The organism is Sphingomicrobium arenosum, assembly GCF_026157085.1.
Taxonomy (GTDB): domain Bacteria; phylum Pseudomonadota; class Alphaproteobacteria; order Sphingomonadales; family Sphingomonadaceae; genus Sphingomicrobium; species Sphingomicrobium arenosum.
On the sequence record NZ_JANPVN010000001.1, the window covers coordinates 1287949 to 1733586 of the forward strand.

Below are 445638 nucleotides of genomic sequence, written 5' to 3' on the forward strand. Positions count from 1 at the left end.
GCGTCCATATCGATCCTGATCCCTATCGATCGACCGTAGGCTTACAGCGCCGCCATTGACGAGTTGATGTAAGCGCCGAGTAGCTCGGTCGCCCAACTCTTTCTCACGGGAGCAGCGCGGCGAATGGGTTTCTGGTGCATCGATGTTTGCAAGGCGAATGTTTTCCCCTCGCATCCAAATGGTGTCACCATCGACCACACAGTTTCGACCGCCGCCCGTGTGACAGAGGCCAAAGGCTAGTCGCTGGTCGTGCGACCGCGCAGGAGGCGTTTCAATCTGCGATAGTCCCGCACCTGTCTCGAACCAGCCTAAACCGTACGCGCTACCAACTAGCGCCGCGCCAAGCCAAAGGGGTACGTAGCGCATCCAACCGCTTCCTTTCTTGCGTGAAGAGATGGAACGACCACGCTCCCTTCGGCTCTTTCCAAACTGGACCCGCACGACATTTCCGGTCCGCTTTCGCGACATCCTAAACAGCCCTCTCAACCCGCCGCTTTTCGACCCGCTGGATCGCAGAACGTGATACGCCGTATTCCTTCGCCAGAGCGCCCAATGAAGCGCCATCCAGACGTTTCTGGATGATTTCCTGCTGCGCCTTCTCGGTCAGCGCTGGCGGCCTTCCTAGGCGCTTTCCAGCAGCCTTTGCGCGATCAAGTCCAGCCTGCGTTCGTTCGATGAGCAGGTCGCGCTCAAACTCCGCCACCGCATTGATGACGCCCATCGTCATTTTTCCGGCTGCGCTAGACAGGTCCATCCCCCCAAGCGCGAGGCAATGCACGCGCACCCCCTCCCCTGCTAGCGCCTCAACCGTGGCTCTCACATCCATGGCGTTTCGGCCTAGGCGATCCAGCTTCGTGACTACGAGAATGTCGCCGGCCTCCAGCTTGTCGGTAAGCTTTGCAAACCCCGGACGCTCTGCTGCGGCTACGGAGCCGGACACGGTTTCGGATATAACCCGCCGCCCCTCGACGTTGAAACCAGCGCCCGCGATCTCTCGCATTTGATTTTCGGTTGTCTGGTCCTGTGTACTGACCCGGCAATAAGCAAATGTTCGCCCCACTACGGCCTCCTGTATCGAAAGGGTGGCTCGTATCTATTTCTGTATCGGAACTCCTGTCAACCTATATTTCGATACGCCCTTCGTCGGTGTATCTTAAACGGTCGTTTTCGTTACCAACGAGGGCAGCCGGGTAGGGGTATGGGGGAAAATGTAAGCGCATCTTGTCTGAGGTCCCGCTTCAGATGAGGATGAAAAAATCTAGCCGTGGAGTGCGGGAGTTATGGCAGTTCTGGCGCGACCCTCTTGCAGCCCTCCGGATTGAAGGGAATAAGGTGGCGAGCATTTCCAAGTATTGGGCCCGCAAAATACGCGGTAAGCCGAAGGGGCGTAACTTTCCATGCCAAGCAACAACTCAAACAAGAGCCTCACCGATGCCAAGAAGGCTAAGGAGGATGAGTTTTACACGCAGCTTTCGGACATTGAGAAAGAGCTCAAACACTACCGGCACCATTTCAAAGGCAAAGTCGTCTACTGCAACTGCGACGACCCCCGCGTCTCTAACTTCTTTCACTATTTCTCTTACAACTTTGAAAAGTTGGGTCTCAAGAAGCTCATCACCACTTGCTATCGTAGCCGCGACTTAAACCTTTTCAGCGAAAACGATTCAGATTCAGCGGTCATGCTCGAATACTCCGGCGACCTTGATGGCAACATGCTGCCGGACATCGAAGAAATCGGCGTGAGCGCTCTTACAGGCGATGGTGACTTCCGAAGCCCCGAGGCAATCGCACTTTTGGAAGAAGCCGACATTGTCGTCACCAATCCGCCCTTCTCGCTGTTCCGGGAGTTTGTCGCACAACTCATAGAGTACGAGAAGGACTTCATCATCCTTGGCAATCAGAACCAGGTAGCCACGAACGAGATTGCTAGCCTCATTACGGAAGGCAAGCTGTGGCAGGGGAACTATAGCGGCGACATGTCCTTCAAGGTGCCTGACTATTACGAACCCAGAGAAACAAGGTTTTGGATCGACGAAGACGGGCAGAAATGGCGCAGCCTTGGGACGGGTTGCTGGTACACCAATCTCGACTTTGCAAAGCGCCATGAAGAACTCATCTTGTTCCGAGAGTATGACCCCGAAGCATATCCGTCATACGTGAACTTCGATGCTATCGAGGTCGGGCGGTATAGGGACATTCCCCGAGATTACGCGGGACTTATGGGCCTGCCTATAACTGCATTGTCCAAGCTGTCTCCCGATCAGTTTGAAATCGTTGGTTTCAGCGGAACACTGGCTAAGCCGATGTCGGACGTGGTGCCGGGAGCTAAGGGGTCAGGACGCTTCTACATCGATCGCGGCAACGGCGAGTTTAAGCGCATGTATGACCGCGTGGTAATTAGGAACAAGAAGCTATGAAGATCGAGCTCAAAGAGATCACCGTCCGGGAGTTGGCGGAGGGCTACCGGGACAACCAAGAGCTTGGCGTCGTGGCATTCGGCGGCAAGCTTGACGTTCGCCCGCCATATCAGCGCGAGTTCGTATACAAGGACGCCCAGCGCGATGCCGTCATAGATACGCTGTCTCAAGGCTACCCTCTCAACGTGATGTATTGGTCAGTTCGCGACGACGATAAGGGCTACGAGATTATCGATGGGCAGCAGAGAACCATTTCTATCTGCCAGTTCATCGAGGGCGATTTCGCGGTACAGATAGGTGGCACTGAGCAACTCCGCTATTTCCATAATCTGCAAGAGGACGAGAAGCAGCAGATCCTAGACTATTCCCTCATGGTTTATCTCTGCTCGGGCACGCACAGCGAAAAACTCGAATGGTTTAAGACCATCAACATTTCAGGGGAGGAGCTCACGGCTCAGGAGCTTAGGAACGCTGTGTATTCTGGCCCTTGGGTCTCATCCGCCAAACCATACTTTAGTAAGTCGCTCTGCCCCGCTCATTCGATGGGGGGAGACTACCTGTCAGGCTCAGCAATCCGCCAAGACTACCTCGAAACCACGCTCAAATGGATGACAGAGGGCAAGATCGACGAGTACATGGGCAAGCACCAGCACGACCCCAATGCTAACGCGCTGAGACTTTATTTTGAGTCCGTGATTTCATGGGTTAAAGCCACCTTCCCGCACTACCGATCGGTGATGAAAGGGGTGCCTTGGGGCTTTCTGTTTAACGAGTTCAAGGATGCCGCGCTGGATTCGGACGGGCTAGAAGCCCACGTTAGCAAACTGATGGCCGATGACGATGTTCAAAATAAGAAGGGCATCTATAGCTATGTCTTGGACGGAAAAGAGAAACACTTGAACCTTAGGGCGTTCACCCCCGCCATGCGCCGCGCAGCGTATGAACGGCAGAAGGGTGTATGTGTCGAGTGCGGGAAGAAGTTCGAGTTTGAGCAAATGGAAGCAGACCACATCGATCCATGGCACTCTGGAGGTCGGACCGTCCCTGAAAACTGCCAAATGCTTTGCCAAGAGGATAACAGGAGAAAAGGCGGGAGATAGCACCCCGAGCCCCGAAGACGGCCCGGCCACAAGATTTTGTGTGGATAACTCACTGACCGGGCTTTGCGCCAAATCAACTAATCGCTACATTTACCTCGCAACCTATCCCCTTATGCTCGCTTGGCCCATGATGGGTGCAGGTCAGAGCGGCGGGGGTGATCGCGAGGCACTGCGCTTCGCGTGGCAAGTCGAGGCTTCGGCAACTCTCGTTGCTGGGCCACGGCCTGCGGGAGGCCCGCACTCCCCGGCTGAGATGTGCGAGCGTGGTGTTCCGCTAGAGGCGGCCTGCCAGACACGCTCCGAACATTATTCTCGGTCGAGGGCGAAGGCCGCGCAAGGGCTTGACGCGCCTAAAAAGCTGCTAAGCTTAGAGGGAGGATTGCCATGAGCGGTTGCGGAAACATGACTTTGAGGAGTAGCTGGCTTCGCCAGCAATGGATCTTGGTCATGGTGTTGTCCCTTATGCTCGCTTGGCCCATCATGGGTGCAGGTCAGAGCGGCGGGGGTGATCGCGAGGCACTGCGCTTCGCGTGGCAAGTCGAGGCTTCGGCAACTCTCGTTGCTGGGCCACGGCCTACTTAGCCGGGGGTAACTTTGTCGGCAGGCCCCTCAGCTAGTAAGTCGCTTCACTACCGAGTGCGGGAAACCAGCACGCTCTTAGCGGCATGGCATGAGATACGCAGGAATGCGGAGACCTCTCAGACGAGGGGTACAAAGGAGAAGGCAAAGACCTTCGGCCAATCTTTGCCATCCAACCTCAAGAAGCTCCAATCTCGATTGCGGAAAGGCTACAAGTTCGCTCCTGCTTATGGTGCGACGCCGCCAAAAGGAGAGGGAAAGGCAGGGAAGCGACCAGTCGTCGTCGCACCGTTAGAGGACCGCATCGTTCAACGCGCGATCCTCGACACATTGCAGACTGCAAGCGCGCTTCCATCGATCCAAACCATATTGGAAACGCCTACATCGGTGGGTGGGATACCGGGTCGCGGCGTCGATATGGCGATAGGTCTTATCGACGACGCATGGCACGAGGGATACCGTTTTGCTGCCGGGTCTGACATCAAAAGCTTCTTCACGAAGATCCCGAAAGCCGATGTTCTTGCATTCCTAAGCCGTGAGATTTTTGATGAGAAGTTTATCGGCCTGATTGAGCGGGCTCTTACGATTGAACTCAGAAACGCCGCCGACCTTAGCGAGGACGATCTGGCGCTCTTCCCGTTAGGCCCTGGCGGTGTGGCGCAAGGCAGCCCACTGTCTGCCCTAGCTGGCAACATTGTACTGCGTGACTTCGATCACGAAATGAACCAGCGCGGTCTGATATGCATCCGCTATATTGACGACTTCGTCTTGCTCGGAAAAAAGTTTAGCAATGTAAGGAAAGGCATGGATGCTGCTGGGCAGCTTCTTCGACAGCTCGGGATGGACATCTACGACCCATCCAACGACAGTAGCAAAGCCTTCATCGGTCCCATCGATGGAAGCCAGACATTCCTTGGCTATAAGTTAGAGCCTTCCAGCTATCCCCCATCCCCCGAAGCGCAAGAAAAACTGAAGGCGAGGATCGAGCGGCTTATTCGGGAGGGGCAGGCCACCATCCGAAAGGTGGTTGCATCTCGCCCACTCAAACATACAGACCGAGCTTTTGCGCCTACAATCGTCGCTATCAACAACACACTTATGGGGTGGAAGGGGTCTTTCAAGAGCTCCAACTCCCCCGAAGTTTTTCAGGCCCTCGACAAGTGGACGCAAGGGCGGATTGCCGATTTCGAGCACTTCATGGAGCGCCAGCTTAGGGGCTGTCCAAGTGGATTGCGGGCGAAAGCCTTAGGCGTGTCGGCAATCGATTGACGAGTCCGAAAAAGTGCTACAAACGGGTGTCCCAATAGTTAACTCCGCTTGAGAAAAAGCTTTTTGTTTCAATGGTGTAGAGGTCAGGGGTTCGATCCCCCTCGGCTCCACCATCCTTCCAAGGATACGAAATCAGGCGTCGCGCAAGCGGCGCCTTTTTCGTTTGCGTTGGTGCCAGCGAACCTCCTTGATGTGTCTCATGAGCGATCCCCTGCCACCATCCGTCGAAGCCCCGCTGCGGGCATTAGGCGACAGGCTTTTCAACAATCTCACTGTCGCCGAGACGCTGCCACCTGCGCTTTCGGCGCTTGACCGGATTCCCCCCGGCGAGTTTGTCCGCCTCGCGCCTCACATCATCGACGCCGCCCGCCTGTTCCACCGCTGGAAGCGCGCGAACTGGTTCGGCAAGCCCTATCGCATTGCGACACGCCACAAGGAACAGATCATGGAGGCACCCGGCCTCGCGACACCGTTCCTGCTGCATCGCGACGGACGTTTGCGCGAAATCGCCCTTCAACGACTGGTCGACGGTCTTCCCAGCCCCTTCGTCGTTACGCTACTGGCTTATCGGCTTAACGACTGGGTGCCGGAAGTGCGGCGGGCGGCCCGTGATGCCGCTTGTCGCGTATTGCCAAGGACCGATGCGACAGCGATCGCCATTGCTGCCGAGACTTTGCTGCTGCGCTTCCACGCCTGGTCGCGATGGCGTTCCGAACGTGGACCTCTTGACGCCGCGTTGGGCCGCGAGGATGTCATGGCCGCATTGGCACAGCGGCTCGAGCGAGCGACCACTGGCCCTGCCGCACGGCTGTTGTCGAACAGCTTGCGCTACCCGGCCATCGACTGTCAGCTTGAGCGCCTAGCATCAGATGCAAAGACGCCCGCCCTTCGCGCGCTCGCCTTGCGCACCATGCTTGCCGGCGAGGCAAGGTGGCCGGTCGGATGGGCATATGAATGGGCAGGCGTCTCGATGCGTGAACAGCGCCGCGTGCGACGCTTCGAAGCACGACCGCTCACGATTGCCATTGACGCCGGGCCGCTCGTTCACGCCGCTGCGAGCGATCGTTCCGTGCTGCTGCGACGCGAAGCGCTGGATGCCGTGATCCGATATCAGGTCGATGCCGCTACGGGGCTCGCCATCGCCGCACGGCTTGCTAACGATCCCAGCCCGTCGGTCCGCGAACGCGCCGCCTTCATCGCCCGACGCCATCAAAGCGGTTAACGCCAATTCGTAGACGCCCCAGGAGAGGAGCCGAGATCACAAAAGAAAGGGGCGGCTCCCGAAGGAACCGCCCCAAACTTTGCAACAATGCTGCTAGAGCTTAGAGCTCGTTGGCAACGTCGTTGAAGGTCGAGCCGAGCTCGTTACCGATCGAGGTCATCGCGGCAATCGCGGCGACGGCGATGAGAGCGGCGATCAGGCCGTATTCAATCGCGGTGGCACCCTTGTCGTTCTTCAGCATCGAGAAAATCTTGGTCATGACTGGTCTCCAGTTAGTTCCACAAATTCGCGGGGGACATCCCCCAGTGTCCGCCGACCTCGGGACAAAATCCCGTGTCCGGTACAGTCGGAATAGCGCCAAAGGGGTTGAGAAAGACTTAAGGTCCCCGGTATTTTCTTGTTAACCATTCAATCGGGTTTTCGGCGGAAAACCGAGATAAAAGTCTAAATCCGGTCCAAAAAGTCCTCTATTTCCCGTGCGATATCGCGCAAGATGCCGCGATCCTCTCGCCAATTGTCGGGGTCGGGAAGGCGCGGTCGCTCGGGCGCTCGGCGGGGGCGGAAGTCGCGCGGCAGCCGCGGCCCCTGCGTGCCGTCGACCTGAATCGCGCGGCGCATGAAGTCCTTGAAGATCGCGGCGGGTACCGTACCGCCCGACACATTGCCGAGGCTGCGATCATCGTCATGCCCGACCCACACGCCGACCACGAGATTGCCGGCGAAGCCGATGAAGATGGCATCGCGATTGTCCTGCGTCGTGCCGGTCTTGCCGAAGGTCGGCACATTGGACAGCGCCGCGCGCCGACCCGTCCCTTGGTTCGCCGCCGCATAGAGAAGGTCGAGCATCGGCTCCCATTCCTGCCTTGGGTCGAGCCGGGCGGCCGAACGGATGATGCTCGAATTGCGGCTCGGGCTTTCCGCCGCCAGTCCCGACACCTCGATCGGATAGGTGCCACTGGCGATCGCCGCATAGGCCGCCGTCATCTCGATCAGCGGCACGCCGCCCGTGCCCAGCGCATAGCTCGGCCCCTCGGGGATGTCGGCGGTGATGCCGAGCTCGCGCGCGGTGCGCACGATCGGTTCGCGCCCCACCTGCTGCGCCAAGCGCACCGTCGCCGCATTGGACGAGCGCGAAAACGCCTCGCGCAGGGTGATGCGCCCGCGATAACGACCATCGCTGTTCTGCGGGCTCCAGCCGTCGACCGTAATGGGCACATCCTCGATCAGGTCGTCGGGATCCCAGCCGGCCCGAAAGGCGGCAAGATAGACGGCGAGCTTGAAGGCACTGCCCGGCTGGCGCCTGGCCTGCGTCGCGCGATTGAACGGGCTCTTCTTGTAGCTGCGCCCGCCGATCAGCGCGACCACCTCGCCTGTCGGGCGCATCGCCACGAAGCCGACCTGCCGATCGCCCAAATTGGCGTTGATCGTCGCCTGCACCGCGATCCGCTGGAGGTCGGCATCGAGCGTGGTCGGCACGCTCGTCACGCCATAGCCCGCCTCCATGCTGCGCCGCGCGCGGGGCGCCACCCAATCGGCGAAATAGGTACCGGTCGGAAGCCGCGCCCGGCGTCCTCGCAATTGGGCCGACGCCGTGGCGCTCGCCTCCGCCTGCGTGATCGCGCCCATGTCCGCCATTTCCTGCAGCACGATGCGGCTGCGCTCCTGCGCCCCCTTGAGGTCGCGCGTCGGGGCAAGCCGCGAGGGCGCCTTGACCATCCCCGCCAGCATCGCCGCCTCGGCCACGCTCAATTCCTCGGGCGCGCGGTCGAAATAATGCCGCGCCGCGCTGCGCAAGCCATAGACGCCGTCGCCGAAATAGATGCTCGACAGATAGCGCGACAGGATGTCGTCCTTGGTCAGCCAGGCCTCGAGCCACAAGGAGATGATCGCCTCGCGCGCCTTGCGCGTCATCGTCCGTTCGCCATCGAGGAAAGCGGTCTTGGCCAGCTGCTGGGTGATGGTCGATCCGCCCTGCCGCACCCCGCCCGCCTGCGCATTGGCGATGGCGGCGCGCGCCACGCCGCGCGGATCGACACCCCAGTGCGAATAAAAGCGCCGGTCCTCGATGGCGATGAAGGCGTTGGTGACATGCGCGGGCAACAAGGTGACATCGACCGGCTCGTCCTTGATCGCCCCGCGCCGCGCGATCGCTTCGCCATCGGCGGAGACGAACAGCATCGCGGGCTCCTCGAGGGGCTCGAGGCTGCGTCCCAGCGGCGCGGTGATGACCAACCAGACGACGAGCGCGACGAACAGCGCCGACAGCGCTGTCAGCGCCCAGCGCCACCACCGGCGGCGCGGCCGGCGCGGCGGGGCGACCGGCGGCAGGTCGCCAGCGTCTCCACCCGGCATCGCGACAGGATCGAAAGGCCCTTGGTCGCGTTCGGCCATCAATACACCAACCTTGTCTGGATCATTCCACTGTCTTATAGATATATGACACCCATGTCCATGCCAGCATCCGCTTGCTGAACCGTGGGTGAAACCTTCATAGGAGCCCCGATGATCCGCCGCGCCCGTCCTTTCCTCCTCGCCGCGCTCGCGCTGGCCGCCGCCGCCTGCGGGCGCGCGAGCGACGACGAGGTGCGGGTCATGGTCATCGACGAGGAGGTCGCCCAGCGCATGCTCGATGCCGCGCTGGCGCAGGGGCTGGTGCGCTTCGATGCGGCGGGCGAGATCGAACAGGGGCTCGCGGCCAGCTGGCACGTCTCCGATGACGCGCGCAGCTATATCTTCCGCCTTGCCGATGCCGAATGGCGCGACGGCGAACCGGTTGCCGCGCCCGATGTCGTCCGCCTCCTGTCCGAACGGATCGCCGATCCGCGCTGGGCCGACGAATTCGGCGCCGTGGCCGACGTGCGTGCGATGACCGACCGGGTCATCGAGATTCGACTCACCGCCCCGCAGCAGCATTTTCTCCAACTCCTCGCCCGTCCCGAGCTCGCCATCGGCACCCAGCGCGCGGGCACCGGCCCCTTCACGCCGCTGCCCTCCGACGGGACCGCGGGCGCGCGCATCGGCCGCCTCGTCGAGACGCCGCGCGGCGACCTCGTCGAGGAACGCGTGCTGCTGCAGACCCGCGCCCCGCAAGTCGCCGTCAAGGCCTTTGGCGAGGGCGAGGCCGATCTCGTCACTGGCGGCACCTTCGCCACCCTGCCCTATGCCCAAGACGCCACCGGCCCCTTCGCCGCGCCGCGCTTCGACCCCGTCGCCGGCCTGTTCGGCCTCGCCCCGCTCGAGGCCGAGGGCGCCTTCGCCACCCCCGAGATCCGCCGCGCGCTATCGGCGGCGATCGACCGCGACGCGCTGGTGGCTGCGCTTGGCGTGCGCAGCCTCCTGCCCCGTGCCACCGTCCTCCAGGCCGGGCTCGACATGCAGGTGCGCCCTCGTCCGCCCGCCTTCGTCGACATGCCATTGGATGAGCGCCGCGCGCTGGTCCGCGACCGGCTTGACGATGCCGGGCTGGTGGGCGCGGAGATTGCCGTCGAACTGCCGTCGGGGCCCGGCGCCGACATCCTATTCACCCGCCTCGTCGCCGATTGGGGGGCGGTAGGGCTCGTCCCGGTCCGCGCCGCCGCCGGCACCAGTGCCGATTTCGCGCTGATCGACGAGGTCGCGCCGGCGGCCAGCACCAGCTGGTTCCTGCGTCGCTTCACCTGCGCGCGCGCGATCGCCTGCGATCCCGCCGTCGATACCCTGCTTGACGAAGCACGAACCAGCACCGCTACCGCCCGCCGCAACGAACTGCTGCGCGAGGCATCGGCCCGGATCGAGGAACAGCAGCTGTTCATCCCGCTTGCCGCGCCGGTGCGTTGGTCGCTTGTCGCCCCCGACCTCACCGGCTTTGCCGAAAACCGCTTCGCCCGCCATTTCGTCGGCGGCCTGCGCGAGAAAAGGAGACGGCGATGAAGAACGATCTCTACGACCGGGCCCGCCTGTCGAAGGAGCCCCATGCCGTGCGCGCCCGCGTCGAGCGGCTGGAGCACCTCCTCGAGCGCCTGTTCACCGTGCCCGGCATCGACAAGCCCATCGGCCTCGATGCCCTCCTCACCTTCATCCCCGGGGTCGGCACGATCTCGGGCGCCGCGCTGGGGAGCTATCTCGTGTGGGAGGCGCGCAACCTCGGCCTGTCGAAATGGCAGATGGCGCGCATGAACCTGAACACCCTCCTCGACATGGGCCTCGGCGCCATTCCGGTTATCGGCGTGATCCCCGATTTCTTCTTCCGGTCGAACAGCCGCAACCTGCGGATCATCCGCCACCACCTCGACAAGCATCACCCGGCGCAACCCGACATCGGTTGAGCGTTACGGCTCCGTAACTCAAGGAACTTGGCCTCTATACAGGGTTTGATCGAGCAAGAGTTCGATTGAAAAAGGCCAAGATTATGAAGACGCTAGCCCTTTCGCTGGCGACCGCGGCGCTCGCCCTGACGAGCCCGGCCCCAGCCAGCATGACCATCAACAGCAGCGCGACTGGCGCATCCAGCACCGCCAGCGCGACCGGTACCTTTGCCGCCTTTGCCACCGATGCCGCCAGCCCCGAGCGCACGTACACCTACAACGGCGTCACCTATGAATATTCGACCGCCGACATCACGCTCAGCGGCGACATCGCGGGCGGTACCAACACGCTCGAAGGCTATGCCGCGCGTGCCGAGGCCGCCAAGCGGGCCGTGCAGGCCTACGCCGATATGCAGGATCGCTTCGGGGTCGACCGGATTTCGCCCAACCGCTTCAAATGGGACGCCAAGGGCGCCTCGGGAACGCCCAGCGTCATCGTCTCGATCGAGCGCCAACTCGCCTTCTTTTATCTCGGCGACACGCTAGTCGGCGCCGCCGCGGTCACCACCGCGCGCGACAACAAGCTGACCCCGCAGGGCATCTTCCCCGTCTGGCTCAAGAAGCAGATGCATTATTCGAAAGCCTATGAGAACACGCCGATGCCTTATACCCAGTTCATCGACGAACATGGCATCGCGCTCCATGCGGGGCCCAACCCCGGCTATCCGGCAAGTGCCGGCTGCGTACGCCTGCCCAAGGCTTTCGCAGAGAAACTGTTTGCCAAGACCGACATCGGGACCACAGTCTATATCGGTGCCTGATCGATCATTTTTCTTGATTCTCCCCGCGCTCGCCCTGGCCGCCTGTTCCGGCCCGGACGAGCGCAGTCGCGAGGCCTATGACATGGTCGTCGAGGGTCGCGCGGGCGATCAGACGACCGGGATGACGATCAACGCGCAGGGTCTCGCCATGCTCGATGAAGCGCCCGCTTCCGCCTACGTCCGCAGTTCATCGGGCAAGGGGGTCGAGCCGATCGCGGCCTCCGCACCCCTCGTCCCGACCGACCTCGCGCCCTATTTCGCCGCGCTGGTGCGCTACGAGCCTCCGCCCCCGCCGCCACCTTCCGAAACGCCGCCGACCCTCGCGCCGCCGCCCACGCTCTTACCTCCGCGCCTCTGGTTCGGTCGCCTCGAAATCGCCAGTGGTTGCCTCGAGCTCGACATTGAAGGCCGCGAGCGGCGCGCTTTCATGATCCCCGCCGACGCCATCCTGTTCCGCGACGACGAGGGCTATCTCACGCTCGGCAATCCCGACAATCCCGCCAACCACAACATTCGGGTGGGCGAGCCAGGCTATTGGTTCGGTGAGGGCGTGACCCTCGACGGCGAGGAGGTTCCCACCCCCTTGCGCGAGCAATGCGGTGCGACCCGCGCCACCATGGCCCCGATCCGCAGCGCCGCCGCAGCTGCTGCTGCTGCCGACGAAGCCGCCGCCATTCGCTTGTCGAAGGACTATGGCGTCCCCATCGCGGCGGCCGAGCGTTATGTCGCGCGCTGCCGCCTCGGCCTTTCCGTGGGCCCCGAGGACATGACCATTCGCATGATCGAGACACCGTGCGGCCAGACCCCGCCGCCACCCGCGCGCAGCGCCGCCGACTGCCCCGCAGGCAGCCGTCCGGTTGCCAATGCCTGTCGCACCCCCGAGGGCTATCTGCGCCCGCTACCGCAGGGCCTCGACACTGCCGACTAGCGCATCACCGGCTTGCCGACATCGCCCTTGCCCACGCTGTCCGCCGACATCTCCAGCATCCGGTCGAGGGGCTTTCGCGCCGCATCCATCAGTTCGGCCGACAATTCGATCCGCGGCTCCATGTCGCGCAGCGCCACATAGAGCTTCTCCAGCGTGTTGAGCGCCATATAGGGGCACATATTGCAATTGCAGTTGCCGTCGCCCCCGGGCACGCCGATGAACTCGGTCTCGGGCCGCGCCTTCTTCATCTGGTGGATGATATGCGGCTCGGTCGCGACCAGCACGACGTCGGCCTCGGTCTCGGCACAGAATTTGAGGATCGAGCTGGTCGAGCCGACATGGTCGGCGTGATCGACGATATGCGGCGGGCATTCGGGATGCGCCGCCACCGGCGCGCCGGGATGCTCGGCCTTCAATTTGAGCAGCTCGGTCTCCGAAAAGGCCTGGTGGACGATGCAGATGCCGGGCCACAGCAGCATGTCGCGCCCGCTCTTGCGCGCGAGATAGCCGCCGAGGTGCCGGTCGGGGGCAAAAATGATCTTCTGGTCCATCGGGATCTGGTCGAGGATCGCCTGCGCGCTCGACGAGGTCACGATGATATCCGACAGCGCTTTCACTTCCGCCGAGCAATTGATGTAGGTCAGCGCGATATGGTCGGGGTGCGCGTCGCGAAACGCCTTGAACTGGTCGGGCGGGCAGCTGTCCTCGAGGCTGCAGCCGGCGTCCATGTCGGGCAGGATCACCGTCTTTTCCGGCGACAGGATCTTGGCCGTCTCGGCCATGAAGCGCACCCCGCAGAAGGCGATGACGTCGGCATCGGTCTCGGCCGCCTTGCGCGACAGATCGAGGCTGTCGCCGACGAAATCGGCGAGGTCCTGGATCTCGGGCTTCTGGTAATAATGGGCGAGGATGACCGCGTTGCGCTCCTCCTTCAGCCGCTGGATTTCGGCGAGCAGGTCGGCACCGACCGGGGGACGCTGGGGCGCACTCATCATTCTTCTCCTTTGGCCGAGCGACGCGCGCGCGCCTCGGCAATGGCATCGTCATAGCTGGTAGAGATGTCCAGTTGCTCCGTCGAGGGGGCAGGATCGCTCTCGAAGCGCGCCACCACGGTCACGCCCTCGAGTCCCGCCGCGCGCAGCGGCAATTCGAAATTGCGCGCCACCGCCTCGCGCGCCGCCTCGCGCGCCAGCCGCATCGGCACCGCGCCGCCCGCCTGCTTGCGAAGGTCGCCCAACGCGGCGCGGCGATTGGCATTGTCGAGCAGTTCCTCGGCATCGGTCAGCGCACCGAGGAGCCCGTCCTCGCCATATTCGCGCGCGCCCTCGAGGTCGACCTCAGGCCCCGCGATCTCGATCTCGGGCAGCGTCACCGTCAGCCGGTTGTTCGCCGCATCCCACTCGAGGTCGTCCGCCTCCAGCTTGGCCATGTCCACTTCGTAGCGCGCCGTGCCGGGCAGGATCAGCGTGCGCTCGGCCCGCACCAGCCCCGCCAGCCGCCGCTGGCGCGAGGTCACCACCGACACGAAGCGCGCGGTGAAGGGCGTCAGCCGGTTTTGCGCCTGCATCGCCTCGAGGCTGGTCGCCACCACCGTTTCGGGATCGGGCCCCTTCTCGGCGCGGTCGAGCAACAGCGTCGCGAGAAAGAAGACGAGCAGCGCCACCCCCACCGCGAGGACAGCGAGAAGAATCGGCCTTACGAGGCCTGGTCCGGTTCGAGCAGTGTTTTCCATCGTCCCTCCACCTCTTCAACGCGCCCCGCGCGCGCAAGTTCGATGAGATGCGCGGTCACCGATCCGCCCGCCGCCGGCACCAACCGTTCGTCGAGCCCGGGGTAACAGGTGGCGACGATGTCATGGACGCTGTCGTCGCCCGCCGCGACCGCCTTCCAGATTTGTTTCTCGCGCGACAAACGGTGCCCGATGAGATGCCGGACCAACCGCTGCGGCCTGTCGATCTCGGGGCCGTGCGCGGGATAATAGACCTCATCCACTTCGCGCCCCCGCAGCTTGTCGAGGCTGCGCAGATACGCCCCCATGTCACCATCGGGCGGCACGATCACGCTGGTCGACCAGCCCATTACATGATCCCCTGTCATCAACGCGCCGCGATAGGCGAAACACAGGTGGTTCGACGTATGGCCGGGCGTTGCCACCGCGACCATGTCATGGCCGTCGACCGCCATGGCCTCGCCATCGCCCATGACGCGGTCGGGCGCATAATCCTCGTCGAAGCTCGCATCGGCGCGCGGGCCGTCATCGTCGAGCGCCAGCGGGGCGCAGCCGATGATCGGCGCGCCCGTCGCCGCCTTCAAGGCGCGACTGGCGGGCGAGTGATCGCGATGCGTATGCGTACAGGCAATCGCGACGAGCCGCCGCGAACCCACCGCCTCGACGATGGCCGAGACATGGGCATCGAGGTCGGGGCCGGGATCGACCACCACCACTTCCGCCTCGCCGCCGAGGAGATAGGTCTGCGTGCCGGTAAAGGTATAGGGCGAGGGATTGCGCGCCAGCAGCCGCCCGACACCGGGGCGAAGCTGTTCGAGACGGGCATAGGGAGCATCCACCTCATCGCTGTGCCACGCCCCGGCGCGGAGGCCAACCACCCGCACGCTATTTTGCCCGAAAGGAAAAGGGGCGACCCCGACCCGAAGGTCGGAATCGCCCCTGCTTACCGGAGCCCGTGGGGTTTAGGGACGGATCCTAGCGGTTCCGGCGAGCCTCCATCTCGGCAAGAGCCGACTGAAGACCCGCTTCTGCGCCCTTCAAGGCATTGGTGACTACCTCCGGATCGACAGACGACATCGAGGCTTCGACGATCGCCTCGATATCCATCGCCTGGATCGAGGCCTTGGCGGCGCGCAATCCCGCCTTCATCACTTCAGGATCCTGGCCGTGGCGGCGAAATTCATCGGCTTCCGCATCGATATCGGCGATGCCCTCGTCGAGATCGCGGATGGCTTCGGCAAGGTCGCGGCGCATCTCTTGCATGTCGATCTCGACTTCGGCCATCTCCTGGCGCATCTCGATGCGGACTTCCTCGCGCTCCTGGCGCACCTCGACGATCGCCTCGCGAATTTCCTCGATGGCCTCGTCGAACTCGGCGCGCTCTTGCGCGGTCATCTCGCTATAATTCTTGTCGCCGTTGATCGAGATACCATAAGCGTGCGGATGCGCGGCGGCGGCGGCGGACGATACCGCGACCGGCGCAACCGGCGCGATGGGCGCCACCGGCGCGGGCGGGGCGATGCCGAGACCACCGACCGCGACCGGCGCGACCGGCGCGCCAGCCGCCATCGGCACGCCAGCAGGAAGCGGGGCAGGCGGCGCGGCGACATCGATCACGCTAACGGCGCGGCTCGCGGTGGCAGGCAGGATTACCGCCGCCAGCACGGCCATAATCAGCATCCCAGAGGGGCGGTGCGCGACATTCTTCATCATCTTCAATCTCCGTTTCAGACAGGTGTCGCGGGCATTGGCGAAGAGCAGCTTCTGGGGCGCCGCCGACTTGGCGATGGCCCTTCCGTAATCGGCCGCTGCCGAGGGACCGCGCCGCGCCAGGACACGGGCGTCGCACGCCGCTTCCTGGTCGAAATGGAAGGCCGCATAGGCCCGCCACGCGATCGGGTTGAACCAATGGAGAGAGAGGATGAAGAGACCGAACTGGCGTGCGAAAAGATCGCCCGAGCGGTGGTGTGAGAGTTCATGCTCGAGTGCGAGATCGAGCTCGGTGTCGGTGCAGCGATCGGCATAGCTTTGCGGCAGCGCGATCACGCGGTGGATCGTCCCGAAGGCCATCGGACCCGGAGCGGCGGGCGAGACCATGAGGTCGATACCGCCGACCCGTTCGACCTTGGTCGCAGGTCCGAGGATGGTGCGGCGGTGCTGGACGTAACGCCCTTGGTAGACCAGGAACGTCGCCACCGCGCCGATCGCCCAGAGGGTCAACAGCAACAGCGGCCAGTCCATGCTGGCAACGGCGGGCGCGAGCGCATCGGTGCCCTGCGCCTCCCCCTTCATCGCAGCGACGATATAGGCGTTGGCAAGCGCGCTTTCCTGTCCCCCGCTGACCGCACCGGCCGCGGCGGCGGGCAGGATGGTCGGCGCGGCCACCTCGCGTTCGACCACCGTCTCGAAGGTCGGCACGAAGAAGCGTGCGGCGGGTAACAGCCACAGGCCATAGGCCACCCGCGCGCCGAAGCGCTGTGCCACGGGGCCGCGGATCGCGAGCACGAGCAGCATCAGCGCGCTGGTCCAGACGAGCGTTTCGATCAGCCATTCGCTCATTTCTTGAGCTCCTTCAGCAGCGCTTCGATTTCGGCGATTTCGCTGTCGGTGATCGCCTCGTCCTCGGCGAGGCGCGCGATCATCGGGGTCAGCCGCCCGCCGAACAATCGATCGACGAGGCGTCGGCTTTCATTGCCGACATAGGAATCGCGTTCGATGGCGGGGCTGTAGAGATAGCGGCGGCCCTCCGCCTCATGCCGCACCGCACCCTTCTGGGTCAGGCGCGAGAGCATCGTCTTGACCGTCGGCAGGCTCCAGCCGCGGCTCTCGGGCACGCGCTCGGCGACCTCGGCGGCGCTGACCGCCTGCGGGGCCGCGCTCCACAGCGCTTCCATGATTTCCAGTTCGGCTTCACTGACGCGCTTGTCCAAGACTCGGCTCCTTGATCGATTACGCTCGTAGTCATTACGACTACATTCGTAACCGTCAACCCCCGAGCCACGGTTCGTCGACATATTTTCGACGAACGGCGGTTTTAGCGGCTGCGATAGCCCTCGCCAGCGGGTCCATCTTCATCGCCCGGGGCCTCGCCCTCGGTGTCGAGCGTCGCCAGTTCGGCCTCGACCTGCGCCAGCAACGCCACCCGCGACTCGGCGCTGAGGTCATCGGCGATGGTGATCTGCCGCTGTGCGCTCTCCAGCATGGTGCGATAGGTCTCGGGATCGGCATCGCTGGCGCACAGGATCACGCGGTTGACCCGACGCCCGCCGTTCGCGCCGTCCATCAGCACCTCGGCGACGAAGGCACGTGTCGGGCACTCGTCACCCGGTTCTGGGATGGCCGACGGCGCGGCGACCAGCCCCTCGCCCGCCAGCGTCACCTCTGTCTCTTCTTCGAGCACATTGCCCTCGGCATCCAGCTCGCGCCGGATCTCGCGCTTCACGATTGTCGGCGCGTCCGACGCCTCACTTTTATATTTTGGGGTCGGCGGCGGCGGGGGCGGTGCGGGCACATCCTGCAATGCAATCGCCAGCAACATGGTCGTGATCATTTGTTCGTCCCCTTCGCCTCGATGCGCCTGACGCGATCATGCGCCAGCGCCCTGAACCGCGCCTGAAAGGCCTAGGCGCCCTGCCCCTGTGCGCGTTCGCTCAGCACGTGGCTGGCACCCTCGCCATCGCGTGCGGCGCGGCGGTCGAGCGCTTCCGGATAGACCTCGCCGAACAGCATCCCGAAAGTGCGGTCCCAGCTATGGTTGCCGCGCACCAGTTTCTTGCCTTCCGCACCGATCGCCGCCGCGCCCTCGCGCCACACGCGCTGGATATTGGCGGCCATCGCGTCGCTGTCATCCACCGGCCCGAGGTAGCCCGTGCCGGCCGGCACCTGGCAGGGCATCGAGCCCGCCTCGACCCCGACCACCGGCAGTCCCGCGGCCTGCGCCTCGAGGATCGAATTGCCCGCCACTTCATAGGGCATGGCCGACACATAGATATCGGACGACGCATAGGCCCGCGCCAGCGCGGCGCGATCCTTCAGGTAACCCGGCATATGCACCGCCGCCTCGACCCCCGCCTCGAGCTGCTTCTGCCGCCATTTGCCATCGCCCAGCACCAGAAGGTGCGCGCCCATCTCTTCGGGCAGCTTGCGGAACGCGTCGAGCACGACCTGCACACGCTTCTCGCGGTCGAGCCGCCCGGCATAGACGAGCAGCGGCGCCTTGTCGGCAATGCCGAGGCTGGCACGAAAGTCGGGGTCGCGCTCTTCCTCGCGGAACTGGCTGAGGTCGAGCCCCTGCGGCAGCAGGAAGGGCTCGCGCACCCCCATGTCGCGAAACTGCTGGAGCGCGATCGGGTTGAGCGCATAGACCGCGTCGAACTTGGTATAGAGCTTCTTGGCATAGCGTCGCCCGAGGTTCGCCGCCATGCGCCCGATACGCTTGCCCGCCACCGTGTGCACCGCTTCGTAGAAGTGCGCTTCGGGAAAGTCGGTGCGATAGCCCGCCACCGTCGCCGTGCCCGGCGTCTCGTCGCGATATTTGAGCGCCGCCCATGGCAAATTGTACGGATCGATCGATTCGATCACGTCGGGACGAAAGCGATCGAGAATGCCCCGCACTGCCTTGTTCCGGAGCATCAGCCGGTAATTGGGCTGGTGCGGCAGCGTCGGGCTTTTCACATAGGCCGTGATCAGCCGCCCTTCCTCGACCACCTTGTCCTCGGGGCCGGGGATGATGAGCAGATGCTGCCAATCGAGCTTCTCGGCGATATAACGCCGCTTGTAGCGCAGGTAATTGCCCCCGCCGCCACCGGTCTCGGAATAGTTTTGCGTCAGGTCGCACAGCATCGGCGCGCGACCGGCGGGACGAGAAGATTGATCAAGCATGGCGCGCCCCTTGCACGTCAATAAGGGCAGAAAATCGGCAAAGCCGCGTTTATCGAGCCCGGCCCTGCCGTCGACTGTCGGAAAATTTTACGGACCAGCGCCACAACGCACGAAGCCTTTATCCATTTTTGCCGGTTTTAAGACATTATAGAAAACTGGCACGCGCCGTGCAAAGTATCGGGCGTCCACATTGGTTCCACAAACCAAAGCTAAAGGGACGGTGACAACGGGATCTGGTCCCCGGCGTCACCGTCCCTTTTCCTTTGGGGCCAATACCCCCGGCCTATGGGCGCGTCAGGCGCCGGCCTTGTCGCCGAGCATCTCTTTCAACTCGCCGCTCTCGTACATCTCCATCATGATGTCCGAACCACCGACGAACTCGCCGTCGATGTAGAGCTGCGGGATGGTCGGCCAGTCCGAATAGTCCTTGATGCCCTGCCGGATTTCCTGATCGGCGAGCACGTCGACCGTCTCGAACTCGGTGCCGAGATGATCGAGGATCGCCACCGCGCGGCTCGAAAAGCCGCATTGCGGGAAGAGCTTCGAGCCCTTCATGAAGAGGAGGACCGGATGGTCCTTCACCATCGCGTCGATGCGCGTCTTGATGTCGCTCATATTCTGTCTCCTACGAGCGGATATTGATCGAGGTCACGCTGGGCATTTGGTGGTGAGCTGCAGTGCATGCAACTCCCCGCCAATGCGTCCGCCCAGCGCGGCATAGACCTTCTGATGCTGCTTCACCCGGCTCATCCCGGCGAAACTCGCGCTGGTCACGACCGCGGCCCAATGATCGTTATCGCCCGCAAGGTCGGTCAGCTCGACGGTCGCATCAGGAATGGCGGCGATGATCGCCGCCTCGATGTCGGGCCCGGCCATCGGCATCAGCTGTTGCTTTCGATGAAGTGCCGGCGCGCCTCGACCTGCTTATGCTCGAGCGCGGCGCGGATATCGGCCTCGCTGACATCGCAGCCTGCGTTGGTAAGGTCGCCCAAGAGCTTGCGGATGACATCCTCGTCGCCCGCTTCCTCGAAATCGGCGCGCACGACTTCCTTGGCGTAATTCTCGGCCTCGACCTCGCTCAGCCCCATCTTCTCGGCTGCCCAGGCACCGAGCAGCCGGTTGCGCCGCGCGGCGACCTTGAACTGCATTTCCTGGTCGCGCGCGAACTTGTTCTCGAACGCCTTCTCGCGATCCTCGAAATTGCCCATATCCTGTTTCCCTTGATCTTGACGGTTCCCCGCCGAGATAGGGGCGCACGGGCGCGGGCGCAATGCGGCTGATGCGATGGAGGGCTCGCCTAGAAGGAAGCCGCCTCGTCGGCGAGCGCGGTCGCGGTGGCTTCCGCTACCTGCTCCACCAGCTGCGGCTCGCCGTCGAGACCATAGACATCGTGGCTGAACGCCAGCGCGCCGTCGATCGCCTCGGCGGTCAGGTAGGTGACGAACACCGCCACCCCTTCGGGCAGCTGATGGTGATATTCGGTGCCGCCGATGTCGGGCACGCCCTGCCCCTTGTAAAGCCAGCCCGCGAAGCGCTCGGCATCCTCGAGACGGATGCACCCGTTCGACAGCGCGCGCATGTCGCGGCCGAAATATTCACGCATCGGCGTGTCGTGCAGGTAGATGCCCGTCGCATTGGGGAAGTTGAACTTGAAATCGCCCATCGAATTGGTCGGCCCCGGGCGCTGGCGCACCTTGAGGTTGCCGGGCCGCAAAGCGGTCGACCAGTCGACGGTCTTGGGATCGACCACATTGGCATCCAGCGCCCAGCGATCGACGATCTCATAGCCACGCGGGCGCATATAGCTCTCGCCCATCCGCTTGATATTGGGTCCCACAGTCTTGCGCACGAGATTGTCGGGCACGTGCCAATATGGATTATGCGTCGCGTAGTGAATCGTCGAGACGATGAGCGGGGTGCGGCTGTCGACCGGGCCGACCATCTCATTCTTGCCGACGACAACCTTCATGCTGTCGACCGGCTGGCCATTGTCGTACATCCACAGCCGCTGGCTGGCGACATCGACCAGCACGAAGCGGTTGCGCTTGGGCAACGCACGCACGCGCGCCATCGTCGCTTTCAGGGCATGCGCGCTTTCGACCGGCAGCCCGCGGCCATAGGCCTTGGCGCTGGCGCGCAGTTGCTCGTAGACGACGTTCATCGCCGTATTCTGGCGCACGAGGGTCGACAGCGACCGTGCCTGCGTGAGGAGCGTCACATGGTCGGCGCGCGAAAAGCGCATCGGCTTCTGATAGGGGTCGCCATATTCGACGCCGAGGACCGGCGCCTGAAGAATGGTGACATAATCGAGATAGGCGCGATCGAGCAGCTGCGAGAGTTGCTTCGCCGCCGCCACGTCGCCGCCAGCCGCCCGGGCCCGCAGCGCCTCGGCCTGCGCGGCCACGGTGGGCCCCTCGTTATAGCCTTCGAAATCGGCAAAACGCAGCAGGTCGATCAGCCGGTCGGCGCCCGCGACCTGATCGGCATCGCCAGACCAGCGCACGGCCTCGTCGGGCGACTGCTGCGCGGTGGTCGCTGCGCGCATCCGTTCGGAGGGCAGCTCCTGCGCCGCAGCAGCGACCGGCGCTGCACTGCACAAGATGGTGGCAAGCGTGAGAAGGTGGGTTTTGCGCATGTCGATCATCTTTCGTTACGCTCATTATGGTACAGCAAAAATTGCTCGTGCCTTAAGGGTTTATCGCCCCATCGCAGCACAAGCTCGCTTCCCCGTAAAGCTGTGTCTCCATCGCCACATTATCATGCCCCGGCGGGGATTTTGGGGAACGGCACACAGTCTCATCGGTTCCTGAACTGTGATTTCCTCTTACGGAAATAAAGGGACAAGATGAAGAAAATGCTATTGGCGGCGCTTGCTGCGACCGCCCTCTCGACGCCTGCCATGGCACGCGACGGGCAGGGATATTTCGGGATCGAAGGTGGTGTGCTTTTTCCGCAAGAGCAGGATGGCTTACTGTTCGCGGACTTCGACGATACCGACCTGACCGACATCAGCGTGGGCAGCCCCTATGCGCTTGATTACGACATGGGCTACGATCTTGATGTCGTGCTCGGCTACGACTTCGGCATGTTTCGCCTCGAGGTCGAGGGCGGCTACAAGCACGCCCAGATCGACAATCTCTCGGGCTTCGACAGCTTCGTCAGCACCTACAACACGCAGGTAAACGACCCGCTCAACGACGAACCGGGCACCAATCTGACCGAGTCCGATTTCGACCTGTCCGACCGCGACATCAGCGTCTGGTCGGGAATGATCAACGGTCTCGTCGATTTTGGCGGTGACGACGGCATCGGTTTCTACGCCGGTGGCGGTGTCGGCTATGCCAGCGTCGACGTGCTCGACGAGGCCGAGGGCGTCTTCGCCTGGCAGCTGCTCGCCGGCGCGCGCATCCCGCTGTCGCCCTCGATCGATGCGGGCGTGAAGTATCGTTATTTCCAGACCGCCGACATCGGGGTCGCCGACGATGATTTCGTTAGCACCCCAGACGGCATCGTCTTCACAGACTTCGAAGACAATTTCTCCTCGCACAGCGTACTGGCGAGCCTGATTGTCAACTTCGGTGGCGCCTCGGCCCCGCCGCCGCCGCCGCCGCCGCCGGCTCCACCCGCGCCGCCGCCCCCGCCGCCCGCCGCGACCGTCACCTGTCCCAACGGCACGGTGATCCTCGCGACCGAGAGCTGCCCCTCGCCGCCCCCGCCGCCCCCACCACCGCCGCCCGCGCCCGAACCCGAACGCGGCTGAGCGACGGCGCCGGATCACGGAACCCAGAAGAGGAGGGTCGGTCTCCGGACCGGCCCTTTTATTGTCCGATGAAATAGAGCGCGAAGAACAGCGCCGCGCTCGCGGCCGCAAACAAGGCCCGCTTCAGTGCTGCCCGCATCGCTTCGCGGCGAGCGCGCCGCCGAGCCGTCGCCGCCCGGTCGAGATAGGCCAGCGTGAACAGCGAGAAGAGCACCCCCAGCACCAGCATCCACCAGTCCGGCTCACCGCTGTTCTTCGAAACGAACAGTGCGCCGACCAGCGCGAGCGGCACCGCCCAGCAGCCGATCGGCATGATCGGTAGGTCGGAGGGCGCGGGCCGGGCCATCAGTCCATCGTCACCACGAGCTTGCCGGTGACCTTGCGCGTCGCCAGCGCGGCGATCGCCTCCCCGCCCTTCTCGAGCGGATAGGTGCCGGTCACCTTGGGCGCGATCTTGCCCTCGCCGAGCAGCGCGAACAGCTCCCTCACCTGGCCTGCATAGGCCTTGGGATCGCGCATCGCGAAAGCGCCCCAGAACACCCCGCTGACCTCGGCCTCCTTGAGGAGCGCGAGGTTGAGCGGCAGCTTGGGAATGCCTGCCGGGAAGCCCACCACCAGATAGCGCCCTTGCCAGCCGAGGCTGCGCAGCGCGGGTTCGGCATAATCGCCGCCGACGGGGTCGAGGATGATGTCGAACCCCTCGCCGCTGGCCGCCGCCTTGAACTGGCCCGCCAGCGCCTTGGAGCCGTGCTTGTCGAGGGCGCCGCGCGGGTAGATGACGCAATCATCCGCTCCCGCTTCGCCCGCAACCCTTGCCTTGTCGGCGCTCGACACGGCGGCGACGACGCGCGCGCCATAGGCCTGGGCAAGTTCGATCGCGGCGAGGCCCACGCCACCTGCCGCGCCCAGCACGAGCACCTCCTGCCCCACCGCGATGCGCCCGCGATCCTTCAGGGCGTGGATCGCCGTCGCATAGGTCAGGAGAAGCGAAGCGCCCATGCTAAAACTCACGCCCTCGGGCAGCGGGATCGCCGCCTTGGCGTTGACCACCAGCCGTTCCGACAGGCCGCCGAAGCCCGGCACCGCGATCACGCGGTCGCCGACCGACAGGCCCGTCACGCCATCGCCCAGCTTGTCGACGACCCCCGACACCTCGCCGCCCGGCGCGAAGGGGCGCGGCGGTTTCATCTGGTAGAGGTCCTGGATGATGAGCAGGTCGGGATAGTTGATCGCCGCCGCCTTGACCGCGATCCGCACCTCGCCTGGGCCAGGTTCCGGCGCCTCGACCTCGTCGAGCGTCAACGTCTCGGGCCCACCGGCCTCATGGCTACGTAGCGCTCGCATCCTTATCTCCTCAATCCAGCCCACGCGCGCGGGCATCCTCGACCACCTGCGCGGCCGTCATTCCATCGAAGGTGCGCCGCTTGAACGCGTCTACGTCGCGCTCGCGATTGGAGCGCGCGCCCACCGTGTTGATCGCGCGGTCGAAGATCAGTCGGTCATCGAGCGGCAATTGCGCTCGCGCCGCCGAGGCCGAGGCCACGAAGGCCGCCTCGCTCGACCCGTCGATGGCCACCGGCTCGGGCTCCTCGCACCCGGCCAACGCCAGTGCGAGGAGCCCGCCAAGATAGCCAAGCCTCAAAGCGCGACCTCGTAAGCCGCCGTCGTCTTGGCCGCGATCTCGTCCACGGTCACGTCGGGTGCCAGCTCGATCAGCTCGAACTTGCTGTCATGATCCTTGCGCCGGAACACGCCCAGATCGGTGATGATCATGTCGACGACATTCTGCCCCGTGAGTGGCAGGTCGCAAGCGGGCTTGAACTTCGCATCGCCGTTCTTCGAGACATGCTCCATCACGACGATAATCTTCTTGACGCCCGCGACGAGGTCCATCGCCCCGCCCATGCCCTTGATCATCTTGCCGGGGATCATCCAGTTGGCGATGTCGCCCTTCTCGCTGACTTCCATCGCGCCCAGCACGGTCAGGTCGATATGCCCGCCGCGGATCATCGCGAAGCTCTGCGCGCTGTCGAAATAGCTCGACTGCGCCAGCTCACTGATCGTCTGCTTCCCCGCGTTGATGAGATCGGCGTCGACCTCGTCGGGATAGGGGAAAGGCCCGATGCCGAGCATCCCGTTCTCCGACTGCAGCGTCACCGTCTTCCCCTCGGGGATATAGTTGGCGACCAGCGTCGGGATGCCGATGCCGAGATTGACGAAATAGCCGTCTTCCAATTCCTGCGCGGCCCGCGCCGCCATCTGATTGCGATCCCAGGGCATTTAACGCTCCCCTTGTTGCTGAGTGGCGTCGTCCTCAAGCGAGGCGACGAGTTCGTCGGGCAGTCCGTGCTTGTGACCGCTCTGCATGCTCAATTGCTGGATCACCCAATGGCTTCCATCGGGACTGATCAGCTGGAAATGCGACAGGATGCGCCGCGGGGTCATGGCGCCCTCGATCGCGGTCACCGACCCGACCCAGACCGAGGCGACATTGCCATGACGCTCGATCTTCATCGGCGACAGCCGTGTCTCGTTCAGTCGCAGATAATTCAGATAGCCATGACCCTCGTCGAGCTGGTCGACCTTATAGGCGAAGCTGCCATTATATTCGAACGACAAGAGCCGCGCCGACGGCGTGAACAGGCGGCGCAAGGCGCTCTTGTCGAACAGACCTTGCGGCTCCGCCTTCACCACCTCGAAAAATCGCTCGACCACCCCTTCCACCTCACGGCGCTCGACGCAGATTCGAAAGGCCTCGTCACTTGCAGGGTCATCGGGCACGCCCTCGATCGCCCAGCATTCGGCCAGGTCGATCGGCTGCGCGGCCGACAGCATGATGGCGGCGAGAAAGCTCACGCTTCCTCCCGCTCGCGCGTGGTCACGAATTCGATCTTCTTGTCATAAGGCGCGCCATTGACGAGCCGATTTACATAGACGGCGGGCAAATGGATGCAGTCGGGATCGAGGCTGCCGACCGGCACGATCTCCTCGACCTCGGCGACGCAGATCTTGCCGCAGGTCGCGGCGGGCAGGTTGAAGTTGCGCGCCGTCTTGCGGAACATGAGATTGCCCGCTTCGTCCGCTTTCCAGCCCTTGACGATCGACAGGTCGGCGAAAATGCCGCGCTCGAGGATATAGTCCTGACCGTCGAAAATCTTCACTTCCTTGCCCTCGGCCACCACCGTGCCGACGCCGGTCTTGGTATAGAAGCCCGGGATGCCCGCACCGCCCGCGCGCATGCGCTCGGCCAGCGTGCCCTGCGGACAGAACTCCACTTCCAGCTCGCCCGCCAGATATTGTCGCTCGAATTCCTTATTCTCGCCGACATAGGACGAGATCATCTTCTTCACCTGCCGCGTGCGCAGCAGCTTGCCGATTCCCTCATTGTCGATTCCCGCATTGTTGGAGGCGAAGGTGAGATCCTTCACCCCGGCATCGCGGATGGCATCCAACAGCCGCTCGGGGATGCCGCACAGGCCAAAACCGCCCGCCGCGATCAGCATGCCGTCCTGCAAAAGCCCGTCGAGCGCGTCCGCCGCGCTGTCGTAGATCTTCTTCATACACTCTCCTGTCGTGCCTTCGACCTAAGCCCTTCGCTGCGACGCCGCAACCGGCTTCGCCGATGATGCAGGGGCAAGCTTGACAACATAATCGTTCGTTATGTAATACCAACAAATCGCTTTCAGTTGAAACGAATCACACGAATGTACAATCGCATTGCCCTCCTGCGCACCGAACGCGGTGAATCGCGCCGTGATCTGGCGGAGGCAGTGGGGGTGAATCCGCAGACGATCGGCTTCCTCGAGCGCGGCGATTACAAGCCCAGTCTCGAACTGGCCCTGAAGCTCGCCGAGCATTTCGCCGTGCCCGTCGAGGCGATCTTCTCGCTCGCCCCCTTCCCCTCGGTCAGCGAAATGCTCGCCGCCAACGCCTTTCGGAAAGACGCCGACTGATGTCCCGCGCTCCCAATATGATCCGCCCCTCGCGCGCTCGCTGGCTGCTGCTCTTCAGCCTCCTCGCCTATCCGCTCGGCTGCCTGCTCCACCTTGGCGTCGACGGCGCGCCGCTGTCGGTGCTCGGCCTCATTCTCATCATCCTCTCGATCCTCGCGCTCGTCCCCATTGCGCGCAGTCGCCTCCAGTCGATCGTCATGCGCGGCCGCCGCCAGCTTGACGAATTCGAAGTCGCGCAGCGCCTGCGCGCCCTGTCGAGCGCCTATTTTCTCCTCGCCGCCATCATCGTCCTCGCTCTCGCTTATGCCCGCCACGCCGACCAGTTCGGCCTGTGGGTGCCGCGCGGCGAGGATGAATGGACCGCGCTCTTCTACGGCGCGGTGCTCTACGCCTTCTTCCTGCCCACCACGCTCCTCGCTTTCTCGCAGCGCGACCCGCTGGGCGATGAGGGGGACGAGCGCGCCTGACCCGATGCCCCACCCCCAACCTTCCTGACCCTTTGGAGTAGCTATGTCCGTTCTATCAATGCACGGCGTGACCAAGCGCTTTGGCGACATCACCGCCGTCGACGCGCTCGACATGCATGTTGAACCCGGCGAAATCTTCGGCTTCCTCGGCGGCAATGGTGCCGGCAAGACCACCAGCCTGCGCATGATCCTCGACATCATCCGCCCCACCGAGGGCCGGATCGAGGTGCTGGGCGCCGCGCCCGGACAGGAACGCGCCGACCGCATCGGCTTCCTGCCCGAGGAACGCGGCCTCTACCCCAACATGAAGGCGATCGAGACCATCGTCTATTTCGGCGAACTGAAGGGCATGAGCCCCAAGGCTGCGCGGACCGAAGGCATGGCACTGCTCGAGCGCTTCGACCTTGCCGACCGCGCCGCCAGCCCCATCTCCGACATGTCCAAGGGCATGGCGCAGAAGGTCCAGCTCGCCACCGCGCTCGTCAACAGCCCCGAACTGCTCATCCTCGATGAACCCTTTTCGGGCCTCGACCCCGTCAACCAGCAGCTGCTCGAAGGCGAGATCCAGCGCGCGGCGCAGCGCGGCGCGGCGGTCGTCTTCTCGACCCACATCATGCAGCATGCCGAACGGCTGTGCGACCGCCTCCTCATCCTCAGGAAAGGCGTGAAGAAATTCGAAGGCGACCTCGCCGCCGCGCAAGGGCTCGTACCCCCCACGGTGCGCCTCACCACCAGCGCCGATCTCAGCGCCCATGCCGGTATCGCCGCCCTGCGCCGCCAGGACAGCGACGGCGACTGGACCCATTATGAAATCGACCTCGCCGACGGACTCGAACCGGCCATGCTGCTCGAACAGTTCACCCGCGACGGCGTACCGCTGCGCCGTTTCGAAGCGCGCCACGCCGCGCTCCACGATATTTTCGTCCACCTCGTCGGCTCCGCGCCCGATGCCCTGCCGCAGGGAGAAGCCCAGTGAACAAGATCTTCCTCGTCGCCCGCCGCGAATTTCGCCACATCGCCTCGATGCGCAGCTTCTGGGTGTCGATGCTCATCCTGCCCGCCGCGCTCGCGCTGGCGCCGCTGTTCCAGAAATTCCTGACCGATGACGACCCCAACCGCATCGCGCTCGTCGACCGTGACGCCAGCAATGCGGGCGAGGCCATCGCCCAGCGGATCGAAGGCGAAAACGCCCTCGACGAACTCGTCGCTCTGTCACGCTACGTGCGTCGCTACGAACTCGAGGCCGCCGATCCGGGCGCGCCTTGGGCGGTTCACGACCGCGCGCTAACCCCAGCCGACGTCGCCGCTTATCGCGCCGCCGGCGGGCTCGACCCCGCGCTCGAGAAGATCGACGCCATCCGATCCGATGACGTCCGCGACTTCGAGGCCCCCAGCGCCGATTACGAACTGGTCGAGGTGCCCGGCACCATCGCCGACCTCGACGCCGCCGCCATCGAGGAACAGCGCGACACGCTGTTCGAAGGCGAAGGCGACAAGGCGCTCGACGAACTCATCCTCATCGAGACCAGCCCCGAGGGCATGCCGCTGGTGCAGGTCTTCTCGAAGGACCGCCCGCGCTCGGCGCTGCTCAATATCATCCGCGAGGAGAGCGCCCGCGCCATGCGCACCGCCGCGCTCGAGGCGCGCGGTGTCGCGCCTGCCGACAGCGCCGCTATCGAAGGCCTCGTCCCGCCGATAATGATCTCCACGCCCGCCCCCGGCGGCGGTGCGCGCGAGAGCCATGTGATCCGCTCGATCCTGCCCTTGGCGCTCGCCTACATGCTCCTCATGAGCCTGCTGCTTTCGGGCAATTGGGCGGTGCAGGGCGCGGTCGAGGAACGCGGCTCCAAGCTGGTCGAGAGCGTCATCGCCTGCGTGCGCCCGCGCGACCTCATGCTCGGCAAGCTGCTCGGCACCGCCGCCATCGGCCTGTCGATGATCCTCGTCTGGGTCCTCTGCGCGGTCGCCGCCGCACTCTTCACCAAGGGCGTGGTGTCCGAATTCCTGCGCCCGGCATTGGACAGCATCTCCTCGCCCGGCATCATCATCGCGATCATCTATTTCTTCGTGATGGGCTACATCATGCTGGCGACGATCTTCCTCGCCATCGGCGTGTTGTCGGACAATATGAACGAGGCGCAGGGCTTCATCATGCCAATCATGATGATCATCCTCCTGCCGGTCATGTACCTCCTCCAGGCGATCGTGCAGGACGCGGTCGGCGTCGCTCTTCAGGTCATGACCTGGTTCCCGCCGATCACCCCCTTCGCCGTCCTCGCGCGATTGGGTGCCGGGATCGAGACGTGGGAGCTGATCGGCACCGCCATCCTGCTCGCCGCCTTCACCTGGCTCCTGCTCTGGCTCAACGGCCGCCTGTTCCAGGCGAGCCTCCTGAAAAGCGGCCAGAAGAGCGGGCTAGCCCAGCTCGTCGACCGCTTTCGGGTCGCCCGCGACTAGGCGTGATGTCCGCCGATAAAGAAGGCCCGCTCCGGCATCCCCGGGGCGGGCCTTTATCATGCAGCGATTCTTCCTCGAGCACCGTTCAGCGCACCGCCCGCCCGCTGCCCTCGGCGATCAGCACCTCGCCCGGATCGTCGCGCCACCACACCGCCGGCGGAACCGTGGGATTGGAAGGATAGCCTTCCGGTGCGGGATAGAGCGCCATGATACGTTCTTGCATCCCGCCCCCCGCAACCGTCACGCCGATCACCACCTCTCCGTCCCACTCGTCGGAAAGATAGACGGGTAGTTCCACCGGGCCGATCACCTGCCCGCGCTGCCAGCGCCCGTCGCGCCATTCCATGATCGTCAGCGCGCATCCCCCGGTGCCGCACAAGGAGGGGTCACGAACATAGACCAGCCTCTCGCTCGTCCCGTCGCCGTCGAGGTCGACGCTCGCCTCGAAGGCGCGGGCCTGGTCCGACAACGGCCCCTGCTCCGCCTCGATCTGTGCCACCAGCACCTCTACCGGTCCGAGCGACGCCCCCTCGCCCACGCCGACACCCATCCCAGCGCAGCCCGCGAGCCATCCCGCACCGCCGATCATCATTGCCCGTGTCATCCACCGCATCGGTCCTGCTCCTCCTCAACCCACGAAAAAGGGGCGCCGCTCGTTTGAGCGACGCCCCCCTTTTTATCGTCTCACCGCAATCAGCCGCGCAGCTTGGCGAGCACGCCCTGCAGCTGCATCGCGTTCGACATGTCGCCCTCGACCTTCAGCTTGCCGGTCATGAACGCCGTCATGCCGTCGAGTTGGCCATCGGCCATCGCCTGCCAATCGTCCCACGCCACCTTGATGGTGGTGTCGGCAGCGCCATCCTCTTCGGTCACCTTGTGATCGACGCCGTCGAGCATGATCACGCCCTTGTCGTCATAGTCGATCTTGACGCGCTTGCCTTCGACCCAGGCCTCGTTTTCCTGCATCTTGGCGGCGAGTTCGGCTTTTTCCATGGGACTTCAGCTCCTGACATTGCTGTTGATATTGTGAAAACAGACCTAGGGGCCCGTGCGCACCCTTTCAACCGCGAAACGACGCGCCTATGTCATTGCCCATGACCTATCAGACTGATCTCAAGCTCTTCATCGATGGTGTGTGGAGCGGCGCCGAAGGCCGCGACTGCATGCCCGTCACCAACCCCGCGACCGGCGAGACGCTGGCGCAGCTGCCGATGGCCTCCAAGGCCGACCTCGACGCCGCGCTCCACGCCGCCGAGAGAGCCTACCCCAAATGGCGCGCCACCGACGTCGAGACCCGCGCCGCCATCCTCCACAAGGCCGCCGCCTATCTGAAAAAGAACGCCAAGGAAATCGGCGCTTCGCTGACGCAGGAGCAGGGCAAGCCCGTCAAGGAAGCCGTGGGCGAGGTCTACGGCGCCGCGCAGATGTTCGACTGGTATGCCGAGGAAGCCAAGCGCGACTATGGCCGCACGCTGGTGCGCCCCGTCGGCCAGCGTTCGATCGTCACCCGCCAGCCGGTCGGCGTCGTCGCCACCTTCACCCCGTGGAATTTCCCCATCTACCTCCTGGCGAAAAAGGTCGCCGCCGCGCTCGCCGCGGGTTGCTCGGTCATCTCCAAGCCGCCCGAGGAAACGCCCGCATGCGTCAATGCGGTTGCCAAGGCGCTCGAGGACGCCGGCCTTCCCGCCGGCACCTTCCAGCTCGTCCATGGCGACCCCGACATGGTGAGCCGCCATCTCATGGCCTCGCCTATCGTGCGAAAGGTGAGCTTCACCGGCTCGGTGGGCGTTGGCAAGCATCTCATGGGCCTCGCCGCCGATGGTCTGAAGCGCCTGACCCTCGAACTCGGCGGCCACGCCCCCGTCCTCGTCTTCGATGACGTCGATCTCGACGCAACGCTCGACAAGCTCGTGCCGCAGAAATTCCGCAACGCCGGACAGGTCTGCGTATCGCCGACCCGCTTCTATGTGCAGGAAGGCATTTACGACGACTTCATCAAGGGCTTTGCCGAGCGCACGGCCCGCGTGCAGGTCGGCAACGGCATGGACGACGGGGTCCAGATGGGCCCGCTCGCCCATGAACGCCGCTTGCCTGCCGTCCACGACCTCATCACCGACGCCAAAGCCAAGGGCGCGCGCATTGCCGCCGGTGGCGAGCCGATGGGCAATGCCAACTTCTTCCAGCCCACGCTCATCGCCGACGCGCCCTTGGACGCGCGCATCATGAACGAAGAGCCCTTCGGCCCCGTCGCCGTGGCCCGCCCCTTCAAGGACTTGGACGAAGCATTGGAACAGGCCAACCGCCTGCCCTTCGGCCTCGCCGCCTTCGCCTTCACCAACCAGCTGCAACGCGCCAACATCCTCGGCGACATGATCGAGGCCGGCATGGTCGGCATCAACAATTTCGCCATCTCAGGCGCCGACACGCCCTTTGGCGGGGTCAAGGATTCGGGCTTCGGATCGGAAGGCGGCAAGGAAGGTCTCGAGACCTATCAGGTCGTCAAGGCGATCCACATGAGCTGATGCCCGCCTGACCTTTGGACCGTAGTTCGCGGAACCATATCGCCCCCGTCACGGTTGATCGGACAAGGTTCAACAAGGAAAGGCTCTTTTCATGAGCAAAGGTGCTGGAAACAAGACGCTTCTTTGGGTGGTGGTCGTCATCGTCCTGCTCGTCATCATCGCTTATGCGACTGGTTTTTTCAAAACCGAGGTCGACGAGGGCGGCACGCTCCCCGACGTCGAGATCGAGGGCGGACAGCTGCCCGATATCGACAGCGATGTCGGCTCGATCGATGTCGATACCGAGGAAGTGACCGTCGAGACCCCGACCATCGAGGTCGAGGAAGCCACGCCCGACGAAGAGTAATCGTCATTCCGCTTGCGAGCGGGGGAGCAGAGGGCGGTGTCGCTTCGGCGATGCCGCCCTTTTCCTTTACGCAGAGCCTGAAAATCCTGTCCTACCTTGTCGCCCGCGCCTATGATCCGCGCATCATGACCGCTCCATGCTCCACGGATCGAACGATATCAGCCGCTTGGCGGCTGCAAGTTCCGCAAGTGGACAAAGTGGACAACCCCCCGATTTTTTCCAACAGGTGACCAACGTGACACTCCGCACCGGCGGCCGCATCCTCGTCGACCAGCTTCTCGCCCAGGGCGTCGACCGCCTCTTCACCGTACCCGGCGAGAGCTTCCTCGCCGTCCTCGACGCGCTTCATGACAGCCCCGAGATCGACACCGTCGTGTGCCGCCAGGAAGGCGGCGTCGCCTATATGGCCGATGCTGACGGCAAGATGACGGGTCGCCCCGGCATCGCCTTCGTCACCCGCGGCCCCGGCGCGACCAACGCCACCGGCGGCGTCCATGTCGCGATGCAGGATTCGACCCCGATGATCCTCTTCATCGGCGACCTCGATCGCGGCGATCGCGACCGCGAGGGCTTCCAGGAAGTCGACTTCACCGCCTTCTTCAGCCCCATCGCCAAATGGGCCGCGCGGATCGACGATGCCCGCCGCATCCCCGAATATGTCGCCCGCGCTTTCCGCGTCGCCACCTCGGGCCGCCCCGGTCCCGTCGTTCTGTCGATCCCCGAGGATATGCTGCGTGACGAGGTCGAGGCCGTAGACCGTCCCGCCGTTCCCCCTGTCGCGATCAGCCCCGACCCCGGCGCGCTCGGCGCGCTGGTCGACCTCCTCAAGGATGCCGCCAGCCCCATCGCCATCGTCGGCGGCGCCGATTGGTGTCCCTGCGCGGCGCATCATTTCGAAAGCTTCGCGCGCCGCATCGGGCTGCCCGTCGCCGCCGCCTTCCGCCGCCAGGACGCGATCGACAACAATTCGCCCGTCTATGCCGGACAGCTCGGCTATGGCCCCAACCCCAAGCTCCAGCAGCGCATTCGCGAGGCCGACCTGATCCTCGCCGTGGGCAGCCGCCTCGGCGAGAGCACCATGGACGGCTACAAGCTCATCACCCCCGATCATCCCGACCAGATCCTCGTCCATGTCCATCCCGACCCGAACGAATTGGATCGCGTCTATCGCGCCGACCTTCCGATCGTCGCCGACATGGCCGAATTCGCGCAGGACATGGATGCGTGGGAGGATGACGACCTTGTCCCCTTCTCCTCCGGCGCAAAAGCGCATGAGGAATGGCTCGACTGGTCGACGCCCAAGGCCCGCGACGGTGTCGCCCTCGATCTCGGCCTCGTCGTCGGCAAGATGCGCGAGGCGCTTCCCTCCGACACCATCATCTGCAACGGCGCGGGCAATTTCTCGGGTTGGTGGCACCGCTACTGGCGCCATGGTCCGCCCACCACCCAACTCGCGCCGACCAGCGGCACCATGGGCTATGGTCTCCCCGCCAGCGTCGCCGCGAGCTTGCGCTTTCCCGCCCGCAAGGTCGTCTGCGTCGCCGGTGACGGCGATTTCCTGATGAACGGACAGGAGCTCGCCACGGCCGCCGCCAAGGGCGCCGACCTCTTCGTCATCCTCGTCGACAATGGCGCCTATGGCACCATCCGCATGCACCAGGAACGCGACTATCCGGACCGCATCAGCGCGACCGAACTGGCCCCCGGCAACCCCGATTTCGTGAAGTTCGCCGAAGCTTTCGGCGGCTGGGGCACCCGTGTCGAGACCACCGATCAGTTCGACGCGGCGTTCGAGCAGGCAATGACGAAGAAGGGCATCCGCCTCCTCCACCTTCTCACCGATGTCGAGGTCATCACCAACGCCACCACCCTCACCGCCGTGAAGGCTGCGAAGAAATAAGTGCAAAGCAACGGGGGCGCGCGTCGATCGACCGCGCCCTTGGCTCTTTGACATGATGATCGGTGATGGAAATGAGGCCCGGTTCGAGCCGACTTCATGAGCTGGGCGTCATCTGATGGCGACCCTCAGCCGAGGGACGAGCCCCGAGGCACTAGAGCTTGGGCAATTCCGACAGGATCGCCTCGAGATCGGCTTCCTGACAGGCTGCGGGGTCGAAGATATCACCCCATTTTCGCGATCCGCGCGCGTCGGGATCGGCGAACAGCGCATTGAGCGCCCCGAGGTCCTCGATAAAGCTACCCTCGCCTGTCGCCTCGACCTCGATCAGGTCCGGCGAAGACAGGACGGGCTGGGGGTTGGGCTGGTTTCCCATGAACATCCATGCTCCCTTTGCAGTCGGCACGATTGTCTAACCCCCTGTTTACCAAGCCGTTTCGGTCAAATGCGTCCGATCCGGAGTGAACAACCTCTCCCGAGTCGTCTCGGAAAGTCAGGTAAAGCTTCGCAATTCGCGGTAAACAAAAAGAAAAGGCCGCCTCGAAAGGCAGCCTTGTCCAACTCCGCATCGGCGCGAATTTAGGGTGTCGAATGCTGACTACTCTTCTTCATCGATCGCATATCCCTCCTTCGCGCTCTCCGAATGTTCATAGGCATTGGAGGGCTGCTGGCCGCCTTCGGGCTCGCGGCCCTGGCCGACAGGCTGGCCATAGCTGGGTTGCGGCTGTGATTGCTGGTCACTCATGGAACGCTCCTCGGGATCATGGGGTCGGGGAAGGAATGAACGATCCACGCGTCGATGCCGTGCCCCGCCATGGCGCTACCGCGAAGCTCCCGGTCGCATCGCCCCCGCAATGATCGAGCCCTCCGCACAAAAAAGAGGCCGACCCTTGGGGCCGGCCTCTCTTGCGGGGATCTAGCCCGCAAACTGGTCTGGGAGATTAGATGTCGTTGCCAAGGGCACCTTCGACTTCACCCTTGAGTTGCTGGGCTTCGCCCTTCTTCTCCTGGTTGTCGCCCTTGATGATCAGCGATTCATTGTCCGTCGCGCGGCCAATGCCTTCCTTGGTTTCGCCAACGGCTTCGTTGAAGTTACCTTTGATCTTTTCGCCAAGTTCACCCATTTTTTTACTCCTGCATATCTGAATTACCTAACCAACGCAGGGGCTTGGCACATTTCTCCTCGGTTCGCCGCCGCATTCCTTCGGACCGTCAATCCAGCGTTAGAAGGCGATCCTGAACGCAAAGAGGCCAGTCCTTTCGGACCGGCCTCTCTCCCGGGTTTGAGCCCGGAGATGCATGACGATTTTCATCTCATCAGCACCCTATCAACGCACCATGGGGTATCGAGTGCCTCGGTTCGTCGCAAAGGTCTTAAATAAGCCCCGCCAGCGGGCTCGAGGGATCGGCATAGCGCCGCTTGGCCATACGCCCCGCCAGATAGCTGTCGCGCCCCGCCTCGACCGCCAGTTTCATGGCGCGCGCCATGCGGATGGGGTCCTTCGCCTCGGCAATGGCGGTATTCATGAGGATGCCGTCGCAGCCCAGCTCCATGCCGACGGCGGCATCGGAAGCGGTCCCGACGCCCGCATCGACCAGCACGGGCACCTTGGCACCTTCGACGATGAGCCGGATGGTGACGCGGTTCTGGATGCCCAGCCCCGAGCCGATCGGCGCCCCCAGCGGCATGATCGCCACCGCGCCCGCCTCTTCGAGCTGCTTGGCCGCGATGGGATCGTCGACGCAATAGACCATGGGTGCGAAGCCCTCTTTAGCCAGCACCTCGGTCGCCTTCAGAGTCTCGCGCATGTCGGGATAGAGCGTCTTCGCCTCGCCCAGCACCTCGAGCTTGACGAGGTCCCAGCCGCCGGCCTCCCGGGCCAAACGCAACGTGCGGATAGCTTCGTCGGCAGTGAAGCACCCCGCCGTATTGGGCAGATAGGTGATTTTCTTGGGGTCGATATGATCCTGCAGCGTCGGCTGCGAGGGATCGGCGATATTGACCCGGCGCACGGCCACGGTGACGATCTCGGCCCCCGAGGCATCGACCGCCGCGGCGTTCTGCGCGAAATCCTTATACTTGCCCGTGCCCACGATGAGGCGCGAGGTGAAGGTCCGCCCGGCGACGGTCCATGTGTCGTTATTCTGATCGGTCATGACCCGCGTCCTAGCGTGACCGCCGATCAACCGCCACCGACGAAATGGACGATCTCATAAGTATCGCCATCCTCGACATTCACTTCTTCGAGCGTGGCGCGGGGCACGATGTCGAGGTTGCGCTCGACCGCCACGCGGGTCGGATCGAGCCCGATGTCGCGCACCAGCTGCGCGACGCTGGTGCCTTCGGGAACGCGGCGGTGATCGCCGTTGACGCGGACCGCCAGACTGGGACCCAGGGACATGTGACGCTTTTCCTTCCGTTACGGCTTCTCGTCCCATATAGGCACTGGCCATGAGTTCGCCAGCATCGATCCACGTCCTCAACGGACCCAACATCAACCTTTTGGGCAAGCGCCAGCCGCAACTGTACGGCAAGGACACGCTCGACGACATCACCATGGCGCTCAATGACCGGGCGCAGGCGATGAACCTGCAGGTCACCGTCAAGCAGTCCAATCACGAGGGCCAGCTCGTCGACTGGATCCATGAGGCGGGCGAACAGGGCGCCGCCGCGCTGATCATCAACGCGGGCGCCTATTCGCACACGTCGATCGCGATCCGCGATGCCATCCCCGCCGTCGGCTTGCCTGTCGTCGAGGTGCATCTGACCAACATCTATGCGCGCGAGCATTTCCGCCGCCAGAGCCTGATCAGCCATGTCGCGGTCGGCGGCGTGCAGGGGTTCGGCGCGCAAGGCTATCTCCTCGCGCTGGACGCGGCCCACCGTATCGTCCTAACAGCAAAATCCATGAAGGCGCAGACCGGCGCCAACCAACAACAGGGAATTTCCGATGCCCAAAAGCAACGGCACTGAAGACAAGATGCGCGTCGATGGCGCGCTGGTGCGTGAACTCGCCGAGCTCCTCGCCGCCAACGAACTGACCGAGATCGAGGTCGAGGATGGCAGCCGCAAGATCCGCGTCAGCCGCGAGGTCAACGTGACCTATGCCGCCGCCGCGCACGCACCTGCCCCGGCGCCGGTGGCCGCGCCTGCAGCCGCCCCGGCGGCGGCTCCTGCTGCCGATGCCGCTCCCGCCGGCGACGACCTGCCCGCCGGCACGCCCGTCCTCGCCCCCATGGTCGGCACCTGCTACATGGCAGCCGAGCCGGGCGCCGCGCCCTTCATTTCCGAAGGCGCCAGCGTCAAGGAAGGCGACACGCTCCTCATCGTCGAGGCGATGAAGGTAATGAACCCGATCACCGCGCCCACCTCGGGCACGGTCAAGAAGATCATGGTCGCCGACGCGCAGCCGGTCGAATTCGACCAGCCGCTCGTCATCATCGGCTAAAGGAGCCGTCATGGCCAAGATCACCAAGCTCCTCATCGCCAACCGCGGCGAGATCGCGCTGCGCATCCATCGTGCCTGCCACGAGCTGGGCATCAAGACCGTCGCGGTCCACTCGACCGCCGATGCCGATGCCATGCACGTCCGGCTCGCCGACGAGACCGTCTGCATCGGTCCGCCGAGCGCGACCGACAGCTATCTCAACATCGCCAACATCATTTCGGCGGCCGAGATCACCCATGCCGACGCGATCCACCCGGGCTATGGCTTCCTCTCGGAAAATGCCAAATTCGCCGAGATCGTCGAAAGCCATGACATCGCCTGGGTCGGCCCCAAGCCCGAGCATATCCGCATCATGGGCGACAAGGTCGAGGCCAAGCGCACCGCGGGCAAGCTGGGCCTGCCGCTGGTGCCGGGTTCGGACGGCGCGCTCGAAGATCTGGACGAGGCCAAGGCGCTCGCCGAAGAGATCGGCTATCCCGTCCTCATCAAGGCGGCATCGGGCGGCGGTGGTCGCGGCATGAAGGTCGTGCCCGAGCCCGATCAGCTCGAAAGCCTGTGGAAGCAGGCCGCGAGCGAGGCCAAGGCGGCATTCGGCGACGACACCGTCTATATGGAAAAATATCTCGGCAACCCGCGCCACATCGAATTCCAGGTGTTCGGCGATGGCGAGGGCAAGGCCGTCCATCTCGGCGAGCGCGACTGCTCGATCCAGCGTCGCCACCAGAAGGTCATCGAAGAAGCCCCCTCGCCCGTCATCAGCGCCGAAGAACGCGCGCGCATGGGCAAGGTCTGCGCCGACGCCATGGCCGACATGGGCTATCGCGGGGCGGGCACGATCGAATTCCTCTACGAAGATGGCGAATTCTACTTCATCGAGATGAACACCCGCCTCCAGGTCGAGCATCCGGTCACCGAGATGATCACCGGCATCGACCTCGTGCGCGAACAGATCCACGTCGCGCAGGGCGATGGCCTGTCGGTCACGCAGGACGACGTCGAGCTCAACGGCCATGCCATCGAATGCCGCATCAACGCCGAGGACCCGCGCACGTTCGCGCCCAGCCCCGGCAAGGTGAAGAATTATGTCGCGCCCGGCGGCATGCACGTGCGCGTCGATAGCGGGCTCTACGCCGGCTATTCGGTCCCCCCCTATTACGACAGCATGATCGGCAAGCTGATCGTCTATGGCCGCAACCGCGAAAGCTGCATCCTTCGCCTCAAGCGCGCGCTCGAGGAATTCGTCCTCGACGGGATGAAGACGACGGTGCCCCTGCACCAGCGCATCATCGCCACCGACGAATTTGCGACCGGCGATTATACGATCAAATGGCTCGAGGAGTGGCTGGAGCAGCAGGACGAGGCCTGACGCGATGGTCGGCCTTCGCCCCCTCCTCGATCCCGAGCAGCACGGCTTTGCGACGATCGATCGCCGCGACCCCTGGCCGGAAGCACTGGTACCGGTGGCGCTGTTCGAGGAAGCCGAAGGCACCAGCGTCATCGCCCCGCTTTCCATGCTCGACAGCCTCGACCTCGATCCGGTCGGCGGCTGGGCGCTGATTACGCTGGGCTTCGACAGCCGATTGGACGGCGTCGGCCTCACCGCGCGCGTCTCCACCGCGCTGGCCAGCGCCAACATTCCCTGCAACGTCGTCGCCGCCTTCCACCATGATCACTTGTTCGTGCCATGGGCCAAGCGCGCCGACGTGATGGCCATTCTCGATAATCTGGAGGCCCCATGAGCAAGACCGCCTGGATGACGTTCAACCCGCGCTGCGGCACCGCGCGCAAGACCCTCGCCATTCTCGAGGAAGAGGGCTTTGAAGTCACCCAGCGCCGCTATCTCGACGAACCGCTCAGCCGCGCCGAGATCGAGCATTTGCTCGCCAAGGGCAAGCTGCGCGCCCGCGACCTGCTGCGTGCCAAGGAGCCGCTCGCGCAGGACCTCGGCCTCACCATGGACACCGCGAGCGAGGACGAGATCGTCGACGCGATGGTCGAGCATCCGATCCTCCTCAACCGCCCGATCGTCGAGACGGAGAACGGCGTCCTCCTCGCCCGCCCGCAGGACGAAGTGCGCAAGATCATCTAACTTATATCCGGGTCGCAATACGCGGCGCGGCTGCTAAAGTGACGGGGTGACCGAGACACTCGACCCTCGAATGCTGCTGCGCGGCTATGCGGCCGGCATTTTCCCGATGGCCGACAGCGCCGATGCGCCTGACATCTTTTGGGTCGAGCCGCGACAGCGCGCGATCCTGCCGCTGGACGGCTTTCATTTGTCGAAAAGCCTTGCGCGCCGCCTCCGTTCGGACAGGTTCGCCGTGACCGCCGATACCGCATTCGAGGCCGTGCTGGCGGGCTGTGCCAATCGCGACGAGACGTGGATCAACCCGATGATCGCGCGTGCCGTCATCGGTCTCCACGCCGCAGGGCATGCCCATTCGATCGAGACGTGGCACGAGGGCAGGCTCGTCGGCGGGCTTTATGGGATCGAACTGGGCGGTGCCTTCTTCGGCGAGAGCATGTTCTCGACCGCGACCGATGCCTCGAAGGTCGCGCTGGCGTGGCTCGTGGCGCGGCTCAAGGTCGGCGGCTACAGCCTGCTCGACTGCCAGTTCATGACCGACCATCTCAAAAGCCTGGGCGCGGTCACCGTGCCGCGCGCGCGTTATCTTCAGTTGCTGTCAGACGCGCTGTCGGCAGGCAGCGGCGCAAGCGGGTCGGCGTCGTCGGACGAAGGCGGCGACGGCGTGCGGTTCGGTGCGCTCGACGCGATGGTCCCCGACGACGCGCCCGAGGGCGCCTCGGGCCCATCGGGGAAGCTCATCGCGCAGCTCTTGGGCCAGACGTCATAGACCTGGTGCTCGACCACGTTGAGCGACGGGCTTTCCTTGTAGAGCCAGCCGGAGAATACTCGTTCCATCCGCCCGCTCGCGCGGCTCTCGACATCGAGCTGGACGAACGCACCCGTCCAGCTTTCATCTTCCCAGGGCGCGGTCGTCTCGCAGGCGCGTAGGCGCACCACGGCATCGCCGAGCCGGACCTGCTGGCCGGGGCGAAGCTCGATGTCGCGGGTCAGATTGTTGCGTTTGTTGAGGACGCCGAGCACCGCGACGCGCTCGCTCATCGGGGTCACGCCTGGCAGGCCGCTATTGTCGACCACCTCGCCGCTATCCTCGACGACGAGGTCCCCCTCCTCGCCCTCGCCGGTCGCCGGCGGCGCGCTGTCGCAGGCGAGGATCGCCAGCGCGAGCGGCGCGATCATGAAGGCGCGGCGCATCCTAATCCTGGTCAGGCGACCAGGCCTCGTAATCGCCGGTCGCGGCGGCGCGCTTGCCCGCTCCCGCGATGCTGCCGCCGGGGCGATAGGCCTGAACCGTGCCGGTCAGGTTGGGGGTCGGGTCCTTCTGGAAAGCGCGGCGCGGCGGCATGCTTTCCTCGGGCAGCGCATCGACCGTGCCGCGCAGCCAGGCATTCCACTCGGGCGGCGTGCGGCTCGCGTCGTTCGAGCCCTCGTAGATCACCCAGCGGCGCTTGGGGTCCTTCTTGTGGCGATAATAGACATTGCCGAGAGCATCGGTCCCGACCTTGTCGCCATGACGACTGGTGAACAGGTCGGTGCCGACGCTTGCGCCATTCCACCAGGTGAAGATCTTGCCGAGGATTCCCATGGGCTTGCCACCTAAAGCCGCACCGGCGCGCTTGCAAGCATCATGGCGCTATTTGAGCGCCACGATGTCGCCCGCCGCGATGCCCAGTTCGGCGCTCCGCCCGCCCGCGATCTCGAACACCATCGAGACCGGCTCGAGGCTGCCGAGCGGCGTCTGCGACAAGGGCAGCGTATTTTCGTAGATGCGCGCGATGGTGCCGTCGGCCCGCACATAGATGATGTCGAGCGGGATATAGGTGTTCTTCATCCAGAAGCTCTGGTTCGCGGGCGTGTCGTATAGGAACACCATGCCGCGATCGGGCGCGAGCGATTCGCGATACATCAGTCCCTTGCGCTGCGCCTCGGGCGTATCGGCGATTTCGACGATGAAATCATGCGTCCGCCCGTCGGCGGTGGTCACGGTAAGCGGACGCTCGACGAGGCCAGAGGGCGCGAAATTGGTCGTGGGTTCGGAAGCTGGCTGGCAGGCGGCCAGCGGCGCGGCGATGAAGAGCGCGAGCGCGGCGCTCAGCCCTCGCGCAAGGCGACCGCGGTCAGGCCCTTGCGCCCTTCCGCGATGCGCGCTTCCACCTCGTCCCCCGGTTCGAGGTCCATGAGATGCCCCTCCCGCACCGTCTCCATGTGAACGAAGATATCGGGCTCGTGCGTCCCCATGCGATTGACGAAGCCATAGCCCTTGACGCGATTGAACCATTTCACCTCCACCGGTTCGAACGGTCCCGCGCCTTTGAGCAAGGCTTCGCGGTCCGCCCGTTCGGCCGTAGAAATGGACGAGCGCGGCTCCTGGGGCAAGGCGGTCGACAGGTCGATGTCGAGAATTTCCTTGGCCTGCCACCCGCGCTCGTGACGCACGGCGAGCAATTCGACCGTCGCGCCCTCAGGCAAGGAGCGGCGGTCGTGCGCCTCGAGAATGGAAAAATGAACGAGAATGTCGCCGTCGATCGCATCCGACACGACGAAGCCGAAGCCGCGCGTCGCATCGAACCATTTGACGCGGCCCGAAACTTCGGAACTGTCTTCATGCGCCGATTCGTTGGCGGAAAGTTCTGTCATCTTTGATTCGGACTGCTGGAACACGACTCCACTTTCTCTCGCCCCATGTGAACGCTCATAGCAGAAAGCGCTGTGTCGGGAAACCGACACGTAACAAAAGTTTAACGCGCCACCTGTCGCGAAACGGGTCACAGATGGTCGGTCAGCGCCTCGCGGTCGGGCGTGCTGCCAGGATCGAGCGCGAGGATCGCACGGGCGAGCGAAAAGCCGTGGCCGGCCCGCTGGAAGGCGGCGAGCGCGCGCTGCTCGACGCGCGGGTCGTCGCTACTCTCCCGTGCAAAAGGGCCGAGCCGTCGCCGCGCAGCAAATTTGAGCGCGGCATCGACGGCGCCCTCGGCGGCGATCGCCTTGGCGCCGTCGCGGTCGCCCTCTCCAACGCCCGCCCCATAGAGCGCTTGGTCGACCCGCCGCGCCCCATAGCCTCGCGCGGTGAGGTCGCGAGCCTTCATCTCGGCATAGAGCGCATCGTTGACATAGCCGCGCGCTGCGAAGCGCTCGGCAAGCGCGCTGACTGCCTCGCTCGCGGCGCCCTCGCCCGCCCATCCCCGCTCGCGCAGCTTGCGCCGCAGATAGGTCGCCAGCTTGGCCCTGGTGGTGGCGAAACGCTCGACATAACGCAGCGCGAGCGCCTCCATCTGGGCCGAATCGAGCGGGGGCCGGGGGCGTTTCATGGGACCCATCCTGTCACAATCCGCCTTGATTGTGCCATAGTCGCGCAGCATTGACGCTGCGATAACCTAGGCTTTGCGGGCACCGTGGAGGGTGCCGGGCAGCCGTGGGTGGGATGGAACGACAATGAACAGGGTAGCCGATTTGACCGATCTCGATCAGCAGGATGAACTCGCGCCCGAGGGCACGACCCCGACACGCGACACCCTGCAACGCCGGATTGCCGACTTCGCGACCTTGGGCGAAGCGCTCGACTATGCTGCGCGCGGACGCCGCGGCATGAATTTCCACGATGCGCGTGGTCGTCTCGTCGCGGTGCTGCCCTACAGCCAGTTGCAGCGCGATGCGCTGGCGCATGCGCAGCGCTTCATGGGGCTCGGCCTCGAGCCCGGCATGCGCGTCGCGCTGGTCGCCGAGACCAATCCCGATTTCGCCGCCTGCTTCTTCGGCGCGGTCTATGCCGGCCTATGGCCCGTGCCGCTGCCGCTGCCGACCAGCTTTGGCGGGCGCGACGCCTATACCGAACAGCTCAAGGTCATGCTGACCAGCTCGGATCCGCAGCTCTTCCTTTATCCCGAGGAAATGGAAAGCTTCTGCACGCCCGCGGGCGATCTCAAGAACGTGCCGCACCGGACGTGGGAGTCGCTGCACGACGTCGCCGTCGACGAGCGCGATCTGCCGCAGGCCGATCCCGATGCCATCGCCTATCTCCAGTACAGCTCGGGCTCGACCCGTTTCCCTCATGGCGTGGCGGTGACCCATCGCCAGTTGCTCGACAATCTTCGCGCCCACGGACTCGGCCTCCAGGTCGGGGATCGCGATACCGACCGCTGCATCAGCTGGCTGCCCTGGTATCACGACATGGGCCTTGTCGGCTGCATGCTCAGCCCGATGGCGAACCAGCTGTCGGTCGACTACATGAAGACCGAGGATTTCGCGCGGCGTCCGTTGACCTGGCTCGACCTCATCAGCCGCAATCCGGGCACCACACTATCCTATTCGCCGACCTTCGGTTACGACATTTGCGCGCGCCGCATCTCGACCAAGACCAAGGCGGAGGATCGCTTCGACCTGTCGCGCTGGCGCATCGCCGGCAATGGCGCCGACATGATCCGCCCCGACGTGATGCAGAGTTTCGTCGACGCCTATGCGCCCGCAGGCTTCGATCCCAAGGCCTTCTGCCCGAGCTACGGTCTCGCCGAGGCCACGCTCGCGGTGTCGCTGATGCCGCCGGGCGAAGGCATCAAGCTCGAGCTGGTCGAGGAAGAGAAGCTGGCCGGCGGCGCTCCCGCCCCGGGCGGCGAGGACCGTCCTCAGCGCTATCGTGCCATCGTCAATTGCGGCAAGGCGGTCGAGGGCATGGAGATCGAGATCCGCGACCATGACGACAATGTCCTGCCCGATCACAGCGTCGGGCGCGTGCTGGTGCGCGGTGGCTCGGTCATGACCGGTTATTTCCGCGACGAGGAATCGACCAAGGCCTGCCTGTCGGACGACGGCTGGCTCGACACCGGCGACATGGGATATCTGTCGAACGACTACATCTTCATCGTCGGCCGCGCCAAGGACATGATCATCATCAACGGCCGCAATCATTGGCCGCAGGACATCGAATGGGCGGTCGAGCAGCTCCCCGGCTTCAAGTCGGGCGACATCGCCGCCTTCGCGCTGACCACGGAAACGGGCGAGGAACTGCCCGCCGTGCTGGTCCACTGCCGCGTCTCCGACCTCGCCGAACGCGGCAAGCTGCGCGACGAGATCAAGGAACGCGTCCGCTCGATCACCGGCATCAGCCCGATCGTCGAACTCGTCCCCCCCCGCAGCCTTCCCCGCACCAGCTCGGGCAAGCTGTCCCGCGTCAAGGCACGCAACATGTACGTCTCCGGCGAAATTCAACCCGTCGACATCGCCGCCTAAAAGGCTTGAACTAATCATCTGGGGGGGGTAGTGGCGCGGTCCGGCCTAGGGGTATAGCTCAGTTGGTAGAGCATCGGTCTCCAAAACCGAGGGTCGCGGGTTCGAATCCTGCTGCCCCTGCCAGGCCGCCCACGCGGATCACACCGACGCCGCATCTGCCTCCTTGCAAAAAGTGCGCATGCGCTCTACATCGCCTTCCCATGCGACATGGGTAGGAAGCGATCCCCGCACCGGACCTGACCGGCGGCGGGGGAAGAGCCCTACCCGAAAGCCGTGACAGAAGAAGGATCGACCAGTGGCCAAGACGAGCCCCGCCGAGTATATTTCGCAGGTCCGCGCCGAAGCGCGCAAGGTCGTCTGGCCGACCCGCAAGGAAACCATCCAGACGGCGATCATGGTGCTCATCATGACCACGATCCTCGCCTTCTTCTTCCTCGGCGTCGACACCGTCTTCCGTTCGATCGTCAACTTCCTCATCGGCCTCATCGGCTGAGCCTGACAGAGAGTTTGTCCATGTCCCGCTGGTACATCATCCACGCCTATTCGGGTTTCGAGAACAAGGTGAAGGAAGCCGTCCTCGCCGAAGCCAAGCGCCTCGGCCTCGAGGAAGCGGTCGAGCGCGTCGAAGTGCCGACCGAGACGGTCACCGAGATCAAGCGCGGCAAGAAGGTCCAGAGCGAACGCAAGTTCATGCCGGGCTATGTGCTGGCCAAGCTGACGATGACCGACGACGTCTACCACCTCGTCAAGAACACCCCCAAGGTGACGGGCTTCCTCGGCAACAACGCCAAGCCGCAGCCGATCCCCGACGCGCAGGCCAACCGCATGCTCGACACCAAGGAAGAGACCGCCGACGCGCCCAAGCAGAAGATCAGCGTCGATTACGAGATCGGCGACAACGTCAAGGTGCTCGACGGCCCCTTCGCGAGCTTCACCGGCATCGTCGAAGAGCTCAACTTCGAGCGCAACATGGTCAAGGTCAGCGTCTCGATCTTCGGCCGCGCCACGCCCGTGGAACTGGAATTCGACCAGGTCGAACTGGTCAAGTAACCAGCGCGCTGCCGAGCACAAACAAAAGGACCGCTTCGGCGGTCCTTTTTTTGTGTCGAGCGATGGCGTCCCGGCGGACAAATTGCGCGCGATTAGCGCGACAGGATCGACAGCGTCGGGCGCAACGAACTGTCAACGCTCCTGCCTGGCCGAAGGGGCGACTGAAGAGCGATTTGAGGTCGCCTGAAGGCGAGCGTCAGCCAAATCTACTTCTCCCGGAAATCCCTCGTGCGCGAAAATGCCATGACGCCTGACAAGGCCCGGCTGCCGCTAACGATACTCCTCCTTCGCGATGATATCGCCGGAGACACAATGTACGAGAAACTCTCCTCCGCCGCCTGGATTGCCGTTGTAGGCAGAAAGAGCGATCGTGACGAGTTTGTTTGTTTCCCATGCCTCGCCCGCAGGAAAATCGACGTCTATCCGCCAACGTCCTACGAAAAGCTCGTCCTGTTGCATGGATAAGATGGTCTGGATTGCGTTTGCCGCACAGTCAGTTTTCGTGGGATCGAGGGGAGCGATCGGCGCGAAAGCCGCGCCGACGCAACCTCCGGCGCTCAATGCGATGAGCGTCAACATAAGCCAGCGCATCGCCTTTTGTCCTGTGCAGTCAATCACCTTCAAGCCTCCTAAGATTTGCGGGGAATGCACCTCGCGAGAACGGACGGGGAATAGACGGATAGTTCTGGCTTCATCTTCAGGACCGCTTCGGCGGTCCTTTTTTTGTGTCGAGCGATGGCGTCTCGGCGGACGCGTTGCGCGCGGATATTATGGAACTTGGGGATCAGGCCCCTTCTTTTGAGCTGAATATCCGATACTTCGACGGCGATACGCCATAGGCCTTCTTGAAGGCGCGGCTGAAGCCCTCTTCGCTTTCATAACCCGCCGCGAAGCCGATCTGGGAGACGGGCCGGTCGCTGGTCCGCAAGGCCCGCGCGGCGGTCGCGAGGCGCAGGCGATTGCGATAGCTGGTCGGGCCGCATCCAAGCGCTTTTGAAAATCGCTCCATCATCACGCTGCGCGATACACCGACCTGCGCGGCCAGCGTATCGCTCGCAATCTCTCGCGCAAGGTCGGCATGGATCGCCGACAATGTCTTCCCCACCACCGGATCGGAGAGCGCCGCCAGCATCTCTTCTCCATCATGATGCTCGGCAACGAACCGCCGCACCGCTTCCACGAAGATCCCTGCCGCCAGTTGCGCCACCATCACCGGCGAGGCCGTTCGCAAGTCCTCGACGATCAGACGAAAAGTCCGCTCGATCCAATCGGCATGGTCCTTGGTGCGCACCACCATCAATGCGGGCAAGGCGTCGAGCAGCGGATGATCGCTGCCGCCCAAGAAGCCGCAGTAGAGCGCGCGCCGATCCCGTTCGCCGGGCAACCGCACGCGATGGATGCCCTCGTCGTCAGGCCGTCCCATCGCTACCTTGGCATCGACCGCATCGACGGTTTCGCCCGAGGACAGGAAATGCGCATCGTTGCGCGTCAGCACGACGAGATCGCCGGCGTCCAACAGGACCTCCTCGCCTCCCTCGATCCGGCACCGCACCGGCCCCTGGCGAATGAAATGATAGCTGATCATGCGCGCGTCGGGCGCCATCTGATCAGGGAAATCGGCCGGCTCCATCTGGCTGCGCACCGACCAGTCGCCCGCCAACTCGCCATCGAGGAACACCGCTCCCGACAGGGACAGGTCGCGCAAGATGGTTTCCACGCCGCTCATGCCCGCAATGTGACAGTTCCGGACGATCGGTCAAGCATGGCGGCACCCGTGTCATTCAGCGCATCGGCCGTATCGTCCATTTCCTTTCTCCGACGACGGACATGGTGCCGTCGGCATTCAAAGGAGAAAATGAAATGAACGAACAGACTTCCATCTCGGCGCCCGTCGTTAACGGGATCGACCTCGGCGTCGTCGGCGCGATCGCCGAGGCCGTCGTTGCCGATCCGGCAGCCGCCGAGGCCCGATTTGCCGTCACGACCGAGTGGCGCGGCCAGTGCCGATCGATCAGCCGCACCCGCTCGATGAGCATCGGCGGTCAGCAGATCGAACGTCGCCACGCGATTGCGGCGGACGAACCGCATGAGATGCTCGGCGGGGACGAGGCGCCCAACCCGCAGGAACTTTTGCTCGCCGCGCTCAACGCCTGCATCCTCGTGGGGTTCGTGACGGCCGCCGCCGCCGAAGGCATCACCTTGTCGCATCTGTCGGTGGATAGCGAAGGCGCGCTCGACCTGCGCGGTTTCCTCGATCCCGAGAGCGGCATCGCTCCGGGGGTCGACAAGCTGGTCACTCGCGTGAGCATCGACGGCAACGGTACCGACGCGCAATTCGAGGCAATTCTCGATCATGTTCGCAAGGTCTCGCCCAACCACTTCCACCTGACCCGTCCCATCCCGGTGGAATGCAGCGTCGCGCGCGGCTGATCCACTCCGGCATGCGCCCCGGGCCGGACGAACGCTCCGTCCGGCCCACCCCCTTTCGAACATGGGAGAAGACCTATGATGAACATGACCCTCATCGCGCTCGCGATTGGCGCGGAGCTCATTCCCGCCGCCGACCCCGTCGAACCAGCGCCGATCGTGACCGACGTCGTCGTTTCGGCAGTCGGCCTGGACCTGTCGACCCAAGAGGACCGCGATGCGTTGATCGACCGGGTGCTGGCAGAAGCGAGAAAAGTCTGCGGAGTCCATGATGCCGCCGCGACGCCTTGCCATGTCGACGTCGAGGTTCTCGACGCGAGCCCGACACCGGCCCTGAGGCAAATTTTTCGAGACTATCGCGCCGGTCGCTGAATGACCTGGCCTGCCTTCGAGGAGCCATCCCATGCAGAAAACACATCGCTACGGCTTTACCCTGCATTTTCCGCCTGCCGAGGCCTTCGCCTTGTTCACGGCGGAAGGCGAGCGCGATTGGGTCGACGGTTGAAGTCCGACCTTTCTCCACGCCGCCGTCCCCGAAACCACTGCGCGAGGCACCGTCTGGGAAACCGGCGAGGGAGATGGGCGCACGCTGTGGATGTGCATCGACTGGGATCCGCCCCGGCGTGTCCGCTATGCCCGCGTAATGCCCGCCGCTCGCTTCGATATCGTCGAGGTCGAGCTCGAACAGAAGGGACAGCGAAGCCTCGTCACGGTCGCTTATACGTTCACGCCGCTGACCGACGATGCCCGAGCCGAGGTCGGGGCCATCGACGCAGCGACCTTCGCGGCGATGATCGGCGAATGGCCCAAGCTGATCGCGGCGGCTCGCGGCTAGCGCGCCTTGGTGACGGTCCCCTCACCTCCCCTTGTCCATGCGCTGCAAAAATTGCAGCGCCTGCGAGGTGGTGAGTTTGTGGGTGGGGTCGGGGCTTGGCGCGCCCGGCGCCGCGCGGCGGGTGTCGGGGTCGAAGGTCTGGAGGGCGCGTTCGGCGATCAGGTCTTCGACGACCTGCCGGGCGCGGGCCTGCGCCTCGTCGAAGCGGCGGGCGAAATCGGGGTCGGTCTTGCGGCGGCGGTGGATGCTGCTCGCGGCGATGGCGATGCTGTCGGCGGCAAGGCGGACGTTGCCGGTGCAGGCGAGTGCGGCGAGGAAATCGGCTTCTCGCGCGGGCGTGAGGCTGCCGGGTGGGGCGCGGCGGATCTGGGCGCGGCGGGTGCCGCGAGCGGGGAGGTAGCGCAGCGGGGGTGGTTCGGGGGTGTCGGATTGTTCGACAACACGCCCCTCTCCAAGCTTCGCTAGCCTGGCGGCAAGCTTCGCTGTCCTCTCCCCCGGATGGGGAGAGGAATATTTGTGGAAGGCCGCCAGGGCGGCGGTGCAGCGGGCGGCGAAGGCGGGGTTGCGGGCGCGCAGCTTGTACAAGCCCGCCTTGGGACGGTGGATGGTGGCGGCGGCGAGCGCGACATTGCCGGTGAGCGCGAGGGCGCGCAGGAAGGCGGCGAGCTCGGCCGCGCGATAGGGCTCGCGGCGGGGGGCGGCTGTAGGATCGCGTCTCATGCTCGATTGCATCAGTCGAAATCCTATTTGGCAAGGGCGGCGGGCCGGGTCGCCAGCAAGGCGCATGCACGGCGCCCTGTGGCCGCCGTGCATCGGATTTGGCGATGGGGCGGAAAAAGCGCGCGGCCGGGCGGGGACGGCGGTGGAGCGCGCGCGGCGGGAAAGCGCCATTTCAAAGCGTATATCGCCAAAATCGATCAGAGGTCGGCGCATTATTCATTATCTCTCAGTTAAATTTGCGCATAATCGGCGCCGACACCGACTCCGTACGCAAAATCGGAGCGGCCTCTTTTTCCTTGGGGTTGCTTTGACATGCGTTACGAGCCCGCCGACCAGTTCGACGATATGCCGCCGGTGCGGCGACGGTTTTATGTCGGGGTGCGCTCCAAATTTCTGATCGCGCTGGCGGCGGCCTTTACCTGGATGGGGCTGTCTATCTGGTTGGCGCAGCCGTGGATCCGCGACCTGGGGCAGCTGACGCATCCGGTGTTCGCCTGGGTGGCGATCGGCTTCATCGCCTTCGTGCCGGGCTTCATGAACGGCTTTCTGATCTTTTCGCTGCTGCTCGACAAAAGGCCGCCGCGCCGGGCGCTCAAGGAATATCCGGGGATCACCATCCTGATCGCCGCCTATCAGGAGGAAAAGGCGATCCAGAACACGCTCGCCGCCTTTACCCGGTCGAAATATCCGGGGCCGGTCGAGGTGTTCGTGCTGAACGACGGGTCGCGCGATCGCACGGCGCAGATCGCGCGCGACTATATCGAGCGCACGGCGTGGCGGCCCAATTTCGACGTGCGGCTGATCGACTTTGCCGACAATCGTGGCAAGAGCCATGTGCTCAACGACGGGCTGGCGATGGCGAGCCACGAGCTGATCATCACGCTGGATGGCGACTGCACGCTGCGCGAAGGGAGTTTGCGCGCGATCGTCGAGCGGCTGGCGAGCGACCCGCCGTTGACGCAGGCGATCGCGGGTTGCGTGCTGGCGCGCAATCCGGGCGACAGCCTTCTCGCGGCGGCGCAGGAGTGGGACTATTTCCACGGCATCGCGGCGGTCAAGCGGATGCAGAGCATGTATCACGGCACGCTGGTCGCGCAGGGGGCCTTCTCGCTCTACCGCAAGAAGGCGCTGCTGGCGGTGGGCGGCTGGCCCGAGACGGTGGGCGAGGATATCGTCGTCACCTGGGCGATGCTCGAGAAGGGCTGGCGCATTGGCTATGCCGAGGATGCGATCGTCTTTACCGAAGTGCCGACGAGCCTCAAGCAGTTCGCCCTGCAGCGCAAGCGCTGGTCGCGGGGGCTGATCGAGGCGTTCGGGCGGCACAAGAAGCTGCTTTTCTCGACGCGGCTGACGGGGCTGTTCATCTGGTGGAACCTGACGTTCCTGCCCCTCGACCTCGTCTATACCTTCGTGTTCATTCCGGGGATCGTGGCGGCGCTGTTCGGCTATTATTGGATCGTCGGACCGCTGACGGTGGCGGTGCTGCCGCTGGCGATGCTGTGGAACGGGGTGATCTATCGCATCCAGAAGAAGATGTTCGAAGCGCAAGGGCTGCGCGTGACGCGCAACCGGCGCGGGTTCGTCTTCTATTGTTTCGCCTATACGCTGATCATGCAGCCCGTTTGCGTGTGGGGGTATGTCGCCGAGCTGCTCGGGCTCCGCAAGAAATGGGATACGCGCTAGTGAAGATGCTGTTTGCCGCCGGAGCGGCGCTCGTCGCCGTCGTGCCGGCCGCTGCGATGGCGCAAGAGGCGCGGCCTGCCGTGGGGGCCAATCTGTTCGCCTCGAGCGATGCGGACGGGACCGAGATCACCAAACTGTCGTTCGACTTCGACCTCGCGCGCCTTGGCCGCGAGAAGGTCACCGGATTTCGTTTGGAACGCGCCCGCCTTGCCCCGGCCGGCGGGCAAGCGGAGGTGGTCACGCGTGGCTATCTCCGCCTCACCAGACCGCTGGGGGACCGGTGGAGCGTCGATACGACGGTGGGCAGTGATGGCAACACGATCCTGGGATCGGCGGCGCTGGTGCACGAGGGGGAATGGCGCAAGGAATTCTTCCTCGAGCGCGACGTGATCGAGACGCCGCAGGGCCTCGCGCTCGACCTGACGAGCACCTATGGCGGGGCGGCGGTGGACGTGCCCCTGGGCGCGCGCGCTCAGTTGACGCTGCTCGGCGGGGTGCAGGATTTCACGGGCGACAATGTGCGGCTCCATGCGCGGGCCAATGCGATTTACGTGGTGGCGCCCGATCAGGGGCTGAGCGTGCAGCTGCGCGCGCGCACGTTCCACGACAGCGTGCCGCGTGAATATGACTATTACGCGCCGGGTGACTATGTGCAGCTGTTGCCGGTGGTGCAGGTGCAGCGGTTTACCGGAGGCTGGCGCTATCGGCTTGCGGGCGGCTGGGGCGCCCAGAAGGAGACGGGCGGCGACTGGCGCGACAGCCGGTTCGCCGAGGCGCGGGTGACGAGCCCGGCGTTCGGGCGCGTCAGCCTGGAAGCGCAGGCGCTGTACAGCGAGGTGCCGACGATCCTCGGGCAGGGCTATCGCTACGGACAGTTGAGCGTGTCGGCGCGCACCTTGCTGTAAGGTCAGGGGCGCTAGGCCCTGGTGTCCGCGCCGAAGGTTTCATCGACGATGCGTGCGGCAAGCCCGGTCTCGCCCTCGCCTTCGCTGCCCGCGCCCAGTTCCTCGATCGGCACGTCGAGCGTGTAGGTGAAATGCGCCGCATCGACCGTGCGCTCGGCGGTGCCGCGCAACATGGTCGGCACGACGCGGGTCAGAAGCTTGGTGCCAAAGCCGACCCGGTCGCTGGAGAAGGGGGCGGCGCCCGTGGCGGGGTCGAAGGTTTCCACCCAGATAAGGCGGAAGCGGCCGTCCTCGACGGTCCAGCCGACGAGGATCGCTGCCTCGTCGTGATCGAGCCCGCCATATTTCTGCGCATTGGTGGCCAGTTCATGGAGGGCCAGCGAGATCTGTTGCGCCGCTTCGGAGCCGACGCGCACGAGCGGCCCCTCGATCCGCACGCGATCGCCATGCACGTTGAGCAAGGGATCGAGTTGGCGCCGAACGATGGTCTCGATGCCCTGGCTGGTCTTGTCATCGCCGCGCATGACCGAGCTGGTCGCGCCGGCCAGCGCGTCGATGCGACCCGCGAAGGTTTCGACATAGTCATCGATGTTCCTGGCATCGCGCGCACTCTGGCGGGCGAGGGAGGAGACGACGGCGAGCAGGTTGTTCGAGCGGTGCACCGCCTCGCGGGTGAGAATGGCGAGCCGGGCATTGGCATCGGACAGTTCGGCGGTGCGCGCGGCGACCTTGGCTTCGAGCGCGTCGCGGGCCTCGATGAGTTCCTCGTTGGCGCGGCGCAGATCGCCGGGGCTCGGCAGCGCGACAAGCGCGGGGATCATCCTGAACAGCAGGATTGCGGTAATGGTCGAGACGATGCCGGTGGCGAGCTTTAGGACGCCGACATAGGGATAGATGGGCACCCACAGGGTGACGATGCCGAACAGATGGGTGAAGCCGCACAAGAGGATGAAGCTGGCGAACAGCATGACGATGCCGCGGTGGGGCACGTCGGTGCGGCGTTTCAGCACCATGAGCAACGCGATCGGGATGGCCATGTAGGAGGCGAAGATGAGCGCATCCGAGCCCGCCCAGAGGAAGACGAGCCATGGCTGCCACAACAGGCACATGCCGTGGGGCATATAATCGGCCACCGTCACGGCATGGCGCATCAGCTCGTCGGTCATTCCATCGTTTCCCTCTCGCAACAAGTTGCCGTTCTAGGGTCGCCCTCGATGGTCGTCCACATTTAAATCGTTCGAAAAAGGGGACTTTCCGTCGCGCCGCGGCGTTTGACGGCACGAAAAAAGGGGCCGGACAGGCGTCCGACCCCCTTGTTCGACATCATGCGACGACGCGGTCTAGTCGTACTGCTTTTCGAGCATGTCGGCGAGACGTTCGCCTTCCTTGACCTCGCGGTAGGCGGCCTCGATGATCGGGCGACAGTCAATGTCGAGATCGTCCATCTTGAGCGCTTCCTCGAACTTGGCGGCGAGATAGTCCTCGCCCTCCTCGACGCGTTCGGTCGCGGCTTCGTCGCCATTTTCAAACAGGTTGGTCACCTCGACCCACAGCTGGTGCATCTTGCCCGCGGCGGTGCCCTTGGTCACGAGCGGTTCGCCGCGACGCTCGAGCTCGGCATTCATTCGCGTGACCAACGCTTCGCGCTTGGTCGCCTGCTCGGTCAGGATTGCCTTGAGGGCGGGGCTGTTGGCCTTGTCGGCGGCGCGGCGATAGCCTTCGACCGAATCGAACGTGGTGTCGGTGAGGGTCTTCAAAATGGACATGGGGTACTCCTTCACGATAATGGATACGCCCCTTCAACGAACGAGCCCCCCCATCCTGTCCCGCGTTCGGCGCGGCGGCCATTCGTTCTGGCGCGTTGCAAGGGCGCGTCTTTTGCGCTAGGGGCGCGGCTGTTCATCCATTGGATTCGGACATTTCGCGCGGGAGGGTCGCCTCGGCGACCCGCTTGTACCGCTTAACATGAGTGCCTCCGGGCACGACAGTGTGAAAGGAACTCTTTGCCATGGCGAAGAAGATTTCGGGCTATATCAAGCTCCAGGTGCCTGCGGGCGTCGCCAACCCCTCCCCGCCGATCGGCCCCGCGCTCGGTCAGCGCGGTGTCAACATCATGGAATTCTGCAAGGCCTTCAACGCCGCCACGCAGGACATGGAAAAGAACATGCCGATCCCGACGACCATCACGGTCTATGCGGATCGCAGCTTCAGCTTCACCATGAAGACCCCGCCCGCCAGCTTCCTCCTGAAGCGCGCCGCCAAGCTCAAGTCGGGTTCGAAGGAACCGGGCAAGGTCTCGGCCGGCACGATCAAGCGCAGCGACGTTGCCAAGATCGCGGAAACCAAGATGGCCGACCTCAATGCCAATGACATCGAGGCCGCCACGAAGATCATCGAAGGCTCGGCGCGCGCCATGGGCCTCGAAGTGGTGGAGGGTTAATCATGGCCAAGCTGACCAAGAAGCAGAAGTCGCTCCTCGACAAGGTCGATTCGGAAAAGCTGTACGGCGTCGATGAAGCCATCAAGCTGGTCAAGGAACTGGCGACCTCGAAGTTCGACGAGACCGTCGAGATCGCGATGAACCTCGGTGTCGACCCGCGTCACGCCGACCAGATGGTCCGCGGCGTCGTCGCCATGCCCAGCGGCACCGGCAAGACCTTGAAGGTCGCCGTGTTCGCCAAGGGCGACAAGGCCGACGCGGCCAAGGAAGCCGGCGCGGACGTCGTCGGTGCCGAAGACCTCATGGAAGACATGCAGAACGGCAACCTCGACTATGACCGCGTCATCGCCACGCCGGACATGATGGGTGTCGTCGGTCGCCTCGGCAAGGTGCTGGGTCCCAAGGGCCTGATGCCGAACCCGAAGCTGGGCACGGTCACGCCGAACCCCGCCGAAGCGGTCAAGAACGCCAAGGCCGGCGAAGTCCAGTATCGCGCCGAGAAGAACGGCATCGTCCATGCCGGCATCGGCAAGGCGAGCTTCGCCGACAAGGACCTCAAGGCCAATTTCGATGCGTTCGTGAACGCGATCGTCAAGGCCAAGCCGTCGGGCGCCAAGGGCAAATATGTCCAGAAGGTCGCGCTGTCCTCGACCATGGGTCGCGGCGTGCGCATCGACACCGCCGAGGTCGAAGGCGCCTAAGCGCCGAGGATCTGGCACGAACGGTCCGCCGTTCGTCGAAAAGTGAAGCCGGTGGGGCGACCCGCCGGCTTTTCTTTTGCGCGCGAAGCTGCGAAGGCGGGAGCGGATTACAGGTGTAAGCGGGGGATGGTGCCGTGTTGAGATTGCTTGCAGGGGCCGCCGTACTGGCGCTCGCCATGCCGATGAGCGCCGCGGCGCTGGCCATGCCGGGGGGCGCGATCCCGGCGGCGGGCGAGATGGACCGCTTCATCGACGCGCAGCTCGAGGCGCTGGAAATGCCCGGCGTGTCGGTGGCGCTGATCGAGGACGGCGAGATCGTCTATGCCCGCCAGACGGGGCAGGCCGACTACTGGAGCGATCGGGTGATCGACGAGAAGTCGATCTTCGAGATGGGGTCGCTGTCCAAGCCCGTGTTTGCCTATTTCACGCTGAAGCTGGCCGACCAGGGGGTGATCGACATGGATCGCCCGCTGATGGAGGTGCGCCCGATCCCCGAACTGGCGGACAGCGCGGCCTTTGCCACGATTACGCCGCGCCATGTGCTGTCGCATCGCACCGGCCTGCCCAACTGGCGCTGGTTCGATCCACGGCCCGAGGGGCTCGATGTGCCGCGCGGGCAGCTCTATCTGCGGCAGGAGCCCGGCACCTTCGGCTATTCGGGCGAGGGCTTTCGCTATCTCGCCGAGACGATCGCTGCAACGACGGGGCATGATCTGTTCAACCTCGATGCGCTGTTCCAATATCAGGTGGCGCAGCCGCTGGGGCTCCAGCCGATGAGCTTTGTCGCCACCCCCGAAGTGTCGCGGCACAAGGTGGCGGGGCACAAGGATGGGGCGCGCAACATCAAGGCGTGGCCGCAAACCTTTCCCGACGACCAGCCGCAGACCTTTGGCGCGGCGGGACGGCTCCATGCCAATGCGCCGCTCTATGCGCGCTTCCTGATCGCGCTGATGGAGGGTGAAGGGCTGAGCGAGGACGCGCATGAGGCGATGTTCACCTCGGCGGTGACCATCGCCGAAGACGATCCGGGACGGCTCGCCGGGGGCGAGGTCGGCTGGACCATGGGGCTGTCGATCAAGGACGGGCCCGGCGGGCGCCATTTCGCGCATGGCGGCAACAATGGCGACTTCCAGTCGGGCTTCGCCATCTGGCCCGCGACGCGCTCGGGCTATGTGTTCGTGACCAATTCGGACAAGGGAGAGGCGTTCGAGGCGGCGTTGCAGGACCTGCTGTTCGCCGATTGAGCGCGCTCATTTGCAAGCGTTGGACATGAAAAAAGCCGGGGCGCGAACCCCGGCCTTTCTCGTTGGTGGCAGCGTTGCCTAGAGGTCGAGCAGGTCGACTTCCTCGGCGGTCATGCGGACCGCGTCGGGGCGCAGCGCCTTCACCTCGTCCCAGAACTCGTCGGCCTGGCCGACGATGATCAGGCTGAGCTGATCGGGGTTGGCGACCGTTCCGAAGACCTGCCCCGGCGTGGTGCCGTCGGCCGCGTTGATGCGGTTGACGAAGTCGAGTTCGCGTTCGACGTCGATGCCGTCGAGCAGCGCGCCGGCGATCAGCGAGCTGTAGCCGTTGCTGCTCTCGGTGCGGCGGGCAAAGCTGCCCGTCTGGACGACGCGGCGCTCGTCGATCTCGCTCGCCGGGATGCCGTTATCGGCGATATCCTCGAAGTTGGCGATGAGCGCGGCAGCGACCTCGTCGGCGGTGGCATTGGCGGTCTGCACCGTGGCGAGCGTATAGCCCGTCTGGCTGGTGAAGCCGGTCTGTGAATAAGCGCCATAGGCGAGCGCCTTTTCCCCGCGAATGTCCATGAACAGACGCGAGGAAGACGTGCCGCCGAGCGCGTCATTGGCGAGGATCATGTCGATGACGCGCGGATCGTCGGCGCGCACGCCAGGCGCGAGCGCGAAGACGGCGGCCTGCTGGGTCGGCAGGTCGACGACGATGGTCTTGCCCTTGGCCTCGTGGGTCGAGGGGCGGCTTTGCGGGCGTGCGACGCTGCCATCGTCGGTCCAGTCGCCGAACAGGCTGTTGGCGATGCGCGTGGCCTCGTCGAGGTCGAGCCCGCCGGTCATTACGATCGAGGCGTGCGAGGGGCGCAGATAGGCGCGGTGGAAGGCGAGCAGATCGTCGCGGCCCATCCCCTCGATCATTTCGGTCGGACCCCAGCTCGGCAGGTCGAGCGGCCCATCGGCGAACAGCACCGGGAAGGCCATCATCCCCGCCAGCCCCGCTGCGGAGGCGCGCTGGCGCTGGATATTGTCGACGATCTGGGTCTTTTCACGCGCGACGACGTCGGCGGGATAAGCGGCATTGTCGAGGATGTCGCGCAGGATGTCGCCCGCCGCCTCGATGTTGGCTGCCGGCGCGCGCACGGCGAGCGTGGTGCCGTCGGACGAGGCGCTGCCCGACAGGCTGGCCCCGAGGCGTTCGAGCATGGCCGCGATCTCGGCCTCGCTGCGGGTCTCGGTGCCCTTCTCGATGGCGGCGATGGCAAGGTCGGCGCGGCCGATCTTGTCGGCCGGGTCGGTGTTGTTGCCGCCGGCGAAGACGAGGCTCATGCTGGCGAGCGGCACGTCACCCGTCTTGGCGTGATAGAGGGTCATGCCGTTGGCGAGCGTGACGGTGTTGAGCGCGGGCGCGGCCACGGCAGGCACGTCGAGCTGCGCGGGCATGGCCATCCGGTCGGCCTCGGCCGCCAGTTCGAGCGCGGGCCGGGTCGCGGCGGGCACGGTGGCAAAGGTCGGCATGGGCGCGGGGTTCTTCCAGCTTTCCCAATCGTCGGGACCCTTTTCCACGATCATCTCGACGCGGTTGGTGGTGCCGAGATACTGGCGCGCGACGCGCAGCACGTCATCGGCGGTCACCGCGAGCACGCCTTCGAGGCGGGCATTGGCCTCGTCGACCGATCCGTTGGTGTAATAAGCTTCGCCCAGCGCATTGGCGCGCCCGACGATGCCCTCGCGCTGCGCCAGGTTGGAGGCGAGGATCTCGTTCTTCGCTTCCTCAAGCGTGGCGGCGTCGACCGGGCCCGAGAGCAGCTGGGCGAGCGCGGTGTCGATCGCGGCGAAGGCGGTGCTGGTCTCGGTGCCCGTGGCGAGGTCGGCCTGGACGATGAAGGCGCTCTGTTCGGCGCCCTCGAAGGAGAAGGCATAGCCGTTGCTCGCCAGCCCCGAGCGGATCAGTCGCTCGTTCAATAGCGAATTGTCGCCGCCCGACATGATCTGCTGGATAACCTGGAGCGCGGCCATGTCGGGATGGTCGGCGGGGACGGTCTGATAGCCGAGCGCGACCTGCGGCAGGTTGGCGCCGGGCGAGGTCACGACGATCTGACGACGCTCGGTGATCGGGGTCTCTCGCTGCTGGATGTCGAGGCTGAGCTGATTTTCGCGCGGCGCGATGTCGGCGAAATGCTTCTCGGCGAGGCGGAACATCTCATCGGTGTCGAAATTGCCGGAGACGATGATCATCGCCGTGTCGGGACCATAATAGGCCTCGTGGAAGGCGAGCACGTCGGCATAGGTGGCGCGGTCGAGGTCTTCCATCGTGCCGATCGGCAGGCGGCGCATCGGCGAGGAGGTGAAGATGTTGTCGATGAGCGCGAGGAGCCCGCGGCCATAAGGCGGGGCGAGATAGCGCATGCGCATCTCTTCCTTCACGATGTCGCGCTGGCGCTCGAACTCGGCCTCGCTGATCACCGGGCGGGCGAGGCGCTCGGATTGCAGCCACAGCGCGCGGTCGAGCTCGCTGGCGGGGAGCACCTCATAATAGTTGGTGCGGTCAAAGCCGGTCGAGGCGTTGTAATAGCCGCCCGCGAGCGAGACATATTTGGCGGTGTCGCCCTGCGGCATGTTGACCGTTTGGTCGCCGAGGAGATGTTCGAACAGGTGAGCAAAGCCCGACTTGCCGTCGGGATCGTGCTTGGCGCCGACGTCGAACCACATGGACACGAAGATGTTGGGGGTCGAATTGTCAGGGAGCGCGATGACGGTCAGGCCGTTGTCGAGCACGCGCTTTTCATAGTCGATGGCGGGCACTTCGATGGCGGCGGCGTCCTGCGCCTGCGCCTGCGACCCGAGCGGCAGCGCCACGGCGGCGAGCGCGGCCCCGGCGAGAAGGATGGTTTTCACGATGTTACTCTCCCGATGGAATGATCGTTGCGAATTCGTCTCCACGCTAGAGGCGTGGCCGCGAGCCGCCATCGCCGTTTCGACAGGCGACATGATTCCTTCGCCCTAGATCGGGCAAGGAACCTTGCCGCCTCCTGCCGACTTGGTGGAGGGCCGCTCGTCCATGTCGGAGAAAAGCAGGTAAACGGCAGGAAGCCAATGGAAAATATCGGTGCCGACCTCGAAGAGATGAAGCGGGTGCCGCTGGAGCGCGCGCATGTCGACGCCATCGCCGCCATCGGCGAGACGCGCGATTATGAAGAAGGCGAGATGGTCGCCGAGGTGGGCGACCCGATGGATCGCTTCGTCTATGTGCTGACCGGCGAGATCGAGGTGGTCGATCCCTATTCGGGCGCGCGCATGCTCGAGAGCAGCCTGGGGCCGACGCAGTTCATGGGCGAATTGGCGTTTCTCAATGCCGGCAGCTTCACCCTGCCGATGCGCGCCGCCAAGCCGACCCGCACCCTCGAGGCGCCGCGCGAGGCGATGCTCGACCTGATGAGCAAGCGGCCCGAACTGTCCGATCATGTCATCGGCGTGTTCTCGGCGCGGCGCCGCAAGCAGTTCGAGGATCATCGCAGCGCGATCAAGCTGATCGGCGCCGACCAGGACAGCAAGGTGCAGGAGGTGGCGCGGTTCCTGTCACGCAACCGCATCCCCTTCCAGAGCTTCGATCTCGACAATCCCGAGGGCGAGGGCATCCAGCTGTGCCAGCTCGCCGATCACGAACCGGCGGTGATCTTCAACGAGGGCATGATCCTCGATGATCCCACGCCGCGCGCGGTGGCGCGTTTGTTGGGGCTCGACCTCAACGTGTGCGAACGCGCCGAGGTCGACCTGCTGATTGTCGGCGGCGGGCCCGCCGGGGTGGCGGCGGCGGTCTATGCGGGCGCCGAGGGATTGAAGGCGCTGGTCATCGAGGACCGGGCGATCGGCGGCCAGGCCGGCACGTCGAGCCGGATCGAGAATTACATGGGCTTTCCGACCGGCATCTCGGGCGCCGACCTCGTCTATCGCGGGCAGGTGCAGGCGATGAAGTTCGGCACGCGCTTCGTCATGCCGCGCCGGGTGGTGGAGCTGTGCCGCACCGAGGACGGGCGCTTTTGCGCGCGGCTCGACGATGATGGCGACGAAGTGTGCGCCCATGCGGTGCTGGTCGCGACCGGCGTACAATATCGCCGCCTGCCGCTGGAGAATTTACGCACGTTCGAGGGCGCGGGCGTCTATTATGCCGCCACCGAGATGGAGGCCCGCTTCTGCGCGGGCAAGATCGCCTATATCATCGGCGGCGGCAACAGCGCGGGCCAGGCGGCGATGTTCCTGTCGCGTCATGCGGCTTGCGTGAAACTGGTGGTGCGCGGCGACAGCCTGGCGGACAGCATGTCCTCTTATTTGCGCGACCGGCTCGAGGCCGACCCGGCGATCGAGATTCATTATGATTGCGAGATCAGCGCGCTGCACGGCGAGGAGCGGCTCGAGGAGGTCACGCGCGCCTGCGGCGACGAGGAATTGCGCGAGCCCTGCGGCGGGCTGTTCATCATGATCGGCGCCGCGCCCAACACCGACTGGCTGTCGGGCCTCGTCGAGCTCGACGAAAAGGGCTTCGTGAAAACCGGCGAGGCGGCGGGCAAGGCCTCGCCCTTCGAGACCAGCTGCGAGGGCATCTTCGCGGTGGGCGACGTGCGCGCGAGTTCGATCAAGCGGGTCGCCAGCGCGGTCGGCGAGGGATCGGTGGTGGTCAGCGCCATCTGGAGCCATGTCGCCGCGCGGCGCGAGGAATTGGGCGAGGATGCGCCCGGCGAGATGGAGGACTGAAGGCCCCTGCCCTAGCGCAGTTGGCTGTCCTTGGAGCCGCGGCGGTTGATGGTGGTGTGGCGGATATGCGCATCGCGGCCCGACTGGCACTCGACACAGGTGCGAACGCCGGGCAGCGCCTCGCGGCGGCGCGGCGGGATGGGCTCGCCGCATTCCTCGCACTCCTCGAGGCTTTCGCCCTGCGCGAGGCGCGCGCGGGCGGCCGCGACGGCATCGTTCACCGTGTCATCGATCTGATCCTGTACCGCGCCGTCGCGTGTCCATCCGCCTGCCATCACTGTCTCCTACCCTGCCCTAACGAACGGAAGCGGCGTTATTTTCCGGCCGCGGCGCTTGACTGGCACGGTGAAATCGCTAGGTAGCCCTTCGAAGCCGTCCTTCGGGGCGGTTTTCTCTGTCCGAGACAGCTGCTGACCGCATGGTCTTAATTTGCAGCCTAGACGGGGATGACGAGAGATTTGCGGACCAGCCATCTGCTGAGTGCCGCCTGTCGATCCCAACCCCAACGGACTTTTCGCTGCGTCGGCCTGGCCGGTGCGGCAACCGCTTTTGGCAATGGTGCGAAAAGCGGAACGATTGGGAGTATGGCATGGATCGTTCGCAAAAAGCCGATCTGGTTGCCGAGCTGAAGAGCGTCTTTGCGGAGACGGGTGTGGTGGTCGTGACTCGGAACAACGGGTTGTCGGTCTCGCAGTCGACTGAACTTCGCAACCAGATGCGCGACGCCGGTGCCCAGTTCAAGGTCGCGAAGAACCGCCTTGCCAAGATCGCGCTCGAGGGCAGCGACTACCAGCCGATCTCGGACTTGCTTCAGGGTCCGACCGCGCTGGCGACGTCGTCCGACCCCGTCGCGGCCGCGAAGATCGCGGTCAACTTCGCCAAGGACAACGAAGATTTCGAAATCCTCGGCGGGGCGATGGGGACCACCGTCCTCGACGTGAACGGCATCAAGGCCCTGGCCGAACTGCCCTCGCTCGACGAACTGCGTGGCACGCTGGTCGGCCTTATCCAGGCCCCGGCGACGAAGATCGCGCGGATCGCCAAGGAACCGGGCGGCATGCTCGCCCGCGTCCTGAGCGCCAAGGCTGCGGCCTAACTTTTAGGTTTGGTTCAAAAACAATAGATCGACAGGGCGGAATATCAGCGCCCTCTCAAATGGAGTGAATATAATGGCTGATCTGGAAAAGATTGTTGACCAGCTTTCGGAACTGACCGTTCTCGAAGCTGCCGAGCTCGCCAAGATGCTCGAAGACAAGTGGGGCGTGAGCGCCTCGGCCGCCGTCGCCGTTGCTGGCCCGGCCGCTGGTGGTGGCGAAGCCGCCGCTGAAGAAAAGGACGAGTTCGACGTGATCCTCACCGGCGACGGTGGCAAGAAGATCAACGTCATCAAGGAAGTCCGTGCCATCACCGGTCTCGGCCTCGGCGAAGCCAAGGCGCTCGTCGAAGGCGCCCCGAAGCCCCTCAAGGAAGGTGCTTCGAAGGCGGAAGCCGAAGAAATCAAGGGTAAGATCGAAGCCGCTGGCGGCACCGTCGAGCTCAAGTAAGCTCTTCGCGATCTTCCGAAGATTTTCGGAACAGGGAAAGGGCGGTCCTTCGGGGCCGCCCTTTTTCGTTGCCGCAAAGGAGCGCCCTGCCCCGGCTAGCGATAGCGACCAGCCGAGATGAACTCCTCGAAGCGCTCGCACCAGATCACGACGGTGTCATAATCCTCGATGTCGACGCCTTCGGGCAGGTCTAGCGCGAAGCCGTCGAAGCTCTTCACCGCGCCGATCCGCGCCGCTGCGTCCTTGACCGCGAGGAAGGCCGCCTCGTCCTCGACGAAGCCGTCGACGAGATAGACTTTATAGTCGGGCCCGGGCGCGAGTTCGCCTTGGAACGAGATACCGTCCGGCGACACGCTGATCTCACCCTCGCCCCAATGGAAGCGGTCGCTGCCCCCAAGGTCGCGGACAAGCGTGGCCCAGTAGGTGGCGGCGGCGGCCTTGCGTTCGAGCAGGGCTCTGTCGGGGGCGGCCTCGGCAGTGATGATGGGAAGCGTGTAGACGCCAGCCGCAAAGCCGATTGCGAGCGCGACGAGATGCGTGAGGGCGAGGAGAAGAAGACGTTTCATCCTGTGACTTTCATGAAAGAGTTCTGAGGGCCGGTTCGGCCCGAAGGCCAGGAAGGTTACAGTCCCCACCCCGCGGCGCCCCGACATTCGGCCATACCGACCTAGGTCCGCTTTCCGCCGCCCCCCCCTTTTTGTTAACTATGCGGCCGAGGTTGCGGGGCCTGTCGATCTTCCGGGTGGGGGCAAAGAGGAATAACCCGCCATGAAGCAACGCCTTGTCCTCACCGCCATCGCCGCCATCGGGCTTGCCGGACCATCGCTCGCGCAGGATGCCAATGGCATCGACAATCGCCCCGATATCGTCGACGCCGCCATCGCTGCCGGCAGTTTCGAAACGCTGGTCCAGCTGGTCAGCGAGAACAATCTCGTCGACCTCCTCCAGTCGAACGGCCCCTTCACCGTCTTCGCGCCGACCGACGACGCCTTTGCCGAGGCGCTCGGCAATGGCGAGGTGGACGATCAGGTCGCGACCGTGCTGGCCTATCATGTGGTGGCCGGGCGCTACCCCTCGGGCAAGGTGATCGCCGCGGCCAAGCGCAGCCCGGGCGGGATCGATCTCGAGACGCTGCAGGGCAACACGATAAACATCCGCCTCGCCAATGGCGCGGTGATCCTGACCGACCAGGATGGCGTCGAGCATGGGCTGGTGATCACCGATGTGAACAGCTCGAACGGCGTCATCCATGCCATCGACGGCGTGCTCGACCCGATCGCCGACTGAATAGCCAACCCTTTCCCCTGCCTGGGGCGTCCGGCGACGGACGCCCTTTTTTTTGCCGCCCCTACGGTGCGGGACACGATGCTCGGAAAATCGCTGGGCGCGCGTCCGGTTTTTATTGAACCGCAACCACTTGGCGCTAATCTGGAGCCATGTTCGGGGGTTCGCTTTTTCCATTCGCGGCGAGTTTTGCCGCGCTTTTTCTCATCGCCCTGATGCAGGTCGTCGGGATCGGCGAGCTCATGGGCGATGCGGATGCCGAGGTGGACGTCGAAGCCGAGGCGTCGGGCGGTGCCATTGCGGGGCTGCTGGCCTTCCTGGGGCTGGGCAAATTGCCGCTCCTGATGTGGCTGGCGCTCCTGCTGTTCCTCTTCTCGGGCATCGGTTTCAGCCTGCAACTCATATTGGACGAAATGGCCGGTTTCATGCTATCGCCGTTGCTGGCGGTAGCGGCGAGCCTGACGATCGCCCTGCCCCTCACCGGACGCCTGAGCGGCGCGTTCGCGCGCATCCTGCCGAGGGACGAAACCACCGCCATCGCCCGTGCCCAACTGGTGGGCAAGAGAGGCGAACTCGACATCGGAACGGCAAGCCGCGGCAATCCCGCCCGGGCCCGCATCACCGACTTTCACGGCCAGACGCACCACGTCATGGTCGAACCGCATGAAGATGGGGCCGCCATCCACGCTGGCGACGCGCTGCTGCTCGTCCGCCGCGAGGGCGACACCTTCTTTGCCATCACCGAGGCTGACCGCCGGCTCGGGCCGGTCGCCGACGCTTAAAGGGGAATAGTTATGCTTAGCAACGAAGTGATCCTGCCCGTCGTGTGGGGCGGCGGAGGCCTCCTCCTCCTCTTCATCTTCGGATGGATGATCGCCAAGCTCTACCTGCGCGCGACCAAGGAAGTCGCCTTCGTGCGCACCGGGTTCGGCGGGGAAAAGGTCGTGATGAACGGCGGCGCGATGGTGCTGCCGGTGCTGCACGAGACGATGCCCGTCAACATGAACACGGTGCGCCTCGCGGTCGAGCGCAAGAATGCCGATGCGCTGATCACGCTCGACCGCTTGCGGATCGACGTGAAGGCGGAATTCTATGTTCGCGTGCGGCCCGATGCGGGCTCGATCGCGATGGCGGCGCAGACGCTGGGCCAGCGCACCATGCAGCCCGAATTGCTGAAGGACCTCGTCGAGGGCAAGTTCGTCGACGCGCTGCGCTCGGTCGCGGCGGGGATGAGCATGAACCAGCTGCACGAGCAGCGCGCCGACTTCGTGCAGAAGGTGCAGCAGGTGTCGAGTTCGGACCTGGCGATGAACGGGCTCGAACTGGAATCGGTCTCGCTGACCGGGCTCGACCAGACGAGCATCGAGCATTTCAACGCCAATAACGCCTTCGACGCGGAAGGCCTGACCAAGCTCACCGAGCAGATCGAGGCGCGCAAGAAGATCCGCAACGACATCGAGCAGGACACGCGTGTCCAGATGGAGACGAAGAACCTCGAGGCGGACAAGACGAGCTATCAGATCAGCCGCGACAACGAATTCGCGCAGCTCGAGCAGCAGCGCGAGGTCGAGGTGCGCCGCGCCGAGCAGAGCTCGGAGATCGCGCGCGAACAGGCCAAGCGCGAACAGGAAGCGCAGGCCGCACGGATCGAGGCGAAGAAGCTGGTCGACAGCCAGCAGATCGAGGCCGACCGCGCGGTGCGCGAGGCCGAGATCGACCAGCAGCGCGCGATCGAGATCGCCCGGCAGGAGCAGCAGATCGCGATCCAGAACAAGAGCCGCGAGGAAAGCCAGGCCAAGGCCGAGGCCGACGAGGCGCGCGCCAAGGCGGTCGAGGCGGAAGAACGCGTCATGACCAGCCGCGAGACCGAGATCGCCGAGCGCGACAAGCGCATCGAGCTGATCGAGGCGGCCAAGCAGGCCGAGCGCGATGCCATCCGCATCAAGGTCGATGCCGAGGCCGAGAAGGATGCGGCGGTCAATCGCGCCGAGGCGGTGCGCCGCGAGGCCGAGGGCGAGGCCGAGGCCGAGAAGCTGCGCGCCGAGGCCGCGCGGATCCGCTTCGAAGTGGAAGCGGCGGGCCAGCAGGCGATCAACGAGGCCGCCAACATCCTGTCGAACGAGCAGATCGGGCTGAAGATGAAGATGGCGCTCCTCGAGGTGCTGCCGCAGGTCATCCGCGAGAGCGCCAAGCCGATGGAAGCGATCGATTCGATCAAGATCGTCAAGGTCGACGGGCTGACGGGCCATGGCGGCGCGAGCGCGGCGAATGCGCCGGCAGTGGCCGGCGGCGGCTCGGGCGGGCTGGCGCAGGACGCGGTCGCCGCCGCGCTGGCCTATCGCGCGCAGGCGCCGATGATCGACGGGCTGATGAAGGAGCTCGGCCTCGAGGGCAGCTCGCTCGGCGGCATGGCACCGCCCAGCCTTGTCGGGATCGTCGAGGAAGCGGCGCAGGACAAGCAGCCTGCCGCCAATGAAGATGGCGACGAACCGCCCGAGGCCAAGCCGGCCGAATAAGCGGCTTGACCTTGCGGGATGAAAAGGGGCGGTGTCCGGCGACGGGCGCCGCCCCTTCTTCATCTTCCGTCAAACACTCTCGGTTACCGTGGCGCGATGAACGCCGATTCACCGACCGGTCGCTATGACAGCGAGATCGAACGCGAGCTCATTCGTGCGCTGATCCAACGCGCGCGCCATTCGATCATCGCCAATATCATCGGCATCGGCATCCTGATCATCGCGGCGCTGCTGGCGCCCTATGGCGAGTTGCTGTCGATCGGCATCCTGTTTCGCATGTTCGCGGTGTCCGTCACCGCGCTCAACACCAACCGCATCCGCGATGCCTTCGATCATGATCGGCCGATCACCCCGGCGGTCGACCGCTTCGCCTGGGGCATGGGTTTCGCCGGGGTGACGTGGGGCGGATTGTTGTTCTGCCTGCCGCTGTCGGCGTTCGAGACGCTGGGCGCGACGCTGATCCTCGCGGTCGTGCTGACCGGCGTGTGCCTGATCATCGCGGTGGCGAGCCCGGTGCCGCGGGTGATGTGGAGCTATGCGCTGGGCTTTGCCGGACCGTTGTTCGCGTGGCTCGCGCTGCTCGCCCCCGTGCATGGCATCGTGCCCGCCATTGCCACCGTCGGGCTGGGCGCGGCGGCGTTGAGCCTCGGGGTCGGCATGGGGCGCGAATCGCGCGACACCGCCAAGGTGGCGATCGAGAACCAGATCCTCGCCAACAAGCTGTCCGACCTCAACGAGGAGCTGCGCGCCACGGTGGCCGAGAAGGATCACCTCGCCTTGCACGACGTGTTGACGGGGTTGCCCAACCGGCGCCATTTCGAGGCCCGCACGCAGGCCATCGCGGCGAGCGGCGGGGAGCAGCGCTGGAGCCTGCTGCTCATCGACCTCGACCATTTCAAGCGGATCAACGATGCGGCAGGCCATGGCGGCGGCGATGAAGTGTTGCGCGCGATGGGGCATCTGCTCGGCTCGCTCATCCATGCGCTGCCCGGCGAGGCCTTTGCCGCGCGCATCGGCGGCGAGGAATTCGCGTTGCTGGTCGAGGGAGTGCGCGACAGTGCGGTCAAGGACATCGGCATTTCGCTGGGCGCGAGCACGCGGGTGATCCCCGCGCCGGCGGGCTATGACGGCACCATCTCGGCCTCGATCGGGGTGACGCGCTGGGCGGCGGGCGAAGCGGTCGACCGGGTGCTGCGCCGCGCCGACGAGGCGCTGTACGACGCCAAGGAAGGCGGGCGCAATCGGGTGATGGTGCGCGATGCCGGCGTGCCCGATCTTCCCTATGAAGCGCCCAAGGCGCGTCCCGCGGGCGGCTGAACGGCCTACCGTAACGGGTCCGAAATTAAAGGAACTTCATATCTCTTCCTCGATTGGTTCGGCAAATGCGAATTGACGAGAAGGTGTTTGAAATGAAGTCCTTGGCGTATCTTGCCAGCGCGGCCGCCGCGCTTGCCCTTGCCGCTCCCCAGCCCGCCGTCGCGGGATCCGCCAATGCCGCCGCGATGGCGAGCGAAGAGGCGCTGGCCGACCTCTATCATGCCGCCGGCACGACCGACTTGGCGGCTGGCGATTATCGTTGGTTCGACGGGGCCGATGTGGCCGATGCCGCCACCATCGTGGTCGACCTGTCCGAGCAGATGGCGTTCGTTTATGACGGTCATCGCCTCGTCGGCGTGTCGACCGTGTCGACCGGCAAGCGCGGACACGAGACCCCGACCGGCAGCTTCGAGATCTTGCAAAAGCGCGAGGAGCATTATTCGAACCTTTATGACGATGCGCCCATGCCTTTCATGCAGCGGCTGACGTGGGACGGCATCGCGCTCCATGCCGGGGCGGTGAAGCCCGAGCCCGCGAGCCATGGCTGCGTGCGCCTGCCCTATGAATTTGCGCAGGCGCTGTTCGACAAGACCGATGGCAAGACGATGGTGCACATCGTCGCCTGAGGAAGCGACCCGCAAGCGAGAGAACCCGGTGGTGCCAAGGCGCCGCCGGGTTTTTTCATAGGCCGCGCCGGACCGAATGGAATTCGGCGCCGAGCAGGACGGCATAGGCCGAAATGTAGAGCCACATCTGGAGCACGACGACCGCGCCCAGCGCGCCATAGGTCGCGTTGTAATTGCCGAATTGGGCGACATAGACGGCAAAGCCCAAGGTGGCGACGAGGAGCAGGATGGTGGCGAGCACCGCGCCGGGAAAGGTGCCGCGGATCGGCGGCATGGGATGATTGGGGGCGCGGGCATAGAGAGCGGCGAGGCTGACGGTCGCGCCGAGCCCGAGAAGCAACCACAGCCCCATGCGAAGGATCGTATAGGCGAAGGCAGGAAGGCCCGGCACCATGGCCTCGGCAAAGCCCAACGCGGAGATGGCCGCGAGCGCGCCCAATGCGGCGAGCACGCCCATGGCGGTAATGGCGAGCGCGGTCAGCGTCTGGCGCACGAGGCCGCGGCTTTCCTCCACCCGTTCGATGATGTTGAGAGCGACGAGCAACGCCTTGCCGCCCTTGCTCGCGCCATAAAGCGCGGTGGCGAGCGCGATGGCGAGGCCGAGCGCGGTCTTGCCACTGTCGCCCGATGCGACCTCCATCATCTGGTCATCGACGATTCCCGCCGCGCTGGGCGGGAGCAGCGCGGTGAGGCGCGCGGCATGGGCGACGGCGTCGGACGGGTCGGCGAACAGGCCATAAGCGAGCACCAGCGCGGCGATGGTGGGCACGAGCGCGAGGAAGGCGTAGAAAGCGACGCCCGCGGCGATGAGGCCGAGATTGTCCCCTGCCCCGCGCGTCCAGGCGGCTTTCAGATGTTCGATCAACTGCATGCCAGCGCCAACGCGCGAGGGGCCGCTCCTATCCGAACAGGGTGAGATCGAGCTTTTCGCTCGGCCCGAACCAGATGACATGGTCGCGGTGATCGGCGAGATCATTGCCGGTCGAGGCATGGGCGAAGACGGTAAGCCCGGCGCGGTTGACGCCGAGCCAGCTGGCGACCTCGCCGAAGCACGGTGTCGGCACGGTCAACTGGACCGAGCCGCGTGGGTGGGGACCGACGGGGCGCGTGTGGAAATGACCGACGGGCAGGTCGAAGCGGGCCGCCAGCGCCTGCGCCAACGCGCGGGCGCGGTCCACCTCCTCGGCATCGAAATAGAGATGGACATGGAAGTCCCGGATCGTCATTTTCACCTCCCGATAAGCATTTCGTGGCATGTCGGATCGACCAGCCGAGGCTGCAAGAAGGCACAATGTTGTGCCCCCTCTTGCAATCCTATGGGCAGGCGCTAGATAGACCCCATCCAACATGATGTGGCTCCGCCGCAGGTCCGCCTGCGTCCCGGGGCCTCCTGCCTTTTCCGGGCCACGTCCCACCCGCGCACGGGACGAACGAATGGAAAAGGGGTCACAGGAAAAGCGCCCGACCTGACACCCGAGGGTCCGCGAGCATGTTCGCGCGCCCGCTGCGCTGAGGAAAACCATGGCTACCCAGGCAAAAGACGTCCCCACCCAGATGGGCCGCTCGCTGAAATCGCGTCGTATTCGCAAGATTTTCGGCAACATCCACGAAGTCTCCGAAATGCCGAACCTCATCGAGGTTCAGCGCGAGTCGTATGAAGACTTCCTGCGCTCGGACGCCGAGCGTGCCCATGTAAGCGGCCTCGAGAAGACCCTGCGTTCGGTCTTCCCCATCCAGGACTTTGCCGGCACCGCCCATCTCGACTTCGACGGCTATGTCCTCGAAGAGCCCAAGTTCGACACCGACGAATGCCGCCAGCGCGGGCTGACCTATGCCGCGCCGATGCGCGTCACGCTGCGCCTCACCAGCTTCGAGATCGATCCCGACACCGAAGCCAAGTCGGTCATCGATATCAAGGAGCAGGACGTCTACATGGGCGACATGCCGCTCATGACCGACAACGGCACCTTCATCATCAACGGCACCGAGCGCGTCATCGTCAGCCAGATGCACCGGTCGCCGGGCGTCCTGTTCGACCATGACCGCGGCAAGACGCACTCGTCGGGCAAGTATCTCTTCGCCGCGCGCGTCATTCCCTATCGCGGCTCGTGGCTCGACTTCGAGTTCGACGCCAAGGACATCGTCAACGTGCGCATCGATCGCAAGCGCAAGCTGCCGGTCACCACGCTGCTCTATGCGCTCGGCCTGAACCAGGAAGAAATCCTGTCGCACTTCTACGAGAAGGTGACCTACAAGCGCGGCAAGAACGGCTGGGAAATCCCCTTCCGTCCCGAAGCCTGGCGCGCGCAGAAGCCGGCGTTCGACATCGTCGATGCCAAGACCGGCGAAGTCGTGTTCGAAGCGGGCCAGAAGATCACCCCGCGCAAGGCCAACAAGGCCAAGAGCGACGGGCTCGAAAATCTCGTCATCCCGGCCGAGGAAATCTTCGGCCGCTTCTCGGCCTATGACCTCATCAACGAGAAGACGGGCGAGATCTACATCGAGGCCGGTCAGGAAGTGACCGCCGAGAATCTCGAGAAGCTCGACAAGGCGGGGATCGATCATATCGACCTGTTGGACATCGACTATGTCACCACGGGTCCGTGGATCCGCAACACGCTGGAAGCCGACAAGGCCGAGGACACCGACCAGGCGCTGGCCGACATCTATCGCGTCATGCGCCCGGGCGAACCGCCCACGCGCGAGACCGCCGATGCGCTCTTCTATGGCCTGTTCTTCGATCCCGAGCGCTACGACCTGTCGGCCGTGGGCCGCGTCAAGTTGAACATGCGCCTCGACCTCGATGCCGAGGACACCGTCACCACGCTGCGCCGCGAGGACATCATGGCGGTGGTGAAGACCCTCGTCGACCTGAAGGACGGCAAGGGCGAGATCGACGATATCGATAACCTCGCCAACCGCCGCGTGCGGTCGGTCGGCGAATTGCTGGAAAACCAGTATCGCGTCGGCCTCCTGCGCATGGAGCGCGCGGTCAAGGAGCGCATGAGCAGCGTCGACGTGTCGACCGTGATGCCCAACGACCTCATCAACGCCAAGCCCTCGGTGGCGGCGGTGCGCGAGTTCTTTGGTTCATCGCAGCTCTCGCAGTTCATGGATCAGACCAATCCGCTCTCGGAAGTCACCCACAAGCGTCGTGTCTCGGCGCTCGGCCCGGGTGGTCTGACGCGTGAACGCGCGGGCTTCGAAGTGCGCGACGTTCACCCGACGCACTATGGTCGTATCTGTCCGATCGAGACGCCCGAAGGTCCGAACATCGGCCTTATCAACAGCCTCGCCAGCTTCAGCCGCGTCAACAAGTACGGCTTCATCGAGACGCCGTACCGCAAGGTCGTCGACAATAAGGTGACCGACGAGGTCGTGTACCTGTCGGCGATGGAAGAGCAGAAGCACACCATCGCGCAGGCCAACGCCGATCTCAACGACGACGGCAGCTTCGTCGAGGAAATCGTCTCGAGCCGCCAGGCCGGCGAATTCCTGATGGCGCAGCGCGAGGCGATCACGCTGATGGACGTCAGCCCCAAGCAGCTCGTCTCGGTCGCCGCCTCGCTCATTCCGTTCCTGGAAAACGATGACGCCAACCGCGCGCTGATGGGCTCGAACATGCAGCGCCAGGCCGTGCCGCTCGTCCAGGCCGATGCGCCGCTGGTCGGCACCGGCATGGAAGAAACGGTCGCCCGCGATTCGGGCGCCGCGATCGCTGCGCGCCGCGCCGGCGTGATCGACCAGGTCGATGCGACCCGTATCGTCATCCGCGTGACCGAAAAGGTCGCGGCGGGCGAAAGCGGCGTCGACATCTACACGCTGCAGAAGTTCCAGCGGTCGAACCAGAACACCTGCATCAACCAGCGTCCGCTGGTGAAGGTGGGCGAGACGGTCGAGGCCGGCGAGATCATCGCCGACGGTCCCTCGACCCAGTTCGGCGAACTGGCGCTGGGCCGCAACGTGCTCGTCGCCTTCATGCCTTGGAACGGCTACAACTATGAGGACAGTATCCTCATCTCCGAACGCATCGTGAAGGACGACATCTTCACCTCGATCCACATCGAGGAATTCGAAGTCGCCGCGCGCGATACCAAGCTGGGGCCGGAAGACATCACCCGCGACATCCCCAACGTCGGCGAGGAAGCACTGCGCAACCTCGACGAAGCCGGGATCGTCTACATCGGTGCCGAAGTGCATCCGGGCGACATCCTCGTCGGCAAGATCACGCCGAAGGGCGAAAGCCCGATGACGCCGGAAGAAAAGCTGCTGCGTGCCATCTTCGGTGAAAAGGCCTCGGACGTTCGCGACACCTCGCTGCGCCTGCCCCCGGGCGTGGCCGGCACTATCGTCGACGTGCGCACCTTCAACCGTCACGGCATCGACATCGACGACCGTACGCGTGCCATCCAGGCCGAGGAAAAGGACCGGTTGAAGAAGGACGCCAACGACGAGAAGGCGATCCTCAACCGCGCGACCTACAACCGCCTTGCCGAGCTGCTCGTCGGCCAGACCGCGACCGCGGTCCCCAAGGGCATCAAGAAGGGCGCCAAGCTCGATCCCGAGATGCTCGAAGGCGTCGAGCGCAAGCTGTGGTGGAAGGTCGCCGTCGCCGACGACGAGGCGCAGGCCGATCTCGAAGCCATGAAGGCGCAGTATGACGAGGCGATCCAGCGCATCGAGGACAAGCTCGACGATCGTATCGGCAAGCTGGAAGCGGGCGATGAACTGCCGCCGGGCGTGCTCAAGATGGTCAAGGTCTTCGTCGCGGTGAAGCGCAAGCTGCAGCCGGGCGACAAGATGGCCGGCCGTCACGGCAACAAGGGTGTCATCAGCCGGATCCTTCCGGTCGAGGACATGCCGTTCCTCGAGGACGGCACCCATGCCGACATCGTGCTCAACCCGCTGGGCGTGCCGTCGCGCATGAACGTCGGGCAGATCTTCGAGACGCACCTCGGCTGGGCCGCGCGTGGTCTCGGCCAGCAGATCGGCGCGATGCTCGAGGACATCCACCACAAGGGCAAGGATGTCGCCAAGAAGGATGTCGACGGCATCCGCACGCGCCTGAAGGGCATCTATGGCGACAAATATGCCGAGGAGATCGATGGCCGCTCGGAAGAGAAGGTCATGGAGCTCGCCCAGCACCTCGTCTACGGCGTCCCGATGGGCACCCCGGTGTTCGACGGTGCGCGCGAGGCGGACGTTGCCGACATGCTCGAGAAGGCCGGTCTCGACCGCTCGGGCCAGGTGACGCTGTTCGACGGCCGCACCGGCGAGCCGTTCGACCGCAAGGTGACCGTGGGCTATATCTACATGCTCAAGCTGCACCATCTCGTCGACGACAAGATCCACGCGCGCTCGATCGGGCCGTACAGCCTCGTCACCCAGCAGCCGCTGGGCGGCAAGGCCCAGTTCGGCGGTCAGCGCTTCGGGGAAATGGAAGTCTGGGCGCTGCAGGCCTATGGCGCTGCCTACACCCTGCAGGAAATGCTCACCGTCAAGTCGGATGACGTCGTCGGCCGTACCAAGGTCTACGAAGCCATCGTCAAGGGCGACGACACGTTCGAAGCCGGTATTCCGGAAAGCTTCAACGTGCTGGTCAAGGAAATGCGTTCGCTCGGTATGAGCGTCGACCTCACCTCCGTCTCGGACGGGGAAGAGGATGATGGCGACACCCCCGCCATCGCGGCCGAATAATCGAGCGGAAGGGAAAGAAGACAATGAACGAACTGACCAACTTCGCGAACCCGGCCGCCAAGCCGGAAACCTTCGACCAGATCCGCATCGGCATCGCGTCGCCGGACAAGATCCGCTCGTGGAGCTTCGGCGAGATCAAGAAGCCCGAGACGATCAACTATCGCACGTTCAAGCCCGAGCGTGACGGCCTGTTCTGCGCGCGCATCTTCGGTCCGATCAAGGATTACGAATGCCTGTGCGGCAAGTATAAGCGCATGAAGTACAAGGGCATCGTGTGCGAAAAGTGCGGCGTGGAAGTCACCGTCTCGAAGGTCCGCCGGGAGCGCATGGGCCACATCGAGCTGGCCGCGCCGGTCGCGCACATCTGGTACCTGAAGTCGCTGCCGAGCCGCATCGGCCTTCTCATGGACATGCAGCTCAAGCAGCTCGAGCGTGTGCTGTACTTTGAATCCTATGTCGTCATCGAGCCGGGCCTCACCCCGCTCGAGAAGTATCAGCTGCTCACCGAGGACGAACTTCTTGAGGCGCAGGATGAATATGGCGAAGACGCCTTCAGCGCCGGCATCGGCGCCGAGGCCGTCAAGCAGATGATGATGGACCTCGACCTCGAACAGGAACTCGAAGACCTCAAGAAGGAACTCGAGGAAACCAAGTCGACGCTGAAGCCCAAGAAGATCATCAAGCGCATGAAGATCGTCGAGAGCTTCATCGAAAGCGGCAACAAGCCCGAGTGGATGATCCTCGACGTCGTGCCGGTCATTCCGCCCGATCTTCGCCCGCTGGTCCCGCTGGACGGCGGCCGCTTCGCGACGTCGGATCTGAACGACCTCTATCGCCGCGTCATCAACCGTAACAACCGCCTGAAGCGCCTCATGGAGCTGCGCGCGCCAGACATCATCGTGCGCAACGAAAAGCGCATGCTGCAGGAAGCGGTCGATGCGCTGTTCGACAACGGTCGCCGTGGCCGCACCATCACCGGTGCCAACAAGCGCCCGCTGAAGTCGCTGTCCGACATGCTCAAGGGCAAGCAGGGCCGCTTCCGCCAGAACCTGCTCGGCAAGCGCGTCGATTATTCGGGTCGTTCGGTCATCGTGACCGGGCCGGAATTGAAGCTGCACCAGTGCGGTCTTCCCAAGAAAATGGCCTTGGAGCTGTTCAAGCCGTTCATCTACTCGCGTCTCGACGCCAAGGGTCTGTCGATGACCCTCAAGCAGGCCAAGAAATGGGTGGAAAAGGAGCGCAAGGAAGTCTGGGACATCCTCGACGAGGTGATCCGCGAACATCCCGTGCTGCTGAACCGCGCGCCGACGCTTCACCGCCTCGGCATCCAGGCGTTCGAACCCGTGCTGATCGAGGGCAAGGCGATCCAGCTTCACCCGCTGGTCTGCGCCGCCTTCAACGCCGACTTCGACGGCGACCAGATGGCCGTGCACGTGCCGCTGAGCCTCGAGGCGCAGCTGGAAGCGCGCGTGCTCATGATGAGCACCAACAACATCCTCTCGCCCGCCAACGGCAAGCCGATCATCGTTCCCTCGCAGGACATGATCCTGGGGCTCTATTACATCTCGATGGAGAAGGAAGGCGAGCCGGGCGAAGGCTCGATCTTCACCGACATGACCGAAGTGCACCAGGCACTGAACGTCGGTGCCGTCACGCTTCACACCAAGATCGTCGCGCGCGTGCCGCAGACGAACGAGAAGGGTGAAGTCGAGATGAAGCGCTTCGAGACGACGCCCGGGCGCATGCTGCTCGGCGAAACGCTCCCGAAGAGCCACAAGGTGCCGTTCGAGACCGTCAACAAGCTGCTGACCAAGAAGGACATCGGCGACGTGATCGACGAGGTCTATCGTCACACCGGTCAGAAGGCGACGGTCATCTTCGCCGACCAGATCATGGGGCTTGGTTTCCGCAACGCCTTCAAGGCGGGCATTTCCTTCGGCATGGACGACATGGTCATCCCCGCCGCCAAGGAACGCCTCGTCGAGGAAACCCGCAGCCTGGTGGCCGATTACGAGCAGCAGTATCAGGACGGCCTGATCACGCAGCAGGAAAAGTATAACAAGGTGATCGACGCCTGGAGCCGTTGCGGTGACCAGGTGGCGACCGAGATGATGACCGAGATCCAGACCATCAACAAGGACGAGAATGGCCGCGAAGAGCCGGTCAACTCGATCTACATGATGGCCCACTCGGGTGCGCGTGGTTCACAGGCGCAGATCAAGCAGCTCGCCGGGATGCGCGGCCTCATGGCCAAGCCGTCGGGCGAGATCATCGAGACCCCGATCATCTCGAACTTCAAGGAAGGCCTGACCGTCCTTGAATACTTCAACTCGACCCACGGCGCGCGCAAGGGCCTCGCGGATACGGCGTTGAAGACGGCGAACTCGGGCTACCTGACCCGCCGCCTCGTCGACGTGTCGCAGGACTGCACGATCGTCGAAGTCGACTGCAAGACCTCGAACGCATTGGAAATGCGCGCGATCGTCCAGGGCGGCAGCGTCATCGCGTCGCTGTCCGACCGCGTGCTGGGTCGCACCACCGCCGAGGACATCATGGATGGCGATGGCGAGAAGGTCGCGATCAAGTCGGGCACGATGATCGACGAGCCGATGGCCAAGATGATCGACGATCTGGGCGTCCAGGCGCTCAAGATCCGCTCGCCGCTGATCTGCGAAAGCAAGCAGGGCGTGTGCGGCAAGTGCTACGGGCGCGACCTTGCCCGCGGCACCCCGGTCAACATCGGCGAAGCGGTCGGCGTCATCGCGGCGCAGTCGATCGGCGAGCCGGGCACGCAGCTGACCATGCGTACCTTCCACATCGGCGGCGCGGCGCAGCTCAACGAGCAGTCGAACCTCGAAGCCCCCGTGGAAGGCAAGATCGAATATCGCGACATGCCGACCATCGTCGACGCCAAGGGCCGCACGCTCTCGCTGTCGCGTTCGGGCGAACTGGCGATCCTCGACATGGACGGCCGCGAACTGTCGGCGCACAAGATCCCCTACGGCGCGCACCTCATCCACGACACCGGTCACACCGTGTCGCGTGGTGACAAGCTGGCCGAATGGGATCCCTCGTTCTCGCCGGTCATCACCGAGCATGGCGGCGTCGTGAAGTATCAGGACATCGTCGACAATCGCACGCTGGCCGAGGAAACCGACGAATCGACGGGGATCACGCAGCGCGTCATCACCGACGATCAGGCCAAGTCGAAGAAGGACGACCTTCGTCCGCGCCTCACCATGGGCGGCGACGGCGAGGATGCGGGCGTCTATCGCCTCGCGCCCGGTGCCATCGTCGCGGTCGAGGACGGGGCGACCGTCGAGGCCGGCACGGTGCTCGCGCGTATGCCGCGTGAAGCCGCCAAGACCCGCGACATCACCGGTGGTCTGCCGCGCGTCGCCGAACTGTTCGAGGCGCGCAAGCCCAAGGACAATGCGGTCATCGCCAAGGTCTCGGGCAAGTTCACCTTCGTTCGCGACTATAAGGCCAAGCGCAAGGTCGCCATCATTCCCGAGGATGGCGGCGATGCGGTCGAATATCTGATCCCCAAGGCGAAGGTCATCGACGTCCAGGAAGGCGATTATGTGAAGAAGGGCGACAACCTCGTCGCAGGGAGCCCCGATCCGCATGACATCCTCGAGGTCATGGGCGTGGAAGCGCTGGCCGAATATCTCGTCAACGAGATCCAGGAAGTCTATCGACTGCAGGGCGTGAAGATCAACGACAAGCACATCGAGGTGATCGTTCGCCAGATGCTGCAGAAGGTCGAGATCACCGTCGAGGGCGACACCACCTTGCTCAAGGGCGAGCAGGTCGATCGCGCCGAGATGGACGAGATCAATGCCAAGCTGCCGCCGCGCAAGAAGAAGGCGGATGGCGTGCCGATCCTGTTGGGCATCACCAAGGCGTCGCTGCAGACCCGCAGCTTCATCTCGGCCGCCTCGTTCCAGGAAACGACGCGCGTGCTCACCGAAGCCTCGGTGCAGGGCAAGGCGGACACGCTCAACGGTCTCAAGGAGAATGTCATCGTCGGTCGCCTCATCCCCGCCGGTACCGGCGCGGGCATGAACCGCGTTCGCATCGCCGCGAGCTCGCGCGATGCGGCACTGCGCGCCCAGCAGAAGAAGCTCGCCGAGAGCCTCGCTGCCGCGCAGACCGCCGAGGAACTGCGTGAGGCCGAAGCCGCCGAGCGCGACGCCGATCCGGAAATCGTTGCCGAAGCGACCAAGGATCCGCTGGCCGAAGTCGCACCCTCGGGTGACGGTTCGGACGCGGCCGCCGGCGATTATGCCGACGCGGGCGAGGACAAGGAGTAATAGCGACGGGGGCTCCGGCCCCCTCGCCTCTCCGACCTGAACAAAAAAGCCCCCGGTGCCGCATGGCGCCGGGGGTTTTTTTTGCTTAGTCCGCGTAGCGGTGGTCGCCGGGACCGTCGTAGAGAAGCGGCCATTGCATCGTCAGGCGCTGTGCCCTTGCGCCCTCCTCTCCCCTCAGTGACGCCGAGATGAGCAGCGTCTCTCCGTCGTCGCCGCAAATACCCCGCACCTCGAGGATCCTGGCCGCCTGGCCCACGAACGCTCGGATGGTGCCCAGTTCCGGGTAGGTCAGCGCGCGCCCGCCGATAATCACCTGATCGAGCCGATAGGAACCGGTCTCGCCGCGCTGCCGCGACAGGGAGAGTGATGACCCGGCATGTCCGGCGCATTGCCAATCGACCGTCCGGGTGGTCGGTTCGGGCGTGGACGCTGCCAAGGTGCCCCCCATCGCCGCGACGATCATACTCATGAGCATTCGTTATGTCCCCCGTTACGCAGACAGCGCGAGAAGCGCTCTCCGGATCGCTGTCGACCCGGATAGCGCCTTCTTGCATCGTAAGAGTTAATCGTTAGCAGCCGTCGCCGTTGATCACGTCCTCGCCGCATTCGCCGGCCGACTTGATGTCCTCGCCCAGCCCCTGGACCGCATTGCATGCCGACAGGGCCAGACCGGCGGTGATCATGGCCATGGCCATCAGTTTGCGCATTTCATTTCCTCCCAAAATGCATTCATTTCGCGCTTCTTTTGGAAGGGCGAAGCAGGACTGTCCAGCCGCCATGGGGGCGGCACGACAAGAGCCTCGCGGCTGCGGCATTGACGCATCATGAACCACGAAAAACCCCGCCCTTCCGAGGGGGGGAAGGACGGGGTATTCGCTTGTCGCTGTAAAGCGGTGCTTAGCAGTCGCCGCCGTTGATGACGTCTTCGCCGCATTCGCCAGCCGAGCTGATATCTTCGCCGACACCCTGAACGGTGTTGCAGGCCGAAATGGCGAAGGCACCGGCGATCACCGGAATCATGAGGAACTTGCGGATCATGCACTTTCTCCCTGTCTAGGTAGGGAGGAAACGTCAACGCGCGCAAATTGGTTGCCGTTGCGGCGGCGAAATGTCTTCAGACCGCGACCGGCGCCTTGATGTGCGGATGCGGATCGTAACCGATGAAGCTGAAATCGGTCGGTTCGTAGTCGAACAGGCCCTGCCCGCGATCCTCGATGACGAGTTGCGGGAGGGCACGCGGATCGCGCGACAATTGCGTGCGCGCCTGTTCGAGATGGTTCGAATAGAGATGCACGTCGCCGCCGGTCCAGACGAAGTCGCCGACCTCGAGCCCCGTCTCGCGCGCGAGCATGTGGGTGAGGAGCGCGTAGCTGGCGATGTTGAAGGGCACGCCGAGGAAGAGGTCGGCGCTGCGCTGGTAAAGCTGGAGCGACAATTTGCCGTTCGCGACATGGGTCTGGAACAGGCAGTGGCAGGGTGCGAGCGCCATTGCCTCGAGCTCGCCGGGGTTCCACGCGCTGACGATCTGGCGGCGCGAGGCGGGGTTGGTGCGGATCTGCTCGACGAGAAGCTTGATCTGGTCGATCGTCTCGCCGTCGGGGGTTTCCCAGCGGCGCCATTGCTTGCCGTAGACGGGGCCGAGATCGCCCTTGTCGTCGGCCCATTCGTCCCAGATGCTGACCTTATTGTCCTGGAGGTAGCGCACGTTGGTGTCCCCGGCGAGGAACCACAGCAGCTCGACGATGATCGAGCGCAAGTGCAGCTTCTTGGTGGTGAGGAGCGGGAAGCCCTTCGAGAGGTCGAAGCGCATCTGCGCGCCGAAGACCGAGAGGGTGCCGACGCCGGTGCGGTCGTCCTGGGCGGCGCCCTCGTCGAGTATGCGCTGCATGAGATCGAGATATTGCTGCATGGGTTCAGCCTAGGCGAACCCGCCTCAATCGCAAGGCTCGATCATGCTCGGCACGGGCAATTCGCCGACGACCTTGAACGTCGCGAAATAGGCATCGCCGCCTTCGAGCTGGCTCATGTCGACACGTTCGAGGCCGAGGGCATTGAATTCGCAGTCGAGGCGCCTTGGCGGCATGCCGTGACGCTTGACCGGGCGGTCGGCGTCGACGACGACGACGAGGCCGTCTTCCTTCAAGGCCTGGCGCAGGTTCCAGAGGAACTGATAGGGCTCGGCGACCTCGTGATACATGTGGACGAGGAAGATGCGATCGAAGCTGGCGTGCGGCAGGCGCGGATCGTCGGCCTCGCCCAATTGCACCGCGACATTGTCGAGTTCCTCGCGCTGGACGCGCTGGGCGAGCGCGTCGCGCACGACGGGCTGGATGTCCTGCGCGACGACGCGGCCGCGCGGGCCGACCGCGCGCGCGAGGCGGACGGTATAATAGCCCTCGCCCGCGCCGATGTCGGCGACGCTCATGCCTTCGGTGATGCCGGCGAGGTCCATCACGGCCTCGGCCTCGCCCAGCCGGTCGCGCGCATCCTCGGTCGAGAAGCGGTCGGAGACGATGGGGGCGACCGGGCGGTCGATGGTGGGAAAACCGTCCTCATCGACCTGCGGGGCCTTGTCGCAGGCGGTGAGGGCGAGGGAGAGTGCGAGGGCGATGGCGGTGGTGCGGGGAACGAGGTGGCTCCCCTCCCCTCGATCCCCTCCCCTGAAGGGGCGGGGAAGGTTTTTTGTTCTATTCGACATCGTCGTCGTCCACGACCTCGACCGCCTCGCCGGTGACGCGCTGCGACAGCGCGGCGGCCATGAAGCGATCGAGATCGCCGTCGAGGACGTCGCCCGGCGCGGTGGAGACGACGCCGGTGCGAAGGTCCTTCACCTGCTGATAGGGCTGGAGGACATAGGAGCGGATCTGGTGGCCCCAGCCGATCTCGGTCTTGGAGGCGTTGGCGGCATTGGCTTCTTCCTCGCGGCGCTGCAGTTCGGCCTCGTAGAGGCGGGCTTTCAGCTGCTTCATCGCCTCGGCCTTGTTCTTGTGCTGCGAGCGCTGCGACTGCGAGGCGACGACGATGTTGGTGGGAATATGGGTGATGCGCACCGCGCTGTCGGTCGTGTTGATATGCTGACCGCCCGCGCCAGAGGCACGGTAGGTGTCGATGCGAAGGTCGCTCTCGACGATCTCGATGTCGATGTCGTCGTCGACTTCCGGGTAGACCCAGACGCTCGAGAAGCTGGTGTGGCGGCGCGCCGAGCTGTCGTAGGGGCTGATGCGCACGAGGCGGTGCACGCCGCTCTCGGTCTTGGCATAGCCATAGGCATTTTCGCCCTTGAGGAGGAGCGTCGCCGACTTGATGCCCGCCTGTTCGCCGGCGTGATGGTCGACCAGTTCGACCTTCATGCCGCGCCGCTCGGCCCAGCGGGTGTACATTCGGCTGAGCATCTCGGCCCAGTCCTGGCTCTCGGTGCCGCCCGCGCCGGCATGGACTTCGACATAGGCGTTATTGGCATCGGCCTCGCCCGCGAGCAGCGCCTCGACCTTGTCCTTCTCGGCCTTGTCGGCGAGTTCGCCGAGGCTTTTCAGAGCATCGTCGACCATGGCGTCATCGCCCTCGGCCTCGGCCATTTCGATGAGTTCCAAGGTGTCTGCGAGCTCGCGCTCCATCCGCTCGGTGGCCTTGATGGCGGTGTCGAGGCGGGTGCGCTCGCGCATCACCTCCTGCGCCGCCTTGGGGTCGTCCCACAGCGTCGGATCCTCGACCTTGTCGTTGAGCTCCTTCAATCGCTTCTTGGCCTTGTCCCAGTCGAGGAAGCGCCGCAAGAGGTTGGTGGCGGCGTCGATCTGGTCGGCAAAACTTTGCGCTTCTGCGCGCATGGGCAAATTCCGTTCGTCAGTGGCGCCGAAAAAACCTTCGGCGCGATCATCAAGATGCGGTCGGGCGCGGGGTTAGTAAATCCCGCCCTCCCTTTGCAAGAAATCGCTTGCGTCGGGCTGCGCCTCGGGCTGCGGGGCCTGGCGCACGACGGCGGGGCGGACGGCGACCTGTTCCTCCTCTTCTTCCTCGCGCTGGCGGAAGGAACGGCGGGGTTCGGTCTTGGGCTGGAACGCCTCCCAGATGACGGTCGAGAGGCGCTCTTCCTCACGCGGGAAGGCGCCATAGACGCGCTCGCCCGTGCGGCGGTCGATGCGCACGAAGCTGATGCCCTCGGGTGCGACAAAGGGCGTCTTGGGCGCATCGGCGAGCGCCTTTTCGGCGAATTGCAGGAAGACGGGGCCCGCGACGCTGCCGCCCTGGACCCAATTGCCGCCCATGTCGCGATTGTCATCATAGCCGATATAGGTGCCGGTCACGACGTCGGGGGTGCCCCCGACGAACCAGACGTTGGTCGGGCCGGTGGTGGTGCCGGTCTTGCCGAACAAGGGGCGGTCGAGCGCGGCGAGGCGCTGGGCGGTGCCGCGGGTGACGACGCCTTCCATGACATGGACCATCTGATAGGCGGCCATGGCGTCGACCAGCTGGCGGCCCCGCTTGGGCGGGCGCGGCATGGCGCCGCCGTCCCAGTCAGCCGCGTTGCAATTCTCCATCGCGGCGCAGCGATTGTCGGCGCGGTAGATGACCTTGCCCGAGCGGTCCTGGACATAGTCGATGAGGCTGGGGCGCACTTCGCGGCCATGGTTGGCGAGGATGGCATAGGCGTTGGTGAGCGCCATCGGCGTGACCTCGCCCGCGCCCAGCGCCATGGAGAGATATTCGGGATGATCGCCGAGACCGAGCTTCCTGGCATTGGCCATGACCTTGCCGATGCCGGTGTCGCTGGCGACGCGCACGGTCATGAGGTTGCGCGACTGTTCGACCCCCCAGCGCAGCGTCTTGGGGCCGGCATATTTGCCGTCGAAGTTGCGGAAGCATTTCTCGCCCAGCGCCGCACCCTGCCAGACGCAGAAGGGCGCATCGACCACGGTCGAGGCGGGCGTGTAGCCATTTTCGAGCGCGGTCAGGTAGACGATCGGCTTGAAGGCCGAACCCGGCTGGCGATTGGCCTGGGTGGCGCGGTTGAAGCTTGACCCCAAGACATCGAAGCCGCCCTGCATGGCGAGGACGCGGCCGGTGTCGACCTCCTGCGCCACGAAGGCGCCGCCGACGAGCGGGATCGAGCGCAGCGCGAAGCTGCCGTCGCCCTCGTCCTTGACGACGATGATCATGCCGGCGCTGAACTGGTCGAAGGCGATCCCGCCGCCACCGCGCACCGGCATGGTCGCGGCCGAGCGCGGCAGGGTCGCGGTCTCGCCGCCGACGAAGCCGATGGTGGCGCTGCCGCCTTCCTTGGACAGGACGACGGCCTTGCGCCAGTCGCCGAAACCGGTGCCGACATTGGCGATCCGGAGCTGGCTTTCCCAATCCTCGGTCATGTCGACGGTCATGCCCAGATCGCGCCAGCCGCGCGGCCCGTCGAAGCGGGCGAGTGCTTCGCGCAGCGCCTCGGCGGCGGCGTCCTGCATGACAGGCTTCATCGAGGTGCGGACCCACAGGCCGCCCGAATAGATGCCATTCTCGCCGTCCTCGGCATCCTCGCCATAGCGATCGAGCAGGTCGCGGCGCACTTCCTCGAGAAAATAGCCGCCGCGCTCGACGAAGGCCTGCGCACTGCCGGTGGGAATGGCGGTCAGGTCGGTGGCGATGGCGGTATCGCGCTGGGCGTCGGTGATGAAATTGTTGGCCGCCATCTGGGTGAGCACATAGTTGCGCCGCGCGGTGGCGCGCTCCTTGTTGCGCACGGGATGATAGTTGCTCGGCCCCTTGGGGATGGCGGCGAGATAGGCGACCTCGTGGAGGTCGAGTTCATCGACATCCTTGTCGAAATAGGCACGGGCAGCGGCCTGGACGCCATAGGCGTTGCGGCCGAGGAAGATCTCGTTGAGGTAGAGGGCGAGGATTTCCTGCTTGGTCAGCGTGTCCTCGATGCGGAAGGCGAGGACGGCCTCGCGGATCTTGCGGAGCACCGAATAATCGTCATCGCCCGACAGGTTCTTGGCGACCTGCTGGGTGATGGTCGAGGAGCCGCGCGAGCGCCCGCCGCCGGTGACGGTCTTGACGGTGAATTCGCCGATCGCCGCGACGAGGCCGGGATAATCGATGCCGCCGTGGGAGAAGAAGGTCTTGTCCTCGGCGGAGATGAAGGCCTGCACGACCTGGTCGGGATAATCTTCATAGGCCAGTTCGACGCGGCGCTGGCGCGCATAGGAGCCGACCAGTTCGCCGTCATAGCCGCGCACCATGGTCGGCAGGCTCGGGCGATAGGCGAGAATTTCCTCGCGGCTCATGGTGTTGGCGGCGGCGAGGAACATCACGCCCATGAGAAGGAGGAAGCCGGCCAGCGCGGCATAGGCGCCGAAGCGGAACCAGCGCTTCTCGCGCCAGGGGTCGAGATGCCGGTGCACGCGCGCGTTGAACGCGACCATATCGGGAAGACGGGCCATGCCTTGCTCCTAGCGCCGCGCGCCCGGCCTTACAATGAACCGAATCGGGCGGGCGCGATCAGTTGCCGGCGCGGCGCGCAAGGTCGGCCTCGATCGCCTGCGCCAGCGCCTCGACCAGCGGGGCGCGCCCGCCGGCGCTGCCCAGCCGCGCACCGTCGGCGCTGTTGGTGATATAGCCCGCCTCGAGCAGCACGCCGGGGACCTGGCCGAAGCGCAGGACGTAGAAATTGGCGAATTGGTGCGGGGTCGGGCGCAGCGGCACGTCGCCCACCGCCTCGGCGCGCCGGAGGATGCGGCGGGCGAAGGCGGCCGACTGGCTCATCTGATCGCGCAGGGCGAGGTCGGTGAGGAGGAATTCGACGGGCGCATCGGCATCGGACACGACCTGTCCGACGCGCTCGGCCTCGGCCTGCGCCAATGCGGCGGCCTCGGTGGTGGAGGCGATGTCGGCGAGCGAATAGACGGTGACGCCGGTGGCGCCCGCATTGGGCGCGGCGTCCATGTGGATGGAGACGAACAGGTCGGGCGACAAGCGCCGGGCGAGGTCGGCGCGCTGGTCGAGGGTCAGGGTGGCATCGCCGTCGCGCGACAGGGCGACACGCACCTGACCGCGCTGCGCCAGTCGGTCGCGCACCTCGCGCGCCATGGCCAGCGTCAGGTCCTTTTCGCGGGTGCCGCCCACCCCCACCGCGCCGCCGTCGCGCCCGCCATGGCCGGGGTCGATGAGGACGAGCGGCGCATCGGGACGCGCGGCCTCGCTGATGGTGATCTCGGCGATGGCATCGCTGAGTTCGAGCCGGACGCCGCCGCGCCGCGCCTCGCCGATCAGCGCGGTCTCGGCCTCGCGCCGCTGCGCCTCGGCACTGTCGTGCTCGGGCGCGGGGGCGAGTAGCCAGAGTCCGCCGAAGACGGCCAGCGCGATGAGGGCCAAGGGAAGAAGTCGCTTCATTCCCCTGCCCTATCGCGGCGAGCGTTTCGGAAAAAGGCCTGTCGGCATGGCGACACCATCTTGTAACGGGCGAATCGCGATGCTACCTCGTGAAGCGTCGAACCGGGGATACCCCCGTGCGTTCGACCCCGCGGGCGCCGCCCTGGCACCCCGAGAAGAGGTTGACGCTGCATGAGCCATCAAGGCGCCCATCTGACGCACGCTGCAAAGCGGCGCGGCGCGTGGCCCATGCATGCAGACGCATATTTCCAGTCACTTGCGCCCGTCCCGATGATGCGGACGCGCGCCCCCAACACGCCGGTATGCGAGGCGATCCTCGATCCCGGCCGGAGAATGTTTAATGTCCACGCGCATGTTGATCGATGCGCGCCACCCGGAAGAAACCCGGGTGGCGGTCGCCGACGGAAACCGCATTCAGGAATTTGATTTCGAATCCAGCGAGCACAAGCAGCTCAAAGGGAATATCTATCTGGCCAAGGTGACGCGGGTCGAACCCTCGCTACAGGCGGCCTTCATCGAATATGGCGGCAATCGCCACGGCTTTCTCGCGTTCAGCGAAATCCATCCCGATTATTATCAGATCCCCAAGGAAGATCGCGACCAGCTGCTCGCCGAAGAGGCCGAGCATGCCGCCGAGGAAGCGCGCCTTCGCGACGAGAGCGACGAGGAATCGCTCGATCCGCATCATGACGACGACGGCAAGGACGATCGCCCCGCCGAGCCCGAGGAAGAAGGCCTCGCCTCCGACGCCTCGCCGGTCGACGAGACAGCGGTCGAGCAGGTGCGCAACAAGCGCCGGGCGCTGCGTCGTCGCTACAAGATCCAGGATGTCATCCAGCGCCGCCAGGTGCTGCTCGTCCAGGTCGTCAAGGAAGAGCGCGGCAACAAGGGCGCCGCGCTGACCACCTATCTCAGCCTTGCGGGCCGCTATTGCGTGCTCATGCCCAACACCAGTCATGGCGGGGGCATCAGTCGCAAGATCTCCAACGGCGCCGACCGCAAGCGGTTGAAGCAGATCATGGCGGACCTGAAGCTGCCGCGCTCGATGGGCCTCATCGTGCGCACGGCCGGCCTGTCGCGCACCAAGACCGAGATCAAGCGCGACTTCGATTATCTCGCCCGCCTGTGGGACGAGATCCGCGACAAGACGCTCAAATCCGCTGCGCCCGCGCTCATCTATCGTGACAGCGACCTGGTGAAACGCGCGATCCGCGACCTTTATTCGCGCGAGATCGACGAGGTGCTGGTCGAGGGCGAGGACGGCTACAAGGCGGCGCGCCGCTTCATGAAGCTGCTCATGCCGAGCCATGTGAAGCGCGTGCAGCAATATGACGACCCCACCCCGATCTTCCAGCGCTATGGGATCGAGGACAGCCTGACGGGGATGTACAATCCGACCGTCCAGCTGAAATCGGGTGGCTATCTGGTTATCAACCCGACCGAGGCGCTGGTGTCGATCGACATCAACTCGGGCCGCTCCACCAAGGAGCATAATATCGAACAGACGGCGTTCCAGACGAACCTGGAAGCGGCCAAGGAAATCGCCCGCCAGCTGCGGCTGCGCGACATGGCGGGGCTGATCGTCATCGACTTCATCGACATGGAACAGAACAGCCATGTGCGGAAGGTCGAGCGGGCGATGAAGGATGCCTTGAAGACCGATCGCGCGCGTATCCAGGTCGGGCGGATTTCGTCCTTCGGCCTGTTGGAGATGAGCCGCCAGCGGCTGCGCACCGGGGTGCTCGAGGCCTCGACCCACGCCTGCCCGCATTGCGACGGCACCGGGCTGATGCGCACGGCGAGCTCGTCGGGATTGAGCGCGCTGCGCATGATCGAGGACGAGGCTGCGCGCGGCAAGGGCACGACGATCGTGCTGTGCGCCGGGCGCGAGGCGGCGATCTTCCTGTTGAACAAGAAGCGCGCCGAACTGGCCGAGGTCGAGGAACGCTATGGCGTGACCGTCGAGGTCGAGATCGACGAGCAGTTCGAGGGCGCCAAGATGCGCGTCGAATCGAAGGGCCCCCGCCCTGCCGAACGCCCCAAGAACAAGCCGATCGTCGATACCAAGCCCGAGCCCATCGAGGACGATGAGGACGAGGATGAGGACGATGTCGCGGAAGAACGCGACGAGGAGCGTGACGAGGATGACCGCGAGGATCGTCCCAAGCGTCGTCGCCGTCGTCGCGGCGGTCGGGGCCGTCGCCGCGGTGGCCGCGATCGTGACGAGCGTGCCGATGGCGACAGCGATGGCGACGAGGATGGCGGCGAAGAGGTGAAGGCCAAGGAAGAGGCGCCCATGGAGGACGGCTCGGACGAGGAAGAAAAGCCCAAAAAGCGTCGCACCCGCTCGCGCAAGAAGAAGGACGAGGGCGAAGAAGAGGCCAAAGCCGACGACACGCCCGAAGCCGAGGCCGAAGCAGCCGACGAGGACGTGAAGCCCAAGACCCGCCGTCGTCCGCGCGCCAAGAAGCCCGAGGCCGACACGGCCGACGAGGTGAAGGCGAAAGACGCCAAGCCCGAGCCCGAGGCCGAGACCGAGACCGAGGACAAGCCTGCGCCCAAGAAGCGCCGCAGCCGCGCCAAGAAGGCCGATGCGGACACCGGGGCGAAGGCGGAGGACAAGGCGCCCGAAAGTGCTGCCGAAGAGGGCGAGAAGCCCAAGAAGCGGCGCGCGACGCGGGCCAAGAAGACCGAGGACAAGCCCGACAGCGGCGAAGGCCCGGCAGAGCCGGCCGCCGGTTCGGCGACCACCGCCGCGGGCCGTCGTCCGCGCGCCAAGAAAGCGCCGGCCAAGGCCAAGGACACGGCAACAGCAACCGAGACCAAGGCCGCCAAGGCGCCGGCAGCAACGCCTGAAGCCGAAGCCCCCAAGCCGGCGGCAGATGTCCACAAGGAAATCGCCAGCGCCGACGGCGACAAGCCCGGGCCGCGCAAGGGCTGGTGGCAGCGCACCTTCGGCTAGGCCGAGGCGCACCGCCGCATCATGAACGACGCCGCATCGGGTCCGCCCGGTGCGGCGTTTTTCATGGACCATTCAGCGTCGAGCGCGCACAAGTCGGTCCCATGACGCGGCCCTTCCAACGCATCGCCGCCATTGCCGCGCTTCTCGCGCTGCTCTCGGCGCTCTCCATCCGTCCCGCCATGGCGCAGCAATTCCTGCGCGATGCCGAGACCGAAGCGCTGTTCGAGGACATCAGCGCGCCGCTGGTCGAGGCGGCGGGGATGCAGCCCGGCAATGTCGAATTCGTGCTGATCAACGACGACAGCATCAACGCCTTCGTCGCGGGCGGGCAGCGCGTCTATATCCATTCGGGCCTGATCACCGCATCCGATCATGTCGGCCAGTTGCAGGCGGTGATCGCGCACGAGCTGGGCCATGTGCAGGGCGGGCACATCATCCGCCTCCAGCAGGGCGCCTCCAAATCGACGGTCATTTCGATCGCCAGCCTCGTGCTTGGCGGGCTCGCCATGGCGGCGGGCAGCGGCGAGGCGGGCATGGGCGCGATGATGCTGGGCCAGCAGGTCGCGATGAGCCAGTTCCTCGCCTTCAGCCGCACGCAGGAAACCAGCGCCGATATCGCGGGCGCGCGCTACTTGAAGGCGGCGGGCATCTCGGGGCGCGGCTCGATCGAATTTTTCAAGAAGCTGCAGAACCAGGAATTCCGCCTCGCCATCCCGCAGGACAATAGCTACCAGCGCACCCACCCCCTGTCGGGCGAGCGTATTTCCTACCTCCAGAATATCTACGAGGAAGATGCGGCGTGGGAGCGCCCCAACGACCCCGAGCTCGAGGCGCGTTTCCAGCGAGTGAAGGCCAAGCTCATCGGTTATCTCGACCCGGCGCGGGCGCTGCGCGATTACCCCCCTGCCCAGCAGAGCGACATCGCGCAGGTCGCGCGCGCTTATGCCTATCATCAGGGCGCCTATCCCGAGCAGGCATTGAGCGAGATCGAGGCGCTGGTCGCGGCCGAGCCCGACGATCCCTTCCTTCTCGAACTGCACGGCCAGATCCTGCTCGAATCGGGTCGCCCCGACGAGGCGCTCGAGCCGCTGCGTCGCGCCGCGACGCTGGCGCCGGGCGAGCCGCTTATCGGCACGACGCTGGCGCACGCCTTGATCGCGACCGAGGACGAGGGAAATTTCGCCGAGGCGAAGAGCGTGTTGAAGCGTGCCGTGCTGCTCGATGAATATAACCCCTTCGCCTGGTACCAGCTCGGCGTAGTCTATGATCGCGAGGGCGATACGCCGCGCGCCGCGCTGGCGAGCGCCGAGCGCTATCACATGCTCGGCCAGCACAAGTTGGCGCTGGGGTCGGCCCGGATGGCGATGGCCAATCTGGGCTCGGGTCCGGACTTTATCCGGGCGCAGGATATCGCCATGGTCAGCGAACATGAACTGCGAAAAGCAGGCGAGGAGATTCGTTAGACCATGGCCAAGACTGTTTTCCTGAGCGCCGCCATCGGCGGGCTCGTGGGCGCTGCCGCGAGCGCCGCCATCTTCTATTCCGCCGCGCCCCAGTTGATGGGCGAACGGCTGGTGCGCGCCAGCCTGCTCGAGCATCCCGAGATCATCCTCGAGGCGGGCGACGTGCTGCGCGATCGCCAATATGCGCCGTTGATCGAGGCCAATCGGGCGCTGCTCGAGACGCCGTTCGAAGGCGCGGTGCAGGGCGCCTCGGCCGACGACGCCGATGTCGTGATGGTCGAATTCTACGATTATGCCTGCGGCTATTGTCGCCAGACCAAGCCCGACGTCGATCGGCTGGTCAAGGAGGATGACAAGCTGCGCGTTGTCTATCGCGAATTGCCCGTGCTCGGCCCCGACAGCATCATCGCCGCGCGCGCCAGCCTGGCGGCGGCCAAGGCGGGCAAGTTCACGACCTTCCACGACTTCCTTTATGCGCAGGGCACCCCCAACGAGGAGACGATCACCGCGGCGCTGGCCGAGGTCGGCCTGACGCTGGAGGATGCGCGCGACCCCGCCTTCGAAGCCGAGTTGCAGAAGAATTTCGAGCTCGCCAACGCGCTCGGCGCGAGCGGCACGCCGGTGTTCGTGATCGGCAATCGCGTCATCAATTCGGCCGATGGCTATGATGCCTACAAGCAGGCGATCGAGGCGGCGCGGCGCAGCGCGCAAAGCTAGGCGCTAGTCGGCGTCACCCTCGCGGTCGCGGCCGCGAAAGCCCTTGGCGACGACATACCATTCGCTCGAGCCCTTGCGGCTGGCGGGCGGCTTGGCGTGCTTCACGCTGTCGAAATTCCGGTTGAGCTGGGTGACGAGCGCCTTGTCGGCCCCGCCCGCGAGGACCTTGGCGACGAAAGCGCCGCCCGGTTCGAGCACTTCCAAGGCGAAGTCGAGCCCGGCCTCGACCAGCCCCATGGTGCGCAGATGGTCGGTCTGCTTGTGGCCGATGGTATTGGCCGCCATGTCGGAGATGACGAGATCGGCGGGGCCGCCCAGCGCGTCCTTGAGCATGGCGGGCGCGCTATCGTCCATGAAGTCCATTTCGAGCAGCGTGGCGCCCTCGATCGGGTCGGTCGGCAACAGGTCGATGCCGACGACGCGCGCGTTGGGGCATTTCTGGCGCACGACCTGCGTCCAGCCGCCGGGCGCCACGCCGAGGTCGACGACGCCCTTCACGCCCTTCAGGAGATCGAAGCGTTCGTCGAGTTCGAGCAGCTTGTAGGCGGCGCGGCTGCGATAGCCGTCGGCCTTGGCGGCCTTCACGTAGGGATCGTCCAATTGGCGTTGCAGCCAGCGCGTCGAGGCGGCGCTGCGCCGCCGTGCGGTCTTGACCCGCTGCTTGCCCGTGCCGCCGCGGCCGCGGCCTGTCGTCCTGCTCATAGCTGATATCCATCGCGCGCCATGAGGCTGCGCAAGATGCCTTCGCGAATGCCGCGATCGGCGATGCCGAGGTCGGTCGCGGGCCAGATGTCGAGGATCGCCTCGAGGATCGCGCAGCCCGCCACGACGAGATCGGCGCGCTCGGTGCCGATGCACGGCAGGCTGGCGCGCCCGGCGGGATCGCGCTCGGCGATGGTGGTGGTGATGTGGCGCATCGCATCGACCGGGACGTGCAGGCCGTCGACGGCGCGGCGATCGTAGCTCGGCAGTTCGAGATAGACCGAGGCCAAGGTGGTGACGGTGCCGCTGGTACCGAGGAGGCGGATGTCGCCGCGGTCCTTGGGCAGCCATTCGGCGAAGCGGGCAAAGCCGTCGCGGGCGCGGCGGCGCATCCGGTCATAGGCGGCGACGCGGTCTGGCCCTTCGATATTGGGGCGGCCCTCGCTCTCGGTCAGGCTGACGACGCCCCAGGGGGCCGACCACCAGGCACGGATGCGAGGAATGTCGCCATCGGGCTCGACCAGCACCAGCTCGGTCGAGCCGCCGCCGATGTCGAAGATGACGGCGGGGCCGTCGCCGGGGCCGAGGAGCTTGTGACAGCCGAGCACGGCGAGCCGGGCTTCTTCCTGCGGCGGGATGATGTCGAGGAGGATGCCGGTTTCGCGGCGGACGCGGTCGACGAACTGGCGGCCGTTGGCGGCGCGGCGGCAGGCCTCGGTCGCGACCGAGCGCGAGAGGGTGACGTTGCGGCGCTTCAATTTCTGCGCGCAGACGCCCAGCGCGGCGACGGCGCGGTCCATCGATTCATCGGACAGGCGGCCAGAGGCGGCGAGCCCCTCGCCCAATCGGACGATGCGGCTGAAGGCGTCGATAACCGTAAACCCCTCGCCGCCGTCGGGACGGGCGATGAGCAGACGACAATTATTGGTGCCGAGATCGAGCGCCCCATAGCTGGGGTTGGCCCGGCCACGCGGGGCCGCGTCGCTGCGCGCTCCTCGCGGGCGTCCGGCGCGTCGGCGACGCGGCGGAGCCTGTCTTGCGGCGTCTTGCGCCATAACGATAATCTTCCAACACGACACCGCGGCCGGGAATACGCCCGCGGCTGACCTGAGACTGTTTTAACCCTCTTTTGCCGGTTCGCGCAACCGCATAGCCCACGCATCGGTTGACAGGGTGTCGGCGGGTGATTATCAGCCCGCCCACGCGCTTCGGAGCGGCACCTGCCGCGCCCGTGAGTTGCCCCATCGTCTAATGGTAAGACTACGGACTCTGAATCCGTCAATCGTGGTTCGAATCCACGTGGGGCATCCAGCGCTTTTCCGAAAAATCAGTGAGATGCGCGGCTAGCGCCCGCGTTCGATGACGCGGCGCTCGATGGTGGCGTCGGCGAAGGCATGGCGGATGACCGCGATCGCGCGTTCGACGTCGGCGGCGCCGCACATGAAGATGTCGAAGGCGGCAAAGCCATGTTCGGGCCAGCTGTGGACGCTGATGTGCGATTCGGCGAGCATCAGCATGCCGGTCACCCCCTGCCCTTCCCCGAAATGATGGAAATGGGCGGCGATGACGCGGGCGCGGGCGGCCTCGGCGGCCTCGCGCATGATGCGTTCGAGCTGCGCGGGATCATCGAGGCCGTGCGCGATGCCGCGACAGTCGAGCAGCGCGTGATTGCCAGCCGTGCCTATCTCATTCGCCATAGCGGCGCCATTCCCTTGTGAAGAGACGCACCAGCGCCTGGTTGTCGAGCCGATTGATGCCCGGTGGCTCGGCCCGCATGTCGGGGGCGAAATCGTAAAGACGCGCTTCGCCCTCTTCGGTCAGGAAGCGTAGGTCATCGGGGATGAAGAGAAGCTTACGATGGATCGCGGCAGGCGCGCCGGCGAGGTGGAAGCCCCATTCGCCGAAGCTCGGGACGTAGACGTGAAAGGGGCGGACCGGCAGCCCGGCGGCCTCGAGCGTGGCGCCGACCATGGCGAAGCTTTGCGGGGTCACATAGGCCGACCCCGACTGGACCGACGCCACCCCGCCGGGAGCGAGGAGGCGGGCGATGCCGCGATAGAAGGTGCGGCTGTAGAGCTTGCCGATCGAATGGTTGGTCGGATCGGGCAGATCGATGATGACGACGTCGAAGCGGCTGGGTTCATCGCGCACCCAGGTGAACGCATCGGCATTGATGGTGGTGACGCGCGGATCATCGAAGGCGGCCTGGTTGATGGCCGCAAGCGCGGGGGCAGAGGAGAAGAGCTTGGTGATGGCGGGGTCGAGGTCGACCAGCACGGCCTCGCGCACGCCGTCATGCTTGAGCACTTCCCGGAGCGCGAGGCCGTCGCCACCGCCGAGAATGAGGACGCGGGACGGGCGCTGGACGCGGCCCAGCGCGGGCCAGACGAGGGCTTCGTGATAGCGATATTCATCGCGCGCCGAGAATTGGAGGTTGCCGTCGAGATAGAGGCGCAGATCCTCGTGGCGGCGGGTGAGCGCGATGCGCTGATAGGGACTCGACACTGCATAGACGACGGGGTCGTCGTAGAGCTGGCCTTCCGAGAAGGACTGGAGCTTTTCGGAGAAGATGGCGCCCGCGAAGAGGATCAGCGTGACCAGCACGGCGGCGACGCGCTCCGCTGCCAGGAACGGGTCGCGGCGCAGGCGGAAGACGAGCAGCAGCGCGACGAGGATATTGGCAAGCCCGACGATGAAGCCGCCGCGGATGAGCCCGACGAAGGGCACGATGAGCAGCGGGAAGAGGAGGCTGGCCGCCAGCGCACCGATATAGTCGTAGGTCAGCACGTTGGAGACGAGGTCGCCGAAGCTGTAGCGGCCCTTGAGGATGTTGATGAGGAGCGGAATCTCGAGCCCGACGAGGAAGCCGATGAGGAGGACGAGGCCGTAGAGGATGGGCCGGAAGTCGTCGACCAGCGGGAAGAGCAAGAACAGCATCGCGCCCGATGCGCCGCCGATGAGCGCGATCATCACCTCGACGCGCACGAACCAGCGCAGATGGTCACGCTTGACGTAGCGCGAGAACCAGCTGCCGATCCCCATGGCGAAGAGATAGGTGCCGATGACGGTCGAGAATTGGGTGACGCTGTCGCCGAGGAGATAGGTGGCGATGGTGCCCGCGAGCAGTTCGTAAACGAGCCCGCAGGTCGCCACGACGAAGACCGAGACGAGGAGGACGAGGCTGAGATCGGGGGTGTCGCCCCGCACCGCATCTCCGCCGCCGGTTCCAGCGCCGGGGGCGGCGGGCGTGGCCGCCTGCCCCCGCGCGTCGTCAGCCATGGATCGCGGCGGCGACGATGATAGCGATGCCGAGCGCGCCCGCCCCCGCCAGCGTGGCGACGGCGCGGTTCTGCTTCTCGATGATCTCGGCCCACAATTTGCCGGGGGTGAGCAGGTCGATGACGATGAAGGAGACGAGGAAGGTCACGACCCCCATCAGCGAATAAGCGAGGCTGGCGAGGAAGGTATCCATGTTGAGCATGATGCTGCCTTTCGTGTGAATTGGTCGCGTGACTATTTGTGGGTGGGGCCCCCGCCCCGGCTGTAGGCGCCCGCGCCACCCGCCGAGCGGCCGTCGCCGAAGGGCGAATAGCCGGCATAGGCGGCCGCCGCGAAGGCGACGCCCGCGGCCAGCGCCCAGAGGAGGAAGACGATCTTCTTGGTCATGCGCGGCCTTTCCTAGTAAAATTCATCATAATCCTCGCGCCGGTCGGTCTCGAATTTCGACGCCTTGGAAAAGATCCAAAAGAGCGGCGCGCCGAGGGCGAGGAGGAGGAGGATGAAATTGGAGAAGAAGGTGCCGCCGGTGCCTGCGCGCACGGTGATCGAGCGATTGGCCGTGGCGCTGGGATCGGCGGCATTGCGATAACGCAGATTGAGCTGGCTCGCCTCGCTATATTCGTCCTCGGGACGATAGATGATCGCTTCCAGTTCGTAGCGACCGGGGGCGACGGCGGGCAGCTTCAAGGTGCCGCGCGTGCGATCCTCGCGCCAACTGCCTTCGTAATCGCTGCCGAAATAATATTCGACCGGCTGGTTGGCGATGCGCGCGGCGTCGCTGTCCATATTGGTGAGGACATATTCGACGTCGAGCCAATTGTTGTTGCCCGGTACGCCGTGCGTCTCGATGATGAAGGGGCGCGGGCGGCCGGTGATGTCGAAGGTGCCGATGGTGACTTCGGGGCTCTCGCCGGCGGTCGGCACGCGCACGGTGCGCTCGAGCTTCTGCCCGCTGCCGCTGAACAGGATCATGAGGATGATGGCGACCGCGATGACGGCGGCCGAGACCGTGGCGGCAAAGGAGAGAAGCGAGCCCCAGGGATTGGGGTGGTGCGGCAGCGGCGAGTAGCTGGTCGCGGGATATTGACCGCTGTCGTCGGTGCCAAAGGCGGCGGCAATGTCGCGCGAGGGGACGAAGCGCTCCTCGAGCCACTCATATTCGTCGCTCGAGACTTCGCAGGACAGGAGGTGCTCGCCCGAAACGAAGGCCTTATTCTGTGTCTGGTCGCCGCGCTTCACATGCCAGTAAAATTCGCCGAGGACATAGTCGACGCGGGCGTGGGCGAGCTTGTGGCACTGGCGGTATCGGCGTCCGTCATGGTCGAAGTCATAGGCATTGCCTGCAGCGGGCTGCGCCATCAGCGGAGTGCCGAAGCTCCAGCCGGCGTGCTGGTGCACGAGCCAGCGATAGCCGTGATAGGGATTGAACAGGAGATATTCGGACCAGCGGTCGCATTCGCCCGTCTCTTCCTGTAATTCGAGATAGCCGATCACTGCCCATTCGACGTCGAACAGCGGGCCGCGCGTGCCGAGCGGCAGCGTGAGCGCGGCGCCCGCCTGCGCCTTTTCGGCGACGAGCTTGATCTCGGAAGTGGCGACGTCGAGCGCGCTGCCGCAATATTGGCAGACGATGAGGGTGGTGAACCCTGCCGCGCGCAATTCGAGGCTGCCGCCGCAGGACGGGCAGTCGATCGCCTTGACCGACGGGGTCGCGATGGTCTGATAATCGTTCATGCGACCCCCTCGAAACGAGGCGCGGCCCAGTCATCGAAGCGCCGCAGCCCGCGCGGGGCGAGTTCATCGAGGCGGCGATAATCGCCCATCCACAGCCCGGCGCCATTGGCATCGCGCTGATAGGTCAGCGCGACCCCCAGCTTGTGGCGACAGTCGAGCGAGACGCGCTCGAAACGGGCGGGGACGACATGGGGCAGATGCCCTTCGCTGGCGATGCAGCGGATGGTCTTCACGTCGGCGACGGTGAAATATTGGTCGCGCAGCTTGATCTGCTTGCCGAGCGCGGCGCGGCCGCGGCGCGACAGGGCGTCGATGCTCTCCATGACCGCGGGCTCGGGCTCGATCGGCGACATCATCATGTAGAGGCCGGTTTCCTCGGCGACCCAGGCGTGGCGGCCGCCGGGGAGTTCACACAGCCATTCGTTCCAGCTGCCGCGCGTCCAGGCCCAGCGTTCGCGCCCGACGAGGACGCCGCGCGTGCCTTCGATCATGAGGCTGGTGCCGAGTTGCAGGGGGCTGACGTCGAAGGGCATATGGCCGCTGTCGCCGACCTTCTCGATTCCGCCGCGCTCGATCATGAGCATGGAATCGCACGAGGCGCAGGTGACCACCGGCAGGCCGGGCAGCGCGCCCTCGACGCCGGCGCCGCATTGCGGGCAGTTCAACGCATCCACTTTGCCGCTCCCCCCGAAGCCCGCTAGCCCAGCCGGGCCAGCAATTCGGCCTTCTTGGCGTTATATTCCTCTTCGGACAAGGCGCCTGCGACGTGCAGCTTGTGCAGCTTCTCGATCAGTTCGAGCGGATCGCCCTGCGGTTCGGGCGAAGATGCGGCCGGAGCGGAGGACGGCGCGGCGATCTGGGGGGCGTTGCCGAGCCCGCCCGCCATCACCTGCCCCATCGCCATGGCCGCTGCGATGCCAGCGCCAGCGCCAGCGACGCCGCCCGAGGCGCTTGCGGCTTCATCGAGCGTGTCGGCCGCCTTGAAGCGGGCATATTGATCGAGGTCGCCGATGGCGCGCATCGAGCCGCCGCTGTCGATCGCTTCCTGCACCGCCTCGGGCAGCGACAGGCTTTCGACGAACAGGCTGGGTATCTCGATGCCCCACTGGTCGGTGGCATTGTCGGCGGCCTGCCTGAGCTTGTCGGACAAGGCCTGCTGGTTGGCGGCAAGGTCGAGGAAGGGGATGTCGCCCGCGCCCAGCACGGCGGCAAGGCTGGTGGCGATGATCGAGCGCATCTGCGCCTCCATCTCGGCGACATGCAGTTCGGCGAGATTGGCGAAGGTGGTGCGGTAGAAATGCTCGACGTCGCCGATGCGGAAGGAATAGGTGCCGAAGGCGCGGATGCGCAGGACGCCGAATTCGGGGTCGCGGACGGTGATCGGCTGGGCGGTCCCCCATTTGAGGCCGGTCTGTTCGCGCGTCGAGAAGAAGGTGACGTCGGACTTGAAGGGCGATTTGAAGCCCTTGTCCCAATTCTTCAGGTTGGTGAGCAGCGGCAGCGTGTCGGTGTCGAGCTTGAACAGCCCGGCGGGCAGGCAGTCGGTCACCTCGCCATTGTTGAGGAAGATCGCCTGTTGCCCGTCGCGCACCGTGAGCTGGGCGCCATATTGGATTTCATTGTCCTCCATCGGCACGCGCCAGGCGAGTTGGCCGGGGGACTGCTCCCATTCGATGACGTCGATGAACTGCTTGGAAAAGAACCCCATTTTTTCCCCACGCGACAGGCTGAAACACTCGCAGGGGATATCAGCATGAAGCGGCATCGGCGGCAAGGGAAAGCGCGCGCGTCCGACGTGAAAAAGCCGCGCTCGCCACTGTCGGACGAGCGCGGCTTTCGCTGTTTCATCGGGCCAAACGGGGCCGGGTGAGCAAGAGCTCCCCGGCCCCGCCCTCTCAATTGTAACGAGAGAGAGGCCCGTCGGCGCCCCCGCGTGGCGGGGACGAAAACTCTTAGCTCTGGTAGAAGATGTGGGTGCCGACCTTGGCGACTTCGTTGAAGGCGGGAGCCCAATGCGGATTGACGTAGTCGGCATGGTACCAGAGCACCTCGCCACGCACGACTTCATAGGCGTCGTCGATGGCGACCTGGGCGACGGCCTTGGCGGTGTCCCAGGGCTTCATCTCGGTGATGCGCGGGAAGCGACGGTTCTGGACGAAGCTGAACTGCGCCTTCTGCTTGATGACGTCGCACCAATTGTCGGGATAGCGCTCGCTCTCGGTGCGGTTGATCACCACGTCGGCGACCGCCAGCTGCCCCTCGAGGCTCTCGCCGCGCGCTTCGAAATAGATCGCGTTGGCGAGGCACCATTCCTGTTCGGTGAGTTCGCTATCGGCGATGCCGCGATTGTTCTCGACCATCTCGTCGAGCGTGAACTGCTCGTCCTCGGCGATCTCCGCAGCGCGGTCGAGGAAGGCGGCGCGGGTGGCGTCGTCGAGACCCGGACCCGTGGCGGCAGTGATGTGGGCGGAAACCTGGGCGCCACCGGCGGTGGCAAGCAAAGCGGCACCAATGACGGGCGCGAGGCCCGAACTACGAAGCTTGATCAATTGTGTCTCTTATGACGTGCGGCCGTGCGTTCATCCGCCAGCAGGCTCGTCCCTGCTAGTGCGGCGGTTGATCCGACTTGTCCGTCTCGCTCTCGCTCTCCACCAACCCTCCACGGCGGTGCGAGCCCTCGCTCTCTCTCGTTACAAGGATCAATTTAGTTCCTTGTTGAAATAAAAAAAGGCGCCGAGCGGTAAACGGATGTTGCACTGCGACGAAATGTGCAACCCGTTGTTTTTCTTGGGTTTTTCTTTCGAATACATGAACGAATAGCTGTCCGTTAAATGAACGAAAAAGGCCCCCGCCGCAGTTCATCGGCGAGGGCCTTCGGTTCGTCGGCGGGCGATATTTCGCCCTTTTGTCCGAATCAGACGGCAGCAGCGTCCTTGCGGCTCATCTTCTTGCGCTCATGCGTGTCGAGATAGCGCTTGCGCAGGCGGATGGCGCCGGGCGTGACCTCGACCAGTTCATCGTCCTGGATATAGGCGATGGCCTGTTCGAGCGTCATGCGACGCGGCGGGGTGAGGCGGATGCCTTCATCCTTGCCCGAGGCGCGGAAGTTGGTGAGCTGCTTGGACTTCTGGGCGTTGACCTCGAGGTCCTGCGGCTTGGCATTCTCGCCGATCACCATGCCCGCATAGAGCGGGTCGCCGGGCGAGATGAAGAGGATGCCGCGATCTTCGAGCGCGTTCAGCGCATAAGCGACTGCATCGCCTTTCTCCATCGAGATGAGCGCACCATTCTGGCGACCCTCGATCTTGCCCTTGTAGGGGCCGTAGCGTTCGAACACGCGGTTCATGATGCCGGTGCCGCGGGTGTCCGACAGGAACTCGCCGTGATAGCCGATGAGGCCGCGCGAGGGGGCGCTGAAGGTCAGGCGGGTCTTGCCTTGGCCCGAGGGACGCATGTCGGTCATCTCGGCCTTGCGCATCGCCATCTTCTCGACGACGGTGCCCGAATAATCGTCATCGACGTCGACGACGACGGTTTCATAGGGCTCCTCGCGGCCGTCGGGACCGTCCTTGAGGAGGACGCGCGGGCGGCTGATCGACAATTCGAAGCCCTCGCGGCGCATATTCTCGATGAGCACGCCAAGCTGCAGTTCGCCGCGGCCGGCGACCTCGAAGGCATCCTTGTCGGCGCTTTCGCTGACGCGGATCGCGACATTGGTCTCGGCCTCGCGCTCGAGGCGCTCGCGGATGACGCGGCTCTGCACCTTGTCGCCGTCCTGGCCGGCGAAGGGGCTGTCGTTGACCGCGAAGGTCATGCTGAGCGTCGGCGGATCGATTTCCGAGGCCGGGACCGGCTCGGTGATGGTCGGGGTGCCGATGGTATTCGACACGGTCGCGGTCATGAGGCCGGCGATGGCGACGATGTCGCCCGCCTTGGCCGTCTCGACCGGCACGCGTTCGAGGCCCTGGAAGGCGAACAGCTTGGAGATGCGCGCGTCTTCGACCTTGTTGCCGTTGACGTCGATGGCGCGAACGGGATCGCCGACCTTCAAGGTGCCCTGCTCGATGCGGCCGGTCAGGATGCGGCCGAGGAAGTTGTCGCGGTCGAGGAGCGTGGCGAGCATCTTGAACTCGCCCTCGGTGTCGAGACCGGGTGCGGGGACATGGTCGACGATCGTTTCGAACAGCGGCGTGAGATTGCCCTCGCGCGCCGCCGGATCGGTCGAGGCGAAGCCCGAGCGGCCCGAGGCGTAGAGCGCAGGAAAGTCGAGCTGTTCGTCATTGGCATCGAGCGTCAGGAAGAGTTCGAACACCTCGTCGAGCACCTCGGCCTCGCGCGCATCGGGGCGGTCGATCTTGTTGACGACGACGATGGGGCGAAGGCCGAGGCCGAGCGCCTTCTGGCAGACGAACTTGGTCTGGGGCATCGGGCCTTCGGCGGCATCGACGAGCAGGATCACGCCGTCGACCATCGAGAGGATGCGTTCCACCTCGGCGCCGAAGTCGGCGTGGCCGGGAGTGTCGACGATGTTGATGCGCACGGGCTCGCGGCCCTCGCCTTCCCACACGATCGAGGTGCATTTGGCGAGGATGGTGATCCCGCGCTCTTTTTCGAGGTCGTTCGAATCCATCGCGCGTTCTTCCACGCGCTGGTTGTCGCGGAAGGTGCCCGACTGGCGGAAAAGCTGGTCGACGAGGGTAGTCTTGCCATGATCGACGTGCGCGATGATGGCTACGTTGCGAAGCTGCATGTATCTTGTCCGGTTAGGAGGTTTGGCGGCCCCCTAGCCGAAAAGACGGTGCAATCCTAGTCCAATAGCGTCGGTTAGCGCTGAAAGGGCGGCATGCGCCCCGCGGCGGCATCGCGGCGGCTCTGGTGATAGACGGCGGCGAGCAGGTGCACGACGAGCAGCGCACCGAAGGCCCAGACATAGGTCGCATGCGCCTCGCCCGCCCATTCGGCGACCGCCTCGGAGATGCCGGGGACGCTGGGGAAGACGAGCCCGAACTTCAAGTCGACCCAGCCGCCGCCCTTCGACACCGCCATGAGCCCGCCTAGCGGAATGGCGACGAGGAAGACGTAGAGGAGGAAGTGGCTGACCACCGCGGCGACGCGTTCCCATTTCGGCAGGCGCTCGGGCTGCGCCGGCGCGGTGCTGACGAAGCGTGTCGCGAGACGCAGGAAGACGACGAGGATGAGCGCCGCGCCGATGGTCTTGTGCCATTCGAACATGTCGACGCGCGCCGCACTGCCGCGCTCATAGACCTTATGGAAGAGCCAACCGGTAGTGAATTGCGCGATGACCAGCGCGGCGGCAAGCCAGTGCCAGAAGGCGGCGAGCGCGGAATAGCGAATGTGCGGCTTTTGCATGGATCCCCCGAAGACGTGTCGCCGCACTCATGCACGCTCTTGACGGCCATGCAAGCGCAAGTGATCAACAAGGCAACTTCATGGTTATGGGAGAGGGCATGTCTGCCCGGCAATACCGCAAGCTGTCGTTTCGCGCCGCCCTGTCGGCCGGGGTTCTCGTCTCGGTCGCCGGTTGCAGTCCCACATTCGACCAGGAGCTCGTCGAGCAGTTCGAAAAGGAAGCAGCGAGCCTGCTGGTGCCATGCATGCTGACGCCTGCCTCGTGGACGACGCTCGACATCGGCTATGGTTATACGGGCGACGACATCGTCGAGGGTGCGGCTTGGCAGGCACGGCGCGCGCAAGTGGTCGCACTTCTCGAGCGGATCGAGAACATGGGGTTGGAAGACGAACGTCGCGAAGCGATGGATGAAGTGCTGGAATACCTCGCGGTGGTCGAGCTCGATTGCAGCGGAGTCACGCAGGCCCAGTGGGAGGCGGAATTCGACATGAACCTCGCCAGCCTGTCGGGCCTTCTCGATTTGATGGAGGCGGAGCCGGAGGGCCGGCCCCGCCTGACACCGTCTAACGAGTGAACTTCTCGCCCTTCTCGGCCTTGTCGAGGAGGAGCCGCGAGAAGCTGAAGTTGTCGCCGAGATGGTCCTTCTGGCGCTTCAGGCCTGCGACGATCTTGTCGAGGCCGACGCTGTCCGCCCAATACATCGGGCCGCCGCGATAGACGGGCCAGCCGTAGCCATAGACCCAGACGACGTCGATATCGGACGCGCGCTGCGCCTTGCCTTCCTCGAGGATCTTCGCGCCCTCGTTGACCATGGTGTAGAGCGTGCGCTCGATGATTTCCTGGTCGTCGATGTCATGTTGCTCGACGCCCTTCTGCTTGGCGAAATCATCGATGATGGACTGCACCTTTTCCGACGGGCTGGGGCGGCGGTTGTCGTCATAGTCGTAAAAGCCCGCGCCCTTCTTCTGGCCCCAGCGATCGATGGCGCAGAGCGCGTCGCGGATGCTCTCGATGCGGCTGGGGTCGCGGTGCCAGCCGATGTCCACGCCCGCCAGGTCGGCCATCTGGAAAGGGCCCATCGGCATACCGAAGTCGACATGGACCTTGTCGACCTGTGCCGGGGTGGCGCCCTCCATGAGGAGCTTTTCGGCTTCGAGCTGGCGCGGGATCAACATGCGGTTGCCGATGAAGCCGTAGCAGACACCCGCGATGACCGCGACCTTGCGGATTTTCTTGGCCAGCGCCATCGCCGTGACGAGGACGTCGTCGGCGGTTTGATCGCCGCGCACGACCTCGAGCAATTTCATGATGTTGGCGGGCGAGAAGAAGTGCAGGCCCAGCACATCCTGCGGGCGGCTGGTCGCGGCGGCAATCTCGTTGATGTCGAGATAGCTGGTGTTGGAGGCGAGGATCGCGCCCTTCTTGGCAATGCCGTCGAGACGTCCGAAGATGTCCTTCTTCACGTCCATATTCTCGTAAACCGCCTCGATGATGAGGTCGCATTCGGCAAGGTCGTTAAAGTCGAGGCTGGGCTTCAGGAGGCCCATCGCGCTTTCGACCTGCTCGGCGGTCATGCGGCCCTTCTTGGCGGTGCTCTCGTAATTCTTGCGCATGATGCCGGTGCCGCGGTCGAGCGCGTCCTGGTTCATCTCGACGATGGTGACGGGGATGCCCGCGGTGAGGAAGTTCATCGAGATGCCGCCGCCCATGGTGCCCGCACCGATGACGCCGACGCGCTTGATCTCGCGCGGCTGGACGTCGTCGGAGACGCCCTCGATCTTCGAGGCCTTGCGCTCGGCGAAGAAAAAATATTGGCGCGCCTTGGCCTGGTCGCCGACCATCAGTTCCATGAACTTGTTGCGCTCGGCCATGATGCCTTCGTCATAGCTTTTCTCGGTCGCGACCTTGATCATCTCGAGGTTGGCGGCCGGCGCCACGTCGCCGCGGAAGAGCTTGGCGTTTTTCTTCTTGAAGTCTTCGAAGACGGCGGGGTCGACATCGGTGACGCGATCGTCGCGCTGCGAGCTGCGCGGAAGCGGGCGGGTGTCCTTGACCTCATTGGCATAAGCGACGGCGTGTTCGATGAGATCGCCCTCGATGATGCGATCGACGAGACCGGCATCGGCGGCGACCTGCGCCGAGACAGGCTTGCCGGTGACGGCCATCTGGAGCGCGAGCTCGACGCCCGCGACGCGGGGGCCGCGCTGAGTGCCGCCCGCGCCCGGCAGGAGGCCGAGATTGACTTCGGGGAAGCCGAGCTTGGCGCTGGGCAGCGCGACGCGATAGTGGCAGCCCAAGGCGACCTCGCAGCCGCCGCCCAGCGCGGTGCCGTGGATGGCGGCGACGACGGGCTTTTCGCAGGCCTCGATCCGGTCGACGACGGTGGGCAGCCACGGCATCACCGGGGGCTTGCCGAATTCGGAAATGTCGGCGCCCGCGAAGAAGGTGCGGCCCTTGCAGGCGATGACGATCGCCTCGACGCTATCATCGGCCTCGGCGGCCTCGATCTCGCGCACGAGACCCTGGCGCACCGCCGCGCCCAGCGCGTTCACGGGCGGGTTGTCCGACCAGATGATGCGGACGGGGCCGTGGTCTTCGGTGCTGATGGGATCGCTCATCGATATTCTCTCCGTTTAGCTTGCGGTGCGGCCGTAAACCTGCCGCGTATAGGGGTGGGAACTGGAAAGTCCGCCGTCGACGACCAACGCGTGGCCGTTGACGTAAGATGCCTCGTCGGAGGCGAGGAAGAGCGCGGCATGGGCGATCTCTTCGGGCTCGCCGCCGCGCTGCATGGGGTTGAGGCTGCCAATCTCGGCCTCGCGGCCTTTCTGGCGGGCGTGATCGTAGATGAATTGGGTCATGCCGGTCTCGATCAGGCCGGGGCAGATGGCGTTGACGCGCACGCCCGAGCCGGTGAGCTGCTGGGCGCTGATTTTCACGAGGTTGATGACCCCGGCCTTGGACGCCGTATAGGCAGGGCCGCCCGCGCCCGAGCGCAGGCCGGCGACCGAGGCAGTGACGATGATCGAGCCGCCGCCGCGCTTCTTGATGTGCGGGGCGGCATGCTTGATCGCCATGGCGGGGCCGATGAGGTTGACGCGCAGGATCTCGGCCCAGGCGCGCTCGTCCTGGTCGAAGATGCCGTCGAAGCCGCCCGAGACGCCGGCGTTGGCGAAAAGAAGGTCGAGCCCGCCATGCTGGTCGACGGTGCTGTCGATGAGCTGCTTGACCGAGCTTTCCGAGCCTGCATCGACGGTGACGTCGGTGCCGACGAGATCGGCGGCGACGACGGTGGCACCCTCGGCGCGCCACAGGTCGGCGGTGGCGCGGCCTATCCCTGAGCCCGCGCCGGTGATGATGGCGATCTTGCCGTCGAGGCGCTTGGTCATTTCACTTCTCCGTCATCCCAGCGAAGGCTGGGATCCATGTCAGGGCGCTGCGCCTTACCTCGGAGGCATGGGCCCCAGCCTTCGCTGGGGCGACGAGTGGGGGCGCTCACAGGCCCGCTCCGATCGTGCTGCCACCGTCAACGACGATGCTCTGGCCAGTCATGTACGAGGAGGCTGGCGAGGCGAGGTAGACGGCGGCGCCGGCGATTTCCTCGGGCTCGCCGATGCGGCGCAAGGGCATATGGCGGGTGATCTTCTTCAAGAGCTCGGGATTTTCCCATAGCGCCTTGGCGAAGTCGGTGCGGATGAGGCCGGGGGCGATGCAGTTGACGCGCACCTTCTTGGGACCGAATTCGGCGGCGAGGTTGCGCGCGAGCTGGAAGTCGGCGGCTTTGGAGACATTATAGGCGCCGATGGTGGTCGAGGCGGTCATGCCGCCGATCGAGGAGACGATGACGATCGAACCGTCCTCGCGCTCGAGCATGCCGGGGGCGACCATTTGGATCAGCCAGTGATTGGAAATGACGTTGTTCTGAAGAATCTTCTCGAACTGTTCGTCCGAGATGCCGCCCATCGGCCCGAAATAGGGGTTGGAGGCGGCGTTGCAGACGAGGATGTCGACCCGGCCGAACTCGGCGTTGGCCTTGTCGACCATCGCCTGGAGGCCAGCCTTGTCCGAGATGTTGGCGGCGACCGCGATGGCCTTGCCCCGCCCGGCGGCATTGATCGTATTGGCGACCTCTTCGCAGGTCTCCTGTGTGCGGCTGGAGATCACGACATTGGCGCCGCGCATGGCCAGTTGTTCGGCGATCGCCTTGCCGATGCCGCGCGATGAACCGGTCACGATGGTCGTCTTGCCGGTGAGGTCGAAGGGGTCGGTCATCGGGCAATCTCCGCATGTTTGGCATATTCGAGCTTGGCGATGCTCCGTGCATGCACCTCGTCGGGACCGTCGGCGAGGCGCAGCGTGCGGATGCCTGCCCACATGGCGGCGAGCGGGGTGTCCTGGCTGACGCCCGCACCGCCGAAGGCCTGCACCGCATCGTCGATGACCTTGAGCGCCATATTGGGCGCCTTCACCTTGATCATCGCGATCTCGGCCTTGGCAGCCTTGTTGCCATGCTTGTCCATCATGTCGGCGGCCTTCAGACAGAGGAGCCGAGTGCAGTCGATTTCGATCCGCGCGTCGGCGACGCGTTGCTCCCACACCGAATGTTCGGCGATGGTCTTGCCGAAGGCGACACGGCTGTTGAGCCGCTTCACCATCAGTTCGAGCGCTTCCTCGGCCGCGCCGATGGTGCGCATGCAATGGTGGATGCGGCCCGGGCCGAGGCGGCCCTGCGCGATCTCGAACCCGCGCCCTTCGCCCAAGAGCAGGTTGGAGGCGGGCACGCGGACATTGTCGAGCTTGATTTCCATATGGCCGTGCGGCGCGTCGTCATAGCCGTAGACGGTGAGCGGGCGTTCGACCGTCACGCCGTCGGCGTCCAGCGGCATGAGGATCATCGACTGCTGGCGATATTTGTGCTCCTCGGGGTCGGTCTTGCCCATGAGGATGGCGACCTTCGCGCGCGGGTCCCCTGCGCCCGACGACCACCATTTCTTGCCGTTGATGACATAATCGTCGCCGTCACGGCGGATCGAACATTGAATATTGGTCGCATCGGACGAGGCAACGCCCGGTTCGGTCATGAGGAAGGCCGAACGAATCTCGCCGCGCATCAGGGGGGCGAGCCACTGTTCCTTCTGCTCGCGCGTGCCGTAGCGGTGGAAGACTTCCATGTTGCCGGTGTCGGGGGCCGAACAGTTGAAGACCTCGCTAGACCACATGATGCGGCCCATTTCCTCGGCGCAGAGCGCATATTCGAGATTGGTGAGCTGTTCGCCCTCGAATTGGAAAGTCTCGTCGACATGCTGGAGCTGGCCGCCGGGCGGCATGAACAGGTTCCACAAGCCCGCCTTATGGGCGAGCGGTTTCAGCTCCTCGATGACGGGTAGCGGCTGCCAGCGGTCGCCGTCGGCGATCTGCGCATGATAGTCGCCGACTCGTGGCCGAACATGCTCGTCGATGAAGGCTTTCACCTTGTCGCGGAAAAATTGCTGCCTTTCCGTAAGGTCAAAGTCCATCGCCGCTCTCTCCCTGTTGCCAACGCTTCGGTAGCGTTCCAAAACGGAGCTACTTGCCGTTTTCGTAAAGGACAAGGCCATGGCCGATCTGGAGAGGTTTGCGCACGACGTACGGAGCTGGCTGGAGGACAATGTGCCCCCAGCGATGCGCACGCCGGCGACCAGCGAGAAAGATATCTGCTGGGGCGGGCGCGATTTCGTCTTCCAGTCGGAGGATCAGAAGACGTGGCTGGAGAAAGCGGGGGAACGCGGCTGGACCGTGCCCGACTGGCCGAAGGAATATGGCGGCGGCGGCCTCAGCCCCGAGGAAGCCAAGGTCCTCAAGGCCGAGATGAAGAAGATGGGCGTGCGCACGCCGCTCACCAGTTTCGGCATCTCGATGCTTGGCCCGGCGCTCCTCAAATTCGGTACCGAGGAACAGAAGAAACGTTTCCTGCCGGCCATCGCGCGCGGCGAAATTCGCTGGTGCCAGGGCTATTCGGAGCCGGGCGCGGGGAGCGATCTGGCGGGGCTGCGGACCAGCGCCGAGGATGCGGGCGACCATTATGTCGTCAACGGCCAGAAGGTGTGGACGAGCTATGCCGACCAGGCCGACTGGATCTTCTGCCTCGTGCGCACCTCAAAGGAGAGCAAGCATGGCGGGATCAGCTTTCTCCTGTTCGACATGGCGTCCGAGGGCGTGTCGACCAAGCCGATCAAGCTGATCAGCGGCTACAGCCCGTTCTGCGAGACCTTTTTCGACGATGTGAAGGTGCCCAAGGACCAGCTCGTCCACGAGGAGAACAAGGGCTGGACGGTGGCCAAATATCTGCTGGGCCACGAGCGCGAGATGATCAGCGGCATGGGATTGGGCGGCGGCGCTGGGTCGTCCTTGCTGTCCGAGGCCATCGGCGATGCCGACCCGATCCTGGCGGCCGACCTTGCGCGCTTCGATGTCGATGCACTGGCCTTCCAGGCGATGAGCGAGCATTTCATCGACAAACTGAAGGCGGGCGAGGCGCATCCCGCCGAGCCGAGCATGATGAAATATGCGGGCACGGAGCTGAACAAGCGGCGGCACGAACTGGTGATGCAGGGCGGCGGCAGTGATGCGCTCGAATGGGAAAGCGAACGGTCCAAGGGCGGCGCCAAACCGCGCGACTGGCTGCGCACCAAGGCCAATTCGATCGAGGGCGGCACCAGCGAAATCCAGCTCGGCATCATCGCCAAGCATATCCTTCAGCTTCCGGGAGCCTGAAACGCATGATGAAACTCAACGACGACCAGGTCATGCTGCAGGACACGGTCCGCCCCTTCATGGCGGAAGAAGGGAAGATCGAAACCCAGCTCAGGCATTGGCGCGACATCGGTTGCAAGGACGGCTTCGGTCACGGCCTGTGGAAGCAGTTCGCAGAGTTGGGCCTGACCGGCATCCTCATTCCCGAGGAGGAAGGCGGCTCGGGGCTCGGGCAGGTCGAGGCCAATGTCGTGCTCGAGGAAGTGGGGCGCAATCTCACCCCCTCGCCGTTCCTGACGACCGCGGTTGCGACCGTGCGCGCGCTGGAAGGCACCGATCATGCCAGCCGCTGGTTCCCGACCATCCTGTCGGGCGACACCGTCGCCGCGCTGGCGGTCGATGAAGGCGCGCATCATGCCCCCGCCAACACCGCGCTCGAAGCGACCCGTTCGGGCAACGGCTTCACCTTGTCGGGGCATAAACAGTTTGTCGTTCATGGCGCGAGCGCCGACCTGATCCTCGTCGCGGCGCGCACCGGCGGGAGCGTGGGCGAGAGTGAGGGCATCACGCTGTTCGCGGTCGACAAGGACACCAAGGGGCTTGAGATCGAGAATGTGGCCCTGGCCGATGCCTCCAAGGCGGCGCGGCTGACGCTGGACAAGGTCGAGGTCGATGCCGATGCGGTGGTCGGCGAGGTCGATGGCGGCTGGGCGCCCCTGTCGCGCGCGCTTGGCGCGGGAAGCGCGGGGGCGGCGTCGGAGCTGACCGGGGTCGCGGCCGGTGCCTTCGGCATGACCAACGAGTATCTGAAGGAGCGCAAGCAGTTCGGGGTGCCGATCGGCAGCTTCCAGGCCTTGCAGCACCGCGCCGCGCATCTGTGGGGCGAGATCGAGATCGCGCGGGCGGCGACGTTGAAGGCCGCGCAGCTGATGGACGAGGGATCAGGCCGCGCCGAGCTCATGGTCTCGGTCGCCAAGGCTAAGGCGGGCAGCGTGTCGCGCCTCGCGGTGCAGGAAGCGGTGCAGATGTTCGGCGGCATCGGCATGACCGACGAGCATGACATCGGCTTCTACATGAAGCGCCAGGCGGTGGTGGACGAGTTGTTCGGCAGCCCGAATTTCCACGCATTGAAGGTGGCAGGGCGCTAGTCCCTCCCGCTCAGGCGTCGCGTTCGAGGAGGACGTTCATGCGGGCGCTGGCGATCGGCGTGTCGCGGTCGTCTTGCCAGGCGAAAGCGTCAATGTTGGCGAGGCGCCGCCCGAGCCGTTCGATCACGGCTTCGGCATGGGTGTCGCGCGGGCGTCCGCCGCGCATGTAATCGACCGTGACGGTGACCGGCTTGATCCGCACGGCATCGTCCGCGCCCAGACGGTCGCGCAATGTCGCATAAGCGGCGAATTCGAGCAGCGCGGCGATAGCGCCGCCGTGAAGGAAGCCGGGGCGCCCCGTCACATCGTCATGGAAGGGCATGACGAAATGCACGCGCCCGTCCGTCTTCCGGACCGACAGGCGAAGCAATTGCGCATAAGGCGGCAGGTCGGAATAAGGCGCGTCGCTGTCCATGGCGTCGCGCTAGCCCATCATGGGCCTCAAGTCAGCTCTTGGTTTTATAACCGGCGAGGATGCCGAGCACGAAGGAAGAGAAGAGCGCCCATTGGACGCGGCCGTACGGATCGCTCCAGCCGAAATATTCGGCACCCCAGCCGAACAATGCAATGAACATCACCGACGCCAAACCGACGATCATCGTCCCGTCTCCCGAAATAGCCTGGTCGCGGCCCCCTTCCCGGCCGGGCGGCCGGACGGCTCCCATGTCCGCGACCGGGACAATATCGGCGAACAGGGTTACCAAAGTGTAAAGCTTGGCGGGGCGCGGCTTTTGGGCTAGCGGGCGTAGCGCAACGCTCACTCAAAGCATCAGGGGCCCGACATGAAAGCGCGCGTGACCATTACCTTGAAACCCGGTGTCCTCGATCCGCAGGGCAAGGCCATCCACCACGCGCTCGGCGGTCTCGGCTTCGAGGGTGTCGAGGATGTGCGCGCGGGCAAGGTCATCATGCTCGACCTCGCCGACGGCACCAGCGAGGAGACGATCAACAAGATGTGCGAGACGCTGCTCGCCAATACGGTGATCGAGAATTACAAGGTAGACGTGCTGTGACCGCCGCGGTCATCGTCTTTCCAGGGTCGAATTGCGACCGCGACCTCGCCGTCGCCTTCGAGGGCGTGACCGGCAAGAAGCCCAATATGGTCTGGCATGCCGAGACCGAATTGCCAGCTGGCACCGACCTCATCGGGCTCCCGGGCGGCTTTTCCTATGGCGATTATCTGCGCTCGGGCGCGATGGCGGCAGTGAGCCCCGTCATGCGCGCGGTCGCCGCGGCCGCCGACAAGGGGGTGCCGACCATTGGCATCTGCAACGGGTTCCAGCTGCTCACCGAGGCGCGGCTGCTGCCCGGCGCGCTGATGCGCAACGCCAGCCTGCACTTCATCTGCCGCGATGCGCGGCTCACGGTCGAAACGACCGACAGCCCCTTCCTCAAGGGGTATGAAAAGGGCGAGGAAATCGTCATTCCGGTCGCGCATCACGACGGCAATTACCAGGCTGACGCGGAGACGCTCGACCGGCTCGAAGGCGAAGGGCGCGTGGCCTTCCGCTATCACGACAATCCCAACGGGTCGGCGCGGGCAATTGCGGGCATTCTGTCGGAAAAGCGCAATGTGCTCGGCATGATGCCGCACCCCGAACGGGCCTTCGAGGCGGCGCATGGCGGCACCGACGGCAGGCGCCTGTTCGAAGCGCTGGTCAACGAGATCGCCTGACCGCCATCTCCCGCCGCTTTTTGCCGGTTCGCAAGCGCAAGAAAAGCGGGTACCCCCTTGTCCCTCGGATGCGCCCGTAGCTCAGTTGGATAGAGCACGAGACTTCTAATCTTGAGGCCGGTGGTTCGAATCCACCCGGGCGCGCCATTTCCGTTCGATGGTGGGCACTATGCCTTTTTGCATAGTGTCCACCCGACCGATTGCCCGCTCCAAGTCCTTGGTGCCCCCGACAATGCGGATCAGCTTCGTGCCTACCTCCACTCGCTCGACAACTGAGCGGACATAAGCCTGTCGCAGCGCGGGATCGTCCGCCCGAAGCTTTTCTTTCAATAGGGTTGCAAACTGCTCGATGCGTTTTGGCGTAATTCGACGGCTCGAATTAGCAAGCTGGCGCTCCAGCATCACGATTTCGTCTTTGACCTGCGCCAGCTGCCCGGTCTGATCGGCATGTTTTTTGGCGAAGATCGGATCGCTCGACGAAAAGTGACCGTCGGCGACAAGATCGATGAGGCGCTCGAGTCCCGCTTCAAGATGAGTTTGCCGAGAGCGCAGTGATTTGAGTTCGGCACGACGGCCCTCGGCGGCCTTGTCGGAGTGGTCGAGCCAGGATGCCAGAAGAGCGTTTAGACGTTCAGGCTGCAAAAGGCGCCTTTCGAGAGCGTCCAACACGATAGTGTCGAGGTTAGGCATGGGGATGCGCCGTCCGGTACAGGCCGCCTCACCAGCGCGGGCCCGGTTCGAGCAGGCGTAATATTTGTACTGGCCGCTTCTGCCTGTCGACCTCGTCATGCCGCCACCACAGCCATCGCCTTCACATCCGCATTTCGTCAGGCCGATAAGAAGGTTTTTCGTGGTCGTCACACGAGCCGCCGTCATTTTGGGTTGACGCTCCACGAGCCGTTCCTGGACTAGTTCGAAATCGGCGGCCTCGATTATCGCTGGGACGGGGATCGGGATCCACTCCTCCTCGGGTCTCACGATGCCCTTCTTGGAATCGCGCTTATTGTAGAACGCGACACCGATGTACGCGGTATTCCGCAGTATTTTTTGCACGTTCGAGACGTGAAACTTCTTCCCGCGATGCTTGTAGCCATGCTCGTTGAGCCAGCTCGCCAAGCGCGTAATCCCGAGAGGCGAGGCACCCGGGGGTCCGTGGAGGTAGAGGTCATAAAGCTTGCGGACCACGAACGCCTCATCGTCGTCGATCTCGAGCTTTTTCTTGCTTTTCCCACCTCGCCGCTCTGCCTCGTAGGTGCGATAGCCAAGCGGCGGGGTCTGGCCGTTCCAGAACCCCAGCTCCGCATTCTTCTGCATCGCCCGCTTTGTATGCTTGCCGTTCTCGCGTGACTGGTACTCATCGAACAGCGAGAGCATGCCCATGGCGAGATCCGACGCCTCGTCATCGCCAAACTCCTGCGTGATCGAGATGATCTGGACATTTGCCCGCCGTAGCGCTGCGCGATACTGCATAAAGTGAAGTGCGTTGCGAAACAGACGTGAAAGCGAATGTCCGAGGATAACGTCGTAAGGACGATCTTCGGACGTCGCCGCCTCGATCATCTTCTGGAACTGCGGTCGATTGTCGTCAGTCGCCGATGCGCCGCTTTCCACGACGGTTTCGACGAGCTCGGCGCCATTGGCCTCACACCAGCGTTCCGCCCGAGCGATCTGATCGGGGATCGAAAGATCGCTCTTCGCCTGGCGACCGGTCGACACACGAGCATAGACGCACACGCGTCGCACCTGCTTTGCGGTCATCTCCTATTTCCTTTCAAATAGCCTATTCAATTCTCCTCCCATCAGCCTGTCGATCAGGATCAGCTCGGTTTCGAGGACGGCCAGTTCGGCCGGGAGCAAGTCCTCCACCCGGGGACACGCAGCAGCGTCGGGCGCCGAGGAAGCTCCCTGTAAATGTGCTGGATTGTCATCCTTCCGATCCATGCGAATCTTGTCGCACGGATCGGAAGGCGTCAGCGTCAACCTCCCCCCAGACCTTGCTAGGCAGTCTTATGAAAAGGCATTATGTTCAGTGGCTTGAGGGTGAAGAAAAAATGCACTCCACTTATGGCTCAACACTGCGGGCGCGCCAGGCGGCCCAAGCCTTATCAATTTCATCGCGGCCATTTTCACTGAGCAGGGCGCGGACGAACTTGCCGAACCCCGAGGGCAGAAGCTCTCGGGCCAGCATCATCAAATGGACATGGGGATGGCCTGGCCGGCCCGCGCGTGCAGGCACATGCATCACCATCACCAAAGGCGCGCCGTAATTGTCTACCAGCGATCGCGCGAAGCCCCGGGCATCCTCCCAGGCAGCATGCAGGCGCATCGATGACGCGACACCATCGATATCGGGAAAGCGCACCGTCGTGATGATCACGAGATCTCGCAACCCGCCGAACCCCTGTCGGTCGTAGGCCTCGCACAGCTGTCGGGTCTCCCAACAGTCATCGCCGGCGCCGGCCGGAAGCAGGACGTCGGCGCGCAGGCACGTCGGGTGAGGCCATTCGGCTCCCCAGTCGTCGGGCGGACTGACGGGAAACAGTCGCTTGCCGACAAAGCGCGTTGCAGTGAGGCTGCGCTCCCCCCCGGCTTGCGCCACCCCGAACGACAGGTGCTCGGTCTCGCCGACTACCGGGTCGTAATCGAGCCCCGGCGGTGCCTTTACCCTCTTCGCCATCACGCTGCCTCCTTCCCGAGCGTGAGTGCGGCAATCAGCTTGGCGGCAGCGCAAAGGCCCGCGCTTCGATCTTCGTCCGAGCCGTATGGCGCGACATAGGACCCGAGCAGGCCGTCACGGGTGATGAGGTAGTGGACGCGCCCCTGCACGGCCACCAGCCAAGTGCGGCGTCCGCGATCGATGAAGAGACGGTGCCGGGACAGCGTCGCCCCGCGCGCCACGCTGAATAGCACCTCGTCGAGGACCTCGGGGAAGAAGCCGTGGTGGACGAGGATGACATCCGCGCTCTCTTCTTGGTGCGCTTTGAGGACCGCCCTATCGAACGCAGGCGGGGCGCACGGGGTTGCGGCGATCACCACGGTTGCGGCGGGCAACAGAAGCGAGCCCTGGGGCAAGCCGTGGCCGAGCGGCTCGACTTCGGCACGCTCGAAAAGCATCAGCATGAGCGAGATCATCGAATGGCTGACGCTCGAAATGGCGACATCGGGGTTGGGTTTGTTCATTTCCTGGAAGCTCCTTGTTGAGATGGCGGCCCAAGGCCGTCGAGCGTCCCTCTTCATTTCCTCTCCGAAGGAAGCTCACTTCACTGGCTCCCTTTGTCATCGGCCGATCGGCAATCGGCCGCCTATCTCCCTCTAGATTTCCGCCTTTTCTGCTCTTCCAGCAGCTCGAGGTAGCGCTTGTGTTCCTCGTCGAGCCCGGGCGATGCGTTCCGCTGTCTTGGCGACGGCGTCGTCTCGACGGCGGGGTCGTCCGGCTCCTTGGCTGGTGCTCTCGCTCGGATATATTCTTCGCCTTCCTTGGTGGACTGCCACGCCAGAAATGCGTCATGCTCGCGCTGCGTGAACATGCCTTTGCGAGGCTCGGGAATTTGCGACCAGCGATCTCCGAACGGAGATGGCGACGCTTCAATCTTGGCCTTCAAGGCCTCGATCAAGGCGCGAATGATCGGTTCACGCCGCTTCACGTCTTTTCTGAGGCGCTGCATGATGCGGTAATTCTCGCGTGCCTTCCTAGGCTTGGGCGGCTTGGGCTTTGCGGGCCACATCGGACTGCCGTCGATCTTGTGCGCGCGCACCTTTTTGCGCCATTTCGCAGTATAGGGCCCGACCCCGACCATGGCGGTTTGCGACAGCGCCATTTTCAGTTTCTCATCCAAGAGTGGAAGGGTGACAACATACGTCGAACGAATTGGTCGAGCGCGCCAGTCCTCGATCGCGCCGCATGCTCCCGCAAGGAATCGATCCGTTGTCTGCCTCGCACGATCGAGGCGCAAGGAGAGCGCAGGGAGCGTGTTGACGGACTGGCGCATTATCTCGACCCGTTTGCTAGAAGCAGTCACGAGTGCCTCATGCCCTGGAGGGTTGACGCAGAGAGCGCCGACCTCCCTCTTCATGTAGCTCAGCCTTTCGCGCAGCGCCGCTTCAACCTGTTGAAGCTTCTGGTGGCAGCGGCGTAGGTTGAACTCGGTCGTCAGGGTCACCTTGCGTAGGACCCCGAGCTGCTTGATCCGCTGCTCGCGTGCTGCCAGTCGTCTGGCAGCCCAGACCGCGTGCTGTCCCTCCTTGTCGGTGGGACAATCCTCCCCACGGGCGCGGTTCGAACGCGCCGTATAGCGCTTGGCATGTCCGTATTGCGCGAGGCTGGCGTTCAACTGCTCGACGACGCGCTCGCGCCGGCCCTTGATGCCCGACGGGCAATTGATATCAGCCTCCTTCCCCAGTGCGAATGACCAGCAATACGCGTTTGTGCGCGTCGCCGGGCGGAGTGAATAGACGATATGGCAATGAAAATTGCGTTGGTCGCCGCCCGGGTCTGGTTTGTGAAGCGCAGCAACGAAGGGCAGCCCGCGCTCCCGGAAGAACTCGCAGATGCGATCGACTGTCTCGCGGCGTTCGGCCTCGGTCATCTCGAAGGGCAGCGCGACAATCTCGGAGCAGTAGACATTGGCGTTCTTGCGATCGTGTCGTTCGAAATGCTCGAGCGTTCGAAAGAACGCGGTGAGCTCGCGGCGATCGTCAGCGATGTTCGAAAACCAGCCATTTTCCCCGCCTTCAAGGCCGTCTTCTCGCACGATGTAGCGCGCGGCGCGGCTCGCCTCGCCAGGTCGCCAGCGGCGCCCCTTCGACGTGAACCCTCGCGCAGTGAAATCAAAGTGGATTGAATGAAATCCGTCGCGGCCCCGCGTCACACTGGTGCCGACGACGCCCTCAAGAATGCCCTTCTCGCGATGATAAAGGTTGAGAGCCGTCCGGCCTCCAATCCGCGGGCGATGCGTCTCGGGCACCCTGACGATGGCCCGTCGCCGCATCAGTTCTTCGAGTTCGCGTTCGGCTTCGCGCAGGCGACGACGATGAGCACGGGCCTGACCCTCGTCCTCGAACCCTTGCACCGCCCGGGCCTTGGCGGCCCTGAACCGCGCACCCCGCGCCTCGGAAAGAGCCTCTCGCAGAGCCTGATTGCGACTTCTCAGCGACTGGGATTCGAGCTGCATTTTGTGCTTCCTGTGTCAAGGAAGGGGGGTGGCTTGGGGGTTGCTCGGTCCGCGCCGCGGGCGAGCAACACTTTGTTGCGCACCACCCCCCTTCAATCGTTCCACCCGCTTATACCCGTGGCTCGATCCACGACCGTCAACCTCCCCCTGCAGCTTGATGAGCCATCAAGGTTGGGGGGGAGGTTGACGCAGCAGGCTCGGAACCTGCGCTAAACCGATTCGCATGGAACAAGAACCACCACCGACCGACGCGCTTTTCGAGATGCTCGACCATCTTCAAGAACTCGACACGGCGCTGGCAAGCGACGTGGTCATCGCCGAAGAGGAGCTATCCGAACTCCAACGCCAAGCGCGTGCTGCGCCTCATCGGCGTGGCGGGCCGGGCTCGCGCGATGCACAAAAGTACCGTCTCGGCTCTTCGCTGTGGCTTTACGGATTCGAACATTTCGATCCGCAGGAATTAACTGGCATCCTGGCCCATCCGATTCTGCTGTTGCTCTGGGTGGGCGAGATCGCTCTACGGGCACCCAAAGCGCCCCTCGGGGAACTTCTCGACGAGGCGCTGTCGGATCCAGCACGCGCATCGTTTTGCAAGCAGTGGGGCCGCGTTATTGAATGGCGCTACCGCAAGGAGCTGTACAACGAAGAGATCAGATCCTTCGAGCGAAGTGGCAAGACAGGTGCGAACGCATGTTGGCGCAAGGAAAAGCCGTCGAAGAAGCAGGAGGCGCTCATCTCCACCCTTTGCGACGTACTCGAATTGGCAGATCCATGCCTCAAAACCAAGGGGGACGCCTACGAGTGGATCCGCGAGCATGGCGGCAACCCCTCTTTCTGGGAAGAGCCGCCATTGCCGCCCGAGTGGGAGATTTTCCTGTGACCCTTTCATCAAACCTCGACGAGGCATTCGACCTTTTCGAGAAGCTGCGGCACGAGCTCGACGCCGCAATGACGCAGGCCGAAAACGAACAAAGGGAAGGCCGGTCCGGATACGACGCGGTTGTGGAGGCGCAGGCCCTCTCACGCGATCTTAACAAGATGGCGCCAGAGCTGATCTTCATGATCGAGCAAGCGAGGAACAAGCTGTGACCGGTATCCCGGTGTTTCCTGGAAAGAAGGAGGCCAAGAAGCGCAGGCGGACAGTGCAAGAAGAAGCGACCCAGAAGAAGCATCGCGAACTCACCAAGAAGCGGAAAATCGAGCCTCTCAACTTTGCCAGCCTTGTACCCACTGTGCTTCCTTGGGCGGGGGGCGAGCCAGCGTGGGAACATGACATCGATGCATTGCGCGAGCGGACACATCGCGAGGTTGCGTACGGCGGTATCGAGCGATTGGCGATCGGTCGTGCACTCTTTGATCCGAATCTGGCGTGCATCACCGAACTGCCTTTCGGCTTTTTCGACCATAAGCGCGAAGAGATCCCCTCTGAGCTTATCCCTTCGGGCGACGACATCGAGGAAGAACTTTTTTCACTCTGCCAGCGAATGGTCGTTTGCAATGGCGACGACGCCATCCTCGAACTCGTTTTTGAACCCTGGCCGGGCCGAGGGGATTGGTACGACAAGCTCGAAGCGCACGCCTCTAGGCTAGCCCAACTCGAGCGATTTGATCGCCCCGTTTATCAGGCACTGGTTGCAGGATATCACGGCGACGTCATCAACGCGATTGCGAAAGATCGGTTATCACTTTCGATTTCACCCGAGCGAGTGATCGACTTGCTTTATTTCCAGGGCCTCCTCTGGTGCGCGCATGACGTCCAGTTGGCACTGGCGCGCAACGCTTGGGCAGAGGATCTGCAAGTCGAGGACTTCGTCCAGTCCACCTTGCGCAGATTACAGCCAGGCACGTACGTCGATGCCGCCGCGAAGGCGCAAGAGAATCTTGACAAGTTTATCGCCCTCCAGACTCTGCCAGAGAGCGAACGGCAGGCGGCTGTCGATGCGATGTCGGCCTCCATCGGCCGATCCTCCATTAAGGATTTGAAGAAAGCCGTATCTGCAACTGTCCCTGACGTTCTGACTAACACCGATCAAGTGTTGAAGCTGCTCGACAGCTATGCGCAACAGATCCTCTCCGACAATGGCGAACACCATCCGTTAGGACCCCTGCTCGCCGATGAGGCCAGCCTGAAGTCGCTTCGTCCGAGTTTTCACCAACAATGGTTCGGGCATACGCTGCAGGAGGTAACTGCCATCACGCTGGTGCGCTACCTGCAGGCCGAAACCGAACTTCGGGACATAATTTCGAGTGCCATCGAGGCCACGAAAGTCCGTGGGACGTCAGCACCGGTAGCGCCGATGAGGCGGTTCGACTTGGCCATGATTGATGAGCGGCCAGTCTGCGACTTCGGCAAGGTTTTGCAGGCGCGGTTTCGAAGGCTCTTTCATGCTTACCGGGCTGGCCTGATCAAGGACACCGACTACAGCGGAAAGGAGGAAATGCCGGCAAACGCTGGGAAGACGATGTTTGCGCGTGCTGTCGAGATGCTGGCAGAGAGCGGCATTCGCAAGAATGGCGACGAAATAGGACCAAGGGACAGCCAACGCAAAAAATTCTACCTGCTGGACGTCATCCCCGAATATCGATTGAACAATCGTCACGGCTGAGTTGAGTTCGGGTTCTCTCCGAGATGTCCGCTCACGACCCATGATAGGGCGACCAGTGACAACTGCTTTCGTCCGGCCGGGCGGAGCGCATGCTGTCGTTGCAGTCTATCCGCCCGGCCCAGAGATTTTCATGGAAGCTCAACTAAAGTCCACCATCTAGTGGCTTTTGCCGAGATCGGCGACAAGACTATGCAGCTGTGTCCAACCGCATATTTTGCTTTAGCGCTCATAGCGAAGAAGGCGCAGAGCATTGAAAACGACGAGAAGTGTCGACCCCTCATGCATTATAACAGCGGGCCCGATTCCCAAGCCAAATATGGTCGCGGGAACCAGCAGAGCGACCATGCCCAAGCTGACATAAACGTTTTGGCGGATGATGCTGCGGGATTTGCGAGACAGGCCGACAGCGAAGGGCAGATGATGCAGATCGTCTGCCATCAAAGCGACGTCCGCCGTTTCAAGCGCGACGTCGGATCCGGCGGCGCCCATCGCGATGCCCACAGTGGCGCGCGCCATAGCGGGCGCATCATTCACTCCGTCGCCGACCATGGCGACTTTCGCTTCCTGGCTGAGCGCTTCGATAGTCGCGACCTTGTCTTCGGGCATCAGGTCGCCGCGCGCCTCGTCCAGCCCCACTTCGGCGGCGACAGCCTCGGCTACCCTGGCGTGATCGCCCGAGATCATGAGCATCCGTTCAATGCCAAGCTTGCGCAGTTCCGTCAGCGTCTCTTGCGCGCCGTCGCGCGGCGTATCCATCATACCGATTACGCCGAGATCACGCCCGCCGTATCGCACGGCCATGGTCGTACGCCCCTTATCGCGCAGCTTTTCGATGGCGTCGGCTGACGGTGTGCCGAGCGGTTCGAGCCCATCCGCACCGAACATCTCCGCTTTGCCGATCCATGCTGTCTCGCCTTCGAGCATGGCTTTCACACCGCGTCCGGTCAGGCTTTCCAGACCCTCGGCTTTACGATCCGCTGGTGCGTCTAGACGCGCCTTGCCATCCCGAACTACAGCTTCGGCCAGCGGATGGTCGCTCAGCGCCTCGACGGCGACAGCGACCTGCAGCAGCTCACTTTCGTTGGCTCCCATGGCCGGGATAACATCGGTAATCCGCGGCCTACCCTCGGTGAGCGTGCCGGTCTTGTCGAAGGCGATGGCCTTTAGCGTGCCAAGATCTTCTAGCGCTGCACCGCCTTTCACAAGTACGCCGCCACGTGCTGCGCGCGCTACGCCGGACAGCACGGCACTGGGAGTGGCGATTGCCAGTGCACAGGGACTGGCCGCGACCAGCACGGCCATGGCACGATAGAAGCTCTCGCTGAAAGGCTCGTCGATCACCAGCGGCGCACAGAGCAACAGCGCGGCCAGCAGTAGCACGAGCGGCACGAAAATTCGCTCGAACTTGTCGGTCATCCGCTGGGTGGGAGAGCGTTCTGTCTCCGCTGCAGCCACCAACGCGGCAACCTTGCTGAGCGTGCTTTCGTTCGATCTACGCGTAACTTCGATCTCTAGCGCGCCCATACCATTGATAGTCCCGGCAAAAGTCCGCGAGACCTCATCAACGGCGTCGGTGGCTGTACGCGCCGCAGCACGATCTTCGACCGGACGTTTATCGACTGGAATGCTTTCGCCCGTAACGGACGCCTGATTGATGGCCGACTGCCCCTTGATGATGAACCCATCGGCTGGCAGGCGCTCGTTGGGGCGGACTAGCACAACGTCGCCGACGACAAGTTCCTCGACCGCGACATCGACTGGCGATCCGTTGCGCAGAACGGTCGCGCGTTCGGGTGCAAGTTCCGCCAGCGCGTCGATCGAGCGTTTTGCGCGGCTCATGGCGAAACTTTCGAGCGCGTGACCCAGGCTGAACAGGAAAAGCAGCAGCGCGCCTTCCGCGAATTCACCTAAGATCGCCGCGCCCGCCGCCGCGACTAGCATGAGTGAATCGATTTTGAACCGGCGGTACAGCGCATTCTCGATTGCTTCGCGCAGCGTGAACAATCCGCCGAAAAAATACGCGGCGACATACCCTGACACAGGTAACCAATTCGGCGCGCTCGGCACCAGCGTTCCCACCGCGAACCCAACGGCCAGAGTAATACCGGAAAGGATAGCGAAGGCCAGCTCCATCGGGAGGCCAAAAAGCCTAGCATCCCCATGCTCGTGATTATGCTTCTCAATCATGTCTTTATAATTCTCCAATGGGATATTCGCGGCGTTCGTCGCGAGTAAAATTGCTCCGGAGCCTTGCTCGCCATTGCTCACGCCATCCGACATCTTGACCCTTCTCGCGCAGCACCAGGCGGGCAATTGCGGGAAGGACGAAGAGGGTGAGCGCTGTCGCGGTAATCAATCCGCCGATCACGACAGTGGCCAGCGGACGCTGGACTTCCGCGCCAGTGCCGGTTGCAAGGGCCATAGGCACGAAGCCGAGCGAGGCCACAAACGCTGTCATCAGGACCGGTCGCAACCTCGCCAATGCGCCATCGGAGATCGCCTCATCGAGAGACATTCCCTTTTGGAGGCGCTGGCGTATCGCGGTCATCATAACGAGACCGTTCAATACCGCGACGCCCGATAAGGCGATGAAGCCCACTGCGGCGGACACCGAGAACGGCATCGCCCTTAAGGCAAGCGCGAAGACCCCGCCTGCCAACGCCATCGGAATCGCGCTGAAGACCGCGAGTGCCGGAACCCACCCGCCGAGCGCCATGAACAGGAGCAGCAGCACCAGCGCGAAGCAGACCGGAACGACGAGTGCGAGCCTTGCCTGCGCGGCCTGGAGGTTCTGGTATTGCCCGCCCCATTCGATGAAGGAAGCAGCCGGCAGATCGACGCTTTCAGAGACGCCTGCCCGGGCCTCCTCGACAAACGACCCGAGGTCGCGTTCGCGCACGTTCGCCGACACGATCACCAATCGGCGACCCTGCTCCCGGCGAACCTCGGCGAGACCATCGACCACCTGGAAATCCACCAGCGTGCGAAGCGGAACCGTGACCCCGCTTTCGAGAACTATTGGAAGAGCGCCCAGCTGATCGAAATCGTCCCGGGTCGCATCTTCGAGCCGCACGACGACATCAAAACGGCGGTCACCCTCGAATACCAGGCCCGCCGGGCGACCACCCAGCGCGATGGCCACTGATTGCGCGACCTCCTCCACGGTCAGACCGTATCGAGCGATCGTTGGGCGATCGAAGGCGATGTCCAGCGTAGGAAAGCCAGTGACCTGCTGGACCTTGACGTCGGCAGCACCCTCGACGCCGCGCAGTACCTCGGCCACTTCTCCGGCTGACCGGGTCAGCGCGGTGAGGTCGTCTCCGTAGAGCTTGACCGCCACGTCGCCGCGAACACCCGCGATTAGTTCGTTGAACCGCAGTTCGATGGGTTGGCTGAACTCGTAGAGGTTGCCCACCAGACCGCTGAGCGACTCCTCCATCTGTGCGATGAGTTCATCCTTCGACAGGTCGGGATCGGGCCACTCCTTGCGCGGCTTCAGGATCACGTAGGCGTCGGACGCGTTCGGCGGCATCGGATCACTCGCGACCTCGGCCGTGCCGGTGCGCGAGAAAACCAGCTCGACTTGCGGGAAGGTCTCGAGCCTGTCCTCCACCTGTCTCTGCATGGCGAGCGATCGTTCGAGCGAGGTCGACGGAATCCGCAGCGACTGAACCGCGATGTCGCGTTCATCCAGCTGCGGTGTGAACTCGCTGCCAAGGAAGGTGAACACGAAAGCCGCTACGGCGAAGAGCCCGGCGCCCGCTCCGATCACCGGCCAAGGACGAGCAATGGCCCGGCGCACCGCCGGGCCATAGCGTTCCTTCGCCATTCGAACAGGCTTGACCTCCTTCTCGGTCAGCTTCCGATTAAGGAGCACCGCGATCATCGCCGGCACGAAGGTCAGGGACAGCACGAAGGCGGAAGCGAGTGCCAGCATGACCGTGATGGCCATGGGCGAGAACGTCTTGCCCTCGACCCCCGTGAAGGTGAGAAGCGGCGCATAGACCAAGAGGATGATCGCCTGACCGTAGACGGTCGGCTTGATCATCTCCTGCGCAGCCAGCCGTGTCTCCGTCAGCCGTTCGCCGAGGCTGAGCAATCGACCTTCGCGGTGCTGCCTGGCGGCGAGCCGCGCGACGCTGTTCTCGACGATGATAACGGCGCCATCGACGATAAGCCCGAAGTCCAGTGCCCCGAGGCTCATCAGGTTGCCCGAGACACCAAGCCTGTTCATTCCCACGGCGGCCATCAGCATGGATATCGGAATGACCAATGCGGCGATGATCGCAGCACGGATATTGCCGAGCATCAGGAACAAGACTGCGATCACCAGAAGCGCGCCCTCGACGAGATTCTTCTCGACCGTGGCGATGGTCGCATCGACGAGCGACGAGCGGTTGTAGACGATCTCGGCGACCACTCCGGCAGGGAGCGAGGCGCGGACTTCTTCCAGTCGCTCGGCCGAGGCGGCAGCCACGGTGCGGCTGTTCTCGCCGCTGCGCATGAGGACCGTGCCCACGACCGCTTCTTCTCCATTGAGCGAGGCAGCACCGGTTCGCAGATCGCCGCCGATGCGAACCGAGGCGACATCCCCGATCCGGATCGGAACGCCCTCGCGGGTCGCGACCACTGCCTGTTCGATGTCCTGGGTGCCCCCAAGTCGCGCATCGACGCGGACGAGCAGAGCCTCTCCGGCACGATCGACAAAGTTGGCGCCTTCGGCGAGGTTCGCCGCTTCCAAGGCCTCGATCAGGGAGTCGAACGACAGGCCGTAGCCGGTGAGACGAGCAGGATCGGGCTGGACGAGGAACTGTTTCTCATAGCCGCCGATCGAGTCCACGCCCGCCACCCCGTCGATGGAGCGCATGAGCGGAGCAACGACCCAGTCCTGCACCGTGCGAAGATAGGCTGCCTTCGCGACCTCGGTGTCGAGGCGATCGCCGCGTTCGGTGATGAAGCTCCCGTCCGGCTGCCACCCTGTTCGACCACCCTTGGGCGCATCGCGACCTCCCGGATACTCGTATTCGATCGTATACATGAGCACTTCGCCCAGGCCGGTCGAGATCGGTCCCATCGTAGGCTCCGCTCCCTCCGGCAGCGACGCACCGATCGGGGCTAGCCGTTCGTTCACTTGGCTGCGCGCGAAGTAGATGTCGGTGCCTTCTTCGAAGATCGCAGTGACCTGGCTGAAGCCGTTGCGCGAGATCGAGCGGGTCATCTCCAACCCCTCGATCCCGGCAAGCCCGGTCTCGATAGGGAAGGTCACCTGCGTCTCCACCTGAGAGGGAGAGAGCGCAGGGGCGCTGGTGTTAATTTGCACCTGCGTGTTGGTGATGTCCGGCACCGCATCGATCGGAAGGCGCAAAAGGTTCATGGCGCCGTAGATGGCTGCGAAAACGGTGAGGACGATGACCGCCCAGCGGAACCGCACGGCGATGTCGAGGATGGCCCCGATCAGACCGTGGCGATGGCTGGCCGTATCGGTGTGGGTATCCACGGCGGGCTCGTTCTGAGTCTCAGTGACCATGGGTCGCGCCCTCCTTCCCGAGTTCGGCCTTGAGTAGGAAGGCATTGGCGACGGCTATCCGCCATCCCTCCTGAAGGCCCGAAAGGATCGTCACTTGACCAGCGGATCGTGTCCCGAGCTCAACAGCGCGGGCCTGGAAGCCGGTCTTCGTCCGGACGAAGACCACGTCTCGTCCTTCGACAACCTGGATAGCGTCTTCGGGCACCGCGATGCGGTCGCGGTCTATCTCACCCGAAGGCCTGATCCGCGCCTGAAGGAAGGCACCTGGCTGAAGCCCCGGAACGCCGCGCGATAACGACAGGACCGCGGTCGCACTGCGGCTCTCCGGATCGAGCGAAGGCGTCACCGAACGAACCCGGGCGCCGATTTCCCGACCGTCGCCAACCACCAGCACGGCCTCGTCACCAGGTTGGATGCGAGAGGCTTCGGCCGAAGGCAGCGCCACCTCGATTTGGAGACCATTGGGATCGACCACGCGGTAGAGTTCCTCGCCGGCATCGACGAAGGCCCCGAGCACAATCGGTGCCGCGGTGATCCTGCCAGCCAAGGGAGAGGTTACCGCCAGCGAACGCCCGTCGCCGCTGACGCCAGCGGCCGCCACCGCGGCCTGCGCCCGCTGAAGTTCCGAACGTGCTACGCTGAGGTTCGCCCGCGCGGCTTCCAAATCCTGGCGGGCCGTGACATTTTCCTCGAACAGACGCCGCTCGCGTTCGTAGGCGGCAGACAGCTCGCTCACCCGCGCGCTTGCTGCGCTCACCTGGGAGGCGAGAGCAGCGGCATCCGCGCTCTCAATGCGGGCGACGGTCTCGCCGCGTGCCACATAATCGCCCAGCGTCTTGCCGACGGAGCGGACGACCCCCGAGGCGCGGGCATCGATACGAGCGGATGCAGTGGGGCTCGCCGCGACCGTCGCTGGGAAGACGAGCTCGACAGCGGCCCCAGACCGGACGGCGGCCATCTGTATCCCGCCCTCGCTGATCTGCTCTTCGCTAAGGGTGATCACCCCTTCGGGTGTCTCGGCCGCCGTCTCCTCCTGTGCATGGTCGTCGACCTCGGATGTTGGCCAGAATATCAGCGCCATAGCGCCAATCGCGATCACGATACCGACGAGGATCGCCAGCTTTCTGCGTGTCATTGATATATCCTTCATTGTGCGGCCAGCCCGATCAGTTCGGCTGCGGCCAGACCCCTTTGTTCGCGGGCGGCGATGAGCGCCTCGCGGATCGTGTCACGTGCCTCTGCGGCAGCGAGCACTTCGATCAGGGGAAAACGTCCGTTGCGATACCCGATGCGAACGAGACGCAATGCCTCCTCCGCCTGCGGGAGCGATGTCTGCGACAGGGTTTCGACGCGCGCTTCCGCACCAAGATACCTTGCCCGGGCCGTGGCGACCGCCTGCTCGTAATCCGCGCGAGCTACAGCTTCGCGAGCGTTCGCTGCACGCAACCGAGCCTCGGCAGCAGCGATGTTGCCCGAATTCCGGTCCCGAAAAGGAAGGGGGATTGAAACGCCGACGAGGAAGGCATTGTCGCCGCTTTCCCCGAAGCGCCGCACGCCCGCAGAGACCGTCGGATCGGGAATACGCAAACTTCGCTGCCGCTCGACTTCCGCCGCCGCAGCAGTGCTCTCGGCTCGCGCGACCCTATAGGCGAGGCTTTCCTGCGCCTCCGACATAAGCGATGCGGGGGGAAGGATATCCGGAAATTGCGCCGGAACGAGCGGCGCTTCACCGCCAGTCCATAAAGTTGCGAGCGCTGTTCGAGCCGACAGGCTCTCCGCCTCTGCCTCAACCAGGCTAGCGCGCGCTTCGGCGAGCGCCGCATCCGCCCTCAATGCGCGCAGAGGCGGCTCACGACCGACCTCGACCAGGACACCAGCAATGCGAGCCAGTTCCTCGTTACGCGCCACGACATCTTCGGCAAGTTCGACCCGCGCAGCCGCTGCAGCAGCTGCGAGATATCGCTCGCGCACCAGCTGTCCCAGTTCGATCGTGGTAAGGTCGGCCCTGAGAGATGCCAGTTCGGCCTGGGCTTCTGCCGCACCGATCCGCGCGGATCGCTTGCCGCCGAGTTCGAGACGCTGGCCGACGGAGAGCGTATATTCGGTAGACTGGAGACCCGAGAATGCGCCGCTGCCGGCGACGTTCTCGACGTCGAACGAGATTTCCGGGTTCGGGCTCAGGCGAGCCTGATCGATAAGCGCGACCGCCGCGTCGGTTTCAGCGCGGGGCCCCACGAGGCGGGGGTTGGTGATGGCGGTGTCGGCCTCAGCGGCGACCCCGCTGAGTTCAAGGGCGTCGTCGAGCGTGACGACACGCGGGTCCTGCGCGCTGGCAGGTCCGGTGGACAGGGCGAGTATCAGCCCCCAGACGGGGGCTGCTCGCCACGATATGGCGAACATGGATGGGTATTCCTCTGCTGACGTTCAGTTCGGCGTCGGAAAACAGGTCCGACGCGCGGCGAACGTCAGGCGCGAGGAGGGGGTGTTGCCAGTTCGATCAGGTTGGATGCGAATGTGGGTTGGGTGCCAGAGCGTAGGATGCTTACATCCGACACCAAAGCAAAGGATTCAGTTGGCCGCCCAACTGCCTGCGATGAATGATGGCAGTGGCCATGGGCACAGGCTTCGTGTTTTTCCGAACCCGTTTCATCAGTGTCACCATCTTTGTGCTGCTTAAGCTGCAATGCAACCGGAGGTTCGCCAGCACAAACCGCCGCTTCGGCTACTGGAGCCCATAGAGCCCCTAGCGCAATACATAGCGCTATGACCTGAAGCATCAAAGAGCGGGGAAAGCGCCATTTCATCACGCGGATCACTAACATGGGAGCCGCCTTTTGCAAGCATCGTCTGAGTTTGGGCCGGTTGCTGACGTTCTGCTCCGAGGTCGAAAGACCTACAACCTGCCCTCAAGACGCGCAATTTGGCGAGGGCCGAGTGAAGTGTCCATTGCGATTAGGCCTTGGCGATGCCTAATTGACCCCATGTCCGCAGATTGTTGTTCCGCCAAGGCCGCAGAGTTGGAGAAGGTCGCTCGTCAAATCGAGCAGCGGCGGGTGCTAGTCGCCGTTCTGGTCATCAACGTGGCCATGTTCGTTTTAGAGTTCGGCGCAGGGGTGGTCGCAGGCTCGACCGCGCTGATGGCAGACGCTTCCGACATGCTGGGTGACGCAATAGTTTATGCGGTTAGTCTCTATGCTCTAGCTCGATCTAATCGGTGGAAGGCGGGAGCCGCGATGCTCAAAGGCGTCGTGATCTGTGCGCTCGGCATCGGAATTGCATTCAACGTGGTGGCCAAGGTCAACAGCGGGGTCGCTCCCTCGTCCGCGTTGATGCTGTGTTTCGGCGGGCTTGCCCTCGTCGCTAACCTGGTTTGCCTACGGCTGCTGACACGCTTTCGTCACCAAGACGTCAACATGGCGAGCACCTTCGAATGCTCGCGCAACGACGTGATCAACAATTGCGGGGTGCTGCTCGCGGCCGTGCTTGTCTGGTGGCTGGCCTCGCCTTGGCCCGACGTCATCATTGGCAGTCTCATGGCACTCATTTTTCTGCGCTCCGCCATCCGAGTTATTCGCGAGGCCGCGCCGCAACTACGGCCGGCGTAACAACTTGCTCTCGTTCCGATTCAGCCGCCTGGCAGAGCATTTCAGCCAAACCTGCAACTCCAGCGATTTATGCTCAATTCTCGGTCATCATATCTTGGCGATTATCGAGAATAATGAATTGCTGGGACGCCCGATCAATTACCGAGCTGCACATTGTCGTGTATGCACCTAAGTCCTGCGAAACCGGTGACGAGGGATTATCATGAGGGCACATGCCCAGCATCTTGCCGGACAAGGCGCAGCGCTAAGATGGTCTGCGCTGCTTACCGGAACCTACTTCCTGATCGAATTGGCGGTAGGTATCGCTACCGGATCGGTCGCCGTACTCTCGGACGCTTTCCACACCTTTTCGGCGGTCGGCGGCGTCGTGGTGGCCATGGCAGCAGCCCGCATCGCCGCGCGCAGCGGCTCGACAAATCGGACTTTTGGGTACTTTCGGGCAGAAATCATCGGCGCGCTGGTGAATGGTGTCTTCTTGTTCGGTATGGCTATTCTTGTGCTTTGGATGGGTGTCATGCGCCTACGCAGCCCGGTCGATCTGCCTACGGGGCCAATGCTCTGGGTGGCGCTGGGAGGTCTCGTGACCGAAGTCATTTCATTATGGCTTCTTCATTCCCATCAGAAGGCCGACCTCAATATCAAGGGGGCCTATTGGCATGTGCTCCAGACCTTCGTCGGCAGCTTCATCATCATCATCGCCGCGCTGGTCATTCGATTTACCGGCTTTGCCGCGATCGACCCTATCCTCGGCATGGTGTTTGGGGTCGTTCTGTTACTGGCGTCGATGCAAATCATGCGCGAAGCTGTCCATGTCCTCATGGAAGGGGCACCGCGGGATATCGATCTGGAAGAGTTGATACGACATCTCGCCGCGATATCGCACGTGATCGACATTCATCATGCCCACGCTTGGGAACTGACATCGGGCAAGGCTATTTTCAGTTCTCACCTCCGCGTCGACGAGGCCGCCGATGTAGCCGACGTCCTTGAATTGACGCACGCGAAAGTCAAAGACGCCGGCTTTTATTCGGCGACAATCCAGATCGAAACCGCCTGTCTGGACGAGGAAGCCGATCGTGACATCGACGTCGTTGGGAAGGGCACCTGACCGTTACAGGCAGATCCCGACCGCTTAGTCGAGTTGGCCAGACAGTTTATCCGAGCGCTCAAAAAATTTGCGAACGTCAGCCGCGGCCAATTCAGTTAGCGGATGACGTTGGCCGCCATCCTTCGGACTGATGGTGAGGGCGAGTTGCTCGATTGCTGCGCGCTGCTGTGTTGAGATGTCGCATAACAAACCCGTCACTATCGTTTCCAGCGCAATGAGCCTGATACGCATCTGGACGAGTTCGGAATGATCGAGCGGGGGGACATCCCATTGCCCATCCGTCCTGCTCTTCCCGGCTTCATTATCGGTGGTCATGCTTGTCTGCTCCTTCCGGTCTTCGGCGGAGTACGAAGTCACCTCTCCGCCCAGTGCAACGAAGCGGGCGGCAAGCGCAGAGATACTGGACGCAGAACGTCACCACTGCCGCCTGCCAGGGAAACTGCGGCGCAGCCGTCCCTAACGGGGAGCGCGCGACGAGCTGTGGTAGCGCACGATCTTCCAGCCATCCTTGTCATGATGCAGCACCGAGGTGGCGACGCCGTCGCGGGCGATTTCGCGCCCGTCCTTCAGCTTGATGTCGTAGCGGTAGGTTTCGCGGCCGAGCGCCATATGTCCCATCACCTCGACCTCGAGCGTGGGGTCGGTGAAGGTGAAGCTCTCGATGGCGTCGAGCTCGGGGCCGATATGGTGCGCGAGATAGTTGGCGAAGTTGCCTTCATCCTTCCCGTTCTCGAACACGCGGCTTTTCTCGGCGAAAAGCGGGGTCATCGCCTCGGCGTCACGCGCAACCAGCGCCGCGCGGTAGGATTCGAGCGTCGTCGCCGCGCCCTTGCGCATCATCTCGGCATGCATTGCGTGGTCCATGCCCTCATGCCCGACCTTCTCGGCATCTTGCATGCCGTGCTTCTCGTGGCCGGCTTCGACAACCGCCTCGGTCTGGTGACCGGCATGATCGGAATGGTCCTGCGCGAGCGAGGGTGTGGCCATCGCCGCGAGGGCGATGGGTAGCGCGGCAAATCCAGTCTTCAACATGGTGATTTCCTTTCATCAAAGCCAACGCCACGATCCCGCAACGGCGCGGGTGTCGCGGGAATTTTCGCCGTCGGCGCGAACACTATCGAGGCTTGCAGGGCTAAAATTCTGCTCGACCCCCAGACCGTGAATTCGCTTTGGACTGTGTCATGGACATGCAATCCCGGTCCAGTACTTCTGTTGTCGCACCGGGCTTGCTCGCATGCTCTCGCTCAGCAAGCTCAGTGGCGCGAGGCCGCAGGGTCAAGCTTTCTGTTGCCCCTCATGGCAGCCCAGCCGCCTTCCCTGCTACAATCGCGCTCTCGCACGATCTACTTCCCGATGCCATGGGGGCGGGCGGGTATCAGGTCATCATCCACAAGGCCGCCATAGTGATGGAGCCAAAGGCCAGCAGCTTCAGAATATGTGGAAAGCCCGTTTTGAAGAGGTAATCGTCCAACCGGCTCGTCACCCGCAAGATCGACGGCTTGTGCTGATCGATGACCGTGACATCCTTCTCGAAATTACCGACGGCACGAAGTCCGCTCTCGATAGCACCTTCGATGCTCCAGATGTCGGCCTGCGTCTCCGTGTGCGCGCCAGCTAGGACGAGGTTAGAGATCGCTGTCCTTTGGTTCGGTCTGTGCAAACGCGTATTCGTCGTCGTAACCCACTTGGGTTGGTCTGGCTGAATTCCATTCTGCGAGAACTGCCACTCGTCCCACACCTCGATCCGAGACATTTCGAAGTCGAGAAGGCCGCGCCCCCCATTGGCCGAACGGATCATAAAGTCGAGGGCGTCCGACGCGCGGATCTGCGCAAGGACCTCGTCGATGAATTGCTCCTTGGTGCAGGTGGCAAGAGGCTTGCCATGCACCGGGCCGCGGATGCTCGCTACACATGCGGTGCATGTCCACAAGGACGTGACACCTTCGCCTAGATCAATATCCGAAGGCCAGCACTGTTCCGTGGCGAACAGGGTGATGTCAAAGGCGGAATCGGTCAGTGCAACGGCGGTGCGCTCGCGCGGCCACGCCATTGGCTCGGCAAAAGCAATGCGAAATGAAACCTGCGTATGAGGGCCGTCTTGCACCAGTGCAGGAAGCTTGGAGAGTTGCGGGTCGGCTTTCAGGCTTGGTGTGATCTCCAGGAGATCGCGAGCGTGAAAAGGAGTCGTAGCAAGAACATAGACATCAGCCGCCACATTTTTTCCGCCAACGCGCGCGTTGGTGATTAGTCCGCCGTCATGGTCAAGTCGTTCCAAAGGTGTCTCCCAGTGAAACTCGACGCCTCGGGAATGAAGGTATCCCACCCATGGATTGAACCACGCTTCATTGCTCGGTCCCCTTAGAAGCGACCAGCCGCCCCCGGCTTCATGCGCCCATGCAGGGCCCTCGGCGTCGGCGCTATGGTGATGCGGTGGTCCCGAAAAGAGGTTCCGCCCGAAGAATAGCCCGACATGGTGAAGCGAAGCATAGGGCCAATCGGAACCGATCCAGGGTCCGAAAAGCGCGCGCCAGGTTTGGTGGCCGCGCTTGCTCATCTTGCCCTCCCAATAAGCGGCGGCATTAATTTGGGAATAGTCTCGAACTGAACGTTTGCCGACCGACCAGCTCTTCAAGATTCCCCAGAACAGCCAAATCTTGTCCTTGAAAGTCATATTGAAGGCGCGCGGTTTCTCGAAGAAATCATCCGGCGTTGCGCCGTGCTCGATCCGGTCGGGAACGACAGCATATTCGATGGGTCGCGACAGGATGACGTCGTAGAGCGAACGCTGATCGTCGAATGGGATTTCCTGAAGCAGGGAAAAGGTGTTGTGGTACCAAGGGCCAAAGCCGTGCCAACTATATTCAGTCGGCATGCCGTCTTCCGGCCGACGGGCGCTCCGGAAGAAACCTCCCGCCTTCTCATTACGTTCGAAGACGGATACTCGATAACCGCGCTTCGCAAATTCGTGGGCAGCCGTGAGGCCGGCGACACCAGCGCCGAAAATTGCAACGTGTTTTGTCATGCGTGATTCCTAACCGCGCATCGTCGCCGGTAGCCGCGGCTTGTCGGGGACCAGACTTCACAACCTTGACGATTCACCAAGGCGTTAGCAGCGATGCTACGGCCAAAAGCCGAAATGAGCTCGCAACGAGGTGAGCCCGGGCTGTAAGCCGGGCATCACCATCTAGTGCGAGCCATTTCCGTGCCGTCTGTCAGCTCGTCTGAAGCGGCGCGGCTTACTCGCCCACTTCCACTTCATCGCGAACGTCGGCATCGACTGGCGCGACGGGTTTCTTCGCTTTTTCAAGCAACTCCGGCGTAAGGTCGGCGGTGCGGGGCGGCAAGGCGGTGCCATCCCCCTGCTCGCCATTATTCTCTATGTCCTCGAGCAGCATCTTCATCTCGGCGATCTCCTTGACCTGCGCCTTGATGATCTCGTCGGCGAGCTCTCGGACACGGGGATCGGTGATCGTCGCCTTGCGCGAGTTATTGATTGCAATGGAATGGTGCGGGATCATCGAGCGCATGAAGCCCTGATCGTTGATCAGCACCTGCTGGCGATTGAGGAAGAGCAGAGCGACGAATGCGATCGCAGCACCCGCCATCACCATCTTCTTGAGGGCAGGGTCGCGATACATGCTCCACATGAAGCCGAGCATGATGATGACCATGCTCGCCCCTGACACAAGCGACGACATGAAGCGATTGAGGCTGAACGTCAGATGGTCTGCCTCGTACACGAGTTGGTGCATCAGGACGAACATGACCAAGGTCGATGTCACGATCATGCCCGCAAACTTCAGCCACATATGTTTCTGGTCTTTGTGACCTAGATGTTCCTTTTCCATTGTCGTCCCTCTGTTACGCAAGATTTCAAAGGCACAATGGCTCGGAACCGCGATTGTTTCGGATCTGGTGACTAATAATTGCTGTCGGGGGCAGGCGGCTCGCCAGATGGGGCTTGCAAGTATTCACTGCCATCAGAACCAGAAACGGACGCCGACGACGTAGTTCGTCACGCTCGGGTCTTCATCCTCGAGACGGGCATAGTCGGCGCTCGTCCCCACTTTCCACTCCTGCTCTACCCCGATGTAGGGCGCGATTTCGCGGGCGATTTCGTAGCGTAGGCGCAAGCCGACCTCGACCGAATCTACGCCGGCTCCAATTCCCAGTTCGGGTACGTCCTGCGCAGACACGTTCAATTCGGCGCGCGGCTGCAGGATGAGACGCTGCGTGATCCGCTGATCGAGCTCCGCTTCGACCCTCGCCGTCAAGTCACCCTTGGTCGACAGGAAGGCGGCCGCATCGACCTCGAACATGTAGGGCGCCAGTCCCTGCACCCCGACGACCGCATGAGTGCGTTCGGGCCCGGTCAGGTCCTGCCGGATGCCCATTTGCAAATCCCACCAGGGTCCGATCGCATGGCTCCACAGGCCTTGGACTTCTGCGGACTCCAAGCTCTCGCCCAAGGCGCCTTCGCCTTCGGACTTGAACCAGAATTTGTCGAGGTCGCCACCATAGTAGCCCTGCACGTCCCACAGGTAGCCATCGTCGCCGGCACGCGCGCGATATTCGAGGCGGTCACCTTGCAACCAGAAGGTGGTCATACCGCCAGCTTCGACCCGCAGTGCCTCTCGCGACGCGCGCATGGCGTCGGCACCCCAGATCGCATCGGCGGCGCGCGGAGGTCCCGATCCCGCCGACGCCGGAGGGGGGGCGTCGGGGATCGCCATGTCCATCGCGCCATGGTCCATCGCGCCGTGATCGACAGTGCCATGGTCCGCGGTTTCGTGCTCGACGGGGTCCTGTCCGGTCGCTTGCATCCCGTCATGACCCATCGTGGAATGGTTCATGCCTTCCATCTGCCCATGTTCCGTCGCGGAGTGGTCCATGGTCGAATGATCCATGGAATGGCACTCCGTCTGATCGGCGGCAACAGGATCGACGTCCTGCGTTGCGGGCTTGCAAGCCCCTTCGGGGACCGGATGCCCCATTGCGCGATGGCGCGCGGCCTCCTGTTCGCACTCATCCTGTGCTGTCGGTGGGGCTGGTGGCACGGAGTGGTGGGAATGATCCTGCGCGAGTGCTGGCGTGGCGGCGCTGGCGAGGAGCATGGCAGTAAATAGACGCATCAATCTTCTCCCACCCGCTTCAGGTCCGGGGCCGCAGGCGGCTTGCGTACCGTGACCACCTGAAACATGCCCGAATGCATGTGATAGAGAAGGTGGCAGTGAAACGCCCAATCGCCCTCTTCGTCGGCAGTGAGGTCGAAGGTGGCGCTGCCGCCAGGTTGGACGATTACCGTGTGCTTCTGAGGCTGCCGATCAGCGGGCGCGCCATTCACCAGCTCGAAGAAATGTCCATGCAGGTGGATCGGGTGGGCCATCATGGTGTCGTTCACCAGTTTGACCCGCACCCGTTCGTCATAAGCGAAGCGGATCGGATCGTCGCTCACGGCGGTGTATTTCTGGCCGTCGAATGACCACATGTAGCGTTCCATGTTGCCAGTGAGATGGATCTCCATCTTTCGGGACGGACGCCGCAGGTCGTCGTTCGGCGACAGCGCGACGAGGTCCTTGTAGGTCAGCACCTTGTGCGGGACCTTGTCGAGGCCGATACCGGGGTCGCCCATGCGATCGACGGGGTTCATCGCGACCATGTCGACGCCGGGGCCGACCTTCACATCGGGCGGGAGCTTCGAGGTGTCGCGCATGTCCATGCCGCCCATGTCCATCGCTCCGCTCGGTTCCTCACCGGCGGTGTGCGATGACATGTCGTGACCCATGGCGGAATGATCGGTGCCGGCATCGCCGCCGTGGTTCATGCCCATGTCCGCCATCGTGAGGAGGGGCGGGTCGCGCAATGCGGGGACATGCGCCCGCGCGCCCGGCCGCGAAGCGAGGGTCGCGACGGCCATGCCCGAACGATCCATGCTCTCGGCAACGATCGTCTGCGCCTCGCCGGTCGGTTCGACCACGATGTCGTAGGTCTCCGCCGTCCCGATCTGGAATTCCTCTACCTCGACCGGTCGCACATTCTGTCCGTCGGCGGCGACAACCCAAAACTTCATGCCGGGAATGCGGACGTTGAAGAAGGTCATCGCGCTGCCGTTGATGATGCGAAGCCGCACGCGTTCGCCGGGATTGAACAGATATTCCAGTCCCTCTTGCGGCCCCCTCCCATTGGCAAGGTAGGTGTAGGTCGAACCGGTCACGTCGAGGATATCCGTCGCCATCATCCGCATCCGTGCCCACATGCGGCGATCCTCGACCGTCAGCGGATAATCGTCTGTCCACGTGTTCTGCTGGTAGTTGAAGTAGCCCTCGCCCTTCTTGAGCTTGTCCATGATCGTATGCGGATGCATCGGGGTGAACTCGCTCAACAGGAGGACATAATCGCGGTCCACCTGCACGGGATCGGGGCCCGCGGGATCGACCACGATGGGGCCGTAATGCCCTGCCTGTTCCTGCAACCCCGAATGGCTGTGCCACCAATAGGTGCCGTGCTGACGCAGCGCCGGGATATCGTAGACGAACGTTTCGCCCGGCCTGATGCCCGGAAAACTCACCCCCGGGACACCGTCGAACTGGAAGGGGAGAAGCAGGCCGTGCCAGTGGATCGAACTATCCTCATCCAGAGTGTTGGTCACGGCGAGGCGGACAGGCTGACCCTCGCGAAGGCGCACGAGCGGTCCGGGAACACTGCCATTCACGGCGATCGCATGGCCTCGCCGGCCCTCCACGATACGAGGGCCTTCCCCGATCGTCAGCGAGATGTCGCGGCCCGAAACCTCGTCGAAGCCCGGCTTGATCATGTCCCCGCGAAGGCTCGCACCCCTGGCCCAGGCCGGCAGTGCCAGCACACTAGCCCCAAGCGCCCCCGCACCAAGAAAGTGGCGACGGGAAACCCTAAGATCGGACATGACTTTTTTCTCCTTTGCCACCTTGCCTTACATACCCCCCTGGAGTATTGCAATACACCCTTTCGGCTTATGGCAGTGTTCGGAGTGCAATGATGTCTGCAGCGCATGGTTCCCAGATCATCAATCGTCTTCGTCGTATCGAGGGGCAGGTCGGCGGCATTGCGCGCATGGTCGAGGAGGATCGCTACTGTATCGACGTTCTCAACCAAGTGCAGGCGGTGAGAGCGGCGCTGAACCGTGTCGAAAGCGAAATCCTCAAGCGTCACGCCGCCTGTTGTGTATCGGAAGCAATCGCGAGCGGCGACCCCGAGGAGCAAAAGCAGAAGTTCGGCGAACTGGTGGACCTTTTCGAAAGGTCGAAACGATGACTTCCGCCCTCCGCCTTGTCCTTAGCCTGCTCTTGCTCCTGTCGGCGCAGGCCGCGTTGGCGCATGGCGGTGAGAAGCATGGCGCGGCCAAGGAGCAATCGGCCGTTACCGAGGTAGCGCCTATGCAGCCAGATCATGACATGGCGGCCATGGACCACGCCATGACCGTGAATGACGCGCCCGTGATCGACGACGAGGTGTCGGCGTCGGAGGGTGGGGTCATGGGCGCCCTCGAAAGCCTCCATCCCGCCACGGTCCACTTTCCGATCGCGCTGTTCCTAATGGCCGCGATCACCGAATTTTTCGTGGTTGCCCGCCCAAAGCCCGAGCGAGAGGGTGCCGTCAGGATCATGCTATATGGCGGTGCTTTCGGTGGCGTCGTCGCCGCGCTGTTCGGCTGGATCCACACAGGTCTGTGGTTCGCGGGCGATACTGTCATGCAGATCCATCGATGGAATGGGGTGCTCATCGCGGTCCTCGGTGTCGTGGCAGCGTGGATCGCACACCGTCGGCCACGGTCCCGCCTTGCGCTTCGCTTGCTTCTCTTCCCGATCGCGGGTCTGCTGATCGTCCAGGGTTTCATGGGCGGGGAGCTCGCCCACGGTTTCAATCATCTCCAATTCTGACGGAGCCTGTCATGCAACATCGTTTCTTCCCCCACGCAGTGAAATCGCTGCTCTTTCCTGCGCTGCTTCTTAGTCTCGCCGGGTGCGACGAGGCGTCGGCGCCTGCGGCCGACGCGGCTCCCGAGGCGACGGTGGTCGAGGCTCCGGCGTCCCCAGTCGACATGCCGGCCCCGGCCGCTCCGCAAGCCGATGTCTCGCCCGCAGCCGAACCAGGCGTGACGGCGGCCCCGAAGGCTGCCCCCGCGCCCCAGCCTGCGGCGCGTCCGAAGCCGTCGGCGGCGCCTGCGCCCGCGGAAAAAGCCCCGGCCGAGACGGCGCCCGCCGATCCCCATGCCGGGCACGATATGTCGGAAATGTCCGACGATGAAATGAAGGCCATGGGCCACTAGGAGGCATCGTGATCGGAAGAAGGAAAGCGCGCACCCTGCTCCCCCTGTTCGGGGGTCTCCTGCTGGCAGCCTGCACGGTTGCTGCCGAAGCGTCGAGTTTCACCATGTACCGCGATCCCAATTGCGGATGTTGCGAAGAGTGGGCGGCGCATATGGAAATGGGCGAACGGCACGACGTCGCCACGGTCGACCATCCCGACATGCTGGCGCTGAAGACAGCGCATGGTGTGCCTGATGACCTACGCTCCTGTCACACGGCGATCGGGGGCGGCCTGGTGATCGAGGGCCACGTGCCCGCCGCCGACATCGAGCGGATTATGGTCGACAAGCCGGACTGGGTTGAAGGACTTGCGGTTGCCGGAATGCCGCTCGGATCGCCGGGCATGGAGGTCGAGGGGCCGAGCCAGCCCTATGAGGTGATCGCCTTCGGCAACGGGCGCCGCGAGGTGTTTGCGTCCTACCCCTGATACCGATCGGGCCGAGCCGGCCAGACAGAAGGAGCGAGCAATGAGCTGTTGCGACACCCAATCCCCGGATGGAGCGAATTCCGAAGGGACCGCGATCGACCCCGTCTGCGGGATGAGCGTCACGATCGAGGGGGCGTCGCATATCGCCAAGCACGATGGGGCGACGCATTATTTCTGTTCGGCCCGGTGCAAGGACAAGTTCCTTGCCGACCCTAAACACTATCTTTCCCGTGCTCATCTCGATCAGGTCGAGGACCTTCCCGAAGGCACGATCTATACCTGTCCGATGCATCCCGAGATCCGGCAGGTCGGACCGGGAAGCTGCCCTATCTGCGGGATGGCGCTCGAACCCGAGACGGTCGGTCTCGGCGATGGCCCCGATCCCGAACTAGTCGATATGACGCGCCGCTTCTGGGTCAGCGCTTTCTTCACGCTGCCGCTCTTCGTTTATGCGATGAGCGATATGATTCCGGGGGTGAGTTTCGACCAGCTGATCGAACCCGCGCGCGCGCAATGGGCGCAGCTCGCGCTCGCCACACCAGTGGTGCTGTGGGGCGGCTGGCCTTTCTTCGTGCGTGCATGGCAGTCGTTAAGGACCCGCAACCTCAACATGTTCACGCTGATCGGCTTCGGGGTCGCCATCGCTTATCTGTTCAGCCTCGTGGCCACGCTCGTGCCGGACGTGTTCCCGCCCGCTTTCCGCGATCACTCCGGGCGGGTAGGCGTCTACTTCGAGGCGGCTGCAGTGATCACCACGCTCGTGTTGCTGGGCCAGGTGCTCGAACTCCGGGCGCGCGGATCGACGTCGAGCGCGCTGCGGGCCCTGCTCGAGCTCGCACCGCCTACCGCGCTCAAGATCTTCGGCAGGGGCGACGAGCGCGAAGTCTCGCTCGACCAGGTGGCAAGCGGCGACCTACTTCGCGTTCGCCCCGGGGACAAGGTGCCCGTGGACGGCGAGGTGACCGAGGGGGCTAGCGCCATCGATGAATCCATGATCAGCGGCGAGCCGCTACCCGTTTCCAAGCAGGCGGGCGACCGGGTTATCGGCGGGACCGTCAACCAGACAGGCGGGTTCGTCATGCGGGCGGACGCGGTCGGAAAGGACACGATGTTGTCCAAGATCGTCCAGATGGTGGCCGAGGCACAGCGCAGCCGCGCTCCCATCCAGCGGCTGGCCGACCAGGTGGCGGCATGGTTCGTTCCCGCGGTCGTCGTGATCGCGATCGTCACCTTCGCCGTCTGGGCCCTCTGGGGGCCGTTCCCCGCTCTTGCCTATGCTCTCGTGAATGCGATCGCCGTCCTGATTATTGCCTGTCCCTGTGCGCTCGGCCTCGCAACGCCGATGTCGATCATGACTGGCACCGGCAAGGGCGCACAGCATGGCATTCTCATCCGGAATGCCGAGGCGCTCGAAACGCTCGAGAAGATCGACACGCTTGTGGTCGATAAGACGGGGACGCTCACCATGGGCAAGCCCGACCTCGTTGCCGTCAGCCCTCATGGTGGGCTCGATGAGACAGAGTTCCTCTCTGCAGTCGCCGCCGTCGAGGCGGGTAGCGAGCACCCGCTCGCCCACGCCATCGTCGAAGGCGCCAAGGCGCGCGGCGTACCCGTCATTGCGGCATCGGATCTCTCATCGACCACAGGGGAAGGCGTGGAGGCGCGTGTGGGGTCGAAGACCGTCGCGATCGGGAACGAGAAACTGATGCGGCGGATCGGCATCGAGGACACGGCGTGGCTCGATTCAGCCGACGCAGGCCGCTCGCTCGGCCAGACCGTGATGTTTGTGGCAATAGACGGCGTGCCCGCGGGGCTGATCGCGGTCGCCGACCCGATCAAGCCCACGAGCGCGGCGGCGATCCGGGCCTTGCACGATCGCGGCATCGAAGTGGTAATGTTGACAGGCGACAGCCACGCAACGGCGCAAGCGGTTGCCGACCAACTCGGGATCGATCAGGTTGAAGCCAACGTCTCCCCCGAAGAGAAACATCGCAAGATCGAGGCGCTGAAGGCCGCAGGCAAGCGCGTCGCCATGGCCGGCGATGGCATCAACGATGCGCCTGCGCTGGCCGCGGCCGACGTGGGCATCGCGATGGGGACGGGCACCGACGTGGCCATCGAGAGCGCCGGTGTCACGCTGGTGCGCGGCGATCTTACCGGGGTTCTCCAGGCCATCGTCCTGTCGCGTGCGACCATGCGCAATATCCGCGAAAATTTGGTCTTCGCCTTCGGTTACAACGCGCTCGGCATCCCGGTGGCAGCCGGCGTCCTCTTTCCCGCCTTCGGCTTATTGCTGAACCCCATGATCGCTGCGGCGGCGATGAGTCTCTCATCCGTGTCCGTCATTGCCAATGCGCTGCGGCTACGTGGGCTAGCTCTACCCAAGCTTCAGGAAGCTTCGTCATGATTGAAGCGACCGCTATCGGGATATCGCTGTTTCTAGCATCGCTGACATTGCACCTTGCGATGTTGCGACTGGCGAAAAAGGTCTCGCCACCCGGCGTCGCGCCCGCGAACTTGCGGCTGACTGCCGGTTCGCTGCTCGTCCTGCTCAGTCACATGCTCGTTGCCGTCGTTTTCGCTTCGGGTTTCGCATGGGCGGCATCGCTCGGACTGGGCGATTTTGCGAAAGAGCCGAGCATGTCAGCCATGGACTACTACTATTTTGCGCTGATTACTGTCACGACGGTCGGACTGGGCGACATCTATCCGACCGAGCATCTGAGAGTCATCACGGGCATCGCATCGCTGACCGGATTCATCCTGATCAGTTGCACGGCCCAATACGTCTATAAGACAATGAACCATCAGCAGAACTGATCTCTTCTCCTCGAGCAGGAAAAAGGAAGGTAATCATGGTCCTTAGGATTATTGGCCTCGGTCTTATCGGCTTTGTCGGCTATAAGTTCTTGAGGCCGAAGCCGCATCGTGTGAACGCCGCCTATGCGCCCGACCAGCCCCACAACAGCCTTACCGACGTTCGCGATGCGGGCCCTCAAGCGATGCGCGATCCACCCACCGAATGGACCGAGACCGACGAAGATCTCGATGAGAGTTTTCCCGCCAGCGATCCACCGGGCGGATACTGAAGAGAGTTAATGTGCGCCGATCTGGCCCCAAGGAAAGATTCACAACCGGCCGAGCAGTCGGCAATTGGGCCGACTGCCGACGGACCGGTTCTGGTCGGCAGGGAGCGGGAAGCAGACGCTTTCCAGCTAGCTAGCAAGGGTGGAATGACCAGCAGCCATTCGTTTCGGCACCCCCTCTAGGCTCATCAGCTTCAGCCATGGTTTATTGGTGACCCATATCGCAAACTATCAGCCATCACCGAATGCAGGACCGGCAACGTAGCGTTGCATCTGCGAAGCGGTCGTGATCCTGTCATTTTGAGTGTCGAGCTACAGATTGCTATCTGGGCAATACAGGGATATGTTCTTGAATCGTTCTAGGGAAACGGCATGGCTGATGGAAGCTCAATCGAATGGACAGATGCAACGTGGAATCCTGTAACGGGTTGCACGAAAATCACGGCTGGCTGCGACAATTGCTATGCCGAGCGCTTCGCCGAACGGTGGCGAGGCATTCCGGGCCATCCTTTTGAATTTGGTTTCGACCTAACCCTCCGCCCAGACCGTCTAGACCAACCGCTCCGTTGGAAGCGAAGCCGGATGATATTCGTCAATTCCATGAGTGATCTCTTCCATAAGGAAGTGCCGTTCCCATTCGTCGACTCCGTATTCAACACCATGGAGGAAGCGCATTGGCATGTGTTTCAGGTGCTGACGAAACGCAGCTCCCGGATGCGTGACTACTTGCAAAGGCGTTATGCGGATCGCCAACCTCCCAAGCATATCTGGCTTGGCGTGTCGGTCGAGGACGCGAGAGGCGCCACACGCATCAAGCACCTGAGCGAAGCTCCGGCCGGCATTCGCTTCCTCTCCGTTGAACCGCTGATCGGGCCAGTCGGGCCAGTCGATCTCTCGGGCATCCATTGGGTGATTGCCGGCGGGGAGAGCGGCCCGGGAGCGCGCATCCTCAATATCGAGTGGGCTCGCCAGATTCGCGATGAGTGCGCTCGGCAGGGCGTGGCATTCTTCTTCAAGCAATGGGGCGGAATTCGACCAAAAAGTGGTGGCCGCGAACTTGATGGTCGCGAGTGGAATGAGTTTCCTTCGAACATGACAGCGTTTGGCTAATGGCGATCGACGTCGCGCATTACGAGGGTCGCGAACAGGCTTTCGTCAAACATACATTCTTGGACAAGTACCTACCCGCGCTCATCGGGAAGGTGTGCTCGAGATACGACGAGTTTGTGTATGTCGATGGGTTCGCCGGGCCTTGGAAATCCGCGGCGGGCGAGAACTTCGACGATACCTCGTTTGGTATCGCACTCAATCACATGACGAGCCAGCGTCTGCTTTATCTGTCTCGCGGCCGCAATGTGCGAATGCGGGCGTTTCTAGTAGAGAAAGACCCATCATCATTTGCACAGCTGCAACGAGCGGTAGCTCTCTATCCAAAGATCGAGATCACGCCCCTCAACGGCAAGATGGAAGACCATGTGGCAGCCATTGTCGCCTCAATTCCTCAGGAATCTTTTTCATTCACGTTGATCGATCCCAAAGGATTTCCGGCGATCGGTTCGATGATGCCGCTTCTGCAGCGTCAGAATGCCGAAGCCCTCGTCAACTTCATGTTTGATTTCGCAAACCGGTTCGGCGGGACTGACCTTATCCCGGCTTTGGAGGAGTGGCTATCCACGAGCGCACCAGATGATTGGCGCAAGCGGATCAAGGCGGTCAGCGGCGAGCAGCGCGAGCGACTCTACGAAGAATTGGCGGTTCAAGCGCTTCGGCAAACGTCAGGCTATGTCTATGCGCCCGTCATCACAGTCGACAAGGTTTTGCACAACCGTCCCCTGTACAAACTCATCTTTCTCACACGTCATTCGGAGGGGCTAAAAGTTTTTCGCGATAGCGAGCGCAGCGCACTTGATGCGCAGGCCATCACGCGATCGGCATCAAAAGCTAAGAAGCGAGAAGCCTGCACACTGATGGGCGATCTGTTTGCAGATGGTTTTGACGCTGTGCCCAATGACCGCAGCACGCAGGTCATTCGACGCAGCGAGGAGGAGGCATCACGCCGGCTACAAGCGATGCTGACGACTGCAAACTCCGGCTTCTGTAAGTGGAAGGAATGCTGGCCACCAATACTCGAGGAGCTTTCGGTAACGCATTCGTGGCTCGGCAGGCATGTCAACGATCGTCGAAAGGCGGGGCAGATTTCAGCCCCAGCTTGGCCAAGCGAAAGAACTCAAATTCCTCGCGATGAGCAGCAGTTAAGATGGAACGGGTGATTCAAGCTGGCGCTTAGCTGACCGGCAGTTCACAGGTTCTACCGCGTGCGTTCTGAATGACCGGACTGGGGCGCTAAGCGGACATCAATTTCGTCTCCGGACATAAATTTCCCAATGATTTGAGTGCCCATCTTTGTTACGCCGGGCGCACCACCGAGGGGCAAGAGGGGGAAGAGTGATGAACAGGCCATCCGACAGCGCGCCGACCGGCGCCAATGCGCAGATCCCCGCGGCGCTCGTCCGGGCGGGGCGTCTCGAACAGGCCGGCAAGACGCAGCAGGCCGTACAGCTTTATCGCAAGATCGCTGCCCAGCCGCGGCTCACCTTACCGCATTGCCGCCAGATCATCGCCGGGCTGGTGCGTTGCGGCGAGACGTCACTCGCCGGGCAGATCAACCGCAGGCTGGTCGAGATTCGTGCCGCCAAGCTGCCCGATACGATCGAAGCGGCGCTTGAGCGCGTGTGGGAGGATATCGACGCCGACGCGCTCGACCAGGCGGTGGTCGACTGGGCCTGGTCCAATCGAGACCCCGAGTTCAAGGGTAACCGCGAAGAATTCGAACGTCGGGCCAAATGGGGCATCCGGGCCGAACGCGTGTTGCTCGATTGGCTCGAATGTCGGCCCGACGACGATAGCGCGAAAAGCCTCTTTATCGATGGCGATGCGTCCGCGCAGCAATATTCGGCGATCGGCGCCCATTGCCGCGCCGCCGCCCATGTCGGGCCAATCTTCGCAGGACCGCTTCTCTACGAACTATACGACATCGACGTCAAATATATCGGCTCGTTCCCGGCGCTGCCGGGGAGCGTCCTGTCGCGCCGCCTGATCAGCACCAGCACCAACGACAAGCAGAGCGTTCGCCGGATGGCCGAAGATGTGGTGCGCGATGGCAGCGTGCTTGTCATGGCGGCCGATGGCAATAGCGGAGGGCCGCCGCTCGAGGATGCCAGCGAGGAAGAGCTGGCGCTGCGCATCTCGCCGCTCATCCCGCGCCTCGTGCATCGCCATGGGGTGACCTCGTCCTATGGCATGGCGCAATGGGTCGACTGCAAGAAAATCCAACTGAGCGTGACGGCGCTGCCCCAGCCCGAAGACGGTGAAAGCGAAGAGGGTTTCATCGCGCGCTGGCGGCAGGCCTATCGCGACCATGCCCTCGCCCAGACCAAGGCGGCGCCGGAGAATTTGCGGCTTCACCGGGGTCTCTGGCGCGATATCGCCCCGGCCAAGGCTTGAGCGCCGCGATCGGCAGGGACTCAGGCGGCGGCGATGGCGCCCTGCCCCGTCCCCCAGCTGCGGTCGAGCAGCATGTGCGGGATCAGCGCGGCAAGCGCGAGGGCGGTGAAGACGAGCGGTGGGACAGCGCCCGACAGCACGGCGGCGACGAGAAGGGCAGCGCCAGCGAGCGCGGCAAGACCGAAAGGGAGGATCGCGGCGGCGGCGCGATGACGCCCCAGCCGCGCCACCAGTTCCTCGATCCGCACGAGCGCGTGCAGCATGGTGAAATGCAAGGCGATGGCGAGAAGCGGGTCGAGCAGCGCATAGGCCGCGAGGAGGAGGAGCGCGCGAAGGCGATGCCCGCCGAGCACGAGCATGGCGGGACCTGCAAGGCCGATGAGCGCGAGGGGCATGGCCAACGGCGCGGCCCCGTCCACGCCCATCCATTCGAGGATCGCGTGGGTCGAGACCGGGCGCAAGAGAAACACGCCGCCGATCAGCATCAACCCCTCGCCCCATGCGGCGGCGAGCGACACGCCGCGCTGGCGGTTCTCATGCGCGAAATGCCATGCCGACAGGGCGAAGAACAGCATCAGCCCGTTGACGGGCGCAGCAATGAAATAGGCCGCGGCGCAGCCGATGAGCGCGAGATAGACGAGGCTGTAACCAAGGCCCGGTCGAACCAGCCGTTCGGCCTCGGCATCGATCGCGCCATGAAAGACGCCGACCGCCAGCAGGGCCCCGGCCAGCAGGAGCGACGGGACGCCCAGCCCCGCCAGGATCGCGGCGGCGATCCCGACGAGGCCGAAGCGTACCTCCGCGCGGGTCACGCGCCACGCGGCTTGTCGGCAACCGCAGGCGCCTCGCCCAGCGCCTCGGCGGCGGGCAGATAGCCTCCAAGCGCGCTACGACGCAGAAGATAGCGCGACAGGATGACGCCATAGACCAGCTTGGTCGACAAATCGGCGATGCTGAACAGCAACTGGCGTGCGATCACCACTTCGCCGTTGAAGCCCAGTTGGGGCAGCGCATAGGCGATGGGGTAGAGGCCCCAGGTGGCAAGGAAATACCACCACAGCTTGTCGGGAAAGCCCTTCAACGGCGCAGGCGAATTGACGACCCCCGCCTTGATCGTGGCGCGCACCTCGATCAGCAGCCACACGAAGAAGAGGGTCGAGATGACGCCCCACAGGTTGAGCTGCGCCCAGTCGCCGGTTTCGCCGAACTGGCCTACCAACCCGGTCCAGATCATCAGCACGGCGGGAATGCTCATGCGGATGGCGCGGCGACGGATTTCCGGACGTGCCAATCCGAAAGCGAGCGGCAATTGGGTCAGCAGCAGCGGCACCGTGATGGTCCAGTTGCCGTAGCGGAAGGCGTTGGTGAAGGTCTGTCCCTCGGTCGCGGGCACGTATGCGCCGCCGGAGAAGGTATAGGCCTCGTTCCAGAAACTGAATTCGCGCAGCAGGCTGAGACCCGCCGACGCCATGACCAGCGCGGAGAGCAACGGCACCAGCCGATAGCGGGGCGCGAGGTCCTTTTGCGTCCAGAGGAAATAGAGGATGAAGGCGAAATGCGCACCGTAGCTGACCATCAGGATCAGCGATCCCAAGGTGAACTGCGTGTCGCTTAACGTGACCAGATTTTCGATGTTCGCGAAGACCGAGGGGTCCATACAGATACTCCTCCACCCGGGCGTATCGTCGTGATGCGGCCGGACGAGCCCCCTGTTTGCTCGGGGAACTCAAGACGCGAGGCTGCCGTTCGGTTCCCCGTGAGGCAGCGAGTGACCAGCGACGAACCCAAGAACCTCGGCGGGCTCGTCGCGTCGGTGGTGCGTGCCTGGAAGAGCTTCTGGGCCCTGCCTGCGCTCATCATTCTTGTCGCCATCGGCGTGATGTTCGCGCTCACCGCAGTGGACGGCAGCGGGTGGTCGCGATGGTTGTGGGCGCAGGGCGTCGTGCTCGTCGAGACGAGCGATGGCTATCGTGAGGCGGTGTCGGTGATGACCGGCGTCAATGTCGCCTTCACCACGCTCTATTTCTCGATCACGCTCCTTGTGCTCACGCTCGCGGCGAGCAACCTCGGGGTGCGGCTCATCGATCGCTGGATCGCCCGGACCTTCGTGCGCGCCACGCTGGGCCTGCTGCTGGCCGCGACCGCCGCCAGCCTGTTGCTCCTCATGCTGTTCGATGGCGAGGGCGATGGCGCGAGCCTGCCGCATGCCAGCCTCTTGTTCCTGTCGCTGCTGATGCTGGTCGAACTGGTGTGGCTGGCGGTGGCGCTCAACGACCTCGGGCGCGCGATCTTCGTCGATACCGCAATCGGCAAAATCGGGCGCGACAGTTGCGCGGTCGGCAATGGCGCGTTGCGCGCGGTCCTCGCCCCCGACTGGCCCCGCGCGACGCCCATCCGCTCGGTCCGAGATGCCTATATCGTCACAACCGATATCGAGCGCCTCTCGCGGCTCGCCGCACGGTGGGACAGTGAATTCCGCATCGACCGCGCCGCAGGGGACCGGGTGATGGACGGCGAGCCCATTCTTTTCAGCCGCGAACCGCTGTCGCAGGAGCAGACCGACGAGGTGCGCGACTGCTTCACCTTTGCCGCCACGCGGTCGGACCAGGAAGGGCTGAGCTATCGCATCCGCCTGCTGGTCGAGATCGCCGCGCGGGCGCTGTCGCCCGCCGTCAACGATTTCTACACCGCGCGCGCGTGCGTCGATGAACTGGCGACCATCATGCTGCATCACCGCGAACGGCTCACCCCGCCCGGCCATATCCTGATGGAGGTGGAGCGCGTCTATTGTCCGACCGCCTCGTTCGACCGATTGTTCGACAAGCCCGTGGCGGCGCTGCGACAGGGCGCGGCGCCCTATCCCGCGATCGTCATTCGCCTAATCGAGCGGCTCGGGGTCGCGTCGCGCTGTGCCGACAGCGCCGACTTCACCGGGCGTCTTCGCGAGTATGCGGCAGCGGCGCGGCAGCATGGCCTCGACAGAGCCGAGACCGACATCGATCGCGAGGACATCGAACGCGCCTTCGCTACCGCTTTTGGTCCGGGGGCATCGTCGGGACAGGTCGCCGGCTGACGACCAAGCGCCGCAACGCCGCGCCCCGCCGAGCAACGAGGAGTGCAAGCGGTCCGTTCTCTTTTCGAACCGACATTCGACGAGAAGGACCTGCCATGAGCGAGCGTATCACCACCATCAACCCCGCCACCGAGGAAGAGATCGACCATTTCGACCTCATTTCCGATGGGGACGCCGAAGCCGCGATCCAGCGTTGCCACGACGCCTTCGTCCTGTGGTCGCAGCGCCCCGCCGAGGAGCGCGCCGAGATCATCGGGTCGATCGGCGAGACGCTGGCGAAGAACAAGGAGGCGCTGGCGACCAAGATGACTGAGGAGGTCGGCAAGCTGATCGGCGACAGCCGCGACGAGGTCGACCTGTGCGCCGCCATCTGCAAGTTCACCGCCGAGAATGGGCCCGAGCAGCTGAAGGAGGAAGAGCGTCCGCTGTTCGCCAATGAGGGCCGCGGCGTGGTCGCACATCGTCCGATCGGGGTCATCTATGGCATTCAGCCGTGGAATTTCCCCTCCTATCAGGTGATCCGCTATTCGATCGCCAACCTGATGGCGGGCAATGGCGTGCTGTTGAAGCACGCGTCCAACTGCACCGGCACGGGCATCATGTTGCGCCATCTGTACGAGGAGGCGGGTCTCCCCGAGGATCTGTTCAGTGTGCTTGTGATCGACCATGACCAGTCGAACAAGGTGATCGACAACGACCTCGTGCGCGGGGTGACGCTGACGGGGTCGGACGCGGCGGGGCACAAGATCGGCGAACGGGCGGGCGCGGCACTGAAAAAGACCGTGCTCGAGCTGGGGTCGAACGATGCCTATCTGGTGCTCGACGATGCCGACTTGGACGTCGCGGTGAAGACCAGCGTCCAAGGGCGGCTCTATAATAATGCGCAGACCTGCATCAACGCCAAGCGCTTCATCGCGACCGAGGCGGTCTATGACGAATTCCTCGAGCGTTTCGTCGAGGCGATGAAGGCGGTGAAGGTCGGCGATCCGATGGACGAGGACAGCGAACTCGGGCCGATGGCGCGCGGCGATCTGCGCGACAAGCTGATCGGCCAGATGGAGGAAAGCGTCGAGAAAGGCGCGCGCATCGAGACGGGCGGCAAGAAGCTCGATCGCACCGGCTTCTATTTCGAGCCGACCATCCTGTCGGGTGTGGCGCCGGGTATGCCGGCCTATGAGGACGAATTCTTCGGTCCCGTCGCCAGCGTCATCAAGGCGGTCGACGATGTCGATGCGGTGCGCATCGCCAACGAGAGCCGCTATGGCCTTGGCGGCGGCATCTTCAGCCGCGACGAGGAGCGCGCCAAGCGCATCGCCATCGACCATTTCGACACGGGCATGGTGTTTATCAACAGCTTCGGGCTGGCCGATCCGAACATGCCCTTCGGCGGGGTGAAGGATTCAGGCTATGGCCGCGAACATGGCGGTTTCGGCATGAAGGAATTCACCAATGCCAAGGCGGTCTTCCTCGGCGCCTAGGGGATCAGTTTTCCCGGATTGAAAATGCCCTCGGGGTCCATTGCGGCCTTGAGGGCTTTCAATGTCTGGAGACGCGCGGGATCGCCGAGGCGGGCAAATTCGCCGCGCTTCATCTGGCCGATGCCATGTTCGGCGCTGATCGAGCCGCCATGGTCGACGACCATGTCGTGGACGACCTGCTCGATCGCCGCGCCCTCGTTGTCGCGCCAGCCCTGCCACGCGCGCTCCATCGCGCGAACGTGGAGGTGGATATTGCCATCGCCGAGGTGGCCGTAGCCCGAGACGCTGACGCCAGGCCATTGCCCCTCGACCCAGCCTTTCACCGCGTCGAGAAAGGCGGGCATGGCGTCGACGGGGACCGAGATGTCGTGGCTGCCCGCCATGCCGTAATGTTTCTTTTCCGCTTCGGAGAGCGAATGGCGGATGTGCCAGAAGGCGTCGGCCTGCGCCTCGGCGCGGGCGATGACAGCGTCGGTCGCGAGGCCGCGTTCGAGGGCATCGGCGAGCAGGCCTTCGAGCGTGGCGGTGAGCGTTCCGGGGGCGCCGTCGCCCTTGGCCTCGATGAGCACGTGCCACGGCGCCTCGAGCGGGCGCTGGACGCCCATGACCGCGACCGCCGCATCGAGAACGTCGTCGGGGATGAGTTCGAAGCCTTCGATCGCGTCGGTGCGCGCCTCGGCGAAACGCAGGAGGTCGAGCGCGGCCTGCGGGGTCTTCACCCCGACCCAGGCGGTGGCGCGGTCGCGGGGGACGGGTGCGAGTTGGAGGCGCAGCGCGGTGATGATCCCAAACTGCCCCTCCCCGCCGATCAGCAGCCGGTCCACGCGCGGGCCGCGATTGTCCTTCTTGAGGGGCGAGAGCGTGTCGAGGATCTCGCCGCCGGACAGTACGGCCTCCAATCCCACGACCATCTGGCCCATGGTGCCGTGGCGCAGCACTTCGGTGCCGCCGGCATTGGTGCTGGCGAGCCCGCCGATGGTGGCCGAGCCGCGCGCGCCGAGGTCGAGGGGCAAGCGCAGCCCTTCATCGGCGAGCAGCGCCTGCATCGCCTCGAGCACCAGCCCCGCTTCGGCGACAACCTGCCGCGTGGCGGGGTCGATGCGGCGCACCGCCTTCATCCGGCGCAGCGACAGGATGGCGGCACTGCCGCTGTCGTCGGGGGTGGCGCCGCCGACCATCGATGTATTGCCGCCTTGCGGGACGAGCGGCACGCCATGTGCTTCGGCCGCGCGCACGATGGCCTGCACCTCGGCTGTGGTGGCGGGCTGGAGCAAGGCGATGGCCTTGCCTGTCCAACGCCCGCGCCAGTCGGTCGTCCACGCGTCGATGTCGGCGGGATCGATGACCACGGCCTTGTCACCGAGCGTGGTGGTCAGTTCGAGAAGGAAATCGTCGCTGGCGCTCATATGCTGCCTCTTAGCCCTTCCCTCGCCCCATCAAAAGCCGCATGAATGCGGCGCATGAGCGACCGGCCCGTCAACATGATCATCGCGCGCGCGACAAATGGCGTCATCGGCAAGGATGGCGACATGCCGTGGCATTTGCCCGCCGACCTTAAGCGCTTCAAGCGGCTGACGATGGGCGGGGCGATGATCATGGGACGCAAGACCTTCGAGAGCCTGCCGGGTCTGCTGCCGGGACGGCGGCACATCGTGCTGACGCGCGGCACCTATTGGAAGGCGCAAGGGGCCGAGGTGGTGCATGACGTCGAGGGTGCGCTCCGCCAAGCGGGCGAGGAACCCGTGTGGGTCATCGGCGGGGCGGAGATCTTCGGCCTGTTCGTGCCGCTGGCCAAGCGCATCGAGCTGACCGAACTCATGATCGAGCCCGAAGGCGACACCTTTCTGGACGATCCGCGCGAGGAAGAGGGCTGGCGCATGACGGCCTGCGAAGAGCATGCGGCAGAAGGCGACGCCCCTGCCCATCGCTTCATCACGCTGGAACGCGACTAGCGGCGCGGCAAGGCGGCGGCGGCGGTGCGGAAGCGCAAGCCCTGCTCGGCCAGTACCGCATCGACGCGGCTTGCCCAGTCGGCGGCATCGCTCTCGGCAAAGCCAGTGACCTTGTAATCGATGGTGAGGATCGCGCCGGTGCCGCCGTCCTCGACCTTCCAGATCATGGTGCCGGTGGCGGGGGCATAGAGGAGCGGGCCGAGGCCGCCCGTCATCACGATCTGTTCGCCCGGCGTGACGGCGGCGACCCGCAAATGCTCGACCGCGCCGCCGTCCCAGATTTCGCAAAAGCAACCGCCGGGGCGCAGCTCCAAGCGCATATTGGCGGCATCGCCCGAATAGCTGTGCGACCCATTCCACCAGGCACCGGGCCGAGTAAGCAGGTCGAAGGCGCGCGCGGCGGGGACGACCAGCGGGATTTCGTGGCGCAGGTGAAAGCTGTTGGTGGTGGTATTGATGACGTCCGCGTGCGCCGCGCCCGGCAGGGCGAGGCTCGCGGCGGCAAGGCTCAGCAGGGTCGGCAAGTGGCGCATGGGTCGTTCCCCTCCAAATGGATGGACGAGCCTAAGCGCCAAAAGCCCTAGCTGTCGAGGATGGCGTCGATCGCGGCGGCGACCTCGTCGACGCTGCCCATGCCATCGACGTGACGGACGAGGCCCTGGTCCTCGTAGAAGGGCAGGATGGGCGCGGTCTTGGCGCGATATTCGGCCATGCGGTTGCGCACCGTTTCCTCATTGTCGTCGGGACGCTTCTTGAAGTCGTGCTCGCCGCAGACATCGCAGGTCCCCTCGACCTTCGGCGGCTTGGCGGTCTCGTGATAGAGCGCGCCGCAATTGGCGCAGCTGAAGCGGCCGCAGATGCGGGTCACCAGCGCGTCCTCGTCGACCTTGAGTTCGATCACATGGGCCAGCTTGCGGCCACGATCGGCGAGCAGCATCTCGAGCGCTTCGGCCTGGTGCTGGGTGCGCGGATAACCATCGAAGATGGCGCCGTTGGTGGCATCCTCAAGATGCTCGCCGATCAGCGCCGAGACGATGGCGTCGGAGACGAGTTCGCCCCGCTCCATGACTTCCTTGGCCTGTTTGCCGACGGGGGTGCCCGCCTTGATCGCGGCGCGCAGCATGTCGCCGGTCGAGAGCTGTTTCATGCCGCGGGTCGCTTCGAGACGATGCGCCTGCGTCCCCTTGCCGGCGCCCGGGGGGCCAAGAAGGATGATGTCCATGTGAAGGCCTCGCTTCGAATCGTTACCGTCTTGCGACAGGGCTAGCGGCTAGCGGCGGCGACCGCCACCCTTGAGCTTCGCCTTCTTGATGAGGTCGCCATATTGATGCGCGATGAGATGGCTCTGCACCTGGCTGACGAAATCGACCGTCACGTTGACGATGATGAGCAGGCTGGTGCCGCCGAGAAGCGCGCTGCCGACATCGAGGTTCGAGAAGAGGATCTCGGGGATGAGGCAGATGGTGACGAGGTACGCCGCGCCGATGACGGTGATGCGGTTGAGCAGGTAATCGAAATATTGCTCGGTCGCCTTGCCCGGACGGATGCCGGGGACGAAGCCGCCCGCGCGCTTCAAATTCTCCGACGTGTCCTCGCTGTTGAACTGCACCGAGGCGTAGAAGAAGCAGAAGAAGGCGATGCCGGCCCCGTAGAGGAACAGGTAGAGCGGCGCGCCGCGCTGGAGGAAGGTCGAGATGGTGATAAGCCAGTCGCTCGAATCCGACGCGGGGTCCGCACCGCCGCCCGCGAACTGTAGGACGGTGAGCGGCATGAGCAGGATCGAGCTGGCGAAAATCGGCGGGATGACGCCCGCGATATTGACCTTCATCGGCAGGTGGCTGCGCTCCTGCTGCATCATGCCGCGCGCGGTGGCGCGCTTGGGATATTGCACGAGGACGCGGCGCTGGGCGCGCTCCATGAAGCAGATGAAGAGAACGAGGACGACCAGCAGCAGGATGACCGAGACGACGACCAGCGGGTCGACCGCGCCCGAACGGCCGCTTTCGAACAGCTGGGCGAGCAGGCCCGGCATGGAGGCGACGATGCCCGCCATGATGATGAGGCTGATGCCGTTGCCGATCCCGCGGCTGGTGATCTGTTCACCCAGCCACATGAGGAAGAGCGTGCCGCCGATGAGGCTGATCGTGGCCGCGATGCGGAAGGTCATGCCCGGTTCGACCACGGCGGCGATGCCCTGGTTGGCCCCGAGGCCTTCGAGGCCGGTGGCGATGACATAGCCCTGCACGGTCGTCAGCAGCACGGTCAGGTAGCGGGTGTATTGGTTGAGCTTCTTGCGCCCGACTTCGCCTTCCTTCTTGAGCTGCTTCCACGGTTCGTGGAGCGCGGCACCGAGTTGGACGACGATCGAGGCGGTGATGTAGGGCATGATGCCGAGCGCGATGATGCTCATGCGCTCGAGGCTGCCGCCCGAGAAAGTGTTGAAGAAGTCGAGGACGCCGCCGCGCTGCGTGTCGAACAGCTGCTGCAGCGAGCGCGGATCGATGCCGGGAATGGGCACGAAGGAGAGGAAGCGGAAGAGCACCAGCACGCCGAGCGTGAACCAGAGGCGCTTCTTCAGGTCGGTGGCCTTGCGAAAGCTGTCGAAGCTGATGCCGGCAGCCATGTTCTCGGCGGAGGTCGCCATGTGCTATTCCCTTGTCTTCAAGCCGGGCGGCACAAGACGCCACCCCCCCAGGAGGCTCGATATAGGAAGGGGTGGGACGATGCCCACCCCTTCACGGTTCTTTTTAGGCGTCGGCCTTGTCGTCGGTCTTGACCGGCGCGGTCACTTCGACCTTGCCGCCAGCCTTCTCGACCGCCTCGATGGCGCCCTTGGAGGCACCGGCGACCTTGAAGCTGACCTTCGACTTGAGTTCGCCCTTGGCAAGGAGGCGCACGCCATGCTTGCCGCCACGGGTCAGGCCGATGGCGTTGAGGGCTTCCTGGTCGACGACCTTCTTGGCGTCGAGCTTCTTCTCGTCGATGGCCTTCTGGACCATGCCGATGTTGACGATCGCATAGTCCTTGCCGAACGGGTTGTTGAAGCCGCGCTTCGGCAGGCGCATGTGGAGCGGCATCTGGCCGCCTTCGAACCCGTTGATCGAGACGCCCGAACGGCTCTTCTGGCCCTTCTGGCCGCGACCGCCGGTCTTGCCCTTGCCCGAGCCGATACCGCGGCCGACGCGCATGCGGCCCTTGCGGGCGCCGTCATTGTCCTTGAGGTCGTTGATCTTGATGGTCATGTCTTGCACTCGCTTTCGCTTTTCATCGCGCTTGGATTGGATAAAGGGAGGCCTTCCAGCGACTTGATCGGAAGCTCCCGGCGCGCTGCCTCTAGGACAGGTCGCCTGAACGGGCAAGAGGGGCCGTCACCGAAGTGCTAGCCCCTCTCCCCTTTGCTACCCGGCTCGAGGGCCCGGCAGCGGATCCTTGCTTACGCGTCTTCGACGGTGACGAGGTGCTGGACCTTCTTCACCTGGCCGAGGACTTCCGGGGTCGCCTTGACTTCGACGGTCCGGTGCATCTTGTTGAGACCGAGGCCGACGAGGGTCGCGCGCTGGGTCTTGTCACGACGGATCGGCGAACCGGTCTGCGTGATCTTGATCGTCTTGGTGTCGTTCTTGGCCATGGGGCTTACTCCGTCACCGCGTCGGCGGTCGCTTCGGCCTCGGCCTTGTCCATGCCACCACGGCCGAGAAGGTCGGCGACCTTCTTGCCGCGACGCTGGGCGACGCTGCGCGGGCTGGTCTGATCCTTGAGCGCCTCGAAGGTGGCGCGGATCATGTTGAACGGGTTGGCGGTGCCGTTCGACTTGGTCACGACGTCGGCGACGCCGAGCGCTTCGAACACGGCACGCATCGGACCGCCGGCGATGATGCCGGTCCCCGGAGGCGCGGTGCGAACCACGACCTTGCCGGCACCGAAGTGGCCCTTGCCGTCATGATGAAGGGTGCGACCTTCCTTCAGCGGCACGCGGACCATCGCCTTTTTGGCGGCGGCCGTCGCCTTGTTGATCGCTTCGGGCACTTCGCGGGCCTTGCCCGAGCCGAAGCCCGCGCGGCCCTTGCCGTCACCGACCACGACGAGCGCGGCGAAACCGAAGCGCTTACCGCCCTTCACGGTCTTCGAGACGCGGTTGATGTGAACGAGCTTTTCAATGAGCTCTTCGCCATCTTCCTCATTGCGGCGGTTGTCACGACCACCGCGACCGCGGCCACGGCCACCGTCGCGACCGCCACGACCGCCATCACGGCCACCGCCGCGACCGCCGCGACCGCCGCGGGGCTTGTCGTCACCGGCGACGCCGGCAGCAGCCTGGGCAACGGCAACCTCGGGGGTTTCCGCGACGCCGGGGGCCTGTTCGCCGTGGGCCGTTTCGGTGGCGGGCGTTTCGGTCGCCTGCACGTCGTCGGTCTTCTTTTCGTCAGCCATATTAGAACTCCAGCCCTTCTTCACGGGCGGCTTCGGCCAGCGCCTTGACGCGGCCATGGAAGAGGAACCCGCCACGGTCGAACACGACCGTGCTCACGCCGGCCTTCTTGGCCTTGGCGGCGACGGTCTTGCCGACGGTGGTCGCGGCATCGACATTCGCACCCGACTTGACCTTGACGTCCTTGTCGAGGGTCGAGGCCGAAGCGATCGTCTTGCCGGCGGCATCGTCGATGACCTGGGCGTAGATGTGCTTGCCCGAGCGGTGCACCGACAGGCGGGGCTTACCGGCGGAGCGCGCCTTGAGCGCCGAGCGGACCCGGCGACGGCGGCGTTCGAAGAGGGACAGTTTAGCCATCTTACTTCTTCTTGCCTTCCTTGCGGAAAATATATTCCCCGCGATATTTGATGCCCTTGCCCTTATAGGGTTCAGGCTTGCGCCACTTGCGGATTTCCGCCGCGAAGTGCCCGACGAGCTGCTTGTCGATCCCCGAGACTTCCACCGTGGTGTTGTCCGGGGTCTTCACCTCGACGCCTTCCGGTACGTCGAGATCGACATCGTGGCTGTAGCCGAGCTGAAGCTTGAGCTTCTTGCCCTGCGCCTGCGCACGGTAACCGACGCCGTTGATCTCGAGGACCTTCTGGTAGCCCTCGGTGACGCCGTCGACGAGGTTCTGCACGAGCGTGCGCTGCATGCCCCAAACCTGGCGGCTACGCTGCGACATGTTGTGCGGCGTGACCTTGATCTCGCCGTCCTCGATGTCGAACTTGATGAGGTCGTCCATCATCTCCATCGCCAAGGTGCCTTTGGGCCCCTTGACGGAGAGGGTGGTGCCTTCGGTGCTGGCGGTGACGCCAGCAGGAAGCACGACCGGTTTTTTCCCGATGCGGCTCATTAGAACACCTCCGCCAGCACTTCGCCGCCGACATTGTTCTCGCGCGCTTCGGCGTCCGAGAGGACACCGCGCGGGGTCGACACGATGGTGATGCCAAGGCCGTTGCGAATGCGGGGCAGATCCTGCGAACCCGAGTAGACGCGGCGGCCCGGCTTGGAGACGCGGGCCACGTGCTTGATCGCCGGCTGGCCTTCGAAATATTTCAGCTCGATCCGCAAGCCGGCCTTGCCCGCCAGCTCTTCTTCCGAATAGCCGCGGATGAAGCCTTCGCGCTGCAGCACGTCGAGAACGCGCGCACGCAGCTTGGACGCGGGCGACAGGATCGAGTCCTTGCGCGCCTGCTGGCCGTTGCGGATGCGGGTGAGCATATCACCCAGGGGGTCGGTCATCGCCATGCCAGATTCCTTACCAGCTCGACTTGGTGAAGCCCGGGATCAGGCCCTTGTTGCCCAATTCACGGATCATGATGCGCGAAAGACGGAACTTGCGGTAGTAACCGCGGCTCCGGCCGGTCAGCTCGCAGCGGTTGCGGATCCGGGTCGGATTCGCGTTGCGCGGCAGTTCGGCCATCTTCAGGCGGGCAATCAGGCGCTCGGTTTCATCGAGCGACTTGTCGTTCGCCTGTTCCTTCAGCTTTGCGTACTTCGGCGCATATTGCTTCGCGAGCTTCTTGCGCTTCTCGTTCTTGTTCACGGAACTCAGTTTCGCCATGACTTAAGTTCTCTCTTTCCTGTTTGAGGGATCGAGAGACCGCGTATGTTTACGCGGCCTCCTCTTCCTTCTTTTCCGCGGGGAACGGGAAGTTGAAGAGACGCAGCAGTTCGCGCGCTTCCTCGTCCGTCTTCGCGGTGGTGGTCACGATGATGTCCATGCCCCGGACCTTGTCGACATTGTCGTAGGAGATTTCCGGGAAGACGATCTGTTCCTTGAGGCCCATCGCATAGTTGCCACGGCCGTCGAACGACTTCGGGTTCAACCCACGGAAGTCGCGCACGCGCGGCAGCGCGATGGTCACGAGGCGGTCGACGAATTCGTACATGCGCTCGCGGCGAAGGGTCACCTTCGCGCCGATCGGCATGCCTTCACGCAGCTTGAACTGCGCGATCGACTTCTTCGCCTTGGTGATGACGGGCTTCTGGCCCGAGATCAGTTCCATTTCGGCGGCCGCGTTCTGGACCTTCTTCTTGTCCTGCGTGGCTTCGCCGACGCCCATGTTGATGACGACCTTCTCGAGCTTGGGAACCTCCATGTGGTTCTTGTAGCCGAACTTTTCGGTCATCGCCTTCACGATGCGCTCGTCATAGTCCTTCTTCAGGCGCGGAGTGTAATCCTTAGCCATCGATCTTCTCCCCGGAACGCGTCGCGACGCGAACCTTCTTGCCGTCGACCGTCTCGAAGCGGACGCGGGTCGCCTTGCCGTCCTTGGGATCGGCGAGCGCCACCTTGGAGGCGAACATCGGCGCCTCGCGCTTCTCCAGACCGCCATTGGGGTCCATCTGGGTCGGCTTCTTGTGACGGGTGATGATGTTCACACCCTCGACGACGAGCTTGCCTTCCTTGGGGAGGACCTTGGTGACCGTACCGGTCTTGCCCTTGTCCTTGCCCGACAGGATGACGACGCTGTCGCCCTTCTTGATCTTCGCGGCGGCCATTACAGCACCTCCGGAGCCAGGCTGATGATCTTCATGTGCTTCTTGGCGCGCAGTTCGCGCACCACCGGGCCGAAGATACGAGTGCCGATGGGCTCTTCATTCTTGTTGACGAGGACCGCGGCATTGCCGTCGAAACGGATCACCGTCCCGTCGGGGCGGCGAATGTCCTTGGCGGTGCGGACGATGACGGCACGGTGCACGTCACCCTTCTTCACCTTGCCACGCGGTGCGGCTTCCTTGACCGACACGACGATCGTGTCGCCGACGCTGGCGAAACGACGCTTGGACCCGCCCAGTACCTTAATGCACTGGACGCGCTTGGCGCCGCTGTTGTCCGCAACGTCGAGGTTCGATTGCATCTGGATCATGGTTGACCCTTCCTACCTTCCTTAACGCTGCTCAGCCTTCGACCGGGGTGTCGAGGTCGGCCGGATTGGCCGCCGCGACGCGATCGAGAACTTTCCAGCTCTTGGTCTTCGAAATCGGCTTGCATTCCTCGATGCGCACCGTCTCGCCCATCGAGATCTCGTTGTTCTCGTCATGGGCGTGATACTTTTTCGACAGCTTGATGATCTTGCCGTAGAGCGGGTGCTTCACCCGGCGCTCGACACGAACCACCACCGTCTTGTCTCCCTTGTCGGAGACGACCGTTCCCTGAAGGATACGTTTCGGCATTCTTCGTCTCCTACCTTACGCCTTGGCCGCTTCGACCTGGCGCTGGTTCTGCAGCGTCATGATCTGCGCGATCGAACGACGCACTTCACGGACGCGGGCGGGCTTTTCGAGCTGACCGGTGGCAGCCTGGAAGCGCAGGTTGAACTGCTCCTTCTTCAGCTGCGACAGCTCGTCGGCGAGCTGGTCGTCGCTCTTGGCTTTGAGATCGTCGATCTTGGCCATTACTTCTTCTCCTCGATCAGGCTCTCGCCGAGGCGGGCCACGACCTTGGTCTTGATCGGCAGCTTCTCCGCGGCACGCTCGAAGGCGGCCTTGGCGAGCGGACCCGAAACCCCGTCCAGTTCGAACAGGATACGACCCGGCTTGACGCGAGCGGCCCAGAATTCGGGGCTGCCCTTGCCCTTGCCCATGCGGACTTCGGCGGGCTTCTTCGAGACCGGAAGGTCCGGGAAGATGCGGATCCACAGGCGGCCCTGACGGCGCATGTGGCGGGTGATCGCACGGCGGGCGGCTTCGATCTGGCGCGCGGTGATGCGCTCCGGCTCGAGGGCCTTCAGACCGTAGGCGCCGAAGTTCAGTTCGGTCCCACCCTTGGCATTGCCATGGATGCGGCCCTTGAACGCCTTGCGGAATTTGGTGCGCTTGGGTTGCAGCATCTCAAATCACTCCTATCGACGGTCGCGCGCCGGGCGAACGCCCGAAGTCTGCGCATCCATCATCAGCTTTTCCTGCGCCAGCGGGTCGTGGCCGAGGATCTCGCCCTTGAAGACCCAGCACTTGATGCCGCACACGCCATAAGCGGTGTGCGCCTGCGCTTCGGCATAGTCGACGTTACCGCGCAGCGTGTGCAGCGGGACGCGGCCTTCGCGATACCATTCGGTACGCGCGATTTCGGCACCGCCGAGACGACCCGCACAGGTGATGCGGATGCCTTCGGCACCAAGACGCAGCGCCGACTGGACGGCACGCTTCATGGCACGGCGGAAGGCGACACGGCGCTCGAGCTGGTCGGCCACACCCTGCGCGACGAGGCGCGCATCGATTTCCGGCTTGCGGATCTCGACGATGTTGAGGCTGACTTCGCTGTCGGTCATCTTGCCGAGCTTGGCCTTCAGCTTCTCGATGTCCGCGCCCTTCTTGCCGATGATGACACCGGGACGGGCAGCGTAGATCGAGATGCGGCACAGCTTGGCCGGACGCTCGATGACCACCTTGGAGATCGCCGCCTGGGGCAGTTCTTCCATGATGAACCGACGGATCTTGAGATCCTCGAGGAGCTGCTTGCCATAGTCCTGGCCTTCCGCGAACCAACGCGAATCCCAGGTGCGGTTGATCTGCAACCGCAGGCCGATGGGGGAACTCTTGTGACCCATTAGGCTTCTTCCTGCTCGCGAACGACGACACGCAGACGGCTGAACGGCTTTTCGATCCGGGTCGAACGGCCGCGCGCACGGGTCGCGAAACGCTTCATGGTGAGCGACTTGCCGACCGAGGCTTCGGCCACGATCAGGCTGTCGACGTCGAGATTGTGGTTGTTTTCCGCATTGGCCACGGCGCTGGCGAGCACCTTATAGGCGTCCTCGGCCATCCCCTTGTTCGAAAACTTGAGGATGTTGAGGGCTTCCTCGACCTTGCGGCCACGGATCAGGCCCGCGACGAGGTTGAGCTTGCGGCTCGACCCACGGATCATGGAGCCGACCGCGAGCGCCTCGTTATCGGCGACCTTGCGGGGGGATTTCGCTTTCGACATTAGCGCTTACCCTTCTTGTCGGCGGCGTGGCCCGGGAAGCTGCGCGTCGGCGCGAACTCGCCAAGCTTCATGCCGACCATCTCTTCGGAGACGGCGACCGGCACGAATTTCTTGCCGTTGTAGACGTTGAACGTGAGGCCCACGAACTGCGGCAGGATCGTCGAGCGGCGCGACCAGGTCTTGATCGGCTTGGCGTTCGACTGTTCCTGCGCCGCTTCCGCCTTCTTCAGAAGCGACAGTTCGACAAAGGGACCTTTCCAGATGGAACGAGCCATGTTCGTTTAGCCCTTCTTCTTGGCGTGACGCGAACGGATGATGAACTTATCCGTCTGCTTGTTCTTGCGGGTACGCGCACCCTTGGTCGGCTTGCCCCACGGGGTGACCGGGTGACGGCCGCCCGAGGTGCGGCCTTCACCACCGCCGTGCGGGTGGTCGACCGGGTTCTTGGCGACACCGCGGGTGAGCGGACGCTTGCCCATCCAGCGGGTACGACCCGCCTTGGCCAGCGTCTGGTTCGAATTGTCCGGGTTCGAGACCGCACCGACCGAAGCCATGCAGTCCGAGCGGATGTAGCGCTGCTCGCCCGAGTTCATGCGAACGATGACCATGCCCTTGTCGCGGCCGACGACCTGGCAATAGGTGCCAGCGGCGCGCGCGATCTGACCGCCCTTGCCGGGCTTCAGCTCGATGTTGTGGACGATGGTACCGACCGGCATCTGGCCGATCTTCATCGCATTGCCCGGCTTCACGTCGACCTTGTCGCCCGCAACCACCTTGTCACCCGGCGCGAGGCGCTGCGGAGCCAGGATGTAGCTCTGCGTGCCGTCGGCGTAGGTGATCAGCGCGATGAACGCCGAACGGTTGGGATCATATTCCAGGCGCTCGACCGTGGCTTCGCCCTCGGTCCGACGCTTGAAGTCGATGATGCGATACTTCTGCTTGTGACCGCCGCCGATGCCGCGGGCCGTGACATGGCCCTTGTTGTTGCGGCCGCCCGACTTGGTCTTGCCTTCGGTCAGCGCCTTGACGGGCTTGCCCTTGTGCAGCGCCGAACGATCCACGAGGATCAGGCCACGGCGCGCGGGGCTCGTCGGTTTATATGCCTTGAGTGCCATTGGTCCTTACACCCCGCTCGTATAGTCGATCATCTGCCCGTCTTTCAGGGTGATGACCGCCTTCTTCTCGTCCGAACGCTTGTAGGGCTTGCCCTTCCAGCGCTTGGTCTTGCCCTTCACGTTGATGGTGTTCACCTTGGTGACCTCCACCCCGTAAAGCGCTTCGACCGCTGCCTTGATCTGCGGCTTGGTCGCGTCGCCCGCGACCTTGAACACCACCGCATTATGTTCGGCGGCCATGGTCGCCTTTTCGGTGATGTGCGGCGCGCGGATCACGTCATAGTGACGGTTCTCGACCGCTTTCTTCTCTGCCTTAGCCATTGAAACGGGCCTCCAGCTTTTCGATGCCGGCCTTGGTAAGGACCAGCGTGTCGTGACGCAGGATGTCGTAGACGTTGGCACCGACGGCCGGCAGCAGGTTGATGCCGGGGATGTTGGCGCTGGCGCGGGCGAAGCCCACGTTCACCGCATCGCCGTCGACGACCAGGTTGGTCTTGCCGAAGCCGAGCTTGTCGAGCTTGGCGACCAGCGCCTTGGTCTTGGCGTCACCGTTCATGTCGAGATTGTCGAGCACGATCAGCTTGCCGCCCTTGGCCTTGGCCGAGAGCGCCATCTTCAGGCCGAGCGCGCGAACCTTTTTGTTGAGACTCGAGCTGAACGTGCGGGCACGGGCGCCGTGCGCCTTGCCGCCGCCGATGAAGATCGGCGCCTTGCGATCGCCGTGACGAGCGGTACCGCCGCCCTTCTGGCGACCGAACTTCTTGCCGGTGCGCGCGACATCCGAGCGCTCGCGGGTCGCACGCGCCGGGGCGCGGCGGTTGACGAGCTGCCAGGTGACGACGCGGTGCAGGATGTCTTCGCGCGGCTCGACACCGAAGATGGTGTCGTCGAGCTGCACGTCGCCGCCTGCTTTCGCATCGAGGGTCTGAACCTTGACCTTCATGGCTTAGCCTTCCTTGCTTTCGTCGGCCGCGACCGCGTTGTCCGCAGTCTGGTCGGCGCCAGCTTCATTGTTCGACTTCGCGTCGCTCTTGAGCGCGGCCGGATAGGGCGCGTCCGAGTGGCGCGGAAGCTTGACCGCGTCCGAGACCATCAGCCAGCCACCCTTCGAACCGGGCACCGAGCCCTTGACGAAGAGAAGCCCGCGCTCGGCATCGGTGCGGACGATTTCGAGATTCTGCTGCGTACGGGTGCGAGCACCCATGTGACCGGCCATCTTCTTGTTCTTGAAGACGCGGCCCGGATCCTGGCGGTTACCCGTCGAACCGTGCGCACGGTGGCTGATCGACACGCCGTGCGTGGCGCGCATGCCGCCGAAGCCCCAGCGCTTCATGGCGCCGGCGAAGCCCTTACCCTGGGTCACGCCCTGGATGTCGACCTTCTGGCCCGGAACGAAATGCTCGGCCGAGATCTCGGCGCCGATGTCGAGGAGCGCATCCTCGTCGACGCGGAATTCCGCGACCTGCATCTTGGGTTCGACTTCGGCCTTGCCGAAGGCTTCGCGCTGCGGCTTGTTGACGTTCTTCGCCTTCGCCTTGCCGGCGCCGAGCGCCACAGCGGTGTAACCGTCTTTGTCTTTTTCGCGACGACCGACGACCTGGACGCCGTCGAGGTGAAGGACGGTAACCGGCACGTGCCGACCGTCCGCCTCGAACAGGCGGGTCATCCCCATCTTCTTCGCGATCACGCCAGTGCGCATGATCATATGCTCCCATCAGAGGCCCGCGCCGCTTCATTGCGACGAGGGCGTGCGACCCGTTGAAATGTGCGAAACCCCCGCTTGGGTCGTTCCTGCCGATGGGGCAGGAGGCGGGGGACGCATGACCACGGCCTTGCCGTGCGGTATCCCAGTGCCTCGAAGGCGCCGATCGGGACCGGCGCCCAGAGTATGCAGCTTTGAGGGCTGCAAATCCTTGATTTTGCTGGCTCCCGGCGCGCGCCGGGCGACTCACAAAGCCTTCCCGCGGGAAGTCTTGCGCGCCCTTTAGGCCAGTTTGATCTCCACGTCCACCCCTGCGGCGAGGTCGAGCTTCATCAGCGCATCTACCGTCTGCGGCGTGGGCTGCACGATATCGAGGAGGCGCTTGTAGGTGCGGACCTCGAACTGCTCGCGCGACTTCTTGTCGATGTGCGGACCGCGGTTCACGGTGAACTTCTCGATGCGCGTCGGCAGCGGAATAGGACCGCGAATAAGGGCACCGGTACGGCGCGCCGTGTCAGCAATGTCGCCCGTGGCCTGGTCGAGGACACGATGGTCGAAGGCCTTCAGACGAATACGAATATTCTGCGTTTCCATTTTCCACTCACCGATGCGAAAGAGCCAGGCCCTTCAGGCAGCCGCCGTCCGGGCCAAACATGTTCAAACCAAAAAATCGAAGCCCCTGTTCTTCTAGGTGCGTTGTATATCGCAACCCATCTGAACGGGGCCTGAAACCTGTACTCGAGGACCGAAAATCTCCGGGCCTCAAAACAATCGCGGGGGTCGATGACGAATCACCGACCCCCGCGGCTGTGTGGGCCTATATTAGGCTTTGATCGAGCCGACAACCCCCGCGCCGACGGTACGACCGCCTTCACGGATGGCGAAGCGCAGGCCCTGGTCCATCGCGATCGGCGCGATGAGCTTGACGCCCAGCTTCACATTGTCACCCGGCATGACCATCTCGGTGCCTTCCGGCAGCGTGACTTCGCCGGTGACGTCGGTGGTGCGGAAGTAGAACTGCGGACGATAGTTCGCAAAGAACGGCGTGTGACGGCCGCCCTCGTCCTTCGACAGGACGTAGACTTCGGCATCGAACTCGGTGTGCGGGGTGATCGAACCCGGCTTGGCCAGAACCTGGCCACGCTCGACGTCGTCACGACCAACGCCGCGGATCAGCGCGCCGATGTTGTCGCCAGCCTGGCCCTGGTCGAGCAGCTTGCGGAACATTTCGACGCCGGTCACGGTCGTCTTGGTGGTGTCCTTGATGCCGACGATTTCGACTTCGTCACCCACGTTGACGATGCCGGTTTCGACACGGCCGGTCACGACGGTGCCGCGGCCCGAGATCGAGAACACGTCTTCGATCGGCATGAGGAAGTCCTTGTCGAGGGGACGTTCCGGCTCGGGGATCCACTCGTCGACCGCAGCCATGAGCTTCATGATCGCGTCCTGGCCGATTTCACGGTTGCTGTCTTCCAGCGCCGCAAGCGCCGAACCGGCGATGATCGGAATGTTGTCGCCGTCGAAGTCGCGCTTCGAGAGTTCTTCGCGGATTTCGAGTTCGACGAGTTCGAGCAGCTCGGGATCGTCGACCTGGTCGACCTTGTTGAGGAAGACGACCATGGTGGGGACGCCGACCTGCTTGGCGAGCAGGATGTGCTCCTTGGTCTGCGGCATCGGGCCGTCAGCGGCCGAGACGACGAGGATCGCGCCGTCCATCTGGGCGGCACCGGTGATCATGTTCTTCACATAGTCGGCGTGACCCGGGCAGTCGACGTGCGCATAGTGACGGTTTTCGGTTTCATACTCGACGTGCGCGGTCGAGATGGTGATGCCACGCTCGCGCTCTTCCGGAGCCTTGTCGATGTTCGCGAAATCGACGGCTTCCGAAGTGCCATGCTCCGCGAGCGTCTTGGTGATCGCCGCGGTGAGCGAGGTCTTGCCGTGGTCGACGTGACCGATGGTGCCGATGTTGACGTGCGGTTTGTTCCGCTCGAATTTTGCCTTCGCCATTATACGCCTCTTTGTCTGTTCGTATGTCTTCAGTTGGTTGGGCGGGCGCCCTAAGACGCGCCGCCCATAACGCCTAATTTGCGGTTACGCCAGCCCTTTAGGCGAGCTTCGCCTTGAGTTCGTCCGCGACATTCTGCGGGACTTCGTCATAGTGCGAGAACTGCATGCTGTACTGGGCACGGCCCGAGGTGAAGCTGCGCAGTTCGTTGATGTAACCGAACATGTTCGCCAGCGGGACCATGGCCTCGACCGCCTGGGCGTTGCCCCGGCTGTCGGTACCTTGGATCTGGCCACGGCGGCTGTTCAAGTCGCCGATCACATCGCCGAGATAGTCCTCGGGGGTCACGACTTCAACCTTCATGACCGGCTCCAAGAGCTTGATGCCCGCCTTCTGCGCGATTTCGCGCATGGCGGCACGGCCGGCGATTTCGAACGCGAGCGCGCTCGAGTCGACGTCGTGATACTTGCCGTCGGTCAGTTCGATGTCGAAGTCGATGATCGGGAAGCCGATGAGCGACCCCGTCTCGGCGGTCTCGCGCATGCCCTTCTCGACCGACGGGATATATTCCTTGGGAATATTGCCGCCCTTGACGTTGTCGGTGAAGGTGATGCCCGCGCCGCGTTCACCCGGCGTGACATTGATCTTCACCTCGGCGAACTGACCCGAACCACCCGACTGCTTCTTGTGGGTGTAGGTCATTTCGGCCGACTTCTTGAGCGATTCGCGATAGGCGACCTGCGGGGCGCCGACATTGGCGTCCACCTTGAACTCGCGCTTCATGCGATCGACGATGATGTCGAGGTGCAGTTCGCCCATGCCCTTGATGATGGTCTGGCCCGATTCATGGTCGGTCGAGACGCGGAACGAGGGATCCTCGGCGGCCAGGCGGTTGAGCGCGATGCCCATCTTTTCCTGGTCGGCCTTGGTCTTGGGTTCGACCGACAGCTCGATGACGGGATCGGGGAATTCCATCCGCTCGAGGATGATCGGCGCGCGTTCGGCGCACAGCGTGTCCCCGGTGGTGGTGTCCTTGAGGCCGGCGATGGCGACGATGTCGCCCGCATAGGCCTCATCGATGTCTTCGCGGTTGTTCGAGTGCATGAGCAGCATGCGCCCGATCTTTTCCTTCTTGTCCTTCACGGTGTTGAGCACCGAGCCCTTGGTGAGCTTGCCCGAATAGATGCGGGCGAAGGTCAAGGAGCCGACGAACGGGTCGTTCATGATCTTGAAGGCGAGCGCCGCGAAGGGCGCATCGTCGCTCGAGGGACGCGTGTCGGTCTTTTCGGTGTCGGGGATGACACCTTCGATGGCCGGAACGTCGATCGGGCTCGGCATATATTCGACGACGGCGTCGAGCAGGGGCTGGACGCCCTTGTTCTTGAACGCCGAGCCGCACAGCACCGGCACGAACGCCCGCGCCAGCGTGCCCTTGCGAATGAGCTTCTTGAGCGTGTCGACGTCGGGCTGTTCGCCTTCGAGATAGGCCATCATCGCATCGTCGTCCTGTTCGACGGCGAGCTCGACGAGCTTCTCGCGATATTCATTGGCCTTGTCGGCCATGTCGGCCGGGATGTCGGTGTAGGTGAACTTGGCACCGAGGCTCTCGTCTTCCCACACCACGCCGCGCATCTCGACGAGGTCGACAATGCCCTTGAGCTGGTCTTCGGCGCCGATCGGCAGCGCGAGGACGAGCGGGGTCGCGCCGAGGCGCTCAACGATCGAGTTGACGCAATAATAGAAGTCGGCACCGGTACGGTCGAGCTTGTTGATGAAGCACATCCGCGGGACCTTGTACTTGTCCGCCTGGCGCCACACGGTTTCCGACTGCGGTTCGACACCGGCGACGCCATCGAACACGGCAACCGCACCGTCGAGCACGCGGAGCGAACGCTCGACTTCGATGGTGAAGTCGACGTGGCCCGGGGTGTCGATGATGTTGATGCGATGCTCTTCACCGCCCTCGACGGTCCAGAAGGTGGTGGTCGCAGCCGACGTGATCGTGATCCCGCGCTCCTGCTCCTGCTCCATCCAGTCCATGGTGGCGGCGCCGTCATGGACTTCGCCGATCTTGTAGGACTTGCCGGTGTAGTAAAGGATACGCTCGGTCGTGGTGGTCTTGCCGGCGTCGATGTGCGCCATGATACCGATGTTGCGGTAGCGCTCGATGGGATGGCTGCGGGCCATGGGATCAGTCTCCGAAGATCAAGGGGTGGCCGCCGAATGGCGACCCCCCGTTACAGTTTGAATGCGAACTACCAGCGATAGTGGCTGAAGGCGCGGTTCGCTTCGGCCATGCGGTGCGTGTCTTCGCGCTTCTTGACGGCGTTGCCACGGTTGTTGGCGGCATCCATCAGCTCGCCCGACAGGCGCGCGGCCATGGTCTTTTCGGGACGCGCACGCGCGGCACCGATAAGCCAGCGAATGGCCAGCGCCTGGGCGCGGTCCGGACGGACCTCGACGGGCACCTGGTAGGTCGCACCACCGACGCGGCGCGAACGCACTTCGACGGCAGGCTTGATGTTGTTGAGGGCGTCGTGGAAGACGGCCAGCGGATCGTTCTTTAGGCGCGCTTCGACGCTGTCGAGGGCACCGTAGACGATGCTTTCGGCGACCGACTTCTTACCATCGAGCATGACCGAGTTCATGAACTTGGACAGCACCAGATCCCCGAACTTGGGATCGGGAAGGATGACGCGCTTCTCAGGGCGACGACGACGGGACATAGGAAATTCCTTTTTCAGTTCCACCGGCCCACCGGCCCGACCCCTGTCGGACCCTCGTGGCGAGCGGCGGACGATCAACCTGTCATCCGGTCAGGCAAGGCCGACCGGACGCGAAGCGCTTACTTGGGACGCTTGGCGCCGTACTTCGAACGGCTCTGCTTGCGGTCCTTGACGCCCTGCGTGTCGAGCACGCCGCGCAGCACGTGATAGCGCACGCCCGGAAGGTCGCGCACACGGCCGCCGCGGATCAGCACGACGCTGTGCTCCTGGAGGTTGTGGCCTTCGCCCGGGATGTAGGAAATCACTTCGCGGCTGTTCGTCAGACGCACCTTGGCGACCTTGCGAAGCGCCGAGTTCGGCTTCTTCGGGGTCGTGGTGTAGACGCGGGTGCAGACACCGCGCTTCTGCGGGTTCTGTTCCATCGCAGGGACCTTCGATTTGGCCTTCTGGATGGTGCGACCCTTGCGGATCAACTGGTTAATCGTGGGCATGAAGCCTTCACCTTTCATCGTGCCGGGCAACCCCCGGCGGTTACTTTGCTCCAACAGGCAATAGCGAAGACCCCTCCCCGATCGTTCGAAGAAGGCCTCCGCGTCCCATGCTGCAAGCAATGTTCAGCTCTGTCCGTGGTTTAGGTCGATCAGAATCGCCATCCGCCCCGGACGAGCGCGCCTTTAAAGGAGCTTGGGGCAAGCGTCAATGGCACCGGCGGAACAAGACGGCGAGGCGAGACGCTGGCACGAGCGATGACGCTCTATCTCGTGCTGCTCCCCGCCGACGTGTCGGTCGATTTCGCCGACGATGCCCACCCGCTCAGCGAGACGCTGTGGCTGGTTCGCTCGGCCCGCGACCGCTCGCGGCTCTTTCACGACCTGCGCGACCAGTTCGCGCGCGGCCTGCCGTTGATGGTGGCGCCGCTCGAGGATTGCCCCGAGGGCTGGCCCAAGTTCAAGCATCTCGCCCCCGGCGCCCTCGCGTGGCTGCGCGCGGGCGCGCCGAGCCAAGGCTAGGGCCGCTCGCCCGCCTCGATCCGTGCGATCATGGCAGAGGCATTCTCAAGGTTCGGGTCGAGCGCGAGGGCGCTGCGATAGGCCGCGATCGCGTCGGCATCGCGCCCGGCATGCCACAGCGCCTCGCCATAGCTGTCGCGCATATTGGCGCTTTGCGGATGCGCCTCGATCCCGCGTTCGAGCAGGGCGATCGCTTCATCCGGTCGGCCGCGGCCGAGGAACTGATAGGCCATCCAGTTGATCGAGCCCTCGTCCATCTCGCCCGCGAGCTGCGTGGCCTCGTCGTCAGCGCCGGTGCGCAGCGCCATCGCCGCGCGGCGCCACAGGCTCGCCTCGGGCGGCGCGACGGGCTCGCCATGGGCAAGGCTTTCGAGTGCGTCGGAGACGTGCGTGACCGCCATCGAGCCGTCCATTTCGTCGCCGTTGATAAGCACCACGGTGGTGATGTCGCTCTGCGGGAAATAGCGCAGGTCCGAATAATAAGGCCCGATATGGCCGTCGTGATAGATGAAGGTGCGGCCATTGGCGCGTTCGGCGCGGAACAGGCCGCGCCCGGTCGCCACCTTGCCGTACCAGTCGCTATCGACCCACGGTTCGGCGGGCTCGGTCATGACGGTGAGCATGGCGGGATCCTCGAACACTTCGCCGCCGTGCAGCGCGCGGGTCCAGCGGAACAGGTCGCCGACGGTCGAGACGATCATCCCGGCGGCATAAGGCGCGCCATGGTCGTCCATATAATCCGCGGCCTCCCAGCCGAGCACGGTAGGGGCCATGCCGCGCGCTTCCATCGCGATGGGCTCGTCCGCCTCGGGCAGGCTGGTCTCGTCGAGCCCAAGCGGATCGAGCAGCAGGGTGCGCACCGCCTCCTTGTAGGACAGGCCGCTCGCCTCCTCGATGATCGCGCCGAGGATCCAGTAATTGGCATTGGAATAATGCGACTGCCCCTCGCCGCGCGCCGCCGCGCCGGGCTCGCCGCGCAGCGGATCGCTCATGATGCGGCGGATGTGCGGTTCGGGATCCTCGACCTTCAGCACCCGGACATCGGCGCGGCGACCGGCGCGGCGGTCGATCCCGCTGTCATGCGCCATCAGCTGGGCGATGGTGATGCGATTGCCGGCCGCCGGTTCGTAATAGGGCAAGTGATCGGTGATGACATCGTCGAGCGAGAGCTTGCCCTGCTCGGCCAGCTTGAGCGCGGCCGCGACGGTGAACTGCTTGGAGACGGACGCGATACGGAAGCGATGGTCGGCGGTGAGCGGCTCGCCGTCGACGCCGCCCAAGCCATGGCCTGCGGCATAGAGGATCTTGTCGCCCTTGCCGATCAGCACCGCGCCATTGAGGACCCCGGCCTCGCGATAGCGCTCGAGTTCGGTGGCGGGATCGCCCGCGATCGCGAAGGCCGCGGCCTCGCGCGTTTCGGTGCAGCCCGCGCTCGGCACGGCCATCGCAAGTGCCGCCACCGTCATCCATGCCCTGACCATGCCACTCTCCGTCAATTTTCGCCCCCGGCTATCGCCGCCACGCAGGGCTGGCCACCGGGCTTTCGACAAACGTCATGGACGCTCCCATCGGCGGCGATTCAATTCTCCAGGTCGACCACCTGCCCGCGCGCCATGACGAAGGCGGGCGCCTTGTAGACTTCGACGTCGGCGAGCGGGTCGCCGGTGACGGCGAGGATATCGGCGCTCTTGCCCGGCTCGATGGTGCCGACTTCGTCCGACAGCCCCAAGAGGTCGGCGGCGTTGATGGTGGCGGCCACCAGCGCGGCCTCGGGGGTCATGCCATTGGCCACCATCAAGGTGAACTCATCGGCGTTGCGACCATGTTTCCACACGCCCGCATCGGTGCCGAAAGCGATTTTCACCCCGGCGGGCACGAGCCGCTGGAGCGACTTGCCGGTGATGCCGATGCGCCACTGGATCTTCTCGGCGACCGAGGGGGCTTCATTCTCGATCCCCGCTGCGACGCGCGCGTGATAGCTGTTCACGGTCATCAGCGTGGGAACGTAATAGGTGTCGCTCGCCGCCCAGGCGCGCACCAGTTCATCGGACAGGATGGTGCCATGTTCGATACTGTCGACGCCAAGCTGGACTGCCATCAGCGCGCCGTCGGCGCCATGGGCGTGGACCGCGATCCTTTTGTCGTAGAGCCGCGCGGTCTCGACGATGGCACGCGCCTCGTCCATGTGCATCTGCGCGCCGAGGCCAGCGCCGATGCGGCTGTTGACCCCGCCGGTGATGGCGAACTTGATGACGTCGGCGCCATTGGCGACCTGTTCGCGCACCGCGCGGCGGCAATCGGCGGGCCCGTCGCAGGTATTGCCGTTCAACTCCATCATCGGACGAAAGTCGGGACGCAGCCCGACCGCGCCGTCCATGTGACCGGCGGTGGTCGAGATGGGCATGCCGGCATCGAGGATGCGCGGTCCCATGACGAGCCCTTCGGCCACCGCGGTGGAGAGCGCTTCGGTCGCGCCGGTGCCATCGCCGAGATTGCGCACCGTGGTGAAACCCGCGCGCAACGTCTTCATGCCGTTGACGTAAGCGTTCAACGTGTACCAATTGTCGGTGCGCACGAAGCCTTCGAGGAAGCCCGCATTGCCGGTGCTGTCGCTGGTGAGATGGACATGGGCATCGATGAGGCCGGGAAGCACCGTCTTGTCCGACAGGTCGATCAGCGTGGCGCCTGCGGGCACGTCGGCAAAGCCGTCGGCGAGCGAGATGATGCGGCCGTCATCGACGATGATGGTCGAGGGGCCGCGCACCGCCTCGCCCGGCACGGCGATCAGCCGTCCGGCGTGAATCACCTGCGGCGCGGCCTGCGCCCCGCTCGCGAGCAGGGCGGCGACCAGCCCGCCGATCAGTCCTTTGGTTGCAATGCCCATGGCACCATCTCCTCCACGGGCGTGCCGCCCTTCAATACCTGTTGCACATCCTCGAGCAGCGTCACGTCGGCGAGCGGATCGCCCGCCACCGCCACCATGTCGGCATAGCGCCCGACGGCGATGGCACCGACATCGTCCTCGCGGCCCAATGCCTCGGCGGCATTCCATGTCGCCGCGCGGATCGCCTCGAGCGGCGTCATGCCATAGTCCACCATGACCGCGAACTGGCCGGGCACCCAGGCGGGCGGCATGACGCCCACGTCGCTGGCGAAGACCATGCGGACCCCGGCCTCGTGCGCGGCGCGGAAATTGTCGCGCTGCGCCTGCGCGATTTCGCGGTCCTTGCGCAAATTCTCGGGCAGGGTGCCGGTGCTCTCCCCCATCGCCTGCGTATAGTCGGTGTTGCGGATATCCATCGCGAACCAGACCGGGCGGTCGCGGTTCACGGCCATGGCGATGCCTTCGGCATCGACGAGGCTGGCATGTTCGATGGTGTCGATTCCGGCCGTGATGGCGCGCTTGATCCCTTCGGCCCCATGCGCATGCGCGGCGGCGCGAAGGCCCCATTGGTGCGCTTCCTCGGCGATGGCGGACAGTTCGGCGACCGACAGCTGTGGCTGCCCCGGCTCGGTATTGAGCGAAAACACCCCGCCGGTAGCGCAGACCTTGATGACCTCGGCGCCATATTTGCGCTGGCGGCGGACCTGGTAGCGCAGTTCCTCGGGCGTATCGCCGATCCCCTCGCCTTTTTCCTCGGGATCGAGGCTGGGCGGCAGGAAGCTGCTATCGCAATGTCCGCCGGTGGCGCCGAGCGAATAGCCTGCCGGGACGATGCGAGGGCCGACGACATAGCCGTCCTCGATCGCTTGGCGGAGGCCGACACCGATGCGGTCGCGGCTGCCGACCATGCGCACGGTGGTGAAGCCCAGTTCGAGCATCGCCTGCGCGGTCGGCACGCTGGTGATGGCCCAGAAACTGTCGGTCTTTTGATAACGGCGATAGCCGCGAATGTCGGCGGGCGAAGAGAAATGGACGTGCATGTCGATCAGCCCCGGCAGCAGCGTCATGCCGGGGTAGGTCCACACCGTATCACCGGGGCGTGCGCCAAGCGTTTGGCCCTCGCCCAGCTCCTCGATCGAGACGATGCGCCCGTCCGCGCCGACCCGGATTACCGGATTGTCGACATAGCGCCCCGCCGCCACATCGAGATAGCGTTCGGCGGTAATATAGGTGTCGGCGCTGGCCGCCTGCGGCAGCATCATCGCCGCAGCGATCGTCAAGGCAAGGCGCATGGTTCGTCCCCCATTTCGTCACGGAAGACTAGGGCGCGGGGGTGGCCGCCTGTCAATCCTTAGGCGCGCATCAATCCTTGAGCGGGTCGTGGCCCCAGTTCATGAGGCTGTAGCGCCAGTCCGAATGTTCGACATCGCCGTCGGGTCCTTGCGCGCAGTGGCGGTGCACATAGCCGATGACCTTTTCCATATGGTCGTGATCGGCATCGGTGAGCTCGTCGACATTCTTGCGCTTGATCTCGACGATGCGGCGGCCCGAACGGTGGCCGGTGCTCTCGCCGGAGTCATTGTCGCCGACCGATTTCGATTCCTCGGTGTCGAGCCAGTCTTCGAGTTCGGACGGGCTCATGTTGACGACGTCGCGAAATTCCTTGCGGATGTCGACGCGGTCTTTCTGGTCGCTGTCACTCATGTCCGTGTCTCCTTCGCCCGATTGAACGGGCGAAGAGCCGCGTGGGTTCAGGCGAGCTTGCGACCGAAGGCCATCGAGCGCTGGACGAAGGGGTCGAGCGGGGTGTCGAGTTCGAGCACTTCTTCGTTGGCCGCCTTGCGCTCGCGCGCCTCGGCCTGTTCGGATTTCTCGGCCTCGCGCGCGGCCTTGGCCGCGGCGGCGGCGCGTTGGCGCTCCTGCTTGTAGCGGGCGATGGCCTCGTCGGCCTCGAAACCGTCGAACTGGCCGGGCGCGGCCTTGGGGCGCGGGTCATCGGCGAACAGCGCGGCGATCTCACTGCCCATGTCGAGCAGCTTGGGCAGGGCGAGCAGCAGGCAGGCACCGCCGATGGCGACGATGAACGCACGCATATTGCCGATGATGCCGTCATCGGAGCCGAGGAGGAGGATGGCGAGCGTGCCGAGGATGACGACGCCGACGCCGGAGCGAACGGGGGTGACGATCTTCTGGTCCATGACCCAGCGTTAAACAAAGAGCGGGCTACCACGAGGTAACCGATTGGCGTTAATCGTGATTTAATCCTGTTCGGGACCCGTTTCCTCACCCGCCTGCGCCTGCGCCAGTGCGGCGGCGGCAGCCTCGGCGGCGGCCTGGCTGTTGACCGTGACCAGCTTGGGCCGTGCCCCGGTCTCGGGCACGACGAGCCACAGCGCGCCGAGATCGAAGAAAGCGCCCTTGTCGGGGATGACGGTCATCTGTTCGAGCGCCAGCGAGCGCATCCGGTCGAGCGTATTTTGCGTGAAGACTTCGTCGAAGGCCTCCTCGAGCATGGCAGCCTCGGTCAGTTCGCGGATCGTCCCATCCTCGCCGATGAAGAGGAGCGGGATGCCTGCCTCGGCGAGCGTGGCGGCGCGGTCGCCGCTGGTGGCGGCATCGCGCAGCGCCTTCAGCGTCTTTTCAAATTGCGAGGCGCTGGTGGCGGTGGCGCAACTGATCGCCCCGCCCTCGGCCGCGTCATGGCTGCGGTCATAGTCGCGTTCGCTTTCACCGACGAAATCGCCGGCTTTTTCGCGCGCGTCCCAGATGACGAGCAGGCAATCCTCGGCGGCGCTGCTGCCCGCGGCCTCGCGGCTGCCGTCGACCTGCGCCTCGTCGAGCGCCTGCATCGCCGGGCTCTCGCCTTCGCCGCAGCCCGTCAGCGCCAGTGCGAACGCGGCCAGAAAAGCCCATTCAACCTTCACGCGGATCACCATATTCCCCTCTTTCGAACATTCGTCGCCGCCGTTCGGAGCGGTTGACGAGCCCGCCCGCGCGCCGGCCGTCGCGCGCTTTGCTATAGCTCAATTCGCGCGCGACCCCGGCATAATCGCCCCTTGCCAGCGCCTCGTTGAGCTTGGGGCTCTTGGACGGCAGCACATTGCCCGGGCCGACGTTATAGACGAGATCGACCAGCGCATCGAATTCGTTCTGGCTCAGCGGCGTCGCCTTGGCGATGCGTCGCACGCCGTCCTCGGCCTGTTTGAGGTCGCCTTTCAGGAACTCGCGCATCTGCGCCTCGGTGATGCGGTCGCCCACGCGCAGCCCGTCCTCGGGGCGGACGAGATGCCCCGCGCCGACGGTCGGCAGGCCGGTGATGTCGCGATAGACGGTAAGGACCTTGCCCTCTTCCTCCTGGATTGCGTCGACTAGGTCGTCGGAGGCGAACAATTCCTCGGCGAGGAAACGCTGCCCCTCATCGAGCACGTCACCGACTTCCTGGTCGATGTCTTCTTCGAGGTCCCGAAGGTCCTCGACAGGCGTTTCGCTCACCGTGAAGAAGGCGATCAGGGGGGCGAGCAATTGCGACCTGCCGGTGAAGGGCATGACGGTCCTTGGGAAAGGGGACGACCCCTGCCCTACGAACCAGCATCAACCCGCGTTCCCCCGATCGGCGGGGCCGACCCGGCCTCATCGACCCAAGCCTAGATGTGCAGCACGCGCCCTTCGGCCGACAGCACCGCCTCGTGCATCATTTCCGACAGGGTCGGATGCGCGAAAACGGTGTTGATGAAGTCGGTCTCGACCAGTTCGGCGGTCTTGCCGATGGTATAGCCCTGGATGAGCTCGGTCACCTCGGCGCCGATCATGTGCGCGCCCAAGAGTTCGCCCGTCTTGGCGTCGAACACGGTCTTGATGAAGCCCTGCGTCTCGCCCAGCGCGATCGCCTTGCCATTACCGATGAAGGGGAATTTGCCGACCTTGACGGTGTAGCCCTCTTCCTTGGCCTTGGCCTCGGTCAGGCCGACGCTGGCGATCTGCGGATGGCAATAGGTGCAGCCCGGAATATTGCGCACGTCCATCGCGTGGGGATGGACGTCCTTGTTGCCCATTTCCTTGGCGATGGCCTCGACGCAGATGATGCCCTCGTGGCTGGCCTTGTGCGCGAGCCACGGCGGCGCGGTGACGTCGCCGATCGCCCAGATGCCCTTGACGTTGGTGCGGCACATTTCGTCGGTGTTGATATGCCCCTTGGTGGTCGCGACCTTGAGCTTTTCCAGCCCGATATTCTCGGTGTTGGGGACGATGCCGATGGCGACAATGCAGTGCGAGAACTGCTTCTTCTCGACCTTGCCCGCCGCATCCTTGATCTCGGCGGTGACGCCGCCCTTGTCGGCCTTGAGGCTGTTGACGCCGGCCTTCGGCAGGATGGTCATGCCCTGCTTCTTGAGCTGCTTCAGGAGTTCGGCACTGATGTCGGCATCCTCGACCGGCACGATGCGGTCCATCACCTCGACCACGGTCACATTGGCGCCCATGTCGTTGTAGAAGCTGGCGAACTCGATGCCGATCGCGCCCGAGCCGATGACCAGCAGGTCCTTGGGCATCGCAGGCGGGGTCATGGCGGTGCGATAGGTCCAGATGCGGTCCCCATCGGCGGGGGCGAAGGGCAGGTCGCGGGCACGCGCGCCCGTCGCGACGATAATATGCTTGGCGGAAAGCTGCGTTTTCTTGCCGTCCTTCTCGACGGTCATCTTGCCCGGCGCGTCGATCGAGCCATTGCCCATATGCACGTCGATCTTGTTCTTCTTCATCAGCCCGGTGACGCCCTGGTTGAGCTGCTTTGCCACCGCACGGCTGCGCGCCACCACTTTCTCGAGGTCCATGCTCACGCCCTCGGCCTTCAGCCCGAAGCTCTCGGCGTGCTTCATATGGTGAAAAATCTCGCCCGAGCGCAGCAGCGCCTTGGTCGGGATGCAGCCCCAGTTGAGGCAGATGCCGCCCAGATTCTCGCGCTCGACGATCGCTGTCTTGAGGCCCAATTGCGACGCCCGGATCGCCGCGACATAGCCGCCGGGGCCCGAACCGAGGACGATGAGGTCGTAAGTATTGGCCATCTTGCCGCGTCTCCTAACTGATCAGGAGCCGGTTAGCTGGCCAGCCCGACAGCGACAAGTCCCCCGCTACAGGCCGAGTACGGTCAGCGCGGCGTAGAGGAGGCCGAGGACGAGGCCGATGGCGCCGAGGATGTTGAACTTGAAGGCGAATTCGCGCCAGTCGTCCATCTTCACCTTGAAGATCAACGCCCAGATGGTCATCAGCGCCCGCGGCACGACGATCCAGATGGTCATGCCGACGACCCCGCCGATAGGAAATTTGAGCCATGGGCTGTCGGGCAGGACGGCCGCGCCGAACCCCATGTCGATGGGCACGAACCCCAGCGCGAGGAAGAAGGCCATGAAGGTGCCGAACATCAGCGCGCGGGCCCAATTGCCCCGCGACCCCTCCGCGCCCAGCGCGACGAAGGGGGTGGCAAGGAGGACGGGCTTGATGAACATGCCGACCTCGCCCGTGGGCGGATCGGCGAGCGCGATCGCCCAGCCGGCCATGGCGGTGAGATAGGCTGCCGCCCCGGTCATGAAGAGCGCGGTGCAGCCCTTCAAACCCTTGGGGTTCTGCTGGATCATCAGGATCCACCAAGCGATGCCGACTGCGGCGCCGATGGCCCAGCCCGACAGCGGCAAGGGGATGGCAAGCAGGATGGGGAGGAAGAAGAGCGAGACGAAGGCGGCCAGTCCCGCGGGAATGCCGACGAGGATGCCCGAGCCGACGACCAGCTCGAACGGGTCCTTCATTGAAAAGGCTTTCTTGCCGAGCAAGGCGCCGACGCCATAGACGAGGATGAACACCCCCACCGCGCTCGCCCAGGCGAGCCCCGCGATCTGCGGCACGATCTCGCCCATCTCCAGTCCGCTCATGCTGTGATGCGCCCCCACGCCTTTCGTCCGATGTCCACCCTGCCGCCAGCGCGGCCCGTGATCAAGCGCCGATCAGGCGAGCCCGCGATCGAGGTGCCGCGCCGCGCCCTCGGCGTCCTTGCGCTTCTTGCCGTGCCAGGCAGCTGCCACGCTGCACAGGATGATATTGGCGGGCGGGAACCACCACGCGCGCCAGAAAATCTCGCGCAGGTCGTGGAACAGCGGCGAGAGAAAATCGATCACGAAGAGCGCCTGCACGTACCAGACGAACAGGAAGACCATCGCGAAATGCGCCACCCAGCGCCAGCGCGCTTCATGGTCGGAGCGCTTGTTGGCGATATGCGCGGCGAGGATGTTGGGCAGGATGCTGAGGAACAGCGGCACCGAGAAGACCATGGCGAAGAAGACCGGCGCCATCAGCGCCTCCATGGGGCCGAAGGCGGGGTCGTTCCAATTGTCGGGATTGCTCAGCACTTCGACCGCGCCATAGGCGAGGAGGAGGCAGAGCCCGACCTGCAGCGTCAGGACGGCAGCGATCCGGCGCGGCAGGTGCATCCAGCCGCGATCGTTCCAGAACCGCACCGTCGTCGCCACGACCGGCGCGCGCTTTAGTTATGCCAGCTGAACAGCATCTTCAGCCCGAAGGTGGTGAAGAGCAAGGCGGGGACCGAGATGAGGAGGCCCGGCGAATGATCGAAGGGCCGGATCGTGCCGACGCCGAAATCGCTCGCCATCCAGACGCCGCCGCGTCCCCCGAACGCCATCGGCAGCGCGACCGCGAGGATCAGCCCGATGATGATGCACGTCGAAAGTTTCATGTCCGTTCCCTTTTCTCCCTGGTGCGCGAGATTCTGCCCCCGACAGGGTAAAGAGAAGGTTACGAGGCGAGGAGGCGCGGCTGTTTTTCGCGCAGGCGGTCGACGTTGAAAAGGCAGCAGGCCAGCGCGGTCAGCATGCCGGTGGGCGCCGTGACGATGAAATAGGGGAAGAAGACGAGGCTGGGGATGGCGCCGCCGATCATCGTGAGGAGGAGGGTGCGCCAGGCGAACCCCGTTTCGCGCGCGGTGACCCAGCGCGCCACCGGCAGGCCGATGAGGAGCGCGCCGAGGCTGAGCATCGTGCCGACCCAGAGGATGGCTTCGGGATCGAAGATGCCTTGTGACGGATCATCGACCATGCCGCCCGCCCAGCCGGTCACCAGCATGACCAGTGGCGCGACAAGGAAACAGGGCGCGATGATACGCAATGCGAGCACCGCGACCGCGCGCAGCGTCCTGCTCATCCCTTGACCGGGCGCTTCTGGTTGTCGGCGGTGGTGGCGACGAAGGTGAAGGTGCCGCTGGCGACGTCGAATTCGCGCTCGCCATCGCGCTCGCGACCCTTGGCGGTGGCGCGGATGGTCATCGAGGTCGTGCCCTCTTTCACCAGCTCGGCGTAGACGGAGAGCTCGTCCCCCACCTCCATCGCGCCGGGAAAGGCGAGGTCGGTGGCGGCGACGACGACGGCCTTGCCCTTGCTGTGCCGCGAAGCGAGCGAGCCCGCCGCCAGCGCCATCTGGCTCATCAGCCAGCCACCGAAAATCCCGCCATAGGGATTGGTGTCGGCCGGCATAGCGGTGACGCGGATGAGGGGGTCAGGCATCGCGAAAACTTTTCATCCCATTCCACCAGATGAGCGCTCCAACGGCTCCTGCGATACCGCAAGCGACAGTAGTCCTAAATATGGGAGGCCTGAAAGCGTGCGGATTATCGGGAAGAGCTAGGATGTTAGCGAAATATGCAAGAGAGAACGCAACTACTGCTCCGATCACAGAGCCTACGAGCATTGTCACCAACAAGTTGGCTCGAAGCTGGCGAGGAGCGCATCTTTCATAAAGAAGCGCAGTTGGCACCGCGACCGTCCCAAACAAAAGTGCAAGAAAAAACCAGAAAAGGGGGACCACAATCGTCAAAGCCAACAAGGCGATAAAGTCTTCCTCTGTCGAAGGAAAAAATAGCGCTTCGCTCCAATCGAAATAGGCAAAACTGAATGCCAAGCCAGCCCCGACACACATTGCGGGCAAAATGCGCTTGCGTGCCGCAACAGACGTTCCTGTTACGGCTTTTCGATATTGAACAGTTATAACCGCTATCACCACCAGCGCCACGCTGGAGATGATTGCCAAAGGTAGCACTAAGCCACCAACCCCATCGGGTTTTCGACCAGCTTCTTGAACGCCTGCATGAACTTGGCCCCGTCGGCGCCGTCGATAGCGCGGTGGTCGAAGCTGCCGGTGGCGCTCATGATGGTGGCGATCTGGACGCTGTCGTCGATGATATACGGCCGCTTCTCGCCCGCGCCGACGGCGAGGATCATCGCCTGCGGGGGGTTGATGACCGCGTCGAACGACTTGATGCCGAACATGCCCATGTTGGAGATGCTCGCGGTGCCGCCCTGATATTCCTCAGGGGCGAGCTTGCCTTCCTTGGCACGGCCCGCGAGGTCCTTCACCTCGGTCGAAATCTTGGACAGCGACTTGTCGTTGGCGCCCGCGACGATGGGGGTGATCAGCCCGCCGTCGATCGACACGGCGACCGAGATGTCGGCGCGGCTATATTTGATGAGGTTCGAGCCCGCGAAGCTGACGTTGCACTCGGGCACCTCGATCAGCGCGAGGGCCTGTGCCTTGATCAGCATGTCGTTGACCGACAGCTTGATGCCGCGATCCTCGAGGCTCTTGTTCAATTGGCTGCGTAGCTTGAGCAGCGCGTCGAGCTGGATATCGACGGTGAGATAGATGTGCGGGATCTGCTGCTTGGCCTCGGTGAGGCGGCGCGCGATCGTCTTGCGCATGTTCGAGAGCTTCTCGACCTCGTGCGGGATGTCGAGCGGTTCGACCTCGGCGGGGGCGGCAGCGGGCGCGGGTGCACTGGCGGCGGGGGCAGCGGCGGCTTTGGCTCCGCCCTTGCCCGCGGCGGCGTCAATATCGGCGCGCACGATCCGGCCGCTGGGGCCCGAGCCGGTCAGCGAGGTAAGGTCGATGCCCTGCGCCTCGGCGAGGCGACGCGCGAGCGGGCTCGCCTTGATCCGCTCGCCGTCCTTCTTGGGGGCGGCGGGGGCGACGGCCTTCGATTCCGGCGCAGGCGCGCTGTCGCGGCCATAGCCCTTGTCGGGGGTCGGCGCGGCTTCGGGGGCGGACTTCTCCTCGGGGGCGGCCTGCGAGACATCGCCGACCTCTTCGCCTTCCTCGCCGATCATGGCGATGACGGTGCCGACCGCGACCCCGTCCGTGCCTTCCTCGACGAGGATCTTGAGGAGCGTACCTTCATCGACCGCCTCGAATTCCATCGTCGCCTTGTCGGTTTCGATCTCGGCGAGAATGTCGCCCGAACTGATCGCATCGCCCTCTTTCACGAGCCACTTGGCCAGCGTGCCTTCTTCCATCGTCGGCGAGAGGGCGGGCATCTTCAGTTCGGTCGGCATGAAAGTCTCCTTGGGTCTTGAAGCGCTCAAAGCGAAGCTCCCGTTCCCCGTCAAGCCTTGCATGGCGGCATGAATTGGGTCAGCACTCTTGTTCGGAGGGGAAAATGGACCAGCATTATCTCGTGATCGTCAACGAGAGCGACGAGGCCAGGGTCTCGCTGCGCTTCGCGGCAAAACGCGCCTTGAAGACCGATCGCGGTGTCGAGGTGCTTGCCATCGTCGAGCCGCAGGAGTTCGTCTCCTGGGGCGGGGTGCAGGCGGCGATCGAGGAAGAGGACATGCACCGCGTCGAGGCGGCCATCGCCGCGACAGTGGGCGAGATCGTCGAGACGAGCGGGCTTAAGCCCAAGATCACCATCCGCCAGGGCGATCCCGTCAAGGTGATCAAGGAGATCATCGCGGGCCGCGACGACATTGCCGCGCTGGTGCTGGGCGCGGCGGCGGGCAAGAACCCCGGCCCCATCGTCAAGCATTTCACGGGCGAGGGCGCGGGCGACCTGCCCTGCCCCGTGCTGCTGGTGCCGGGCGGGCTGGACGATGAGCGGATCGAGTTGCTGGCTTAAGCTTTTACCGTCATCCTAGCGCAGGCTGGGATCCATGCCATCGAGATTATTCGACAAGACATGGGCCCCAGCCTTCGCTGGGGCGACGGGAATTTAGAGCGCGGCCTCGAGCACCTTGACCAATTTCTCGCAGCCTGCCTGATCCTCGGCGTCGAAGCGCGCGGGGGTGGGGCTGTCGAGGTCGAGAACGCCGAACAATTCGCCGTCCTTCATGATGGGCACGACGAGTTCGGAGCGCGAGGCGGCGTCGCAAGCGATGTGGCCGGGGAAGGCGTGGACGTTCTCGACCAGCTGCGTCTCGCGCGTCGCTGCGGCGGCACCGCACACGCCCTTGTCGAAGGGAATGCGGATGCAGGCGGCGCGGCCCTGGAAGGGACCGAGCACCAGCGTGCCATCAACGTTGCGATAGAAGCCCGCCCAGTTGAGGTCGGCCATCTGCTCCATGATGAGCGCCGAGGCATTGGCCATGTTGGCGATCGCGTCGGGTTCGCCCGCGACCAGCGCTTCGAGCGCCTTGGCCATTTCGTCGTAGAAAGCGGCCTTGTCGGTCGCATCGATCTTGAAGTCGTACATTTCAGTCCTTCTTCTCGTCGCCCCAGCGCAGGCTGGGATCCGTGCCGTGGGGAATATTCTCCATGCCATGGGCCCCAGCCGTCGCTGGGGCGACGCTTCTAATAATCCACTTTCCCGCGCATCTTCTTGACCGCGCCGCGCTTGACCTTGCTGTCGGTGCGGCGCGCCTTGGCGGCTCTACTCGGCTTGGTCTTGCGGCGGGCCTTGGGCATGACATGGGCCTTGGCGATGAGCTCGGCAAGCCGGGCACGCGCCTCGCGGCGATTGTCCTCGCGGCTGCGCGAACCCTTCGCGGTAATGATCATCGCGGCGCGGTCCTTGGTGACCTTCGAGCCCGCGAGGTGACGCAGGCGGTTGAGGACGCGGCCCGAGAGGCCGAGCGCGGTGAGGTCGACGCGCATCTGCACGCCGGTCTCGGTCGTATTTGCATGCTGCCCGCCCGGGCCCGAGGCGGCGAGATAGCTTTCCTCGAGCGCTTCCTCGGGGATCGACACGTCCTCGGGCTTCACGACGACACGCCTGCAAAGGCGGCCCATTCACCGAAATGGTCGGGCAGCGGAGCCTCCAGCTTGATCGTCTTTCCCTTGGGGCGCGGGACTTCGAGGCGGTGGGCGTGGAGCAGCATGGGGCCGCCGGGAAAGCCGTAGACGCGGTCGCCGACGATGCCCGCGCCCAGCCCCTCGCGCGCGTGCACGCGGATCTGGTGGGTGCGGCCCGTTTCGGGGACGAATTCGACGAGCGTGCGCCCTTCGGCCTCGTGGAGCTTCTTCCAATTGGTCACGGCAGGCTTGCCCGAAGCGTCGGCGACCATGCGCCAGCCCGCCTTTTCGCTCGACACCTTGGCAATGGGCAGGTCGATGACGCCTTCCTCGCCCTCGACCGTGCCGCCGAGCAGCGCGACATAGCGCTTGCGTACCTCATGCGCCTCGAAGGCGGCCTGCACCCATTTGCGAGCGGGCGGGTTGCGCGCGAGGAGGAGGCAACCCGACGTATCCTGGTCGAGACGGTGCATGATCGCGGGCAGGCGCTTGTAGCCCTGACGCAATTGGTGAAGGCGATTCTCGACCGAATCACCCCCGCGCCGCGGCGTGTCGACGGGCAAACCGGCGGGTTTGTCGATGGCGACGACGGCGGCGTCGATAAAAATGATGCGCGATTCCAGGTCCATGGCGCTCCCGTACCGATCCCCGCCTTTCGGGGGAAGAGGGCGACTTCCTCCATTATGAGTCTTTTTCGCCACAGGGTGGATCGTAAATGGCTCGCGTTAACCTTTATGACTTTGTTAACTTTTCCAAGTCAGATACGGAATGGTTAATGGACGCTTAGACGACGTTAAGCGCCGGTTACTTTTTAGGTTGGTAAACGCCCTTAACGACGGACTAATCGGGGGAATTACTTATGCGTGTACTGCTGATCGAGGATGACGCCACCATCGCCAAGAGCATCGAGATGATGCTCTCGACGGAAGGCTTCAATACCTATGTCACCGATCTTGGCGAAGAGGGCTTGGATCTTGGCAAGCTCTACGATTACGACATCATCCTTCTCGACCTCAATCTGCCGGACATGCACGGCTATGACGTCCTGAAGAAGCTGCGCACGGCGAAGGTGCAGACGCCGGTCCTCATCCTGTCGGGCATCGGCGAGATGGATTCGAAGGTCCGCGCGCTGGGCTTCGGCGCCGACGACTATGTCACCAAGCCCTTCCACCGCGACGAGCTGGTAGCGCGCATCCACGCCATCGTGCGCCGTTCGAAGGGTCACAGCCAGTCGGTCATCCGCACCGGCAAGCTCGCGGTCAATCTCGATGCCAAGACGGTCGAAGTGGACGGCAACCGCGTCCACCTCACCGGCAAGGAATATGCGATGCTCGAGCTCCTGAGCCTGCGCAAGGGCACGACGCTCACCAAGGAAATGTTCCTCAACCACCTTTATGGCGGGATGGACGAGCCCGAATTGAAGATCATCGACGTCTTCATCTGCAAGCTCAGGAAGAAGCTGTCGCTGGCCTGCGGCGGCGAGAATTATATCGAGACCGTCTGGGGCCGCGGCTATGTGCTGCGCGACGCCGAAGAAGACAAGGCGGCGGGCGAAGCGGCCGCGTAAAACAGTTACGCTCGAGAGCGAGCGGGCAAAAGAGGCGGCGGCGCTGGGGAGAGCGCCGCCGCCTTTTTTCGTGGCTAAAGCACCCGCTCCATCGCGAAGCGGCGAAAGCGCTGGTCGGCGATGCTGACCTCTTCCTCCTGCGTCACCTCGAAGCCGCAGGCGGCGAAGGCGGGCTGGGCCATCAGGCTGGCGTGCACCGTGATCTTCTCGAACCCGCGCGCCCGGCCGCGCGCGAGGATGCGGGTCAGTAGCTCGCGGAACAGGCCCGTGCCCTGCGCGGCGGGTCGGATATAGGCGAAGTCGAGATAACCGCTGTCACGTTCGAGGCTCATGAAGCCCAGCGCCTCGCTTTCATCCTCGGCGATGAGCACGTCCTGCGCGGCGAGCCGCTGGCTCCATTCGGGACCTTTTCGCGGGGCGGGCACCCAGGCGGCGCGCTGCGCCTCGCTATAGTGGCTGCGCCCGTTGCGCACGGCGTCGTGCATGATCTCGCCCAGCAATATATCGTCCGCCGGGCTTGCCCAGCGAAAGGTCCGGCTCATCGCGCCCTCCTCCGTCGCTCCATCGAAAGCGCGCGCCTCTGCCCGCGACGTCGGCCGGGGTCAAGAGTTGCCGAGCGCTCGCCAATTGCTAAGGCTGGTCTCATGACACGACTGGCCTCACTTCTTGCCGCCGCCGCCCTTGCCGCCTGCTCGGGCGCGGCGGCCGTCCCCGATGGCATGACCGCCATCCCCGGCCATCCCGGCAGTGCCTTTGCGCGCATCGACCTCGCGACCAAATTGGCCAGCCCCTACCGGGGCGGGCGCGAGGCCGTCGAGGCGGCAGCACGCGCGACGCTCGGTCCCGACGTCACGCTCACCGCCTTCGACTTTGGCGACTATCACTTCCCGGTGATGGCGGAGGTGGACGGCAAGCGGCATTATTTCATCCTTGCCGACGATCAATTCGGCCAGCACCCCGCTTACGACCATGAACCACGGCTCGAGATCGGAGAGGCCGTCTGCCATGTCATGATCGACGGCGTCTCGCTCGGGGCCGAGATGGTGCTGGACGAACAGGCGCTGCTCGGCGGTATCGGGATCGGACAGGGCTGCGCCTTGCCGCGCGAGGGATATTCGGTCGGGCCGTGGACGGTTGAACAACTGGGCGAGGCGAAGGCCAGCATCGAGGAGGAAGTGGTGGTCGAGATAGGCGGCACGCCGTATCGCGCGGCGCTGGTCGATCTCGATCCTTCGGACGAGGTGCCGCACCTCCTCGCAATGGCGGCCGCCCTGGTCGACCCCAGCATGCTCGAACGCGTCCGCGCCGCGGCACCGCCGAAAGGGCGCCGCAAGCTGCGCGCGACCCTGATCGAGCGCCGCTCGGGCGGCGATATTCTGTACTTTCCTGCGGATTGCATGCTGGTCCCGCTCGACGTGCCGACGGGGGCACTCGACATGGACGCACTGGCGGCGGCCTGTGACGAGCTCGACGAGAAGCGCAAGGAGCGCCGCAGGGCGCAATGGCGCCGTGACGGTTCGCCCGCGCCCATCGCGGTCGACCCGCCCCAGCCCCCACGCGACTAGCGCGTTGCCGCGACCAGTGCGTCGTAGCAGTCGCCGTCGACCGCCTTGCCGATGTCGCGCTCGATGATCGCGAGTGCGTCCTCGCGGGACATGGCGGCGCGATAGGGGCGGTCGGCGGTGAGCGCGTCGTAGAAGTCGCAGGCGGTGATGATGCGCGTTTCGAGCGTGATCTCGCGCGCTTCAAGCCCCAAGGGATAGCCGGTGCCGTCGAGCCTTTCATGATGCGCCGCGGCGACATCGGCCATGTCGGCCATGCAGCCGATGCGCGCCAGCACATCGCGCGTGTGTCGAGCGTGATCGCGCATCTCGGCCCATTCCTCTTCGGCCAGCTTTCCCGGTTTTTCGAGGAGGCGGCTCGACACGCCCAGCTTGCCGATGTCGTGGAGCAATGCGGCGCGGTGCAGCCAGCGGCGGCGCGCGGGGTCGACCTGCATCGCTCCGCTCATCGCGTCGGCATAGGAGGCAACGCGCCCCGAATGGCCGCCGGTGAAGGGGCTCTTGGCATCGACCACCGCGCCGAAGGCGGCCGCGATGGCGTCGAGATAGTCCTCGTCGACGCCGACCTCTTCCTCGGGCGGGGCGAGCCGCGCCACGACGGCGTCGATCGCGGGGCTTTCATAGTCGCGCCAGAAGCCCTCGTCACTGCTCACCATCTGGAAGCAGGCGGCGAGCTGCGGGTCGAGCCAGCTGCCGGCGCGGCGGGCGACTTCGGCGCGCGCGGCGTCGCGCCCGCCGACCTGGTGGAAGACGTCGGCAACCTGCGCGAGCAGCGCGACGCGCGCCTCGAGCGGGATGGCATCGCCAGCGAGCCCCTCGGGGCGTCCCGATCCGTCGAAATGTTCATCGAGGCTGAAGACCCCCGCCGCCACGCCCTCGTCGAAGCGCAGCATCCGCGCGATCTCGGCGCCGCGGGTGCAACGGGTCTCGATCATTTCCTGCGCGACCGCATCGCCGTTCTTGAGGATATGGGCGATGCGGCCGATCTTGGTGCGAAGCCCCGCCCCCTCGCCCGTCTTGGCGAAGACGAATTTGAGCGTCGCGGGGAGACCTTCGGGGATGGTCTTCCAGCTCGCCTTGAAGCCGCGATCGTCGGTAGCATACAGCTCGGCGATGCGAGCCGCATTACTCGAACAGCCGAGATCCTTGAGGAGGACGGCATAATGGAGCCGGCGACGCGCGGGCGCCGACAGCCCGAGCGACATGCCGAGCCAGGCGGCGGTGCAGGCACAGCGCAGGCTGTGCCCGGCGGGCTGCCCTTCGGTCAGGTCGAGCGCATGGCTGAACGCCCCCAGCAGTTCGGCGAGGCTCGTCGTGGCGGCGCGATCCGCGTCGATCCGGTCATGGCGAATGGGAGCTCTCCCGCTGCGTCAACCTGCGGGATAGACGTTTCGGGTTAACAACGCTCTAAGCGCCTATTTGACGGGGAGCACCTTGTCCGAGCGAGTGCGGGCGGGCAGCGGCTTGCCGCGATCGGCATAGTCGACCGTCAGGCTTTCCTCCATCGGGCGCCAGCCGTCGCGACCCAACCGCTCCATCGGCTTGAAGCGGGTCTTGTAGGCCATGCGGTCCGAGCCCTCGACCCAATAGCCGAGATAGACGTAGGGCAGGCCGGCGCGCTGGGCGCGCAGGATATGGTCGAGGATGATGTAGGTGCCGAGCCCCTTGCGCGCATCCTCGGCGGTGTCGAAGAAGCTGTAGATCATCGACAGGCCGTCCGACTGCTGGTCCGACAGGCAGGAGCCGACGAGCTTGCCCGGGCGGCCATATTCGTCGGCAGGTTCGCGATATTCGATGACATAGGTGCGCACCGGCGTCTGCTCGACCATGTCGGCATAATCCTGCTCGTCCATCTCGGCCATGCCGCCACCGGGGTGGCGATCGGTGAGATAGCGGGCGAGCAGCTCATATTGCTCGGCGGTGGTCCACGGCTTGCAGGCGGTGACGTCCAAGTCGGCATGCTGGCGCATCAGGCGGCGATGGGTGCGGCTGGGCGCGAAATCCTCGGTGCGCACGCGGACCGAGACGCAGGCGTTGCAGTCGGCGCAGCTCGGGCGATAGGCGACCGATTGCGAGCGGCGAAAGCCGATCCGCCCCAGCGCCTCGTTCAATTCGGCGGCGTTGCGACCCGACAGTTCGGTGAACACCTTCCGCTCCACCTTGCCCGGCAGATAGGGGCAGGGTGCAGGGTTGGTGACGAAAAATTTGGGAAAGCGAAATGGTGCGCTCACCCCGGGCCTCCTGCGTCTTATCCTTACCGAAATGATGTGGAAGGAAGTTAACAGGTCTGCAACGTTTTTGCACGACGCGCGGTGCCCAAGAGTGAATCAAAATGTGCCGCTTCGACACGCTTCTTAGTTAATCGCCATTTTTGACGGTGAGAGGCGGCATTTTTACAGCACCGCCTCGCGCCGGACCTTGAATCCGCCCTCGGTCAACTTGTCGATGAGATTGTCGATCGCGGCGGCGTCGCGCGCCTCGCATTCGACCTCGATCAACGTGTCCTTGGCGGGTAGTGCGGTGAAGACGCGGTGGTGGTTGGTCTCGATGATATTGACCCCGCATTCGTGGAAGGTGCGGGTGATGGCGGCGAGCGCGCCGGGGCGATCCTCCGCCTCGATCTTGAGCCTCGCGATACGGCCGCAGCGCACCAGCTCGCGCACGAGAACGTTGGAGAGGAGGTGCGGGTCGATATTGCCGCCGCACAGGACGGTGCCGACCTTCTTGCCTTCGTAGCGCCCCGGCTCGGCGAGGAGGTGCGCGAGGCCCGCGGCCCCTGCCCCCTCGACCACGGTCTTCTCGATCCCGACGAGCAGCGCGACGGCATGTTCGATCGCCGCTTCCTCGACCAGTTCGATGCGATCGACGAGGTCTCGGATGATCGCCCGCGTGATCCTGCCCGGCTCCTTGACCGCGATGCCCTCGGCCAGCGTGTCGCCGCCCATCACGCTCTTCTTGCCCTCGATGATGTTCTTCATCGCGGGGAACATGGCGGCCTCGACGCCGACGATCTCGATGTCGGGATTGTGGTCCTTGGCGGCAATCGCGATGCCGCTCATCAGCCCGCCGCCGCCGATCGGCACGACCAGCACGTCGAGGTCGGGCACCTTGGCCAGCATCTCGAGGCCCACTGTCCCCTGCCCGGCGATCACGTCGGGATCATCGAAGGGGTGGACGAAGACATAGCCTTTCTCGTCGGCGAGCATCTGGGCATGGGCATAGGCATCATCGAACACCTTGCCTTCGAGCACGACATTGGCGCCATGGCCCTCGGTCTGCTCGACCTTGATGGTCGGGGTGGGGCGCGGCATCACGATGGTGACGGGAATGCCCAATCGTGCGCCGTGATAGGCGACCGCCTGGGCATGGTTGCCGGCGCTCGCCGCGATCACGCCGCGTTTCTTTTCGGCATCGGTCAGCTGGCACAGCTTGTTCAGGGCGCCGCGCTCCTTGTAGGCGGCGGTGAACTGGTAATTCTCGAACTTGAGCCAGACCTCGGTCCCGATGATCTCGCTCAGCGTGCGCGACTTGGCCATCGGCGTTTTCACGACATGGCCCTCGATCCGTGCGGCGGCGGCGCGCACGTCCTCGACAGTGATATCCTTCTCCATGGCCAAGCCGCCTAGCCCTTTCCCCCGGCCCAGACAATGCTATGCGAGAGGGCATGACCCGCATGATCCTCCTCGCGGCGAGCACCGCCGCCACCGCCCTCCTCGCCGCGCCCGCGCAGGCCGACACGCTCTATCACAATCTCGATGGGCTCCATGCCAGCGCGTCGGGCGAGCTCCAGCGTTTTGCCGGGATGATCGTCGACGATGACGGGCGCATCGTGGCGCTTGTCGAGCCGGGCGGCGCGCTGCCCTCGGCGGTGGACGAAATGGTCGACCTTCAAGGAGCGCATGTGCTGCCCGGCCTGATCGATGCGCATGGCCATGTCATGGGGCTCGGTCTCGCCGCGCTCGACACCGAGCTCGACCTCACCGGTACCGCCTCGATCGAGGAGCTCCAGCAGCGGGTGGCCGCCCATGCCGCCGCGCATCCCGATTTGCCGTGGATCACCGGGCGCGGCTGGAACCAGGAATTGTTCAGCGATGGACGCCTGCCCAGCGCCGCCGATCTCGACGCGGTGGTGGCGGACCGGCCCGTCTGGCTCGGCCGCGTCGATGGCCATGCCGCCGTCGGCAACAGCGCGGCCATGCGCCTTGCGGGCATCACTGCCGAGACCGCCGATCCCGATGGCGGCGCGGTCCTGCGCGATGAGGCTGGCCAAGCGACCGGCGTGTTCGTCGATGCCGCCGAGGCGCTGGTCAATGTGCATATCCCCGCCCCCGATGCGGCGCGGATGGACGCCGCGCTGATCGCCGCGCAGGACTTCCTGCTCAGCCAGGGCATCACCGCCATCGCCGACATGGGCACGAGCATTGCCGACTGGCACGCCTTTCGCCGCGCGGGCGATGCCGATGCGCTGAATGTTCGGATCATGAGCTATGCGGCGGCAAGCGCACCCGCCGCCGCCATCGCGGGGACGGGGCCGACGCCGTGGCTTTATGACGATCGGCTGCGCATGGGGGGCATCAAGCTCTATTCGGACGGTGCGCTGGGGTCGCGCGGCGCGCTGTTGAAGGCCGATTACGAGGACGATCATGGCAATCGCGGCCTGCCCGTCATGTCGGGCGAGCAATTGCGCGAACAAGCAGGCTGGGCCGCCGAGCGCGGCTTCCAACTCGCCATCCACGCCATCGGCGATGCCGCCAATGCCGAGGTGATCTCAATCTTCGAGGAACTGGGTAGCGGCCACGAGGCGCGCCACCGCATCGAGCATGTCCAGATCCTCGACCCCGCCGACCTCCCCCGCCTGTCCGCCGCCGGGATCATCGCCTCGATGCAGCCGGTGCACCAGACCTCGGACTGGCAGATGGCGGAAAAGCGGCTCGGGATGGATCGCCTCGGCGGGGCCTATGCGTGGAAGAGCCTGCTCGATGCGGGCACGCGGCTCGCGCTCGGCTCGGACGTCCCGGTCGAGCATCCCAACCCCTTCGTCGGCTTGAAGGTCGCGGTGACCCGCGAGGATGCGCAAGGGTCGCCGCGCGGCGGCTGGCGCGCGCAGGAGGCGCTGACGCTGGGGCAGGCGCTGGCAGGCTTCACCGGCTGGGCGGCCTATGCGGGGATGGCCGACGGGCGCTTCGGCAGCCTTCAGCCCGGCGCGCATGCCGATTTCATCATCGTCGATCGCGACATCTCGGCGGTGTCGCCGCAGGCCATCGCCGACACTGAGGTCATCGCCACCTATGTCGACGGCGAGGCGGTCTGGGTCGCGCCCTAGGTCGCGGCCTCCTCTTTGGCCGCTTCGGCGCGCTCGACGAGCATGCCGGGGGTGAGGATCTGCGGCAGTTCCTCGGGCACCGTCGCGCCCGGCGCATACCAAAGGTAGACCGGCACTGCCGCGCGCCCGCGTTTCTCGAGGAAGCGGGTGATGCTGTCATTGCCGTCGGTCCAGTCGGCGACATAGACGGCGACATCGGCGGCCTCGAACGCCTCGCGCACGTCGTCGCGGTCGATGGCGATCTTTTCGTTGGCCTTGCAGGTGAGGCACCAGTCGGCGGTGAAATAGACGAACACCGGGCGCCCGGCGCCGCTCGCCGCCGCGACGCGCTGGGGCGACCAGCTGGTGGCGCCGGCCACCGCCTGCGTGCGCTGGACGGGCTCCGAGGGTAGCGCGAAGAGGCCGAGGACCGCGATGAGGACGCTTCCGCCGACGGCATAGCGCAGCAGGCCGAGGCGTCGCCCGAGCAATCCGAAGAGACCGATCATCAGCCCCAGCGCGACCATGCCGCTGGTCAGGCCGATGGGGCCTGCGAGCCGCCACAGGAGCCACAGGCAGGCCGCGACCGTGGCCGCCATCGGAATGGCGAGATAGCGCTTCAACCGGTCCATCCACGGCCCCGGGCGCGGCAGGCGGTTGCGCAAGGCGGGCACGAAACCGATGGCGAGGAAGGGCAGCGCGAGCCCCAGCCCGAGCATCGCGAAAATGCCGAGCGCAGCGGCGGGCGGCAAAATCAGCGCGGTGCCGAGCGCGGTGCCGAGGAAGGGGCCGGCGCAGGGGGTGGCGACGAAGGCGGCGAGCGCGCCGGTGCCGATCGAGCTGCGCGCCTCGACCTCGCCCGCCACGACGGGAAGTTCGAACAGGCCGATGAGGTTCAAGGTGATGGCCGCCGCGAGCAGCAGCAGGAGGAAGATGGTGCGCGGATCCTGCAGCTGGAAGGCCCAGCCGACCGCATCGCCGCCCGCGCGCAGGAAGAGGAGCATGACGCCGAGCGCGGCAGTGCCTGCGACCGCGCCCAGCGTATAGCCGAGCGCATCGCGTCGCGCGCGCGTCTCGTCGGTGCCGCTCCGCGCGAGGTGCAGCGCCTTCATGGTGAGCACGGGAAAGACGCAGGGCATGAGGTTGAGGATGAGCCCGCCGACCAGCGCACCGAGCATGGCGGCGAGGATCGCGGCGGCACTGGTATCGGCGAGCGGCGACCCGCCCGTCGGCACATCGCCGGGACGCGCGGTGAATTCGAGGCCCTGGCCGCTACCGAGCTTGACGACCCCTTCGATGGTCTCGGGCAGCTTGGCGGGGTCGGCGCGCGGGTGCAGTGCGAGTTCGGCGATCAGCTGGTCGCCCTCGCGGCGGAAGACGGGCTCGACCGCCGTGTCGATGATCCGGTTCTGCGCGATGAACAGGTCGGGGCTGCCGAGCGCGAGGTCGGCGGGAATGGGCACGGCGATGCCGAGCATGGACCGGCTCGGCTCGTAGAAGGCATCGCCCGCCAGCGGGCGCGGCAGGGCGCTGCGCCAACGCGCGAAATCCGCGTCGGGCTCGGCGCGCGGGCGGCCGCGACCGACGACGGTGGCAAAGCGCCCGCGTTCGGGCACGCAAACCTTGTCGGTGCAGGCGAGCCACGTCGCCTCGCCCTCGACGGTGAAACTCATCGGCGCATCGCCCGTCACGCGGATTTCGGTGAGGAAGGCATGTTCGCCGCGATAGACGTAGCTGGTCAGCCCGGCCGCCTCGTAGCGCATCGGAGTGGGGAAACGGATCGGCCCCATGGTGACGCCCTCGGGCACGTCCCATTCGACCGTGAAGGGCAGGCCAGCATCGCCGGGGTTCTTCCAATAGCCGTGCCAGCCGGGCTCGGATTCGAAGACGATCGCCGCCTCGACCTTGTCCTCGACGATCCCGCCCTCGACCTCGAGCCGGGGGGTGAGATGCGTGCTCGTCTGCGCGCTCGCGGGGAGCGCGGAAAGGAGCAGGGCGAGGCTGAGGAGTAGGCGCTGGATCACGCCACCCGCCCTAGCCTGCCGCTGCCTCTTCGTCGAGATTGGGCGACAACCGCTTTTTGGCGGTATCGAGGTCGATGCCGCATCGCGTCGCATAGTCCTCGAGCTGGTCGCGCCCGACCCGCGCCACGCCGAAATAGGCGGCGTCGCGATGGCCGAAATAGAAGCCCGAGACTGCGCTCGCGGGCCACATCGCCATGCTCTCGGTCAGGCTGATCCCGGCAGGGTTGCCGCCCAAGAGGTCGAACAGGATCGGTTTCAGCCCATGGTCGGGACAGGCGGGGTAGCCGGGCGCGGGGCGGATGCCGCGATAACGCTCGGCGATGAGCTCGTCGTTCGAGCATTGCTCGCCGGCGGCATAGCCCCATTGGCGGGTGCGGACATGCTGGTGCAGCCGTTCGGCGAAGGCCTCGGCGAAGCGGTCGGCGAGCGATTTCAGGAGGATCGCGCGATAATCGTCGCCTGCGGCCTCATAGACCTTGGCGCGCTCTTCGGCGCCATGGATGGCGACCGCGAAGCCGCCGACATGATCGTCCTTGTCGGCGATGAAATCGGCGAGGCACATGTTGGGGCGACCCTCGCGCTTCTTCACCTGCTGGCGCAGCATCGGCAGGCGGGTGTCGCCCGCGATGATGTCATCGCCGTCGCGGCGCGCTGGCCACAGCTGCGCGACGCCGCGCGCGGTGAGCCATTGGCCCGCGACGATGTCGTCGAGCATCGCCTGTGCATCGGCGAAGAGCGCGCGCGCCGCCTCGCCGACGACTGCATCCTCGAGAATCGCGGGATAATTGCCGTGCAATTCCCAGGCACGGAAGAAGGGCGTCCAGTCGATCGCCTCGCGCAGGTCGGCGAGGTCCCAGGCGTCCCATTGATGACGTTCGAGGCTGGCGGGCGCGTGCGCCACGCCCTCGGGATCGAGGGTGAAACCGTTGGCGCGCGCAGCGGCGAGGGTAGCGATGGCGCCCTTGCCCTTGCCCTCGCGCCCGGCGCGCACCTTGGCATAATCGTCCGCCACCTCGGCGGCATAGGACGCGCGCTCCTCGCCCATGAGCCTGGCGGCCACGCCGACCGCGCGGCTCGCGTCGTTCACATGGATGACCGGCCCCGAATAAGCGGGCGCGATCTTGAGCGCGGTATGTACCCGGCTGGTCGTCGCCCCGCCGATGAGCAGCGGCAGGTCCAGCCCCTCGCGCTCCATCTCGCTGGCATTATGGACCATTTCATCGAGGCTAGGCGTGATGAGGCCCGACAGGCCAATGATGTCGCATTCGTGGCGTCTGGCCGCGGCGAGGATGTCGGGCCAGCCGACCATCACGCCGAGGTCGACGATCTCGTACCCGTTGCACTGGAGCACGACGCCGACGATATTCTTGCCGATATCGTGGACGTCGCCCTTCACGGTGGCGAGCAGAATTCGACCCTTGGCCGCGCGCTGGCCGCCTGCATTCTCGGCCTCGATATGGGGCAGCAGCACCGCCACCGCCTTTTTCATGACGCGCGCCGATTTCACGACCTGGGGCAGGAACATCTTGCCCGAGCCGAACAGGTCGCCGACGCGGTTCATGCCGTCCATCAGCGGGCCTTCGATGACGTCGAGCGCCCGGGCCGCCTGCTGCCGCGCCTCCTCGACATCAGCCTCGATCTGCGCGTCGAGCCCCTTGACCAGCGCATGTTCGAGCCGCGCCTCGACGGGCAGTTCGCGCCAGCTGTCGTCCTTGGCCGAAGCCTTCGCCCCCTGCCCCTGATAACTCTGCGCCAGCTCGATCAGCCGGTCGGTGGCCCCCTCGTCGCGGTCGAACAGCACATCCTCGCAGGCGTCGCGCAATTCGGGGTCGATCTCGTCATAGACGTCCAATTGCCCCGCATTGACGATCGCCATCGACAGCCCCGCCGGGATGGCGTGGTAGAGAAAGACGCTGTGCAGCGCGCGGCGCACCGTCTCGTTGCCGCGAAAGGAGAAGCTGAGGTTCGACAGCCCGCCCGAGATTTGCACTTCAGGACACCCGGCCTTGATCTCGCGCACTGCCTCGATGAAGTCGACGCCATAGCGGCGATGCTCGTCGATCCCCGTCGCCACCGCGAAGATATTGGGGTCGAAGATGATGTCATGCGCGGGAAAGTCGTTGGCGACGAGCAGGTCGTAGGCGCGCTTGCAGATCTCGACCTTGCGCGCCTTGGTGTCGGCCTGGCCCGTCTCGTCAAAGGCCATGACCACGACGGCGGCCCCATAATCGCGCACCTTGGCGGCGAGGCGCAGAAATTCCGCTTCCCCTTCCTTCAGGCTGATCGAGTTGACGATGGGCTTGCCCGAAACGCATTGGAGCCCTGCCTCGATCACCGACCATTTGGAGCTGTCGACCATGACGGGCACGCGGGCGATGTCGGGCTCGGCGGTGATGCGCTTCAAAAAAGTCGCCATCGCCTCGGCGCCGTCCAAGAGCGCCTCGTCCATGTTGACGTCGACGACCATCGCGCCATTTTCGACCTGTTGGCGCGCGACCTCGACGGCGGCCTCGTAATCGCCTGACAGGATGAGTTTCTTGAAGCGCGCGGAGCCGGTGACATTGGTCCGCTCGCCGATCATCACGAAGCGGCTGGCATCCACGCTCATGCGCGCACCTCGAGCGGTTCGAGCCCGGCGAGCAGCATGGAATCCTGGGGCGCGGCAAGCTGGCGCGGCGCGGCGCCTGCGACCGCGCTGGCGATCTCGGCGATATGCGCGGGCGTGGTGCCACAGCAGCCGCCGACCACATCGACGAGCCCTTCGTCCAGCCATTCGGCGACCTGCGCGCGGGTTTCGCCCGGCCCCTCGTCATATTGGCCGAGATCGTTGGGCAGCCCCGCATTGGGATAGGCCATGACGAGCGTATCGGCCTCAGCGCTCAACACCTTCAAATGCGGGCGCAGCGCTTCGGCGCCGAAGGAGCAGTTGAGGCCGATGGTGAGCGGGCGGGCGTGGCGCACGCTGGCCCAGAAGGCCTCGACCGTATGGCCCGACAGGTTGCGGCCCGACAGGTCGGTCAGCGTCATCGACAGCATGATCGGCAGGTCGCGGCCCAATTCGCGCTCGACATTCCTGACCGCCATGATGCCCGCCTTGGCATTCAGCGTGTCGAAGACGGTTTCGATGAGGATGAAATCCACCCCGCCCTCGGCAAGGCTGCGCACCTGGCCTTCATAGACCTGCACCACTTCATCGAAGCCGACCTCGCGATAGCCGGGGTCGGCGACGTCGGGCGACAGCGACAGCGTCTTGTTGGTCGGCCCCACCGCGCCCGCGACGAAACGCGGTGCCTCGGGAGTGGCGAAGCGGTCCGCCACCGCGCGCACGATCCGCGCGCCCTCGACATTGATGTCGTGGACGAGATGCGCGGCGCCATAATCGGCCTGGCTGATCGCATTGGCGTTGAAGCTGTTGGTCGCGAGCACATGCGCCCCGGCCTGCGCATAAGCGGTGCAAATCGTCTCGATCGCCTCGGGCTGGGTGAGGTTCAACAGGTCGTTGTTGCCGCGTTGCTCGCGTTCCAGCGCGACACACCCACGAAATTGCGTTTCGCCGAGCCCCAGTGCCTGGATGGCGGTGCCATAGGCGCCGTCCTTCACCAGCACGCGGGTGCGGCTGAGCGCCCTCAGTTCGTCGGCCTTGCTCATTCGGGGATCGGTCCTGGCTGGACCCCCAACAGGCGACAGATCGCATAGGACAGGTTCGCGCGGTTGAGAGTGTAGAAGTGGAAATGGCGAACGCCGCCAGCATAGAGCTGGCCGCACAGTTCGGCGGCGATGGTCGCGGCGACCAGTTCGCGCGCCTGCGGATTGTCGTCGAGCCCGTCGAAGCGGCGCTCCATCCACCCCGGGATCTGCGCGCCGCAAAGCCCCGCGAACTTGCGCGTCTGCGCGACGTTCGAGACCGGCAGGATGCCCGGCACCAATTCGATCTCGCGCCCGCGCGCGGCGAGCGCGTCGCGTAGCCGGAAGAAGGGCGCGGGGTCGAAGAAGAACTGGCTGATCGCGCGGGTCGCCCCGGCGTCGATCTTTCGCAGGAGATGGTCGAGATCCTTCTCGAAGCTCAGCGCCTCGGGATGGCATTCGGGATAGGCGGCGACCGACAGGTCGAAATCGGCGACCTCTTTCAGCCCCGCGACCAGCTCGGCGGCATTGGCATAGCCGTCCGGGTGCGGCGCGAAGGCCTCGCCCTCGGGCGCATCGCCGCGCAGCGCGACGATATGGCGCACGCCCGCCTCCCAATAGTCGCGCGCGATGCCCTGCACTTCCGCGCGGCTCGCGCCGACGCAGGTGAGGTGCGCGGCGGGAGTGAGGCTCGTTTCCTCGACGATGCGCTTGACCGTCTGGTGCGTACGTTCTCGCGTCGAGCCGCCAGCGCCATAGGTGACCGAGACGAAACGCGGGGCAAGCGGTTCGAGCTTCTCGACCGCGTCCCACAGTTTCTCGTTCATCTTCTCGGTCTTGGGCGGGAAGAATTCGAAGCTGACATCGATGTCGCCCGCGGGGCGTTCGAACAGCGGCGGGGGGGCATCGGCGGTGGTGTCGGTCATGCCGCCCTCCGCTTCTTTGCGGGCCGATCGGCAGTCCAGATCGTGACCGTCAGTTCGCCGCCTTCGACCTTGACCGGCGCGCGCGGCGCAAGTCCCGCGAAGCTCAACATCTGTTCGATCCCTTCATCCGAAAAACCCAATCGCTGATGGCCGTGGTCCCGGCGCAATTCCTCGCGGCCATGCGCCTCGAAATCGACCAGCACGAGCCGCCCCCCCGGCCCCAGCACCCGCGCGGCCTCGTCGATCGCGGCGCGCGGCTGGTGCGCGAAATGCAGCACCTGGTGGAGGATAACCGTGTCGGCGGCGCCGTCGCTCAGCGGCAGCGCGAACATGTCGCCCTGCCGCAGGCTCGCCTGCACGTCGTCACCCGCCGCCTCGAGGCGAACCCGCGCGATGCGCAGCATGTCGGGCGAGCGATCGATGCCGATCGCTTCGGCCGCGCCCGGCGAAAACAGTTCGAGCATACGCCCGGTGCCAGTGCCGACATCGACCAGCCGCCCGAGCGGGCGCCCTTTCAGCGCCTTCACCATGGCCGCCTCGATCTTCTCCTCGGGCGCGTGGAGCTTGCTCAACAGTCCCCATTGCTCCGCGCGCGCGTTGAACCAGCGGCTCGCGGTCTCGGCACGCTCGATGCGGATCGCTTCCAATCGCTTGGCGTCGGCGGCGATGGCGCGGGCGATATCGCCATCGGCGGCGTCGAGAAGCTGCCGCACCGGCGAGCCTTCCTCGAGCCGCAGCGTGACGAAGGTCCACGCCCCTTCCTTGCGACGCGCGACGATTCCCGCCTCGTCGAGGATTCGCAAATGACGCGACACGCGCGGCTGCGATTGGCCGAGCGCCTGCGCGATCTCGCCGACCGTCAACTCCATCTCGGTGAGGAGCCTGCAGATGCGCAAGCGGCTCTCATCGGCGAGGGCTTGGAAAAGTGCCAATATGTCCATTGCTTGGCTCATGACTTAAAGACATAAAGAAACCTTTATCTTCTTCAAGTGAGAAATTCACCGCCCCCGGGAACCCGATATGTGAAAAGATCGTTGCACCCGTCTTCCGAACCAATTAAGTCTCGTTGCAGGCCCGCCCTAGAAATAGGCGCGGGTCGTGCCTTGTGCGCGCGACGAGCGGGCACGCTAACAAGGAATGGGAATACGTTATGAAGAAGATTGCTCTGACCGCTGCGGTCCTCGGCCTCGGCCTCGCCGCTTGCGAAGCGCAGACCGACGAAGCCGCGGAAACCGGCATCGAAAACACCGGTGAAGCCATGGAAGCGGACGCTGAAGCCGCTGGCGAAGCCACCGAAGCTGCCATGGAAGAAATGGCCGCCGAAGCCGACGAAACTGCGACCGAAGTCGAAGCTGCCGTCGAAGGCGAAACCGAAGCGGAAGCCGCTGCCGAGTAATTGGCTGCCTTCCACCTTCGGGTGAGATCAGGGTCGTCCGGTTCGCCGGGCGGCCCTTTTCTTTTGCGGGTTGCTAGGCCTCGTCGCGCGGGGCCCGCAGCCGGTCGAGGTCACGCTCGACTTCGAGCGCCTCCAAATCGCACCCCGCGCCCAGATCGAGCGCTTCCACCTGCGCTTCGGCGAGCCTCGCTGCACGCTCGCGCGCCTCGGCCTTCGCCATCGCTGCCTCGGCAAGCGTGCCGTGGACGAGCTGTCGTGCCCGGATCGTGTCGCGCGCGCTAGCGATCCGCGCCTGCGCCAGCACCTCGCGGCGAAAATCATCGCCGATCCGTCCTTCGAGCGCTTCGATCTCGCGGCACAGGGCGGACAAGGTTTCTTCGCCCTTGGCGATATCCTCGCGCAGCGCGTCGTGGCGCCGATCGAGGCTGCGCCGTTCGGTGACGAGGCCGCGCGCGCGCTCCTCCTCGCCCGCCGCCAGCGCATTGGCCGCATCGGCCTCCATCTCGCTGGCCTGTCGGACGAGATCGCGCTCGATCGCGCGCCAGCTGGTGATATTGGCGCCCAGCCGCGCCGCATTGTCGGTGAGGCGCTTCAATTCCTGTTGCGCCTGCCAGGCCAAACCATGGCTACCGGCCATTGCATCGGCAGAATCGATCCGCTTCGACCAAGCGCGATATTCGGCGTCGGTCCATTGCTCGCGCACGACCATCGGCAACACCCGCCGCCGTGCCTTGGCGAGGAGTTGCCCGAACCCCATCCAGGCGAGCGTCGCGATACCGACCACCGTGCCTGTCAGGAAAAGAAGATCGAGCGCATCCATACCTCGCTGCTAGCAGCAATGCCTTGCCAATCTCTTTACCTTCGCAAGCCGTGGATTTGCGCTATCATGGCCGCCATGATCCGTACTCTTCCCCTCGCCATCTGCCTGAGCCTTGCTGGCTGCGGCACGAAGGACGAGGCGCCGCCGCGTCCCGACGAGCGGGCGAGCGAGCGGCTTGCTTCGATCGAGGAGCGACTCGATGCGGCGGAGGCGGCCGATCCGACGGTGCGCGCGCCAAAAGAAAAAGGGCCGGATGCCGAAGCACCCGACCCATATTCTTCCGACTGAGCAGTCGGCGGGAGGACTTAGAAGTCCATGCCGCCCATGCCGCCCATGCCGCCCATGCCACCGGGCATGCCGCCACCGGCCTTGTCGTCGCTCGGCAGGTCGGCGACGGTGGCTTCGGTGGTGATCAGCAGGCCCGCGACCGAGGCGGCGTCCTGCAGCGCGGTGCGCACGACCTTGGTGGGGTCGACGACACCGGCCGAGACGAGGTTCTCGTAGGTGTCGTTGGCAGCGTTGAAGCCCAGCGTCTCGTCATTGCCGTCGATCAGCTTGCCCGCGACGACGGCGCCGTCGAAGCCCGCATTCGAGGCAATCTGACGAACCGGCGCCTGCAGCGCGCGACGGATGATGTCGATACCGCGGGTCTGGTCGTCATTGGCGCCCGAGAGGCCGTCGAGGGCCTTGGTGGCGTAGAGCAGCGCGGTACCGCCGCCCGGGACGATGCCTTCTTCAACGGCGGCGCGGGTCGCATGCAGCGCGTCGTCGACGCGATCCTTGCGCTCCTTCACTTCGACCTCGGTGGCACCGCCGACCTTGATCACGGCAACGCCGCCGGCGAGCTTGGCGAGGCGCTCCTGGAGCTTCTCGCGGTCATAGTCGCTGGTGGTATTCTCAATCTGCTGGCGGATCGCGCCGGTACGCGCGTCGATCGCGTCCTTGGCACCCGCGCCGTCGACGATGGTCGTGTTGTCCTTGTCGATGGTGACGCGCTTGGCGGTGCCGAGCATGTTGAGGTTCACGTTCTCGAGCTTGATGCCGAGGTCTTCCGAGATCATCTCGCCGCCCGTCAGGATGGCGATGTCTTCGAGCATCGCCTTGCGACGATCACCGAAGCCCGGCGCCTTGACGGCCGCGACCTTGAGGCCGCCGCGCAGCTTGTTGACGACGAGGGTCGCGAGCGCTTCGCCTTCGATGTCTTCCGCGATGATCAGGAGCGGACGACCCGACTGGACGGCCGCTTCGAGGATCGGGAGCATCGCCTGCAGGTTCGAGAGCTTCTTCTCGTGGATGAGGATGTAGGGGTCGTTCAGTTCGACCTGCATCTTCTCGGGATCGGTGATGAAGTAGGGCGACAGGTAGCCACGGTCGAACTGCATGCCTTCGACGACGTCGAGTTCGAACTCGAGGCCCTTGGCTTCCTCGACGGTGATCACGCCTTCCTTGCCGACCTTGTCCATCGCTTCGGCGATCTTCTCGCCGACTTCACGATCGCCATTGGCCGAGATGATGCCGACCTGCGCGACTTCTTCGCTGCCCGAAACCGGCTTGGAACGGCCCTTGAGGTCTTCGACGACCTTGGTGACCGCGAGGTCGATGCCGCGCTTGAGATCCATCGGATTCATGCCCGCGGCGACCGACTTCATGCCTTCGCGCACGATCGACTGCGCCAGCACGGTCGCGGTGGTGGTGCCGTCACCGGCGAGGTCGTTGGTCTTCGAGGCCACTTCGCGCAGCATCTGCGCGCCCATGTTCTCGAACTTGTCCTTGAGCTCGATTTCCTTGGCGACCGAGACACCGTCCTTGGTGATGCGCGGCGCGCCGAAGCTCTTTTCGATGACGACGTTGCGACCCTTGGGGCCGAGCGTCACTTTCACGGCGTCGGCGAGAATGTCGACGCCCTTGAGGATGCGTTCACGAGCGTCACGCCCGAATTTCACGTCTTTGGCAGCCATGTGATTGCCTTTCTTCAAATAGGATTTCTACGAAGGGGGAAGTTGAGAAAGTTGACGGTGGTCACCGCCCTTTCCCAATCCGGAATCAGCTGACGATCCCGAGGATGTCGCTTTCCTTCATGATGATGAGGTCTTCACCGTCGATCTTGACCTCGGTGCCCGACCATTTGCCGAACAGGATCTTGTCGCCGGCCTTGACGTCCAGCGGCGTCACCTTGCCGTCCTCGGTCTTCAGCCCCGAGCCGACGGCGACGACTTCGCCTTCCTGCGGCTTTTCCTTTGCGCTGTCGGGGATGATGATCCCGCCGGCGGTCTTTTCATCGGCCTCGACACGGCGGACGAGGACACGGTCGTGAAGCGGTTTGAAACCCATGGTTTCCTCTCACTTTCCTGGTTGTTGATCTCATAGGCAGCTGGCACTCCTACAAGAAGAGTGCCAGCATCGAACACGCATCTGGGATGCGCTTTCCAACACGTCAACGGGTCAGGCGGAGATTTTTTTGCTCGGGTCGTCCCGGGTCAGCCCCAACGCCTCGCGGCGCGACCAGCGCCAGGCCATGAGCACGGCGACGATGGCGAGGCCGATGGCGAGGCCGGTCCAGATGCCGATGCCGTCCCAGCCCTGGGTGAAGGCGAGCCAGACGCCGACGCCGATACCGATCACCCAATAGCCGAGGAAGGTGTAGATCATCGGCACCTTGGTGTCGTGGATGCCGCGCAGCGCGCCTGCGCCCGCGACCTGCGCCCCGTCGACCAGCTGGAAGATGGCGGCGACACCGAGATAGGCGACGCCCAAGGCGATGACCGGCGCGTTTTCGGCGCTGTCCTCGAGGAAGATGGTGATGAGCTCGCGCGGGAAGGTCAGCAGGACGATCGCCATCATCCCCATGAAGCCGACCGCCAGCGCCCAGCCGGTCCAGCCGGCGCGGCCGATGCCGTCATGGTCCTGCCGCCCATACATGATGCCGGTGCGCACGGTCGTCGCCTGGCTGATCCCCCAGGGGACCATGAAGGACAAAGCGGCGATCTGGAGCGCGACCGAATGCGCCGCCAGTTCCTGTTCGCCGATGAGGCCCATGAGATAGGCGGCGGCCGAAAAAACTCCGCCCTCGAACCCCAGCGCGAGGCCGATGGGCAGGCCGAGGCGCCACATTTCGCGATAGCGCGGCCAATCGGCTTTCCAGAAGCGCCCGAACAGGTGGAAACGGCGAAACTGGCGGTCGCGCACGACCACGAGGCTGAGCATCGCGGCGAGGATCGACCAGGTGATGGTCCCCGCGATGCCGCCGCCGAGCACGCCCAGTTCGGGCAGGCCGAAGGCGCCGAAGATGAGGCCGTAGCCGAAGAAGGCATTGAGGAGCACGCCCGCCACGCTCATCACCAGCACCCAGCCCGGGCGCTCGAGCGCGGCAACGAAATTCCTCAATGTGTTGAAGAAGAGGAAGGGAAAGAGCGACCACATATAGCCGCGCAGGAAGGTCTGGGCGATGGCCGCCAGCTCGGGATCCTGCCCCAGTGCGATGATGATGCCTTGCGCATTCCACATGACGAGCCAGAAGGGCAGGACATAGGTGAAGACAAGCCATACCGACTGGCGAAAGCTGCGCCGCACGTCGGTCACGCTCTTCAGCTTTCGGCCCAGCGCGCTCGCCATCATCGGCGAGGCGGCGGTGACGAGGCCCAGCGCGACGAGCGAGAAGGCGAAATAGAGGTTCACCGCCAGCGCCACGCCCGCGATCGCCTTTGGCCCCACCTGCCCCATCAGCCACACGTCGGTCGCGTTGATCGAGGCCATGGTGAGGTTCGACAGAATGAGCGGCCAGGCGAGCCGCAGCGTGGCCTTCAGTTCATGGCGCCACGGATGCGCTGTCGGGGTGACGGGAACGGCGGACATGATCTGAGCGGCTAGCCGCGAGCCGCGGCGGCGTCCAGCGAATAAGGCCAGAGAATAAAGGTGGAGCGCGCGCGCCGCCCGGCCTAAGGTAGTCCGCAAAAGCTCCTGGGAGATTTGCACGTGAGTTTCGCCCGTTCGCTCTGGAAACTGCTGGTCGGCATCAAGGATTTGCTGGTGCTCATCTTCATGCTGCTCTTCTTCGGGCTGCTCTATGTCGCACTGCGCGCGTCGCCCGATCCGGTGCTCGGCGACGGCGTCCTGCTGGTCGATCTCGACGGTTCGGTGGTCGAGGAAGCGCAGCCTGCCGATCCTTTCGCCGAGCTGGCGGGCCAGCCCGCGATCCGCGAATGGGCGCTGCCCGACGTGCTCGCCGCGCTGAAGGCGGCCAAGGAGGATGATCGCGTCGCGGCGGTGGCGCTCGACCTCGACGGCTTCATGGGCGGCGGCCAGCCGGCGATGGAGGAAATCGGCGAGGCGCTCGACGCGATTCGGGCCGAGGGCAAGACGGTCACGGCCTTTGCCACCGGCTATGTCGGCGACAGCTACCAACTGGCCGCCCATGCCGACGAAGTGCATTTGAACCCGATGGGCGCGGTGGCGCTCGCGGGACCGGGCGGCAGCCAGCTCTATTTCGCCGAACTGCTCGAGCGTCTCGGCGTGACCGCCAATGTCTACAAGGTCGGCACTTACAAGGCGGCGGTCGAACCCTTTACCGAGCGGTCGATGTCCGAGCCTGCGCGCGAGAATATGCGTGCGTTGGTCGAGGCGCTGGGCGAACAGTGGCGCGACGACGTCAAGGCCGCGCGCCCTGCCGCGCAGCTCGACCTCGTCATGGACGATCCGGTGAGCGCCTTTGCCGGGTCGAGCGACCTTGCCGCGCGCGCGGTCGAACTGGGGCTCGTCGACCAGCTGTCGAGCCGCCGCGAATGGGAAGCGCGGCTCGCCGAACTGGGCGGCGCCGATGATGACGCACCGGGCGGTTTCAAGCGCATCGAGCTGGCCGATTATATCGCGCTCGAGACGCCGCGCGAGAAGGGCGGCGAGATCGCCATCGTCACCGTGGCGGGCAATATCGTCGATGGCAGCGCCGATCCGGGCACCGCGGCGGGCGAGAGCCTCGTCGACGCGCTCGAACGCGCCAAGGAACGCGATTACAAGGCGCTGGTCGTGCGCATCGACAGCCCCGGCGGCTCGGCGCTGGCGTCCGAACGCATCCGCAACGCGATCCTCGACCTGAAGGCCGAGCAGGATATTCCGGTCATCGCCAGCTTCGGCACCTATGCGGCGAGCGGCGGCTATTGGGTCGCCACGGCGGCCGACAAGATCGTCGCGCCGACTTCGACGCTGACGGGCTCGATCGGCGTGTTCGCGGTGCTGCCGAGCTTCGAGGGCAGCCTCGACAAGCTCGGCATCGGGGTCGATGGCGTGCGCACCACGCCGCTGTCGGGTGAGCCCGATCTGCTCGCGGGGCCCTCGGAGGCGGCAGACACGCTGTTCCAGGCGGGAGTCGAGAGCACCTATGCCAAGTTCCTCGCCATCGTCGCCGAGGCGCGCGGGCTTCCGGTCGAGCGGGTCGCGACCATCGCCGAAGGGCGCGTGTGGGACGGCGGCACGGCGCGGCAGCTGGGGCTGGTCGACCAATATGGCGGCTTGGACGACGCCATCGCGCTCGCCGCTGCCGAAGCGGGGATCGAGGGCGAGCCGAGCGTGCATTGGATTGCGCGGGAATTGAGCTTCTCGGCCAAGCTCGCCGACATGTTCGGCGGCGCCAATGAAGAAGCGCCCGCGCCCGACGCCTTCGCGCGGATCGCGGGGCGGCCCGACGCGCTGATGCTGCGCGCGGTGTCGACGCTGGAGGAGTTGCTCGCCGGGCCGACGATCCAGGCGCGTTGCCTCGAGTGCGCGCCGGTGACGCCGCCGCAGGCCGCCGAGACGGCGGCGACGCGATCGTGGCTGGCTCGGGTCTTGTTCGACTAGGCGTTGCGGCGGGTCTTGCGGCGGGTCGCGAGCGGGAGCAGCACCAGCGCCATGAGCGTCGCGAGCGTCGCCAGCGCGGCGAAGATGCGCAGCCAGTTGTTGTTGATGTCCTCGCGCGTCTGGAGGTCCATGATGTGGAGGCCCCACATGAAGTCGAAGGCGCGCCACCAGCCGGTGCGGACCGCGCCGATGCGGCCCGTGGCCTGTTCGACGTAGAAGCGGGTGCCGTCCTTGTCCTCGACCGCCCAGGCCGCGGTCGGGCGGCGCCAGTCGAGCGGCGGGTCCTGCGCATCGGTGAGCGTCACATTCGCCAGTTCAAAGCCGCCGACGTGGCGGGCCTCGACCTCGGCGACCGCCTCGGCGGCGTTCCACGGCTGTAGCCAGTCGCCGCTCATGGGATCGGCGACGCGGACCATGCCCGACAAAGGGATGACCCAGACGGGGCCGCGGGCGCGGGGTTCGAGACTGATGCCCGACAGAGGCACCGCCTCGATGCCCTCGGGCAGGCGCGGCGCGGCGGCGAGGCGCACGGCGTCCTCGCCCTTGAGGAGATGCGAGCCGCGCACTTCCTCGATCGGCTTCAGGACCATGAAGAAGCCCGACAGCGTCCAGAAGAGGATCGGCACGCCGACCAGCCAGCCGGTCCACAGGTGCCAGCGCCGCAAGGTCTTGCGCATGTTCGCCATCAATTCCCCCCGTTCTTATGCCCTGTCGTCATCCCAGCATAGGCCGGGATCCATGTCGCCGAGAACAGGCGACACGGCATGGGCCCCAGCCTGCGCTGGGGCGACGGTCAAGGCAATGACGTTGCTCGCGCCTAGATGTGGATCGGCTTGCCCTGCACCGCCATCGCGGCTTCCTTGATCGCTTCCGAATGGGTCGGGTGGGCGTGGCAGGTGTAGGCGATGTCCTCGGAGGTGGCGCCGAATTCCATCGCCTGCGTGACCTGCGCGATCATGGTGCCGGCGAGGCTCGAGATGATCCACACGCCGAGCACGCGGTCGCTATTGGCATCGGCGATGACCTTGACGAGCCCGTCGGTGTCGCGGTTGGTTTTGGCGCGGCTGTTGGCCATGAAGGGGAACTTGCCGACCTTGACGGTGTAGCCCTGTTCCTTGGCCTGTTCCTCGGTGAGGCCGACGCCCGCGATCTCGGGCATGGTGTAGACGACGCTGGGGATGAGGTCGTGGTTCACGATGCCGACCTCGCCCGCGATATTCTCGGCCACGGCAATGCCTTCGTCTTCGGCCTTATGCGCGAGCATCGGGCCCGGGACGACGTCGCCGATCGCCCAGACGCCATCGACGCTGGTGGCGAAATCATGGTCGGTCTCGATCTGGCCGCGCTCGTTGGTCGTGAGGCCGATCGCATCGAGCCCGAGCCTGTCGGTATTGGCCTTGCGTCCGATCGAGACGAGCACGGCATCGACTTCCATCGTCTCCGTGTCGCCGCCCTTGGCAGGCTCCATCGACAAGATGGCCTTGTCGCCCTTCACTTCGCAGCCGGTGACCTTTGTGCCGAGCTTGTAGTTGAAGCCCTGTTTCTTGAAGACCTTGTTGGCTTCCTTGCGGATTTCCTCGTCCATGCCGGGGAGGATCTGCGGCAGATATTCGATCACCGTGACCTCGGCGCCGAGACGGCGCCAGACGCTGCCCAGTTCGAGCCCGATGACGCCGCCGCCGATGACGACCATCTTTTCGGGCACCTTGGGGAGCTTCAATGCGCCGGTCGAATCGACGACGATCCCCTTGTCATTGTCGACCTCGACGCCGGGGAGCGGCATCACGCTCGACCCGGTCGCGATGACGATGTCCTTGGCGGTGACGCTCTTGCCATTCACCTCGACGCTGTTCTTGCCGGTGAAGGTGGCGTGGCCCTTGAGCCAGTCGACCTTGTTCTTCTTGAACAGGAATTCGATGCCGCCGGTCAGTTCGCCCACGGCCTTGGTCTTCTCGGCCATCATCTGGTCGAGGTTGAGGCTGGTGCCCTGGAGATCGATGCCGAACTTGGCGAGATGGCCCGCGGTGGCTTCCTCATAGAGTTCGGACGCGTGGAGCAGCGCTTTCGACGGGATGCAGCCGACATTGAGGCAGGTGCCGCCCAAGGTCTCGCGGCTTTCGGCACAGGCCGTCTTGAGGCCCAGCTGCGCGGCGCGGATCGCCGCCACATAACCGCCCGGACCCGCACCGATCACGAGGACGTCATAATCAAAGTCAGCCATGTTCACCTGCTCGTCGTGCAATGAAAAAAAGAATGCCGCCCACATAGGACTTTTGGCGGCGAGCGCAACCGAGCGTGACGAAAGCCCGTCGGCGGGGATGCATTGTGAGCGATCTCTTAACCCTTTGGGGCCTATGCCTTTTCCCGGACAGGGGTGACGATAAAGGGATAGAATATGGATCAGCGTAATTGGCTCATCATCGATACGAGCGCCTCCGAAGGCATTCGTTTCAGCGAGGTCGTGCCCGCCGCGCGCCCCGTGCTGGGCCCGGTCCATGTCGTGTCGCCCGAGGGTAAGCCGACCTTCACCGACGTCCTCCAGACCTATGCGCGCGAGGCGGGCAAGGATCTGACCAAGCTCGAGCCGCTGCTCGTTATCGCGGGCGCGGCATCGGGCGAGATGATCAGCCTGTCGCGCGCCAATTGGACCATCACGCGTTCGGGGCTGACCAGCCTGTTTGGCACCAAGGTGCGCGTCATCAACGATGTCGTCGCCATGGCCTGGGCCGCGCAGGCAAGCACTAGCCGCGCCGCCACCGTGCGCGGCACCAAGCCCGCCCCCGACTTCAAGTCGCCGGGGCGTATGAGCATGCTGTTCGTTGGTGACGGCGTCGGTGCCTCGATCGTGGATGTCGACCGCGACGGCTATCAGCGCGTGATGGAAACCGAGGCCGGGCACGGTGATTTCGCGCCGCAGAGCGAGCGCGAACTCAAGCTTGCCGAACTGCGCCGCGGCGAGTTCACGCAGACCAGCTGGGAGCGCATGCTCACCACCGATCGCAATGATGAATGCTGGAAGGCCTTCCCCGAGATGCGCGACATGGAGCGCGACCGGATGCTCGGCGAATGGTTCGGCCGCTTCCTCGCCAACCTCATCCACATCCATGGATCATGGAGCGGCGTTATGCTGACCGGCCCGCGCGCCAGCCAGCTAACGACCGGCAGCGCCAAGATCGCCTTCGAGGGCATTTTCACCAAGCGCCGCCAGTTCCAGCGCCTCCTGCTCCAGACACCGGTGTGGACGCTGTCGCAGACCGATGCCGTCATGCACGGCGGCGCCGCGCTGATGGCGGTGCGCGCCGCGCAGGAGGGGCCGCGCATCGCGGCCTAGCCCCACGCCGCGCGTTCGGTCTTCCGCATTGTCTGCCGCCGTTCGTCGAAAACTTGCTTGACGACCCCAGTTTTGGAGCCGCATTAGCATAAGCCATTATATAGGCACTTATGCAAAGGCGATTTCGGAGATGACACCTGTTGATGTGGGACTGGGCACCGCGTTGCGCGCGCTGATCCATGCGCTCGATGGGGCGGTGCAGCGCGTCTATGATGCACATGGCGTGGATTTTCGCCCGCGCTTCTATGTCGTGTTGCGGCATCTGGAGGAAGCGGGCGAGGCACCGGTCTCCATGCTTGCCGAGACTGCGGGCGTGAGCCAGCCCGCGATGACGCAGACGATCGCCAAGATGCTCGAAAAGGGTCTTGTCGCCCCGGTGCGCAACAGCGACGGGCGGCGCCATGTCGTCACCCTGTCGGACAAGGGCCGCCTGCTGGCCGCCGACATCGCCCCCGTTTTCGCCGCCACCCGGCGCGCTGCCGAGAAGCTCGAAGCCGAGACCGGCGTCGACCTGTCGGGCGCGATTGCCAAGACCCTCGATGCCCTGCGGACCGACGATTTCGCTGCGCGTATCGAACGCGAACTCTCCTACCCCGAAGGACATGCCCGATGAAGACACTTTTCCTGCCCGTGCTGGCCCTCGCGAGCCTGCTCGCCGCCCCGGCCTGCGCCGCCCCGATCAGCCAGGCCGAGCGCATCGAGGCGCTCGATCAGGCAGCGATCCTGCTCGAAGAGCGCTATACCTATGCCGACAAGGGCGCCGCGCTCGCGGCGGGGTTGCGCGCCTCGCGTGAGCAATTCGCCGCCCACAACGAGGGTGAGGCGTTCGCCGCAGCGGTGACCGACTGGCTGCGCGCGCAGAGCGGGGATGGGCATCTCGGGCTGTCCTACAGCGAGGCCGTGATCCCCGAGCCCGAGGAGCAGCCGGGCGAGGACCTCGCGCTCAACGACGATATGGAAGAATGGTATGGCGCCGGGGTCAATCACGGCGTCGAGAAGATCGAGCGGCTCGAGGACAATATCATGCTGTTCGACCTGCGCGTCTTTCCGCCGCCCGCGATGGGCGCGGAGGTGATCTCGGCGGCGATGGTGACGGTGGCGCAGGGCGATGCGCTGATCATCGATCTGCGCAAGAATGGCGGCGGGGCGGAGACGGTGAACCTCATCCTCGGCTATCTGGTGAAGCCCGGCTCGCCCGCCATGTCGACCTATCATCGCGCCACCGACAGCTGGACGCATGAGAGCGTCCCCGACTGGGTGCCGGGTCGCCGCTTCGGCGAGGACAAGCCGCTCTATGTGCTGACGTCCAAGCGCACCTTTTCGGCCGCCGAAGCGCTGGCCTACAGCCTGCGGGCGCTCGGCCGTGCGACCATCATCGGCGAGGTCACCGGCGGCGGCGCGCACCCGTTCGAATATCGCAAGGTCAGCGACCATTTCGCGCTCGACCTGCCCGAATGGCGCTCCGAGCATCCGCTGACCGGGGCGAATTGGCAGGATGTGGGGGTGACGCCCGATGTGGCGGTGCCCGCCGAAGAGGCGCTGGACAGGGCGCTCGAACTGGCGCGGGCGGCGATCGCTCGCTAGCTCTTCAGCGCAAAAGCGAAAGGGGCGCCGGACCGACCGTCCGACGCCCCTTTTTCGTACCGTGTGACGAACGACCTTAAAGGTCGATCAGCAGGCGGGTCGGATCTTCCAATGCTTCCTTGATGCGGACGAGGAAGGTCACTGCCTCGCGGCCGTCGATCAGGCGGTGATCGTAGCTGAGCGCGAGATACATCATCGGCTTGATGACGACTTCGCCGTTCACCGCGATCGGGCGCTCCTCGATGCGGTGCATGCCGAGCACCGCCGACTGGGGCGGGTTGATGATCGGGGTCGACAGGAGCGAGCCGAACACGCCGCCGTTCGAGATGGTGAAGGTGCCGCCCGCCATGTCTTCCATGCCGAGCGTGCCTTCCTTGGCGCGCTTGCCATAATCGGCGATGGCCTGCTCGATCTGGGCAAAGCTCATCTGGTCGGCCGAGCGGATGACGGGGACGACGAGGCCCTTGGGCGCCGAGACCGCGACCGAGACGTCGAGATAGTCGTGATAGATGATCTCGTCGCCCTCGATGCGCGCGTTGACCGCGGGCACGTCCTTGGCGGCGAGGCTGACGGCCTTGATGAAGAAGCTCATGAAGCCGAGGCGGATGCCGTGCTTCTTGGCGAAGTGGTCCTTGTACTTCGAACGCGCTTCCATCACCGCCGACATGTCGACGTCGTTGAAGGTGGTGAGCAGCGCGGCGGTGTTCTGCGCGTCCTTCAGCCGCTTGGCGATGGTCTGGCGAAGGCGGCTCATCTTGACGCGTTCCTCGCGGCGTTCGCCCGAGACGGTGACGCTGGTCGGGGCCGAAGCCTGGCCGCCCGATGCCGCAGCCGCCTTGGCAGCGGGCTCGGCGCTCTTGTCCTTGGCGGCGGCGAGGACGTCGTCCTTGGTGATGCGCCCGTCCTTGCCGGTGCCGGTGATCCTGGAGGGGTCGACGCCATGTTCGAGCACCGCGCGGCGCACGGCGGGCGAGAGGGTGAGGTCGCTTTGCAGCGCCTGTTCGTCGGTCTTGCCCTGCTCGATCACGCTATTGTTCTCGGTGATCGCGTCGGGGCCTTCGGAGGACTGCGCGTCGCCCGCCGGCCTGGGGGCATCGGCGACCGCGCCCGAGCCTTCGCCCACGGTGGCGATGACCTGGCCGACCTCGACCGTGTCTCCCGCGCCGAACGCCTGGCTTTCGAGCACGCCCGCGACCGGGCTCGGCACGTCGACCGAGACCTTGTCGGTCTCGAGGCTGACGATCGGCTCGTCCTGCTCGACCGGGTCGCCCGGCTGTTTCAGCCATTCGCCGACAGTGGCTTCGGTAATCGATTCGCCCAGCGTGGGGACGGTGACGTCGGTCGCCATGGAAACGTGTCTCTCTTCTTCGTCTATGTCCTGCCCGGGACCCTTAGAGCCCGAGCGCGTCTTCGATCAAGGCGGCCTGCTGCGCGGCGTGGCGCTTGGCGAGGCCGGTGGCGGGCGAGGCCGCCGCATCGCGTCCCGCATAGCGCGGTCGCATGCCCGTCTTGCCCGCCTCGTCGAGGCAGCGTTCGAGCAGTTCGTGGACCAGCAGCCAGCTGCCCTGGTTGCGCGGCTCTTCCTGGCACCAGATCAGGCTTTCCAGCTGCGGCATTTCCGACAGGCGCTTGATGAGCGGCTCGATCGGGAAGGGATAGAGCTGCTCGATGCGGATGATCTGCGTGTCGGTCACCCCCGCCTCGTCGCGTTTGTCCATGAGGTCGTAAGCGACCTTGCCCGAACAGAGGACGACCTTCCTGACCGTGTCGCTCGGCGCGCCGTCGGGGTCCGACAGGATGCGGAAGAAGTGGCCTTCGCCGACGAAATCCTCGCGCGCCGACACCGCGCGTTTGTGCCGGAGCAGCGACTTGGGCGTCATGATGACCAGCGGCTTCCTGAAGTCGCGGCGCATCTGGCGCCTGAGGACGTGGAAATAATTGGCCGGCGTTGTGATGTTGCACACCTGCATATTGTCTTCGGCGCACAGCTGGAGGAAGCGTTCAAGGCGCGCGCTACTATGCTCCGGCCCCTGCCCTTCATAGCCGTGCGGCAGGAGCAGGACGAGGCCCGAGGCGCGCAGCCACTTGGCCTCGCCGCTAGCGATGAACTGGTCGATCATGATCTGCGCGCCATTGGCGAAGTCGCCGAACTGCGCTTCCCATAGCGTCATCGTCATCGGATCGGCGATCGAATAGCCATATTCGAAGCCCATCACGCCATATTCGGACAAGGGCGAGTCGCGCACTTCGAAGCGCGGGCCCGGCACCTCCATCTCGCGCAGCGGGATGAACTTCTCGCCGGTTTTCTGATCGACCCAGACGGCGTGGCGCTGCGAGAAGGTGCCGCGGCCGCTGTCCTGCCCCGACAGGCGGATGCCATAGCCATCGAGCAGCAGGCTGCCGAAGGCGAGCGCTTCGCCGGTCGCCCAGTCGATGCCCTCGCCGCTCTCCAGCGCCTTGTGCTTGGCCTTGAGGATGCGGGTCAGCGTCTTGTGCACGTCCAGTTCGGCGGGGACGTGGGTCAGCACCTCGGTGAGCTTGTCATAGGCGTCGGCGTCGATCGCGGTATCGGTGTTGCGCCGTCCCGACACACTTTCATCGGGCATCTTGAGCTTGGACCAGCGCCCGCCGAACCAGTCGGCCTGCTGCGGTTCATAGTGGTTGCCCGCCTCGAACTCCTCTTCGAGGTGGCGGGTGAAGTCGGCGACCTTCTGGTCGACCCAATCCTTCGACACGACATTCTCGGCGATCAGCCGTTCAGCATAGACCTTGGAGATGGGCGGATGCTGGCGGATCTCGGCATACATGAGCGGCTGGGTGAAGCTCGGCTCATCGCCCTCATTATGGCCGAAGCGGCGATAGCACCACATGTCGATGACGACGTCGCGCCCGAAGGTCTGACGAAATTCGATCGCGACCTTGCAGGCCCAGGTGACCGCCTCGGGATCATCGCCATTCACGTGCAGGATGGGCGCCTGAATCGATTTGGCGATGTCGGACGGATAGGGGCTGGAGCGCGCGAATTGCGGGCTGGTGGTAAAGCCGACCTGGTTGTTGATGACGAAATGGATGGTACCGCCGGTGCCATAGCCCGGCAGCCCGCTCATCATCAGACATTCGGCGACCACGCCCTGCCCTGCGAAAGCGGCATCGCCGTGGAGCAGGATGGGCAGCACGGTCTTGCCATGCTTGTCGCCGCGGATGGTCATGATGGCGCGGCTCTTGCCGAGCACGACGGGGTCGACCGCCTCGAGGTGCGAGGGGTTGGGCACGAGGCTCAAATGGACGTCATTGCCATCGAAGCTGCGATCGGACGAGGTGCCGAGGTGATATTTCACATCGCCCGACCCGCCGACATCCTCGGGGTTGGAGGCGCCGCCCGCAAATTCGTGGAAGATGGCGCGATAGGGCTTGCCCATGACATTGGCGAGGACGTTCAATCGCCCGCGATGCGCCATGCCGATGGTCATCTCGGTGACGCCCATCTGACCGCCATATTTGATGATCGCTTCCAGCGCCGGGATCATGCTTTCGCCGCCGTCGAGGCCGAAGCGCTTGGTGCCGACATATTTGCGGGCGAGGAATTTTTCCCACTGCTCGCCCTCGATCACCTTGTCGAGGATCGCGGTCTTGCCCTCGGGGGTGAAATGGATCTCGGCATTCTTGCCCTCGACGCGCTCCTGCAGGAAGCGGCGCTCATCGAGGTCGTTGATGTGCATATATTCGACGCCGACGGTGCCGCAGTAGTTGTTCTGCAGCACGCCGACGATCTGGCGGATGGTGGCGCGGTCGAAGCCGAGCACCCCGCCGAGCCAGACTTCCTGGTCAAGATCGGGGAAGCCGTGGTGCGCGGGGCTGAGTTCCTTGGGGAAGTCGTGGTGCGACAGGCCGAGCGGATCGAGCCGCGCGGCAAGGTGGCCGCGCACGCGATAGGTGCGGATGAGCATCATCGCGCGGATCGAATTGTCGGCGACGCGAATGAGGTCCTTCTCGGCATATTCGCCCGAGGCCCGCGCGGCTTCCTTCGCCTGCTCGACAAAATTGGCCTCGACCGGATCGAGCCCCAGATTGGCATCGTCGAGTTCGCTGATCGGCCAATTGGGCCGGGCCCAGCTCGGGCCTTGTTTCACGTCGGGCGAGATCGCGTCCATGATCACCTTTTCTTCGAGGGTTCGTGCCCCCTTGTCCTTACGTCCCGGCACCGCCCCCGGTTGCACCGCGAGCGGCTTTAACCAGATGGAGGGCGGCTGGCTAGGCCCGCCGTGGCCCCATCTTGCTGCATTGCGACATAGGAAGGACGCGCGTCCTTTGCCACTGGAAAAAGGGCGGGTCGCGCCCTAGCCTTCGCAGATGATGTACCGCCCCCTCCTCGCCACTGTGGCGCTGCTTGGCCTCGCGGGCTGCCAGCATGATGCGGCGCCCCGCATCATCGCCGCCGACCTGCCCGAACCCGCGCTCGCGCTCGACCTGTCGCGGGTCGGTCTGGGCGGCTTTCTCGACTGTTTGCAGGATCGCGAGACGACCATCCTCGCCGCCCATCGCGGCGGCCCGGCGGAGGGCTATCCCGAGAACCATCTCGCCACGCTGGCCTATAATAGCGCGGCCGCGCCGATGCTGTTCGAGGTGGACGTGCAGGAAACGGCCGACGGGCATTACGTCCTCTATCATGACGAGACGCTGGAAGAGGACAGCAACGGCAGCGGGCGGATCGCCGATCATACGCTCGCCGAGCTCGGGTCGGTCGCCTATGACAATGGCGGGCTCGGCCTGTCGACGCTGGCAGAGGTGCTCGACTGGGCGCGGGGGCGCACGATCCTCCAGCTCGATATCAAGCCCGGGGTCGACCTGCCCCGCCTGCTGCGCTGGCTCGATGCGCGCGATGCCGAGGAGTTCGCGCTGGTGATCACCTATAATCTCGAGCAGGCGCGCGTGGTGGCGGCGCATCACGACAGCATCATGATCTCGGCGAGCGTGGATGAGGAGAGCGATCTCGACGCGCTCAATGCCGCCGGGATAAGCGATGAGCGCATCGCCGCCTGGACCGGGCTGGAGGCGCCGCGCCCGCCGCTGTGGAACATGCTCGACCGCCGCGACATCAGCGCCAATTACGCCACCTATCGCTCGCTCGACACGTGGACGGGGTCGCCCAGCAATGGCGCGGGCTATATGCGGTTGGGCGGGGTCGGGCTCGAGATCCTGTCGACCGACCACCCGCTCTATGTCCATCGCTGGATGGAGGATCGGCAGGACATCATGGCCGCCGCGAGCGCCTGCCTCGCGCCATAAAAAAGGCCCCCGCATCGCTGCGAGGGCCATTTTTTGTCGGCGATGCGCGGGGCCTTAGCCCTGCAGCACCTTCTTGAGGGTGGTGCCGAGTTCGCTGGGCGAGGGCGAGACGGTGATGCCCGCCGCTTCCATCGCCGCGATCTTGTCCTCGGCGCCGCCCTGGCCGCCCGAGACGATCGCGCCGGCATGGCCCATGCGGCGCCCGGGAGGCGCGGTGCGGCCGGCGATGAAGCCGACGGTGGGCTTCTTGCGACCGCGCTTGGCCTCGTCGGCGAGGAACTGCGCGGCTTCTTCCTCGGCGCTGCCGCCGATTTCGCCGATCATGATGATGCTTGTCGTGGCATCGTCGGCGAGGAAGAGTTCGAGGCAGTCGATGAAGTTGGTGCCGTTGACGGGATCGCCGCCGATGCCGACCGCGGTGGTCTGGCCAAGGCCCTCGTTGGTGGTCTGGAACACGGCCTCATAGGTGAGCGTGCCCGAGCGCGAGACGACGCCGACCGAGCCCTTGGAGAAGATCTTGCCCGGCATGATGCCGATCTTGCACTCGCCGGGGGTGAGGACGCCGGGGCAATTGGGGCCGATGAGGCGCGACTTCGAGCCGTCCAAGGCGCGCTTCACCTTGACCATGTCGAGCACCGGGATGCCTTCGGTGATGGCGACGATAAGCGGAATTTCCGCGTCGATCGCCTCGAGGATCGAATCCGCCGCGAAGGGGGGCGGGACGTAGATGACGCTCGCATCGGCGCCGGTCTTCTCGGCCGCTTCGCGCACGGTGTCGTAGACCGGCAAGCCGAGGTGGGTCATGCCGCCTTTGCCCGGGGTGACGCCGGCGACCATGTTGGTGCCGTAATCCATCGCCTGCTGGGTGTGGAAGGTGCCGGTGTCACCGGTCATCCCCTGGGTGATGACCTTGGTGTTTTTGTCGACGAGAATGCTCATTCATTTGTCTCCGTCGCAGTGCCAACTACGAGATTGAGGCGGGGTTTGTCCTGGGTGCCGGCCAGCCTGAAGAGGATCGGCTGGCCCTCGGCGAAAAAGCTCACCTGTCCATCCTCGAAGGCGGGGAAATTTTCGCCCCAGGCGGACAGGAACTGGTTGATCGAGGCCACGTCGGAAAAGGCGGCCATGACGACGCAGATGCCACCGCCATTGTCCGACCCGTTGACCAGCAACAGGGGCGCACGATCGCTATGCGAAAAGAAGGACGGGCCGTCCGATGCCCCGCCCGACTGTTCTGCCTCGCGCCAGCCGAGATCGGTCAGCGCCGCCGGGTTCAGCACCCCATCGCTCGTCGCCGCGAAGCAGTCGTTATAGCTCTGATAGATGTCCTCCAGAGGGCCGACACGACCCATCGGATCATCCTGCGCGACCATCAGCGCGGCGAGAAGAGGAGCGGCAAGGATCATTCGGCGGCCGGTTCCACGGCGGCGGGGACATTGTCCTCGCCCGTCTTGGTCATGGTGAAGCGCGCGAAGGGCGCGTCCTGTTCGCCTTCGGGCTGGACCACGAGGCGATGATCGTCGAGCTGCCAGACATAGCTATAGCCTTCCTGGCCGACGGGCATGCCGATGATCGCCGACAGTTCCTGCGCGAGCACGCCATAAGCGGCAGTATCGGGCAGGCTGGCCGAGACGACGCAGCTCTTTTCCTTCAACTGGTCACGCATGGTGATGATCGAACTGGGGTTGCCGCGCTTCTGGTAGAGGCCGGTGACGCTCGCGCCCGAGCGACGACCGCCGGCGCGGCGACGCGCCTGATCGTAGCCCAAGGAGGCGAGCCGATCGAGGTGGATCCAGTCGGTGTCGGTGATCAGCTGGCAGGCGGCGATCGATTCGGCGACCTGCTGGGCGGTCGGATGCTCGTCCGCCGCCATTGCCGGGCTCGCCACGGCCATCGCGGCCAGCGCCGCCATCGATCCAAACGCAACTTTCATCATCGTCCCTACTCCTGTGTCACGGGCCATCCGTCGGCCCATTCCTTAAGCTCGCGCCGCTGAAAGCAGCCTCAGGCGAGGCTTTCGTCCATCGCCTTGCAGGCGCCGACCAGTTCCTCGACCGCGTCGACCGAGACCTTGAGGTTCGAGGCTTCCTCGTCCGACAGTTCGATCTCGATGACGTCCTCGATGCCGTTCGCGCCGATCATCGCGGGCACGCCCACATAAAGGCCGTCGAGGCCGTACTTGCCCTCGACATAGGCGGCGACGGGAAGGATGCGCTTCTGGTCGCCGAGATAGGCTTCGGCCATCGCGATCGCGCTGGTCGCCGGGGCGTAATAGGCCGAACCGGTCTTCAAGAGGCCGACGATCTCGCCGCCACCGCCGCGGGTGCGCTTGACGATCTCGTCGAGGCGCGCCTCATCGACGCCCTTGATCTTGGCCATGTCGGCCACCGGGATGCCGTTGATGGTCGAATAGGAGAGCACGGGCACCATCGTGTCGCCGTGGCCGCCGAGCACGAAGGCGTTGACGTCCTTCACGCTGACATCGAATTCCCAGGCGAGGAAGGTGGCGAAGCGCGCGCTGTCGAGGACGCCGGCCATGCCGACGACCTTGTTGTGCGGCAGGCCCGAAAATTCGCGCAGCGCCCAGACCATCGCGTCCAAGGGGTTGGTGATGCAGATGACGAAGGCGTCGGGGGCGTAGGTCTTGATGCCCTCGCCGACCGCCTTCATGACCTTCAGGTTGATGCCGAGGAGATCATCGCGGCTCATGCCGGGCTTGCGCGGCACGCCGGCGGTGACGATGATCACGTCGGCGCCCGCGATATCGGCATAATCGTTGGTGCCCGTGATCTTGGCATCGAAGCCCTCGACGGGGCCGCACTGCGACAGGTCCAGCGCCTTACCCTGCGGCAGGCCTTCGGCGATGTCGAACAGGACGACGTCGCCCATTTCCTTCTTGGCGGCGAGATGGGCGAGCGTGCCGCCGATCATGCCGGAACCGATAAGGGCGATCTTCTTGCGAGCCATGGGGGTCCTTTCGAAATGTCATGCGTCGCGTCCGCTTGGAAAGCGCGGACTCGGTCTTGCCCGCGCACCTAGCCCGCCGCGCAGGCGCTATCAACCTTCGGCTGCGGATTTTGCGCCGAGACCGCACCGGGCTCGCCATCGGGCGCACGATTTCGGGCTGTCAGCGCGTTGGACGGCGGGTTTACGACAAAGCGATCCCACGACACGACCAAATGGCGTGCACGAGGCGGCAATGCAGCGTTCGGACAGCGGATATTCAGCGCAAAACCGCTATAAACAGCTTCATGAAAACACGCATGACCCTGATCGCCCTCGGCGTTGCCGCCTTTGCCGCCACGCCGTCCGCCGCCAAGCCGCCCGCCCATGCCGGCGGGGGCAAGCATATGGCGCATGGCATCGCTTATGCGCAGCCCGGCTGCCCGCCCGGCCTCGCGAAGAAGAACAACGGCTGCCTGCCCCCGGGCCAGGCCAAGAAGCGCTACGAGCAGGGCTATCGGTTCGACCGTAGTTTCTCGGGCTATACGGCCTATGACCGCATTCCCTACGACCTGCGCCGTCATTACGAGCTCGATCCGCGCAGCCGCTACATCTACGACAACGACTATATCTACCGCGTCGACCCCACCACGCTGGTGGTCCGCGAAGTGCTTCGCGCCATTCTCTAAGCGCTTGGGCAAGCGCGGTTAACGAGATCATGAGGGTCGCCCCAGCCGGGGCGGCCCTCATTTGACTCTGACGGTCCGATTTGGAATTCCTTCACCCCTTGGCTTTACGCCAGTAAGCCACTGAAATTCCGGGGAATGGGGAAAGTTTAACATGGATAAGGTCATTGCCGTTGCCGGCATCATCCTTGGTGCCGCGCTTCTGGGCAGCGTCGCCGCCTGGCTCATGGGTCATCCGGCGGGCCAGGAAGTGGGCGCCACCGGGCACCGCCGCGCGCGCCGCTACGGGCTCGCCACCTATGTCATGGTCGGTCTCGTCGCCGCCGGCTCGGTGCCGCTGCTCCTGAGCCTCGTGCGCTCCGACCTCGTCGCGGGGATTTTTGATGCGGAATGGGGCGCGATCTACGAAAATCTCGTGATCCTGTTCGGGCTCGGCCTCGTCGCCAGCTATTCGAGCCGCTTCTTCGTCGAAAGCTCCTCGCGCCGCATCATGGACGATGTCGACGTGATGCGCACCCAGCTGAAGGAAGCGCAGGCGACCAATCGCGCGCTGGCCGAATATGTCGACGATCGCGCCGCCGAGCCGCGCTCGGAAGCCAAGGGTGCCGCGGCCAAGAAGCAGGCCGAGGCGCACAAGAAGGCCGCCAACGACCTGTCGGAGGCGCAGCAGCTGTTCGTCCAGTCGCTCGGCTATGAGGACCAGGCGATCCTCAAGGCGCTGACGGTGCGCGACTATCGCACTGCAGCGGGCATCGCCGCCGACCTCGAAATGCCGCGCTTCAAGGTGACCGAGAAGCTCGACGACATGGTCGAGGCGGGGCTGGCCAAGGCAGTGGAATCGCCCGTCACTCATGGCCTGCGCTATGCCATCCAGCCGATCGGCTGGGGCGCGCTGGCGCATGCGCACAAGGCGGAGCCGGTGGCGAGCCTGATCTAAGGATTGAAGGCCTGAATTGGATGAGGGGAGCCTGCGCGAAGAGCGCGGCTCCCCTTTTTCGTCGCCCCAGCGCAGGCTGGGGCCCATGTCGACGAGGTTGTGCAAGCGGGTTGGCAGAGGCCCCAGCCTGCGCTGGGGCGACGTCGGGAGATTATGCCTCGCGGCCCTCGGGGCGGTGACCTTCGTCGAGATAGTCGGCGCTGCGCATTTCCTCGAGCCGGCTGACCGTGCGCTCGAATTCGAAGCTGCCGTCGCCGCTGGGGTAGAGGTCGGCGGGTTCGGCCTCAGCCGCCACCAGCAATCGCACGCCATGTTCGTAGAGCGCATCGACGAGGCTGACGAAGCGCGCTGCCTCGTTGCGCATGTCGGGGCCCATGACGGGGACGCCGACGAGGATCACCGTGTGATAATTGCGCGCGATGGCGAGATAGTCGGCGCTGCCGCGCGCCTCGCCGCACAGGCGCTTGAAACTTAACACTGCGACGCCGCCAAGGGCCCTGGGCACGTACAGGCTGCGCCCGCCGCCGACGTCGAGCTCGGTCGACGGGACATTCTCGGGTTCGGTCTCGGCATGGCCGGTGAGGTCGAAGAAGGCATGGCTCAAGGCTTGCGTTGCCGCAGGGCCCAGGGGGCTGTGCCATAGCCGCATCCCCTTCACGCGGCCGATGCGATAGTCGGTCGGGCCATTCAAGGGCACGACGCGCATCTGCGCCTCGATGAGCTTGATGAAGGGCAGGAAGAGTTCGCGATTGAGACCATCTTTGTAGAGGTCTGACGGCGGCCGGTTCGACGTGGTCACCACCCCTACCCCGCGCTCGATCAGCGCGGTGAAGAGGCGGCTCATGATCATCGCATCGGCGCTGTTGGTGACCATCATTTCATCGAAGGCGAGGAAGCGCGCCTCGTCGGCAATATCCTCGGCGACGCGGATCAGCGCGTCCTCGACCCCTTCGTCGCGCTTGCGGCGCAATCGCTGGTGCACGTCGAGCATGAAGGGCGCGAAGTGCGAGCGTTTCTTGCGCTGGATCGGGATGGTCTCGAAGGCGAGGTCCATCAGCATCGACTTGCCGCGCCCGACGCCACCCCACATGTAGACGCCGCAGGGCGCGGGGGTCTCGCGCCCGAACATCCGGCTGAGGAAGCCGCGCCTCGTGCGGCCGAGGTCGGCGGCGAACTTGTCGAGCGCGTCGACGGCGCGGCTCTGGTCGGGGTCGGGGCGAATTTCGCCCGCCTCGATCGCCGCCGCATAGGCCGTGCCGACGGGGCCGGCCTCAGCGCTCGTCATCGGCTTTCTTTCGCGGATCGCGCACGCGCTTGGCGGTGCCGTTGTAGCTGTAGCAGGGACGCCCATCCTGCGTGACGAGCCCCGACATGAAGACGATGCCGCCCGGCGTCTGACGCTCGATGCGGACGAGGCAGTCCAATGGCTTGCCCGCCCGCGCGCGGTCCATGAAGCGCGTGTGGCAGTCGAGCGTGACGTAATGCGCACGCTCCATCCCGGCGGCGAACCCGCCCGCGAACATCGCCATGTCGATGAAGGTCATGATGCAGCCGCCATGGACCGAGCCGCCGGGGTTCAAGTGCCGTTCTTCGGGGAACATGCGCACCAGCCCCGTACCGGGCTCCTCGCCCTTCCTGAACAGCATCAGCCCGATCTGCGCGGCAAAGCTGTCGGGCTGCTTCCACCCGCCCCACCAATACCAGCCGGGATGGTCGGGATGCTCGCGCACCCCATTCTCGTTCTTGGTTTCCTCGGTCGTCATGAGGTTCGCCTAGCGCGCACTTCACGCCGTCACAAGTTAGCCGTCATCCCAGCGGCTGGGATCGAAATCGAGGCGAAGTGTCGCGATGACATGGGCCCCAGCCTGCGCTGGGGCGACGAGTAAGATTACGCCGCGCGTTCGGCGATCAGCTTCTTCGTTTCCGCGATCGCCTTGGCCGGGTTGAGGCCCTTGGGGCAGGCGTTGGCGCAGTTCATGATCGTGTGGCAGCGATAGAGGCGATAGGGATCCTCGAGCTGGTCGAGGCGCTCACCGGTGGCTTCGTCGCGGCTGTCGGCGATCCAGCGATAGGCCTGGAGGAGGATCGCCGGGCCGAGGAAGCGGTCCGAGTTCCACCAGTAGCTCGGGCACGAAGTCGAGCAGCAGGCGCACAGGATGCATTCGTAGAGGCCGTCCAGCTTGGCGCGGTCGTCGGGTGCCTGCTGGCGCTCGCGGCCCGAGGGTTCGGGGGTTTCCGACTTCAGCCAAGGCTGGATCGAGCTGTACTGCGCGTAGAAGTGGGTGAAGTCGCCGACGAGATCCTTGACCACTTCCATGTGCGGCAGCGGGTGGATCGTCAGCGTGCCCTTGTAATCCTCGATCGCCGAAGTGCAGGCGAGCCCGTTCTTGCCGTCCATGTTCATCGCGCACGAGCCGCAGATGCCCTCGCGGCACGAGCGGCGGAAGGTCAGCGTGGGGTCGATCTCATTCTTGATCTTGATGATCGCGTCGAGAACCATCGGCCCGCACTTGTCGAGGTCGATCTCGTAGGTGTCGTAGCGCGGATTCTCGCCCGTTTCGGGGTCGTAGCGGTAGATCTTGACCGTCTTGGTGTTGGTCCCTTCCTGCGCGGGATGGGCCTTGCCCTTCTTCACACGGCTGTTCTTGGGAAGACGAAATTCCGCCACGAGACTTGTCCTTCAACTAGAGCTTGGCGCGCATATGGCAAATGCGCTGGCATCGGGCAAGGCGGCCCTTGTCCTAGGCGTGGTTCTACGCTTCTCGGGCCGCCGCAAGGACCTTGTCGACATGACCCGCGACGCGGACATTCTTCCACGCCTCGAGGATGGTGCCGTCCGCGCCGATGAGGAAGGTCGAACGGATCATGCCCATATAGGTGCGCCCGTAATTCTTCTTCTCGCCCCATGTCCCGAAGGCATCGGACACGGCCCCATCCTCGTCGGCGACGAGGGGCACGGTGAGATCGTGCTTCCGGGTGAAGCGGTCATGGCTCGCCATCGGATCGCGCGAAACGCCGATGACGCGGGTACCAGCGGCGGCGAAGTCGTCGAGGCTTTCTGAGAAGCCGATCGCTTCCTTGGTGCAGCCCGGCGTATTGTCCTTGGGGTAGAAGAAGACGACGAGCTTGCCCTGCGGCTGGGCGAGGTCGATCATCTCGCCCGTCCCCGTCTTCACCGTCAACGACGGCGCCTTGTCACCCTTGTCCAGCATCGCGCACCTCTTTCCAATAGTCGGCGATGTTGTGCCGGGCCGCGTCGTGCGCCGCAACCGCCTCGTCCCAATTTTCAAAGCCGAGCCGCTCGGCTACCAATGCGCGGGTGCGGCGCGAGGGCGATGAACTGTCGGGGCTGACGAGGCGGAACAGGAGGAGCATCCGGGTGAGCAGGTCGTGATCCTCGGCCAGACTTCGAGGCGCCAGCCCCGCCTCGATGAGCGCCGCCACCGCTTCGCCGAGGCGCGGCGACAGGCCCTCGCGGCTGACGAGCTGCGTGACGTGGACGGCGAATTCCAGATCGACCAGCCCGCCCGGACCGAGCTTGAGGTCGAGCGGCCCGGTGGGCGGTTTGTGCTTCTCCATGTCGGCGCGCATGATCGCGGCGTCGCGCGCAGTGCCGACGGGATCGCGGTCCATGCCGAAGATGTCGCCGAGCAGTTCGGCGACCCGGTCGAGCGCGCCTGTCCGGCCATAGACGGGGCGGGCGCGGGTCAGCGCCATATGCTCCCACGTCCACGCATCGCCGCGCTGATAGGCGTGGAAAGCGTCGAAGCTGACCGCCAGCGCGCCCTCGAGTCCCTGCGGCCTGAGGCGGGTATCGACATCGTATAAGGGCCCTGCCGCGGTCGGCACCGACAGCGCCGACACTATGCGGTTCGCGAGGCGATTGTAATAGTCGGCGGGTGTTAGCGGGCGGGCCCCGTCCGACTGCCCCGCCTGCGGCGCGTCATAAAGGAAGACGAGGTCGAGGTCGCTGGCATGGGTCAGCGCCTCGCCCCCGAGCCGCCCGAGCCCGAGGATGGCGAGCCCGAGGCCGTCGAAGCGGCCATGGACCAGCTCGAATTCGGCGCGCGTGCGATCGGCCAGCGCATGGATCGCGCCCTCGGCGACCTCGGCATAGCCGCGCGCGACCTGGAGCGGGTCGACCTCGCCGTCGATCAGCTGGACGCCCAAGGCGAAGCGTTTCTCGTTGATAAGGCCGCGCGCCCGGTCGAGCGCCTGGTCATAGTCGAGCCCGCCGATCGCCGCGGTGATGCGGGCGCCGAAGGCCTCGGCCGAGTGCGGCGGGTCGAAGGCCGATTTATCGAGCAGGCCGTCGAGCAGGACGGGGCGGCGCGCCAACTGCCGGGCCAGCGTCGGCGAATAAGCGAGCAGTCGCCCGAGCAATCGCGCCAGCTTGGGGTTGGCTTCGAGCAAGCGATAGAAGTTGATCGCGCTCGGTACCCGCTCGACGATATCGGCGAAGCGGTTGAAGGCGTGCGCCGGATCGGGGCCCGCGCCGATGGCCTCGAGCATGGTCGGCAGCATGGCTTCGAACGCGGCGCGCGCCTTGGCCGAGCGCAGCGAGCGCGCCTTGCCCGCGCGCCAGCCGCCGATCAGCCGCGCCGCCGAGGCGGGATCCTCGAGCCCGAAATCGGCGAGCCGTGCCGCCAATGCGCGCGGCTCGGCGGGCAGCCGCCCCTGCTGTTCGGCGACGAGCTCGTCGAAGCGCGGTGCGACGGCTTGCGTGTGCGGTTCGAGCGCCTCCAGCCATGCCGTGCCCGAGGCGGCGCCGTCCAAAGCGGCGACATTGTCGATCGCCTCGGGTTCGGCGGGGATGCTGTGGGTCTGCTTGTCGGCGACCATCTGGAGGCGATGTTCGGCGGTGCGCAGCGCGCGATAGGCGTGGCCGAGGCTGGCGGCATCGTCGGACTGGAAATGCCCGCCTGCGACCAGTGCCGCGATGGCATCCAGTGTCGCGCCCTCGCGCAAGGCCGGTTCGCGCCCGCCGAAGATCATCTGGTGCGACTGGACGAAAAATTCGATCTCGCGGATGCCGCCGCGCCCGCGCTTGAGATCATAGCCCGGTCCGAAGGCCTGCCCGCTGGCATAATGGTCGCGCACTTGGCCCGCGATGCCGCGCACCTCGTCGATGACGCCGAAGTCGACCGCGCGGCGCCAGACGAAGGGCTGGATCGCGTCGAGGAAATGCTGGCCGAGCAAGCGGTCGCCGCCCGCGACCCGCGCGCGGATGAAGGCGGCGCGTTCCCACGGCAGCGCGGCGCTCTCATAATGGGAGATGGCCGCGCCGACGGGCAGCGCGATCGGGGTCGCCTCGCTGGCGGGGCGGAGGCGGAGGTCGACCCGCTGGACATAACCCTCGGGCGTGCGCTCCTGCATCAGCGACACGAAGTCGCGCGCGATCCGCACGGCCGTTTCCCCCGCCTCGCGGCGCGGCGGGAGCGGCAATCGTTCGGGATCGTAGAGCAGGATGAGGTCCACGTCGGACGAATAGTTGAGTTCGCGGCTTCCCAATTTGCCCAGCGCGATGGCGGTAATGCCTTCGAGCGGCGCGCCCTCGACCCGCTTGTGGAGCGCGGCGGCAAAGGCGCGGTCGATGGCCATGTCGGCGAAATCGGACAGGCTGCGCGTCACCTGCTCCAACTTCCATTCGCCCGACAGGTCGGCGAGCGCGACGCCCAGCGCCAGCGCATCGCGCCGCGCGCGCAATTGGCGCCCGATGCCATCTTCCTCGATGGCCATGGCCTGCGCCACCGCTGCCTCGCTGCCGTCCGACAGGAACGTGTCGAGGATCGCGGGATGCCGCTGCGCGGCGGCGCGCAGGAAGGGCGCGTGGCGCTCGGCGCGCTGCCAAGCGTGGTCGCGGTCGTTTCGGCCTCGATTCATGTCGCCATCTTGCACGATTGGTCGCATCGGTGAAACGACCATCCGCAGGGGATGCAACGCATGAGCGACTCGGGCGTTACCCCTTTAAGCATGTATCGCAGCCAAGCTTCGAGGACTGACACGAACGACCGGTCGCAACGCGACCGCGATCCCATTCGTGTTACGATTCCAACACCCACCGATCCGGTGACGGCGCATTTGTGCCGTGCGTTCGACGCGGTGAAGTGCGAGCCGTTGCCCGAAGAGATGCGCCTCCTCCTTGCCAAGCTGAATTAGGACGCGCTGGTCGGCATTGGTCGGCCCCAACAATCCACAACATCGACGGTGAACAAGCGAGCGCTCGATGACGTTCGCTCGCTCATCACCGCCCGTTCGCCTACTCGGGCGCGCGGCTCAATTCTCGTTGGAGAGTTCGTCGACCTGGCTCATGATATTCTGCAGCGCCGACAGGTCGGGGTCGGTCTCATGCTGCTTGCGCGGCGGGAGATCCTCGCCGTTGAGAAGATTTTCCAGCGCCACGCGTCCGCGTGCCACCCGGCTCTTGATCGTGCCGACCGCGCAACCGCAGATCTGCGCCGCTTCTTCATAGGCGAAACCGCCCGCGCCGACGAGGATCAGCGCCTCGCGCTGCGGCTGCGGCAGCTGCATCAGCGCGCGCTGCATGTCGCCCAGTTCGACGTGACGGTCCTGCGCAGCGGGCGCGGCGAGGATCTTGGCCGCGGTCACATCGTCCCATTCGCCCTTGAAACGCGCGCGGCGCATCTGGCTGAGGAACAGGTTGCGCAGGATGATGAAGGTCCAGGCGCGCATGTTGGTGCCCGCCTGGAAGCGCTTGCGCGCCGCCCATGCCTTGAGGAGCGTTTCCTGAACGAGGTCATCGGCGGTATCGCGGTTGCCCGAGAGCGAGCGACCGAAGGCGCGCAGATGCGGAATGACCTGCGCGAGCTGGTCCTTGAACTCGTCGTCCGGCAGCGGCACCGGATCGGGCTTCTTCTCGCCCTCGTCCTCTGCTTTGGCCTGGTTGGTCAACGACTAGTCCCCTTCTCGCGCATCGTCGCGCGACCCGAACGCCCATCATGGCGCATCATGGTTACAAATCAAGGTAGGGAGCATCCGCCCCCGAAACAACCGCCAGCGAACCGATATCGGTTCGCTGGCGTTGCTTTTTCGAAATTTTGACGGGCTCAGGCCGGGACGGTCGCCGCGTCGAAGAACAGTGCCTGGCTGATCGCCGCCTTCACGGTCGAACGCTGGAACGGCTTGGTGATGAGGAAGGTCGGCTCGGGGCGCTCGCCGGTGAGCAGTCGCTCGGGGAAGGCAGTGATGAAGATCACCGGCACCCGGAAATCGGCGAGGATGTCCTTGACCGCGTCGATCCCTGAGGAATCATCGGCCAGCTGGATATCTGCCAGCACGAGGCTCGGGCGGTCCGACTTGGCCTGCGCCACTGCTTCATCGCGCGTGACGGCGACGCCGGTGACATTATGGCCGAGGTCGCGCACGATCGTCTCGATATCCATCGCGATGATCGGTTCGTCCTCGATGATGAGCACGTCGGCGCGGGTCTGCTTCTCGATCTCGCTGGTTGCTTCCTTGACCAGCTTGTCGACATCTTCGGCGCTGGTGTCGATGAGATAGGCCGTATCCTCGTTGGAAAAACCCTCGAGGCTGGTCAGCAGGAGCGCCTGGCGCGACAGCGGGGTGATCTGCGACAGGCGGGCCTGTGCGATGCTCTCCGCCTCGCCGGTCTGGCGCGCCGACGGATCGGCATCATCCTCGATGTGCGCGGTCGACCAGATGGCGTGGAAGGTGCGATAGAGCCCGAGACGCGGATCGCGATCGCGCGGGAATTCGTCGGGATTTTCGACGATCGTCTCGAGCGTGGTGCGCACGAAATTGTCGCCGTGCACCTGGCTGCCGGTCAGCGCGCGCGCATAGCGCCGCAGGAAGGGCAGATGGGGGGCGAGTTCCTGGCCGAGTGACATAAGTGTCTTCAACTCCTGTAATGCGTTGGCTCCAAGGTGGAACCGTTACGTTGGCGTTTCAACCCCCCGTCGCCGCGTCCGTTCCGGCAAGACGGCGACCAAGGGCGTTGCGGGGGCACTGTGTCATGTTCGTAACGGCCCCCGAGCATTCGATCCGTGAGAGGGGAACAAAGCTGGAGGGCTTTGGTTTCACCTCGCATCAGATCATCTGGTGAGGGGTCGGGTTGACGACACAGTCGGTCTGGCTCTACCTCCCTCGACCAGATTCAATCGGCCTCGGCGATTTTCCGGCGTGAGCGCGTCGGGCGATCCCACCTCCCCAAGCGGGAAGAAGGGCGTTTGGGAGTATGACGTTATGGCGCGAGACAATCCGCGCGAAGGGGATGAAGGCTTGAGCGGCACCGACAAGAACGCAGCTTCTGACAAGAAGAGCGAGGACACCGCCAAGCCGGCCAAGGGCGCCGCGCGCAAGGGCCGCGACGACAATCTCGGTCGGGCGCTCAAGTCCGTCTACGACGAGACGCTGCGCGAGGACATTCCCGACGATCTGCGCGACTTGCTCGGCAAGCTGGACTGACGCGCGACCGCGCCATGACCGCCATCGAGCGCCTCTTCCGTTCGCTCTCCACCCCGACGAAGCTGGTCATCGCCATCGCCGTGGCGTTGCTTCCGATCGGCGCGCTGACGGTCTACACCACCTCCGCCGAACTGGCCGACACGCGCCGCGCGGTCCTCGGTGACGCCCAGGGCGAGATGCTGTCCGCGGCGCGCTCGGTCGAGACGCTGATCGCGCGCAACGCGCTGGCGCTGCGCGTGTCGGCCTATGGCGCGCTGGCGGTGGACGAGCGCGATCCGTGCGCGGTGGCGCGCGATGCGCTGTCGGTCGCGCCGGCCGTGGCGCGGCGATTCTCGATCACCGGGGGCGATGGCGCCGTGGATTGCGGCAATCTCGACCTCGAGGGACTTGCCGAGATGGATCCCGTCGCCAACGGGCGGGTCGAACTATGGGTCGATCCGGCACGCGAGGGCCTGTTGCTGCGCGTCGGCATCCCGGGCGCGAGCGCGACCGGCATGATCACCTCGAAGGAACTGGCCGAAGCCATCGCCGCTGCGACCAGCGATGTGGACGGCTTCACCCTCGAGGACGGCAGCCGCAGCCTCGTCCTGATCGAACCCGCCGCGACCAGGCCGCCGGGGACGCGCCACGAGGAACTGTCCTTCGCGCTGGTCGATCGCAAGCTCACCGCGCTCGTCGCGTCGGATTATGTCGACATCGACGTGCGCGACCGGCTCAACATCTTTCTGCCGGTGCTGATGTGGGCGCTCGCCGCCATCCTGTCCTGGGCGCTGGTCCACCTGCTCTTCATGAAGCCGCTCAGGCGCCTCAACCGCGCGGTGCGCGATTATGACGTCGAGACGCATGATTTCACCCCGCCCGAAAAGCTCGGCCCCGCGCGCGAGATTCGCGAATTGGGCGAGAGCTTTTCCGCCACCGTCGCGCGGATCGAGGAGGGCGAGAAGGATCTCCTCCAGGCGATCGAGGGGCAGCGCAAATTGGTGCGCGAGGTGCATCACCGGGTGAAGAACAACCTTCAGGTCGTCGCCAGCCTGCTCAACATCCATTCGCGCGGCGCGAGCGGCGATGAAGCGCGCGAGGCCTATGCCGGCATCGGCCGCCGCGTCGAGGCGTTGAGCGTCGTCCACCGCAACCATTTCGCCGAGATCGAGGAGAGCCGGGGCATCCAGCTGCGTCCGCTGGTGACCGAGCTCGCCGCGAGCCTGCGCGCGTCGGCCCCCAATGCGCAACTCGCCATGAACCTCGATCTCGACGGTGCGGCCACGACGCAGGACGCCGCCGTCTCGGCCGCCTTCTTCATCACCGAGGTGGTCGAATATGCGATCCTGCGCGATGCGGTCGAGGTCGAGATCTCGCTGCGCCGGACGAGCGAATTGACCGCGCGGCTGTCGGTCGCGAGCGAGGCGCTGGTCGGCGCCGGCGGGGACGAACCGCGCCATGTCCAGTTCGAGCGGATCGTCGATGGCTTGAGCCGCCAATTGCGCTCGCCGCTCGACAAAAAACTCGGTGGCTACTCGGTCGAATTGCCGGTTTTCCCGGAAGAAAATGACGCCTGATCAGGCCGTTAAATTTTATTTGAAAAAAAGTGATCCGGGACAGGAACCCGCCCCCACAAGGGGCGTTGTGTACCATGGATAGTGACCTTTTGCCCCCCCCGCTCTCGCTATCCACTCAAGTGGGCCCGGAACCGCCAACCCTCCCCCCCCCCGGTGGCGTTTCCGGGCCCTCATTTGTCCAGCGGGGCCCTTTCCTTCCAGAACCGATGAGCGGAACCGACAGGCCGAGCAGCTTGGCCGAGCCGATACACGTGCGCCACGCGGGACGCGACGGCGCGTAACAGGCGTTGTCGGAGAGGCGTGTCGGGATGGCATCGCGGCGGCGGCGATCAGGCCTCGGCGTCGGCGGTGTCCTCGTTCGCCTTGACGCCCCCTGCCCGTGCGCGGCGCCAATGGGTGAGCCGGATCGCGACCAGCGCGAATTCGTAGAGCAGGATCAGGGGTACCGCGAGGATGATCTGGCTGACCGCATCGGGCGGGGTCAGGACGGCAGCGATGAAGAAGGCGGCGACGATCATGTAGCGCCGCCCCTTGGCCAGCTGTTCGCGCGTCACCAGCCCGGCGCGCTCGAGGATCATCAGCAGGATCGGCAGCAGGAAGGCGACCCCGAAGCCGAACAGGAACTTGGTCGAGAAGGACAGGTAATTGCCGATGCCCGGCAGCGCCTCGGTCTCGACCCCGCCGACACTGCCCTCATAGCCCAGGAGGAAATCGAGCGCGATCGGCATGGCGACGACATAGGCGAAGCTCGCCCCCATGGCGAAGAAGAGCGGCGTCATCAGGAGGAAGGGCAGGAACGCCTTTTTCTCCTTGGCATAGAGCCCCGGCGCGACGAAGCGCCAGAGTTGCACCGCGAGCATCGGGAAGGTGATCATCAGCGCGGCGAACAGCGCCACCTTCACCTCGACGAAAAAGGCCTCGAAGATATCGGTGAAGATGAGGCGCCCCTGCCCCGCGTCGAGCAAAGGCTGGACCAGCACGGCGAAAATGGGCTTGGCGACATAGAAGCAGGCGATGAAGGCGATCCCGAGCGTCGCCACCACCCACAGAAGCCGTTTGCGCAGCTCCACGAGATGGTCGAGGAGCGGCATCTTGGTGTCGTCGATATCCTTCACGCGCGTTCGTCCCCGTCGGGCCTTGGCGGTGTCGCATCGCCCTCGCGGGGGACGTCCTGCTCGCCCGCCAGCGGCGGTTGTTCGTCATAGAGATCGGCGGGGAAGCGCTTCATGATCTCCTCATTCTGGCGCTTCCACTGCTTCTCCATCTCCTCGAGCTCGGCCTCGCGGACGATATTGTCGATCCCGGCGGTGAAGTGGCGCGCATAGGCGCGCGCCTTGCCGACCCCGCGGCCGATGATCCGCATCAGCCCGGGCAGCTCCTTGGGGCCGACGACGAGCAGCGCCATCACCCCGACGATGAGGATTTCGATGCCGCCAATGCCGAACATGGTCGGCTCAGCCCGCGGGCTTGTCCTGTTCGCGGTCGCGCTTCACCTCGGCCTCGATGGTCTGGTCCTCGCGCGGCAGCTGGCGCGGTTCGGCAGGGCGCTTGGCCTCCTCCTCTTCGGCCATGCCCTTCTTGAAGCTCTTCAACCCCTGCGCGACATCGCCCATCAGGCTGGAAAAGCGCCCGCGCCCGAACAGGAGCAGGATGATGAAGGCAAGGATGAGAAGGCCGGGAAGCCCGATATTGCCCATGGGAAGACTCCGAAGAAAAGTTGTTTCAGGGGCGGTTTAGACGTCTTCGTCGTCCAGTGCCACCTCATCCTCGTCATCGTCGTCTTCATCGTCCCCATCTTTGGCCGACAGCGCCAGTTCGAGCGCTTCCTCGTCAAGCGGATCGAGCAGCCCGGCGGCCTTCAGATCTTCCAGCCCCGGCAGGTCGCGGCGGCTTTCCAGGCCGAAGTGGGTGAGAAAGTCGCGCGTCGTGGCATATTGGAGCGGGCGGCCCGGCACCTCGCGGCGCCCTGCGGTGCGCACCCAGCCTGCTTCCATCAACACGTCCAGGGTGCCCTTGGAAATCTGCACGCCCCGGATGGCCTCGATCTCGGCGCGGGTGACGGGTTCATGATAGGCGATGATGGCGAGGCATTCGGTGCCTGCGCGCGACAATTTGCGCGGCTCCTCGCGGGTGCGGCGCAGGAGGTGCGCAAGGTCGCCCGCCGTCTGGAAATGCCAGCGCTTGCCGCGCTCGACCAATGCGATGCCGCGGCCCTCGTAATGCGCCGCGAGGCTCGCCAGCGCGGCCTTCACGTCGCCCTCGCCCGCATGGTCGGCGATCTGCTCGGCATTGAGCGGTTCGTCGGAGGCGAACAGCACCGCCTCCACCTTGCGCGCGAAATCGTCCATCATCGGCCCCGCTTCACCTTCACCGCCCCGAAAGCCTCTTCCTGCTCCAGTTCGATCATCCCCGTGCGCGCCAGTTCGAGGCTGGCGAGGAAGGAGGAGGCGAGCGCGCTTTTCAGGAACGCCTTGTCGCCGCTCTTGGGGAGGAATTTGGTGAGATCGGTCCATTCGACCGCGAAGCCGAGCATGGATTGCAGCCGCTCCATCGCGGTCTCGAGCGTCATGACCTTGCGATCATGCACGACGTGCATGGCCGGCTGGGTGCGGGCGCGGACCTGGCCATAAGCGGCGAAGAGGTCATAGGCGCTGACTTGCCAGTTCGACTTGCGATGTACCCGCAGGCCCTCTGGTGCGCCGCGCAGGAAGACGTCGCGCCCGACCCGGTCGCGGCCCAGCAGCCGTGCCCCTGCCTCGCGCATCGCATCGAGGCGCATCAGCCGTTGTTGCAGCCGCCATGCCAGCTCCTCGGGGCTGGGGTCGACCTCGGGATCCTTGGGTAGGAGGAGGCAGCTTTTTAGGTAAGCCAGCCACGCCGCCATGACGAGATAATCGGCCGCCACCTCGAGCTGCAGCGCCTTGGCGCGCTCGATATAGGCGATGAATTGTTCGACCAGTTCGAGGATCGAGATTTCGATGAGGTCGACCTTCTGCCCGCGAGCGAGGTCGAGGAGAAGGTCGAGCGGGCCTTCCCAATGTTCGAGGTGGAGCGTCAGCCCCTCTTCCTCGATCCTTGGATGCAAGACGACGTCCCCCATGGGGATGAGCGTAGCGTAAATCGATCGTCACACAAGCGATCGTCGCCCCAGCGCAGGCTGGGGCCCAGGTCTTGGAGACTTTGCGCAACGGCATGGATCCCAGCCTTCGCTGGGATGACGCGAGGAGGGTTACGCGAGGCGGAGCAGTTCGTCGCGCTTGGCGATGGCCTCGGCCATGTCCATCGGGTCGTCGTCGGCGGCGATCTCCATCGCCGCATCCATGCGGCGGCGGCCCGCGTCGGTAAGATCGGGGATGACCTCGGCGACCGAGACCATCTCGTCCATCTTGCCCGAACAATGCAGCGCCACGTCGCAGCCCGCATAGATGACGCCGATGGCGCGCTCGGCGACCGAGCCTTCCATCGCCGCCATGTTGAGGTCATCGCTCATCAGCCAGCCATCGAAACCGATGCGCCCGCGCACGATGTCCTGGATGACGAGGCTCGACTGGCTGGCGATATGGTCGGGGTCCCACGCTTCGTAGACGATATGCGCGATCATCCCCATCGGCGCCCAGGACAGCGTCTCGAAGGGCTGGAGATCCACATCGAGTTCGAGGCCGGTGGCGGTGACGGTGGGGCGGTCCTTGTGGCTGTCGACGAGCGCGCGGCCATGGCCGGGGATATGCTTGATGATCGAGACGACGCCTGCCGAATGGAGCCCGTCGATCACGGCCCGGCCCAAGGCGGCGACCTTCATCGGTTCATCGCCGAGCGAACGATCGCCGACGATGGGGTCGGCACCCTTCTGGCGCACGTCGAGCACGGGGAGCGCATCGACGCTGACCCCGCAATCCTTGAGCAAAAGGCCGATGGCGCGCGCATTGACCCGCGCCGCCTCGATCGCCGAGGAGGGTGCGCTGTCGTAGAGGCGCGCGAAGGGCTCCATCGCGGGGAAGGCCGGGAATTCGGGCGGGCGCATCCGCGCCACGCGCCCGCCTTCCTGGTCGATCAGGATCGGCAGCTTGTCGCGCCCGTGGAGCGAGCGCAGCTCGTCGGTCAGCGCGCGCACCTGCGCGGGGGTCTCGACGTTGCGCCCGAACAGGATGTAGCCCGCAGGGTTAGCGTCCTTGAAGAAGGTCTTTTCTTCGCGCGTGAGGGTGGGGCCCGACAGGCCGTAGATGACCGCTTGCATCAGTTGACGATGACGCAGGCCTCGCCCGCCGCGTCAAGCGCGTTACAGGCCGAGCGTGCCGTGCCTGCGTCCGCCGCCCGCGCGCGCAGGCGATAGACGGTGTTGCCGTTGACGGTGGCTTCCTGGATCACCTTGGTCAGCGCCGCCACCTCGGGGAAGCGCGAGGACAGGAGCGCCCAGCCGGTCTCCGCCTTGGCGCGGGTCGAATAGGCACCGAGCTGGACGAGCGGACCACTCGCCGCCGGGGTCGGGGTCGGCGCCGAGTCCGGCCGCGCGGGTGTCGGCGCCGGCGCTGGCGCGGGCTCTGGTTCGGGCGCGACCGCGATGCGGGGCGTGTCGTCGCGAAGTTTGGAGGTGTCGAGCTGCGCGTCGGGGTCTTCGCCAACACTGGTCGCATGGGCCGTGCCGCTGTCTTCCGACAGGTCGAGCCCGCCCGGATCGTCGGGGCGTGTCTTATAGGGTTCCTCGGGCGCCTCGATGAGCACCGGCGCGCCGCCCGCATCCTCGCGGCCGATCATGAAGGTGGTGACGCCCACCGCGGCGAGCCCGGCCACGACCAGTCCCGCGCCGACCGCGATCTTGGTCGCCGAAATCGCCTTGGGCGCTTCCTGGTCCTCGACCGCCTCGAGCCAGGGAAGCCGTTCTTCGTCCGACATCAACGCATCTCCTCGGCGGCCTCGACGCCCATGATGGCAAGGCCGTTCTTCAACACCTGCCCGATCCCGCGCGCCAGTTCCAGCCGCGCACGCGACAATTCAGGCTGGTCCTCGAGGAGGAAGCGCTTGCCCGGATCGTCGTTGCCGCGGTTCCACCCGGCGTGGAAGGCGGCGGCGAGGTCGTAGAGATAGAAAGCGATGCGATGGGGTTCATAGGCATCGGCGGCGAGCTTCACGACGCGCGGGAATTGCGCGGCTTGGCGGACGAGACCGCGTTCGACCTCGTCGAGCAGCGACAGGTCGGCCTCGCCCTTGTCCAGCCCCGCCTCGGCCGCCTTGCGTCCGAGGCTGGCGATGCGGGCATGGGCATATTGGACGTAGAAGACGGGGTTTTCCTTGGACGCCTCGGTGACCTTGGCGAAATCGAAATCCAAGGGCGCGTCGGCCTTGCGGGTGAGCATCATGAAGCGCACCACGTCCTTGCCGACTTCCTCGACCATCTCGGCGAGCGTGACGAAATTGCCCGAGCGCTTGGACATCTTCACCGGCTCGCCGTCGCGGAACAGGCGGACCATCTGGACGAGCTTGACGTCGAGCCCCTTGTCGCCGCCGGTGAGCGCGGTCACCGCAGACTGGATGCGCTTGACCGTCCCGGCATGATCGGCGCCCCAGATGTTGACGAGGTGATCGGCGTCCTGGCTCTTCTGATAATGGTAGGCGGCATCGGCGCCGAAATAGGTCCAGCTGCCGTCCGACTTCTTCATCGGGCGATCCTGATCGTCGCCGAACTGGGTCGAGCGGAACAGGGTCAGTTCGACGGGTTCCCAATCCTCGGGCGTCTCGCCCTTGGGCGCTTCGAGCACGCCTTCGTAGACGAGCCCCTTGGCGCGCAGCGTTTCCATCGCTTCGTCGACCTTGCCCGATGCCTGCAATTCGGCCTCCGAGGAGAAGAGATCGTGGTGGATGCCGAGCCGCGCGAGGTCGGCGCGGATCATGTCCATCATGCGCGCAACGACGAAGGGCTTGAAGACGGGAAGCCACTCGGCCTCGTCCTTGCCGACATAGCGTTCACCAAATTCGTCCTTGAGCGCCGCGCCGACGGGCACCAGATAGTCGCCCGGATAGAGCCCCTCGGGGATCGCGCCGACATCCTCGCCCAAGGCCTCGCGATACCTGAGGTGCGCCGAGCGAGCGAGCGTGTCGACCTGCGCGCCGGCATCGTTGACATAATATTCGCGCACCACCTTGTTGCCCGCCCATTCGAGGAGGCTGGAGAGCGCATCGCCGACCACCGCGCCGCGGCTGTGCCCCATGTGCATCGGGCCGGTCGGATTGGCGCTGACATATTCGACGTTGACGGTACGCGCTTCATCGCCCGCGGGCGCGCGGCCATAGTCGCCGCCTTGCGCGATGATGCTTTCCAGTTCCTCGTCCCACACGGCAGGATCGAGGCGCAGGTTGATGAAGCCCGGTCCGGCGATCTCGGCGGCGGTGACGCCTTCCAAGGCTTCGAGGCGCGGCGCGATCTCGCCGGCGAGCGCGCGCGGATTGGTGCCTGCGGGCTTGGCCAGCACCATCGCCGCATTGGTGGCAAGATCGCCATGCGAGGGGTCGCGCGGCGGTTCGACCGCGACCGCACGGGTGGCGATGCCTTCGGGCAGCACGCCCTCCTTCTGGAGGTCGGCGAGAATGGCGAGGAGCTTGTCCTGGAAACGGGCGTAGAGCGACATGAATGTTCAATCCGCGAGAAAGGGGAGTAGTTGCGCCCAGCCTCTAGCGCGCCCGCCCTGCGGATAAAAGCCCGCGCTTGGCGCTCAGTCGCGCTTGGGAGCGAAGACGAGGCGCCAGCGCCCCGCATCCTCGCCGGTGCTGACGATCTGCGCCACCGGGCGCGCCGGGGAAGCGGCGCGGTCGGCGAAGGCGAAATGCGAATGGTCGCCCTCATCGAGGCTCTCGATCAGCACATAGCCGGCGGCGCGATAGGCCGCCGCGATCTGGTGATGGCGCACGCCCGGACGGCGCGCGATGTCGATGGCGCGGTTGCGCAGGTGATAGCTGTTGGGCACCCCGCCGACGCGGGCGTTGTGCGCGGGGCTGCGATAGGTCGAGGTGACCACCCCCCATTGCGCGCCGATGGCGGCGGCCGCGCTCATGCTGAAGGCGGCGGCGGGCGCGATGATCGGTTGAGGGGCGGCGGTGAGGCTCGGCGCCGACAGGTTGGGCGGCGTGACGATGCGCATGCCCGAAGGCGGTTCGCCCTCGCCGTCCGCTGCCATTAGCGCCATGGCGGCCAACATCATCATCGACATGTCCCGCGACTCCCCGCTGTTGAGGGGCCATGGTATAACAGAAGTTAACATTTCGCGCCAAGGGGTAGGGGCGATTTTGTCCCGTTGCGGTACAGCCGCGCGCTAGGGCAGGCGGGCGAATTCCTCGGGTGTCGGGATGTCCTCGCCCGGACCTTCCGCCGCGCGGCGCGCCGCGTCGCGCACCCGCCAGTCGCGCTCGAACAGCCAATAGGCAAAGCCGACGCAGGCGCCATAGACCGGCCCCGGGTCGACCGCCCAATTGCCCGCCACGCCGAACGTGCCGCCCGCGAGCACCGCCATCAGCGCGATGCGCACCATCCAGCCCGCCAGCGCGCCCATGATCACGGCGGCGACCCAGACCCATTTTTCGCGCCATGCCGCGCCGACCGCATTGGCGGCGGGATAGCCGAACAGCGCGATGGCGAAGGCCGAGACGGGGACCAGCGCGGCGCTCAAGAGCACCAGCGGCGCGATAAAGGCGAGATCGATCCTCCCGCCCAGCGCCAGCGTGATCGCCGCCATGGCGAGGCTGCCCGCGAAGGTGCCGGTGATGGCGCCCATGACGACGGGTGCCTTGGGAATGAAGGGCCGCATCATGCGCGCGTCTCCCCCGCTGCCGCCGCCAGCGCGCGGATCTCGGCATTGTGATGCACGGTGACCCCGGAGCCCGGCCGACCGACCAGCTGCGCCATGGCCTGCGCCACCGTCTCGCCGTCGATGGCGCGGACCTTGTCCGGCACGAAGCGATTGACGAGGGGCGAGAGGAGGATGCCGAGCCGCTCCTTGAGGCGCCGTTCCTTGCCGCGCTCGCCGCGCAAGAGGCCGGGGCGCATGATGTCGACACGCTCGAACCCGAGGCTCGCCACATCGGCTTCCATCTGCCCCTTGATGACGAGATAGCGGCTCTTGCTGTCACGATCCGCCATGGAGGAGGAAACGACGATCAGCTGGCGCGCGCCCGCCGTCCTTGCAGCGCGCGCGAAATTGACCACCGCGTGGCGGTCGATGCGGTCGAAATCCTCCCAATTGCCGACCTTGGCCCAGGTCGTGCCGATGGTCGCCACCGCGACATCCACCGTCTCTTCCTCGAGCATGGCGGGCCAGCGCTCCATCGGCCCGACCTTCTCGCACCAGCCCGGCGCCTGCCCGAGGCTGGCGCGCCGCGCGAGGCTGAGCAGTTTCTGCCCCTTGAGCAACGGCGCAAGGTGCGAGCCGATGAGCCCGGTGGCGCCGATCAGCGCAATGCGTTGCGGGTCCGAAATGTCGTTCATCGGCTAGATATAGGGCGCGCCGCCGCCCGTACCAGCCTCAACCACCCGGCGCGATGATGCGAATGTCGCGCAGGTCCTGGATGAGATAATCGCATGCCGTCTGGCTGTTGCAATCGGCGAAGACATCGAGGCTGTAGTCAATCCCGTCGAGCGGGACATAGACATGGAGGAACCGCCCCTCGGGGCCATTCTCCAGCTTCTCCTCGATGCGGAAATGGGCGATGTGGCCGTCCACATATTCGCTGTAATTCTTGCAGAAGGGCGCCTCGGCCGCCCAGTGGCAGGTGGCGGGGTAGCTGCCGCCCGTGCCGAGATCGAGGCGGAATTTCACCTCGCTATTGTTCCAGCGCTCGACCTGGTTGGAATAATTGCCGTCGAGCGGTCGCTCCCAATAGCCGCGCGAATCGAACTCGAAGCGCCATCCGCCCGTGCTGTCGTCCTGCGAGGCGGCGGCAAGGGCGAAGGCGAGCGTGGACGCGAACATGGGTGATGGTCTCCGTGAGGTGAAGGAATGTGGCCACTCCTAAGATCGAGCGCCGCGATCGTCCCGCCCTCTTCGACCAACAGTCCTAAAATTTCGCTTCGAGGTCGACCGGCCCGACCCATTGTTCGTGCCGCGCGATGGCGAAGGGGTCGGTCATGCCGGCGATATAGTCGGTCATGCCGCGCAGGTGCGCCGTTTCGCCCTCGCCGCGCACCCATCCGGCGGGCAGGAGGTCGGGGCGCTCGATCAGCACCTGCGCAAGCCCGGTGACCACATTCTTGGCCCCGCGCCGGATCGGCTGGAGCGGGTCGCTGTCATAGAGGTTGGCGTAGAGATATTTCTTCAGCGCGCGTTCCTCGGCCGCCATCGCGGGGCTGAAGCCGACAAGCGTGCGCCCGGCGGCGCGCACTTCATCGACATTCCCGACCCCCGACGCCGTGATCCGTGCACGCGTTTCGGCGAGCACGTCGCCGACCATCGTGCCGATCATGTCGCGCACCAGCGCGGCGCGCTTGCGGTCGGGATCGAGCCCCGGATGCCGCGCCTCGATCGCGCGCCAGTGCCGCGCGACGATCGGCACCTCGAGCAGGGCTTGGAGGTCGAGGATCCCGGCGCGCAGGCCATCGTCCACGTCGTGATTGTCATAGGCAATGTCGTCGGCGATGGCGGCCAGCTGCGCCTCGAGACTGGCGTGGCTCGACAGCTCCAACCCATGGTCCACATCGACCTTGGCGAGCGCCCAGCCCGGCGCGCTCACCGGGCCGTTATGCTTGGCCAGCCCTTCGAGCGTCTCCCACGACAGGTTGAGCCCGTCATGGCCGGGATAGGGGCATTCGAGCAGCGTCAGGATGCGCAGGCTGTGGCCGTTGTGATCGAAGCCGCCGGCATGTGCGACGGCGGCCTCGAGCGCGTCCTCCCCGGCATGGCCGAAGGGCGGATGACCGAGGTCGTGAGCGAGGCACAGCGCTTCGGTGAGATCCTCGTTCAAACCCAGCGTACGCGCCATGGCGCGGCCGATCTGAGCGACCTCGAGGCTGTGGGTCAGGCGGACACGGTAATGATCGCCGTCGGGCGCGACGAACACCTGCGTCTTGTGGCGCAGGCGGCGAAAGGCGACCGAATGGATGATCCGGTCGCGGTCGCGCTGGAAGGCATCGCGGGGCCCACGCGGGCCGCGATCGTCCTCGTCATGCAATCGACCGCGGGACTGGTGGGGATCGCTCCTCAGGCGCGGGTCGAGCAAGACTTTCTTCTCCTAAAGCGGGTCGATGCGAAGCTGCGCGGGATCGCGCCGCCAAGCGTAGCTGTCGACCCCCTCGGCCTTGAGGGTGTTGACCAAGGCCTGCGCCTCGCTCCTGCCCGCGAACGGCCCGACGAGCAAGCGGTGAAAATCCACCCCGCGCGTCAGCAGCGGCTCATGGTCGGACAACGTGCCGAGCGCCTTGCGCTTCAGCCGGCGCCATTCGTAATCCATCGCCCCGCGATTGTCCGATCCCGCGAGCTGGACGAACCAGCTGCCCTCGACCCCGATGTCGGGCGCGGCGGGCGTGGGGCGCGGTGCCGGGCGCGCGGTCTCGACCTTGGGCGTGGGGGGCGGCGGTGCGTCATATTTGGGCTGTGGCGGTGGCGGCGGGGCGGCGGCCCGCACATTGCGCGTGTCGGCGGGAACCCGGCGGAGCGTCGCATCGAGGCCGGCAAGGCGGGGCGCGTCCTGCTGGGCTGCGGCGACCGTGGTCGTGTCGGGGGCCGACGTCGGCGCGGCCTGCGGCTGCGCGACGATCGGGCTCGGGGCGGGCGGCGGCGGGGGCAAAGACGCCTCCTCTTCCTCCTGCGCACGCGCGGTGCGGCGGGTCGTGGGACGAGCGCGGATGGCGCCGGGCGCGACCAGCCCGCTGCGCGTCGCATAACGATCGTCCTCGACGCGTACGACCTCGATCGGTCGGTCGTCCCGAGGACGGACTTGTTCACCTGGGGTCGAAGGGGTCCCGGCCACGTCGCGGCGAACCTCGGTTCGCGCTGTCGGCTCGACCCGCGCCTGGGACGGCGCGGCCGGGGGATTAGGGCGAGAGTCGGCGCTCGCCACGCGAACCGGTTCGGGGACACGGGCGGGTGGCGGCGCGGGCGTGGGCGTCGCGGCGGCCATCGCATTGCCTGTCGGGAACACGCCAAGATGCACGGCGGCGGCCTTTTGCGGCGCGGTCAGGCTCGGCAGGCGGCGCAGGAAGGGGTCGATCGCCGCGCCCGAGCCGGGCATCGCCGCCTCGATGGCGCGGCGGGCATTGTCGATATCGCCGGTGAGCGCGAGCACGAAGGCGCGCGCTCTCAATGCCGCCGGATCGCCGTCGGCAATGAGCGGGTTGAGGAGCGCCATGGCGGCGGTGCGATCCCCGCCCATGGCGAGGTTGAGCGCGAGACGCCGCCGCGCGTCATTGGCGCGCGGGCCTGCCATGGCGGCGCGATAGTCGGCCTCGGCCTCGCGCGTCTGGCCGAGCAGGTCGTGGGCCAGCCCGCGGCTCGCCCCCATCTGGACCGCGCTGCCGCCGCGCCCCTGCGCCGCCGCGAAATATTGCATCGCGAGCGCCGGGTCGTTCATCTGCACCGCGACCGCGCCCTGTCCCATCAAGACGCGGGGGTCGTCCGGGCTGACCTCGGCGGCGCGCCCGAAAAAGCCCGCCGCACTCGGCAGGTCGCCGATGGCCAGCGCCGCTTCGCCCGCGCCGACGAGCGCGGCAAGATCGCGCGGATTGCTGTCGAGTTGGGTCAGATGCCCGGTCAGCTCGTCGACGGGGCTGGCCTGCGCCGCCGCCAAGGCGGGCGCGGCGGTCCCGGCGAGCAGCAGCGCGAGCGCGGCGGTGAGGGCACGCGATGCGCGCCGTGATCTGGTGGGATGTTGTCGCATGGCCGCGTTCATGCCCTGCCCAAGCTGACTGATCGCTGTCCGCGAGCGTGCCATGCGACGATCCGTGCCGCCGAGGCGACGAGCGGCGCGCCGATGGCGGCTGCGCGGATTAGCTGTTCGACCGGTTGAGGAAGCCTGGAATGTCGAAGCTTTCCTTGCCGAAGCCCGGCTCGTCCTCGGCCTCGTCCTCGCCAGTCGCCTGGGCACCGCGCGCGATGTTGCTCATCCGCTCGAACAGCGTCCCGCCACCACCCGGCGGGGGCGTAGGTACCATTGTCTTCTTGGCCGCGCCCTTGGTCGCGAGCAGCGAAGGCATGGCGTCCACCGTTTCCTCATCCTCGGCAATCTCGTCCTCGAGCGGCGGCGCCACCGGGGGCGCGCCGACCGGGCCGGCGAGAATGTCGTCGGCTTCGAGCATCAGCGGATCATCGCCTTCGCTCTCGTCCTCGGCGACTTCCATCGCGTCGGTGAGGTCGAACGCATCGTCATCGGCGCTCGGCGCACTCGCGGAGGTCGCGGCGGTCGCATTGTCGATCGAAAAGCTCGCCTTGGGCGGGGTGACCGGCACGGCGGGCGCCGCGCCCGAACGCGCGCCGGGGAAGGTGAAGACGCTCGACGCGCTGGTCGAGGTGGTGGACGGAATGCCCTTCACATCCTCTTCGCCGTCGATGCCCGTGGCCACGACGCTGACGCGGATCTTGCCCTCGAGGTCGTCGTTGAAGGCCGAACCCCAGATGATATTGGCGTCCTCGTCGACCAGCTCCTTGATGTGGCTGGCGGCCTCGTCGACCTCCATCAGCTTCATGTCCATGCCGCCGGTGATCGAGATGATGACGCCCTTGGCGCCCTTCATGCTGACCCCGTCGAGGAGGGGATTGCTGATCGCCTTTTCGGCGGCCTCGATGGCGCGGTTCTCGCCCTCGGCCTCGCCGGTGCCCATCATCGCCTTGCCCATCTCGCTCATCACCGAACGCACGTCGGCGAAGTCGAGGTTGATGAGGCCGGGCATGACCATGAGGTCGGTGATGCCGCGCACGCCCTGCTGCAGCACCTCGTCGGCCATTTCGAAGGCCTCCTTGAAGGTGGTGTCGGGCGTGGCGAGGCGGAACAGATTCTGGTTGGGAATGACGATCAGCGTGTCGACATGCTGCTGCAGCTCGTCGATGCCGCTATCGGCACTGCGGCCGCGACGCGCACCCTCGAAGGCGAAGGGCTTGGTTACGACACCGACGGTCAGGATGCCTTTCGCGCGGGCCGCCTTGGCGATGACGGGGGCCGCGCCGGTACCGGTGCCGCCGCCCATGCCGGCAGCGACGAAGACCATGTGGCTACCTTCGAGCGCGCGCTCGATTTCCTCGATCGTTTCTTCGGCAGCGGCACGACCGATTTCGGGACGCGAGCCGGCGCCGAGACCCTGGGTGATCTTGAGACCGAGCTGGAGACGCGTGTCGGCGGCGCTGTTGTTCAATGCCTGCGCGTCGGTGTTGGCAACGAGGAAATCGACCCCCTGCACGTCCGCCGCCATCATGTTGGCGATGGCGTTGCCACCCGCGCCGCCCACGCCGACCACGCTGATGCGCGGGCGCAGTTCGTCGACCTCTGGCCGCTGGAAATCGATGCTCATGCTGGGTGCCTCCCCCTTGTCTCGCCAATCGTGCGGATCGCCAACCTACTGATCCGTAGAGCGGAATCTTTGCACATCGCGAGTCGCGACCAAAGCGAAAACTGCTCGAGAACGGCAATTAGTGAAGAAATGATTCAGTATGGGACGATTAATCGAGTCCCTGATTCAAATCGGGACGCCTCAACCGCCTTTCAGCGCCCCCAGCAGCCGGTCGATGAGCCCGCCGCGCCGCCGCCGCCGCGTCGGCACCGCGATATCGTCCGACCCTTCGCCCTGTTCGGCGGCGAGCAGGAGCAGGCCGACGAGGCTGGAGAAAGCCGGGCCGCGCTGCGCCTCGGGCAGGCCGCGCACGCGCTTCGGGCGCCCGATCCGCACGCGGTGACCGAGCACGCCCTGAAGATAGTCGTCGATATTCTTGAGTTCGGCGCCGCCACCTGTGAGCACCACCTGCCGTTTCACCGGCCCGCCGAAGCCGAGACTCTTCAAGGCATTGTCGATCTCGCCCGCCAGTTCCTCGAGGCGCTGGCGGATGACGGTGATGAGCTGCGCCTGGCTGATCCGCGCGGGCTCGCCATCCTCGCCGATCTGGGCGTCGATCATCTCGTGATTGTCCGACGGCGAGAGGTTGGCCGAGCCATAGCGGCATTTCATCCGCTCGGCATCGCGGCGCGACACGCCGAAGGCCATGGCGATATCCTCGCTGATATCGCGCGCGCCAACCGGCAGCGTGCGCATCGCCACCAACATCCCGCCGACATGCAGTGACACGCTGGTCATGTCCGCGCCGAGTTCGACCAGCGCCACGCCGAGGTCGCGCTCGTCCTTGGTGAGGCACGCGCGCGCCGATGCCAGCGGGGCGGCGATGATTGCGCCGACGCCAAGGTGGGCGGAGCGGATGACGTAATCGAGATTTTTGAAGGGGGCCATGTCGGCGGCGATGACATGGATGTCGACGCCGAGGCGCTCGGCATGGAGCCCGCGCGGGTTCTTCACCCCCTCGACCCCGTCGAGCGTATAGAGCGCGGGCTGGGCATGAAGCACGACCTGGCCCTCGCGATCGAGGCTGCCGCGCCCGGCATCGAGCAGCGCGGCGATATCGCCCTCCTCGACCTGCTGGCCGCCCAGTTCGACTTCGACGGTGGCGACGTCGCTGGTCAGCCCGCCGGCGGCGAACCCCGCCCACACCTCGTCGATCGCCAGCGCATTCTTTCGCTCGGCCTGATCCATCGTCTCGCGCACCACCGTCTCGGCGGCGTCCATGTCGACGATGGCGCCGCGCTTGATGCCGCGGCCCTGGTGCTGGCCCGAGCCGACCACTTCCAATTGCCCGTCCTCGCCGACGCGGGCGATCAATGTCGCCACCTTGGACGAGCCGATATCGAGCGCGGCGATGAGATTGTCGCTGGAAACCGCCATCAGTCGACCCTCCGTGCATCGCTGGCGGCGGCGGCGGCTTCCTCGCGCGCCTCGACGAATTCGGGGCTGCGCGCCACCGCCTTGCCGGGCAGGCGGAGGTCGTAGCGCTCGACCCCGACGCCGAGCAGCGCGGCCTTGGCGTCAAGCGCCATGAATTTTTCCAGCGCCTCGCCCGCGGCGCGCTCGCCCTCGGGCAAAGCGAGGATCTCGCCCGTCTGGACGTTGAGGTCCCAGCGTCGCCCCGACACCCAGCGCGCCGAGGCGAGCTGCGGCTTCAAGGCGGGGACGCGCGCCATGAGCCGCTCCAGTTGAGCAAGTTCGCGATTGGCGCCGGCGCCGATGAGCAGCGGAAGGTCGGGCATTTCGGCGACAGGCACGCGTTCGAGCACGACGCCTTCGGCATCGACGAGGAATAGGCGATCCTCGCCCTGCCACAAGGCGGCGGGCTGGCGCTCGACCATGTCGATGACCAGCGTGTCGGGATAGCGGCGCGAGACGCGGGCATCCTTCACATAGGGAAATTCCAAGAGCTCGGCGCGAAGGTCGGCGACGTCGACAAGCGGCAGCGCGCGCGCATGTTCCTCCAGCGCGATTTGATAGACCGCGTCCGAATCCATCTGCTCGATGCCCTTGATGTCGATGCGGCTGACCTCGAGCCCCATGCGCCCCATGCCCTCGCCCATCGCCCGGCCGATCATCTGGTGCACCCCGAGCGCTGCGAGCGCGACCACAGCCGCGACCATGGCGGCGCCGACCATGACGATTCGCAGCAGCCGCTCGGCGCCGGGGGTCGCCTGCACCGTGCGCCGCTTGGGCGTTGGCGCGCTCTTGCGCTTCTTAGGAGTCCCCCCACGCGCCATCAGCCAAGCGCCTCGGCGATCAGGCGTTCGCACAATTCGCCATAGTCGATGCCCCGCGCCTTGGCCTGTTCGGGCACGAGGCTGAGCGGGGTCATGCCGGGCTGGGTGTTGGTTTCGAGCAGGAACAGGCCGTCCATCCCGCGCTCTTCGTCCCAGCGGAAATCGGAGCGCGAACAACCCTTGCAGCCAAGGAGGCGATGCGCCTTCAAGGTGAGGTCCTTCATTCGCTCGGCGATGTCGGCGGGCACTTCGGCGGGGCAGACGTGGACGGTCTGGCCTTCCTCATATTTGTGGGCGAAATCATACCAGCCGCTGGCGATCTTGAGTTCGGTCACCTCGAGCGCCTCGTCGCCCAGCACCGCGACGGTCAGTTCGTGCCCGGCGATATATTCCTCGGCGAGCAGCCGGTCGAACTCCTGCCACGGGCCGGTGCTCTCGGGCGTGATGGGTCCCGTTTCGTCGGTGACGATGGCGACCCCCACGGACGAGCCTTCGTCGACGGGCTTGAGGACATAGGGGCGCGGCAGCGGGTCGCCCGCATAGACGCTTTCGCTCTCCACGATACGGCCCGGCGGCATCGGAATGCCGTGCGGTTCGAGCACCGCCTTGGTCAGCTGCTTGTCGATGGCGACCGCCGAGGTCGTGACGCCCGAATGGGTATAGGGGATCTGCATCAGGTCGAGCATGCCCTGCACCGTGCCATCCTCGCCCGGCGTGCCATGGAGCGCGTTGAAAACGACGTCGGGGCGAAGCTCGGCGATCACGGCGGCGACATTGCGGTCCATGTCGACGGGCGTGACGTTCGACCAGCCGCGTTCGCGCAGCGCCTTCACCACGCCCTCGCCCGACGACAATGACACGTCGCGTTCGGCGGACCAGCCACCCATCAGCACCACGACCTTCATGTCCTTGTTCATACTCACTCCGTCATCCCAGCGAAGGCTGGGATCCATGCCAGCTCATGTTCGACCAGGCCGGCGGCAGCGCGCCGACATGGGCCCCAGCCTACGCTGGGGCGACGAGAAATTCGAGCGACTATCGCCGCCCCACCCGCTTGATTTCCCATTCGAGCTCCTGGCCCGAATGCTTCTTCACCCGTTCGCGTACCTCGTCACCGAGATCCTCGATATCGGCACTGGTCGCATCGCCCGTGTTGATGAGGAAGTTGGTGTGCTTTTCCGAGACCTGCGCGCCGCCCTTCCTGAGGCCGCGACACCCCGCCTCGTCGACGAATTTCCAGGCCGAGCCGCCTTCGGGGTTCTTGAACGTCGAGCCGCCCGTCTTGGTACGCACCGGCTGCGACGCCTCGCGCGATTCCTGGATGCGGTCCATCTCGGCCTGGATCACCTCGGGCTTCTCGGGGTGGCCTTGAAGCGTGGCCGAGACGACGATCGCGCCTTCGGGCAGGTCGCTGTGGCGATAGGAATAGCCGAGTTGGTCGTTCGACCAGGTCTCGAGCGTGCCGTCGCGCCGCACGATCTGCGCCTCAGTCAGGATCTCGCAGGTCTCGCGCCCGTAGGCGCCGCCGTTCATCCGCACGAAGCCGCCGAGCGTGCCCGGGATCGAGCGCAGGAATTCCATCCCGCCGATGCCCGCATCGCGCGCGGTCGAGGAGATGAGGACGCCATGCGCGCCCCCGCCTGCCTTGAGCGTGACTTCGTCGACCTGCTCGACTTGGGCGAAGGCTTTGGGCAGCTTGACCACCACGCCTTCGACGCCGCCGTCGCGGATGATGAGGTTGGAGCCGAGTCCCAAGCCCATGACCGGCACGTCGTCATCGAGCTGCGACAGGAAAGCGGTGAGGTCGTCGACGTCGGCGGGTTCGAACAGCCAGTCGGCATGGCCGCCCGACTTGAACCAGACGAGCTTGGCGAGGGGCGCGTCGGCCTTGAGCTTGCCGCGTACTGAAATCTCGTCGGGCTTCACTTGTTCTTCCTCGCACTTTCGATGCCGTCGGCGAGGCGGGCCGCCCAACTGGTGATGTCGCCCGCGCCCATGCACAGGATGACATCGCCCTTTGCCGCCACGTCGCGCAGCGCCAAGGCAAGGTCGGCCTCGTCCTCGACGGTGCGCACCATGCGGACCCCGCGATTGCGCAGACCCTCGGCAAGCACCTCGGACGACACGCCCTCGATCGGCTCCTCGCCTGCCGCATAGACCGGCGTCACATAGACGATGTCGGCCTCGTTGAAGGCGGTCTGGAATTCCTCCATCAGGTCGCCGAGGCGCGAATAGCGGTGCGGCTGGACCACCGCGATGACGCGGCTGTCGGGGCAGGCATCGCGCGCCGCCTCGAGCACGGCGCGGATTTCCACGGGGTGATGCGCATAATCGTCGATGATCGTCGCGCCGCCGATTTCGCCGACCTTGGAGAAGCGCCGCTTGACGCCGTCGAAGCTCTTGAAGCCCTCGCGGATCTGCTCCTCGGTGACGCCCAGCTCCATCGCCGCGCCGATCGCGCCAAGCGCGTTCAGCACATTATGCTTGCCGGGGATGGGAACGTGAATGTCCGACATCGTCGTCACGGCCCCATCGCGGTCGGTGTGCGCGACGTCGAAACAGGTGCCGCCCAGCTCGGGCCGGACATTGTCGGCACGAAGGTCGGCATTGGTCGAAAAACCATAGGTGCGGATGCGCCGATCCTGCACCTGCCCGATGACATTCTGCACCTCGGGATGGTCGATGCACATCACCGCGAGGCCGTAGAAAGGGACGTTCTCGACGAATTGCGCGAAGGCCGCCTTCACCCCGTCGAAGTCGCCATAATGGTCGAGATGCTCGGGATCGATATTGGTGACGATCGCGATCGTGCCGTCCAATCGGAGGAAGCTGCCGTCGCTCTCGTCGGCCTCGACCACCATCCAGTCGCTGCTGCCGAGGCGCGCGTTGGAGCCATAGCGATTGATGATGCCGCCGTTGATGACGGTTGGATCGATCCCGCCCGCATCCAGGAGCGCGGCGACCATCGAGGTCGTCGTCGTCTTGCCGTGCGTGCCCGCCACCGCGACGGTCTGCTGCATCCGCATCAGCTCGGCGAGCATCTCGGAGCGCTTGACCAGCGGCAGGCGCTTTTCGGACGCGGCCTGTACCTCGGGATTGGTGCGCCGGATCGCGGTCGAACAGACCACGACTTCGGCATCGCCGAGATTGTCGGGTTCATGGCCGATATGGACGGTGATGCCGGCATCGCGCAGCTTCTGCGTGACCGGCCCGTCCTTCATGTCGCTGCCCTGCACCTTGTAGCCCAATTGGTGCATCACCTCGGCGATGCCCGACATGCCGATGCCGCCGATACCCACGAAGTGAATGGTGCCGAGATCCCTGCCGAGCGCCTTCATGCGGGCACCCCCAATCCCGACGCACGGGGCGTCGGGTTGGCCGCCCCCACCATGCCGACCGGCACGGGGGTATCGCCCGCCGCGATCCGTTCGACGAGGTCGGCGAGGTCCTCGGCGGCACGCGGGCGTCCGACCGAGAGGCTGCGCTGCGCCGCGGTGGCCAGCGCCTCGCCGTCGCCTGCGATCTCCTCGATCTGGCGTGCGAGCTTTTCGGGCGTGAAGTCGGGCTGCTTGATCATCGCCGCGCCGCCCGCCTTGGCCATTTCCATGGCATTGAAGGTCTGATGGTCATCGGTCGCGATGGGGAGCGGCACGAGGATCGCGGGGCGCCCCGCCGCCGTCAGTTCAGCGATGGTCGAGGCACCCGCACGCGCGATGACGAGATGCGCATTGCCGATGCGGCGCGGCATGTCCTCGATATAGGTCAGCGTTTCCGCCGGGATGTCGAGGTCGGCATAGCGGGCGCGGACCCGGTCGATGTCTTCAGGGCGGCACTGCTGGACGACATTGAGGCGGTGGCGCAGGCCTTCATCGAGCTGGCCGAGCGCCTCGGGAACCACCTCGCCGAGGATGCTGGCGCCCTGGCTGCCACCGGTGACGAGAAGGTGGAAGGGGCTGGTTTCGTCCAAGGGCGGAAAGGGCATTTCGCCCAGCCGCGCCACTTCGACGCGCACCGGGTTGCCGACCAGCGCTTCCTTCCTCTTGTCCTTCGAACGATGCACGGTCTTGTAGGCGGTCGCCACCGCCTTGGCGCGGCCCGCGAGCATGCGGTTGACGCGGCCGAGCACGGCATTTTGTTCATGCAGGATCGTCGGCACGCCTTCCGCATGCGCGGCGAGCAGTGCGGGGAAGGCCGGATAGCCGCCGAAGCCGACGACGCAATCGGGGGTGAAGTCGCGGTACAAGGCCCGCGCCGCCTTGCGGCCCTTGAGGACGCTGAAAAAGGCCTTGACGAGCCCGAGCGGTCCGCCGCCGAGCCGTCCGGCGGGCAGCACCTCGACCGGCACGTCGTCGAAGATCGCGGGGATCTTTGCGCCGCGCGCGTCGGTGACGAGCATGACGCCGTGGCCGCGGGCCTTCAGTTCGTTGGCCAGCGCATGCGCGGGGACCATATGGCCACCGGTCCCACCGGCTGCCAGCGTGATATTCATGTTCCGCTCCATCGGACCACATAGGGTGATCGGTTGAGATAGGGGTTCCGGCGGCTGAAAGCGAGCAGCAATCCCATGCCGATCGACAGCGCCAGCATCGAGCTGCCGCCATAGGAAATGAAGGGCAAGGTCATGCCCTTCGACGGCGCGATCTGGACGTTGACCGCCATGTTGATGAACGCCTGCAAGCCGAATTGCAGGACGAGGCCTGCCGAGGCGAGGATGGCGAGCGCATCGTCCTCATCGAGGAGCTTCACCAGCACCCGCGCGACGATCATGAAATAGAGGATGGCGACGGCAAGGCAGGCGACCAGCCCGAATTCCTCGCCGATGACGCTGAAGATATAGTCGGTATGCGGCTCGGGCAGCGAGAATTTGAGTTCGCCCGCCCCCGGTCCCGCGCCGAACAGGCCGCCCGCGGTCAGCGTCGCCATGGCCTTGTCGGTCTGGAAGCTGTCGCCCTCGCCGAACAGGAAGGCGTCGATGCGGGTCGTCGCCACGTCATAGAAGAAATAAGCGAGGATGATGCCGACGAGTCCTGCCACGCCCATGCCCACCACCAGCTTCATCCGTGCCCCCGCCAATGCGAACAGCGCCGCCCAGGTCGCGAGGAAGATGACGGTGGTGCCGAAATCGGGCTGGCGCATGAGAAGCAAGGCGGTGAAGGCGGCGAGCCCGCCGCTCGCCCCGGCCCGCGCGAGGAAGCTCCACTTGCGGGTGAAGAGGAAGGCCAGCGCCACGACATAGACGGGTTTCAGGAATTCGGACGGCTGGACCCGCGACACGCCGAAATCGAGCCAGCGCCGCGCCCCGTTCACCTCGCTGCCGAGCCACGGCACCAACGCCAGCGCGACGAGGCCGACGGCGGTGGCGAGGAGGCATAGCCGCGTGAGCAATTCGCGCGGCATGGCCGAGACGAGAAACATCACCGGCAGCGACACGATGATCCAACCGAGCTGGCGCCAGAAGAAATAAAGTTCGGGCAGCCGCGCGGTGGCCGAGGAATAGCGATCCGCCGCCGCGGGGCTCGCCGCCGCCACCGCCACCAGCCCGATGGCGATGAGCACGAACAGCAGCGCGATCAGCGTGCGATCGACTTCCCAATACCATTGGCTCTGCGCCGAACGGTCGGAACGGCCATAGCTGGCGGGGCGCAGCTTGAGCATCGCCTAGAGCGCCTCCACGGCGGCGCGGAACGCCTCGCCCCGCGCTTCGAAGTCCCTAAACTGGTCGAAGCTCGCACAGGCCGGGGACAGGAGCACGGTCTCGCCCGGCTGCGCTGCTGCCGCGGCCTGTTCTACCGCTGCCTCGATGGTGCCCGTCTTCACGACCTCCACCTTGCCGTCCAGCGCGTCCCCGAACAAGTCCTGCGCCTCGCCGACGAGATAGGCGCAAACGATGCGGCCGAAATGCGGTTCGAGCGCCGTGAGGTCGCCCGACTTGGCCCGTCCGCCCGCGATCCAGTGAATGCGATCGAAGGCGGCGAGCGCGGGAGCGACGCTGTCGACATTGGTCGCCTTGCTGTCGTTGATGAAGGCGACGCCTTGCTTTTCGGCCACGCGCTCCATCCGGTGCGGCAGGCCGGCGAAGCTCGCCAGCCCCTTCTCGATCTCGTCGCGGTGAAGTCCGAGTGCCGAACAGGCGATGATCGCGGCCGCCGCATTTTGCGCATTGTGCGGGCCGGCGAGCGCGGGCGACCAATGTTCATTGCCCCCCGGCACCTCGATCTCGCGCATGTCGACGGCGACGCCCTCGTGCGACTGCATCGAGAAGAGGCGCTCCTTGGAGGCGACATAGTTGTCGAATTCACCGTCATAGCGGTCGAGATGGTCGGGGGTGATGTTGAGCAGGACCGCCACCTCGCAATCGAGGCTCTGCGTGAGGTCGATCTGGTAGGAGGAGAGTTCGAGCACATAAGCGCTGCCCTCCGGTAGGGGGTCGAGGCTCAGGATCGGTTCGCCGATATTGCCCGCCGCGACGCTGCCCACCCCCGCCTCGCGCAGGATGTGGTCGATGAGCGCGGTCGTCGTCGACTTGCCGTTGGTGCCGGTGGTGCCGACGACGACATGGCGCGGCAGGCCGGGGCGGGCGCGCGCGAACAGTTCGACATCGCCGATGACCTCGCAATTGGCGCGTCTTGCGAGCGCGGCGATGGGGTGCGTGTTGATCGGCACCCCGGGCGACACGACGAGCGCATCATAGCCTTCGAGGCCGGTGTCGATGAAGTTCACCCGTTCGGCAAAGGGGTTGGCGCGGCCGCGCGCCTCTTCATTGTCGTCCCAGCAAGCGACCGTGGCGCCCGAGCGCACCAGCGCCGACACCGTGGCCAGTCCCGAACGGGCGAGACCGTAGACGGCGTAACGCTTGCCCTGCCATGCCTCCGATAGGATCACCGACGCCCCCTCTTGTCATCATCCCAGCGGAGGCTGGGATCCAACCCATGGCCGGTCGGCGCTGCGAGCCGACATGGGCCCCAGCCTACGCTGGGGCGACGACGGTGAGAAACGAAAAACGTCGACGATGTCACCGCAGTTTCAGCGTCGACAGGCCGGCGAGCGCGAGGACGAAGCTGATGATCCAGAAGCGGATCACCACCGTCGGCTCGCTCCACCCCATCTGTTCGAAGTGATGGTGGATGGGCGCCATCTTGAAGATGCGCTTGCCGGTGCGCTTGAAGAAGAAGACCTGGAGGATCACGCTGACCGCCTCGAGGACGAACAGCCCGCCGACGATCGCCAGCACGAATTCATGGTGCGTCGCGACCGCCACCGCGCCCAGCGCGCCGCCGAGCGCGAGGCTGCCGGTGTCGCCCATGAAGACGGCGGCAGGCGGCGCGTTGAACCAGAGGAAGGCGAGCCCCGCGCCGACGATGGCGAGCAGCACGACCGCGAGATCACCGACGCCGAGCACGTGCGGAATGCCGAGATAGGCCGAGAAGACCGCATTGCCGACGAGATAGGCGATGAGCGCGAAGGTCACGCTGGCGATGATTACCGGCATGGTGGCGAGCCCGTCCAAGCCGTCGGTCAGGTTCACCGCATTGCCGAAGGCGACGATCACGAACGCCCCGAAGGCGATGTAGAGCCAGCCGATGTCCATCACCGGCCCCGAGACGAAGGGCAGGTGCAAATTGGTGCCGGACAGGTCGACCATCAGCCAGGTGGCGAAGCCCGCGATGATGAATTCGAGCAGCAGTCGCACCTTGCCGGGAATGCCTGCGTGGTGCGCTTTTCGCACCTTGTCGTAATCGTCCATGAAGCCGATGAGCCCGAAGCCCGCCGTTACCAGCAGCACGGCCCAGACATAGCGGTTCGACAAGTCCATCCACAGGAAGACCGAGAGGAACACGCTGATGAGGATGAGCAGCCCGCCCATCGTCGGCGTCCCGCGCTTGGCAAGGTGCGATTGCGGCCCGTCGGCGCGGATCGGCTGTCCCTTGCCCTGCTTTTTGCGGAGCCAGGCGATGAAGGCCGGCCCGAGCAACAGCCCGATGAGCAGCGCGGTCCCCGTCGCAGCGCCCGCGCGGAAGGTGATGTAGCGGATGAGGTTCAGCGGCCCGGGAAAACCCAGCCATTCGGCAATCAGATAGAGCATTATGCGCCGCCCCCTGCCACTTTGGCGACCAGTTTGCCAAGTCCCATCGAATTCGACGCCTTCACGAGGATCGCGTCCCCGGCGCGCATCATCGTTAACAGGTTAGTCGTTGCGGCCTCGGCATCCTTGACGTGGACGACCTCTACCGGCGTGAGACTGAGCGCGTCGGCGAGCGGTGCGGTTTCCTCGCCCACCGCGATGACAAGGCTGACGCCTGCGGCCTGGACCGGCGCGGCGAGGTCGGCATGCGCCTTGGCACTGACCGCGCCCAATTCCTTCATGGTGCCGAGGACGGCGATCTTGCGCGTCGCCCTTTCCTCGGCGAGCGCCTTCAAGGTCGCCTCCATGCTCGCGGGATTGGCATTGTAGCTTTCATCGATCAGCAGCAGCTCGCCGCCCTCGACAGTCACGACGTGACGTTCGCCCCGGCCTTTCAGCCCGCCCATTTCGGTCAGCGCCAAAGCGGCGCGCGCGACATCGCCGCCTACTTCGCCGATCGCGCTCAGCACGGTCAGCGCATTCTGCACCCAATGCGCGCCGCGCTGCGAGACGGTGAAGGTCAGCCGCCGTCCCGGCAGGCGCGCGGTGACGAGGCTGCCGCCCGCCGCACTGGGGGCCGAATGAAGTACTGCCGCATCGCCCTCCTCGCCGCCGATGGTGAGGATCCGTGCCGCCTTGCCGCGCGCCGCCTTGATGAGCCGGTCGCGCTGGTCGGTGGCCTCGGGGACGAGCGCCACCCCGCCCGGCTCCAGTCCTTCGAAAATCTCGCCCTTGGCATCGGCGATGGCCTCGATGCTGCCGAGGTTCTCGATATGCGCGGGGGCGATGGCGGTGACGAGCGCGACATGGGGGCGCACCATCCGCGTCAGCGCGGCGATCTCGCCGGCATGGTTCATCCCCATTTCCTGCACCGCATAAAGCGTATCACGCGGCATCCGCGCGAGGCTGAGCGGCACGCCGGTGTGATTATTGTAGCTCTTGACCGAGCGATGGACGCGACCCGGGGCGAGCCGTTCGAGCGCTTCGGCAAGCGCCTCCTTGGTCGAGGTCTTGCCGACGCTGCCCGTTACGCCGAAGACGACGGCATCGTCGCTCAAACGCTCGCGCGCGGCGCGTGCCAACGCTTCCAGTGCGGCCGGTACATCGTCGACCAGCACATGCGGGCCGTCTACCGGCTGTGACACCAGCGCGGCGGCGGCGCCCTTGTCGAAAGCACCCGCGACGAAGTCGTGGCCGTCATGCACGGTCCCCGGCATGGCGACGAAGAGGAAGCCGTCCTCCACTTCGCGGCTGTCGAAGGCGACGCCGGTGACGGTGAAATTCCCGCTTGCGGTGCCGCCGGTGGCGACGACTATTTCCTCGGAGGTCCAAAGTGTCGTCATCGCCGCGCCTCCGTTGCCCCAGCGGAGGCTGGGGCCCATGTCGAGGAGGATAGGCGCGGTTCGATGGCATGGGTCCCAGCCTTCGCTGGGATGACGGCGGGGATTTTCAGATGGCTCATCCCGCACACTCCCGCGCTACCTGCACGTCGTCGAAGGGAAGGACGTGATCGCCGACGATCTGGCCCTGTTCATGCCCTTTGCCCGCGAGCAGGACGATATCGCCAGCCCCCGCCAGCGATATCGCATGCGCGATGGCGGCGCGGCGATCGGCGACCTCGATGGCGCCCGATGCGCCTTCCATCACCTCGGCGCGGATCTGGCCCGCATCTTCGCCGCGCGGATTGTCGTCGGTGACGATGACGAGGTCGCTATGTTCGACCGCGACCTGCCCCATCGGCGCGCGCTTGCCCTTGTCGCGGTCGCCGCCCGCGCCGAACAGGGTGATGAGCCGCCCCTCGACATGGGGCCGAAGCGCCGCGATGGCGGCCTCGAGCGCATCGGGCGTATGCGCGTAATCGACATAGACGGGCGCGCCGCGCGCGGAGATGACCGCGCGTTCCAAGCGCCCGCGCACCGGCGAGAGGCGTCCCATCGCCTCGAACAGCTTGCCCCAACTGGCGCCGGTCGCCAGCGCAAGCCCCGCCGCGACCATGACATTGGCCGCCTGATAGGCGCCGATGAGCGGCAGCTTCAGCAATTTCGTCTCGCCGTCATGGGTGACGCTGATCGCTTGGCCGAGTGGGGTGGCGCGGCGCTCGCCGAGGCGGATCGTCTCACCCCGGCTGCCGACTGTCATCAGCTTGAGGCCCCGCGCCTTGGCGAGCGCAATGACCGCGTCGGAGGCCGGGTCGTCGGTCCACACCACTGCCGTGCCCGAGGGGCTGAGGCGCTCCTCGAACAGCTTCATCTTGGCGGCGAAATAATCCTCCATCGTGCCATGATAATCGAGATGGTCGCGGGAGAAATTGGTGAAGGCGGCGGCCTCGACGGGCACGCCCGAGACGCGATGCTGGTCGAGGCCATGGCTACTCGCCTCGAAGGCGACATGGCTGATCCCCATGCGCTTCAGCCCCGCCATATTATGAAGGAAGGTGACGATGTCGGGGCTGGTGAGCCCGGTCTTCACCTGTTCCTCGGCCGTCGTCACGCCCAAGGTGCCGATCGAGGCCGAGCGGTGCCCCATCATGCGCCACAACTGGCGCGTCATCTCGACCGTGGAGGTCTTGCCGTTGGTCCCCGTCACCGCGACGACGCGGTCGGGATAAGGCGCGTAGAACTTGCCCGCCACCTCGGCGAAGAGAGCGCGCGGGTCCTCGGCCTCGATATGCACCGCGCCCTCGACGCTGGCGCCGGGGCGGGCGATCACGCCGATGGCGCCTTTCTCGATGGCGGCGGGAATGAAATCCTCGCCATTGACGGATGCGCCTTGGAACGCGCCGAATACATTGCCCTTCACCACCTTGCGATGGTCGATGGCAAAGCCGGTTACCTTGGTATCGCTCGCCCTTCCGGCGAGGTCGCACAGGCGCAAATCGTCACTCCTATTCTTCTCTCACAAAGGGCAGCACCTGCCCCATGTCGGGTTCGCGCGATGCATCGGGGCGCACCCCCAGCATCGGCGCCACCCGCGCGATGGTCTTCGACACGACCGGCGCCACGTTCCAGCCCGCCGTCCGAAACCCAAACGTCTCTTTGGTCCCCTTGGGTTCATCGAGCATCACCACGATGACGTAGCGCGGCTCGTCGATCGGGAAGACGCCCGCGAAACTGTTGACCACCAGCCGCTTGGAATAGCGACCGTTGACGATCTTCTCGGCGGTCCCGGTCTTGCCCCCGACGCGATAGCCGGGCGCATCGGCCTTGCGTCCCGTGCCATGGGTGACGACCAGCCGCAAGAGCGCGCGCATCTGTTCGCTGGTGCGCTCCGAATAGACCCGTTCGCCTTGCTCGGCCGGATGGTCGGGCCCGACCTTGAGAATGGTGGGCGAGCGATACAGCCCGCCGTTGAACAGCGTGGCATAGCCCGAGGCGAGGTGCACCGGGGTCACCGCGATGCCATGGCCATAGCCCACCGTGACGGTCGCGATCTCGCTCCATTCGCGCGGGGTCAGCGGGCGCCCGCGCTCGGGCAGTTCGTACCTCAGGCGCTGGGTGAAGCGCATCTTGTCGAGGAACGCCTTCTGCCGCTTCGCGCCGAGTTTCTGCGCGATCTGGGCGGTGCCGACGTTGGAGCTTTCCATCATGATCTCGGCGACCGAGCAGGGGCGATTGAAGGGGTGGGTGTCGCTGATCCGGCGATTGCCGACCTGGTAGCTTCCGGGGCAATCGTACATCTGCCCCATCGACGCGATCTGCCCCGTCTCCAGCCCCATCGCCACGGTGAAGGGCTTGAAGGTCGAACCGAGTTCGTAAACACCGAGCGCGGCGCGATTGAAGCGCGCTTCGGTCCCGCCCTGGCCGGCGACATTGGGATTGAGCTGCGGCAGGCTGGCGAGCGCGATGATCTCGCTCGTATGCACGTCCATGACGACGCCCGCCGCGCCGATGGCGTCGAAGGTCGTCATGGCGGCGGCCAGCTCGGCGCGCAGCGCGCCCTGCACCGGGGCGGAGATGGACAGCTGCACCGGGGCGCCCGCGCGGCGCGGATCGGACAGCATTTCATCGAAGGCGGCTTCGGCGCCGGCCACGCCCTTGCCGTCGACGTCGGTATAGCCGATCACGTGCGCGGCGAGCGCGGTTTGCGGATAGAGCCGGTCGGGTTCGCGGGTGAGCTGGATGCCGGGTTCGCCGAGCGCATTGACCGCTTCGACGAGCCGCGGCCCCGCGCGCCGCTGCAGATAGGCGAAGCGCTTGCCGCCGGTCAGCAGGGCATAATAGTCCGCCTCGTCCTTTTCGGGCATCAGCCGCGCCAGGTCGCGGGCGAGGTCGAGCTTGTTGCCGATGACCTTGTGCGGCTGCACCGCCACCGTCCACGCCTCGATGGTGCGGGCCAAGGGCTGGCCGTCGCGGTCGACGATGTCGCCGCGCGTGCCCGCATAGGCTGAGGCACCGAGCGTGGCATTGGCGTCCGCGCCGAAGATGGCGAGATAGCCGATCCTGCCGCTCACGGTCAGGATACCGAAGGCGAACAGGAGCATCGCGACCATCAGCCGCTGGTGCATCATCGACAGGAGCTGGCGTTTTTGTCCCTGCAGCTTGAGGCGTTCGGGCGCGCTGACCAGCGCCGGTCCCGTCACGCCCCCGCTCATGGCGTGGTCCGCGGTTCGGGCAGCGGCGCCAGCGGGTCGCGCGGCGGCTCGGCCTTTACGACCTTCGGTTTAGTCGGCGCCGCCGGAATGTTCGTCTCTTCCGGCGGCGCCGTGGGCCCCTCGCCCTCAACGCGTGATTTCTTTTTGGTCGTCGCGGTGCTGAAACCGGCCTGGTGGACGAGATCGCTCGCTGCCACGCCGACGCTGCTGCCACCGCCCTGCTGGGGCACCGCCTGCTCGACGGGCGCGCTGGCAAGGATCACCGGCCCTTCGAAGCCGCGCCCGCGCTCGGGCGCCGCCATCGCCGCGACCATATAGGCGGACGGCGCGAACTGATCGGCTTCGGGCGCCGACAGCTTGAGGAAATTGACGTTCCAGCGTTCGAGCTGCGCCAAGCGGCCGCGCGTGCCGATCTCGGTTTCCAGCGTGCGGATCTCGCGGGTGGTCAGCACGATCTGGCGCTCGACGTCCTCGAGCTGCGTGCGCGAGGAAGCGACCTGCAGGCTGACGAGGTAGCAGGCGAGCACGGCCGCGGCGATGCCGCCCGTCCAGAGGATCGAACCGAAGCCCCTCATGCCGCCGCTCCCCAGATGGGCGCGTGCGTACGTGTCGCGGCGCGCAGCTTGGAGCTACGGGCGCGCGGATTTTCGAGCATCTCGGCGTCCGACGGCGCGATCGCCTTCGAAACATCCTCGAAGGTCGCGGGCGGGCCATCGGCACGCTGCGGCAGGTGGCGCGAGCCCTGCGGCTGGTTGCCCGAGCGCTCACGCAGGAATTTCTTGACGATCCGGTCCTCGAGGCTGTGGAAGCTCACGACCGCAAGACGCCCGCCGGGCTTGAGGATCTTCTCCGCCGCGACCAGCCCCTTCTCGAGCTCTTCCAGTTCAGCGTTCAAATGGATGCGAATGGCCTGGAAGGTCCGCGTCGCCGGGTCGGTCTTCATGCCCTTGTGATAGCCAAGCGTCCCCCGCACCACATCGGCGAGTTCGCCGGTGCGGCTGAGCGGGCGCGCCTTGACGATCGCGGCGGCCACGCGGCGGGCGCGCGGCTCCTCGCCATAAAGCTTGATGACCCGCGCCAGCTCGGCCTCCTCGGCCGTGTTGACGAAGTCGGCGGCGCTCATGCCCTCCTGGCTCATGCGCATGTCGAGCGGGCCGTCCTGCTTGAAGGCGAAACCGCGCTCGGCTTGGTCGAGCTGCATCGAGGAGACGCCGAGATCGAGGACGACGCCATCGACCTGCCCGTCGACCCGTTCGCCCATCCGAGAAAAGGTCGCGGCGACCAGCGTCAGCCGTTCGTCCGGCACGCGTTCGTGTGCAGCGGCGATGGCGTCGGGATCACGATCGAAACCGATGACTTCGCCGGCGCCCGCCTCGAGGATCGCTTTCGTATAGCCGCCCGCGCCGAAGGTGCCGTCGACGATGCGGTCGCCTGCCTCGATCTTTAGTTCGCGCACGACCTCTGCGAGCAGGACGGGCAGATGGGGCTTGCCCGGCCTGCTCACAGTTCGACCCCCCGCTCTTCCAGCCGGAAGCGCGCGATATCCTTCATGTCCTCATGGATGCGTGCATCCTCGAGGAAGAGTTTGGGGTTCCAGATCTGGAAGGTCTCGCCGACGCCGATGAACAGTGCGAGGTCTTCGATCTTGCCCTTGCGCCGCATCATCGGCGGCAGGACGATGCGGCCCGTCTTGTCATAGGGCACTTCCTCGGTCGCGCCGAAGGCCATCATGCTGGCCATCATCGCGTCGAGCTCGGAGCCCTCCTCCGTCTCGACCTTCTCGGCCTTGCGTTCGAGCTTCTCGTGGCGACGCGCGGCGAAGGCCGGGTCATAGGCGTCGAGCGCGGGGAAGAGCTTGTGCTTGGCAAGGACGATGGTCCGGGCATCGCCACGCTTCTCGATCACGCTCCGCAGGAAGGCAGGCACGGAGACGCGACCCTTGGCGTCTACCGCGTTGACCGCGCTTCCCTGGAAAAGATGATCGAGTGCCATGGCCCCTTTTTCGTCCCTTGGTGCGCCCTCGCTCCCGCCGGCGGTCGGGGACGTAGGCCTGACCAGGACCATGCGACCGGCGGCGGGAGCGGGGCGACTTGAAGACCTGTGTGTAACGCAGGATAGCGTGGGATACAATGGGATTTCATGGATTCTGATGGTCAGTAATGGATTTTGTAGGATTCCTGCGGGGTTTGGCGACACGGCATGACGCGGCTCGACCGCCCCGGCGCGGTCCTGCCGTTGTGGATAAGTCTGTTGGAAAGCCCGCGGGGGCTCGAATCACTAGCGGCCGAGTCGCGCCAGAAGGGTGATCAGCGCGTTTCGATTGTCGTCCCCCGCCGCATCCTCGCGCACCGCGAAATCGGCATCGGCGAGCACGGTCACGCGCCCTTGTTCGATAGCGCATTCGGCGCGAAAGCCGTCGTCATGGACGCTGCAGGCCTCGCCAGTCGCCACCAGTCGTCCCGGCGCGGTGACGAGCAACGCGCCCGCCTCGGCCGCTACTGCCGCATCGCCTTCGGTCAGCGGCCCCTCGAGCGCGAGGCCCCAGTGGTCGAGCAGCCCGGTATCGGCAAAGAAGGGTGGCGGCCCCATGTTGCTTGGCAAGTCGCCCGCGCCGCGAAAGGCGGGGTCGGCGAGCAACAGCAGCCGCCCCCCGCCGCGCACCCAGTCATCGAGCGCGACGAGATTTTCCGCTGTCTGCGCACGCGGGTGCGCCATCAGCAGCAGTCGCGCATCGGCAAGCGCCTCGCTGCTCGTGCTGTCGATCATCTCGAGATCATGCGCGCCGTCGAGCGCCTGGAAGAGCGGCGACGGTGCCGCGTCGAGCGAGAAGCCTTGGGTGAAATAGAGCGGCAGCCCCGACAGGACATGGAGCGCCCCGCCATTGCTCCCCGTCGCCGCTTCATGGTCGATCGGCATGACCTGCGGACCGTCGGCAGCGGAATCGCGGACGGTATCGACAATGAAGGCCGTCAGGGCGAGGAGGAACACGGTGCCGCCTACGAGCCTGACGGCGATCGCGAGGCCGCGCGCGCCGCCGCCATCGCGCGTCACTCGGCCTCCGGCGGCACGGCGATCTCGTTGACGATCAATTCCTCGGTCGCCGGATCGATGGGAATGGGCAACGGTTCGATGGGCGTTTCGTCCGCGGGCGCTTCCGACCCCGGCGCGGCCCCGATCTGCGACAAGGGTTCGGCGGGGGCGGGCGGCTCTTCCTCGGGGCCGGCGACCACGACGCGCTCCTCGCCCGCGCCGACGCCCAGCAGCGCGGTGCCAAGCAGCACGAGAAGGAAGACGATCGCAAGGCCCGTGATGCCGATGCGGATGCGCTGTTGGGGATGAACGGCCATGGGTCCAAATCTAGGCATGGCGCCCCGCCGATGCAATCGCTACGGTGCGACGCTTTCCCCCTTGACGAAGCCGGGCCGACAAGAGACAAGCCCGCGCGTCATGAAACAGCGCATCTTCCTCATCGCCGCCGCCGCCTGCGGCCTCGCCGCTTGCTCGAGCGAACCCGAAGTCTACGAATATGAGATCAACGATCCCATGGCCGATGAACTGGCCAAGGCGGAAGCTGTCGATCCGGCCACCGTACCGATGGGCGTGGGCTCGGACGATTATCGCTGCAAGGGCTCGAACCAGCTCCTCAAGATCGACTGGATCCGCACCGGCGAGCAGATGACCGCCCGCGTCACCCCGCAGGGCGAGCGCGGCATGCAGCTGACCCAGCAGGGCGACGGCGGCCCCTACACTAACGAGGATGGCACGGTCACCATGACCGGTTCGCCGACCAGCAACTCGGTCGTCCTCAACGGCGCCACCTGCGAAGCCTGACAGGCGACGCCCACCGCATAGGAAAGCCCCTCGCCGCACTCGCGTCGGGGGGCTTTTTTTATCCCCCACTTCCGCCTAGACGAGCCCCCATGAGCCAGACCGAAATCACGCCGCAAGTCGTCGCCGAACACGGCCTCTCCGAGGACGAATATCAAATCATCCTCGACAGCCTCGGGCGCGAACCCAATCTCGTCGAACTCGGCATCTTCTCGGTAATGTGGTCGGAGCATTGCTCCTACAAGTCCTCCAAGCTTCACCTGAAGAAGCTTCCCACCGAGGCCGAATGGGTCATCCAAGGGCCGGGCGAGAATGCTGGCGTGATCGACATTGGCGACGGCGATGCGGCGATCTTCAAGATGGAGAGCCACAACCACCCGTCCTATATCGAGCCCTATCAGGGCGCGGCGACGGGCGTGGGCGGCATCCTGCGCGATGTCTTCACCATGGGCGCGCGCCCGGTCGCCAACATGAACGCGCTCAGGTTCGGCGATCCGGTGCACCCCAAGATGCGTCACCTCATCTCGGGCGTGGTCGCGGGCATCGGCGGCTATGGCAATTGCGTCGGCGTGCCGACCGTCGGCGGCGAGACCAATTTCGACAAGGCCTATAACGGCAACATCCTCGTCAACGCGATGACCGTGGGCGTCGCCAAGACCGACAAGATTTTCTACTCGGCCGCCACAGGTATTGGTAACCCCATCGTCTATGTCGGCTCGAAGACCGGTCGCGACGGCATCCATGGAGCGACCATGGCCAGCGCCGACTTCGACGAGGGAATCGAGGAAAAGCGCCCGACCGTGCAGGTCGGCGACCCCTTCACCGAGAAGCTGCTGATCGAAGCCTGCCTCGAACTGATGGCGACCGACGCCATCGTCGCCATCCAGGACATGGGCGCGGCGGGCCTGACCAGCTCCTCGGTCGAAATGGCGACCAACGGCAATTCGGGCCTCCGCCTCGACATGGACAAGGTGCCCCAGCGCGAAGAGGGCATGACCCCCTATGAAATGATGCTGTCGGAAAGCCAGGAGCGCATGCTCATGGTGCTGAAGCCCGGCAAGGAAGCCATGGCCGAGGCCATCTTCAGGAAGTGGGAACTGGACTTCGCGGTTATCGGCGAGGTCACCGACACCGGGCGCATGGTCTTGGAATGGCAGGGCGACATTGTCTGCGACATTCCCCTCGCCCCGCTCGCCGACAAGGCGCCCGAATATGACCGCCCGCACATGGATCAAGACAAATATCGCGACTGGGCCAAGATCGAGCCCTTGGGCGAGGTGCCCGAGGCGACCGACCTTGCCGCCGATCTCATGAAGCTGATGGCGAGCGAACATCTCTCCAGCCGCCGCTGGATCTGGGAACAATATGATTCGCAGGTCGGCGGCGACACGGTGCAGAAGTCCGGCGGCGATGCCGCGCTGGTCCGCGTCCATGGCAGCGACAAGGCGCTCGCCATCACCACCGATTGCTCGCCCCGCTATTGCTACGCCGACCCCGTGACCGGCGGCAAACAGGCAATCGCCGAGGCCTATCGCAACATCAGCGCGGTCGGCGCGACCCCGCTCGCCGTCACCAACTGCCTCAACTTCGGCAATCCCGAACGCCCCGAGATCATGGCCCAGTTCGTCGGCTGCCTTGAAGGCATGGGCGAGGCCTGCCGCGCATTGGACTTCCCCATCGTGTCGGGCAACGTCTCGCTCTACAATGAGAGCAAGGCGACCGGCGGCGGCTCGGCGATCCTGCCCACGCCCGCCATCGGCGGCGTCGGCATCATCAAGGATTGGCACAAGAGCGCGACCATCGCGCTGAAGCCCGGTCAGCAATTGATCGCCATCGGCGACACCACCCACCCCGCCCAGCTCGGCCAGTCGCGCTGGCTCGAGGTCGTCCACGAGCGCAAAGAAGGCCTGCCTCCGCGCGTCGACCTCGAAGCCGAAAAGACCGCCGCCGACCTCGTGCGCGGTCTCATCCATGATGGCCTCGTCAGCGCGGTGCATGACGTGTCGGACGGCGGCATCCTCGTCGCCATGGCCGAGATGGCGCTGGCAGGCGACACGGGCTTCACGCTGGGCTGGGAAACCAGCGATCCCGAATTCTGGTTCGGCGAGCATCAGGGCGTCTATGTCGTTGCCGCCGACGATTTCGCGAAGGTCGCCGAGGCAGGCCGCAAGCATGGCCTCGAAATGACCCCGCTCGGCACCTCGGGCGGCGACAGCCTGCACCTCTTCGATGGCGCGATCAGCCTTGCCGAACTCCGCAAGGCGCACGAGCATTTCCTCCCCGCGTTGATGTCGAGCGAGCTTTAGGCGGCGATCCCGCCCTCGGCTTTTACTATTGCAAATCATTCGCATTAGCGGCATGACCCGAATATGGTCATCTGCCACTGCAACCTGATTCGCGAAAAGGACATCCGCGCTGCGGCCGCCAAGGGCTGCCCCGATGCCGAGACCGCCTATCGCTCGCTGGGCTGCCAGTTCCAGTGCGGCGGTTGCGAGGACCATGCCGACGCGCTCGTCGCCTGCGAGCGCGCCAAGCTTCTCCCCCCGAGCGACGTCGCCGCGGCCTAGGGCCGCCACTGCTAATCACTCTCATTAGCTTAGAATTCCCGGAAAACCGCCATTAGTCCACTTGCCGCCTGGCCTTTGGAAGCGCTATCACCCTGTCCAACGACTTTATCGGAGACAGATGATGGCCAAGGTGACCGACAAGAAGGTGCTCGACTATCTCAATCAGGCGCTCACCAACGAGCTCACCGCGACCAACCAATATTGGCTCCATTATCGCCTTCTCGACCATTGGGGGATCGAGCGGCTCGCCGCCTTCGAGCGCAAGGAATCGATCGAGGAGATGCAGCACGCCGACCGCCTGACCGAGCGCATCCTGTTCCTCGACGGCCATCCGAATTTCCAGCGCATCGGCTCGGTGCGTGTCGGCGAGAGCGTCGAGGAAGTCATCCAGGCCGATCTCGACCTCGAGGCAGAGGCCATCCCCCTGCTGCGCGATGCGATCGAACATTGCGAAAAGGTTCGCGACTATGTCAGCCGCGACCTGTTCGCCGAAATCCTCGACAATGAGGAAGAGCATCTCGACCATCTCGAGAAATATCAGGAGATGATCGAGCGCATGGGGCTGCAGAATTTCATCCAGCTCCAGTCCCGCCCCGCCGACGAGCAGGGATGACACCGGCAGGACGGATCGACAAAAGCTTCCCTCGCCCCATCGAAGGGCACCCGGCGAATTATTAATTCGCCGGGACCCAAGGCTGGGACCCATGCCACGCACCTTTCGCAGCCGGCTCGCCATGGATCCCGGCCTTCGCCGGGATGACGGATGGCGAATTGCGGCGTAACGTTGCTGTCGAAACAGCCGAACAGGAAATCATGCAACCCGTCCCCTCCCAGCCCTATACCTTGCTCCCCGACCTCACCCCGGCCGAGCGGGTCGAACGCGCGCGCGCCTTTTACGACAGCGTGAAGGACAGGCGCAGCTGCCGCTTCTTCTCCGACGCCCCCGTGCCGCGCGCGGTCATCGAGGAAGCGATCCGCGCCGCCGGCACCGCGCCCAATGGCGCCAACCACCAGCCATGGCATTTCGCGGTCGTCGAGAACCCGCACGTCAAGGCGCGCATCCGCGAGGCTGCCGAGGCGGAAGAACGCGCGTTTTACGAAGGCAAGGCGGGCGAGGAATGGCTCGATGCATTGGCCCCCATCGGGACCGACTGGGAGAAGCCCTTTCTCGAGACGGCACCCTATCTCATCGTCGTCTTCGGCCAGCGTAAGGGCGGCCCCAACCCAGGTGACGACCGGCAGAATTATTATGTCACCGAGAGCGTTGGCATCGCCTGCGGCCTGCTCCTCACCGCGCTCCACAAGGCGGGGTTGGCGACGCTCACCCACACGCCTTCGCCGATGGGTTTCCTGCGCGAGATCTGCCAGCGCCCGCCGAGCGAGAAGCCGGTGATGATCATCGTCGCGGGGCTGCCCACGAAGGACGCCACCACACCCTTGCACGCCGCGCAGAAAAAACCGCTCGACCAGATCATGAGCTGGCTCTAGCCCCCCGCCCCATGGCCACCACGTCCCCGTCTTCGCGTCTCGTCAGCCTCGACGTCATCCGCGGGCTCGCCGTCATCGGCATCTTCTTCGCCAATGTCCTGTCGATGGGACTGCCCGAGGACGTGGCCTCCTATCCCACGCTGATGGGATTCGAGGGCATGGGCGACAAGCTCGCCTGGCTATTCAACTGGCTGTTCATCGACAATCGCATGCGCGGGCTCTTCACGATCCTGTTCGGCGCCTCGCTGGTGCTCATCGCCGAGCGGGCCGAGGCGCGGGGGCAGTCTCCCTGGGCCGTGCACGTCCCCCGGCTCGCCACACTCCTCCTCATCGGGCTCGCCCATTTCGCCTTCCTGTGGAAGGGCGACATCCTTCATCTCTACGCGATGGTGGGCCTCTTCGCGCTGCTCGCCATCGACCATGACACTGCCGCCCTCCTGCGCGGCGCCATCATCCTGCTGGTCGGCAACGCGGTGGCGATCACCGGCCTGCTCGCGCTCGTCACCTTTGGCGGCGAGGACAGCTTCGTCCCCGATGCCCTGTCCGCCAGCGCGTTGGCGACCGAGCGCGCCGCCCATTCCGGCCCGCTCGCTCATGCCGCCTATATCTGGCAGACCGCGCGCTGGGACCCGATCGTCAACACCATGATCTTCTCTTTCGAGACGCTGGGGCTGATGATGCTCGGCATGGCATTGCTGAAGAACGGCTTCCTCGCCGGGACGCGCGCGCCTCGCCATTATCGCGGCTGGGTCGTCATCGGCCTCGTGATGCTGCTGGCGATGCTCATCGGCGCCGCCATGGTCGCGCGCAGCGGTTTCGATCCCGACCTCACGACTTTCATTCGCACGCTGCTGGGCGTCACGATCAGCCCGGTGATGGCGCTGTCCTATGCAGCGCTTCTCATGCTCGCCATTGCGCGCGGGGGATGGCTCATCGAGCGCCTCGCCGCCACCGGACGCGCGGCCTTTACCAACTATCTCGGCGCCACGATCCTGATGACGCCGCTGATTTTCGGTCCGGCATGGAGTCAATGGTCTCGCGGCCAGCTCTGGCTGCTCGCCCCGATGATGGGCGCGCTGATGCTACTCTGGTCGAAGCCCTGGCTCGACCGCTATCGCTACGGCCCGCTCGAATGGGCGTGGCGCTCATTGAGCAGGGGGAAATTGGAGCGCCTCAGGCGCTAGCGCTGGGCGCGTCCGAAGCCGGTGTTGTGGACGCCCTTGGTGCCAAAGCCGCCGCCCGGCTTTTTGAGGCGCGGATTGACCACCTCGTCGAACATTTCGAGCGTCAGTTCGAACAATTCCCTGAGTTTCACCACATCGGGTACCAGCTCGTTGGGGAAGCGGCCCTCCTCGACGCAGGCGCGGGCGCGGTTCTCGATGATCTCGGCCACCTTGGCCAGCGGTTCGGCCCCGAACTGGCGCGATTCGCCCTTCATCGTATGCGCGGGGATGATCAGCGCGACCGTGTCGCTCGCCCGCATCGCCGCCTCGATCTTCTCGAGGGACTTGAAGCCGTCCTCGCGGAAATAGCCGAGAATCTTGATGAAACCCGGACCCAGCTGTGCCCGTGTTTCCTCGAAATATTTCCAGTCGACGATGTTGGCCGCTGCGCTCAACGCTTGTGACACCTTTTCCCACTGCCCCTCATGGGACGATCCATCGATCATCCGCCTTAGACAAAGAGGGTAAAGCTTTCGTTTATTTGCGCGCGTAGGGGTTCTTCGGCGCGCGGGTGATGAGCCGGATGGGGATCGGCCCCAGCCCGAGGTCGCGGCGCAGCGAGTTGATGAGGTAGCGCTCATAGCTCTTGGGCAGCTTGTCGACCCGCGTGCCGAAGATGACGAAGGCGGGCGGGCGCGACTTGGCCTGCGTGATATAGCGCAGCTTGATCCGCTGCCCCGACGGCGCGGGAGGTGCATGATTGGCGATGGCATCGTCGAACCAGCGGTTGAGCATGCCGGTGGGCACGCGGCTGGCCCATTTGTCGCGCAGGTCGAAGGCTGCCTGCATGAGCTGGTCGACGCCTTTGCCGGTCACCGCCGACACGGCGACGAGCGGCACGCCCTTGACCTGCGCCAGCCCCTCGTCGAGCGCGGCGCGAATACCGTTGTAGAGCTTGGCGGGGTCCTCGGCGACATCCCACTTGTTCAATCCGATGATGAGCGCGCGGCCTTCCTGCAGCACCTGGTCGGCGATGCGCAGGTCCTGCGCTTCCAGCCCGCGCGTGGCATCGAGGAGCAGGCACACCACCTCGGCGCGGTCGATCGCGCGCTTGGTGTCGAAGGCCGACAGTTTCTCCAGCTTGTCGTCGACCTTGGCGCGCTTCCTGAGCCCTGCCGTGTCGACGAGCTGCACCTCGCGGCCCTGCCATGCCCAATCGAGATGGATGGCATCGCGGGTGATCCCCGCCTCGGGGCCGGTGATCATCCGGTCCTCGCCGAGCATCTGGTTGACCAGCGTCGACTTGCCCGCATTGGGACGCCCGACGATCGCGAGCTTCAAGGGGCCAAGGTCCTCGACGAGGATTTCATCGCCATCCTCGGGAACGACGAATTCTTCTTCCGCCTCGTCCGCCTCGTCCTCGACCGGTCCGTCCTTCTCGAGATGCTCGCGCAGGCCATCGAACAGGTCGACCACGCCCTCGCCATGCTCGGCGGACAGCGCGAAGGGATCGCCGAGCCCGAGCTCATAGGCCTCGAGCCGCCCGCCCTCGCCCGCCGAACCTTCCGACTTGTTGGCGGCGATGAGGATCGGCGTGTCGAGCCCGCGCAGCCAGTCGGCGATCTCGCGGTCCAAGGGGGTGAGGCCAGCGCGGCCGTCGATCAGGAATAGCGCGACATCCGCCTCGGCGACCGCGGCGCGGGTCTGGGCGCGCATGCGGCCGGGCAGCGTCGCATCGGCCTCGGTCTCGAAACCCGCCGTGTCGACGACGGTGAAATCCATGCCGAGCAGGCTCGCCTCGCCCTCGCGCCGGTCGCGCGTCACCCCCGGCTGATCATCGACCAGCGCGATGCGCTGGCCCACGAGCCGGTTGAACAGCGTCGATTTGCCGACGTTGGGACGCCCGACGATGACGACGACGGGGAGCTTCTTGCGCTTGCTGACCATCGCGCGGCCTTGGACCGCCGCGCGGGCCGGGTCAATGCCTAGCGCAGCGCGAAGAGCGTGCCCTTGTCACCCAGGAGGTAGAGCGCATTGCCCGCCACGACCGGCGGCAGGCTGAAGCCTTCGCCCATGTCGCGCTGGCGCAGGAAGCGCCCGCTGTCGGGATCGATCTCGATCAGCGCGCCTTCCGAGCTCGCCACCCACAACTTGCCGCCTGCCAGCACCGGCCCCTCGTAATAATAGGGCCCGCGCTTCTTGTCCTCGTTCTTGAAGCGCGGCAGCTGGTTGATCCAGCGCACGCGCCCGGTCTCCCGCGCGATGGCGAGGAGCTGGGCACGGTCGGAGACGACGAAGACCCAGTCACCCGCGACGGCGGGGGTCGAGGTGCCTGCGATCGACAGTTCCCACAGGCGCTGGCCCGACAGGATGTCGAGCGCGACCATGCGACCGCCCTGCCCGACGGCGATGACCTGCCCGCTGTCGATGACCGGATCGGCGTCGATGTCGGACAGCGCCGACACGCTGGTCGAGACCGAGGTGCGCGACAGGGCGTCCTGCCACAGCAGGCGGCCGTTCTCGTAACGATAGGCGTTGAGTTCGCCCGAGCTGAAGCCCGCGACGATGGTGCCGCGACCCGCCGCCGGCGCGGCATTGCCGAACACGCCCGCGACTTCGAGCGCGGCGGCGGCGCTCCACTCGCTCTGCCCGTTGGCGGGGTTGAGCGCGAGCAGCTGATTGTCCTGGCTGGTCACGTAGACGTGGGTGCCATCGAAGGTCGGGGCGCCGCGCAGCGGGCCTGCCGGACGCACGCTCCACACGATGCCGCCGTTGGTGGCGTCGAGCGCGGCGACATCGCCGAGCCCGTTGGTCGCATAGACGCGGCCGTTGCCGATGACGACGCCGCCGCCGAACAGCGAGGCGCGATCGCCCTCGACGCTGGCAAAGCCCGAGGCCCATTGCAGCGAACCGCTGGCCGCGTCGAAGGCGCGCACGACGCCGCGCGTGTCGATGGTGAAGACGCGCCCGCCCGCGACCACCGGGGCCGAGATCAGCCGCGCCGCGGTCGACGAACCCTCGCCGATCGACTGGCGCCACGCCAGCTGCGGATCGGTGGACAGTGCAAGATGGCCCATCGCCTTGGGCGCATTGCCGCCCGACTGCGCCCAATCCTCATTGGCGCGCGCGGCGGGCAGCGCGAAGGGAAGCGCGGCGGTCGTGGCGTCGATCCCGACCTCGACCTCGGCGCCCAGCACCGCGACACGCTCGCCCAGCACCGGGGTGCGGCTTTCCGATTTCTTGAACACCCCGCAGCCCGAAAGGCCCGCCGCGATGGCCGCGGCAAAGAGGAGCTTGGTCGTCGTTGCGCTCATATGACTTACTGTCCTTCTTGTTCGATCTGCGCGAGCGCGGCGCTGGCGTCCACGCCATAGCTGCCCGCCACCTGCACCGCGCGGCTGCGCAGGCTGGTCGGCAGGCTTTCATCCTCGGCGATCGTCTTGAAAATCTGTGCCGCTTCGTCGTCCTGGCCCTGTGCGAGCAGTGCCAGCGCCGTCAATTCCTTGGCCGCCCCATGGAAGGGCTGGCCGTCCTGCGCGAGCCCCTGGAGGCGCGCGACGACCACGTCGGGTTCGACCTGGTCGAAGTCGAGATAGGTCCAGCGAACCGTCGCCGCGGCGCGATAGGCCTCGGGCGCGTCGGCATCGCTCGCGACCGCCTGATAGGCGGCGATGGCGCCGGGCCGGTCGCCCCGGTCGAGCAGCACCGCGGCGCGCAGCATGCCCGCCGCCGCGCTCGCCAGCGGGCCTTCGCCCGCCTCGACCGCTTCGAGGCGGCTGGCGATACTGTCGGCCTGTTCCTCATCACCGAGATCGGCGATCACCTTGGCCAGTTCCTCGGCCCCGGCCTCGCCCTTCTTCACCTGCTGGCCCTGCCACCAGATCGAGCCGGCGACGGCGGCGAGGAAGAGGATGACGGCAGCGGCGATCCACTTGCCATATTTGCGACCGAAATCGGCGGCCTGCGCGCGGCGATATTCCTCGTCGACCTCGCGTTCGAACTGGGCTGCGTCTTGCGGGGGAAGTGCCACTCGGGAAAACCTTCGATTGGACGGGACGGGCGGTGCGCCGCTTACGGCCACCATCCCCTCCCCAAAATGAATGGAGGCTGGCTTAGCGCCGCGCGTCGCGAAAGGCAAAGGGGTTCAGGACTTGGGCCGATAGGTCTGCGCGTCGGTCGGAAAGGCGCCCGAGCGCACCTCGCCCGCATAGGTCTCGACCGCCTTGGTGATCTGGTCGCCAAGATCGTGATAGACCTTCACGAAGCGCGCGGTGCGCTCGAACAGGCCGAGCATGTCCTCGGTCACCAGTACCTGCCCGTCGCAGTCCTTCGACGCGCCGATGCCGATGACGGGGACCGGCGAGGCGTTGGTCACCGCGCTGCCGATCTCTTCCATCACCCCTTCGACCACGATGGCAAAGGCACCCGCATCGGCGACCGCCTGTGCATCGGCGAGGATCTTGGCTTCCTCGCTGTCGTCCTTGCCCCGGGCGCGATAGCCGCCGAGCATGTTGACCGCCTGCGGGGTGAGGCCGACATGGCCCATCACCGGGATGCCGCGTGCGGTGAGGAAGCGAATGGTCTCCGCCATCGCCTCGCCGCCTTCGAGCTTGACCGCCGCGCAGCCGGTTTCCTTCATGATGCGCGATGCGCTCTCGAACGCCTTTTGCGGCGACGCCTCATAGCTGCCGAAGGGCATGTCGACGATGATCATCGCGTGCCACGAGCCGCGCACAACGGCGGCGCCATGCGCGCACATCATGTCGAGGCTGACGGGGATGGTGCTGTCGAGGCCGTAGATCACCTGGCCCAGGCTGTCGCCGACGAGGATCATGTCGCAATGCGCATCGAGCAACTGCGCCATGCGCATCGTATAAGCGGTGAGCATGACGAGCGGCTCGCCGCTGCCGTCGGGCCTACGCTTGCGCGCCATGATCTTGGGCGCGGTCATGCGTTTGCCCGGCGCCGGTTTGGGCGTCGCGCGGCTGGTATCGGTATCGATGGTGATCTTGGACATGGGAAGCTTCTAGCGCTCGCCCGCGCGCGCGGCTAGGCTCGGCTGATGCGCGATCAAAAGGCCCCCGATCATCCGCAGGTCATCGCTCCGCCGCCGCTCATCTTCGGCGTGCCCCTCGTGCTTCTCTTATGGGCGCACGACCGCCTGTCGGGGACATGCGACATTCCCGTTCACCTGCTGAACTGGCCGATACGGGCGTTCTTCGGCGCGGCGACCGTCATCGCGGGCGCGATCCTCATGGTCACCGCACTGGCGGCCTTCAAACGCGCCGACACGCCGCCCGAACCGTGGAAGGCGACCCGCGCGCTGACGTTGGCGGGGCCCTATCGGCTGACCCGCAACCCCATGTATCTGGGCATGGCCTTTGCCTATGCGGGGATCGGCATCATCGCCGGCTGCCTCATGCTGCTCGGCTCGCTGGTGCTGGTCCTGATCGTCATCGACCGGCTCGTGATCGACCGCGAGGAAGCCTATCTCGCGCACAAGTTTGGCCAGCCCTACACGGACTATCTCGCCCGCTCGAAGCGCTGGTTCTAGCCGACCTCGACACCCTTCCAGAAGGCGATATGCCCCTTGATCTCGGAGGCTGCCTGCTTGGGCTCCTCATAGGTCCAGGCCGCATCGGCATTGGTGATGCCGTCGGCCTTGATCGAATAATAGCTCGCCTCGCCCTTCCACGGGCAATGGCTCTTGGTGTCCGACGGTACGAGCCGGTCCATCTTCACGTCGTCGCGCGGGAAATAATGATTGCCCTCGACTTCGACGGTGTTGTCGCTGTCGGCGATGACGTCGCCGTTCCATGTGGCCTTGACCATGTTCATTCTCCTGCTTGGGAAAGTGAACGTGGCCCGGCCATCACGCGTTCCAGCCTAGTCGTGGATGCCGGTCATCTTTTCATAGCCGGTCGAATCATAGCCCACGAGCACGGTCTCGCCGTCGGTGACGACGGGGCGCTTGATCATGGTCGGATGCGCGCTCATCAGCAGCATCGCCTTGTCGGCGTCGATATCGTCCTTCAAGGGCGCGGGCAGTTCGCGGAAGGTGGTGCCGCGCTTGTTCAACAGCGGCTCCCAGCCCATCTCGAGCACCCACAATTCGAGCGTCTCCTTGTCCACGCCGGTCTTCTTAAAGTCGACGAAGCTGTAGGGGATCTGGCGCTTCTCGAACCAGTTCTTGGCCTTCTTGACCGTATCGCAATTGGGGATGCCGTACATGGTGATCATGGGAGCTGCTCTTTTTGGAAATTCTGCAAAGTCGCCCGCCATATGCAAAAGCCCCGCGCCTCTTTCAACCATTGACGCACGACCATGCCATATCAGGACCCGTCCATCCCGGCCTCGTCCAGCGACCGCCGTTCGTCGAAAGGCGATGGCCCTGTGTATTGCCGGGATATAACAGTAAGGTCGAATTTCCCCATAATGGATAACCGATTTCCTCATGCGCTTCCTTCCTGCCCTTCTTGCCTCCACCCTCCTTGCCTGTACCGCCGCCAACCAGCCCGATCCTGCACAGAGCGTGACGGTCACCGCGACCGGCGACAAGGTCACGGCCCAGGCACCGCCACCCCTCACCGCCGACAGCCAGTTCCAGGCGGGCTCGATCGCCAAATGGACGTGCAGCCTCGCCGCGATGCGGCTGGCCGAGGCGGGCATGCTGTCGCTCGACGACACGGTCGCGACGCTGCTGCCCGGCTATGGCGGCGAGGCGGGCGAGGTCACGCTCGGCGAACTGCTCGCCAATCGCGCGGGACTCGCCGACGGCCTCACCGCCGCGCTCGAGGCCGAAGGGAACGACGACCTGCTCGCGCTCGATCTCACCGCCCTCAATGCCGCCAACCGCTTTGCCGCCGGCGCGCCCGTCCCGGCCGAGCGGCGCGGCTATAGCTACGACCTCGTCAACTGGATCCTCGTCCAGGCGGTGATCGAACAGGCCAGCGGCGCGCCGCTAGCCGAGGCCATGGACCGGCTCGTCATCGCGCCCGCCGCGCTTCCCGCCACCCGCTTCGACAGCGGCACGCCCATCCTCGCCGACGCCCCCGAAGTCGTGGGCGAGGTCATGCCCATCCCCGGCTGGCTCGGCTGTGCGGGCGGCATGGTCACCACTCCGGCCGACCTTGTTCAGCTGATGCGCTTCGCCGCGACCGACGCGCTCGGCGAGGAGGCGCTGGCGACCTTCACCACGCCGACCACGCCCGAGGAAAATTACGCCCTCGGCGGCCGGGTCCGCAAGGACGAGGAGGGCGCCCCAATCTTCTGGTTGTCGGGCTCGAACGGCGCGTTCAAGAGCCGCGCTGCCTATCGGCTCGGCACCGGCGACGCCTTTGCGGCGATGAACGCGGTCGACGATGCGGACGGGCTCGAGGAAGCGATGGAAGACTGGCTGGTCAGGACGCGCCAGCGCTAGGCCGACGCCACACCACCCACCACAGCATCGCCGCCGCGATCGCGCCGCCGAACAGGTTGGCCGCCAGTTCGGCCGCGTAAATGCCGCTGGCGCCCCAGCGCGCGCCCAGCCACCAGGCGGCCGGCACCATCACGAGCAGCACGCGTGCGAGGCTCTGCACCAGCGCGTTGCCGGCGAAGTCGAGCGCATTGAGCGCCCCGTTCGCCATGATCAGCACGCCATAGCCCGCATAGCCCCAGGCGGCGATGAGGAGATAATCGCTCATCTGCGCGATCACGGCGGGATCGTCGGTGAAAATCCCTGCGAAGGTTTCGCGAAAGGCGACCAGCAGCGCGCCGATGCCTAGGCCATAAGCGATACAGAAACCGCCCGCCCAGAGTAGCGCCTGGCGCACGCGGCCCAGATGCCCCGCGCCCCAATTCTGCCCGACGATCGCGCCGATCGAGGCCGAGAGCGAGAGGAGCGGTACGACCGCGAAGCTTTGCAAGCGCCCGCCCGTGCCGAACCCCGCCACCGCAGCCTCGCCCGCCGATGCCGCGAGGAAGCCGGTCAGCACGCTGAGCCCGATGGGGTTGATCGAGTTGGAAAAGGCCGCCGGGCCCGCCACCCTAGCGATGGCGCCGCTGCCGCGCTTCCAGTCGCATTGCGGCAGCGTGGTCGGGGAAAAGGGCAGTGCGCTGCGCTGGAGGAAGAAGAAGCCGATCAGCACCGCGACCATCCAGCCGCCCACCGTCGCCCAGGCCGCCCCGGCAATCCCCATGCCCGGCACACCGAACGCCCCGGTGATGAACAAGGGGTCGAGGATCCAATTGGCCACCGCCAGCGCGAGCAGCACCGAGGACGAGCGCTTGGCGAGCCCCTGTCCGCGCAGGCATCCATTCACCCCCATGCTGACCAGCAGCAGCGGAAAGAAGAGCGCGAAGGGCGCCATATAGGCATCGATCAATGGCAGGATCGCCTCGTCGGCCTGCATCAGCCGGAACAGCGCATGGCGTCCGGTATAAAGGCCGAGCCCGACGACGATTCCGAAGATCGCCGCCAGCACGATGCCCATGTTGCCGCGCCGCCGCGCGAGATCCTCGTCGCCCTGCCCTAGGGCGCGGCTGACGACGCTCGAGATGCCCGCGATCACGCCGACGCCAAGCGACGACAAAGCGACCGTGACGGGAAAGATGAAGCTGATCGCCGCCAGCGCGTCGGCGCCCAATTGGCCGACGAAATAAGCATCGATGATGCCGACGCTCATCAAGGCGGCGCCCCCGACCATCATCGGCAGCGTTTGGCTGACGAGATGGCCGGGGATCGATCCGGTCGCGAGCTTGGCGGCTGCGGATTTGCGAGGGGGGCTGTCGGCGGGCATTGCAGCCACAAGCGCTAACCGCCCCCTCCTTGTTCCGCCAGCCCTTAACGCGGCTGCGGCTTGCACCTGAGGCTCACCGCCGCATTCTCGCGGCGATGCAGGCCGAGGCCGGAAAGCTGCACGAAGGGCGCGGCGGGGATGAGGCGCAGCCCCGTCTTGGGGTCGACGATCACGCCCTGCTGCGGCCACGTCGCCACCAGTTCGGCTTCGACCGAGCGGGCGTTGTCGGGCCCGTCCGACTGGCGGACGACGGGCTGCGCTCCCTCGCGGTGGTAGAAGCGCAGGTTCCAGTCGGCATCCTTTCGGGTGCGGAAATCGGCCTTCACGATCATCGCGCTGGGGCACAGCTGGCCGCCCAGCGGGCGATATTTGGTGCCCGTTACCGACAGCGAGACATCGGACAGCGGCGCCTGCGTGCTATTGCGTGCGGGCGGCGCCGTCCGGCCACCCGAGGTGCGGGCATTGTGGCGGGCCATCGAGCCTTCGCGCGCCAGGCAGCGCACCTTCAGCGGCACCGGTTCGTGATCGGTCACATCGCGCGTCGTCCAACCCACCGCGTTGCGCTGCCAGGTCGCGAGCGCCATCACCTGGTAGGCATTGGGAACGACATATTCATGGTCCATCGACTGAAAGGCTGCGCGCTGCCGGGGGGCTACCTCGCCGAGCTTCTGGTTGCAAAGCGCGACCGGGTCGACGCGATCGCTCATCGCCTCCCATTCGACCCGATAGCTGCGATTTCCCGCAGGGGTCGGCTCGGACATGAACCGGCTTCCACCGCCCACATAGAGACCGCCCGAGCGATAGCTCCAGCCGCGGCGCCAGGGTTCGCCCGACACCCAGAAGGTCGCGGCAAGGTTCTTGGCGGCAATCCGGTCGTAGCGGCTGCCGTCCGATTGCACCGACACTTCCGGCAGCTGATAGGGCTTGCCCGGTGCCATCTCGCCATAGGCCACGCGGACCGTCAGCTTGTCCCCGGCCTGCGCCTCACCGGCCCCGGCGAACAGCGCCAGCACCGACGCGGTCATCGCCAGTTTCTCGATCATCTTCATCACTCATACTCCTTCGTCTCAAGTTGGATCATCGATCCATCTTTTCGCCGACGAAGGTGTCGGTTCGATGCGCCGAGCCCAGCGCTTATCGTTTCAATTGTGACAGCGGCGCGCGCATCGCCAGCGCGACCCCGCCGAGGATCACCAGCCCCGCCAGCGTGAGCCGCGTCCCCGGCACCTCGCCGAGCAGCGGCCAGGCCAGCAGCCCCGCCGCCGCCGGGGTCAGGAGCTGCACCCCCGCCACCCCGGTGAGCGACATTCGCGGTGCGACCATGCGCCAGGCGACATAGCCGAGGCCGCTCGTCACCGCGCCCGACACGGCGGCGAGCAGCGCGCCGTTAACGCTCATCCTTTCGCCGAGCAGGAACAGCGGCAGCGCGGCGACCGCGGCCACGGCGAAGGCGCCCGCGGTTGCCGCTGCGGCCTCGCCCTCGCCCTTGTGGCAGACGAGCGAGTAGAGCCCCCAGCCGAGCCCCGCGATGCCCATCACCAGCGCCGCCCTCGCATCGACCGCGCCCACGCCCGGCGCGAGCAGCCAGCCGACGCCTGCCAGCGCGACCAGCACACCGACCAATGCGCTCGCCCGTACCTTCTCGCCACGCGCCAGCCCGAGCGCGACCATCACGCCTTGGACGGTCGCGAACAGGATGAGCGCCCCGCTCGCCGCGCCGAGTGTCACATAGGCAAAGGAGAAGGCGATGGCGTAGGTCGCGAGGAACAGCCCCGCCGCCCCATCGCGCCGTATCGAAGCCGAGCGCCACAGCGGCGCCAGCACCAGCGCGCCCGCGCCCAGCCTGATCGCCGCATAGGCCCCCGGCCCGATCGCGCCGTCGCCCAGCGCGGCACGCGCGAGGAGCGAATTTGCGGCGAAGGCAAGGATCGCCAGCGCGCCGACGAGCCAGAGACGCGCCCTAGTCGTCGTACCGGATCCAGAGCTTGGAGGCGGCATCGGAAGCGATTTCGCGGGCGCGCATGGTGCCCTCGCCCGGCGCGCTCGCCAGCGCCACGCCCATGCGCCGGTTCGGCCGCGTCACCGGCTTGCCGAAGATGCGCACGTCGACATGGGCGCCGGGCGGGGCGAACATCGCCTGCTCCAGCCCCTCGATGGCGAAATGCTCGGCGGCCTGTTCGGCGAGCAGCACCGCGCTCGCGCTCGGCCGCGCATGGATCGGCGGGATCGGCAGCCCGAGGATGGCGCGCGCATGGAGGTCGAATTCGGACAGGTTCTGGCTTACCAGCGTGACCATCCCCGTATCGTGCGGGCGGGGGCTCAGTTCGGAGAAGATCACCTCCTTGCCCTTCACGAAGAATTCGACCCCGAAGAGGCCATAGCCGCCCAGCGCATCGACCACCTCGGCGGCCATATGCTGCGCCTTGTCGAGCGCAACGTCATGCATGGCGGCGGGCTGCCAGCTCTCGCGATAGTCGCCGCCTTCCTGTCGGTGCCCGATCGGTGCGCAGAAGCTCACCCCCGCGGCATGGCGCACGGTCAAGAGCGTGATTTCATAATCGAAGTCGACGAAGGCCTCGGCGATGACGCGCTGGCGGTCCCCGCGCATGCCCTTGCAGGCATCTTCCCACGCCGCTTCCAACTCCTCGGCGTTGCGCACGGTCGATTGGCCCTTGCCCGAGGAACTCATCACCGGCTTGACCACGAGCGGAAAGCCCACCGCGTCGGCGGCCGCGCGCAATTCCTCGAAGCTCTCGGCGTAACGATAGGCGCTGGTCTTCAATCCCAGCTCGGTCGCCGCGAGATCGCGGATCGCATCGCGGTTCATCGTCAGCCGCGTCGCCCGCGCGGTCGGCACGACGTGCCAATTCTCGGCCTCCAGCTCGACCAGCATCTCGGTCCGGATGGCCTCGATCTCCGGCACGATATGATCGGGCCGGTGCTTCTCGACCACGGCGCGCAGCTTCTCGCCGTCAAGCATGTCGAACACTTCGCGCGCGTGCGCCACCTGCATCGCGGGCGCCTCGTCATAGCTGTCGCAGGCGATCACCCGGCACCCGAGGCGCTGGCAGGAAATGACGAACTCCTTGCCCAGCTCCCCCGAGCCCAACAGCAGGATGGTGGCGGTGGGGATCATGTCTCGCTCTCCTCGTCCAATCGCGCGATATCTTCCGCCACCCAATCGGGCGGCGCGCAGTCGCGCCCCACGGTCTCGCCGAGCAGGTCGCAGAAATTCTCTATACCCTCGCGATACCCTTTGAGCCGCCCGATCCACCAGCGCTGCGATGCCATCGCCCGCGTCGCGGCGTCGACCAATGCATCGTCCTGCCGTGCCGCCGCCCAGTCGACGGCGACGACACTGGGCTGCCCCTCGGGCCCATCGAGATCGAGCGTCAGATACGCCCGGGCGAGAGACAGGATGTCGGGCATGCGCTCGACCGCCTCGGCCCGCCACCGATCGTTGAACCGATCGATCCCGAGGATGAGGCTCTGCTCCTGCCGCAATTCTTCCGACCCGATCAGCACGACATCGCCCGACGACATCAGTTCGTCATAGAAATTGTAGCGCGGCGTGAAATCACGCAGCAGCGAGAGGAGCGCCAAGCCGTCATTGGGGTCGCCCGACACCGGCTCCTTGTCCGCCAGCATCGCCATCGCCGCCTCACGATCTTCCTGGAGTTTCGCGTTGCGATGCAGGATCAACCGCGAATAAGCGACATTGGCTTCTGTTTGTGTGAGCAGGTTCGATAGCGCCGCTTGTTCACGCTTCTTGTCGACCCGCGCCTCGTTCCAATTGGCGACTTGGATACCGATGAACACGCCGACCACGACGATGATGAAGTCGAGCAGCACGGCGAACCAGTTCTGGTTCCTCACATGATCCATGACACGGCGCAGCAGCATGGCCCCACCCTAAAGCGCGCCCTCCCCCGCGCAAGCGCGCTTTTGCTTGAAAAGTGCGCGCCCCCCCGCCACCGTGCGAGCCGATACGCAAGGGGGGATGACCAAGATGACGATGAGCCTAGGCGAACTGGTGCGCCGCACGCTGGTGGTGATGCTGATCATCGGCATTGCGCTCACCCTGCCGCTCCTCACCCCGACGCTGCTCCTTATCTTCGGCGCGATCCTCATCGCGGTGCTGATCCGCTCGGCGGCTTGGCCGTTCGAGCAGCTGGGGCTCGGCAACACCGCCTCGGTGCTCTTGGGCCTCGCCACCATCCTCATCCTCCTCGGCCTCTTCGGCTGGCTGTTCGGCGCACAATTGTCGGGCCAGTTCGCGGCCTTGCAGGCGCAGTTGACCGAGGCGGTGCCGCAGGTGCGCGCGCAATTGGAACGCCTACCTTTCGTCGGCAGCCTCGCGGGCGCCACCCCCGACATGCAGGAAATCGCCGGCCGCGCCTTGAACTTCGCCTTCGGCATGCTGGGGCTCGTCACCAATCTCGTGCTGGTGATCGTCGGCGCGGCCTATTTCGCCTTGGATCCCGCCGTCTACAAGCGCGGCCTCGCCAAGCTTTTCCCCAAGGACCGCTCGGACAAGGTGATCGAGGCGATGGACGCCTCGGGCCATGCGTTGAAGCGCTACCTCCTCGGCCAGCTCGCCACCATGACGATCGTCGGCCTCATGGTCTGGATCGGGCTGGCCATCGTCGGCATCCCCAGCGCTGCGGCGCTCGGCCTCACCATCGGGGTCGCCAATTTCATTCCGCTGGTCGGCCCCTTCATCGGCGCCATCCCGGGCCTCATCATCGCCTTTTCCGCTGCGCCCGACATGTTCTGGTATGCCGTGCTCGTCTATCTCGTCGCCCAGCAGATCGAGGGCAATGTGCTGACTCCCATGGTGCAGAATTGGGCGGTCTCCATCCCCCCCGCCTTGCTCATCTTCGCGCTGGCGGCGGCGGGCAGCCTGTTCGGCTTCATCGGCGTCATCCTCGCCGCCCCGCTGACGGTGGTCATCTATACGCTGGTGACGATGCTGTGGAGCCGCGATGCGCTGGGGCATGAGGTCAAGGTGCCGGGACGCGACGACGCACCGGCCAGCGCGGGGTAAGCCTAGGAGGCGTCGGCCGCGTCCATCGCCTCGCGCTCCTCGGCAACCGCCGCCACCTCGGCCTCGACCTCGGCGTGGCGCTCGGCTTCGCTCACCACCATCGCCTCGACCGGCAAGTTGTTCTCGAGGCTGATCGGGTCGGCCTCGGCCTGGCTGCACGCGGCCAGCGCGAGGGCGGTCAGGGTGAGGGGCAACATCTTGTTTCGCATCGATAATCTCTTGTAAATGTCTTTCGTCCCCAATGCCGGACGGCGGCATTGGGTTCCATCCTGCAACCCATTGGCGAGCGCTGTCAGCAGCGATGGCCGCATGACGCGCCGGGGTGTGTCGCTCCATTAAGACGGTGACGTTCCGCTTTAAGGGATTTTCGACGAACCGTCGTAGCGCGCCGACGGGCGACCCTCCCCACCTCGCCGGTCCCCTCCGGGTCCGTCTCGGAATGACCGATAATCAGTCCCCCGGACTGACTTCGATTATTCCCACTCGATCGTGCCGGGCGGCTTAGAGGTATAGTCGTAGACCACCCGGTTGATGCCCTGCACCTCGTTGATGATCCGCGTCGCGCAATCCTGCAGGAACTGGCTGTCGAAGGGATAGACGTCCGCGGTCATGCCATCGACGCTGGTCACGGCGCGGAGGCCGCAGACCGAGTCATAGGTGCGCGCATCGCCCATCACGCCCACCGTGCGCACCGGCAGCAGCACCGCGAAGGCCTGCCAGATGGCGTCATAGAGCCCCGCCTTGCGGATCTCGTCGAGGTAGATGGCGTCGGCCTTGCGCAGGATGTCGCAGCGCTCCTTGGTGACCTCGCCCGGGATGCGGATCGCGAGGCCCGGCCCCGGGAAGGGGTGCCGCCCCACGAAGGCATCCGGAAGGCCCAATTCGCGACCCAAGTCTCTGACTTCGTCCTTGAACAGTTCGCGCAAGGGCTCGACGAGCTTCATGTTCATCCGCTCGGGGAGGCCGCCGACATTATGGTGGCTCTTGATCGTCACCGACGGCCCGCCGGTGAAGGAGACGCTCTCGATCACGTCGGGATAGAGCGTGCCTTGCGCCAGGAAGTCCGCGCCGCCGATCTTCGCTGCCTCCTCCTCGAACACGTCGATGAAGGTCTTGCCGATGAACTTGCGCTTCTTTTCAGGGTCGGTCTCGCCTGCAAGCCCCGACAGGAAGCGCTCTTCGGCGTCCACATGGACGAGCGGGATATTGTAATGATTGCGGAACAGGCCGACGACCTGTTCGGCCTCATTGGCGCGCATCAGGCCGTGGTCGACGAAGACGCAGGTCAGCTGGTCGCCGATCGCCTCGTGGATCAGCACGGCGGCGACCGCCGAATCGACCCCGCCCGACAGCCCGCAGATGACCTTGCCGTCGCCGACGAAGTCGCGGATCTCGGCGATCTTGGCGTCGCGATAGGCGGCCATCGTCCAGTCGCCCTTCAGCCCGCACACATGACGCACGAAATTGGCGATGAGCTTGCCCCCGTCGGGCGTGTGTACGACCTCGGGGTGGAATTGCGTGCCATAATAGTGCCGCTTCTCGTCGGCGATCACCGCGAAGGGCGCGCCGTCCGACTTGGCGACGATTTCGAAGCCGTCGGCGAACTGCGTCACCTTGTCGCCATGGCTCATCCACACCTGGTGGCGCTCGCCCTCTTTCCACAGGCCGTCGAACAGTTTGCAGTCCTTGGTGACGGTCAGATAGGCGCGCCCGAATTCGCCGCCTTCCCCCGTCTCATGCCCCGGCTTCACCTCGCCGCCGAGCTGGTGCGTCATGACCTGCTGGCCATAGCAGATGCCGAGGATGGGCAGCTCGCTGTCGAACAGCATCTGCGGCGCCCTCGGGCTCCCTTCGGCGGGCACGCTGGCGGGCGAGCCCGACAGGATGATCCCCGAGGGCTGGAGCCGCTCAAAGGCCTCCTCCGCCATGCTGAAGGGCGCGATCTCGCAATAGACGCCGGCCTCGCGCACGCGGCGCGCGATGAGCTGCGTCACCTGGCTCCCGAAATCGACGATCAGGATCGTCCCGCCCAATTCGCTCGCTTCCATCGCCAGTGCCGTCCTTCCTCGCGCCAAGTCCTTGGCGCTGTCGGTTAGAGGCTCGCGCGGGCAATCGCAACGGGCAAGCGGCCTATTCGCTCCCTGCCAGCGCCTCGGCGCGCGCCGCCTCGACCGTGCCGCGCGCCTGATGGTCGGCAGGGAGCAATTCGAGCACACGGTCGTAGGCCGCCACCGCGCCTGCCGTGTCGCCGCCATCGAGCAGCGCCGCAGCGCGGCCGAAGTTGAGGTTGATGTCGTCGGGATAGCGCGGAACTGCCATGGCATAGAGGCTGCGCGCCTCCTCATCCTTGCCCCGCTCCAACAATTCGGCACCGATCTGCGCCAGGTCGCGCGGCGGCGCTTCCACGTCGAGCGTATCGAGATCCTCTTCGACACCTGCCAGCGCCGCTGCATAGCCCTTCGCCGTCACTCGATCCGCGAAACGCTCGAACAGCAGGTGCTGCGGCGTCTTGGGCGTCTCGCCGAGCCCTAGCGCCACCAATCCCTCGGCGATGGCGAAAATCTCGCCATGCCCGTCGCCGCGCCGCGCCGCGCCATAATGAGCCGCGCTGCTGTCGGAGACGAAGAGCGACACGCCGCATCCCGGCAGCCGCGCGACCATCGCCGAATGCGGCGGCGACCAGCCGTCATGGCCGATGGCGTCGACCTCGGTCCCGGCCACCATCAGCGGCACCCTGTTGAGCCCCATGCCGAACATCTTGCCCGGCTGCGGTTTCATGCGCTCCAGCGTTGCGGGGTGGCGGAACAGGTCGCCTGCCCACAGCGCATTGAACAATGTGAGCATGTCCTTGCCGCTGGCATAGAGCGAGCCGACCCCGCCCGAGCTCAGCCGCCGCCGCTGGAGGTCCTCGTACCAGCCGTCGAGCGTGCGGGTTCGGCCCATCGCCAGCCCCGGGACATAGGAAATGAAGTGCGCCTTGCCGCTGTCCTCCAGCCCGAGCGGGGCGTAGAGCCGCCGCTGCAGCGAGCGTTCGAAATCGCCGCCGTCATGCGTCATCACGACCTGCTCGAGCAGCATGTAATTGCTATTGGAATAGGATTGGTCGGTGCCCGGCGCGAAGCTCAAATCCTCATCGCCGATGATTGCGATCCATCGGTCCATGTCGGGCGGGGTCGGTGCCCCCTCGACCAACAGCAACTCGGCCTCATAGGCATCGGCCTCGTCACTATATTGCATGTTGGGAATGCCCGAGCTGTGCGACAGCAGATGATGCAGTTGCACCGCCTCGGCATAGGCGAGATCGACGCCCGGCAACAGCTCGGCGAGCGTGTCGCCATATCCAATCGCGCCTTCCTCGACGAGCTGGTGGACCATGATGGCGGTCAACATCTTCGAAATGGAGGCGGTTCGCACGCGCTGTTCGGGCACATAGGCAATGTCATGCCCCGGCACCGCGATGCCGCGCGCCTCGCTCAGCCAGATGCCGTCCGGGCCCGACATCCACGCCACCCCGTCATGCACGCGTCGCTCGGCGATGCTGTCGAGCAGCGCGCTCGCCGCCGCCGGGTCGGGGCGGGTCGGACAGGTCGCCGCGGGCGCTTGAACTGCCGCGGCGGCAAGGCTCGCTGCCATGGTCGAAATCAACATCGTCATTGTCCCCTTCGAACGTCGTGCGCGGTCATGCGCCGCGCGCCTCGCGCCCGTCCAACACGCTTCGATGAACGCGCCTCCTGTCTCTGCGAGACCGCGACTTCTATCCGAAACGGACACTCTTGGCCGCGCCAAATGTCCCGACTGCTGCTACCAGCATGATCGGTCCACTGATTGACGTTCCACCCCCGCCACCGGCTTCCCGCAAGGGGGCCGGTGGCACCCCACCCGGACCTGCGGACCGATCGGCCCGGCTTCGACCCCGATCTCCGCCCTGTCGCCTTCATCCCATCGGCGCGATGACGGCTCGCGATGAAAGGGAGACGTTCATGGCCCGCATCATCCTCGCCGACGACGACGATGTCGTCATCTATCTCGTCCGCTCGCTCCTGGAAGAGCAGGGCCATCTCGTCGGCGTCTTGCCCGACGGCACCGATGTCGCCGCCGTGCTGGCTGCCAAGGATCCCGACCTGCTCATCCTCGACTGCGCCATGCCGCACAAATCGGGCATCCAGGTGCTGGGCGAATTGCGGGCGGCGGGGCTCGTGCCGCGCATTCCCGTCCTCATGCTCACCGCGCGCGCGGGCCACGCCGATCGCAACATCGCCTATGAAGCGGGTGCCAACGACTATCTCGCCAAGCCCTTCGACCCCGACGAACTGGTCGTGCGCGTCGAAGCGCTCCTCGCCCCGACACCGAGACGCGCCTTCGCCTGAACCGCGCCGATCGCCTCCCCCGTCGGGGCCGCAACGCCGAGGCTCCAGCCGACCTGCCCGGCCCCTATCCCGTCGCGCCCGCGACGACTGGACCCATGCTTCCAAACCGTTAGGCGGGCGAGCGCCGAGCGGGATCGGGCATTACGCTCGTCTTTTAAGCTTGCGTCATTCCCGCGAAAACGACCAAAAAAGGAAAAGCCGCCGGGCGACCCACCCCGTCGTCCCAGCGACGGCTGGGGTCGATGTTTACAAGCCGTTCAGCCTGGGCGAGCGCCGAATGCTATCAGCCGCCACGCTTGTCTTTTCCGCTTGCGTCATTCCCGCGAACGCCGGAAATCAGCGGAAAAAGAAAAGCCGGCTCCGCCCCACGTCGCGCCCGTGGCCATTGGGGCCCATGCCATCGAGACGCCCGATATGGCGGCGCTCCGCATCCCCCGAGGGGCTTGGCCACCCCACCCGCTCGCGTCAGAAACGCGACCAGAAGCCGCCCGCCAGCATCCCGTCGCCGACACGAAAAAGGCCGCCGACGGTTTCCCGCCAGCGGCCTCTTCTCATCTAGGGTCCGCTAGGACCTAGTAGCGATACCCATAGGGGCGCTGCTGCTGATAGCCATAGGGATTGTAGCGCTGGTAGTCGCGCGCGATCTCGCGGCTCGAGCGGCGATCGACGTCGGTATCGCGAATGCGTCCACGACGGTCGATCTTGCAGTTCCACTTGAGATCGGACACCGCCTGCTGGCCATAGCCCGAATTGGCATAGCCGCGGCTGGCGAGGCCAAAGACCTTCATGTCGCCATCGCGCTCGCGGCGCACCGTGGTAATGCCGGTCACGCGGGCGCCGTGATTATAGGCCTGATACCCATTGCCATAGCTGTAGGGATCATAGCGATTGTAGCGGTCGTAACGGCTGCGGCGATCATATTCGCGGTCGAGCCTCGCCTCGACGGCGCGGGCACAGCGATCCACTGCGGCACGATCGTTCATGCCATATTGGTTGTAGCCGTAATTGCCCGAAGGATATTGGCCGTACCCATAGGTGCGCCCGCCATTGAGCACGCCGTTGAGGATGGTGCCGAGGACGCGCACGGTGCGGTCGCCACGGTCGGGATAATTGGGATAATATTGCGCCTGCGCAGGGGCGGCGGCAAAGGCAACGGTCGCGGCGGCAGCGCCGGCGATGCCGAGCATCTTGATCTTATTGGCCATGATGGCTCTCCTTACTCGTCGATACTGGTGGATCGATCGAGCATGACAGCCCTTCGATCTTGCACCCTGTATACCATGGCCACCATGGGCCTTGGCTGAACGGCGCGGTTCTCTAAGGTTCAGCTTTCGCCGTCGTGCCAATTAACGCATGAGGAAGGGGTCTGGCCGCGTTTCACTCGCCTGCCAATAACGCTCCAGACCCATGGCTTCGGTCAGCCGTGCCCATCTCGGGTCCAGCCGCATCGGCAGCACCGCCGGGGTGAAAAGGTTCATCGTCCGCCGCCAATATTGGTCGGCAACCTGCGGATCGCCGGGCCGACGCCACAAGGCGGTCCGGAGCCTGCCGCGGCCGAGATAGGCGCCCTCGGCAAGCGCGAACGCCTCGTCGAGAAAGCCGAGATGCGACAGGCCCATGAGGTTCGTGAGCGCCATCGGGAAAATCCGTACGGACACGTCCATCATGACGTCCCGCGCGGTCTCTCGGTCGGACCGCGATCCCGTTCGTTCGGCGCGTGCCAGCGCCGCGAAATTGGCGCGCACGGGCGCTGGCACCACCCGCATCACGGCGGGATCGGCGAGCATCGCCTCGGCATCGCCTCCCCGTCCGGTGAAGGTGAGGATGTAGAGGCGGGCAAATTGCACGGCAGGATGCCCCGGCCAACTCTGCCAGGCGTTGTCGATCGCGACATAGGCCGCATCCACCTCGCCGAAGATCCAATGCTTCAGCCCGCTACGAAACTGCGGCAGCGGGGTGAGCGGGTCGAGCGCCGCCACGCGATCGTTGAGCTGGCGGCTCTCCTGCGCCCGCCCCACCGCCTGCAGCAGCATCGTGAGCGAAAGCAGCGCGTGGACATTGGCCGGCGCCACGGCAAGCACCGCCCGCAGGTCGCGTTCGACCCGCCACCAGTCGCCATATTCGGGCCGCAGCGTTGCCAGCGCCGTGCGCGCATTGGCCTCGTCGGGGTCGAGCGCAAGCGCACGATCCGCCGCCAGCCGCGCCGCGCCGAGATTGGCCTCGACCTCCTCGCGGCTTCCCGTCTCTGCCAGTTCGCGATGCGCCAAGGCGCGGATCCCCTCTGCGTGCGCGCTTTGCGGCTGCAGGGCCACTGCCTGCCGCGCCATCGCCAACGCGTCCCGTCCGGCGCCCGGGAACTTGTCGCGAAGCTTGCGATCCGCCGCCTCCAGCAGACGCCGCGCTTCGCGGCCATTGGGGCTGCCCCCCGTCAGCGACACCGCCGTGGCGCCCGCGACCAGCGCGCCACCGATCGCCAATCCAGCCAGGACGCGCCGCCGATCCACGCGCCACGCCCCGTCCGATTCCTGCGCCAGTCCCGGCACGACCAGCCGGTAGCCGGTGCGCGGAATGGTCTCGATCTCGCCGCAGCCCGCGCGGCCGAGTTCGCGGCGTAGCTTGGCGACGGCGCGATTGAGCGAATCCTCGCCCACCGGCGCATTGCCCCAGACCTCGCCGTAAAGCGTCTCGCGCGTGACGACGCCGGGGGCGGCATCGGCGAGGCAGAGGAAGAGCGAGAGGACGCGCGGTTCGAGATGCCCCTCTCCGCGCGGTCCCGACAGGAGACGCCGCGACGGGCTGACGCACAGGGTCCCAAGGCGAAAATCGCTGCGTGCCCTCAGATCGCGTTCTAGCTGCATGGCCGACGCCTCGCTTCCCCGAATGGGTGATTTTATCCGCTTTCCACCTTCCATGCAAAGCACGCAGGGGCGATGTGCCGCCCAGAAAATAATAACCTAGATTAACAATGGCTTGCCCTGCCGGTCGGCTGATGGTCGGCAAATGGTCATCCCCTTTTTGCGGCTGAATGCCCCTGATCGAGGCACGACACACGCAAGGGGAATGAAAGATGCCGCTCCATCGCGCCGACCCATATCTCGTCTCGCTCGCCGCCGCTCTCGCGCTTGCTGCCTGTGGAGGCGGATCGGGAGGATCAACGCCACCGCCGCCAGTGGTCGACGGCCCCGACCCCACGCCCGCACCATCGCCGCCCCCCTCGCTCCCGCCGGGCGATGCCGCCGGCATCATGTTCGCGGGTGCCGAGATCGGCGACGCCATCCAAGTCCGTACCGCCTGCATCGAGCATGCCACCGGCCTGTCTGCCACCGGTGTCCCTACCATCTCGCAACCCTGGACCAGCGTCGACCAGAACGATTTCGTCGATTTCGCCCAAGGTTTCGGCGGCATGTTTCTCGTCTGGCAAGGCATCGACGACTATTTTTCCTACATCGACTGGGGTGCTTGGTCGCCTGTCGCGCCGCACAACAACGATCGAAAAGTGGTTGCCGGACCTCCCTATGACGTCCTGTTCGAGGGTACCGATCACGCGCTCTCCATCCCGCGTCGTACCTCGCTCGTCGACGTGGAGAGCGCGACGCTCGGCACGATCGCCACGACCGACACTTTCTGTACCTGGTCCGGGGGCCTGAGCTTCGATGAAGGTCTCGTGCCCGCAGGCGCGCGTTACGAGGGTGCGGCCGACGGGCTCGGCTGGATCAGCGGCGGTGCGATCCGCTATTACGGCAGCCAGATGACCTATGTCGGCAATGGCAATGCCGCGACCATCAGCATCGCCTTTGTCGGCCGGATGCCGGCCTTCGACGACCTCGCGGGCGAGGGTGTGGCGCTCGAGACCATGATCTTCGACAAGCCTGCAAACAGTAATGTCGCCGTCCCCCGCGTCGGCAATTATGTCACCGGCGGCAATCTCACGCTCCAGCCCGTGAGCGCAGGTGCGGGGCTGGCCGGTGACTTCGCGCTGAAGTTGCGCGGCGGCGATGTGCTGATGGGCTCGATCGCCGCCGATCGCATCAATTGAGGCCCGTTTTGTGGCGACTCGGGGCGCTGGGCTACCATTGCGCGCCCGCCGTAGAGGCGCACCAAAGGGAGATCGCCGCCATGAAGCGTCACGCCGTCCTCGCCATCCTCGCCCCCCCCGCCGCATTGCTCCTCGCTGCGTGCCAGCAGGACGAACCCGCCGCCGAGGCCTCGCTGGAAGAGAGTGCCCCCACGATGCCAGCCTCCGCCGAGCGGATCGCCGACCTTGTCGGCGCGCGCGGCGGACAGGCCGAGGCGCAGATCATGGCGCGCGGCTTCACCCTTGCCGAGGATGCCGGCTACAAGACTGCCGACGCGTCGCACAGCTTCTGGTGGCACGCGGGCGATGGCGGCTGCGTCCAGGTCGTCACCCGCGAAGGGCGCTATGCCGAGATCCTCGACGCCGATCCCGCCGTGTGCCGCGGCGAAGCGCCCGCCACGCGCCCTGCCGCGACGCGGATCAGCGAGACGCTCGCCCCCTTCGGCGACGGCTATCCGAATGCGGGCGATCCGTGCCGCCGCCTTGGCGAAGCGCCCGCCACCGCCGAATGGCTCGATGATGCCGCCACGCTGGTCGGCTGCCCGACGCAGGCCGCCGCCGACCGGCTGGGCGGCGAGGTCGTGGAGACCGTCGAGGGCACGGTCGTCGTCTCGGTTCCCCTCTCTACCGCCGAGCGCGCAGCCGAGATGGCCCCCTTCGTCGAGGAAATGCCGGATCCGGCCGACCCCGATACGGGCTACAATGCGACAGCGCCGGTGCGCTGCGGCTTTGCCAACGCCGCGCCCAACCGCGAGTGCAATGCCGGCGTGAAGCGGCGCTGGGGCGACGACGGAACCACGCTCGTCGAAGTGACGAAACCCGATGGACGCACGCGCGCGATCTTCTTTCGTGGCACGACCCCTTATGGCGCCGATAGCGCGCAGGCCGACGGCTCGGCGGGCTGGGATTTCGACGTGGAGCGCAAGGGCGACACGAACGTGATCCGCTATGGGCCAGAGACCTATGTCATCGTCGATGCCTTCGTGGTCGGCGGGTAAAGCAAGTGGTCGGCTCGCACGATCGTCTAGCGCTGCGCAGGCTGCTGCTCGTCATCCTGATCGTCTACGGGGCGGCGAGCCTGCTTGCCCTGTTCGCCATCCCGGCGAGCGTCGAGGGCTGGGTCGGTGTCGAGCCCGACCCCTTGTCGGGTATCTTCGCGCTGATTTTGGCGCTGCCTTGGAGCCTCGCGCTATTGCTATTCACCGACGCCGGGCCTTGGGCGTCCTTCCTCATCTGTGCGGCGGGCATCGCAATCAATTGCGCGATCATCTGGCGCATGGCGAGGCATCGCTCCGCCCCCTGATGCAGGACCATGGCAATGAGTAAAGGGCGGCGCCTCGCGGCACCGCCCCTCATCCCCGTTTAACGACCTAAAGCCGCTCTAATCGCCCATCGTATCGAGCGAGCGGTCCCGCGGGGTCTTCAATCCGGTGTGCCAGGCGAGGAAGGCGGCGACGTCGCTGGCTTCCTCGATGATCTTGTCGGTCGGCTTGCCCGCGCCATGGCCGGCGCGGGTCTCGATGCGGATGATCAGCGGATCATCGCCCTCGCCCGCGGCCTCCTGCAGCGCCGCCGCCAGCTTGAAACTGTGCCCCGGCACGACGCGATCATCGGTATCGGCGGTGGTGATAATGACCGCCGGATAGTCAGTGTCGGCATCGACATTGTGATAGGGCGAGAAGGTCAGGTTGTAGGCTGCGTCCGCCTCTTCCTGCGGATGGTTGTAATCGTCGACCCAATAGCGTCCTGCGGTGAAGCGATCGAAGCGCAGCATGTCCATCACGCCCACCGCCGCGTGGCCCGCATCATAGAGGTCGGGGCGCTGGTTGATGCTCGCGCCGACGAGCAGGCCGCCGTTCGACCGGCCCTCGATCGCCAGACCGTTTGCGGTGGTCACGCCATTGGCTTTCAGCCATTCGCCCGCCGCCGCGAAATCGTCGAACACGTTCTGCTTGTTGAAGCCGCGCCCGCCGTCGTGCCACGCCTTGCCATATTCGCCGCCGCCACGAATGTTGGCGACCACGAAGGCGCCGCCCGCGTCGAGCCAGGCGATGCGCTCGGCCTTGAAATTGGGCGTGACCGAGATGTTGAACCCGCCATAGCCGTAGAGGAGCGTCGGCACCGGGCCTTCGACGTCACGGCGCTTGGTGATGAACATCGGCACGCGCGTGCCGTCCTTGGAGGTATAGAAGACCTGGCTGGTGACATAGTCGGCCGGATCGAAGGGCACCTCGGGTGCCGCCCAGACGCTGCTCTGCCCGGTCGCGACATCATAGCGATAGACGGTGGTCGGCTGGGCGAAGCTGGCGAAGCTGTAGAAGGTCTCGCTGTTGTCGGGGCTGCCGCCGAACCCGCCGACATCGCCGATCCCCGGCAGCGCGACCTTGCGTTCAAGATTGCCCGAAAGGTCGTAGATGCGCACCTCGCTCTTCACGTCGACGAGGTAATTGGCAACGAGCTTGCCGCCGATGATGTTGGCGCTGTCGAGCTTACCCGCTGCATCCTCGCGCAGGATCCACGTGCGGGTCAGCGCGGGATCAGCGATGTCGACGCTGAACACCCCGCCGCGCAGCGCGTCGCGATTGGTGGCGAAATAGAAGCGCGTACCGACGTTGCCGACATAGCCGGTCTCATAATCCACCCCCGGTTCGATGACGAGCGGAGTGCGCTCGCCCTCGAGATCGATAATTGCCGTCTCCCAGCCGTCGGTGCCGGTCGAGGAGGAAGTGACGAGATAGCGTCCGTCGTCGCTCAGGGTCGCGGTATTGTTGAGCGAGGGATCGTCGGGCCGCGCGAAGACGAGTTTATCGGCGCTCTGCGGGGTGCCGAGGCGGTGGAAATAGACCGCCTGGTCGGTGTTGAGCCCGGTGAACTTGCCGGCGGCCTCGGCGGCGGGGAAGCGACTGTAATAGAAACCCGACCCGTCCTTGGCCCAGTCGAGTCCCGAGAATTTCACCCACTCGACGGTATCGTTCATGACGCGACCGGTCGCCACGTCGATGACCTTCAGCGTCATCCAGTCGGAGCCGCCGTCCTGCACCATGTAGGCGACCTTGCTGCCGTCGTCGCTGGGCAGATAGGTCGACAGCGCGGTCGCCCCGTCGGCGGCCCACAAATTGGGGTCGATGAGCACGCGCTCGGCGCCATTGAGACCGTCGCGCACATAGAGCACCGACTGCGGCTGGAGCCCATCGTTCTTGCGATAGAAATAGTTGCCGCCCTTCTGATAGGGCGTGCCGATGCGCTCGTAATTGTAGAGCTCGGTCATGCGCGCCTTGAACCATTGGCGGCCGGGCAGCGTGTCGAGATAGCGGTTGGTGACCGCATTTTGCGCCTCGACCCAGGCGGCGACTTGCGGGTCCTCGCGCACGTCATTCTCGAGCCAGCGATAGGGGTCGGCGATGGTCAGCGTGCCGACCTGATCGACGGCGTCGACCTTGCGCGTTTCGGGATAGGCGGGGGCGCGGTCGGCGGCGGCGAGCTTCATGGCAGGCTCCGTGCCCGGCGCGGTGGCGCAGGCGGTGGTGGCGAGAAGGGCGAGGGTGAGAGCGGCAACGCGCATATCTGTCTCCGAAACGAAAAGGACGTGGGACTGGATGGCCCAGCCCGCGTCCCCTTGTCTAGGGCAATGCGTTGTCCCTCGGTGGGGAGAGGGATGCCCTAGCCGTTGACGAGAGCGGCGCTCATCGCCTCGATCCCGGCCATCATGTCGGCATCGCTGGTGCCTTCGTAATAGCCGGCGTCCTGTTCGAACTGCGCCGCGAGCGGACGGCCACCACCGCCGCCATTGCCGCCGCCGCCGCCACCGCCGCCATTTCCATTGCCGGGGCCGGGCTCGGCGGGCGGACCCGCGTCGGGCGGAGCCTGGTCGGGCAGCGCGACTTCGAAGCCAAAATAATTGCCGCCGACATCGGCCGCCGCGACGCCCGCGATCGTCAGGCTGTCATCGGTGCCCCAGCTGATCACCGCGCCATCGGGTCCGTCCTCGATCAGGAGGTCGCCCATGTTGCCGATGCCAAGGCTCGCGTCGAAGGTGATTTCGTCGGTGCCCGCCTCGAAATCGAGGATGATGTCGTCGCCGCTGTCGGGGCCGATGAAGAAATTGTCCGCCCCCTCGCCGCCGGTCAGTTCGTCATCCCCGCTGCCACCATCGAGAAAATCGTCGCCCGCATCGCCGAACAGCTCGTCATCGCCTGCCTCGCCATAGAGGAAATCGCCCTCGCTGCCGCCATGCAGGATATCGCCGTCGTCGCCGCCGTGGAGCGTGTCGACATCGCCGTCGCCGAACAGCTGGTCCACGCCCGCGCCGCCGAAGATGGTGTCATTGCCATCCCCGCCATATAGTTCGTCATTGCCCGCCACGCTCGCGCCGGCGGGCGCATAAGCTTCATTGTCGCTGACCATGTCGGCGGCATCGTCATAGACGGTGATCTCGCCGGTGCGCACGTTGAACTCGCGGTCGAAATAGATGGCGCCATCGCCATGGATGGTGTCGTCACCGGCGCCGCCCTCGATATAATCGTCGCCGCCATCGCCCGCGAGGACGTTGGCGAAGATGTCGCCGTAGAGGACGTCATTGCCGATCGAGCCCGACAGGTTCTCCACCTCGCTCGCGGTGACGCTGCCCGAGCCGACGAGCTGCGCGCCGAGGATCGCGAGGCTGAAGGTCACGCCGTTGAACTGGCGGAAGCTGATGGTGTCATTGTCGGCACCGCCGATGATGGTGAGGTTGCCGTTGTCGAGCGTGCCATCGCCGCCGAAGTCGCGCCGTTCGGTCCCGACCTCGAACAGATCGTCGCCGCCCCGCCCGTGGATCTCGTCATCGCCGCCGAAGCCGATGAACCAGTTCGAGCCGGAGTCGCCCAGGATCATGTCATTGCCGTTGGAGCCCCAGACATCCTCGAAATTGGAGATGAGGTCGGTTTCGCCGCGACTCGAGGTCGCGGTGCCTGCTTCGAGGTCGATGACATAATCGGCCCAGTCGAAATGATAGGCGAGGACGTCGAAGCCGCCCGAGCCATCGCCCTCGCTGCCGCCGTCGAGCAGGTCGTTGCCCTGATCGCCGCGCACGAGGTCGTTGCCCGCGCCGCCCCAGACTTCATCGTCGCCCGACTGGCCCGCGAGATAGTCGTTACCGCCCGCCCCGATCAGCAGGTCATTGTCGTTCTGGCCGAAGAACAGGTCGGTGCCGTCGGTGCCGTTGAACGTATCCTCGCCATCGCCGCCATAAGCGCGCACGGCCTCCTGTGCGGCATTGCCGTAGAAGATGTCGTTGCCGTCCTCGCCATAGAGGCGGTCCTCGCCGGTGCCGGCATGGAAGGTGTCGTCGCCCACGCCGCCATAAGCGTAATCGACCCCATCGCCCGTATGGATGATATCGTCGCCGAGTTCGCCGTAGATGGTGTCATTGCCATCGCCGCCATAGATGGTGTCGGCATAATCGACGCCCTCCACGGCCTCGCCGAGCGTGATGAGGAAGCCCGTATCGTCCATCCATACGCTGCTGTCGCCATGGATGACGTCATTGTCGCCGCCGCCGTCGATGGTGTCGCCACCGGCCCCGCCGAGCAGGATATTCTGCTCCCCGGTCCCGGTCAGCACATCGGCCTCGGCGCTGCCCGCAAGATTCTCGAAGCCCGTCGCGAGGATGTCGCCGCGCCCGGTGACCTGCACCGCGCCCTGGCCCTCGAGACTGAAGGTGAAGCCCAGCCCGCCATTCGAATTCTGCGTCGCATCGGCGAGCAGGAGGAAGTCGTCGCCGCTGCCGCCATGCGCCTCGTGATCGCCCTCGCCGAGCCAGACGAGGTCGTTCCCCCCGCCCGCATCGATCGTGTCGCTGTTGCGCCCGAGCGAGGCACCGGAATGATTGGCCTCGCCCCCGGCGAGCAATTCATTGGCCTCGGTGCCGATAAGCACATCTTCGAATTCGGTCGCCCACACCCCCTCGATGCCGGTGAGCAGGTCGGTGCCATGCTGGCCATTGGCGGCCTGCTGTTCGAGGCCGAGGTTGATCGTGATCCCCTCGCCCGACCAGGTGAGCCAACGATATTCGACGAGATCGAAACCGGCCCCGCCATGAAACTCGTCATCGCCTTCGCTGGCGCTGATGAAGTCGTTGCCCTCCTCGCCGTGGATGATGTCGTCGCCGCCCCAACCGCCATATAGCTGGTCGTTGCCCGCGCCGCCCCAGATCTCATTGTCGCCGGTATTGCCCCAGATGATGTCGTCGAATGACGTGCCGACGATATTCTCGACCTCGATGAACCAATCGCCAGCTGCCGCCCCGCCGAATTGACCCCACAATTCGCGAATGAGGACGCCCGAGGTCTCGCCCGAATAATCGGCCGTGTCGATCCCCTCGCCGCCATGCAGAAGGTCCGCGCCGGTCCCGCCGATCAGCCAGTCATTGCCATCGCCGCCATAGAGCGTGTCATTGTCCGCGCCGCCATCGAGATGGTCATCGCCTGCCCCGCCATGAAGCGTGTCGTCGCCATCCTCGCCGAACAGATGGTCATCGCCCGGGTCCCACGCCTCATCGATGGTCCAGCCGCCGCCCTCGGCGCCGATGAACACGCCGTCGCCATGGAGCGTGTCGTTACCGATGCCGCCGTAGAGCCAATCGCCGTCGCCATGGCCCGCGATGACATTGTTGCCATCATCGCCCCACAGATGGTCTACGCCGCCGCCGCCGCCGAGATTTTCAAAGCCCGTCGCCAGAATGGTGCCCTGCCCGGTCGAGGCGACCGCGCCCTGATCGGCGAGGCTGTAGCTGAAGCCGGGGAAATTGCCCCCGCCGAAATTATCGAAGAATTGGAGCGCATCGTCGCCGCTGCCGCCCTCGGCAACATGATCGCCCGCGCCGAGCCGGACGAGGTCGTTGCCGCCACCCATGTCGACGACGTCCTGATTGGCGCCGCTATTGCCAAAGGTCACCCCGCCCCAGAAGGTCTCGCCTGCCTCGGTGCCGAGATAGTCATCGCCAAAGCGCGTGCCGCGGATTTCCTCGACATCGCCATGGATATAATCGGTGCCGCTCGCATGGGTGACCTGCCGCGCCGCGCTCATGTCGACGCTGATCGGCCCGTCGGCATTGCCATAGGCCGCCGTATCGAGGCCGCTGCCGCCGTAGATATCGTTGTTGCCCTTGCCGCCGACGAGCCAGTCGTTGCCGTCGCCGCCATCTAGCCAATCATTGCCCGCCCCGCCGAACAGCGCATCATTGTCGCCTTCGCCATAGAGGAAGTCGTCGCCACCCTCGCCGAACAGATTGTCATCGCCGCTGCCGCCGTACAGATAGTCGGTGTTGGCGACCCCATCGTCGATCCGCTGCCATTCGAGCGCGAGGTCGCTGTCCGTCACGACCAGCGAGAAGCGGCTGTCGCCATAGAGCGTGTCGGCCCCGCCTCCGCCTTCGAGCGTATCCACGCCGTCATTGCCGTAGAGGATGTTGGCCTCGCCATCGCCGATGAGATGATCATCGTACAGGCTGCCCGACACATTCTCGATGCCGGTCTGGTTGAGCGTGCCATGACCCCAATCCTGATCGACGCCCTTGATGCTGAGGTCGATCGTCACCCCGCTGGCGAGCAATGCATCGCCGATGCCGAGCGTATCATTGTCGGCGCCGCCATCGACGACATGGTTGCCGATGCCGATGTCGATGAGGTCGTCGCCTTCATCGGTGAAGACCTGGTCGTGGTTGAGCCCGAAGCCCTTGTCCTCGCCGGTCCAGATGTAATTGGCGACCTCATCGCCATGGATGACATCGTCATATTGGGTGCCCTGCACCGCCTCGACGTCGATCAGCGTGTCGATGCCCTGGCCGAAATCGACCTGCTCCTCGAGGCGCAGGTCGACGCGAATGCCTTGCCCGCTGTCATACCAGTAATAAGCGACGATATCGTTGCCCGTGCCGCCGTCATAATAGTCGTCGCCGCCGCCGAGGACGACATAGTCATAGCCTTCCTCGCCATGGAAGCGGTCGTTGCCGCCAAAGCCGTTCATGCTGTCATTGCCGGCCCCGCCCCAGAATTCATTGTCGGCGATCGGCCAGAATTCCGCCCAGATGACATCGTCATAATCGGTGCCGATGATATTCTCGATCCCGACCAGCGTATCGCCAGCGGCCGCGCCGGCCATCGTGGCGCCGTCATAGGCGCGGATCTGGATGAACTGGTCGGCGCCCGAATAATCGACCGTGTCGATCCCGTCGCCGCCGTCCATATAATCGGCGCCTTCGCCATGCTCGCCCCAGGCGATGAAGAGATCGTCGCCCGTCCCGCCGTACATGGTGTCATTTTCGGTGCCGCCGAACAGCCGGTCGTTGCCGCCACCGCCATATAGGGTATCCGCGCCGCCCTCGCCGTAGAGCCAGTCGTCGCCCGCGACTTGGCCCGCGATCGTGTCGCCACTGTCGTTCCAGTAGATGCCGCGCTCGCCCGACAGGCCGGTGTCGCTGAGCATCGCAATGCGAGCGTCGCCATAGAGGATGTCGCCGCCCTCGCCGCCAAACAGGTGGTCATCGCCGAGGTCGCCGGCGAGCTCGTTGGCAAGGCCATCGCCGGTGAGATGGTCATCGCCGATCGAGCCCGACAGATGCTCGAATCCCGTCGCGACGACCGACCCGTTGGTATAGGCGACCTGCACCCCCTGATCGTCAGCCAGCGAATAGGTGACCGGCGCGACCGTCCAGCCGCCGCCCGGGTTCATCGCATAGAAAAAGGACAGCGTATCGCCCTCGAGATGCGCGCCGCCCTCGGCGACAACATTGCCGCTGCCAAGCATGATGAGGTCATCGCCCCCGCGCCCGTCCACGAAATCATCTCCGCCCGAGGTCAGGATGACATTGTCGCCATCGCTGCCAAAGAGCGTATCGGCATGCGGCGTACCCGATAGGTTCTCGAAGCCCGACAGCGTGTCGAGCCCCGCGCCCGTGTCCTGCTGGATGCCGTCGAGCGCGAGGTCTACCGTCACCCTGGTGGGGTTGGTGTAGAAGCCGATGCGATCGACGCCCTCGCCGCCGTCCATCACGTCATCGCCGGTGCCGCCGCGCACATAATCATCGCCCGCGCCCGCGTCGACGAGATCGTCGCCGCCCTGCGCGCGGATGAAATCGTCCCCGCCGAACCCCTGGATATCGTCGCCCTCCTCGGTCCCGATCAGGCCGAAATCATTGTTCTCGGTCCCGGTGATGGGGTTGAGCACATCGGGGGTAAGCACCTGCGCGTGAATTTCACTGTTGCTCGAGTAGATGGTGACGAGGTCGCCGCCCGCCGTCAGGATGATGTCCACTTCGGTATCGATGACCTGGTCGGAGCCGGTGACCAGCACGTCGCCCAATCCGAAGGCGCCATTGGTCATGTCGACTTCGCGCACGGCGATATCGCGGCTGGCCGTCTCGTAGGCGACGACGAAATTGCCATCGTCCAACGCCACCAGCTGAGCATCGGCATTGAAGCCCGCCGGCGCCTCGGCCCCATCGAGCCTGATCGGCGTGCTCAACGGGTTCCAGTTGGCATCATAATGTTTGGCGACCAGCATCTTGCCGCCTGACGGCGCATCCTCGACCCAATAGACGACATGCGTCCCGTCGGCCAATTCGATCATGCCGGGGCGGCCGAGGCGCTCGTTCCACGAATCGGTGCTCAACACCGCGGTCTCGCCGGTCTTGTTGCCACTGGAATCAAAGTGGAAAACGCTGACCTTGTAACCATCGTCCGCACCATTCAGCTGCGTGAGGATGACAGCGTCGAATCCGCCGTTTTCGGCGGCTTGCAGGTCCTCGACATACAGGCGGTCGGTCGGCCCGGACGTGAACAATTGTTCGTTACCGACAGGATTGCCACTGGCGTCGAAGAGACGCAGTCCGGCCGCCGCCTGGTCGCCGAGGCTGACGAAATACATGACCGCGAAACCGCCAGCATCCAGCGCGACGATATGCGAACCGTCCTGTTGGGCCGCGACCTGCTGGTTGGCGAGCGTCACGCCACCGGTGGCGTTCCCGGCGCTGTCGAACTGCTGGACGAAAATATCCGAGGCACCGTCGGCACCCTCGCCGCTCCAGCTGAGGACAAAACTCCCATCGGAGCGGACATCGACGTCGATCGATCCATGATAGCCCGTGAAGGTCAGCTGCTGCGGATCGCCCAGCGCATTATGGTCATCGTCGAACCATTGGGCGAACACCTGGTCCGAGCTCCAGCCGCCCTGGGTCCAGAAGAGGATATAGCCCCCACCCTCGAGCGCGACCGCCTTGGTCGACTGGCTGTGCACGCTCCCCGTGTTGAGATCCACTTCTTCGCCCCGGCGCTTCCAGTCGGCCATGTCCGCTCACTCCCGCTCAAGATTCTCCCGATGATTCGATTCACTAATCATTTACGCGCACGTGTTTAACCTGTGACAAGTTGCAGGTCGGTCGCGCCGTCCCGAATCGCGACAGTCGCGCCATTTACGGACGCGCCTCCGACTAACATCAGTGGTTAACGGGGTTGACTCCACGCTGTCGCGCGGGCCAGCTTCGAACCCGGGAGAGCGTTCACAGGGGGGTAGCCAGCTCGGTGGCTTACGCGTCGCGTCATCTGTTCCACTTCTTCGATCGGCTCGCCCGGCTCGACGAGCGATCGCTCAACGCCGAACAGCGCTTCGTGCGCGCCAGCGCGGCCTTTTACGACTATCTCCATTCGCTCGGCATCGAACATTGCAATTTCGGCGTGTTCGAGACCCGCGGCGGCGAGGTGGAACCGGTCAATTTCGCCGGCACCCGCCTGTCCTCGGGCTTCATGGAAGAATATGCGGGCGAACATATGGAGCAGGACGATTATGTCCTGCTCGCCGCGAGCCAGCTCGATGCCAAGCGTTCGACCGCCGATTTCCGCGTCGGCCGCGAGGTTGCGCTCGGATGGGGCGAACCGCTCGAGGCCAGCCGCCAAGTCCAGCTGCGCTGCGCCGATGCGGGGATTGAGGAAGGCCGCGCCTATATCGGCCAGCGCCGCGATTTTCGTGGGCCCGACGGCGCGGCGCGCTATTTCGGTTTCGTCTTCGCCGGCTCGGACAAGCGCGGCGGCGAACAGGCGCATCGCCATTTCAACGAGGCGCGCGTGGCCGCCCATTCGCTGATGGACAAGTTCGGTCATGCGATGGATGCCCGGCAGGACGCGTTCGACTATGACCTCACCCCGCGCGAGACCGAGATGGTGCGCCTCCTCGCCGCCGGGCTCCAACGCAGCCAGATCGCCGAGAAACGCAAATTGTCCTTGTCGACAGTCGACATGCACCTTGCCAACCTGCGCCAGAAACTGGGCGCCACGACCCTCGCCGAAGCCGTCGCCAAGGCCTTTCGCTACGGCATTATCCGCTAGCGCGCGCAACCAAAACGGGCCGCCTCCCCATTGGGAAGCGGCCCGCTTCATTGTCTCGTAAGACGGGGTGCGAAGCTTAGGCCTCGGCTTCGTCTTCCATTTCGACCGGACCCGAGTCCTGGCCCTTGGCGTCGACGTCGCGGTCGACGAATTCGATGACCGCCATCTGCGCCGCGTCCGACTGGCGGATGCCGGCCTTGATGACGCGGGTGTAGCCGCCGTTGCGGTCGGCATAGCGCTCGGCGAGCACGTCGAACAGCTTCTGCAGCTGCTTGTCGTCCATCAGCTTGCCATGGGCGAGGCGACGATTCGACAGGCCGCCCTTCTTGGCCAGCGTGACGAGCTTTTCGACATAGGGACGCAGTTCCTTCGCCTTGGGAAGGGTGGTCTTGATCTGCTCGTGCTTGATGAGCGCAGCCGCCATGTTGCGCAGAAGCGCAATGCGGTGCGAGGTGGTGCGGTTGAGTTTACGATGGCCAACGCGATGGCGCATGATCTTTTCTCCGTTCGTATGCGGGCCGTGTAGCGGATCCCATCAAAGTAACACTTTGATGGGCACCCTCTGGTACCCGCAGCCTGGCCGATGCTTATGGTGGGGACCGGCCGTTCCCATTGAAAAAGCCGGCGGAACCGAGGGTCCACCGGTCTTGCGCGCCCCAAGACACCAATTCGCCAGTGGAGTCAAGCGCGTCCGCCCCCGACACAATTGAAACAAAGCCTCTCGCGCGCTGACAAACGGCTGCGACATCGCCTTGCCAGAACAAGGGTCAAAGGAGACCTGAAAGATGACCCCGCAGCAGATCCGCCTCGTTCGTTCCACTTTTGCCCGGTTGGAGGGCAATCCCGACCGTCTCGGTCACCTCTTTTATGCCCAGCTGTTCGCCCTGGACCCGACGCTCCTCAAGCTGTTCGCCCATGCCGACATGGATGCGCAGCAGAAGAAGCTGATGAGCATGCTCGGCCTTGCGGTGCACAGCCTCGAGACCATCGGCGGCCTCGTTCCCGTCCTGCGCGAGCTGGGCGCGCGCCATGTCGGCTATGGCGTCACGCCGCGCCATTACGACCTCGTCGGCGCCTCGCTGCTGTGGACGTTGGAGCAGCTCCTCGACGAGGCCTTCACCCGCGAGGTGAAGCTCGCGTGGATCGCAGCCTATACGCTGCTTTCGACCACCATGATCGAGGGCGCCAACCGCAAGGCGGCCGCCTGAGCGCTCAGCCGCCGATCCGGTCGATGAGATCGCGCAGCCCCTCGCGGGTGAAGGGCTTTTCGAGCACCGGCACGTCGACCTCGGCGAGGAAGGCCGCCGCCGCGGGGCCGAGCACGTCGCCCGTCACCACGGCGAAGCGCGCCGCCATGTCGGGGCGATGCTTGAGCGTCCAGCGGTAGAGGGCGGGGCCGTCCATGTCGGGCATGCGCAGGTCCGACAGCACCGCGTCGAAGCTCTCTGTCTCGAGCCGCCGCTGCCCCTCGCGCCCGCCGACCGCTACAGCGACCGCGCATCCCTCCTTCTCGAGCATCCGCTTCAAGGTGCCCGCCAGCTCCTCCTCGTCGTCGACGACCAGCACGCGCCGCGCCGCCTCGCCGACCGCCGCGCCTTCGTCGGCCTGTCCCACGGAGACAGCCTCGAAGCGCGCCGCCTCCATCGGCAGGTCGAGGCGGAAACAGGCGCCGCCCTCCGCCTCGCCATCGACGAGGCTCAACCGCCCGCCATGCGCCTCGGCGATGCCGTGGCTGAACGACAGGCCGATGCCGGTGCCGACGCCCGCGGGCTTGGTCGTGAAGAAGGGCTCGAAGATGCGCCGCGCAATGTCTGGCGGCACGCCGGGGCCATTGTCCTCCACCTCGATCCGCGCAAAGCCCGCCGGTCCCGCGCCCGAACGCACCACCATGCGCCGCTCGCCCTCGCGGCCCTGCAGCGCCTGGCTGGCATTCATCAGCAGGTTGAGCAGGACCTGCGTCACCTGGTCGCCATCGGCGCACAGTGGCGGCAGCGCGTCGTCGAGCTGGAGCGCCACCTCGACCCCGTCGGCGCGCAGGCCATAGCTCGCGAGGTCGAGCGCGCCGCGGATGAGATGGTTGGCATCCACTTCGTGGCGCTCGGGTTCGCGCTGGCGGGCCATGGCGAGGAAGGTCTGGACGATCCGGCTGCACCGCTCGGCGGCCTTGCGGATGCGCATCGCCGCCTCGCCATTCTCGGTGCCCTCGGCTTCTTCCTCGAGCATCGCCGCCTCGCCGACGACGATGGCCAGCGGGTTGTTGAGCTCATGGCTCACCCCCGCGAGCAGGCTGCCCAATGCGGTCATCTTTTCCGACTGGTGGAGCGCCTCGCGGCTGCGGGTCAGCTCCTCTTCGGCCAGCACCTGCTTGGTGACGTCCATGAACACCCCGCCGACGCGGGTCATCCGCCCTTGCGCATCGGGAATGGCGAAGCGCGTGTTGAGCCCCACCGTGCGCCCGTGCGGCAGCCGATATTCCTGCTGCACCGTGACCGGCTTGCCGGTTCGGCGCACCTCGGCCTCATAGGGTTCGCCTGCCGCCGCCAGCATGGGCGAGACCTCTTCCACCGTCTTGCCGAGGATGTCGGCGGGATCCATCGACAATTGCCGCCCGCCTTCCTCGTTCATGATGAGGAAGCGCCCCTCTTCGTCCTTCATGAACATGGTCATCGGCGCATTTTGCAGGAAGGCGTTCAGCCGCGTCTCGCTCTCGCGCATCGCCGCCTCGGCGGCGCGCGTCTCGGAGGTATCGAGGATCACCCCGCCGATATAGCGGATCTCGCCCCCGTCGCCGCGCACGGGAAAGCGGATGGTCAGCGTCGAGCGCGGCCCACTCGGCGTATCGAAATGCGCCTCGCGCACATGCGGTTCGCCGGTATCGCGGATGATCGCGTCGACCTCATGCGCTTCCTTCGCCGCCGCCGGATCGAGCAGGTCGTCGGGGTGCATGCCCACCACTTCCTCGGGGGCGCGCTTGAAGATCTGGGCGATGAAGCGATTGACCACCGCATAGCGATCGTCCTTGTCCTTCAGATACATCGCCACCGGCGCATGGTCGAGAAAGGCTTTCAATCGCGTCTCGCTGTCGCGCAATTTTTCTTCGGCCGCCTTCTGCTCGCCGATCTCGACCACGCTGACCACCACCGCAGGCGCGCCGTCATAATCGATCCGCCGCCAGCTGACCGAGGCCCAGAACCAGCCCCCGTCGGCGTGCCGCACCCGGCATTCATAGCCGTCATGATCCTCATGGCTGAGTACCGCCTTGCGATAGCCCTGATGCTCGACCTCGCTCGCCAGCCAGCGCTGGGTGCTGATCTTGGCCGGATCGACTTCGCCCTCGATGCCGATCAGCGCGAAGAAGGCGGGGTTGGCGAGCAGCACCTCATTGTCATCGAGCCGGGCGATCAGCATCGCCACCGGGTGATGTTCGGACAAGGCGCGGAAGCGCTTTTCGGCACGCACCTCTTCGGTGATCTCGAGCATCAGGAGGCCGATATGCTCGACCCGCTCGGTCCCTTGCGCTTTCAGGGGAAAGGTCGCGGCCAGCGCATAGCGCGCCTCGCCGCCGACCTTATATTCCTGCCGCCTGAGCGCGGGGGCGCCCGTCTCGAACACCTCGGCATCGATCGCGCTGATCGCGCTCGCCGTCTCGGGCTCGACATAATCGGCATAATGATCGCCCACTGCCGAGCGGGTGCGGTCGCCCTCGGGCCGCACGCTGGCGAACATCGCCTCGGCCGCCGCATTCATTTTCACGAAGCGCCCGTCGCGGTCCTTGATCATCATCGGCACCGGACTGTCGGCGTAAAAGGCCGCAAACAGGTTTGCGTCGTCGATCATCGGCTGGTCCCCCACTGGCGACCCCGAGCATGGAGCCGCGCTCCAGCCTAACCCGCCTCGCCCGGCTTTCCAATCCTTCCCCAACCGGGCGGGATCAGGACGCCGTCCGCCTCGTTCCAGCCCTGCGCCAGCATCTCCTCGCGCATCTCCTCGGCCAGCCGATCGAGCCGCTCGGCCACCGCCTTGCGCGCCGCTTCGACGTCTTCCCGATTGGGCGGGGCGCGATCGGCGTCGCCGGTCGCCGCCCCCGCGATCCGCGCCGCGAGGATCTTCGAGATTTCCAGCGCCTCGCGCGTCGTGACCTTGGGAAACTGGTCGCGCAATCCCGCGGCATCGGGATCGAACTGGGCCTGCGCCGCTTCCATCAGGCGGTGCGGCAAACGCTCCATGGCAGCGGCGAGCGCCCCGTCCCAATCGCGCGCAAAGTCCGGCTCCCGGTGCCGCCGTCGGTACAGTGCGTCGCTCGACAGGCCGCATGCCGCCGCCGCCTGCCCGACATTGCCACACACCGCCAATTCCTCGAGGAACTGCGCGCGCCGCCGCGCCGACCAGCGCGGAGCCCGATCATTCGAATTTGCCATAAGCACCCTTTGCGAAAAGCATTGGGTAACCTATTTGGCTAGCTGTAGGACAGCCCCCAGCGGCTCAGCGCTTGCCGCGATGCGGCTTCTTGGCCTTGCCGCCGAAGTTGGGACCGGGCTTGCCGTCGCGCATCGCCTTGGTGGGATAGGGCTTAACCCCCCTGGGCCGGTCGTCAGGGCCACCACGCGCTGGCTTGACCGCAAACTTGGCCCCACCTTGCTTCTTGTTCTGCCGTGCCTGCTCGCGCGGGCCTTCGGGCGAGAAGGTGATGGGGATCGCATCCTGTTCGTCATCGCCGCCCGCCGTACGCGCCAGCGCATCCTCGAACTTGGGCGCGATATGACGCGGCACCTGGAAAAAGGTCTCGTGCTGGCCGATGCGGATCGCGCCGATCTCGTTGCGCGTGATATGCCCGCGGCGACACAGCAGCGGCAGGATCCAGCGCGGCCCCGCATTCTGGCGCCGCCCGACCCCCAGCTTGAACCACACCACATCCTCGAAGCCCGGGCGCTGCATCTCGGCCTTGACCCGCTCGCGCGCCTCGGGCGTGTTGGGGATGAGCTCCTCGGGCATCGGCATCTTGGCGCGGTGCGCGGCAATGAGCGCGGTGGCGATGTCGAGCGGCGACATCTTGTCGATGAGCTCGGCCGCCAGCGCGACGTCGGCTTCTTCCGCCTCGACCGGCGCCAGCAATTTCTCCATCAGGCGCTCGCGGTCCATCGCGCGGATCTGCTCGGGGCTCGGCGCGTCCATCCACTGCGCCTCGATCCGCGCCCCGCGCAGCATTCCTTCGATCCGCCGGCGGCGGTTGTAGGGCACGATGATCGCGGCGGTGCCCTTTTTACCCGCGCGCCCCGTGCGGCCCGAACGATGCTGCAGCGTCTCGGCATCGCGCGGCACCTCGACATGGACGACGAGCGTGAGGTTCGGAAGGTCAATCCCCCGCGCCGCCACGTCGGTCGCCACGCACACCCGGGCCCGCCCGTCGCGCAGCGCCTGCAGCGCCTGGTTGCGCTCCGACTGTGAATGCTCGCCCGACAGCGCCACCACGTCGAACCCGCGATTTTGCAGCGTCGCATGGAGCCGCCGCACATTGTCGCGCGTCGCACAGAAACAGATCGCCGTCTCCGCCTCGTGATAGCGAAGCAGGTTCACCACCGCATTTTCCACATCGGACGGCGCCACGCTGATCGCCTCATAGGCGATATCGCCATGGCCGCGCGTGTCGCCTGCCAGCGACAGCCTGAGCGCATCCGACTGATAGCGCTCGGCCAGCCGCACGATGCCTTGCGGCATGGTGGCCGAGAAGAGCAGCGTGCGCCGCTGGTCGGGCGAGGCGTCGAGGATCTCCTCGAGGTCGTCGCGAAAGCCCATGTCGAGCATCTCGTCGGCCTCGTCGAGCACCACCGCGATCAGCCCCGACAGGTCAAGGGCGCCGCGTTCGAGGTGATCGCGCAGACGCCCCGGCGTGCCGACCACGATGGCGGGCCCCTGCGCGAGATTGCGCCGCTCCTTGCTCGGATCCATCCCGCCGACGCAGGTCGCGATCCGCAGCCCCGCCTTGGCATAGAGCCATTCCAATTCGCGGCTCACCTGCAACGCCAGTTCGCGCGTCGGCGCGATGATCAGCGCCAGCGGCCGATCGACCAGCGGCATGTCCCCCACCGCGCCCAAGAGTTCGTCGGCCAGCGCGATCCCGAACGCCACCGTCTTGCCCGACCCCGTCTGCGCCGACACGATGAGATCACGCCCGGCGGCGTCGGCCTCGCTGACGGCGGCCTGCACGGGGGTGAGCGTCTCATACCCCTTTTCGGCAAAGGCGGACTGCAGAACGGGCGGCAAGTGATCGAAGGACATGAATTCTCGCTAAAAAAGCCGGGCCGTGGCGCAAGGCGCTCATCGGTCGGCAAAGTCGTCAAGTGCCGCGGCCAGGCGCCGGCACGGCCCGCGCTCGTCGCGGGGTCGCGCGCGCCATAGAGCATAAACACGCGTTTGGCTTGTGCTAAGTTGTTGAATGACCGGGCTCGGCGCCCGGCGTCACGAAAAGGTGCGGGTCCAAAAGCCTGAGGAGCGTCCGCATTGGGGTGGAAAGCGGTCATTGATTACGCTTCGAAGTTACAGGAGGCATCCACCAGCGCTTCTGAAGGTACGTGGTAGCGCACGTTGAACACCATGCATCCGCCATCATCGATATACGGGACTTCGGAAGGCTCGACCCAGTAGGCCTCTCCAGCCCGCCCCAAGTACGAACTGTACACACCGGTCGCTTCAATATAGCGGCCGTTTACGTAGTCGCCGCTCTCTCGCCAGTAGAAGCGTGCGTAACCCTGCAAATCGATGTTCGAGTGTTCGGCAGCCACTTCTTTTTCGATGGCTTGGAGAAGCGGGTCGTTCGAAGTGGTTCGTCTGTCTTCCTCAGGTGCGGAGCAGCCAGAGAGCACGACAGCAAGCAGCGCGATTTCAGTGTTAAATCGGTGACGCACTATACTCCCTTTCACATAGTCTGGAACGACACCAAGGGGGTGGGACGCGGACGCTTCCTAAAATGCTGACCAGCGCTCTTCTTCGGGACGGGCGTTGCTCGGCCCAAAGCAATATCGCCCGTCGGCTCTAAAGGAGAAAATCTGGCTGTCTGCCATGATGTGCCACTGCACATCGGTCGCATCATCTTCATATGGCCGAGTTTCTAGAGCTCCCCCTAGGTCGAATGTGAACGTTGACCGGCCTCGGCTCGGATCGACTTCAACGCCGACAATCTTCTGACCATTCAGACGGCTGGTTGCGCGCGCTATATGCTCACTCGAATCTTCGCTGTGTGCGAGTTGAACGCCGTCTTGAAGCACCCGCCAATGGCAGCAGTAAATCCAAAGATGCCAGTTGCCACTGACAGAAGCGTATCTCCAACGGCCTCTATCCTGTGAATACCGTTCCTCGATACGCAATTCAGGTTCGCCGAATTCAAAGGTCAGGAAGCTACCGTGTCCTTGCTGGACGCCCCACGCCACTAAGCCAAGCATGGGGTTAATATAGTTATCGAGTGGTGCGAACGACGGTTCATTCATTAGCGCTCGATTGCATCGATGCCTGACGTCCGCAATGGGGTCGTTAGCGGACATTCTCGATTCTCCTTCACACGCACCGATCAACGTTGGTCGGCAGCCCTGCCGGACCAACGAAAAAAGGGCCGCCCCTTCCGGGACGGCCCTCAATCTCTTTACATCGGAAGTTGGCGTTAGCCGAGCAAAGAACTCCGTCGGGCGTCCCCCGGACGCCCTTTCCGGCCAAGCCTTGCGGCTTAGCCTAGGAGTTCTTGCTCCAGCTTCTTGGCCATTTCCTCGATGTTCTCGGGCGGCCAGCCCGGGATTTCCATGCCGAGGCGCAGGCCCATCGAGGCAAGGACTTCCTTGATCTCATTGAGGCTCTTGCGGCCGAAGTTCGGCGTGCGCAGCATCTCCGCTTCGGTCTTCTGCACGAGATCGCCGATGTAGATGATGTTGTCGTTCTTGAGGCAGTTGGCCGAACGCACCGACAGCTCGAGCTCGTCGACCTTCTTGAGAAGGTAACGGTTGAGCTGGTTGGTGTCCTGGCCACCTTCGGTAGCACCACCCGCCGTAGCCCCGCCGGCGGCAGGCGCCGGGGCGACCATGCTGTCGTCGAAGTGGACGAACAGCTGGAGCTGGTCCTGCAGGATGCGCGCGGCATAAGCGAGCGCGTCCTCGGGCGTCACCGTGCCATCGGTCTCGATGGTCAGCGACAGCTTGTCATAGTCCAGTTCCTGGCCGACGCGGGTGTTTTCCACCTTGTAGGCGACCTGGCGGATCGGGCTGAACAGGCTGTCGACCGGGATGAGGCCGATCGGCGCGTCGGCCGGACGGTTCATCGCGGCGGGCACATAGCCCTTCCCGATGTCGGCGGTCAGCTCCATGTTGAGCGTGGCGCCTTCGTCGAGGTGGCAGATGACGAGGTCGGGGTTGGTGATTTCGATGTCGCCCGGGCAGCTGATCTGCCCCGCGGTGACTTCACCCGGACCCGTGGCCGACAGCTGCAGACGCTTGGGGCCTTCGCCTTCCATCTTCACCGCGACCTGCTTGATGTTGATCACGAGGTCGGTGATGTCCTCGCGCACACCGGCGAGCGAGGAGAATTCATGAAGGACGCCCTCGATCTTCATCGAGGTGACGGCGGCGCCCTGGAGGCTCGACAGGAGGACGCGGCGCAGCGAGTTGCCGAGCGTCATCCCGAAGCCGCGTTCCAGCGGCTCGGCCACGAAGGTCGCCTTGCGCTTGGCATCGGCACCGGGCTTGCGGTCGAGGCCCTGCGGCTTTTTCAGTTCCTGCCAGTTCTTCGCGTTGATCGACATAATGTCCCCAGATGTTCGGCGGGGCGTCCCCCGCCAGTGTTAACAGTGTGTCGGGCCGCCCGAACGGCGGCCCAGGGCGATCAGCGCGCTGTTAGACGCGGCGGCGCTTGGACGGACGGACACCATTGTGCGGGATCGGCGTCACGTCGCGGATCGAGGTGATGGTGAAGCCCACCGCCTGGAGCGCACGCAGCGCGCTTTCGCGACCCGAACCCGGGCCCTTGACCTCGACTTCGAGGGTGCGGACGCCATGGTCCTGCGCCTTCTTGCCGGCGTCTTCGGCGGCGACCTGCGCGGCATAAGGCGTCGACTTGCGGCTGCCCTTGAAGCCCATCATGCCGGCGCTCGACCAGCTGATCGCATTGCCCTGGGCGTCGGTGATGGTGATCATGGTGTTGTTGAAGCTGGCGTTCACATGGGCGACGCCGGCGGTGATGTTCTTGCGCTCACGGCGACGAACGCGTTGCGGTTCACGTGCCATTTTGAAATCTCTCTTCTAAAAGCTGTGCAGCGGGAGGAAGGAAGCGAGAAACGCTTACTTCTTCTTGCCCGCGATCGGCTTGGCCTTGCCCTTGCGGGTGCGCGCATTGGTGTGCGTGCGCTGGCCGCGGACCGGCAGGCCGGCACGGTGACGAAGGCCGCGATAGGACTTGAGGTCCATCAGGCGCTTGATGTCCATCGCGCGTTCGCGGCGAAGGTCACCCTCGACGGTGTAGTCGGCGTCGATCGTTTCGCGGATCTGCAGGACTTCCTGGTCCGACAGGTCGGCGACGCGACGTTCCGGCGCGATCTTCAGCTTTTCGGTGATTTCCTTGGCAGTCGTGTGACCGATACCATGGATGTAGGTGAGCGCGATCTCGACGCGCTTGTTGGTCGGGATGTTGACCCCGGCAATACGTGCCATAACCAAATAGTCTCCTTACGGCTCCACGGGGCAGCGGGCACTTGCCGCCCCATCTCAAAGCGTGACCCCCGAACCAACGATGAAAACGGCGGACGCAACAAGGGCGCCGCCGGAAACCCACGGTTCGGGATGGGCGCGAGATAGGATTGCGCTGTTGGAGAGTCAAGGCCCGCACAATTAGAGATGGAGCAAAAGGCGTTTCCCCGCCATTAATGCGCCATGGGGACCCAGAACTTCGTTTTCGACGACCAGCAGGTCAAGCCCGGCACGCGGCTGTCGGTCGACGTGCCGATCAGCCGCGATTCGGCGGGCAACATGGTGCATCTGCCGGTGCGCATCGTCCATGGCGCAAAACCCGGGCCCACGCTGCTCATCAGCGCGGCGATCCACGGCGACGAGATCAGTGGCATCGAGGTCGTGCGCCGCGTGCTGGCCAAGATGAAGCCCAAGCGGCTGCGCGGCACCTTGCTCGCGGTGCCCATCGTCAACCCCTTCGGCTTTGTCGCCTGGAGCCGCTACCTGCCCGACCGGCGTGACCTCAATCGCAGTTTCCCGGGGCGCGAGGACGGCAGCCTTGCCAGCCGCATCGCCTTTCTGTTTCGCACCCTCCTGATGGAGCGCGCCGACTTCGCCATCGACCTCCATTCGGCCGCCATCCACCGCTATAACTTGCCGCAGATCCGGGTCAGCCCCGAATCGCTCAAGGCGAGCGAGCTGGCGCGCGCTTTTTCGCCGCCGATCATCATGCATTCGAGCCTGCGCGACGGTTCGATGCGCGCCGAGGCGCTGAAGGACGGGCTCCAGATGATCCTCTACGAGGCGGGCGAGGCGCTGCGCTTCGACGATTTCTCCACCCGCGTCGGGGTGAATGGCATCCTGCGCGTCATGGCGGCGATGGACATGCTAGATTTGAAGGAAAGCAAGCGCGAGATCGCCGCGCCGCTGGAAAGCACTCGCTCGCTGTGGCTCCGAAGCCCGCGCGGCGGCATCGCTTCCATTCGCACGCCCTCGGGCCGCAAGGTGAGCCTCGGCCAGGTCGTCGCCACCGTGCGCAACCCCACCCACCCCGAGGAGGAAAGCGTCCTCAAATCGCCGATCGAGGGCCTCGTCATCGGCCACAGCCGGATGGGCGTGGTCAATCGCGGCGATGCGCTGCTCCACATTGCCCAATTGGGCGACAGCGGCATCTACCTCGACCCGCTCACCGAGGAGCGCTTGAGTGGCGCCCTGCTCGACGAGCATGAGATCGACTAGGCGGCGCGCCGCTTAGTCGCTAGTCACCTTCCTTATGCAGCGGTTCAGCCACACCGACCCCGTCCCGGAAAGCCTTCGCGGCGCCATCGTCGCGCTGGGCAATTTCGATGGCTTCCACTTCGGTCACCAGGCCGTCGTGGGCCGCGCGATCGCGAAGGCGGCGCACGAAGGGCGGCCCGCGGTGGTGGCGACCTTCGATCCGCATCCGGTGCGGCACTTTCGCCCCGATGCCAAGCCGTTCCGCCTGACCTCGCTCGACCAGCGCGAGGCGCTGTTCGGGCAAGCCGGCGCCGACGGCATGCTGGTCTTCGCCTTCGACGATGCGCTGGCCTCGCTGACGGCGGCCGAGTTCGTCGAACTGCTCAGCGACAAGCTGGGCGTGGCGGGCGTCGTCACCGGCGAGGATTTCACCTTCGGCAAGGGCCGCGAGGGCGACGTCGCCAAGCTCGCCGAACTGGGCGCTGCCAGCGGCATGAGCGCCGAGGCCGTGGGCGCGGTCGGCATGGAAGACGCCGTGGTCTCCTCGAGCCGCATCCGCGAGGCGCTGCAGGCGGGCGATCCCGCCACGGCCACCCGCCTTCTCACCCGCCCCTTCGCGGTGCGCGGGCCGGTGGTGCATGGCGACAAGCGCGGACGCGAGCTTGGCTGGCCTACCGCCAACATGGAAATGGGCCAGTATCTGCGCCCCGCCTACGGCGTCTACGCCACCCGTGTGCGCCTGCCCGACGGGAGCGAACATGATGCCGTCTCCAACCTCGGGGTGCGCCCGATGTTCGACCCGCCCAAGGAATTGCTCGAGACTTTCATCTTCGACTGGTCGGGCGACCTGTACGGGCAGGAAGTGGAGGTCCAGCTCCACCACTATCTACGCCCCGAAGCCGCCTTCCACGACATGGAAGCGCTGAAGCGCCAGATGGACAATGACGGCGCCGAAGCGCGGCGACTGCTGAGCGAGGGCCGCGCCTGATCTCGTCATTGCGAGGAGCCGCAGGCGACGCGTCAATCCACCGCGCCGCCGCTGGATTGCTTCGCTGCGCTCGCAATGACGGTGGTTCGGCCGATGATTCCGGTTGTCTCTGGCGGCGCAGCGCCTTAAGCGCCTAACCCCATGTCCGACAAGCCGAACTACAAAGACACGGTCTTCCTGCCGACGACCGATTTTCCGATGAAAGCCGGTCTCCCGCAAAAGGAGCCGAAGATTCTCGAGAAATGGCAGGCCGACGACCTTTACGGGCAGATCCGCGCGGCGCGTGCGGGTGCGGAAAAGTTCATCCTCCATGACGGCCCGCCCTATGCCAATGGCGACATCCATATCGGCCATGCGCTGAACAAGACCATCAAGGACGTGGTCGGGCGCAGCCAGACGCTGCTCGGCAAGGACGCGCCCTATGTGCCCGGCTGGGACTGCCACGGCCTCCCGATCGAATGGAAGATCGAGGAGAAGTATCGCAAGAAGAAGAAGGACAAGAAGGACGTCCCCGCGGTCGAATTCCGCGCCGAGTGCCGCGCCTATGCCGCAGAATGGGTCGAGGTCCAGGCGGGCCAGTTCCAGCGGCTCGGCAATATCGGCGAGTGGGACAAGCCCTATCTCACCATGCGCCCCGAAGCCGAAGCGCAGATCGTCGCCGAGCTCTTCAAGTTCGCCGAGACCGGCCAGCTTTATCGCGGCTCGAAGCCGGTGATGTGGTCGCCGGTGGAAGAAACCGCGTTGGCCGAGGCGGAGGTCGAGTATCAGGATTTGACCGACAGCCCGCAGATCGACGTGGCGTTCGAGATTGTCGAGAGCAAGGTGCCCGAACTGGTCGGCGCCTATGCGGTGATCTGGACGACGACGCCGTGGACGATCCCGGTCAACCAGGCGTTGGCTTATGGGCCGGAGGTCGAGTACCGTCTGATCGAATTTGGAATAGAGCTTTCTGGTGCCTTCACCGAAGGAACGCTGGATGACGCGTTCGAAAAGCCGGCATTGGCTTGGACCGAAAACAAGTTCCTCGTTGCGGTCTCGTTGGTCGAAGATTTTGTCGCTCGTATCAACAACTGGTACCAGTCGTTGGATCATGAAGCGCTCGGCATTCCTAAGGGGAAACTCGCGTATGAGGACGAGTTGCAATTCGGAGATGATGAGTTCCACCGTGAGCTGAAGCTCAAGGGCGCCGACCTCGATGGCACCATCGCCCGTCACCCGATGCACAAGCTCGGCGGCTTCTATGCCAAGCCGCGCCCGCTGCTCGCCGGCGACTTCGTTACCACCGACAGCGGTACCGGCATCGTCCACATGGCGCCTGACCATGGCGAAGACGACTTCATCCTGTGCAAGAAGCACGGGATCGAGCCCGTTTTCGCTGTCGAGCGCAATGGCGCCTATCGCGACGACTGGCTGTGGCTCGGTGCAGACGACGAGCGCCGCCGCAGCGTCATCAACAAGCCCTTCAATTCGCCCGACGGCCCGATCTGCTCGGACCTCCGCGAGGCGGGTGCGCTTCTCTCGGCCAGCGCCGATTATGCGCACAGCTACCCCCATTCGTGGCGCTCGAAGGCAAAGGTCATCTACCGCTGTACCCCGCAGTGGTTCATCGCCATGGACCAACCGCTCCACCATCTCGATCCCGAGACGCGCGCCGAGCGCCGCTGGGACAATGAGGGCGGGTCGCAGGCCGACAGCCCGCTGGTCGACGATTTCCAGAGCCTGCGCGAAACCGCGATGGCCGAGATCGAGCGCACCAAATTCTACCCCGAGCGCGGGCGCAACCGCATCACCGCGATGGTCGCCGACCGTCCCGACTGGCTGATCAGCCGCCAACGCGCCTGGGGCGTGCCCATCGCCTTGTTCGTCGAGCGCAAGACGGGCGAATTGCTCGTCGATGGCGACGTCAACCAGCGGATCGTCGATGCGATGCGCGAGGAAGGCGTCGATGCCTGGCGCGAGGACCGCGCACAGCATTTCCTCGGGGACGGCCGCGACCCCGCCGACTACGAGATGGTCACCGACATTCTCGATGTCTGGTTCGATAGCGGTTCGACCCATGCCTTCGTGCTCGAAAGCGGCGAATGGCCCGACCTCTCCTCGCCCGCCGACCTCTATCTCGAAGGCTCGGACCAGCATCGCGGCTGGTTCCAGTCCTCGCTCCTCGAAAGCTGCGGCACGCGCGGCCGCGCGCCATACAAGGCGCTGCTCACCCACGGCTTCACGATGGACGCCAAGGGCATGAAGATGTCGAAGAGCCTCGGCAACACCATCAGCCCCTTGAAGGTGATGGAGCAATATGGCGCCGACATCATCCGCCTGTGGGCGATGAGCGTCGATTATACCGAGGACCATCGCATCGGCGATGAAATCCTGCGCGGCGTGGGCGATCAGTATCGCAAGCTCCGCAATTCGCTGCGCTACCTGTTGGGCGCGCTGACGGATTACGATCCCGCGAACGCCGTGGCGGTCGCCGACATGCCCGAGCTCGAGCGCTACATGCTCCACCGCATCGCCGAGGTGTCGGATGTGCTGAAAGCGGCGGCGGAAGGCTATGACTTCAACCGTTATGTCCGCACGCTGGTGGATTTCGCGCAGGACGATTTGTCCTCCTTCTTCTTCGATATTCGCAAGGACCGGCTCTATTGCGACGTCAACGCCGAGACGGGCGAACAGACGGCGACGCGCGCCGCCTATCGCACCGTGCTTGACGTGCTGTTCCACAGCCTGACGCGCTGGCTCTCGCCGATCCTCGTCTTCACCGCCGAAGAGGCGTGGACGACGCGCTACCCCGATGGCGGCAGCGTCCACACGTTGCTCTGGCCCGAGATCGAGGATGGGTGGAAGGACGAGGCCTTGGCCGCGCGCTGGACACTTATTCGTCAAACGAGATCTACTGTTACCAAAAGCCTCGAAGAAAAGCGGCGAGCGAAAGAGATCGGTTCTAGCCTCCAAGCTGAAATCGAACTTTGGCCTGCTGAAACGCCGACTTTCGAAGCGTTGAAGAGTGTCGAAGATAGTCTCGACGAGATTATGATCGTCTCAAAAGCGGCGCTCATCGACTACAACGTCAATGAAGACCGGGGCGGTATGCTAGCAGTTAAGTACTCCAAAACAGACCACGCCAAATGCGGTCGCTGCTGGCGCCACCTCCCCGAGGTGGACGAGGATGGCGACCTGTGCGGGCGCTGCGAAGAGGTGCTCAAGTGACCATCCGCAAGGGCGTCGCGACCGCCATCGCGGTCTTCATCATCGACCAGCTCGTCAAATATTGGATCGTCGGGCCCTTTGCGCTCGAGGCCAAGGGCAGCGTCTATATCGTCGATATCTTCAACCTGACCTGGGTCGAGAACCGCGGCATCAGCCTCGGTCTTCTGTCGGCCGACACAGATCTTGGCCGCTGGCTCTTGGTGGCGGGCACCGCGATCATCGCGGGCGTGGTCGGCTGGATGATGACCCGTCCGGGCGAGGAAGGCGACCGTCTGGGCTTTGCCATGATCCTCGGCGGGGCGCTCGGGAATATCGTCGACCGGGTGCGTTTCGGCTATGTCGTCGACTATGCGGACTTGCACTTTGGTGAATTTCGGCCTTTCTATGTGTTCAACATTGCCGACGCGGCCATCTCCCTCGGCGTCGCTTACCTATTGATCCGCGCCTTCTGGCCTCGGCGCGAACAGGAGACTTCCAATGCGTAAGGCGTTTGCCTTCACTCTGATTTCCGCAGTCGCCCTCTCGGCGTGCGCCAACAACCAGGGTTCGCTCGACGAATATGCGGTCACGCGCAACGCGCCGCTCGTCATCCCGCCCGATTACACGCTGCAGCCGCCGCGCGCGGGCACCGTCTCGACCACCGCGGGCGAAGCGCAGACGCGCGCCTTGGAAGCGCTCTTCGGTGGCCCCGCCCCGCGCAGCGCCGCCGAACGCGCGGTGATCAGCGAGGCGGCCGACGGCGGCACCATTCCCTTGGGCGCGCGCTCGACCGCGGGCGATCCCGATACGCGGGTCGTCGACAAGGGTGCGACCACGCAGACCATCCTCGCCGCGCCCGAAGGCGACGGCCAGGACGCCAGCGCCGACACGCCGCAATAACGGTTTTGAGGGGGAAGAGGGATGAGCGAGGCCGGTAACAGGCTCCAGAACGGGCTGGTCGACATCGAAAGCCAGCTCGAGCGCGCACGGCGCAAGCTCGAGGATGGGTTGAACCTGGTCGACGAGGCGCAAAAGGCGCTGTCCGACATCCAGCAGGCCGTCCTCGGTGCACCCGCGCCGGGTGCCCAGGCCGACAGCGAGGAAACCGCGTCCAAGCTGCTCGCCAGCCTGAAGGCGCAGGGGCAGGAAATGCCCGAAACGCTCTGCGGCGGGCGCATGAACGTCGACGCCGTGCAGCGTTTGATCCGTATCGACGGGCACCCGATCGGCATCACCGAAATGGAATATCGCGTCCTCGAACTGCTCGCTTATGCGCGCAACAATGTCGTCACGCGCAACATGCTGCTGAAGCATCTCTATCGCCGCGCCGACGACCAGCCGCAGCCCAAGATCATCGACGTCTTCATCTCCAAGCTGCGCAAGAAACTGCGCTCGGCCTCGGGCGGGGCGGAGTTCATCGAGACGATCCCCCAGCGCGGCTGGATCCTGCGCGACATCGACCAGGGCTGAGGCGCGAGCTGCGTCGAGCGCCCCGATCGGGCGCAGCGACGGTGACCACGCTAAAGAAGTCTTAACGTCTTTATCGTTAAGACGTTGAAACGACGCCTTCGTCTGCCCGCCACGGATGACATTCCCAGTAGAAAACGTTAGACATGCATCTCAAAAAGATCCTGCTTATCGGCGCCGCCGGACTGGCTCTGGCCGCGTGCAAGAACACCTACGTCGATTTCCAGGACGAAAATGGGGCCCCGATGGCCAAACCGGCGGGCTATGGACAGACCACATGGACCGATGAGGACGACTTCATCGATGCGTCCTGCCCATCGGGTTTCTCCAAGTCGGTGACAGAAGACGACAAGAACCGGACGATCACCTGCCGGAAATTGCCCGAAGAACAGAAATCGGCCTGTCCGGAAGGTCAGGTCTATGAGTCGGCGGACATGCTCAACCTGCGTTATGCGCGGGCTTGGGAATACCACAACTCCATCGACAAGGATTCGACGAGCGAAAACTATCCTGCGTTGCATGTCCTCCAAGCGCAGGCCACCGCGTTGGCATCGGGGCCTCAGGTGAAGCCGACTGCCTTCGACCTGGCGAACTCACCGTATCACCCGGCTCATGTGAAGGAAGCATTGGAAGATGCCACCGACCGTTTTGGTCTGGAGAGCATCTATACGTCGGGCGGTTGCGTGGAAGCGCCGCAACCTTCGCAAGACACTCGCGTGCCGCAATCGCAGGCTGATGTGACGCGGCCCGGCCAGCAGACAATCTCCAGAACTCCGAGCCAGCCCTCACCCGTGAAGGCGACGAACGCGACCACAACGCCGGGCGGTGCGACCCCGACGACAGCCACCCCAGTCCAGAGCGCGACCTCGGCGCCGGCTACGACCTTGCCGAACGCGTCGGTACCGCCCCCCGTCGGAACCACGGCGGGAGCGACCAGCGTCGCGACGCCCGCTACCGGCACGGGTGTGGGCGCCGGCGTCGGTGTGGGCACCGGCAGCGCCGCCGCCAGCAGCGGCGGCCTCAACGCCGCCAATGCCATCGTGGGTGCGGCCGCGGGCGGCGTCATCGGCGGGGTCGCCGCCAAGATGATTACCGAGAGCAAGGACGACGATCGCCCGGCCTCCAATTAAGCCCGGCTTCATCTCTTTGGCGTAAAGCGGGTTTCATGATCGCTCCGCTGCCTACTCGCGACACCATCGCGCCCGCCGCCGACCGGCCGCGGGCGATGGCGCCTGCCGTGCAGCGCGAGGCCAAGGCGCGCCGCGATGCGCCGCCGCGACCGCCGCACCTGTCGCTCTAGCCGATCAGGCGGGCGCGCCCGTTTCCTTCGGCGTGTCGGGATCGGCGCCCCATTCGGACCAGCTGCCATCGTAGAGCCGCCCTTCGCTCGACCCGAGCAGGTACGCGGCAAGCAAGCTCGAACAGGCCGTGACGCCCGAACCGCAACTGGCGGTGAAGGGCGCATGCGGGTCGATACCGCGCGCGGCAAAGGCGGCGCGCAGGCCGTCCTCGTCCTTCATCGTTCCATCTTCATCATAGAGTTCGCCAAAGGGGAGGCTGCGCGCGCCCGGCACATGTCCCGACCCCATGCCAGCGCGCGGCTCGGGCTTGTCGCCGGTAAAGCGGTCATAGGCGCGCGCATCCACCACCATCGCCGCACGCCCCGCGAGAAGGTCGGCCTTGGTGACGATCTGGTGCACGGGTCCGCCGACCGGCCACAGCCCGCTGCGCACGCGTGCCGGGCCGCTTTCCAAATCGCGCCCTTCCGCCTTCCAGCGCGCCAGTCCGCCATCGAGAATGGCGACGTCGCGCGCGCCATAATGGCGCATGGTAAACCAGCCCCGCGCGGCGGTTTTCAGCGGGCTGTCGTCATAACAGACGATCCTCTTGTCGCGGCGTAGCCCGAGCGACTCGAGCATCGCGCAGCCCAGTTCGGCGGGCGGGAGCATATGCGGCGGCGCCTGGTCAGGATCGGCGAAACTCTTGATGTCGAGCCGCAGCGCGCCCGGGATGTGCCCGGCCTCAAATTCCGCATTGGCATCGCGCGGCGTGCCGGGAAGGAAGGTCGTGCAATCGACCGGCTGCACCTCGTCGAGGTTCGCGTCGAGCCATTCGGGGGTTACCAACGGGGTCATCGCTCACCGTCCTTTCAAACGCCAAGAAGGCGCCCCCGATGGGACGCCTCCTCGATGTGGTCAAGAGATGAGGGGCCGCATAGGCCGCCTCGATCAATTCTGCGCTTCGAGCTCCGAGCCCTTCTTCAATACCTTGCCGCCGTCATCCTGCTTGATGAGATAGGCGGGATTGTCTTCCGACCCATCGCGCGTCACTTCATTGCCGTCGATGGTGCGCGTCACCTCGCGCTCGAAGCGCTCCTCGATTTGGCCGCAGCCGGTGCCATTGCCCCAATCCCATTTGACATATTGGTTGGTCTGAAAGCTGTTCGAATTGCTCATGGCGTTTCTCCTTTGCCTCCCCAACGACCGGCACCCTGCGCGCGGTTGCTCCGAATGGGACGAAAGGGGGTGTTTGCGTGGACGAAGCGGGGCGTCTATGGGCTTTGGTCCATGACCCCCAAGCATCTCGGCCAGACCAGTGCGCTGCCCGCCTCGCCCGAGGCCGCAGAGCTCGATTACGTCCCCAACCCGCGTGCCGGCGAGCTCTATCTCGTTCGTTTCGCCGCGCCCGAATTCACCTCGCTGTGCCCGGTCACCGGCCAGCCCGATTTCGCGCATCTCGTCCTCGACTATGCGCCGGGCGAGACGATCGTGGAGAGCAAGAGTCTCAAGCTCTTCCTCGGCAGTTTCCGCAACCATGCCGCCTTCCACGAGGATTGCACCGTGGGCATCGGCAAGCGCCTGTTCGACGAGATGCAGCCCCGTTGGCTGCGCATCGGCGGCTATTGGTATCCGCGCGGCGGCTTCCCGATCGACGTCTTCTGGCAGTCGGGCGAACCGCCCAAGGGGCTGTGGCTCCCCGACCAGGGCGTGGCAAGCTACCGCGGGCGCGGCTGACGCGCCCTAGCGCTCGTAGCGGCGGGCGGCGGCGTCGCGGCTGTCGTTGATGTCCTCGTCGGCCCAGCCCTCGGCATCGCCCTGCCCTTGGCCCGTCGACAGGTCGTAGGCGATGAGCGCGGTGCGCAGCGCGACCGCTTCGGCGGCGCACGCAGTGCGGATCGCGTTACGGAAATCGGCCGGGGTCTGACCTTCTGCCTTGGCGGCGGCGACGCGTTCCTCGAGGCAATTGTCGAAGGCGGCACGCGGGCCCTGCAGGTCATCGGCGCTCTGCGCGAGCGCGGCGGCGATCATCAGCGTCGAAATCATGGCATATCCTTGGCAAAAAACGTTTCTTTCCCAACGGATATGGGGACGGAACGCTCCGGTTCCAACCTCAATCGCAGGGCAGCGGCGATGAATGCCGCCGAATCACCTGCCATCCGCCGTCTGCCTCCACCCATATGTCGGACAACAATACGCGTTCCTGAATGACTTGGCCGAGATAGCGCACCGACCAGCGCGCATCGACGGTCGCGACGATGGTACCGCCCACGCGCGCGCAATGAGTGATGTCGACGCATAGGTCGACGACATCCATGTTGGCGAGCGCGGCGATCCAGCCGTCGAGGTCGAGCGTCACCACATCGGGTCCGCGCACGCCCACGAGCTGGAAGTCGGGATGGATGAGGCGCCGGAGCGCGCCTTCGTCCTTGGCGAAGAGCGCGGCGCGCCACTCGGCCTCGAGCCGTTCGACGAGGGTCAGTTCCTCGCTCATCGGACGCGCTTCCAGTCGGGTTTGGATGGCGAACGCTTGGTCTTGCGCGCGGCCTTGCGCGGCGCGGCCTTGTCGGCGCTCGCGGCACCGAAGATACCGCCGCCTCGCGACATGTTGCCGAACACGCCGCGCAGGATGGCATTGCCGATCTGGCGCCCGACCTTGTTGACGATGGTACGCTCGACCGCCTTGCCGATCTTTTCCACCGTCGAGGAGGAGCGCCGCCCGCCCGTCGAGCGGCGCTCGGCGCGCTCGGCCTTGTCGCGTTCTTCCTGCGCGGCCTCGCGCTCCTGTGCAGCGGCGGCTTCCTCAGCCTTTTTCGCCGCGCGCGCCTCGAGAATTTCCTCCGCACTCTCGCGGTCGACGGCTTCGTCATAGCGCGTGCCGATGCCGTCCGAAGCCATGATCACCGCGCGCTCGCCGCTGGAGATGGTGCCGGCGCGCGCCGAGGGCGGCTTGACCAGCGTACGCTCGACCGGCGTCGGCGCGCCCTCTTCGTCGAGTGTGGACACCAGCGCTTCGCCGACCTTCAATTGGGTGATGACCTCGGCGACATCGAGTCCGGGGTTCTGGCGGAAGGTGTCGGCGGCGCTGCGCACGGCCTTTTCATCGCGCGGGGTGAAGGCGCGCAGCGCGTGCTGGACACGGTTGCCCAATTGCCCCGCCACCTCGTCGGGGATGTCGATCGGGTTCTGCGTGACGAAATAGACGCCCACACCCTTGGAGCGGATGAGCCGCACCACCTGCTCGACCTTCTCGACCAGCGCCTTGGGGGCCTCGTCGAACAGGAGATGCGCCTCGTCGAAGAAGAAGACGAGTTTCGGCTTGTCGGGATCGCCGACCTCGGGAAGCTCCTCGAACAATTCGGAGAGCAGCCAGAGAAGGAAGGTCGAATAAAGCCGAGGGCTGCGCATCAGGTCGCTGGCGGCGAGGATGTTGATGAAGCCCTTGCCGCCGTCGCCCATGGCCATGATGTCGGCGAGGTCGAGCGCGGGTTCGCCGAAGAAGAGGTCGCCGCCCTGCGTGCGAAGCTGGAGCAGCTTGCGCTGGATGGCGCCGATGCTCGCGGTCGAGACATTGCCATAGTCGAGCGTGAGTTCGCTGCGCCGTTCGCCCACCTCGACCAGCATCGCCTGCAGGTCGTCGAGATCGAGCAGTGCCAAGCCTTCGGCATCGGCGAGGTGGAAGGCGATGGCGAGCACCCCTTCCTGAGTGTCGTTCGAATCCATGAGCCGCGCCAAGAGGAGCGGCCCCATCTCGCTCACCGTGGTGCGGACGGGATGGCCCTGGCGCCCGAAGAGGTCCCAGAAGCGCACCGGGAAGTCCTCATAGCCATAGTCGGCATAGCCGATCTTGGCGGCGCGCTTGGTGAAGGGTTCGTGCAGCTTGTGCGTCGCCGATCCCGGCAGCGCGAGCCCGGCGAGGTCGCCCTTCACATCGGCAAGGAAGACCGGGACGCCGGCGCGGCTGAAGCCCTCGGCGAGACCTTGCAGGGTGATCGTCTTGCCGGTGCCGGTCGCGCCCGCGATGAGGCCGTGGCGATTGGCGCGGTCGAGGCGAAGCGACTGGCGCGCCCCACCCTCGCCGGCCGTGCCAATGAAAATCGTCTCGTCGCTCAACCGCACATCCTCCCGCTAGGCCGGTGAGCCTAGCGGGGGTGTGCGTGCATGCAAGGGGTTAACGTTCGAGTTCGATGCCGACGTAGCGCGCCGGCTGGCGCCCGCGCTTGACCAGCACGAGCACGCTGTCGCGGCCCGCTGCACGCGCCGCGTTCACGGCGGCGGTGACGTCGGACAGGCTGCGCACCTCGCGGCGGTTGACGCGCATGATCACCTCGCCGCGCTGCAGGCCGCGCTGGGCGGCGTTGCTGCCCGGATCGACGCGGCTGATGATCACGCCCTCGAGATCCTCCTCGAGCCGCAGCCCTTCGCGGATCTGGTCATTGAGCGGCTGGAGCGTCATGCCGAGCGCATCGCCGCCGTCCACCGGCGTTTCGTCCTCGGCAGCCATGCCGTCGTCTTCCTCGTCGGTGACGCCCAATTGGCGCGCCAGCTCCTCGCGGGTGGGGCGCTGGTTGACGCGCACGTTGACGGTACGGCGCTCGCCATCACGGATGATGGTGAGCGGCACGGTCGCGCCGACCGGCGTGTTGGAGATGAGGTAGCTGACCGTATTGTCGGGGGTCACCGGGGTCCCGTCGATCGTCAGGATGACATCGCCCTGGCGCAGCCCCGCCGCCTCGGCGGCCTGGCCCTCGACGATCGAGCGGACGAGCTCGCCGCGTTCCTTGGGCAGGCCGAGTGCGTCGGCGACATCCTCGGACAAGGGCTGGAGCGAGACGCCGAGATAGCCGCGCATCGGCGCTTCGCCGCGGCGCAGGCTCTCGATCACGGGAATGGCGGCCTCGGCGGGGATGGCGAGGCCGATGCCCACGCTCGCGCCCGTCGGGCTGATCAGCGCCGAATTGATACCGATGACATTGCCCGCCATGTCGAACATCGGGCCGCCACTGTTGCCCATGTTGATGCTGGCGTCGGTCTGGATGTAGCGGTCGTAGGCGCCAAGCCCCGTGATGCCGCGATGCAGCGCCGAGACGATCCCCGCGGTCACCGTGCCGCCGAGACCATAAGGGTTGCCGATGGCGATGACCCAGTCGCCGACGCGCACGCCGTCGCTGTCGCCCCAATTGACGTAGGGCAGGTTGGTGCCCTCGATCTTGAGCACCGCGAGGTCGCTGTCGGCATCGCGCCCGACGATGCGCGCCTCATATTCGGTGCGATCGGGGAAGGTCACATAGACTTCATCGACCGTGCCGCCATTGCCGTCGCGGCTTTCGATGAGATGGTTGTTGGTGACGATATAGCCGTCGGGCGAGATGACGAAGCCCGAGCCCAGCGAGCCCGTCTCGCGGGTGATTGGCTCATCCTCGTCCTGCTCCTCGGCCTGTCCACGCGGATTGGGGACGCCGAAACGGCGGAAGAACTGGTCGAAGGGATCGACGCCGCGGCGGCGCTGGACCTCGACCTGCTGGCGGGTGGAGATGTTGACGACGGCGGGCTGGAGCCGGGCCGACAGGTCGGCGAAGCTTTCGGGCGCGCCCAGAACCGGGACCGGTCGCGGGGCATTTTGCGCCTGCATGCCGGCGAGTTCGCCGCCGGTCATCGAATAGGCACTCCCCCCGAGCAAGACTGCGGCGGCAATCCCGTAGACATAACGCACGGCGGTCATCTCCTTGGCCATTCAAACTCCTTCATCATCGCATGCATTGGAAACGAAAGCGAGGCTATGCTGCCCGGGTGAACGGCAATTGAATGACGACTGTCATCAACGACCGACGGGCGGCCCGCTTCTACCAAATGCGGATTTGGCGTCGTCGGTTGCCTAACGTCCCGTGAATTCGCGGAAATATTCGTTGTTGGGCGACATCACGATCGACGCCTCGCCCTTGGGGTCGTTGGCATCGCCATTCTTCACGAAGGTCGTGCGATAGCTCTGCATCGCGCGATAGAAATCGTAGAAGTCGGGGTCCTGCCCGAAGCTTTCCGCATAGGTGCGCGCGGCCTCGGCATCGGCCTCGGCGCGGATGATCTGCGCCTGCTTCTGCCCCTGCGCGCGGATGGCGCGGGCTTCCTGCTCGCGCGCGGTGCGCATGCGGTTGAAGGCCGAATCCAGCGGCGAGCCGTCGGGCAGGTCGGCGCGCTTGATGCGCACGTCGATGATCTCGGCGCCATATTGGCGCGCCACCGCATCGAGGCCGAGGCGGATATTCTCCATCACGCCCTCGCGCTCGGGGCTGAGGAGCGAGGCGAAGGGAATGCGGCCGAGCTCGTTGCGCAGTTGCGAGCCGAGGATCGGGCGCAGCGCTTCCTCGACGCGCTCGACGCGCTGGGCGGCGACGTACATCTGCAGGGGATCGGTGATGCGATAACGCGCGAAGGCGTCGACCTCGAGCCGGAGCTGGTCGGTCGACAGGACGAGCTGGGTGTCCATGTCGATATCGCGCACGCGCTTGTCGATCCACACGACGTCCTCGGCAAAGGGGATGCGCCACGTCAGGCCCGCGCCCTCGCCGCCGATGCCCTCGCCCTCGACATAGGGGTTGATGATGCGCTCGGGCTTGCCGAAGCGCACGACCACGCCCTGGTCGGTCTCGCGCGCCACCGGGAAGGAGGTGGCGAGGATGACGAGGATGAGGAACGCCGAGAAGAAGGCGAGCAGCGGATGGTTCTTGATGTAGCGGATCATTATTGGCCTCCCCCGCTGTTCGCGGCGGGTGCGGGCGTGGAACGCCGCAATTCATTCAACGGCAGATAGGGCTGCACCCCGTCGGCCTCGATGATGGTCTTGTCGACATCGCGCAGCACGCGCTCCATCGTCTCGTAGTAGAGGCGCTGGCGGGTCACGCCGGGCGCGAGGCGATATTCCTGATAGACCTTGTCGAAGGCCTCCGCCTCGCCCTGCGCCTGCGCGGTGAGCTGAAGCGCATAGGCGCGCGCATCGTTGATGAAGCTCTGCGCGTCCTGCTGCGCGGCGGTGACCTGCTTGAAGGCCTCGTTGACCGTCTCGGGCGGGTCGGCGCGCTTGATTTCCACACCGCGCATCTCGATGCCCGAACGATAGCCGTCCAAGGTCTGCTGCATTTCTTCCTGCACCTGCGCCTGGATTTCCGAGCGGCCCTCGCCGATCGCATCCTGCAAGGACGCGTTGGCGATCACCTGGCGCATCGCGCTCTCGGCAACCTGCCGCACCGTGTCTTCCTGGTTGGCCAGTTCGAACAGGTAATTTTCGGGATCGCGGATCTTCCAGCGCACCTGATAGGCGATGTCGATGATATTCTCATCGCCGGTCAGCATGAGATTTTCGGTCTCGTCCGAGCCGACGTCGATGTTGCGAATGTCCTCGACATCGACCTTGGCAACGCGGTCGATCGGCGCGGGGAGCGTCAGGCCGATGCCCGGCCCCAGCGTCTCGACATAGCGCCCGAAGCGGGTGACCACGCCGCGCTCTTCGGGCGCCACGCGGTGGACGGTCGAAAAGAGCAGGAGCAAGAGGACGAGGCCGATGATCGCCCAGACGATCACCGAGCCCGACGGCATGCCGGGAAAGCCCGGGGCACCGCCCGGACCGCCACCGCGACCACCGCCGAAGCGCGCGCGATTGCCCTTCAGCCAGTCATCGAGGCTGGTGATGTTGGAAGGCCGCTTGGGACCGCCGCCGCCGGACGGCGGGGTCGGCCCCGGCTGCCACGGACCCTTGGGGGGCTCGCCGCCACCCGAACCCTTGCCGCCATTGCCCTTGCCGCCACCGGCATTGCCGCCGCCGGCCGGACCCCAGGGTCCCTTATTGTCACTGAAAAGCGCGAAAGGGCGCCACCCCGAAAAAATGCTCATGACCCGATAATAGGGCGGCGGCGGGCAAAAAAAAGGGACAGTCGACAAAAGGCCCCTTATGAGGGCGCGTCATGACCCGTGACCTCCTCAGCCCACTCGACACCCATCTCCATGCCGACCGCCTCAAGAGCCGCCGCCTCGAAGGCAGCGTCGCGCGGCTGCTGGTCGATGCCAGCGGCATGAACGCGCTCGAGCGAAAGGCATTGGAAGAAGATTTCCGTGCCGCCGCGCTGGCGCTGCCCGGCGTGGAAGAAGTGCGCATCGGCATGACCGCCGCCAAGGTCGAACGCACCTTCATCGCCATTGCCTCGGGCAAGGGCGGGGTCGGCAAGTCGACGCTGTCGGCCAATCTCGCGGTCGCGCTGGCAAGGCTGGGGCATGACGTGGGTCTCGTTGATGCCGACATTTACGGCCCCTCGCAGCCCAAGCTCCTCGGCACCAGCGAGAAGCCCAAGTCGGAGGGCAAGACGCTCATCCCCGTCGAGGCGCATGGCGTGAAGATGCTGTCGGTCGGCCAGCTCGTCGAACCCGGCACCGCGCTCGCCTGGCGCGGGCCGATGGCGGCGGGCGCCTTGAATCAGCTGCTCGAGGCCGACTGGGGCTCGGCGCGCATCGTGCTGATCGACCTGCCGCCGGGGACGGGCGACGTGCAACTCTCGCTCATTTCCAAGGCGCGGCCCGCGGGCGCGTTGATCGTCTCGACCCCGCAGGACCTCGCGCTGATCGACGCCGTGCGGGCCATCGACCTGTTCAGGAAGACCGAGGTGCCCGTCCTCGGCGTCATCGAGAATATGGCGGGCTTCGCCTGTCCGCATTGCGGCGAGACGAGCGATCCCTTCGGCAAGGGCGGGGCGGAGGCCAGCGCGAAGGAGATGGGCCTGCCCTTCCTCGGCCGCCTGCCCCTGTCGGCCTCGATCCGCCTCGCCAGTGATCAGGGCACGCCGCCCGCCGCCGACGAAGGCCCCGCGCAGGACGCCTTCACGGACCTGGCGCGACGGCTGGTCGAGGCGATCGGGAGCCAGACGGGCGGCTGAGCCGTTCATGGCGGCAAAGGAGACAGATCCCATGCCGCTGACGCGTGACGACGACATTGCCGCCCTGCTGCGCCAGACCCGGACCATCGCCATGGTCGGCGCCTCCGACAAGCCTCACCGCGACAGCAACCGCGTCATGGCCTGGCTTATCGAGCAGGGCTATCGCGTCCTGCCGGTCAATCCGCGCATCACCGGCCAACATGTCCATGGCGAATATGTCTGGCGCGAACTGGACCAGATCGACGTGCCCATCGACATGGTCGATTGCTTCGTGAACTCCAGCCTCGTCGGCGCGGTCGTCGACCAGGCCATCCTCGCCGGCGCCAAGTCGATCTGGATGCAGCTGGGCGTCGTGGACGAGGCCGCCGCCGCGCGCGCCGAGGCGGCCGGGCTGAAGGTCGTCATGAACCGCTGTCCCAAGATCGAGATCCCGAGGCTCGGTATCGCGCCGGTCACGCAGGACGGTTAGGCCGGCCGAACGCTCGACGTCGACGGACGAAAAAAGGGGCGCCCGGATGAGCGCCCCTTTGCTCGCCTGCCCCCTTGGCAAGTTTCAGCGCATGCCTACCGGCCGTGCCTCGCGCGACCACATCACGAAGGTGCGGGTGCGATGGCCATTTCCATGCTCCATGAGAAATTCATTGGGGCGGCCCTGCGGGTCGTAACCGATGATCGCGCCCCAGTCGGCATAGGCATTGAGTACCGCCTGCGGATGCGGCTGGCCCACGGTGCGGAATTGGAGATCCTTGTTGGGCCGCCCGCCGCCACCGCGTCCCGGCTTTGTCGGCTCTTCGGGCTGGCTGCTGTGGTAGGTGGCGTGCCCGGCGCCATACATGGCGTCGGTGCGCAGTACGGTATAGTCTTTCGATGTGGGAATGAGATTGGTGGGATTTGGCCCAATTTCGAATTGGCCATCGCCATCGACATCGGACGTATAGTCCATGCAGCTACCCTTGTTTGGATTGTCGAAGGTCACGTCGAGATGGTCGAGCCCGAAGGCATGGCCGAGTTCGTGGCAGGCGACATAGACCCGCTCGTTGGGATCGGCGTAAGAGGCGCTGTCGTAAAAGGTGTCGTTGAACTGTACGGTCAGCTTGGTGAAATGACCGAGCGCGTCAGAGGAGGCGGTCGCCACGCCGAGCCACCCTCCCTGCTTGAAGCCATAACTGTCCGAACAGACGATGAGCTTGCCGGTCACCGCGCCGCATTTGCGAGTGTTGATCGAGGGGTTTTCCGTGACCGTCCCGATCCCGCCGGGCATGTCGATCGCCACGTCCCATTTGTCGAGCGCGGCGGCCAGTTCGCTCACCCACCAGGCGCGCTGGAAATTATATTCGACCTCGAGCGCATAGTCGCCGACGAAGCCGGCACCGGCATTGTCATGGTGGAAATTCGACCATTGCTGGGTCTGTGCTTCGTCATCCCACTGTGCGGCAGCAGGCGTCGCAGCGAGGCCGAGTACATACAGGCCCGCCGTAAATTTCATGAATGTGCGCATGTTCGTCCCCTCTTCCCCAAAAGGTGCGGACGACTCCGACGGGTGTCCCCCGCGAGGCGATCAATGTCTAATCTATGTTAAGTTGAGTCAAGCTTTGGCCTGATCAGCCCACCGCCACCGTCATCTCGGGGACAAGCAGCGTGGGCGCATCGACGCCCTTGCGGAGCTCAAGGTCGCTCCCCGGTTCGAGGCTGGCGAACATGTCCTTGAGGTTCGACGCGATGGTCGCGCCCGAGGCCGGGCCGACGATCTCGCCATTTTCCACGTAGAAGCCTGCCGCGCCGCGCGAATAATCGCCGGTGACGGGATTGACGCCCTGCCCGATCAGCTCGGTGACGAGGAGGCAGCGCGGATGGGCGGCGAGCAATTGCTCGCGGCTGCGCGTGCCCGCCTCGATCCAGAAATTGCTCGGCCCCGCGCCCGGCGCGCCGCCGGGGCCGCGAATGGCGTGGCCGGTCGGCGCGATGCCGAGCTGGCGCGCGGGCGCGCTGGCGGCAAACCAGCTTTTCAGCACGCCGTCCTCGATGATGTTCATGCGCTTCACCGGGAGCCCCTCGCCATCGAAGCCGTGGCTCCTGAGGCCGCGCCGACGCAGCGGGTCGTCGACGATGGTCACGCCGGGCGCGAAGATGCGCTCACCCATCCGGTCCTGGAGGAAGGAGGAGCGCCGCGCCACCGCGCTCCCCGACAAGGCGCTCGACAGGTGGCTCAACAGGCTGGTTGCGACGCGCGGGTCGAACAGCACCGCCATCTTGCCGCCCTCGAACTTCATCGGCGACAGCCGCGCCGCCGCTCGCTCGCCGGCGCGCGCACCGATCGCGGCGGCCTCTTCGAGATCGTCGAGATAGCGCGCCGAATGATAGGCATAGTCGCGCTCGCTCCCGCCTTCGGCGGCGGCGATGACCGCGACCGAACAGCCGTGACCCGAGGAGCGGAAGGCGGCATCGACCCCATGACTGGTGGCCAGCGCGAACAGGCTCGTGGAGGCCGACGCACTCGCGCCCGAACTGTTCTTCACCTTGTCGATCGCCAGCGCCGCCGCCTCGCAGGCGAGCGCGCGCTCCCTGAGCGCCTCGGGCGAGGGCTCCTCGGCATCTTCGTAAAGATCAAGGTCGGGCGCAGGGCCGCGCATCAGCAGGTCCTCGGGCGCGAGGCCCGCATATTCGTCCTCGCTCGCCGCGCGCGCCATGGCGACCGCGCGGCTGGCCAGTCCCGCCAATCCTTCGTCGCTCAAGTCGGAGGAAGAGACGCTCGCCACCTTCTGGCCGAGGAAGACGCGCAAGCCGAGCTTCTCGCCTTCGGAGCGCTGCACATCCTCGAGCGCGCCCATGCGCACCTCGACGCTCGACGACCCCGAGGCGACCAGCGCGGCATCGGCGGCGCTGGCACCGGCCTTCATGGCGAGATCGACGGCTTGGGCGGTGGCCGCTCGGGCCTGATCGAGGTTACGCATGGGGCACGCGCTTAAGCCCTCAGGCGCCGCGCGACAAGCCGACGGTGAGACAGGCGAGCGCCAGCAGCAGTCCGGCGATACGGTTCGACCTGAAGAGCATCAATGCGCCCGTTCCGTCCTCTGCATCGACCTTGAGCGCTTGCCAGCCGAGATGGAGCGCGGCCGGCGCCAGTGCGATGAGGGCGATCCAAGTCGGCTTGAGCTGCCACAGCGCGGCGCTCCACAGGGCAAGGGCGAGGAGGTAGCACAGTGCCACGCCGCCCTTCACCCGCGCGCCCAACGCTCGCGCGCTGCTGCGGACCCCGACGAGCCTATCGTCTTCCACGTCCTGAATGGCGTAAATGGTGTCGTAGCCGATGACCCAGAAAACGCAGCCGCCCCACAGGAGGAGGCCGGGCAGCGCCAGGCTTCCCCATGCCGCCGTCCAGCCGACCAGCGCGCCCCAGCTGAACACCAAGCCGAGCCACGCCTGCGGCCACCAGGTGATGCGCTTCATGAAGGGATAGGCGGCGACCAGCACCAGGCTCGCCAGCGCCACCAGCGCGGCGGCGAGCGGCAATTGCACCAGCACCAGCAGCCCGACGAGGCACAGCGCGATCGTCAGCGCCCAAGCCTGACGCAGCGAAATGCGCCCGCTCGCCAGCGGCCGCGCGCGCGTGCGCTCGACCCGCGCGTCGAGATCGCGGTCGACGATATCGTTATAGGCGCAGCCCGCCGAGCGCATGGCAAAGGCGCCGAGCAGGAACCAGAAAAGGAGGTCCCAGCGCCCCGCGACCCCGCCGAGCCCCAGTCCGGCAAGGCAGGGCCAGTAAAGCAACCACGTCCCGATCGGGCGATCGAGCCGCATCAGCGCGGCATAGGGACGCCAGCTGGCGGGAAGCGCGCCGATAAGGCCGCGGCGTTCGCTGTCGGGGACGGTTTCCATCGCCTGCCCGCATGGCGCGACCGGGCGCTGCCGGTCAAGCGTTGGACGCCGCCAGCGAAAAGGCGTAGGTTCGTTCCCGACCATCTCGGCCTTAAGGAGACGTCCCCATGTTTCGCCTTGCCCTGAGCCTCGTCCTGCTACCCGCCAGCTTCGTCATCCTGCCCGCCGCCGCTGCCGCGCAGGACGAGGAACAACCGCAAGCCATGCCAGGCGAGGAAGCGATGGGGATGGGCGAGGAAGGCGAAGGCCCGCAGGCGATCCGCGTCGAACAACTGATGAATGGCGGCGAAGAGGAAGGCGGCCCGCAGATGCTGCGGGTACGCGAGCGGCTGCTCGATCGGCGCTTGCAATCCACCCTCACCACCCCTGCGCCGGAGAGCGATGACTGCGCCATTCGCGGTGCCTCGACCCTGTGCAGCGATGGCGCGGCGCAGATCGACCCGCCCTCGCTCCAGCTCGACACCGCCCCGCCCGACGTCCAGCCGGCAGTGCGACAGCCCAAGCTGCGCGTCGTGCTGCCGCCGGGCAGCGACCTCTAGGAAGAACGGAACCGCCGCCGGAAGCTTGTGCGCGTCTCGCGCCAGCGCTGGCGCAGGCTCTTGCGGCTCATCGGTTCGAACATGTCGTCGGTACTTTCGGGATCGCCCAATTCGTGCTCGGCGATGAAATTCTCCGCGCCCGACAATTCCTCGATGGCGAGCGGCGACAGCGTCTTGTCCTGCCCCCGCAGCGCTTCGATCGTGGCGATCAGCCCGCGATTGTCGGCTTCGGCCTGTTCGACGGCCTCGAGATCGACCCCCAGATGCTCGGCCATGAGGTCGCGGCGCAGATCGGTAATCGTCTTCTCGAACCCTCGCCCGGCATTTTGCGGCAGTCCGCAATCGACGATCACGTCGCACTCGCTGTCCAGCCCCATCGAACGGTTGTTGAGGTTGGCCGAGCCGACGCGCAGGAAGCGGTCGTCGATCACCGCCACCTTGGCATGGACATAGATGTCGGTGCCCGCCGCATTGACCGGGACATAGATGCGGAAATTCTCGCCGCCGGGTGAATTCTGGATCGTCTGCATCAGCTTCTGCCGAGTGCCGTCCATCGCCACCGCCTCGAGCCAGCCATCGGCGGTGCGCGGCATGACCAGCACGATCTCGGGCGGATCGTCCGCCGACAGCCGCGTGCAGATGGCCGCCGCGATCTTGGGCGAGGTAAAATATTGGTTCTCGATATAGGCGAAGCGCTCGCACTTCTCGATCATGTCGATGACCAGCGCCTCATTCTCGCGCACTTCCTCCACATCGTCATATTCGGCGCGGGTGCGGGCGATGGCGACGTCGACGTCCTTGAAATGCGGGTCGAGGTCCTCGGGCCAATCGTCCTCGGCCTCGCGGACGGGATCGAGATCGGCGGTGGTCGCCACCTTCCACCGTTCGCGCCCGAGGTCGCCGAGCGCCCCGGCGATGTCCCCGCGCAGCAGCATCGTGACATCGTGCCACGGGTCGTAGGGCTTGCCATTGGGCGTGGTGCGGCATTCGTCGTCGGGCTTGTGGTCGCGCGTGTCCCAGCGCCGCATGGCGATATCGATGCCCCCGCAGGCCGCAAGGCTCTCGTCGATCACGACGATCTTCTGATGATGGCTGCAACCCTTGGGATGCGAGCTGTCGAACTTGAGGTTGATCGGCTTGGCGATCCACCAGCGGAACAGCCAATAGGTGGCGCGGATCGACAGGAATTGTTTGAGCGCGCCGAAATTCCACTTGAGGATATCGATCTGGCGCTCGGGCTTCTCGCGCGCCAGTTCGAGGAAGAAATGCCCGAGGCTCGAATGATAGCTGCCCTCCCGGTCGGGGGCGAGGCTGATGCGCGTGTCGAAGTCCCAGCCGACGATGAAGATGCGCTCTTTGGCGCGCTGCATCGCCTCGGCGATGATGTGATAATAGTCGGCGGCATCGACGATCATGCGCGCCTCGGTGGCCCGCTCGATCCGCCAGCAATTGCGCCCCACCGCGACGATCGGTTGCATCTCGTTACTCACACGTCACTAAAGACGCGGGCTATCGCTGCGTTCCATCGCGCAGTAGAAAGTCCGCCATGCCCGCTACCCCCGCCTGGCCGCCCGAGAGCCTGCCCCGCCTCTTTGTCACGACGCCGCTCGCCGAGGGAGCCGAGTTCGAGCTTGAAAAATCGCAGGCTCATTATGTCGGCACGGTGATGCGGCGAACGGTCGGCGATGCGCTGCTGCTGTTCGACGGCGCGAGCGGCGAATGGCGCGGCGAGGTCGTGGAGGCGGGCAAGAAGCGCGTGCGGTTGCGCGTCACCGGGCAGGCCCGTCCGCAGGAAGCGCCGACCGGCCTCACGCTGGCCTTCGCACCGATCAAGAAGCAGCGCATCGACTTCCTCGTCGAAAAGGCGGTCGAACTGGGGGTGGAGACATTGCAGCCGATCCTCACCCAGCGCACCATCGCGGGGCGCGTCGGGGAGGACCGGATCCGTGCGCATATCGTCGAGGCGGCCGAGCAATGCGGCCGCACCGCCATCGCCCAGCTGAAGGAACCGATGCGGCTGAAAAAGTGGCTGATCGAGCGGGAACGCGTCCCGCTCTATTTCGCCGACGAGAATGGCGGCGCGCCCGCGCTGTCGAGCTTCAAGCCTGCCCCTGCCACCATCCTCATCGGCCCCGAGGGTGGCTTTACCGACGAGGAGCGCAGCATGATCCGCGCCGAGGAAGGGGCGGTCGCGATCAGCCTTGGGCCCCGCATCCTGCGCGCCGAGACGGCGGCGCTCGCGGCGGTCGCGGCCTATATGGCGAGCGCCGGGGACTGGAGCGAATAGTGGCTGTTCGCCACCTTTATGCTGCGCTAGGGCGAGCGATATGACGACGCGCACCGACCTCAGCGAAAGCCCGACCATCGAGAGCCGCGAGGATCTGCTCAGCCTCTTCTCGGGCGGGGAGAAGCCGGCCGGCGACTGGCGCATCGGCACCGAGCATGAAAAATTCGTCTATCGGGTCGAGGATCACCGCGCGCCGAGCTGGGAAGAGAATGGCGGCATCCGCGACCTCCTTTCCGCGCTCACCGAGTTCGGCTGGCAGCCGGTCATCGAGGGCGGCAAGCTCATCGCGCTGACCGGCGCTGACGGTACCGTCAGCCTCGAACCCTCGGGCCAATTGGAACTGTCGGGCGCCGCATTGGAGCATCTCCACCAGACCTGCGCCGAGGCGGGCCGCCACCTCAAACAGGTGAAGGCGGTCGGCGAGAAACTCGGCCTCGGCTTCCTCGGCCTCGGCATGTGGCCCGACAAGCGCCGCGACGATCTGTCGTGGATGCCCAAGGCGCGCTACGGCATCATGCGTCGCTACATGCCCACCGTCGGCAGCCTCGGGCTCGACATGATGCAGCGCACCTGCACCATCCAGGTCAATCTCGACTATTCCAGCGAAGCCGACATGGTGAAGAAATTCCGCGTCGGCCTCGCGCTCCAGCCGGTCGCCACCGCGCTGTTCGCCAATTCGCCCTTCACCGAGGGCAAGCCCAACGGCTTCCTGTCGTTCCGCTCGCACATCTGGACCGACACCGATGCCGACCGCACCGGCATGCTACCATTCGTGTTCGAAGACGGCTTCGGCTATGAACGCTGGTGCGACTATGCGCTCGATGTGCCGATGTATTTCGTCTTTCGCGATGGTCATTATCACGACGTCGCGGGCAAGAGCTTTCGCGACTTTCTCGACGGCAGGCTCGAAGGGCTCGAGGGCGAGAAGCCGACCCGCGCCGACTGGACCGATCATCTCTCGACGATCTTCCCCGAGGTGCGCCTCAAGAGCTTCCTCGAGATGCGCGGCGCCGATGGCGGCCCGTGGAACCGCATCTGCGCCCTGCCCGCCCTGTGGGTCGGCCTGCTCTACGACGCGCCCACGCTCGATGCCGCCTGGGACATGTGCAAGGACTGGACCCTCGAGGAGCGCGAACAGCTGCGCGCCGACGTCCCCAAGCTCGGGCTCAAGACCCCCGTTCCCGGCGGCGGCACCATGCAGGATCTCGCGACGCGCGTCGTCGATCTCGCCCATCAAGGCCTCCGCGCCCGCGCCCGCCTCAATGGCGCAGGCGATGACGAAACCGGTTTCCTCGATCCGCTGCGCGACATCCTCGCGCGCCGCCAGACCCCGGCGGACCAGCTGCTCGCCTGCTATCATGGTGAATGGAACGGCTCGGTCGACCCCGTCTACGGCGACCAGAGCTTCTGACTTTTCTGCCGGAAAAACGGTGCGTGTCGGCCACGCGACATGAAAATTTCACATCGCTTTCCAAGAGCAATTGACTCCTGAGCATGCTCCTCTAAACGGCCCGAGGCATCGGGACCGGCGCGGGGGCCGGACCCTATAACCCTCTGAGATGAGGATGATTTCCGATGCGCCGACTTCACACCATGCTTTCGCTTTCCGCGCTGGCCACCGCCACCGCGCTGACCGCCACGCCTGCCGCCGCGCAGGTCACCGGTGATAATGACACGATGCTCCAGGATGCCGAGGAAGGCATCGGCGTCATCGTCATCACCGCGCAGCGCCGCGAGGAAAACCTCCAGGACGTGCCGATCTCGGTCGCGACCGTGGGCGATGAAACGCTCGCCGCGATCAACGCGGGCGGTGCCGACATTCGTGGCCTTGCCGGCCGCGTGCCCAGCCTCAACATCGAAAGCAGCTTCGGCCGCACCTTCCCGCGCTTCTACATCCGCGGGCTCGGCAACACCGACTTCGACTTGAACGCCTCGCAGCCGGTCAGCCTCGTCTATGACGAGGTCGTCCTCGAAAACCCGATCCTCAAGGGCTTCCCGGTGTTCGACCTCGACCGCGTCGAAGTGCTGCGCGGCCCGCAGGGCACGCTGTTCGGCCGCAACACGCCGGCCGGCATCGTCAAGTTCGACACGGTGAAGCCGGGCTTTGCCGCCGACAATTACGCCAAGGCGAGCTGGGGCAGCTACAACAGCATCACCGCCGAAACCGGCGTCGGCACCATGCTCAACGACGTCGCCTCGATCCGCGTCTCGGCGCTCTATCAGCATCGCGACGACTGGATCGACAATATCGACGCGCCGGGCGACGATAATCTCGAAGGCTATGACGACATCGCCGCGCGCGTGCAGTTCCTGCTCGAGCCGACCGACGAATTGTCGCTCCGCGTCACCGGCCAGTATCGCAAACAGGAAGGCTCGGCCCGCATCTTCCGCGCCAACCTGTTCGAAACCGGTTCGAACGACCTCGTCGGCGTGGACGGCGGCGAATTCGTGCGCTCGGAAATCCGCGCCGACGGCCTCAACTTCCAGGAACTGGAAAACGCCAATCTGTCGGCGCACATGAGCTTTGATGCGGGCGTCGTCACGCTCTACTCGATCACCAGCTACTGGGGCGGCGAGCTCGAGAGCCGCGGCGACATCGACGGCGGCTTCGGTGCCTCCTTCCTTCCCGAAATGGGCCCGGGCTTCATTCCCTTCCCCGCGCAGAGCCAGGACAATATCCCCTCGCTCAACCAGTTCACCCAGGAACTGCGCGTTGCCTCCAACAATGACGGCGGCCTCGGCTACCAGATGGGCCTGTTCTACATGAACGAGAAGCTCGACATCGAGAGCTTCGACTTCTCCAATCCGACCGACACCACCCCGGCAGCCATCGTCAACCAGCGCCAGGAAGCCGAAGCCTTCGGCGCCTTCGCCAGCTTCACCTACGACACCGACACTGGCCTCACGCTCCAGGCCGGCGGTCGTTACAATATCGACGACAAGACGCTGTTTGCCGAACGCGAATTCGACACTCGTCCCGGCTTCGTCGGCGGCGGCCCGGTCGAGGGCATGACGCTCGACGCTTCGGACCAGGTCTTCACCTGGGACGCCAGCGCGCTCTACGAGGTGAATGACAGCGTCAACCTCTTCGCCCGCGTCGCCAAGGGCTATCGCGCCCCCAGCCTTCAGGGTCGCATCCTGTTCGACCGCGACATGTCGCGCGCCGAGAGCGAGACGACCATGAGCTATGAGGCCGGCATCAAGACCAGCATGCGCAACGTCATGTTCAACCTCACCGGCTATCTCTTCACCACCGATGATCTCCAACTGTCGGCGGTCGGCGGCGGCACCAACGCCAACCTGCTGCTGAATGCCGACCAGGTCGATGGCGCGGGGGTCGAGGCCGAACTGATGGCGCGCCCGATGCGTGGCCTCACGCTGACGGCTGGCGTCTCCTACAACTCGGCCAAGATCGATGATCCCGACCTCGTCGTGGAAACCTGCGCGGCGGCCTGCACCGTTCTCGACCCGGCCTTTGCCGAGGCCGCGCCGTTCCAGCCGGCCATCGTCTATATCGACGGCAACCAGCTGCCGCAGGCGCCCGAATGGACCGCCAACTGGACGCTCGGCTACGAGCATCCGATCACGGCGGACGGCGACCTCTACATCTTCACCGACTGGTACTATCGCTCGAAGATCAACTTCTTCCTCTACGAGAGCGTCGAATTCAACGACGATCACCTCCTCGAGGGCGGTCTTCGCATCGGCTACAAGACCGACGCCTATGACGTCGCGCTGTTCGCCCGCAACATCCTCGACGATGCCTCGGCGGTGGGCGGCATCGACTTCAACAACCTTACCGGTTTCGTCAACGAGCCGCGCATCCTCGGCGCGGAAGTCGGCGTGAACTTCTAAGCGAGCCAAACATTCGCTAGGCAATCGGGGCGGGTCCTTCGGGGCTCGCCCTTTTTGTTGGGAGAATGTGATGACGAAGCGCCGTACCCTCTATCCGATCGTCGAGCCTTACGAGAGCGGGCATATGGACGTCGGCGATGGTCATTCCATCTATTATGAGCGCGTCGGCACGCCGGGCGCCAAGCCCGCCGTCTTCCTCCATGGCGGCCCCGGCGGCGGCATCAGCCCCTCGCATCGCGGCCAGTGGAACCCAGAAAAATATGACGTCCTGCTGTTCGAACAGCGTGGCTGCGGACGCTCCACCCCCTTCGCCAGCCTCGAGAACAACACGACGCAGGACCTCATCTCGGACATCGAAAAGCTCCGGACATACTGCGGCCATGACAAGTGGCAGGTGTTCGGCGGCAGCTGGGGCTCGACGCTGAGCCTCGCTTATGCCGAGGCGCATCCCGAGCGGGCGACCGAGATCATCCTGCGCGGCATCTTCTTCGGCGAGGATTATGAATATGGCTGGCTGTTCAAATATGGCGCCAGTGAGATCTATCCCGACGAGTTCGACCGCTTCCTCTCGGTGCTGCCGCCAGAGGGCCGCGATGATCCCATCACCGCCTTCCACCACATCCTGACGGGCGATGACGAGGCGAAGAAGCTCGAGGCCGCGCGCGCCTGGTCGCGCTGGGAGGCGGTGACCGTCACCCTGCTCCCCAATGACGATGTCATGGCGCATATGCAGGACGCCGACCAGGCCATCGCCATGGCCCGCATCGAGAACCATTATATGCGCCACCACTGCTTCCTCGAGGAAGGCCAGATCCTGCGCGACGTGCATAAGATCCGCCACATCCCGGGCGTGATCGTGCAGGGCCGCCACGACAGCTGCACCCCGCCGCGCTCGGCATGGGAGCTCAAGAAAGCCTGGCCCGAGGTCGATCTCCAGATCGTCCCCGACGGCAGCCACAATTATGCCGAGCCCGGCATCCTCGACGGCCTCATCCGCGCCACTGACCGGTTCGCGGACCAATGAACGTCGGCGCCTCCGTCGCGACGACCGCTGCGACCAATGCCGCCATCATGGCGGCGGCCCAGCAGAAGAAGCTGCTCGACGCGCTGGACGAGGCGGGTGCGCTGCGGCCTGCCGATGCCATCGCGCTCGGCGGCGAGGATGGCTGCGATGCGCGCACGATCAAGCTGATGCACAAAGGCGGTTTCATCGGCCGCACCGCGGGCGGGCATTATTATCTCACCGCCAAAGGGATCGAGCGCCAGCAGGCCAAGCCGCCGAGCGCGGGCAAGGTGCTGCTCGTGATCGGCGGCGTGCTGTTGGTCGCGCTCGGCGTCATCGGGCTCGCGCTCGTCTTTGATTAAACGTCATCCCAGCGACGTCAGAGGTCAGGGAGAGCCTGTGTGGCCGCGCCCCAATCGTCGAGCCCCTCTGCATGGCGCAGCAGTCTCGCGAGATCGCCGACATGCCAGTCGTGGCCGCTCGTCGCTGACGCCAGTTCGTCCCACGTCACCGGCACCGCCACCGGCGCGCCTTCGCGGGCACGCGCCGAATAGGGCATCACCGCCGTCGCGCCGCGCTGGTTGCGCAGCCAGTCGAGAAAGATTTTTCCGCCGCGCTTGTTCTTGCGGATATTGGCGGTGAACTGCTCGGGCTTGTCCTGCGCCAGCGCCCGCGCGAAGCGTTCGGCGAAGCTTTTGACGGCGGGCCACTGCGCGCTGCCATCGAGCGGCGCGACGACGTGCACGCCCTTGCCCCCTGTCAGCATCGTCCAACTTTCCAGCCCCATGTCCTTCAGGATATCGCGCACGGTCACTGCCGCCGCCTTGACCGCCGCGAAATCGAGCCCCTCGTCGGGATCCAGGTCGAACACCAGCCGATCGGGCGCTTCCAGCGCATCGTTCCGACTTCCCCAGCCATGGAATTCGATCGTCCCCATCTGCGCGCATTGGACCAGCCCCTTGGCCTCCTCGACCCACAGATAGTCCTCGGTGCCGCCGTCCTTCTCCTCGATCGGCACGCCATGCACCGCATCGCCCAGCGCCTCATGCCCGTGCTTCTGGAAGAAACAGGCTTTCGCCCGCCCCTGCGGACAGCGCACCAGCGTCAGCGGGCGCCTGCCTGCATGGTCGAGCAGCAGCGAGCCGATGGCGGCATAATAGTCCGCGAGCTGTCCCTTGGTGACGCGGGCCTGCGGGAAGACCATCCGATCCGCGCTCGTCACCTTCACCCCCATGCTGGCCGCGGTGGGGAGCGCCAGTTCGCGCTTCACTTGGCCAGCGGGCTTGTCACCGCGCAGCCCGAGGAAGCTCGGATGGCGCAGCGTGCCCGCGCTCGTGAATTCGGCAAAGGCGATCTCGGCGACCAGATTGGGTGTCACCCAATGCGCCGCCTTCGCCTCGCCCTTCGGCACCTCGAGCGGCGGCGTCTTGCGCGCCAATCGTTCGAGCTTCTTCTTCAGCGCGACCATCGTCTCATGGTCGAACCCGGTGCCGACCTTGCCCGCATAGCGCAGCCCGTCCGCCTCGTTCACCGCCAGCAGCAGCGAGCGGAAAGGCCGCGCCCTCTTGTCGCTCTCTGCCCAACCGACGATCACGAATTCCTGCCGGTTGACGCATTTGACCTTGAGCCAGTCGCGCGTGCGGCGGTGGCGATAGGGCGCCTCGGCACGCTTGGCGATGATCCCCTCGCCGCCCTCTCGGCACACCGCCTCGAGCATTGCCTCGCCCCCGCCCGCGACATGCTCGGCATAGAAGAGCGGGCTTTCCGCCCCCTCCAGCAGCGCCTCCAGCCGCGCCTTGCGCTCGAGGTTGGTGAGGCCCGTGAGGTCCTCGCCCCTTTCCTCGACGAGGTCGAAGGCGAAGAAGATGATATCCTTGCCGCCATCCTTCTTCAGCGCGCGCTGGAGCGCCCCGAAGTCGGGCTGGCCGTTACTGCCCAGCACCACCGCCTCGCCATCGACGAGACAGCCCTTGGGAAACTGCTTGCGCGCCGCCGCGACCAATCCCGCAAACTTGTCCGACCAATCCTTGCCATTTTTGGTCCACGCCCGGACGGCTTTCGGGCCCGCGCCCGTATCGAGCAGCAGCCGATAGCCGTCATATTTATATTCGAAGATCCATTCCCCGCGCGTGGGAACATGGTCGCTCAACGTCGCCTTCTGCGGCGCGCGGTAGCTCAAGAGGCCTTCTTCTTCGCCGCCGCCTTCTTCTTCGGGGCCGCCTTCTTCTTCGCCTTGCCCTCATCGAGGCTCGCTTTCAGCGCCGCCATCAGGTCGACGACGTTGCTGCCCTGCGGACGCTCCTCGCCCAGCGTCGCATCCCCGATCACACGCTTGCCCTTGGCCTTGACCTTCTTGTCGATGAGGTCGCGCAGCGCCTCGACATAGCGATCCTCGAACTTGCCCGCATCGAAGGGCGCACTCTTCTTGTCGATCAGGCTGGTGGCGAGTTCGAGCAGCTCCTTGTCGGGCTTGTCGTCGCAAATCTCGCGAAAATAGCTCTCGGCTTTCCGAAGCTCTTCCTCGTAGCGCAACGTCTCGAGGATGAGCCCGCGCCCGCACGGCTTCACGCTCACCACATATTCGCGCCCGCGCATGGCGAGCTGGCCGATGCCGACCTTCTTCGCCTGCTTCAAGGCATCGCGCAACACGATGAAGGCGTCCTCTGCCAGCTCGTCCTGCGGCACCACGAAATAGGGCTTCTCGAAATAGATGGCGTCGATCTCGCCCTGTTCGACGAACTGGATCAACTCCAATGTCCGCTTGCTCTCCAGCTTGACCGCTTCCACTTCCTCGGGCTCCAAGAGCACATATTCGCCCTTATCGACCTCATAGCCCTTGACGATCTCGTCGCGGTCGACCGGGCCGATGCCCGGCACCACCTTCTCGTAGCGCACGCGCTGGCCCGAGGGTTCGTGGACCTGGTGAAAGCTCACCGTGCTGCCCGACTTGGTGGCGGGATAGATTTCGACGGGGATGGCGACGAGCGCGAGGCGGATCTGGCCTTTCCAACTGGCACGGGCGGGCATGGGACGCTTCCTTTCGAGAAGCTCAAAGCGCCGACGCCCCCCGCCGTTCCCGATTGACCCCGCGCCCCTGCCTTGGCTAAGAGCCTCGCTCGCGCCGGTTCGCGGGTATAGTTCAACGGTAGAACACTAGCCTTCCAAGCTAGATATACGGGTTCGATTCCCGTTACCCGCTCCAGCGCGCCATTGGCGGTTGACAGGCGGCGCGACACGCGCCAAATGCGCCGCCACTGCCTTGCATCTGTGTGGACAGGTGGCCGAGTGGTTAAAGGCAGCAGACTGTAAATCTGCCCGCGCAAGCGTACGCTGGTTCGAATCCAGCCCTGTCCACCACCCCCCTTTTTTCCACCGACATCATCGGCTTGTCGCCCGGCTGCGCCGCGCTATGGTCGGCCCCGCAAGGGGGTCGCGTTCATGGTGCGTGCAACAGTCGTCGGACTCATCCTATATGTCATCGCCCTGTCGGCGTGCGGGCGCGAGGAACCGCCCATCATCGCGCCCGAGGATCGCGGCGTCATCATCCCCATCGAGGTGGACGGCACCTTGCTCCATGTGCCCAAGATCTGGGCGCAGGGCGACCGTCGCTCGCCGCGCCCCTGGCCCAATGGCGTGACGCTCGTCAGCGGCGGCTGGGGAGCGAGCGAACCACGGCTCGGCCCGATCGCGATCGCCGACACCCTGCCGCCCGGCACCGCCTATCGGTTCGACAGCAGCGGCCAGCAAAATCGCCCCGGCAATCCCGATCCCTTCTTCGCGCTGGCCTTCACCTTCGAATTCGCCCTGCCCCTGCCCGAACGCACCTGGTGGGGTGGCACCCGCGCGGCCGACCCCATTGCCTTCGGCTCGGACATGATGCGCCTTCGCTATCGCGCGCCTGTCGAGGTCACGGTCCCGCCCTATGTCGCCATGCTCGAGGGGCTGACCCCCGAACACGGCGCCATCGTCGGCTAGGGCTGGCGCGAGGTCGAGCGCGACATGGAAGGGCGGACGGTGCGGCTACGCTTCGACGCGGCCGATTGGATGGCCAGGGGAGGCCCCCTCCCGCGCCGCCTCGCCGCGAGCGTCTCCTCCAACCTCTGGTCGCATTATGTGGCGCATGCGGTGCCGGGTTGGGAGGCGCATTTCGATAGCCAGAACCTGCCCATCACCGCCTGGCGCGCCCAATATGATACGGCTGACGACCTCTTCGTCTGGCTGCGCACCGCGCCCGAAGCGCGCGATGGCGAGCGGCGGTTCGGCTGGTTCGTGGACCCCAGCCATCGACCGAACCGATAAAGGCGATGAGAGCGGGAGCGGGAACGCGAAGGTCGTTACGCAGTAGGAAGGATCCATCGAAGCAGCCCTTTTCCCGCAGGATGGTTAATTCCGATAAGTAGCAATTTTCTCGACTTTCCATTAGTCCGATCGGGTAAAACAACTTTTAGAGATACCGTCTTAGGTCCATGCCTCAGAGATGATACACGCCTCCGCGACCCCGGATCATGATCGGCTCGATCGACTGTCCCGTCTTTCCGATGGGCAGCGCGAGTGCCTGCGTTTGGTCGCGGCGCATCACAACTCCAAGGAAATCGCGGCCAAGCTCGACATCTCGCCCCATACCGTGGACCAGCGCATCCGCATCGCGCTCCAGACATTGGGCGTGTCGCGCCGCCAGGAAGCCGCGCGCCTGCTCGCCGAACATGAAGCGCGCCCCGGCGAGGACCCCTATCAACGCTTGATACGTCAATCCCCGCACATTCCCGAACCGCCCGCCACGCCGCAATCAGAAGCGGCGATCGGCAATCAGATTCGGCACGTCGATCGTGCAGGGAGTTCCGGGGAGGTGTCCCGGTCCAATACCGAGCAGGACCGCTCGCCAAGCCGGTTCTCCCTGCCATTGCCGTTTGCCACGCGGCAGCAGCCCCGCAACGAAATGGGGATCGGCATGCGCCTGCTGTGGATCGTGCTCATCGCCATGGGCGCGACCTTTGCGGCAGGCATGTACATGGCCGGGCTGGAAAGTCTCGCCCGGTTCCTGTCGAGCTGATCGCTCCTTCGTTCGCATCGGGCCACGCTGGCCGCGACCAAGGAGTTTTTCACCATGCGCAAGCACGCCATTGAAACCGCCGCCTTCGACGTCGCCACCCAGGTCCGCGAGGTCGAGGACCAGATCGAGGCCGCGCTCGCCGCCATCGCCGAGCTGCAAGGCCGAATGATCCACGCCCGCGCCGTGGCGCGCATCGCCACCGCGACCGGCCACGAAGCCTTCGAGGAAGTCGCGTCCAGCATTTCGGCGCTGGTCACCGCGCGGGGCGGCATGGCCAAGGCGCACATGATCCTCAAGGACACGCAGGGCCTGGTGCCGGGGCTTCGCGCCACCGGTTTCGGCGAAATGGCCGAATGCCCCGAGAGCGGGTCGGCCGACCTTCGCGTCGTGGCCTGACCCTAGCGAAAGGATTGACCGGGTCGCGCCACGGTGCGACCCGGCATTGCCAAGATGCTATCACCACTCGCCTACACCCTGATCCTGCTCGCGATTTGCGGCTATGCCTTTGTCGCAGGCGGGCGTGACGAAAAAGTCGTGGCCGCCGTCTCGGTCATCGCCTCGGTCGCCAGCTTGCTCGTCATCCAGCCGCTCGACCAGCGTTACGACGGCATCGAAGTCGGCGTGATGGCGGTCGATCTCTTCGTACTGGTCGCCTTCACCGCCATCGCGCTCCGGTCCGAGCGCTTCTGGCCGCTGTGGGTTGCCGGGCTCCAGCTTACCACCAGCTTCTCGCACGCCGCCAAGGCCGCCAATATCACCCTCCTCCCGCAGGCCTATGCTGCCGCCGCGCGCTTCTGGGTCTATCCGATCCTGCTCATCCTGCTCGTCGCGACGATCCGGCACACCTTGCGTATGCGGCACGCTGCCGAGGGCTGGCAGGCGCCGCAGCCAAGTCGCTAGCCGGGCCGGGACGGGGGCGTTATGACCACCCCCATGTTCAATCCGCTCGTCGCCGCGCTCATCGATGCGCTTGCCGATCCCGTGATCCTCGTCGAGGGACAACGGCTGATGGCGATCAACCGCGCCGCGCGCGACCAGTTCGGCTTTCGCCTCGCCAATTCGGATATTCGCCTCGCCATCCGCCACCCGCGCGTGCTCGCCGCCATCACGGCCGCCGAGCGCGCCAGCCTCGAGGTCGAAGGCCTCGGCCGCGCCGACCAGCCGTGGTTGGTCGAGGTGACACCGATCGACGATGATGTGGTCATGGTCCGCATGATCGACCGCGCCGCCCAGCGCGCCGCCGAGAAGATGCGGGTAGATTTCGTCGCCAATGCGAGCCACGAATTGCGCACGCCTTTGGCGGGCATTCTCGGCTATGCCGAGACGCTCGCCGAAGACGGCGCGATGGACGAGCCGACGCGCCGCAACTTCGCGCGCACGATCGAATCCGAGGCCAAGCGCATGCTTCGCATCGTCACCGACCTCATGGCGCTTTCGCGGATCGAGGCCGACCGCTTCGTCCTGCCGCGCACGCAGATCGACTTCGCCGCGCTCATCAGGAAGGCGGTCGAGGACAATGAAGCGCTCGCCGAGCGCCGCGCCTGCGTCATCGCCACCGACATCGAACCCGACATCCCCGCCGTGCGCGGCGACGAAGCACAGCTCCTCCAGCTCGCCGACAATCTCATCGGCAATGCGATCCGCTATGGCTGCGGCGAGGATTGCGAGAAGATCACCGTGACGGTGCGCCGTTCGGGCCGCGATCGCCTCCGCCTCGCGGTGGCCGACAAGGGCCCCGGCATCGCGCCCGAGCATTTGCCCCGCCTGACCGAGCGCTTCTACCGCGTCGATGCCGCGCGCAGCCGCAATTCGGGCGGCACGGGCCTCGGGCTCGCGATCGTCAAGCATATCGCTGAGCGGCATCGCGGCACGCTCAACATCGCCTCGGCGCTCGGCACCGGCACGACCATCACCGTCGACCTGCCGATCGCGCGCTGACGCCCCACTCCTGCGGCATTGTCTTCAAACGACCCGACCCGAGTCATCATATTGTCATGCCGCGGTCACACAGGCTGCCACACAACACCCTATTCGCCCGATCAGCATGATGGGCCACGGGGGCCCGAAATGGGGAGATACACCATGAAGAAAATGCTTTTGGGCGCCTCGCTTGCCGCCCTTCTCACCGCTTGTGGCTCGAACGGCGATTCGGGCGCCAGCAGCGAAATCCAGATTGTCGGTTCCTCGACCGTCTATCCGTTCACGACCGCGGTCGCCGAAAGCTTCCAGCGCGCCAATCCGGGCGTCAGCGTCCTCGTCGAATCGACCGGCACCGGCGGCGGCATGAAGCTGTTCTGCGAAGGCCTCGGGCAGGACTTCCCCGACATGGTCAACGCCTCGCGCCGCATGAAAACGAGCGAATTCGAAAGCTGTCAGGCTGCGGGCGTCACCGAGATCGTCGAATTGGCGATCGGTATCGACGGCCTTACCCTCATCCATGCCGCGGGCGATGAAGAACTCTCGCTGACCAGCGAGCAGGTTTATCGCGCGCTTGCCGCCAACCCCTATGGCAAGGAACAGACGGCGACCAAATGGTCGGACATCGACCCCTCGCTTCCCGACGCGCAGATCCTCGTCTACGGCCCGCCGCCCACCTCGGGCACGCGCGACAGCTTCGTCGAGCTCGTCATGGAAGTCGGGTGCGACAACGACGCCGCCTGGGAAGGCTCGGACATGGACGACGACGCCAAGGATGTCGCCTGCACCAAGATGCGCGAAGACGGCGCCTTCGTCGAAGCCGGCGAGAACGACAACCTGCTCGTCCAGAAGGTCTCGGGCGAACCGGGTGCGCTCGGCATCCTCGGCTACAGCTTCCTCGATGCCAATGCCGACAAGGTGAAGGCCGTTGCGCTCGATGGCGTGACCCCCAATCCCGAGAGCATCTCGAGCCTCGAATATCCGGCCGCTCGCCTGCTCTATGTCTACGCCAAGAAGCAGCACGTCGCCGCCAAGCCCGCGCTCGGCGACTTCATCGCCGCTTACAAGGATGCGTGGCAGCCCGGCGGCCTGCTGTCGAACCGCGGCCTCGTCGCCCTCGGCGATGAACAGCGTGCCGGTTCGGATGCGACGGTCGACAACATGACCGTCCTCGACGGCAGCTCGCTTTAAGCGAGCCAGACAAGGACAGACGGTAGCATTCGATGAGCTTGCTTGTTGCAATGATGTTGATCCTGGTGATGGCGGCAGCGGCTGCCATCACCGCCCGTTCGCGCGTCACGGCCCTGCGCCGTGGCGGCGAGCGGCTGCACAGCCTGCCAGGCTATCACGGCATCTACGTCTTCCTGTGGAGCGCGGTCCCCGCGCTTTTCCTGCTGGCCATCTGGAGCGTGGTGCAGGGCGGCCTCGTCGAACAGGCCGTCCTCGCCTCGCCCGCGGGCCAGGCGCTTCCCGATTTCGATCTCCAGCGCAACGCCATCCTGTCGGAGGCGCGCGCCATCGCCAGCGGCGCACAGACCAGCGGTTTCTATCCGCAGTCGGAAGCGCTCGCCCCGCTCTTCGCCGAGGCCAACAGCCGCTATGGCTGGATGGGTGCCGGCCTTGCCTTTACCGCCTTTCTCGTCGGTGCCTTCTTCGCGATGCGCCGCATCGGCGTCTCCTTCCGCGCGCGCACCGGTGTCGAGCGCTGGATGATGTGGGTGCTGGTCGGCGCCTCGATGATCGCCATCTTCACCACGCTCGGCATCGTCCTCAGCCTCGTCTTCGAGACCTTCCTCTTCTTCCAGAAGGTCAATCCGCTCGAATTCCTGTTCGGCACCCAATGGTCGCCGCAGACCGCGATCCGCGCCGACCAGGCTGGCTCCTCTGGCGCCTTCGGCTCGGTGCCGCTGTTCTGGGGCACCATCTTCATCGGCGCGATCATCGCCATGATCGTGGCGATTCCGCTCGGCCTCATGAGCGCGATCTTCCTCACCCAATATGCCCATGCCCGGGTGCGCGCCTGGCTCAAGCCGATCCTTGAGATTCTCGCCGGCGTGCCGACCGTGGTCTACGGCTATTTCGCCGCGCTGACCGTCGCCCCCGCGATCCGCAGCCTCGGCGTCACCCTCGGCCTGCCCGCCAGCAGCGAGAGCGCGCTCGCGGCGGGTCTCGTCATGGGCATCATGATCATCCCCTTCGTCTCCTCGATGGCCGACGACAGCATCGCCGCCGTCCCGCAGGCGATGAATGACGGCAGCCTCGCATTGGGCGCGACGCGGTCGGAGACGATCAAGAAGGTCATCTTCCCCGCCGCCCTGCCGGGCATCGTCGGCGGCATCCTCCTCGCGGTCAGCCGCGCCATCGGCGAGACGATGATCGTCGTCATGGCCGCCGGCCTTGCCGCCAATCTCACCGCCAATCCCTTCGCCTCGGTGACCACCGTGACGGTGCAGATCGTCCAGTTGCTCACCGGCGACCAGGAATTCGACAGCGCCAAGACGCTCGCCGCCTTCGCGCTCGGCCTCGTCCTTTTCTTCATCACGCTGCTGCTCAACCTCTATGCGCTGCGCGTGGTCCGCAAATATCGTGAAGCATATGAATAGTCCCGTGGAAGCCACCCAGCCGTCCAAGCGCTGGACCAGCGAGGCGATGCAAAAACGCGTCGCCGCCCGCTATGCCGCCGAAAGGCGTTTCAGGCTGTTCGGCCTCACCGCGGTCGGCATCTCCGTCGCCTTCCTGTTGTTCCTGCTCGTCACCATGGCGGTGAACGGCCTGTCGGGCTTTACCCGCACCGAGGCGCCGCTCACCGTCGACCTGTCGTTCACCGAGGCCCCGCGCGAGACCAGCGGCACCCGCGCCCAGCGCGTCGGCCAGCTGCTCGCCGACGGCTCGATCGCGACCCTCGTCAACGACGCGACGACCCGCCAATATGGCGAGGACGCCCGCCGCCTGTTCGCCGATGGCGCGGTGATCGAGGTCGCCGAGATGCTGGTCGACGATCCCGACATGGCGGGGACGACGCCCACGCTCTCGCTTCCCGTTTCGTCCGAGGTCGACCTCGCCGCCAAGGGCGAAGGCTCCGAAGAAGGCGACCGTCTCGCCGCCATCGCACGCGAGCGCGGCGACCTGTCGCGCGGCTTCAACTGGACCTTCCTCACGGCATCCGATTCCACCGATCCATCCGCGGTCGGCGTCTGGGGGGCGCTCAAGGGCTCGATGCTGACCATCTTCGTGACGATGGCGCTGGCCTTCCCGATCGGCGTCCTGTCGGCGGTCTATCTCGAGGAATTCGCACCGCGCAATCGCTGGACCGACATGGTCGAGGTGTCGATCAACAACCTCGCCGCCGTGCCCTCGATCATTTTCGGCCTACTCGGCCTCGCGGTCTTTTTGAACGTCATGCACCTGCCGCGCTCGGCGCCGCTGGTGGGCGGCCTCACGCTCGCGCTCATGACCATGCCGGTCATCGTCATCGCGGGCCGCAACGCCATCAAGTCGGTGCCGCCCTCGATCCGCGATGCCGCCTTGGGCGTCGGCGCGAGCCGGATGCAGGTCGTGTTCCACCACGTCCTACCGCTCGCTTTGCCCGGCATCCTTACCGGCACCATCATCGGCATGGCGCGCGCGCTGGGCGAGACCGCCCCGCTGCTGCTCATCGGCATGCGCGCCTTCATCGCCTCGCCGCCGTCCGGCATCACCGACAAGGCAACCGTGCTGCCGATGCAGATTTTCCTCTGGTCCGATGAAGTCGATCGCGGCTTCGTCGAGAAAACCTCCGCCGCCATCATCGTGCTGCTGCTCTTCATGCTCGCGATGAACGCCCTCGCCATTTACCTGCGCAACCGCTTCGAGCGCCGCTGGTAGGAACGACATGATGAACGACACCACCACCCAAACCGCCGCGTCGGCCGACACGACCAAGACCCCCGCGCTGCCCAAGATGCGCGCCGAGGACGTCAACGTCTTCTATGGCGAGAAGCAGGCGATCAAGGACGTCTCGATCGAGATCTTCGACGACAAGGTCACCGCCTTCATCGGCCCCTCGGGCTGCGGCAAGTCGACCTTCCTGCGGACCTTGAACCGGATGAACGACACCATCCCCTCGGCGCGCGTCGAAGGGCTGATCGAACTGGACGGCGAGGACATCCATGCCCCCGCGATGGACGTCGTCCAGCTGCGCGCCCGCGTCGGCATGGTGTTCCAGAAGCCCAATCCCTTCCCCAAGTCCATTTACGAGAACATCGCCTACGGCCCGCGCATCCATGGCCTCACGACCAACAAGAGCGAGATGGACGAGATCGTCGAAAGCTCGCTGCGCCGCGCCGGGCTGTGGGACGAGGTGAAGGACCGCCTCGAGGAAAGCGGCACCGCGCTGTCGGGCGGCCAGCAGCAGCGCCTGTGCATCGCCCGCGCCATCGCGGTCGATCCCGAGGTGATCTTGATGGACGAGCCCTGCTCGGCATTGGACCCCATCGCCACCGCCAAGATCGAGGAGCTGATCCACGAACTGCGCGGGCGCTATGCCATCGCCATCGTCACCCACAACATGCAGCAGGCCGCGCGCGTGTCGCAGCGTACCGCCTTCTTCCACCTCGGCAATCTCGTCGAATATGGCGAGACCGGCCAGATCTTCACCAATCCGGTGCAGCAGCGCACGCAGGACTACATCACGGGGCGTTATGGTTGATCCCGACACCGGCGAATCGCTCATCGCGGCGCACACCATCAAGGCCTTCGACGAAGACCTCGACCAGCTGCGCGCGCTCATCAGCGAGATGGGCGGCCTTGCCGAACATCAGATCCGCGAGAGCATGCGCTGCCTTACGCAGCGCGATGTCGCGGGTGCCCGCGCGGTCATCGCTGCCGATGCCCGCATCGACGAGCTCGATCGCCAGACCGAACAGCGCGCGATCCAGACCATCGCCTTGCGCGCCCCCATGGCGGGCGACCTGCGCGACGTCGTCGCCGCGCTGAAGATCGCCACCGTGGTCGAGCGCATCGGTGATTATGCCAAGAATATCGCGCGCCGCGTCGAACAGCTCGAGACCGCGCCCGCGATGGAGCCGTTGAGCCTCATGCCTGAAATGGCGCGCATCGCCACCGAGATGGTGCATGACGTCCTCAATGCCTTCGTCGAGCGCGATGCCGAGACCGCGCTGCGCGTCGCGCGCCGCGACCAGGCGGTCGACGATTTCTACAATTCGATCTTCCGCACGCTGCTCACGCACATGATGGAAGACAGCCACAATATCGGCCACGCCACCCAGCTATTGTTCGTCGCCAAGCATCTCGAACGCATCGGCGACCATGCCACCAACATCGCCGAGATGGTCTATTATGCGGCCACCGGCGGAATGATGAGCGACAAGCTCGACCGCGACGACACCGTCTGAGCGGCTGAACGAAGGAGAGATCGTTCGAATGTCGGAGAAAAAGCTTCTACTGGTTGAGGACGATCGGGCACTGGCCGACCTCGTCACCTATCATTTCGAACGCGCCGGCTATGCCGTCACGCGCACCGGCGATGGCGAGGAAGCGTTGATCCTCGCCGAGGAAGTCGTTCCCGACCTCATCCTGCTCGACTGGATGATCGAGGGCATCAGCGGCATCGAGGTGTGCCGCCGCCTGCGCCGCCGCCAGCAGACCGCCAACCTGCCGATCATCATGCTGACCGCCAGAGGCGAGGAAGACGATCGCATCCGCGGCCTCGAAACCGGCGCCGACGATTATATCACCAAGCCCTTTTCCCCCAAGGAACTGGTCGCGCGCGCCGGCGCCGTCCTGCGCCGCGTGCGCCCCGCGCTCGCCGCCGAAGCATTGGAATATGCGGGCCTCGAGATGGATCTCGCCGCCCACCGCGTGAAGCGCGATGACAAGCCGATCCAGGTCGGCCCGACCGAATATCGCCTCCTCAAGCATTTCATGGAAAACCCCGGCCGTGTCTTCTCGCGCCAGCAATTGCTCGAGACCGTGTGGCCGCATTCCGAAGACATCGAGCTTCGCACCGTCGACGTCCACATTCGTCGCCTCCGCATCGCTCTCAACGAACATGGCGGCCCCGACCTCATCCGCACCGTCCGCGCCGCGGGCTATGCGCTCGATGCGGACGGGGCGCGGTAGTCGGGCAGGCGATGGCCTGGCTGATCCTCTTTCTCGCGGGCCTGTTCGAGATCGTCTGGGCAACCGCGATGAAGCAGTCTGACGGCTTCACGCGGCTTGGCCCGAGCATCGTCACCATCGCCGCGATGCTCCTGAGCTTCGGGTTGCTGGCGTGGTCGATGAAAGTCCTGCCGCTCGGCGCCGCCTACACCATTTGGACGGGCATTGGCGCGGTCGGCGCCTTCGTCATCGGCGCGGCCTTCTTCGGCGAGGCGCTGAGTGTCATGCGCGTCACCGCCGCCGTCATGATCGTCGGCGGCCTCGTCCTGATGAAACTCTCGACACCCGCCTGAGGCGAAACAGGCGAGGCTAATAGCCTCGTTGTCGGAACGGCAGGTCGATGTCGTGGCGGTGATTCCAGATCTCGACGATCTTGCCCTCCTCGTTGAAGCGAAAGACGTTGATGATTGGCAGGTCGACGATCTCGCTCGTCATTCCCATCGCCCTCGCCTGCTCGGTCGGTTCGTTCAGCGTCCATAACCAGCGCGTCGCGACGAGATCGCCCTCTGCGATCTGATAGTCGATCCGCCCGCTCATCGTTCCCGATGCATGAAAGATGTCGGCGACCGTCTTCTGCTCGATCGCCTGTTCGGTCATGTTCTTGCGCTCGCCGATATCGTGGACGACATAGTTGTCGGCGACATAATCGGCATAGGCGTCGGTCTGGTTCGAGAACCACAGCTTCTCGTAAAATTCGCGCGCCAGTCGCTTGTTGCGCTCGAGCCGCGTTTCGGCGGCGGTTTCGGCGTGATGATCGGTGGCTGCGGCGGCCATGTCGGCGGGCGCGGCGAGGGAAAGCAGCACGGAAAGCGAAAGCAGCATAGAAACCCCCTGTTCTTTTAACGCAGATTAGTTTCTACGCCAGTGTGGCCCGGAAAGACAGCCCCCCGCTTGCAACGCTCCCGCTTCCGGCGCATTGGGCCAGCATGGCACGCAAACGTAAAGGCAAGCGCGGCGACAACCCCAATCGCCCGCGCTTCTGGGGCAAGCATGCGGTCGCAGCCGCCCTCGACAATCCGAACCGCACGGTCCTGAAAGCCTGGACCACGCAGGAAATGGCGAACTTCATGCAGTTCCCGCCCGAGGTGCAGGTGGTCCGCGCCGAGGTCACCGACCTTGCCCGACTCGTCCCGCACGACGCCCCGCACCAGGGCGTGGTGATCGAATGCGAACCCCTCGAGGACGTCTGGCTCGGCGACGTCATCGCCGAGGCGGGCGATCAGTCCGTCATCCTCGTCCTCGACCAGGTCACCGACCCGCATAATGTCGGCGCGATCCTGCGCTCGGCCGCCGCCTTCGATGTCGACGCCATCGTCACGCAGGATCGCCATGCGCCGCCCGAGGGCGGGGCACTGGCCAAGGCCGCTTCGGGCGCGCTCGAGACCATTCCGTGGGTCCGCGTCGTCAACCTGTCGCGCGCATTGGACGAGCTCGCCGAGGCCGGCTACTGGCGCATCGGGCTGGCGGGCGAGGCCGACAGCACGCTCGCCGAGGCCTTGGGGCCGCAGCGCGTGGCGCTGGTGCTCGGCGCCGAGGGCCCCGGCATGCGCGCCAACGTGCGGGATCATTGCGATGCGCTCGCCAAGCTGCCGATCAGCGAGCAGATGGAGAGCCTGAACGTCTCCAACGCCGCCGCGATCAGCCTCTACGCCGCCGCCACCGCGCGCGGCTGATGGTCCAGACACAGGTCAGCCTCGATCACGAACTCGACGCGCTGGCCGCCATCGAACCTGCTTTCGGCCGAGTGATGGAGCGGCACGGGCGCCCGACCCCGCGCGTGCGCCCCTGCACCCATGTCACCATGCTGCGCACCATCGTCGGCCAGCAGGTCAGCGTCGCCGCCGCCGACAGCATGTGGCGAAAACTCACCGACCGCTTCGGCGAGGACCCCGACCTGCCCGCGATGATGGCGGCTGACGACGACGAGATGCGCGCCGCCGGCCTGTCGCGCCAGAAGGCCGGCTATGCCCGCAGCCTTGCCCGCCTCGTCCATGAGGGCGAGGTCGATTTCCGCGACCTTCCGCAAGATGACGAAGAGGCGATTGCCGAACTGACCAGGATCAAGGGCATCGGCCGCTGGTCGGCGGAAATCTATTTGCTCTTTTCCGAAGGCCGCCCCGACGTGTTTCCGGCGGGCGACCTTGCCGTGCAGGTCGAGCTCGCGCGCATCCTCGAGCGCGAGGAACGCCCGCCCGAAAAGATGGTGCGCGCATGGGCCGAGCCCTGGTCGCCTCACCGCGGTGCCGCCGCCATCCTCGCCTGGCACTCGTACATGGCGCCGCCCCTTTAGGGTCGGGCCGTCCGGGGGACGGACCGAAGGCGCCCCGCCCCTGTAGGGTCGGGCCGTCCGGGGGACGCGCCCCCCCCCCCTTAAGCCCTCTTCAGCGCCACGTCGCGGATGAGCTTGGGGCGCACGTCGGCGCGAATGGGCGCGAGACGCCCCTCGCTGCCGCCCTGACGCCCGACCATATAGGCGAACGCCTTTTCCCCGCGCACTAGCGCCCCGTCGGGCCCCGCCGTGCGCCGCAGCGCAATGAGCAGCACCGGCATCATCAACGGCCGTTCATCGATCATGAAGACCTGCGCGTCCTTCAGGGGCAGCGCCGCTCGCCCGCCGAGGCTGCGCCCCTGCCCGGGGCTGAGGAGCGGGATCGTCGCGGGGCCGTCGAAGGGCTGCGGATGCGCGCCGAATTCCTCGACCATCGCCGCCTGTTCGGGCCCGGCATTGATCATCGCCACATCGAAGCGGATGTTATGCGCCGCCGCGCTGCCGCGATTGACCACGTCGATGCGATAATCGACCCACAATTCATTCTCGTCGAGCGCGCAGCGGACCGGCAGCACCTCGACGACAAGGTCGGGCTTGAGGCTGGTCGAAACGAGGCCCGATGGTACGGCGGGCTCGGGCGGCGGTGCCGACGCCGGGGCAGCCGCTGTCGCGGCAGTGCGACCGAGCGTGGTCGTGATATGCCCGGAAATGCCCGGTTCCGCTGCCGGCTCGGGCTGGGGCGCAGGCGGCGTTTCGGGCTGGGGCTTCGGCACCACTGGCGGCACAGGCGCGGGCGCGGCTGCAGCAGGCGCAGGACGGCGCTTGCGTCGCCGGGCGATCGCAACGAAGGACAGGAGCGTCGCCGCGACCATCGCGGCCATCAGCGCCAGCAGCCCCCATCCCGACCCGTCGCCAGCCTCAGCGGTCGGGTCGAAACCACGAGGCACGATCGCGCCAGCATCATCGTCGGCGGCCGCGCCTTCCGTCGCCGAGGGATCGAGATCGCCGAGCGGCGGAAACTCGACCTGCGGCGTGTCTTCCAACGGCGAGGGCGTGGCTCCGGTCGGCGGGAGATCGCCGGGGCTCGGCACCGCGGGAGAGGTCACCGGCGCTTGGGGCGGCGGGGGCGACGTCACCGGCGTCGACGGGGTCACCGTGGACGGCTGGACTTGCGGCTGCTGCGGCGCTGGCGGACGCGTCGGTGCAGGGCGCGGTTGACGCTGCGGGGCGCGCTGCGGCTGCGCCTGCGAGCCATCGGGCCCGGGCGCGGCCACGGGCGCCTGCGGCTGGCGGTCGGCGGGATCGAGCGAGAAATCGCGCAGGCTGTCGGGCCCGACCGTGCGTTCGGGGGCGGCGTCCTGCTGCCCGCCCGGCGGGATCGCCACGACATTGCCCGTGGACGCGTCCTGTGCCGAAGCGCTGGTAGCGGCGATGAAAAGGCTCGCCCCGGCAAGAAACGCGCGGGCGGCAAGGGTGGGAATGTGCATGTCGGGGGGCGACAAACCAGTTTCGCCCCCCATTTGCAAGCGCTTAGGCGGCGTCGACCAGCACCAGTTCGACGTCCTGTTCTCCCGCGTGGATGACCAGTTTCTCTTCATCATGGACGGCGACACCATCGCGGCCTTTTGCTGAATGGCCGTTGACCGTCACCTCGCCCGAGGGAACGAGGTAGAGATAGCGCGACTTGTCGGCCTTATATTCGAGGCTCTTGCCGGCCGGCAGCGTCGCCCCCAACACCTTGGCATCGGCGTTGAAGGACAACGCTCCATCGTCGGGATCACCCGATGCCAGCAACTGGAAGGCGCCGTCGCGCTCTTCCTTGGGGAAGGGCATCTGTCCCCAGGCCGGATCGGCGTTCGGCTTGCCCGTTTCGATCCAGATCTGGAACAGCGTCGTCTGTTCGTCCTCGAGGTTATACTCGGCGTGCATCACGCCGCGCCCCGCGCTCATCACCTGCACGTCGCCCGCGCCGGTGCGGCCCTTGTTGCCCATCGAATCCTGATGGGTGATGGCGCCGGTGCGGACATAGGTAATGATCTCCATGTCGCGGTGCGGATGCGGCGGAAAGCCGGACTTGGCGGCGATCTCGTCGTCGTTCCACACGCGGATGGGCCCCCAGCCCATGCGGCTGGGATCGTGATAATTGGCAAAGCTGAAATGGTGACGGGCATTGAGCCAGCCATGGTTCGCATGGCCCAATGAGGCGAAGGGTCGGATGTCGATCATGACAACAAAATGGTTGGGGGTGCGCCTGCGTTTCAAGCGGCGCTGATGTCCGTAGGGCACATCCGCGTAACCAACACCGTCACCCCAGCGAAGGCTGGGGCCCATGTCTGGACAAATTGTCGTGGTAGCTCGGCATTGATCCCAGCCGTCGCTGAGATGACGGTCAGAGCGGCTTCAACTCCGCCGCATAGACCGCCGCCTTTTCCGCATAGAGCTTCGCCGACGCCTCGAGCAGCCGCGCCGCTTCCTCGTCGAGGGTCCGAACTGCGCGCGCCGGTGCGCCAACGATCAGCGAGCGTTCGGGAAAGACCTTTCCCTCGGTGACCAACGCGCCTGCGCCGACGATCGAGCCCTTGCCGATCACCGCATGGTTGAGGATGCGCGCGCCCATGCCGATGAGACAATCGTCCTCGACAGTGCAGCCATGAAGGATCGCCTGGTGCCCGACCGTCACCCGCGCCCCGATGGTCAGCGGCGCGTCGGGATCCGAATGGCCGATCGCTCCGTCCTGAAAGTTCGTCTCCGGCCCAAGGATGATGGGCGTATTGTCGGCGCGGATCACCGCCCCGAACCACACGCTCGCCCGCGCGCCCAGCCGCACGTCGCCGATAAGATCGGCCGAGGGCGCCGCCCAGGCGCCGTCGGCAAGCTGCGGGCGTTTGTCGCCAAGAGCATAAAGCGTCATGCGATTCTTCTACGCCCGCCCCGCACCACGCGGCAAGCGTCTCAGGCCTCCATCGCCATCACCTTGCCGCGCGAGGCGGGCAAATGCTGGGCGATCATCGCCTCCAGCTGCTCGAGCTTCACGGGCTTGGTCAGATGCGCCTGCATCCCCGCCTCGAGACAGCGCTCGACATCCTCGGAAAAGGCATTGGCAGTGAGCGCGACGATCGGCAGCCGGGCCGCATCATAGCCCGAGCCGCGCAGCCGCCGCGTCGCCTCGATCCCGCCGAGGCGCGGCATCTGCAAGTCCATCAGTACGAGATCATAGAGCCGCCCCTCGCTCGCCATCAATTCGATCGCCTCGATCGCCGCCAGCCCGTCCTCGGCCATGTCGCATTCGACCCCCAGTTTCTCGCACATGGCCTGGCTCAGCATCTGGTTGACCGCATTGTCCTCGACCACCAGCAACCGGACATTATCGAACCGCCCGACCGTTTCCGGCGGCGGCGCGACGGCATCCTCGGGCGATGCGATCTCGCGCAGCGGCAGGGCGATGGTGAAGGTCGAGCCAACGCCCTCCTCGCTCTCGACGCGCAGCTTGCCGCCCATCGCATCGGCGAGCCTGCGACTGATCGCCAGTCCCAGCCCCGACCCGCCGAAATCGCGCGCGGTCGTCGCCTCGGCCTGGCCGAAGGTCTCGAAAATCTGTTTCTGGCGGTGCGGCGGGATGCCGATGCCGCTGTCGATCACCGCGATCTCCAACCGGTCGTCCGCGCCCTCCTCGCCGCCGCGACGATGCGCTTCCAGCCGCACGCCACCCGTCTTGGTGAACTTCACCGCATTGCCGATCAGATTGAGCAACACCTGCCGCACGCGCAGCCGGTCCCCCTCGATGAAAGCCGGAATGTCGGGATCGCAGACGACATCGATCTCCAGCCCCTTGCCGTGCGCGGCAGCGCGCATGATCTCGGCACAGCTCGCCATCTTGGCGCGCAGGTCGACGGGCTCGCGCGCCAGTTCGAGCCGCCCCGCCTCGATCTTGGAAATGTCGAGAATATCGTTGAGGAGCGCCAGCATCGACCGCCCGCTGTCGCTGATCAGCTGGACATAGCCGCGCTGCTTGTCGTCGAGCGGTTCGGCGAGCAGCAGGTCGGTGAAACCCAACACGCCGTTCATCGGCGTCCTGATCTCGTGACTCATGTTGGCGAGAAAGGCGCTCTTGGCCGCCGCCGCATGTTTGGCGGCATGGAGCGCGTCCTTCAGCTCCTTCTGTCTGGCGAGCTCGTCGGTGCGATCGCGAAACACCCCGAACATCTGGACGGGGCGGCCCTCGTCATTCACCTCCACCTTCGCAATCGCCTCCACCGTACGCACCTCTCCGTCGGCGCGGATCATCCGGGCGGTAAAGCGATAATCCTCCCCCTTGGTGAATGCCCCATCGACGAGGTCGGCGATCGCCTCGCGGTCGTCGGGGTGATAGACGTCGAGCGCACTTTGGAGATCGGGACTGGTGCCGACGGGCACCCCGTGGATGCGGCAGGTCTCGTCCGACCAATAGATTTCCTCTTCCTCAAGATCGACCAGCCAATGGCCCACGTTGGCGGTCGCCTCGGTCATCAGGAGGAGGCGGTTGGCTTCGTTCAACTCCTCGATGGCGAGGCGGCGATGTTCGGCGACCTTGGTCAATTCATCGGCCTGCCCGCTCGCCGCGCGCGCCGCCTGCGCTTGGCGCAGCGCGAAGAACAGCAGCAGCGCGACGAAACAGGCGGTCGCGATGATCCCGAACCCCGCCAGCCGCGCGGCAAGATAGATCAGGCCGATGGCCCCGATCGCCCACAGATTGCCCTTCACCTTCATCGCCCTTGCTCCTTTCCTCGCGTGATCCGGCGGGGAAAGCTTGGGGCGAAAAAGGTCAACCGGGGCTTGCCAATAGCTCCGTTTCGGACGCTAATGCGCCGCAGGCGGGCGGTAGTCGCGCGCCTCGGGCAGGTCGGCGAGGAGCGGCGGCTCGCCGTCCACGTCGCTCCAGCGCGTCCCGAGCAGCGCCCCCTCCTCGTAGCGCCCACCGACGTGCTTTCGACGACCGCTGAGGAAATTCACGCTGACCACTTCTTCGTCGAGCGTGCTGCGGTCGATCCGGCTCTTGTCATAGCCGATGAGCGCGAAATCGCGCGCGCCTTCGTCCCAGCGGAAGGTGTATCGGGTCCGGCTCGCCGCCCAGCTCCCGACCGAGCGAAAATCGACGAGCGCCACGACGAGATTGCCCCGCGCGATGCTCAGGCCCGCGAACGGATCGTCGGCGAGCGGGTCGTCCCACGCGGGCACGAAGGTCGCATGAGTGACGAGAATGTCGGCGGCGCTGCCTGTCGTCGGCCTGGCGACGACGAGACGGCGCGGTCCGGGCGTGAAGGGCGATCCGTCGGCGGCCCGAGCGTCGCTGTCGACGATGCGTCGCATGACCAGCGCGATTTCCTCCGCGCCGTCGCCGGTGAGGTCGCCCCGCGCCTCGGCCTCGACTTCCCAGCCGCCGGGCACCACCGCCTCGTGCACGTCCCCGCCAGGAGGCGCGTCGGCGTTGGTCCTGGCGACCGTCGTCTGCCCAGCGGGATCGACCATCACCGCGTCCTCGCCGCAGCCCGACAGGAGCGCGAGACAAAGCGTCATGGAAAAAAGGGATCGCATCACGTTCCTTGCCAGGAAATGGTGCCCAGGAGAGGACTCGAACCTCCACGCCCTTACGAGCGCCGCCACCTGAAGACGGTGCGTCTACCAATTCCGCCACCTGGGCACAGATGCTTCGCGGTAGGAGGCGGCCTCTATGCGAGCGCCCCGCCCCCTGTCAACGGCAAACATCAGCACCCCTCGCACCCTGATACGAATTAACAAAAATTTTACGCCGTATGCGTAATGATCCACCGCCGAACAGAGTGATGCGTCGTTTCCCCGGAAGGAAAGTAAAACGATGAATGCTCAGGTCCCGATCAATGAAACACGCCGTGCCGAGCGCGTCGCGCTCGACGCCGAGGTGCGCTCGCGCCATGCCGGGGGCAAGCCCTATCCCACCTCGATCCGCAACCTCTCGCCGGGCGGCTGCTGCATCGAACTGCCCTACAAGGCCGACCTCGGCGAACGACTGTGGGTCACGCTCCCGGGCTTGCAGCCGATCGAGGCCGAGGTGTGCTGGGCCGACACCTATCTTGCCGGCTGCGCCTTCAAGACGCCGCTCTACCCCGCCGTGTTCGACCATCTGCGCGCCCGCATCGCGTCCTGACGGCGAGAGGGCGGAACTTCCCCCTCGCTCGCGCCCTTGAAGCACGAGGACGGCTCGCCTAGAGACGCCCTCATTCTCTAAAGGCCTTGAGCGAGACAGGAACCATCGTGACGTCCGATCCGACCGCCCCCAAGATCATCACGCTTATCGGTGGAGGCGGCTTCATCGGCCGCTATGCCGCCGAGGCGCTCTTGCGCCACAATGTCCGGCTGCGCATCGCCGAGCGCAATCCCAAGAGCGCGCATACGCTCCAACCCCTGTCGCGCGTCGGCCAGATCGCGCTCCTGCCCGCCAACCTTGAAAAGCCGGAGACGATCGCAGCGGCGGTCGCGGGCGCCGATGCGGTCGTCAACCTCGTCGGCACCTTCGACACGAACAAGCAGGAAGCGCTCCACGTCGATGGGGCGGGCGATGCCGCGCGCCTCGCCGCCGAGGCCGGGGCCAGCGCCTTCGTCCAGATCAGCGCCTTGGGCGCCGATCTCGAAGGGCCGAGCCACTATGCCGAGACCAAGGCGAAGGGCGAGATCGCGGTGCGCGCCGCCTTCCCCCATGCCACGATCCTGCGCCCCTCGACCGTGTTCGGCGCCGAGGACGAATTCACCAACCGCTTCGCCGGCATGATGGACCTGCCCGCCACCCCCATCATGGCCCCCGACACGCGCTTCCAGCCGGTGTTCGTGCGCGACCTTGGCGAAGCCATCGCCCGCGCCGCGCTCGATCCCGCGACCCATGGCGGCAAGACCTACGAGGTCGCCGGCCCCGACGCGATGAGCATGCGCGAGCTCAATCACCAGATTGCCGACATGGCGGGCCGCGATCCCAAGTTCATCGAACTGCCCCGCGTCATGGGCGACATGATCTCGAGCCTCGGCTTCCTGCCCGGCGCGCCGATCACCAAGGACCAGTGGCTCTTGCTCCAGCGCGACAATGTCGCGACCGGCGAGCACCCCACCCTCGCGGACATGGGCATCACGCCGACGCCGATGGGCTCGGTGGCGCCCAACTGGCTCGAGCGCTTCACCCCCGGTGGCCGCTTCGGCCGCGCCGCGCGCCAGGCCTAGCCCATGTCCACCACCCTGCTCGTGCTCATCCTCGGCATCGTCGAGGGGCTGACCGAATATCTGCCCGTCTCCTCGACCGGCCATCTCATCCTCGCGACCGAGCTCCTCGGCTTCGACGCTGCCGAATGGGCGGTGTTCAACATCGCAATTCAGCCCGGCGCGATCCTCGCGGTGGTGGTGCTCTACTGGAAGACCTTCTGGGGCGTCTTGAAGGGCATGTTCGAGGGTTCGAAACATGCGTGGGACTTCACCCGCAACCTGCTCGTCGCCTTCTTCCCCGCGGTCGCATTGGGCCTCGCTTTTGGCGACCAGATCGACAACCTCCTCGAAAATGCCGTCGTCGTCGCCTGGGCGCTGATCATCGGCGGTTTCGCCATCCTCGCGGTGGAAAAGCTCGCCAACCCGCCCGCGCGTCCCGACATTCCCGAGGACCAGGTCGGCGGCGCGGTCGCCACCATGAGCTTCAGGAAATCGCTGACCGTCGGCCTTGTCCAGTGCCTCGCCATGATCCCCGGGGTCAGCCGGTCGGGCGCCACCATCATGGGCGCGATGGCGCTCGGCATCGATCGCAAGACCGCCGCCGAGTTCAGCTTCTTCCTCGCCGTGCCCACGCTGTCGGGCGCGACCGTCTACTCGCTCTACAAGGCGCGCGACGAGCTGGTCGCCGACGATCTCGCCATGATCGGCTGGGGCGCGCTCGTCAGTTTCATCGTGGCTTATATTGTCGTTAAGGCCTTTATCGCCATCGTCACGAAAATCGGTTTTGCACCATTCGCATGGTACCGTATCATCGTCGGCGTCGCCGCCCTCTTCTGGCTCGGCGCCATCTAGTACATACGTTCAACAACGCCCGTGGGGGGACCAATATGAAGAAGCTTTTCGCCCTGAGCGCCAGTGCGCTCGCCCTGACCCTTGCCAGCCCGGCGGTGGCCGCCGAAGCACAGGTCGAGACCGTCGAGCTCGCGCCTAGCGCCGCCAAGATCGACCTTGCGCGCGGCGCGGTCGACATGATCTGGCCCGCCGGCAATACCGAATATCTGGTCGACTATCTCGTCGGCCCTTATGCCGATCACCTGCTCTACACCCCCATCCCGCAGCTCGCCGAGGAATATGGCGTGGTCGAGAGCTTCCAGTCGATCGTCGTCGCCCTGAAGGCGCTCGATGAAGACATGGGCGACGAACTCGACCTCGACGGCTTGGATGAAATGACGCCCGAGCAGATCGAGGCGACCGCTAACATGATGCTCGCCATGCTGGGCGACAAGTCGATCGCCACCATGATCGCCAACGAGGACGAGCATTTCGACGAGCGCCTGTCGATCCTGCGCGACGTGCTCGACAAGGAATTGCCGCCCATCGCCGCCGCCTTCGATGCGCCGATGCGCGACGCCTTCGCCCGAGTCTTTGCCAAGCAGTATAGCGAGGCCGAGCTCATGGAACTGGCCGCCTTCGCCGACACGCCGACCGGCCAGAAATTCGCGCGCAACTACATGATGATCGGGTTCCAGCCCGAATATTATCTCGGCTTCATGGAAGCCATCCCGGCGATGATCCCGACGCTCGTCCCGCTCGGCGAGACGTTGGAAGCGCGCATGGCGCACCTCCCGCCGATGTTCCCCGAACCCACCCCGTGGTGCGAGGATCTCAGCGAAGAGGAACTGGCCGATGACGTCGAATGCATCGACAGCCACGAGATGGAAGCCGCTGCCGAGGCGATGGAAGAAGACCCGGACCTCAAGCCGGCCGACTAAATCGCCGATTTTTTAGGCAAAGGGCCGCTCGCTCCGCTTTACGGGGCGGGCGGCCTTTCTTATCAGCAAGTTTGATCCATGTTGCAGCTCTTCCAATTCCCCCTCTGTGCCCACGGCCGCAAGGTCCGCCTCGTGCTGGGCGAGAAAGGCGTGCCCCACGAACTGGTGCGCGAATATCCGTGGGAGCGCCGCGACGAATTCCTCGACATGAGCCCGGCGGGCGAGACCCCCGTCCTCGTCGATCCGGCGCGTGGCCACGTCCTTACCGGCGCGCAGGTCATCTGCGAGTTCGTCGAGGAAACCACCGAGAAGATGGGCATGCTGCAGGGCGGCCCCGTCCAGCGCGCCGAAATCCGCCGCCTCGCCGACTGGTTCGACCGCAAGTTCTTCGCCGACGTCACCGCGCCGCTCCTCGAAGAACGGATGCTCAAGCGCCTCGTCACTCGCGCCAGCCCCGACACCGTACGGCTGCGCGATGCCATGCGCGCGGCCAACGGGCATCTCGACTACATGGACTATCTGCTCGACCATCGCCGCTGGCTCGGCGGCCCGAGTTTGAGCCTCGCCGACTTCTCGGCCGCCGCGCAATTGTCGGTCGTCGACTATCTCGGCGCGCTCGACTGGCGCGGGCACGAGCAGTCGAAGAACTGGTATGCGGTGATGAAGTCGCGCCCCTGCTTCCGTCCGCTATTGGGCGAGCGCATGGAAGGGCTGGCCCCGCCCGCGCACTATGACAAGGTGGACTTTTAGCAGGAGCGCCCGCGTCGAACGTAAGCGGAGCGCAGCGAGCGTCGTTCGACAAGAGAGCGCGAATGCCGGCCAGCCTGCGATCGAAGATCGACAGGACTGACGGGGTCGGGCCGCCCCGACCCCTCTTGCGCCTACGCCTTTCGCGCGCTCATCAGATAATTGAGCTTCAGATCCTCGCTCAAATGCAGCCCTTTCGACGGCGAAAAGGCGATGCCCTTCGTCTCGATCACCTCCATCCCCAGCCCCTCGAGCATCGCGGTCAGCTCTTCGGGCGGGATGAACATGTCATAGTCGTGCGTGCCCTTGGGGATACGCCCCGTGCCCTCGGCCAGCGTGATCGTCAGCAGCCTCGACAGCGGCGTCTTGTTGGGCGTCGACAGGATCAGGAGCCCGCCGTCCGCCAGCTTCGACACCAGCGTCGCAAGGAAATCGCGAGGGTCGGCGACATGTTCGATCACCTCCATCGCGGTGACGAGGTCGAACTGCTTGTCCACGTCCGCCACTTCGCCCGCGACATAGTCGATGGCCAGCCCCTGCCCTGCCGCATGGACCCGCGCCGCCTCGATCAGCGGCTCGGCGGCATCGACCCCGGTCACCTCGGCCCCCAGCCGCGCCAACGGCTCGGCGAGCAGCCCGGCGCCGCAGCCGACGTCCATCGCGCTTTTTCCCGACAGCGGCGAGAAATCGCACTCGTCCAAGCCGAAGTGCCGGTCGAGCTGTTCGCGCACGAACCCCAATCGCACGGGATTGAGCTTGTGGAGCATGGCGGACGCCCCCTTGGGGTCCCACCAGTCGCCAGCCATCGACCCGAAATGCGCGGCCTCCGAGGCCAGGATGCTTGTCTTCGCCATGCGCCCACCCTACCAGCACCCACAGCATTTGCCACGTGGAGAAACAATTGCGCGTCGTCATGAAGTTCGGAGGCACGTCGATGGCGGGGATCGAACGGATCCGCCATGTCGCGCGTCTCGTCGAACGGCAGGCGGCGGACGACACGCAGACCTGCGTCGTCGTCTCCGCCATGGCGGGCGAGACCGACCGCCTCGTGCAATTCTGCAAGGAAGCCGCCGCGCATCACGACCCGCGCGAATATGATGTCGTCGTCGCCTCTGGCGAACAGGTGACCGCGGGCCTCCTCGCCATGACGCTCCAGAACAAGGGCCATGATGCGCGCAGCTTCATGGGCTGGCAGCTGCTCGAGGCCTCGGGCGTCCACGGCAACGCCCGCGTCGAGAAGATCGAGAGCGGTGCCTTGGACGGCGCGCTGCTCGCGGGCACCATTGCCGTCATCCCGGGATTCCAGGGCCGGACCGAGGACGGGCGCATCGCCACCCTCGGGCGCGGCGGCTCGGACACCAGCGCGGTCGCCATCGCGGCGGGGCTGAACGCCGACCGCTGCGACATCTACACCGACGTCACCGGCGTCTACACCACCGATCCGCGCATCGAACCGACCGCGCGCAAGTTGGAAGCGGTCGGCGCCGAGGAAATGCTCGAGCTGGCGGGCGCGGGCGCGAAGGTGCTGCAGGTCCGCTCGGTTGGCCTCGCCATCCGCGAGGATATGCCGCTCATGGTCCGCTCGGCCTTCGAGGACGAACCGGGCACCACCATCATCACCAATTGGGAAGAGACGACCATGGAACGCATCGCCATCTCGGGCATCGCCGCCGATCGCGGCGAAGCACTGGTGAAGCTCGAAGCCAAGGACAAGCCCGGCCGTCTCGCCGCCGCGCTGCGTGCACTAGCCGCCGAAGGCCTTTCGGTCGACATGGTCGCGCAAGGCTCTGACAGCCTGCACTTCACCGTGCCCAAGACCAATCTTTCGCGCGCCCTCAAGGCCCTTGAAGGCGCGAAGGGTGCCATCGGCCATACCGCCGTCACCAGCGACGACAATGTTGCCAAGGTCAGCGTCGTCGGCGTGGGCATCCGCTCCAATCCCGAGCTTGCCGCCATGGTCTTCGACGTGCTCGCCGACCGACAGGTGCCGCTGCTCGCGGCAACGCTATCCGAACTCAAGGCCAGCGCGCTGGTGCCCGACGACCAGGTCGACGTGGCCGTCCGCGCATTGCACGCCGCATTCGAATTGGGGGAATAATCACATGAGCCACGACAAGCTCGATCGACTGATGCACCGCGGCACCGAGTTCCTCGGCACCCGCTACGCCATCCTCGGCGGCGCGATGAGCTGGATCTCGGAGCGCAACCTCGTCTCCGCCATCTCCAACGCCGGCGGCTTCGGCGTCATCGCTTGCGGCGCCATGCCGCCCGAACTCTTGGACAAGGAAATCGCCGCCACCAAGGCGATGACTGACAAGCCGTTCGGCGTGAACCTCATCACCATGCACCCGCAGATCGACGATCTTATCGATATCTGCGCCAACCACGAGGTCGGTCACGTCGTCCTCGCGGGCGGGCTCCCTTCGGGCAAGTCGATCGACCGCATCAAGCAATCGGGCGCCAAGCTCATCGCCTTCGCCCCCGCGCTCGCGCTGGCGAAGAAGCTCAAGCGCTCGGGCGTCGACGCGCTCGTCGTCGAGGGCATGGAAGCGGGTGGCCACATCGGCCCCGTCTCCACCAGCGTGCTCGCTCAAGAAATCCTGCCCCATGTCGCCGCCGACATGCCGGTCTTCGTCGCGGGCGGCATCGGCCGCGGTGAGGCCATCGCCGCCTATCTCGAAATGGGCGCGGTCGGCGTCCAGCTCGGCACCCGCTTCGTCTGCGCGACCGAATGCATCGCGCATGAGAATTTCAAGAAGATGTTCCTGCGCGCCTCGGCCCGCGACGCCATCCCCAGCGTCCAGATCGACCCGCGCCTGCCGGTCATCCCTGTGCGCGCGCTCAAGAATCGCGAGACCGAGAATTTCACCGCCAAGCAGCGCGAAGTCGCCGCCAAACTCGACTCGGGCGAAGTCGAAATGGCCGAAGCCCAGCTTCAGATCGAACATTATTGGGCAGGCGCTTTGAAGCGCGCGGTCATCGACGGCGACGTCGAGAGCGGCAGCGTGATGGCCGGCCAGTCGGTCGGCATGGTCAAGCGCGAGGAACCCGTCGCCGACATCATCACCGAACTGGTCGACGAAGCCGCCGCCGCCCTCTCCAACCGCGGCTAGTCGACGCTCTCATCGCGCCGACCGCCGTTGGTCGAACGACAAGCATGTTTGGTCGAAACATCGCCGATGGCACTTGCCGTCCTCCCTTCCTGCTTGTCGGGTAACCGACGAAGGGGGACGCGATGCTTCTCGAACTGATCATGTCGAACCTATTGCTTGCCGCAACAACCGCGCAGGCGAGCGCCCCCGCGCCTGCTTCCGTCGCGACCCAAGTGCGACACGACTGGCTCCCCGACACTCGCGAGGAAGCCGCCATCGCCGCGCTCCTCGAACGCCACCGTGTCCCCGGCGCCCAGATTGCCGTGCTCGAGGCTGGCGAGGTCGTCTACCGAGGCGCATTCGGCGTTCGCGACGTGGACAGTGGCGAGCCGGTCACCCATGACACGCTCTTCCAGGCCGCCTCGCTCAACAAGCCGGTCTTTTCCTACGCCGTGCTCCAGCTCGTCGCGCAAGGCCGCCTCGGCCTCGACGACCGTCTCGCCGACTATGTCGTCCCCGAGGACTTTCCGGAGCATCCCTGGTTGAAGCTTGTCACCGTGCGTCACGTCCTCACGCACCGCAGCGGGCTGCCCAACTGGCGCGGCAATGGCGAGAATGCCGAGCGCGACCTCATTCCCAAGGCGCCGCCCGGCAGCGTGGAGCGCTATTCGGGCGAAGCCTTCCTCTGGCTCCAGCAGGTCGTCGAGTTCATCACCGACAAGAGCATCGACGCGCACCTGCAGGAAGCTGTCTTCGCGCCGCATGGCATCGCCGCCTACGAGGGCTGGCGTCCCGAGATCGAACCGCGGCTCGCCTCGGGCCACCGCGTGGACGATGACGGCAAGATCGTGGTCGCCTCGCGTTTCGGCACGCAGTTCGGCCCGTCGATGGCCGCGCTCGAAGAGCGGTCCGGGCGCCCCATCGAAAGCTGGCGCTATGGCGAATGGAAGAGCGCGCTGCGGCTGGTCTATCCGGCCTCGCCGACACACCAACGAAACAGCCGCGCGGTGATGAGCCAGCCCGCCGTGCTCGACGCCGCCGTCGCCGGCTCGCTGCGCACCAGCGCCAGCGACTATGCCCGCTTCATGGCCTTGCTCATGCCCCATGAAGAGCTCAACGACGGCCGCCTTCCCGAAGGCTGGCGCAATCTCATGATGACCCCGCAGTTTGCGCGCCCACACGAACATGCCGACCTGCCGATGGGGATGGGACTGTTCGTCGAGACGAGTGGCCCGCGCAGCTTCTTCTACCACGGCGGCAACAATGGCGGCCGGTTCCAGAGCTTCATGTATGGAGAGGCGGCGACCGGGCGCGGCATCGTCGTCTTCACCAACGGCCCGGGTGGTTACGACTTTTACGCCGATGTCCTCGACCTGCTGCTCGACGTGCGCTCGATCGCCTACCGCTAGGCCGCCATCCCCGTCGGATCCTTCGCCTCAGGCCGACGGCAATTGCGCCAGACAGGCGGCGAGGCGCGGCATCATGACCCGTTCCTGCTCGATCCGCTCGGCGAGATGGCCGATCAGCGCGCGCATGTCGTGGCGAAAGCCGGGAAGGTTCTCGAGCGCGCTGCCCGCATCGCCATAGCGCCCGGCAAAGCGTTCGAGCTGTTCGCTTATCGCGTCGCATTCCGCCGCCCGCGCCCGGGCCAACCGCGCCAGCGCCGCATCGCCGCGCTCCATGATCGCCGCCCCCGTCATCCGCTCGGCCCGTGCCAGCTGGAGGCGCAGCAGCGTCAGCAAGCGCGACAGGCGCATGCCCAACAGATGCGCGTCCTGATCCGACAGGAAATGGTCGACCGCCTCGAGCAATTCGCCCGAAAGGTGTTCGAGCGCTTCGGCATGGGAGGGCATGGCCGCCGCCCCGATCGCGGCGCTGTCCGCCCTATCGGAACCCGGCTCCCCGTCCCCGCCCCCGTCCGCCGATGCCGCATCGGGCACCACGGCCTCCCGCGGTGCGACGATGGCGGGTGGGAAATGGAAACTCATCGGCGACTCCCTCGTCTCGGCGCTGCCTCTCTGCCCTCGCCCGGCCCCGCCGCGCCAGCCGCAAAGCCTCCGTTGCGGACCTAAAAAGCGTCGCTTTCCTCGGCCCCGCCGACCTGCTAGCCCTTGGCCCATGGTCGAAAGCGCCGCCATCGCCGCCCGCGAAATCCTCACAGGGCTCCACGCCGTCATGGCCGCGCGCGGCAGCGCGCAGGCCAAGCTCGACAAGGTCGTCGACATCATCGCCGAGGCGATGGAGAGCGAGGTCTGCTCGATCTACGTCCTGAAAGAAGGCCATCTCGAGCTATTCGCCACCCACGGCCTCAACCGCGAGGCGGTGCACAAGACCCGTCTCGAAATGGGCGAAGGTCTCGTGGGCACCATTGCCGAGCAAATGCTGATCCTCAACCTCGAGGAAGCCAGCCGCCACCCGCAATTCGCCTTCCGCCCCGAAACGGGCGAAGAACATTTTCACAGCTTCGCAGGCATTCCGATCGTGCGCCGCGAGACGCCGATCGGCGTGCTCACCGTCCAGCATGAAGACAGCCGCAAATATCTCGAGGTCGAGATCGAGGCCTTGCAGACCGTCGCCATGGTGCTGTCCGAACTGCTCGCCTCCGCCGGGCTCGCTGACGGCACCAAGGGCCGCGCCCGCGACACCGGGAGCCAGGCGCTCGCGGGCCTGAAGCTCGTCACCGGCATGGCCCGCGGCCGCGCCGTCTTCCACCAGCCCAAGGTCACCGTCGAGCATACCGTCGCCGAGGATATCGAGGCCGAGCGCGCGCGCGTCTATTCGGCCTTCCGCAAGATGCGCGAGCAGATCGACAACAATATCCGCGATGCCGAATTCGGGGTGGGCGGCGAGCATCACGAGGTGCTCGAGACCTACAAGATGTTCGCCTATGACGAGGGCTGGAGCCGCCGCATCAACGAGGCGATCGACAGCGGACTCACCGCCGAGGCCGCGATCGAGCGCGTCCAGCAGCGCACTCGGGCGCGAATGCAGGAAATCGACGATCCGCTTTTGAAAGAGCGGATGCACGACCTCGAGGATCTGTCGAACCGCCTCCTGCGCATCGTCTCGGGCAAGCTCGGTACCGCGGCCAGCCAAGGCTTGCAGGAAGACACCATCCTCATCGCCCGCAACCTGGGCCCCGCCGAACTGCTCGACTATGACAAGCGCCGCCTGAAGGGCATCGTCCTTCAGGAAGGCTCGCTCACTGCCCATGTCACCATCGTCGCGCGCGCCATGGGCGTGCCGATGCTCGGCAAGGTCGAGGACATCCGCCATATCGCCGCCGAGGGCGATGAAATCCTGCTCGACGGCGATCATGGCACGCTCGTCGTGCGCCCCGAACCGCGCGAGCGCGACCAGTTCGACCAGTCGATGGCGACCACGCAGGCGCGCCGCGCCGAATTCGCCGCCAACCTGTCCAAGCCCGCGCAGACGCTCGATGGCCTGGCCGTCGAGCTGATGGTCAATGCCGGGCTCGCCGAGGATGCCGACCATTTGGATGCCGTGGGCGCCGAGGGCATCGGCCTGTTCCGCACCGAATTCCAATTCCTCGTCGCCGCCACCCTGCCGGGGCGCGAATCGCAATATAAGCTCTACAAGTCGGTGCTGCAGGCAGCCGGCGACAAGCCCGTCGTGTTCCGCACCATCGACATCGGCGGCGACAAGGCGCTGCCCTATCTCGACGAGAAGGACGAGGCCGAAAATCCCGCCATGGGCTGGCGCGCGCTGCGCCTCTCGCTCGATCGCCAAGCGCTGATGAAGGCGCAGGCCCGCGCCCTCATCGAGGCGGCGGCCGGACGCCACCTCAAGGTCATGTTTCCCATGGTCTCAGAACCATGGGAATATGAAGAGGCGCGCGCCCTGTTCGAGGACCAGATCGCCTGGCTGCGCGGCCAGAAGCGTTTTCTGCCCACGGTCGTCGAATATGGCGCCATGCTCGAGGTGCCCGCACTCGCCGAGATGCTCGACCAGCTGCTGCCGCGCCTCGACTTCCTGTCGATCGGCACCAACGACCTCACCCAATTCCTCTTCGCCGCCGATCGCGGTGACCCGCGCCTTGCCGACCGCTACGACTGGCTCAGCCCCGCGATCCTGCGCTTCCTCAAGCGCATTATCGCGCAGTGCGATGCGGCCGAGACGCCGGTGCGCATCTGCGGCGAGATGGGGGGGCGCACGCTGGAGGCGATGGCATTGCTCGGGCTTGGCCTCCGACGTTTCTCGATCACACCGGCGGCCGTCGGGCCGCTCAAGGCGATGATCCGGTCGCTCGACGTCGCCAAGGTCGCCGAGCAGATGGACGAGTTGCTCGCCAACCCGCCCCGCGACATGCGCCGTGCGCTGGCGAGCTGGGCACGCGAGACGGGGGTGATCCTCGACTGAAGGCGCGCCGCGCATGACGGTTGACAAGGCCTTGGAAACCGCCTTGTTTCTCGAGAAACCGGGACCCAGGGGATGAACAGCATGGACGAGGCTGAAGACGGCATCATCGAGGAAGAGGCGGGCACGCCCATCGGCGAGCAGTTGCGCGCCGCGCGCGAGGAAAAAGGCCTCAGCCTCGAGCAGCTCGCCAGCCAGAGCCGCATCCCCCAGCGGCACCTTGAAAATCTCGAAGCGAACAACTGGTCCAAGCTCCCCGCCGCCACCTATACGGTCGGCTTCGCCAAGACCTATGCCGATGCCGTCGGATTGGACCGCGCGGCCGTCGCCGAGCATGTCCGCCACGAAATGGGCGCGTGGCAGCCGCCGCAGAGCCATGTCGGCGTCTATGAGGTCGCCGATAGTTCGGGTGGGATGCCGCGCTGGGTCATCATCGCCGCCGCGATCGCGGTCATCGGCGCGGTCCTCCTGTTCAGCTGGATGAACGACCGCCGCCTCGCCGCCGAGGAAGAGGCCGCCGGGGCCAGCGCAGAGGTGCCCGAGGAGACCGCGCCCGCGATCGCCGCGCCCGATCTCGCCGACGGTCCCGTGCGCCTCGCCGCGACCGACGAGGTGTGGCTGCGCGTGATGGACGGCGACACCCAATTGTTCGAAGGGCTGATGAGCGCGGGCGATGATTTCCTCATCCCCGACGATGCTGTCGCCCCGATGCTCGAGACCGCGCGTCCGGAGGCGCTCGAGGTCACCGTCGGCGACACGCGGATCGTCCAGCTCGGCCCCGACAGCGAACGCATCAGCGACATTTCGCTGCTCGGCGAAGACCTCGTCGAGCGCGGTACCCGCGAAGCGGCGACGACCGGCGCGGCGGCGACGTCGGCCGACACGCCCGCCACCCGCACCCCGTCTCGCACCACGCGTTCGACGGGACGCGCCGCGACGTTGTCGCGCGAGGCCGCTCCGCCGCCGGGTCGCTCGACCCCGCCGCCCCCGCCGCCGCGCGAGCGGGTGACGACCCCTGCGGCGACCCAGCCCGCCACCACCCCTGAAGCGGCGCCCCCGCCTGCCAGCCCCGCGCCGACCCCGGCGCCCACCGAGCCGCCGCCGCCCGCTGCCGACGAGAGCGATGGCAATGGCACGGGCGGCAGCGGCCTTACCGGCGCCTAGTTCATCGACGCGAAAGGCGCGCCCTGCGAGCCTGTCGCTCCCGGATCCCATTTATCACCAGAGAAATCATCTCCATGCAGCGTTTCTTCCTCAGCCTTCTCGCCGTCCTCCTCATCGCCCAGCCCGCTTACGCGCAGGACAGCGACCGCGCCCGCGAGCGCGAGAATCGCGACCGTATCGAACGGCTCGAACGCCAGGTGCGCCAGGTCCAGAAGCGCGTCTATCCCGATGGGCGCCCCGCCGACACCGCCGGCTATTATGACGAACCCGTCGCCACGAGGCAGTCGGTCGACATCATGACCGGGCGGGTCGAGGCGCTCGAACGCCAGATGACCACGCTCGTTCGCCAGTCGGAGGAGGCGCAATATCGTCTCGGCCAGATGGAGGCCGAGATCGCCCGCCTGCGCGCCACCGTCGAGGAATTGCGCGCCGCCCCCCCGCCCGCCGCGCCGCAGCCGGTGGTCGAGACCCGCGTCGCCCCCGACGACGGCCTCACCGATGAAGGGGACGATGAGATGGACGCGCCCGCGACCCGCGTCGCCGAAACGCGCCCCGTCGCGGTCATCCCGATCACCGACCCCGCACGTCTCGCCGACGGCGAAGAGGCCTATAATGTAGGCTTCCGCCTGTGGGACGCGGGCGACAACAATGGTGCGATCCGCCAGCTCGACGCGATGATCGAGCAATATCCCGGCCATCCCAAGGTGAGCTGGGCACGCAACCTGAAGGGCCGCGCGCTGCTCGACGCCAATCGCCTGCGCGAAGCGGCCGAGGTGCTGCTCGACAATTATCGGTCTGACAGCGAGGGCGAGCGCGCCGCCGACAGCCTCTATTTCCTCGGCCAGGCGCTGATGCGCCTCGACCAGCCGGGACAGGCCTGTCGCGTCTATGACGAGCTTGAGACCGTCTACGGCAATGGCATGCGCGCCTATATCGCCGAGCGGCTCCCCGCCGCCATGGCCGCCGCGCGCTGCGACGGCTGACGACCCGCATGACCGCCACGCCCGCCGCCCCCGCGCCCGAACAGGTCGAGCGCTTCAGAAAAGCCATGCGCGGACTTTTGGGGCCGCGCCAGCGGCTCGGGGTGGCGGTCTCGGGCGGGGCCGACAGCCTCGCGTTGCTGCTGCTCGCCCATGCCGCCTTCCCCGGGCGCGTCGCCGCCGCGAGCGTCGATCACCAATTGCGCCCCGAGGCGCGCGGCGAATGCGAGATGGTCACCGACATCTGCGCCCGCATGGGCGTACCGCACGAAATCCTCACCGTCGGTTGGGGCCGCAAGCCCAGCGCCAACCTCCAGGCGCAGGCGCGCGTCCACCGCCTTCTCCTGCTGCGCCACTGGGCGCGTGCGGAAAAGATCGCCGCGATCGCCACCGGGCACCATGCCGACGACCAGGCCGAGACCCTGCTGATGCGCCTCGCGCGCGGGGCGGGGATCAGCGGCCTGTCGGGCGCGCGCCGCTCGCGCGAGATCGAGCCCGGCATCCGGCTCGTCCGACCGCTCCTCATGTGGCGCCGCGACACGCTCGCCGCCATTGCCGCCGACGCCGGGCTGACCCCGGTCGACGATCCCACCAACCGCGACCCCGCGCATGATCGCAGCCGCATGCGCGCCGCCATCGAGGCGGCCGAGCTGGGCGGCGACATCAATCGGATCGCGGCCTCGGCCGGCCATCTCGCCGACGCCGACGTGGCGCTCGACTGGATGGCCGACGGGCTTGCCGACATTCGCCTCAAGACCGACGAGCGCGGCCTGCGCCTCGACCCCGAGGGCCTGCCCTACGAGATCCAGCGCCGCCTGCTCCTGCGCCTCTATGAGCGGATGAAGCGCCGTCCTCCGCGCGGGCCCGAGCTCACCCGCCTCATCACCATGCTGGGCGCGGGCAAGGTCGCCACCTTGGGCGGGCTGCGCTTCCATGCCGATGCGGGCCACTGGGTCGCCACCCGTCCCGCGCCGCGCAAGGCGGGCGAGGGCGTCAAGCAAACCGCCGCCGACCCCGCCGCGAGCGATCTGGGCGAAATTCTCGACCTCGACTGAGCTCCGCTTGCCTCGCGCCGCCACCCCCAACGCGGGGCCATATTGTTTCGGGCTCTCCGCCCCCCTATCTTGGGTGGCGAACCTGTTGAATTTCAAGGACCAGTAATGGACCCCAATACGCCCCAGCCGCCTCAAAAGCCCCAGAATCCCTGGATGAAGAGCATGGTGATCTGGCTCGCCATCATCTTCGGGCTGATCCTGTTCGTGCAGGCCCTGTCGGGCGACGACGCCGCGCAGGCGGGCCAGAAACTGCCCTATTCCGAATTCATCGACCGGGTCGAGGAAGGCGAGATTCGCTCGGTTACGATCAGCCCGCGTCCCGACGGCTCCAGCCTCGTGTCGGGCGATCTCGACGGCAACCGCTTCTCGACCGATTCGCCCCCCGACGCGCGCCTGTCGGACCGCCTCCTCGAAAATGGCGTCGCGGTGCAGGTCCAACCCGCCGAACAGGCGAGCCTGTGGCAGCTCATCCTCGTCAATTCGCTGCCCTTCCTCCTCATCCTCGGCATCAGCTTCTTCATCCTGCGCCAAATGCAGAAGAATAGCGGCGGCGGGGCGATGGGCTTTGGCAAATCCAAGGCCAAGATGCTCAACGAGGCCAAGGGCCGCGTCACCTTCGAGGATGTCGCGGGCATCGACGAGGCGCGCGAGGAATTGCAGGAAATCGTCGAATTCCTGAAGGACCCCGGCAAGTTCGCGCGGCTGGGCGGCAAGATCCCCAAGGGCGCGCTGCTGGTCGGCTCGCCCGGTACCGGCAAGACCCTCCTTGCCCGCGCCATTGCGGGGGAGGCGGGCGTTCCCTTCTTCACCATCTCGGGCTCGGACTTCGTCGAGATGTTCGTCGGCGTCGGCGCGAGCCGCGTCCGCGACATGTTCGAACAGGCCAAGAAGAACGCCCCCTGCATCATCTTCATCGACGAGATCGATGCGGTCGGCCGCCATCGCGGCGCGGGCCTCGGCAACGGCAATGACGAGCGCGAACAGACGCTGAACCAGCTGCTGGTCGAGATGGACGGCTTCGACGCCAATGAAGGCATCATCATCATCGCCGCGACCAACCGCCCCGACGTGCTCGACCCCGCGCTCCTGCGTCCGGGCCGTTTCGACCGCCAGGTCGTGGTGCCGCGCCCCGACATCGAGGGCCGCGAGAAGATCCTCCTCGTCCACATGAAGAAGACCCCGCTCGCCCCCGACGTCGACGCGCGAGTGATCGCGCGCGGCACGCCGGGCTTCTCGGGCGCCGACCTTGCCAACCTCGTCAACGAGGCCGCGCTGCTGGCGGCTCGCAAGGGCAAGCGCCTCGTCGCCATGGCGGAGTTCGAGGAAGCCAAGGACAAGGTTATGATGGGCGCCGAGCGCCGTTCCATGGTCATGACCGAGGACGAGAAGAAGATGACCGCCTACCATGAGGCGGGCCATGCCATCGTCGCACTGCACGAACCGGCATCGGACCCCATTCACAAGGCGACCATCATCCCGCGCGGCCGCGCGCTCGGCATGGTCATGCGCCTGCCCGAACGCGACAGCTACAGCTATCACCGCGACAAGATGCACGCGAACATGGCCGTCGCCATGGGTGGTCGCGTCGCCGAGGAAGTCATCTTCGGCTATGACAAGGTGTCCTCGGGTGCTTCGGGCGACATCCAATATGCGACCAAGCTCGCGCGCGACATGGTCACCCAGTGGGGCATGAGCGACGAGATGGGCCCGGTGCAATATGAGGAACAGCAGGGCGAAACCTTCCTCGGCTATTCGCAGTCGCAGGGCATGAACGTCTCGGCCGAAACCAAGCAGAAGATCGACAAGGAGATTCGCCGTCTCGTCGACCAGGGCTATGAACGCGCCAAGAAGCTCCTGACCGATCATGCCGACGAACTCGAGCAACTCGCGCAGGCCTTGCTCGAATATGAGACGCTGTCGGGCGACGAAATCAAGACGCTGCTCGGCGGCGGCACGATCGATCGCGGCGGCCCCAAGGGCCCCGTCATCCCGATGGCGGGCAGTTCGATTCCCAAGGCCGGGCGGCCGAAACCCTTGGGCGGGCCCGCCACCGCCTGATCGCCTGCGATCTCGAAACACGAAGGGCGGTGCCGCGGCGCCGCCCTTTTTCGTGGCGCGCTAGCCCAGCGCCCCCAGCGCGATCATCAATCCGATGAAGATGCCGAGCACGACAAAGGCGGACACCGACACCAGCGCGGTGCGCCACAAGGCGCTGCGACGGCGCAGCTTATAGGTGCCCCTCATCTGGCGATAGAGATGGAAGGGGGCATAGAAGACCCACGTCAATATCCCCACTTCCTCGGCGCCGACCCAGACCCAGAACCCCATGTTCAGCGCCAGCAGCATCATGAAGCTGATCGAATAGGTGACGAACACGGCATGCTTGTAGAGCCCGTGGCGCTTCGAGAAGGGAAAGAGCAGCCACATGAAGGGCAAGGACAGCGGGATCAGCAGCCAGCTCAGCTTATAGGCCTTGGTCTGCACCTTGTAGAAAAAGAGCGAGGGGTTGTCCTGCGCAGCGTCCACCCCGGCACGGATGGGATCCCAGAAGCCGCCTTGCGGGATATCGGCGGTGACGCGCGTCCCCTTGTCGGTCTCGCCGAGCGTGCGCGGTTCGCCTTCCATCTCCTCCAACTGGCGCTCGGCGACGCGCAGTTGCGAGGCGACGCCGGCGCGGATCCCCGCGCTCGCCGGGCCGCTGTCCTCCTCGACCTCGCTCAGCGCCTCCTCGAGATCGGCAACCCGCTCGCGCTGCGCCTCCACGGTCGCGGCAGGCTCCTGCACCACGGCGCCCACGTCCCCGCGTTCCATGTCGCTCGCCGAGACGACGAAGGCGAACATGAGCACCACGGTGAAGAGATAGAAAGCGATCGGGCTGATGTAGCGCGCGCGCTTGCCTTCGACATAATCGCGCGTCAGCCGCCCCGGCTGCCACACCAGCATCGGCAGCGTGCGCCAGAATTTTCCGTCGAGGTGGAGCACGCCGTGCACCACGTCATGCACCAGCCCGCCGATGGTGAAGTGCACCTCGGCCTTCTGGCCGCAACAATGGCAATATTCGCCCTCGAGCGCGCAGCCGCAATTGAGGCAGTGGCTCGGTCGCTCGTGCCCACCGGCCCCTTCGCCATGCGTGGGCTCCACCGCGCGCGCCGCGCCCGCGCCGCCCATCGCTTCACCCACCGCGCCAATGTCTTCGCCCGCCATCTTGTCCCCCTCGGCTCCTTGCCCACCGGCATACACCGAGCCGCTGGCCCGCGCCAACACCCCATGCTAGCGCTTGCCCCATGGCACGCATCGGCCTCCTCGGCGGCAGCTTCAACCCCGCGCACAAGGGGCATCGGCACATCAGCCTCGAGGCGCATCGCGCCTTGGCGCTCGACGAGGTGTGGTGGCTGGTCAGCCCCGGTAACCCGCTGAAGCCCAAAAAGGGCATGGCCCCCTATGAGGCGCGCCTTGCCTCGGCGCGGGCCATGGCCCGCCGCGCCCCCATCCGCGCAATGGACTTCGAGGCGCGCGTCGGCACCCGCTACACCATCGACACGCTGCGCGCGCTCACCCGCCGCTATCCCCAGCACGACTTCATCTGGCTGGTCGGCGAGGACATCATCGGCGAATTCCACCGCTGGAAGGACTGGCGCACCATCGTCCGCACGCTGCCGATTGCCGTCATGACCCGACCGGGCTATAGTGGCGGGGCCCGGGCGGCTCGCGCCATGGGCTGGCTGCGGCACTTCGTCCGATCCGCAGACCAGGCGAAACGCTGGACGGCATGGAAGGCACCGGCAATCACGTTCCTGACGCTTGCCCCAGACCCGACATCCGCAACGAGCCTTCGCGCGCGCCATCCCGACTGGCACGAGGACGCAACCACCAAGCCCGAAGCGACCGTGAGGCAGCGGTCGTAACCCCATGAGGAGTGACCTTGCCCGAGACGGAAACCATGACCGCCACTGATGCCCCCACCCCGCCCGCCCGGTCCGAAGATCCGGACAAGCTGCACGCGCTGGTGATGCAACTGCTCGACGACGAGCAGGCGCAGGACATCATCTCGATCCCGCTCGCGGGCAAGAGCTCGATCGCCGATTACATGGTGATCGCTTGCGGTCGCTCGACCCGGCAGGTCGCCGCCATCGCGCAGAAGCTCGCCGAAAAGGTCAAGCAGTCCGAGGGCGTCACGCCGCGCATCGAGGGCCTGCCCACCGCCGACTGGGTGCTGATCGATGCGGGCGACGTCGTCGTCCACCTGTTCCGCCCCGAAGTGCGCAGCTTCTACAATCTCGAACGGATGTGGAAGTTCGGCGACGAAGCCGGCGAAGCCTGAGCCCCCTTCTTTCGGACCGCGCCGAGCCATGCAGCTGCACATCATCGCGCGCGGCAAGATCGCCCGGTCCCCCGAGGACGATTTGGTCCAGCGCTATCTCAAGCGCATCGCCTGGCCGGTGAAGCATAGCGAATTGCCCGATACGGGTGGCACCGTCCCGCCCGAGAAATTGAGCCCCGTGCGTACCGTCGTCCTCGACGAGACGGGCAAGGCCCTGTCCTCCACCGCCTTTGCGAGGATCCTCGAGCGCTGGCGCGACGAGGGGGTGCGCGAAACGCGCTTCCTCATCGGTGCCGCCGACGGCCATGAAGAGGCGGTCAAGGCAGGCGCCGACCTCCTTTATTCCTTCGGCCCCGCGACCTGGCCGCACCTCCTGTGCCGCGCCATGCTCGCCGAACAGCTGTTCCGCGCCACCGCCATCATCGCGGGCCACCCCTATCACCGCGAGGGCGCGCGCTGATGCGCTGGCCGCTGCTCGCCGCGCTGCTCCTGCTGGCAATCGCCGGCCAGGCTCCCGCCGCACCCGTGCCCAGCGCGCAGGCCCAGCTCGACCGCGTCCGCGCCGAGGCGCGCGAGGCCGAAGCGCGCGCCGCGGCCTTGTCGAGCCAGGCGGGCGACGCGAAAGACAAAGCCGCCGAACTGGTGCGCCGCCGCCAGCTCATCGCCGCGCGGATCGAGGCCGCCGAGGCGCGCCTCGCCGCGGCCCGGCTCGAACAGGCAAACCTCGACACTGCCGCGCGCGACCTGCGCGCGAGGCTCGCCGAAGAGCAGGCGCCCGCCGCCGGGCTTCTGGCCGGGCTCGCCACCCTGTCGCGCCGCCCGCCCGTCCTCACCCTCGCCGATGCCCGCTCGATCGACGAGCTCATCACCACGCAGGCGCTGGTCGAGGCGGTGGTGCCCGTGATCGAGGCGCGCACGCTCAGCCTGCGCGCCGCCCACGCCGAACTTTCCGCGCTCGCTCGCGCCCAGGCCGAGCGCCGCGCCGCCATCGCCGCTGAGCAGCAACAGCTGGCGCAGCAGGAACAGGCGCTGGCCGCGCTCGAGGCCGAGAGCCTTGCCGCCGCGCAGGCGCTGGGCGTGGCCGCCAGCCGCGCCGATGCGCGCGCCATCGCCGCGCGCGAACAGACCGCCGAACTCGCCGATGCCGCCACCCGCGAGGCCTTCGGCGCCGAGATCGCCGAGGCGCTGTCCACCTACGCCCCCGCCCCGCCGCCACCTTCGGGACTGGCGCGACCAGCCCCGAAGCCGCCCTTCCGCTACGTCCTGCCCGCGTCCGGGCGCGTCACCGCCGGGGTCGGCTCGCTCACCCCCGATGGCGTGCGCGCGCGCGGCCTCTCCATCGCGCTCCGCCGCGGCGCCACTGTGCGCGTTCCCGCCGATGGCGAGCTGCTCTTCGTGGGCCCGTTCCGCAGCCGCGACGGCATCATCGTCATCGACCATGGCGATGGCTGGCTCAGCCTCATCGCCAATGTCGCCACCGACCGCGAAGTCGGCGACCGCGTCCGCCGCGGCACCCGCCTCGGGCGCAGCCTCGGCCCCATCGAAGTGGAATTGTGGAACGGGCGTGCCCCGGTCAGCCCGGCCCTCATCGCAGGTTCATCCTGATTATGGTTCAACATCGCGCATAATCGCGGTAGGATCGCCTGCCCCGGTCCTTCCTCGGTCCGGCCCAGTTACAAGGACACATGCCATCGTGAAGCGCCTTCGCCCGCTCGCCACCGCCCTCCTCCCCGCCGCCGCGATCATCGGCGTCGCCGCCATGATGCCCGGCACCGAAGACCGCGCCACCGCGCAGAATGAGGAGACCTATCGCGAGCTGGAGAATTTCCTCTCGGTGTTCGAGCGCGTGCGCGGCAATTATGTCGAGGAGGTCAGCGACGCCGACCTCATCCGCGGCGCCATCGAGGGCATGCTGTCCAGCCTCGATCCGCACAGCAGCTATCTCACCGAAAGCGACTTCGCCTCGATGCGCCTGTCGACCGACGGCGAATATGGCGGGCTCGGCCTGACCGTCACCAACCGCGACGGCGCGGTCTTCGTCATCACCCCGACCGAAGACACCCCCGCCGACCGCGCGGGCCTGAAGTCGGGCGACTATATCACCCAGATCGACGGCGAACTGCTGTTCGGCCTCACGCTCGATGAAAGCGTCGCCAAGATGCGCGGCGAACCCGGTACCGACATCACGCTGACCGTCGTGCGCCCCGGCCGCACCGAACCCTTCGACGTCACCCTGACGCGCGAGATCATCGACCTTCGCCCCGTCAAATGGGAAGTCGACGGCGATGTCGGCATCATCAACATCAACCAATTCTCCGCCCCCACCGCCGAGGGCGTCGAGGCGGCGATCAAGTCGATCGACCTCGCCATCGGCGGCGACGGGCCGGTCGGCTATGTCCTCGATCTGCGTCGCAATCCGGGTGGCCTCCTCAACCAGGCGGTCGAAGTGTCCGACATCTTCCTCGAACGCGGCGAGATCGTCTCCGAACGCGGCCGCGATGCCGAGGATATCGACCGTTTCTACGCCACCAAGGGCGACCTCACCAAGGGCAAGCCCGTCATCGTCCTCATCGACGCGGGCTCGGCCTCGGCCAGCGAGATCGTCGCCGGCGCGCTGCAGGATCACCGCCGCGCCGTCGTCATGGGCGAGACCAGCTTTGGCAAGGGCAGCGTCCAGACCATCATCCAGACGGGCGAGACGACCGCGCTTCGCCTCACCACCGCGCGCTATTACACCCCCTCGGGGCGCAGCGTGCAGGCGGGCGGGATCGAACCCGACATCATCGTGCCCCAGCTGACCGATCCCGACCGGCTCAACCGCCCGCGCCTGCGCGAAGCGGACCTTCGCCGCCACCTCGTCGCCCAAGCCGGGGTCGAGGACGAATTGCTCGAGGATGACACCAAGTCCGATCCGCGCTTCGTCGCGACCCCCGAAGAGCTCGAGAAAGCGGGCGTCGAGGACTTCCAGCTGCATTATGCGGTGGAGACCCTCTCGCGCATCGCTCGCCCGGCACAACGGATCGCGAAGGCCAGCTGATGCTCGCCCCCGCGCGGCCTCATCACCCGCTGTTCAACCTGCGCACCGCCCATGCGCTCGCCCTGCTCGTGCCCTTGGGCCTGCTTGGCGGGGCCATCGGCTCGCAACTGTTCGGCGGGCTGGTGCCTTGCGAAATGTGCATCTGGCAGCGCTGGCCGCATGGCGTCGCCATCGCGCTGGCGCTTCTGGCGGTGCCGATGAACGGGGTGCGCCGTCCGCTCGTGATCCTCGCCGCGCTCGCCATCGCCGTGTCGGGCGCGATCGGCGTCTATCATGCCGGCGTCGAGGCCGACATTTTCGAGGGGTTGACGACCTGTTCCTCGAACAGCGGCGGCACGCTCGAAGACCTGCTCGCGGTGCCCGTCGTGCGCTGCGACGCGGTGCAGTGGGAATTCCTCTCCATCTCGATGGCGGGCTGGAATGCGATCCTCTCGCTCGGGGCCGCTTTCCTCATTCTCCTCGGTGCACGAAAGGGCCGCGCATGAGCCGCGACTGGGCCCCCGGTGACAAGTGCCCCGACGTCGCCGCCATGATCCGCGTCGACCAGGCGGGCGAATATGGCGCCACCCGCATCTATGCGGGCCAGCTCGCCGTCCTCGGCGAGGACAGCCGCGCCGCCCATGTCGTCGCCCACATGGCAGCGCAGGAAGAGGCGCATCTCGCCCGCTTCAACGAATTGATGGCCGAACGCCGCGTCCGCCCGACCTTGCTCCAGCCCTTCTGGAACGTCGCCGGCTTCGGCCTTGGCGCGGTCACCGCATTGATGGGCGAAAAGGCCGCCATGGCCTGCACCGACGCCGTCGAAACCGAGATCGACAAGCATTATGAGGAGCAGCTCGCCCAGTTGGGCGACAGCGATCCCGAGTTGTCGGACGACATCCGCCGCTTCCAGGCCGAGGAGCTCGAACATCGCGAGACCGCCCGCGAACATGGCGCCGAGGAAGCGCCCGCCTATCCGTTGATGACCGCCGCCATCCGCGCCGGTTGTCGCCTCGCCATCCAACTGTCGAAGCGCCTTTGACGCGACCCCCTTGCCCCGTCATGCGTTGGGGCAATGAAAGGAAGTTCATGATGATGAAGTCCCTCGTTCCCCTGCTCGGCACCGCCGCGATCGCCGCGAGCCTCGCCCCCGCCCCGGCCGATGCGCAGGCGCGCCCGCAAAATGTCACCCGCATCGTCGTCTTCGGCGAAGACCCCTGCCCCCGCTCGACCGACGACAATGTCGTCGTCTGCGCGCGCAAGCCCGACAGCGAACGCTATCGCCTGCCCGAGGAAGCGCGCGGCACCGGCACGCGCCAGGAAAGCCAGAGCTGGGCGTCCAATGCGCGCTTTCTCGAAACCGTCAACGAGACGGGCATCAAGCAATGCTCGCCCGTCGGCCCCGCTGGCCAGCTCGGCTGCCTCGATGAACTGATCGACCGCAATGCCGAGCGCCGCGAGGAAATCGACCGCGACCTCACCGTCCCCGAATAAGGCGGCTCAGCCCTCCAGTTCGGCTTCCATCTCGATATTGCGAATTTCGCGCGCGATCCATTGCTCGACATTCGTTTCGAGCACGTCGAGCGGCACCGCGCCCGAGCCCAGCACCACGTCGTGGAAGCGGCGAAGGTCGAAATCCGTCCCGAGCCGCTGCTCGGCGCGCGCCCGCAATTCGCGGATCTTCAGTTCGCCGATCTTATAGGCCAGCGCCTGCCCCGGATTGGCGATATAGCGATTGACCTCGGCCTCGATATTGGCGGGGCTGAGCGCCGTATTGTCGAGCATATAGTCGATCGCGCGTTGCTTCTCCCAGCCCTTCACGTGCAAACCCGTGTCGACCACCAGCCGCACCGCGCGCCACATCTCGTAGGATAGTCGCCCCATTTCCTTGGCGGGCGTATCGTAGAGCCCCATCTCGATTCCGAGCCGCTCCGAATAGAGTCCCCAGCCCTCGACGAAGGCGGTGAAGAAGAGCTGGCGCCGCCACTCGGGCATGTCCAGTTCCTGCGCCAGCGCGATCTGGTGGTGATGCCCCGGCACGCCCTCGTGCACGGTCAGCGCGGGCACCTCCCACAACGGCCGCTGGTCGAGCTTGGACGTGTTGACATAATAGAGCCCGGCAATGCCATTTTGCGGGCTGCCCATATTATAATAGGCCGTCGTCGTACCCGGCGCGATCTCGGGCGGGATCTCGGCGATCCCGTACGGCAGCCGCGGCAGCAGGGTGAAGAGCGTAGGCATCAGCGCATCGATCTTCTTCGCCTCGCGCGCCACATATTGCATCAGCTCCTCGGGCGTCTTGGCGTAATAATCGGGGTTGGTACGCAAATCCTCGATGAACGCCTCGCGGGTGGCGAAACCCGCCGCCGCCGAGACCTCTTCCATCTCCGCCCTGATCCGCGCCACTTCCGACAGGCCGATGTCGTGGATTGCATCGGGCGTGAGGTCGGTGGTGGTCATCACCCGCGCGCGATAGGCGTAATAGTCCGCGCCGCCAGGCTGCGCCCCGATCCCGACCGCCTGCGCGCAATGCGGCAGGTAATCCGCTTCGAACCAGGCAAGGTGCCGCGCATAGGCCGCGCGCACATCGCCGTCGATCAGCGCCGCCGCCCGCGCTTGGAGCGCGCTCCATTCGCCAGCGTCCATTCCCTTGGGCGCGTCACCGGCGAAGGGCGCATAGAGCCGGCTCGCCGTCACGTCCTCGCCGATGACACCCGAGATGGAGGCGTGGAAGTCGCCCAGCACCGCGCAGGGCAGGACATAGCCGCCCGCAACCGCGCGATCGGCGACCGCCATCGCCGCTTCGTTCTGGGTCGGATAGGTCGCCAGCCGGGCGAGATAATTTTCATAATCCTCGGCGGTGCGGAAGACGAGACGATTGGGCAGCGAGGCGAGCGACTGGTGCCAACCGCCGCGGTTGGAGAAGTTGATGAGCCGCTGGCCATAGCGTTCCCCCTCGACCGCGCTCGCCAGGCTGCGCACGAGGATCGCCTTTTCGACGCGCGTTGCCGCATCGAGCCCGGCGTCGTCGATCGCCTCCAGCCGGGTGAGGAAGAATTGCTGCTGGCGCGCCTGCGCCTCCATCGCCTCGAACGACAGGTCCGCCAGCCGGTCGTCATAGTCGCGCACCCCGACCGAGCTCGCCAGCGTCGGAGATTGCTCGAGTTGCCATTGCCAATAGCGCTCGGTCAGCGCCGCATACTCCTCCTGCGGCCCCGCCAGCGCGGGGGTGGAGGCGGCGGTCGTGAGCATGGCGGCGGCAAGGGCAAGGCGCATCATCATTCTCCTCATCGGGTGCGCGACGCACGCTAACGCCGCCGCGCCATGTGGCAAGGCTTGTCTCGCCCGCCGCTTTGAGCGATCAACCGCTGATGGAAACCGGGGGCATGACGGCGCAAATCGATGCGCGGGGCGAGCGGCTGCGCGCTTATGCGCTCCTGGCAGGGCTGGCGATCGCGGTGTGCCTCCCCTCGATCATCGGGGGCCCCAGCGACACCATCGATCATCCCTGGCATCTCATGTGGGCCGACGCCTTCGCGCAAATCATAGCCGAGGGCACGCTCTATCCGCGCTGGTGGGCCGAGGGCTGGGGCGGGCTCGGCGCGCCCAGCTTCTATTTCCAGCCCCCGCTCGGCTATTGGCTGGCGAGCCCCTTAATGCTGCTCGGCATGGCACCCGGCGATGCGCTGACGACCGTCTACGCGCTCGCCTTCTTCTGCGCGGGCGTCGGCACCTTTGAATGGCTCGCCCCGCGCGCGCGCTGGCCGCTGCTCGGCGCCGCCGTCTTTCTTCTTGCCCCCTATCATGTCCTCGACTTCAACCCGCGCGGCGCCTTTGCCGAGAGCGTCGCGATCGCGATCCTCCCCTGGTTCGTGCTGGCAATGGAGCGCGTCGTCACCCATCGGCGCTGGATTGCCGCCGCCATCGCCTATGCGCTCATCATCTATGCGCACCTGCCCTTCGCGCTCGTCGTCACCCTGTTCCTCGTGCCCGTCTTCCTGTGGCATCATCGCACGCGCGAAGCATGGGCCTCCTACCTGCGCGTCGGCATCACCGGCCTCCTCCTCGCCGCTCCCTATCTCCTCCCCGTTCTCGCTTTCGACGGCTATCGCGCGACGGGGCCGCTCCACGACGTCGCCAGGTTCCAGCCCGCCAATTGGACCTTGTGGCGCCTCGACTGGAGCAGCTATTGGGTGCGCGAGATCATTCCGACCTATGTCGTGCTGGGCACCGCGCTGCTCATCCTCGCCGTCACGGCCAAGAGCCCTTCGGACGAGGTCCGGCTCGGCCTCATCGGCCTCATCGCGATCACGCTCGTTCCCTGGCTATGGGAACTACCGCTTCTCGACCGCGTCCAATTTCCCTTCCGCGCCTTGCCCCTGGTCGAGTTCGCGCTGGCTTGCGCCATCGCCCGAGCGCCGCAAGGCCGCGTCGCCCTGATCGCGGCGATCCCCGTACTCCTCCTTGGCGCCTATGCCACCGTGCCGCGCACCCCGCCCGCTGGACTCCCTCCCGTCGGCACCTTCGGCTCGGCCGCCAATCTGCCGCGCGAAGCCTATGGCGGCACCAAGCAATCGCTCACCATCGCCGAGGTGGAGGCCATGCTCGACCCCGCCCCGCCGCCGCCGGGACAGGTCGTCGCGCCCCACTTCTACTGGCCGAGCTGGTCGTGCGGCACGCCAGAACCCAACAGCAGCCTGCTCCTCCACCCCGCCACCTGCACGCCGCGCCAGCGCATCACCCGCACCGAATGGGCTGCCTACGCCCTCGCCTTCCTCGGCGTCCTCCTGATGCTCGGCCAAGCCCTTCTCGACAGGCGGAAAATTCGCGCCAATGTCGGCTAGGAGTCTTTCCCCCTTTCGCTAAAGAACGTATAGGGAACGGATGGCACGGCTCGACACCCAGGCAAAGCTCGGTATCCTCGCCGATGCGGCCAAATATGATGCCAGCTGCGCGAGCAGCGGGGCGAAGGGGCGCGACAGTCGTTCGGGCAAGGGGATGGGCTCGACCACCGGCACCGGCATCTGTCACGCCTATGCCCCCGACGGCCGCTGCATCAGCCTCCTCAAGATCCTCCTGACCAACAGCTGCATTTTCGACTGCCATTATTGCATCAACCGCAAATCGTCGAACGTGCGTCGCGCGCGCTTCACCCCGCAGGAGGTCGTCGACCTCACGCTCAATTTCTACAAGCGCAACTATATCGAGGGGCTGTTCCTCTCCTCGGGCATCATCAAGTCGTCCAACTATACGATGGAACAGCTGGTCGAGGTCGCACGATGCCTCCGTGAAGACCACGACTTCCGCGGTTATATCCATCTGAAGACCATCCCCGATGCCGACCCCGAACTGATCGAGGCCGCCGGCCGCCACGCCGACCGAGTCTCGATCAACGTCGAGCTTCCGACCCGCTCCGGGCTCCAGAAGCTCGCGCCCGAAAAGGACGAGGATCGCATCCACGGCGCAATGGGCGAGATGAAGACGCACATCCTCGATGCCAAGGACGCGCGCCGCCGCTACCGCCACGCGCCGCGCTATGCCGCCGGGGGCCAGTCGACGCAGATGATCGTCGGCGCGGACGGCGCCAATGACGGCGCGATCGTCACCCGCGCGCGCGGGCTCTACGACAATTTCGGCCTGCGCCGCGTCTATTACAGCGCTTTCTCGCCCATCCCCGATCCCAGCGCGGTCCTGCCCTTGAAGCGCCCCCCGCTGATGCGCGAGCATCGCCTCTACCAGTCCGACTGGCTGATGCGTTTCTACGGCTTCTCGCCGCAGGAAGTGATCGCCGCGACCGATGAGCAGGGCATGCTCCCGCTCGACATCGACCCCAAGCTCGCCTGGGCGCTGAAATTCCGCGAGAGCTTCCCCGTCGACGTCAACCGCGCGTCGAAGGAGCAACTGCTGCGCGTCCCCGGCCTCGGCACCAAGGCGGTGCAGCGCATCATCGCCTCGCGCCGCCATCGCCGCCTGCGCCTCGACGATATCGCCCGCCTCACCGTCTCGGTGAAGAAAGTGCGTCCCTTCATCACCTGCGAGGGTTGGTTGCCGACGCTCCTCACCGACCGCGCCGATTTGAAGGCACTGCTCCTCCCGCCGCCCGCTCAACTCGGCCTGTTCGACCCCCCTGCCCCAAAGGCCGCCTGAACCGGGGCGGCGTCTGGCGCGTTGGTAGGGGGAATAGAAACAGGAGTATCACCATGAGCGATCAGACCATTTTCAAGCGTCTCAAGAAGGACCACGAAACCCACCGCGAGCTTCTCAATCGCATCGAGAGCATGACCGGCGACAGCGAGGAACGCCGCCAGCTGTTCCGCAACTTCCGCATGGAAGTGACCGCCCATGCCGCCGCCGAGGAAGAAACGCTCTACTCGACGATGCTCGAGGATCCCGAGCTGCGCCACGATGGCCAGCATAGTGTCGCCGAGCATCACGAACTCGACGAACTCATGGCCGAACTGGCCGACAAGGACATGTCCGAAGGCGCCTGGACCGAGAAGTTCAAGAAGCTGAAGCACGACTATCTTCATCACATCGATGAAGAGGAAGAGGACATGTTTCCCGCCGCCAAGGAAGAGCTGTCGACCGCCGAAGCCAAGCAGCTCGGCGAGAAGTTCGAGGAGCGCAAGCCCGAGGAATATGACCGCGCGCTCGCCGGCAAGGACATGGAAGATACGCGCGAATAGTCTTCGCGCATGGCCTGTTAGCGTATGACCAACATCCTTCCTGACGGGCCCCAGATCGACATTCACCGCGTGCTCCTCGCCCGCCCCGACGATTACGACGGGTGGCGCGAGGCGGCACGCGGTCTGGTTTCGGCGGGCATCCCGCCCCAGGCGGTGACCTTTGAGGTTGCGGGCGAGGAAGTCGGCCTGTTCGGCGACGATGCGCCCCTCCCCGAGGTTAGCCGCGAGATCCGCGTGCCCAAGGCCTTCCCCGGCCTTGCCAAGCGCGTCGCGCTGCATTCCGATGCAGAACGCTACGCGCTTCTCTACGCCATGCTGTGGAAGCTGCAGGCCAATCGCGATGCGCTGTCCGACCGCGCCGACCCGCTGGTCGACCGCCTCAACCGCCTCGCCAAGGAGGTCGGCCGCGACGCGCACAAGATGCACGCCTTCGTCCGTTTTCGCGAGATGGAGGAGGATGACGGCACCGAGAGGATGGTTGCCTGGTTCGAACCCGACCACCACATCACCCGCGCCGAGGCCGGCTTCTTCATCCGCCGCTTCCCCAACATGCGCTGGTCGATCCTCACACCCGAGACCTGCATTCACTGGGACGGCGAGACGCTGACCGAGAGCCCCGGCGCCACGAAGGCCGACGCCCCCGACGGCGACCCGGTCGAGGCGACCTGGAAGACCTATTACAAGTCGATCTTCAACCCCGCGCGGGTGAAGGTGAAGGCGATGACCGCCGAAATGCCCAAGAAATATTGGAAGAACATGCCCGAGACCGCGCTCATCCCCGAGCTGCTCGCGGGCGCGCAGAAGCGCGAATCCGAGATGATCGAGACGAGCCTCTCCAAGCGCGAAACCGTGCCCGCCGCCCCCAAGACGCGCCCCACCAACATCGAGGCTGCCTGGGCGCAGCTGCGTGACGAGGCCAGCGCCTGTACGCGCTGCGACCTGCACTGCCACGCCACCCAGACCGTCTTCGGCGAAGGCCCCCTATCGCCCCAGCTGATGCTCGTCGGCGAACAGCCGGGCGATGCCGAGGACCTCGCCGGCAAACCCTTCGTCGGCCCCGCCGGCCAATTGCTCGACGACGCATTGGCGCAGGCCGGCGTCGATCGCCGCCGCGCCTATGTCACCAACGCGGTCAAGCATTTCAAATTCGTGGCTCGCGGCAAGCGCCGCATCCACCAGAGCCCCAATGCGGGTGAGATCAGCGCCTGCAACTGGTGGCTCGCTCAGGAACGCGAGTTGATCGTGCCCCCCGTCACCGTCGCGCTCGGTGCTACCGCCGCGCGCGCCCTGTTCGGCAAGGCCGTCACCATCGGCAAGCTTCGCGACGAGCCGCAACAACTGCCCGACGGCAGCACCGCCTTCGTCACCGTTCACCCGAGCTACCTCCTGCGCCTCCCCGACCGGGTCCGCGCCGACGAAGAACGGGCGCGCTTCATCGACGATCTGAAGCGCGCCCGTCAATTTGCCGAAGAGGCGCCGGCCTAGAACGCCACCCGCACCGTCGCGCGCGCCGTGCGCCCATCGACGAGATGCAGGTTGTTGTCGCCATGCGCCGCCGTGATGCCGCGCTCCTCGAAGAGATTCTCGACGTTGAGTTGCACGCCGATGCGCGGGGTCACGTCATAGAAGACCGCCGCATCGACCAGCGTCAGCGGATCGACCACGACCTCGTTCGAAATGCTCGCGAACATCTCCGACCGGTGGCTCACGCCCATGCCGAAGGCGAACTTGTCGGTGACCTCGTATCGACCCCACAACGAAGCATCCAATTCGGGCAGGTTCGCCAGCGTCCGGCCCGCAGGCGCGGCCTCGGTGTCCTCAACGATCTCGCCGTCCTGCAGCGCCACGCCGCCCGCCAGGCTCAGCCGCCCGACCTTGCCATGGACCTCGAGCTCGACGCCGCGGGTGCGCTGCTCGCCGGTCAGCACCACGTCGGTCGACAGCGGATCCTGCGCGCGCACATTGGTGCGGTTCAATTCATAGGCTGCGAGCGTCACGTCGAAGCCGGGCACGGCTTCCCACTTCACGCCCACTTCGCGGTTGGTGAATTCTTCCGGCTCGAGCGCCGCCGTGGTCGGCGACAGCGAGGCGAACTGGTCGCCCGACTGCGGCAGGTAGCTGCGCGCCCAGCTGGCATAGAGGCTGAGGTCCTCATTGGGCTTCACCACCGCGCCGAGACGCGGGCTCCACAGGCTGTCGGTGCGCGACAGGTCGGTGTCGCCGATAAAGTCGGCCACGCGGATATCGACCCAGTCGTGACGCAGGCCGGCGATCAGTTCGACATGCTCGCCGATCTCGATCTGGTCCTGCACATAGACGCCGATCGCCTCGACATCGGTCTCGCTCGACCGCTCGCCCGATCCGCCACGGAAGGTCAGGGGCGGCACGACGAAGGGATCGGCCAGCGCCACGAAGGTCTCGCGCCCGTTGGGGCTCTTGTCCTCGGCATCGAGCGTATCGAAGAATCCGCGCAGGCGGCCCGCCTCGGTGTCCTGAATCGCAAGATCGGCGCCGACCAGCAGGCGATGCGCGATCATCCCGGTGGAGAATTCGGCGGTCAGGTCGTTCTGCCACAGGAAGTTCTGGCGGCGCGTCGCGTCCTGATAGGCCGACACCTTCACGCTCTCCACGCCATCGACCAGCGTCACCGCCGAAGAGGGCACCGCATTGGTGTAGAGCTTGTCATAGTCGCCATAGAGCGCCTTCGACACGAAGGTGAGGCCAGCGCCCAGTTGCGCCTCGACGCGCGCATCCACGACATGCTTGGTGAAGGTCGCGCGATTGACGTCGCGATCGCCGAAGAAGGTCTCGTCATAGCCCTCGACCACGCGCGCCGGATTGGCGATCGTGCCCTCGAAGGCCGGCGGCAGGCCGCGATCGACCATGCGGTCGTCATCGGCATATTCGTAGCCGAGGTCGATGCGCACGTCGGGGCTCGCATGCCACGACAGCGTCGGGTTGATGGCGAAGCGCTCGCCATCGACATCACGGAAATTGTCCATCCGCTCATAGGTGGCGTTGAGCCGCCCTTCGGCGTTCAGCGTCAGCGGGCTGTTGAGGTCGACCTCGACGAACCCCGCGCCCTCGCTGTCGATCGACGCCGCGCCGGCATAATAGGCGTCGTGGAAGGGGCGCTTGATGACGCGGTTGACGATCCCGCCCGCGCCGCCACGTCCGAAGATCAACGCGTTGGGTCCTTTCAGCACTTCGACCCGCTCGACATTGTAGAGCCCGCGATAATGTTGGACGTCGTCGCGCAGGCCATCGGTGAAGAAGTCGGCGGTCGAGAGCTGGCCGCGGATGACGACCGCGTCGCGATGCCCTTCGCCCGATTCCATGTTGATGCCGGGCACGAAGTCGACCACGTCGCCGATCTCGCGCATCGCCTGGTCGGCGATCTGCTCGGCGGTCACCACGGCAACCGCCTGCGGCACGTCGTTCAAGTCGCTGTCGGTTTTGGTCGCGCTCGACGAGCGGTCGGCGCCATAGCCTTCGCGCTTGCCCGTGACGAGGATCGGATCGCCCGGCCCCTCGCCCAGCTCCGCGGCGATCAGCGCCTCGCTCAGTGCGCTATTGGTGACGACCACGTCGCCTGTCTCCGCAGCAAGCGCCGGAGCGGCGATGCCGGTGACGGCGGCGGAGGCGAGAAGGGCGAATCGAGCGCAAGCGAACATAAAAAAGGGTCTCCTAACGATGTGTTGGAGAGTGCCCTATCGTTACTGATAATCATTCGCAATAGCAAAGTTGCTACCAGTCCTCGCCGCGGCCCCTGACGGCCGTCTCTCCCTTCTCCTTCATTGCCTCGTCATAGACGGTGATAAGGTCATCGAAGGTCGCGCGAAACGCCTCGGCCTCAGCACGAAACGGTACGTCGGTCCCGTCGCCATGCGCCAGCAGCCAGTCGAGATGCGCGTCGAGCGCTTCGCCTCTGTCGCGTCCACCGATCACCTCGTCCTGCAGGTCGAGCATCCGCTCCTGCACCAGCCGGAATCGCCGCGACCAGATCTCCACCCACGCATCGCCCTGCGCCCCATAACGCCGGAGCCACACCACCTGCGGATCGTGCCGGTCGACATCCTCCTCGGGCGCGAGGATTACCTTCATTCGCTCGTAGAGCAATTGCTGGAAGGTCAGTTCGGGATCGGCCTGCCAGCGCTGCACCCACCCCACGTCGGGCCGCGAAAAGTCGCCTTGCGGAAAGAGGAAGCGATCGACGAAAATCGGATGGTCGAAGGTCGTCGCCCGCAATTCGGGCAACGCCGCATAGATGGCCATCTCGGTAAAACAGCTCGCCTCGCGCTCGTTCCTGAAATTCATCATCGCGAAGGTCGGCACATTGCCAGCCCGCACATAGGGCATGGTGGCGGCATGATAAATTTCGTGCAGGAACCTGAGATCGCGGATCGCCGCATTGTCATAGTCCGCCAGCAAGATCCCGCCCCACCAGGGCGAGAAATGCGTCCATTCGATTGTTTGCTCTGAGGGCCGAAAAAAGAAGCGCGGCAGGCGGGCGAAGCGCTCGATGACCTTGTAGACCACCCCGCCCTCGCGATGGCTCTGGCGGATTGGCCCGTCGCTCCACAAGCCATCGACATAGGCGTGGACGTCGTCCGCCTGCGCGAGCTTCACCAGACTTTCGAGCTGCACGCCTTTTACTCCTCCAGGTCCGGCACCGAAGGCGCCAGCGCAGGATCGATCAGCCGCGCCATCGTCGGCGTCAGGCACAGCCGCACCACCTTCTCGGCTTCGCTCCCGCGCCCTACGCTCGCCAGCAGCGGTGACAGGCCGTCCCGCCACGGCGCGCTGGCCAGCAAATTCACGTCGCAGGGCGCAAGCTCGACCCCCAGCGCCTTGCCGCAGCGCCGCGCCGCCTCGGCCTGCACGGCGGCATAGCGGCGCGGCAGGTCATGCACCCCATGCCGCTCCATCATCAGCCGCGCCCAGCCGATCGAGGCAAGATTCTTGAACCAGTGATTGCCGAACAGGCTGGGGCATTCCGCCTCGCTGAACGCCGCGCCCGCGCGGTGGTAATAGCCGCCGAAGGGCTTCGACTGGCTGATCACGAATTCGTGGATGTTGGGCGCGTGGAGCGCGATGGCGTACGCCCGCGCCACGCTCCCCACATAGGTCAGGTCGGGCACCAGTCGCGCCTCGGGCTGCGCCGCGTGCAGCGCCGCCGCAAAGGCCTCGAAATGCGGCCAGACCATCCCGTCGATGGCGCTCGGCTGGCTGATCCAGAAGGCCGCATGCGCGGGCACGCGCTCGGCGGCCACCGCTTTCCACGCCTCGCGCGGATGCCGAACCACATCGAGCCCCAAGGAGTGGGCAAAAGCCGGAAAGCCCTCATATTCGCCTTCGAACATGTGCACCGCGCCGCGTCGCGCCGCCGCCGCCTCGCGCGCGGCATATTCGGCCATCAGCTTGACGATCCCCTCGCTCGCCCCCGCGGTGGGATATCGAAACGGGAACCGCCCCGCATCCCAGTCGAGCACCGGCGCCGACCATTGGATCCAACGCTCGAAATAGGCCTCGTGCATCGCGTCCTGTTTCTGCGTCCAGGCTTCGCGATACTGCTCGAGAAAGGCCGCGCGATCCTCGTCGACCAGCGCATTCAGTGCCGCCTCGCTCTCGGGCATCACCAGCGCATAGATGGTGCCCGACACGCCATGGTCGAGCAGCGCCGCCTTAACCTCGGCGGCGGCATATCGGGGAAGCGCTTCACTCATTGGGCCGCGATCAACTCCTCGGCCGCCTCGAGGTCGACCGACACCAGTCGGCTCACCCCCCGTTCGACCATCGTGACACCATAGAGCCGGTCCATCCGGCTCATCGTCACCGCATTATGCGTGACGATCAAATAGCGCGTCTCCGTCTCCGCATTCATCCGTTCGAGAAGGTCGCAGAAGCGCTCGACATTGGCATCATCCAAGGGCGCATCCACCTCATCGAGCACGCAGATGGGCGCCGGGTTGGTCAGAAATAGCGCGAAGATCAGCGCCACTGCCGTCAGTGCCTGCTCGCCCCCCGACAGGAGCGTCAGCGCCGCCAGCTTCTTGCCCGGCGGCTGCGCCATGATCTCCAATCCCGCTTCCAGCGGATCGTCCGACTCGACCAGTTCGAGATGCGCGCTCCCGCCACCGAACAGCGTGGTGAAGAGGCTCTGGAAATGGCCGTCCACCGCTTCGAAGGCGGCGAGCAGACGCACTCGTCCCTCGCGATTGAGATGCCCGATCGACCCGCGCAGCCGCGCAATCGCCTCGCCCAGTTCGTCACGCTCGGCGGCGCTCCCCTGCTGCTCGTCCTCGAGCTGCTTCAATTCCTCTTCGGCGACGAGGTTGACCGGTCCGATGCGCTCGCGCTGCGCGGTCAGGCTCGCCACCTCCTCCTTCAGCGCGCTCGCCTTGCGCAGCGCCGCCTCGTCGAAGCCGAACTTCTCGGACAAGAGCACGGGCGGGCAGCCATAGGCCTCCCCGCTCGCCCGCGCCCGATCCTTGCGCCGCTCGATCGCCGCCTCGGCACGCGCCTGCGCCGCCGCCCTGATCTCGCGCGCGTTCGAATGCGCCTCCGCCGCCGCCGACAGCGCCCCTTCCGCGCGCTTCAGCGCGTCCATCGCCTCGCGCTCGGCATTCAGGACATCGGCATTGCCCGCCGCCTGCCCGCGCTGTTCTTCCTCTGCCTTCTCGATCTTCGCGGCCAGTTCCTGCGGCTTGCCCGCCAGTGCCTCGCGCTCGGCCCCTTGCGCCTTGGCGCGCTCGGCATTGCCCGCCAGCCGCTCCTCGGCATCGCGCGCCCGCATGCGCCAGCTCGCCGCCTCGCGCGCCGCCTGCCCCTGCCGTTCGCGCGCCGCCTCGATGCCCTGCTGGCGCGTCGCCACCGCCGCGCGCCGATCTGACACCGCGCGACCTGTCTGGCTCGCTTTCTCGCGTGCCGCCGCGACGTCGCCCGACAGCCCGTCATGATCGGGCAGCGCGGCCAGCGCCCGCTGCGTTTCGTGCAGCCGCTCCTCGGCGCTTTTCGCCAGCGGCTTCAGTTCCTCGCGTCGTTCGGCGAGCGCCGCCTTGCGCTCGTCTTGCCGCTCGATCGCGCCCTTGGCACGGTCGATGTCGCGCGCCGCTTGCCGCCGCGCTTCTTCCGCGCTGGTCAGCCGCGCCCGCGCCTCGCGCTCTTCCTCGCGCGCCTGTGCAATCTTCTTCTCGACCGCGTCGCGCGCCGCTTGCGCCTCTTCGGCCGTCTTGCGCAGCGCCGGCAATTTCGCGGCCAGCGCCTCGACGCGGTTGACCCGTTCCAGCCGCTCGGCCTCCGCCGCGCCTTCGCCCGACACGGTAAAGCCGTCCCAGCGCCGCATCACCCCGTCGCGCGTCACCAGCCGCTGCCCCGCCGCCAGCGCCTGCCCGGCGTCCACATCGACCACCCCGATCATCGACAGCCGCCGATGCAGCGCGGGCGGCGCCTCGACATGATCGCTCAACGGCTCGGCACCCTCGGGCAGCTCGGGATCGCCGACGTCGTCGGCACCGCCCTCGGCCCAGCGCCGTGCCCCCTCGCCGCCGATCTCGGCGTGCAAATCCTCGCCCAGCGCCGCCGCCAGCGCGCGCTCATAGCCCGGTGCGGCGCGGATCCCCGCGATCAGCCCCGTCTCGCCCTGCTCCAGCGCATTGGCCAGCGCGCGATGCTCGGCCTCGACCGTCGCCAGCGCCGCCTGCGCCTCGGCGCGCGCGCTTTCGGCCGCATCGCGCTTCTCGCCTGCGCCCGCGCCCTTGGCCTCGGCCTGTGCAATCGCCTTTTCCGCCGCCGCCACCCGCTGCTCGGCCGCCGCCGCCGCCTTTTCCGCCGCCTCCAGCGCAGCGCGATAATCATCGCCCGCGTCCAGCGCCGCTTCCTGCTCGGCCAGCCGCCGCATCTCGTTCTCGGTTCGCGCGCATTGCGCCTGCGCCGCCTCCAGCGCCGCTTCGGCGACCGTACGCTCGGCCTTCGCCGCCGCCTCGCGCGCGACCAGTGATGCCAGCGCCGCTTCCGCCTCGCTCGCCGCCCGTTCGACTTCGCCCAATCGCCCGCGCAGGCTCGCCGCTTCTTCCTCGTCCGACGACAGCGTCGCCTCCAGCCGCTCCTGCTCGGCCTTCAGCGCGGCGATCGCGCTATCGGCATCCTGCCGCAGCGCCGCCTCGCGCGCCTGCTCGGCTGCCAGCGCGCCCGCTGCGGCGTCGAGGTCGGCGATGCGCCGCGCCAGCGTCTGCTGCTCGGCGCGAAGGCTCGCCAGCCGGTGCCCGATTTCCTGCCCCTGCTCACGCGCCCGCGCCGCCGCCTCGCGCGCCTCGGTCAAGGCCTGAGAGGCGTGCCCGCGTGCCTTCTCGGCCTCCTCGCGCTCGCTCGCGAGCGACGTCGCCCGCGCCTCGGCGTTCTTCGCATCCTTCTCCGCCGCCCGCGCGGCGCGATCGGCCTCCTGCCACTGCGCCAGCATCAGCTGCGCCTCGGCCAGCCGGATCTGGTCGGACAACAGCCGATAGCGTTCCGCCGCCTTGGCCTGCCGCTTCAGCGCCGCCGCCCGCGCCGCCTGCTCGCCCAACAGGTGATCGAGCCGTTCGAGATTGGTCTCGGCCGCGCGCAGCTTGGTCTCGGCGTCCTTGCGCCGCTGGTGCAGGCCCGAAATCCCCGCCGCTTCCTCAAGCAACTGGCGCCGCTGCTGCGGCTTGGCGGCGATGACCGCGCCGATCTTGCCCTGGCTGACGAGTGCCGGGCTATGCGCCCCCGTCGCCGCATCGGCGAAGAGAAGCGCCACGTCCTTGGCGCGCGCATCGCGCCCGTTCAGTCGATAGGCGCTGCCCGCGCCGCGCTCGATCCGGCGGGTGACCTCGGTCTCGCCCGCCTGGTTCTCGCCCGCCTCTTCCTGACTGCGCTCGACCAGCAGCGACACTTCGGCGAAATCGCGCGGCGGGCGCGTTTCGGTGCCCGCGAAGATGACGTCTTCCATCCCCTTGCCGCGCAAGCTCTTGGGGCTGCCCTCGCCCATCGCCCAGCGGATCGCCTCCAAGAGGTTGGACTTGCCGCAACCATTGGGGCCGACCACGCCGGTCAGCCCCTTCTGGATGGTCATGTCGACAGGCTCGACGAAGCTCTTGAACCCCGAGATCTTGAGGCGTTTGAACTTCACTTCTGCCGAGCCCCCCTTTTGCTGATCTACTCCGCCGCGGCGGGTGCCTCGTCGGCCGCCGCCGGTTCACCGAGCGCAGCGCGAAGCTTCTCGTTCAACGTCGCCCAGCCCATCGGCTCGCTCGGCATCACGCCATTGATCATGAAGGCAGGGGTGCCGCTGATCGGCAGGTCGGCATCGGCGGTGTTCTTCATCGACACGAGGCGCGTCGCCGCAGCGCTGTCGGCGAGGCAGGCATCGGCCTTGGCGGGCGGCAGCCCACGCTGCGCCAGCGCGGTCTTCAGCCCCGCCGCCTCGGCGATCGCCTTGAACTGTTCGGCGGGCGGCGCGGACTGGAGGCCCTGCACCGCCTGCTGGATCGCCGGCAGGTTGTTGCCGAACCACTGGTCCTGGCTCGCGAACAGCGCGCTGTTGACCGCGAAGAAGCGATCCTTGCTCACGCAGCGCGCCAGCAGCGACGCGGTGATGTCGACCGGGTCGCGCACGTAATTGCGAAATTCGAAGCTCATCCGGCCGCTGTCGACATAGTCCGCGATCGCCTCATGGCTGTCCACATCGAAGCGCGCGCAATGGCTGCAGGTCAGCGAACCATATTCAACCAGTTTCACCGCCGCGTCGGGATTACCCATCAGGTAACCGCCCGCTTCGGTCATGGTGACGACTTCGCTCCACGCCTGCCCTTCGGGGGCTTCGACCGCCTCGACCGGCGCATCGGCCACGGGCAGGTCGCCCGAGCCAGCGGCATCGCCTTCGCCATTGCAGGCGGCCAGCGCGATCGCGGTCGAGGCAAGGATCAGTTTCTTCATTTCACTCAGTCTCCGAATGACAAATCATGTCGATTTCTTCTCGCCGATCCGACCGACCAGCGGGATGTTGGGAACAGTCTTGGCGCCTTCGAGCCCCGAGGCAAGCGATTCGAGCACCGAGCGCAGTTCGGGATCGGCAATCTCGCGCAGCCCTTCGCCCAGTTCCTCGGGCACCGGAGCGGGGCGCGGACGGCTCGGCGCGGGCGTTCGCGCGGGCAGCCGACCCTGTTTGAACACCACCTTGGTCACCGCGCCGGCGCCGAAGAAGTCGTTGACCTTCTCCATGATCATCGGCGCCAGGTGCTGGAACAACGGTGCCTGCGCGCCCTCGACCAGCAGCGTCAGCGTCCCGCCGCGCTTCTTGCCCGAGGGGAAGCGGATCGATTCGGGCAGGCTATGGCGCGCATAATTCTCGCCCACGATCTCGGGCCAGCGTTCGACCACCGCTCCCTGAATGAAGCCGAAGCGCTTGAACGCCACGCCCGCAATCGGCGCGACGAGGTCGCCCGCGCGGCGCACGCCGTTCACCCGCGGCGCATCCTCGCCGCCTTTTTTTCCACCCCGCTTCGTCATGACCGCCAGTCATGCCATAGGCGGGCCATGCGCAAAAGCCCGCAGGCCCGTCTCCTTCAACATTATCGCGCCCATGCGCGTGACCTGCCGTGGCGCTTGGCCCCGGGAAGCAACGAAGCGCCCGACCCCTATCGCGTCTGGCTTTCCGAGGTGATGCTCCAGCAGACGACCGTCGCCACGGTGACCCCGCGCTTCGCCGCCTTCCTCGCGCGATGGCCGACCGTCGAAGACATGGCCGCCGCCCCGGTGGAGAACATTCTCTCCCAATGGGCGGGGCTCGGCTATTACGCCCGCGCCCGCAACCTTCACGCCTGCGCGGTGGAGGTGGCAGCGCGCGGCGGCTTTCCCGACACCGAGGCGCAATTGCGCCAACTCCCCGGGATCGGCGACTATACCGCCGCCGCCGTGGCCGCCATCGCCTTCGGCCGCGACGCGGTCGTCGTCGACACCAATGTCGAACGCGTCGTTGCCCGCTGTTTCGCGATTCGCCGTCCCATCAAGGACGCTCGCCCCGAAATCCGCCAGCGCGCCGCCTTCTTCTACGAGCGCCAGCCCGCGGGCGAAATGGCGCAGGCGCTGATGGACCTGGGCGCCACCATCTGCCGCCCCAAGGCGCCCGACTGCGCCGTCTGCCCGCTCGGCCCCGATTGCGCCGCTTATGCCACCGGCGACCCTGCCAGCATCCCGCCCAAACCGCCGCGCAAGACCCGCCCCGAGCGCCACGGCACCGCCTATGTCATCGAACAGGACGATCACCTCTTCCTCACCCGCCGCCCCGACAAGGGCGTGCTCGGCGGCATGGCAGCATTGCCGGGCAGCGACTGGGCAGACGGCTCCGCGCCGCCCTCGAACGCCCCCACCATCCGCCATGTCTTCACCCATTTCGCGCTGACGCTGCGCATCGAATCGCGCGCGCAGCCGCCGTCTGGCACCGAGGGCTGGTGGCACGAGCGCTCGGCCATCGCCGATGCCGGCCTTCCCACCCTCTACACCAAGGCGCTCGCCGCGTTCGACGCCGAGGCGGAAAGCGCGGAACAACGCCTGCCCCTCCTGCCTTGAAAGCTTGGCCGCAGCGCCCTAAAGGGCGTCCAAGCAATTTTTCTGGGGATATCATGCAGGACCGCAACAACACGATCGCCGGCTGGGTTCTTTTCGCCGGTATCATCGCGCTTGGCTCGACCCTCGTCGTCGGCGAAGTCTTCGGCCACGAGGAAGTGGACAGCTGTGAAGAGGGCGCCGACGGCTACTGCCCGTCCTATGTCGCCGATGCCGCCGCTGCCACGGGCGGCGAAGCCGAGGCCGAACAGCCGATCGCCTTCTTCCTCGCCTCGGCCGATGCGACGCGCGGCGAGAATGTCTTCAAGAAGTGCGCGGCTTGCCACACCGTCACCGCGGGCGGCGCCAACAAGGTCGGCCCCAACCTCTACGACCTCATGGGCAACCCCATCGCCGGCAAGGCGGGTTTTGCCTATTCGGACGCCCTGAAAGGCCATGGCGGCAATTGGGACTGGGACAATATGTCGGCCTGGCTCGCCAGCCCGCGCAGCTTCGCGCCCGGCAACAAGATGACCTTCGCGGGTCTTGGCGATCCGCAGGACCGCGCCGACGTCATGCTCTACCTCAACAGCCAGGGCAGCGGCATCGCCGTCCCGCCCCCGCCCGCTGAAGTGAGCCCCGAGGAAGCCGCCGCCGAGGCCGCCGCCGCCGAAGGCGAGCTCCAGCCCGCCGCCGACAGCGACACCGCCGACCAGCTCACCGAAGAAAATGTCGAAGGCACCGGCTCGGAAGGCAGCGACGTCGACGAATAAGTCGATCCGCTACGGCAACACATGACAAAAGGGGCGCCGGTCATATCGACCGGCGCCCCTTTTTGCTTTCCTTGCTGGCGGCCTCAGACCTTGGGCGGGTGATCGCACACCTCATAGGCGGCGCACACATGGCTCCACGCCTCTTCCGCCGTCTCGACCCAGGTGATGAGATCGAGGTCGCCGGGCGAGATGGTGCCTTCCAATGCCAGCGCATCGAGGTCCATCACCCGGTCCCAGAATTCCTCCTTGCCGAAGACGAGGAGCGGGATTTTGTGCATCTTGCCCGTCTGGATGAGCGTCAACAGCTCGAACATCTCGTCGAACGTGCCATAGCCGCCCGGGAACACCGCCACCGCGCGCGCGCGGATGAGGAAGTGCATCTTGCGGATGGCGAAATAGTGGAACTGGAAGGACAGGTCCGGGGTGATATATTCGTTGGGCAGCTGCTCGTGCGGCAGCGTGATATTGAGCCCGATCGATTCCTTGCCCTCGTCATGCGCCCCGCGATTGGCCGCTTCCATGAAGCTCGGACCGCCGCCGCTCGTCACCACGAAATGGCGCTGCCCGTCCTCGTCGGTCGGATAGGTCGACGCGATGCGCGCCAGCTTGCGCGCCTCGTCATAATAGCGCGACTTGGCGACCAGCCGCTCGGCGACCTTCTTCTCGTAGTCGGTCTTGGCCTCGGCCAGTCGCTCCTGCGCCTTCACCGGCTCGGGCACCCGCGCCGACCCGTACATGACGAAGGTCGAGGCGATCTTGGCCTCCTGCATAAGGAGTTCCGGCTTCAACAGTTCGAGCTGCAGGCGCACGGGCCGAAGCTCGTCGCGCAGCATCAACTCATTGTCCTGGAAGGCCAGCTTGTAGGCCTCGCTCTCGGTCTGCGGCGAGGACGGCACCGTCGCGGCAGCAGCGGCGTCGGTCTTGGAAGACGGGAAGGTCGGATCCCGCGGGCTATGTTTTTCGCTGTTCATGGGGAGGGGCCTTACCCCCTCCCCCGAACAGTTTCTAGGCCTCTCGCGCCTGCCCCCAATCGAGGTGGCGGGTGGCATACATCACCCCGGCCAGCGCCGCGAAGAGCATCAGCGAGCCGATCAGCAGGCTGAGGTTCTCGAGCCCCAGCAGGATGTAGAGCGCGGCGTAGAGACCGGCCAGCATCGCGCCGATGGTCAGCGCGGGTCGCCAGCCCCGCATGACCGCCTTCACGTAGAGGGTCACCAGCCCGGCGATGGCAAGGCTCGCGACCACATAGGCCGCGGTGAAGCCGATCACTTCGGCAAAGGCGAGCTGCATCACGAAGAAGAGGATGAGCGCGGCCCCGACGAGGAGGTAGGCTACCGCCGACACCCGCCGCCCGCCGATGATGTCGAACAGGAGGAGCGCAAGGAAGGTGAAGCCGATGTGCAGGAAGCCATATTTGGTCGCCCGGTCGACGCGCGAATAGAGATCGACCGGCTGGAACAGGCTGACTCCGGCCAGCGCCTCGCTGCCCCGCGCCATTTCGCCGCGCGCGATCATCGCCGGGCCGTTGCCCGTTTCCACCAGATTCTTGCCGAGCGCCAGATTGCCGATGCGATAGGTTGCCGTGAAGCCATCGCCCGTGACCTCGCGTTCGCCCGGCAAAAAGGAGCCGGTGAAGCTGGGGTGCGGCCAGGGCGATGAAATGGCGAGGCTCGTGCTGCCCGCATCGGGGCGCAGCGCGATGCCCTCATTGCCGCGGATCGCATAGACGAAGCGCGCGGTGATCGGGTCCCCGCTACGTAGCCGGCCGGCATCGATAAAGCCGAAGAAGCCCTCGCCGCCCTTGCTGCCGTACCCCGGATTGAGGCGCAACGCCTCGCCGCCGACCCTCACTTCGGGATTGCCGGCCAGCCCCTTGGGATCGCCGATCATGAAGCGCAGTTCGGCCCGGTCCCATTCGAGACTGTCGACCGGCACGCCATAACGGTCGATGTCCTCGGGCATGGCGAAGCGCAGTTGCCCGTCGACCTTCGCGTCATAGACCACCGCTTCGTAGATCGAACGCTTCTTCACTTCGGGCGCCAGCGCGATCGCCACCTCCTGCACTTCGGGCGACAGCGTCAGCGTTCGCGCCACGGTGCGGGTGGCCAACCGCGTCACGCCATTTTCGACCACCTGCTCCTCGACCACCTCCGAATAGGGGATGGCGATGACGGGGGTGCCGACGACTTGCGCATCGCCCCATCCCTCGACGATCCCTCGCGTCGCGGTCTGCGATTCCGATTGCCGGTCATAGATCAGCGCCCAGGTCGCAAAGAGCGGGATGGTGAGCAGCAGGCCCACCAGCATGGCAATCGCCAGCTTTTGTCCCGGAGTTCTCGTCCCCTCTTCGGTTCGCAACAAGCCCATCGTCCTAACTCCATTCACCGCTAAAAATGCACGTTTCAACGACTCGTCTACGTTTTAGCACGGTTCGTCGTCAACCCGTTGGACGATAGAAGGCATGAAAAAAGGCGCCCCGGTCTCCCGGAGCGCCTCCATTTTCATCGTGTTTCGCCTTTAGTAGACGCGCTTCTTCGGCTCGATATAGCCGACCTCGTCGGTCAGCGTATATTCGTGGACCGGGCGGTAATCGATCTTGGTGTCGCCGCCCTTGCCGCCCCAGCCGTCGACCCAGATGAGGCTGTGCTTCATCCAATTGGCGTCGTCGCGATCGGGATAATCCTCGTGCATATGAGCGCCGCGGCTTTCCTTGCGGTTCGAGGCCAGCCCGATCGTCGCCTTGGCCTGCACCAGCAGATTGTCGAGTTCGAGCGTCTCGACGAGGTCCGAATTCCAGATCAGCCCGCGATCGGCGACCGACACGTCGGTCATGCCCTCGTAGATGGCATCGATCTTCTTCACCCCGCCCGCAAGCAGCTCCTCGGTGCGGAACACCGCGCAGTCCGACTGCATGGTCTTCTGCATCTTGAGGCGGAGGTCCGCCGTGCGCGTGCCGCCATCGGCGTGACGGAAATGATCGAGACGCGCCAGCGCGAGATCGGCGGCATCGTCCTTCAACTTCGGCTGCGCGCCATTGGCCTTGACCACTTCGGCGAGGCGATGCCCCGCCGCGCGCCCGAAGACGACGAGGTCGATGAGGCTGTTGGAGCCGAGACGGTTGGCGCCGTGGACGCTGACGCAGGCCGCTTCGCCGACCGCGAACAGGCCCGGCACGACATGGTCGGGATTGCCGTCCTTCAGCGTGACGACCTCGCCATGATAATTGGTCGGGATACCGCCCATATTATAGTGGACCGTCGGCACCACCGGGATCGGCTGGCGCGTCAGATCGACGCCCGCGAAGATCTTCGCCGTCTCGGTGATCCCGGGCAGACGTTCGCCAAGGATGTCGGCGTCGATGTGATCGAGGTGGAGGAAGATGTGGTCATTTTCCTCGCCCACGCCGCGACCTTCGCGGATTTCCATCGCCATCGAGCGCGACACGACGTCGCGGCTCGCCAGGTCCTTCGCGCTCGGCGCATAGCGCTCCATGAAGCGCTCGCCTTCACTGTTGGTGAGATAACCGCCCTCGCCGCGCGCGCCCTCGGTGATGAGCACGCCCGCGCCATAGATGCCGGTCGGGTGGAACTGGACGAACTCCATGTCCTGGAGCGGCAGGCCGGCGCGCAGCACCATGGCATTGCCATCGCCCGTGCAGGTGTGCGCCGAGGTGGCCGAATAATAGCAACGGCCATAGCCGCCGGTGGCCAGCACCACCGCCTGCGCGCGGAAGCGATGGATCGAGCCATCGTCGAGGCACAGGGCGATGAGACCCCGGCACTCGCCATCTTCCATGATCAGGTCGAGCGCGAAATATTCGATGAAGAAGTCGGCGTCATATTTGAGGCTCTGTTGATAGAGCGTGTGGAGCATCGCATGGCCGGTGCGGTCGGCCGCCGCGCAGGTGCGCTGCGCCGCCGGGCCCTGCCCCATGTTCTGCGTCATGCCGCCGAACGCGCGCTGGTAGATCTTGCCTTCCTCGGTGCGCGAAAAGGGCATGCCCGCATGCTCGAGCTCGTAGACCGCCGCCGGCGCCTCGCGGCACAGATATTCGATCGCGTCCTGGTCGCCCAGCCAGTCGGAACCCTTGACCGTATCGTACATGTGCCAGGTCCAATGGTCGGGGCCCATGTTGCCGAGGCTCGCGGCGATTCCGCCCTGCGCCGCCACGGTGTGCGAACGGGTCGGGAAGACCTTGGTCACGCAGGCGGTCTTCAGCCCCTTTTCGGCCGCGCCCATGGTGGCGCGCAGCCCCGAGCCGCCCGCGCCCACGACGACGACGTCATAGATATGGTCGATGATCTTGTAAGCGGACATGGGCGTCAGGCTCCGAAGGCGATCTTGGCCAGGCCGAACAATGCGAAGCTCGCGCCGGCGATGGCGATGATATTGAGGACGAAGTGCCAACCGATGCGGCTGCCTTCTTCATGGACATAATCGTCGACGACGACCTTCAGACCGTCGAGGCCGTGCGCAAAGCTCGTCACCACGAACAGTGCCATCGGCACCGCGCCCAACGGGCTTGCGAGCCATTCGACCAGCGTCGCCTGGCCAAGGTCGGGCAGCATGATGAGCGCGCCGATGAACCAGACGCTCAGCAGCACCAGCGCCACGCTGGTGAAGCGCTCATAGAGCCAATGTTCGCCGCCCTCGCCGGCCGAGCCCAGCCCGCGCACCTTGGCGAGCGGCGAAGCGCTTTTCCCGCGGCTCATCCGAATACTCCCTTGAAGATCGCCCAGACGAGCGCGGTCGCGAAGACCGAGGCGGCGATGGTCATCACCGCCCAGAAACGGTTGGTCTTCAATTCATAACCCGCGCCCATGTCGAGCACGAGGTGCCGAAGCCCCGAGAGGAGATGCTGGAAGAAGGCCCAGGTCAGCCCCACCAGCACCAGCTGGCCGATGAGCGACCCCATGGCATTCTCGAAGGTCGCATAGGCCTCAGCTCCCGAAGAGAGCGCGACCAGCCACCACGACAGGACGGCGAGCCCGACGACGGTCAGCCCCGCCCCCGTCACGCGGTGCAGGATGGAGACCAGCATATGTGGTTGCCAGCGATAGATCGACAAATGCGGCGACAGGGGCCGCGAGGAGGGCGCGTTCATCCAATTCCTCACATCAGGAAGTTCTTGCGCCCACCCGATAGGGAAGTGCGAAATACATGGCAAGGCGGGCACCCACTAACCCCCCTTTAACCACTTCTCTTCTAAGCCGTCCTTACAGCCAAAATACCATCGTGGGTAAAGGACGGGTAGCAAGAGTATGAACAAGGTAATCCAGCAGCAGGCCGACGGCGAATACGATCTCGCGCGTGGCCTCGCCATGTATGACATGACGGGCGACCTGCCGCACCGTACGCGGATGCTCTACGAGGCGATTGAGGGCGTCGAGATGGAAATGGCGCGCGAATTCTGGCGCCGCTACGCCCAGTCGCCCGAAGTCCACGAGAGCTTCCCGCCCGAGAAGGTCGAGAAGCTTGCCGAGCGAATCGCCCCCTATATCCGCCGCAAGTTCCAGGATCTCGAAAATCCCGACTGGATCGACCAGAGCCGCGATTATGTCGAAAAATCGCTCGCCAACGGCATCAGCCTGTCGACCCTGCTGGCGGGCGTCGCCGCCGAGACCGAAGCCGCCTTCGTCGCCGTGCGCCAGGCCGCGATCAGCGAGGAACAGACGGTCGCCTTCGCGCGCACCCTGTCCGACCTGCAGGCGCTCGAGATCGACTGCTTCATCCACCACGCCATCGCCATCACCCGCGCCGAAGCCGACCTCGTCCAGTCGCGCCAGGCGGGCGAATTCAACGATCAGGTGCTGAGCGTCGTCGAACTGTGTTCGGCCGAGAGCCAGAATTTGCGCGCCCGCGCCTCCAATTCGGCGACCTCGGCGCGCGGCATGCTGGGCAAGACCAGCGAAGTCGCCGCCGCCGCCGAACAGTCGGCCGTCGCCATGCGCGAGGCCGCGCAGACCGCCGCCGGCCTCATCCGCGCCATCGAGGACGCGCGAAACGAGGTCGAGACCGCCGCCGACGTCGCCACCCGCGCCGGATCGCAGGCCGCCGAGGCGGTCGAGGTGTCCGAAGCGCTCTCGGGCCATGTCGAGGCGATCGAATCGATCCTCGGCCTCATCCGCGACATCGCCGGCCAGACCAACCTCCTCGCCCTCAACGCCACCATCGAGGCGGCGCGCGCGGGCGATGCGGGCCGCGGTTTCGCCGTCGTCGCGCAGGAAGTGAAGAGCCTCGCCAACCAGACCGCGCGCGCGACCGACGACATCGCGTCCAAGATCGCGGGCATCACCGAATCGACCAAGAAGACGGTCGAGACCAACGCGTCCATTCGCACCACGGTCGAGGACGTGCAGAAATCGGCCGACCGCATCCGCGAGGCCATGGAGCAGCAGGCGCAGACGGTCACCACCATCACCGCCGCCGTCGACGAGACCGCGCTGGCGGCCGACTCGATGAGCTCGACCATCGCCACCATCCGTTCCGACACCGAAAGCGTCGCCAAGGATTTCGACGGCGTCGAGGAAGGCTTCGCCCGCTTCAACGACCAGATCAGCAATTTCCGGGAAACCACCCAGAATTTCGTATCGCGTTTCGCCGTCTGACACGCCTTGAGGAGAGGGTAAGGCCATGAACGAGATTTCGCAGCGCCGCATGAAAGCGCTCCAGCCGATCAGCGACGCACAGGTCGCCGAGCGGGTCGAGGCCTATCTCTCCAATCCCGCCTTCGTCGAGGCGCATCCCGACGTCTGGCCCGCGCTCGAAGAGGAACTGAAGGAGGCCGCGCGCACCCAGTTCGGGGATCGCGGCGAAACCTTCGTCACGAAACTCTTCGCGCAGCAACTCGGCGAGACCTGGGTGCGCGACGTCGCCCAGATCGGCATCGTCCTGTTCGGCGAAGAGGAATCGATTCCCCAGTGGAACGTGCGCCGCAGCCGCATGACCATGGAGATCATGGCCGCCGCGCGACGCAAGCATAGCGACAATCCGCCGATGATCGGCCGCCTGTGCGATGCCGTCCTCACCACCATGCTCTATTCGGCCGACGTCATCCTCGCGCAGGTCGCCGTCTGCGAGGCGCGCGAGGCCGCCGAGGAACGCACCGTTCACGGCCGCCTGTTCCAGCGCAAGGTCAAGCAGATCTCGGGCACCGCTGCCGACAAGGCGCGCGACATGCTCGCCAGAGCCGATGAAAGCTCGAAGAGCGCGAGCGGCATGCTCGGCAAGACGAGCGAAGTCGCCGCCGCCGCCGAACAATCGGCGGTCGCCATGCGCGAGGCGGCGCAGACCGCCGCCGGGCTCATCCGCGCCATCGAGGATGCAAGGCTCGAGGTCGAAACCTCCGCCGACATCGCCGCGCGCGCCGGCGATGAAGCACAAAAAGCCGTCGCCACCTCCGAGGCCTTGAAGCTCCACGTCTCCTCGATCGAGGAAATCCTCGGCCTCATCCGCGACATTGCGGGCCAGACCAACCTGCTCGCCTTGAACGCCACCATCGAGGCGGCGCGCGCGGGCGATGCGGGCCGCGGCTTCGCCGTCGTCGCGCAGGAAGTGAAGAGCCTCGCCAACCAGACCGCGCGCGCGACTGACGACATCGCCGTCAAGATCGCCTCGATCACCGAGGCGACCGGCCAGACCGTCGCGTCCAACGCCGCCATCCGCCAGACCGTCACCGACGTGCAGTCCTCCGCCGACCGCATCCGCATGGCGATGGAACAGCAGGCGCAGACCGTCACCACCATCACCGCCGCGGTCGACGAGACCGCGCTCGCCGCCGACAGCATGAGCTCGACCATCGCCTCCATTCGCGGCGAGACCGAACAGGTTGCGGGCTCGATCGGCACCGTGAAAGCCGACTTCGACGACTTCACCCGCCAGATCGAGGAATTCTCCTCCGCTTCGGCCGAATTCGCCCTCAACGTCTCGGCGGCCTAACGCCATGCTGGCGCGGGCTCGACCCCCGCGCTAGGGATCGCCCATGAACATCCTTCTCACCGGCGCCAGCCGCGGCATCGGCAAGGCAGCATATGACGCCCTGCGCGCCGACGGCCACAAGGTCGTCGGCCAATCGACCGCTGGCGACGGCGACCTCATCGCCGCCGACTTCACCGACCCGCAAGCGCCCCGCCGCCTGTGGGAAGCCGCCTTCGAGGCGCTCGACCAGCGCATCGACGTGCTGATCAACAATGCCGGCGTGTTCGAGCCCATTGCCGACAATGCCTCCGATGAGGACTGGCACGCCGCCTGGGGCCGTACGATGCAAATCAACCTGCAAGCCTCGGCCGACCTGTGCCGCCTCGCCATCGCCCATTTCCGCAGCCGCCCTGAAGACACGCCCGGCCGCATCGTCAACGTCGCCAGCCGCGCCGCCTATCGCGGCGACTCGCCCCAGCATTGGCATTACGCCGCTTCCAAGGGCGCCATGGTCGCCATGACCAAGTCGATAGCCCGCGGCTATGCCCACGAAAACATCCTCGCCTTCGCCGTCTGCCCCGGCTTCACCATGACCGGCATGGCCGAGGACTATCTCGACAGCCGCGGCGGCGACAAGCTGCTCGCCGACATCCCCTTGGGCCGCGTCGCCGACCCGTCCGAAATTGCCGAAACCATCCGCTGGCTCGCGGTTCAGGCGCCAGCAAGCGCCACCGGTGCCATCATCGACGTCAATGGAGCCTCCTTTGTCCGCTAAGCGTATCGCCCTCCTCGCGACCCTGCCGACCCTGCTCGCGGGCTGCACCATCGAATCCGTCTCGGGCAATATGGCCGACGAGCGCCCGCGCTTCTTCAAGCCCGCCGCCTTTGCCGATGCCTGCGAAACGTGGGACGAGTGGGACGCCCCCGCGCCGCCTGTCCACGTCTATGGCAACACCTATCTCGTCGGCACCTGCGGCATTTCCTCGGTGCTCGTCACCAGCCCCGAAGGCTATCTCCTCATCGACGGCGGCACCGAGGCGGGCGCCGACCTCATCGCCGCCAATATCGAGCAGCTCGGCTTCTCGCTGCGCCATGTCTATTGGCTCACGCACAGCCACGAGCATTTCGACCATGTCGCGGGTCTCGCCCGCCTGAAGGAACTGACGCAGGCACAGATGGTCGCCAGCGCCGCCGCCGCCCCGCTGCTCCAGCGCGGGATCGTCGGCGAGGATGACCCGCAATTCGGCATGCACGATCCGCACCCGCCGGTCATGGTCGACACCGTCATCGACGATGGCGAGAGCCTGCGTCTCGGCGATACGCTCCTCACCGCGTTTCACACCCCAGGCCACAGCCCCGGCGCTTTGTCCTGGACCTGGGAGGATTGCGGCGAGCGCGGCTGCCTCACCATCGCCTATGTCGACAGCCTCTCGCCGGTCAGCCACGACGATTACAAGTTCACGGGCGACCCCGCCTATCTCGCGGCCTTCCGGGCTTCGCTCGACGCCGTCGAGGCGCTCGACTGCGACATCCTCCTCACCCCGCACCCCTCGGCCAGCAACATGGTCCGCCGCTTTGCCGCAGGGAATATCATCGAGCCCGGTGCCTGCCGCGAATATGCGCGTGGCCTTCGCGATCGGCTCGACGCGCGCATTGCCGAGGAGACGGGCGAGATGATCGACAATCGCACCATGGGCGAAGGCGTGGAAGTGGACAGCCTGTGAGCTGGCGCGTCACCCTGCCCTGCACGAAAGCGCAGGCCGAGCATATCGCCGCGCATGGTGATGAACTGTTTGCGCTGCATGACGCGCCCCCCGTCCTGTCCGCCGACGAACCCGACGAGGACAAGCCCGACGAATGGCGCCTGCGCGCCTATTTCGAGGAGCAGCCGACCACGCAGGAACTGGTGCTCCTCAGGAAACTCGCGCCCGGCGAACCGGTCGTCGAGCATCTCGACGAGGCCGACTGGGTGACCATGAGCCAGGCCGGGATCGAGCCGATCCGCGCCGGGCGCTTCTACGTCCACACCCCCGCCTATCCGGTCGACGAGCGCGAGGGCGTCATCGACTTCATCGTCGAGGCGGGGCTCGCCTTCGGCACCGGCCAGCACGCCACCACCGCCGGCTGCCTCGAGGCCATCGACCGATTGGGCGCGGCGGGCAAGCGCTTCGCCAACATCGCCGACATCGGCACCGGTACCGGTCTCCTCGCCTTCGCTGCCCAGCGGCTCTGGCCCGAGGCCAGGATCGTCGCCTCCGATATCGACCCCGTCGCCATCGAGGTCGCCGAGGCCAATGCCAGCCTCAACCGCATCCCCACCGGCGAGGGCGCGGGCCATGTCCTGCTCCTCACCGCGCCGGGGCTCGGCCATCCGCTCATCGCCAACGCCAAGCCCTTCGACCTCCTCATCGCCAACATCCTCGCCGGTCCGCTCATCGACCTCGCCCCCGGTTTTGCCGCCGCGCTGGCACCCGGCGGCACGATGATCCTCTCGGGCCTGCTCGATGAACAGGCAGAGCGGGTCGCCGAGGCTTATGTGGCGCAAGGGCTCGATTGTATCGACTCCGGAACGGGCGAGTGGCGCGTTCTCGTCCTGACCCGTTCCGCCTGATTCACTCGGTTCGTCGCACCCCGAACCCGGCCCGTGCCGTTAAATAGGTTAACTGGGTGGACCGTTGAGATTTTGACGATACGCCCCTCTCCCCATGAGCGGAAACGGGCGGATCTTCGACCTGGGCACGAACTTGACCCTCGCACTGGCGGGCCTGATGGCCCTCGCCGGTAGCGCAACAGTTCTGCCTGCGGCCCCCGTCGCCGCGGCGCTCAACCCCGACCGCATCGCCGTCCTGCGCGAAGTCCCGGCCACGCCGGCCGACGCCGTTCCCGAGACCGATCCCGACGCGCTCCTCGACGCTGAGGTCGACCTGTCGGTCCTCGCCGAACCCGAGCCGCTGCCGGTCGTCGGGGCGAGCTATTACGGCAAGCGCTTCGCCGGTCGCCCGACCGCGAGCGGGGAGCGCTTCGATCCGGCCCAGCTCACCGCCGCGCATCGCACCCTGCCCTTCGGCACGCTAGTGAAGGTCACCAACACCCACAATGGCAAGTCGGTCACCGTGCGCATCAACGATCGCGGCCCCTTCCACCATGCCCGCGACATCGACCTGTCGCGTGCCGCCGCCGAGCGCATCGGTCTCATCCAGCGCGGCCATGGCCGCGTCACCATCGAGCAGGTCGAGCCCGACACCACGCCGGTCGGCTAGTCGAACAGGGCTTGCCAGCGAACGGGGCGTCGGCATGACTGGCGTCTTATGAACGCACTCATCAAACACGTCTTAGTTCTGTGGACTGCCTTGGGTCTGGGATCGTGCTCACCCGTCGCGGAGGTGACGTTGGGCGGCAGCAGCGACGAGATGACGTTCGAACTCTGTGCCGTCGCCCTCTTTCGTTGCAATCCGAGCGCCATCAAGCATTTCGCCATTTACGAGGGTTTCTCGAGGTGGGACCCCGATCAATTGGGTGCCCCGCTTTGGCAACTTGCGCTTATTGAAGGCGAGGGTGTCGCGACGATCACTTATGGCCAGACGCCAAAAGGGTATGAAGACTCAGGCGATGCGCCCAAGCTTGAGACCGACCGTATTTACCACGTTCGCCTCGGCAATGGGGCCGCCGATGACCTCGCCAATTTCGCGCTCGCCGAAAATGTCATCGGTGCCGGCAACGCCGTTACCGTTTTCCGGCCAGGAAGCGCCCACACTCCCTAGGCCTTGGCCACCTCGGCGAGCCATTCCTCTTCGGTCATCGTCCGCACGCCAAGCTCCTGCGCCCTCTTGAGCTTCGATCCCGCGCCCGGCCCTGCGACCAGCAGGTCGGTCTTGGACGACACGCTCCCAGCCGCCTTGGCGCCCAGCCGCTCGGCCTGCGCCTTGGCCTCGTCGCGCGACACCGCCTCCAGCTTGCCGGTAAAGACGATCGTCTTGCCCGCCCAGTCGCTGTCGACCGTCTCGACGACATAGGCCGCGGGCCGCGCCCGCTCGATCAGCCGCGTCACTTCCTCGACATTATGTGGCTCGTGGAAGAAGTCGATCACCGCCTGCGCCACCACCTCGCCGACCCCGTCGACATTGGTCAGCTCCGTGAGCGCCCCATCCGAGCGCGCCACGTCCATCAGCGCCTCCACCGTCCCGAACGCCTTCATCAAATCGCGCGCGGTCACCGCGCCGACATGGCGAATGCCCAGCCCGAACAGGAAGCGCGCCGCATCGAATCCGCGCCGTGCGTCGACGGCGGCGAGCATCTTGTCGACGCTCGTCTCCTTCCACCCCTCGCGTGCCATCAGCGCCTCGCGATGCTCGTGCAGCGTGAAGATATCCGACGGCTTCTCGATCCAGCCAAGCTCGAGAAATTCGGCGATGCTCTTCTCGCCCAGCCCATCGACATCCATCGCCCCACGCGACACGAAATGCTTCAATCGCTCGTAGCGCTGCGCCGGACAGATCAGCCCGCCCTCGCAGCGGATATCGACCTCTCCCTCTTCCGAGCGCGCCTCGCTCTCGCACACCGGGCAATGGTCGGGCCGCGGATAGGGCGCGCGCCCCTCGTGCGGCGACAGATTGTCGACGATCTGCGGGATGACATCGCCTGCGCGTTGCACCCGCACCTTGTCGCCGGGCCGCACGCCCAGCCGGTCGATCTCGTCGAAATTGTGCAGCGTGACATTGGAGACGATGACGCCCCCCACCCCGATCGGCTTCAAGCGCCCGACCGGCGTCAGCTTCCCCGTGCGCCCCACCTGCACATCGATAGCCTCCAGCACCGTCTCGGCCTGTTCGGCAGGAAATTTATGCGCCAGTGCCCAGCGCGGCGCGCGCGCCACCTGCCCCAGCCGCTCCTGCCAATCGAGCCGATCGACCTTGTAGACCACGCCGTCGATCTCGTAACCGAGGTCGGGCCGCGCCGCCTGGATGGCGTCGTAATGCGCGAGCGCCGCCTCGGCGCCCTCGCAGGTCGTGAACATCGGATCGACCGGGAAGCCTTTATCCTTGAGCCACGCGACCATGCCGCTCTGCGTGTCGCAGGGCAGTTGCGAAATCTCGCCCCAGCCATGCGCGAAGAAACGCAAGGGCCGCGCCCGCGTCACTTCCGCATCTTTCTGGCGAAAACTCCCCGCCGCCGCGTTGCGCGGATTGGCGAAGATCTTCTCCCCCGCCTTCTCCTGCCGCGCGTTCAGCGCCGCAAAGTCCGCCGTCGACATATACACTTCGCCGCGCACCTCGAGCACGTCAGGCGCCCCCGCAATCTCCTTGGGAATATCCGCGATCGTGCGCGCATTGGCGGTCACGTCCTCGCCCACGCTGCCATCGCCCCGCGTCGCCGCCAGCACCAACGCGCCGCCCTCGTAACGCAGCGAACAGGAAAGTCCGTCGATCTTGGGCTCGGCGGTCAGCATCACCGCCGCATCGGGTTCGAGCTTGAGGAACCGCCGCACCCGCCCGACGAAATCGCGCACGTCCCCCGCCTCGAACGCATTGTCGAGGCTCAGCATCGGCCGCGCATGCGTCACTTTCGACAGGGGCGATGAAGGCGTGTGTCCAACCCGCCTCGACGGACTGTCCTCGCGCACCAGATGTGGAAACTTCGCTTCGATGGCGCGATTCTCGGCCACCAGCGCGTCATAGTCGGCGTCCGAAATCTCAGGGCTGTCGCGATCGTGATAGGCCGCGTCGTGCCGCCGGATCTCGCGCGCCAGCCGCATCAGGCGGTTGGCGGCCTCCGCCTCGGTCATCTTCTCCAGATCAGCCATGATGCGCCATCACCCATCCCACGAACGCGATGGCCGGCACCGCCGACACCACCGCCAACGCGCTCGCCGCGCGAAACAGCCCCGGCGACTGTTTCTCGCGGATGAGCCGCACGGCAATGAGGAACACCCCCACCGCCATGACGAGGTAGAAGTAAAAGAGCGGTTCGACGAAGCCCAGGACCTGCGTCATCATGATGAGCGCAAACGCGCCCCAAGGCAGCACCAGCGTCAGGAACAGAAGCGGCAGATAGGCGCTACGCACCTGCCACACCGGCGGCGGCGCGTCGGTCATTTGCGAAAAGTGGCCTCGAGCAGGTCGCAGAAGCTGTCCCAGCTGCGGCTCGCCGCATCGGCGTCATAGACGACGTCGTCGATCTCCAGCTTGCCCGCCTGCGGGTTGGTGAAGGCATGGCCGACCCCGCCATAGGCATGGATCTGCCAGTCGCAAGCACCCTGTTCGGTCAATTCCTGCCCCAGCGCGACGACGTCGGCGGGGGGCGCCATCGGATCGTCCCAGCCGTGGAAGACCGCAACCTTGGGCGTGACCTTCTGCGTCGCGAAATTGGGGATTTTCAAAAGCCCGTGAAAGCTCCCCGCGACCTTGAAATCGGCACCCGAGCGCGCGAGGTCGAGCGTACACAGCCCGCCGAAACAAAAGCCCATCACCGCGACCTGATCGCCATCGACGACATCGAGGCCCTTGGCGAAATCGAGGATGGCCTGCTGCTGCTTCACATAGGCGCCGCGGTCCTCGAGCTTCTCGTTCATGGTGTCGAAGGCGCGCTGCTTGTCCTCGTCCTTGCCGACATCGAGCCCGAGCATGTCCTTGCCGAAGATATCGGCGGCCAGCACCGAATAGCCGAGCGCGACGAGCCGCTCGGCATACTCCGCCTCGACCGCGCCGCGATTGGCAAAGCTCGGCAGGATGACCACCCCGGGCCGCGCAACGCCGCTGCCATCGTCATAGACCTCGTGCAGCAATTCGGTGCCCTCATGGGTCTGGCTCATCTCGCGCTTGTTCATGCGTCTCTCTCCCTGTTGGCTCACGCCGCTTCCATCAATTTCGCCGCCGCCGCGCGCGCCTCGTCGGTCACCGCCGCGCCCGACAGCATCCGCGCGATTTCCTCGCGCCGCTCGTCCGGCCTGAGCAGTTCGACCGAGGTACGCGTCACCGTGCCATCGCTCGCCTTGGCGATGCGGAAATGATGCTGCCCCCGCGCCGCGACCTGCGGGCTGTGCGTCACCACCAGCACCTGATGCTTCTCCGCCAGCCGCGCCAGCCGTTCGCCGATCGCGCTCGCCACCGCGCCGCCCACGCCGCGGTCGATCTCGTCGAAGATGATCGTGCCCGCCCCGCCGACCTCGGCCAGCGCCACGCGGATCGCCAGCAGGAAGCGCGACAATTCGCCGCCGCTCGCGATCTTGCCCAAGGGCCCGAAGGGCGAGCCCGGATTTGTCGAGATCGTGAATTCGACCCTGTCGATGCCCTGCGGCCCCGGATCGGCAGGCTGCACCTCGGTCACGAACCGCGCATCGCCGAGCTTCAGCGGCGCCAGTTCCTCGGCCACCCGCGCATCCAATCGCGCTGCCGCCTCCTCGCGCGCGCCCGAGACGACATCCGCCGCCTCGTCATAGGCCGCCTCGGCCGCGACGATCTCCCCCTCGAGCGCCGCCAGTCGCTCGCTTCCGGTCTCGATCGCCGAGCGCTTCTCGTGCAATTCCTCGCGCAGCCGTGCCAGCCCCTCGACCTCGACCCGATGCTTTCGCGCCGCGCCGCGCAATGCGAACAACCGTTCCTCGGCCTCGTCCAGCGCGCGCGGGTCATGGACGAGGTCGGCGCGTGCCTCGGCAAACAGCCGCTCGGCCTCGTCCGCCTCGATGATCGCGCGGTCGATCGCCGCCAGCGCGCCCGCCAGCCCCTCATGCACCTCATGCACCCGCTGGAACGCCCGCGCCGCCTGCCGCATCTGCGCCAGCGCGCCCTCGCCGCCGTTCAACAGGGGATCGATGCCCGACAGATCATCCTCGATCCGCGCCGCATCCTTCATCTGCTGGCGCATCCCGGCGAGCTCTTCCTCCTCGCCCGCCATGGGGTTCAAGTCATCGAGTTCGGCAATGGCATGATCGAGCCATTCGCGGTCCGCCGCCGCGGCCTCGGCCTGCGCCGCAAGGTCCGCGCGCTCCTTGCGCAATGCCGACAGCGTGCGCCACGCCGCCTCGACTGCGCTGAGGTCCACCTGCCCGAACGCATCGAGCAGCCCGCGATGGGCGCGCGCATCGAGCAATCCGCGATCGGCATGCTGGCCGTGGATCTCGACCATCGTCTCGCCCAGTGCGCGCATGATCTTGGCGGGCACGCTGTTGCCGGCAATCCGGCCACTCGACCCGCCATCGGCTTTCAAGCGACGCTGCAAGATCAGCGGTTCGCCCGGCTCGACCTCGATCTCTTCCTCCTCGAGCAGCGCGAGCGCGGCATGGCCGGGGGGCAGCTCGATCTCGGCCACCGCCTCGGCCTTGTCGGCGCCGTCGCGCACCAGCGCACTATCGGCCCGCGCACCGAGCGCCAGTCCGAGCGCATCGAGGAGGATCGACTTGCCCGCCCCAGTCTCGCCGGTGAGCACGGTCAGCCCGCCGGCAAAGTCCAGCTCGAGCCGCTCGACCAGCACGATGTCGCGGATGCCGAGCCGGCTGAGCATCAGTCCTTATCCTTGCGGGCTATGTTCCTGCATGAGGCGATAGCTGCGCTCATACCATTTGCTGTCGGGGAAGTTGGCGCCCAGCGTCGCGGCGGCCTTTTGCGCTTCGGCGGGAATGCCGAGCGCGAGATAGCTTTCGACCAGCCGGTGCAGCGCCTCGGGCGTGTGGCTCGTCGTCTCGTAATCGTCGATGACCTTGCGGAAACGCACCGAGGCGGCGAGCCAGCGACGATTGTCCTGGTAGAAGCGCCCGACCTCCATCTCCTTGCCCGCCAGCTGATCGTTGACGAGGTCGACCTTGATGCGCGCATCGGCGGCATAGCGGCTGTTGGGATAGCGGCGGATGAGTTCGCCGAACGAGGCGCGCGCCTGGCTCGTGATCTTCTGGTCGCGGCTGATATCCTCGATCTGGCGATAATAGCTCATCGCGATGAGGTAATGCGCATAAGGCGCATCCTTGTTGCCCGGATGGATCGACAGGAAGCGCTGCGCGGTCGACACCGTCTCGGGAAAATTGCCGTCCATATAATGCGAAAAGGCGCTCATCAGCTGCGCGCGGCGGGCCCATACCGAATAGGGATGCTGGCGCTCGACCTCGGAGAAAATGAGCGCGGCGCGGTCCCAATTGCCGCGATCGGCATTTTCCTTGCCCAGCGCGTAGAGCGTGTTGACGTCGCGCGCGACATAAGCGGTGTCGATCGCCTCGGTGCCGCCCCCGGAGGCGCAGGCGGAAAGCGGAAGGGCGATGATGGCAGCGGACAGCGCCGCGCGGATGGGACCAATGGACATGACTGTTTCTCTAACCTTCCGGATGGGACTCGCCAAGGGCTAAGGCGTGGATCGCGCGGCGCGTCAGACGACTGCGCCGTCGTCCCTGCGTTGCTTGTCCTCGCTGTCCTCATCATGAATGAAGCTGTCCGACGTCACCCCGAGGAAGACGAGGATCGGCGCCGAGATGTAGATCGAGCTGTAGGTACCCACGAACAGGCCGAGGAAGATGGCCACCGTCAGCCCGAAGATCACCTTGGGACCGAGGACCAGCAGCGCACCGATCGCGAGCAGCAGCGTCAAGGAGGTCGAGATCGTCCGCGCCAGCGTCTCGTTCAATGACAGGTTGATCTGCTCGACGATCCCCATCTTCCTGTATTTGCGCAAATTCTCGCGAATACGATCATAGATGACGACCGTGTCGTTGATCGTGTAGCCGATCACCGTCAGGAACGCCGCGACGATATTGAGGTCGACCTGCAACTGCGTGATCGAGAAGAAGGCGAGCAACACGCCCACGTCGTGGAACAGCGTCGCCAGCGCCCCCACCCCGAACTGCCATTCGAAGCGCAGCCAGATGTAGATCGCGATCCCGAGCGAGCCGAGCACGAGACTCAATGTCCCGTCCATCGCCAGTTCCTCGGACACGTTGCCCGACACCGATTCGCCCGACCCCACGTCGGCCCCCGGATATTCGGCGACGAGCATGTCGCGCACGGTCGACACCACTGCATTGGCCGCCGCCTCGTCGCCCTCGGGCTTGGGCAGGCGGATGCGATAGCTGGTATCCGACCCGAATTGCTGGATCGAGGCATCGCCGACCTCGAGCGCATTCACCTTGGCGCGCAGCTCCTCGATCTCGACGCCTTGCGCGAAATCGACCTGGACCGACTGCCCCCCGACGAAGTCGATGCCGAGGTTGAGGCCGCGCGTGAAGGTCAGGGCAAAGCCCGCGACCGCCATCGCCATCGTGATCCAGATGGCGATGTTGCGCCAGCGCATGAAGTCGATGTTGGTGTTGTCGGGGACAAGCTTGAGCAATTTCATGATGTTTTCCCGCCCCGTCAGATGTTGAGCGTCTTGGGACGCGCCTTGCGCGCCCAGCGCGCCACCAGCATCCGGGTGAAGACGACCGCGGTCCAGACCGAGGTGACGGTGCCGATCAGGAGCACGACGGCAAAGCCGCGGATGGGCCCCGAGCCGAAGTAGAACATGATCGCCGCCGCGATGGTGTTGGTGATGTTGGCATCGAAGATCGCCGTCGAGGCTTCCCTGTAGCCATGTTCGATCGCGTCATAGACCTTGCGCCCGCGCCGCAATTCCTCGCGGATGCGCTCGTTGATCAGCACGTTGGCGTCGACCGCCGCGCCCATCGTCAGCACGAAACCGGCGATGCCCGGCAACGTCAGCGTCGCGTTGAACATCGCCATGGCGGCGAGGATCAGGAAGGCGTTCACGATGAGCGCGGTGTTGGCATAGACGCCGAACCGCCCATAGGTGACGAGCATGTAGACGACGACCGCCAGCGTACCGAGAATGGCCGCGAGCGTGCCCTTCTCGATCGAATCCTTGCCAAGGTCCGCCGACACCGTGCGCTCCTCGACCACGTCCAGCTTCACCGGCAACTTGCCCGAGGACAAAGCGATGGCGAGATCGTTGGCGCTGTCGACGGTGAAATTGCCGCTGATCTGCGCCTGCCCGCCGAGGATCGGCTCGTTGATGTTGGGCGCCGAGAGCACCTGCCCGTCGAGCAGCATGGCGAACGGCTTTTGCACATTCTCCTGCGTCGTCCGCCCGAAGCGGCGCGCGCCCTGGCTGTTGAACTTGAGGCTGACCACCGGATTGCCATCCTGGTCGAAGCTCTGATTGGCATCGGCGAGCTGGTCGCCCGACACGATGATGCGGCGCTTCAGCGCGATCTGGGGCACGCCGTCGGCGGTCGAATAACCGACGAAGGGCAGCCCGAGCGGCGCATCGGGATAGGGCGCGATCTCGCTGCCCACCGGGGCGCGGCCGGCATTGAGTTCGCCCGGATTGGCTTCGAGGTCGACGAGCTTGAACTCGAGCCGCGCGGTGCGCCCGATGAGGTTCTTGAGCGCCTCGGGATCCTCGACGCCCGGCACCTGCACGAGGACGCGGTTCTCGCCCTGCGTGCGCACCGTCACCTCGCGCGTGCCCGACGGGTCGATACGGCGGCGCACGACGTCGCGCGCGACCGTCACCGCGTCCGACAAGGCGTTCGCGGCGCCTTCGGGGGTGGGGGTCAGGATGATGCGGGTCGAATCCTCGACCGACACGGTCCAGTCGCGCTGGCCGGTCAGCCCGACGGGCTGGGTCATCGCACGCAGCCGCTCGACCGCTTCATCAAGCTGCGAGGGGTCGCGCACCATGAAGGACAGGCGCCCATCGGCGGTCGACACGTCGCCGATCCGCACGCGCGGGTCGGCGCGCAGCTCGGTCTGGACATTATCTTCCTGCGCGGTCAGCCGCTGCTTGGCGAGATCCTCGGCATCGGCCTCGAGCAGCAGGTAGGAACCGCCCGCAAGGTCGAGCCCGAGGCTGATCCGGCTTTGCGGCAGGAAGTCGGGATAGCTTTCGAGCTGCTCTTCCGAAAGCAGGCTCGGGATGGCCATGAGGATGCCGGCGGCAATGATGCCCCAGATCGCCCAGACCTTCCAACGCGCAAATTCGAGCATCGGTCGATGTCCTAGTCGTTGGCCGGCTTGGCGGTCTTGTCGGTGACGCTGGCGAGCATCGATTTGACGCTGCGCACCTTCAGCCCGCCGCCAAGATCGACCTCGACTTCATCGTCCATCACCTTGGTGACCTTGCCGATGAGACCGCCGCCGGTGATCACCCGATCGCCCTTCTTGACCGCCGCCAGCTCCGCCTGATGCTCGCGCATCTTCTTCTGCTGCGGACGGATGAGCAGCATGTAGAAGATGATGAAAATGAGCAGCAGCGGGAACAGCTGGAAGAAGAAGGCGGCCGCGCCCGAGGGTTCGGCGGCGGCGGCGGCGATAAGGTGGATCATGTCGTCTCGTCTCTTGGCTAGGCGGGAACGCCCGGGTCCACCAAAGGGTTGGAACCGGCCCCCCGAAATTCAAGTCGCGGGTCCGCTACCATGGGCGAAAATGTTTTGCCAGAGATGCTTGCATGGGGGCCGATGTGCCGCTAGAGGCCGCTTCGTCCCGCGACGACCCAAACGGTCGCGGGCCGGTCGGGGAGTAGCGCAGCCTGGTAGCGCATCACACTGGGGGTGTGGGGGTCGCAGGTTCGAATCCTGTCTCCCCGACCATTTTTCAAGAAAGCTTGAACCAAATCGTCCGGGGGACGATTTGCGCTGTCATGAAAAATGGTCGCCGAAGCCGACGGATGTCGCGTAGAGCCGTACGACGCCTCTTCTTTGCGTCATCCCAGCGAAGGCTGGGATCCATGCCGCCGAGACTAAACGACACCTTCTTGCTAGTGAATCGGCATAGGCCCCAGCCTCCGCTGGGGCGACGGGGATGAATATTGGCCAGCCGTAAGCGTAAAAAACAGCGCAAATCGAGCAGCAAGCATCGCTGGCCGCGTGCCATCGCACTCGTCCTCCTCGCCCCCATCGCCGCCTATCTCGGCCTCGCCCTCCTCGGCAGCCTCATCCCCGTCAACGCCGACTGGGAGGAAGCCGAAACGGGCATCCCTATCTATCTCACCGACAATGGCGTCCATCTCGACATCGTCATGCCGATCGAGGCCGCGGGCGTCAGCTGGGCACCCTATTTCCCCGGCACCGACCTCGCCCAGCCCGCATGGGCCAATGCCGGTCACGTCATGATCGGCTCGGGCGACCGCGGCGTCTATACCGAGGCCAAGGACTGGGGCGACCTCAGGGCAAGCACCGCCTTTGGCGCCCTCTTTGCGGGCAACCGCGTCATGCACGTCCAATATGTCGACGCCCCCCAGCGCTTCGCCGCCGCCGAAATCCGCCTCACGCCCGCGCAATATCGCCGCCTGTGGCAATCGGTCCGCGCCAGCTTCGACCTGTCCGAGGACGGCTGGCCCCAGCGGCTCGACACGCCGGGCTACTGGCCCTCCGACGCCTTTTACGAAGGCCGCGGCAGTTTCAACGCGGCGATGACCTGCAACCAGTGGGTCGCCCGCCAACTGCGCATCGCCGGGGTTGAAAGCTCGCTCTGGAGCCCCTTCTCCAAGGGCCTCCCCTGGCGCTACCGCGCGCCCGACGCCGCCACCGACTAGAGGACGTAACGCGACAAATCGGTATCGCCCGCGATATCCTTCAGCTGCGTCTCGACGAAGGCGGCATCGACCACCACCGTCTCGCCCTTGCGATCCTCGGCCTCGAAGCTGACGTCCTCGAGCAGTCGCTCCATCACCGTCTGCAGGCGCCGCGCGCCGATATTCTCGACGCTCTCGTTGACGTCCGCCGCAATGCGCGCCAGCGCCTCGATGCCCTCGTCGGTGAATTCCACCGTCACCTCCTCGGTGCCGAGCAGCGCGCGATACTGGTCGGTCAGGCTCGCCCGCGTATCCTTGAGGATCGCCACGAAATCCTCCTTGGTCAGCGCGCGGAGCTCGACCCGGATCGGCAGGCGCCCCTGCAATTCGGGCAGCATGTCGCTGGGCTTGGCGACATGGAAGGCGCCCGAGGCGATGAACAATATATGGTCGGTCTTCAGCGGCCCATATTTGGTCGCCACCGTCGTCCCCTCGATCAGCGGCAGCAGGTCGCGCTGCACGCCCTCGCGGCTGACCGACCCGCCGCGCACGTCGCTGACCGCGATCTTGTCGATCTCGTCGAGGAAGACGATGCCATTGGCCTCGGCATCCTCCAGCGCAGCACGGTTCACATCGTCGTCGTCGAGCCGCTTGTCGGCCTCTTCCTCGACCAGCCGGTCATAGGCGGCGGGCACTTTCAGCTTGCGCTTCTTCCTCGGCATCTGGCCGCCCATGCGCTTCATCATGTCGCCAAGATTGATCATCCCGATGCCGCCCTGGCCGGGCACGTCGAAGGGCGAGGAGGGCGCCTCGACCACCTCGATCTCCACTTCGGCCTGATCGAGGCTGCCGTCGCGAAAGCGCTCGGCAAAGCTCGCCCGCGTCGCATCGCTCGCCGTATTGCCGGTCAGCGCATCGAGGAGCCGCTCCAGCGCCGCTTCCTCGGCCGCGCGCTTGACCTTGCGCCGTCGCCGGTCACGCTCCAACCGCACCGCTTCCTCGACGAGGTCGCGGGCAATCTGCTCGACGTCGCGGCCGACATAGCCGACCTCGGTGAACTTGGTCGCCTCGATCTTGATGAAGGGCGCATCGGCCAGTTTCGCCAGCCGCCGCGAGATCTCGGTCTTGCCGCAGCCCGTCGGCCCGATCATCAGGATATTCTTGGGCGTCACCTCGGCGCGCAATTCGGGGCCCAGCTGCTGGCGCCGCCAGCGATTGCGAAGCGCTACCGCCACGGCTTTCTTGGCGTCCTTCTGGCCGATGATATGCTCGTCCAGCGCCGCCACGATCGCCTTGGGGGTCAGCGGCTGCGCCTTGGTGATGGGGATATGTTCGTTCATCGCTTATACCGTCTCGACCGTCAGATTGTCGTTGGTGAAGACGCACACCTCGGCGGCGATCTGCATCGCCTTGCGCGCCAGTTTCTCGGCATCCTGTTCGTAATCCGACAGCGCCTTGGCCGCCGCGAGCGCATAATTGCCGCCCGACCCGATCGCCGCGATCCCTCCCTCGGGCTCGAGCACGTCGCCGTTACCCGTCACGATCAGCATCGTGTCGGGATCGGCAACGATCATCATCGCCTCGAGATTGCGAAGATATTTGTCGGTGCGCCAGTCCTTGGCGAGCTCCACCGCCGCGCGCATCAGCTTGCCACTATGCGCTTCCAGCTTCTTCTCCAGCCGCTCGAACAGGGTGAAGGCATCGGCGGTCGCGCCGGCAAAGCCCCCCACCACCTTGCCCTCGCGCCCGAGGCGGCGGACCTTGATGGCATTGGGCTTCATGACGGTATTGCCTAAGGACACCTGCCCATCGCCCGCGACGACGGTCGTGCCGCCACGCTTGATGCCGATGATGGTGGTGCCGTGAAATTTGGGTGTATCGCTCATGATCCCGGATGTGGGGAGCGCGCCGCCCTTTTTTCAAGGGATCAGCAGTCGCGCTCCGCCCGGAAATTGGCCGCGCGCCGCTTGAGCCGCGCATGGAAATCCTCGGTCGTCCCCATGATGTTCGAAGGCTTGGCAATGTCTTCGACCGGCGTGCCGATGCGCACCCGCATCAGCTGCACCTCGCGATCCTCGAGCATGCGCTCGGTAAAGAGCCCGTCGGCGATCATCGCTTCCACCGCCTCGCGCGCGCCCGCTGCCTCGGGACCGAGGCGGCACAGCGCGCGCTGCGCCGCATTTATCGACAGGTCGTGATATTTGACGACCTTCCCCCGCTCATAGGCTGCAGCCCCCGACAATCGTTCCCCCGCCAGCGTCCGCCGCCGCCATTCGAGCTCGGATCGCAGGATTCCGACCAAAAGCGGTACCGCCGCCGCGCCGCGATCCGCCTGCCGCTCGATCAGCGCGGGGGCGTTGAGCCGCCGCTCGGCATTTTCCACCACCGCGCGCTCGGTCGCACTCAGCTCGGCATAGGCGCCCGCAGGCTGCGCCTTGATGACATGTTCGAGGTGATGCATCTCGCCGCGCGCCTTGGGGTCGGCGGGCAGTTCGGCAAGCCGCTCGATCGCCGCCTCGCGCAGCATTGTCACGTCGTCCATCTTCTCGATCGGATAGACCAGCGCGGTGAAATTGGTGACCCGCCGATCCTCGATGAGCGCCTCGATCAGGGCCGCATCCGCCGCATCTACGCTCGGCTTGCCGGCGCCCGGCGCGGCCCGCCAATTGGCAAAGCTGCCAAGCCAGGCATTGACCATGTCGAGCGCGGGATCGCCCTTCCCCCGGGTCGGATCGGCGAGGAAGGCGGCGATCGCCCCGCGTGCATCGTCCCGCGCCGCCTCGCGCGACACCGACAGGCGGATGGTCGTATGCTCATCGAGCAGCGAGCTTTGGGCGATCCCCTGATAGATGTTGCGATCCCCGAGCGTCTGGCGCGCCCAGGCGAAATGCGCGTTTTCCATCGCCCCGGTGAAGCCCACCATCAGCGGCACCTTGGTCTGTTGCACCTTGGTCTTCGAGACGCGCAGGGCCAGCCGATCCCCCGCATAAAGCTCCAGCCGCTTATGCTCGAGCCGCCCGTTGGCAAGGCTCCAGCGCCCTGCCGCCTCGCCCACCATCATGTCTTGCGAGACGATGGTGACATCGGGCGTCTCCACCAGCGCCTCGACCCGCTCGATGCACAGTTCCTTCTCGTCCATCGCGGCCGCCATCGACAGCATCAAGCTCTCATCGAGCCCGTCGCCGCGCGACAGCCCCACGCTCGTGGCACAGGCCCCCCGCGGGCGCAGCACGAAGCGCGCTTCCTTCCCGCTGATCGTTTCGATGACGCTGACCCCCGTGACCCCGGGCGTGAACAACAGCGCCTGGCACAGAGGCCGGCACAGATAACCCGGATCCTCATCGATCCGCCCGGCGCGCTGCGGGTCCTGCCGCCCGCCGAGGTGACGGCGGCTCGCTTCGTAGCGCACCAGCACCTCGCCGCGCACCTCGATGGGCGTATCGGGCAGCAGGTCGGGCTCGTCCACCTCGCGATAGGCCGTCGCGCCGACGGCGTTGAACGGCTGCGGGATCGCCCACAGGAGCGCATAGGTCAGCACCGCCGCGACCGCGACCGCGCGCCACTCGCCGATCATGCCGTGCAAGGGAAACCAGAAGGCCGCGAAAGTGGCGCTGTAGAGGAATGCCGTCGGCAACAGCGACATCAACAGACCGGGGATGATCAGCATGAAGAAGCCGATCGTGACGAGGCTCGGCGCCCCGATGACGATGAACGACCCGATTCCGCTGAACAGCAGCCACCCCAACAACAAACGCGCCATGTCCGTCCCCCCGAACGCGAAACCGATCGCTAGCCTAGGCGCGCCTTCAGGAATTGCGCAAGATCGCCCGCGATGTCGGCCTTTTCGCTCAACGGGCTGAACGCCTTCAGCGGGTCCGAGTGGGTCAGCCCGCGATAGAGCTTCAACTCCGCCTCGCCGCCTGCCGCGCGGATACGCCGCGCCAGCTGCTGCGCGTTCCTTGCCCGCACGATGATGTCGGCGGTGCCGTGCTGGAGCAGCATCGGCGGTGCCTCGCCATGCGCGAAGTGGATGGGCTGCGTTTCGTGCGCGGGCTCGTGCGCCCCCAGCGCCGCGATCGCGCGCGGATCGACGAAGGGCAGGAAATTGGTCGGCGCCGACAGGAGCGCCGCCGCCTTGATCGCGCCGCTTTCCACGGCGGCCGCCTGCAGATAGCGCCCGTCGAGGCTGAGGATGCCGGCAAGGTGCCCGCCCGCACTATGCCCCGCGACCGCGATGCGGCCCGCATCGCCGCCCAGCTCAGGGCCCCGCTCGACCGCCCATTTCACGGCGAGCGCGCCATCCTCGATGAAGGCGGGGAAGCGATGTTCGGGCGCGAGGCGATAATCGGGCATCACCACCATATATCCACGCGCCGCCATCGCCCGTGCGACCCAGCCGAATTCGCCGCGCTCGCCCTTCACCCAGCCGCCGCCATAGAAGAAGACCAGCATCGGCAGCGGCGCCGTCCCGCGCCGCACCGGCAGATAGACGTCGAGCTTCTGGCGCGGATGGTCGCCATAGGAAACGCCGCGCGCGATCAAGCGCGCCGCATCCTTGGGCTCGCGCACCTTGCTGAGCCGGTCGAACAGCGCGATCGGCGACACGCCGACCTTTTCCAGCGCATAAAGCGAGGTCTCGCCCGCCACCGCGAGCCGCCGCGCCCAGCGCCGCGCGCGCCGCCGCGCCTGCGGCGACACCGGCGCGCGGATCTTGTCGCGAGGAGGCAATTCCAGTTTCATATCGCTATCTAGCCTAGCAGATGGTCGACGCGCGAACAATCTGGATCAAAGCCCCAGCCGGGTGAAAAATCCACGCTTTGTCACCTTGGCGTGTGCGGCGCGATGCCGCGCCTCGCACGCCTCGACGATGCTCAGCGCATCGCGCGTGCGCGCATTGGCCTGGTCGAGCCGCCCCGTCTGCGCGTCGGCAAAGGCGACCCAGTCGCCGACGCTTGCCGCATCGGGCGGAAGTTGCGCGCCCGCCACGCCAACGCGCCAGTCAGCGGGGACCAGCCCCGCGCAATCTGCAGCGCTCGTCGTCACGATAGGCGGCGCGGCGACACAGGCCGTCAAGCCCGGCGCCATGCACGCCAGCATCCACCATCGCATCGGCACCTGTCGCATCGCGTATCTCCTTGTCATTGGCGCGGGTCAGCGCCTCGCTGTCACTCGCGGCGCGGGCATGGGCGCCGACCGCCTCGACCGCCTCGCGTCCCGCCGCCGCCTCGGCCCGCGCGCCCTCGCGCTCGGCCCGCGCCTGCGCCGCCGCCTGCCGCGCCTGGCGCTGACAGGCGAGCGGCAGCAGCAGCGCCCCGACCAGCACCGCGACCAGCGCCGCGCGCAGCAACGACGACAGGCCCTGCCACCATCGGCCCAGCCCTCCGCTCACTGCGCGCCCTCATCGGGATGGCGCGCGCCCCCGTCGGCCTCGAACTCGGCGCCGAATGCCCGCGCCTTCACGCTGCGCCGATTGATCGCCAGCCCGAGGCTCAGCAGCACCGTCCCGATGATCATCAAGAGCCCGTAATTGGACCGCGCCAAGGCCTTCAGCGCGGGTAGCGCGAGCGCCTCCTCGCGCTGCCCTGCCGCCGCGATGATCGCCACGATCCACACCGACATGGCGGTCAGCACCCCGGCGCCCACGATGGTTGCGACCAGCGCCACCATTCCGCGCCAGTCGCGCGCGCTCCAGCGCGGCAGCCGCCCCCTCACTTCACCTCGCCCAGCCGGTTGGCGAGCCAGCCATAGAGGAAGCTTTCGTTGGCCGGCCGCTTCTCGGCGAGCCGCAGGTATCGCTCGCCCTGCAGCGCCTCCAGCGCGCGCAGCAGGACCGTTTCGCCCTCCTCGCCGCGCACGTCGAGAAAGCCCTTGAGCGCCGCCAATGTCTTCGGCCCCACCCGCCCGTCGGGGACGAGGTCGGGATAGTCGCGCCCCTGCCGGTTCAAGGCCGTCAGCGCGCGCTGAAGGAAGGTGCTCGCCACCCCCGGCCCCATGTTGGCGCCGGTGTCGAACAATTCGGCCGCCACGGTGGGCGCGAGCAGCGCGACCTCGTCGAAGCGGGGCCTGAGCCAATAGAGCCGCCGATAGATCGCCCGCGCTTCGGCGCGGGGCAACAGCGCCATCGGCCCCGCATAGCCATGCGCACGCGCCACCCGCTCGGTGATGCCGAAGCGCGTCGCCCCGCCCGCATCGTCCTCATGGTGGACATAGCCGCCCTCGCGGTCGATCAGCCCGTCGACCAGCCGGTCGAGAAAATCGACCCGGGCTTCGGGGCTGGAAAATTCACTGGGTCGCATCGTCACCTCTCCTCGTCGAGTCGCTTCGATGTAACCTAATGGGTTATCTGTAGGACAGTCCTTTATCCAAGTTCGCTCCACGCAGGAGCGTGTCCTCGCGGCCACAGCGAGCCGCATTCATGCCGCGCCCCCTCACGCGCCCTTGTCTTGGCGAAGGCCCTTTTGCAACAGTCGCTCCACGTCATTTCAAGGGGCGCAGTACGGCCCCGTCAGGAGAGAAAAAGCCATGACCAAGACCCGCCTTCTCGGCGCCACCATGCTGGCCGCCGCCGCCGCGACCGCCCTGCCGCAGGCCGCCTCGGCCCAGCGCATCGATCGCATCGTCGCCTTCGGGGACAGCTATGCCGACACCGGCAACGCCTTTGCGCTGGGCGGCATCGACCCGCGCACCACCGTGATCTACACCACCGGACGTTTCTCGGGCGGCACCAACTATATCGACACGCTCGCCAATTTGACCGGCGCCGAGGTCGACAATTTCGCCATCGGCGGCGCGATGGCCAACGGCGGCAACGTCAATGCGGGCCTGCCGGGCTTCGGCTATGAGGTCGGCAGCTTCCTCAACGGCGGCTACATCGGCGCCGGCCCCGACGTCTTCCCGTCGGTCTCGGGCACGTTCGACGCCAATGACCTCGTTGCCATCTCGATCGGCGGCAACGACGGCCGCGACTTCCAGCAGGCCGTCGCCGCGGGCGAAGCCACGCTCGCCGACTTCGACGCGGCCGTCGCCGCCACGCTGACGGGTGCCACCACCGGTATCGACCTGCTGGTCGACGCCGGCGCGCAGAACATCAGCTTCCTCTACGGCAACACCGCCAACCTTCCCGAAGTGTTCGGCGAAGACGATCCCGCCACCGCCTTCGGCATTCGCGATGCCTATGCGCAGGATGTGCGCGCGGGCGTCGTCTCGAACCTCGCCGGCCATGCTGCCGACGGCGTGATGGTCCACTTCCTCGACCTCGACGTGGTGTCGAGCGTCATCAATTCGAACCTTGCCGAATTCGGCCTCACCGGTCAGGTCTGCCCGATCTTCGACCTCGCGGCCGCTGCCGGTGGCGACACCTCGAGCCTCGTCTGCGCGCTCGACGCCTCGGTCGCCGACCAATATGTCTTCTACGGCGACGGCGTGCACCTCACCTCGGCGGGCTACGAAATCGTCGCGCGTTACATCAACGCCCAGCTCCAGGCCCCGCTGACCCTCGATGGCCCCTCGGACGTTTCGTTCGAAAACGCCCATCACATGGGCCGCGTCCTCGGCAACCGCCTCGGCGGCACCGCGCCGCGCGACGGCGACTTCGCCGAAGGCCTCAACCTCTATGTCCAGGGCGACGGCTTCACCCGCACCCGCCAGATGGACATGACCACCGACGAATTCGCCATGAACGGCGCGGGCGTCACCGTCGGCGCCGAAATTGGCTTCGGCAATGCCATGCTCGGCGTGGCGGGTCGTTACGGTATGCCCGAAGGCGAATATTTCCGCGGTTCCTCGGCGGTCGATGCGACCAGCCTCACCGGCGCGGTCTATGGCGCCTACGCCCTCGGCCCGATCTTTGCGCAGGCCTATGCGGGCTTCGGTTCGGACAGCTTCGACCTCACCCGCGCCGGCGTGCTCGAAAGCCTGCCGATGACCGCCGAATTCGACGGCGATCACTTCATCGCGGGCGGCAAGCTCGGCTATCTCGGCAACTTCGCGGGCGCGCGCATCGGCCCCGTCGTCGGTCTCGACCATGTCTCGATCGACGTTGACGGCTATGACGAAGGCGGCGACCCCGCCCTCGCCCTCAGTGTCTCCGACGTCTCGCTCTCCTCGCTGCGCGGCCATGCCGGTATCGAGATGCGCGGCGATTTCGAAGGCTATGGCATCCAGATCCGTCCCTATGCGGCCTTCCTCGCCGAACAGGAACTGGACGCGGGTCAGCGCACCCACAGCTTCGCGCAGCTCGCCAGCCCCGAGATCGTCAACAGCTGGACCACCAGCGAGATCGAGGACGGCATGTACGGTCGCTTCAACGGTGGCTTCACCGCGATGCTCTCCTCGGCGATCGACCTCAACGCGGCGATGAGCTTCTCGCTGTGGAAGGACACCGGCAATGACGCGAGCGTCATGGTCGGCCTCGGGCTGGGCTTCTAAGGCCCCGCCCGGCCACCAGCCGAGCCCATGAAAAAGGGGCGGCGGGTCATCGCGACCCGCCGCCCCTTTTCTTTGTTTCGCGACGCGCGATTTACTCGGCGGCGGGCGTCTCTTCGGCGATCAGCGGCGCATCGCCGATCTCGCTTTCCTCCTCGGCGCTGCCGACACAGCGCTCGAGCAGCCCGCGCAGCTCGCCACCCGCCGTCACCACGATCGGATCGACCCCGGTGGCGGTGATGTTGACCGGCTCGTCGGCCGCAAAGGCGGTGCTGATGCTGCTCGCCAGCTCGCCCCGCGCCAGCGTCGCCGTCCAGTTGAACTGGTCTTCCTCGCCCGCCTCGGCGGCGACCACCGGCACGCGCGCCGAGGTGCCGTTACCGACGATCGTCAGCGTCCCCGCGCTGCCCGAGCCGGGCGCGCCATAGCGCGTCAGCACGAGGCCGTCGTCATTGTCGCCGCAGGCGATGCTCAGCGCCGGGCTGGCGGGATCGTTGCCCAGCACCGCCGCGCCCTCGACCATCTGCCAGCTCATGGCATCGGCGGGCAGCGCCGCCGGGCCGTCGTCGTCCGCGCCCTCGCCAAGGGCGGGCGTCTCGACGACCACCTCGTCCAACTCCTCCTCGCTCACCGGTTCGGTGCGCGCGCAGGCGGTGACGAGGAGGGCGGAGCCGATCAGGAGCGATATCTGTTTCATATCCCCTAATTAGGCAGCCCCGCCGCCCTCGCCAAGACCCCCATGCCGGCCGCTCCTAGCGAACGAGGAAAATCTCGCCATCGGCATCGACGATGAGCGGGAAGCGCATGCTGCCGCCGACCGGCTGGTCGTCGACGAGGAAGCTCGCCACCACCGCATCGAGGCTGCCCGCATCGGGCGCGAAGTCCGCATCGCGCCGTTCCCAGCCCGGCAGGCCCCACTCCTGTGCGTAGATCGTCGAATAGGTGAAGATCTTGCCATCGCGCGTCGTGACGAAATAGTCCGACAGGTCGCTCGTCACATAGCTCACCGACGCCGCCCCGGTGATGAGGAAGCTCTCGAGCGCACCCGACCCGCTCCCTTGTTTGAACATCGGGAAGGTCACGCCCTGCGGGCTGTCCGGGGTCCAGCCGGTCGCCATCTCGCCTTCGAACTGCCCCCAGCCGAAATGGTTCGAGCCCGGAGAATTATACTCGTTCACATTATCGTTGAGATCGACCCAGAAATCGCCCGTCAGCACCGGCTTGTGGAAACCGTTCGCATAAAAACTGAGGCTGCCTCCGCCCGACCCGTTGGGCGTGAAATAGCGCACGTTGCCGAACGGATCGCTGGCGCTATAGGCCGCCGCCTTCGAGCCATTGTCGCCCAGCGCCACATCGCGCCCGAAGATGCTGACCCAGATCTCGCCCGGATCGGTGAAGGGCACATTCTCGACCTCGAACGGATCCTGGTCGAGCCCGTTGGCATAATAAAGGATCACCACCTCGCCGGCCATGCGATCGGCCGCGATCAGCCATTCATCGCCATCGCCCGAATCCATGTGCCCGAGCGCAAGGATCGCGTCATGCCCGGTCCCCAGCCCCTTGGGCGTGCCGAGTTCGGTCACCGCCTTGGTGGTCACGTCATATTGCACGAGGCTCATGTCGCTGCGCACCGCAACGACCTGGTTGAAGCCCTTGCGCGTCGCCACGCCGAGCTGGCCCAGCCCGCTCGCCACGCGCACCGCATCGATCCCCTCCTTGGCGTCGGTCACGCTGATCTTGAACAGCTTGCTGTCGCTCTGGCCATTGGCTGTGACGGTCAGTTCGACCTCATAGACATTGTCGCCATTGGCATCGCGCGGCGTCTCGAAGCTCACCGGCGCGCGAAATTCGAAGCGATTGCCCGACTGGCGGAACAGCGCCTGGTCGGCCCCGCCCGACAGCGAGAAGCTCGCCCCCGCCACGCTCGCCGACAATTCGACCGGACCGATATTGTCCTCGGCCACGCTGATATTGCCATTGGTCGTGATCGTCGGCGCGCCGCCACCGCCGCCCGTCGGCGGCGTGCCACCCCCGCCCGAGCTCCCGCCCGAACCGCCACCACAGCCCGACAGGGCCAGCGCCGCGGCGCCAGCCAGCATCAACTTCTTCATGATAAAATTCCCCACAAACGCGTCACATTTTCCGTCCTGCCGGACGTTGTCGCGAGCGCTGCAGCGACGCAAGCATCAAGAATGCGGCGTCGAAATTAGAGCAATGTTCGCGACTTCGGCGCAACAGAATGGCTTGATCTTCGCGCCCTTTGCTCCCCATCTGCCGCCATGACCGACAGCGCCTCCCCTGCGACCAAACCCATCGAGATCGACGACAAGCTCAAGATCCTCGCCCTCCTGCGGCGTCAGTGGCGCCGCCACTTCACCCGCACCGTCGATCACGAAGCCGCGATGGAGCGGCTGCGCGAGGAGAGCCAGGTCGATGCGCGCTACATCTTCATGGTCGCCATGTCCGCGGGCATCGCGGTCCTCGGGCTCATCATGTCCTCGCCCGCCGTGGTCATCGGCGCGATGCTCCTGTCTCCGCTCATGGGGCCGATCATTGGCGCGGGCTTCGCGCTCGCCACCTGGGACGTCAAATGGATGCGCCAATGCGCGCGCGGCCTGTTCTTCGGCGTCCTTGCCGCCGTCCTCTTCGCCGCCCTGCTCTCCGCCCTGAGCCCGATCCAGCAGATCACCAGCGAGATCGCCGCGCGCACCCGCCCCACCCTGCTCGACCTCTTCGTCGCGCTCTTCTCCGCGCTCGCGGGCGCCTATGCCATGATCAAGGGCCGCTCGGGCACCATCGTCGGGGTCGCCATCGCGGTCGCCTTGATGCCGCCATTGGCCGTCGTCGGCTTTGGCCTCGCCACCCTCGACTGGAGCGTGTTCGGCGGCGCGCTCATGCTGTTCACCACCAACCTCGTCACCATCGCCGCCGCCGCCGCCGCCATGGCGCGCTTCTACGGCTTTCGTACCTCGCTCTCGAAAAAGCGCGGGCTCGTCCAGTCGCTCGTCATGATCGCCGCGCTCCTCCTCCTCGCCGTGCCCCTCACCCTGTCCTTGCGCGACATCGCCTTCGAGGCGCAGTCCACCCGCGCCATCAACCAGGCGCTCGCCCGCGAATTCGACAGCCGCGCCGTCATCGACACGCTGACCATCGACTGGGACGCCGAGCCGCTCGCCATTTCCGCCATCGTCCTCACCCCAGACCTGCGCGGGGAAGCGGAGGCGCGCGCCGAGCGTGCCTTGACCGACACGCTCGCCCGCCCCGTGCGCGTCGACATCGAGCAGTTTCAGGTCGATGTCGGCGGCGAGGCCGCCCAGCAGGCCGCGCTTGCCGCAGCCCGCGGGCGCGAGGCCGCCGAGGCCGTCCAGCGCCAGGTCGACACCCTCACCCAGATCGTCTCGATCGTCGCGGGCGTCGACCCCGAGGACGTGCTGGTCGACCGCGAGCATCGCCGCGTCCAGGCCCGCGCCCGCCGCATCCCCGGCGCCGGCTATGGCGCCTATCGTGCCTTCGAGACCCGCATCGCGGAGCGCGTGCCGGGATGGCGCATCGACCTCCAGCCCCCGCTGCTCGCGCCCGAGCCCATCGCGCTCGACGCGGAGGGCAACGCCCCACCCGCCGCGCTCGCCGACGTGGGTTGGGCCGCGCAGCGCCTCGGCCTCGACCTCCTCGCCACCGGCCCCGACGGCGCGCTGGACGCGCTCGACGAGGCACTCGGCGACACCGCGCTCGAGCGCAGGAGCGACCCCGAAGCCCGCAACCTCACGCTGCGCTGGAAGGGTGCCGCGCCCACCGACGATTGACGCGGCCCCGCGCTTTCGCCACCTTCCTCACCGTCGGGCGCCCGACAGATGGCGCCCTCAACTGGGGGAAGCATCATGACCGAAACGATCGTCACCTCGAACGACACCGCAGCAGCGCCGACCACGCCCTGGCACCTGTGGGTCGTCGGCATCCTCAGCCTCTTGTGGAACGGCTTTGGCGGCTACGACTATGTCATGAGCCAGACGCGCAACATGGAATATCTTGGCGGCATGGCGCCCAGCCCCGAGGCCGCGCGCGAACTCGTCGCCATGCTCGAGGCCTTTCCCGCATGGATGGAATTCTTCTGGGCATTGGGCGTCTGGGGCGCGATCGCCGGTTCGGTGCTGCTGTTGATGCGCAACCGCTTCGCCGTCCACGCCTTCGCCGTCTCGCTTCTCGGCATGGTCGTCGGCATGGTCTATCAGATGACCATGACCAATGCGCCCGAATGGACCACCGAGGGCGCGCTCGCCATCTTCCCCTGGGTCATCATGCTGATCGGCGTGCTGCTGCTCGCCTACGCCATCTCGATGCGCCGCAAGGGCTGGCTGCGCTAGGCGCCGCCCACCGTCAATGAAGCGAAGGGGACGCCCGCAAGGCCGTCCCCTTCTTCATCTTCGCTATCCCGGCGCGCCCGGCGTCCTGGCATGCATCTCGAGGAACGCCTGCCGGCTTGTCGGCCCATAGCTCCTGAAGCTCGGGTTGCGCGCCTGCGCATAGGCCTCGCGCCGCGCGTCGAACTTGCCCTTGGCCAGCTTGGCCGGATCGAAACCATAGACCCGCGAGGCATTCAATCCGAAGATCTTGCGCTTGGCCTCGTCGGTCAGCGCCGGATAGCCGTAGCGCTCCTGGAATTCCTCCGAAATCTCGAAGGCGCGGAAGGCTTGAATCTGGTCCTGCGGGCTACCGAACCACAGGCTATCGGTCCCCCACAGGATGCGATCCTCGCCGAAATATTTGAGCAATTTGCCGATATAATGGGCCGCCTGCATCGGCTGGCCCATCAGGATCTTCCACGTCGCCCCCATCTCGGCATAGAGATTGCCCTCGTTGCGCTTGAAGCCCGCCTGCTGGTGGCTGCGGACCAGGCGATCGACGCCATTGGGCTGGGCCTCGTTATAGGGCCCCTCGGGCACGCCCGGCTGGAAGCCCGAATGATAGGTGAGGAAGGTGAAATCAGGGTTCGCCCGCGCCGCCGGCCCCATGTCGCGCGGCGTCGCCATGGCGGGGTCCTGCCGGAACAGCGAGATGCCCTTGTGCACCGCGACCGTCTTCACACCGAGGCTCCGCGCCTTGTCGAAAAACGCCTCGGCGAACGGGCTGTCGTCGAGCATATAACCGCCCTGGCTCATCCCATATTGCGGATAGAGCTTCCACGCATTGACGCCATGCACCTTGGCCTTGGCGTCCATCGCCTCGATCTCGCCCGGCTCGTTGGCCAGCACCCCGCCATGGATGAGGCAGCGATGCGCATCGCCGTCGATCGTGTCGATGATGTCGCGCGCCTCGGCGGCATAGGCCGTCGGCGTCGGGCTCGTCTCGTCGGTGCCCCACAGGGCGCTGATCACGCCCGCATCGGTGTCGCTGTCGAGGAAGACCTCCTTGGCCAGCGTCTCGGCCGAGTAGCAGTCGAAGTTCGCATCGCATTTCAGCCGCTGCGGAAAAGCATCGTTCAAGGCCGACAGCCACAGGTCGCTGTCGGGCCCTTCCATCCAGCCCCCGCTCGGCTCGACGCAATGCATCTGCACGTCGCAGATGAACTCGTCCCCGCTGAGCGTCGCGTCCGCCGCTGCCTCATCGAGCGCGGCATCCTTTTCCAGCTTGAAGCGTCCGCCCTCCTCGCCATGCACCGTGTTGCACGCGCTCAGCACCCCTGCCGCGCCCATGGTCGAGGCAAGGAACGCCCGGCGGCTCGTGTTCAGCCTCGCGCTGTGGATGTCCGCCGTCTCATGCGCCAGCGCATTGACCGCGCGCTGCTGCCGGCTCGGCGGAATCGGCGAAAACTCCCCGTTCGACGCCCCGTCGAACCGCACCGGCAGCCGCCGCCCTTCAGGATCGAGATCATGGTCATGCATCGCATCGCCCTCCCTGTTGTAAAGACGCGTCGGTGGATCATAGCCGACGCGGCCCTGCCACCATGGTTCGACGAACGGGCAAGAGAAAGGGGCCGATGCGCAGGGCATGCGCATCGACCCCTCTCCTGTCGCCTCAGGCGCGGCGCTTAGTAGGCGCCCGACTCCGAGACATTGGCCTCGAGCGCCTGCGCTTCGGCACGCTCCTGCGCATCGCGCGCTTCGGTGCCCGAAATCACGTCGCTCTGCGGCGCGTCGGTCGGCACGAAGTCCTCGTCGATCCGCTCGTCGAGATCGTCGGCGAAGGTCAGGCCGCAGTTGCGCTGCACGCTGTTGGTGCGAAGCGCTTCATATTCGCCCTTCAGCTGCGCATATTCGGCGTTCTGGGCCCCATTGTTACCCTTCATGAACAACAGCGCCGGGGCGAACAGCACGGCACCAACGCCCATCGCCCATTTGTCGTTGTTGTTGCGCTTCTTCAGGTTGTGATAAAGCGTGTTGGTGCGATATTCGACCGACGACATTTCGGCCGAAAGCTGCTGGCAGCTGTACGTCTCATACTTCAACGGCGACACGTAAGCCGCCGAAATCTTGTCCGGGTGCGTGGCGCAAGCCGTCAGGCTCACCGCCGCGGCGATGATCACGAAATTCTTCATTGGAAGTCCCCCCAATAACGCAAAAGCCGCTGGAAACCGTCCCAGCGCCAGCACCGCCTAAATCGCCAGTCATTTTCCGTTTAATAAGAAATAGGGTTAAGGCGTTTCATCGATACCAGGCCGCGAAAACAGGTCCTCATCCGCGACAGGCAAGGATCGCCTCTAGCTCCAAGCGAAACGACCCGTCGCGTCCATCGGCAAGGATGATTCCGATGCTGTGCGCGCTTGCCGCATCGAACGCCGCCCCTCCCAGCGCCTGCCCGAACAGCGAGGGCGACAGCGCATCGAACGGAACCGCTTCACCGGCTTCAATGGCGCCACGCCAAGCCACCCGCCGCCCACGCCAGCGCTGGTCCGACCGCAGGGTCAGTTCATAGGCCCGCCCATCGCCGCGCATCTGCACGACGACCCGGTCGGCCCCTGCAAGATCACTGGGCGACAGCGCCCGCCTGATCGAGGAAAAGCCCCCGCCATCGGTCACGATCTCGCCCGAGAAGGTCATCACCCCATCGCCATCCGACAGGCGCCCGCGCGACAGCCCGCCCATTACCCCGTCATTGACCACCTCCCAGCGCGCGCGCTCGACGGGATCGGAAAAGTCGGCGATGGTGCGGCACTCGCCAGCGGACATGGCAAGGCTCATGGCGAGGACGAACTCCATGCGGTCACTCCTTCATCCCCCCGGACATCGACCCTCCTAGCGTGTCGCCACGCCGCGCCGCCAGCCGCCCTTAAGGCCGTCCCCCCATCCTTTTCGCCCGCGTCTTGCCAAAGCGCGTCTTGCGCGTGCCCGGCCGCCCCGCGTTCGAATAGCCCACCTTGGGCGCGGCACGTTCGGCCTCGGGAATGCCGAGTTCGTCCTCCTCGAGCTTCCTGATCTCGTCGCGCAGCCGCGCCGCTTCCTCGAATTCGAGATCGGCGGCGGCCTTGCGCATTTTCTCTTCCAGCTCGCCGATATAGGCGCGCAGATTGTGCCCCGCCATCGGCGGCGCCTTGGCCTGCGGATGATCGGCGCCGCCCGCCACCGCTTCCTTGACGTCCTTCAAGAGATCCTCGACCGCGCGCTTGGTCGATTGCGGCGTGATGCCATGCTCCTTGTTATAGGCGACCTGTTTCTCGCGCCGCCGCTGCGTCTCGTTAAGCGCGCGCTCCATCGAGCCCGTCACCCGGTCGGCATAGAGGATCACCCGCCCATCGACGTTACGCGCCGCGCGCCCGATCGTCTGGATCAGCGACGTCTCGGAGCGCAGGAACCCTTCCTTGTCGGCATCCAAAATCGCGACCAGCCCGCATTCGGGAATATCGAGCCCCTCGCGCAACAGGTTGATGCCGACCAGCACGTCATAGACCCCGACGCGCAAGTCGCGGATCAGCTCGATCCTCTCCAGCGTCTCGACGTCCGAATGCATGTAACGCACCTTGAGGCCCTGCTCGTGCATATATTCGGTGAGGTCCTCGGCCATCCGCTTGGTCAGCGTCGTGACCAGCGTCCGATAACCCGCAGCCGCCACCTTGCGCGCCTCGTTGACCAGATCGTCGACCTGGTCCTCGACCGGGCGGATGTCGACTGGCGGATCGATCAGCCCCGTCGGGCGAATGACCTGCTCGGAAAAGACGCCCCCCGTCTCCTCCATCTCCCACGGCCCCGGGGTCGCAGAGACGAACATCGATTGCGGGCGCATCGCGTCCCATTCGTTGAACCTGAGCGGCCTGTTGTCGATACAGCTCGGCAGCCGGAAACCATGTTCCGCCAGCGTGATCTTTCGCCGATGGTCCCCCCGCGCCATCGCGCCGATCTGCGGCACCGTCTGGTGGCTTTCATCAACGAACAGAAGCGCATTGTCGGGCAGATATTCGAACAGGGTGGGCGGCGGCTCGCCCGGGAGCCGCCCGGTGAGGAAGCGCGAATAATTCTCGATGCCTGCGCAGCTGCCGGTCGCCGCGATCATCTCGAGGTCGAAGTTCGTCCGCTGCTCCAGCCGCTGCGCCTCGAGCAACTTGCCCTCCGCCACCAGCTCTTTGAGCCGCTCCTCCAGCTCATGCTTGATCGCATGGCGCGCCTGTTCGAGCGTCGGCCCCGGCGTCACATAGTGCGAATTGGCGTAAATCTTCACCCGGTCGAGTTTCGCCCCCGGCTTGCCCGTCAGCGGATCGAACTCGAGGATTTCCTCGATATCGTCGCCAAAGAAGCTCACCCGCCACGCCATATCCTCATAGTGCGAGGGGAAGATCTCCAGATTGTCGCCGCGCACCCGGAAGCTGCCGCGCGCGAAATTACTGTCGTTGCGCTTATACTGCAGCGCCACCAGCTTCCTGATGATCTCGCGCTGGTCGACGCTCTGGTCCTTCTTCAGCGAAAAGGTCATCGCCGAATAGGTCTCGACCGACCCGATACCGTAAAGGCAACTGACCGAGGCGACGATGATAACGTCGTCGCGCTCGAGCAGCGACCGGGTGGCCGAGTGCCGCATCCGGTCGATCGCCTCGTTCACCGAGCTTTCCTTCTCGATGTACGTATCGGTCCGCGGCACATAGGCCTCGGGCTGGTAATAGTCGTAATAGCTGACGAAATATTCGACCGCATTGTCGGGAAAGAAGCTCTTGAACTCGCCATAGAGCTGCGCGGCGAGGATCTTGTTGGGCGCGAGGATCAGCGCGGGGCGCTGCAACGTCTCGATAACCTTGGCCATGGTGAAGGTCTTGCCCGATCCCGTGACGCCGAGGAGCACCTGGCTGTTCTCGCCATGATCGCGCACGCCCTCGGTCAATTCCTTGATCGCGGTCGGCTGGTCGCCCGCCGGCTCGTAATCCGATTTCAGGACGAACTTCCTCCCGCCCTCGGCCTTCTCGGGCCGCGCCGGGCGGTGCGGTTTGAACTCGTCGCCCGTTTCGGGCTCTGCCAGCGATGTACGGATTTGGATTGCCATGGCCGCCGATATGGTCAGGATATTGTCGTTGGACAACGTGGCGGCAGCCAAAAAGGGGGCAAGCATGACCAAGCGAGTGTTTCTGGGGACCAGCCTCTTGGCCATGATGCTCACCGCGCCCGCTCAGGCGCAGGACAACAACCCCCGCCCGCTGCGCGCCGCCATCGAGGCGCAATATGAAACCAGCCTCGAGGAGATGTTCCTCGACTTTCACCGCAATCCCGAACTCTCCTTCCGCGAGAGCCGCACCGCCGCCATCATCGCCGAACAGCTGCGCGACGTTGGCGCCGAGGTCACCGAGGGCGTCGGCCAGACCGGCGTCGTCGGGCTGCTGCGCAACGGCGAGGGGCCGACGATCCTCGTGCGCGCCGACATGGACGGCCTGCCGGTCGAGGAGGATAGCGGCCTTGCCTATGCCTCGACCGCGCGCCAGGTCGATCTGGACGGCGTCGACAAGCCCGTCATGCACGCCTGCGGCCACGACACCCATATTACCGCGCTGATCGGTGCCGCGCGCCAGCTCGCCGCGATGAAGGACCGATGGTCGGGCACCGTCATGTTCATCGCCCAGCCCGCCGAGGAGCGGATCGGCGGCGCCAAGGCGATGATGGAGGATGGGCTCTACGACCGCTTCGGCACCCCCGATTACGCCATCGCCTTCCATACCAGCGCCAGCGAACCCGTCGGGCGCCTGATCATGGCGCCGGGCCTCAGCGCTTCCTCCTCCGACTCGGTCGACATCACCATCCATGGCGTCGGCGCGCATGGCGCCGCCCCGCACAAGGGGGTCGATCCCATCGTCATGGGCGCACAGATCATCATGTCGCTGCAGACCCTCGTCAGCCGCACCCTCTCCCCCTTGGAGGCAGGCGTCGTCACCGTCGGCAGCTTCCATTCGGGCTTCAAGCACAACATCATTTCCGACCGCGCCGAGCTCCAGCTCACCGTGCGCTCGAACGACAATGAGGTTCGCGAGAAACTGCTCGACGGTATCCGCCGCATCGCCGCCAGCGTCGGACAGATGAACGGCCTGCCCGAAGACCAGTGGCCCGAGGTCCGCGTCGGCTTCGAGAGCACGCCCGTCACGATCAACGACGACGCGCTCGCCGCGCGCCTCACCCCCGCCTTCCGCGCCCATTTCGGCGAGGACACGCTCCAGACCTTCGAGGAGCAGGACGGCATGGGGGCCGAGGACTTCGCCTATTTCGTCGCCCCCAACACCGAGGTGCCCGGCATGTACATGGTCGTGGGCGGCACCCCGCGCGATGCATGGGAAGCCGCCGAGGCCGGCACCGGCCCCGCCATCCCCTCGCACCATTCGCCCTTCTTCAAGGTCGACCCGCGCGGCTCGATCCTGCTCGGCACCGAGGCGATGGTGATGGGCGTCCTCACCCTGCTCGGCCCTGATGCGGAGACCGCTCGATGACCGATCCCGATCCCGCTGAAGTCGCTGCCATCCGCCGCCTTGAAAGCGCCGACCTGTGGGGCCATCCCAAGGGCGTCTATTTCCTCGCCGCCACCGAGGCGTGGGAGCGCTTTTCTTTCTACGGCATGCGCACGCTGCTCATCCTCTACATGGTGCAGGAACTGCTCTTGCCCGGTCATGTCGAGAATGTCGCGGGCATGGACTGGTTCAGGCCCTTCATCGAGAGCATCTTCGGCACCCTGTCCGACCAGGCCTTCGCCTCCCAACTGTTCGGCCTCTACGCGGGCTTCGTCTATTTCACCCCGCTGATCGGCGGCTGGCTCGCCGACCGCTGGCTCGGCGCCAAGACAACCGTGATGATCGGCATCGCGCTGATGGGCGCGGGCCATATCCTCATGGTGTGGGAGGAAAGCTTCCTCCTCGCCCTCCTTTTCCTCGTCCTCGGCTCGGGCGCGTTGAAGGGCAATGTCGCCGCCCAGGTCGGCCACCTCTATCCGCAGCGCGACGAGGCCCGCCGCTCCAAGGGCTTCACCATCTTCTCCACCGGCATCAACATCGGCGCCATCATCGGCCCGCTGGTGTGCGGCTGGCTCGCCCAGCGCTACGGCTGGCACGCGGGTTTCGGCACGGCGGGCGGCGTCATGGCGCTCGCCGGGATCGCCTATATCCTTGGCCTGCCCCACTTCGCCGAGGATCGCATCCACCGCAGCGGCGACGGCACCCCCGCGCTCAGCACCAGCGAGCGCACGACGCTCGGCTTCGTCCTCCTCATCCTCGCGATCGCCCTCTTCTGGTCGCTCGCCTTCGACCAGATGTTTAACGTCGGCCTCCTCTGGGTCGCCGAAGGCGTGGCGCTCGACACCTCTTTCGGCACCGTGCCCGTCCCCTGGTTCGGCTCGGAGGACAGCTTCGCCTCGGTCGTCGTCGTCCCCATCCTGCTGGGCCTGTGGTCGTCCCGCGAAAAGCGCGGCCGCCCGGTCGGCGACTTCGAGAAGATCGCCACCGGCTCGGTCATCATGGCGCTGTCGATCGGCACGCTCGGCCTCGGCGCGGCGCTTGCAGGCGATGACGGCAAGGCCTCAATCCTTTTTCCCCTCATCGCCTTCTTCCTCTCGGGCACCAGCTTCATGTACGTCTGG

General features: G+C 65.6%; 451 protein-coding genes, 7 tRNA genes and 1 pseudogene (2 of these 459 cut by a window edge). 180 read left to right on the top strand and 279 right to left on the bottom strand.

Annotated elements, in window-relative coordinates; genetic code table 11:
- Both NUW51_RS12840 and NUW51_RS06465 read right to left on the bottom strand, forming a co-directional pair.
- Positions 1–564, bottom strand: the 5' portion of a protein-coding gene (locus NUW51_RS12840) for a thermonuclease family protein (protein ID WP_322597079.1). The gene continues 102 nt to the left of window position 1, outside the view; 564 of the gene's 666 nt are visible here — the first part of the coding sequence; the start codon lies at positions 562–564; its stop codon lies off the left edge, out of view.
- Entirely contained in the window at positions 470–1060 is a 591-nt protein-coding gene (locus NUW51_RS06465) for a recombinase family protein (protein ID WP_265563878.1), read from the bottom strand. The genes NUW51_RS12840 and NUW51_RS06465 overlap by 95 nt, the downstream gene beginning before the upstream one ends.
- A 337-nt stretch (positions 1061–1397) precedes the next feature.
- Here NUW51_RS06465 and NUW51_RS06470 point away from each other — a divergent pair, with 337 nt between their 5' ends.
- The 4 genes from NUW51_RS06470 (at position 1398) to NUW51_RS06485 (ending at position 6587) form a co-directional block, all read left to right on the top strand.
- A complete protein-coding gene (locus tag NUW51_RS06470) occupies positions 1398–2417 on the top strand; it encodes an adenine-specific methyltransferase EcoRI family protein (protein WP_265563879.1) in 1020 nt (339 codons plus the stop codon).
- Positions 2414–3517, top strand: coding sequence for an HNH endonuclease family protein (locus NUW51_RS06475; protein ID WP_265563881.1), 1104 nt, complete (start codon positions 2414–2416; stop codon positions 3515–3517). Before NUW51_RS06470 ends, NUW51_RS06475 begins: the two co-directional genes overlap by 4 nt.
- Before the next feature lie 636 nt (positions 3518–4153).
- A complete protein-coding gene (locus NUW51_RS06480) occupies positions 4154–5365 on the top strand; it encodes a reverse transcriptase domain-containing protein (RefSeq protein ID WP_265563883.1) in 1212 nt (403 codons plus the stop codon).
- 199 nt (positions 5366–5564) lie between these two features.
- On the top strand, positions 5565–6587 hold the full coding sequence (locus tag NUW51_RS06485; RefSeq protein WP_265563889.1) for a hypothetical protein: 1023 nt from the start codon (positions 5565–5567) through the stop codon (positions 6585–6587).
- Positions 6588–6687: 100 nt separating this feature from the next.
- On the opposite strand, the gene NUW51_RS06490 is transcribed toward NUW51_RS06485, so the two are convergent.
- Both NUW51_RS06490 and NUW51_RS06495 read right to left on the bottom strand, forming a co-directional pair.
- Entirely contained in the window at positions 6688–6846 is a 159-nt protein-coding gene (locus NUW51_RS06490; protein ID WP_265563891.1) for a Flp family type IVb pilin, read from the bottom strand.
- Positions 6847–7031: 185 nt separating this feature from the next.
- Positions 7032–8978, bottom strand: coding sequence for a transglycosylase domain-containing protein (locus NUW51_RS06495; protein ID WP_265563892.1), 1947 nt, complete (start codon positions 8976–8978; stop codon positions 7032–7034).
- A 111-nt stretch (positions 8979–9089) separates the two neighbouring features.
- On the opposite strand from NUW51_RS06495, the gene NUW51_RS06500 reads away from it, so the two are divergent.
- From NUW51_RS06500 to NUW51_RS06515, 4 genes are all read left to right on the top strand, one after another.
- Positions 9090–10496: an ABC transporter substrate-binding protein gene (locus NUW51_RS06500; protein ID WP_265563893.1), complete on the top strand. Its 1407-nt coding sequence runs from the start codon at positions 9090–9092 to the stop codon at positions 10494–10496.
- The gene (locus NUW51_RS06505; protein WP_265563895.1) at positions 10493–10891 is read left to right on the top strand and encodes a DUF4112 domain-containing protein; all 399 of its coding nucleotides are present in this window, start codon (positions 10493–10495) and stop codon (positions 10889–10891) included. Before NUW51_RS06500 ends, NUW51_RS06505 begins: the two co-directional genes overlap by 4 nt.
- An 83-nt stretch (positions 10892–10974) precedes the next feature.
- The gene (locus tag NUW51_RS06510) at positions 10975–11691 is read left to right on the top strand and encodes a L,D-transpeptidase family protein (protein WP_265563897.1); all 717 of its coding nucleotides are present in this window, start codon (positions 10975–10977) and stop codon (positions 11689–11691) included.
- A gap of 13 nt (positions 11692–11704) precedes the next feature.
- Positions 11705–12619 carry a hypothetical protein gene (locus NUW51_RS06515; RefSeq protein WP_265563899.1) on the top strand — a complete coding sequence of 305 codons (915 nt, stop codon included), beginning with the start codon at positions 11705–11707 and terminating at the stop codon, positions 12617–12619.
- On the opposite strand, the gene nadA is transcribed toward NUW51_RS06515, so the two are convergent.
- From nadA to NUW51_RS06570, 11 genes are all read right to left on the bottom strand, one after another.
- Positions 12616–13611: a quinolinate synthase NadA gene (nadA, locus tag NUW51_RS06520; RefSeq protein ID WP_265587944.1), complete on the bottom strand. Its 996-nt coding sequence runs from the start codon at positions 13609–13611 to the stop codon at positions 12616–12618. The two genes, NUW51_RS06515 and nadA, sit on opposite strands and share 4 nt — an antisense overlap.
- Positions 13611–14351, bottom strand: a complete 741-nt coding sequence (locus NUW51_RS06525; protein ID WP_265563901.1) for a DUF4230 domain-containing protein — start codon at positions 14349–14351, stop codon at positions 13611–13613. The genes nadA and NUW51_RS06525 overlap by 1 nt, the downstream gene beginning before the upstream one ends.
- Positions 14315–15226 (bottom strand): MBL fold metallo-hydrolase, encoded by a 912-nt coding sequence (locus NUW51_RS06530; RefSeq protein WP_407696326.1) that lies wholly within the window; start codon positions 15224–15226, stop codon positions 14315–14317. Before NUW51_RS06530 ends, NUW51_RS06525 begins: the two co-directional genes overlap by 37 nt.
- 97 nt (positions 15227–15323) lie before the next feature.
- The gene (locus NUW51_RS06535; RefSeq protein ID WP_265563903.1) at positions 15324–16907 is read right to left on the bottom strand and encodes a M56 family metallopeptidase; all 1584 of its coding nucleotides are present in this window, start codon (positions 16905–16907) and stop codon (positions 15324–15326) included.
- Positions 16904–17278 carry a BlaI/MecI/CopY family transcriptional regulator gene (locus tag NUW51_RS06540; protein ID WP_265563906.1) on the bottom strand — a complete coding sequence of 125 codons (375 nt, stop codon included), beginning with the start codon at positions 17276–17278 and terminating at the stop codon, positions 16904–16906. The genes NUW51_RS06535 and NUW51_RS06540 overlap by 4 nt, the downstream gene beginning before the upstream one ends.
- A gap of 104 nt (positions 17279–17382) precedes the next feature.
- Positions 17383–17898: a hypothetical protein gene (locus NUW51_RS06545; RefSeq protein ID WP_265563908.1), complete on the bottom strand. Its 516-nt coding sequence runs from the start codon at positions 17896–17898 to the stop codon at positions 17383–17385.
- 71 nt (positions 17899–17969) lie between these two features.
- Positions 17970–19229, bottom strand: a complete 1260-nt coding sequence (locus NUW51_RS06550; RefSeq protein WP_265563909.1) for a glycosyltransferase — start codon at positions 19227–19229, stop codon at positions 17970–17972.
- A gap of 294 nt (positions 19230–19523) precedes the next feature.
- Positions 19524–19844 carry a Grx4 family monothiol glutaredoxin gene (grxD, locus tag NUW51_RS06555; RefSeq protein WP_265563911.1) on the bottom strand — a complete coding sequence of 107 codons (321 nt, stop codon included), beginning with the start codon at positions 19842–19844 and terminating at the stop codon, positions 19524–19526.
- A 33-nt stretch (positions 19845–19877) separates the two neighbouring features.
- A complete protein-coding gene (locus NUW51_RS06560) occupies positions 19878–20111 on the bottom strand; it encodes a BolA/IbaG family iron-sulfur metabolism protein (protein WP_265563913.1) in 234 nt (77 codons plus the stop codon).
- Entirely contained in the window at positions 20111–20437 is a 327-nt protein-coding gene (locus NUW51_RS06565) for a DUF1476 domain-containing protein (protein WP_265563915.1), read from the bottom strand. Before NUW51_RS06565 ends, NUW51_RS06560 begins: the two co-directional genes overlap by 1 nt.
- A gap of 89 nt (positions 20438–20526) precedes the next feature.
- Positions 20527–21864, bottom strand: a complete 1338-nt coding sequence (locus NUW51_RS06570) for a L,D-transpeptidase family protein (protein ID WP_265563917.1) — start codon at positions 21862–21864, stop codon at positions 20527–20529.
- Positions 21865–22074: 210 nt separating this feature from the next.
- Between NUW51_RS06570 and NUW51_RS06575 the strand changes: the two genes are divergently transcribed.
- Entirely contained in the window at positions 22075–22989 is a 915-nt protein-coding gene (locus NUW51_RS06575) for an outer membrane protein (RefSeq protein ID WP_265563919.1), read from the top strand.
- 58 nt (positions 22990–23047) lie between these two features.
- Here NUW51_RS06575 and NUW51_RS06580 read toward each other — a convergent pair whose 3' ends face one another.
- The 6 genes from NUW51_RS06580 to NUW51_RS06605 are packed head-to-tail and all read right to left on the bottom strand — an operon-like array spanning position 23048 to position 26549.
- A complete protein-coding gene (locus tag NUW51_RS06580) occupies positions 23048–23335 on the bottom strand; it encodes a hypothetical protein (RefSeq protein ID WP_265563921.1) in 288 nt (95 codons plus the stop codon).
- Positions 23335–24333, bottom strand: coding sequence for an NADPH:quinone oxidoreductase family protein (locus NUW51_RS06585; RefSeq protein WP_265563922.1), 999 nt, complete (start codon positions 24331–24333; stop codon positions 23335–23337). The genes NUW51_RS06580 and NUW51_RS06585 overlap by 1 nt, the downstream gene beginning before the upstream one ends.
- 10 nt (positions 24334–24343) lie before the next feature.
- Positions 24344–24631: a DUF6694 family lipoprotein gene (locus tag NUW51_RS06590; RefSeq protein ID WP_265563924.1), complete on the bottom strand. Its 288-nt coding sequence runs from the start codon at positions 24629–24631 to the stop codon at positions 24344–24346.
- Entirely contained in the window at positions 24628–25269 is a 642-nt protein-coding gene (locus NUW51_RS06595) for a 3-oxoacid CoA-transferase subunit B (protein WP_265563925.1), read from the bottom strand. The genes NUW51_RS06590 and NUW51_RS06595 overlap by 4 nt, the downstream gene beginning before the upstream one ends.
- The gene (locus NUW51_RS06600; RefSeq protein WP_265563927.1) at positions 25270–25845 is read right to left on the bottom strand and encodes a hypothetical protein; all 576 of its coding nucleotides are present in this window, start codon (positions 25843–25845) and stop codon (positions 25270–25272) included.
- On the bottom strand, positions 25842–26549 hold the full coding sequence (locus tag NUW51_RS06605) for a CoA transferase subunit A (RefSeq protein ID WP_265563929.1): 708 nt from the start codon (positions 26547–26549) through the stop codon (positions 25842–25844). The genes NUW51_RS06600 and NUW51_RS06605 overlap by 4 nt, the downstream gene beginning before the upstream one ends.
- 144 nt (positions 26550–26693) lie before the next feature.
- On the opposite strand from NUW51_RS06605, the gene NUW51_RS06610 reads away from it, so the two are divergent.
- Genes NUW51_RS06610 through NUW51_RS06625 form a run of 4 tightly spaced genes read left to right on the top strand, consistent with a single transcriptional unit; the run spans position 26694 to position 29866 of the window.
- Complete coding sequence (locus NUW51_RS06610) at positions 26694–26942, top strand: helix-turn-helix transcriptional regulator (protein WP_265563931.1); 249 nt, start codon at positions 26694–26696, stop codon at positions 26940–26942.
- On the top strand, positions 26942–27409 hold the full coding sequence (locus NUW51_RS06615; RefSeq protein WP_265563933.1) for a hypothetical protein: 468 nt from the start codon (positions 26942–26944) through the stop codon (positions 27407–27409). Before NUW51_RS06610 ends, NUW51_RS06615 begins: the two co-directional genes overlap by 1 nt.
- A 43-nt stretch (positions 27410–27452) precedes the next feature.
- Positions 27453–28385, top strand: coding sequence for an ABC transporter ATP-binding protein (locus tag NUW51_RS06620; RefSeq protein WP_265563935.1), 933 nt, complete (start codon positions 27453–27455; stop codon positions 28383–28385).
- Positions 28382–29866 carry an ABC transporter permease gene (locus NUW51_RS06625; protein ID WP_265563937.1) on the top strand — a complete coding sequence of 495 codons (1485 nt, stop codon included), beginning with the start codon at positions 28382–28384 and terminating at the stop codon, positions 29864–29866. Before NUW51_RS06620 ends, NUW51_RS06625 begins: the two co-directional genes overlap by 4 nt.
- 85 nt (positions 29867–29951) lie before the next feature.
- On the opposite strand, the gene NUW51_RS06630 is transcribed toward NUW51_RS06625, so the two are convergent.
- A complete protein-coding gene (locus NUW51_RS06630) occupies positions 29952–30479 on the bottom strand; it encodes a hypothetical protein (RefSeq protein WP_265563939.1) in 528 nt (175 codons plus the stop codon).
- Positions 30480–30559: 80 nt separating this feature from the next.
- Positions 30560–30859: an SCP2 sterol-binding domain-containing protein gene (locus NUW51_RS06635; protein WP_265563941.1), complete on the bottom strand. Its 300-nt coding sequence runs from the start codon at positions 30857–30859 to the stop codon at positions 30560–30562.
- Between the two features lie 101 nt (positions 30860–30960).
- On the opposite strand from NUW51_RS06635, the gene NUW51_RS06640 reads away from it, so the two are divergent.
- From NUW51_RS06640 to NUW51_RS06650, 3 genes are all read left to right on the top strand, one after another.
- Positions 30961–32388, top strand: coding sequence for an NAD-dependent succinate-semialdehyde dehydrogenase (locus tag NUW51_RS06640; protein ID WP_265563943.1), 1428 nt, complete (start codon positions 30961–30963; stop codon positions 32386–32388).
- Between the two features lie 91 nt (positions 32389–32479).
- Positions 32480–32734 carry a hypothetical protein gene (locus tag NUW51_RS06645; protein WP_265563945.1) on the top strand — a complete coding sequence of 85 codons (255 nt, stop codon included), beginning with the start codon at positions 32480–32482 and terminating at the stop codon, positions 32732–32734.
- A 226-nt stretch (positions 32735–32960) separates the two neighbouring features.
- Positions 32961–34634, top strand: coding sequence for a thiamine pyrophosphate-binding protein (locus tag NUW51_RS06650; RefSeq protein ID WP_265563947.1), 1674 nt, complete (start codon positions 32961–32963; stop codon positions 34632–34634).
- A 151-nt stretch (positions 34635–34785) separates the two neighbouring features.
- On the opposite strand, the gene NUW51_RS06655 is transcribed toward NUW51_RS06650, so the two are convergent.
- From NUW51_RS06655 to thiS, 5 genes are all read right to left on the bottom strand, one after another.
- Positions 34786–35013 (bottom strand): hypothetical protein, encoded by a 228-nt coding sequence (locus NUW51_RS06655; RefSeq protein WP_265563949.1) that lies wholly within the window; start codon positions 35011–35013, stop codon positions 34786–34788.
- A gap of 216 nt (positions 35014–35229) precedes the next feature.
- Positions 35230–35376, bottom strand: coding sequence for a hypothetical protein (locus tag NUW51_RS06660; RefSeq protein WP_265563952.1), 147 nt, complete (start codon positions 35374–35376; stop codon positions 35230–35232).
- Between the two features lie 196 nt (positions 35377–35572).
- A complete protein-coding gene (locus NUW51_RS06665) occupies positions 35573–35755 on the bottom strand; it encodes a CsbD family protein (RefSeq protein ID WP_245110659.1) in 183 nt (60 codons plus the stop codon).
- Between the two features lie 250 nt (positions 35756–36005).
- Positions 36006–36788, bottom strand: a complete 783-nt coding sequence (locus tag NUW51_RS06670; protein WP_265563955.1) for a bifunctional sulfur carrier protein/thiazole synthase protein — start codon at positions 36786–36788, stop codon at positions 36006–36008.
- Positions 36789–36814: 26 nt separating this feature from the next.
- On the bottom strand, positions 36815–37033 hold the full coding sequence (gene thiS, locus NUW51_RS06675; protein ID WP_265563957.1) for a sulfur carrier protein ThiS: 219 nt from the start codon (positions 37031–37033) through the stop codon (positions 36815–36817).
- A gap of 50 nt (positions 37034–37083) precedes the next feature.
- On the opposite strand from thiS, the gene aroQ reads away from it, so the two are divergent.
- From aroQ to aat, 6 genes are all read left to right on the top strand, one after another.
- Positions 37084–37605: a type II 3-dehydroquinate dehydratase gene (gene aroQ / locus NUW51_RS06680; RefSeq protein ID WP_322597080.1), complete on the top strand. Its 522-nt coding sequence runs from the start codon at positions 37084–37086 to the stop codon at positions 37603–37605.
- The gene (gene accB, locus NUW51_RS06685; protein WP_265563959.1) at positions 37583–38080 is read left to right on the top strand and encodes an acetyl-CoA carboxylase biotin carboxyl carrier protein; all 498 of its coding nucleotides are present in this window, start codon (positions 37583–37585) and stop codon (positions 38078–38080) included. Before aroQ ends, accB begins: the two co-directional genes overlap by 23 nt.
- A gap of 10 nt (positions 38081–38090) precedes the next feature.
- Positions 38091–39446, top strand: coding sequence for an acetyl-CoA carboxylase biotin carboxylase subunit (accC, locus tag NUW51_RS06690; RefSeq protein WP_265563961.1), 1356 nt, complete (start codon positions 38091–38093; stop codon positions 39444–39446).
- Between the two features lie 4 nt (positions 39447–39450).
- The gene (locus NUW51_RS06695) at positions 39451–39819 is read left to right on the top strand and encodes an ACT domain-containing protein (protein WP_265563964.1); all 369 of its coding nucleotides are present in this window, start codon (positions 39451–39453) and stop codon (positions 39817–39819) included.
- The gene (locus tag NUW51_RS06700) at positions 39816–40169 is read left to right on the top strand and encodes an arsenate reductase family protein (RefSeq protein ID WP_265563966.1); all 354 of its coding nucleotides are present in this window, start codon (positions 39816–39818) and stop codon (positions 40167–40169) included. Before NUW51_RS06695 ends, NUW51_RS06700 begins: the two co-directional genes overlap by 4 nt.
- A gap of 70 nt (positions 40170–40239) precedes the next feature.
- A complete protein-coding gene (aat, locus tag NUW51_RS06705) occupies positions 40240–40935 on the top strand; it encodes a leucyl/phenylalanyl-tRNA--protein transferase (protein ID WP_265587946.1) in 696 nt (231 codons plus the stop codon).
- Positions 40936–40970: 35 nt separating this feature from the next.
- Here the strand turns inward: aat and NUW51_RS12845 are convergent.
- The 5 genes and pseudogenes from NUW51_RS12845 to NUW51_RS06730 all read right to left on the bottom strand — a co-directional run.
- Positions 40971–41360 (bottom strand): annotated as a pseudogene (locus NUW51_RS12845) (DUF2155 domain-containing protein); the annotation flags it as partial.
- Between the two features lies 1 nt (position 41361).
- Positions 41362–41751: an NADH:ubiquinone oxidoreductase subunit NDUFA12 gene (locus tag NUW51_RS06715; RefSeq protein ID WP_265563968.1), complete on the bottom strand. Its 390-nt coding sequence runs from the start codon at positions 41749–41751 to the stop codon at positions 41362–41364.
- 48 nt (positions 41752–41799) lie between these two features.
- Positions 41800–42150: a DUF192 domain-containing protein gene (locus NUW51_RS06720; protein ID WP_265563970.1), complete on the bottom strand. Its 351-nt coding sequence runs from the start codon at positions 42148–42150 to the stop codon at positions 41800–41802.
- Between the two features lie 107 nt (positions 42151–42257).
- Entirely contained in the window at positions 42258–42803 is a 546-nt protein-coding gene (locus tag NUW51_RS06725) for a cold-shock protein (protein WP_265563972.1), read from the bottom strand.
- A 128-nt stretch (positions 42804–42931) separates the two neighbouring features.
- Positions 42932–43474 carry a regulatory protein RecX gene (locus tag NUW51_RS06730; protein WP_265563974.1) on the bottom strand — a complete coding sequence of 181 codons (543 nt, stop codon included), beginning with the start codon at positions 43472–43474 and terminating at the stop codon, positions 42932–42934.
- 124 nt (positions 43475–43598) lie between these two features.
- Between NUW51_RS06730 and NUW51_RS06735 the strand changes: the two genes are divergently transcribed.
- The 4 genes from NUW51_RS06735 to nusG all read left to right on the top strand — a co-directional run bounded on the left by NUW51_RS06735 (position 43599) and on the right by nusG (position 46439).
- Positions 43599–45389 carry a fatty acyl-AMP ligase gene (locus tag NUW51_RS06735; RefSeq protein ID WP_265563976.1) on the top strand — a complete coding sequence of 597 codons (1791 nt, stop codon included), beginning with the start codon at positions 43599–43601 and terminating at the stop codon, positions 45387–45389.
- Positions 45390–45436: 47 nt separating this feature from the next.
- Positions 45437–45512 (top strand) — tRNA-Trp (locus NUW51_RS06740).
- Between the two features lie 172 nt (positions 45513–45684).
- Positions 45685–45882 carry a preprotein translocase subunit SecE gene (secE, locus tag NUW51_RS06745; RefSeq protein WP_265563977.1) on the top strand — a complete coding sequence of 66 codons (198 nt, stop codon included), beginning with the start codon at positions 45685–45687 and terminating at the stop codon, positions 45880–45882.
- A gap of 20 nt (positions 45883–45902) precedes the next feature.
- Positions 45903–46439 (top strand): transcription termination/antitermination protein NusG, encoded by a 537-nt coding sequence (nusG, locus tag NUW51_RS06750; protein WP_265563979.1) that lies wholly within the window; start codon positions 45903–45905, stop codon positions 46437–46439.
- A 270-nt stretch (positions 46440–46709) separates the two neighbouring features.
- Here the strand turns inward: nusG and NUW51_RS06755 are convergent, their stop codons facing one another.
- Both NUW51_RS06755 and NUW51_RS06760 read right to left on the bottom strand, forming a co-directional pair.
- Entirely contained in the window at positions 46710–47063 is a 354-nt protein-coding gene (locus NUW51_RS06755; RefSeq protein ID WP_265563981.1) for a hypothetical protein, read from the bottom strand.
- A 160-nt stretch (positions 47064–47223) separates the two neighbouring features.
- Positions 47224–48144, bottom strand: a complete 921-nt coding sequence (locus NUW51_RS06760) for an AraC family transcriptional regulator (protein WP_265563983.1) — start codon at positions 48142–48144, stop codon at positions 47224–47226.
- A 155-nt stretch (positions 48145–48299) separates the two neighbouring features.
- Here NUW51_RS06760 and NUW51_RS06765 point away from each other — a divergent pair, with 155 nt between their 5' ends.
- From NUW51_RS06765 to NUW51_RS06775, 3 genes are all read left to right on the top strand, one after another.
- The gene (locus tag NUW51_RS06765; protein ID WP_265563985.1) at positions 48300–48869 is read left to right on the top strand and encodes an OsmC family protein; all 570 of its coding nucleotides are present in this window, start codon (positions 48300–48302) and stop codon (positions 48867–48869) included.
- A 75-nt stretch (positions 48870–48944) separates the two neighbouring features.
- Positions 48945–49238, top strand: a complete 294-nt coding sequence (locus tag NUW51_RS06770) for a UrcA family protein (RefSeq protein WP_265563987.1) — start codon at positions 48945–48947, stop codon at positions 49236–49238.
- A gap of 271 nt (positions 49239–49509) precedes the next feature.
- A complete protein-coding gene (locus NUW51_RS06775; RefSeq protein ID WP_265563990.1) occupies positions 49510–49701 on the top strand; it encodes a hypothetical protein in 192 nt (63 codons plus the stop codon).
- A gap of 21 nt (positions 49702–49722) precedes the next feature.
- Here NUW51_RS06775 and NUW51_RS06780 read toward each other — a convergent pair whose 3' ends face one another.
- Positions 49723–50421, bottom strand: coding sequence for a hypothetical protein (locus NUW51_RS06780; RefSeq protein WP_265563992.1), 699 nt, complete (start codon positions 50419–50421; stop codon positions 49723–49725).
- A gap of 312 nt (positions 50422–50733) precedes the next feature.
- Between NUW51_RS06780 and NUW51_RS06785 the strand changes: the two genes are divergently transcribed.
- Both NUW51_RS06785 and NUW51_RS06790 read left to right on the top strand, forming a co-directional pair.
- Entirely contained in the window at positions 50734–52104 is a 1371-nt protein-coding gene (locus NUW51_RS06785; RefSeq protein WP_265563993.1) for a glycosyltransferase, read from the top strand.
- Positions 52104–53009 (top strand): hypothetical protein, encoded by a 906-nt coding sequence (locus NUW51_RS06790; RefSeq protein ID WP_265563995.1) that lies wholly within the window; start codon positions 52104–52106, stop codon positions 53007–53009. The genes NUW51_RS06785 and NUW51_RS06790 overlap by 1 nt, the downstream gene beginning before the upstream one ends.
- An 11-nt stretch (positions 53010–53020) precedes the next feature.
- Here NUW51_RS06790 and NUW51_RS06795 read toward each other — a convergent pair whose 3' ends face one another.
- Both NUW51_RS06795 and NUW51_RS06800 read right to left on the bottom strand, forming a co-directional pair.
- Positions 53021–54175, bottom strand: coding sequence for a sensor histidine kinase (locus tag NUW51_RS06795; protein WP_265563997.1), 1155 nt, complete (start codon positions 54173–54175; stop codon positions 53021–53023).
- Between the two features lie 174 nt (positions 54176–54349).
- Positions 54350–54775 carry a ferritin-like domain-containing protein gene (locus NUW51_RS06800; protein WP_265563999.1) on the bottom strand — a complete coding sequence of 142 codons (426 nt, stop codon included), beginning with the start codon at positions 54773–54775 and terminating at the stop codon, positions 54350–54352.
- A gap of 242 nt (positions 54776–55017) precedes the next feature.
- Here NUW51_RS06800 and rplK point away from each other — a divergent pair, with 242 nt between their 5' ends.
- From rplK to NUW51_RS06815, 3 genes are all read left to right on the top strand, one after another.
- Positions 55018–55449, top strand: a complete 432-nt coding sequence (gene rplK, locus NUW51_RS06805) for a 50S ribosomal protein L11 (protein WP_265564001.1) — start codon at positions 55018–55020, stop codon at positions 55447–55449.
- Positions 55450–55451: 2 nt separating this feature from the next.
- The gene (gene rplA / locus NUW51_RS06810) at positions 55452–56150 is read left to right on the top strand and encodes a 50S ribosomal protein L1 (protein WP_265564003.1); all 699 of its coding nucleotides are present in this window, start codon (positions 55452–55454) and stop codon (positions 56148–56150) included.
- A 134-nt stretch (positions 56151–56284) separates the two neighbouring features.
- Positions 56285–57394: a serine hydrolase domain-containing protein gene (locus NUW51_RS06815; RefSeq protein WP_265564004.1), complete on the top strand. Its 1110-nt coding sequence runs from the start codon at positions 56285–56287 to the stop codon at positions 57392–57394.
- Positions 57395–57472: 78 nt separating this feature from the next.
- Here the strand turns inward: NUW51_RS06815 and NUW51_RS06820 are convergent, their stop codons facing one another.
- Entirely contained in the window at positions 57473–60280 is a 2808-nt protein-coding gene (locus tag NUW51_RS06820) for a M16 family metallopeptidase (RefSeq protein ID WP_265564006.1), read from the bottom strand.
- 198 nt (positions 60281–60478) lie between these two features.
- Between NUW51_RS06820 and NUW51_RS06825 the strand changes: the two genes are divergently transcribed.
- A complete protein-coding gene (locus tag NUW51_RS06825; RefSeq protein WP_265564008.1) occupies positions 60479–62134 on the top strand; it encodes an FAD-dependent oxidoreductase in 1656 nt (551 codons plus the stop codon).
- Positions 62135–62145: 11 nt separating this feature from the next.
- On the opposite strand, the gene NUW51_RS06830 is transcribed toward NUW51_RS06825, so the two are convergent.
- Positions 62146–62409: a DksA/TraR family C4-type zinc finger protein gene (locus tag NUW51_RS06830; protein WP_265564010.1), complete on the bottom strand. Its 264-nt coding sequence runs from the start codon at positions 62407–62409 to the stop codon at positions 62146–62148.
- A 314-nt stretch (positions 62410–62723) separates the two neighbouring features.
- On the opposite strand from NUW51_RS06830, the gene rplJ reads away from it, so the two are divergent.
- Both rplJ and rplL read left to right on the top strand, forming a co-directional pair.
- Positions 62724–63230: a 50S ribosomal protein L10 gene (gene rplJ / locus NUW51_RS06835; protein ID WP_245110715.1), complete on the top strand. Its 507-nt coding sequence runs from the start codon at positions 62724–62726 to the stop codon at positions 63228–63230.
- A gap of 73 nt (positions 63231–63303) precedes the next feature.
- On the top strand, positions 63304–63678 hold the full coding sequence (gene rplL / locus NUW51_RS06840) for a 50S ribosomal protein L7/L12 (RefSeq protein WP_245110718.1): 375 nt from the start codon (positions 63304–63306) through the stop codon (positions 63676–63678).
- Between the two features lie 95 nt (positions 63679–63773).
- On the opposite strand, the gene NUW51_RS06845 is transcribed toward rplL, so the two are convergent.
- A complete protein-coding gene (locus NUW51_RS06845; protein WP_265564013.1) occupies positions 63774–64244 on the bottom strand; it encodes a DM13 domain-containing protein in 471 nt (156 codons plus the stop codon).
- Positions 64245–64446: 202 nt separating this feature from the next.
- Between NUW51_RS06845 and NUW51_RS06850 the strand changes: the two genes are divergently transcribed.
- The 5 genes from NUW51_RS06850 (at position 64447) to NUW51_RS06870 (ending at position 69421) form a co-directional block, all read left to right on the top strand.
- Positions 64447–64965, top strand: coding sequence for a fasciclin domain-containing protein (locus NUW51_RS06850; protein ID WP_265564015.1), 519 nt, complete (start codon positions 64447–64449; stop codon positions 64963–64965).
- Positions 64966–65114: 149 nt separating this feature from the next.
- On the top strand, positions 65115–65744 hold the full coding sequence (locus tag NUW51_RS06855) for an OB-fold-containig protein (RefSeq protein WP_265564017.1): 630 nt from the start codon (positions 65115–65117) through the stop codon (positions 65742–65744).
- A 12-nt stretch (positions 65745–65756) separates the two neighbouring features.
- Positions 65757–67478 carry a flotillin family protein gene (locus NUW51_RS06860; RefSeq protein WP_407696327.1) on the top strand — a complete coding sequence of 574 codons (1722 nt, stop codon included), beginning with the start codon at positions 65757–65759 and terminating at the stop codon, positions 67476–67478.
- Positions 67479–67574: 96 nt separating this feature from the next.
- Entirely contained in the window at positions 67575–68795 is a 1221-nt protein-coding gene (locus tag NUW51_RS06865; RefSeq protein ID WP_265564019.1) for a GGDEF domain-containing protein, read from the top strand.
- A 92-nt stretch (positions 68796–68887) separates the two neighbouring features.
- Positions 68888–69421 (top strand): L,D-transpeptidase family protein, encoded by a 534-nt coding sequence (locus tag NUW51_RS06870; protein ID WP_265564021.1) that lies wholly within the window; start codon positions 68888–68890, stop codon positions 69419–69421.
- A gap of 55 nt (positions 69422–69476) precedes the next feature.
- Here the strand turns inward: NUW51_RS06870 and NUW51_RS06875 are convergent, their stop codons facing one another.
- Positions 69477–70292 carry a YihY/virulence factor BrkB family protein gene (locus NUW51_RS06875; RefSeq protein ID WP_265564023.1) on the bottom strand — a complete coding sequence of 272 codons (816 nt, stop codon included), beginning with the start codon at positions 70290–70292 and terminating at the stop codon, positions 69477–69479.
- Between the two features lie 28 nt (positions 70293–70320).
- Positions 70321–70647, bottom strand: a complete 327-nt coding sequence (locus NUW51_RS06880) for a DOPA 4,5-dioxygenase family protein (RefSeq protein WP_265564024.1) — start codon at positions 70645–70647, stop codon at positions 70321–70323.
- Positions 70648–70942: 295 nt separating this feature from the next.
- On the opposite strand from NUW51_RS06880, the gene rpoB reads away from it, so the two are divergent.
- Together rpoB and rpoC are read left to right on the top strand one after the other, a co-directional pair.
- Positions 70943–75118, top strand: coding sequence for a DNA-directed RNA polymerase subunit beta (rpoB, locus tag NUW51_RS06885; protein WP_265564026.1), 4176 nt, complete (start codon positions 70943–70945; stop codon positions 75116–75118).
- A gap of 23 nt (positions 75119–75141) precedes the next feature.
- On the top strand, positions 75142–79434 hold the full coding sequence (gene rpoC / locus NUW51_RS06890) for a DNA-directed RNA polymerase subunit beta' (RefSeq protein ID WP_265564028.1): 4293 nt from the start codon (positions 75142–75144) through the stop codon (positions 79432–79434).
- An 85-nt stretch (positions 79435–79519) separates the two neighbouring features.
- Here rpoC and NUW51_RS06895 read toward each other — a convergent pair whose 3' ends face one another.
- From NUW51_RS06895 to NUW51_RS06930, 8 genes are all read right to left on the bottom strand, one after another.
- Positions 79520–79903, bottom strand: a complete 384-nt coding sequence (locus tag NUW51_RS06895) for a hypothetical protein (RefSeq protein ID WP_265564030.1) — start codon at positions 79901–79903, stop codon at positions 79520–79522.
- Positions 79904–80003: 100 nt separating this feature from the next.
- Positions 80004–80141, bottom strand: a complete 138-nt coding sequence (locus NUW51_RS06900; protein WP_265564033.1) for an entericidin EcnAB — start codon at positions 80139–80141, stop codon at positions 80004–80006.
- Between the two features lie 190 nt (positions 80142–80331).
- Positions 80332–80472 (bottom strand): entericidin A/B family lipoprotein, encoded by a 141-nt coding sequence (locus NUW51_RS06905; protein ID WP_322597081.1) that lies wholly within the window; start codon positions 80470–80472, stop codon positions 80332–80334.
- Between the two features lie 76 nt (positions 80473–80548).
- Positions 80549–81343, bottom strand: a complete 795-nt coding sequence (locus NUW51_RS06910; protein WP_265564035.1) for a thymidylate synthase — start codon at positions 81341–81343, stop codon at positions 80549–80551.
- Between the two features lie 24 nt (positions 81344–81367).
- Positions 81368–82132 (bottom strand): class I SAM-dependent methyltransferase, encoded by a 765-nt coding sequence (locus NUW51_RS06915; protein WP_265564037.1) that lies wholly within the window; start codon positions 82130–82132, stop codon positions 81368–81370.
- A complete protein-coding gene (gene prfB, locus NUW51_RS06920; RefSeq protein WP_265564039.1) occupies positions 82122–83258 on the bottom strand; it encodes a peptide chain release factor 2 in 1137 nt (378 codons plus the stop codon). Before prfB ends, NUW51_RS06915 begins: the two co-directional genes overlap by 11 nt.
- Before the next feature lie 72 nt (positions 83259–83330).
- Positions 83331–85862 carry a penicillin-binding protein 1A gene (locus tag NUW51_RS06925; protein WP_265564041.1) on the bottom strand — a complete coding sequence of 844 codons (2532 nt, stop codon included), beginning with the start codon at positions 85860–85862 and terminating at the stop codon, positions 83331–83333.
- Positions 85863–85920: 58 nt separating this feature from the next.
- Positions 85921–86811, bottom strand: coding sequence for an N-acetylmuramoyl-L-alanine amidase family protein (locus tag NUW51_RS06930; protein ID WP_265564042.1), 891 nt, complete (start codon positions 86809–86811; stop codon positions 85921–85923).
- Between the two features lie 340 nt (positions 86812–87151).
- Between NUW51_RS06930 and NUW51_RS06935 the strand changes: the two genes are divergently transcribed.
- The 3 genes from NUW51_RS06935 to NUW51_RS06945 all read left to right on the top strand — a co-directional run bounded on the left by NUW51_RS06935 (position 87152) and on the right by NUW51_RS06945 (position 91953).
- The gene (locus NUW51_RS06935; protein WP_265564045.1) at positions 87152–89773 is read left to right on the top strand and encodes an Rne/Rng family ribonuclease; all 2622 of its coding nucleotides are present in this window, start codon (positions 87152–87154) and stop codon (positions 89771–89773) included.
- A 101-nt stretch (positions 89774–89874) separates the two neighbouring features.
- Complete coding sequence (locus tag NUW51_RS06940) at positions 89875–91236, top strand: M48 family metalloprotease (RefSeq protein WP_265564047.1); 1362 nt, start codon at positions 89875–89877, stop codon at positions 91234–91236.
- Positions 91237–91239: 3 nt separating this feature from the next.
- Positions 91240–91953 (top strand): DsbA family protein, encoded by a 714-nt coding sequence (locus tag NUW51_RS06945; RefSeq protein ID WP_265564049.1) that lies wholly within the window; start codon positions 91240–91242, stop codon positions 91951–91953.
- A gap of 3 nt (positions 91954–91956) precedes the next feature.
- On the opposite strand, the gene NUW51_RS06950 is transcribed toward NUW51_RS06945, so the two are convergent.
- Together NUW51_RS06950 and NUW51_RS06955 are read right to left on the bottom strand one after the other, a co-directional pair.
- Complete coding sequence (locus tag NUW51_RS06950) at positions 91957–92655, bottom strand: RlmE family RNA methyltransferase (protein WP_265564051.1); 699 nt, start codon at positions 92653–92655, stop codon at positions 91957–91959.
- Entirely contained in the window at positions 92652–93710 is a 1059-nt protein-coding gene (locus NUW51_RS06955; RefSeq protein WP_265564054.1) for a Ppx/GppA phosphatase family protein, read from the bottom strand. The genes NUW51_RS06950 and NUW51_RS06955 overlap by 4 nt, the downstream gene beginning before the upstream one ends.
- Before the next feature lie 182 nt (positions 93711–93892).
- On the opposite strand from NUW51_RS06955, the gene NUW51_RS06960 reads away from it, so the two are divergent.
- Positions 93893–93966, top strand: a tRNA-Gln gene (locus NUW51_RS06960).
- A 32-nt stretch (positions 93967–93998) separates the two neighbouring features.
- On the opposite strand, the gene speD is transcribed toward NUW51_RS06960, so the two are convergent.
- From speD to NUW51_RS07010, 10 genes are all read right to left on the bottom strand, one after another.
- Positions 93999–94352 (bottom strand): adenosylmethionine decarboxylase, encoded by a 354-nt coding sequence (gene speD / locus NUW51_RS06965; protein ID WP_265564055.1) that lies wholly within the window; start codon positions 94350–94352, stop codon positions 93999–94001.
- Positions 94342–95934, bottom strand: coding sequence for a polyamine aminopropyltransferase (locus NUW51_RS06970; RefSeq protein ID WP_265564057.1), 1593 nt, complete (start codon positions 95932–95934; stop codon positions 94342–94344). Before NUW51_RS06970 ends, speD begins: the two co-directional genes overlap by 11 nt.
- Positions 95927–96136, bottom strand: coding sequence for a DUF350 domain-containing protein (locus tag NUW51_RS06975; RefSeq protein WP_265564059.1), 210 nt, complete (start codon positions 96134–96136; stop codon positions 95927–95929). The genes NUW51_RS06970 and NUW51_RS06975 overlap by 8 nt, the downstream gene beginning before the upstream one ends.
- 32 nt (positions 96137–96168) lie before the next feature.
- Positions 96169–96321 carry a hypothetical protein gene (locus NUW51_RS06980; RefSeq protein WP_265564061.1) on the bottom strand — a complete coding sequence of 51 codons (153 nt, stop codon included), beginning with the start codon at positions 96319–96321 and terminating at the stop codon, positions 96169–96171.
- Positions 96322–96333: 12 nt separating this feature from the next.
- The gene (locus tag NUW51_RS06985; RefSeq protein WP_265564063.1) at positions 96334–97668 is read right to left on the bottom strand and encodes a DUF4178 domain-containing protein; all 1335 of its coding nucleotides are present in this window, start codon (positions 97666–97668) and stop codon (positions 96334–96336) included.
- Positions 97665–98342, bottom strand: a complete 678-nt coding sequence (locus tag NUW51_RS06990; RefSeq protein WP_265564065.1) for a DUF4178 domain-containing protein — start codon at positions 98340–98342, stop codon at positions 97665–97667. The genes NUW51_RS06985 and NUW51_RS06990 overlap by 4 nt, the downstream gene beginning before the upstream one ends.
- A 23-nt stretch (positions 98343–98365) precedes the next feature.
- The gene (locus NUW51_RS06995) at positions 98366–99376 is read right to left on the bottom strand and encodes an SPFH domain-containing protein (protein ID WP_265564067.1); all 1011 of its coding nucleotides are present in this window, start codon (positions 99374–99376) and stop codon (positions 98366–98368) included.
- Positions 99377–99620: 244 nt separating this feature from the next.
- Positions 99621–100217: a cell wall hydrolase gene (locus NUW51_RS07000; protein WP_265564069.1), complete on the bottom strand. Its 597-nt coding sequence runs from the start codon at positions 100215–100217 to the stop codon at positions 99621–99623.
- A gap of 365 nt (positions 100218–100582) precedes the next feature.
- A complete protein-coding gene (gene typA / locus NUW51_RS07005) occupies positions 100583–102418 on the bottom strand; it encodes a translational GTPase TypA (RefSeq protein WP_265564071.1) in 1836 nt (611 codons plus the stop codon).
- Between the two features lie 74 nt (positions 102419–102492).
- Positions 102493–103038 carry a cytochrome b gene (locus NUW51_RS07010; RefSeq protein ID WP_265564074.1) on the bottom strand — a complete coding sequence of 182 codons (546 nt, stop codon included), beginning with the start codon at positions 103036–103038 and terminating at the stop codon, positions 102493–102495.
- 80 nt (positions 103039–103118) lie between these two features.
- On the opposite strand from NUW51_RS07010, the gene NUW51_RS07015 reads away from it, so the two are divergent.
- Complete coding sequence (locus tag NUW51_RS07015) at positions 103119–103613, top strand: hypothetical protein (RefSeq protein ID WP_265564075.1); 495 nt, start codon at positions 103119–103121, stop codon at positions 103611–103613.
- On the opposite strand, the gene NUW51_RS07020 is transcribed toward NUW51_RS07015, so the two are convergent.
- From NUW51_RS07020 to NUW51_RS07035, 4 genes are all read right to left on the bottom strand, one after another.
- Positions 103603–105657, bottom strand: a complete 2055-nt coding sequence (locus tag NUW51_RS07020; RefSeq protein ID WP_265564077.1) for a 3-hydroxyacyl-CoA dehydrogenase NAD-binding domain-containing protein — start codon at positions 105655–105657, stop codon at positions 103603–103605. The two genes, NUW51_RS07015 and NUW51_RS07020, sit on opposite strands and share 11 nt — an antisense overlap.
- A 15-nt stretch (positions 105658–105672) precedes the next feature.
- On the bottom strand, positions 105673–106428 hold the full coding sequence (locus NUW51_RS07025) for an SDR family NAD(P)-dependent oxidoreductase (RefSeq protein WP_265564079.1): 756 nt from the start codon (positions 106426–106428) through the stop codon (positions 105673–105675).
- A 106-nt stretch (positions 106429–106534) separates the two neighbouring features.
- Entirely contained in the window at positions 106535–107311 is a 777-nt protein-coding gene (locus tag NUW51_RS07030) for an SDR family NAD(P)-dependent oxidoreductase (RefSeq protein ID WP_265564082.1), read from the bottom strand.
- On the bottom strand, positions 107308–108555 hold the full coding sequence (locus NUW51_RS07035; protein WP_265564084.1) for an acyl-CoA dehydrogenase family protein: 1248 nt from the start codon (positions 108553–108555) through the stop codon (positions 107308–107310). Before NUW51_RS07035 ends, NUW51_RS07030 begins: the two co-directional genes overlap by 4 nt.
- Positions 108556–108634: 79 nt before the next feature.
- On the opposite strand from NUW51_RS07035, the gene NUW51_RS07040 reads away from it, so the two are divergent.
- Together NUW51_RS07040 and NUW51_RS07045 are read left to right on the top strand one after the other, a co-directional pair.
- Entirely contained in the window at positions 108635–109792 is a 1158-nt protein-coding gene (locus NUW51_RS07040) for an acyl-CoA dehydrogenase family protein (protein WP_265564086.1), read from the top strand.
- Positions 109793–109800: 8 nt separating this feature from the next.
- Positions 109801–110919: an acyl-CoA dehydrogenase family protein gene (locus tag NUW51_RS07045; RefSeq protein WP_265587949.1), complete on the top strand. Its 1119-nt coding sequence runs from the start codon at positions 109801–109803 to the stop codon at positions 110917–110919.
- Positions 110920–110929: 10 nt separating this feature from the next.
- Here the strand turns inward: NUW51_RS07045 and NUW51_RS07050 are convergent, their stop codons facing one another.
- Positions 110930–111334, bottom strand: coding sequence for a PaaI family thioesterase (locus tag NUW51_RS07050; RefSeq protein WP_265564088.1), 405 nt, complete (start codon positions 111332–111334; stop codon positions 110930–110932).
- Between the two features lie 31 nt (positions 111335–111365).
- On the bottom strand, positions 111366–111623 hold the full coding sequence (locus NUW51_RS07055; RefSeq protein WP_265564090.1) for a hypothetical protein: 258 nt from the start codon (positions 111621–111623) through the stop codon (positions 111366–111368).
- Between the two features lie 78 nt (positions 111624–111701).
- Between NUW51_RS07055 and purS the strand changes: the two genes are divergently transcribed.
- The 3 genes from purS to NUW51_RS07070 all read left to right on the top strand — a co-directional run bounded on the left by purS (position 111702) and on the right by NUW51_RS07070 (position 112741).
- Positions 111702–111932: a phosphoribosylformylglycinamidine synthase subunit PurS gene (gene purS, locus NUW51_RS07060; RefSeq protein ID WP_265564093.1), complete on the top strand. Its 231-nt coding sequence runs from the start codon at positions 111702–111704 to the stop codon at positions 111930–111932.
- A complete protein-coding gene (purQ, locus tag NUW51_RS07065; protein ID WP_265564096.1) occupies positions 111929–112594 on the top strand; it encodes a phosphoribosylformylglycinamidine synthase subunit PurQ in 666 nt (221 codons plus the stop codon). The genes purS and purQ overlap by 4 nt, the downstream gene beginning before the upstream one ends.
- Before the next feature lie 70 nt (positions 112595–112664).
- A tRNA-Arg gene (locus tag NUW51_RS07070) sits at positions 112665–112741 on the top strand.
- On the opposite strand, the gene NUW51_RS12870 is transcribed toward NUW51_RS07070, so the two are convergent.
- The 4 genes from NUW51_RS12870 to NUW51_RS07085 form a co-directional block, all read right to left on the bottom strand.
- Positions 112700–114352 (bottom strand): recombinase family protein, encoded by a 1653-nt coding sequence (locus NUW51_RS12870; protein WP_407696352.1) that lies wholly within the window; start codon positions 114350–114352, stop codon positions 112700–112702. The genes NUW51_RS07070 and NUW51_RS12870 overlap by 42 nt on opposite strands.
- Positions 114353–114656: 304 nt before the next feature.
- Entirely contained in the window at positions 114657–115271 is a 615-nt protein-coding gene (locus NUW51_RS07075; RefSeq protein ID WP_265564098.1) for a hypothetical protein, read from the bottom strand.
- Positions 115271–115774 carry a hypothetical protein gene (locus NUW51_RS07080; RefSeq protein WP_265564100.1) on the bottom strand — a complete coding sequence of 168 codons (504 nt, stop codon included), beginning with the start codon at positions 115772–115774 and terminating at the stop codon, positions 115271–115273. Before NUW51_RS07080 ends, NUW51_RS07075 begins: the two co-directional genes overlap by 1 nt.
- A 122-nt stretch (positions 115775–115896) precedes the next feature.
- Positions 115897–117765, bottom strand: a complete 1869-nt coding sequence (locus NUW51_RS07085; protein WP_265564102.1) for a MobA/MobL family protein — start codon at positions 117763–117765, stop codon at positions 115897–115899.
- A 223-nt stretch (positions 117766–117988) separates the two neighbouring features.
- Here NUW51_RS07085 and NUW51_RS07090 point away from each other — a divergent pair, with 223 nt between their 5' ends.
- Genes NUW51_RS07090 through NUW51_RS07100 form a run of 3 tightly spaced genes read left to right on the top strand, consistent with a single transcriptional unit; the run spans position 117989 to position 120371 of the window.
- Positions 117989–118645 carry a hypothetical protein gene (locus NUW51_RS07090; protein ID WP_265564104.1) on the top strand — a complete coding sequence of 219 codons (657 nt, stop codon included), beginning with the start codon at positions 117989–117991 and terminating at the stop codon, positions 118643–118645.
- Positions 118642–118854 (top strand): hypothetical protein, encoded by a 213-nt coding sequence (locus NUW51_RS07095; protein ID WP_265564106.1) that lies wholly within the window; start codon positions 118642–118644, stop codon positions 118852–118854. The genes NUW51_RS07090 and NUW51_RS07095 overlap by 4 nt, the downstream gene beginning before the upstream one ends.
- Positions 118851–120371 (top strand): hypothetical protein, encoded by a 1521-nt coding sequence (locus NUW51_RS07100; RefSeq protein WP_265564108.1) that lies wholly within the window; start codon positions 118851–118853, stop codon positions 120369–120371. Before NUW51_RS07095 ends, NUW51_RS07100 begins: the two co-directional genes overlap by 4 nt.
- Positions 120372–120590: 219 nt before the next feature.
- Here the strand turns inward: NUW51_RS07100 and NUW51_RS07105 are convergent, their stop codons facing one another.
- The 5 genes from NUW51_RS07105 to NUW51_RS07125 form a co-directional block, all read right to left on the bottom strand.
- The gene (locus NUW51_RS07105; protein ID WP_265564110.1) at positions 120591–122651 is read right to left on the bottom strand and encodes a heavy metal translocating P-type ATPase; all 2061 of its coding nucleotides are present in this window, start codon (positions 122649–122651) and stop codon (positions 120591–120593) included.
- On the bottom strand, positions 122563–125829 hold the full coding sequence (locus NUW51_RS07110; RefSeq protein WP_265587950.1) for an efflux RND transporter permease subunit: 3267 nt from the start codon (positions 125827–125829) through the stop codon (positions 122563–122565). Before NUW51_RS07110 ends, NUW51_RS07105 begins: the two co-directional genes overlap by 89 nt.
- A gap of 58 nt (positions 125830–125887) precedes the next feature.
- Positions 125888–127033: an efflux RND transporter periplasmic adaptor subunit gene (locus tag NUW51_RS07115; protein WP_265564112.1), complete on the bottom strand. Its 1146-nt coding sequence runs from the start codon at positions 127031–127033 to the stop codon at positions 125888–125890.
- An 11-nt stretch (positions 127034–127044) separates the two neighbouring features.
- Positions 127045–128298, bottom strand: coding sequence for a TolC family protein (locus NUW51_RS07120; RefSeq protein ID WP_265564114.1), 1254 nt, complete (start codon positions 128296–128298; stop codon positions 127045–127047).
- 65 nt (positions 128299–128363) lie between these two features.
- Positions 128364–128720, bottom strand: a complete 357-nt coding sequence (locus NUW51_RS07125) for a hypothetical protein (protein ID WP_265564116.1) — start codon at positions 128718–128720, stop codon at positions 128364–128366.
- Between the two features lie 159 nt (positions 128721–128879).
- Here NUW51_RS07125 and NUW51_RS07130 point away from each other — a divergent pair, with 159 nt between their 5' ends.
- Positions 128880–129503: a cation diffusion facilitator family transporter gene (locus NUW51_RS07130; protein ID WP_265564118.1), complete on the top strand. Its 624-nt coding sequence runs from the start codon at positions 128880–128882 to the stop codon at positions 129501–129503.
- 202 nt (positions 129504–129705) lie between these two features.
- Complete coding sequence (locus NUW51_RS07135; protein ID WP_265564120.1) at positions 129706–130611, top strand: cation diffusion facilitator family transporter; 906 nt, start codon at positions 129706–129708, stop codon at positions 130609–130611.
- A gap of 24 nt (positions 130612–130635) precedes the next feature.
- On the opposite strand, the gene NUW51_RS07140 is transcribed toward NUW51_RS07135, so the two are convergent.
- The 5 genes from NUW51_RS07140 to NUW51_RS07160 all read right to left on the bottom strand — a co-directional run bounded on the left by NUW51_RS07140 (position 130636) and on the right by NUW51_RS07160 (position 135605).
- The gene (locus tag NUW51_RS07140; RefSeq protein WP_265564121.1) at positions 130636–130926 is read right to left on the bottom strand and encodes a hypothetical protein; all 291 of its coding nucleotides are present in this window, start codon (positions 130924–130926) and stop codon (positions 130636–130638) included.
- 141 nt (positions 130927–131067) lie between these two features.
- The gene (locus tag NUW51_RS07145) at positions 131068–131643 is read right to left on the bottom strand and encodes a YybH family protein (protein ID WP_265564123.1); all 576 of its coding nucleotides are present in this window, start codon (positions 131641–131643) and stop codon (positions 131068–131070) included.
- A gap of 343 nt (positions 131644–131986) precedes the next feature.
- The gene (locus NUW51_RS07150; RefSeq protein ID WP_265564125.1) at positions 131987–133633 is read right to left on the bottom strand and encodes an FAD-dependent oxidoreductase; all 1647 of its coding nucleotides are present in this window, start codon (positions 133631–133633) and stop codon (positions 131987–131989) included.
- 214 nt (positions 133634–133847) lie between these two features.
- Positions 133848–134459: a DUF305 domain-containing protein gene (locus NUW51_RS07155; RefSeq protein ID WP_265564126.1), complete on the bottom strand. Its 612-nt coding sequence runs from the start codon at positions 134457–134459 to the stop codon at positions 133848–133850.
- Between the two features lie 132 nt (positions 134460–134591).
- On the bottom strand, positions 134592–135605 hold the full coding sequence (locus tag NUW51_RS07160) for a copper resistance protein B (protein WP_407696353.1): 1014 nt from the start codon (positions 135603–135605) through the stop codon (positions 134592–134594).
- On the opposite strand from NUW51_RS07160, the gene NUW51_RS07165 reads away from it, so the two are divergent.
- Positions 135522–135737 (top strand): hypothetical protein, encoded by a 216-nt coding sequence (locus NUW51_RS07165; RefSeq protein WP_265564130.1) that lies wholly within the window; start codon positions 135522–135524, stop codon positions 135735–135737. The two genes, NUW51_RS07160 and NUW51_RS07165, sit on opposite strands and share 84 nt — an antisense overlap.
- A 5-nt stretch (positions 135738–135742) precedes the next feature.
- On the opposite strand, the gene NUW51_RS07170 is transcribed toward NUW51_RS07165, so the two are convergent.
- Positions 135743–137533 carry a copper resistance system multicopper oxidase gene (locus NUW51_RS07170; protein WP_265564132.1) on the bottom strand — a complete coding sequence of 597 codons (1791 nt, stop codon included), beginning with the start codon at positions 137531–137533 and terminating at the stop codon, positions 135743–135745.
- A 92-nt stretch (positions 137534–137625) separates the two neighbouring features.
- Between NUW51_RS07170 and NUW51_RS07175 the strand changes: the two genes are divergently transcribed.
- From NUW51_RS07175 to NUW51_RS07220, 10 genes are all read left to right on the top strand, one after another.
- On the top strand, positions 137626–137901 hold the full coding sequence (locus NUW51_RS07175) for a metal-sensitive transcriptional regulator (protein ID WP_322597102.1): 276 nt from the start codon (positions 137626–137628) through the stop codon (positions 137899–137901).
- Positions 137898–138527 carry a DUF2231 domain-containing protein gene (locus NUW51_RS07180; RefSeq protein ID WP_265564134.1) on the top strand — a complete coding sequence of 210 codons (630 nt, stop codon included), beginning with the start codon at positions 137898–137900 and terminating at the stop codon, positions 138525–138527. Before NUW51_RS07175 ends, NUW51_RS07180 begins: the two co-directional genes overlap by 4 nt.
- Positions 138528–138538: 11 nt before the next feature.
- Positions 138539–138916, top strand: coding sequence for a hypothetical protein (locus NUW51_RS07185; protein ID WP_265564136.1), 378 nt, complete (start codon positions 138539–138541; stop codon positions 138914–138916).
- An 8-nt stretch (positions 138917–138924) separates the two neighbouring features.
- Positions 138925–139383, top strand: coding sequence for a DUF411 domain-containing protein (locus NUW51_RS07190; RefSeq protein ID WP_322597083.1), 459 nt, complete (start codon positions 138925–138927; stop codon positions 139381–139383).
- Positions 139384–139423: 40 nt separating this feature from the next.
- Positions 139424–141790 carry a heavy metal translocating P-type ATPase gene (locus NUW51_RS07195; RefSeq protein WP_265564138.1) on the top strand — a complete coding sequence of 789 codons (2367 nt, stop codon included), beginning with the start codon at positions 139424–139426 and terminating at the stop codon, positions 141788–141790.
- The gene (locus NUW51_RS07200; RefSeq protein ID WP_265564140.1) at positions 141787–142203 is read left to right on the top strand and encodes a potassium channel family protein; all 417 of its coding nucleotides are present in this window, start codon (positions 141787–141789) and stop codon (positions 142201–142203) included. The genes NUW51_RS07195 and NUW51_RS07200 overlap by 4 nt, the downstream gene beginning before the upstream one ends.
- Before the next feature lie 35 nt (positions 142204–142238).
- The gene (locus NUW51_RS07205) at positions 142239–142472 is read left to right on the top strand and encodes a hypothetical protein (protein ID WP_265564143.1); all 234 of its coding nucleotides are present in this window, start codon (positions 142239–142241) and stop codon (positions 142470–142472) included.
- A 369-nt stretch (positions 142473–142841) separates the two neighbouring features.
- Positions 142842–143579 carry a DUF5131 family protein gene (locus tag NUW51_RS07210; protein ID WP_265564145.1) on the top strand — a complete coding sequence of 246 codons (738 nt, stop codon included), beginning with the start codon at positions 142842–142844 and terminating at the stop codon, positions 143577–143579.
- Positions 143579–144739: a three-Cys-motif partner protein TcmP gene (gene tcmP, locus NUW51_RS07215; protein ID WP_265564147.1), complete on the top strand. Its 1161-nt coding sequence runs from the start codon at positions 143579–143581 to the stop codon at positions 144737–144739. Before NUW51_RS07210 ends, tcmP begins: the two co-directional genes overlap by 1 nt.
- Before the next feature lie 178 nt (positions 144740–144917).
- Positions 144918–145973 (top strand): hypothetical protein, encoded by a 1056-nt coding sequence (locus tag NUW51_RS07220; RefSeq protein ID WP_265564149.1) that lies wholly within the window; start codon positions 144918–144920, stop codon positions 145971–145973.
- A 20-nt stretch (positions 145974–145993) separates the two neighbouring features.
- Here the strand turns inward: NUW51_RS07220 and NUW51_RS07225 are convergent, their stop codons facing one another.
- Both NUW51_RS07225 and NUW51_RS07230 read right to left on the bottom strand, forming a co-directional pair.
- Entirely contained in the window at positions 145994–146785 is a 792-nt protein-coding gene (locus NUW51_RS07225) for a Brp/Blh family beta-carotene 15,15'-dioxygenase (protein ID WP_265564152.1), read from the bottom strand.
- Positions 146782–147630, bottom strand: coding sequence for a bacteriorhodopsin (locus NUW51_RS07230; RefSeq protein ID WP_265564154.1), 849 nt, complete (start codon positions 147628–147630; stop codon positions 146782–146784). The genes NUW51_RS07225 and NUW51_RS07230 overlap by 4 nt, the downstream gene beginning before the upstream one ends.
- 111 nt (positions 147631–147741) lie before the next feature.
- Between NUW51_RS07230 and NUW51_RS07235 the strand changes: the two genes are divergently transcribed.
- Both NUW51_RS07235 and NUW51_RS07240 read left to right on the top strand, forming a co-directional pair.
- Positions 147742–149046: a DUF2254 family protein gene (locus NUW51_RS07235; RefSeq protein ID WP_265564156.1), complete on the top strand. Its 1305-nt coding sequence runs from the start codon at positions 147742–147744 to the stop codon at positions 149044–149046.
- A 95-nt stretch (positions 149047–149141) separates the two neighbouring features.
- Positions 149142–150524 (top strand): NAD-dependent succinate-semialdehyde dehydrogenase, encoded by a 1383-nt coding sequence (locus NUW51_RS07240; RefSeq protein WP_265564158.1) that lies wholly within the window; start codon positions 149142–149144, stop codon positions 150522–150524.
- Here the strand turns inward: NUW51_RS07240 and NUW51_RS07245 are convergent.
- A complete protein-coding gene (locus NUW51_RS07245) occupies positions 150521–151930 on the bottom strand; it encodes an FAD-binding oxidoreductase (RefSeq protein WP_265564160.1) in 1410 nt (469 codons plus the stop codon). The genes NUW51_RS07240 and NUW51_RS07245 overlap by 4 nt on opposite strands.
- Before the next feature lie 54 nt (positions 151931–151984).
- Between NUW51_RS07245 and NUW51_RS07250 the strand changes: the two genes are divergently transcribed.
- Positions 151985–152476: a dihydrofolate reductase gene (locus tag NUW51_RS07250; RefSeq protein WP_265564162.1), complete on the top strand. Its 492-nt coding sequence runs from the start codon at positions 151985–151987 to the stop codon at positions 152474–152476.
- Here the strand turns inward: NUW51_RS07250 and NUW51_RS07255 are convergent.
- The 28 genes from NUW51_RS07255 to rpsL all read right to left on the bottom strand — a co-directional run bounded on the left by NUW51_RS07255 (position 152473) and on the right by rpsL (position 169922).
- Positions 152473–153009: an SRPBCC family protein gene (locus NUW51_RS07255; RefSeq protein WP_265564164.1), complete on the bottom strand. Its 537-nt coding sequence runs from the start codon at positions 153007–153009 to the stop codon at positions 152473–152475. The genes NUW51_RS07250 and NUW51_RS07255 overlap by 4 nt on opposite strands.
- Positions 153010–153056: 47 nt before the next feature.
- Positions 153057–153698 (bottom strand): adenylate kinase, encoded by a 642-nt coding sequence (locus tag NUW51_RS07260; RefSeq protein ID WP_265564166.1) that lies wholly within the window; start codon positions 153696–153698, stop codon positions 153057–153059.
- A gap of 48 nt (positions 153699–153746) precedes the next feature.
- Positions 153747–155120, bottom strand: coding sequence for a preprotein translocase subunit SecY (gene secY / locus NUW51_RS07265; protein WP_265564169.1), 1374 nt, complete (start codon positions 155118–155120; stop codon positions 153747–153749).
- 103 nt (positions 155121–155223) lie between these two features.
- Positions 155224–155718 (bottom strand): 50S ribosomal protein L15, encoded by a 495-nt coding sequence (gene rplO / locus NUW51_RS07270; RefSeq protein ID WP_265564171.1) that lies wholly within the window; start codon positions 155716–155718, stop codon positions 155224–155226.
- Between the two features lie 191 nt (positions 155719–155909).
- Positions 155910–156104, bottom strand: coding sequence for a 50S ribosomal protein L30 (gene rpmD, locus NUW51_RS07275; protein WP_265564173.1), 195 nt, complete (start codon positions 156102–156104; stop codon positions 155910–155912).
- A gap of 5 nt (positions 156105–156109) precedes the next feature.
- Positions 156110–156907: a 30S ribosomal protein S5 gene (rpsE, locus tag NUW51_RS07280; protein WP_265564174.1), complete on the bottom strand. Its 798-nt coding sequence runs from the start codon at positions 156905–156907 to the stop codon at positions 156110–156112.
- A 1-nt stretch (position 156908) separates the two neighbouring features.
- Positions 156909–157262, bottom strand: coding sequence for a 50S ribosomal protein L18 (gene rplR / locus NUW51_RS07285; RefSeq protein ID WP_265564177.1), 354 nt, complete (start codon positions 157260–157262; stop codon positions 156909–156911).
- A 1-nt stretch (position 157263) separates the two neighbouring features.
- Complete coding sequence (gene rplF, locus NUW51_RS07290; RefSeq protein ID WP_265564179.1) at positions 157264–157800, bottom strand: 50S ribosomal protein L6; 537 nt, start codon at positions 157798–157800, stop codon at positions 157264–157266.
- Positions 157800–158195 carry a 30S ribosomal protein S8 gene (gene rpsH, locus NUW51_RS07295; RefSeq protein WP_265564181.1) on the bottom strand — a complete coding sequence of 132 codons (396 nt, stop codon included), beginning with the start codon at positions 158193–158195 and terminating at the stop codon, positions 157800–157802. The genes rplF and rpsH overlap by 1 nt, the downstream gene beginning before the upstream one ends.
- A gap of 10 nt (positions 158196–158205) precedes the next feature.
- A complete protein-coding gene (gene rpsN, locus NUW51_RS07300; protein WP_245110825.1) occupies positions 158206–158511 on the bottom strand; it encodes a 30S ribosomal protein S14 in 306 nt (101 codons plus the stop codon).
- Positions 158512–158560: 49 nt separating this feature from the next.
- The gene (rplE, locus tag NUW51_RS07305) at positions 158561–159139 is read right to left on the bottom strand and encodes a 50S ribosomal protein L5 (protein WP_265564184.1); all 579 of its coding nucleotides are present in this window, start codon (positions 159137–159139) and stop codon (positions 158561–158563) included.
- Positions 159132–159452 (bottom strand): 50S ribosomal protein L24, encoded by a 321-nt coding sequence (rplX, locus tag NUW51_RS07310; RefSeq protein WP_265564186.1) that lies wholly within the window; start codon positions 159450–159452, stop codon positions 159132–159134. The genes rplE and rplX overlap by 8 nt, the downstream gene beginning before the upstream one ends.
- Positions 159452–159820, bottom strand: a complete 369-nt coding sequence (rplN, locus tag NUW51_RS07315) for a 50S ribosomal protein L14 (protein WP_244382441.1) — start codon at positions 159818–159820, stop codon at positions 159452–159454. The genes rplX and rplN overlap by 1 nt, the downstream gene beginning before the upstream one ends.
- A gap of 31 nt (positions 159821–159851) precedes the next feature.
- Positions 159852–160127 (bottom strand): 30S ribosomal protein S17, encoded by a 276-nt coding sequence (gene rpsQ / locus NUW51_RS07320; protein ID WP_244382440.1) that lies wholly within the window; start codon positions 160125–160127, stop codon positions 159852–159854.
- A gap of 15 nt (positions 160128–160142) precedes the next feature.
- Positions 160143–160349, bottom strand: coding sequence for a 50S ribosomal protein L29 (gene rpmC, locus NUW51_RS07325; protein ID WP_265564188.1), 207 nt, complete (start codon positions 160347–160349; stop codon positions 160143–160145).
- The gene (gene rplP / locus NUW51_RS07330; RefSeq protein ID WP_245110837.1) at positions 160349–160783 is read right to left on the bottom strand and encodes a 50S ribosomal protein L16; all 435 of its coding nucleotides are present in this window, start codon (positions 160781–160783) and stop codon (positions 160349–160351) included. Before rplP ends, rpmC begins: the two co-directional genes overlap by 1 nt.
- 12 nt (positions 160784–160795) lie before the next feature.
- Positions 160796–161500, bottom strand: a complete 705-nt coding sequence (gene rpsC / locus NUW51_RS07335; protein WP_265564191.1) for a 30S ribosomal protein S3 — start codon at positions 161498–161500, stop codon at positions 160796–160798.
- Complete coding sequence (rplV, locus tag NUW51_RS07340; protein ID WP_245110843.1) at positions 161500–161877, bottom strand: 50S ribosomal protein L22; 378 nt, start codon at positions 161875–161877, stop codon at positions 161500–161502. Before rplV ends, rpsC begins: the two co-directional genes overlap by 1 nt.
- Positions 161877–162152 carry a 30S ribosomal protein S19 gene (rpsS, locus tag NUW51_RS07345; RefSeq protein ID WP_244382435.1) on the bottom strand — a complete coding sequence of 92 codons (276 nt, stop codon included), beginning with the start codon at positions 162150–162152 and terminating at the stop codon, positions 161877–161879. Before rpsS ends, rplV begins: the two co-directional genes overlap by 1 nt.
- Before the next feature lie 6 nt (positions 162153–162158).
- On the bottom strand, positions 162159–162992 hold the full coding sequence (gene rplB, locus NUW51_RS07350) for a 50S ribosomal protein L2 (RefSeq protein WP_265564194.1): 834 nt from the start codon (positions 162990–162992) through the stop codon (positions 162159–162161).
- Positions 162993–162998: 6 nt separating this feature from the next.
- The gene (locus NUW51_RS07355; protein ID WP_265564196.1) at positions 162999–163313 is read right to left on the bottom strand and encodes a 50S ribosomal protein L23; all 315 of its coding nucleotides are present in this window, start codon (positions 163311–163313) and stop codon (positions 162999–163001) included.
- A complete protein-coding gene (gene rplD, locus NUW51_RS07360) occupies positions 163306–163935 on the bottom strand; it encodes a 50S ribosomal protein L4 (RefSeq protein ID WP_265564197.1) in 630 nt (209 codons plus the stop codon). The genes NUW51_RS07355 and rplD overlap by 8 nt, the downstream gene beginning before the upstream one ends.
- 3 nt (positions 163936–163938) lie before the next feature.
- The gene (gene rplC, locus NUW51_RS07365) at positions 163939–164691 is read right to left on the bottom strand and encodes a 50S ribosomal protein L3 (RefSeq protein WP_265587953.1); all 753 of its coding nucleotides are present in this window, start codon (positions 164689–164691) and stop codon (positions 163939–163941) included.
- A 285-nt stretch (positions 164692–164976) separates the two neighbouring features.
- Positions 164977–165288 (bottom strand): 30S ribosomal protein S10, encoded by a 312-nt coding sequence (rpsJ, locus tag NUW51_RS07370; RefSeq protein WP_011952197.1) that lies wholly within the window; start codon positions 165286–165288, stop codon positions 164977–164979.
- 228 nt (positions 165289–165516) lie between these two features.
- Positions 165517–166707: an elongation factor Tu gene (tuf, locus tag NUW51_RS07375; protein WP_265564199.1), complete on the bottom strand. Its 1191-nt coding sequence runs from the start codon at positions 166705–166707 to the stop codon at positions 165517–165519.
- Between the two features lie 97 nt (positions 166708–166804).
- Positions 166805–168892 (bottom strand): elongation factor G, encoded by a 2088-nt coding sequence (gene fusA / locus NUW51_RS07380; RefSeq protein ID WP_265564201.1) that lies wholly within the window; start codon positions 168890–168892, stop codon positions 166805–166807.
- 68 nt (positions 168893–168960) lie between these two features.
- Complete coding sequence (gene rpsG / locus NUW51_RS07385; RefSeq protein WP_265564204.1) at positions 168961–169431, bottom strand: 30S ribosomal protein S7; 471 nt, start codon at positions 169429–169431, stop codon at positions 168961–168963.
- Between the two features lie 119 nt (positions 169432–169550).
- Positions 169551–169922: a 30S ribosomal protein S12 gene (gene rpsL / locus NUW51_RS07390; RefSeq protein ID WP_265564206.1), complete on the bottom strand. Its 372-nt coding sequence runs from the start codon at positions 169920–169922 to the stop codon at positions 169551–169553.
- Between the two features lie 255 nt (positions 169923–170177).
- On the opposite strand from rpsL, the gene NUW51_RS07395 reads away from it, so the two are divergent.
- Positions 170178–170441: a hypothetical protein gene (locus NUW51_RS07395; RefSeq protein ID WP_265564208.1), complete on the top strand. Its 264-nt coding sequence runs from the start codon at positions 170178–170180 to the stop codon at positions 170439–170441.
- On the opposite strand, the gene NUW51_RS07400 is transcribed toward NUW51_RS07395, so the two are convergent.
- The 15 genes from NUW51_RS07400 to NUW51_RS07470 form a co-directional block, all read right to left on the bottom strand.
- Positions 170438–171922, bottom strand: a complete 1485-nt coding sequence (locus tag NUW51_RS07400) for a serine hydrolase (protein ID WP_265564210.1) — start codon at positions 171920–171922, stop codon at positions 170438–170440. The genes NUW51_RS07395 and NUW51_RS07400 overlap by 4 nt on opposite strands.
- A 98-nt stretch (positions 171923–172020) precedes the next feature.
- Entirely contained in the window at positions 172021–173325 is a 1305-nt protein-coding gene (locus NUW51_RS07405) for a metal-dependent hydrolase family protein (protein ID WP_265564212.1), read from the bottom strand.
- The gene (locus NUW51_RS07410; RefSeq protein WP_265564214.1) at positions 173301–174617 is read right to left on the bottom strand and encodes a Xaa-Pro dipeptidase; all 1317 of its coding nucleotides are present in this window, start codon (positions 174615–174617) and stop codon (positions 173301–173303) included. Before NUW51_RS07410 ends, NUW51_RS07405 begins: the two co-directional genes overlap by 25 nt.
- A gap of 70 nt (positions 174618–174687) precedes the next feature.
- Positions 174688–175029 (bottom strand): DUF3140 domain-containing protein, encoded by a 342-nt coding sequence (locus NUW51_RS07415; protein WP_265564216.1) that lies wholly within the window; start codon positions 175027–175029, stop codon positions 174688–174690.
- 47 nt (positions 175030–175076) lie between these two features.
- Entirely contained in the window at positions 175077–175523 is a 447-nt protein-coding gene (locus tag NUW51_RS07420) for a hypothetical protein (protein WP_265564218.1), read from the bottom strand.
- Between the two features lie 60 nt (positions 175524–175583).
- Positions 175584–176261 carry a hypothetical protein gene (locus NUW51_RS07425; RefSeq protein ID WP_265564220.1) on the bottom strand — a complete coding sequence of 226 codons (678 nt, stop codon included), beginning with the start codon at positions 176259–176261 and terminating at the stop codon, positions 175584–175586.
- Positions 176239–176871, bottom strand: coding sequence for a lysozyme (locus tag NUW51_RS07430; RefSeq protein WP_265564221.1), 633 nt, complete (start codon positions 176869–176871; stop codon positions 176239–176241). The genes NUW51_RS07425 and NUW51_RS07430 overlap by 23 nt, the downstream gene beginning before the upstream one ends.
- A 98-nt stretch (positions 176872–176969) precedes the next feature.
- Positions 176970–178382 (bottom strand): dihydrolipoyl dehydrogenase, encoded by a 1413-nt coding sequence (gene lpdA / locus NUW51_RS07435; RefSeq protein ID WP_265564223.1) that lies wholly within the window; start codon positions 178380–178382, stop codon positions 176970–176972.
- A 66-nt stretch (positions 178383–178448) separates the two neighbouring features.
- On the bottom strand, positions 178449–179243 hold the full coding sequence (locus tag NUW51_RS07440) for a hypothetical protein (protein WP_265564225.1): 795 nt from the start codon (positions 179241–179243) through the stop codon (positions 178449–178451).
- A gap of 72 nt (positions 179244–179315) precedes the next feature.
- Positions 179316–179837 carry a hypothetical protein gene (locus NUW51_RS07445; protein WP_265564227.1) on the bottom strand — a complete coding sequence of 174 codons (522 nt, stop codon included), beginning with the start codon at positions 179835–179837 and terminating at the stop codon, positions 179316–179318.
- A gap of 14 nt (positions 179838–179851) precedes the next feature.
- The gene (locus NUW51_RS07450) at positions 179852–180061 is read right to left on the bottom strand and encodes a hypothetical protein (RefSeq protein ID WP_265564230.1); all 210 of its coding nucleotides are present in this window, start codon (positions 180059–180061) and stop codon (positions 179852–179854) included.
- Between the two features lie 59 nt (positions 180062–180120).
- Positions 180121–180525, bottom strand: coding sequence for a hypothetical protein (locus NUW51_RS07455; protein ID WP_265564232.1), 405 nt, complete (start codon positions 180523–180525; stop codon positions 180121–180123).
- Positions 180522–180884: an acyl-CoA thioesterase gene (locus tag NUW51_RS07460; RefSeq protein ID WP_265564234.1), complete on the bottom strand. Its 363-nt coding sequence runs from the start codon at positions 180882–180884 to the stop codon at positions 180522–180524. Before NUW51_RS07460 ends, NUW51_RS07455 begins: the two co-directional genes overlap by 4 nt.
- Entirely contained in the window at positions 180877–181407 is a 531-nt protein-coding gene (locus tag NUW51_RS07465; RefSeq protein ID WP_265564236.1) for a hypothetical protein, read from the bottom strand. The genes NUW51_RS07460 and NUW51_RS07465 overlap by 8 nt, the downstream gene beginning before the upstream one ends.
- A gap of 8 nt (positions 181408–181415) precedes the next feature.
- Positions 181416–182705 (bottom strand): pyruvate dehydrogenase complex dihydrolipoamide acetyltransferase, encoded by a 1290-nt coding sequence (locus tag NUW51_RS07470; RefSeq protein WP_265564238.1) that lies wholly within the window; start codon positions 182703–182705, stop codon positions 181416–181418.
- A 104-nt stretch (positions 182706–182809) separates the two neighbouring features.
- Between NUW51_RS07470 and NUW51_RS07475 the strand changes: the two genes are divergently transcribed.
- Positions 182810–183268 (top strand): universal stress protein, encoded by a 459-nt coding sequence (locus NUW51_RS07475; RefSeq protein ID WP_265564241.1) that lies wholly within the window; start codon positions 182810–182812, stop codon positions 183266–183268.
- A gap of 93 nt (positions 183269–183361) precedes the next feature.
- Here NUW51_RS07475 and NUW51_RS07480 read toward each other — a convergent pair whose 3' ends face one another.
- The 3 genes from NUW51_RS07480 to NUW51_RS07490 form a co-directional block, all read right to left on the bottom strand.
- Positions 183362–183841: a GAF domain-containing protein gene (locus NUW51_RS07480; protein ID WP_265564243.1), complete on the bottom strand. Its 480-nt coding sequence runs from the start codon at positions 183839–183841 to the stop codon at positions 183362–183364.
- Positions 183842–183939: 98 nt separating this feature from the next.
- A complete protein-coding gene (gene arfB, locus NUW51_RS07485) occupies positions 183940–184350 on the bottom strand; it encodes an alternative ribosome rescue aminoacyl-tRNA hydrolase ArfB (protein ID WP_265564245.1) in 411 nt (136 codons plus the stop codon).
- Positions 184347–185009, bottom strand: a complete 663-nt coding sequence (locus NUW51_RS07490) for an RluA family pseudouridine synthase (protein WP_265564247.1) — start codon at positions 185007–185009, stop codon at positions 184347–184349. The genes arfB and NUW51_RS07490 overlap by 4 nt, the downstream gene beginning before the upstream one ends.
- A 230-nt stretch (positions 185010–185239) precedes the next feature.
- On the opposite strand from NUW51_RS07490, the gene ctrA reads away from it, so the two are divergent.
- Entirely contained in the window at positions 185240–185947 is a 708-nt protein-coding gene (ctrA, locus tag NUW51_RS07495; RefSeq protein ID WP_245110923.1) for a response regulator transcription factor CtrA, read from the top strand.
- A 74-nt stretch (positions 185948–186021) separates the two neighbouring features.
- Here the strand turns inward: ctrA and NUW51_RS07500 are convergent, their stop codons facing one another.
- Complete coding sequence (locus tag NUW51_RS07500) at positions 186022–186489, bottom strand: GNAT family N-acetyltransferase (RefSeq protein ID WP_265564251.1); 468 nt, start codon at positions 186487–186489, stop codon at positions 186022–186024.
- A gap of 102 nt (positions 186490–186591) precedes the next feature.
- On the opposite strand from NUW51_RS07500, the gene NUW51_RS07505 reads away from it, so the two are divergent.
- Complete coding sequence (locus tag NUW51_RS07505) at positions 186592–187512, top strand: hypothetical protein (protein WP_265564253.1); 921 nt, start codon at positions 186592–186594, stop codon at positions 187510–187512.
- Here NUW51_RS07505 and NUW51_RS07510 read toward each other — a convergent pair.
- The 3 genes from NUW51_RS07510 to NUW51_RS07520 all read right to left on the bottom strand — a co-directional run bounded on the left by NUW51_RS07510 (position 187509) and on the right by NUW51_RS07520 (position 191120).
- Positions 187509–188714: an HD-GYP domain-containing protein gene (locus tag NUW51_RS07510; protein WP_265564255.1), complete on the bottom strand. Its 1206-nt coding sequence runs from the start codon at positions 188712–188714 to the stop codon at positions 187509–187511. The two genes, NUW51_RS07505 and NUW51_RS07510, sit on opposite strands and share 4 nt — an antisense overlap.
- A 210-nt stretch (positions 188715–188924) precedes the next feature.
- Positions 188925–189740 carry an arginyltransferase gene (locus NUW51_RS07515; protein ID WP_265564257.1) on the bottom strand — a complete coding sequence of 272 codons (816 nt, stop codon included), beginning with the start codon at positions 189738–189740 and terminating at the stop codon, positions 188925–188927.
- Between the two features lie 162 nt (positions 189741–189902).
- Positions 189903–191120 (bottom strand): threonine ammonia-lyase, encoded by a 1218-nt coding sequence (locus tag NUW51_RS07520; RefSeq protein ID WP_265564259.1) that lies wholly within the window; start codon positions 191118–191120, stop codon positions 189903–189905.
- Between the two features lie 53 nt (positions 191121–191173).
- On the opposite strand from NUW51_RS07520, the gene NUW51_RS07525 reads away from it, so the two are divergent.
- Complete coding sequence (locus tag NUW51_RS07525; protein WP_265564262.1) at positions 191174–192832, top strand: amidohydrolase; 1659 nt, start codon at positions 191174–191176, stop codon at positions 192830–192832.
- Here NUW51_RS07525 and NUW51_RS07530 read toward each other — a convergent pair.
- The 5 genes from NUW51_RS07530 to NUW51_RS07550 are packed head-to-tail and all read right to left on the bottom strand — an operon-like array spanning position 192829 to position 200326.
- Positions 192829–194835 carry a protein-disulfide reductase DsbD family protein gene (locus NUW51_RS07530; RefSeq protein WP_265564264.1) on the bottom strand — a complete coding sequence of 669 codons (2007 nt, stop codon included), beginning with the start codon at positions 194833–194835 and terminating at the stop codon, positions 192829–192831. The two genes, NUW51_RS07525 and NUW51_RS07530, sit on opposite strands and share 4 nt — an antisense overlap.
- A 10-nt stretch (positions 194836–194845) precedes the next feature.
- Positions 194846–197443 carry a methionine synthase gene (metH, locus tag NUW51_RS07535; protein ID WP_265564266.1) on the bottom strand — a complete coding sequence of 866 codons (2598 nt, stop codon included), beginning with the start codon at positions 197441–197443 and terminating at the stop codon, positions 194846–194848.
- On the bottom strand, positions 197440–198483 hold the full coding sequence (locus tag NUW51_RS07540; protein WP_265564268.1) for a homocysteine S-methyltransferase family protein: 1044 nt from the start codon (positions 198481–198483) through the stop codon (positions 197440–197442). The genes metH and NUW51_RS07540 overlap by 4 nt, the downstream gene beginning before the upstream one ends.
- Positions 198480–199385 (bottom strand): methylenetetrahydrofolate reductase [NAD(P)H], encoded by a 906-nt coding sequence (metF, locus tag NUW51_RS07545; protein WP_265564270.1) that lies wholly within the window; start codon positions 199383–199385, stop codon positions 198480–198482. The genes NUW51_RS07540 and metF overlap by 4 nt, the downstream gene beginning before the upstream one ends.
- The gene (locus tag NUW51_RS07550; protein WP_265564272.1) at positions 199382–200326 is read right to left on the bottom strand and encodes an ArsR/SmtB family transcription factor; all 945 of its coding nucleotides are present in this window, start codon (positions 200324–200326) and stop codon (positions 199382–199384) included. The genes metF and NUW51_RS07550 overlap by 4 nt, the downstream gene beginning before the upstream one ends.
- Before the next feature lie 164 nt (positions 200327–200490).
- On the opposite strand from NUW51_RS07550, the gene NUW51_RS07555 reads away from it, so the two are divergent.
- On the top strand, positions 200491–200781 hold the full coding sequence (locus NUW51_RS07555; RefSeq protein ID WP_265564273.1) for a hypothetical protein: 291 nt from the start codon (positions 200491–200493) through the stop codon (positions 200779–200781).
- Between the two features lie 73 nt (positions 200782–200854).
- Here NUW51_RS07555 and NUW51_RS07560 read toward each other — a convergent pair whose 3' ends face one another.
- Positions 200855–201601: a hypothetical protein gene (locus NUW51_RS07560; protein WP_265564275.1), complete on the bottom strand. Its 747-nt coding sequence runs from the start codon at positions 201599–201601 to the stop codon at positions 200855–200857.
- Between the two features lie 66 nt (positions 201602–201667).
- On the opposite strand from NUW51_RS07560, the gene NUW51_RS07565 reads away from it, so the two are divergent.
- On the top strand, positions 201668–201889 hold the full coding sequence (locus tag NUW51_RS07565; RefSeq protein ID WP_265564277.1) for a hypothetical protein: 222 nt from the start codon (positions 201668–201670) through the stop codon (positions 201887–201889).
- A gap of 17 nt (positions 201890–201906) precedes the next feature.
- On the opposite strand, the gene groL is transcribed toward NUW51_RS07565, so the two are convergent.
- From groL to NUW51_RS07580, 3 genes are all read right to left on the bottom strand, one after another.
- Complete coding sequence (gene groL, locus NUW51_RS07570) at positions 201907–203559, bottom strand: chaperonin GroEL (protein WP_265564279.1); 1653 nt, start codon at positions 203557–203559, stop codon at positions 201907–201909.
- Between the two features lie 85 nt (positions 203560–203644).
- Positions 203645–203932: a co-chaperone GroES gene (gene groES, locus NUW51_RS07575; RefSeq protein WP_265564282.1), complete on the bottom strand. Its 288-nt coding sequence runs from the start codon at positions 203930–203932 to the stop codon at positions 203645–203647.
- Between the two features lie 111 nt (positions 203933–204043).
- A complete protein-coding gene (locus NUW51_RS07580) occupies positions 204044–205453 on the bottom strand; it encodes an MATE family efflux transporter (protein WP_265564284.1) in 1410 nt (469 codons plus the stop codon).
- 120 nt (positions 205454–205573) lie between these two features.
- Here NUW51_RS07580 and sppA point away from each other — a divergent pair, with 120 nt between their 5' ends.
- Entirely contained in the window at positions 205574–207430 is a 1857-nt protein-coding gene (gene sppA / locus NUW51_RS07585) for a signal peptide peptidase SppA (protein WP_265564286.1), read from the top strand.
- Here the strand turns inward: sppA and NUW51_RS07590 are convergent.
- Both NUW51_RS07590 and lpdA (NUW51_RS07595) read right to left on the bottom strand, forming a co-directional pair.
- Positions 207427–208107: a PepSY domain-containing protein gene (locus NUW51_RS07590; RefSeq protein ID WP_265564288.1), complete on the bottom strand. Its 681-nt coding sequence runs from the start codon at positions 208105–208107 to the stop codon at positions 207427–207429. The genes sppA and NUW51_RS07590 overlap by 4 nt on opposite strands.
- A gap of 140 nt (positions 208108–208247) precedes the next feature.
- Positions 208248–209651 carry a dihydrolipoyl dehydrogenase gene (gene lpdA, locus NUW51_RS07595; protein ID WP_265564291.1) on the bottom strand — a complete coding sequence of 468 codons (1404 nt, stop codon included), beginning with the start codon at positions 209649–209651 and terminating at the stop codon, positions 208248–208250.
- Positions 209652–209825: 174 nt separating this feature from the next.
- On the opposite strand from lpdA (NUW51_RS07595), the gene NUW51_RS07600 reads away from it, so the two are divergent.
- The 3 genes from NUW51_RS07600 (at position 209826) to NUW51_RS07610 (ending at position 212345) form a co-directional block, all read left to right on the top strand.
- Positions 209826–210761 carry a glucokinase gene (locus NUW51_RS07600; RefSeq protein ID WP_265564293.1) on the top strand — a complete coding sequence of 312 codons (936 nt, stop codon included), beginning with the start codon at positions 209826–209828 and terminating at the stop codon, positions 210759–210761.
- 130 nt (positions 210762–210891) lie between these two features.
- Positions 210892–211374 carry a MarR family winged helix-turn-helix transcriptional regulator gene (locus NUW51_RS07605; protein WP_265564295.1) on the top strand — a complete coding sequence of 161 codons (483 nt, stop codon included), beginning with the start codon at positions 210892–210894 and terminating at the stop codon, positions 211372–211374.
- Positions 211371–212345: a S41 family peptidase gene (locus tag NUW51_RS07610; RefSeq protein ID WP_265564297.1), complete on the top strand. Its 975-nt coding sequence runs from the start codon at positions 211371–211373 to the stop codon at positions 212343–212345. The genes NUW51_RS07605 and NUW51_RS07610 overlap by 4 nt, the downstream gene beginning before the upstream one ends.
- A 76-nt stretch (positions 212346–212421) precedes the next feature.
- Here the strand turns inward: NUW51_RS07610 and odhB are convergent, their stop codons facing one another.
- Positions 212422–213693, bottom strand: coding sequence for a 2-oxoglutarate dehydrogenase complex dihydrolipoyllysine-residue succinyltransferase (gene odhB, locus NUW51_RS07615; protein WP_265564299.1), 1272 nt, complete (start codon positions 213691–213693; stop codon positions 212422–212424).
- A 43-nt stretch (positions 213694–213736) separates the two neighbouring features.
- Positions 213737–216496 carry a 2-oxoglutarate dehydrogenase E1 component gene (locus NUW51_RS07620; protein WP_265564301.1) on the bottom strand — a complete coding sequence of 920 codons (2760 nt, stop codon included), beginning with the start codon at positions 216494–216496 and terminating at the stop codon, positions 213737–213739.
- Positions 216497–216695: 199 nt separating this feature from the next.
- On the opposite strand from NUW51_RS07620, the gene NUW51_RS07625 reads away from it, so the two are divergent.
- Positions 216696–217631: a glycerophosphodiester phosphodiesterase family protein gene (locus tag NUW51_RS07625; RefSeq protein WP_265564303.1), complete on the top strand. Its 936-nt coding sequence runs from the start codon at positions 216696–216698 to the stop codon at positions 217629–217631.
- A 54-nt stretch (positions 217632–217685) separates the two neighbouring features.
- Here NUW51_RS07625 and sucD read toward each other — a convergent pair whose 3' ends face one another.
- The 4 genes from sucD to mdh form a co-directional block, all read right to left on the bottom strand.
- The gene (sucD, locus tag NUW51_RS07630) at positions 217686–218570 is read right to left on the bottom strand and encodes a succinate--CoA ligase subunit alpha (protein WP_265564304.1); all 885 of its coding nucleotides are present in this window, start codon (positions 218568–218570) and stop codon (positions 217686–217688) included.
- Positions 218567–219037 (bottom strand): hypothetical protein, encoded by a 471-nt coding sequence (locus tag NUW51_RS07635; protein WP_265564306.1) that lies wholly within the window; start codon positions 219035–219037, stop codon positions 218567–218569. Before NUW51_RS07635 ends, sucD begins: the two co-directional genes overlap by 4 nt.
- Positions 219034–219567 (bottom strand): hypothetical protein, encoded by a 534-nt coding sequence (locus NUW51_RS07640; RefSeq protein ID WP_265564308.1) that lies wholly within the window; start codon positions 219565–219567, stop codon positions 219034–219036. The genes NUW51_RS07635 and NUW51_RS07640 overlap by 4 nt, the downstream gene beginning before the upstream one ends.
- 68 nt (positions 219568–219635) lie before the next feature.
- Complete coding sequence (mdh, locus tag NUW51_RS07645; RefSeq protein WP_265564310.1) at positions 219636–220598, bottom strand: malate dehydrogenase; 963 nt, start codon at positions 220596–220598, stop codon at positions 219636–219638.
- A 296-nt stretch (positions 220599–220894) separates the two neighbouring features.
- Here mdh and NUW51_RS07650 point away from each other — a divergent pair, with 296 nt between their 5' ends.
- Complete coding sequence (locus tag NUW51_RS07650) at positions 220895–221263, top strand: hypothetical protein (RefSeq protein WP_265564311.1); 369 nt, start codon at positions 220895–220897, stop codon at positions 221261–221263.
- Positions 221264–221414: 151 nt separating this feature from the next.
- Positions 221415–222197 (top strand): YEATS-associated helix-containing protein, encoded by a 783-nt coding sequence (locus NUW51_RS07655; RefSeq protein ID WP_265564313.1) that lies wholly within the window; start codon positions 221415–221417, stop codon positions 222195–222197.
- Positions 222198–222348: 151 nt separating this feature from the next.
- On the opposite strand, the gene zapE is transcribed toward NUW51_RS07655, so the two are convergent.
- The 5 genes from zapE to glnE form a co-directional block, all read right to left on the bottom strand.
- Entirely contained in the window at positions 222349–223482 is a 1134-nt protein-coding gene (gene zapE / locus NUW51_RS07660) for a cell division protein ZapE (RefSeq protein ID WP_265564314.1), read from the bottom strand.
- On the bottom strand, positions 223469–223960 hold the full coding sequence (locus NUW51_RS07665; RefSeq protein ID WP_265564317.1) for a PaaI family thioesterase: 492 nt from the start codon (positions 223958–223960) through the stop codon (positions 223469–223471). Before NUW51_RS07665 ends, zapE begins: the two co-directional genes overlap by 14 nt.
- Before the next feature lie 125 nt (positions 223961–224085).
- A complete protein-coding gene (locus NUW51_RS07670) occupies positions 224086–224865 on the bottom strand; it encodes a succinate dehydrogenase iron-sulfur subunit (protein WP_322597084.1) in 780 nt (259 codons plus the stop codon).
- Positions 224866–224950: 85 nt separating this feature from the next.
- Positions 224951–225409: a peroxiredoxin gene (locus NUW51_RS07675; protein ID WP_265564319.1), complete on the bottom strand. Its 459-nt coding sequence runs from the start codon at positions 225407–225409 to the stop codon at positions 224951–224953.
- Positions 225393–228080: a bifunctional [glutamate--ammonia ligase]-adenylyl-L-tyrosine phosphorylase/[glutamate--ammonia-ligase] adenylyltransferase gene (glnE, locus tag NUW51_RS07680; protein ID WP_265564320.1), complete on the bottom strand. Its 2688-nt coding sequence runs from the start codon at positions 228078–228080 to the stop codon at positions 225393–225395. Before glnE ends, NUW51_RS07675 begins: the two co-directional genes overlap by 17 nt.
- A gap of 60 nt (positions 228081–228140) precedes the next feature.
- Here glnE and NUW51_RS07685 point away from each other — a divergent pair, with 60 nt between their 5' ends.
- The gene (locus tag NUW51_RS07685; protein ID WP_265564322.1) at positions 228141–228356 is read left to right on the top strand and encodes a hypothetical protein; all 216 of its coding nucleotides are present in this window, start codon (positions 228141–228143) and stop codon (positions 228354–228356) included.
- Between the two features lie 117 nt (positions 228357–228473).
- On the opposite strand, the gene NUW51_RS07690 is transcribed toward NUW51_RS07685, so the two are convergent.
- Positions 228474–229109 (bottom strand): sigma-70 family RNA polymerase sigma factor, encoded by a 636-nt coding sequence (locus NUW51_RS07690; protein WP_407696330.1) that lies wholly within the window; start codon positions 229107–229109, stop codon positions 228474–228476.
- Between the two features lie 155 nt (positions 229110–229264).
- Positions 229265–230065 (bottom strand): response regulator, encoded by an 801-nt coding sequence (locus NUW51_RS07695; RefSeq protein WP_265564324.1) that lies wholly within the window; start codon positions 230063–230065, stop codon positions 229265–229267.
- Between the two features lie 391 nt (positions 230066–230456).
- On the opposite strand from NUW51_RS07695, the gene NUW51_RS07700 reads away from it, so the two are divergent.
- Together NUW51_RS07700 and NUW51_RS07705 are read left to right on the top strand one after the other, a co-directional pair.
- Positions 230457–230642, top strand: coding sequence for a NepR family anti-sigma factor (locus NUW51_RS07700; protein WP_265564326.1), 186 nt, complete (start codon positions 230457–230459; stop codon positions 230640–230642).
- A 14-nt stretch (positions 230643–230656) separates the two neighbouring features.
- Positions 230657–232198, top strand: coding sequence for a sensor histidine kinase (locus NUW51_RS07705; protein ID WP_265564328.1), 1542 nt, complete (start codon positions 230657–230659; stop codon positions 232196–232198).
- 329 nt (positions 232199–232527) lie between these two features.
- Here NUW51_RS07705 and tatC read toward each other — a convergent pair whose 3' ends face one another.
- From tatC to NUW51_RS07865, 32 genes are all read right to left on the bottom strand, one after another.
- Positions 232528–233313 carry a twin-arginine translocase subunit TatC gene (tatC, locus tag NUW51_RS07710; RefSeq protein WP_407696331.1) on the bottom strand — a complete coding sequence of 262 codons (786 nt, stop codon included), beginning with the start codon at positions 233311–233313 and terminating at the stop codon, positions 232528–232530.
- On the bottom strand, positions 233310–233645 hold the full coding sequence (locus NUW51_RS07715; RefSeq protein ID WP_265564330.1) for a Sec-independent protein translocase subunit TatA/TatB: 336 nt from the start codon (positions 233643–233645) through the stop codon (positions 233310–233312). The genes tatC and NUW51_RS07715 overlap by 4 nt, the downstream gene beginning before the upstream one ends.
- Positions 233646–233652: 7 nt before the next feature.
- Positions 233653–233895, bottom strand: coding sequence for a twin-arginine translocase TatA/TatE family subunit (locus NUW51_RS07720; protein WP_265564331.1), 243 nt, complete (start codon positions 233893–233895; stop codon positions 233653–233655).
- A gap of 36 nt (positions 233896–233931) precedes the next feature.
- Positions 233932–234546: an SMC-Scp complex subunit ScpB gene (gene scpB / locus NUW51_RS07725; RefSeq protein WP_407696354.1), complete on the bottom strand. Its 615-nt coding sequence runs from the start codon at positions 234544–234546 to the stop codon at positions 233932–233934.
- A complete protein-coding gene (locus NUW51_RS07730; protein WP_407696332.1) occupies positions 234546–235298 on the bottom strand; it encodes a segregation and condensation protein A in 753 nt (250 codons plus the stop codon). The genes scpB and NUW51_RS07730 overlap by 1 nt, the downstream gene beginning before the upstream one ends.
- Positions 235299–235427: 129 nt before the next feature.
- Positions 235428–236432: a beta-N-acetylhexosaminidase gene (gene nagZ / locus NUW51_RS07735; RefSeq protein ID WP_265564337.1), complete on the bottom strand. Its 1005-nt coding sequence runs from the start codon at positions 236430–236432 to the stop codon at positions 235428–235430.
- The gene (locus NUW51_RS07740; protein ID WP_265564339.1) at positions 236432–237088 is read right to left on the bottom strand and encodes an SPOR domain-containing protein; all 657 of its coding nucleotides are present in this window, start codon (positions 237086–237088) and stop codon (positions 236432–236434) included. The genes nagZ and NUW51_RS07740 overlap by 1 nt, the downstream gene beginning before the upstream one ends.
- Positions 237088–238818: an arginine--tRNA ligase gene (argS, locus tag NUW51_RS07745; protein ID WP_265564341.1), complete on the bottom strand. Its 1731-nt coding sequence runs from the start codon at positions 238816–238818 to the stop codon at positions 237088–237090. Before argS ends, NUW51_RS07740 begins: the two co-directional genes overlap by 1 nt.
- Positions 238819–238902: 84 nt before the next feature.
- The gene (locus NUW51_RS07750) at positions 238903–239397 is read right to left on the bottom strand and encodes a D-Ala-D-Ala carboxypeptidase family metallohydrolase (RefSeq protein WP_265564343.1); all 495 of its coding nucleotides are present in this window, start codon (positions 239395–239397) and stop codon (positions 238903–238905) included.
- Between the two features lie 102 nt (positions 239398–239499).
- On the bottom strand, positions 239500–239994 hold the full coding sequence (locus tag NUW51_RS07755; protein WP_265564345.1) for a hypothetical protein: 495 nt from the start codon (positions 239992–239994) through the stop codon (positions 239500–239502).
- The gene (locus NUW51_RS07760; RefSeq protein ID WP_265564347.1) at positions 239991–240668 is read right to left on the bottom strand and encodes an NAD-dependent epimerase/dehydratase family protein; all 678 of its coding nucleotides are present in this window, start codon (positions 240666–240668) and stop codon (positions 239991–239993) included. The genes NUW51_RS07755 and NUW51_RS07760 overlap by 4 nt, the downstream gene beginning before the upstream one ends.
- 37 nt (positions 240669–240705) lie before the next feature.
- Positions 240706–241152, bottom strand: coding sequence for a hypothetical protein (locus NUW51_RS07765; protein ID WP_265564349.1), 447 nt, complete (start codon positions 241150–241152; stop codon positions 240706–240708).
- Positions 241153–241237: 85 nt separating this feature from the next.
- The gene (locus NUW51_RS07770) at positions 241238–242395 is read right to left on the bottom strand and encodes a deoxyguanosinetriphosphate triphosphohydrolase (RefSeq protein ID WP_265564351.1); all 1158 of its coding nucleotides are present in this window, start codon (positions 242393–242395) and stop codon (positions 241238–241240) included.
- A 12-nt stretch (positions 242396–242407) separates the two neighbouring features.
- Complete coding sequence (locus NUW51_RS07775) at positions 242408–244051, bottom strand: SPOR domain-containing protein (RefSeq protein WP_265564352.1); 1644 nt, start codon at positions 244049–244051, stop codon at positions 242408–242410.
- A gap of 109 nt (positions 244052–244160) precedes the next feature.
- Positions 244161–245675: a cell division protein FtsZ gene (ftsZ, locus tag NUW51_RS07780; RefSeq protein ID WP_265564354.1), complete on the bottom strand. Its 1515-nt coding sequence runs from the start codon at positions 245673–245675 to the stop codon at positions 244161–244163.
- A 180-nt stretch (positions 245676–245855) separates the two neighbouring features.
- Positions 245856–247091, bottom strand: coding sequence for a cell division protein FtsA (gene ftsA / locus NUW51_RS07785; RefSeq protein ID WP_265564356.1), 1236 nt, complete (start codon positions 247089–247091; stop codon positions 245856–245858).
- The gene (locus NUW51_RS07790) at positions 247091–247951 is read right to left on the bottom strand and encodes a cell division protein FtsQ/DivIB (protein ID WP_265564358.1); all 861 of its coding nucleotides are present in this window, start codon (positions 247949–247951) and stop codon (positions 247091–247093) included. Before NUW51_RS07790 ends, ftsA begins: the two co-directional genes overlap by 1 nt.
- Positions 247951–248868 carry a D-alanine--D-alanine ligase gene (locus NUW51_RS07795; protein ID WP_265564360.1) on the bottom strand — a complete coding sequence of 306 codons (918 nt, stop codon included), beginning with the start codon at positions 248866–248868 and terminating at the stop codon, positions 247951–247953. The genes NUW51_RS07790 and NUW51_RS07795 overlap by 1 nt, the downstream gene beginning before the upstream one ends.
- A 118-nt stretch (positions 248869–248986) precedes the next feature.
- Positions 248987–249877: a UDP-N-acetylmuramate dehydrogenase gene (murB, locus tag NUW51_RS07800; RefSeq protein WP_265564361.1), complete on the bottom strand. Its 891-nt coding sequence runs from the start codon at positions 249875–249877 to the stop codon at positions 248987–248989.
- Positions 249874–251289 carry a UDP-N-acetylmuramate--L-alanine ligase gene (gene murC, locus NUW51_RS07805; RefSeq protein WP_265564363.1) on the bottom strand — a complete coding sequence of 472 codons (1416 nt, stop codon included), beginning with the start codon at positions 251287–251289 and terminating at the stop codon, positions 249874–249876. Before murC ends, murB begins: the two co-directional genes overlap by 4 nt.
- The gene (gene murG / locus NUW51_RS07810) at positions 251286–252452 is read right to left on the bottom strand and encodes an undecaprenyldiphospho-muramoylpentapeptide beta-N-acetylglucosaminyltransferase (RefSeq protein ID WP_407696333.1); all 1167 of its coding nucleotides are present in this window, start codon (positions 252450–252452) and stop codon (positions 251286–251288) included. Before murG ends, murC begins: the two co-directional genes overlap by 4 nt.
- Positions 252437–253606: an FtsW/RodA/SpoVE family cell cycle protein gene (locus NUW51_RS07815; RefSeq protein WP_265564367.1), complete on the bottom strand. Its 1170-nt coding sequence runs from the start codon at positions 253604–253606 to the stop codon at positions 252437–252439. Before NUW51_RS07815 ends, murG begins: the two co-directional genes overlap by 16 nt.
- A 3-nt stretch (positions 253607–253609) precedes the next feature.
- Positions 253610–254833: a Mur ligase family protein gene (locus NUW51_RS07820; protein ID WP_265564369.1), complete on the bottom strand. Its 1224-nt coding sequence runs from the start codon at positions 254831–254833 to the stop codon at positions 253610–253612.
- A 130-nt stretch (positions 254834–254963) separates the two neighbouring features.
- On the bottom strand, positions 254964–256034 hold the full coding sequence (mraY, locus tag NUW51_RS07825) for a phospho-N-acetylmuramoyl-pentapeptide-transferase (protein ID WP_265564371.1): 1071 nt from the start codon (positions 256032–256034) through the stop codon (positions 254964–254966).
- Positions 256034–257416: a UDP-N-acetylmuramoyl-tripeptide--D-alanyl-D-alanine ligase gene (locus NUW51_RS07830; protein ID WP_265564373.1), complete on the bottom strand. Its 1383-nt coding sequence runs from the start codon at positions 257414–257416 to the stop codon at positions 256034–256036. The genes mraY and NUW51_RS07830 overlap by 1 nt, the downstream gene beginning before the upstream one ends.
- 115 nt (positions 257417–257531) lie before the next feature.
- Entirely contained in the window at positions 257532–258947 is a 1416-nt protein-coding gene (locus NUW51_RS07835) for a UDP-N-acetylmuramoyl-L-alanyl-D-glutamate--2,6-diaminopimelate ligase (protein ID WP_265564375.1), read from the bottom strand.
- 10 nt (positions 258948–258957) lie between these two features.
- Complete coding sequence (locus NUW51_RS07840; protein ID WP_265564377.1) at positions 258958–260664, bottom strand: peptidoglycan D,D-transpeptidase FtsI family protein; 1707 nt, start codon at positions 260662–260664, stop codon at positions 258958–258960.
- On the bottom strand, positions 260661–261239 hold the full coding sequence (locus NUW51_RS07845; RefSeq protein ID WP_265564378.1) for a hypothetical protein: 579 nt from the start codon (positions 261237–261239) through the stop codon (positions 260661–260663). The genes NUW51_RS07840 and NUW51_RS07845 overlap by 4 nt, the downstream gene beginning before the upstream one ends.
- Positions 261236–262168 (bottom strand): 16S rRNA (cytosine(1402)-N(4))-methyltransferase RsmH, encoded by a 933-nt coding sequence (rsmH, locus tag NUW51_RS07850; RefSeq protein ID WP_265564380.1) that lies wholly within the window; start codon positions 262166–262168, stop codon positions 261236–261238. Before rsmH ends, NUW51_RS07845 begins: the two co-directional genes overlap by 4 nt.
- Positions 262165–262656 (bottom strand): division/cell wall cluster transcriptional repressor MraZ, encoded by a 492-nt coding sequence (locus NUW51_RS07855; protein WP_265564382.1) that lies wholly within the window; start codon positions 262654–262656, stop codon positions 262165–262167. Before NUW51_RS07855 ends, rsmH begins: the two co-directional genes overlap by 4 nt.
- Before the next feature lie 285 nt (positions 262657–262941).
- Entirely contained in the window at positions 262942–263715 is a 774-nt protein-coding gene (locus NUW51_RS07860) for a motility-associated ABC transporter substrate-binding family protein (protein ID WP_265564384.1), read from the bottom strand.
- Positions 263712–264011: a hypothetical protein gene (locus NUW51_RS07865; RefSeq protein WP_265564385.1), complete on the bottom strand. Its 300-nt coding sequence runs from the start codon at positions 264009–264011 to the stop codon at positions 263712–263714. The genes NUW51_RS07860 and NUW51_RS07865 overlap by 4 nt, the downstream gene beginning before the upstream one ends.
- Before the next feature lie 100 nt (positions 264012–264111).
- On the opposite strand from NUW51_RS07865, the gene NUW51_RS07870 reads away from it, so the two are divergent.
- The 6 genes from NUW51_RS07870 to NUW51_RS07895 all read left to right on the top strand — a co-directional run bounded on the left by NUW51_RS07870 (position 264112) and on the right by NUW51_RS07895 (position 269731).
- Positions 264112–264495 (top strand): hypothetical protein, encoded by a 384-nt coding sequence (locus NUW51_RS07870; protein ID WP_265564387.1) that lies wholly within the window; start codon positions 264112–264114, stop codon positions 264493–264495.
- Positions 264496–264584: 89 nt separating this feature from the next.
- A complete protein-coding gene (gene purL / locus NUW51_RS07875) occupies positions 264585–266798 on the top strand; it encodes a phosphoribosylformylglycinamidine synthase subunit PurL (protein ID WP_265564389.1) in 2214 nt (737 codons plus the stop codon).
- 63 nt (positions 266799–266861) lie between these two features.
- On the top strand, positions 266862–267059 hold the full coding sequence (locus tag NUW51_RS07880; protein ID WP_265564390.1) for a (2Fe-2S)-binding protein: 198 nt from the start codon (positions 266862–266864) through the stop codon (positions 267057–267059).
- A gap of 121 nt (positions 267060–267180) precedes the next feature.
- Positions 267181–267672, top strand: coding sequence for a bacterioferritin (gene bfr / locus NUW51_RS07885; RefSeq protein ID WP_265564393.1), 492 nt, complete (start codon positions 267181–267183; stop codon positions 267670–267672).
- Between the two features lie 200 nt (positions 267673–267872).
- The gene (locus NUW51_RS07890) at positions 267873–268547 is read left to right on the top strand and encodes a nitroreductase family protein (protein WP_265564395.1); all 675 of its coding nucleotides are present in this window, start codon (positions 267873–267875) and stop codon (positions 268545–268547) included.
- Positions 268548–268558: 11 nt separating this feature from the next.
- Positions 268559–269731, top strand: coding sequence for a DUF418 domain-containing protein (locus tag NUW51_RS07895; RefSeq protein ID WP_265564397.1), 1173 nt, complete (start codon positions 268559–268561; stop codon positions 269729–269731).
- Here NUW51_RS07895 and NUW51_RS07900 read toward each other — a convergent pair.
- The 5 genes from NUW51_RS07900 to panB form a co-directional block, all read right to left on the bottom strand.
- Positions 269728–270165: an Hpt domain-containing protein gene (locus tag NUW51_RS07900; protein WP_265564399.1), complete on the bottom strand. Its 438-nt coding sequence runs from the start codon at positions 270163–270165 to the stop codon at positions 269728–269730. The genes NUW51_RS07895 and NUW51_RS07900 overlap by 4 nt on opposite strands.
- 82 nt (positions 270166–270247) lie before the next feature.
- On the bottom strand, positions 270248–271657 hold the full coding sequence (gene der / locus NUW51_RS07905) for a ribosome biogenesis GTPase Der (protein WP_265564402.1): 1410 nt from the start codon (positions 271655–271657) through the stop codon (positions 270248–270250).
- Between the two features lie 38 nt (positions 271658–271695).
- Positions 271696–273024 (bottom strand): outer membrane protein assembly factor BamB family protein, encoded by a 1329-nt coding sequence (locus NUW51_RS07910; RefSeq protein ID WP_265564404.1) that lies wholly within the window; start codon positions 273022–273024, stop codon positions 271696–271698.
- Between the two features lie 5 nt (positions 273025–273029).
- On the bottom strand, positions 273030–273740 hold the full coding sequence (locus NUW51_RS07915) for a tetratricopeptide repeat protein (protein ID WP_265564406.1): 711 nt from the start codon (positions 273738–273740) through the stop codon (positions 273030–273032).
- Between the two features lie 114 nt (positions 273741–273854).
- Positions 273855–274727 (bottom strand): 3-methyl-2-oxobutanoate hydroxymethyltransferase, encoded by an 873-nt coding sequence (gene panB, locus NUW51_RS07920; protein WP_265564408.1) that lies wholly within the window; start codon positions 274725–274727, stop codon positions 273855–273857.
- A 45-nt stretch (positions 274728–274772) separates the two neighbouring features.
- Here panB and NUW51_RS07925 point away from each other — a divergent pair, with 45 nt between their 5' ends.
- Complete coding sequence (locus tag NUW51_RS07925) at positions 274773–275264, top strand: methyltransferase family protein (protein ID WP_265564410.1); 492 nt, start codon at positions 274773–274775, stop codon at positions 275262–275264.
- On the opposite strand, the gene NUW51_RS07930 is transcribed toward NUW51_RS07925, so the two are convergent.
- Together NUW51_RS07930 and NUW51_RS07935 are read right to left on the bottom strand one after the other, a co-directional pair.
- Positions 275261–275542, bottom strand: a complete 282-nt coding sequence (locus tag NUW51_RS07930; protein ID WP_265564412.1) for a DUF427 domain-containing protein — start codon at positions 275540–275542, stop codon at positions 275261–275263. The two genes, NUW51_RS07925 and NUW51_RS07930, sit on opposite strands and share 4 nt — an antisense overlap.
- Before the next feature lie 54 nt (positions 275543–275596).
- Positions 275597–275950 (bottom strand): arsenate reductase, encoded by a 354-nt coding sequence (locus tag NUW51_RS07935; RefSeq protein ID WP_265564414.1) that lies wholly within the window; start codon positions 275948–275950, stop codon positions 275597–275599.
- Between the two features lie 214 nt (positions 275951–276164).
- Between NUW51_RS07935 and NUW51_RS07940 the strand changes: the two genes are divergently transcribed.
- The gene (locus NUW51_RS07940) at positions 276165–277130 is read left to right on the top strand and encodes a serine hydrolase domain-containing protein (RefSeq protein ID WP_265564416.1); all 966 of its coding nucleotides are present in this window, start codon (positions 276165–276167) and stop codon (positions 277128–277130) included.
- Here NUW51_RS07940 and NUW51_RS07945 read toward each other — a convergent pair.
- The 5 genes from NUW51_RS07945 to NUW51_RS07965 all read right to left on the bottom strand — a co-directional run bounded on the left by NUW51_RS07945 (position 277111) and on the right by NUW51_RS07965 (position 282393).
- The gene (locus NUW51_RS07945; protein WP_265587957.1) at positions 277111–278490 is read right to left on the bottom strand and encodes an MATE family efflux transporter; all 1380 of its coding nucleotides are present in this window, start codon (positions 278488–278490) and stop codon (positions 277111–277113) included. The two genes, NUW51_RS07940 and NUW51_RS07945, sit on opposite strands and share 20 nt — an antisense overlap.
- Positions 278491–278534: 44 nt before the next feature.
- Complete coding sequence (locus tag NUW51_RS07950; protein ID WP_265564418.1) at positions 278535–279542, bottom strand: hypothetical protein; 1008 nt, start codon at positions 279540–279542, stop codon at positions 278535–278537.
- Between the two features lie 82 nt (positions 279543–279624).
- Positions 279625–280488, bottom strand: coding sequence for a DMT family transporter (locus tag NUW51_RS07955; RefSeq protein WP_265564420.1), 864 nt, complete (start codon positions 280486–280488; stop codon positions 279625–279627).
- On the bottom strand, positions 280451–281626 hold the full coding sequence (gene purT, locus NUW51_RS07960) for a formate-dependent phosphoribosylglycinamide formyltransferase (protein WP_265564422.1): 1176 nt from the start codon (positions 281624–281626) through the stop codon (positions 280451–280453). Before purT ends, NUW51_RS07955 begins: the two co-directional genes overlap by 38 nt.
- On the bottom strand, positions 281623–282393 hold the full coding sequence (locus NUW51_RS07965; RefSeq protein WP_265564424.1) for a hypothetical protein: 771 nt from the start codon (positions 282391–282393) through the stop codon (positions 281623–281625). Before NUW51_RS07965 ends, purT begins: the two co-directional genes overlap by 4 nt.
- A gap of 97 nt (positions 282394–282490) precedes the next feature.
- Here NUW51_RS07965 and NUW51_RS07970 point away from each other — a divergent pair, with 97 nt between their 5' ends.
- A complete protein-coding gene (locus NUW51_RS07970) occupies positions 282491–283537 on the top strand; it encodes an AI-2E family transporter (protein ID WP_265564426.1) in 1047 nt (348 codons plus the stop codon).
- Between the two features lie 2 nt (positions 283538–283539).
- On the opposite strand, the gene NUW51_RS07975 is transcribed toward NUW51_RS07970, so the two are convergent.
- From NUW51_RS07975 to NUW51_RS07985, 3 genes are all read right to left on the bottom strand, one after another.
- Positions 283540–283746 (bottom strand): hypothetical protein, encoded by a 207-nt coding sequence (locus NUW51_RS07975; RefSeq protein ID WP_265564428.1) that lies wholly within the window; start codon positions 283744–283746, stop codon positions 283540–283542.
- Positions 283747–284010: 264 nt separating this feature from the next.
- Complete coding sequence (guaA, locus tag NUW51_RS07980) at positions 284011–285585, bottom strand: glutamine-hydrolyzing GMP synthase (RefSeq protein WP_265564430.1); 1575 nt, start codon at positions 285583–285585, stop codon at positions 284011–284013.
- A gap of 82 nt (positions 285586–285667) precedes the next feature.
- Positions 285668–287191, bottom strand: a complete 1524-nt coding sequence (locus tag NUW51_RS07985; RefSeq protein WP_265564432.1) for a serine hydrolase — start codon at positions 287189–287191, stop codon at positions 285668–285670.
- Positions 287192–287517: 326 nt separating this feature from the next.
- Here NUW51_RS07985 and NUW51_RS07990 point away from each other — a divergent pair, with 326 nt between their 5' ends.
- On the top strand, positions 287518–287904 hold the full coding sequence (locus NUW51_RS07990; RefSeq protein WP_265564434.1) for a response regulator transcription factor: 387 nt from the start codon (positions 287518–287520) through the stop codon (positions 287902–287904).
- A gap of 572 nt (positions 287905–288476) precedes the next feature.
- Here NUW51_RS07990 and NUW51_RS07995 read toward each other — a convergent pair.
- Both NUW51_RS07995 and NUW51_RS08000 read right to left on the bottom strand, forming a co-directional pair.
- Positions 288477–289109, bottom strand: a complete 633-nt coding sequence (locus NUW51_RS07995; protein WP_265564436.1) for a hypothetical protein — start codon at positions 289107–289109, stop codon at positions 288477–288479.
- A gap of 141 nt (positions 289110–289250) precedes the next feature.
- Entirely contained in the window at positions 289251–290762 is a 1512-nt protein-coding gene (locus NUW51_RS08000) for a winged helix-turn-helix domain-containing protein (RefSeq protein WP_265564438.1), read from the bottom strand.
- Between the two features lie 209 nt (positions 290763–290971).
- Here NUW51_RS08000 and NUW51_RS08005 point away from each other — a divergent pair, with 209 nt between their 5' ends.
- The 3 genes from NUW51_RS08005 (at position 290972) to NUW51_RS08015 (ending at position 293282) form a co-directional block, all read left to right on the top strand.
- Positions 290972–291940 carry a hypothetical protein gene (locus NUW51_RS08005; protein WP_265564440.1) on the top strand — a complete coding sequence of 323 codons (969 nt, stop codon included), beginning with the start codon at positions 290972–290974 and terminating at the stop codon, positions 291938–291940.
- Positions 291941–292020: 80 nt separating this feature from the next.
- Positions 292021–292977 (top strand): hypothetical protein, encoded by a 957-nt coding sequence (locus NUW51_RS08010; protein WP_265564442.1) that lies wholly within the window; start codon positions 292021–292023, stop codon positions 292975–292977.
- Positions 292978–292982: 5 nt separating this feature from the next.
- Positions 292983–293282 (top strand): hypothetical protein, encoded by a 300-nt coding sequence (locus NUW51_RS08015; protein ID WP_265564444.1) that lies wholly within the window; start codon positions 292983–292985, stop codon positions 293280–293282.
- Between the two features lie 78 nt (positions 293283–293360).
- On the opposite strand, the gene NUW51_RS08020 is transcribed toward NUW51_RS08015, so the two are convergent.
- Together NUW51_RS08020 and NUW51_RS08025 are read right to left on the bottom strand one after the other, a co-directional pair.
- Entirely contained in the window at positions 293361–295541 is a 2181-nt protein-coding gene (locus NUW51_RS08020) for a prolyl oligopeptidase family serine peptidase (RefSeq protein ID WP_265564446.1), read from the bottom strand.
- A gap of 98 nt (positions 295542–295639) precedes the next feature.
- Positions 295640–302302: a calcium-binding protein gene (locus NUW51_RS08025; protein WP_265564448.1), complete on the bottom strand. Its 6663-nt coding sequence runs from the start codon at positions 302300–302302 to the stop codon at positions 295640–295642.
- Between the two features lie 233 nt (positions 302303–302535).
- Here NUW51_RS08025 and NUW51_RS08030 point away from each other — a divergent pair, with 233 nt between their 5' ends.
- Positions 302536–303336 carry a helix-turn-helix transcriptional regulator gene (locus NUW51_RS08030; RefSeq protein ID WP_265564451.1) on the top strand — a complete coding sequence of 267 codons (801 nt, stop codon included), beginning with the start codon at positions 302536–302538 and terminating at the stop codon, positions 303334–303336.
- Positions 303337–303412: 76 nt separating this feature from the next.
- On the opposite strand, the gene rplQ is transcribed toward NUW51_RS08030, so the two are convergent.
- Positions 303413–303829: a 50S ribosomal protein L17 gene (gene rplQ, locus NUW51_RS08035; RefSeq protein WP_265564453.1), complete on the bottom strand. Its 417-nt coding sequence runs from the start codon at positions 303827–303829 to the stop codon at positions 303413–303415.
- 292 nt (positions 303830–304121) lie between these two features.
- Here rplQ and NUW51_RS08040 point away from each other — a divergent pair, with 292 nt between their 5' ends.
- Positions 304122–304544, top strand: a complete 423-nt coding sequence (locus NUW51_RS08040) for a globin family protein (protein WP_265564456.1) — start codon at positions 304122–304124, stop codon at positions 304542–304544.
- Positions 304545–304548: 4 nt separating this feature from the next.
- Here NUW51_RS08040 and NUW51_RS08045 read toward each other — a convergent pair whose 3' ends face one another.
- The 8 genes from NUW51_RS08045 to rpsM all read right to left on the bottom strand — a co-directional run bounded on the left by NUW51_RS08045 (position 304549) and on the right by rpsM (position 313019).
- Positions 304549–307173 (bottom strand): PAS domain S-box protein, encoded by a 2625-nt coding sequence (locus NUW51_RS08045; RefSeq protein WP_265564458.1) that lies wholly within the window; start codon positions 307171–307173, stop codon positions 304549–304551.
- 47 nt (positions 307174–307220) lie between these two features.
- Positions 307221–307754, bottom strand: a complete 534-nt coding sequence (locus NUW51_RS08050) for a hypothetical protein (RefSeq protein WP_265564460.1) — start codon at positions 307752–307754, stop codon at positions 307221–307223.
- Between the two features lie 64 nt (positions 307755–307818).
- Positions 307819–309612, bottom strand: coding sequence for a DEAD/DEAH box helicase (locus NUW51_RS08055; RefSeq protein WP_265564462.1), 1794 nt, complete (start codon positions 309610–309612; stop codon positions 307819–307821).
- Positions 309613–309857: 245 nt separating this feature from the next.
- The gene (locus NUW51_RS08060; RefSeq protein ID WP_265564465.1) at positions 309858–310238 is read right to left on the bottom strand and encodes a hypothetical protein; all 381 of its coding nucleotides are present in this window, start codon (positions 310236–310238) and stop codon (positions 309858–309860) included.
- A 57-nt stretch (positions 310239–310295) separates the two neighbouring features.
- Entirely contained in the window at positions 310296–310871 is a 576-nt protein-coding gene (locus tag NUW51_RS08065; RefSeq protein WP_265564467.1) for a hypothetical protein, read from the bottom strand.
- Between the two features lie 179 nt (positions 310872–311050).
- Complete coding sequence (locus tag NUW51_RS08070; RefSeq protein WP_265564469.1) at positions 311051–312115, bottom strand: DNA-directed RNA polymerase subunit alpha; 1065 nt, start codon at positions 312113–312115, stop codon at positions 311051–311053.
- 91 nt (positions 312116–312206) lie between these two features.
- Positions 312207–312596: a 30S ribosomal protein S11 gene (rpsK, locus tag NUW51_RS08075; RefSeq protein ID WP_245111242.1), complete on the bottom strand. Its 390-nt coding sequence runs from the start codon at positions 312594–312596 to the stop codon at positions 312207–312209.
- A gap of 54 nt (positions 312597–312650) precedes the next feature.
- Positions 312651–313019, bottom strand: a complete 369-nt coding sequence (rpsM, locus tag NUW51_RS08080) for a 30S ribosomal protein S13 (protein WP_245111244.1) — start codon at positions 313017–313019, stop codon at positions 312651–312653.
- Positions 313020–313238: 219 nt separating this feature from the next.
- Here rpsM and NUW51_RS08085 point away from each other — a divergent pair, with 219 nt between their 5' ends.
- The 8 genes from NUW51_RS08085 to NUW51_RS08120 all read left to right on the top strand — a co-directional run bounded on the left by NUW51_RS08085 (position 313239) and on the right by NUW51_RS08120 (position 321193).
- Entirely contained in the window at positions 313239–314273 is a 1035-nt protein-coding gene (locus NUW51_RS08085) for a succinylglutamate desuccinylase/aspartoacylase family protein (protein ID WP_265564473.1), read from the top strand.
- Positions 314274–314307: 34 nt separating this feature from the next.
- Complete coding sequence (locus NUW51_RS08090) at positions 314308–315240, top strand: bifunctional riboflavin kinase/FAD synthetase (RefSeq protein ID WP_265564475.1); 933 nt, start codon at positions 314308–314310, stop codon at positions 315238–315240.
- A gap of 141 nt (positions 315241–315381) precedes the next feature.
- Positions 315382–318447, top strand: a complete 3066-nt coding sequence (gene ileS / locus NUW51_RS08095; protein ID WP_265564477.1) for an isoleucine--tRNA ligase — start codon at positions 315382–315384, stop codon at positions 318445–318447.
- Positions 318444–318932 (top strand): signal peptidase II, encoded by a 489-nt coding sequence (lspA, locus tag NUW51_RS08100; RefSeq protein WP_265564479.1) that lies wholly within the window; start codon positions 318444–318446, stop codon positions 318930–318932. The genes ileS and lspA overlap by 4 nt, the downstream gene beginning before the upstream one ends.
- Positions 318925–319326: a DUF3035 domain-containing protein gene (locus NUW51_RS08105; protein WP_265564481.1), complete on the top strand. Its 402-nt coding sequence runs from the start codon at positions 318925–318927 to the stop codon at positions 319324–319326. The genes lspA and NUW51_RS08105 overlap by 8 nt, the downstream gene beginning before the upstream one ends.
- A gap of 21 nt (positions 319327–319347) precedes the next feature.
- Positions 319348–319896, top strand: coding sequence for a winged helix-turn-helix domain-containing protein (locus NUW51_RS08110; RefSeq protein ID WP_265564483.1), 549 nt, complete (start codon positions 319348–319350; stop codon positions 319894–319896).
- 143 nt (positions 319897–320039) lie between these two features.
- Positions 320040–321023, top strand: a complete 984-nt coding sequence (locus NUW51_RS08115) for a hypothetical protein (RefSeq protein WP_265564486.1) — start codon at positions 320040–320042, stop codon at positions 321021–321023.
- A 35-nt stretch (positions 321024–321058) separates the two neighbouring features.
- On the top strand, positions 321059–321193 hold the full coding sequence (locus tag NUW51_RS08120; RefSeq protein WP_265564488.1) for a hypothetical protein: 135 nt from the start codon (positions 321059–321061) through the stop codon (positions 321191–321193).
- Positions 321194–321197: 4 nt separating this feature from the next.
- On the opposite strand, the gene NUW51_RS08125 is transcribed toward NUW51_RS08120, so the two are convergent.
- Together NUW51_RS08125 and NUW51_RS08130 are read right to left on the bottom strand one after the other, a co-directional pair.
- The gene (locus NUW51_RS08125) at positions 321198–322028 is read right to left on the bottom strand and encodes a sulfurtransferase (protein ID WP_265564490.1); all 831 of its coding nucleotides are present in this window, start codon (positions 322026–322028) and stop codon (positions 321198–321200) included.
- Between the two features lie 93 nt (positions 322029–322121).
- Positions 322122–322349 carry a hypervirulence associated TUDOR domain-containing protein gene (locus NUW51_RS08130; RefSeq protein ID WP_265564492.1) on the bottom strand — a complete coding sequence of 76 codons (228 nt, stop codon included), beginning with the start codon at positions 322347–322349 and terminating at the stop codon, positions 322122–322124.
- A 111-nt stretch (positions 322350–322460) separates the two neighbouring features.
- Here NUW51_RS08130 and queF point away from each other — a divergent pair, with 111 nt between their 5' ends.
- On the top strand, positions 322461–322907 hold the full coding sequence (gene queF / locus NUW51_RS08135) for a preQ(1) synthase (protein ID WP_265564494.1): 447 nt from the start codon (positions 322461–322463) through the stop codon (positions 322905–322907).
- A gap of 6 nt (positions 322908–322913) precedes the next feature.
- On the opposite strand, the gene NUW51_RS08140 is transcribed toward queF, so the two are convergent.
- From NUW51_RS08140 to hflK, 6 genes are all read right to left on the bottom strand, one after another.
- The gene (locus NUW51_RS08140) at positions 322914–323216 is read right to left on the bottom strand and encodes a hypothetical protein (RefSeq protein ID WP_265564496.1); all 303 of its coding nucleotides are present in this window, start codon (positions 323214–323216) and stop codon (positions 322914–322916) included.
- Positions 323217–323283: 67 nt separating this feature from the next.
- On the bottom strand, positions 323284–323664 hold the full coding sequence (locus NUW51_RS08145; protein ID WP_265564498.1) for a nuclear transport factor 2 family protein: 381 nt from the start codon (positions 323662–323664) through the stop codon (positions 323284–323286).
- Entirely contained in the window at positions 323661–325289 is a 1629-nt protein-coding gene (locus NUW51_RS08150) for a helicase HerA-like domain-containing protein (RefSeq protein ID WP_265564500.1), read from the bottom strand. Before NUW51_RS08150 ends, NUW51_RS08145 begins: the two co-directional genes overlap by 4 nt.
- A gap of 52 nt (positions 325290–325341) precedes the next feature.
- Positions 325342–326904, bottom strand: coding sequence for a Do family serine endopeptidase (locus tag NUW51_RS08155; RefSeq protein WP_265564502.1), 1563 nt, complete (start codon positions 326902–326904; stop codon positions 325342–325344).
- Positions 326905–327045: 141 nt separating this feature from the next.
- A complete protein-coding gene (gene hflC, locus NUW51_RS08160; RefSeq protein ID WP_265564504.1) occupies positions 327046–327909 on the bottom strand; it encodes a protease modulator HflC in 864 nt (287 codons plus the stop codon).
- On the bottom strand, positions 327909–329054 hold the full coding sequence (gene hflK / locus NUW51_RS08165) for an FtsH protease activity modulator HflK (RefSeq protein WP_265564507.1): 1146 nt from the start codon (positions 329052–329054) through the stop codon (positions 327909–327911). Before hflK ends, hflC begins: the two co-directional genes overlap by 1 nt.
- Before the next feature lie 71 nt (positions 329055–329125).
- Between hflK and NUW51_RS08170 the strand changes: the two genes are divergently transcribed.
- The gene (locus NUW51_RS08170) at positions 329126–330088 is read left to right on the top strand and encodes an Mrp/NBP35 family ATP-binding protein (protein WP_265564509.1); all 963 of its coding nucleotides are present in this window, start codon (positions 329126–329128) and stop codon (positions 330086–330088) included.
- A 31-nt stretch (positions 330089–330119) separates the two neighbouring features.
- Positions 330120–330557: a CoA-binding protein gene (locus NUW51_RS08175; protein WP_265564512.1), complete on the top strand. Its 438-nt coding sequence runs from the start codon at positions 330120–330122 to the stop codon at positions 330555–330557.
- An 84-nt stretch (positions 330558–330641) separates the two neighbouring features.
- Here the strand turns inward: NUW51_RS08175 and NUW51_RS08180 are convergent, their stop codons facing one another.
- The 3 genes from NUW51_RS08180 to ubiA form a co-directional block, all read right to left on the bottom strand.
- Complete coding sequence (locus tag NUW51_RS08180; RefSeq protein ID WP_265564515.1) at positions 330642–331574, bottom strand: zinc metalloprotease; 933 nt, start codon at positions 331572–331574, stop codon at positions 330642–330644.
- 115 nt (positions 331575–331689) lie between these two features.
- Positions 331690–333039, bottom strand: coding sequence for a TldD/PmbA family protein (locus NUW51_RS08185; protein ID WP_265564517.1), 1350 nt, complete (start codon positions 333037–333039; stop codon positions 331690–331692).
- Positions 333040–333058: 19 nt separating this feature from the next.
- Positions 333059–333964, bottom strand: coding sequence for a 4-hydroxybenzoate octaprenyltransferase (ubiA, locus tag NUW51_RS08190; protein ID WP_265564519.1), 906 nt, complete (start codon positions 333962–333964; stop codon positions 333059–333061).
- Between the two features lie 107 nt (positions 333965–334071).
- Between ubiA and NUW51_RS08195 the strand changes: the two genes are divergently transcribed.
- Entirely contained in the window at positions 334072–334503 is a 432-nt protein-coding gene (locus NUW51_RS08195; RefSeq protein ID WP_265564520.1) for a hypothetical protein, read from the top strand.
- On the opposite strand, the gene NUW51_RS08200 is transcribed toward NUW51_RS08195, so the two are convergent.
- Complete coding sequence (locus NUW51_RS08200) at positions 334500–335981, bottom strand: phospholipase D-like domain-containing protein (protein WP_265564522.1); 1482 nt, start codon at positions 335979–335981, stop codon at positions 334500–334502. The two genes, NUW51_RS08195 and NUW51_RS08200, sit on opposite strands and share 4 nt — an antisense overlap.
- Before the next feature lie 68 nt (positions 335982–336049).
- On the opposite strand from NUW51_RS08200, the gene NUW51_RS08205 reads away from it, so the two are divergent.
- The 5 genes from NUW51_RS08205 (at position 336050) to NUW51_RS08225 (ending at position 342010) form a co-directional block, all read left to right on the top strand.
- Positions 336050–336790 (top strand): 16S rRNA (uracil(1498)-N(3))-methyltransferase, encoded by a 741-nt coding sequence (locus NUW51_RS08205; protein ID WP_265564525.1) that lies wholly within the window; start codon positions 336050–336052, stop codon positions 336788–336790.
- A 40-nt stretch (positions 336791–336830) separates the two neighbouring features.
- On the top strand, positions 336831–338201 hold the full coding sequence (locus tag NUW51_RS08210) for a glutamate--cysteine ligase (RefSeq protein WP_265564527.1): 1371 nt from the start codon (positions 336831–336833) through the stop codon (positions 338199–338201).
- Positions 338202–338365: 164 nt separating this feature from the next.
- Positions 338366–340645: a TonB-dependent receptor gene (locus NUW51_RS08215; protein WP_265564529.1), complete on the top strand. Its 2280-nt coding sequence runs from the start codon at positions 338366–338368 to the stop codon at positions 340643–340645.
- 70 nt (positions 340646–340715) lie between these two features.
- Complete coding sequence (gene pip / locus NUW51_RS08220) at positions 340716–341669, top strand: prolyl aminopeptidase (RefSeq protein ID WP_265564531.1); 954 nt, start codon at positions 340716–340718, stop codon at positions 341667–341669.
- Positions 341666–342010 (top strand): hypothetical protein, encoded by a 345-nt coding sequence (locus tag NUW51_RS08225; protein ID WP_265564534.1) that lies wholly within the window; start codon positions 341666–341668, stop codon positions 342008–342010. The genes pip and NUW51_RS08225 overlap by 4 nt, the downstream gene beginning before the upstream one ends.
- A gap of 17 nt (positions 342011–342027) precedes the next feature.
- Here NUW51_RS08225 and ligD read toward each other — a convergent pair whose 3' ends face one another.
- Positions 342028–343827, bottom strand: coding sequence for a DNA ligase D (gene ligD, locus NUW51_RS08230; protein WP_265564536.1), 1800 nt, complete (start codon positions 343825–343827; stop codon positions 342028–342030).
- Positions 343824–344675 (bottom strand): non-homologous end joining protein Ku, encoded by an 852-nt coding sequence (ku, locus tag NUW51_RS08235; RefSeq protein WP_265564538.1) that lies wholly within the window; start codon positions 344673–344675, stop codon positions 343824–343826. The genes ligD and ku overlap by 4 nt, the downstream gene beginning before the upstream one ends.
- A gap of 101 nt (positions 344676–344776) precedes the next feature.
- Here ku and NUW51_RS08240 point away from each other — a divergent pair.
- From NUW51_RS08240 to NUW51_RS08310, 15 genes are all read left to right on the top strand, one after another.
- Positions 344777–344850: transfer RNA gene (locus NUW51_RS08240), tRNA-Gly, on the top strand.
- 69 nt (positions 344851–344919) lie between these two features.
- Positions 344920–345005, top strand: a tRNA-Tyr gene (locus NUW51_RS08245).
- Positions 345006–345086: 81 nt separating this feature from the next.
- Positions 345087–345623 carry a hypothetical protein gene (locus NUW51_RS08250; protein ID WP_265564540.1) on the top strand — a complete coding sequence of 179 codons (537 nt, stop codon included), beginning with the start codon at positions 345087–345089 and terminating at the stop codon, positions 345621–345623.
- Positions 345624–345647: 24 nt separating this feature from the next.
- Positions 345648–345947: a hypothetical protein gene (locus tag NUW51_RS08255; protein ID WP_265564542.1), complete on the top strand. Its 300-nt coding sequence runs from the start codon at positions 345648–345650 to the stop codon at positions 345945–345947.
- A gap of 178 nt (positions 345948–346125) precedes the next feature.
- Entirely contained in the window at positions 346126–346698 is a 573-nt protein-coding gene (locus tag NUW51_RS08260) for a response regulator transcription factor (protein ID WP_265564543.1), read from the top strand.
- 54 nt (positions 346699–346752) lie between these two features.
- Positions 346753–347094, top strand: coding sequence for a hypothetical protein (locus tag NUW51_RS08265; protein WP_265564546.1), 342 nt, complete (start codon positions 346753–346755; stop codon positions 347092–347094).
- A gap of 54 nt (positions 347095–347148) precedes the next feature.
- The gene (locus NUW51_RS08270; RefSeq protein WP_265564547.1) at positions 347149–347598 is read left to right on the top strand and encodes a hypothetical protein; all 450 of its coding nucleotides are present in this window, start codon (positions 347149–347151) and stop codon (positions 347596–347598) included.
- A 21-nt stretch (positions 347599–347619) separates the two neighbouring features.
- The gene (locus NUW51_RS08275) at positions 347620–348636 is read left to right on the top strand and encodes a sensor histidine kinase (RefSeq protein ID WP_265564549.1); all 1017 of its coding nucleotides are present in this window, start codon (positions 347620–347622) and stop codon (positions 348634–348636) included.
- Positions 348637–348780: 144 nt separating this feature from the next.
- Positions 348781–349806: a substrate-binding domain-containing protein gene (locus tag NUW51_RS08280; RefSeq protein ID WP_265564551.1), complete on the top strand. Its 1026-nt coding sequence runs from the start codon at positions 348781–348783 to the stop codon at positions 349804–349806.
- A 32-nt stretch (positions 349807–349838) separates the two neighbouring features.
- Complete coding sequence (pstC, locus tag NUW51_RS08285) at positions 349839–351218, top strand: phosphate ABC transporter permease subunit PstC (RefSeq protein WP_265564553.1); 1380 nt, start codon at positions 349839–349841, stop codon at positions 351216–351218.
- Complete coding sequence (pstA, locus tag NUW51_RS08290; protein WP_265564555.1) at positions 351211–352479, top strand: phosphate ABC transporter permease PstA; 1269 nt, start codon at positions 351211–351213, stop codon at positions 352477–352479. Before pstC ends, pstA begins: the two co-directional genes overlap by 8 nt.
- A gap of 10 nt (positions 352480–352489) precedes the next feature.
- Complete coding sequence (gene pstB / locus NUW51_RS08295; protein WP_322597085.1) at positions 352490–353302, top strand: phosphate ABC transporter ATP-binding protein PstB; 813 nt, start codon at positions 352490–352492, stop codon at positions 353300–353302.
- Positions 353295–354008, top strand: coding sequence for a phosphate signaling complex protein PhoU (phoU, locus tag NUW51_RS08300; protein ID WP_265587053.1), 714 nt, complete (start codon positions 353295–353297; stop codon positions 354006–354008). Before pstB ends, phoU begins: the two co-directional genes overlap by 8 nt.
- Positions 354009–354036: 28 nt before the next feature.
- The gene (gene phoB / locus NUW51_RS08305) at positions 354037–354735 is read left to right on the top strand and encodes a phosphate regulon transcriptional regulator PhoB (RefSeq protein WP_265587054.1); all 699 of its coding nucleotides are present in this window, start codon (positions 354037–354039) and stop codon (positions 354733–354735) included.
- Between the two features lie 11 nt (positions 354736–354746).
- Positions 354747–355067 (top strand): DMT family transporter, encoded by a 321-nt coding sequence (locus tag NUW51_RS08310; protein WP_265587055.1) that lies wholly within the window; start codon positions 354747–354749, stop codon positions 355065–355067.
- 16 nt (positions 355068–355083) lie between these two features.
- On the opposite strand, the gene NUW51_RS08315 is transcribed toward NUW51_RS08310, so the two are convergent.
- On the bottom strand, positions 355084–355596 hold the full coding sequence (locus tag NUW51_RS08315; RefSeq protein WP_265587056.1) for an ester cyclase: 513 nt from the start codon (positions 355594–355596) through the stop codon (positions 355084–355086).
- Positions 355597–355700: 104 nt separating this feature from the next.
- Here NUW51_RS08315 and rlmB point away from each other — a divergent pair, with 104 nt between their 5' ends.
- Together rlmB and NUW51_RS08325 are read left to right on the top strand one after the other, a co-directional pair.
- Positions 355701–356447 carry a 23S rRNA (guanosine(2251)-2'-O)-methyltransferase RlmB gene (gene rlmB / locus NUW51_RS08320; RefSeq protein ID WP_265587057.1) on the top strand — a complete coding sequence of 249 codons (747 nt, stop codon included), beginning with the start codon at positions 355701–355703 and terminating at the stop codon, positions 356445–356447.
- On the top strand, positions 356447–357064 hold the full coding sequence (locus NUW51_RS08325) for a DNA-3-methyladenine glycosylase family protein (RefSeq protein WP_265587058.1): 618 nt from the start codon (positions 356447–356449) through the stop codon (positions 357062–357064). The genes rlmB and NUW51_RS08325 overlap by 1 nt, the downstream gene beginning before the upstream one ends.
- A gap of 80 nt (positions 357065–357144) precedes the next feature.
- On the opposite strand, the gene NUW51_RS08330 is transcribed toward NUW51_RS08325, so the two are convergent.
- The 6 genes from NUW51_RS08330 to NUW51_RS08355 form a co-directional block, all read right to left on the bottom strand.
- Positions 357145–358563: a hypothetical protein gene (locus tag NUW51_RS08330; protein ID WP_265587059.1), complete on the bottom strand. Its 1419-nt coding sequence runs from the start codon at positions 358561–358563 to the stop codon at positions 357145–357147.
- 10 nt (positions 358564–358573) lie between these two features.
- On the bottom strand, positions 358574–359269 hold the full coding sequence (locus NUW51_RS08335; RefSeq protein ID WP_265587060.1) for a pirin family protein: 696 nt from the start codon (positions 359267–359269) through the stop codon (positions 358574–358576).
- Between the two features lie 163 nt (positions 359270–359432).
- Entirely contained in the window at positions 359433–359954 is a 522-nt protein-coding gene (locus NUW51_RS08340) for a gamma carbonic anhydrase family protein (protein ID WP_265587061.1), read from the bottom strand.
- Between the two features lie 41 nt (positions 359955–359995).
- Complete coding sequence (locus tag NUW51_RS08345) at positions 359996–361789, bottom strand: PAS domain-containing hybrid sensor histidine kinase/response regulator (RefSeq protein ID WP_265587062.1); 1794 nt, start codon at positions 361787–361789, stop codon at positions 359996–359998.
- A gap of 90 nt (positions 361790–361879) precedes the next feature.
- Positions 361880–362596 (bottom strand): hypothetical protein, encoded by a 717-nt coding sequence (locus NUW51_RS08350; protein ID WP_265587063.1) that lies wholly within the window; start codon positions 362594–362596, stop codon positions 361880–361882.
- A gap of 37 nt (positions 362597–362633) precedes the next feature.
- Positions 362634–362720 (bottom strand) — tRNA-Leu (locus NUW51_RS08355).
- A gap of 174 nt (positions 362721–362894) precedes the next feature.
- On the opposite strand from NUW51_RS08355, the gene NUW51_RS08360 reads away from it, so the two are divergent.
- The 5 genes from NUW51_RS08360 (at position 362895) to NUW51_RS08380 (ending at position 366765) form a co-directional block, all read left to right on the top strand.
- Positions 362895–363203 carry a PilZ domain-containing protein gene (locus NUW51_RS08360; RefSeq protein ID WP_265587064.1) on the top strand — a complete coding sequence of 103 codons (309 nt, stop codon included), beginning with the start codon at positions 362895–362897 and terminating at the stop codon, positions 363201–363203.
- A gap of 107 nt (positions 363204–363310) precedes the next feature.
- Complete coding sequence (locus NUW51_RS08365) at positions 363311–364264, top strand: complex I NDUFA9 subunit family protein (RefSeq protein WP_265587065.1); 954 nt, start codon at positions 363311–363313, stop codon at positions 364262–364264.
- Between the two features lie 3 nt (positions 364265–364267).
- Positions 364268–365095, top strand: a complete 828-nt coding sequence (locus NUW51_RS08370; protein ID WP_265587066.1) for an undecaprenyl-diphosphate phosphatase — start codon at positions 364268–364270, stop codon at positions 365093–365095.
- A gap of 35 nt (positions 365096–365130) precedes the next feature.
- The gene (locus tag NUW51_RS08375; RefSeq protein ID WP_265587067.1) at positions 365131–366015 is read left to right on the top strand and encodes a DUF2059 domain-containing protein; all 885 of its coding nucleotides are present in this window, start codon (positions 365131–365133) and stop codon (positions 366013–366015) included.
- 78 nt (positions 366016–366093) lie between these two features.
- Positions 366094–366765, top strand: coding sequence for a glutathione S-transferase family protein (locus NUW51_RS08380; protein WP_265587068.1), 672 nt, complete (start codon positions 366094–366096; stop codon positions 366763–366765).
- Between the two features lie 131 nt (positions 366766–366896).
- On the opposite strand, the gene ubiG is transcribed toward NUW51_RS08380, so the two are convergent.
- On the bottom strand, positions 366897–367616 hold the full coding sequence (ubiG, locus tag NUW51_RS08385; RefSeq protein WP_265587069.1) for a bifunctional 2-polyprenyl-6-hydroxyphenol methylase/3-demethylubiquinol 3-O-methyltransferase UbiG: 720 nt from the start codon (positions 367614–367616) through the stop codon (positions 366897–366899).
- A gap of 59 nt (positions 367617–367675) precedes the next feature.
- On the opposite strand from ubiG, the gene NUW51_RS08390 reads away from it, so the two are divergent.
- The 3 genes from NUW51_RS08390 to NUW51_RS08400 all read left to right on the top strand — a co-directional run bounded on the left by NUW51_RS08390 (position 367676) and on the right by NUW51_RS08400 (position 371263).
- Complete coding sequence (locus NUW51_RS08390; protein WP_265587959.1) at positions 367676–368860, top strand: aspartate kinase; 1185 nt, start codon at positions 367676–367678, stop codon at positions 368858–368860.
- Between the two features lie 4 nt (positions 368861–368864).
- A complete protein-coding gene (locus NUW51_RS08395) occupies positions 368865–369875 on the top strand; it encodes an NAD(P)H-dependent flavin oxidoreductase (RefSeq protein WP_265587070.1) in 1011 nt (336 codons plus the stop codon).
- 122 nt (positions 369876–369997) lie between these two features.
- Positions 369998–371263, top strand: a complete 1266-nt coding sequence (locus tag NUW51_RS08400; protein WP_265587071.1) for a serine hydrolase domain-containing protein — start codon at positions 369998–370000, stop codon at positions 371261–371263.
- Between the two features lie 27 nt (positions 371264–371290).
- Here NUW51_RS08400 and NUW51_RS08405 read toward each other — a convergent pair whose 3' ends face one another.
- Positions 371291–371842: a hypothetical protein gene (locus NUW51_RS08405; RefSeq protein WP_265587072.1), complete on the bottom strand. Its 552-nt coding sequence runs from the start codon at positions 371840–371842 to the stop codon at positions 371291–371293.
- Between the two features lie 130 nt (positions 371843–371972).
- Here NUW51_RS08405 and ptsP point away from each other — a divergent pair, with 130 nt between their 5' ends.
- From ptsP to ftsH, 5 genes are all read left to right on the top strand, one after another.
- Positions 371973–374234 (top strand): phosphoenolpyruvate--protein phosphotransferase, encoded by a 2262-nt coding sequence (gene ptsP / locus NUW51_RS08410; RefSeq protein WP_265587073.1) that lies wholly within the window; start codon positions 371973–371975, stop codon positions 374232–374234.
- A gap of 81 nt (positions 374235–374315) precedes the next feature.
- Positions 374316–375395, top strand: coding sequence for a helix-turn-helix domain-containing protein (locus tag NUW51_RS08415; protein ID WP_265587074.1), 1080 nt, complete (start codon positions 374316–374318; stop codon positions 375393–375395).
- A gap of 74 nt (positions 375396–375469) precedes the next feature.
- Complete coding sequence (locus NUW51_RS08420) at positions 375470–376378, top strand: tetratricopeptide repeat protein (protein ID WP_265587075.1); 909 nt, start codon at positions 375470–375472, stop codon at positions 376376–376378.
- Between the two features lie 8 nt (positions 376379–376386).
- On the top strand, positions 376387–377430 hold the full coding sequence (gene tilS / locus NUW51_RS08425; RefSeq protein WP_265587076.1) for a tRNA lysidine(34) synthetase TilS: 1044 nt from the start codon (positions 376387–376389) through the stop codon (positions 377428–377430).
- A 105-nt stretch (positions 377431–377535) separates the two neighbouring features.
- A complete protein-coding gene (ftsH, locus tag NUW51_RS08430) occupies positions 377536–379488 on the top strand; it encodes an ATP-dependent zinc metalloprotease FtsH (protein WP_322597086.1) in 1953 nt (650 codons plus the stop codon).
- A gap of 60 nt (positions 379489–379548) precedes the next feature.
- On the opposite strand, the gene NUW51_RS08435 is transcribed toward ftsH, so the two are convergent.
- Positions 379549–380634: a DUF3667 domain-containing protein gene (locus NUW51_RS08435; RefSeq protein WP_265587078.1), complete on the bottom strand. Its 1086-nt coding sequence runs from the start codon at positions 380632–380634 to the stop codon at positions 379549–379551.
- 80 nt (positions 380635–380714) lie between these two features.
- Here NUW51_RS08435 and NUW51_RS08440 point away from each other — a divergent pair, with 80 nt between their 5' ends.
- The 8 genes from NUW51_RS08440 (at position 380715) to NUW51_RS08475 (ending at position 386261) form a co-directional block, all read left to right on the top strand.
- Complete coding sequence (locus NUW51_RS08440) at positions 380715–381335, top strand: nicotinate-nucleotide adenylyltransferase (protein ID WP_265587079.1); 621 nt, start codon at positions 380715–380717, stop codon at positions 381333–381335.
- Positions 381336–381370: 35 nt separating this feature from the next.
- Positions 381371–381751, top strand: coding sequence for a ribosome silencing factor (gene rsfS / locus NUW51_RS08445; RefSeq protein WP_265587960.1), 381 nt, complete (start codon positions 381371–381373; stop codon positions 381749–381751).
- 28 nt (positions 381752–381779) lie between these two features.
- Entirely contained in the window at positions 381780–382211 is a 432-nt protein-coding gene (locus NUW51_RS08450) for a 23S rRNA (pseudouridine(1915)-N(3))-methyltransferase RlmH (protein ID WP_265587080.1), read from the top strand.
- Entirely contained in the window at positions 382211–383356 is a 1146-nt protein-coding gene (locus NUW51_RS08455) for a murein hydrolase activator EnvC family protein (RefSeq protein WP_265587081.1), read from the top strand. Before NUW51_RS08450 ends, NUW51_RS08455 begins: the two co-directional genes overlap by 1 nt.
- Before the next feature lie 154 nt (positions 383357–383510).
- On the top strand, positions 383511–384788 hold the full coding sequence (locus NUW51_RS08460) for a S41 family peptidase (RefSeq protein ID WP_265587961.1): 1278 nt from the start codon (positions 383511–383513) through the stop codon (positions 384786–384788).
- Positions 384788–385273, top strand: coding sequence for a disulfide bond formation protein B (locus NUW51_RS08465; protein WP_265587082.1), 486 nt, complete (start codon positions 384788–384790; stop codon positions 385271–385273). The genes NUW51_RS08460 and NUW51_RS08465 overlap by 1 nt, the downstream gene beginning before the upstream one ends.
- The gene (locus NUW51_RS08470) at positions 385270–385809 is read left to right on the top strand and encodes a demethoxyubiquinone hydroxylase family protein (protein ID WP_265587083.1); all 540 of its coding nucleotides are present in this window, start codon (positions 385270–385272) and stop codon (positions 385807–385809) included. Before NUW51_RS08465 ends, NUW51_RS08470 begins: the two co-directional genes overlap by 4 nt.
- A gap of 47 nt (positions 385810–385856) precedes the next feature.
- Entirely contained in the window at positions 385857–386261 is a 405-nt protein-coding gene (locus NUW51_RS08475) for a hypothetical protein (protein ID WP_265587084.1), read from the top strand.
- A gap of 6 nt (positions 386262–386267) precedes the next feature.
- On the opposite strand, the gene NUW51_RS08480 is transcribed toward NUW51_RS08475, so the two are convergent.
- Entirely contained in the window at positions 386268–388043 is a 1776-nt protein-coding gene (locus NUW51_RS08480; RefSeq protein ID WP_265587085.1) for a DUF885 domain-containing protein, read from the bottom strand.
- A gap of 110 nt (positions 388044–388153) precedes the next feature.
- On the opposite strand from NUW51_RS08480, the gene NUW51_RS08485 reads away from it, so the two are divergent.
- Genes NUW51_RS08485 through NUW51_RS08500 form a run of 4 tightly spaced genes read left to right on the top strand, consistent with a single transcriptional unit; the run spans position 388154 to position 392938 of the window.
- Positions 388154–389611, top strand: coding sequence for a 6-pyruvoyl-tetrahydropterin synthase-related protein (locus NUW51_RS08485; protein ID WP_265587086.1), 1458 nt, complete (start codon positions 388154–388156; stop codon positions 389609–389611).
- Between the two features lie 40 nt (positions 389612–389651).
- Entirely contained in the window at positions 389652–390914 is a 1263-nt protein-coding gene (locus NUW51_RS08490; RefSeq protein WP_265587087.1) for a putative DNA modification/repair radical SAM protein, read from the top strand.
- A 53-nt stretch (positions 390915–390967) separates the two neighbouring features.
- A complete protein-coding gene (locus NUW51_RS08495; RefSeq protein WP_265587088.1) occupies positions 390968–391453 on the top strand; it encodes a hemerythrin domain-containing protein in 486 nt (161 codons plus the stop codon).
- Positions 391454–391477: 24 nt separating this feature from the next.
- Positions 391478–392938: a UdgX family uracil-DNA binding protein gene (locus NUW51_RS08500; RefSeq protein WP_265587089.1), complete on the top strand. Its 1461-nt coding sequence runs from the start codon at positions 391478–391480 to the stop codon at positions 392936–392938.
- Here the strand turns inward: NUW51_RS08500 and NUW51_RS08505 are convergent.
- The 6 genes from NUW51_RS08505 to NUW51_RS08530 all read right to left on the bottom strand — a co-directional run bounded on the left by NUW51_RS08505 (position 392935) and on the right by NUW51_RS08530 (position 401980).
- The gene (locus NUW51_RS08505) at positions 392935–395127 is read right to left on the bottom strand and encodes a TonB-dependent receptor (protein ID WP_265587090.1); all 2193 of its coding nucleotides are present in this window, start codon (positions 395125–395127) and stop codon (positions 392935–392937) included. The genes NUW51_RS08500 and NUW51_RS08505 overlap by 4 nt on opposite strands.
- Positions 395128–395200: 73 nt before the next feature.
- Positions 395201–396100, bottom strand: a complete 900-nt coding sequence (locus NUW51_RS08510) for a hypothetical protein (RefSeq protein WP_265587091.1) — start codon at positions 396098–396100, stop codon at positions 395201–395203.
- A 5-nt stretch (positions 396101–396105) separates the two neighbouring features.
- Entirely contained in the window at positions 396106–397179 is a 1074-nt protein-coding gene (locus NUW51_RS08515) for a hypothetical protein (protein WP_265587092.1), read from the bottom strand.
- On the bottom strand, positions 397176–400601 hold the full coding sequence (locus tag NUW51_RS08520) for a chromosome segregation SMC family protein (protein WP_265587093.1): 3426 nt from the start codon (positions 400599–400601) through the stop codon (positions 397176–397178). The genes NUW51_RS08515 and NUW51_RS08520 overlap by 4 nt, the downstream gene beginning before the upstream one ends.
- Positions 400602–400627: 26 nt before the next feature.
- Complete coding sequence (locus tag NUW51_RS08525; RefSeq protein WP_265587094.1) at positions 400628–401407, bottom strand: thioredoxin domain-containing protein; 780 nt, start codon at positions 401405–401407, stop codon at positions 400628–400630.
- Between the two features lie 24 nt (positions 401408–401431).
- Positions 401432–401980, bottom strand: a complete 549-nt coding sequence (locus NUW51_RS08530; protein WP_265587095.1) for a DUF721 domain-containing protein — start codon at positions 401978–401980, stop codon at positions 401432–401434.
- A 27-nt stretch (positions 401981–402007) separates the two neighbouring features.
- Here NUW51_RS08530 and NUW51_RS08535 point away from each other — a divergent pair, with 27 nt between their 5' ends.
- Entirely contained in the window at positions 402008–403039 is a 1032-nt protein-coding gene (locus tag NUW51_RS08535) for an A/G-specific adenine glycosylase (protein WP_265587096.1), read from the top strand.
- A 53-nt stretch (positions 403040–403092) separates the two neighbouring features.
- The gene (locus tag NUW51_RS08540; protein WP_265587097.1) at positions 403093–403788 is read left to right on the top strand and encodes a c-type cytochrome; all 696 of its coding nucleotides are present in this window, start codon (positions 403093–403095) and stop codon (positions 403786–403788) included.
- Between the two features lie 83 nt (positions 403789–403871).
- Here NUW51_RS08540 and NUW51_RS08545 read toward each other — a convergent pair whose 3' ends face one another.
- The 5 genes from NUW51_RS08545 to sdhC form a co-directional block, all read right to left on the bottom strand.
- Positions 403872–404759 (bottom strand): LOG family protein, encoded by an 888-nt coding sequence (locus tag NUW51_RS08545; protein ID WP_265587098.1) that lies wholly within the window; start codon positions 404757–404759, stop codon positions 403872–403874.
- 34 nt (positions 404760–404793) lie between these two features.
- Entirely contained in the window at positions 404794–406155 is a 1362-nt protein-coding gene (creD, locus tag NUW51_RS08550) for a cell envelope integrity protein CreD (RefSeq protein ID WP_265587099.1), read from the bottom strand.
- A gap of 150 nt (positions 406156–406305) precedes the next feature.
- Positions 406306–408105, bottom strand: coding sequence for a succinate dehydrogenase flavoprotein subunit (sdhA, locus tag NUW51_RS08555; RefSeq protein WP_265587100.1), 1800 nt, complete (start codon positions 408103–408105; stop codon positions 406306–406308).
- A 5-nt stretch (positions 408106–408110) separates the two neighbouring features.
- Positions 408111–408500, bottom strand: a complete 390-nt coding sequence (gene sdhD, locus NUW51_RS08560; RefSeq protein ID WP_265587101.1) for a succinate dehydrogenase, hydrophobic membrane anchor protein — start codon at positions 408498–408500, stop codon at positions 408111–408113.
- Positions 408497–408892 (bottom strand): succinate dehydrogenase, cytochrome b556 subunit, encoded by a 396-nt coding sequence (sdhC, locus tag NUW51_RS08565; protein WP_265587102.1) that lies wholly within the window; start codon positions 408890–408892, stop codon positions 408497–408499. Before sdhC ends, sdhD begins: the two co-directional genes overlap by 4 nt.
- Before the next feature lie 157 nt (positions 408893–409049).
- Here sdhC and NUW51_RS08570 point away from each other — a divergent pair, with 157 nt between their 5' ends.
- The 7 genes from NUW51_RS08570 to NUW51_RS08600 all read left to right on the top strand — a co-directional run bounded on the left by NUW51_RS08570 (position 409050) and on the right by NUW51_RS08600 (position 415466).
- Complete coding sequence (locus NUW51_RS08570) at positions 409050–410396, top strand: methyl-accepting chemotaxis protein (protein WP_265587103.1); 1347 nt, start codon at positions 409050–409052, stop codon at positions 410394–410396.
- 25 nt (positions 410397–410421) lie between these two features.
- Positions 410422–411726, top strand: a complete 1305-nt coding sequence (locus tag NUW51_RS08575; RefSeq protein ID WP_265587104.1) for a methyl-accepting chemotaxis protein — start codon at positions 410422–410424, stop codon at positions 411724–411726.
- Positions 411727–411769: 43 nt separating this feature from the next.
- On the top strand, positions 411770–412480 hold the full coding sequence (locus NUW51_RS08580; protein WP_265587105.1) for an SDR family NAD(P)-dependent oxidoreductase: 711 nt from the start codon (positions 411770–411772) through the stop codon (positions 412478–412480).
- Entirely contained in the window at positions 412470–413429 is a 960-nt protein-coding gene (gene bla, locus NUW51_RS08585) for a subclass B3 metallo-beta-lactamase (protein ID WP_265587106.1), read from the top strand. The genes NUW51_RS08580 and bla overlap by 11 nt, the downstream gene beginning before the upstream one ends.
- Positions 413426–414316: a 50S ribosomal protein L11 methyltransferase gene (locus tag NUW51_RS08590; protein ID WP_265587107.1), complete on the top strand. Its 891-nt coding sequence runs from the start codon at positions 413426–413428 to the stop codon at positions 414314–414316. Before bla ends, NUW51_RS08590 begins: the two co-directional genes overlap by 4 nt.
- 133 nt (positions 414317–414449) lie before the next feature.
- Entirely contained in the window at positions 414450–414965 is a 516-nt protein-coding gene (locus NUW51_RS08595) for a septal ring lytic transglycosylase RlpA family protein (RefSeq protein ID WP_265587108.1), read from the top strand.
- A 48-nt stretch (positions 414966–415013) separates the two neighbouring features.
- Positions 415014–415466 carry a hypothetical protein gene (locus NUW51_RS08600; protein WP_265587109.1) on the top strand — a complete coding sequence of 151 codons (453 nt, stop codon included), beginning with the start codon at positions 415014–415016 and terminating at the stop codon, positions 415464–415466.
- On the opposite strand, the gene ligA is transcribed toward NUW51_RS08600, so the two are convergent.
- The 8 genes from ligA to yajC all read right to left on the bottom strand — a co-directional run bounded on the left by ligA (position 415463) and on the right by yajC (position 424003).
- Positions 415463–417505, bottom strand: a complete 2043-nt coding sequence (gene ligA, locus NUW51_RS08605) for an NAD-dependent DNA ligase LigA (protein WP_265587110.1) — start codon at positions 417503–417505, stop codon at positions 415463–415465. The genes NUW51_RS08600 and ligA overlap by 4 nt on opposite strands.
- A complete protein-coding gene (locus NUW51_RS08610; protein ID WP_265587111.1) occupies positions 417498–417797 on the bottom strand; it encodes a hypothetical protein in 300 nt (99 codons plus the stop codon). Before NUW51_RS08610 ends, ligA begins: the two co-directional genes overlap by 8 nt.
- Positions 417794–418528 carry a dienelactone hydrolase family protein gene (locus NUW51_RS08615; protein WP_265587112.1) on the bottom strand — a complete coding sequence of 245 codons (735 nt, stop codon included), beginning with the start codon at positions 418526–418528 and terminating at the stop codon, positions 417794–417796. Before NUW51_RS08615 ends, NUW51_RS08610 begins: the two co-directional genes overlap by 4 nt.
- Positions 418529–418548: 20 nt before the next feature.
- A complete protein-coding gene (gene recN, locus NUW51_RS08620) occupies positions 418549–420201 on the bottom strand; it encodes a DNA repair protein RecN (RefSeq protein ID WP_265587113.1) in 1653 nt (550 codons plus the stop codon).
- Positions 420202–420207: 6 nt separating this feature from the next.
- A complete protein-coding gene (locus tag NUW51_RS08625) occupies positions 420208–420990 on the bottom strand; it encodes an outer membrane protein assembly factor BamD (RefSeq protein WP_265587115.1) in 783 nt (260 codons plus the stop codon).
- A 63-nt stretch (positions 420991–421053) separates the two neighbouring features.
- Complete coding sequence (secF, locus tag NUW51_RS08630; RefSeq protein WP_265587116.1) at positions 421054–422016, bottom strand: protein translocase subunit SecF; 963 nt, start codon at positions 422014–422016, stop codon at positions 421054–421056.
- 17 nt (positions 422017–422033) lie between these two features.
- Entirely contained in the window at positions 422034–423665 is a 1632-nt protein-coding gene (gene secD, locus NUW51_RS08635) for a protein translocase subunit SecD (protein ID WP_265587117.1), read from the bottom strand.
- 11 nt (positions 423666–423676) lie between these two features.
- Positions 423677–424003, bottom strand: a complete 327-nt coding sequence (yajC, locus tag NUW51_RS08640) for a preprotein translocase subunit YajC (RefSeq protein ID WP_265587118.1) — start codon at positions 424001–424003, stop codon at positions 423677–423679.
- Between the two features lie 187 nt (positions 424004–424190).
- On the opposite strand from yajC, the gene NUW51_RS08645 reads away from it, so the two are divergent.
- Both NUW51_RS08645 and NUW51_RS08650 read left to right on the top strand, forming a co-directional pair.
- Positions 424191–424267: transfer RNA gene (locus NUW51_RS08645), tRNA-Pro, on the top strand.
- A gap of 218 nt (positions 424268–424485) precedes the next feature.
- Entirely contained in the window at positions 424486–425211 is a 726-nt protein-coding gene (locus tag NUW51_RS08650) for a TIGR02117 family protein (protein ID WP_265587119.1), read from the top strand.
- Here the strand turns inward: NUW51_RS08650 and hslU are convergent.
- The 8 genes from hslU to NUW51_RS08690 are packed head-to-tail and all read right to left on the bottom strand — an operon-like array spanning position 425208 to position 431486.
- The gene (gene hslU, locus NUW51_RS08655; protein WP_265587120.1) at positions 425208–426530 is read right to left on the bottom strand and encodes an ATP-dependent protease ATPase subunit HslU; all 1323 of its coding nucleotides are present in this window, start codon (positions 426528–426530) and stop codon (positions 425208–425210) included. The genes NUW51_RS08650 and hslU overlap by 4 nt on opposite strands.
- 3 nt (positions 426531–426533) lie before the next feature.
- Entirely contained in the window at positions 426534–427076 is a 543-nt protein-coding gene (gene hslV, locus NUW51_RS08660; RefSeq protein WP_265587121.1) for an ATP-dependent protease subunit HslV, read from the bottom strand.
- 41 nt (positions 427077–427117) lie between these two features.
- The gene (locus tag NUW51_RS08665) at positions 427118–428950 is read right to left on the bottom strand and encodes a hypothetical protein (protein WP_265587122.1); all 1833 of its coding nucleotides are present in this window, start codon (positions 428948–428950) and stop codon (positions 427118–427120) included.
- Positions 428951–428979: 29 nt separating this feature from the next.
- Positions 428980–429930 carry an alpha/beta hydrolase gene (locus NUW51_RS08670; protein ID WP_265587123.1) on the bottom strand — a complete coding sequence of 317 codons (951 nt, stop codon included), beginning with the start codon at positions 429928–429930 and terminating at the stop codon, positions 428980–428982.
- Between the two features lie 45 nt (positions 429931–429975).
- The gene (locus NUW51_RS08675; protein ID WP_265587124.1) at positions 429976–430176 is read right to left on the bottom strand and encodes a hypothetical protein; all 201 of its coding nucleotides are present in this window, start codon (positions 430174–430176) and stop codon (positions 429976–429978) included.
- Positions 430177–430189: 13 nt separating this feature from the next.
- Positions 430190–430579, bottom strand: coding sequence for a hypothetical protein (locus NUW51_RS08680; RefSeq protein ID WP_265587125.1), 390 nt, complete (start codon positions 430577–430579; stop codon positions 430190–430192).
- Entirely contained in the window at positions 430576–430902 is a 327-nt protein-coding gene (locus NUW51_RS08685; protein WP_265587126.1) for a hypothetical protein, read from the bottom strand. Before NUW51_RS08685 ends, NUW51_RS08680 begins: the two co-directional genes overlap by 4 nt.
- Positions 430899–431486, bottom strand: coding sequence for a glycoside hydrolase family 108 protein (locus NUW51_RS08690; protein WP_265587127.1), 588 nt, complete (start codon positions 431484–431486; stop codon positions 430899–430901). Before NUW51_RS08690 ends, NUW51_RS08685 begins: the two co-directional genes overlap by 4 nt.
- Positions 431487–431712: 226 nt before the next feature.
- Between NUW51_RS08690 and NUW51_RS08695 the strand changes: the two genes are divergently transcribed.
- Positions 431713–433617, top strand: a complete 1905-nt coding sequence (locus NUW51_RS08695; protein ID WP_265587128.1) for an autotransporter domain-containing protein — start codon at positions 431713–431715, stop codon at positions 433615–433617.
- A 91-nt stretch (positions 433618–433708) separates the two neighbouring features.
- Here the strand turns inward: NUW51_RS08695 and NUW51_RS08700 are convergent, their stop codons facing one another.
- Both NUW51_RS08700 and NUW51_RS08705 read right to left on the bottom strand, forming a co-directional pair.
- Positions 433709–434311, bottom strand: coding sequence for a hypothetical protein (locus NUW51_RS08700; RefSeq protein WP_265587129.1), 603 nt, complete (start codon positions 434309–434311; stop codon positions 433709–433711).
- Positions 434312–434366: 55 nt separating this feature from the next.
- Complete coding sequence (locus NUW51_RS08705) at positions 434367–435725, bottom strand: hypothetical protein (RefSeq protein WP_265587130.1); 1359 nt, start codon at positions 435723–435725, stop codon at positions 434367–434369.
- Between the two features lie 168 nt (positions 435726–435893).
- Here NUW51_RS08705 and NUW51_RS08710 point away from each other — a divergent pair, with 168 nt between their 5' ends.
- Positions 435894–437417, top strand: coding sequence for a TIGR00341 family protein (locus tag NUW51_RS08710; protein WP_265587131.1), 1524 nt, complete (start codon positions 435894–435896; stop codon positions 437415–437417).
- A 75-nt stretch (positions 437418–437492) separates the two neighbouring features.
- Complete coding sequence (locus NUW51_RS08715; RefSeq protein WP_265587132.1) at positions 437493–437975, top strand: hypothetical protein; 483 nt, start codon at positions 437493–437495, stop codon at positions 437973–437975.
- A gap of 63 nt (positions 437976–438038) precedes the next feature.
- Here NUW51_RS08715 and NUW51_RS08720 read toward each other — a convergent pair whose 3' ends face one another.
- The 4 genes from NUW51_RS08720 to uvrB all read right to left on the bottom strand — a co-directional run bounded on the left by NUW51_RS08720 (position 438039) and on the right by uvrB (position 443073).
- Positions 438039–439493: an amidohydrolase family protein gene (locus tag NUW51_RS08720; protein ID WP_265587133.1), complete on the bottom strand. Its 1455-nt coding sequence runs from the start codon at positions 439491–439493 to the stop codon at positions 438039–438041.
- Positions 439494–439639: 146 nt separating this feature from the next.
- The gene (locus tag NUW51_RS08725) at positions 439640–440146 is read right to left on the bottom strand and encodes a hypothetical protein (protein ID WP_265587134.1); all 507 of its coding nucleotides are present in this window, start codon (positions 440144–440146) and stop codon (positions 439640–439642) included.
- Between the two features lie 136 nt (positions 440147–440282).
- Positions 440283–440807, bottom strand: a complete 525-nt coding sequence (locus tag NUW51_RS08730) for a CIA30 family protein (protein WP_265587135.1) — start codon at positions 440805–440807, stop codon at positions 440283–440285.
- 70 nt (positions 440808–440877) lie between these two features.
- Positions 440878–443073, bottom strand: a complete 2196-nt coding sequence (gene uvrB / locus NUW51_RS08735) for an excinuclease ABC subunit UvrB (protein WP_265587136.1) — start codon at positions 443071–443073, stop codon at positions 440878–440880.
- 64 nt (positions 443074–443137) lie between these two features.
- On the opposite strand from uvrB, the gene NUW51_RS08740 reads away from it, so the two are divergent.
- Both NUW51_RS08740 and NUW51_RS08745 read left to right on the top strand, forming a co-directional pair.
- Entirely contained in the window at positions 443138–444499 is a 1362-nt protein-coding gene (locus NUW51_RS08740; RefSeq protein ID WP_265587137.1) for an amidohydrolase, read from the top strand.
- Positions 444496–445638, top strand: the 5' portion of a protein-coding gene (locus NUW51_RS08745) for a peptide MFS transporter (RefSeq protein WP_265587138.1). Its footprint extends 291 nt past the window's final position; the window shows 1143 of its 1434 coding nt (coding positions 1–1143); it begins with the start codon at positions 444496–444498; the stop codon falls past the right edge of the window. Before NUW51_RS08740 ends, NUW51_RS08745 begins: the two co-directional genes overlap by 4 nt.

Excerpts from the sequence above, each read along its gene's own strand:
- NUW51_RS06470 (WP_265563879.1), top strand. The coding sequence starts at position 1,398 with ATGCCAAGCAACAACTCAAACAAGAGCCTCACCGATGCCAAGAAGGCT.
- NUW51_RS06475 (WP_265563881.1), top strand. The coding sequence starts at position 2,414 with ATGAAGATCGAGCTCAAAGAGATCACCGTCCGGGAGTTGGCGGAGGGC.
- NUW51_RS06485 (WP_265563889.1), top strand. The coding sequence starts at position 5,565 with ATGAGCGATCCCCTGCCACCATCCGTCGAAGCCCCGCTGCGGGCATTA.
- NUW51_RS06490 (WP_265563891.1), bottom strand. The coding sequence starts at position 6,846 with ATGACCAAGATTTTCTCGATGCTGAAGAACGACAAGGGTGCCACCGCG.
- NUW51_RS06495 (WP_265563892.1), bottom strand. The coding sequence starts at position 8,978 with ATGGCCGAACGCGACCAAGGGCCTTTCGATCCTGTCGCGATGCCGGGT.
- NUW51_RS06500 (WP_265563893.1), top strand. The coding sequence starts at position 9,090 with ATGATCCGCCGCGCCCGTCCTTTCCTCCTCGCCGCGCTCGCGCTGGCC.
- NUW51_RS06505 (WP_265563895.1), top strand. The coding sequence starts at position 10,493 with ATGAAGAACGATCTCTACGACCGGGCCCGCCTGTCGAAGGAGCCCCAT.
- NUW51_RS06510 (WP_265563897.1), top strand. The coding sequence starts at position 10,975 with ATGAAGACGCTAGCCCTTTCGCTGGCGACCGCGGCGCTCGCCCTGACG.
- nadA (WP_265587944.1), bottom strand. The coding sequence starts at position 13,611 with ATGAGTGCGCCCCAGCGTCCCCCGGTCGGTGCCGACCTGCTCGCCGAA.
- NUW51_RS06525 (WP_265563901.1), bottom strand. The coding sequence starts at position 14,351 with ATGGAAAACACTGCTCGAACCGGACCAGGCCTCGTAAGGCCGATTCTT.
- NUW51_RS06535 (WP_265563903.1), bottom strand. The coding sequence starts at position 16,907 with ATGAGCGAATGGCTGATCGAAACGCTCGTCTGGACCAGCGCGCTGATG.
- NUW51_RS06545 (WP_265563908.1), bottom strand. The coding sequence starts at position 17,898 with ATGATCACGACCATGTTGCTGGCGATTGCATTGCAGGATGTGCCCGCA.
- NUW51_RS06550 (WP_265563909.1), bottom strand. The coding sequence starts at position 19,229 with ATGCTTGATCAATCTTCTCGTCCCGCCGGTCGCGCGCCGATGCTGTGC.
- grxD (WP_265563911.1), bottom strand. The coding sequence starts at position 19,844 with ATGAGCGACATCAAGACGCGCATCGACGCGATGGTGAAGGACCATCCG.
- NUW51_RS06560 (WP_265563913.1), bottom strand. The coding sequence starts at position 20,111 with ATGCCGATGGCCGGGCCCGACATCGAGGCGGCGATCATCGCCGCCATT.
- NUW51_RS06565 (WP_265563915.1), bottom strand. The coding sequence starts at position 20,437 with ATGGGCAATTTCGAGGATCGCGAGAAGGCGTTCGAGAACAAGTTCGCG.
- NUW51_RS06570 (WP_265563917.1), bottom strand. The coding sequence starts at position 21,864 with ATGCGCAAAACCCACCTTCTCACGCTTGCCACCATCTTGTGCAGTGCA.
- NUW51_RS06575 (WP_265563919.1), top strand. The coding sequence starts at position 22,075 with ATGAAGAAAATGCTATTGGCGGCGCTTGCTGCGACCGCCCTCTCGACG.
- NUW51_RS06580 (WP_265563921.1), bottom strand. The coding sequence starts at position 23,335 with ATGGCCCGGCCCGCGCCCTCCGACCTACCGATCATGCCGATCGGCTGC.
- NUW51_RS06585 (WP_265563922.1), bottom strand. The coding sequence starts at position 24,333 with ATGCGAGCGCTACGTAGCCATGAGGCCGGTGGGCCCGAGACGTTGACG.
- NUW51_RS06595 (WP_265563925.1), bottom strand. The coding sequence starts at position 25,269 with ATGCCCTGGGATCGCAATCAGATGGCGGCGCGGGCCGCGCAGGAATTG.
- NUW51_RS06605 (WP_265563929.1), bottom strand. The coding sequence starts at position 26,549 with ATGAAGAAGATCTACGACAGCGCGGCGGACGCGCTCGACGGGCTTTTG.
- NUW51_RS06610 (WP_265563931.1), top strand. The coding sequence starts at position 26,694 with ATGTACAATCGCATTGCCCTCCTGCGCACCGAACGCGGTGAATCGCGC.
- NUW51_RS06615 (WP_265563933.1), top strand. The coding sequence starts at position 26,942 with ATGTCCCGCGCTCCCAATATGATCCGCCCCTCGCGCGCTCGCTGGCTG.
- NUW51_RS06620 (WP_265563935.1), top strand. The coding sequence starts at position 27,453 with ATGTCCGTTCTATCAATGCACGGCGTGACCAAGCGCTTTGGCGACATC.
- NUW51_RS06630 (WP_265563939.1), bottom strand. The coding sequence starts at position 30,479 with ATGCGGTGGATGACACGGGCAATGATGATCGGCGGTGCGGGATGGCTC.
- NUW51_RS06635 (WP_265563941.1), bottom strand. The coding sequence starts at position 30,859 with ATGGAAAAAGCCGAACTCGCCGCCAAGATGCAGGAAAACGAGGCCTGG.
- NUW51_RS06640 (WP_265563943.1), top strand. The coding sequence starts at position 30,961 with ATGACCTATCAGACTGATCTCAAGCTCTTCATCGATGGTGTGTGGAGC.
- NUW51_RS06645 (WP_265563945.1), top strand. The coding sequence starts at position 32,480 with ATGAGCAAAGGTGCTGGAAACAAGACGCTTCTTTGGGTGGTGGTCGTC.
- NUW51_RS06655 (WP_265563949.1), bottom strand. The coding sequence starts at position 35,013 with ATGTTCATGGGAAACCAGCCCAACCCCCAGCCCGTCCTGTCTTCGCCG.
- NUW51_RS06660 (WP_265563952.1), bottom strand. The coding sequence starts at position 35,376 with ATGAGTGACCAGCAATCACAGCCGCAACCCAGCTATGGCCAGCCTGTC.
- NUW51_RS06665 (WP_245110659.1), bottom strand. The coding sequence starts at position 35,755 with ATGGGTGAACTTGGCGAAAAGATCAAAGGTAACTTCAACGAAGCCGTT.
- NUW51_RS06670 (WP_265563955.1), bottom strand. The coding sequence starts at position 36,788 with ATGACCGATCAGAATAACGACACATGGACCGTCGCCGGGCGGACCTTC.
- thiS (WP_265563957.1), bottom strand. The coding sequence starts at position 37,033 with ATGTCCCTGGGTCCCAGTCTGGCGGTCCGCGTCAACGGCGATCACCGC.
- aroQ (WP_322597080.1), top strand. The coding sequence starts at position 37,084 with ATGAGTTCGCCAGCATCGATCCACGTCCTCAACGGACCCAACATCAAC.
- accB (WP_265563959.1), top strand. The coding sequence starts at position 37,583 with ATGCCCAAAAGCAACGGCACTGAAGACAAGATGCGCGTCGATGGCGCG.
- accC (WP_265563961.1), top strand. The coding sequence starts at position 38,091 with ATGGCCAAGATCACCAAGCTCCTCATCGCCAACCGCGGCGAGATCGCG.
- NUW51_RS06695 (WP_265563964.1), top strand. The coding sequence starts at position 39,451 with ATGGTCGGCCTTCGCCCCCTCCTCGATCCCGAGCAGCACGGCTTTGCG.
- NUW51_RS06700 (WP_265563966.1), top strand. The coding sequence starts at position 39,816 with ATGAGCAAGACCGCCTGGATGACGTTCAACCCGCGCTGCGGCACCGCG.
- aat (WP_265587946.1), top strand. The coding sequence starts at position 40,240 with ATGCTGCTGCGCGGCTATGCGGCCGGCATTTTCCCGATGGCCGACAGC.
- NUW51_RS06715 (WP_265563968.1), bottom strand. The coding sequence starts at position 41,751 with ATGGGAATCCTCGGCAAGATCTTCACCTGGTGGAATGGCGCAAGCGTC.
- NUW51_RS06725 (WP_265563972.1), bottom strand. The coding sequence starts at position 42,803 with ATGACAGAACTTTCCGCCAACGAATCGGCGCATGAAGACAGTTCCGAA.
- NUW51_RS06730 (WP_265563974.1), bottom strand. The coding sequence starts at position 43,474 with ATGAAACGCCCCCGGCCCCCGCTCGATTCGGCCCAGATGGAGGCGCTC.
- NUW51_RS06735 (WP_265563976.1), top strand. The coding sequence starts at position 43,599 with ATGAACAGGGTAGCCGATTTGACCGATCTCGATCAGCAGGATGAACTC.
- nusG (WP_265563979.1), top strand. The coding sequence starts at position 45,903 with ATGTCCCGCTGGTACATCATCCACGCCTATTCGGGTTTCGAGAACAAG.
- NUW51_RS06765 (WP_265563985.1), top strand. The coding sequence starts at position 48,300 with ATGAACGAACAGACTTCCATCTCGGCGCCCGTCGTTAACGGGATCGAC.
- NUW51_RS06770 (WP_265563987.1), top strand. The coding sequence starts at position 48,945 with ATGATGAACATGACCCTCATCGCGCTCGCGATTGGCGCGGAGCTCATT.
- NUW51_RS06775 (WP_265563990.1), top strand. The coding sequence starts at position 49,510 with ATGCCCGCCGCTCGCTTCGATATCGTCGAGGTCGAGCTCGAACAGAAG.
- NUW51_RS06780 (WP_265563992.1), bottom strand. The coding sequence starts at position 50,421 with ATGAGACGCGATCCTACAGCCGCCCCCCGCCGCGAGCCCTATCGCGCG.
- NUW51_RS06785 (WP_265563993.1), top strand. The coding sequence starts at position 50,734 with ATGCGTTACGAGCCCGCCGACCAGTTCGACGATATGCCGCCGGTGCGG.
- NUW51_RS06795 (WP_265563997.1), bottom strand. The coding sequence starts at position 54,175 with ATGACCGACGAGCTGATGCGCCATGCCGTGACGGTGGCCGATTATATG.
- NUW51_RS06800 (WP_265563999.1), bottom strand. The coding sequence starts at position 54,775 with ATGTCCATTTTGAAGACCCTCACCGACACCACGTTCGATTCGGTCGAA.
- rplK (WP_265564001.1), top strand. The coding sequence starts at position 55,018 with ATGGCGAAGAAGATTTCGGGCTATATCAAGCTCCAGGTGCCTGCGGGC.
- rplA (WP_265564003.1), top strand. The coding sequence starts at position 55,452 with ATGGCCAAGCTGACCAAGAAGCAGAAGTCGCTCCTCGACAAGGTCGAT.
- NUW51_RS06825 (WP_265564008.1), top strand. The coding sequence starts at position 60,479 with ATGGAAAATATCGGTGCCGACCTCGAAGAGATGAAGCGGGTGCCGCTG.
- NUW51_RS06830 (WP_265564010.1), bottom strand. The coding sequence starts at position 62,409 with ATGGCAGGCGGATGGACACGCGACGGCGCGGTACAGGATCAGATCGAT.
- rplJ (WP_245110715.1), top strand. The coding sequence starts at position 62,724 with ATGGATCGTTCGCAAAAAGCCGATCTGGTTGCCGAGCTGAAGAGCGTC.
- rplL (WP_245110718.1), top strand. The coding sequence starts at position 63,304 with ATGGCTGATCTGGAAAAGATTGTTGACCAGCTTTCGGAACTGACCGTT.
- NUW51_RS06845 (WP_265564013.1), bottom strand. The coding sequence starts at position 64,244 with ATGAAACGTCTTCTTCTCCTCGCCCTCACGCATCTCGTCGCGCTCGCA.
- NUW51_RS06850 (WP_265564015.1), top strand. The coding sequence starts at position 64,447 with ATGAAGCAACGCCTTGTCCTCACCGCCATCGCCGCCATCGGGCTTGCC.
- NUW51_RS06855 (WP_265564017.1), top strand. The coding sequence starts at position 65,115 with ATGTTCGGGGGTTCGCTTTTTCCATTCGCGGCGAGTTTTGCCGCGCTT.
- NUW51_RS06860 (WP_407696327.1), top strand. The coding sequence starts at position 65,757 with ATGCTTAGCAACGAAGTGATCCTGCCCGTCGTGTGGGGCGGCGGAGGC.
- NUW51_RS06865 (WP_265564019.1), top strand. The coding sequence starts at position 67,575 with ATGAACGCCGATTCACCGACCGGTCGCTATGACAGCGAGATCGAACGC.
- NUW51_RS06870 (WP_265564021.1), top strand. The coding sequence starts at position 68,888 with ATGAAGTCCTTGGCGTATCTTGCCAGCGCGGCCGCCGCGCTTGCCCTT.
- NUW51_RS06875 (WP_265564023.1), bottom strand. The coding sequence starts at position 70,292 with ATGCAGTTGATCGAACATCTGAAAGCCGCCTGGACGCGCGGGGCAGGG.
- NUW51_RS06880 (WP_265564024.1), bottom strand. The coding sequence starts at position 70,647 with ATGACGATCCGGGACTTCCATGTCCATCTCTATTTCGATGCCGAGGAG.
- rpoB (WP_265564026.1), top strand. The coding sequence starts at position 70,943 with ATGGCTACCCAGGCAAAAGACGTCCCCACCCAGATGGGCCGCTCGCTG.
- rpoC (WP_265564028.1), top strand. The coding sequence starts at position 75,142 with ATGAACGAACTGACCAACTTCGCGAACCCGGCCGCCAAGCCGGAAACC.
- NUW51_RS06895 (WP_265564030.1), bottom strand. The coding sequence starts at position 79,903 with ATGAGTATGATCGTCGCGGCGATGGGGGGCACCTTGGCAGCGTCCACG.
- NUW51_RS06900 (WP_265564033.1), bottom strand. The coding sequence starts at position 80,141 with ATGCGCAAACTGATGGCCATGGCCATGATCACCGCCGGTCTGGCCCTG.
- NUW51_RS06905 (WP_322597081.1), bottom strand. The coding sequence starts at position 80,472 with ATGATCCGCAAGTTCCTCATGATTCCGGTGATCGCCGGTGCCTTCGCC.
- NUW51_RS06910 (WP_265564035.1), bottom strand. The coding sequence starts at position 81,343 with ATGCAGCAATATCTCGATCTCATGCAGCGCATACTCGACGAGGGCGCC.
- NUW51_RS06915 (WP_265564037.1), bottom strand. The coding sequence starts at position 82,132 with ATGTCGAATAGAACAAAAAACCTTCCCCGCCCCTTCAGGGGAGGGGAT.
- prfB (WP_265564039.1), bottom strand. The coding sequence starts at position 83,258 with ATGCGCGCAGAAGCGCAAAGTTTTGCCGACCAGATCGACGCCGCCACC.
- NUW51_RS06925 (WP_265564041.1), bottom strand. The coding sequence starts at position 85,862 with ATGGCCCGTCTTCCCGATATGGTCGCGTTCAACGCGCGCGTGCACCGG.
- NUW51_RS06930 (WP_265564042.1), bottom strand. The coding sequence starts at position 86,811 with ATGAAGCGACTTCTTCCCTTGGCCCTCATCGCGCTGGCCGTCTTCGGC.
- NUW51_RS06935 (WP_265564045.1), top strand. The coding sequence starts at position 87,152 with ATGTCCACGCGCATGTTGATCGATGCGCGCCACCCGGAAGAAACCCGG.
- NUW51_RS06940 (WP_265564047.1), top strand. The coding sequence starts at position 89,875 with ATGACGCGGCCCTTCCAACGCATCGCCGCCATTGCCGCGCTTCTCGCG.
- NUW51_RS06945 (WP_265564049.1), top strand. The coding sequence starts at position 91,240 with ATGGCCAAGACTGTTTTCCTGAGCGCCGCCATCGGCGGGCTCGTGGGC.
- NUW51_RS06950 (WP_265564051.1), bottom strand. The coding sequence starts at position 92,655 with ATGAGCAGGACGACAGGCCGCGGCCGCGGCGGCACGGGCAAGCAGCGG.
- NUW51_RS06955 (WP_265564054.1), bottom strand. The coding sequence starts at position 93,710 with ATGGCGCAAGACGCCGCAAGACAGGCTCCGCCGCGTCGCCGACGCGCC.
- speD (WP_265564055.1), bottom strand. The coding sequence starts at position 94,352 with ATGGCGAATGAGATAGGCACGGCTGGCAATCACGCGCTGCTCGACTGT.
- NUW51_RS06970 (WP_265564057.1), bottom strand. The coding sequence starts at position 95,934 with ATGGCTGACGACGCGCGGGGGCAGGCGGCCACGCCCGCCGCCCCCGGC.
- NUW51_RS06975 (WP_265564059.1), bottom strand. The coding sequence starts at position 96,136 with ATGCTCAACATGGATACCTTCCTCGCCAGCCTCGCTTATTCGCTGATG.
- NUW51_RS06980 (WP_265564061.1), bottom strand. The coding sequence starts at position 96,321 with ATGACCAAGAAGATCGTCTTCCTCCTCTGGGCGCTGGCCGCGGGCGTC.
- NUW51_RS06985 (WP_265564063.1), bottom strand. The coding sequence starts at position 97,668 with ATGAACGATTATCAGACCATCGCGACCCCGTCGGTCAAGGCGATCGAC.
- NUW51_RS06995 (WP_265564067.1), bottom strand. The coding sequence starts at position 99,376 with ATGGGGTTCTTTTCCAAGCAGTTCATCGACGTCATCGAATGGGAGCAG.
- typA (WP_265564071.1), bottom strand. The coding sequence starts at position 102,418 with ATGCAGCTTCGCAACGTAGCCATCATCGCGCACGTCGATCATGGCAAG.
- NUW51_RS07010 (WP_265564074.1), bottom strand. The coding sequence starts at position 103,038 with ATGCAAAAGCCGCACATTCGCTATTCCGCGCTCGCCGCCTTCTGGCAC.
- NUW51_RS07015 (WP_265564075.1), top strand. The coding sequence starts at position 103,119 with ATGGTTATGGGAGAGGGCATGTCTGCCCGGCAATACCGCAAGCTGTCG.
- NUW51_RS07020 (WP_265564077.1), bottom strand. The coding sequence starts at position 105,657 with ATGAGCGATCCCATCAGCACCGAAGACCACGGCCCCGTCCGCATCATC.
- NUW51_RS07025 (WP_265564079.1), bottom strand. The coding sequence starts at position 106,428 with ATGACCAAGCGCCTCGACGGCAAGATCGCCATCATCACCGGCGCGGGC.
- NUW51_RS07030 (WP_265564082.1), bottom strand. The coding sequence starts at position 107,311 with ATGACCGACCCCTTCGACCTCACCGGCAAGACGACCATCGTGACCGGT.
- NUW51_RS07035 (WP_265564084.1), bottom strand. The coding sequence starts at position 108,555 with ATGGACTTTGACCTTACGGAAAGGCAGCAATTTTTCCGCGACAAGGTG.
- NUW51_RS07040 (WP_265564086.1), top strand. The coding sequence starts at position 108,635 with ATGGCCGATCTGGAGAGGTTTGCGCACGACGTACGGAGCTGGCTGGAG.
- NUW51_RS07045 (WP_265587949.1), top strand. The coding sequence starts at position 109,801 with ATGAAACTCAACGACGACCAGGTCATGCTGCAGGACACGGTCCGCCCC.
- NUW51_RS07050 (WP_265564088.1), bottom strand. The coding sequence starts at position 111,334 with ATGGACAGCGACGCGCCTTATTCCGACCTGCCGCCTTATGCGCAATTG.
- purS (WP_265564093.1), top strand. The coding sequence starts at position 111,702 with ATGAAAGCGCGCGTGACCATTACCTTGAAACCCGGTGTCCTCGATCCG.
- NUW51_RS12870 (WP_407696352.1), bottom strand. The coding sequence starts at position 114,352 with ATGACCGCAAAGCAGGTGCGACGCGTGTGCGTCTATGCTCGTGTGTCG.
- NUW51_RS07075 (WP_265564098.1), bottom strand. The coding sequence starts at position 115,271 with ATGGCGAAGAGGGTAAAGGCACCGCCGGGGCTCGATTACGACCCGGTA.
- NUW51_RS07080 (WP_265564100.1), bottom strand. The coding sequence starts at position 115,774 with ATGAACAAACCCAACCCCGATGTCGCCATTTCGAGCGTCAGCCATTCG.
- NUW51_RS07085 (WP_265564102.1), bottom strand. The coding sequence starts at position 117,765 with ATGCAGCTCGAATCCCAGTCGCTGAGAAGTCGCAATCAGGCTCTGCGA.
- NUW51_RS07090 (WP_265564104.1), top strand. The coding sequence starts at position 117,989 with ATGGAACAAGAACCACCACCGACCGACGCGCTTTTCGAGATGCTCGAC.
- NUW51_RS07105 (WP_265564110.1), bottom strand. The coding sequence starts at position 122,651 with ATGTCGGATGGCGTGAGCAATGGCGAGCAAGGCTCCGGAGCAATTTTA.
- NUW51_RS07115 (WP_265564112.1), bottom strand. The coding sequence starts at position 127,033 with ATGACACGCAGAAAGCTGGCGATCCTCGTCGGTATCGTGATCGCGATT.
- NUW51_RS07120 (WP_265564114.1), bottom strand. The coding sequence starts at position 128,298 with ATGTTCGCCATATCGTGGCGAGCAGCCCCCGTCTGGGGGCTGATACTC.
- NUW51_RS07125 (WP_265564116.1), bottom strand. The coding sequence starts at position 128,720 with ATGTTAGTGATCCGCGTGATGAAATGGCGCTTTCCCCGCTCTTTGATG.
- NUW51_RS07130 (WP_265564118.1), top strand. The coding sequence starts at position 128,880 with ATGTCCGCAGATTGTTGTTCCGCCAAGGCCGCAGAGTTGGAGAAGGTC.
- NUW51_RS07135 (WP_265564120.1), top strand. The coding sequence starts at position 129,706 with ATGAGGGCACATGCCCAGCATCTTGCCGGACAAGGCGCAGCGCTAAGA.
- NUW51_RS07140 (WP_265564121.1), bottom strand. The coding sequence starts at position 130,926 with ATGACCACCGATAATGAAGCCGGGAAGAGCAGGACGGATGGGCAATGG.
- NUW51_RS07145 (WP_265564123.1), bottom strand. The coding sequence starts at position 131,643 with ATGTTGAAGACTGGATTTGCCGCGCTACCCATCGCCCTCGCGGCGATG.
- NUW51_RS07150 (WP_265564125.1), bottom strand. The coding sequence starts at position 133,633 with ATGACAAAACACGTTGCAATTTTCGGCGCTGGTGTCGCCGGCCTCACG.
- NUW51_RS07155 (WP_265564126.1), bottom strand. The coding sequence starts at position 134,459 with ATGGAAAAGGAACATCTAGGTCACAAAGACCAGAAACATATGTGGCTG.
- NUW51_RS07165 (WP_265564130.1), top strand. The coding sequence starts at position 135,522 with ATGGCACTCCGTCTGATCGGCGGCAACAGGATCGACGTCCTGCGTTGC.
- NUW51_RS07160 (WP_407696353.1), bottom strand. The coding sequence starts at position 135,605 with ATGGGGCATCCGGTCCCCGAAGGGGCTTGCAAGCCCGCAACGCAGGAC.
- NUW51_RS07170 (WP_265564132.1), bottom strand. The coding sequence starts at position 137,533 with ATGTCCGATCTTAGGGTTTCCCGTCGCCACTTTCTTGGTGCGGGGGCG.
- NUW51_RS07175 (WP_322597102.1), top strand. The coding sequence starts at position 137,626 with ATGTCTGCAGCGCATGGTTCCCAGATCATCAATCGTCTTCGTCGTATC.
- NUW51_RS07180 (WP_265564134.1), top strand. The coding sequence starts at position 137,898 with ATGACTTCCGCCCTCCGCCTTGTCCTTAGCCTGCTCTTGCTCCTGTCG.
- NUW51_RS07185 (WP_265564136.1), top strand. The coding sequence starts at position 138,539 with ATGCAACATCGTTTCTTCCCCCACGCAGTGAAATCGCTGCTCTTTCCT.
- NUW51_RS07195 (WP_265564138.1), top strand. The coding sequence starts at position 139,424 with ATGAGCTGTTGCGACACCCAATCCCCGGATGGAGCGAATTCCGAAGGG.
- NUW51_RS07200 (WP_265564140.1), top strand. The coding sequence starts at position 141,787 with ATGATTGAAGCGACCGCTATCGGGATATCGCTGTTTCTAGCATCGCTG.
- NUW51_RS07205 (WP_265564143.1), top strand. The coding sequence starts at position 142,239 with ATGGTCCTTAGGATTATTGGCCTCGGTCTTATCGGCTTTGTCGGCTAT.
- NUW51_RS07210 (WP_265564145.1), top strand. The coding sequence starts at position 142,842 with ATGGCTGATGGAAGCTCAATCGAATGGACAGATGCAACGTGGAATCCT.
- tcmP (WP_265564147.1), top strand. The coding sequence starts at position 143,579 with ATGGCGATCGACGTCGCGCATTACGAGGGTCGCGAACAGGCTTTCGTC.
- NUW51_RS07220 (WP_265564149.1), top strand. The coding sequence starts at position 144,918 with ATGAACAGGCCATCCGACAGCGCGCCGACCGGCGCCAATGCGCAGATC.
- NUW51_RS07230 (WP_265564154.1), bottom strand. The coding sequence starts at position 147,630 with ATGGACCCCTCGGTCTTCGCGAACATCGAAAATCTGGTCACGTTAAGC.
- NUW51_RS07240 (WP_265564158.1), top strand. The coding sequence starts at position 149,142 with ATGAGCGAGCGTATCACCACCATCAACCCCGCCACCGAGGAAGAGATC.
- NUW51_RS07245 (WP_265564160.1), bottom strand. The coding sequence starts at position 151,930 with ATGAGCGCCAGCGACGATTTCCTTCTCGAACTGACCACCACGCTCGGT.
- NUW51_RS07250 (WP_265564162.1), top strand. The coding sequence starts at position 151,985 with ATGAGCGACCGGCCCGTCAACATGATCATCGCGCGCGCGACAAATGGC.
- NUW51_RS07255 (WP_265564164.1), bottom strand. The coding sequence starts at position 153,009 with ATGCGCCACTTGCCGACCCTGCTGAGCCTTGCCGCCGCGAGCCTCGCC.
- NUW51_RS07260 (WP_265564166.1), bottom strand. The coding sequence starts at position 153,698 with ATGGACATCATCCTTCTTGGCCCCCCGGGCGCCGGCAAGGGGACGCAG.
- secY (WP_265564169.1), bottom strand. The coding sequence starts at position 155,120 with ATGGCGACCTCCGCCGAGAACATGGCTGCCGGCATCAGCTTCGACAGC.
- rplO (WP_265564171.1), bottom strand. The coding sequence starts at position 155,718 with ATGACCATCAAGATCAACGACCTCAAGGACAATGACGGCGCCCGCAAG.
- rpmD (WP_265564173.1), bottom strand. The coding sequence starts at position 156,104 with ATGGCCAAGAACGACACCAAGACGATCAAGATCACGCAGACCGGTTCG.
- rpsE (WP_265564174.1), bottom strand. The coding sequence starts at position 156,907 with ATGGCTGACGAAAAGAAGACCGACGACGTGCAGGCGACCGAAACGCCC.
- rplR (WP_265564177.1), bottom strand. The coding sequence starts at position 157,262 with ATGGCTAAACTGTCCCTCTTCGAACGCCGCCGTCGCCGGGTCCGCTCG.
- rplF (WP_265564179.1), bottom strand. The coding sequence starts at position 157,800 with ATGAGCCGCATCGGGAAAAAACCGGTCGTGCTTCCTGCTGGCGTCACC.
- rpsH (WP_265564181.1), bottom strand. The coding sequence starts at position 158,195 with ATGGCGATGACCGACCCCCTGGGTGATATGCTCACCCGCATCCGCAAC.
- rpsN (WP_245110825.1), bottom strand. The coding sequence starts at position 158,511 with ATGGCGAAACTGAGTTCCGTGAACAAGAACGAGAAGCGCAAGAAGCTC.
- rplE (WP_265564184.1), bottom strand. The coding sequence starts at position 159,139 with ATGGCTAAGGATTACACTCCGCGCCTGAAGAAGGACTATGACGAGCGC.
- rplX (WP_265564186.1), bottom strand. The coding sequence starts at position 159,452 with ATGGCCGCCGCGAAGATCAAGAAGGGCGACAGCGTCGTCATCCTGTCG.
- rplN (WP_244382441.1), bottom strand. The coding sequence starts at position 159,820 with ATGATCCAGATGCAATCGAACCTCGACGTTGCGGACAACAGCGGCGCC.
- rpsQ (WP_244382440.1), bottom strand. The coding sequence starts at position 160,127 with ATGCCGAAACGTATCCTTCAGGGAACGGTCGTCTCCGACAAGGGAGAC.
- rpmC (WP_265564188.1), bottom strand. The coding sequence starts at position 160,349 with ATGGCCAAGATCGACGATCTCAAAGCCAAGAGCGACGACCAGCTCGCC.
- rplP (WP_245110837.1), bottom strand. The coding sequence starts at position 160,783 with ATGCTGCAACCCAAGCGCACCAAATTCCGCAAGGCGTTCAAGGGCCGC.
- rpsC (WP_265564191.1), bottom strand. The coding sequence starts at position 161,500 with ATGGGTCACAAGAGTTCCCCCATCGGCCTGCGGTTGCAGATCAACCGC.
- rplV (WP_245110843.1), bottom strand. The coding sequence starts at position 161,877 with ATGTCGAAAGCGAAATCCCCCCGCAAGGTCGCCGATAACGAGGCGCTC.
- rpsS (WP_244382435.1), bottom strand. The coding sequence starts at position 162,152 with ATGGCTCGTTCCATCTGGAAAGGTCCCTTTGTCGAACTGTCGCTTCTG.
- rplB (WP_265564194.1), bottom strand. The coding sequence starts at position 162,992 with ATGGCACTCAAGGCATATAAACCGACGAGCCCCGCGCGCCGTGGCCTG.
- NUW51_RS07355 (WP_265564196.1), bottom strand. The coding sequence starts at position 163,313 with ATGGCTAAGGCAGAGAAGAAAGCGGTCGAGAACCGTCACTATGACGTG.
- rplD (WP_265564197.1), bottom strand. The coding sequence starts at position 163,935 with ATGAAGGTCAAGGTTCAGACCCTCGATGCGAAAGCAGGCGGCGACGTG.
- rplC (WP_265587953.1), bottom strand. The coding sequence starts at position 164,691 with ATGCGCACTGGCGTGATCGCGAAGAAGATGGGGATGACCCGCCTGTTC.
- rpsJ (WP_011952197.1), bottom strand. The coding sequence starts at position 165,288 with ATGGAAACGCAGAATATTCGTATTCGTCTGAAGGCCTTCGACCATCGT.
- tuf (WP_265564199.1), bottom strand. The coding sequence starts at position 166,707 with ATGGCGAAGGCAAAATTCGAGCGGAACAAACCGCACGTCAACATCGGC.
- fusA (WP_265564201.1), bottom strand. The coding sequence starts at position 168,892 with ATGGCCCGCAGCCATCCCATCGAGCGCTACCGCAACATCGGTATCATG.
- rpsG (WP_265564204.1), bottom strand. The coding sequence starts at position 169,431 with ATGTCCCGTCGTCGTCGCCCTGAGAAGCGCGTCATCCTTCCCGATCCC.
- rpsL (WP_265564206.1), bottom strand. The coding sequence starts at position 169,922 with ATGCCCACGATTAACCAGTTGATCCGCAAGGGTCGCACCATCCAGAAG.
- NUW51_RS07395 (WP_265564208.1), top strand. The coding sequence starts at position 170,178 with ATGACGCTCTATCTCGTGCTGCTCCCCGCCGACGTGTCGGTCGATTTC.
- NUW51_RS07400 (WP_265564210.1), bottom strand. The coding sequence starts at position 171,922 with ATGGTCAGGGCATGGATGACGGTGGCGGCACTTGCGATGGCCGTGCCG.
- NUW51_RS07405 (WP_265564212.1), bottom strand. The coding sequence starts at position 173,325 with ATGGGCATTGCAACCAAAGGACTGATCGGCGGGCTGGTCGCCGCCCTG.
- NUW51_RS07410 (WP_265564214.1), bottom strand. The coding sequence starts at position 174,617 with ATGCGCCTTGCCTTGACGATCGCTGCGGCGATGATGCTGCCGCAGGCG.
- NUW51_RS07415 (WP_265564216.1), bottom strand. The coding sequence starts at position 175,029 with ATGAGTGACAGCGACCAGAAAGACCGCGTCGACATCCGCAAGGAATTT.
- NUW51_RS07420 (WP_265564218.1), bottom strand. The coding sequence starts at position 175,523 with ATGGACCAGAAGATCGTCACCCCCGTTCGCTCCGGCGTCGGCGTCGTC.
- NUW51_RS07425 (WP_265564220.1), bottom strand. The coding sequence starts at position 176,261 with ATGGTGATCCGCGTGAAGGTTGAATGGGCTTTTCTGGCCGCGTTCGCA.
- NUW51_RS07430 (WP_265564221.1), bottom strand. The coding sequence starts at position 176,871 with ATGCCCTTCACCGGCAGGTCGCAATTGCTCGCCCCCCTGATCGCCTTC.
- lpdA (WP_265564223.1), bottom strand. The coding sequence starts at position 178,382 with ATGGCCAATACTTACGACCTCATCGTCCTCGGTTCGGGCCCCGGCGGC.
- NUW51_RS07440 (WP_265564225.1), bottom strand. The coding sequence starts at position 179,243 with ATGAGCGGACTGGAGATGGGCGAGATCGTGCCGCAGATCGCGGGGCTC.
- NUW51_RS07450 (WP_265564230.1), bottom strand. The coding sequence starts at position 180,061 with ATGAAACTTTCGACGTGCATCATCATCGGGCTGATCCTCGCGGTCGCG.
- NUW51_RS07455 (WP_265564232.1), bottom strand. The coding sequence starts at position 180,525 with ATGAGCAGGACGCTGCGCGCGGTCGCGGTGCTCGCATTGCGTATCATC.
- NUW51_RS07460 (WP_265564234.1), bottom strand. The coding sequence starts at position 180,884 with ATGCCTGACCCCCTCATCCGCGTCACCGCTATGCCGGCCGACACCAAT.
- NUW51_RS07470 (WP_265564238.1), bottom strand. The coding sequence starts at position 182,705 with ATGCCGACCGAACTGAAGATGCCCGCCCTCTCGCCGACGATGGAAGAA.
- NUW51_RS07475 (WP_265564241.1), top strand. The coding sequence starts at position 182,810 with ATGGACCAGCATTATCTCGTGATCGTCAACGAGAGCGACGAGGCCAGG.
- NUW51_RS07480 (WP_265564243.1), bottom strand. The coding sequence starts at position 183,841 with ATGTACGACTTCAAGATCGATGCGACCGACAAGGCCGCTTTCTACGAC.
- NUW51_RS07490 (WP_265564247.1), bottom strand. The coding sequence starts at position 185,009 with ATGGACCTGGAATCGCGCATCATTTTTATCGACGCCGCCGTCGTCGCC.
- ctrA (WP_245110923.1), top strand. The coding sequence starts at position 185,240 with ATGCGTGTACTGCTGATCGAGGATGACGCCACCATCGCCAAGAGCATC.
- NUW51_RS07500 (WP_265564251.1), bottom strand. The coding sequence starts at position 186,489 with ATGAGCCGGACCTTTCGCTGGGCAAGCCCGGCGGACGATATATTGCTG.
- NUW51_RS07505 (WP_265564253.1), top strand. The coding sequence starts at position 186,592 with ATGACACGACTGGCCTCACTTCTTGCCGCCGCCGCCCTTGCCGCCTGC.
- NUW51_RS07510 (WP_265564255.1), bottom strand. The coding sequence starts at position 188,714 with ATGTCGCTCGGGCTGTCGGCGCCCGCGCGTCGCCGGCTCCATTATGCC.
- NUW51_RS07520 (WP_265564259.1), bottom strand. The coding sequence starts at position 191,120 with ATGGAGAAGGATATCACTGTCGAGGACGTGCGCGCCGCCGCCGCACGG.
- NUW51_RS07525 (WP_265564262.1), top strand. The coding sequence starts at position 191,174 with ATGACCCGCATGATCCTCCTCGCGGCGAGCACCGCCGCCACCGCCCTC.
- metH (WP_265564266.1), bottom strand. The coding sequence starts at position 197,443 with ATGAGCGTGGATGCCAGCCGCTTCGTGATGATCGGCGAGCGGACCAAT.
- NUW51_RS07540 (WP_265564268.1), bottom strand. The coding sequence starts at position 198,483 with ATGAGCAAGGCCGACGAACTGAGGGCGCTCAGCCGCACCCGCGTGCTG.
- metF (WP_265564270.1), bottom strand. The coding sequence starts at position 199,385 with ATGACCGACACCACCGCCGATGCCCCCCCGCCGCTGTTCGAACGCCCC.
- NUW51_RS07550 (WP_265564272.1), bottom strand. The coding sequence starts at position 200,326 with ATGGACATATTGGCACTTTTCCAAGCCCTCGCCGATGAGAGCCGCTTG.
- NUW51_RS07560 (WP_265564275.1), bottom strand. The coding sequence starts at position 201,601 with ATGGATGCGCTCGATCTTCTTTTCCTGACAGGCACGGTGGTCGGTATC.
- NUW51_RS07565 (WP_265564277.1), top strand. The coding sequence starts at position 201,668 with ATGGCCGCCATGATCCGTACTCTTCCCCTCGCCATCTGCCTGAGCCTT.
- groL (WP_265564279.1), bottom strand. The coding sequence starts at position 203,559 with ATGGCTGCCAAAGACGTGAAATTCGGGCGTGACGCTCGTGAACGCATC.
- groES (WP_265564282.1), bottom strand. The coding sequence starts at position 203,932 with ATGGGTTTCAAACCGCTTCACGACCGTGTCCTCGTCCGCCGTGTCGAG.
- NUW51_RS07580 (WP_265564284.1), bottom strand. The coding sequence starts at position 205,453 with ATGTCCGCCGTTCCCGTCACCCCGACAGCGCATCCGTGGCGCCATGAA.
- NUW51_RS07590 (WP_265564288.1), bottom strand. The coding sequence starts at position 208,107 with ATGCGCAAGACCTTGCGGCGCTGGCACCTGTGGACCGGCTGGCTGGTC.
- lpdA (WP_265564291.1), bottom strand. The coding sequence starts at position 209,651 with ATGGCTGACTTTGATTATGACGTCCTCGTGATCGGTGCGGGTCCGGGC.
- NUW51_RS07600 (WP_265564293.1), top strand. The coding sequence starts at position 209,826 with ATGGATCAGCGTAATTGGCTCATCATCGATACGAGCGCCTCCGAAGGC.
- NUW51_RS07605 (WP_265564295.1), top strand. The coding sequence starts at position 210,892 with ATGACACCTGTTGATGTGGGACTGGGCACCGCGTTGCGCGCGCTGATC.
- NUW51_RS07610 (WP_265564297.1), top strand. The coding sequence starts at position 211,371 with ATGAAGACACTTTTCCTGCCCGTGCTGGCCCTCGCGAGCCTGCTCGCC.
- odhB (WP_265564299.1), bottom strand. The coding sequence starts at position 213,693 with ATGGCGACCGACGTCACCGTCCCCACGCTGGGCGAATCGATTACCGAA.
- NUW51_RS07620 (WP_265564301.1), bottom strand. The coding sequence starts at position 216,496 with ATGGACGCGATCTCGCCCGACGTGAAACAAGGCCCGAGCTGGGCCCGG.
- NUW51_RS07625 (WP_265564303.1), top strand. The coding sequence starts at position 216,696 with ATGATGTACCGCCCCCTCCTCGCCACTGTGGCGCTGCTTGGCCTCGCG.
- sucD (WP_265564304.1), bottom strand. The coding sequence starts at position 218,570 with ATGAGCATTCTCGTCGACAAAAACACCAAGGTCATCACCCAGGGGATG.
- NUW51_RS07635 (WP_265564306.1), bottom strand. The coding sequence starts at position 219,037 with ATGATCCTTGCCGCTCCTCTTCTCGCCGCGCTGATGGTCGCGCAGGAT.
- NUW51_RS07640 (WP_265564308.1), bottom strand. The coding sequence starts at position 219,567 with ATGATGAAAGTTGCGTTTGGATCGATGGCGGCGCTGGCCGCGATGGCC.
- mdh (WP_265564310.1), bottom strand. The coding sequence starts at position 220,598 with ATGGCTCGCAAGAAGATCGCCCTTATCGGTTCCGGCATGATCGGCGGC.
- NUW51_RS07650 (WP_265564311.1), top strand. The coding sequence starts at position 220,895 with ATGACCCTGATCGCCCTCGGCGTTGCCGCCTTTGCCGCCACGCCGTCC.
- NUW51_RS07655 (WP_265564313.1), top strand. The coding sequence starts at position 221,415 with ATGGATAAGGTCATTGCCGTTGCCGGCATCATCCTTGGTGCCGCGCTT.
- zapE (WP_265564314.1), bottom strand. The coding sequence starts at position 223,482 with ATGACGAGCGCTGAGGCCGGCCCCGTCGGCACGGCCTATGCGGCGGCG.
- NUW51_RS07665 (WP_265564317.1), bottom strand. The coding sequence starts at position 223,960 with ATGACGACCGAGGAAACCAAGAACGAGAATGGGGTGCGCGAGCATCCC.
- NUW51_RS07675 (WP_265564319.1), bottom strand. The coding sequence starts at position 225,409 with ATGCTGGACAAGGGTGACAAGGCGCCGTCGTTGACGGTGAAGACGGGG.
- glnE (WP_265564320.1), bottom strand. The coding sequence starts at position 228,080 with ATGAATCGAGGCCGAAACGACCGCGACCACGCTTGGCAGCGCGCCGAG.
- NUW51_RS07685 (WP_265564322.1), top strand. The coding sequence starts at position 228,141 with ATGAGCGACTCGGGCGTTACCCCTTTAAGCATGTATCGCAGCCAAGCT.
- NUW51_RS07695 (WP_265564324.1), bottom strand. The coding sequence starts at position 230,065 with ATGTCACTCGGCCAGGAACTCGCCCCCCATCTGCCCTTCCTGCGGCGC.
- NUW51_RS07705 (WP_265564328.1), top strand. The coding sequence starts at position 230,657 with ATGACCGCCATCGAGCGCCTCTTCCGTTCGCTCTCCACCCCGACGAAG.
- NUW51_RS07715 (WP_265564330.1), bottom strand. The coding sequence starts at position 233,645 with ATGTTCGGCATTGGCGGCATCGAAATCCTCATCGTCGGGGTGATGGCG.
- NUW51_RS07720 (WP_265564331.1), bottom strand. The coding sequence starts at position 233,895 with ATGGGCAATATCGGGCTTCCCGGCCTTCTCATCCTTGCCTTCATCATC.
- scpB (WP_407696354.1), bottom strand. The coding sequence starts at position 234,546 with ATGGACGATTTCGCGCGCAAGGTGGAGGCGGTGCTGTTCGCCTCCGAC.
- NUW51_RS07730 (WP_407696332.1), bottom strand. The coding sequence starts at position 235,298 with ATGGGGGACGTCGTCTTGCATCCAAGGATCGAGGAAGAGGGGCTGACG.
- nagZ (WP_265564337.1), bottom strand. The coding sequence starts at position 236,432 with ATGCAAGCGGTCATCTACGGCCTGTCGGGCCCCACCCTCACGCGCGAA.
- NUW51_RS07740 (WP_265564339.1), bottom strand. The coding sequence starts at position 237,088 with ATGTCGGACGAAGAACGGCTTCCCTGGCTCGAGGCGGTCGAGGACCAG.
- argS (WP_265564341.1), bottom strand. The coding sequence starts at position 238,818 with ATGTCGCTCTACGCCCGTTTCCAGGACAAGCTCCTCGCCATTCTCGCC.
- NUW51_RS07750 (WP_265564343.1), bottom strand. The coding sequence starts at position 239,397 with ATGTCGATGATGATGTTGGCCGCCATGGCGCTAATGGCAGCGGACGGC.
- NUW51_RS07755 (WP_265564345.1), bottom strand. The coding sequence starts at position 239,994 with ATGATGCGGCCCTTCATTCCCAAGGCACCCGTCGTCATGGGCGCCATC.
- NUW51_RS07760 (WP_265564347.1), bottom strand. The coding sequence starts at position 240,668 with ATGAACGACATTTCGGACCCGCAACGCATTGCGCTGATCGGCGCCACC.
- NUW51_RS07765 (WP_265564349.1), bottom strand. The coding sequence starts at position 241,152 with ATGTTCGCGTCCACGCTCGCCTTCGCCCTTGCCGCCGCCTCGCAGGAC.
- NUW51_RS07775 (WP_265564352.1), bottom strand. The coding sequence starts at position 244,051 with ATGCGACAACATCCCACCAGATCACGGCGCGCATCGCGTGCCCTCACC.
- ftsZ (WP_265564354.1), bottom strand. The coding sequence starts at position 245,675 with ATGAGCATCGATTTCCAGCGGCCAGAGGTCGACGAACTGCGCCCGCGC.
- ftsA (WP_265564356.1), bottom strand. The coding sequence starts at position 247,091 with ATGGCGGTTTCCAGCGACAATCTCATCGCCGCGCTCGATATCGGCTCG.
- NUW51_RS07790 (WP_265564358.1), bottom strand. The coding sequence starts at position 247,951 with ATGGCGCGTGGGGGGACTCCTAAGAAGCGCAAGAGCGCGCCAACGCCC.
- NUW51_RS07795 (WP_265564360.1), bottom strand. The coding sequence starts at position 248,868 with ATGAACAAGGACATGAAGGTCGTGGTGCTGATGGGTGGCTGGTCCGCC.
- murC (WP_265564363.1), bottom strand. The coding sequence starts at position 251,289 with ATGAAGGCGCTCGGCAGGGATCTCGGCACCATTCACTTCGTGGGTATC.
- murG (WP_407696333.1), bottom strand. The coding sequence starts at position 252,452 with ATGGAGCGGAACATGAATATCACGCTGGCAGCCGGTGGGACCGGTGGC.
- NUW51_RS07815 (WP_265564367.1), bottom strand. The coding sequence starts at position 253,606 with ATGCTCAAGCTGCGCCCCGCCAGCTATGGCCGTTCCGACCGTTCGGCG.
- mraY (WP_265564371.1), bottom strand. The coding sequence starts at position 256,034 with ATGCTCTATCTGATTGCCGAATGGCTGGGTTTTCCCGGGCCGCTGAAC.
- NUW51_RS07830 (WP_265564373.1), bottom strand. The coding sequence starts at position 257,416 with ATGACGACACTTTGGACCTCCGAGGAAATAGTCGTCGCCACCGGCGGC.
- NUW51_RS07840 (WP_265564377.1), bottom strand. The coding sequence starts at position 260,664 with ATGAGCGGGGGCGTGACGGGACCGGCGCTGGTCAGCGCGCCCGAACGC.
- NUW51_RS07845 (WP_265564378.1), bottom strand. The coding sequence starts at position 261,239 with ATGAGGGGCTTCGGTTCGATCCTCTGGACGGGCGGCATCGCCGCGGCC.
- NUW51_RS07855 (WP_265564382.1), bottom strand. The coding sequence starts at position 262,656 with ATGGCACTCGATCATCTTTTCCAGGGAAGCGCGGTCAACGCGGTAGAC.
- NUW51_RS07865 (WP_265564385.1), bottom strand. The coding sequence starts at position 264,011 with ATGGCCGTTCATCCCCAACAGCGCATCCGCATCGGCATCACGGGCCTT.
- NUW51_RS07870 (WP_265564387.1), top strand. The coding sequence starts at position 264,112 with ATGAAACAGCGCATCTTCCTCATCGCCGCCGCCGCCTGCGGCCTCGCC.
- purL (WP_265564389.1), top strand. The coding sequence starts at position 264,585 with ATGAGCCAGACCGAAATCACGCCGCAAGTCGTCGCCGAACACGGCCTC.
- NUW51_RS07880 (WP_265564390.1), top strand. The coding sequence starts at position 266,862 with ATGGTCATCTGCCACTGCAACCTGATTCGCGAAAAGGACATCCGCGCT.
- bfr (WP_265564393.1), top strand. The coding sequence starts at position 267,181 with ATGGCCAAGGTGACCGACAAGAAGGTGCTCGACTATCTCAATCAGGCG.
- NUW51_RS07890 (WP_265564395.1), top strand. The coding sequence starts at position 267,873 with ATGCAACCCGTCCCCTCCCAGCCCTATACCTTGCTCCCCGACCTCACC.
- NUW51_RS07895 (WP_265564397.1), top strand. The coding sequence starts at position 268,559 with ATGGCCACCACGTCCCCGTCTTCGCGTCTCGTCAGCCTCGACGTCATC.
- der (WP_265564402.1), bottom strand. The coding sequence starts at position 271,657 with ATGGTCAGCAAGCGCAAGAAGCTCCCCGTCGTCGTCATCGTCGGGCGT.
- NUW51_RS07910 (WP_265564404.1), bottom strand. The coding sequence starts at position 273,024 with ATGAGCGCAACGACGACCAAGCTCCTCTTTGCCGCGGCCATCGCGGCG.
- panB (WP_265564408.1), bottom strand. The coding sequence starts at position 274,727 with ATGTCCAAGATCACCATCGATACCGATACCAGCCGCGCGACGCCCAAA.
- NUW51_RS07925 (WP_265564410.1), top strand. The coding sequence starts at position 274,773 with ATGCGCGATCAAAAGGCCCCCGATCATCCGCAGGTCATCGCTCCGCCG.
- NUW51_RS07930 (WP_265564412.1), bottom strand. The coding sequence starts at position 275,542 with ATGGTCAAGGCCACATGGAACGGCGACGTCATCGCCGACAGCGACAAC.
- NUW51_RS07935 (WP_265564414.1), bottom strand. The coding sequence starts at position 275,950 with ATGATCACCATGTACGGCATCCCCAATTGCGATACGGTCAAGAAGGCC.
- NUW51_RS07940 (WP_265564416.1), top strand. The coding sequence starts at position 276,165 with ATGCGCTTCCTTCCTGCCCTTCTTGCCTCCACCCTCCTTGCCTGTACC.
- NUW51_RS07945 (WP_265587957.1), bottom strand. The coding sequence starts at position 278,490 with ATGCCCGCCGACAGCCCCCCTCGCAAATCCGCAGCCGCCAAGCTCGCG.
- NUW51_RS07955 (WP_265564420.1), bottom strand. The coding sequence starts at position 280,488 with ATGCCGCCTCCAAGCTCTGGATCCGGTACGACGACTAGGGCGCGTCTC.
- purT (WP_265564422.1), bottom strand. The coding sequence starts at position 281,626 with ATGATCCCCACCGCCACCATCCTGCTGTTGGGCTCGGGGGAGCTGGGC.
- NUW51_RS07965 (WP_265564424.1), bottom strand. The coding sequence starts at position 282,393 with ATGCTGCTGCGCCGTGTCATGGATCATGTGAGGAACCAGAACTGGTTC.
- NUW51_RS07970 (WP_265564426.1), top strand. The coding sequence starts at position 282,491 with ATGACCAAGATGACGATGAGCCTAGGCGAACTGGTGCGCCGCACGCTG.
- NUW51_RS07975 (WP_265564428.1), bottom strand. The coding sequence starts at position 283,746 with ATGCGAAACAAGATGTTGCCCCTCACCCTGACCGCCCTCGCGCTGGCC.
- guaA (WP_265564430.1), bottom strand. The coding sequence starts at position 285,585 with ATGGAAGCGAGCGAATTGGGCGGGACGATCCTGATCGTCGATTTCGGG.
- NUW51_RS07985 (WP_265564432.1), bottom strand. The coding sequence starts at position 287,191 with ATGACGATGTTGATTTCGACCATGGCAGCGAGCCTTGCCGCCGCGGCA.
- NUW51_RS07990 (WP_265564434.1), top strand. The coding sequence starts at position 287,518 with ATGGCCCGCATCATCCTCGCCGACGACGACGATGTCGTCATCTATCTC.
- NUW51_RS07995 (WP_265564436.1), bottom strand. The coding sequence starts at position 289,109 with ATGGCCAATAAGATCAAGATGCTCGGCATCGCCGGCGCTGCCGCCGCG.
- NUW51_RS08000 (WP_265564438.1), bottom strand. The coding sequence starts at position 290,762 with ATGCAGCTAGAACGCGATCTGAGGGCACGCAGCGATTTTCGCCTTGGG.
- NUW51_RS08005 (WP_265564440.1), top strand. The coding sequence starts at position 290,972 with ATGCCGCTCCATCGCGCCGACCCATATCTCGTCTCGCTCGCCGCCGCT.
- NUW51_RS08010 (WP_265564442.1), top strand. The coding sequence starts at position 292,021 with ATGAAGCGTCACGCCGTCCTCGCCATCCTCGCCCCCCCCGCCGCATTG.
- NUW51_RS08020 (WP_265564446.1), bottom strand. The coding sequence starts at position 295,541 with ATGCGCGTTGCCGCTCTCACCCTCGCCCTTCTCGCCACCACCGCCTGC.
- NUW51_RS08025 (WP_265564448.1), bottom strand. The coding sequence starts at position 302,302 with ATGGCCGACTGGAAGCGCCGGGGCGAAGAAGTGGATCTCAACACGGGG.
- rplQ (WP_265564453.1), bottom strand. The coding sequence starts at position 303,829 with ATGCGCCATCGCGTTGGCCATCGTAAACTCAACCGCACCACCTCGCAC.
- NUW51_RS08040 (WP_265564456.1), top strand. The coding sequence starts at position 304,122 with ATGACCCCGCAGCAGATCCGCCTCGTTCGTTCCACTTTTGCCCGGTTG.
- NUW51_RS08045 (WP_265564458.1), bottom strand. The coding sequence starts at position 307,173 with ATGATCGACGACGCAAACCTGTTTGCGGCCTTTTACGCCGACAGTCCG.
- NUW51_RS08050 (WP_265564460.1), bottom strand. The coding sequence starts at position 307,754 with ATGGCAAATTCGAATGATCGGGCTCCGCGCTGGTCGGCGCGGCGGCGC.
- NUW51_RS08055 (WP_265564462.1), bottom strand. The coding sequence starts at position 309,612 with ATGTCCTTCGATCACTTGCCGCCCGTTCTGCAGTCCGCCTTTGCCGAA.
- NUW51_RS08065 (WP_265564467.1), bottom strand. The coding sequence starts at position 310,871 with ATGTCCGCTAACGACCCCATTGCGGACGTCAGGCATCGATGCAATCGA.
- NUW51_RS08070 (WP_265564469.1), bottom strand. The coding sequence starts at position 312,115 with ATGTCGATCAACGCGAAGAACTGGCAGGAACTGAAAAAGCCGCAGGGC.
- rpsK (WP_245111242.1), bottom strand. The coding sequence starts at position 312,596 with ATGGCACGTGAACCGCAACGCGTTCGTCGCCGTGAGCGCAAGAACATC.
- rpsM (WP_245111244.1), bottom strand. The coding sequence starts at position 313,019 with ATGGCACGTATTGCCGGGGTCAACATCCCGACCAACAAGCGCGTCGAG.
- NUW51_RS08085 (WP_265564473.1), top strand. The coding sequence starts at position 313,239 with ATGGGGACCCAGAACTTCGTTTTCGACGACCAGCAGGTCAAGCCCGGC.
- NUW51_RS08090 (WP_265564475.1), top strand. The coding sequence starts at position 314,308 with ATGCAGCGGTTCAGCCACACCGACCCCGTCCCGGAAAGCCTTCGCGGC.
- ileS (WP_265564477.1), top strand. The coding sequence starts at position 315,382 with ATGTCCGACAAGCCGAACTACAAAGACACGGTCTTCCTGCCGACGACC.
- NUW51_RS08105 (WP_265564481.1), top strand. The coding sequence starts at position 318,925 with ATGCGTAAGGCGTTTGCCTTCACTCTGATTTCCGCAGTCGCCCTCTCG.
- NUW51_RS08110 (WP_265564483.1), top strand. The coding sequence starts at position 319,348 with ATGAGCGAGGCCGGTAACAGGCTCCAGAACGGGCTGGTCGACATCGAA.
- NUW51_RS08115 (WP_265564486.1), top strand. The coding sequence starts at position 320,040 with ATGCATCTCAAAAAGATCCTGCTTATCGGCGCCGCCGGACTGGCTCTG.
- NUW51_RS08120 (WP_265564488.1), top strand. The coding sequence starts at position 321,059 with ATGATCGCTCCGCTGCCTACTCGCGACACCATCGCGCCCGCCGCCGAC.
- NUW51_RS08125 (WP_265564490.1), bottom strand. The coding sequence starts at position 322,028 with ATGACCCCGTTGGTAACCCCCGAATGGCTCGACGCGAACCTCGACGAG.
- NUW51_RS08130 (WP_265564492.1), bottom strand. The coding sequence starts at position 322,349 with ATGAGCAATTCGAACAGCTTTCAGACCAACCAATATGTCAAATGGGAT.
- queF (WP_265564494.1), top strand. The coding sequence starts at position 322,461 with ATGACCCCCAAGCATCTCGGCCAGACCAGTGCGCTGCCCGCCTCGCCC.
- NUW51_RS08140 (WP_265564496.1), bottom strand. The coding sequence starts at position 323,216 with ATGATTTCGACGCTGATGATCGCCGCCGCGCTCGCGCAGAGCGCCGAT.
- NUW51_RS08145 (WP_265564498.1), bottom strand. The coding sequence starts at position 323,664 with ATGAGCGAGGAACTGACCCTCGTCGAACGGCTCGAGGCCGAGTGGCGC.
- NUW51_RS08155 (WP_265564502.1), bottom strand. The coding sequence starts at position 326,904 with ATGGCCAAGGAGATGACCGCCGTGCGTTATGTCTACGGGATTGCCGCC.
- hflC (WP_265564504.1), bottom strand. The coding sequence starts at position 327,909 with ATGATCCGCTACATCAAGAACCATCCGCTGCTCGCCTTCTTCTCGGCG.
- hflK (WP_265564507.1), bottom strand. The coding sequence starts at position 329,054 with ATGAGCATTTTTTCGGGGTGGCGCCCTTTCGCGCTTTTCAGTGACAAT.
- NUW51_RS08170 (WP_265564509.1), top strand. The coding sequence starts at position 329,126 with ATGACCCGTGACCTCCTCAGCCCACTCGACACCCATCTCCATGCCGAC.
- NUW51_RS08175 (WP_265564512.1), top strand. The coding sequence starts at position 330,120 with ATGCCGCTGACGCGTGACGACGACATTGCCGCCCTGCTGCGCCAGACC.
- NUW51_RS08180 (WP_265564515.1), bottom strand. The coding sequence starts at position 331,574 with ATGAAATTTACGGCGGGCCTGTATGTACTCGGCCTCGCTGCGACGCCT.
- NUW51_RS08185 (WP_265564517.1), bottom strand. The coding sequence starts at position 333,039 with ATGCGTAACCTCGATCAGGCCCGAGCGGCCACCGCCCAAGCCGTCGAT.
- ubiA (WP_265564519.1), bottom strand. The coding sequence starts at position 333,964 with ATGGAAACCGTCCCCGACAGCGAACGCCGCGGCCTTATCGGCGCGCTT.
- NUW51_RS08195 (WP_265564520.1), top strand. The coding sequence starts at position 334,072 with ATGTTTCGCCTTGCCCTGAGCCTCGTCCTGCTACCCGCCAGCTTCGTC.
- NUW51_RS08200 (WP_265564522.1), bottom strand. The coding sequence starts at position 335,981 with ATGCAACCGATCGTCGCGGTGGGGCGCAATTGCTGGCGGATCGAGCGG.
- NUW51_RS08205 (WP_265564525.1), top strand. The coding sequence starts at position 336,050 with ATGCCCGCTACCCCCGCCTGGCCGCCCGAGAGCCTGCCCCGCCTCTTT.
- NUW51_RS08210 (WP_265564527.1), top strand. The coding sequence starts at position 336,831 with ATGACGACGCGCACCGACCTCAGCGAAAGCCCGACCATCGAGAGCCGC.
- NUW51_RS08215 (WP_265564529.1), top strand. The coding sequence starts at position 338,366 with ATGCGCCGACTTCACACCATGCTTTCGCTTTCCGCGCTGGCCACCGCC.
- pip (WP_265564531.1), top strand. The coding sequence starts at position 340,716 with ATGACGAAGCGCCGTACCCTCTATCCGATCGTCGAGCCTTACGAGAGC.
- NUW51_RS08225 (WP_265564534.1), top strand. The coding sequence starts at position 341,666 with ATGAACGTCGGCGCCTCCGTCGCGACGACCGCTGCGACCAATGCCGCC.
- ku (WP_265564538.1), bottom strand. The coding sequence starts at position 344,675 with ATGCCCGCCCGTGCCAGTTGGAAAGGCCAGATCCGCCTCGCGCTCGTC.
- NUW51_RS08250 (WP_265564540.1), top strand. The coding sequence starts at position 345,087 with ATGGTGCGTGCAACAGTCGTCGGACTCATCCTATATGTCATCGCCCTG.
- NUW51_RS08255 (WP_265564542.1), top strand. The coding sequence starts at position 345,648 with ATGGAAGGGCGGACGGTGCGGCTACGCTTCGACGCGGCCGATTGGATG.
- NUW51_RS08260 (WP_265564543.1), top strand. The coding sequence starts at position 346,126 with ATGATACACGCCTCCGCGACCCCGGATCATGATCGGCTCGATCGACTG.
- NUW51_RS08265 (WP_265564546.1), top strand. The coding sequence starts at position 346,753 with ATGCGCAAGCACGCCATTGAAACCGCCGCCTTCGACGTCGCCACCCAG.
- NUW51_RS08270 (WP_265564547.1), top strand. The coding sequence starts at position 347,149 with ATGCTATCACCACTCGCCTACACCCTGATCCTGCTCGCGATTTGCGGC.
- NUW51_RS08275 (WP_265564549.1), top strand. The coding sequence starts at position 347,620 with ATGACCACCCCCATGTTCAATCCGCTCGTCGCCGCGCTCATCGATGCG.
- NUW51_RS08280 (WP_265564551.1), top strand. The coding sequence starts at position 348,781 with ATGAAGAAAATGCTTTTGGGCGCCTCGCTTGCCGCCCTTCTCACCGCT.
- pstC (WP_265564553.1), top strand. The coding sequence starts at position 349,839 with ATGAGCTTGCTTGTTGCAATGATGTTGATCCTGGTGATGGCGGCAGCG.
- pstA (WP_265564555.1), top strand. The coding sequence starts at position 351,211 with ATGAATAGTCCCGTGGAAGCCACCCAGCCGTCCAAGCGCTGGACCAGC.
- pstB (WP_322597085.1), top strand. The coding sequence starts at position 352,490 with ATGAACGACACCACCACCCAAACCGCCGCGTCGGCCGACACGACCAAG.
- phoU (WP_265587053.1), top strand. The coding sequence starts at position 353,295 with ATGGTTGATCCCGACACCGGCGAATCGCTCATCGCGGCGCACACCATC.
- phoB (WP_265587054.1), top strand. The coding sequence starts at position 354,037 with ATGTCGGAGAAAAAGCTTCTACTGGTTGAGGACGATCGGGCACTGGCC.
- NUW51_RS08310 (WP_265587055.1), top strand. The coding sequence starts at position 354,747 with ATGGCCTGGCTGATCCTCTTTCTCGCGGGCCTGTTCGAGATCGTCTGG.
- NUW51_RS08315 (WP_265587056.1), bottom strand. The coding sequence starts at position 355,596 with ATGCTGCTTTCGCTTTCCGTGCTGCTTTCCCTCGCCGCGCCCGCCGAC.
- rlmB (WP_265587057.1), top strand. The coding sequence starts at position 355,701 with ATGGCACGCAAACGTAAAGGCAAGCGCGGCGACAACCCCAATCGCCCG.
- NUW51_RS08325 (WP_265587058.1), top strand. The coding sequence starts at position 356,447 with ATGGTCCAGACACAGGTCAGCCTCGATCACGAACTCGACGCGCTGGCC.
- NUW51_RS08330 (WP_265587059.1), bottom strand. The coding sequence starts at position 358,563 with ATGGGGGGCGAAACTGGTTTGTCGCCCCCCGACATGCACATTCCCACC.
- NUW51_RS08335 (WP_265587060.1), bottom strand. The coding sequence starts at position 359,269 with ATGATCGACATCCGACCCTTCGCCTCATTGGGCCATGCGAACCATGGC.
- NUW51_RS08340 (WP_265587061.1), bottom strand. The coding sequence starts at position 359,954 with ATGACGCTTTATGCTCTTGGCGACAAACGCCCGCAGCTTGCCGACGGC.
- NUW51_RS08345 (WP_265587062.1), bottom strand. The coding sequence starts at position 361,789 with ATGAAGGTGAAGGGCAATCTGTGGGCGATCGGGGCCATCGGCCTGATC.
- NUW51_RS08350 (WP_265587063.1), bottom strand. The coding sequence starts at position 362,596 with ATGACGCTTTGTCTCGCGCTCCTGTCGGGCTGCGGCGAGGACGCGGTG.
- NUW51_RS08360 (WP_265587064.1), top strand. The coding sequence starts at position 362,895 with ATGAATGCTCAGGTCCCGATCAATGAAACACGCCGTGCCGAGCGCGTC.
- NUW51_RS08370 (WP_265587066.1), top strand. The coding sequence starts at position 364,268 with ATGTCCACCACCCTGCTCGTGCTCATCCTCGGCATCGTCGAGGGGCTG.
- NUW51_RS08375 (WP_265587067.1), top strand. The coding sequence starts at position 365,131 with ATGAAGAAGCTTTTCGCCCTGAGCGCCAGTGCGCTCGCCCTGACCCTT.
- NUW51_RS08380 (WP_265587068.1), top strand. The coding sequence starts at position 366,094 with ATGTTGCAGCTCTTCCAATTCCCCCTCTGTGCCCACGGCCGCAAGGTC.
- ubiG (WP_265587069.1), bottom strand. The coding sequence starts at position 367,616 with ATGGCGAAGACAAGCATCCTGGCCTCGGAGGCCGCGCATTTCGGGTCG.
- NUW51_RS08390 (WP_265587959.1), top strand. The coding sequence starts at position 367,676 with ATGAAGTTCGGAGGCACGTCGATGGCGGGGATCGAACGGATCCGCCAT.
- NUW51_RS08395 (WP_265587070.1), top strand. The coding sequence starts at position 368,865 with ATGAGCCACGACAAGCTCGATCGACTGATGCACCGCGGCACCGAGTTC.
- NUW51_RS08400 (WP_265587071.1), top strand. The coding sequence starts at position 369,998 with ATGCTTCTCGAACTGATCATGTCGAACCTATTGCTTGCCGCAACAACC.
- NUW51_RS08405 (WP_265587072.1), bottom strand. The coding sequence starts at position 371,842 with ATGAGTTTCCATTTCCCACCCGCCATCGTCGCACCGCGGGAGGCCGTG.
- ptsP (WP_265587073.1), top strand. The coding sequence starts at position 371,973 with ATGGTCGAAAGCGCCGCCATCGCCGCCCGCGAAATCCTCACAGGGCTC.
- NUW51_RS08415 (WP_265587074.1), top strand. The coding sequence starts at position 374,316 with ATGGACGAGGCTGAAGACGGCATCATCGAGGAAGAGGCGGGCACGCCC.
- NUW51_RS08420 (WP_265587075.1), top strand. The coding sequence starts at position 375,470 with ATGCAGCGTTTCTTCCTCAGCCTTCTCGCCGTCCTCCTCATCGCCCAG.
- tilS (WP_265587076.1), top strand. The coding sequence starts at position 376,387 with ATGACCGCCACGCCCGCCGCCCCCGCGCCCGAACAGGTCGAGCGCTTC.
- ftsH (WP_322597086.1), top strand. The coding sequence starts at position 377,536 with ATGGACCCCAATACGCCCCAGCCGCCTCAAAAGCCCCAGAATCCCTGG.
- NUW51_RS08435 (WP_265587078.1), bottom strand. The coding sequence starts at position 380,634 with ATGGCGGGCGAAGACATTGGCGCGGTGGGTGAAGCGATGGGCGGCGCG.
- NUW51_RS08440 (WP_265587079.1), top strand. The coding sequence starts at position 380,715 with ATGGCACGCATCGGCCTCCTCGGCGGCAGCTTCAACCCCGCGCACAAG.
- rsfS (WP_265587960.1), top strand. The coding sequence starts at position 381,371 with ATGACCGCCACTGATGCCCCCACCCCGCCCGCCCGGTCCGAAGATCCG.
- NUW51_RS08450 (WP_265587080.1), top strand. The coding sequence starts at position 381,780 with ATGCAGCTGCACATCATCGCGCGCGGCAAGATCGCCCGGTCCCCCGAG.
- NUW51_RS08455 (WP_265587081.1), top strand. The coding sequence starts at position 382,211 with ATGCGCTGGCCGCTGCTCGCCGCGCTGCTCCTGCTGGCAATCGCCGGC.
- NUW51_RS08460 (WP_265587961.1), top strand. The coding sequence starts at position 383,511 with ATGATGCCCGGCACCGAAGACCGCGCCACCGCGCAGAATGAGGAGACC.
- NUW51_RS08465 (WP_265587082.1), top strand. The coding sequence starts at position 384,788 with ATGCTCGCCCCCGCGCGGCCTCATCACCCGCTGTTCAACCTGCGCACC.
- NUW51_RS08470 (WP_265587083.1), top strand. The coding sequence starts at position 385,270 with ATGAGCCGCGACTGGGCCCCCGGTGACAAGTGCCCCGACGTCGCCGCC.
- NUW51_RS08475 (WP_265587084.1), top strand. The coding sequence starts at position 385,857 with ATGATGATGAAGTCCCTCGTTCCCCTGCTCGGCACCGCCGCGATCGCC.
- NUW51_RS08480 (WP_265587085.1), bottom strand. The coding sequence starts at position 388,043 with ATGCGCCTTGCCCTTGCCGCCGCCATGCTCACGACCGCCGCCTCCACC.
- NUW51_RS08485 (WP_265587086.1), top strand. The coding sequence starts at position 388,154 with ATGACGGCGCAAATCGATGCGCGGGGCGAGCGGCTGCGCGCTTATGCG.
- NUW51_RS08490 (WP_265587087.1), top strand. The coding sequence starts at position 389,652 with ATGGCACGGCTCGACACCCAGGCAAAGCTCGGTATCCTCGCCGATGCG.
- NUW51_RS08495 (WP_265587088.1), top strand. The coding sequence starts at position 390,968 with ATGAGCGATCAGACCATTTTCAAGCGTCTCAAGAAGGACCACGAAACC.
- NUW51_RS08500 (WP_265587089.1), top strand. The coding sequence starts at position 391,478 with ATGACCAACATCCTTCCTGACGGGCCCCAGATCGACATTCACCGCGTG.
- NUW51_RS08505 (WP_265587090.1), bottom strand. The coding sequence starts at position 395,127 with ATGTTCGCTTGCGCTCGATTCGCCCTTCTCGCCTCCGCCGCCGTCACC.
- NUW51_RS08515 (WP_265587092.1), bottom strand. The coding sequence starts at position 397,179 with ATGAGTGAAGCGCTTCCCCGATATGCCGCCGCCGAGGTTAAGGCGGCG.
- NUW51_RS08525 (WP_265587094.1), bottom strand. The coding sequence starts at position 401,407 with ATGAAGAAACTGATCCTTGCCTCGACCGCGATCGCGCTGGCCGCCTGC.
- NUW51_RS08530 (WP_265587095.1), bottom strand. The coding sequence starts at position 401,980 with ATGACGAAGCGGGGTGGAAAAAAAGGCGGCGAGGATGCGCCGCGGGTG.
- NUW51_RS08535 (WP_265587096.1), top strand. The coding sequence starts at position 402,008 with ATGCGCAAAAGCCCGCAGGCCCGTCTCCTTCAACATTATCGCGCCCAT.
- NUW51_RS08540 (WP_265587097.1), top strand. The coding sequence starts at position 403,093 with ATGCAGGACCGCAACAACACGATCGCCGGCTGGGTTCTTTTCGCCGGT.
- NUW51_RS08545 (WP_265587098.1), bottom strand. The coding sequence starts at position 404,759 with ATGAACAGCGAAAAACATAGCCCGCGGGATCCGACCTTCCCGTCTTCC.
- creD (WP_265587099.1), bottom strand. The coding sequence starts at position 406,155 with ATGGGCTTGTTGCGAACCGAAGAGGGGACGAGAACTCCGGGACAAAAG.
- sdhA (WP_265587100.1), bottom strand. The coding sequence starts at position 408,105 with ATGTCCGCTTACAAGATCATCGACCATATCTATGACGTCGTCGTCGTG.
- sdhD (WP_265587101.1), bottom strand. The coding sequence starts at position 408,500 with ATGAGCCGCGGGAAAAGCGCTTCGCCGCTCGCCAAGGTGCGCGGGCTG.
- sdhC (WP_265587102.1), bottom strand. The coding sequence starts at position 408,892 with ATGAACGCGCCCTCCTCGCGGCCCCTGTCGCCGCATTTGTCGATCTAT.
- NUW51_RS08570 (WP_265587103.1), top strand. The coding sequence starts at position 409,050 with ATGAACAAGGTAATCCAGCAGCAGGCCGACGGCGAATACGATCTCGCG.
- NUW51_RS08575 (WP_265587104.1), top strand. The coding sequence starts at position 410,422 with ATGAACGAGATTTCGCAGCGCCGCATGAAAGCGCTCCAGCCGATCAGC.
- NUW51_RS08580 (WP_265587105.1), top strand. The coding sequence starts at position 411,770 with ATGAACATCCTTCTCACCGGCGCCAGCCGCGGCATCGGCAAGGCAGCA.
- NUW51_RS08600 (WP_265587109.1), top strand. The coding sequence starts at position 415,014 with ATGAACGCACTCATCAAACACGTCTTAGTTCTGTGGACTGCCTTGGGT.
- ligA (WP_265587110.1), bottom strand. The coding sequence starts at position 417,505 with ATGGCTGATCTGGAGAAGATGACCGAGGCGGAGGCCGCCAACCGCCTG.
- NUW51_RS08610 (WP_265587111.1), bottom strand. The coding sequence starts at position 417,797 with ATGACCGACGCGCCGCCGCCGGTGTGGCAGGTGCGTAGCGCCTATCTG.
- NUW51_RS08615 (WP_265587112.1), bottom strand. The coding sequence starts at position 418,528 with ATGAACAAGCGCGAGATGAGCCAGACCCATGAGGGCACCGAATTGCTG.
- recN (WP_265587113.1), bottom strand. The coding sequence starts at position 420,201 with ATGCTCAGCCGGCTCGGCATCCGCGACATCGTGCTGGTCGAGCGGCTC.
- NUW51_RS08625 (WP_265587115.1), bottom strand. The coding sequence starts at position 420,990 with ATGTCCATTGGTCCCATCCGCGCGGCGCTGTCCGCTGCCATCATCGCC.
- secF (WP_265587116.1), bottom strand. The coding sequence starts at position 422,016 with ATGAAATTGCTCAAGCTTGTCCCCGACAACACCAACATCGACTTCATG.
- secD (WP_265587117.1), bottom strand. The coding sequence starts at position 423,665 with ATGCTCGAATTTGCGCGTTGGAAGGTCTGGGCGATCTGGGGCATCATT.
- yajC (WP_265587118.1), bottom strand. The coding sequence starts at position 424,003 with ATGATCCACCTTATCGCCGCCGCCGCCGCCGAACCCTCGGGCGCGGCC.
- hslU (WP_265587120.1), bottom strand. The coding sequence starts at position 426,530 with ATGAACGAACATATCCCCATCACCAAGGCGCAGCCGCTGACCCCCAAG.
- hslV (WP_265587121.1), bottom strand. The coding sequence starts at position 427,076 with ATGAGCGATACACCCAAATTTCACGGCACCACCATCATCGGCATCAAG.
- NUW51_RS08665 (WP_265587122.1), bottom strand. The coding sequence starts at position 428,950 with ATGGCGCGTTTGTTGTTGGGGTGGCTGCTGTTCAGCGGAATCGGGTCG.
- NUW51_RS08670 (WP_265587123.1), bottom strand. The coding sequence starts at position 429,930 with ATGAAACTGGAATTGCCTCCTCGCGACAAGATCCGCGCGCCGGTGTCG.
- NUW51_RS08690 (WP_265587127.1), bottom strand. The coding sequence starts at position 431,486 with ATGCGACCCAGTGAATTTTCCAGCCCCGAAGCCCGGGTCGATTTTCTC.
- NUW51_RS08695 (WP_265587128.1), top strand. The coding sequence starts at position 431,713 with ATGACCAAGACCCGCCTTCTCGGCGCCACCATGCTGGCCGCCGCCGCC.
- NUW51_RS08700 (WP_265587129.1), bottom strand. The coding sequence starts at position 434,311 with ATGAAACAGATATCGCTCCTGATCGGCTCCGCCCTCCTCGTCACCGCC.
- NUW51_RS08705 (WP_265587130.1), bottom strand. The coding sequence starts at position 435,725 with ATGAAGAAGTTGATGCTGGCTGGCGCCGCGGCGCTGGCCCTGTCGGGC.
- NUW51_RS08710 (WP_265587131.1), top strand. The coding sequence starts at position 435,894 with ATGACCGACAGCGCCTCCCCTGCGACCAAACCCATCGAGATCGACGAC.
- NUW51_RS08715 (WP_265587132.1), top strand. The coding sequence starts at position 437,493 with ATGACCGAAACGATCGTCACCTCGAACGACACCGCAGCAGCGCCGACC.
- NUW51_RS08720 (WP_265587133.1), bottom strand. The coding sequence starts at position 439,493 with ATGCATGACCATGATCTCGATCCTGAAGGGCGGCGGCTGCCGGTGCGG.
- NUW51_RS08725 (WP_265587134.1), bottom strand. The coding sequence starts at position 440,146 with ATGAAGAATTTCGTGATCATCGCCGCGGCGGTGAGCCTGACGGCTTGC.
- NUW51_RS08730 (WP_265587135.1), bottom strand. The coding sequence starts at position 440,807 with ATGGAGTTCGTCCTCGCCATGAGCCTTGCCATGTCCGCTGGCGAGTGC.
- uvrB (WP_265587136.1), bottom strand. The coding sequence starts at position 443,073 with ATGGCAATCCAAATCCGTACATCGCTGGCAGAGCCCGAAACGGGCGAC.
- NUW51_RS08740 (WP_265587137.1), top strand. The coding sequence starts at position 443,138 with ATGACCAAGCGAGTGTTTCTGGGGACCAGCCTCTTGGCCATGATGCTC.